This window comes from Bacteroides ihuae, assembly GCF_900104585.1.
Lineage (GTDB): Bacteria > Bacteroidota > Bacteroidia > Bacteroidales > Bacteroidaceae > Bacteroides > Bacteroides ihuae.
The window spans coordinates 1-461373 of the sequence record NZ_FNVX01000005.1; the positions used below are offsets into that span (position 1 = coordinate 1).

Here is a 461373-nt window from a genome sequence, read left to right on the forward strand (position 1 = left end):
TATGCGGGGACATTGTTTGGTGGGTAGTTTGACTGGGGTGGTCGCCTCCAAAAGTGTAACGGAGGCTTCTAAAGGTACCCTCAGGACGATTGGTAACCGTCCGCAGAGTGTAATGGCATAAGGGTGCTTGACTGGGAGACCGACAAGTCGATCAGGTAGGAAACTAGAGCATAGTGATCCGGTGTTTCTGTATGGAAAGGACATCGCTCAAAGGATAAAAGGTACTCCGGGGATAACAGGCTGATCCCTCCCAAGAGCTCATATCGACGGAGGGGTTTGGCACCTCGATGTCGGCTCGTCACATCCTGGGGCTGGAGAAGGTCCCAAGGGTTGGGCTGTTCGCCCATTAAAGTGGCACGCGAGCTGGGTTCAGAACGTCGTGAGACAGTTCGGTCTCTATCTATCGTGGGCGTATGAAATTTGCGTGGCTCTGACACTAGTACGAGAGGACCGTGTTGGACTGACCTCTGGTTTACCAGTTGTGCCGCCAGGTGCATCGCTGGGTAGCTAAGTCGGGATTGGATAAGTGCTGAAAGCATCTAAGTACGAAGCCAGCCACAAGATTAGATTTCTTAGGGTCGTTAAAGACGATGACGTTGATAGGCCGCAGGTGTACAGGTAGAGATACCACAGCCGAGCGGTACTAATTGCCCGTACACTTTCTTTTGTCGAAGTATGGTTTATATATCCGTTTAGTTATTACTATAACTGCTTTTTGTTAGCATCATGTCAACCTTATTTAGGTGACTATAGCATCAGGGTTCCACCTCTTCCCATTCCGAACAGAGAAGTTAAGCCTGATCACGCCGATGGTACTGCGTAACAGTGGGAGAGTAGGTAGTCGCCGTTTTGAAGAAAGCCCCCGTGGATAGAAATATCTACGGGGGCTTTTGTGTTATAGCTATGGCCCGTTCCCTTATTCACCGTCTTTTAATGTTATTTCAGTCATTAGCCATTTCCCATTCTCTTTCTCGACTTTAACAATCGGATAAATGTAGTTCCAGCGAGTTCTTTTGTTCTCATAATCAGTAATTCTTTCAAAGGCTCAAGACTTGGGCTCGCAATCCTTAATTTACTGTAGGAAAATCTCAATATCGTAAAGAAGGAGATTGATGAAATACCTTTTATTTGTTATATATTTACTTTTTACGGGGTGCTAATCTTATAAAATGATGTTTTTAAGAGTGAAAATGTGTTGTTTCATTTGGAATATATGAAATAATTTCTACCTTTGTGACGTGAAATAAATAATGAATTGAAAATGAATCAAGCATTTATACATATTCTACTGTGTGGTATTATTATTCTGCTGGCAAAGTTTAGCGGAAGTGAGTACTGTGCGTGAATGTGTATGTAATTAACAATATTCGAAAGCCTTTCTCACTTCCTTGTGTGAAAGGCTTTTTTTATGGACTAATAATACTAAAAATAAGAAGAAATGAGTGACAGATTATTTATTTTTGATACTACACTTCGCGATGGCGAACAGGTTCCAGGCTGCCAATTGAATACCATTGAGAAAATTCAGGTGGCAAAGGCATTGGAAGCATTGGGAGTAGATGTTATTGAAGCTGGTTTTCCTATCTCCAGTCCCGGTGATTTTAATTCTGTAATTGAAATATCGAAGGCAGTGACTTGGCCAACAATATGTGCACTGACTCGTGCTGTAGAAAAAGATATTGATGTGGCAGTGGAATCACTGAAATATGCAAAACGTAAACGTATACATACAGGTATTGGTACTTCGGATTCTCATATTAAGTATAAATTCAACTCTAATCGAGAAGAAATTATAGAACGTGCCGTGGCAGCAGTAAAATATGCTCGGAGGTTTGTGGATGATGTAGAGTTTTATGCAGAGGATGCCGGTCGTACTGATAATGAGTACTTAGCGCGAGTAATTGAGGCGGTGATTAAAGCCGGTGCTACAGTCGTTAATATTCCTGATACTACGGGTTACTGTTTACCTTCTGAGTATGGAGCGAAAATAAAATATTTGGTAGATCATGTAGATGGAATAGACAGAGCTATCATATCGACACATTGCCATAATGATCTGGGTATGGCAACTGCTAATACGATTAGTGGAGTGCTAAATGGGGCACGCCAGGTGGAAGTTACGATAAATGGTATTGGTGAACGCGCCGGAAACACTGCCTTGGAGGAAATAACAATGATTCTTAAGAGTCACCACGATATTCAAATTGATACGAATATTAATACGCAGAAAATATATCCTATCAGCCGGATGGTATCTAGTTTAATGAATATGCCGGTACAAGCTAACAAGGCTATTGTGGGAAGAAATGCGTTTGCTCATTCATCAGGAATACATCAGGATGGTGTACTGAAGAATATGGAAACTTATGAAATTATCAATCCGAAGGATGTGGGTATTGATGATAATTCGATCGTACTTACTGCCCGTAGCGGACGTGCTGCCTTGAAACATCGTTTTTCTTCGTTAGGTGTGGAACTTACTCAAGAGAAATTAGACAAGGTATATGAGGAATTTCTTAAATTAGCCGACCGAAAGAAAGATATTCATGACGATGATATTTTGGTACTTGCGGGTGCTGAACGGACTTTGAATCATCGCATTAAACTTGAACATTTACAGGTGACCAGTGGAGTAGGTGTAAGAGCGGTTGCTAGCATTGGCTTAAATGTATCGGGTGAAAAGTTTGAAGGTACTGCGAGCGGAAATGGCCCTGTAGATGCTGCTATAAAGGCATTAAAAAAGATTATTGACCGTAAAATGATACTGAAAGAATTTACTATTCAGGCTATTAGTAGAGGTAGCGATGATGTAGGTAAAGTACACATGCAAGTGGAATATGACGGACAAGTATATTATGGTTTCGGTGCAAACACGGATATCGTTGCAGCATCTGTAGAAGCTTATATTGATTGTATTAATAAATTCGCAAATAAAGATTAAAAGTAATTAGATTGATATGAATACATTGTTTGATAAAATCTGGGACTCTCATGTTGTAACAACAGTTGAAGATGGTCCTACCCAACTTTATATTGACAGACTTTATTGTCATGAGGTGACTAGTCCGCAAGCATTTGCGGGATTACGTGCCAGAGGTATTGACGTTTTCCGCCCTGAGAAAGTCTATTGCATGCCTGATCATAATACTCCAACGCATGATCAGGATAAACCTATCGAGGATGCGATCTCTAAAACTCAAGTGGATACATTGACTAAAAATGCAAAAGACTTTGGATTGACTCATTTTGGAATGATGAATCCTAAGAATGGAATTATACATGTGGTAGGCCCAGAAAGAGGTCTTACATTGCCTGGTATGACGATTGTTTGTGGAGATTCGCATACATCTACACATGGTGCTCTTGGAACAGTTGCTTTTGGAATTGGAACGAGTGAAGTTGAGATGGTACTTTCTTCACAATGTATCTTGCAATCCAAGCCAAAAACAATGCGCATTTCCGTGGAAGGAAAGTTGAATGAGGGGGTAACGGCTAAGGATGTAGCTCTTTATATAATTTCTAAGGTCACTACCGGCGGTGCTACAGGATATTTTGTAGAATATGCTGGTGAAGCGATTTATAGCTTGAGTATGGAAGGTCGTTTGACGCTTTGCAACTTGAGTATTGAAATGGGAGCTCGTGGAGGAATAATTGCTCCGGATGATGCAGCCATCGAATATCTTCGTAACCGTGAATATGCACCTAAAGGTGAGGAGTGGGATAAAGCAGTAGCATATTGGAAGACTCTGAAAAGTGATGCAGATGCGGTGTTTGATAAAGATGTTCTTTTTCATGCAGAAGACATTGAGCCAATGATTACCTACGGAACAAATCCAGGTATGGGAATGGGAATCAGTGAGAATATCCCTGTAATGGAGAGTATTCCTGAAGCCGGACGTATCTCGTACGCCAAATCGCTTGACTATATGGGTTTGGAAGCCGGACAATCATTGTTAGGAAAGAAAATAGATTATGTATTTCTTGGTTCATGCACAAATGGGCGTATTGAAGATTTCCGTGTATTTGCTTCTTTAGTGAAAGGTAAAAAGAAAGCTGCTGACGTTATTGCATGGTTGGTTCCCGGATCTTGGGAAGTAGACAAACAGATACGCAGAGAGGGACTGGATAAAATTTTTGAAGAAGCAGGTTTTGCATTGCGTCAGCCGGGTTGTTCAGCTTGTTTAGCTATGAATGATGATAAAGTGCCAGCTGGTAAATATGCCGTGTCAACATCAAACCGTAACTTTGAAGGTCGTCAAGGCCCTGGGGCACGTACTTTATTGGCTAGTCCGCTAGTTGCTGCAGCTGCTGCTGTAACAGGAGTAATTACCGACCCTCGTAAGTTACTGTAATAAATGACTATTTTCTCACCGATAAAAAGATAAAAGAAATGAAAGAAAAATTCAATATAACCACTTCCACATGCGTTCCTCTTCCTTTAGAGAATGTGGATACAGACCAGATTATTCCTGCCCGCTTTTTGAAAGCAACAACGAAAGAAGGTTTTGGAGATAATTTATTTCGAGATTGGAGATATGACAAACAAGATAATAAAATAGACTCCTTTGTCTTGAATAACCCTATATATAGCGGTGAAATTCTTGTTGGCGGGAAGAACTTTGGTTCCGGATCGAGCCGGGAACATGCTGCATGGGCTATTGCCGGATATGGCTTTCGCATTGTGGTATCAAGTTTCTTTGCTGATATCTTCAGAAATAATGCGTTGAATAATTTTGTGCTGCCGGTAGTGGTGAGCGATGCTTTTCTTGCCGGACTCTTTGAGTCTATCCAAAATGATCCAAAGATGGAAGTAGAAGTGAATCTTCCTGCTCAAACTATAACGAATAAAGCCACAGGTGCTAGTGAATACTTTGATATCAATTCTTATAAGAAGCTTTGCCTTGAGAATGGTTTGGATGACATAGACTTCTTGTTGTCCAATAAGGATAAGATTGAAGCATGGGAAAACAAGTAAAGATAGAAATCATGGACACAACACTCCGCGACGGTGAACAAACCAGCGGAGTCTCTTTTGTGCCTCATGAAAAACTAATGATTGCCCGTCTTCTACTCGAAGAACTGAAGGTAGACAGGGTTGAAGTTGCATCAGCTCGCGTGTCAGATGGGGAGTTTGATGCTGTTAAGATGATTTGCGACTGGGCAGGTCGCCGTAATCTGCTGCAAAAAGTTGAAGTCCTGGGTTTTGTAGATGGACATACGTCAGTAGACTGGATAAAACGAGCCGGATGTAGAGTGATAAACTTGCTTTGCAAAGGTTCGTTGAAGCATTGTCGTTTTCAACTGAAAAAAACACCTGAAGAACATATTGAGAAAATTCTAGAAGTAGTAAAGTATGCTGCTGAACAAGGTGTTAATGTGAATGTGTACTTGGAAGATTGGAGCAATGGCATGAAAGATTCTCCCGAATACGTATTCCAATTGGTTGATGCACTGAAGAATACAGCGATCAAACGATTTATGCTCCCTGATACGTTGGGAGTGCTTAATCCGTTGCAAGTCATCGAGTTTATGCGTAAAATGCTGAAGCGGTATCCGGGCACTCATTTCGATTTTCATGCTCACAATGATTATGATTTGGCTGTGAGTAATGTCTTGGCTGCTGTACTTAGTGGTGCTCGTGGACTACATACTACTATTAATGGTCTGGGAGAACGAGCTGGTAATGCTCCTTTGGCTAGTGTTCAAGCCATTCTGAAAGATCATTTTAATGCTGTAACCAACATAGACGAAAGTCGATTGAATGATGTGAGCCGTGTTGTGGAATCATATTCAGGTGTAATCATACCGACGAATAAACCGATTGTAGGCGAGAATGTTTTTACGCAAGTGGCGGGTGTGCATGCTGATGGTGATAATAAAAGCAATCTTTATTGTAATGATTTACTTCCTGAGCGTTTTGGACGTGTGCGCGAGTATGCATTAGGCAAGACTTCGGGTAAAGCAAATATTCGTAAGAATCTGGAAAGTCTTGGACTTGAGCTTGATGAAGAATCGATGAGGAGAGTTACCGAACGTATCATTGAGCTAGGTGACAAAAAAGAACTAGTGACACGGGAAGATTTGCCTTATATTATATCCGATGTATTAAAGCATGAAGGTGTTAATATGAAGGTGAAACTGAAAGCTTACTTTTTAACCTTGGCTCATGGTTTGAAACCAATGGCGACACTGAGTCTTGAACTCGACGGAAAAACGTACGAAGAAAGTTCTTCGGGTGATGGTCAATATGATGCATTTGTACGTGCTTTACGTAAGATCTATAAAGTAACGCTGGGACGCAAGTTTCCGATGCTTACGAATTATGTTGTAAACATTCCCCCCGGAGGACGTACAGATGCTTTCGTGCAGACAGTTATCACGTGGAGCTTTAATGATAAAGTGTTTCGCACCAGAGGGCTTGATGCTGACCAGACGGAAGCTGCAATCAAAGCTACCATTAAAATGCTCAATATAATTGAAGAATATTAATCAGTAGGCTGGAACTACTATAATTACTTAATTTATGAAATTGAATCTTGCCGTTCTCCCTGGAGACGGAATTGGTCCCGAGATTATAAGCGTTGCTTTGGATGCAACCAAAGCTGTTTGTGAAAAATTTGGCCACGAACTTCATTATGAATATGCTATTTGTGGTGCTGATGCCATTGATAAAGTAGGCAATCCTTATCCTGATGAGACGCACGAGCTTTGCATGAAGAGTGATGCTGTACTCTTTGGTGCGGTAGGTGATCCTAAATTTGATAATGATCCTTCAGCTAAAGTTCGCCCTGAGCAGGGATTGTTGGCTATGCGTAAGAAACTTGGCCTGTATGCTAACATTCGTCCGGTAACAACCTTCGAATCGTTGATTCATAAATCACCATTGCGTGCCGATTTAGTGAGAGGAGCCGACTTTATGTGTATTCGTGAGTTAACCGGAGGAATGTATTTCGGTCGCCCACAAGGACGCTCAGAAGACGGAAATGTGGCTTACGATACTTGCATTTATAGTCGTGAAGAAATAGAACGTATTGTAACATTGGCTTATGAGTATGCAATGAAACGACGTAAGAAACTTACGATTGTTGATAAGGCAAATGTTTTAGCTACATCACGTTTGTGGCGTGAAATCTCTAAAGAAATCGCCCCTAAATATCCTGAAGTAGAGACTGAATTTATGTTTGTGGATAATGCAGCGATGCGTATGATTCAGTGGCCTACATCATTTGATGTAATGGTAACAGAAAACATGTTCGGTGATATATTGACTGATGAAGGATCTGTTATTACTGGTTCGATGGGTTTACTTCCTTCGGCTTCTATTGGTACATATACTTCGGTATTTGAACCTATTCATGGTTCATGGCCACAAGCTGCCGGACAAGATATAGCTAATCCGTTGGCTACTATTCTTTCCGCTGCTATGATGTTTGACTATGCTTTCAATCTGAAAGAAGAGGCTGCATTGATTCGTAGAGCTGTAGATGCTTCTATGGATGCTAATATTCGTACTCAGGATATTCAAGTAGAAGGTGAAAAATCTTGTAAAACATCTGAAGTGGGAAAATGGATTGTTGATTACTTGAAAAAAGCCTAGAGCGTAAAGAGTTAATTGATATAACCTCTTTTCAAGCAAAATATTGTTTGAAAAGAGGTTTTTTTGTTTCCTCGCTTTGTTTTATCTCTGTTTTGTGAAAATTCAATATTTCTACAAAATTAAATCCTATTTTTGTCTCTTTAGTATTATAATTTATAATGATTAGCAGGCAAAAATATCTATTTCATTTACAAGCTATCAACCAATTTATAGTGGATGAAGATGAATGCTATTTGCTCGCGATATTGATTGAAAATAGAAATATAGTCTTCTTTAATTTGAAATTGAAAGTATGAAATTCATTCTGCGGAGTCCTTACTTTTTTCTAGGCGTGCTATTGGCTCTGTTACCTGTAATCCTCTTACGTGATTTTACTCCTGCTAATGAGCTGCGCTATTTGAGCATAGCCGATGAAGCAATGAGCCATGGTGATCTATTCACATTTACCAACCATGGGATAGCTTACGCAGACAAACCTCCTTTATATTTTTGGATAATAATGTTTGGAAAATGGTTATTAGGAAGTCATTATATGTGGTTTCTTTCTTTGGCTTCCTTAATTCCTGCATTTGTAGTCATTCATATTATGGATAAATGGGTTGCTAAGGAGATTAATGATTTAGGACGTTTTACGGCTAAATTTATGCTGATGAGTACCGGATTATTCCTAGGCCTTTCAGTTACTCTGCGAATGGATATGCTAATGTGTATGTTTATTACTCTTTCATTATGCACTTTTTATAAAATATATACTGGAGCCAATAACAAATTGGATACCTTTCTATTCCCTTTTTATATTTTTATGGCTCTGTTTTCAAAGGGCCCTATTGGACTCTTAATCCCGTTATTGTCTACAATCATTTTCCTCTATCAGAAAAAGCGTATAAAAACAGTAGCCTTATATTGGGGCTGGAAAACTTGGAGTGTATTATTAGCTGGATGTTTAATATGGTTTACAGGTGTTTATATAGAAGACGGCATAGGTTATCTTAGTAATCTATTATTAAATCAAACAATAGGTCGTTCGGTAAACTCCTTTCACCATAAGGAACCCTTCTATTATTATTTTGTCTCTTTCTGGTATTCATTGGCGCCATGGTCTTTGCTTATTGCAGGAGTAATACTTTCTGCATTTAAAAAGGGAATTATAAAAACCGATTTGGAGCGTTTGTTTATGGTGATTATAGTTGTTTCTTTTATCTTATTGTCTTGTATTAGTTCTAAGCTTGCAGTATATCTCACACCAATTTTCCCTTTTCTTGTTTACTTGACAATCTTAATTATGCAACGACTAACATGGAATCGCTGGCTGGCGCTATCTGTGGCTTTACCCACTGTTTGTCTTTCTTTAGCTTTTTTACTACCCTTGTTTCCTGATTCTTTTGTTCATTTTGATCTTAATAATCCTATTTTATATGTTGCTATCGGTTTATTGAGTCTCTCTGCATGGAGTGCGCTGTTCCTCTTATACGGCAAGAGGAAAATAGAGCAAAGTATAATTGCGTTGGCTACTGGTATTTTTATTTCCGTCTTTGTTGCTGCTTGGGCTTTGCCATCTCTCAATCCAGAATTAGGTTATGCCGATTTGTGTGCTGTGGCAAAGAAGGTAGGAGATGAGAGGCATATCTATAAGTATACTGCCTTTGGGTTAAAGCGCGCAGATAATATGGATGTGTTTTTAAAACATAATGTAGAGATTGCAACTTCTGATAGTTTGCAGGATGATAAATATAGTCCGAGTATACTTATAATTAAGAATAGTGATATTAAGTCTCAGGGAAGTATCCGATTCTTGTCGACAATTCTTAAAGGAAAAGAAGTGCATACGGTAGGGCCGTATTCTGTTATTGTTTTGACGAACGATAAGCAACGGAAATAGGGGTCATTTACTTATTTTAAATGATGCACATATTTGTGAATAATATGAATGGTTTGTAAATCATGATCGTGCCTGAATGTTTTTTTCTATCTTTGTACCCACTTCATAAAATAGTTGTAGTATGGCAAAAATAGCAAAACAACTTACCGAATTAATCGGATGCACTCCTTTGTTGGAATTGTCTCGTTATTGTAAGAAATATAATATTCAAAGAAATATTGTCGCTAAATTGGAATCTTTCAATCCGGGAGGAAGCGTAAAGGATCGTGTTGCGTTATCGATGATAGAAGATGCTGAGAATAAGGGTCTATTGAAGCCTAGTGCTACAATAATAGAACCAACAAGTGGTAATACGGGAGTGGGATTGGCTTTGGTTTCTGCTATTAAGGGCTATTCATTGATCTTGACAATGCCTGAAACCATGAGCGTTGAAAGACGAAATCTGCTCAAAGCACTTGGTGCCCAAATCGTTCTTACTGATGGAACATTGGGAATGGCAGGATCTATAGCGAAAGCACTAGATTTGCAAGAAACAATTCCTGGGTCAGTAATCCTGCAACAATTTGAGAATCCTGCTAATGTAGAAATACACCGACGAACTACAGGCGAAGAAATTTGGCGAGATACTGATGGAGAAGTTGCCGTTTTTGTTGCAGGAGTAGGTACCGGAGGTACTATCAGTGGTGTAGCGCAATCTTTGAAACAGCATAATCCTAATATTTATATTGTAGCAGTTGAACCAGCTTCTTCACCAGTTTTGGAAGGAGGAGCATCGGGACTTCATCGTATACAAGGAATTGGAGCAAACTTTATCCCCCGTATTTATGATGCTTCAATAGTAAATGAAGTGCTTCCTGTAAAGGATGAAGATGCTATTCGTGCCGGGCGTGAACTGGCTTCTATGGAAGGCCTACTCGTCGGTATTTCTTCAGGTGCTACTGTTTATGCCGCCAGACAATTGGCTACCCGACCTGAATTTGAAGGAAAGATGATTGTTGCTCTGTTGCCTGATACAGGGGAGCGCTATCTCTCTACAGAGTTGTATGCTTTTGATGCTTATCCATTAGATTAACAGAAATGAAAAAAGTACTTTTTTTGCTGATTGCATTTTTACTTTCACTTCCAATTGTGGCACAAACTTATGTGCAATTATCGGAAAAGGCTCTCGAATATGTAAATAAAGATAGTTTGGAAAAAGCCGAAATCTTTTTTCGTAAAGCGTTAAAGCTTGAACCAGCAAACCCTCATAATGCACTTCTGTTTTCTAATCTAGGGACGATACAGCGGCGTATGCATCGATTTAATGATGCGATAGAATCATATACCTATGCCTTGAATATGGTTCCTAATGCATCTTCCATCTTATCGAATCGTGCTTCGATATATTTGGAACAGGGGGATAACGATCGGGCATATGTGGATTATTGCCAGATTCTTGATGTAGATAAAAATAATAAAGAAGCTTTATTGATGAGAGCTTATATTTATTCTGTACGGAAAGATTATAAGGCTGCTCGCATAGATTATAATAAATTGCTGCAAGAGAATCCGGTAAATTATAGTGCACGACTAGGATTGGCCACGTTAAATCAAAGAGAGGGGAGATATCGCGAAGCTATTGAGATAATAGAAAAACTGATTGCCGAGAATCCCAATGATGCTACATTATATGTGGCTCGTGGAGGTGTCGAAAAAGAGATGAATCAGACCGATTTGGCACTTATAGATGCTGATGAAGCTATACGTTTGGCTCCTGCCTCTGTTGATGCTTACTTGTTAAGAGGAGAGCTTTTCTTATTGCAAAACAGGAAGTATCTTGCAAGATTGGATTTCGAAAAAGCGATCGCATTAGGTGTTCCACAAGCCGATTTGCGTGATGCTCTGAAACAATGTCGATAAGGTTGCCAAATTAATCTACTGACAGTACTCGTTAATAACTTTTAAAAAATATTTCCCATATCTTTCTTTTTTGTATTCCCCAATGCCACTGATGTTTCCAAAATCGGTTATACTCCTTGGCTTCTCTATGCTTAAAAGGTGTAAAACTTTGTCGGATAGTACAATGTAAGCTGGAATTGCTTGCTCATCGGCTAATTTCTTACGTAATAGGCGCAGTGCTTCAAATAGATCTTTATCTTTTGTGGCTGGTAAGTCAAGTGGTAACTCTTTTATAATAGGTGTCTTTCCTCTTTTTCTGGAAGAAACAAATTCTTCTCTTCGAATCACGACTAACATTGCTCGTTCACGACCAAAAAGTACATTCTTGCCTGCTTCGGTTACTTTCAAATGGTTGTTTTCGTTGTAAAGGACTTCAAAATAACCCATTTGTAACATTTGCAGTAAATAGTCGTACCAATCACGTGGTGGCACATCTCTTCCTGCGCCAAATGTTTTCAGTTGATTATATCCTTTTTCTACTACTTCAGGCGTTGGGGTGCCTCGCAAAATATCGACTAGCATCTTTGTGCCTACCTGTTGTTCGGCGCGGGCAATGGCACTTAAAGCCTTTTGAACGATAATGCTTCCATCAAATCTCTCTGGTGGATTTTTACATACATCGCAGTTCCCACAATCTTTCTCGATCGTTTCACCGAAATAGCTTAGAAGAATCCTTCTACGACAGATATCCGATTCGGCGTATTGTTGCATTCGCTGCAGTTTCTCTAAGTTAATGGCCTGTTGTCCGCTGTCGTTGGCAAACTTGGTGAGTAATATCAGGTCACTTATTGAATAAAATAAGATGGTATCTCCAGGAAGACCATCTCGTCCTGCCCGACCAATTTCTTGGTAAAAACTTTCAATGCTTTTAGGCATATTGTAGTGCATTACCCATCGTACGTTCGACTTGTCTATTCCCATCCCGAATGCAACTGTAGCACATACTACCTGGATACGGTCATTGATAAAGTCGCTTTGAGTATTATTTCTTTGTTGAGCTGAAAGTCCTGCATGATATACTCCGCTATTGATACCGTTTTTTTGTAACATTTGAGCTACAGTCTCCGTTTTGCTCCTACTCATGCAATATATAATACCATTTTCTCCCTGATGTTTGTTTATAAATTCTAAGATCGCTTTACTTTTTTCTTTCTGTTGGTATCCTCTTTTTACAGTTAGGCTGAGATTGGGTCGATCGAATGAAGAGATAAAAATAGGTGGATTATTGAGGTGCAATTGTCTGATGATGTCTTCGCGTGTAATTTTATCGGCAGTTGCAGTAAGTGCTATGATTGGTATAGTAGGGAACTTTTGGCGTAGTATTCCCATTTGAGCATATTCAGGGCGAAAATCATGTCCCCATTGTGAAATACAATGGGCCTCATCAATGGCAAAAATAGAAATTTGTATGTCCTGAAATAGTGAATCGACTTCAGACATAAGTCTTTCCGGGGATATATATAATAATTTAAGTTTTCCCAAAATGCAAGCACGGCGTAGATTGGCATTTTCAGTCTCGTCGTTGTTACTGTTTAGCGCTCCGGCTTGGATTCCGTTGGCTCGTAAAGCTTCAACTTGATCTTTCATTAATGAAATAAGTGGAGATACAACAATAGCTGTGCCTTCGCATAACAATGCCGGAAGTTGATAACAGATGGATTTACCGCCTCCGGTAGGCATAAGTACTAATGCATCTTTTTTATCCATTAGATTTTGTATGATATCTTTTTGCAAAGGACGGAAGTTATCGTAGCCAAAGAAAGTCTTTAATGTTTGGATCATAATCTCTTAATTATTTCGCTTACAAAGTTACGTTTATTATGTGACAAATCGAAGAATGATTTTCAATGGCTTTAAATAAATGATGGTAAAAGTCTTCTAAGAGTTAAAGTTTCTTATTGGAAGACCTATAATTACCTTTTTGAGGCTTTTTGACTGTTATTAAACAAAAAATATATACTAAAAAGTTGTGTATCTAAAATAATTGTATGAAATTTGTGACATCAAAAGATGCATTAATTATTGATGTATATTTAGAAACAAACCTAACCAGTTAATTCAATGAGTGATTTAGAAAACAAAAAACAGGAGGAAGCTCCTAAAAAACGCCCTTACAATTTAAGGGAGAAAAAAGAAAAAAAGGCTGCTTACAGATCTTTAATCAGACCTGAATTGGCAGATGAGTTGTACGACAGGATCTTGAATATCGTTGTAGTACAGAAAAAGTACAAAGATCCTGACTATTCGGCAAAGGATTTGGCGAAAGAATTGCAGACTAACACTCGCTATCTTTCGGCTGTAGTAAATTCTCGTTTTGGAATGAACTACTCTTGCTTGCTGAATGAATATAGGGTAAAGGATGCAATGCATTTGTTGACGGATAAGAGATATGCCGACAAGAATGTAGAGGAAATCAGTGCAATGGTTGGTTTTGCTAACCGTCAGTCTTTTTATGCAGCTTTTTACAAAAACGTAGGTGAAACTCCTAACGGCTATCGTAAGAAACTTGCAGATAAAAACAAGTAACAGCACTTCTTTAAAATTTTATAAAAGGAGATATCTCAAAATTCATTTTGAGGTGTTTCCTTTTTTGTGTTTATAACCTTTTAGGTGAACTCTATGAAAAAATATATGTTGTTATTAGCTGCTACCACAATCTTTATTTCGTGTGGTGGAGTAAAAAACACAATTGTCAAAACAGAAAATATTAATTATACAGTGGAACAATTTGCAGATTTACAGATACTACGTTATCGTGTGCCAGGGTTCGACGATTTATCTTTGAAACAGAAGGAACTCATTTATTTTCTTACTCAGGCGGCACTTGAAGGTAGAGATATTCTTTTTGACCAAAATGGCAAGTATAATCTTACCATTCGTCGTACTCTTGAAGCGATATATCTACAGTATAAGGGTGACAAGACTGATCCGGATTACTTGAATCTGGAAGTCTATCTGAAGCGAGTATGGTTCTCAAATGGCATTCACCATCATTATGGTTCCGAAAAGTTTATTCCGGGCTTTACGCCTGAATTTTTGAAGCATGAGATATTGAATCTGGATGCAGCTAAGCTTCCATTATTTAACGGACAAACACCAGTTCAACTATGCAATGAGATTTTTCCTATTATCTTCGACTCTACAATTATGCCTAAACGGGTGAATCAGGCGGATGGACAAGATCTTATTCTTACTTCGGCATGCAACTATTATGATGGGGTAACTCAACAAGAAGCTGAAGCATTCTATAATAGCATGAAAGACTCTACAAATGAAACTCCTGTTTCTTATGGTTTAAATAGCCGTTTGGTAAAAGAAAACGGTAAATTAGTAGAGAAAGTTTGGACAGTGGATGGTCTTTACGGTGAGGCAATCCAGAAAATAGTTCTTTGGCTAAAGAAAGCTGAAAGCGTAGCAGAGAACAACGCTCAAAAAGAGGTTATTGCCAAGTTAATTGAATATTATGAGACTGGTGATTTGAAGACATTTGATGAGTATTCCATACTCTGGGTTAAAGATTTGGATTCTCGCATTGATTTTGTGAATGGATTTACTGAAACTTACGGAGATCCGCTGGGTATGAAAGCCAGTTGGGAATCATTGGTCAATTTCAAAGATATGGAGGCGACTCTTCGTACAGAGATTATTAGCGGCAATGCTCAATGGTTTGAAGATCATTCTCCGGTAGATAAACAATATAAAAAGGAAAAAGTAAAAGGGGTATCCGCTAAAGTGATTACTGCTGCAATCTTGGCTGGTGATCTTTACCCAGCTACGGCTATTGGTATTAATCTTCCTAACTCTAACTGGATTCGTGACCATCATGGTTCTAAGTCTGTGACAATAGGAAACATTACCGATGCATACAATAAAGCCGCTCATGGAAACGGCTTCAATGAAGAATTTGCTTATAGCGATGTTGAGAAAGGGTTGATAGATAAATACGCTGACTTGACCGGGAACTTACATACCGACTTGCATGAATGTCTTGGGCATGGTTCGGGCAAGTTGCTTCCGGGTGTTGATCCTGACGCATTGAAGGCGTATGGTTCTACTATCGAAGAAGCGCGTGCTGATCTTTTTGGCCTTTATTATATCGCTGACCATAAGCTGCAGGAGCTTGGCTTGACCCCGAATGATGATGCGTACAAAGCTGAATATTATACTTATCTGATGAATGGTCTAATGACGCAATTAGTACGCATAGAGAAAGGTAATAGCGTTGAAGAGTCTCATATGCGCAACCGTCAACTTATTGCTCGCTGGGTATTTCAACAAGGAATGCCGGATAAAGTGGTTGAATTAGTGAAGAAAGACGGGAAAACGTATGTTGTGGTCAATGACTATCAAAAGCTACGTATTCTTTTTGGCGAGCTACTGGCTGAAATTCAACGGATTAAATCGACTGGAGACTTTGAAGCAGCCCGAAGCTTGGTAGAAGGTTATGCGGTGAAAGTCGATCCAGTGCTTCATGCAGAAGTGTTGGAACGCTATAAGAAATTAAATCTGGCACCTTATAAAGGGTTTGTAAACCCTGTGTATGAATTGGTAACAGATAAAGATGGAGAAATAACAGATGTAAAAGTATCTTATAATGAGGGTTATGCCGAACAAATGTTGCGTTATAGCAAAGAGTATTCGTCATTGCCTACTATAAACAATTAATAATATATGGAACTAACAGAACAATTAAAAGATATAAAAACAGAACTTCGACTATCTATGAACGGAGCTGTATCTCAGAGTATGCGTGAAAAAGGGGTGAACTACAAGCTCAATTTCGGAGTAGAATTGCCTCGCATTAAATCCATTGCGGCTAAATATGAGAAAGACCACAAGTTGGCTCAGGCTTTGTGGAAAGAGAATATCCGCGAGTGTAAAATAATGGCTGCCTTGCTGCAACCGGTAGATACTTTCTTTCCTGAGATCGCCGATATATGGGTCGAAGATATACACAACGTCGAGATTGCCGAATTGACTAGTATGAATCTTTTCCAATATTTGCCTTATGCTCCTGCTAAATCATTTCATTGGATTGCTGATGAAAGTGAATATGTACAAGTCTGTGGTTTTCTAACTATTGCTCGCTTGTTGGTTCAAAAGGGAGAAATGACCGAACGTGTGACTGAGGAGTTTTTAGATCAGGCTATCTGTGTTGTTCTTTCGGCCGAATTTACTGTTAGAAATGCTGCTGCATTGGCCATTCGTAAGTTTATGGAGCATAGTGAAGAACATGCATTTCTTGTTTGCCGTATGGTTGAAGGTTATGCTTCTTCTGAAAATGAAAGAGAACAATTCCTCTATAATATGGTCGGTGAAGTGGCTGGGAATATTTAAAAAACTTCTTTTAATCATTTACTTTCTATAAAAAACGATTAACTTTGTTGGCGTTAAAAATAGTGCGCCTATTATGGAGACTCAGAATGTGAAGGATACAGTAAGGCAGATATTCACAGAATATCTTAATGCGAACGGGCATCGCAAGACTCCCGAACGCTATGCCATACTCGATACGATATACTCTATAGATGGGCATTTCGATATAGATTCGCTGTATTCACAAATGATGAATCAGGAAAACTTCCGCGTTAGTCGGGCAACGCTTTATAACACTATCATTTTACTAATCAATGCTCACTTGGTCATAAAGCATCAGTTTGGCAATTCTTCTCAGTACGAAAAATCATATAATAGGGATACGCATCATCATTTGATATGCACTCAGTGTGGTAAGGTGGCTGAGTTGAAAAGTGATGTGTTGCAGACTGCCATAGGAAATACAAAGTTAAATAGGTTTCACTTGTCTCATTATTCTTTATACATATATGGATTATGTGCTAGATGTGTGCGGGCAAATAATAAAAAGAAAAAAACAAGTAATAATAATAAGAAAGAAAAATGAAAGTAGATGTTCTATTAGGTTTGCAATGGGGCGACGAAGGAAAAGGAAAAGTTGTCGACGTATTAACTCCAAAGTATGATGTGGTTGCACGTTTTCAAGGTGGACCAAACGCTGGTCATACACTTGAGTTTGAAGGTCAGAAGTATATTCTTCGTTCCATCCCTTCAGGAATCTTCCAGGGAGATAAAGTGAATATTATAGGCAATGGCGTAGTGCTTGACCCTGCTTTGTTTAAAGCTGAAGCTGAGGCTCTTGAAGCATCTGGACATAATCTGAAAGACAGACTTCATATTTCGAAGAAAGCGCATCTCATTCTTCCTACTCACCGTATCCTTGATTTGGCTTATGAAGCTGCTAAAGGAGCTGCTAAAGTAGGTACTACCGGTAAGGGTATTGGCCCTACGTATACGGATAAAGTGAGTCGTAATGGTGTTCGTGTAGGAGATATTCTACATGGCTTTGAAGAAAAGTATTCTTCGGCAAAGGCAAAGCATGAACAGCTATTGAAGAGCATGAATTATGAGTATGATCTTACTGAACTGGAGAAAGCTTGGTTTGAGGGAATTGAATATCTTAAGCAATTTCAATTTGTTGATAGCGAGCACGAAATAAACAATCTGCTAAATGCGGGTAAAAGTGTACTATGTGAAGGTGCGCAGGGCACTATGCTCGATATTGATTTTGGCTCTTATCCTTTTGTAACCTCATCTAACACAGTCTGTGCTGGTGCTTGCACCGGATTGGGAGTTGCGCCAAATAAGATCGGTGAAGTGTACGGGATCTTTAAAGCTTATTGCACGCGCGTAGGAGCGGGTCCTTTCCCTACAGAACTGTTTGATAAAGTAGGAGATGAGATTTGCACACTCGGACATGAGTTTGGTTCGGTAACAGGACGTAAGCGCCGTTGCGGATGGATTGATCTTGTAGCACTGAAATATTCTATCATGATAAACGGGGTTACTAAGCTGATCATGATGAAAAGTGATGTGCTCGATATGTTCGATAGTATAAAGGCTTGCGTGGCTTATCAGATAAATGGAGAAGAGATTAATTACTTCCCTTATGATATCAATGAGAATGTAGAACCTGTTTATGTAGAACTTTCCGGTTGGCAAACAGACATGACAAAGATGCATAGTGAGGATGAATTCCCTGAGGAATTTAATGCTTACCTTTCTTTTCTTGAAGAGCAACTTGGCGTGTCGGTTAAGTTTGTTTCGGTAGGGCCAGACAGAGAACAAACCGTTGAGCGTTACACAGAAGAGTGATAATATAATAATTCTTACTAAAAAATAAGAGACTAAACCAGTCTCTTATTTTTTTTGCCTATTTTTGGCAAACTATTTGCTCTATCGTTTGTAGTAATAACTAAAAGAAAAGAAGAATATGATGTTACCTGGTTCGTGGTTACTGTTTATCGGGATTGCTCTGGTTAGCTTTCTGGTACAGTGGAACTTGAAAAACAAGTTTAAGAAATACTCAAAGATGCCTTTACCTTCGGGCATGACCGGTCGTGATGTTGCAGTAAAGATGTTGCAAGATAGTGGTATTTATGATGTTCAGGTAACAAGTACCAATGGTTCTCTGACCGATCATTATAACCCTGCCAATAAGACAGTGAATCTGAGTGAAGGTGTATATGACGGTAATAGCATTATGGCTGCTGCTGTGGCTGCCCATGAATGCGGACATGCTGTTCAGCATGCTCGTGCTTATGCACCGCTGACTATGCGTAGTAAGTTAGTACCGGTGGTAACTTTTGCTTCGCAGTGGATGAGCTGGTTGTTGCTGGGTGGTATTCTGCTTATCAACTCATTTCCGGCTCTGCTACTTGCCGGTATTGTGCTGTTTGCTATAACCACACTCTTCAGCTTCGTGACTCTTCCGGTTGAGATTGATGCCAGCAAACGCGCATTAGTATGGTTAAGCGGTTCAGGCATTACCAATTCTTACAACCATTCACAAGCCGAAGATGCTCTCCGCTCTGCTGCTTATACGTATGTAGTTGCTGCGTTGGGTTCATTGGCTACACTGGTTTATTACATTATGATATTTATGGGAAGAAGAGACTAAACACTCTTTGATGTTCCTTTGTTAAGATAAAGAAGACGCACAAATGCTTTCGGGCATTCTGTGCGTCTTCTGCTTTATAGTTCTTTTCTTCTATTTTTCACGATTAATTTATACCTTTGCACCTCAATTAAAAGTAAAATTAGTATGGCAGCAAAACCCAGTATACCAAAAGGAACGCGTGACTTCTCACCCGTTGAAATGGCAAAAAGAAATTATATATTCAATACCATTCGTGATGTCTATCACCTTTATGGCTTTCAACAAATAGAAACCCCTTCGATGGAAATGCTTTCTACCCTGATGGGTAAGTATGGTGACGAAGGCGACAAACTTCTTTTTAAGATTCAGAATTCGGGCAATTACTTTTCAGAACTATCTGATGAAGAACTCTTGAGCCGTGATGCTGCCAAATTGGCTAGTAAATTTTGTGAGAAAGGTTTGCGCTATGACTTAACAGTTCCTTTTGCTCGCTACGTGGTGATGCATCGCGATGAAATAACTTTTCCTTTTAAGCGCTATCAGATTCAACCAGTGTGGCGTGCCGATCGTCCGCAGAGGGGACGTTACCGTGAATTCTACCAATGTGATGCCGATGTAGTAGGAAGTGACTCATTGCTCAACGAAGTGGAGCTGATGCAGATCGTAGATACCGTGTTTACTCGTTTTGGAATTCGGGTTTGTATAAAGATAAACAATCGCAAGATTCTTACCGGTATTGCCGAGATTATCGGTGAGGCGGATAAGATCGTTGATATTACTGTAGCCATTGATAAACTGGACAAGATAGGACTGGAGAATGTAAATAAGGAATTGGCAGAGAAAGGGATTAGTGATGAGGCTATAGCTAAGTTGCAACCCATTATTTTGCTCAAAGGTACTAATGCAGAGAAACTGTCAATTCTTAAGGAAGTATTAGCTACTAGCGAAGTAGGATTGAAAGGTGTGGAGGAAAGTGAATTTATCCTTCATATGTTCGGTACTCTTAGAGCTCCTCATACACCGGACCTGTTTATGGATGATATGATTAACCACATAGAACTTGATCTCACGTTGGCTCGCGGGCTGAACTACTATACCGGAGCTATCTTTGAGGTGAAAGCCCTTGATGTACAAATTGGTAGTATTACCGGAGGTGGTCGCTATGACAACTTGACAGGTGTGTTTGGTATGCCCGGAGTGTCGGGCGTTGGTATCTCTTTTGGAGCTGATCGTATCTTTGATGTGCTCAACCAACTAGAACTCTATCCTAAAGAAGCCGTTAATGGTACGCAACTGCTCTTCGTTAATTTCGGTGATAAAGAAGCTGCTTATTCTCTACCTATATTGTCTCAAGCACGTTTGGCTGGTATTAGAGCTGAGATATTTCCCGATTCGTCGAAGATGAAAAAGCAGATGAGTTACGCTAACGCAAAGAATATTCCGTTTGTTGCCATTGTGGGCGAAAATGAAATGAATGAGGGCAAGGTGACGCTCAAAAATATGGAGACGGGAGAACAAACTCTTGTTTCGGCTGATGAACTGATTGCTGCTATACAATAAGAACAATACTACATACTTTTTTGAGGTAAAGTGATAAAGTCACGCACTTACTTCTGACAATTCTTGAATAAAGAGAGTCAGGGAGTGCGTGACTTTCTTGTTTTACAAGGATAATTGCATACAAACATTCCTCATTGAACTCCTTTTTGTCAAGAGCATGTTTACTAATTATTAACGTGAGTGGTAGGCTTGAGAAAGATATAGGAGTTATTAGGACAACAACAAGAGGAAATATACTTTTCATTAGGAGTTATTCCGATAACAAATAAGCATATTGATGAAAAGAAACCGTCTTCCGGAGCGAAAGAAGCCGGCAAATTGCTCAACTGAACCGTTCTTTTACCCATTCTGCACGGTTTACTTGTCCCAAAAGAACCGTGCAGAAATAAAAAACGGGAGAAGCAACAACTTCCCCCGTTTACTGTAGTCTAACCTCAAACTACTTTATGATTACACTTACAAAAGTAATACATTTACTTGCCAAAGTCAAGCTTTTCAGCCAAAAAAACGAAGCAGCATTAAAGGCTAAACTCAAAATTGGACGTTGCAGGATGTTGCCAATAAACTCCTCAACCGAAAACCAAAGTCATTTATTACTTCATGATATGATGTCATCTGGTTAAACTCAGTACAATTGAAATGAATAAAAAGAAGTTTTCAGCAAGTGATTTGTCAATGTTTGAGAAATGTCTCAAACCCCCTCTACAAGCGCTGTGAGAGGGGGCTGGTGAACTAACTAGTTAAGCGCGGTGAATTAACTAGTTCACCACGCTGAAGTAGTTAATTCACCGCGCTGAAGTAGTAAGATCTATTTGTACCAGGCTATATGTAAATAAATAGTGGTAATGAGCTTAACTAAACGACATTACCTCATGATCTCTCTTTTTCATTGGATCAAGAATAACAATATGTTTTTTTTCCTTTAAATATTTCGAGAAAAGTTGTTGGCTTTCTCTTTCTTATTGGTTTCGATAATCTTTCGGCGAAACGCCATATTGTTTTAGGAACTCGCGATAGAAATAAGATTTATTGGAAAAGCCCGATTGAAACATGATCTCGGAAGCGGTGAGCTTGCTGCTTCTTAATAGTTTGGCAGCATGTTCAAGCCTGATTGTTCGCACAAACTCACTTGGCGTTTTATCTATAAGTTCTTTAAATTTGCGATAGAGGGTAGGTTTACTTACCCCTACAAATTCGGCGATGGACAGAGGAGTTAACGATTCATCATCAAGATTATTTGTGATGAATTCTGTCACACTACGGATCAGTTCTTCGTCTTCGGGATAGAGTGAAATGCCATCTTTAACTTTGATTGAAGAAAGACTGGAATTGAAATAATTCTTTAGCAGTATTTGCCTCGAAAGTAAATTCTCGATGGTCGAAATAACATGTCGGGGATGAAATGGTTTGGTTATATACGCATCCGCTCCATGATTATACGCGTTAATCTGGTCCTCAATAGACGCTTTTGCGGAGATATTGATGATAGGGATATAGCTTGTTTTCGGATCCGACTTTAAATGATCAATCAGCGAAATGCCATCCATATTAGGCATAATTATGTCACTGATAATCACATCCGGATGATTTTGCTCTATATAAGCCAGCGCTTGCGCTCCGTCTTTAGCCTCTTGAACAATATAATCATCTAAAACATCTCTCAATAATTCCCGAATATTACTTTCATCTTCTACAATTAATACCACTGTATCTTTCCTTGGTTTCAACTCTTTCGGGTGAATCATATCTTCCTCGGGAGTTTCTTTTTCATTTGTTACAATGCTACCTATATTTGCAGGTAAAGGAGGAATCTCTACTGAAAATTCGATATACTTGCCTAGCTCACTGTTCACTTTAATTTCTCCCCCCAATAACTCCGTGAGATTTTTTGTTAAGTTGAGACCAATTCCATTGCTTACCGAGTTACCAAGTTTAGGCGTATCGAATATCTTGTATTTGTTGAATATTTCCGTCCTTTGTTGTTCGGTAAGTCCCTTACCCGAATTTCTGATTCTCAGTTCTAGAGCATTGTTTTGATCGGCTTTCTGTGTTACTTCCACATAAACGTAGCCATTTCGGGAAGTATATTTATAAGCATTGGAAAGGAGATTGAAGATAATCTTCTCCAATGCGTTGCGGTCCGAATATAATTCGGTGGTATCATGTACATTTACTTTAAAGTCTATTTTGTTTTCTTTTAAAATGTCCACATAGTTATTGGACGTATACTCCACTAATGCCTGAATATTGATCATTTCCGGGTGTAGATCAGTCTGCCCGGGCTTTCTTTTTCGAAACTCCATCAGTTCACTGATCAGTTTCTGCATTCTTTCTGCGTTGCTATTTATAATTTGCAGGTATTTTCGAGTATCAGCATCCAACTTAGTCTGTTCTAATAAATGTTGGGCAGGAGTATAAATCAGTGTTAGCGGAGTGAAGAATTCGTGTGCCACATTCGTGAAGAAGTTTAGCTTAGATTCATAGATCTTTTTTTCTTGCTGTATTTCCATTTGTGTGATGAGAACTTGGCGACTGAGCCTAATTCGATTTCTGATAACCGATCTTGTGATGTAAATAATAATAAGACACAAAATGCCATAGATAATCAGTGCCGGCATACTTAGCCACCACGGGTATCCCACTTTGATCGTAAGGCTGTAAGAGTTGTTGCCCCATACCTTATCACCGTTGGTACTTTTTACTTCCAACACGTATTTTCCCGGAGGCAGTTGGGTGAATATTATATTGGGATTATTTCCCATCTCCACCCACTCTTCCGAATAGTTCTTCAGGCGGTAAGCATATTCGCAGTTTTCGTTATTAATAAAATCTTTTGATATAAAGGTAAACGTAACAAACCTCTCTTCATAACTCAACTTTAAGGTTCCTTCTTGAATTCGTTCGTTAATCTTTTGCGGCGTATTGTAAATCTTCAGGTTGCTCAGTGCGAGTGGTGCGTTAAATTCACGTAGATGTATGTTCTGTGGATTGAAATAACTTAAACCACTAACTCCTCCGAAAAACAGGAAGTCTCTATCATCTTTAAAGAAAGCCCCGTCCGAGAACTCGTCATTTTGTAGGCCATCGTTTAGCGTGTAATTATCTATCTTATTACTTTTTATATTCAAGTTAGACAGCCCTTGGTTTGTACTAATCCATATATTACCCTCAGAGTCTTTCAATATTCCATGTATGGTTTTGTTGTTTAGCTTTTCGTCGGCATATTGTATTAGTTTATAATTATTACCTTGAATTTTGAGTCTGTTTAGCCCATAGCTTGTCCCGATCCAGATGTCACTGCTATCACGTAGCAGACAGAGCACATCATTATTAGTTAGAAGTACATTGTTGTTTGCCTCTTTGACTTTATTGTTCTGAACATCAATTCGGCTTAATCCTCCTCCTCTTGTTCCAAACCAAAGCGAATGATCATCTTCACTGGAAGTGATGGCATATACTACATCGTTATTTAAAGATTTATTTTTGTCGGCAGATGTATATTGTCTGAATCCTTTAACTTTATACTGATTCTTTTCTTTGATAATGTTCATCTTGATCAGTCCATAGCCGGACGTTCCAACCCACAGCAACGAATCGTTGTTGGTGAAATAGATACTGTATACCGCTTTAAAAGCAGGATATTTATCGGGTATCTCCAACTTTTCCAACCTCCCGCTACTTCCATTCAGTATATTGATCCCAGTTCCTTCCGTACCTATGAATATGTCATTCGCCTTGTTTTTCTTCAAGGCGTACACGGAGTTCGAAATCAAACCGTTACTCTCATTTAGATAATCCGACAATTGCTTTGTTGCTGCATTCAGACGTTTAATCCCACTTCCTTTCGTACCAACCAGAATAGATTCATCGTTGCCTTTGCAAAAACTTCTGACGGGATGAGTTGTGCGGATTGTCTCGAAGAGAGAATTGTGGTGGTAATACTGAATTAAACCCTGTCCGTCGGTTCCTATCCATAATATGTTTTGGCTGCCCAGATAGATAGTGAAAATAGAAAGTTGTCTCGGTAATTCATTGATATAGAGATAGGTTTTTTTTTCTAAGTTATAATTGATGCAACCCCCTTCTATAAAACTGATGTACAATTGTTTCCCGAACAGAAGGATTTGTGACACAGGTTTGTGTGTTTCTAATTCAATCTTTCGGGAAACGGTGAAATCCGAATTTAGAATTGAAACGATATTTCCACTACTTAGGATGGCATGATTGTCTGACAGAAATATCTTGCTAACAAGATCATTGATATTGATCTTACGCAAATCTGTAACCTTAGTGCCAACAGCTAATTGTTGATACTTTAAGTGCCTTACACTTCCATTTGTCAAAAGAAACAAAATGTTATCGCTCTTGTCTATGGAGAAATCTTTTATTATATTCGCTAAGCTCGTTTCAATCAGTTTGAAATCATCGGTTTTATTATTGTAACTATAGAAACCAAGACCTTTCACAAAACAAAGAATGTTTCCTTTTGCTGTTTTTCCCAGAATGAAAGACTTCTCCTGATTGGGAATTTTATTATCTGTTCGCAAATAGTATCTTGTAATCTGCAGAGTCTTTTTGTTCAACCGATTAATGCCATTATCCGTAGCTATCCATAAATTGCCGTTTTGCTCAATAATCTGTCGGATAACGTTATTACTGATTGAGTTTGGGTCACTTTTGCTGTATCTGAATGTTAAGATCTCTCTTCCGTTATATGCATTTAGTCCATCCCAAGTCCCCACCCAAATTGTATGTTCTAAATCTTCCAGAATGCAATTTACGGAGTTATTGGTCAGCCCGTTAACGTTCGATATGTATTTCGTTGCATTGGAAGCATGAACTCTTTCGGGAGTAGACAAGAACATCAAAAGAATGCATATTAGCTTTATCAAGAATCTCTTTTTCATTTAACAGTATCTTAATTAGATATTAGGGCGATAACAAATATAAGGAATTTATCTTGATGATCACAAGTGGTAGTCTATTATATCTTTTAGAACAAAATCATTCATGGTTTCTAAGGTTCTAATACGTAAGTAGAAAGGGGCGAATTTACTTCCGCCCCTTTTCATTCTTTGTTTTGTTAATAACCCGGGTTCTGACTTAATATGTCATTACTCTTATCTCGCTCACCTTGCGGAACAGGCAATAAATAATCTCTTTCATCATTAAAGTTAGCACCTTTGGATGTGTTATACTTGCTTGCATAAGCACGCATCACAGTGCCGAAACGCTTTTGTCTCATCAGGTCATCACGTCTCCATCCTTCCATGGCCAATTCGCAACGACGCTCATGCCAAATGATTTCTCTAAGATTGTCTTTATTGGTTTCTGTGATGTTGAGCAAAGAATTGGCTGTAGTAGCGGGAATATATTTCTGCTTGTCTCTTCTTGGATCCATCGCTGCTGTATTGCGTGCTCTTCCTCTTACTTCATTCAAGTAGGGGAGAGCAAGTCCCGATTTTCCATTCTCATTGAGTGTTTCAGCATACATTAAGAGAACATCTGAATAGCGTATTAAACGAATGTTATAACTAATCATCCATACATCAAATCCTTGTTTTTCAACAGTTGGAACAGTCATTTTATAATCTTGATATCCGCTTGACGACTCTGTATTATCTTGTTCTTCTGTGTCTCCTTTGTATCTGTCGCCTGTTTGAGTAAACACATAAGTAATGCGTGGATCATCGGCATCAAACGCAGTATAAAGATCTTGAGTAGGAACATGGAATCCATAACCCTGATAACCTGACACTCGTCTGCTTGTAAAGAAGTGAGGAACGTTTGTTCCGGTAGCAATTGTCTTGTCATATACTTTATTTGCAATTTCGAAGACAGACTCCGTACTGTTTTCATATTCCGGTCGCCAGTTCATCCCGTAATCACTCAACAAAGTATAATCTTTATCTACCTCTACTATTTCGTGAAGTACCTTCTCCGCAGAAGTAAAATCGTTTCTGAACATATAAGTTTTAGCCAGCATCGTTTTTGCAAATCCACGCGTTACGCGGTAAGCATCATCGGCACCGTAAGCGCTCTTTGCCGGTAAGGCAGATGCATCGGTAAGATCGGCTATGATGAGACTATATACGTTCTCAATGCTGGCACGTGGAACCTTTAATATTTCTGTCGGCTGCATGGGTACAGTAACCAGAGGCACTTCACCAAAAGTCGTAACCAGACAATAATATCCGAATGCTCTTAATGCTTTGGCTTCATTGGCATAACGGGCTAATTTATCTTTGTCGCCCACAGCATTTGGAGCATAGTAAATGACGTCATTGCAACGGTTAATTAGCCTGTAGAGTATCTCCCAGCGGCGACCAACTTCACCATTAGTGGTATACACTGTAAAGTCCGATAGGTCACGAACCTCAGCACGATCCCCATCACCACCGCCTCCTTTTAGTGCATCATCCGTAGTACAATCGCCAATAAAATAATGATTCAGTGCATACTCGTTCCAAGTAGTGCGTAGTTGCAGATAAGCTCCTGTCAAGGCTTCTTCTATATCACTTTCTTTTTGATAATAACTGTTGCTGGTGGTTTTACCGTAACTCGGTTCATCCAAGGAGCAGCTATATAATCCTATTCCGGCAAGAATGCCGCAAATTGTATATAATATCTTTCTCATAATGCTTTGTATTATAGTTTAGATTTAAAATTGCAAATTAACTCCGAGGGTATACGTACGCGAAGATGGGTAACGTGTGGCATCTACTCCCATGTTTAATGCATTACTGATGCCTAATTCCGGATCAAGTCCGGAATAACCGGTTAGAGTGAATAGATTTTGTCCACTTACGTAGAGTCTGCAACTTGAAAACAATTTGCTCTTTTGACAGATGATACTTGGGATATTATATCCAATCTGCACGTTCTGTAAACGAAGGTAAGAACCGTCTTCAACATAGAAAGAAGAACTCCTCATGTTATTGTTGGTGTCGGAGTTGGTGATACGCGGATATTTGGCGTTATCTCCCTCTTTTGTCCAAGCTTTTGTATAAGCTTCTTCCAATGCATTCTGTCGTCCGGCTGACGAAAGAGTACCCTTTGCCACGTTCCATATATCGTTACCGAGTGTTCCTTGGAATGCCATGCTAAGATCGAAACTCTTATAACTGAATCCTAAGTTGAATCCGTAAATCAAGTCTGGATTCGGATTACCAATAAAGGTACGATCATCATCATCATTCAACGCACCGGATTCACCCAGTTTGGCAAATTTGAAGTCGCCCGGTTGAGCGTTCGGCTGAATTTTTGTTCCATTCTTATCTACATAACTATTTATTTCTTCCTGATTCTGGAAGATACCGATTTGTTTGTATCCCCAGAAGCGTCCAATAGGGCCACCTACATAGGTACGGCTCACATCTCCACTTAAATATTCAGAAGTAAGTTTGGTTACTTTTGTTTTGTAGGCAGACATATTTAATCCTACATTATAATTAAAATCCTTACCGATTTGATTGCGATAGTTCACTACCAGTTCGAAACCAGTATTCTTCAGATCACCTGCATTGAAGAAAGGACTATTTGGAAACGCGCCGAATGAAGGGATAGGCATACTGAGTAGCATATCACTTGTCTTCTTCACATAAAAATCCATGCTTACATCCAAACTGTTTCTTAAGAGAGACATGTCTAAGCCGATATTGGTTTGTTGGCTGGTTTCCCATTTAATATCTGCGTTTCCTACATAGGTAGGCACATAACCTTGTGAATAACCATTACCATAATACCATTGCATTTCATCGTTTGTACCGATTAAAGTCAGCGGTGCATCCCTGTCAATACGTTGGTTGCCGTTTTGTCCCCAGCCCACACGTAGCTTCAAGCTGGAAATAGCGTTTTCAATATTCATATTTTTGAAGAACTCCTCATTGCTAATTCTCCATCCCAATGATACAGAAGGGAAATATCCCCAACGATTATTTTTGGTAAACTTAGAAGAACCGTCGGCACGGAAGTTCACTGTTGCCAGATATCTATCATCATATGCATAATTGATACGTCCGAGATATGATAACATGGAAGAGGTCTCTTTTGAACCCGAAACTTTATCACCAGCAGTCTGTGCATTTAGTATCTGATAAATTTCTTCGTTGCCCAATGCATTTCTTTTGAAAGCATTGATTGTTTCATTCTTGTTCTTCTCGTAAGTCATCGCTACCATTGCATCCAATTTATGTTTGCCAATGGTGGCGTTATAATTAAGACGTTGTTCTACCAAATAGTTAAAGGTAACATCACTATTATTGTTCAATTGGGTTTCAGTGCTGTATTTACTTTCTTTGTTAGCCAGATTGTCGTCAGAGAAAGTAGAGGTATAGATTGGGCGAAAGTCTTTGAATGTATCGTGATATCTTTCAAAACTATATTGTACTCGGTAAGTCAGATTCTTGTATAGCTTAATTTGTGCAAAGGCATTACCAAACACATTAAAAACATCATTATATCTGTTAGGCAATTCGAGCATAGCAACCGGATTTGGATCATAAGACCATTCGGTAGGAGCATACTTGTTATACTGATAGTTCTCTGAAGATGGATCTACTAACGAATTAATTACCGGAGTAAATGGATCGGCTTTTTGTATAAAGTCAAATGAAGGAATTGCCCCAGCATCACGTTTTTTTATCTTAGCCAAATTGATGGTTGTGCCTACTGTTATGTAGTCATTGATATCATATTCTTGGTTTAACTTTAAAGAGAGCCTTGTGAATTCAGTTGTTATAATAGCGCCTTGGTCATCCATATACCCTAGGCTGAGAGATGATCTTGATTTATCAGTACCTGTGCGGATACTTAAGTTGTAGTTCTGATTAAACGCCGAGCGAGTGACTGCATCCCACCAATTAGTATCATAACCTTTTTTGTATTGATTGGTGAACTTCTCTTTCATCGAACTCTGAAAACTTGCATCATTCTTATAAGCTTCAGTTATAAAGTTATAATATTGATCACTATTCATCATTTTCAATGCCTTATAGCTGTTTTTTACTCCTGCATAAGCATCCAACGTTACAATTGTCTGTCCTTTTATCCCTCCTTTTGTTGTAATCAGAATGACTCCGTTTGAGCCTTTTGATCCATAGATAGCACAGGCCGATGCATCTTTCAGCACTTCCATACGGTCAATGTCAGAAGGATTCAAACTGCTGATATTATTCATGAACTGTCCATCGACAACAAATAATGGATTGTTGTCGTTAACAGTACCCAAACCTCTGATACGGATTACTGCATCCGAACCCGGTTGACCAGAACTGGCTGCAACAAACACACCGGCAGCTTTACCTGTAAGTAGCTCGGATGCATTAGAAACAGCATAGTTCTTAATGTCTTTGCTACTAATAGAAGCCAAAGCACCGGTAAGATCGCTCTTTCTTTGCGTACCGTAACCGATTACCACTATCTCATCCAGTTTATTATCCGATACAAGATTTACATTCAACGTTTCGCTTTTTGTAACGATTGCTGTTTCAGTCTTATAACCGACATACGAAAATGCAACCTTACTTGATGATATGCCTAGTGAATACTTGCCATCAAGGTCTGTTATAGTGCCATTGGTTGTTCCTACTTCAAGTACTGAAACTCCAATCAAAGTCTCTCCAGTATTACTATCGTATACTGAACCTGAGATTTTCTTCGTTTGCTGTGCGAATGCACTTACGCAAACAAAAAGAAAAAGTGTTAGAGAAAATACATGTTTACTCATGGTGTATTAAGGTTTAATGATATGAAATGATATATTGTTTATTTGCGATAATTTTGCCATTATCCCAACTAAGTTTGGTTCCCGTAGGAAGTTCTATAACGATTCGTGCTTCATTGGCTGGAATTTCAAAAGAACCGTCTGCCTTTACATCTTTAGCCACATACTCTTTTGCTACAATATCGAAAAGATCACAGGCTTGTGAAGCATGATAAATAACGGTTTTTGTTTCCTTGTAAGGATTATAATATAGATATACCGGATAAGGTTTTTCTACATAAAAGTCAGTAATATTGCAATCCAGTTGTAAGATACCTTTGACGTTTGTCTTGCTTACTATAGATCCTAATATACCCACCGGGGATGAACTATAAACGCTAAACATACTCTCTGTCGGATTACCTGCAATCCATTTAGGGCCGTCTCCGATGGCTACCGGACTGACGCCTTTTAAGGACTCTTTGCCGTAATCATCAGCTTTGCGCAAACCCTCGTAAGAGACATTATTGTTCGTTATATCTTTAAATTCAGGAGCCCATTGATGCTTATCGTCAATTTCCATCGGGTAGAATAAGCGACATGCGCTGGCATTGTTGAGCATCCATTTGCCAATGGCTTTTGCATACTGAGGTTGGTATTTTACCATCGGAATGAAAGGCCATGCAGGTTTGATACTGTTCATCAGAAATGCATATCCACCACCATCGGTGATACTTCCTTGCAAACCACTTACATCATAATTGCCCCACTTGCCCACAATGATCCCCCATCCGGTTCTTCCCGTAGGACTTTTACATCCGTCGAATACCCAGTCGAGTAATTTGTGCACATCATAATTGCTTCCTTCCGTTGCATTCAGGTAAGCTGCGGTGTAAACACCTAATGGTAGAAGAGCCTCATAGAAACGGCTTTCTTTTTGAGAAAGGAGTGCTTCAATGGCACTTTTGCTATGTTGCAGATAGCGTTGGTCACCAAATTTGTGATAAGCACACAATAATACGTAAGCATGACCACCAGCAGCATCTTGCTGTAGAGGGATGTTATTAACCACTCCCTTCATCTGTGCATAATCGAAATATGAGTAGTCATAATTACCATGAAGCACAGAGTCTGCCTTTACGAACTGTTCTGCAATCGTTCTTTGTATTTTTTCCGCTCCGCTTACATTTGGAAATACATCGCATACAGCATAATATAAAGCATTCGGTAGAACATCATACCACCAATCACGTCCATAGCCACCACCCAATTGGGCGATTGAAGGATTGGTGTTGTTCATCATGATGTTCCAACCATTATCGGAATTGAAATAGTTTTGTACCATCTTCACGTAGTTGTATCCGTCTTGATTGGTTTTGTCAATTCCTACTAATCCTGCTCCCAAAATAGCTGCGAGGGAGTTGAGGCTTTCATGAAATTCTCCGTTGTTGGTATCTTTGCCCTGACGAATATCTTTAATAGCGGTATAGAGTCCGAATGTTGTCTGGTTAATATTTCTACGACTATCGTCCAACCAAATCAGCGGCCCCACTTTGCTTTGAACCTTCCAGTTGAAAACAAATTTATCATACTTTATTGCTTTCTCTTTCCAGTCTAACATTTTGTATGAAGAAGGTATGTCGGGCATTGAATCTATCCGACTAATAGAAGCTTGTGTTATTTCGTTTCCAAAGAATCCTTCTTTTGGAGAACAAGATACAAATAGGTAGACGACAATGAGCGCAACAAAGCTTTTACTTGTTATTTTCATGCTCAATAGTATTGGTGTTATTTGTTATATTTTTAGCTAGAGGATATGCTAATAACTGCAACCCTGCAACAATAATTAATGCATATTTAAGTGCGAAATCTTGCGATACACAATAGGCGAGAAAGATAAACAGTAACAAACCAAAGGCTCTTCCTAGGAAAAGGCCGAACTCATGGCTTAGGATATAAGCATATTCGTTTCTGTTCTCAATTTTAGCTACTGCATCAATGGTTTTCATCATGATGGGAAAATAAGCCAGATCGAACAATGGTTGGAATACTACTTTGCATAACACAAAAAGAATGACTCCCATAGCAGAGAAAAGTATCCCATTGAATAATGTGCCTACAAAGAAAATAATTAATCCACCAACAAATATTTTCAAGCGATCTTGAGGCCTGGCTATACGTCCTAGAATATAGACTAAAATAGCTGTTAAAGCACCACTAGTCCCTTGTATCAAACCCAGTGCACCTTCGTCTCCTACCAATTTTAAAACCAATATAGCGGGAGCTGTAACGAGGAAGCCTTGTACCATTCCTTTCAGTGAAGCTAGTAGCAACATCTTTTTCCAAAGTATATTGAAACGAAAATAGATGAATGATGTTTCCTTTGGGTTGGCGAATTTGCCTTTCCATAGAACCATGCAGGCAATGATGGTAATTCCTATCATCACCATTGTTACAATGCGATAGGATGTATTGATATCAATGAGTATGCCCCAGACTTCCTTGCCATCAATCTGGCTGATGAAAGCTCCGATAATCAAAGGAATACCGATAGAAGCAATGGAAAAGAAGAACGACTCCAAGCCGAAAAAGTAGTTTCTGTTATTATCATTTGTATTGTAAAGGGTTAACAAATACCTGTTTGTCCAGAAGAAACCGGAAGCTGCTCCCATGAGGAATCCTGCCAATCCTAACTCCGCAAAACCTAGCGTTTTAAGAGCCATCATTCCAAACATAGAGATACCACTTACAAAGATGCCTACGGAATAGAGCCCTTTCACACTATATTTCTTCAATAAGAAACCGTTGACAAGCGATGTGGTAACAATACCCGTATACATGGCCAATTGATAAAAGGCAACCATGACCGGATCGCTGGTGTTGCGCATGATATAGGCACCGACAAATATTTCTACAACCGGAAGAACAAGGGCGTATAGCATATTTGTGACCAACAAGGTGCGCATGTTGGGTTCCTGCTGCTTAAAGAATAAATATTCTTTTTTCAGTTTATTCATCTTGATGTTTCTATTACTTTTAAGGTATTCAATATTTCTGAGATCGATAGTTCGGCTCTACAAATCACCTCATCGCTGGCTCCATAGTATATAGTAACGGTATCCCCTTCGACTAAATGTCCGTTGGTAAATATCACATTGCCGAAGAATCCGGTTTGTTCGTATGTTGCAATCGGTTCCATTATTGGCTCGTAACTTCTTGCTATTACTTTAGACGGATCGTTCAAGTCGAGCAACAAAGCTCCTAGACAATAGCGGTTATTGGAGTCAGCTCCGTGATATATCTCCAACCAGCCTTTTGCTGTCTTTATCGGAGCAGCTCCTGCACCTACCCGGGCAGAATCCCACATACCATCACGTGTAGTTGCCACACATTTATGATTACCCCAATGCAATCGGTCGAATGACTCTGCTAACCATATATAGTTGCCACCAAGCTCGGGACTGCTGGGACGGTGAAAAGCAAAGTACTTATCTCCAATTTTTTCTTCAAATAAGGCACAATCTTTATTGTGTGGGGGGAATATCATTCCATGACGCGTATAGCTTTTCCAATCGTCCGTATGAATTAAGCCAACCCCAACAGCAACGGAAGATACCTCCGTGAAGGTCAAAAAGAAGCCATCTTCGCTTGTCGCTACTCGACAATCTTCAATCCCGAATGACTCTAGTTCTCCTTGCCCGAAGATAGGTGGAAATTCAACTTCGTCTTTAAAATGTATTCCGTCTTCGCTCGATACAAGCCTGAGGTAAGACATGGTTGTCAGGTAGTTTTTTCCTTTGTAGCCAATGACACGTGGGTCGGAAACATCAAGATCAGGATCGCTCTTTGAAAAAGAGACTACTTCAATCTTGCCTTCCTTATTATATATAGGGAAACTAATCACGCCTTCCTTTTGTATTGGGCGTTCTGCAACGCGTAAAAGTAGCCAAATTTTCCCCTGATATCTGAATACTCCGGGATTTAATAGGCAAGTAATTTCCATTCCACTTATTCCTGCTTTTAAATCCTTTGGAGCTAATAAAGGATTTGCCTCACATCTTCTTGCTATATCCATGGTTTTTCGATTTAATTAAATTTTCTGTTAACAAATATATGGTAGTAGGTGGTGGAGAGTGTTTACTATAGTCTCAAATGGGTATACACATGCTCAATAACATATTTTAAAAGTCTTTTTTTGATTTCTGTGATGCCTTTTCTGTTCTATATGATTGTCGTCAAAATGAAACAAGACTTACCTGATTATAATCTCGGATGCAATCTTGTAACAATTCCTTAAAGAAATTGTAATGTCGAAGATGTTTCTTTGTAAGCAGAATAAATTCAGAACTGAATGATAGGGTTATTTAATGACTGCTTTCCCCCGATAATGGACGGAGTATCTCTGACTACGCAAAACTATGCATATTGGTTGCATCAAAAAACGCACAATGTTTGTGTTGTTACTCCGAAGTCTCCCGAAGCAAAAGATGAAGGCGAATATCCTGTGTATCGGTACTCGTCTATCCCCATACCAATGCGCAAACCTTATCGATTAGGTTTTCCACGTATTGACTGGCCTTTTCATGAACGTATCAATCGGCTTTCGTTTGAACTGGTGCATGCTCATTGTCCATTTTCTTCAGGAGCTTTGGCTATGCAGATAGCCCGATCGCAGAAAGTGCCTATTGTGGCAACTTTTCATTCTAAGTATCGAGCCGATTTTGAACGGGCTATCTCTAGCAAATTACTCGTAGACTTTCTTATAAAGAGAGTGATTCGCTTTTATGAAGCGGCTGATGAAGTCTGGATTCCTCAAGCAACGGTAGAAGAAACACTTCGGGAGTATGGTTATAAAGGGAAAGTGGAAGTGGTGGACAATGGCAATGATTTCGTAGGTGGCGCTTCTGTTCATCTGCTTCGCACAAAGGTGCGCGCGCAACTTGGCCTTTCGAAGAATGAATTTATGTTCTTGTTTGTGGGTCAGCATATTTGGGAAAAGAACCTCGAATTTTTGCTCAAGACCTTGTCTCTAATCAAAGACACTCCTTTTAAAATGTATTTTGTGGGCTCTGGTTATGCTTTTGGGGAGTTGAGGCGAATGGTTGAAAAATTATCTCTGTCTGCTAAAGTTTTTTTTGTGGGCAGTATCACTGAACGTGATGAACTGAAAAGATATTATGCAGCAGCTGATTTGTTCTTATTCCCCTCTTTATATGATAATGCTCCGTTAGTGGTGCGAGAAGCAGCCGCTTTGTCTACCCCCTCGGTCTTAATTAAAGGGGCTACTTCTGCCGAGATAATAACTGATTCTTATAATGGATTTCTGTCTGATAATACCGTTGAAGATTTCGCTGCAAGACTAAAAGACTTAATGGAAACTCCTCAGCTGATAAAACAGGTCGGCATTCAAGCCACAAATTCCATTGTGCGTTCTTGGGAAGACGTGGCCGGAGAAGTTTATGATCGATATACCAATTTAATGAATAGAACCTTGAAAAAATAATCTTATCTGCCGTAGTGATATGACGACTGAAATCAAAACCTTTAAAAGATTTTATATATTCCTTCCTATTATTATTGGATTATCTGTGGTAATTTGGTTGTTCTATCGAGAGTTTAATGCAGCGCTTTTTGCCGGCATTCGCTTTTCGATGCAGATGCTTGTCGGTATCTTGATGGCTTTTTTATTTATGCTTGGGCGAGACGTCGGACTGATGTGGCGTTTTCGTGTGATCACTGACAATGCGCTGACGTGGAGGCAAGCCTTCAATGTGAATATGCTGTGCGAGTTTACCTCTGCCATAACTCCCTCATCAGTGGGCGGGAGTAGCCTTATTATCTTGTTTCTGAATAAAGAAGGTATTAACGTTGGCCGAAGTTCGGCACTAATGATCTCTTGTTTGTTTCTGGACGAGTTGTTTTTAGTCTTAGCTTGTCCTCTGCCCTTTTTGCTTTTCTCCTTCAACGAACTCTTTGGAGATCCCACTCTTTTGTCTTCCGGCATCAAAATTTTATTTTTTGCTGTCTATATTGCCATAGCCCTTTGGACATTTCTACTTTATATAGCTCTCTTCAAACGTCCCGAATACGTGAAAAGACTATTGCTAGCCTTGTTTCGCCTTCCTTTTCTTCGCCGTTGGCGTAAAGGAGTAGAAATCCTGGCCGAAAACCTTGTCCTTAGCTCGGGTGAGATGAGTCGTAAATCTTTTCTTTTTTGGTTGAAATCTTTTGGCATCACCTCCCTCTCATGGGGATCGCGCTACTTGGTGGTTAACGCGTTGTTATTTGCTTTTGCTACTCATGGAGATCATTTGCTCGCTTTTGCCCGTCAACTAATCCTTTGGGTAGTGATGACTATTAGTCCCACTCCTGGTGGTAGCGGAGTGAGCGAGTATTTTTTTCAGGTTTACTATGCTGATTTTTTCCCGATTGCAGGTATGGCATTAGTGGTTGCTTTTGTGTGGAGAGTGATAAGCTATTACATGTACCTCATTATTGGTGCCATCATTATTCCAAATTGGATAAAGAAGCTAAAAAATTAAAATGGTTGTAACACGGTTGTCAATCAATCGTAAAATCTAGTTTCTATTTTTGTGGGAAGAAAATAAGAAGTTACAGCATGAGAACAATAGTATCACAACAACAAAATAGTTTTGCATTGATTGGAGCAGTAATGGTTGCCGTAAGCTTAGTCTTTTTGCTATACATGGGCACCTCTCTTTATTACTCTGGTAAGAAGTTTCAGGAACAGACTCACTCCGTTCAGCTCGTCTGCAAGTAACAAATTCCCAAAAGTGTTTTTTGATCATACATATTTATGTATGATTAGCTTTGTGGATCAAAGTGGTTACACTAATCTCTTTGGATTTGCGAATGTATCACCATGGATACATGTCACCAGTTGATATAAATGTTGGTCTCAATAAATTTCTGCTCTGGCTGTTTGTCTTATTCTACGAACTTTTCTCCGTCATTTTGTCAGCCTCCTTCTGCCAAACGGAATCATTCTTTCTTTGGCATACTTTTGGCACACTCTTCTACGTCCGCTCTCTTGATGCGGAACAAAACTAATATATATAGTATAACATAAAACAAAAGAACTATGAACATTAAACCATTAGCAGACAGAGTGCTTATACTCCCTGCACCTGCAGAAGAAAAAACAATTGGCGGTATCATTATTCCTGATACAGCAAAAGAAAAACCTTTGAAAGGTGAAGTTGTGGCAGTAGGTCACGGTACCAAAGACGAAGAGATGGTCTTGAAAGTAGGAGATACTGTTCTTTACGGAAAATATGCCGGAACAGAACTTGAAGTAGAAGCCGGTAAATACCTCATTATGCGTCAAAGCGACGTTCTCGCTGTTTTGGGTTAATAAAAAGATAATATAGTAAAACAATAAAATTGTAAAAACATTATGGCAAAAGAAATATTATTCAATGTTAGTGCCCGCGACCAACTGAAAAAAGGTGTTGACGAGCTTGCAAATGCAGTGAAAGTAACTCTCGGCCCGAAAGGTCGTAACGTTATCATTGAAAAGAAATTTGGTGCTCCTCAGATTACCAAAGATGGTGTGACGGTTGCTAAAGAAATTGAATTGTCTGATCCTTTCCAGAACACTGGTGCTCAATTAGTGAAAGAAGTTGCTTCAAAAACAGGCGACGATGCTGGTGATGGTACTACTACAGCTACCGTTTTGGCTCAAGCTATCGTAGCCGAAGGAGTGAAGAATGTAACTGCCGGTGCTAATCCAATGGATTTGAAACGTGGTATTGACAAAGCTGTCATCAAAGTAGTTGAAGCGATCAAAGCACAAGCCGAAAAAGTTGGAGACAACTATGATAAGATAGAGCAGGTTGCTACTGTTTCTGCTAATAATGATCCTACAATAGGTAAACTGATTGCCGATGCTATGCGTAAAGTTTCTAAAGATGGTGTGATCACTATTGAAGAAGCTAAGGGTACAGATACTACTATCGGTTTGGTAGAAGGTATGCAGTTCGACCGCGGTTATCTTTCTGCTTATTTCGTAACTAACACTGAAAAGATGGAGTGCGAAATGGAGAAACCATATATCCTTATCTATGATAAGAAGATCTCTAATTTGAAAGATATGCTTCCTATTTTGGAACCTGCCGTTCAAACCGGTCGTCCATTGTTGATCATTGCCGAAGATGTAGATAGCGAAGCATTGACTACTCTGGTAGTTAACCGTTTGCGTTCTCAATTGAAGATTTGTGCAGTGAAAGCTCCGGGCTTTGGTGATCGCAGAAAAGAAATGCTTGAAGATATTGCTATCCTGACAGGTGGTTTGGTTATCAGCGAAGAAAAAGGTTTGAAACTAGAACAAGCTACTCTAGAGATGCTTGGTACTTGCGACAAAGTAACAATTTCTAAAGATAACACTACCATCGTAAACGGTGCAGGTGCAAAAGAAAATATTGAAACACGTATTGGTCAGATCAAAGCTCAAATAAAGAGCACCACTTCTGATTACGATCGTGAAAAACTTCAGGAACGTTTGGCTAAGTTGTCAGGTGGTGTAGCTGTACTTTATGTAGGTGCTGGCTCTGAAGTGGAAATGAAAGAGAAGAAAGATCGCGTTGACGATGCACTTTGTGCAACTCGTGCAGCTATCGAAGAAGGTATTGTTCCCGGTGGTGGTGTAGCTTACATCCGTGCCATCGAAGCTTTAGAAGGCTTGAAGGGTGATAACTTGGATGAAACAACCGGTATTGAAATCATCAAACGTGCCATTGAAGAACCTCTTCGTCAGATTGTATTCAATGCAGGCAAAGAAGGTGCAGTTGTTGTTCAGAAAGTACGTGAAGGTAAAGGTGACTTCGGATACAATGCTCGTACCGATGTATACGAAAATATGCATGCTGCAGGTGTCGTAGATCCTGCTAAAGTAGCTCGTGTAGCTTTGGAAAATGCGGCTTCTATTGCAAGCATGTTCCTTACTACTGAATGTGTTATAGTAGAGAAGAAGGAAGATAAGCCAGAAATGCCTATGGGTGCTCCCGGAATGGGCGGTATGGGTGGCATGATGTAAACTCATTTTTCTCTGATAAAAATAAAATTAAAAGGCTGCTTCCTGTTAAAAGGAAGCAGCCTTTTTGCTTAAAATGCTGTATTCTAGCTTTTTATTGTTTGTTGGGAAAAGTTTGTGATAGTGTTAAATAGCTGCTTTGAAATAGACTTTTATTGCTTATGTAATAACCTTTCTGTCTATTTATTGTTTTCTTTATATCAAAACATTAGCCGAACTATAGTTTTAACTTTTTAAATGATTGGTGAGATGGATAAAAGAGAAATTGGCTGCAATGCAGGAAAGATTTGGCAGATACTTAGTGATAATGCCAATTGGAGTTACGATGATTTGAAGAAAAAATCGGGCCTAAAGGACAAAGAACTTGGTGCTGCTATTGGTTGGCTGGCACGCGAAAACAAGATTGAATTTGAGCAAGAGGGGGAAGAGCTTTACATGTATTTGTGTGTCAATGTTTATATTGGTTAACACCTTCTCTTAATTAACAGACTCCCCGAGAAACTCCTCAAAGGAGTTCCTCTTGGAATCTTATGCCTTATTTGTTAACTTCCTCTTCCTTCTTTTGCTTACTGCTCTTCATCTCTATAATGAAGGCCAGGATTAATCCGGCACCTCCAAAGAATAGTACGCAAGAACCGTACACAACACCTGAAATTTGTCGAACCTCCCAGCTATGATCTTGCATCTCTGTTCCGTAATAAGGAAAATAGTTCGCACAAATTAGAAAACCGAGTAGAAGTCCTAAGCCCACTCCCATGAGCAAACACCCTGCTTTTAGTGCGCTAAATGAAAATTTACTTTGCACAAATTGCGGTAGAGAAAATTTCTCGAGAGAAGAAAAATCAATAAACTTTTCATTTAGTTTCTCAATAATGGCTAAGCGTTCGCGTTTGCGCACGAAGAGTTCAAATAATTTATAAATACCTAAAGTAACGATGCCCACAATAAGGGGGGCCATAATAAAATCCATCATAATTGTACTGTATTAAAGTGAATACTGCTGTTCTTTGCACTGTTTGACGCAGAAGAATTGGAAAGGTTACAAGCTTTTTAATAAAATCGTTGTTTGGGTCTATTGAATAATAGCAATCAATTGATTATTTGTAGAATAATTCTTCTATTTTTTTCTGTTTGATTAAAAATAATTATCTTTGAGTGTTTAATAATAGCACTATGAGAGATGAGATGCAAGGTATGCATGCATCAAGCATTTGGATCTCCTCAATGATGAAATAATACTGCCTTCAATAAACCTTTAATAATAATATCTATGAGAGTGTATAAAATGCTGATTGTATCTTTTTGCCTGTTTAATATCTTTGCAGCTAATGCGCAAACTACAAGAAAATACATGAACGATGAGATTGCTAAATTAGCAATGTATCAAGATGGAGATGATTACCAGAAAGATTTACTTCTTTTTTTAGATATGCTAAAGGAATCTCATCCCGCTTTTTCATCAGAGTTTATTCCTCCATTTAATATTGATAGTTTAAAAAGAGTAGGGTATGAGTGGGGAAAGTCATGCTCTTCTATTGCACAGCTTAGAACTTACTTGCAATCCATTGCGACTCAATTAAATGATGGGCACACCACTTTATTGCCAGTTATCAACAAGAATCTAATTTATCCTTTTATGTTATTTAAGGAGAACGGAAAAGTTTATTTGAGAGGTGTTAATCAAGAATATAAGGCTTCGTTAGGAAAGGAAATCGTTGAAATAAATAATCAAAAGACATTGAAAGTGATAGATAGCTTTAGAACCTTGATCAGCAGCGATAATGATACATACTTCTATGATAAGGTTGAAAGCTTTATGCAATTGTATTCTGTATGGAAGGATCATATATATTGTTTGCCAGACTCTACTTTGCATTTTAAATTTTCTGATGGGAGTATGATCCCCATTCGCCCTATCTCAAAAAAAGATATAAATCTATCTGTGTTGTCTAATAACGAGTCATCCAATTCGATAAGAAAAAATACGAAATTACCCTTCCTTTACGAAGTGTTGCCGGAGAAAAATATTTGTTATCTTCAATTTAATGCTTGTGTGGATCAAAGCTCATTACGTTCTCAATATAATATGATTAAAGCTGAAAATAGAATATCGAAAGAAGCTATAGAAGAGAAGTTGTCGCAAGTTCCTCGCTTTGATGATTTTTTAGCTGATATGTTTAAAAAAATTAGAGAAGAGAAAATTCAGACATTAGTAATTGACGTAAGGGACAACTCGGGAGGTAATAGTAGATTGTGTGATGTTCTACTTTCATGGCTAAAACCTTACGAAGATATAAAAAGGTTTAGTTCTTCAATCCGTTTTTCTAAACTATGGGAAGAGACTTATCCCTCGTTAGCGGATAAATATAAACAAGCTTTGTTGGGGCATGAAAATTCTTATAAAATAGGGAAAATCTATAGTAGTGCCTTCTTGTCTTCTTTGATAAGTAAAAAAGATTCTATGCCGGGGAAAGGAAAGGAATACTTTAGACAGAATAGAGATAATAAATTAATTTTTGAGGGTAATATTGTTTTTATTCAGAATGCTAAAACATATAGTAGTGCGGGGCTGCTAATTTCAACAGTGATGGACAATGATATTGGTATTGTTATTGGGAGTGCAAGTTCGTATAAACCTTGCAATTATGGAGACATATTATATTGGGAGTTACCCAATACAAATATTAGGGGAACTATTAGCCATAAAGTATTTACTCGTCCTAATATTGCTAAGTGTGCAGAAGCATCTTTGATTCCTACTGTTCTTTTAACTCCATCTTGGTTGGATGTTTTGGGCAATAAAGATGTCTGTTGGGAGTGGATCTTATCTCATTATTGAGCTTCTGTTGTGTAGGAAAACACATCTATCGGGCTAACTATAATAGTATGGAAATAATTCATGCTTTAGACTTGTAACCTTTTCCGTTGAGCTGCGTCTAACGGAGTACATTCATAAATATGCATGGAAGCGAAAGACGAAACACGGTACATTCAACGAATACTCGATGGGGAAACAGAACTCTACGCAGTTCTTCTCGATCGTTATAACCGTCCCATCTATTCACTGATTGTGCAGATGATTTCGTGTCCCGAAGATGCAGAAGAGTTGGTGCAGGATACTTTCTTGAAGGCGTACCGCAATTTGGGATCTTATAAAGGAGAGAGTCGTTTTTCTACGTGGTTATATCGGATTGCTTATAACATAACGATATCATTCACTAGGAAAAAACGGCAGGAGTTTTTATATATAGAAGACAGTACAATAAATAATGTGCCAGATGAGAAAGCGGAGGAGATACTTTGTCCCACTGATGACGAAGAGCGTATAACTGCTTTGATTCAGGCAATTGAGCTGTTGAACGCAGAAGAAAAAGCCATTATTACGCTTTTTTATTACGAACAGAAATCAGTAGAGGAGGTGGGCGAGGTGTTGAATCTGACTACTTCTAATGTAAAGGTTAAGCTGCATCGCACCCGTAAGAAAATATATTTGTTAATGAGTAAAAAGGATAATACATCCTTGTGGAAAGGAGAATAATATGGAAACAGATAAGAATACAAATAGCGCACTGAGGCAGGCTCTTGAAAGTAGATGTCAGGGGAGTTTATCTTCTAACTTCACTTTTCGGATGATGGAACAGGTACATGTAGAAGCCCTTAGACAGCGTAAGCGCAAAGCTATGGCAGGCTCTGTTTTGCTTATCACTACCTCTTTATTGTTGATAGCTCTGGCTGTTTACGTACTTGCTTTTCGTATGAATATTAGGTGGAGTGACTTTATGCCTCAGGTGAATACCTCCGAATCATTCTCTATGATAGGTTTTTATGGTTACATAGCAGTGCTTGTACTGGTTTTGCTTGGTTTGGATCATTTATTGAGGGCAGCCAAAAGAAAGAAAGAGTTCTGAACTAGTTTTTTTGCTCATAAATCTTTTACTTTGCAGCCTTATTTAAAAGAAAAGATATGAGAAGTTTTGCATCTGATAATAATTCCGGAGTGCATCCATTGGTGATGGAAGCGTTGAGCCGGGCTAATGAAAACCATGCGTTAGGTTATGGTGATGACCGCTGGACAGAAGAGGCTGTAGCGAAGATCAAAGAGACATTCACTCCCGATTGCGAACCCTTGTTTGTGTTTAATGGTACCGGAAGTAACATTGTGGCACTTCAATTAATGGTACGATCTTACCACTCCATCATTTGTGCCGAAACAGCGCATATCTATGTGGACGAATGTGGGTCTCCGGTGAAGAGCACCGGAGCACAGATACGTCCTATCGCTACTTCTGACGGCAAACTTACACCAGAGTTGATACAACCTTATCTACATGGCTTTGGCGACCAACACCATTCGCAACCGGGTGCTATCTATTTGTCGCAGTGCACCGAATTGGGCACGATCTATACCGTTGATGAGCTAAAAGACATTACTGCACTGGCCCATCAGTACGGCATGCGTGTGCACATGGATGGAGCAAGAATAGCCAATGCTTGTGCGGCACTGAATGTTTCTCTGCGTGCGTTGACGGTGGATTGTGGTATTGACGTACTTAGTTTTGGAGGTACAAAGAATGGTTTGATGATGGGAGAATGCGTGATAGTGTTCGATGAATCATTGAAAGTTGAGGCTCGTTTCATTCGTAAGCAGTCGGCTCAATTAGCTTCTAAGATGCGCTATCTGTCGTGTCAGTTCACAGCTTATCTTACTGATGATCTTTGGTTGAAGAACGCTACTCATGCCAATGCGATGGCGCAAAGACTTTACCAAGAGTTGAAGTCTGTTCAGGGTGTTCATTTTACTCAGAAAGCAGAGAGCAATCAATTATTTCTTTCCATGCCGCGTGAGGTCATTGATAAGCTGCTGCAATCCTATTTCTTTTATTTCTGGAAGGAAGAGGAGAATGAAGTTCGCTTGGTAACCTCTTTCGATACTACTGATACAGATATTGATCAATTCATAAAAGTGCTTCACTCATAACTCTTGAGTTTGTGATAACAAATAAGGTTCGGACTTTCACAAGCCCGAACCTTTCACTATACTATATTTCTTGGGGGTGAAATATAGTTTTTGAATATCATTATAACCCTATAGCCTCTTGCAGAGGAACGAAGGAGTATCCCTTTTTCTTGAGAGTTTTAATCATCTTTTCCATGTAAGTGGTATAGAATTTATCTGTCCGCTTATCGTCTGTGCCAAAGTGAATGAGCATGATGTGTCCATTTAATCCTTCTTTGGCTTCTACGGCCATCACTTTGTCATAAATTTCTTTGCTGCTTCGGTAGTTCTTCATGTCCGGAGTGGTATAATCTGCATTGGTCATGGTTCCGGCTGTGAAGTTGATTAGTTGCAAACCCAAGCTTTTTGTCCACGCAGCAATTTGAGTATTGTAATGTTCATACGGTGGGATGAAAAACGGTGCATCGGTATATTTTATACCTGCTTTGTTCATCATCTGGTAGTTTGCTTGTAGGTCCTTCACGAAATCTTCATGACTGATGAGAGTAGAATCCCTCTTCTCCCAAGAGCAGTAGAGTGGGTGAGCGTAACTATGCGCTCCTACGTAATGTCCCTCGGCCTTCAGTTGACTGATAATGCTTGGGAATAGTTTATAGAAGCCTCCGGTAAAGAAGAATGCTCCTTTTATCTTTTGTTTCTTTAGCGTTCTTATGATTGCATCTGCACCGTCTGCTTTATCGGCAGCAGTGAATACGAGTGTAATTTGTTTCTTTGAAGGATCCGTTCGTACTATGCCACCGTTGCTATAAATGTTTTTATCGTTTCTTGCATTGCTTGCTTTCATTCCTTCTTTTTGGAGAGATGAAAGATAGTAGGTCAGGGAGGCTGTGCCATCCATGGTTGGTTCGTTGGTGGCGTAGTCATGCGTGTCGTCATGATAGACCATTCTGTCCGGTTGAAAGAGAGCATACTCTTCGCCTCCGTCCAGGCGTACACCCCTGAGACCTTTAAAGATGGTTGTGTACACAGGCCCATCTACCAGTCCGCCGGTGGTGTTTCCGACACCTGCATTGATAAGAGAGGAGTGAGGCTTGGTGGGGTAATCGCCCCAAAGAGGTAACTCAACCACCATACTTGTTCCCCACGGATTGCAGCCGAAGAGCCAATCACGCAGGGAGGCTTCCATTTCTTCGTACGTATTGTCTCCCGTCAGTTCACGATAAAGGCGACACTGGGTGAGCATAGCCGTGGTGAGGTTGTTTGAACACCAGATCGTGGGGATGCCATAGAGGAATGGGCTTTCAACTGCTTTCTCATACACTCGGCTGATGCCGGCACGCATGTTGCGGATAAACTCCTGACTGATGCGTTTATTGTCTGCATTGGCCAGTCGGTAGTGCCCCATACTCATAAACGGATACCATTGATAATGGCGAGCACTGTCGGCTCCCATCCACGGAGTAACCGGCTCCCGACGGCCGTATTCGATGGCTTGATCCATATATTTCTTGTCGCTTGTAACACGGTAAAGTTCTGTTGCAGCAAGTTCCATATCGTCCGTCCAGTTATCTTCTTCATAGATGTATGGTGAAAGCACAGAAACTGTTTGGCAAGCTCCGGGTTGGTCTATACCTTGTTGGTAAGCATCTTCAGCTTTGGCTCTTATTTCTGCAGCAAAAGTCGGATAATATTTTTGCAAGATTTCTGCTCCTAAAGTAAAACAAGAAGCGAACTTGCCGGCTGTACTGGCCACACCGGTAGTGGCATTCATAAACTTTCCGCGTTGCTGCTTTTCGCCACTACAAAAGTAGACTGGACGTCCAGTGCCTTTGCCGTAACCATAGTCAACATCATCTTTATTGGGTAGTCTCATTCCGGCATGGTCGCGATCGTCTGCTATTTGATTATAGAGTTCTCCTTTGCTCGGATTCATTCGGTTGAGCCAGTCCAACCCCCATTTTATTTCATCTACAATATCAGGTATGCCGTTTGCACCTGGCAGTCCCGCAGCATCGTAAGCATCAGCAAATGATTCAGGGTTTTGTTGATAAGCAAACATCATTTGGTACATCGCATTGGCCGATGTGGTGGTGTACTGCAAATAGTCTGAAGCATCGTGCCAGCCTCCACGAACATCCAGATGTTGGCCCGTTTTTGTGGGATGATAAACAATGTAGCCATCATGCACGTGGCAGCTGTCTTTTAGGAATGGGTTGTAGCCGCACCTTTGTTGACGCATGTAGTTCAGCAGAAAGTCGGCTGTCCCATTGTACACTTGATTGTTGATAGGGAAATGGGGGGATTCTGCCCCACCAGCTTTCAGGTAATACGTTCCTTGTTGATTAAAGTCGCTAAAGTCCAATCGATACGTGCTCTCCATCCGTCCTATTCTACCTGTTGCCTTGGGGGAGGTAAAGGTACATGCCGTTTTTCCGGTGAATGCGTCAATCAAAGCGTATTCTTTTACGCTTGTTGTCTGCTCACTAATAAATACAGCAACTTTTCGGGATTGGGGCAAGTATCCGAGTTGGTTAATTCTTATCCATCCTTCTGCTTTAACACTTAATGTGATGACAGAGAGTACTACAATTAGTAGCCAATGCTTGCATTTCATAAGGTTTAATCTCTTAAGGTTGGTACTTGTGCTAAGTTGATATACAAATAAAGCTCATTAAATTAGAAAAAGGAATAATATAGTCTTATTATTAAATGATATTATATGTCGTTTACGTATTTTTAGAATTAAGGATTAGATATTAGATGACAAAAGGGATTCTATTGGGAGTTCTTTTGTCAACGTTTAGAAAAGCTCTCAAAGCCCCACCAGCAAAGGGTTTGGTGAACTAACTAGATCAGCGTGGTTAATTAACTACTTCACCGCACTGAACTAGTTAATTAACCACGCTGAAGTAGTGAGTTCTCTTTAGAAAGTGTACTATGTAAGTTATCAGGAACTTTTTCGTTTGAAGATTTTTATTAACATGCTAATAAAAGACTGTTTTGTGAGGAAGAATTGCATAAAAAAGGCGTTCGTCTTAACTTTTTAAGAGAACGCCTTTTAAGTTGAGATATTATCTACTTATTTTCTGTAATAAGCCAGATCGTCTTTATCAAATTTACTGATAAATATAACATGTTTTTCTATTTCTACTTCAGCATAGCGAACATAGACTTGTGCTGATTCTGCAAAGATGGCATTTTTAGATGCATCTTGAATGATAAGATATGACATGATAAGATGAGCAGCCATTTCGACCAAACGACGAGCACAAAAATCCAGTAATTCCTGGTCTTTAGTCTCGATGATTTCTGCCATGGCTACTTCATATTTATTGGCCATTTCTTTCAGACGGTTTTTCAAACCTTCGAATTCCGGGGATACAGGCATTGCTTCGTATTCGCGGATGCGAGCTAGATAGGCCCCGTTAGTTACATAACGAATCGCAGCAACCACTTGCAACTGAGTTGTACCTTCATAAATAGAAGTAATACGTGAGTCACGGTAGATACGTTCACAAGCGTAGTCTTTCATAAATCCTGATCCGCCGTGAATCTGAATACAGTCGTAGGCATTTTGATTGGCAAACTCACTTCCTATACCTTTAGCCAACGGAGTAAAACTATCAGCTAATTTTGAAAATAGTTTTTGCTCTTGGCGTTCTTCAGGAGTTAATTTACGGTCTTTTGATATATCATCGAGTGCTTTATATACATCGACAAAGCGGGCTGTTTCATAAAGCAACGTACGTGAAGCGTCTAATTTAGCTTTCATTAATGAAAGAATCTCGGCAACAGCAGGGAATTCGATAATGGCTTTGCCAAATTGTTTGCGGTCCTGCGCATACGCCAATGCTTCATTGTAAGCGGCATGAGACAATCCAACTGATTGAGCGGCAATACCCAGACGAGCTCCGTTCATCAGCGCCATCACGTACTTAATGAGACCTAACTTACGGTCGCCACAAAGTTCGGCTTTGGCATTTTTGTAGACCAACTCGCAAGTAGGAGAGCCTTTGATACCCATTTTATTTTCAATGCGGCGAACGTCTACACCACCATTGCGTTTATCATAAATGAACATGGAAAGTCCACGACCATCGTGCGTACCTTCTTCTGAACGAGCAAGTACAAGGTGAATATCAGCATCTCCATTGGTGATGAAGCGTTTTACGCCGTTCAAGTACCAGCATTTATCTTTTTCGCTATATGAAGCTTTAAGCATGACCGATTGGAGGTCGGAACCAGCATCCGGCTCTGTAAGGTCCATAGACATGGTATCTCCTTGGCAAACGCGGGTAATATATCGTTGTTTCTGGTCGTCGTTGGCAAACTCGTAAATGGTTTCTGCGCAATCTTGCAATCCCCACAAGTTTTCAAATCCTGCATCGCTACGACTTACTATATCGGCAGCCATGATGTAAGGAACAACCGGAAAGTTCAGTCCGCCAAAACGGCGTGGCATAGCCATACCCATCAATCCGGCTTTGCGACAAGCTTCTAAATTCGCAGTAGTTCCGCTGGCATATGTAACTCGTCCGCCATTAACCGAAGGACCTTCGTGATCTACGCCTTCCGCATTAGGGCCAACAATGTCTCCACAGATTTCGCCTACAATCTCTAATACTTGATTGTAGCTGTCCATTGCGTCTTCAAAGTCTATAGGAGCATATTCGTAACTCTCTTTATCGGTGTAGCTTCTCTCTTTGAGCTCTACAATTCTCTTCATTAACGGATGGTTCAAGTGATGCTTGAGTTCCGGTGTATCTGTATAAAAGTTAGCCATTTGTTATTTTGAATTTTGTTTATAGAACTTAATCATCTTTGGTATAACTTCCTCCACAGTGCCATTAATCACATAGTCGGCTATGGTATTGATTGGTGCTTCGGGGTCATTATTGATAGAGATAATCATAGAGCTTTCCTGCATTCCGGCAATATGTTGTATTTGTCCGGAAATGCCACAAGCAATGTAGAGTTTAGGGCGAACGGTAACACCGGTCTGCCCAATTTGGCGATCATGATCGGCAAAGCCGGCATCAACAGCCGCACGGCTGGCACCTACTTCTGCGTTCAGTGTTTTAGCCAGATCAAAAAGCAATTTGAAATTATCTTTAGAACCTACTCCATAACCTCCTGAGATAATAATAGGTGATCCTTTTAGGTTATTCTTTGCTTTCTCAACGTGTCGTTCTATCACCTCAATCACATAGTCGGTGTCGGCAACATATTTTTTCACGTCATGGTTAATGACTTCACCTTTATAGTTAGAGGCAAGAATTTGTTTTTTCATTACACCTTCGCGAACGGTTGCCATTTGAGGGCGATGGTCGGGGTTAACGATAGTGGCCACAATATTTCCACCGAAAGCCGGACGAATCTGATACAAAAGGTTTTTGTAGGTCTTGCCTTCTTTTTTATCTTCATGATCTCCTATCTCGAGCGCTGTACAGTCAGCTGTCAGTCCGCTAGTTAGAGCAGAAGAAACACGAGGTCCCAGATCACGGCCGATAACCGTAGCACCCATGAGGCAAATTTGCGGTTTTTCTTCTTTAAAAAGGTTTACCAAAATGGAGGTATGAGGAAGCGAAGTATAAGGATAAAGCCCTTTGCCTTCGAATACATGGAGTTTGTCTACTCCATAAGGAATAAGGTGTTTCTCAATTCCTTTTAGCTCATTTCCGATAACGATGGCTTCAAGTTGACACTTCAATTGGTTGGCTAGTGAGCGCCCTTTGGTTAGAAGTTCCAGACTGACGTCTAGCACAACTCCTTCTTCTATTTCACAATATACAAATAAATTATTCATCTCAATAAGTAGTTAGTCGCTTAGCCGATGGTGTGATTAGCTAATAGTTCAACAATAAGGTCTTCTATTTCTCGGTCGCCGCTGCCAATGGTTTTATTCTCTTTGGCCTGAAATACAATGTTTTGAACGGCTTTTACCTTTGTAGGGGAGCCGGAAAGGCCACATTGAGCAAGATCTCCATTAACGTCGGCCACGCTCCATTCCACCAGATTTAAGTAGTCACGTCTGTCATATAAATCGGTGTAGTCAAGATTACCTTGTTGTTTCTCTGTGATAGTTTTGGCATGCTTATACTTCTGAACGAGTTTGGCATTGCGAGGGCGACAAGGAGCAGCCGATCCATTCACTGTGATTACGATAGGAAGAGGACCCTCAACTGTTTCAACTCCTCCATCTATGTGTCGTTTTACTTTGATGCGGCCATCGGTAACTTGTATAATCTCCTCAGCATAGGTGATTTGTGTCATACCTAACTTCTCTGCTACCTGTGGACCAACTTGAGCTGTGTCTCCATCAATGGCTTGTCGGCCTCCGATGATGACATCGCATGCTCCGATTTTCTTAATGGCAGTGGCCAAAGCATACGAAGTAGCCAAAGTATCTGCTCCTGCAAACGCACGGTCGGTAAGCAAATAGCCGTTGTCGGCACCACGGAAAAGTCCTTCACGAATAATTTCAGCGGCACGCCCCGGCCCCATAGTGAGGATAGTAACCGTTGAACCGGGATGAGCATCTTTCAATCGAAGAGCCTGCTCTAGTGCATTAAGGTCTTCAGGGTTGAAGATGGCAGGTAGTGCCGCGCGATTAATAGTTCCGTCGGCTTTCATGGCATCTTTCCCAACGTTACGTGTGTCGGGAACTTGTTTTGCCAATACAACAATTTTCAAACTCATGTTATTAATTTTAGTATTAGTATTTCAGTAGTACATTAACTATCAGCGTGCAAATTTACGCAAACAGTTGATTCTGCAAAGAAATATGCTTAAAAAACGCACAATATTATATTTTTTGAGCAATTGAAGTATACTAATTAAGAAAAAGCGATACCTCCGTTCACTGAACAAAAAAACAGGATCACCTATAAAAAGGGCCTGTTGGTTGATTCTATTTCTTATTAGATTTTCTTATCTATAATTTCGTAGCATTATTGTAACACGTATGACGAAAAAAATATTATGCCTTGCAGATGGACTTCTTTCCGGTTTAAAACCTGTATCGTTGGAAGAGATGAGTGCTGTGCAATTAATGAATCGTACAGATACGAAGTATATAACTTCTCTGGATGTGTTACCTGTTATACTTCGGCTGGCCGCAAATGATTATCGGATACAGGAGGTTGATGGTCAACGCAACATTTCTTATAGTACAGTATATCTTGATACGCCTGAAAAATCTATGTTTTTGGCTCACCAAAGTGGCAGGGCTGTTCGTGAGAAGATTCGTGTGCGTACCTATGTAGATTCGGGACTCACTTTCCTTGAGGTGAAGAATAAAAACAACAAAGGACGAACAGACAAAAAACGTATTCGTGTAAGTGGTTGTACGACTTTGGCTAAAGAGGGAGCCAACGACTTTTTGCACAAACATGCCAGGTATGATTTATCGGTGTTGAATGGTCAAATAGAAAACAATTTCAAACGGATCACACTGGTTAATAAGGCAATGACGGAACGCTTAACAATTGATACTAATGTTTGTTTCCGGAATCTGTCAAATGGGCATGAAGCAGAAATGGGGGGAGTCGTTATTATTGAGCTGAAACGTGATGGACATCAGTATTCTCCAATTCGAGAGGTACTGCGTGATTTGCATATCAAGTCTGCTAGCATAAGCAAATATTGTCTGGGTTCGATATTAACTGATCCTGAACTGAAATACAATCGGTTTAAACCCAAATTAAGGCAGGTGAAACGAATTCAAAATGAAATAAAACGATAAAATATAAACTAATATCTTAGAACCAATGGATGAATTGAATGATATAACTTTATTAGAAGCACCACTTATGGATAGTTTGGGATTCGTACAGTTGCTGCTTCGCTTTGCTTTTAACTTGGCTGTGGTGTTCTGCATCATTCATTTCTTCTATTATGCTAAAAGTAAACGGCGAGATTATTACTTTACCTTTACGTTAATTAGTATAAGTGTGTTTTTTCTGATTTTCTTGCTGGGAAGCGTAAAGCTAAAGATTGGTTTTGCTTTGGGGTTGTTTGCTATCTTTGGTATTATTCGTTATCGCACAGAGTCTGTGCCTATTCGTGAAATGACCTATTTGTTTGTCATTATAGCTATCTCGGTTATCAATGCTTTGGCTGTGGAAATTAGCTATACCGAACTTTTGGCTACTAATCTGATATTTATTCTCTGTGTATGGGTGTGCGAGAGCAACCGATGGCTCAAGCATGTGTCGTGCAAATTAATACAATATGATCGCATTGATTTGATTAAACCAGAGAAACAGTCTGAATTGTTGCAAGACTTGAAACAGCGCACAGGACTTCCTATTTCAAAAGTAGAGGTAGGATACATTGACTTCCTGCGCGACAGTGCGATGGTCAAAGTTTACTATGAACCTATTTGTGACGAAGTGAATACAATTGATACATTAACCCGAATGCCACGTGAAAATGAATAATAACCGATTTCTTCTGTTAGCTTTTTTGCTAAGCCTCTCTGTAGGGACGTATGCTCAAAGTGATTTTGGCATTTGGACAAGTTTGGAAGTCAAAAAGAAAATCTTTCCGGGATTTAATGCGGCCTTTGAAGGCGAATTTCGCACCCGTGATGATAGCAAGACAATCGACCGTTGGTCGGCTTCTGCTGATTTATCTTATCGGGTCAATCAATATCTGAAAATAGGTGGTGTGTATAGTTATATTAACTTCAATCATCCTAAACGAGAATGGGAAGTAGGGCATCGCTATAGTCTATATGGCACCGGATCTTACGAGTGGAAACGATTGACAGTCTCTTTGCGCGAACGCTATCAGCATACCTATCGTGTGGGAGTTTCGTCCACGTCTACTCGTGCTAATCCTAAAGATGTGTTGCGGTCTCGATTACAGTTTTCTTATAATATAGCAAAATCGAAATTAAGTCCGTATACTTCTGTTGAACTTTATCATACGTTGAATAATCCGGAAGGGAACGGTTTGGACAAGACCCGATATACATTGGGCTCAGAATATAAATTGAATAAGCGTAGCACGTTTGACTTGTTTTATCGTTACCAATCTCAGACAGACGATGACGAAGATGATGGTCATGTGTTAGGTCTGGGATATTCTTTAAAATTTTAAATCCGTTACTTTATGAAAAAATATTTATTGCTTATTTTGTTGACTTTGGTAGCAGTTGCTTTTTGCATGGCTTGCACCAGTGATTCTGAAGAGGATGAAGACAATAATGGAGATAACAGTGAGGAGGTAACAGAGTCAACTGAAGACGATCTGGTAGAAAATTCTGTTTTTGGCACTACAGTTTCTGTTTCTTTTTCAGGAACATCGGCCACAGTGACAAATTCTGTAACAGGGGTCTCTGTTTCTCAATCAGGGGCAGATGTTGTGATTACTTCTACTGTGGAAGGGGTGGAGTATCTGTTGAGTGGAACAACGACTTCCGGATCATTCAAAATCTATAGTGATTATAAATTCAAGCTTACGTTGAATGGAGTTGATATAACTTCTTCTTCAGGGCCTGCCATTAATGTACAATCGCATAAACGAGTATTTGCTGTACTTGCTGACGGAACAACGAACAAATTGACCGATAGCAAATCGTATGCATCGAGTACGGAAGACCAGAAAGCTTGTCTGTTTAGTGAGGGACAGCTTATCTTTAGTGGTAGCGGGAGCTTGACTGTTACCGGAAAATATAAGCATGGCATTTGTAGTGATGACTATGTACTTGTCCGTTCAGGGGCTACTGTTACAGTGGCTGCAGCTGCAACAGATGGAATTCACACCAATGAAGCTGTACTTATAGATGGAGGAACGGTAACCATTACTTCAACAGATGAAGGAATAAACTGTGAGGAAGGAGTTGTGACCATTAATTCAGGAGCGGTGACTATCACTACAACTGCTGCTTCGGCGAAAGGAATAAAAGGCTATGGGAATGTGACTATAAACGGAGGTGATATTGTGGTAACAACAAAAGGAGGTGATGGTAGCGAAGGCATAGAGAGCAAAAGCATACTTACTATTAATGATGGAAACATAGCAGTGACTTCTTATGATGATTGCATCAATGCGACAGGAAGTTTGGTGATAAATGGTGGCACTATCTATTGCTATAGTTCAAACAATGATGGCATTGATTCCAACGGGACTTTGACTATCACAGGAGGACTCATTGTTTCTTCGGGAACGACTAGTCCTGAAGAAGGTTTTGACTGTGATCAAAATACTTTTAAAATTACCGGCGGTACTATTTTAGGCGTTGGAGGCGCAAGCAGTACGCCTACTTCAAGTGTTAGTACTCAGCGTTCTGTTATTTATGGAGGTTCGGGCACATCCGGACAATATATTAGTATTGTATCTTCTGGTGGAGAGAGCATTCTTAACTATAAACTTCCCCGAAGTTATTCACAAATGACTTTGTTGTTTAGTAGTCCGAGTCTGATTTCAGGTGGGAGTTATACAATCTATTCAGGCGGAACAGTTTCAGGTGGAACAGATTTTCATGGCTACCTTTCGGGTGCAACCTATGCAGTCGGTACTCAACTTGCTACTTTTACAGCTACTTCTGTTGTTACCCAAATTGGTAGTACCAGCTCTGGTGGCGGAGGTGGTGGCAGATGGTAAAAGCCTGTTTGGCTAAGGGCGGCTTTCTGGTTTTACCGATGAAATCAAGAATTTTGTCGATTTCATTTGTTCTGTATCTTTGAGAGAGTTATTTTTGTGAAATTGATGATTTTCTATAATATGAAACTACGAAAGCGGCATCTCCTAGAGATTCTAATATATGCAACCCTTTGGCTTGTTGTTTTCCTTCTACCAGTATTAGGGAGCTATCTGTCTATTTATTCAGGCAGAGAATCTTCTTATAAGTGGGACATGGTTGCCCATTTTTGGCTAAGTATTGTGCCCTTTTTATTTATCTTTGCCACTAACAACTATTTACTGGCTCCTCATTTACTGTTTCGTAAGCGTTATATAGCGTATGCGTTATCTGTGATTTGTACAGTAGTAGTCATTCTAGGACTTTCGTCATTAGGGACTTCTCCACGTGATTCTGATCTACGACGTGATGAGTTCCGTGAGAGAAGGAAACCTGAGCCGGTAGAACGTACTTGGCAACGCATACCTCCAGATGTGGAGAGTGCAGAAATGAAGAAACCAGATAAGCAGGAGCGTGGAGACTATCCACCGGATAAACGTTTGAAAAGCAAGCCTTTTCTATTTCCGAGTATGATGATGGGGCCATTTTATGGACGCTTTCTAATTGCAATTTTAGTTGTAGGTTTTAATATAGCTGTAAAGTTATTATTTAAATCTCTGCGAGATGAAGAGACGATGAAAGAATTGGAGCGTCACAACTTGCAAACAGAATTGGAATATCTGAAATACCAGATAAATCCGCATTTTTTCATGAATACATTGAATAACATTCATGCATTGGTGGATATTGATGCCGAGAAAGCAAAAAAGACGATTGTGGAATTGTCCAAGATGATGCGCTATGTTCTTTATGAATCGAGCAATAAAACAATTCTGTTATCCAGAGAGATACGTTTCTTAAATAACTATATAGGCTTAATGAAGCTTCGGTATACAGAAAAAGTAAACATCGAAGTGAGTATGCCTGTCGATTTCCCTGATGTTCAAATTCCTCCGTTGCTGTTTATCTCCTTTGTTGAAAATGCTTTTAAGCATGGTGTGAGTTATCAGTCAGATTCTTTTATTCATGTCTGTATGAAGTTGGAAGGCGAACAATTGCTATTTCAATGCTCTAATAGTCGCTCTAATAAGCACGATGAACATGGTGGCATAGGACTGGAAAATATAAGAAAACGTTTGAGGTTATTATTTGGCGAAAGTTACGTGCTTTCTATAGACCAGTTAGCCGATAGTTTTAATGTATTATTAATAATTCCGATTGTATGATTAAGTGTATTGCAATTGACGATGAGCCGCTTGCTCTTACCCAGCTGACGGGATATATATCCAGAGTTCCTTTTCTTCAGCAAGTAAAAGCTTGTCAGGATGCTTTTGATGCTATGGAAGTACTGGCTGCCGAAGAGATTGACTTGATATTTGTGGATATTAATATGCCTGATCTTAATGGGCTTGATTTTGTGCGGTCATTAGTCGTACGGCCTCTTATTATATTTACTACAGCTTATTCAGAATATGCGATTGAGGGCTTTAAAGTGGATGCAATTGATTATCTGCTTAAGCCATTTAGTTTTCAAGACTTCCTGAAAGCTGCAGATAAAGCCCGCAGACAGCTTGAATATCAATCAAGCAGTAGTAGTGAAAATGAAGCGAATGTGTTTAATGACGAAAGCTCTTTGTTTGTTAAAGCTGATTATAAGATTGTGCGAATTAATATCAATGATATAAAATATGTAGAATGCATGAGTGAGTATGTACGTATTTTTATTGAAGGTGAAGATAAACCGGTGATGACTTTATTAAGCATGAGGAAACTCGAAGAACGTTTGCCTTCCGGTCAGTTTATGCGAGTACATCGTTCTTATATTGTCAATCTTAAAAAAATTGCAGAAATTTCTCGGTTGCGTATTATTTTTGATGGAAACGTTTATATTCCCATAGGAGAAAACTATAAGGACAAATTTACGGAATACATTAATAGATTGTGCTTGGGTAAATAAGCTTAATCTATCTCTCATAATGAAAGTAGTGTCTTATATTTAGCTGGAGTTATCTTAGTTATTTCATGAAAGACTCGGGTAAAGTGAAATCTATTAGAAAAACCGGTTTTAGATGCAACTTCATCAATGCTTAAGTTAGAGTGTGTGATGAGTAAACACGCATAATCTATTCTTTTCTTTTTTATGTATCTTTGAAGCGAAACACCTATTTCGGACTTGAATAAGCGTGAGAATGAATTTGTTGACATGCATGCTTTACTTGCCAGAGATTCATTTGATAAATCTTGGTCGTAGTGATTTTCTATGTAATTAATAGTTTTACTAACTCTTATATCACTTGTATTATGTTGTTCCCATTCGCTCTCTTCTATATTTTTTAGTATTTCACAGATCAAAGATTGTATAACTAAGAATGCTTGAATATTGAATTTGCTTATATTGGCGTTACAGGATAGATACTGTTGTAAGAAGTCTATCTTTTCTTTTAAATTTTCATTGATATTTAGCACATAAATCCCTGGGGATGTATTGTCATAAGGAAAACCTAATGTGAAATGAATAAATAGATGCTTAATTACTCCTTCTGCTAGAAGTTTTTTGAGTTTATCTTCTGGGAGAGCACAAATACTCCCACCATCTAATCTGTATCCATCTTTAGGAATTTTATGGTCATTCAGCCTTGATTTATAATCGGTATTAGGAGCTATTAAATAGATTTGATCTACCTCCATCTGGAACTCTTCACCTTGATATTCAAGAATGCCCCCTCTTTCAAAATTATAATAGATTCTCCAGTAAGGAAATGAAAGTGTACTGTGTTCCCAGTTTTTTAGCCACCAATATCTGCAACAGTGGACATTTACTAAAAACTGAGGGAAAAACTGAGTGACAGTAGATGGATCCCCTGTAAATAAAGTATTCATTTCTCTTTCATTATGTATTAATCGTTTAGACTACTTTGCTTCTCTCAAAATAGTAATATGATTTTATCTATGATGCAAAGCTACTAAAAATTGATATTAAAAAATGATTTCTACAGAGACTTTAGTACCTTTGCTATATCTAAAGACTCGTTATAATCTAATCGTCCTTGTGAATTATTAAAGTCGACAGAAATTAAATTGCTCTATTCTCCATTTGCTTGCCTAAAAAGAGGAATTGAGGAGCGAAAATCAGAACTATAGTTTGAAATAGATATAGAATTAATCAGAGTAGATATTTCTTAGTCTGATTAATTGAGCTTTATTTGCAATGAGCAAGCACCATTAGTCCGAGTTGTGCTTGCTAAAATGGGAAAATAGTTATTGGACTAGTTTCCTTTGCCCTTTGTTATTTGATCTTTATCGCACTTATATAATGAATAATATATGAAAAAATTCTCTAGAATAGCTGTTTCACTCTTTTTCTTATTTCTATTAGTCACGCTTCAAGTGGAGGCGCAAAATAAGCATGCTTTTAATATCAAGGATGGTCATTTTATGTATGATGGCAAACCGATACAAATTATTTCGGGGGAAATGCACTATAATAGGATTCCTCATCAATACTGGAAACATCGCATGAAAATGCTCAAAGCGATGGGGCTTAATACTGTTGCTACGTACGTTTTTTGGAATATGCATGAGGTAGAACCGGGGAAATGGGATTTCAGTGGTGATAAAAATTTAAGAGAATATATTAAGATCGCTGCAGAAGAAGGGTTGCATGTGATTCTCCGTTTTGGGCCCTACGCTTGTGCTGAATGGGAATTTGGTGGTTATCCTTGGTGGCTGCAAAATGTTGAAGGACTTGAACTGCGTAGAGATAATGACCAATTTCTTAAATATACGGATTTATACATAAAAAGGTTGTACCAAGAGGTTAAAGATCTGTTGATCACCAATGGGGGACCTATCATTATGGTGCAGGTTGAGAACGAATTTGGTTCTTATGTTTCACAACGAAAAGATATTCCTTTGGAGGAACATCGAAAATACAATGCTAAGATAAAGGAACAACTCTTAAAGGCGGGCTTTAATACACCTTTATTCACGTCCGATGGTACGTGGTTGTTTGAAGGTGGTTCTATAGAAGGCGTGTTGCCAACTGCAAATGGGGAAAATAATGTTATTAATTTGAAGAAGGCTGTTGACAAATATAATGGGGGTAAAGGACCTTATATGGTTGCAGAGTTCTATCCGGGTTGGTTATCTCATTGGGCGGAACCTTTTCCGTCAGTATCTGCCTCAGCCATCGCTCGTACAGCTGATAATTATTTAAAGAATGATGTTTCTTTTAATTTATATATGGCACATGGAGGTACTAACTTTGGGTTTACTAGTGGTGCAAACTATGATAATAAACATGATATTCAGCCTGATCTCACAAGTTACGACTATGATGCTCCGATAAGTGAGGCAGGTTGGGTTACTCCTAAATATGATTCCTTGCGTTCAGTGATAAGCAGAAATGTAAAATGGAAGTTGCCTCCTGTACCAGCTCCTATACCTGTAATAGAGATTCCATCTATAAAATTAACGCGTGTTGCCGATGTGTTGAGTTATTTGGAAAAGGGTAACAAAGTAGAAAGTGATGTGCCTCTTACCTTCGAACAGTTGAATCAAGGATATGGCTATGTGCTTTATTCAAGGCGCTTTAATCAACCGATAAGTGGAATTTTAGATGTTTCAGGGCTTCGTGATTATGCCATTGTCTATGTAAATGGCGAAAAGGTTGGAGAACTCAATCGATATGATAAGAAATACAAAATGCCGATAAATATTCCATTCAACTCTACGCTGCAACTTTTAGTTGAAAATATGGGGCGTATTAATTATGGTTCTGAGATAGTAAACAATAAGAAAGGCATTATCAGCCCGGTGAAAATAGACGATATGGAGATGGATGGAAACTGGGAAATGTATAAGCTGCCAATGGATGAGGCTCCTGATTTAGAGGCATTTTCACACGCAGACGTATATTCCAATAAAACATTATCTACGGATGCTTTGGTTGGTCGCCCACTTGTTTATGAAGGAACTTTTTCTTTGACAAACGTAGGAGATACTTTTATTGATATGAGTGATTGGGGAAAAGGAATCATTTTTGTCAATGGGAAAAACCTTGGACGTTACTGGAATGTGGGACCTCAGCAGACGCTTTATGTACCAGGTGTATGGTTAAAGAAAGGCTTGAATAAAATATTGATATTCGAGCAGGTTAATGATCATATTAGAACTGAAGTGAGAACAATTAAAACTCCCATTCTAAATCAGCTAAAGAAATGAGGTAATAGGGGATCTTAATCTTGATCTATAGCCAAATGCTTGAATTATTTCGAAAACATGAAGACAAAAATAATAATATCCGCTTTCTTTTCCTTAATCTATATAACGGTGTTTGCCCAGACCAAGTGTGTTGAGCCTGCATTGATTCCTTTTCCTCAAAAGATTGAAATGCTCGACGGGAAGTTTCAATTGTCATCACGAACTCAATTAATAATAAGAGATCAAGGACATTTTGGGAAAGAGGTCTCTTATTTGCAATCGCTTTTGACTCCATTATTGGGAAGGAATCTGAGTGCAGAGCCGGGAGATAATAGTCTAGAGATCGACTACTCCAATCGATTGAAAGAAAATGAAGCGTATGAACTAACGATTACTTCGACGAAAGTGCTTATTGAAGCATCTGACTCGCGGGGACTATTTTATGCTTTACAAACTCTCAGGCAGTTGCTGCCTGAACAGGTAGAGTTAGAGACAAAAGTTAGCGGCACCTTGTCTTTACCGGCGCTCCATATTTTAGATAAACCGGCTTTCGCCTGGCGCGGGACGATGATTGATGTGTCCCGTCACTTTTTCTCCATTGATTATTTGAAGAGGCACATTGATCGCATGGCATTCTATAAAATGAATAAACTGCATCTACATCTGACAGATGATCAAGGGTGGCGTATTGAGATAAAGAAATATCCAGAATTAACCGCTCAAGGTGCTTGGCGCAAATTTAATAATCAAGATACAATCTGTATGAATCTGGCAAAGGAAAATCCTGATTTTGAGATTGATCAGCGCTATATTATCAGTAGAGATAGTCTAAAGCTTTATGGAGGATATTTTACGCAAGACCAAATTCGTGATCTGGTGCAATATGCTGCAGAACGTCATGTTGATATAATTCCCGAGATAGATATGCCTGGCCATATGTTGGCTGCTATTAATGCTTATCCTTACCTTGTTGATGTAAAAAAAGTCGGTTGGGGCAAGTTGTTTTCTACTCCATTATGCCCATGTAAAGAAGATGTTTATACCTTTGTAGAAGATGTATTATCTGAAATTATGGAACTTTTTCCTTCTAAATATATTCATATTGGGGCAGATGAGGTAGATAAGACAACATGGGAAAAGTCGGATCTTTGTAAACAGTTGATGGAGAAAGAGAATATCAAAAGTCTGAATGAACTACAGACTTACTTTGTACATCGTGTTTCTGAATTTGTCAAGTCCAAAGGCAGGCAAGTGATTGCTTGGGACGATGTTCTTGATGGCGATGTGGACTCTAGTATTAATGTAATGTATTGGAGGGGATGGGTAAAGAGCTCACTAGAGAAGGCAGCTCATAAAGGTAACCCCGTAATCATGTCACCTACCAATCCTCTGTATTTTGATTACACGCCCGACAAAAGTAGTCTTAGAGCTGTCTATGATATGAACGTTGTTTATGATGTTTTTTCTGCAAATAAAGCAGAGTCCTTGGTGCAAGGTGCTCAGGCAAATCTGTGGAGTGAGAAGATTCCTTCTGAACAACGGGCCGATTATTTGTTATTTCCTCGGTTGACCGCATTAGCCGAACGTTTGTGGACTAATCAAAACCTGTACGATGGCTATTCAAAACGTCTATTGGCTCATTTTTCTCGTTTAGACGCAATGAAGGTTCATTATCGCTTGCCGGATCTTACCGGATTTGTATTGGAAGGTGTTTTTGTGAAAGAGGCATTGTTTATGGTTAATAATCCACTTCCTCAATTATCCGTTTATTATACTCTGGATGGTTCTATCCCGAATCTTAACTCAAAGAAATTAGAGGGAGCACTGAAAATTAATAAGCCGGTTCAGCTGAAATTTGCTTTGTTGAGTCCGAATGGTGCTAAAGGAGATGTCTATACAGTTAACTATCGTAAGATGTCAATGGCAAAACCAACCAAATTAAGAGAGAAAACGGAAGATGGCTTATCGTGTTCCTTCTATGACGGGTTATTCAACAGTACAAAAAAAATAAAGGAAATCAGAGACAAGGAAATGGTTGTATCGAATGTAGCAGTTCCCAAAGAATTTGTGACTCCTGCGTTTGCTTTGAAATACAAAGGCTATATAAAAGTGCCGGAAACAGGAATATACAGCTTCTATTTTACTTGCGATGATGGTGGAATGCTGTATCTGAATGATCAGGTTATTGTCAATAATGACGGATTGCATTCTGCCATCGAAAAGAGTGGGCAGGCGGCATTGGAAAAAGGAATTCATCCTTTCTGTCTTGATTTTGTTGAAGGTGGCGGAGGCTTTACATTAAAGTTGCAATACAGCTTAAATGGAAGCGTCCCCCAAGATGTGCCTGATAGTTGGTTTATTCATTGATCTAATTTTTTAATAAGAAAAGATATTGTACTAATGAGAAAATATTCACTAATAGTCGCTTTGTTTTTATTCGCATTTAACACCTTAATGCCGGCCTCTACCATTGACACTCCCAAGCCCATTGCACCTATACCTTTGGGTAAACAAGTGAGATGGCAGCAGATGGAGACATTGGCTTTTGTGCATTTTGGGCTAAATACATTCGACGATAAAGAATGGGGATATGGAGATGTTTCTCCGCAGGTATTTAATCCTACAAAACTAGATTGTGAGCAATGGGTTCAGACTTTTCTGAAGGCAGGCATAAAAGAAGTCATCATTACGGCTAAACATCATGATGGCTTTTGTCTTTGGCCAACGCATCTTACTGATTATTGCATTCGTAATGCTCCTTATAAAAATGGAAAAGGTGACATTGTTGGCGAACTGTCTGCAGCATGTAAGAAATATGGCTTGAAATTTGGCGTTTATCTTTCTCCATGGGACAGGCATCAAGCCAATTATGGCACACCTGAATATGTGGAGTACTTCTATAAGCAGCTTAGGGAACTGCTTACGCAGTATGGCAATATTTCTGAGGTTTGGTTTGACGGAGCTAACGGAGGCGATGGATGGTATGGCGGAACAAAAGAAATACGTAGAATAGATAGAAAAACATATTACGATTTTGGACGCGCTTATCGAATGGTGGAAGAACTCCAACCGGAAGCAATTATTTTTTCAGATGGTGGTCCGGGTTGCCGATGGATTGGTAATGAAGAAGGATTTGCCGGAGCAACTAATTGGTCTTTTTTACGATCAACAGAGGTATATCCCGGTTATGAAAACTATCCTGAGTTGCAATATGGGCATGCTGATGGAGATAAATGGGTGCCGGGAGAATGTGATGTCTCGATCAGACCCGGATGGTTCTATCATCCTAATGAAGATGATCGGGTGAAATCCGTAGAGCAATTGGTTGACCTGTATTATCGAAGCGTGGGACATAATGCAAATCTTTTACTTAATTTCCCGATAGATCGGGATGGCTTGATTCATCCAACCGATTCTACCAATGCTGTGAATTATCATCTTCAGATTAAAAAGGAATTATCTCATAATTTATTGGAGGGCATCCATCCTCGTGTTTCGAATGATCGCGGAGGCCAATATTCAGGGAAAGCAGTGACGGATGGCAATTATGATACTTACTGGGCTACAGAGGATAGCGTAACAAAGGCGACTATTGAATTTAATTTGCCGCATAGACAAAGAATAAATAGATTGTTACTACAAGAGTATATTCCACTTGGACAACGGGTGCAATCATTTGTTGTGGAGTATTATATGAATAAACAATGGCATTCGGTGAAGTTGAATGAAGAGACAACAACTATTGGCTATAAACGAATTCTTCGTTTTATAACTGTATCAACGAATCGTATCCGAATTCGCTTTACTGCTGCTCGGGCTTGTTTGTGTATCAATAATATTGAAGTTTTTTATTCTGGCAGTGATTTACTGTTCAATGCTACTAAGGATAAACAAATGGAAATACAGGGATATCCCTGTACACTGCCACAAGTCGATGCTGAACAGATGAAGAAATGCATTGATAGGAACGATAGTACAACCTGCTTTGTGGCTGGAAAGACTGTTCTGATTGATTTGGGCGAGAAGCGATTGATTCATTCTTTTTCCTATTTACCGGATCAGTCTAATAAAGGCCTAATCTCTAACTATGAACTTAGAGTTGGCATGACTGACAATGTGATAGGTCAAGTGATTTCTGCAGGTGAATTTTCTAATATAAGGAATAATCCTGTTTGGCAAAAGGTGTATTTTGCACCGGTATATGCTCGGTACCTAATGTTTAAAGCAACCCGTATGATCAGTGATGATGATCGAATTGGAATAGCAGAGATGAGAGTTGAATGAAAGACAATGATTTGATAATATTTTGAGTTTATTAATTTACACATAGACTTTTTTCCTCTTTCCCCCCTCTTGTGACGAGTGGAGAAAAGTCTTTTATTATTTTAAGGAAGTAATTATGTATAAAAGAAAAATTGTATTGAGCGAGCTTGCATTCTTTTTTTGCTCATTATATCTTTCGGCACAACAGGCTTTTCCTTATAGGAATCCTAATTTATCCGTAGAGATTCGCACAGAGGATCTGCTCCGTCGCATGACTTTGGAAGAGAAAGTGGGACAACTATTATGCCCCTTGGGATGGGAGATGTATGATTTAAAAGGAAACCAGGTAAAGGTCTCTGAACGATTTAAATCTTTAGTAAAGGAAAAACATGCGGGTATGCTTTGGGGCGTTTATAGAGCGGATCCGTGGACAAAGAAAACGTTAGAAAACGGACTGAGACCTGAATCTGCTGCTAAGGCTGGCAACGCTTTACAGAAGTATGTGATTGAAAATACACCTTTGGGTATTCCTCTGTTTTTAGCAGAAGAGGCACCTCACGGTCATATGGCTATTGGTACTACCGTTTTCCCTACCGGTATAGGCATGGCTGCTACTTGGCGCCCTTCTTTGTTAGAAGAAGAGGGGAGGGCTATTGGTAAGGAGATACGTTTACAAGGAGGACATATCAGTTACGGGCCGGTAATCGATTTGGCTCGTGATCCACGATGGTCTCGGGTGGAGGAAACCTTCGGTGAAGACCCTGTTTTGTCAGGCTCTTTGGCTGCTGCTATGGTGAAGGGTCTTGGTGGCGGAAAGCTGAATCAAGCATATGCGACTGTCGCTACATTAAAACATTTTATTGCTTATGGGATACCAGAGGGTGGACAAAATGGCAATCCGTCTTTTGTTGGAAGAAGGGATTTGCTGACTGATTTTTTACCCCCTTTTCGTAAAGCAATACAAGCAGGCGCATTGTCTGTGATGACGTCATACAATTCAATGGACGGGATTCCTACAACAGCTAACCATTATCTATTGACACAATTGCTACATAACGAATGGAACTTCCGTGGTTTCTCTATTTCTGATCTTTACAGTATTGAAGGTCTTCATGCTCAGCACTTTGTTGCTTCTTCAAATGCTGAAGCGGCTGCCATGGCACTTACCGCTGGTCTTGACGCGGATTTGGGAGGGGATGCTTTTGCTACTTTAACTCAGCAGGTGCGTGAAAAGAAGATCGATGAAGCCTTGATTGATACGGCTGTTTGTCGGGTTCTGCGTTTAAAATTTGAGATGGGGCTGTTTGAACATCCTTATGTAAATCCTCAGAAAGCGAAGAAGGAAGTGCGTTCTGCTGAGCATATTCAGTTGGCACGTAATTGTGCTCAACAGTTGATCACTTTATTGAAAAATGAAAAAGAGACTTTGCCACTTTCCAAACAAATTAGTAGAGTGGCTGTTGTGGGTCCTAATGCCGATAATTTATACAATATGCTTGGTGATTATACGGCCCCTCAAGAAGAGAGTAATGTGGTTACGGTTTTGGAAGGGATTAAAAAGAAAATTGGCGCTTCACATGTTGAATACGTTAAGGGGTGTGCTATTCGTGATACGGCTAATTGTGATTTGGAGAAAGCTGTTGATGCCGCTCGTCGTGCTGATGTGGTTATTGCTGTAGTCGGTGGTTCCAGTGCCCGTGATTTTAAAACAAGCTATAAAGAGACCGGAGCTGCAATTACAACTTCTAATGCGGTGAGTGACATGGAGTGCGGAGAGGGATTTGATAGAGGGTCTTTGGGACTTATGGGCAAGCAAATGGATTTGCTCAAAGCGCTCAAAGCCACGGGGAAACCGTTGATTGTGATTTATATTGAAGGACGTCCGCTGGATAAAAACTGGGCGGCCGATCACGCGGATGCTTTACTTACCGCCTGGTATCCCGGACAAGAAGGAGGCGATGCGATTGCAGATGTTTTGTTTGGCGATTATAACCCTGCCGGCCGCTTACCGGTTTCAGTGCCAAGAAACGTTGGACAACTTCCTGTTTATTACAATAAAAAAAATCCGGCTAGCCATGATTATGTTGAAATGTCTTCCGCGCCACTTTATCCTTTTGGATATGGGCTAAGCTTTTCTACTTTTGAGTACTCGAACTTGAAAATATCACAAAAGGCTTCTTCTTGTTTCGAAGTGTCTTTTGATATCAAGAATACAGGGAAATACGACGGTGATGAAGTTGCTCAACTTTATCTTCGGGATGAATATGCATCGGTAGTGCAACCGATGAAGCAACTCAAACACTATCAACGCCTCTTTATAAAAAAAGGAGAAGTAAAACGCGTTTGTTTTCTGCTTACGGAGGAAGATTTCTCCTTGATAAATATAGAAATGAAACGGGTAGTAGAATCTGGCGACTTTCAACTCCAGATAGGAACTTCCTCGAATGATATACGATTAACTGATAAAATAGAAATCAAGTGAATAAGTTTAAATTTGTACAACTAGCCGGGATATTGTTCTGGGGCTTTATGGGTTGTGGGCAACAGGCATTTGCGGCAAAAAGCAAGAATCCCGTTCAGTATGTTGATCCGAGAATCGGTTCCGGCGGACACGGACATGTGTTTGTGGGAGCGAATGTCCCCTTTGGCTTTGTTCAGTTGGGCCCAACAGAACCCGTCAGGGGCTGGGACTGGTGCTCCGGTTACCATTATAGTGATTCTGTTTTGGTTGGTTTCAGCCACTCGCATCTCAGTGGAACAGGTATAGGCGACTTGGGCGATATCACCTTCTTTCCTACCCAAGACCAAAGTCGTGTTTCCTGTTTTAATCATGATCATGAAAAAGTATCGCCGGGATATTATTCGGTTCGTTTATCCCCATCTAATATAAATGTGGAACTCACTGCTACAGCACGAACAGGATTTCATCGATATACCTTTCCTTCAAAAGGAGAGGCGATGGTGGTAGTCGATTTGCAAAAAGGAATTGGTTGGGATCAATGGACCGATAGTCGTTTGGTGCAAGAAAACGATAGTTCGATTTCCGGATATCGTATCTCAACCGGGTGGGCAAAGAATCAACAGGTCTACTTTGCAGCCGTCTTTTCTAAACCGATTCGTCACTTTACAGCTATTAATGATTCTGTTGGTATCTTCTCTTTTATAACGAATGGAGAAAATGATCCACTTTATATTAAGGTTGGTCTTTCTGCTGTTAGTGTAGAGAATGCAAAATTGAACTTGAAAGCTGAGGTTGGCTCACGTCATTTTAATGCAGTGGCCGATAAAGCGAAATCTCTCTGGAACAAAGAGTTGGAGAAGATACAAGTTTCTATGGATAATGATGTTGATAAAAGAATCTTTTATACCGCTTTCTATCATACGATGATTGCTCCATCTGTTTTTTGTGATGTGAATGGAGACTATCGGGGTAGTGATGGAAAGATCTACAGAAAAGCTGATTTTGTGAATTATACCACTTTCTCATTATGGGATACTTATCGGGCTGCACATCCTCTGGCCACGCTGGTCCACCCGGAACGTATGAGAGATTATGCTCAAACGTTACTGGCTATTTTTAGGCAGCAAGGAAAGTTGCCCGTGTGGCATTTGATGGGCAATGAGACGGATTGCATGGTGGGTAATCCCGGCATTCCCGTATTGGCTGATTTGTTATTGAAAGGATTTGTAGCAGATAAAGAAGTGGCCTTTGAGGCTATGAAAACCTCAGCTATGCTTGATGAACGTTCGATGAATTTGCTGAAAGCATATGGTTATATTCCTTATGATAAAGAGCCGACAAACGAAACGACTGCCAAAGGGCTTGAATATGCTTTGGCGGATGGTTGCATAGCACAGGTTGCTCAACAACTGGGTAAGAAGGATGACTATACATATTTTCATCGTAGGAGTCAGTCTTATCAATTTTATTGGGATAAGAGCACACACTTTATGCGTGGTCTTTCATCCACCGGAAGTTTTAGTGAACCTTTCGATCCATTTCTGACCACTCCGGGTAAAGGTGATTATACAGAAGGCAATGCTTGGCAGTATGTATGGCTTGTACCGCATGATGTACATGGATTAATCAATTTGTTTGGAAGTGATGAGGTTTTTACCTCGAAATTAGACTCATTGTTTGAAGTGAAAGGCGATTTAGGAAAAGATGCTGCACCTGACATCTCGGGTTTAATAGGGCAGTATGCGCATGGCAACGAGCCAAGTCACCACATTCTTTATTTATACAACTATGTAGGGAAGCCATACAAGTCAGCTCCGAGATTGCGCGAGGTGATGCACACTTTATATCATGATGCTCCGGATGGTTTGTGCGGTAATGAAGATGTTGGCCAAATGTCTGCATGGTATGTTCTGTCTGCACTCGGTATATATCAGGTGAACCCTGCCGGAGGCGTTTATATCTTTGGTACTCCGATCGTTAATGAAGCTGAATTAGCTGTGGGAGCGAATAAGATTTTTAAGATTATCGCCCATAATAACAGCAAAGAAAATATGTATATTCAGTCTGTAAGGCTCAATCATAAACCTTACACTAAATCTTATATTCATTATAAAGATATTGTAGCGGGTGGTGTGCTTGAGTTTGAAATGGGAAGTCAACCCTCTCTTTCCTTTGGCTTCTCTAAAAAGGATAGACCATAAGGGATTATCTTTCTATCTTTCTCATACATAATACAAAAAGCCTCTCTTCTGCCTTGCTATAGGCTTGAAAAGAGGCTTTTGTTATAGTCTGTAATCCAATCTTTTCGTTATAATATATTCGTACATTTTGTAAATTCAATGATTTCGGGAATACATCCGAAGATTAATCCTTTTCATTTCATTGTTTTAGGCCATTGTTATCTATCGAAGAAGTATGTACTTCGTCTAGATGATAAATGGCTTTTTTTGCAGGCTTATCAGCACCATTTAATGGTTCATAAGGCATTTGGTTAGGGGTTTTTCGATCAGGGTAATTTCTGTAATCACCCGTTCTGAAAGACAATCTTTCTATTGATTTCACCGCTCCCATCAATGACTCATTCTTCAGCTTTTGCTTTCCGTCAATTGATATAGTATATGTTCCTAAGCCTTCAGTGAAAATCTGCATTGCTATTGAATACCATTGTTGGGGGCGATAGGTGCTTATTGTTTTTTTGTTTTCATTTGCGCACACTTTTATTTGGGCATCTTCAAAGATCAATCTGACTGCACAGTCGCCATGTTTGTCAGTAACGTCAATCTGGAAAGTTCCGTTATCTATTTGTTCTGCAAGTACTTTGAATTCAACCGTAGCTTGTTTACTTGCTTTAAATACACAGATAGCTTTGGCGTAATCATAAGGATCTTGATCTTCAAAAGTGAGACTTTTATTTTTTTTAGAGGGGAAATCAGTAACACTTACTTTTGCCCACAGCGGAGAGTAGATATTCCAATTAGGTACAGCACTTGCAGTTTCTAGTTCGTTGAAGTTATCGGAAACAGATTCTTCTGACTCTACTTTTATGGGCAATGGAATACGACTTATCCAGATATCTTCTTTATTAACGCTGTAGGTCACCCACATATTGTTTCCCGGAGGAATCGCTTCTCCTTCAGTGATACCTCTTAAATAATTGGGCCCAAAGTCCTTACAGTCACCATAGTATCTTCTTGGAGGAACTTCTCCGTGTATTACGCCCATGTTGTCGAACAATATTCCGTCATCACTGCTGGTCACAATAAGTGGATATCGGTATTGCTGTGTCTCTATTGGATTGTAGCACATTGCGAAACGACCATCTTTAGTCCTTTGTCCCCAGTTCTTACCTCCTGCCATAATTAGGGTTGATATTTTTCTTGGAGCCGACCAGCTCAATCCATTGTCAGGTGATAATGCTGCAAATGACTTCTTCCACAGAGCTACCACTTCTCCATCCTTGCGATGAAAATAAGACAGTGCTTGTACCGTATTGATGGAATCCTTTATTGAATAAAAACCATCAATACCTCGGTCTTCATCTAACCATTGGAGTGTTTTTAATTTATCTTTGAGTAGTGCATCACACGCTTCGATAAATTCTTTGTCTTTTGATCTTTTATAAAAAGGGTAGGTTGTGTTTGTTTCATTCCACTGCGCTTGACTTTCGTAACGGATGAAATGAATAGGGCCGAAAGTTCCATCTTTATAAGCTTCTCGGACTACACGCCCAATACCTCCTTGTTGAAATGGATTATAAGAATGTCCGTAGAATGCAACAATAAGTAACCGTCCGTTGGGAGCAGTGTAAAAGCCCATGCGCTGATGCATGATGTAGCCTGTGTATCCTTCGGGAATATTTACCCCTTTCGGCGCTTTGTAGGTAGGGAAGATCTCAATTGGTTTTCCCCAGTTTCTTCCATTGTGCGAAGTAACAAGCAGGGTATGCCCCGGAGGTTCTTGTTCATTGATGGGATTGCTTAAGTATTGAAGATAGAAAGTGTTGTTCCAATACGTCAGATTTGGAGCATGATTGTATGTCCAACCAAAGTTATCTGCATATTGCGGATTTGTTCGGTTGGCTCTCAGAACTTGGATGTTCTCCACACCAATGGCGTAGCGCAACGATCCGTCGTGCACATTTGGGTTGGCGACTTCTCCACCAAGATATTTCACTGGTTCACTATTCGTTCCTGTTTGTGCCCAACAACAGATATTAAGTGACAGCATCAAACATGATATCCAGTTCTCTCTTTTGATACTCCAATTCATTTTGTTTTTTTTATCTCTCTATGTTTAATCTATTTGGAATTCAGACAATTGTTATAAATGTAAGGAGATATATCGGATAATGAAATATCTAAAATGGATAAGAATTATTGCTGTCCGGTAAAAATTGAAAAGCATAAAATATCTGTCCGAATTGCCTATAAAAAGGCAGTTCGGCTTTTTCCTTCAAAAAGCAAGCCCTCTTAATCAAAGAGTGTTGGTTCTGGAGGTGATAAACTGGACTGGTTAATGATTCTCAACCATGCTTTTTCCGGATTTTCGCAGAACATATAGAGGTCAATGTAGTACATGAGTGTCTGCCTTATGATTGTTACAAGATTTGAGAAGCTCCATTTCCGTTTAATTCGTTTTCTTATGACAGATAATAGTAAGTTTGCAATAAGTGTTACCCATATCTGTGTTTTGATTGCGTTTACGCTCTCTCCAAAGAAGTATCTGAGTGGAAAATTCTGCTTCAACTGCTTGAACAGGCTCTCTATCTGCCAGCGCCGTAAATAAATGGCAATAATTTCTTCCGGTTCCAACTCAAAGTTATTGGTCAGAAGAACGCTTGAGTACTTCTTCTTTTCCTCCCAATACTCTATCCGACGTGAAACATGTGTTATATCGTCCTTTTTAAGCTCTATCATATGATCGCTTAGTACAACCAGCCCATCTTTATTCACAAGAAAATGGCCGTTAAGAGGGGTGTAGCGTAGGCTTTTCTTCATTTTGGTTACATAAAAGACTCCGTTGTCTGTTAATTCTTGAAAGACCTTATAGTCTATATATGCCCTATCCATGGCTATGAATGCCCCATTTGTCAGTTTTAGTTTAGTAAGCATAACATGATCGTGAGTTGCTGCCGATGTGAAATGAATGTTATAAGGTACTCCTTCCTCGGCTTTGAGCACAGTGTGAACCTTTATGCCTCCTTTCTTCTTTCCATGCTTGGGATTGCGGCCTACACCTTTCAAAACGTTTGAAAACAGTGTTATTGTAGTAGAATCCATGATGTGCAGCAAGCGCTCCCAAGCCTTGTCCGTTCGGCTGTCCGCTAAATCATTTTTGTATTTCCGGTATAGGGAGAAATATATCTGCTCAAAGAACTCATTACTGCGCCTATTGTTGGCTTCTGCCAAAGTGCTGCGTTTTACCATGTAATCTATGCCTAGGTGATTGATCTTATTTGCCTCAGAGAGCATTCCTATTACGATTTCACGTAGAGAATCATAGCGCATCAGCACGGCGTAGAGCATTATTACAAAGTGAGAGTAGCCGTCTAGCTTCTTCACATAGCGCTCATGCAAACCTTTTCGGCTTATTCTTGCAATTTCTTGGCTATCGATCAATTTTAATAGCTGCGCATAAAGCGGCTGTCCGGTAAAATATGTATTTTTGCCCATAGATTTTCCTTTTAGGTGTGGTAACTGCAAAGGAAAGAAAAAGGGCTGGATTCCAAGAGAGGAAAACAGCCCTAATTTTTTGGTCCACTAATTTTTACCGGACAGCAATAGATAAGAATATATCTTAAACAAACAAATCAGCTTCATCATTTAGATGTATGCTTTTTATGTGGATAGTTTGTTATTTTATATGCATCTGTCTTGTCTCAAATAGAACTATCCTTATTCGTTTTTTATATTACTCTGATACCTAACTTATAATTTGTTAAGTCGAGATATTCAATGTGTTGATGTAACTGATTGTGGTTGGAGGAGTTATGTAGAAGATACAAAATGGGGTGAGATATCATTTTTGGAGGGGGCAATAATGAACAAAAAAGCAGTAGATTCAGATTTATCTGAATCTACTGCTTTTTTGTTTTAAGAAGATTAGAAACGATTACTTAATCCCTAGTTTCTTAGCTATTTCTTTGGGCAGTGCATCTTTGTGAACTAAGATATTCATGGTTTTGTACTTCACAAAAGCTTTTGAAGCATACCATGTTCCCTTATACTTATTTTTGGTTCCCCAAGAGTTCTTCACCATATAGTATTCTTTTCCTGTTTGATCTTTGGCTATACCGTAAATCAACATTCCATGATCATCAGTGGTTTCCCAATTGTCAAAGCCTACCTGACGCATCTCTTGTGTGATCTCTTTTTCAATGCTTGGCTTTAAGGCTAGTTCCTTTTGCTTATCAGCTAAAGGTAATCCTGTCCAACGAGCCATGTCTGAACCAGAGAGATCGGCGCGATTTACATCAGGAACAACAGCGATGCCATTGCGTGTAAATCCTGACTCACTAACATCACTACCCCATGCAACGGTAAAACCTTTATTAATAGCATTATCTATTACAGCCATAAATTCATCTATTGGCAGATTCCATGATTCTCCATTGCGCCAATTATCTTGAATCTCAAGAGCAAATTTTTTATAGAATGGATGATGAATATAAGAGGTTATTGACACATAGTCATCTGTATTCAACTCTAATGATTGTTCAAACGTCAGTGGAGTGTATTCTTTACCTTTATAAGTAAACTTCTCGGGGCATTGGCCTAAATAAGTATCATAAATGGCATTTATTCCGTTTTCCCATACAGGGGTTAGCTTAGTTAGCTTGCCTTTGGCAATGGCATTCATATAACCTTCTGCTACAGCATCCAATTCGTTATGTACAGGCAATGTATCACCATACATAATTCCGTTCATTACTGTTTGTGGCACTAACCCGTAGTTTTTCATACAATAAACCACATCGTAGAAGCTGCCTCCTGGAGAGAACGAACTATCTCCATGCAGGCGTACATAGTGTTCGGCACGATCAGTCATAGTGCGGTGTACAACATACATTTCAGAGAAATCATATTCACCTTTTCCTAAGCGTAGCAATTCTGATTCAAAAAAGCCAAGACTTGAGAAACTCCAACACGTACTAGAGCGATTCTGGTTTTTAATGGAAGTAATGGGGTTCTCCTTTACGGTAGTGAAAACAAAGCCTTCTTCCTTTTTGCTATCTTGAGCTAAAAGGTTGAGGCTTAACAACCCTAAAGTTGCAATAAGTACTATCTTCTTCATTCTAATGTATATATATGTTTATTTATGCGGCAAAGATACATTAATTATCTTTTCTGAGTCGCATTTTAGCATAAAAAGGATGAAAAGAGAATATGGTTATTTTAATTTTCCCCTATAAGTGCGTTCGCTAAAAGAAAGATTAAAGTAGAGTGCTACACTTTGTTCGTGTGGCATTCCTTTAACTACTTTTGTTTGATCGCCATATTTTACTCCTAAAGATAGTATATTTTTGTTTCGAAGAGTGAGTCCTAATCCAGTACTAACAAAGTAATTAGTTACTTTATTGCTTTTAATTATTAGGTATGAATTGCCAATGCCTCCACCAAGCATAAATCTAACAGGATTTTTATAAGGACTACCTAATATATATGACAATCCAGCTTTTACGCTTTGTTGATTTGCAAAGCTGACGATGGCTCTAGAAGATTTCATTTTACTCCATTCTGTATATTTATAATCAGCAGAAAAAGTCCACTTTAAAGAGTTGTAAGCTAAACCTAGACCGAAGAATTGTGGCATATACTGTTTAACTGTATGCTCAGACTCGTCTATGCTTTCGCCTCCAGTACTACTACTGACAGCTAGACTATTGTCTTGTGTTAAGGGTTGAGAATAGCCATAAGTAGCTCCTATAACTATGTCTTTATTTTTTTCTATAGGTAGCTTATACTGTAAACCCAAGTCGGCATAAAAAGTATTCTTATAGGAGGTACTTGTTTGACTTGCAGTACCATTGGTTTCTGTTTCAGTGATAGTACCTGTAATATAAGATAAGTTGACTCCTAGTGAGAAGCGTTTACCGATTAAGAATGCATTGCTTAAATTGATTCTTGAAAGCCCACCCTCGCCCTCAAAATATGAGGAAATGGTAGCAGTGGTTCCTACTACTTGCTGATCGAGTGAAATACCGTATCCGACACTACTTACCGGTGAAATGGAAACCGCAGTGTACCATCGTGGGAGCATCCGGAATCCTACTCCTAAATTATTTATATTACCAACCTTTGATCTATTTGTACTTGCTGATTGATGATATCGTTTATATGCGCCCATCACGCCTACTTCTATGGTGAACTTTAGACTATCTAGTTCTGTCAGTGCAGCAGGATTAGTCGCATTCAAAAAACTATTTCCTCGCAGTGCTATGCCAACGCCTCCCATTCCCGAAAATTGTCCACCATCTCCTGTCGATATTTCGCCGATGCCAAACATTGAAGTCGGTGAGTTAGTAGTATTTTGTGCAGTTATTGAACTCAAAGCACAGATGGCAAATATAGTAAATAGTATTTTTCTCATTGTTCGTTATGTGTTTTGTATATCACTGCCAACTTTACTCTGCTAGTTTTGTGGTCGGCATCTCCAAATGTAACTCCATTTAATGTCGTAAGGAATGAACTGTTAGGGAGCATCAACATCAGTTTTTGTCTGTTGTCCCCAATAGTGCCTAGATTAGTTTGCATGAATGAAGTAAGATCAAAAGTATAGTAAGTGCCATTGTAACTTGCCTTGTTTATAACTAAACTTCCATCCTGTACATTTGTCCCATAAGAGTCAGTAATACTAGATTGAGTTAGGTTCTTACTATTAGCAGTATACATGGTTAGTGCGGTCGGCAATGGCATTGTTGTTCCATAAGTGCCTTGAACCGGATATAAATATAGAACAGCGCTTTCAATGGTGACCATATCTCCTTGTGACCGTAGATTATTTAAATACGGGAATTCTATTTTTGTGTATGTACCTGTCATTCCTTGTATGAAGGCCTGATTGTCACTTTTGGTGGAAGATAATGCGTTTGAGGTACCTGCTTTTAAATTTTTTAGAGGGGAATCACTTCGGTCGTGAACGATACGGCCGAAAGAAAGAGTGGAACTTGGTGTAAATGTTGTTGTTAAGTCAACAGGAGATGATTCCATTCTGCGATAATATAGGGTTATGCAAAGGCTCGAACTGTTAACGGCAAAGCCACTGATACAATTATCGTTACTATCTGGAACAAAAACAATTCCTTTGAGATAATTTCTAAAATATTCTTGAGAGCTTACCGATATTGATCTATTTTTCATTAGAGTGAATAGCTCTTCTCCAAATGCATCTGGCAAACGTACTTCCAACTCCTTCTTCCTTTTGGGTTCGTTCTTGAATGTTAAGGTAGCAAATGATTCTGAATCATAAGGGACGGTTGAGTGATTATATAGATATCCCTCATCATCAAAACTTATATTCTTCTTTAGGCGATGCATATAAATATGTTGAGGCGTACTCAATGTATCTCCTACATAATCTCCTGTCGGTTTAAGTGTAATAGTAATGGAATCAAACCGATAAGTAGTTCCTTGACTAAAACTATTTGATGCTACATTATATTCTGCATAAAATGAGGACTTTATATCTCCCCAGAGTGAATTGTTATAATGTCCTAACTGACAAAGTGTATCGCTGGAGGTGGCGACAGAGTCAGCTAAAATAGTGCTTAATTCTACTGTGCAAGTATCTGTTTGCACATTATTAAAAGAGCTTGTAAGCCACTTACTTCCTGCACTGTTTACTTCGTCTCTGCAGGAGGTAATAAGCAAGACAAATAAAAAAGATGAAAAGATCCAAATTTTGGGATTCATTCTACTAATAGTTGAGGTTTACGATTCGGCAAAAGAAGCTATTTACTCTTCGCAGACCAAAAGTTATCGACGGATTTCCTTTTTTTATCGACTATATTGTGTTTTATAGTGTTTTGTAGATAGAAATAGGCTATTCGTCGATTCTTTTTTTTAGCTATTGGTTTCCCACCTACATTTGCGACTCAATAATTAACCATTAAAACCGTATAGAAAAGATGAATGTAACAGTTTGGAATTCAACCAAAAAAATGATACTCGCTTTATTTTTGTTGTGCATGATAATGCCTTTTTTTAGTTCGTGCACGAGCGATGATGATTACACTGTAGGAGTATGGTATAAGCGTGCGGCTCTTGATGGTCCGGTTAGAGGCTATGCGGCAGCATTTACTATTGGACATAAAGGGTATCTTGCTACAGGTTATAATGCGAGTGCGACGGAACCTTTTCTAAACGATCTATGGGTATATGATATAGATGGTAATTATTGGACACAATTAGCTGACATGCCGACAGCAGCTAGTTACCGTAATAAAGCTGTAGGCTTTACTGTTGGGGAGAAAGGATACATTACAACTGGAATTGGTGACGATAATGTTTGTATGAAAGATACGTGGGAGTATAACCCTTCTACTGATGCGTGGACGCAGCAAGATGATTTTGCTGGTGGTCTTCGTTATGGTGCACTTGCTTTTAACATAGGTAATTATGCTTATGTTGGAACTGGATTTGATACTTCAAATTATAAAAAAGATTTTTATAGATTTGATCCAACTGCGGCTAATGGATCTCAGTGGACAGTTGTTACCGGCTTATCCGTAGATAAAAGAATGTTTGGTACGGCCTTTGTCATTGATAATGTAGCCTATATTGTTGGTGGTGTAGCTAATAGTGTATGCCCAACAGACTTTTGGAGCTATAATCCATCAACTGGTGTCACTACAGAGTTGAGAGATATTGCTGATGTAAATTCTGATGAAGACTATGATGACGATTATGATAACATAGCTCGTTCTGGCGCAGTTAGTTTCGTTATAGATGGGAAAGGGTACTTTGTTACGGGTGATCGTAATAGTAGCTTAAAATCAGATTATTGGATTTATGATCCTGCTACAGATTTATGGTCAGGAGATAGCGATGATGATTATACTCCTTTTGCTCTATTAAATTCAGGCAATCAAGGTTCTTCACGCACGAGTGCTGTAAGCTTTTCCACTGGAAAGAGAGGTTTTGTAGTGACTGGAGCCGCTGGTAGTAGTAGCTATCTTGATGACATGTATGAATTATCTCCTTATGAAAATCGTGACGAATAAGAAAATTTATATTCCTCTGTTATTGCTTGTAGCAGTTGTTTCCGTAGTACTTTTTTATTATAAGCATCAAGATAAACATGCTTATCAGATTGAAGTGGTGAAGGTAGAACCAAATGGATACGGATATAAAATATTGAAAGGAAAGCAGACTGTTGTTTATCAACCTTTTGTGCCTGCCTTAGGAAATAAACAGACCTTCTTATCTGAAGAAGATGCTGCTAAGGTTGCCCAACTGGTCAGAGATCATTTTGAAGCTGGAGAAAATCCTTCTATATCAAAAGATGATATTCACAGACTGCAATTATCAGGTTATAAAGAATAGATAATAGATTATTTCTAGAATATAAGCCACGCATCATCTGTAACTAGTCTCTAGTTTGCAGGGTGCGTGGTTTTCTTTTTCTGATAAAAAGAGCTATAACGAACAAAAAATTCACTTATTTTGCTCTCTAAATTAATCTGTAATTCTTCTCCTTCGTGCAGAAAGAAAAAAGGAATTATATCACTTATGTTATTATGTTGTTTCTCTTGGGAGGGTATCATCAGAGACAGAATAGATAAACAATGAACATGAATATTGATAGAACTACCGGACTAGTACTTGAAGGAGGTGGAATGCGTGGTGTTTTCACTTGTGGAGTGCTGGACCTTTTTATGGATCATAACATCCGCTTCCCTTATACAATTGGAGTTTCTGCCGGGGCATGCAATGGATTGTCATACATGTCACACCAGCGGGGAAGAGCTAAGTATAGTAATATTGATTTGTTAGATAAGTATAACTATATTGGTCTCAAGCATTTACTTAGAAAACGAAATATCATGGACTTCGATTTGTTGTTCACTGAGTTTCCAGAGCACATTCTTCCGTATGACTATGACACTTATTTCTCTTCGCCTGAGCACTATGTGATGGTTACCACCAATTGCTTAACGGGTGAAGCCAATTACTTTGAAGAGAAACATGATAAGAAAAGATTAATTGATATAGCCAAGGCTTCGAGTAGCCTACCCTTTGTCTGTCCGATCGCATTGGTCGATGATACACCGATGCTAGATGGAGGTGTTGTCGATTCCATTCCTTTACTTCATGCCATCGAAGACGGGTTTACTCAAAATGTGGTGGTGCTTACTCGTAATCGGGGTTATCGCAAAGAGGTAAAAGATATCAAAGTTCCTTCTTTCTTCTATCATAAATACCCCAAGTTACGTGAAGCATTTAGCCGTAGGAATGCTGTTTATAATGAACAGTTGGAACTGGTGGAACGAATGGAAGATGAAGGACGGATTACTGTAATACGTCCGTTGAATCCCGTGAATGTGGATCGTATTGAACGAAATGTAAAGAAACTTACGGTCTTCTATGAAGAAGGTTATCGTTGCGCAGAAGAAGTTTTAAAAAAGAATATTCCGATCTTGTAAGAGTGTTTATTTTTCTCGTTTTATATTCTTTGAATTAAAAAAGGGACGTCCATTCGGGCGCCCCTTTTTATTATATTATAATCGATTGATTATTCAGCATCTTTTCCCCAAGCTTGGTTGGCCAGACGTTTGTAGTTGCCATATCTCCACTTAGCGTTATCTTCTGCAGCTTTGAATAGTTCAGCAGCTTCAGTAGGACATTGCTTCATTACAGAGCTGTAACGTACTTCACCCTTCAAGAAGTTTTGGAATTCATCCCAGTTTGGCTCTTTCGAATCAAGCAAGAATGGGTTCTTTCCTTCTGCCTCCAAAGCAGGATTGTAACGCCACAAGTGCCAGTAACCGCACTTAACAGCATCGTCTTGCTCTTCCTGAGCTTTGCCCATACCGGCTTTCAAACCGTGGCTGATACATGGAGAATAAGCGATGATAAGTGATGGTCCGGGATATGCTTCTGCTTCGCGGATAGCTTTCAGTGTTTGAGCTTGGTCGGCACCCATTGCAATTTGTGCAACGTATACGTAACCGTAAGTAGTAGCCATCAGACCAAGGTCTTTCTTACGTACTCTCTTACCTGAAGCAGCAAACTTAGCGATAGCACCTACCGGAGTCGATTTAGATGACTGTCCACCCGTGTTTGAGTAAATCTCAGTGTCAAGTACTAAGATGTTTATATCTTTACCACTGGCAATTGCGTGGTCAAGGCCACCATAACCGATGTCATAAGAAGCACCGTCACCACCAATGATCCATTGAGAACGTTTCACTAGGTAGTGTTTCAAAGAAGCAATTTCTTTGCAATGTTTGCAATCGCAAGCCTCTACCAATGGAACGATCTTTTCAGTCAGTTCTTTGGTCTTATCAGCATTAAGCATATTCTCTACCCATTCACTGAATAAAGCTTTTAACTCATCTGAGCAGCAATCTGACGCCTGAGCTTCAGTCATCAATCTTGCAATACGAGCACGCATCTTTTCGTTAGCAAGTTCCATACCCATACCGAATTCGCAGAAGTCTTCGAACAATGAATTAGCCCAAGCAGGTCCTTGTCCGTCTTCATTTGTAGTATAAGGAGTAGCAGGTACTGAACCAGAGTAGATAGATGAACATCCAGTAGCGTTGGCCACCATTTCGCGGTCACCAAACAACTGAGTGATCAGTTTCACATAAGGAGTTTCACCGCAACCAGAGCAAGCTCCTGAGAACTCGAACAATGGAGTTGCAAACTGAGAATTCTTCACGTTAGACTTAACATCTACCAGGTGTTGTTTGCTCTTCACTGTGTCAACACAATATTCCCAGTTAGGAACTTCTTTTAATTGAGATTCCAAGTGCTTCATAGTCAAAGCCTTGCCACCCTTTTTTGGGTTACCCGGACATACATCAACACAGTTGTTGCAACCCAAGCAGTCAAGAGCACTCACCTGAATACGGAAAGTCATATCAGCAAATTGTTTACCAACAGCCTTCAGTGTTGTAAAGTTAGCCGATTTTTGTTCTTCTGTATCGAGAACGAATGGACGGATACAAGCGTGAGGACAAACATAAGCACACTTATTACATTGGATACAGTTTTCGGGTTCCCATTCAGGAACGAAAGCTGCAACGCCACGTTTTTCGTACTTAGCTGTTCCTTGTTGCCATGTTCCGTCTTCAATACCTTTGAAAGCAGAAACAGGAAGTAAGTCACCATCTTGTGCATTTACAGGATAAACAACTTCGTTAATAAATGCCGGGTGATTATTCTTTGCTTCACTTTCGTCAGACAAGTTAGCCCAAGAAGGATCTACAGTCATTTGTTTGTATTCGCCACCACGATCTACAGCTGCGTAGTTCTTGTTGATCACATCTTCACCCTTCTTGCCGTAAGATTTCACAATGAATTTCTTCATTTGTTCAACAGCCAGATCAACAGGGATTACAGCTGTGATACGGAAGAATGCAGATTGAAGAATCGTATTGGTACGGTTGCCCAAACCAATTTCTTGTGCTATCTGTGTAGCGTTGATATAATAAACAGTAATATTATTCTTAGCAAAATTACGTTTTACTTTATTTGGCAGATTCTTGGCCAACTCTTCATCATTCCAGATTGTGTTCAGCAAGAAAGTACCGTTCTTCTGCAAACCGCGAGTTACGTCGTACATTTTTAGGTAAGCCTGTACGTGGCATGCTACGAAGTTTGGAGTGTTTACCAAATAAGTAGAGCGGATAGCAGTATTACCAAAACGAAGGTGAGAACAAGTAAAACCACCTGATTTCTTCGAGTCATAAGAGAAATATGCCTGGCAATATTTGTCAGTATTGTCTCCGATGATCTTCACCGAGTTCTTGTTTGCGCCCACGGTACCATCAGCACCTAAACCGTAGAATTTAGCTTCGTACATACCTTCACCACCTAAAGCGATTTCTTCTTTCATCGGTAGAGAAGTAAATGTTACATCATCTACAATACCGATTGTGAAATGGTTCTTTGGTAATGGCAATGCAAGGTTCTCGAATACAGAAAGAATCTGCGCAGGAGTTGTATCTTTAGAAGAAAGGCCATAACGTCCACCAACGATAACCGGAGCGTTTTCTGTTCCGTAGAAGCAGTCTTTAACGTCCAAATATAGAGGTTCTCCGTTAGCACCCGGTTCTTTTGTTCTGTCGAGTACTGCAATGTTTTTAACCGTTTTAGGCACGGCACCAAGGAAATGCTTAGCAGAGAATGGGCGGTACAAGTGTACAGAAACCAAACCTACTTTCTCTCCTAGAGAAGTTAAGTGGTCGATAGCTTCGCGAGCAGCTTCAGTAACAGATCCCATAGCGATAATAACACGCTCAGCATCTTCAGCTCCGTAGTAATCGAATAAGTTATGTTTGCGGCCTGTGATTTTCGCGATTTCATTCATATATTCCTCTACGATAGCAGGAACATCCTCGTAGAAAGAGTTAGCTGCTTCTCTGTGTTGGAAGTATACATCAGGGTTTTCGGCCATACCACGTGCTACTGGAGCAGATGGGTTAAGGGCACGTTTGCGGAATTCAGCTAAAGCATCTTGATCGATCAGCGGAGCCAAATCCTCGTTTTCCAACATTTCAATCTTTTGAATTTCGTGTGATGTACGGAATCCGTCGAAGATGTTCATGAAAGGGATGCGAGATTTCAGTGTAGCTAAATGCGATACACCTGAAAGGTCCATCACCTCTTGTACAGAACCTTCTACCAACATAGCAAAACCTGTCTGGCGAGCAGCCATTACATCTTGGTGATCTCCGAAGATAGACAGTGCTTGAGTTGCCAATGCGCGTGCCGATACGTGGAACACACATGGGAGCAATTCACCTGAAATCTTATACATATTCGGAATCATCAAAAGAAGACCCTGAGAAGCTGTATAAGTAGTAGTCAATGCGCCAGCCTGAAGTGAACCATGAAGAGCACCTGCGGCACCGCCTTCTGATTGCATTTCCTGCACCAATACTGTTTCGCCGAAGATGTTCTTACGTCCTGCGGCAGCCCATTCGTCTACGTATTCGGCCATAGTCGAAGATGGAGTGATAGGATAAATCGCAGCTACTTCCGAGAACATATACGAGATATGCGCAGCAGCCTGATTACCATCACAAGTGATGAATTTCTTCTTAGTCATAACTAAATTATTATTTTAAGTAAAAGATATTAATACAAAAAGCCGAATATCCAGAGTGGTATCTGGTTACCGCGGCCTATTTCCGCTTTGTGCATGGCATACGTCACGTTCGAGCTATTCTTTATTTTAGATCCATCGCAGCATATTTTAAACGGCATTGTTTCATCCACCAAAAAGGAGGAATTCTTATCGCCTTTATGTAACTTATGGTCCTTATACATTGTGTTAAGAAAGAATGTGTCGAGTACATCCTGTTCATCTACATTCAGAGGATAGATGGAATACATCAGATTGGTGTTGTGTAGCATGATCTTTGATGGCTTCTTTGGAAATTCTTCTCCCCGTGGATAGACCATGTTGATCATTCGTGCATCAGCAAGGTATTTGATGTAGTTCATCACCGTTGCCCGTGATGTCTGTATGTCACTAGCCAATTGGCTTACGTTGGGTGCTTTGGGACCCTCTACAGCCAGTAAGTATAATAGTTTCTTTATCTTTGAGAGATATTTCAGCTCTATCTGTTTGATCAGTAGTATATCTACTTCTACCATCATATTCATGGTCTTCAATAGATTCTCGGAGAAATTGCGTTTCTCGAGGAAAAAAGGATAGAAGCCATGGTGCAGATAATCTTGAAAATAGTCTAATGGTTTAACTTTCGAAAGTATGCCTTTGGCTATCTGTTCGTGATTGTTGATTATCTCTTCGAGTGTATATGATCTGAATCTCATTCCTGTTTGGAGATTCAGAAATTCACGAAAAGAAAACCCTCTTAAATTGTAACTTTTTACAATATCTCCCAAATCAAGGTTTTCTTCTTTCAGTCTCATCACAGATGAGCCAGTGAAAACAATCTTTAGATTAGGAAAACGATCGTAGCACATGCGCAATTCTTTGCTCCATCCATCGTATTTAAAGACCTGGTCGATAAGTAACACTTTTCCTCCATGGCGGTGGAATTCACTAACGAAATCGACGATCGTATTTCCGGAGAAATAGAAATTGTTCATGTTGATAAAGAGGCAAGAACGGTCTGTACCGAACTTCTCTTTGGCGTACTGAAGCAAAAAAGTCGTTTTTCCTACTCCTCGAGTTCCTTTAATACCTATGAGACGGTCGTTCCAATCTATTTCATCCATCAGATCGCGACGTACAGGGGCATTGGTGTGCTCTACAAGATAAGTGTGTGTACGGTAGAATGCTTCCATTTATTCAATAGTTTTTCGGGGTACAAATATAGCCCTTTATTCTGATATTTGCAAAGTAGAGATAGCAAAAGATGATTTTTATCCCATAATTTATATTTTATAACGTTGTGACAGTTTGCTCTTTTGGAGAGCTCAGATTTTCGTATATCGCCTCTCTGTCGGTAAGGTTGCTTAAAAATGTCTTTATTTGAAGTTTATACTTTCTATTTTGTTTGTTTTGGGTTATCAATTGTGTTATATTGATTGGCGAACTATACTTTTTCCTGTTGATTGTCTTTGAATAAGCTGATGCTGGTAATAAAGGTGCAATTTTAAGACTCTCTTTGAGGTGAAGGATCTGGACTAAAAGTAAGCGGTTCTTTTTACATTTGTATGCTTAAGACGTTAGATAATAGGGATATATAGGCGTTTTTAGAAAGTGCCGTAGTCTTTTGCCCTAACTGCAACCGTCTTTTTACTCAACTACTGCCTTCTTTTGGGTAAAGAGAACCGTTCTTTGGGATGAAAAGCAAGCTTCTTTCGGTTGAAACGAGCTCTTTTTTGTGTAATTTTGCCCTATAATTCGGCTATTTTTCTCTACTAGAGCTTTTCTAGATGCTTTAGAGGTTAGTGTAATGTGCTGTTTTAGTTGTTTTATGCTTTAATTTTTATAATTATGGTATCATAATGTCAAAAAAGAATCTATATATTTTCAATCCGGATAATGATCTGGCTTTGGCCAATGGCGACGAGAATTACATGCCACCTGCTTCGGCTAGGCAAATGACGACCGATCTTGCTTTGCTTCCTGTGTGGTATGCCGCTTCTAGTGGTGATGTGCTGGCTTCATCGGCTTATAATCTAACCTTTCTGACTGAAATGCAAGAGTTGTTTTCTTTATCTGCAAACTTGATTACTGAACCGGAGGTGGCTGGGAAGGAGCATGTACAACCTGTTCCTTGGGGATGGAATGCTGCTTTGCGCAAACGACTTTTGCTATTGAATGTGCAAGAAGAGTCAATGCCTACGTTGGAACAGTTGGGCAGGTTGACACAGTTGTCTCATCGTTCTACGGCGGTAGAACTACTGCCTAAAATTCAACTGAATGAAGGCTTTTGTGGAGAGTCTGCTTACCTTAAAACGGTAGATGATGTGAAGGTATTTGTGGAAGATCATCAAGAAAGCATACTTAAAGCACCTTTATCAGGTAGTGGTAAGGGGTTAAACCGTTGCAAAGGGCTTTTTACTCCAGCCATTAGTGGTTGGTGTGCCCGTGTTGCTGAGCGCCAGGGTGGGGTAGCGGCTGAACCTCTGTATGAGAAAGCCGAAGATTTTGCAATGGAGTTCTTTGCTGATGGAGCGGGTCATGTTTCCTTTATGGGTTACTCTCTTTTTCGCACAGGTAGCGGAGGTGCTTACGAAGGCAATGATTTATTATCCAATGAACTTATAGAGGAGCGTCTGACTCGGTATGTTCCATTATCTGATTTGCATCAATTACGAGTTTCTTTGGAGGAGGAGTTATCTCAGATAGTAGGTGCGGACTATAGCGGTTATCTGGGCGTAGATATGATGGTTTGCATTTTTGCCGATCAACCCCGATATCGTATCCATCCATGTGTGGAGATAAACCTACGTATGAATATGGGCTTGGTGGCTCGGATGTTTTATGATCGATATGTGCAATCGGAGGCTACAGGGATATTCCGTATTGAATATTCAGCTACTGCCGGAGAAGCGTTGACTAAACATCAAGAGCGCACACTGAAGTATCCTTTGCGGATCACTCAGAATCGTCTTTCATCAGGCTATCTATCATTGACTCCCATTACCGGAAAGACTCATTATTCTGCTTGGGTGTTGGTGGAATAAAAGTGCTTAAGGATGATCCAATTGCACCGCTTTGCTCTCGTTGCCATAACGATCGACAGCAGATACAGCAAAGTAATCTTTTGCTTCCCAAGGGTGAAGTGGAGCATATATAAAATTGTTTCCCTGTACGTGCGGCGCAACAATGTTCTCTGCCAGACTGGTATCCACCGGGTATAAGTCGGAAGCATAAATTACATAATAAGGGTCGTTACGCTTGTCATTATCCTGTGAGGGCGTCCAGTTTAGTTTTGCATATCCACCTTCGTATTTCATTGTGAGCTTCTCGGGCATTGTTGGTGGCACACTGTCCAGCCACGTCATAGCAGGTTGGAGAGCCGGAGTTGAATAGTATGATTCGCTCAACTCTTCGTATAGCCCTTGTATGTTTTCTATCAGATATTTCACACGGTAGTGTCCTTGTCCCGCAAGTCCGTTAGCTCTTACAAAGTTTATTTGTCGTTCCACTTCATCTCGCTTCCAGTTGCCTTCGGAAGGACTTAGAAAATAGATTCCCAGTCCGGGTATGATCTGTCTGCCATTACTATGCTCCTGCCAGTCGAGTGCAAAAGGATAAAAACTGTTGCCTCTAAAGTACATCATTGGGTAGATTTGATCTTGTATTCCCTCTTCCAGCCAACCTTGTGCATCTTGATACACCGTATAGAAAGCATTAAAACCGCGAGAAGAATAGCGAGATGTGTCACGGAACTTACCTACCGGACAAGTACTTACTTTCACCCATGGCTTTAAGGCTTTTACACCTTTATATATATAGCGCACAATGTCCGTCAAGTTATCTCGTCTCCATTGATCAATGTTTCTGCCTTTTCCGTACTGGCGGAATTCCTTATTATCAGGGAAGCGTGGAGCATTCTCCGGATAGCGTAGGTAGTCGAAATGCACTCCGTCTATATCGTATCGGGTGACCATCTCATTGACCAACTTCATTAGATATTCTTTAGTGCCCGGATTGCCCGGATTTAAGAACCATTCCGTTTTATAAGGTACGCAGATGCTTCTATTCTGTACGGTTACAGATTTATTGCCCTGTGCCGCTACATGTCTTCTGTTTCCAAGCGGTATGCTGACTATCCAAGCATGGCATTCCATTCCTCGCTTATGGCACTCCTCAACGGCAAAAGTCAATGGGTCGTATCCGGGGTCTCTTCCTGTCTGTCCGGTTAAGATGGAGTTGAACGGCTCAAACTCTGAAGCATATAGCACATCTCCACGGGTACGGGCTTGAAAGAGTACCGTGTTGAAATTGGCTGCTTTCAGCTTATCGAGAATAGCGACTAATTCGGCTTGTTGGCGACGTATACCGTCTGGACTCGTTGCTTTGGCTTGAGGCCAATCCAGCCCGTAAACAGCGGTGACCCAAGCTGCTCGTACTTCATATTTTGGGTTCGCTTTGACCGGAGTCAAGCAGAGTATTAATAGGAGTGAAAGTATATAGCGATGCATGAGCTTATCGTTCTTTTAATTTATGCAAAGGTAGCAAAAGTGTTGGTATTGTTGTGTCGTTTCGGGAGATTATGCTACATTTGTGACAGCTAAAACGCCACGTCATGATTACTTTTACTATTTGCCTATTGACCCTTATTGCCGGATACTTCATCTATGGGCGTATTATCGAACGCATGTTTGTGCCTGATGACCGACCGACTCCTGCTATGACTCAAGCCGATGGTGTCGATTTTATTCCATTGCCTACATGGAAGATCTTTATGATACAGTTTCTCAATATAGCCGGACTAGGTCCTATCTTCGGAGCTATTATGGGAGCAAAGTTTGGCACAGCTTCTTACCTTTGGATTGTGCTCGGGAGTATTTTTGCCGGAGCTACGCATGATTATCTTGCCGGTATGCTCTCGTTGAGGCACAACGGCGAGAGCCTACCCGAAATTATAGGACGCTATTTGGGGTTGCCTACCAAACAAGTGATGCGTGGTTTCACTGTCATTCTCATGATTTTAGTCGGTTCAGTCTTTGTTGCAGGCCCTGCAGGTCTTTTAGCTAAGTTGACGCCCGAATCTTTGGATACTACTTTTTGGATTATTATTGTTTTCCTTTATTATATATTGGCCACCTTGCTGCCTATTGATAAGATTATAGGGAAGATATATCCGATATTTGCAGCCGCTTTGTTGTTTATGGCTGTAGGCATTCTTGTGATGCTTTATGTGCATCATCCGGCATTACCCGAATTTTGGGACGGATTGCAGAACACCCATCCTAATGCCAAGACATTGCCTATTTTTCCTATTATGTTTGTGAGTATCGCTTGTGGTGCCATCTCTGGTTTTCATGCAACACAAAGCCCGTTGATGGCGAGATGCATGAAGAGCGAACGCCATGGACGCCCCGTCTTCTATGGAGCAATGATCACTGAGGGAATAGTTGCCTTAATCTGGGCTGCTGCCGCAACTCACTTTTTTCACGAGCACGGCATGGGTGAAACAAATGCATCCGTCATAGTGGATTCCATTACCAAAGGTTGGCTGGGTAGCATGGGAGGCCTTTTGGCTATTCTAGGAGTTATTGCTGCTCCTATTACTTCAGGCGATACAGCCTTCCGTTCTGCGCGTCTCATCGTAGCCGACTTTCTGGGCTTAGAGCAAAAGAGTATTCGTCGTCGCTTTTATATCTGTGTGCCAATGTTCATTCTTGCCATAGGCTTGTTACTCTATAGTCTTCGAGATAAAAACGGATTTGATATTATTTGGCGCTATTTTGCATGGGCCAATCAAACACTTTCCGTCTTTACACTTTGGGCAGTAACGGTATTCTTGGTACAAGCAAGAAAAATGTATTGGCTTACTCTTCTTCCTGCCTTGTTTATGACGGCTGTTTGCTCTACTTACATTAGTATTGCGCCCGAAGGATTGGGACTTTCACCAAATATTTCTTTCTTTGTAGGAGCTACTTGCACTTTGCTAGGTGCCGTGTGGTTCATTACTTGGAAAAAACGTTTGCTTAAGCAAACATAAATATAATATAGAATACTGTATGAAGAAACTGAATAAATCAACTTGGGTAGCGATTGCTTTCCTTATTTATGTGACCGCAACAGGTATTTACCTATTGCCTCGAAACAATGAAATTAGTAGTGACGAGAAGTTTTTGACTCTTGGCGGAGCATACATTGTTGTGCTTGCCCTTTGGTTGGTACTTAGAAAGAAAGAGCAACGCAAGAAACATCGTGAAGAAGAGATTAATAATAATAATAATAAATTAAACAAATGAAGAAATCAGCATTGATTATTTGCTTGTTGCTCGCTTCTTTAGCTGCACAGGCCCAATTTGAACAAGGAAAATGGATCATCAACACCTCTATGACAGGTATGGACTTTTCTTATAGTGATAGCGATAAAGGTCATCTAGGCTTTTTAGCTCAAGGAGGAACTTTCTTGCAAGATAATATCGCTCTTCTAGTTACTTTGGGTGCTGATTGGAGTGATCCAAAAGATACTTATACGCTAGGTGCCGGTGGCCGTTACTATTTTGACAAGATAGGTGTTTACTTGGGTGCCGGACTTAAGATGAAACGTTGGTATTTTAACGACCAAGGCCATGCCAGTGATTATGGATTAGGGTTGGAAGCCGGATATGCTTATTTTCTATCGAGAACAGTTACCATAGAACCCGCTGTCTATTACGATCTTTCCATGAAGAATGGGGATAATTCTAAGATTGGATTTAAGTTGGGCTTTGGATTTTACTTCTAAGTATTATTTAAAGGTATATATTGAAAGCGCTGAAGTTCAATCTCTTGAACTTCAGCGCTTTTTTAGTCCCTCCAGCATGGGGATCTCCAGCGAGAGTAAAGCCTTCACACCCCTTAATAGCAGGAAGTGTGTCTTTGGAGTCATCGCATGCTGGCTTTATTTTCAGGGTCGTAATTCAATTATATTCTATCTAAATGAGAAACGGTCAATTCGTTTTTGGTATTTCCAGTATTTAGTGTTGTTGAGGGTTCAAATAGCATCACACTAACCTCTTTGGGAGCATATGGCTTATGTTCAACACCTTTAGGAATAATGACAAACTCTCCTGCATTTAACTCCAACGTTTTATCTGCTAATTCAATGAATAATTGACCATTTATAACGTAAAACAGTTCATCCTCCAGCTCGTGCTTATGCATAACAAATTCTCCTTTGAGCTTTGCTACTTTCACTAATTGATTATTAAGTTCTCCAACAATTTTGGGAGTCCAGTACTCATTAAACGATTTCAATTTTGATTCTAGGTTTACCTTATTTATTTCCATAATTTTATTAATTCATTTAGACAAAGATATAAAAGCTCCTGTTGTTGCAATAGAAAAAAGAAGAAAAAAGATTGGCTGAATTAAGTCTGCGTTTGTGTAGCTATCTAGATGTCTTCCGATTTTATAGATTGATCTAGCATTAATCTATGTTCCATAACTATTTATGTGTTCTAAAGAACAGGCATGCCTTCTTATAGCTTTTTCACCATTTCGAACTGCTTGCCCATCGGTTCGATGTTTTTCGAGCGGAGAAAGGCGGTCATAGAATTACAAGTGATGTCGGTATTCAATATTTTTATGGAATTGTGTTTATTCACTTCGATCATCTTCTGGAATAACAATGACCCTATCCCCATACGACGATGCTGCTTACCTACTGCTATCTGGGTTACATCACCGGAAATCGGTTCGAAAGCCCCATAGCCAACAAGCTTACTGTCCGCAAAAACGCCTATGCACACAGAGCCTTCCAACGATCGATTTATGGATTCAACACTGTTTTGCCACGAAGGTTTAAAGTCCCAGAAGTCAGACATTATTGAACTATACTCATTGAAGTCAATAAACTGCATAGTAAAAGTTGGGTCGATCGATTTAATCTGACTCCCAATTTGTTTAACTTCCGCTCTGAAATAATAAAACTCACGGCTGACTTCAAAACCGATCTTGCTGTAAACGGATACCGCACTCGTATTATGTTGTAATACTTCCAGCAGATATTCATTGATACCCGCATGCTTTAAATAAGGTATGGAATATTCAAATATCTGTGTGGCTAAACCTTGCCCACGGTAATCTTTTAACGTCCCTGTTCCCGTGTCGTATGCAGTCGGCATTCCGTAGAAATCGCCAATCCCGTTGCAGGTAAACGAAACGATTTTACCTCTGTCAAATGCAGCAAAAGAAAGTGCTGGATTGAAACCGCGCCGTTTCAGCATCGCTATATGTTCAGATTTATCCAGTTGTAACTCGTAATCGACGAAAGCTTGTTCGAATGCTCCGAACAGCGTATCAAAGTTCGTATTAGCCAAAGATTTTATTTCCATAGGAATTTTTCACTCATTAAGCAGAATAATAGGTCAATGTGTTGTAGATTGTTCTCCGTGATTTTAGTAATATAGGCCCAATCTGTTTGTTAATAGTATGACTTTAAGGTGCAAATTTATAATTTCTTTCTTAAACTCTCTCCTTTCTCTTTCAAAACGATGTGATAACCTGAGTTCGACGAGAATTCTTCTATCTAATAATTTTTAGAGGTCTCTCCATAACTGTCCTCATTCGATTTATCAATCGAAATAAAGGGGAGATTGAGGATACATCTTTTGGCATCACAAAGATGCTATTTATTTATTACTTTTATAAGTATCTGAATAACGGGGAGTATTATAAACTTCTGAGCATATCAATTTCTTTTTTAGTTTCTATCTAACTTTTATTTAGATAGAATGATTAAAGCGTTTCCGAGTCAACAACTAGTATTATTTTATTAGGGATGAGCAAACTACGATAAAGATGTTTTAGACTGACTTGGCGGAAATGCAATGAATATATGAAGAATGTATTGAATATAGAAGAAAGAGTCTCGGATATATTTATTTTATTCTTTTATTTACAAATAGCCCTTCTTAAACATAACTAACTAGATCAGCGTGGTGAACTAGTTAGTTAACCACGGTTAAGTAGTTAATTCACCGCGGTGAACTAGTTAGTTCAGCAAACCCTTCCCACAAGGCTTGTGAGAGGTTTTCTGGAAAACAGACAAAATGCCGGGTAGAGACTGTCTGTATAGAGCAATTCTTCTCCATATCTTCTATGCTAAGACTGAATATTCCCTATTTATACCACACATTCATGCTTTCTATTTTGCCTGAAATTTGAGTGTTTCTTGTAAGTGTGCCAGAATATTTATAGCCCATATTATAAAATGTTTTGTTCATGGAGAGTGAATGGAGCCTTGCTATTGTGTATAGTGTCTTATATCCCATTTGGGTTAGTTCCTCTTCCATCAACTGAAGTAAAAAGGTTGCCAGTCTTTTTCCTCTATGGACGGGGTTGACAGCAAAATCTGTCATCTCCGCATTTTTATAGGTACTGTTGCATTCGGCAGAACTGATAGCAACCAGCTCTTTATTATGGAATGCTCCATAGTATTGCGTTCCATCCTCTTTCATGCTTTTGATTAAAAAAGCAGTGTCAAAGATGGGAAAAGGGTAGGAGTCAAATACTTTTTTAAATAAGGCAACCATTAGCGGTGTATCCGTCTCCACTAATGGGCGAAGACTGTACTCTTTATCTATGCTGGCAGTGTTGCTTTTGGGGGCTTCAAGTAGCATTTGCTGAAATGCATCAAGTGCTTCTTTTTCTACCTCTTTTCGTTGCTCACTGTAATACTTCACAAGAAAACATGCATCTTCTTCTCCATTATAAAATAGCGGGACGGTAGCTTCAATCACATAGCCGTTCATTATAAACGAGGGACTATATTTAGTCTTTACCTTGACAAAAGCTTTAGTGTATTCTTTTTCCCTGACCAGTTCCTCAATATAGCTTATTATTTCAGGGAAATCGTCGTGATGCATATCCATGATGTATACACGACTATTTGCTTCATCATGCGAAATGAGCGATTTGAATTGTTTCATCTCTAGTTGTTTCATGTCTGGCCCTTTTTATTTATCAAAGCGTCTTTTTAAACGCTCATTGTTCTTCGGCACTAATGAGATTGTTTTATCATGATCCGACAGGAGCTTTTCAATTCCAATAACTTTGATATCTTCTTCTCCGTCAATGATCTCTAATTCCAAATTACAGTTTGGACAATCTCTGTCACAGAAATTCTGTTCGTAATTGCGGGGCTCTTGATAGGTTGTTATTACCCCTTCATAGTTCCTGAGAATAACTTTATTCACACTCCAGGATATAATGTAATTTGGCATAATAGGTATTTTACCTCCACCGCCCGGAGCATCAATAACGTATGTTGGTACGGCAAAACCACTGGTATGACCAATCAGATTTTCCATAATCTCAATACCTTTTCCTATTGGTGTTCTGAAATGTGAGAGTCCTTCTGATAAGTCGCATTGGTACAGGTAATAGGGTCTTACTCTATTCATCACAAGTAATTGAACCAATTTTCTCATAATGCGGGGGCAGTCGTTAACGCCGGCAAGGAGTACCGATTGATTCCCTAAAGGTATTCCTGCATTGGCAAGCTTTTCTAATGCTTGACGGGATGATGCGGTAATTTCTTGCGGATGGTTAAAGTGAGTGTTTATCCATATTGGATGATGCTTTTTTAGCATGTTCACTAAATCATCTGTAACACGGTAAGGCAGAACAACAGGAATTCTTGTACCTATCCTGATAACTTGAACATGTGGTATCGCTTCTATTTCACTCAGGATCCAGTCCAGATAATCATTTGGCAGCATTAGTGGATCTCCTCCTGAGAGCAAGACATCTCTAATCTCTGGAGTGTTTCTAATGTATTCAATTCCTTTCTTGATCTGTTCTCTGTCAGGTATTGAATCAACATCGCCTACTTTTCGTTTTCGGGTACAATGACGACAATACATTGCACAGATATTACTAACCAAAAACAGGACTCTGTCCGGGTATCGATGAGTAATGCAAGGCACCGGACTATCATGATCTTCTGATAATGGGTCACTCATTTCACTTGAGGTAATAATGAGCTCTCTTTCATCTAAAAAGGCTTGTTTAAATACAGGATCGTTCTTGTAGTTTTCTTTGTGTATAAGCGATAAATAGTACGGAGTAATGGACAGAGGAAATCGTTCTTGAGTTTCAATTAATTTCTTTCTTTCTTCTTCAGGAAATTCTATCTCTGTTAGATTTTCGAAACTCTCAATTGATTTAATTGAATTTTTTACTTGCCATTTCCAGTTAAACCAATCTTTTTCAGTTGCATTAATATCAAGCTTTAAAGCGATTCTCTGTCTACGTTTTGTGAAAATTCCTTCTACCATTGTTTTTTTTAATTTTATTCAGGATTAATACAATATAAGTTTTAGCATTGAATAGTAAGATTGAATTTTTACGTATCATTCTTTAATTGGTAAAGTTTACCTTTATGAAAGAACCTAAATTGTGGGATGAAAATTCAATGATAGCGCTGCTTTTGACTTTAAAAAAGAGTAGACATAGATACTAAATATCGTTACTTTATATGATAATAGTAGTATGCTGCTTATACCAAAAGTTTGCTTTACTACAGCTAATTTAGAAGAGACGTTATCCTGAAATTGTCTCTAAGAACTTGCAGGCGAATTAGATAAGAATTCATAATAATATAGATCGATATATACTATTATTATTCGCCCATCGTTTGCTCTCTTTTTAAACTAAAAAGGAGCCAACTTCTCATTCTGATTAAGACAAATATAAGGCTTAATCTTTATGTATGCAAATTTATATATACTTTTTTTATTATACCCTATTGCGAATTAGGAAATTGTGTGGTTGAAAATGTTTTTTATTTATCGCTATATGCTTCTTTATCAGGTGTATGCCATGGTGCCGAAATCTATATCTTTTATTTGAATAAAATGTGATGACAATAGTTTTTGATTTCTTTGTCACTGCTGAGAATATGGAATACTCATGCTTAACATTATTGAATCTGTTTTCCATCTTTCCATGAAAAACAGATTCATTTCTTTGTTTAGGAGTAATACTTGAGCAAGAATCCCGCTTATCATCATAATGATTTCAATTTGAAAGTGTACTTTTGCTAACTGTAATAAAATGATTGCAATGATGAGTATATTGAGAAATTATGCGTTTACTATCTGTCTGATTGTTGGAATTCTGATAGGAGGGGCATGTGGACTTATTTTCGGTGAGGGAGCGGCTATTGTTAAGCCAATAGGAGATCTATTTCTCAACCTGATGTTCGTGTTGATTGTACCGTTGGTCTTCCTAAGTGTTTCGTCTGCCATTTATAATATGAAGCAGATGAATATGATAGGAAAGGTGATTACAAATATAATCTTTGTGTTTCTTGGATCAGCTATCGTTGTAGCTATTACAGCTTATGGCCTTACACTGTTTTATAATCCACTCGAAGGAATAGATAAGGCAACGTTGATGGCCAACTTACCCGAACAGGTTGAAACGGTGCAGTTATCATCCGGAGAGTTATTTGTGAAAACCTTTACTGTGCCCGATTTTCTGCAACTGTTCACCAAGTCCAACTTATTGCCACTTATCCTGTTTTCAATATTCTTCGGGTTAGCTACGGCTTTTTCGGGAGAACAGGGCAAGGTTGTGGCAGGTTTTCTCAACTCAGGTATGGCGGTTGTGCTACGCATGATGCGCATTATCATGTATGCTGCACCCATTGGCTTGGGATGTTATTTTGCTGATACAGTTGGCCAGGTAGGTGGACAAATTCTGAATGGTTATCTCAATGCATTTGTGTTATATCTAGTGCTTACGGTGATTTGCTATGTGGGGCTAAATTCTTTCTACGTATGGATGGCCGGGGGTACTAAAGCGCTTTCGGCTTTCTGGAGAAATATCATAACTCCTTCACTTACAGCCATAGCCACTTCATCTAGTGCAGCCTGTATACCTATTAATATTGAGGCTTCTAAAAGAATGGGGGTGCCGGCCAGTATTGGCGAAACAGTTATTCCATTGGGCACTAACATGCATAAAGATGGTTCGGTGATGGGCGGAGTTATTAAAATCGTGTTCTTACTCACTATCTTTGGTCAAGATACAGGCTTGTCTGGTAATGTGGTTTATATTATCGGGGTAGCCGTGCTCGTAGGGGCTGTGATGGGAGCTATTCCCAGCGGAGGCATGACGGGGGAGTTGCTTATTTGTTCGGTCTTTGGTTTCTCACCTCAACTGGCAGCAACGTTGATGGTGATTAGCACAATCATTGATGTGCCTGCCACACTACTCAATTCTACCGGAAATGTCGTTAGTTCCATACTGGTAACACGGTTGACCGAAGGAAAGAAATGGGTGGAGGGTATTTGTATATCAAAAGAGGATTAGGGTGTGTTGGTAGTGATAGAAACAAGATTTCTACCCGGATGTATAAGTGTTATACACCCGGATAGAAGTGTTATTTTGTTAGTTTCTCTTTCAGAAATTGTCCGGTATAACTATCAGCGCAAGCAGCTACTTCCTCGGGCGTTCCGCAAACAACTAAATTACCACCTTTGTCGCCACCTTCGGGACCTAAATCTATCACATGGTCGGCACATTTAATCACGTCCATGTTATGCTCTATAATCAGAATGGTATGCCCACGACGAATTAATGCGTCGAAGGCTTCGAGCAATTTACGTATGTCGTGAAAGTGCAGTCCGGTGGTAGGTTCATCAAAGATAAACAGCGTAGGATCTGCCTTTTCCTGACTTAGATAGAAGGCCAGTTTCACACGTTGGTTCTCTCCTCCGGAGAGTGTGGACGATGATTGTCCCAGTTTCACATAGCCCAGACCAACTTCTTGTAGAGGAGCTAGTTTTTTAATGATCTTCTTTTGTCCATGTTTGGTGAAGAACTCAACGGCTTCGTTTACAGTCATCTGTAGCACGTCGTAAATGTTAGCGTCGTGAAATTTCACTTCCAATGTATCAGCCTTGAAGCGCTTGCCATGGCAAGACTCGCATTCTAATATCAGGTCGGCCATGAACTGCATTTCCACCGTAATGGTACCGTCGCCTTTACACTCTTCGCAACGTCCGCCTTCGCTGTTGAAGCTAAAGTGTCCGGCAGTATATCCCATTTGTTTGGCCAAAGGTTGTTCGGCCCATAATTTACGTATCTCGTCGTATGCCTTGATATAGGTCACCGGGTTGCTGCGTGATGATTTTCCGATAGGGTTCTGATCTACAAATTCTATATTACGAAGGTTCTTTAAATCTCCTCCGATACTTGCAAACTCTCCCGGGCGATCGCTGCATTCATCCAATTCACGTTTGAGCGCACGGTAGAAGATGTCTCTGATCAATGTGCTCTTTCCTGAACCCGAAACTCCGGTAACGACTGTCATCACATTGAGTGGGAAGCGAACGTTAACTCCTTTCAGGTTGTTCTCGCGAGCTCCTGTGATCTCTATATAATTATTCCACGGACGGCGATGTAGTGGGAGGGGAATCTCTTCTTCTCCCAGCAAGTAGCGCACGGTGTAACTGTTTGTCCCTTTCTGTAAGTCGTTCATGTCACCTTCATAAACAACCTCTCCGCCTAACCGTCCCGCATTGGGGCCTATATCTATAATATAATCGGCTGCCCGAATGATCTCTTCGTCATGCTCCACCACTACCACTGTGTTGCCCAGAGATTGTAGTTGACGGAGTACATGTATCAGCTTGTCGGTGTCGCGACTATGCAGACCGATACTTGGTTCGTCGAGGATATATAGACTACCGACTAAGCTGCTTCCCAAAGAGGTGGCCAGATTGATGCGTTGACTCTCACCTCCCGAAAGCGAATTGGATAAGCGATTTAATGTGAGATAGCCCAACCCTACATTGATAAGAAAGCTGATGCGGCTATTTATCTCTGTGAGAATGCGGCGAGATACGTTGGTGTCGTGTGTATTGAGTTTCATTGAATCGAAAAAAACCTTTAATTCAGTCATGGGCAGATCAACAAGCTCACTGATACTTCTACCCTCTACACGTACGTAGCCGGCTTCCGGTTTCAATCTAGTGCCATGACATTTGGGACAAACGGTTTTACCCCGATAGCGTGCCAACATCACTCTATATTGTATCTTGTATTGGTTTTCATGCAACATGCGGAAGAAATCGTTAATGCCGTGAAAGAATTTATTGCCTTCCCATAGCACCCGACGTTGCTCGTCAGTCAGTTCATAATAAGGAGTAAAAATAGGGAAATCGAATTTTTCGGCACTGTGTATCAGCTCGTCTTTCCATTCACCTATCTTCTCACCGCGCCAGCATACCACCGCTCCATCATATACCGACAGAGAGCGGTTAGGGATTACCAGATGTTCGTCGATGCCAATCACTTTTCCAAAGCCTTCACATTCGGGACAAGCACCTACGGGTGAGTTGAATGAAAACATTTGGTCGGTTGGTTCTTCAAACACAATACCATCTGCTTCGAACTTGGTACTGAATGCATGCAACTTTGTACTCCCATCCGCTAAATAAAAGCGTAACAAACAACTGCCATCTCCTTCGTACATTGCTGTCTCGGCAGAGTCGGTGAGGCGGCTGATGGCATCTTTACTATTGCCTACTATCATGCGGTCTACCAATAAGTAGACCTCGTCTTTTTTCTTTGCTACATATTCATCGATACGTACGGTCTCACCGTTGACTTCAATGCGATTGAAGCCTTGCTTGAGGTCTATCTGTAGCTGTTCTTCTAATGTTCGCTCTTCTCGTAACAAGACACGAGTGAGTATCGTATATCTCGTTCCTTCCGGATAAGACAACATGCAGTTCACGATATCTTCCGTGCTATGCTTCTTTACTTCACGTCCGCTTACCGGGCTGAAAGTCTTTCCCACGCGGGCATAGAGCAGACGGAGATATTCGTAGATTTCGGTGCTTGTACCTACGGTAGAGCGTGGGTTGCGACTATTTACTTTCTGTTCGATGGCGATAGCGGGTGGAATACCTTTAATAAAATCACATTCCGGTTTGCTCATTCTTCCTAAAAATTGGCGGGCATAGGAAGAAAGACTTTCCACATAGCGACGTTGACCTTCGGCATAAAGGGTATCGAAAGCCAGAGAAGATTTTCCCGAACCTGAAAGGCCGGTGATAACGATCAATTTGTTACGGGGAATGTTCACATCAATGTTTTTCAGGTTATTTACCCGTGCCCCTTTGATGCTGATATACTTGCTGTCTGACATAATGCTAATGTACTAATATGTGTAATTGAACCTATAGCGGCCTTTCGGCTCTTATATATTGGTTGCGAATGTGCAAAGTTAATGAATTATCTCTTATCTTTGCTCCGCATTTATAATAAACAATGGCAATATGAGACTAAGAAACTTCCTCTTCCTTTTTGTAGCCTTGGCTTTTTCATTGACAATACAGGCTCAAAAATATCCCAAACGTGAATTTAGAGCTGCATGGATTCAGACTGTGAATGGACAGTTCCGTGGCATGCCAACTGAAAAAGTGAAGCAAACGTTAATTGATCAACTCAATTCTCTTCAGGGAGCCGGCATTAATGCCATCATATTTCAGGTGCGTCCGGAAGCTGATGCATTCTATGCTTCAAAATTGGAACCATGGAGTCGTTTCCTTACGGGTGTGCAAGGAGAGGCCCCCAATCCATATTGGGACCCAATGGAATTTATGATTGAAGAGTGCCACAAACGAGGTATGGAGTTTCATGCATGGATTAATCCTTATCGGGTGAAAACAACCTTAAAGAGTCAATTGGCGCCTGATCATGTCTATAATATTCATCCTGAATGGTTTGTGAAGTATGGTGATCAGCTCTTTTTTGACCCTGCTTTGCCGGAAAGCCGCCGACATATTTGTATGGTGATAACCGATATCGTGTCTCGTTATGACATAGATGCTATACACATGGATGATTACTTCTATCCTTATCCTATCAAAGGACTGGATTTTCCTGATAATGATAGTTTTGCTCGTTATGGTGGTGGCTTTGACAATAAAGGAGACTGGCGTCGTAGTAACGTGAACTTGCTGATTAAGAAAATACACGAAACGGTTCGTGAATTAAAACCTTGGGTTAAGTTTGGAGTCAGTCCTTTTGGGGTTTATCGCAATCAGAGTAGTGATCCGCTGGGTAGTAAAACACAGGCTCTGCAGAACTATGATGATTTGTATGCCGATGTGCTTTTGTGGGCGCGCGAAGGTTGGATAGACTATAATATCCCTCAGTTGTATTGGGAGATAGGGCATCCTCGTGCCGATTATCAAACTTTGGTAGAATGGTGGGCGCGTAACAGTGAAAACCGTCCTCTTTTCATCGGACAATCGGTGATGAATACGGTAGAAAAGGCTGATCCTCAGAATCCTAGCATTAATCAGTTGCCTCGTAAGATAGCTCTGCAACGCACTTATCAAAGTATTGGCGGCAGTTGTCAATGGCCAGCTAGTGCAGTGGTGGAAAATGCAGGACATTATCGTGATGCTTTAGTTCAGGAGTATTGCAAATATCCTTCTCTCGTTCCTGTGTTCGACTTTATGGACAATAAAGCTCCGGCGAAGGCTAGAAAGGTAAAGGCTGTGTGGACTGCAGATGGATATGTGTTATTCTGGACTGCACCGAAAGCGAAAACTGAGATGGATCGTGCTGTGCAATATGTGGTTTATCGATTCAACAAAGGTGAGAAGGTGGATATTGAGGACCCTTCGCATATTGTTACTATCACAAGAGATAGTTTCTATAAGCTCCCTTATGGTAGTGGTAAAACAAAATACACGTATGTGGTTACAACTCTTGATCGTTTGCATAACGAGTCGAAAAGTGTTCGTAAGAAAATTAAGCTTTAATAGACAAGTAGCCCTATCACTCCACAGAGTACTATAAGCAAAATAGGGTTTACTTTGAAATGCCAACTTGCAATAAATGTGCCAACAAAGATCACAATGCTGATAATGAATGCGTAGAGATCTTCTGTTGGTGCACTAAAATTCTCTGAAGTCATAAGTACAAGTACTGCTGAGGCTAATAGCCCAACAATGGCTGGGCGAAGACCGCTAAAAACCGCTTCTATAATGGGGTGCTTCTGATATTTCAGGAAGAACTTGCTGATAGTAATCATTAATATAAATGAAGGTAGAACAACGGCGAACGTTGCAACCAAAGAACCCCAAAAACTTCCCGTTGCGGTAAAGCCAACGTATGTTGCGGCATTGATACCGATAGGTCCCGGCGTCATCTGGCTGATGGCCACAATATCAGTGAATTCTTTTGCAGACATCCACTCATGATTGGTGACAACTTCGGCCTGAATCAAAGAGAGCATTCCGTACCCTCCGCCAAAGCCGAAAAGTCCGATTTTAAAGAAAGTATAAAATAATTGTAAGTATAGCATTACGAATGATTATTAGTGCATCAATTTTATTAGCATTCTTTTTTCTTCATTTTACCCCAAAGAAAACCTCCTACACCGGCGGCAATGATGATCCATACAGGTGAAAAATCGAGCAACCAAATAAGTAAAGCTGAGACAACAGGAATCCAAATAGTGTAGCGGTTGATCTTAGCGAGTTTAGCCATGTTGAATGTCGGTGCGGCAATGAGTGCTACTACAGCCGGACGTATGCCTCTAAATATTCGTTCAACGATGAGGTTATCTTTGAAATTATGAAAGAACATGGCTATGACCAGAATGATAATGAAAGAAGGCAATATTACTCCTAAGGTGGTGGCTAGACTTCCACGGATACCTCGTAATTTGTAGCCTATAAATATGGCTATATTGATAGCCATAACTCCTGGCGCTGATTGCGCAATCGCTAGCAAATCAAGAAAGTCTTCTTTGCTGATCCAATTTCGTTTTGTTACGATTTCATTTTCGATGAGAGGAATCATTGCATATCCTCCACCTATAGTGAAAAGCCCTATTTTAAAAAAAATGCTGAGGGCTGAGAAGTAAATATTCATGGTTCTTTTATTAATTCTGGTCTTCTCCTTTTGCGTATTTACTAGGACTCACTTTGAAATGTTTTTTAAATACTTCACGGAAATACTTTGGGTCATTGAATCCGGTCATTTCGGCTACTTCGGTGATGCTGTGTTGTTGCTCCTTTAGTAATTGTGCAGCACGCTTCAAACGAATGAGACGTGCATAGTCGGCCGGAGCTTGGTCGGTCAAAGCTTTTATCTTATTATAGAAACTTGTGCGACTCATATTGAGCAAGGTACAGAGCACATCTACATTGAATGATGGATTTGACATATTTTCCTCCACATGCTTCTTTACGCTATCTACAAATCGCCAATCAATGTCTGTGGAACAATTGATGCATTCGTTTGGGTTGTTAAGCTCCAAATTGGCGTATTTTCTGCGTAGCAGTGCTTTGCTGGCAAGTAGATTAGTTAGCGTTACTTTCAAAATTTCCATATTAAAAGGCTTTATCACATACTCATCTGCACCGGTTCGTAATCCTTTTAGGATGCTTTTTTTGTCGTCTAAAGCGATCAGCAATACGATGGGGATATGTGATGTTTCAATATCATTTTTTAATGTGGTGCATAACTCTTCTCCGTCCATGTCTGAGGAAAGTATCATGTCAGAGATTATAAGATCAGGCTTGTATTCTTTGACCATCTCAAGTGCTTCTTTTCCGTTATTAGTTGTCTGCACAGTATATTGTTCGGATAAAGATTGTTTTAGCTGATGAGATAATTCTTCGTCTGCTTCAATAATAAGAACTTGAAAATCGGTAGTGGCATTTTTCTCTTGAGGGATTTCAGATAATGGCATATTTTCGTTTACTGAGTGTGAAACGATCAAGCTTCCCTTATCTTCTTCGGTGTTGATCAGTGTGTTTGCTATACGGAGTAGAGACTCGACATTGCGGATGGCTGTATTTAAGTTGCTTAATCCTTCGCTTGTTAAGGTTTCTTTATTTAGGATCTCTTCAAGTGGTGATTTTATCAGACTAAGCGGCGTGAGCATGTTATGGGTAGTGTCGACAAACGATTGTAATTTCTCCTCTGATTCTTTTTGAGCTTTTCTTAATAAAATAATGCGACCAATGAGAAAAACCAAGAGTCCGATTGTTACTCCGAGAATTAACAATCCTCCTGTAGTGTAATCGGATGATTTTCCATCGGTTATCTGGTGTGTCTGGGCGTTGCATAAAGCAACATTAGTCATGAGAAGAAAGGTTGAAATTATTTTCATCATAGTTTACTTCTCTAAATGTTGAATAATCGGTTCTTATGTTTACAAAGTTAGCTATTAATTTTAGGAAATCAAACATTGATCTAGCTACTTTACAATAAATAAACAATCCCTGACTATCCTTAAAGAAAAGGAATAGTCAGGGAAGTGTTATATATAAAAGTAAGATAGTTCTTATTTTTTCCTTTCAATCCACTTACGGGCATTGACAAAAGCCTCCATCCATGGAGTGATTTGGTCACTATCCAGACGTTCGCTAGGGTAATATGCATTCTGCCAAGGGAATATAGCTCGTTCCAAGTGAGGCATCATGGCCAAATGTCTACCGTCAGCGCTAGCCAAAGCTGCTACTGAATAATCAGATCCGTTAGGATTCGCTGGATATTCATCATAACTGTATTTGGCTACCACATTGTATTTTCCTTCTTCGTATGGGAGAGAGAATTTCCCTTCTCCGTGGGCTACCCAGAGTCCAAGCTTGCTTCCGCTTAGTGAACCGAACATCACACTACGATTTGTAGGAATCGTTACGCCAAGGAAACTAGATTCAAACTTGTGTGATTCATTGTGAAGCATCTTTCCTTTCGCTTCGTGTTCCGGGTTGATAAGTCCAAGTTCCATCATCAGTTGGCAACCGTTGCAGATACCCAGTGATAATGTGTCTTCACGGGCATAAAAGTTATCCAGAGCTGTTTTTGCTTTTTCATTGAAGAGGAAGCCACCGGCCCAACCTTTGGCAGAACCTAAAACATCGGAGTTAGAGAATCCACCGCAATAAACGATCATGCTGATATCTTCGAGTGTTTCGCGACCGCTAATGAGGTCGGTCATGGTAACGTCTTTCACGTCAAAACCTGCGAGATAAAGCGAGTAAGCCATTTCACGTTCACCGTTTGTACCTTTTTCGCGAATGATTGCAGCACGTGTTCCGCTAGGAGTACGACGTTCGGGCAGAATGCCATATTGAGAGAACTTGCCTTTGAAGGTAGAGGCGAAAGCTAGTTCCAGAGGTTGCATCTTGTAGTTTTCGAAACGCTTCTGTGCGCAACCGTTCATTGATTGTTTGCGGTCGAGCAGATAAGAAGATGAGTACCACACATCACGCATATAGTCGATGCCAAATTGGTACGTAGCATCGTCTTTCGTTACAAGGATATGACGCTCTTCGGTTGGTTTTCCTAGTTTTATAAAACCTACGCCTGCCTCTTCGAGGATATTCTTCACCTCTTCGTGATGCTTATCTTTTACCTGAATAACAATACCAGGGTTCTCGGCAAATAATATTTTGATAATATCGTTTTCTTGTAGTTTGTCGAGGTTGATTTCCATACCACCTTCTACATTGGCAAAGCACATTTCAAGTAGGGTAGTGATAAGTCCTCCGGCAGATATATCGTGTCCTGCCAGAATGAAACCCTTGTTGACGAGTTCTTGCACGGTGAGGAAAGCATCACGGAAGTATTCGGCATCTTGCACGCAAGGTACATCATCACCAACTTTGCCAAGTGATTGTGCAAAGGCTGATCCACCAAGTTTGAATGAATCAAAACTAAAGTCGATGTGATACAGGGTTGATTTTTCATCGTTTACTAACACAGGAGAAACAACCTTCTTCACGTCGGATACTTCGGCTCCTGCGGAAACGATGACTGTTCCCGGAGAAACAACTTTACTTCCGTCGGGATATTTCTGAGTCATTGAAAGCGAATCTTTGCCCGTAGGAACATTGATTTGCAATGTGCAACAGAAATCGCTTAAAGCTTTAACAGCTGTGTAGAGGCGTGCATCTTCTCCCTCTTGAGAGCGGCAAGGCCACATCCAATTGGCAGAGAGTGATAGGCTATCCAGTCCTTCGGTAAGTGGTGCCCAAACAATGTTAGTCAGAGCTTCGGCAACAGAAAGAATTGAGCCGGCCGCCGGATCAGCTAATGCAGCTTGCGGCGCATGTCCGATGGAAGTGGCAATACCTTTTTCTCCACGATAGTCGAGTGCTACCACGCCACAATCGCTTAGTGGAAGTTGAATTTCTCCCTGACATTGTTGACGGGCTACTTTACCTGTTACTGAGCGGTCTACTTTGTTGGTTAACCAGTCTTTGCAAGCCACAGCTTCCAGTTGAAGTACCTGAGTGAGATATTCGTGCAACTGAGATATTTCGTATGTTGGATTGTCGTAATGACGTTCCACAGTTTTATCAATCATGTAAGTTTTTGGCGAAGAACCGAACATCTGCTCCACAGCAAGATCAAACGGACGAACGCCATCTGCTTGTTGAAATGAGAAACGTTGATCTCCTGTTGTCTCACCCACCACGTACATTGGGGCACGTTCACGTTCGGCAATCTTGCGAACATGCTCGATGGCTTCTTCTTTAATAAGGAGTCCCATGCGTTCTTGAGATTCGTTGGCAATGATCTCTTTAGCCGACAGAGTTTTGTCTCCGATAGGCAATTTGCTCATGTCAATCAATCCACCACATTCTTCAACCAGTTCAGAAAGACAGTTTACGTGTCCTGCCGAACCGTGGTCGTGAATAGAAACAATTGGGTTTTCATCTTCTTCACACAATGCACGTACCACATTATTGGCACGTTTCTGCATTTCTGCATTGGCTCTTTGCACGGCATTCAGTTCAATGCCGCTGCTGTAGCGTCCTGTATCTACAGAAGATACTGAGCCACCACCTAAACCGATGCGATAGTTATCTCCACCAATCAGTACTACTTTGTTGCCTACTTCGGGTTTGCCTTTCAGGCAGTCTCGTTTTGTACCATAACCCACACCACCGGCAAGCATGATCACTTTGTCGTAACCATAAACTTCATCGTTTTCTTTGTGTTCAAAGGTGAGTACCGAACCACAGATAAGCGGTTGGCCGAACTTGTTTCCAAAGTCTGAAGCACCATTAGAAGCTTTAATCAGGATTTGTTCCGGTGTTTGGTATAGCCATTTGCGTACAGGCAGTACTTCTTCCCATTCACGGTCTTCTTCGGTGCGAGGGTAAGAAGTCATGTATACTGCAGTTCCTGCGATAGGCAAAGAACCTTTACCACCGCCCATGCGGTCGCGTATTTCACCACCTGTGCCGGTCGATGCACCATTGAAAGGTTCTACGGTAGTCGGGAAGTTATGCGTTTCCGCTTTTAGCGATATAACCGTTTTAATATCTTTAATAAGGAAATAATCAGATTTTGAATGATCAGCAGGAGCAAACTGTTCCACTACCGGCCCTTCGGCAAAAGCCACATTATCTTTATAGGCGGAGATAATCTTGTTGGGGTTCTCTTGCGTTGTTTTCTTGATCATCTGAAAGAGTGAAGATTCCATCTCTACTCCGTCGATTACAAATGTGCCACCAAATATTTTGTGTCGGCAGTGTTCTGAGTTGATTTGAGCAAAGCCGAATACCTCAGAGTCTGTTAACTTGCGTCCCAAATCGAGCTCCACCTTTTTCAGGTAGTCCATCTCTTCTTTCGAAAGAGCAAGGCCTTCTTTTTCATTGTAGGCTTCCAGATTCTCTATATATAAGATAGGATCCGGTTGACGATTGGTTACAAAAATCTCTTGATTTAGCCCATGATACATGCGTTGCAGCATGGGGTCGCGGTCGGCATTCTCGTCGTTCACAGGAAAGTATTCCTCGATACGAGTGATGCCTTCTAATCCCATGTTTTGAGTGATTTCCACGGCATTTGTGCTCCATGGAGTAATCATTTCGCGCCGTGGACCGATAAAGTATCCGAGCAGGTTTTCTTCACTTTCCTTGTTGGCTTCTCCAAAAAGCCAGCAGAGTTTCTTACTATCATTCGCGGTGAGCTCGTGGCCGCATTCTACGGCAATCACGCTTTTGGAAGGAGTTCTGAAAAAAAAGATCATATTGAATTACGAATTATGAATTACGTATTGTAAATGGTGCTGCAAAGATAGCTAAAAACGCTGTCGATGAAAAAGAAAAGAAAGAATAAATTAGATTGAGTGTTGGGCAATATAGAAATTTAATGCGGAAAAAGATCCTGAAACAAGCCTGCGTAGTATCTTTATAAATTTAACGCATAGAGTTAAAATAGCTAAGATATTAAGTTCTTAATTTCATTTAGTTAAATTTTATCTCATAATATAGTTCTCTTAAATAAAGGTATATGATCTTTTATTAGAGATTCTTTACGTGTTGAATAAGTCTGATGATGTATAAATTGGTGATCTTTTTGTCGACTTTGATTTACTGTCAACTTCTTGCTTTATCTCACTCTTAAGTCAGAATATGCTGTTTTAAACTATTAATGTCACGAAAAAACGTTAACGGAGTATGTGCGTCTCACAAAAAAATACGATATTTGCGCAATGTTTCAAATAGAGGTCACCATATTAGACTTATTGATAAAAGGTTTCATTATAGGCATCGTGGTTTCTGCACCACTGGGACCTGTAGGGGTACTTTGCATCCAGCGAACTTTAAACAAAGGTCGTTGGTATGGTTTTGTAACCGGACTTGGTGCTTCGCTTAGTGATATAGCTTATGCATTACTTACGGGTTACGGTATGAGTTTTATCTTCGATTTTATTAATGCTAATCTTTTCTATTTGCAACTATTGGGCAGTGTGATGCTCCTTGGTTTTGGTTATTATACCTTTCGGAGCAATCCGGTACAATCTATTCGCCCGGCTTCTTCTAGCAAAGGCACATACTTTCATAATTTTATAACAGCTTTTGCTGTAACATTATCCAATCCGCTTATTATATTCCTTTTTATCGGTTTATTTGCCAGATTCGCTTTTGTATTACCCGGCAATCCTGTCTTTGAAGAAGTAACAGGTTACTCGGCCATTGTGATGGGAGCTTTGACTTGGTGGTTTGGCTTGACGTTCTTTGTCAGTAAGGTGCGCACACGTTTCAATCTACGAGGAATATGGCTTATTAACCGGATTATTGGTGGAGCGGTTATCTTCGTGTCATTGTTAGGCCTCATTTTTACATTACTTGGAGCCTCATTCTACTAGCTCTCTTTTCTATGTTTTCTGTTTAGAATATAATGTGACCTCTCAATAATAATATATAGCAATGCAAATAGCGAAACAACTGAAAGATAAGAATATAGCTGAATATCTGATCTATATGTGGCAGATAGAGGACTTGATAAGGGCCAATAATTGCGATATTGACCAATTAGAGCGAAATATAATTTCTGCTTATCAGGTATCTGATGAGGAACGAAGTACTTTGAGGCAATGGTATGCTGATCTGGTGAACATGATGCGAGAGGAAGGTGTGCAAGAGAAAGGGCATTTACAGATAAACCGGAATGTGATAATCAACCTGACTGAGTTGCATAACACTTTGCTGAATTCACCCCAGTTTCCTTTTTATAATGGCGCTTATTTTAAAGCTCTACCTTTTATTGTTGAACTGCGTGCGAAAGGTGAAAAGAAAGAAGAACCCGAACTTGAAACTTGTTTTGAGGCTTTGTATGGAGTGATGCTTCTAAGGCTACAGAAAAAAACGGTTAGTACAGGAACTGCGAAGGCGATTGAGTCTATCACCAATCTGCTCTCGATGCTGGCTAATTATTATGATAAGGATAAAAAAGGAGAATTGAAATTAGATTGATATGAATATACTTGTTACCGGAGCCAACGGACAGTTGGGAAACGAAATGCGAGTTCTCTCCAAAGACAATGCTCAGCATACGTACTTTTTTACCGATGTGCAGGAACTTGATATATGTAACCAACAAGCTATTGAGGCTTATGTGACAGAAAATCAAATTGATGTAATTGCAAACTGTGCTGCTTATACTGCAGTGGACAATGCGGAAGAGAATAAAGATCTCTGTGATAAGCTGAACAATATTGCTCCCGGCTATCTGGCTGCTGCCGCACAAAGTCGTGGGGCGGCTATGATACAAGTATCGACCGATTATGTATTTGATGGAACAAACCATATCCCTTACACCGAAGAGGAACCGACTTGTCCGGCTTCTGTTTATGGAACAACTAAATTGGCAGGCGAGGAGAAGGTACTGGCTTGTTGTGAGAAAGCGGTTGTGATTCGCACGGCGTGGCTGTACTCTATTTATGGCAACAACTTTGTGAAGACGATGATCCGCTTGGGGCGAGAACGCGATAATCTAGGTGTTATCTTCGATCAGATTGGTACACCGACCTATGCGCACGATTTGGCTATTGCTATCTATGCTATAATAAATAAAGGTATAGTAAGGGGGATATATCACTTTAGTAATGAAGGAGTTTGTTCGTGGTACGACTTTACGTTGGCCATTCATCGCATGGCAGGCATTGATTCGTGTAAGGTTCTTCCCTTGCACACAGTGGACTATCCAACCAAGGCTGCCCGTCCACACTATTCGGTGCTCGATAAAACAAAGATAAAAGAGACTTTTGGACTTGAGATTCCTCATTGGGAAGAGAGTTTAAAACATTGTATAGCTATCTTATCTTCAGGCTCTGCCGAGAGATGATCGCTTTTTGAAAAGATATTAATAAACAAAAATCAGTTAATCCGTTCTCTTTGTTTTAGAGGGTGGGTGGTACAAATCATTATGAATGAAATAGAAAGAAGGCGTACGTTCGCCATTATCTCACACCCCGATGCGGGTAAGACTACTTTGACTGAGAAACTGCTTCTGTTTGGAGGACAAATTCAAGTAGCCGGTGCGGTGAAGAGCAATAAGATAAAGAAGACAGCAACGAGCGACTGGATGGAGATTGAGAAACAGCGCGGTATCTCGGTAACTACTTCAGTGATGGAGTTTGATTACCGCGACTACAAAGTGAACATTCTCGATACTCCCGGTCACCAAGACTTTGCAGAAGATACTTTCCGTACGTTAACAGCGGTGGATAGTGTTATCATTGTTGTGGACGGGGCCAAAGGTGTGGAAGCGCAGACGAGGAAGTTGATGGAAGTGTGTCGCATGCGCAATACGCCGGTAATCATCTTCGTTAACAAGATGGACCGTGAAGGACGTGATCCGTTTGATCTTTTAGATGAACTGGAAGAGGAACTTCGCATTAGCGTTCGCCCTTTGTCATGGCCGATAGACCAAGGTGCTCGCTTCAAAGGGGTATATAATATATATGAAGAAAAGCTCGATTTGTATCAACCTTCTAAACAGGTGGTAACGGAGAAGGTGGCTGTAGATCTCAATAGTACTGAGCTAGACAAGATTATCGGCCAAGGACAGGCAGAGAAACTTCGTGCTGACCTTGAACTGATTAATGGTGTTTATAGTGAATTTAATATAGATGATTATTTGGAGGCTGCGATAGCTCCTGTTTTCTTCGGTTCTGCGCTGAATAATTTTGGTGTGCAGGAATTGTTGGATTGCTTTGTGAAGATAGCTCCTAGTCCCCGCCCTGTAGAAGCCGAAGAACGTGAAGTGAAACCCTACGATCCTAAGTTTACCGGATTTATCTTTAAGATAACAGCCAATATTGACCCGAATCATCGCTCGTGCGTGGCTTTCTGCAAAATTTGTTCAGGCAAGTTCTTACGTAATGCTCCTTATTTTCATGTTCGTCATGGTAAGACAATGCGTTTCTCGTCGCCTACGCAATTTATGGCGCAACGCAAAACCACCATTGATGAGGCTTGGGCAGGAGATATAATCGGTCTACCGGACAATGGAACCTTTAAGATTGGTGATACGCTTACTGAGGGTGAGTTGTTGCACTTCCGTGGTTTGCCCAGCTTTTCTCCGGAGATGTTTAAGTATATTGAAAATGCTGATCCAATGAAACAAAAACAGTTGGCCAAAGGTATTGATCAATTGATGGATGAGGGTGTAGCGCAGCTGTTCGTTAATCAGTTCAATGGGCGTAAAATCATCGGAACAGTAGGGCAATTGCAGTTTGAAGTTATTCAATATCGTCTGTTGAATGAGTACAATGCCTCTTGCCGTTGGGAACCTCTCAGTCTGTACAAAGCCTGTTGGATAGAAAGCGATGATGCTGAGCAACTAGATGCTTTCAAAAAGCGCAAATACCAATATATGGCCAGAGACCGTGAAGGGCGTGATGTGTTCTTAGCAGATAGCAATTACGTGTTGCAAATGGCACAAATAGATTTTAAAAATATCAAGTTCCACTTCTCAAGCGAGTTCTAGTTCACCACTTCTCTTTTGTGAAGTTAAAAAGCTTTTGTAAGCACAATTACAGGATTTAGTTCATCTTGTAGTTGTGCTTTTCTTTTATGTGGTCATCCTCTTCCAATGCTGTTATCCATTCTTGATTACTACTTGAATAAATATTCAAGTTATTTCTATTTAGCATTTTTTATTCATTTTCTTCTTTTACTTATTACTTTTAGTTGGTATATTGTGACGAATTTATTAGAAACACTCTTAAGTTACTTACAAATACTAAATTCTATTACTGTATGGAAAATATTGAAACAGCTCTCTTATTGCTGGTCGTCGGGATGGGCACTGTCTTTGCTATTCTGACACTGGTGATCTATTTGGGGAAATTGCTCATCTTCCTGGTGAATAAGTATGCCCCTGAAGAAGAAATTCTTATTAAACAAATACCAGCTAAAGGCCCGGCTCCAATACCCGGAAACATTATCGCTGCTATTACGGCTGCTGTCAATGTGGTAACGCATGGCAAAGGGAAAATAGCCAAAGTTGAAAAGTTGTAATATTTATAATGTATAATCGTTGAGCGGTTGTGATTGGAATATTTTGCTGTTCAACATTTCATCTAATAGTATATGAAAAGAGAAATTAAGTTTAGCTTGGTTTTTAGAGACATGTGGCAATCGGCTGGTAAATATGTTCCTCGTGTAGACCAACTAGTTAAAGTAGCTCCGGCAATTATTGAAATGGGCTGCTTTGCTCGTGTAGAAACAAACGGTGGAGGTTTTGAGCAAGTGAATTTGTTGTTTGGAGAGAATCCGAATAAAGCAGTGCGGGACTGGACAAAACCATTTCACGAAGCGGGTATTCAAACACACATGCTAGATAGAGCACTTAACGGCCTTCGAATGAGTCCTGTGCCGGCAGATGTGCGTAAATTGTTTTATAAAGTAAAGATGGCCCAAGGCACGGACATCACCCGTACTTTTTGCGGATTGAATGATGTGCGTAATATTGCTCCTTCAATAGAATATGCAAAAGAGGTTGGTATGATTTCTCAATGCTCTCTTTGTATCACTTACTCGCCCATCCACACGGTGGAGTATTACACCAATATGGCTTTAGAGCTAATTAAACTCGGGGCGGACGAGATCTGTGTGAAAGATATGGCAGGTGTTGGTCGCCCCGTTTCTTTGGGGAAAATTGTAGCCAACATAAAGAAGGCACATCCTGAGATTCCGGTTCAATATCATAGCCATGCCGGTCCCGGATTCAATATGGCTTCTATTTTGGAAGTTTGTGAAGCTGGGTGCGATTACATTGACGTAGGCATGGAACCTCTTTCATGGGGAACTGGACATGCTGATTTGCTTAGTGTGCAGGCTATGCTCAAGGATGCCGGTTATCAGGTACCCGAAATTAATATGGAAGCTTATATGAAAGTGCGTGGCATGATTCAAGAATTCATGGACGACTTTTTAGGATTATACATCAGCCCGAAGAACCGTTTGATGAACTCATTACTCATTGGCCCGGGGCTGCCGGGTGGAATGATGGGAAGTTTAATGGCCGATTTGGACTCTAATCTGGAATCAATCAACAAATATAAGGCAAAGCATAATCTGCCTTTTATGTCGCAAGATGAGTTGCTCATTAAACTGTTTAATGAAGTGGCTTACGTGTGGCCTCGTGTGGGTTATCCTCCTTTGGTTACTCCCTTTAGTCAATATGTTAAGAACCTGGCTATGATGAATGTGATGGCTATGGAGAAAGATAAGGAACGCTGGGGGATGATAGCTGATGACATCTGGGATATGTTACTAGGTAAAGCCGGACGTTTACCCGGTTCTTTGGCTCCTGAGATCATAGAGAAGGCAGAACGCGAAGGTCGTAAATTCTTTGATGGCAATCCGCAAGATAACTATCCGGACTCACTCGATAAATATTGTAAATTGATGAAGGAAAATAAATGGGAAGTGGGCAAGGATGACGAAGAACTATTTGAATATGCCATGCATCCAGCTCAATATGAGGCCTATAAGAGCGGTAAGGCCAAAGAAGATTTCTTGGAAGATGTAGCTAAGCGTCGTGCTGAAAAAGATAAATCTCCGGAAGAAGATGCAAAACCTAAAACATTAACAGTACAAGTAGACGGACAAGCCTACAAGGTGACAGTTGCCTATGGTGATGCCAAACTGCCTGCTTCAACTTCAACCCCTGTAGTCTCGGGTGAGGGTAAGGATGTTCTTTCTCCATTGGAAGGTAAATTCTTCCTCACTAAAAACGCATCTGAGAATGCCTTACAGGTAGGAGATGTTGTTAAGCAAGGAGATGTGATTTGCTATGTGGAAGCTATGAAGACCTACAATGCTATTCGTGCTGAATTCGGGGGCACAGTTACGGCTATAGGCTTTGCTTCGGGAGACGCGGTTTCTGAAGATGACGTATTAATGAAGATAGGATAATGAACGAGATATTTGATAATTTATATAATATGACTGCCTTCAGCAATATCATTGCTGAACCACAGTTTCTGATAATGTACGCCATCGCCTTTGTTCTGCTCTATCTGGGTATTAAGAAACAATACGAACCGCTACTGTTGGTTCCTATTGCCTTTGGAGTATTGCTGGCCAACTTTCCGGGCGGTGAAATGGGCGTTATTCAGGCCAATGAGAATGGCTTGATAAATGTGCATGGCGTGATGAGGGATATATGGACAATGCCGTTGCACGAGATTGCACACGAACTTGGCCTAATGAACTTCGTGTACTACATGTTGATAAAAACGGGATTCTTGCCTCCTATTATCTTTATGGGAGTAGGTGCTTTGACCGATTTTGGGCCCATGCTACGTAATTTGAGGCTTTCTATCTTTGGGGCTGCGGCTCAGCTAGGCATCTTCACCGTGCTGCTTGTGGCTATTTTGATGGGCTTTACTCCGAAAGAAGCTGCTTCTCTGGGCATCATTGGGGGTGCCGACGGACCTACAGCTATCTTTACTACGATTAAGTTAGCTCCACATTTACTTGGGCCTATTGCTATTGCAGCTTATTCGTATATGGCACTTGTACCGGTGATAATTCCTCTTGTGGTAAAATTGTTTTGCACAAAGAAGGAGCTTAGCATCAACATGAAAGAGCAGGAAAAGCTGTACCCTTCTAAAGTTAAAATTAAGAATCTCCGAGTACTAAAGATTATTTTCCCTATTGTAGTTACTACGGTAGTGGCTCTATTTGTACCTAGTGCTGTGCCATTGATTGGTATGTTGATGTTTGGTAACCTGGTGAAAGAGATTGGTACCAATACTTTCCGCTTATTCGATGCTGCATCAAACAGTATTATGAATGCTGCCACCATCTTCTTGGGACTTTCTGTAGGGGCAACAATGACTACCCAAGCTTTTTTGAATTGGACAACCATCGGAATTGTAGTAGGAGGATTCTTAGCTTTCGCTCTTTCCATTACGGGAGGTATCTTCTTCGTGAAGTTGGTGAACTTGTTCTCAAAGAAAAAGATCAATCCACTGATTGGTGCCACGGGGCTGAGTGCTGTGCCTATGGCTAGTCGTGTGGCTAATGAAATAGCATTGAAGTATGACCCTAAAAACCATGTGTTACAATATTGTATGTCGAGTAATATTTCTGGTGTAATCGGTTCGGCCGTTGCAGCGGGAGTACTGATCTCGTTCTTAGGATAGTTTTCTCTCTCTCTTCTTATTTTTTTAGGCCATCTCAATTCTTATAAAGGTTGAGGTGGTCTTTTTTTAAGGGCGATTATTGCGTCTTAAAGTTCTATTGCTCTAATGTGTTGCCCTGCTTCTGTATAGGAAGAGTAATGATTCTATCGGGATAGATGGAATATGTTTTATTGTACATCAATACGTCTAGCTCTTCTCCTGTCTTTAACTTAATAGCAATCATCTCTTTGTCAACAGTGATGTGCAGTGTGCGCTCTCGGAAGTTTACATTGAAGGAGTAACTGTTCCATTTGCCGGGTATGGTAGGACTGAAGTTAAGTGAATCGCCCTGAATTTGCATTCCGGCAAAACCTCTGACAATAGCTAGCCAACTGCCGGCCATACTCGTAATGTGTAATCCCTGTTCTACTTCATTGTTATAATCATCAAGATCTAGTCGGGTGGCATGCAGAAAGAGATTGTATGCTTTCTCTACATCACCTATCCTCGAAGCCAGTATGGAATGTATGTAGGGCGATAGAGAAGATTCGTGCAATGTGCGAGGCTCGTAGAAATGAAAGTTGCGGCGAATAGTTTCGGTATCAAAGTCAGAATAATACAGATATAATCCCAATAATACATCACTTTGCTTGATGTAGCACGAGCGCAAGATGCGATCCCACGACCAGTGCTGATTGATAGGACGTTCGGCGGCAGGAATTTCATCTACTACCTTCTGCTCTTTATCCAGATAGCCGTCGTGTTGCACAAATATACCCAGCTCTTTGTCCTCAGGCAGATACATGTTCTCTATAATTTCTTTCCATCGGGCAGTTTCTGAATACTCAAAAGCAGTAGCTCTGCGGATACGTAAGTATTCGTCGGGATATTCACTTGCCACCATCTCCAAATAATTGATCGTAGCTTGCAGGCACTGCACGCACGAATAGTTGGTATACCAGTTGTTATCTACATTATTCTCGTATTCGTTGGGGCCGGTAACTCCCAGTAATACATACTTCTGCTTTGGCTGAGAGAAAGATACCCGTTGACTCCAAAAACGACTGATAGCAATCAGCACCTCAAGTCCATAGTGTGCTACATACTCTTTGCTACCCGTCATTGTGGTGTACAACACAATGGCATAGGCAATAATGTTGTTACGATGAATCTCTTCGAAGGTGATTTCCCATTCATTGTGGCACTCATCACCGTTGATCGTTACCATTGGATAGAGAGCCGCACCACCTTTGAATCCTAGCTTTCGGGCATTCTCTATTGCTTTCGGCAGATGATTGTAGCGATAGAGTAGTAAGTTTCGGGCTATCTCTTTGGAACTGGATAGCAGAAAGAACGGTACACAGCACAGTTCCGTGTTCCAAAAAGTGTTCCCACCATACTTCTCTCCGGTGAATCCCTTTGAACCAATGTTTAGTCGTGGATCATCTCCCCGATAAGTCTGGTTCAACTGAAAGATGTTGAAACGAATACCCTGTTGAGCTTCCGGATCACCCTCAATGACTACATCGGACTCTTTCCAAACTCCACTCCATACGTCTTTGTGCTCTTGTAGCAAAGCATCCCAACCCTTCGTTTTAGCATTCTTACTTTCAGCGACCGATTCATCAACCAATTGCTGCCTGTCACAATATAAAGAACTTAGGATGGCCGTGTATTTGATGAGCGTCACCCGATCACCCGGTTTCACCTCAGCGCCGATGCTAAAACCGGTAAGCTTTTCCTTTTCTATCTTGATGGGGCTACTTGTTACCTCCTTGCTGTTTTTGTATAGTTGATAAGTCATCGAGCAACACACCTGAGAGTCTTCGTGTCGGGTTTGTGTCCACAGATAAGCATACTCGTTGGTTGTTTCCGCACGTAGAATGTTCCACATCTTTTCGTTGAAGTTGGACGTTTCATGTTTCACATCTCCGTTGAGGTGAGGAACCAATGAGATCTTTCCTTCATAGTTAACTGAAGTCACGCTGTACTTGATGAGGCACAAATTCTGATTACTCATGCTGTTGATATGTTCCACATGCACTTTCAATTTATGCCCTTTGGGTGAAGTAACCTGAAAGTCACGATAGGAGATACCCTCTTTCATATCGAGCCGTCTATCGAAACTATCCACATCCCACAGGGCAAGATCCAATTCCTCATCAATGAGACGTAGAAAGATGCCACTCCAGTTAGGAGCATTAGGTATGCGCGAGAAGAACTTCGGATATCCGTTCTTCCACCATCCCACGCGAGTTTTGTCGAGGAATGCAATACCAGCCAGATAAGATCCTTGCAGATTGTCACTACTATAGGTCTCCTCAAAATTGCCCCGCTGACCGATACGTCCGTTGCCCAAACTGAATATACTCTCCGAAGCACGTAGGTGGTCGGCGTGGAAGCTTTCTTCGATGATGTTCCATTCATCTGTTTTGAGGAATCTTTTCATAGCAATGAGTTTTATCAATCCTCCAAAGTACGTAAAAAGATAGAGAAAGAACAAATGAATTGATTTATATCATACAAAAAAAAACGCATCTCCGATTGGTAACAGTGGCTTTTACATTTAGCTCGCTCATATAGATTAATAGGGTTATATTGTAAAGATAGAAGATGTGCCTCTACAGGCCTTCTGAGTGGGGTTTGGTGAACTAACTAGTTAACCGTGGTGAATTAACTACTTCACCGCGGTGATCTAGTTAATTCACCACGCTGAAGTTATATGATGTCCGAAATGTGCTTTGTTTGTAAATAAAGTTGTATTGCAAACTACTTTTTGTCAAGAGCAGATTTATGTATTATTAAGAGAAAGGAGCTGATTGAAAGAGAGAAAGGTCTTTTTGCAGAACAATACGAGGAATTTTATTTTTCTCTAGGAGTTATTCTGATAACAAATAGGCATATTGGGGAAATGAAACCGTCTTCCGGAGTGAAAGAAACCGGCAGATTGTTCAACTGAACCGTTCTTTTGCCCATTCTGCACGGTTCAGTTGGCCCAAGAGAACCGTGTAGAAATAAAAAACGGGAGAAGTAACAACTTCCCCCGTTTACCATAGTTTAATCTCAAACTACTTTATGATTACGCTTACAAAAGTAATACATTTGCTAGCCAAAGTCAAGCTTTTCGGCTTGAAAATTTAGCTAATTTTTTACTGCTTCGGGCTTTTCTTCTTTATGTGCCACTGTTTCTTTTACAAAGTAAACGCAGCATGCCCCTATGATAAGAAATACTCCTGCCAACACCAGCATGTTCACTTGCCGTCCGCTCACCAAATGAAGTAATCCGCCACCAAGGAGTGCGGCTGCAATTTGAGGTAGACAGATGGTTCCATTGAACAATCCCAGATAAGCTCCCATGTTCTTGCCCGAAATGGAGTTGGTCAGTATCGTAAACGGCATGGCCAGCATAGCCGCCCACGCACAACCGATGAGCAGGTAAGAAACAAAAAGTAGGTATTGATTGTGGAAGAAGAAGGTAGAGATGAAACCAATTCCTCCCAACACCAAACTGAGTGAATAACCCATCTTACGTGATTTGAATAGTGGTAACACGATGGCCCAGACTACAGAACCGATGGCTTGCACGGCAAAGAGCACACCTACCCAGTTGCCTGCTTCCTGATATCCTTCACTTTGTGCACTTGTTGCATTCCACACCGTGTCGGCAATGGCGCCGTTGGTATATGTCCACATATACATAAAGGCCGCCCAACTGAAAAACTGCACCAACCCGACTGTCCAGAACACTTTAGGCGCATGTTTCAGCAACGAAAGGAAATCCGTCTTTTCCTTCTTTTCATCTGCTGTGATGCCATGAAACGCTTCAAATTCCTTTGGCGGCATCTCTTTCACCTTCAGCATGGTATAGATGACGCACAACATCAAGATGGCAGCACCAATATAAAAAGAATAAATCACCGAATCGGGCACTGTACCTTTTTCGGCTATGTTGCTGATACCTATCCAGGTAAATATGAAAGGAAACATATACCCCATCAGGCTACCGGCATTGCACAGAAAACTTTGGATGGAGTAGGCCAGCCCCTTTTGCTTTTCGTTCACCATGTCGCCCACCAGCATTTTAAAAGGCTGCATGGCCATATTGACAGAGGTATCGAGGAACATTAGCGAAACCACCCCGAATATCATGGCTGTACTCACTACCATTCCAAAACTTCCTGCATTGGGCAGTAGGCACATCACCAATATAGCAACAAGTGATCCTATAAATAAATAAGGTATCCTTCGTCCATAGCGAGTCCACGTTTTATCACTTGCCGACCCGATGATCGGCTGCACAATGATGCCTGCCAGTGGAGGAAGGATCCAAAAATAACTCAGATTATGAGGGTCGGCCCCCAGTGTAGAGAATATGCGACTGATGTTGGCACTTTGCAGCGCATAAGCAATCTGCACGCCAAAAAAGCCGAAGCTGATGTTCCACAACTTCCAAAAATTTAAATCAGGTTTTACTTTCATGGTATTCTTAGGATTTAATCTATCTATCTTTATTTAGTGGTACCCCGCACCACCAAGTTCGTTTTCACTATTCGGTTGCCACTTTTCAGCTCCCCGGTCTTATCTTCTATCTTGTTGATCAGAAGATCAATGGCACTCTCTCCAACCTCCTGCCCATGTTGTTCCACAGTCGTCAACTTCGGATCAGTGCTCTGTGCAATAGCTCCATCAGTAAACCCACAGATAGAAACCTCATCAGGCACCTTCATCCCTACCAACTTGCAGGCATAGAGAATGCCCGAAGCCGTTTCATCGTTGATAGCAAAGAACCCATCCGGTCGGTCATGTTTTTCCAGAAGATCCGGTGTAATGGCAATTGCTTGTTCACGAGTGTCGCAAAGCTTTATCATTGTATCGTTTACGGGAATTTTATACCTCTTCATTGCATCCAGATAACCGTTTCGTCTGTTTTTCGATATTTCCAGATTAGGCGGTCCGCTGTAGAAGAGGATATGTCTGCATCCGGTTTGGATCATATACTCCACTGCAGAAAATGCCCCCGCATAGTCGTCCACCACCACCCGCTCTGTGTTGATGCCGGTACAGATACGGTCATAAAAAACAATAGGGATATTGTTATCCAAGAGATCTTGATAATGATCATATTGTGAAGTATCCTTAGCCAGAGAAGCGATGACGCCACAAACCCTCGCCGCAAGAAAAGAGTGAACGATCTTCACCTCCTGTTCGTAACTTTCATTGCTTTGCGCCACCAGAATGTTATAGCCCGCCTTTGCAGCACTCTTCTCGATACCACTTAGCACACACGAAAAGAAATGGTGAACCAGTTGAGGAACAATCACCCCGATAGTGTTTGAACGATTTGTTCGCAAGTTAAGAGCCAACGCATTCGGCTTATAATTATGTTCACGCGCGTACTTATGTATAGCCTCTCTTGTGTCCAAACTTATATCCGGATTGTCTTTCAAAGCTCTTGACACAGTGGAGGGTGAAAAGCCCAATGCCCGGCCTATGTCTTTAATGGTAATCTGCGGTTTATTCATGGTTTACATTAGTTTGAGCCAAAGGTAATTCAAATCCAATAGAAATAAAAACATTAGATTATTCTCTTTGTTTCCTATTTATATGCAAAAATAGTAGAATAAGGATTAATTGTTTGATAATGAGGCGCCTTTGCCTTTCACAATAGGTGCAAACGATTGCATAAGAGTAAATGCAGATTTGAGTATATTCGTTATGTCGTTAATGTTAAGAAGTCCTATTTTTGCTCAACGTAGAAGAGGATGGACTTAACATTTCCATTTTCAATCCGCTAAAATCTATATTCATATATTGTTAACTTTAATTTTAAAATGCATGAAGCAAGTTAATCTTAGAATCTACCGAATGATTCTTCCCCTACTTCTAGGGATGTTCTTGTCAATTGGCGCCTATGCACAGCAGATCTCTGTAAAGGGACATGTGAAAGATGCAACAGGTGAGCCGGTGATTGGTGCTAATATCTTGGTAAAAGGCACTACGAACGGAACAATTACTGATTTGGATGGTAATTTTGTTCTTAATGCCCCTCAGAACTCCATTCTTGTTGTTTCTTTTGTGGGGTATAAACCAGCCGAAGTGCAAGCTTCTAAAAGCATGGTAGTAACTCTTCAGGATGATGCCGTGATGCTGAGCGAAGCTGTTATTATCGGTTATGGTACGGTGAAGAAAAGCGATGCTACTGGATCGGTAACTGCTATCAAAGCTGATGAGAAAAATAAAGGAGTTGTGATTAATCCACAAGATATGCTTGCTGGTAAAGTAGCAGGCGTATCAGTAGCTTCTTCCGGTGGTCAGCCAGGTGCAAGTGCTACTATCAGAGTACGTGGCGGTTCATCTCTTTCTGCGAAGAATGATCCGTTGATTGTAATTGACGGTGTAGTTATGGGTAATGATGCCGTAAGTGGCTTGAGTAATCCTTTAAGTACAATAAATCCTGCTGATATAGAGACGTTTACGGTCTTGAAGGATGCCTCGGCTACTGCTATTTACGGATCTCGTGCATCGAACGGTGTTATCATTATTACCACTAAAAAAGGACAAATCGGTAAGGTGAAATTTAATTATTCCGGTAATGTTTCTGTTAGTACTAAACGAAATGTAATTGATGTAATGAATGCTTCTGAATACAGAGATTTTATAACTAACAGTCCGACAACGACCGAAGCAATGTTAAGCACACTGAACCTGTATCCCGATGCAAGTACTGATTGGCAGGATGAGGTTCTTAGAACTGCTGTTTCTACTGAGCATAATCTAAGTGCTTATGGTTCTTTAAAAGACTTTCTCCCTTATAGACTTTCTTTTGGTTATACGAATCAGAATGGTATTCTTAAAACTTCTAATTTTGAGAGATATACAGGTAGTGTATCTTTAACTCCAAGTTTCTTCGATCATTATTTGAATTTTAATTTGAACGGAAAAGGAGTATATATAAAGAATCGTTTTGCTGATACTGGAGCTATAGGCGGTGCGGTTTCATTTGATCCTACCAAACCTGTGATGAATGATAATACCAAGTTTGGCGGATATTATACTTGGACGACAGATAATACTCCCAATGGGACGAAAGCCGGATCAACCGGCATTAATCCCGTTGCTTTGCTTGAAATGAGAAATGATCGTTCGACAGTAAAGTCTTTTATTGGTAATGCGCAAATTGATTATAAACTTCACTTCTTTCCTGATTTGAAGTTGAATTTGAATTTAGCAATGGACTATTCTACAAGTGATGGGCGCAATATTGTTGATCCTATCTCTCCGGCAAATTATAGTGAGGACTCACAGAAGAGTGGAGTTGATAGGGCTTATAGCTCTACACACGATAATAAATTGCTCGATTTTTATATGCAATACGCAAAGGAGTTAGATCCTATCTTTAGTAAAATTGACGTGATGGCTGGATATTCTTATCAGAATTATCATTCGAAGGGAGAAGAAGGTTCATGGTATCTTTCACGTGAAGGCGAAAATTATGGTCAGCGTACATCAGTTAGTGCAGATCTGAGAAATACAGAATCAAAGTATGTGCTTTTATCATTTTACGGTCGTATGAATTATTCTCTTATGGATCGTTATTTGCTAACTTTCACTCTTCGTGATGATGCGTCATCTCGTTTTGCCAAAGATAAACGTTGGGGACTTTTCCCATCGGTAGCATTAGGATGGAAGATTCGTGATGAAGCTTTCATGCAGAGTTTTACAAATATGAATGAATTGAAGTTAAGGTTAGGATGGGGTGTTACAGGACAACAAGACATAAATCAGGGTGATTATCCATATATCTCTTTTTATAGAAATGGGAAAGGTGGAGCCATGTATCCTTTCTATGATGCTAATGGAAATGTGACTTGGGTTAATGTGATAGCTCCTACGGCAGCTAATGCTAATTTGAAATGGGAAGAAACGACTACATACAATGTAGGTTTAGACTATGGATTCTATAATAATAGAATTAATGGTGCGGTGGATTTTTATCTAAGAAAAACAAAAGATCTTATTAATGCGGAAGTTAATGTTCCCGCAGGCACTGATTTTGCTGAATATGTGGTGTCTAATATTGGTTCTTTGGAGAATAAAGGAGTTGAGTTTTCTATTAACACGAAACCTGTTGTCAGCAAAGATTGGAACTGGGATTTAGGCTTTAATATAGCTTATAACAAAACAAAAATCACAGAGTTGACTTATAATGATAATTCTGATTCCCCAGGTAAGAGATTTGAGTCTACTGGTGGAGATGGTGGCTTGAATGTTAAAATTCATAGTGTTGGTTATGCACCTGGTACATACTATGTGTATCAACAAGTGTATGATGAAAGTGGAAAACCTATTGAAGGCGAATATGTAGATCGAAATGGTGACGGAGTCGTTTCTGATAAGGACTTATATCGTTACAAGAAACCTGCTGCTGATGTGCTAATGGGCTTTAATTCAAGACTTTCTTATAAAAAATGGGATTTTGGATTTAATGGACGTGTGAGCTTAGGAAACTATAATTATAATAGCACAGCTTCCAACGCAGCATTGGGCGTTAATGAAATATTTGGTAATAATTCCTTGTCAAACAAGCCTAAATCGGCTTTATATACTAACTTTCAGACTAGACAACGCTTGTCTGATTATTATGTGCAAAATGCTTCATTTTTAAAAATTGATAACATTACTCTAGGTTATAATATTGATAAATTTGTAGCAAAAGGTTGCAATGCCCGCTTTTATGCAACTGTGCAAAATCCTATCATCATAACAAAATATGACGGTCTTGATCCTGAAGTGGATGGAGGTATGGATAGAAATGTCTATCCAAGACCATTGACCTTTTTGTTTGGCGTTAATATTAACTTCTAAATAGCATCTGATTATGAAGATAACTATAAAAAAATATATATCGTTGGGAATGCTTTCATTAAGCTTACTCTCAGCATCTTGTATTAGTGATCTAGATCAACTTCCCCCTCTGGATAAATCTAGTGAGTCGGTTAACAATCCCGAAGATTGTCTTTCTTTTCTAGCTAAAATATATTCAGGATTTGGGCTTTCCAGTAATATAGGCCCTAATGGAGAAGATGATCTGCAAGGTGGTGATCAGGGTTCTTTAGTATTTTTGAGAGGACTTCTTTCCATGGAGCTTTATCCAACTGATGAAGCTATCTGGAACTGGGCAGATCAAGGCATTGTGGAATTGTGTAATGTCAATTGGGATTATACGCTACCTTATACTTATTCTTTCTACCAGAGAGCAATGTTGAATGTGCGTTATTGCAAAGAGTTTCTTGATATTTATCCTGTAAACTCAGGAATACCCGATATAGAAAAATATAGGGATGAGGTGCGTGTTGTTCGTGCAATGAATTATTATTATTTGATTGACCTTTATAGAAATCCGGGTGTTGTATGGGATGATAGTCCAACAGACGATAAATCATGGAAACCCTCTCAAATTGGTACTGAAACATTGTTCAATAAAATTATTGACGAACTAACAGATCTTTCAGAAAATGGAAATCTAGATGAAACGCCCACTGCGGCTAATTATGCTCGTATGACTAAGCCTGTAGTGAACACTATATTGGCCAAGATGTATTTGAATGCAGAAGTATACATAGGTAAGGCTATGTATGATAAGGCTTCGACTTATGCGCAAAAAGTGATTGACGCAGGTTTTGGCTTGGAACCTAATTACAAAAATCTATTCTGCGGGGAGAATCATCTAACTGCTACTCATAAAAAAGAAATAATCTATGCTATTCCTTGCGATAATGTGAATGCTAAAAGTTATGGTAATTCAATTATGGTTACTGCTGCTGCATACGGTGGAGCCTTGAATCCGACTTGGTTTGGTTTGGATGCTTCGTGGACTTGCTTAAAGCCGGTTCAACAATTAGTCAACTTGTTTGATGGACCGTCTGCTGTCAATGGCGTTCATGGTAATCATTTGAAAAAAGATACTCGTTATCAATTTTTTGATGTAAAATCATATAATCCAGATAATACAGTAGCAGCATATAGAGACGTTAACACTAAAATGGGTGATTGGAATTCAGGCTATTTATGCTATAAATTCACTAATTTAGGTTGGGATGGAGCTACTGTAACTCCAACTGCTTTTCCTAATACTGATTTTCCACTCTTTAGATTGGCTGATATCTATTTGATTTATGCAGAATGTGCAGTAAGAAGGGCTACAGGGACAGATATGACTAAGGCTATTGGATATATCAACGACTTGCGTGAAAGAGCTAATGGTGATGAATCCCAGAATATCAACATATCAAATATGACATTAGATTTTATACTCGATGAACGTGCTCGTGAATTATATTGGGAAGGTCAAAGACGTTCTGATCTAATTCGTTTTGGCAAATTCACTAAAGGATACGCTTGGGCATATAAGGGGGGAATTCCTGAAGGTGTAGAGAATGTAGATGATAAGTTTAATATTTATCCAATAAGTGATAAAGATTTAACCGCAAATCCTAATCTTGTGCAAAACCCCGGTTATGCTTCATTAAAGTAATAGATTAAAAAGAGAGTATTATGAAAAAAATAAATATTATCACTTTATTCGTTTGCGGTTTGCTTGCATTCACCGCTTGTGAAGATGATAACAATAGTAATCCTACATTTCAGGATCCTACAGAATTTGTGTTGAATACTCCTGCTTATGCTTCTAGTGTCTACGACTTGAAGCATTCAAGTACTTTGGAGTTAACATGCTCACAACCGAATTATAGTTATACGGCCGCTACAACATATAAAGTGCAACTTGCATTGAGTGAATTTGCAGGAGATGCTGCCGTTGCCAATTATGTAACACTTGCTACGGCTTATACTACGGCTAGAATGAATGTTAATGCATCTGAATTTGCCCAAGGCTTGGTGGATTTATGGAAAGCTTCTTCATCGGAATCTTTTCCCACGACTCCAATGAAAATATATGTTCGTATTAAGGCTGCTCTTACTTCTAACGGCATGGGAGTTGTTTATTCAAATACGATAGAACTGCCACAAGTACTTGGATATCATGTGGATATACCGGTTACTTTGCCCGCAAAAATGTATATGGCTAGTTTTGTTAATAATGTTTGGGATTGGGATAAACGTGCTGAAATGGTTTCTGTACATAGTAATCCGGGTAAATTCTGGTCTGTACAATATTTTGCAGCAGGTGATCAGATAAAATTTAATTCCAGCAAAACTTGGGATGGCAATGAAGTTAGTTATTCTGATGGATTATGTCCTGCTACATCTGTAACCTATGCAGGGATAACAAGTAGTAATGGAAGTATAACCATCGGTAATGCCGGATGGTATATTGTGGTGTTAAGTTCTACTTTAAATGATCGTACCCTTTCATATACTCTTGAATTTTTAGAACCTAATGTGTACTCTACTGGAAATCCCGGAGGAGGATTTGATATCTTTGATGAGACTACCAAGTTCACCGTTCCAACTGATGGAACAGGCGAATTTATTTCTCCTGCATTTGTCGCTAGTGGCGAAATGAGATTATGTATCAAACTTACTGATATCGACTGGTGGAAAACTGAATTTATAATTCTTGGTGGTAAGCTTGCTTATCGTGCCACAGGAGGTGATCAAGAGATAGTAACTGTTGCAGCAGGTAACAAAGCATATTTGAATTTTGGTACCGGAGAAGGTTCTGTTAAATGATTTATTGGATTATGAATCTTTATAAATGAAGTAAGATGAAAAAAACACTATTATATTTAATTACTCTGGTTACGCTGACTATGTTTTCGGCTTGTAACGAGGATTTTGAAAATTGGGCAGATCCCCAGAGCAATAAACAAGAAGCGGCAAAAAGCCTTGCATTTCAAATTGCTGTAAATGGAACTGCTACGTATGATTTGAATGCTATTGCGGCAGATTCTGTGGATATCGTTAAGGAAACGTCGCTATCGAACGATTCGACGACAACCGTATCTTATGAGGTACTTATTGATAAGGCTGATACGTATGAGAATAAACTAGTCTATCCGTTGACGTTTAAGGGTGATGCATTTAAGATGGCTAAAGCTGATCTTCAGACTGCTATTGAAAAATTATATGGAAAAAGACCGGAAGCACGTCAGCTCTCTGTTTGCATAAACGCTTATGTGATTACTACTGCCGGTCAGGCTTCCGTAGTACAATCTAATGATTTGACAATTACTGCAACCCCTAAGGCTCCGGTTATAGAGAGCGCTTATTATCTTATTGGAGCAATGAATAATTGGGTTGCAGATGATGCTACGAAATTGATTAAGCTCAATCATAGTGATAAGGATGTATACGAGGATCCTTATTTTACGGTTGTGGTAAAGGTTCCTGCTGATTGTTATTGGAAGATTATTCCACAATCTCGCGTAGATGCTTTGATAGCTGGTTCTGCTACAAATGTGTGGGGAGATGGCGTACTTGGTACGGCAGCTGATGGTGATACTTCTATGGAAGGAACGTTAACTAGCACAGATCCACAGGCTGGTAAGATTGCTAAAGAGGCTGGATATGTGAAGTTTACACTGAATATGATGGAATCTACTTATACCATTGATTACATTGGCGATATGGCACTTCAACTCTATGTGCCCGGTGCACATCAAGGTTGGAATCCTGCTACAGCACCTATCGTTTATTGTCAGAACTACGATATGAAATATGATGGTTATGTAAACTTTACCGCTGCTGATCAAGAGTATAAGTTTACTGCTCAGCCCGATTGGGGGCCGATAGAGTATGGTGATGGTGGTGAGGGTACTCTTGTTACAACAGGTGGTGGTAATATGAAGGTGCCTGCGGCCGGTTTCTATCGTGTGACTGCTGATTTATCTGCTACTCCGATGACTTACACGGCTACCAAAACTGAGTGGAAGATTATTGGTGATGCTACGGTAGGCGGATGGGATGCTGCTACACCTATGACATTGAATGCTGCAACGGGTGAATGGACATTGAGCACTACATTAATAGGAGGAAAACTCTTAAAGTTCAGGGCCAATGATAATTGGGATATAAACTTAGGCGGAGATGCAAATAACCTGACTTACGGTGGAGACAATATTGCTATTGCTGCAGATGGAACTTATGCTATAACATTGAAACTGGGTGATCCTACTGCTTATAAATGTACTATTGTGAAGCAGTAGCCTCTCATCATTGTTGAATAATTAATTGGTTTTTGTATAATTCAGCAGAGCCTCAAATGAGAAAGATATTTGAGGCTCTGTTTATTACTTTGAATATATTATGAGAAAGATATCAGCTTTTCTGTATTGTCTTTTGCTGCTGCCACTCTTCTTTACGGCTTGTAGTGGTGACGATCCTATTGTGACTCCACCTGTGGTAACTCCGCCTATAGTAATAAAAGATGGATTGAATTATTCTCTTGAAGCACCAGATGCTGATAAGGAATTAACCATCACTTTTAAGGCGGGCAGTTCTTCTGAATTGTATAACTATGCGGGCGATGTTTATGTCCATACGGGAGTTATAGTAGAGGGTAGCTGGACGTATGTTCCTGCCGGCTGGAGTGAAAATCTGGCTAAATGTAAGATGACGAAAGGAGATGCCAATGTATGGAGCATTACTCTTTCTCCTTCTATTCGAAGCTGGTTTGCCTCGGGAGAGACAGCTGTTCAGAAACTTGGAATTGTAATTCGTAGTTCTGATGGCACTAAAAAAGGATTGACAGACGATTCATTCGTAACCGTCACAGATTCTAAATATCAGCCTTTTGCTCCTGCTGCTATTAAGAATGGTGTGCTTCCTTCGGGAATGAAAGAGGGGATCAATGTGGTAAATACTTCTACTGTAACTTTGGTGCTTTATGATAAAGATAAAAATGGAGGTCACAAAGAGTATGCACATGTTGTGGGCGACTTTAATAACTGGACACTGAGTAACGACGAGAAGTCACAAATGTATCGTGATGATGCTGCCGGCTGTTGGTGGATTACATTGACGGGACTTACTGCGACTAAAGAGTATGGATTTCAGTACTATGTGGGTACTGCTTCCGAAGGTGCTATTCGTTTGGCAGATGCTTATTGTCGCAAGGTGCTTGATCCGGATAATGACCCATCTATAGGATCTTCTACTTATACTGATAGCAAGACTTATCCTACAGGTAAGACTACCGGTATTGTTTCTGTGTTTAAAATCCAACCGGATGCCTACAGTTGGCAACACACTAACTTTAAGATTCAGGATAAGACGAACTTGGTTATCTATGAAATGCTTTTGCGTGACTTCACTTCTACCGGAGATATAAATGGAGCAATGGCTAAATTGAATTACATCAAAGCGATGGGGGTGAATGCTATTGAGTTAATGCCAGTTCAGGAGTTTGATGGAAATGATAGCTGGGGTTATAATCCTTGTTTCTATTTTGCGTTGGACAAGGCTTATGGAACGGATGTTATGTATAAGGCATTTATCGATAAATGCCACGAACTTGGTCTTGCTGTTATCTTCGATGTGGTTTATAATCAAGCTAGTGGGAGTCATCCGTTTGCCAGACTTTATTGGAATAGCTCGACAAGTAAACCTGCCGCTAACAACCCATGGTTTAATGTCGATGCACCACATCCATACAGTGTATTCAATGACTTCAATCATGAATCGTCTTTGGTACGTGCTTTTGTGAAACGTAATCTGGCATTTCTGTTAAGTGAGTATAAGATAGACGGTTTCCGTTTTGATTTAACAAAGGGTTTCACTCAGAAGAGTAGTACAGAGAGTACAGCTTCAAATTATGATGCTACTCGTATCGCCATTCTGAAGGATTATAATAGTGCGGTGAAAGAAGCCAATCCGAATGCGATGGTGATTCTGGAGCATTTTTGTACAACGAGTGAAGAGAAGGAATTAGCTAATGACGGCATGTTTCTATGGAGAAATATGAACTATGCTTATTGCGAATCGGCGATGGGCTGGCCCGATAACTCTGATTTCTCTGGGCTATACTATGATACTTCTATGCCGGCCGGCTCTTTGGTGGGCTTCATGGAAAGCCACGATGAGGAACGAATGAGTTTTAAGCAAAAAGAGTCTGGAAACTATACGTTTAAAACGATCTTGGCTGATAGAATGAAAGAGCTGAAGGTAAATACTGCTTTCTTTCTTACTGTGCCCGGGCCGAAAATGATTTGGCAATTTGGCGAACTGGGTTATGATCATTCCATTGATGAGAATGGACGTACAGGAAAGAAGCCTCTTGAATGGGGGTATTATGAAGATGCTGATCGGAAAAAGTTATACGACACTTATGCCAAATTGATGACTTTGCGTAATGCGAATGCTGACTTGTTTGCTACTTCGGCAGTGTTTAGCTGGCAAGTGAAGGGAAATACGAATTGGTCGAAGGGGCGCTTCCTGACACTACAGATAACCGGAAAAAGTGCGGTTGTGGCAGGCAACTTTACCAATGCATCCGATAACTATACGGTTACTTTTCCTCATACCGGAACGTGGTATAACTATGTGGATGGTGGGTCTGTGACGGTAACATCGGCTACGCAATCCATCACTGTTCCTGCTCATGAGTTCCGCTTGTTTTTAGATTTTCAGGCAGCTAACTAAGGGAGTCCGAATTTAATTTCTTATTCACTTAAAATAAATTAAGCTGTTAACCCTGAAAAGTTAACAGCTTAATTTATTTGATAACTATCTTTATGTGTTTAGTGCTTTTTTCTTCTCTTTCTCCACCAGATAATATAACCGGTAATAGGCAGTGAAGCAACCACCAGACTGACCAGAAATACCAATATTCTTCCGGGTAAACCCAAGATGGAGCCTACATGTATGTCGTACGTCATTCGGTAGAGTTTATCTCCCCATGAAGCCTCAGATTGTTTGATGCCATACGTACCACCTCCTTTTACCTCTTGCAACGTATTGCGATCAAAGAAGCGAAATTCACGTTGGTAATAGGTAGCACTGGATGGGTTATAACAAACTGTATAGGCATCGGTTGGCTTTTCGGGATAATCAAAACGGAAAGTTCCTTTTTGACCTATAGGATACTCTTTGTTCATTTGTTCCCAAAGTAGGGCGGAGGGGTCGTTCAGTCGAGTTGTTTGTGTAGAATCCGATTGGGCCAACTCCCATTTTTTGAACTCTTTTCCTCCTGTGATGAGGCTATAATATCCTTCGGAAAACCAGTTGAAGCTCCATACCAAACCAGTGAGAGCAATGAGTAATGCAAAGATGGCTGTGTAGAATCCTAGAACTTTATGCAGGTCGTAGTTCACACGAGAGAAAGGAGCATTCCACTTTATCTTCAACCCACTTTTGAAAGCTTTCTTTGTTTGCTTAACAGGAAACCATATAACAATTCCCGATAGGGTGATAAGGACAAATATGACAATACTCCATCCTACAATTGCTTTACCAATGGGGCGTGGAAGCCATAAACTGCGATGCCCTGCCAGAACGGTATGAAAGAAACCATCCCTGAATCCTTCTTGATGGATGACTGCCCCGCTATATGGGTTTGCATAAAGGGTACATCTGTTTTTACCCAACGAGCAGGCTACTTCTGCGGCTTGTGCGTAAGTACCATAAGTAACACCTTGGATAACATTATTACTATCTGCGGGTGTCTTGAAGATGTATTGACTTACTTTCTGCTTCAAATCATCCGGCGATAAGAAAGGTCTGCCGGTAGCCTCTACGGAGAGTGATGGACGAAACAAACCGTCTATCTCCTCATGAAAGGCATAAATGGCTCCCGTTATGGCCACAATGAAAACTACGATGCCGGATACTAGTCCCAGCCAAAGATGAAGTTTGTGAAATACAATACGAGCTGATAGCTTTTTCATGTTTCTTTAGTTGTTCTTAAAAATTATAAGTAATGTTTAATCTGAAATTGCGTGGTGGCTCTGATTGCCAATAGTAGTAGGTTTCATACGGAGAACCACTGTACAAATATCGATCAAATAAATTATAGATGTTCACTGCAAGTTTTAATTTGTTTTTTTGCCAACCAATAGCTCCGTCAAAGCGAAAGTAATCGGGCAATGAAGCGGTATTGTTTGCTGTGTTTCCCCAGTTCCATGTACTGCGATCTAGTTGTGTGTTTTGTCCTAAAGATAGGCTGAACCCATCTAAACAAGCTTGTGTGAATTTATATTCCAACCAGATATTGAAATTGTGTTTTGCATATCCGGCTAAGCGTGTACCGACAGGGCTTTTTTCATTTACCGATTTAGTTACTCTATAGTCTGTGTATGCATAGTTGGTGGTCATACTAAGATTAGGAATAACTTCACCGATAAGGTCTACCTCCACTCCTTTAACTTTTGATTGTCCTACTTGTACAAGGAAGGTTTCCACTCCTTGTTTGTTCGTTGGGTCACTTGCTGTTTCATTGTTTCTAAGAATCTGGTATGCAGCCACGGTGGTTGTCCATCGATTGTCAAACCAGTTACGTTTCAAACCAATTTCCCAGTTATTTCCCGTGATGGGACTTACCTTTTTGCCGCTCCTTAGTGTTCCCATTTGTGGAGAGAATGATTGATCATAAAGAGTATATATTGACGTGTTTTTATCGAGAGAATAACTCAGGGCGACACGTGGAGAGAAATGTCTATCTTCCGTTTTGGTAGTGCCGTATGAGCTTTCTTTTACATAAGTATATCTTCCGGCAAGAGTCAGTCGCAGTTGGTCGTTAAAGAAGCCCAGTTCATCTTGCAAATAGAGTCCGATGTATGATTGAGTAACTTGTGTCAAGTTAGCACGCTCTTTGAGACTCTTTGAACGGTCGAATGTTGGATATCCGTAGCGTGGTTTTCCTCCTGTATAGTTGGTGTTGTAGATATTATACGTACCGATGGAATCGAGGTTGTGGCTTTGATCTGCACTCCAGTCGTACCACGCATGCTTATCTCCAGTATCAAAACCTGCTAAAACATTATGAGAGACAAGTCCTGTTTGTGCTTTCCCATTTATGTAAACTTGCCCAAACTTCATTTCATTGATAGCATCTCCTATGCTGACTTTCCTGACTAAGTCACCGTTTGCAGCTAAAGAAGAAGGCCAGATAGAACTCCCTTCTTTATTATAATTGAAGTAGGCTCCCTGCGCTGTCAGTCTCCAATTCTTATTGAAATCGTGTTGTAAGTTTAGGATAAAAGTATGGTCATTTACCACAGTGGATGGCAATCCGGGTTCCAGAATGGAATAATCTTGTGGAAGGCTGGCGTAACCATCCGGTGAAAAGCTGTAGTACGATCCAATGTTTGAGGACTCCATATATTGATAATTATACTCGGCCGTAAGTTTAGTATTATCATCAAGTTGGTAGCTGATGACGGGAGCAATGCTATATCTCTTGGCAAATTCGTATGCCCGCATTGAGTTAGTCGTTTGTCCCATAGCGTTAAAACGATAAAGAAGTCGCCCGCTTTTATCCAGTTTCCCATCAAGATCGAGGGTGGTGCGATATAAATCGTAGCTACCGAAAGTGAATGAAGCAGCTCCTTTGGTCTGTCCTGTCGGTTTTTTTGTCACTACGTTATAGATGCCGTTCGGCTCTCCGTTGGACATCATAAAACCAACTGGTCCTTTGATGAATTCAATGCGGTCTACGAAACTCATATCCTCAGTAAGTGGTCCCCATGAACTTGTTACATTCATGCCTTCGCGAAAGGCTGATGCACGAGATCCACGCATGTTGATGCGAGTATACGAATCACCCCAGTGCTCCAATTTAGTTACACCACTTACATTGCGGGCAATGCCGTCGCTCATGCTTACAATCTGTTGATCGGCCATGATTTGTGAGCTAATAACTTGTACATTTTGAGGTATTTTAAGTAGTGGCTGATTTAAACGTATTGAGCTGGATGGATTGCGTGTGGTATATGTACTTGAATTACCAACTACAATAACTTCATTAAGTTGCTGACTATTTGGCTCCAATATAATCGTATCAACAACTATTGTTTCGTTGCTGGATGATACCTCAATAGCCATTTCTTTTGTTTTATAACTTACGAATGAAACCGCAAGGGTATACTTTCCCGGAGATACTCTGTGGAGATTAAATTGCCCACGATTATCGGTGCTTCCTCCCGTATTACTTCCTTTTAGGAGTACTGTAGCAAATGCCACTCTTTCACCAGTATTGTTTATCACAATTCCTTTAATGTCTCCTGCATGAACTGCAAAAAAAGCATGGAGCGCCAGTAGCATGCTCAAACTAAATCTTTTCATATAATACCTATTAATTTATCTAAAAAAAACTTATGCAAAGTAAGTGCATAAGTTCTTTCTAATAAATCGCTTTATCTAGGTATTCTGTGAGTTAAAATAACTATAAATGGTGAATAATTATTCTACGGTAATATTTATCTCTTCAGTATTATTTAGACTATCAGGAAGAGTAACTGCTATAGAATCAGTATCTCGCCTGTGATAGATGGTTCGGCATTGGTATGATTTCGTGATTGGTTGTTTAGGTTTCGGGAATTTTTCACGATACTTTGCCATTGACTTATCTTTGAGTACTTTCTCCATGAAATAACCAAATATAGGTAAGGCTGTGCGACTTCCTTGTCCCAGTTCTCCTGTGCGGAAGTGAATGCTACGGTGTTCGCCGCCAACCCATGCGCCACCAACCAGCTTTGGCGTTACACCTACAAACCATGCATCTGAATGGTTGGAAGATGTTCCTGTTTTACCTCCAAACTCGGTGTCATACTTGAATAAATCGAATGCCCACAATGCTTGAGATGTTCCCAGTGGTTCTGTCAACCCTGCTTTGAGCATTTCTGTCATCAGGAAGGCGGTTTCGTAGGGTACTGCTTGAATTTGTTGAGGCTTGTTGTTATAAAGTACATTGCCATTCTGATCCTCAATGCGTGTTACCAGCACAGGATCTTGTTCCATACCATCGTTGACAACCGTACCATAGGCATTTACCAATTCTAACAATGAAACGTCTGAGGCTCCGAGACTTAGAGCCGGCGTTTCTTCTAATGGAGTCTTTATCCCCATGGCATGTGCCGTCAGTGCCACATTGTGTATGCCGACCTCTTTCGCTAATTGTACAGCAATGGTATTGATAGAACGGGCAAAGGCTGCTTTCAACGATAGAGTATCTCCCGTAAATGCACCATTGGCATTACGAGGAATCCACTTTTTGGGCACTCCTTTCTCTATTACATCCCATGCCAGATATTGGTCAATACGCTCATCACAAGGAGAAAGTCCCATGTTCATTGCAGCGGAATAAACGAAGAGTTTGAATGTTGATCCAGGCTGACGCTTAGACAATACTTTGTCGTACTTCCATGAATTAAAGTTGATATCGCCTACCCATGCTTTTACATGTCCGTTTTGCGGTTCCATAGCTACAAAGCCGCAGTGCATATAGCGTTCCATATAGCGGATGGAGTCCATCGTGCTGATCGTAGTATCGCGCGTTCCTTTGTCGTAATCGAACACTTTCAGACGGTGAGGTTTATTCAAATAATAAGTAATGGAGTCTGGTCGATCGGAGAACTTAAGCTCTAGTTGCTTGTAGGCTACTGTGCGCTTAGCCAGATCTTCTATAAAGTGAGGTATCTCTTCGTGGTTGCGGTCGCGCCAAGGATTTTCGCGTCCCCAGTGATTATTGAAGTTACGTTGCACAATACGCATTTGCTTGTCTACAGCTTCTTCTGCATACTTCTGCATACGTGTATCGATGGTGGTATATATCTTCAGACCGTCAGAATATAAGTCTATATTGTTTTCCTTACACCATGTTTCGAGTGATTGTGCTACAGCTTCCCGAAAATAAGGTCCCTGACCATCATAATTGCGCTCTATGCTGAAGTTGAGCTGCATTGGAATTTGCTTCAAAGAGTCGAACTGAGCATGCGAGATAACATGATGAGACATTAAGTTTTCCAGCACAACGTTTCGTCGTTTCAAACTGTTTTTAGGATTCAGCTTTGGATTGTATGTGGTGGTTGCTTTTAGCAAACCCACAAGAGTGGCAGCTTGTTCGTAAGTAATGTCTTTAGGAGTCGTGTGAAAGTAGGTGGCGCAAGCAGTATTGATTCCATAGGCATTGCTTCCGAAGTCTACTGTGTTGAGATACATCGTTAGAATCTCTTGCTTAGTATAGAATATTTCTATTTTCACAGCTGTAATCCACTCTTTCGACTTCATGATAAGTAATTTCACTCCCGGTATGGAGCCCAATAGGCCGGTAGAATATTGCGAGCGCACTTTAAACATATTCTTTACCAGTTGCTGAGTGATGGTGCTGGCACCACGTGCCCGTCCGCTTGCCATATCCTTAACGGCCGAGAATACTCCTTGAAGATCCACGCCGAAGTGCTCGTAAAAGCGTTCGTCTTCCGTACTAATCAATGTTTTGATGAGTTTAGGCGATATTTCCTCAAACTTTACCGGAGTTCTATTCTCCTTGAAGAATTTGCCGATAAGTTTTCCGTCTTCGCTGTATATCTCGGAAGCTACTGGTTGTTCGGGGTTATGAATACTTGCCAATCCGGGTGATTTGCCGAATAGCCAGAGGAAGTTAATGTCTACCATTGCCAGATAGAGCATGAACGAGAGAATAAAAGTCACGATGACAAGTAAAGTCTTTTTATACCATGGAGACTTTCGGTATGCTTGTCTGTACCAAGTCCATCCGGTTTTGCATTTACTAGTCAAGAGATAGAAAACGCTTTTTCCGCGTGAAACCCATTTATGAGTATCAAAGTTTATCATCATGTGATATAGAATAAAAACGGCTGCAAATGTACGTGAAATTTTGGAATAATGTCTTTGCTTAGGGAAAATAATGAGACTTTCGCTAAAAAACAGAATCCTATAGTCTGATTTTCTTAAATTCTATATATTTTGGTAGCTTTAACCCAACAAAAAAGAGGAAATTCCCATTGAGAATTTCCTCTTTTTTATCTGTCTTTTCCTCGACGGATTATTTCTTTTTACGGTCACCGTAACGAGTCATAAACTTGTCAACACGACCTGCTGTATCTATCAAATTAGACTTACCAGTGTAGAACGGGTGAGAAGTGTTTGAAATTTCAAGCTTCACTACCGGATAAGTTTCACCTTCGAATTCGATAGTTTCTTTGGTGTTGCAAGTAGATTTTGATAAAAATACATCACCATTCGACATATCTTTAAATGCTACCGGACGGTATGATTCTGGATGAATACCTTTTTTCATTTCAGTATTTGTTTTTTAATTATTATTTCGTTTTACTATTTGGTAAGAATAGTGTAATGGTTCTTTTCAGAGCGCAAAGATAGTTGTTTTGTTTGAAATGAAAAACTTTATTTCTAAAAAAGCGATAAAAAGCATTCTTTTTAAGAAGAAAGTTTTTATCGCTCTTCAGGAATATCGTTATATTCTATTTTTCTGATTCTGTTTTGAAGCCAATGTCATTCAAACTATTGACCAGCAATTGATACTTAATATATCCTCCAGATTTAGAGGAGTATTTAGTGTAGATTGCTGTTATATCCCCCATCGTACCATTTGCGGGCAGAGGTTGAAGGGCAAAGTTTGCATAACCACTTACACGGAGTATATAATTGCCTGATGTTGTAGTAGATGTTTTATCATAACTAAACCAAGAAGAACCATAATAACGTTGGCCGTCATAGCTGTAGGCGTATGTTGGAGTCAAATTTTCATCTTCGTAATACTTGTTTGTGTAGACAGCTGTGGTGCTGCCACCGGGGTAAGTGGTCTCCAAATATTGTGGGTATTTATCTCCATCGAATGTTCCTGCATTGTAGGTTACACCTTCTAAACGAATCAGGCGGCCTAAGGCATTGTCATCTAGAACAGTTTTATAGTTTGTAGTATTTACAACCAGTGTATCGGCTGCGGTAAGATTGCCTAGGGCTCCCGGAAGAATATGCGCATCAGTCTCCAAGCTTGTGCTTAGATTGCGATTAGCATAACCATCGGCAATATCAGCAGCTGTTGGCATGCCTCCTACGCTGAGCATATAGCGGTAACTACCGATAGCCAAGCCTTTCGTTTTTACAAAGATTGTTTGCCCGAGGTGATAGTACACATAATTGCTAACCATTAATTTCAATTCAATGGCAGATTCGGACTCTTCATCGTAGATGTAGACTGATTTATAGACATTACCTGCCTGATCACTTGAAATTACTTTTCCATGAATCACATAATCTTCTGTGATCTCTCGAGTCTTGCCTAAACTGGATGCACTATTACCATAATCTTTATAGAAAAGTTGCTTGAAATCCTTGATAGAGATCATTTGTTCATTCGTGAAATCCTCCTTAGTCCACACTTTGGCAGATGCAGGGGAGTCAAAATCGTTGTAGCAGCCGGCAAAACTAAATGCGACTACTGCAACCATGCATAATTTTAGTATTTTGTTCATAACATTCATTCTTTTACTCGTTGCACATCATTAAAAGCGGAAATAAAGATTCAGGTAGTAAGTTGTACCAAACATATAAAAATACTTCGAATCGAATGGTTGGTAACTTTGGTAGCTTGCATCTTTGTCTTTTAATAGACGAACTTGTTCATAACCTCCTGTTTTGATATCCTGATTGTTTAAGATGTTATCAACATCCAGGCTGAACCCGAGGGTATAAGTCCGGTTGATAAACCAGTTTTTGCCGATGCTGGCATTGAGCACGTGAGCTGATTTGAATTTCTCCTGATCACGTAAAGAGTGTATATCTTCTGCTGTCATACCAGGTGATAATACGGCGTCGGTGCGATAAAGAGGACTCATTGAAAGATACATATTATCGTAGTAGTTCATGTCTACTGAAGCATAGATGTTGTTGCGGCCACGATAAGATAATCCAATATTAGCAGCTGTCTGGGGAGTGCTTTCTACACGGAAATTCTTCCAGTAAACTTTACCTTGATTTTGGATCTTGTCACTGTTATCCTGAATCTGAACATAATTTGGATTGGAGTCATAAGTATATTGTCCCCAACTTAAAGCACCGTTAACAGATAATCCTGCATAGATAGGAACTGATGTTGCAACTTCTAAACCAAAATGACGTTTATCGATGCCACTCATTGCAAAGTTGGAAAAAGTAGCTTCTACATCATCATAGTAGGAGAGTACTCTTGTTTGATCTGTAAATTTAGTATAGTAACCTGAAACACGTGCTTTGAGGTCTCCTATACGCAAGTTGTAGGATGCGTCTACGCCGAAAACTTTCTCTGTAGCAGCTCCTGGAGTTATTGAATTTCGTGTACGAGGCGAAACAAATATTGATTGGAATTCCGGAGCATCTTGCATGTAAACGATGTTGGCTTCAAAGGTATGTGCTGCCGATATTTTGTAGTTAAAATTACCTTTTAACTTGTAAGTAAGATAGTCTTTCTTTTTAGAATCTCCCTGCGAATTGTCCATAAATAGACCTTTCTTCCAGATACCGTGACGCCACAAGGTGGAATGTCCTAGTTCGCCACCAAGGTTAACTCCTAATTTGCCTAAATTAATATTATATTGTGCCCATGCCTTAGCTGCAATTACATTGGCGTAATAGTCGTAACCAACTTTATCGCCTTTTTTTGCGGCACGTGCATGACCTGTATTTGTGTAGTAGTCCATATCATTTTGATAATTTTCAGGATCTAGACCACCCATATCTCGTTCTGCAAATTTATCCACATCTACCCAGTAATCTCCTCCAAGGAGGTCTTTTACTTCACTATAATACTCTGTGCGGTTGCGACGAAGGTTCAATCCGCCGTTAATCTTAGAATTGTTGCGAAATAAATGAGAGAATTGAGAATAGAAATTCCAATCTAATTGGTCGGCATGACGTTCTTCAATCATATTAATGGAACGTTGTCCGGAACCATATAATGAATTTTCCGGTTGGGTACGATTGATATCATATAGCTTGCCCCAATTGATGTTGCGGATATCATCTGTGTTAGCACGCCAAGCTTCATCTAGCCAAGCACCAACGCTTGTTCCTTTATAGAAACTGGGGAGATAACGATAATAGTCGGGACGTGGGTCCGGACCGCCATACCATGTTAGTGCAGAGTAACCATTTTGGCCGAAGCGCAATGAAGAAGCAACATTCAATTGTGAGCGGTCACTGATATCAAATGTATAGTTCAGTATTGCAATAGGTTCATGGTACTTGCGAACACGCGCATTACGGCGTTTTCCTGATTGCCATCCCCAATTAGGGTTGTAATAGTTATTGCCAACTAAATCATAGACCTCTTGTGTGGAAGCTTGTTGGACTCCACGTTCTGTGGGAGCACCCAGAATTGTTAATCCAAGGCGATGACGAAGATTCAGTTGCTTCTCTACAGCAGCAAAATAGCCATAAGCGTTATAATAAACGCCGTCTACATAAGAGTTGCCCCCTTGACGAGTAGACACAGAGAAAGCATACGACCAACCGTTGTCTTGTTGTCCTGAAGCATAGGTGAGCATTCCACGGAAACGGTACATTGCGTTACCGTTCACCAAGCTTGCACGAAAGCCTTTACGCATTTGTGAAGGACGAGTGTTGATATTGGTAGTACCACCAATGCCACCAATTCCCATTTCACCCATGTTCAAACCTGACGTAATTTCTTGGTTACGTGTTGCATCGTTTAGACCACCCCATAATGACCAAGGTGTATAACCTGTCATTGCGTCATTTAGTTGTATCCCATTCATGTATACATCTGAGTATTGAGAGTCATAACCACGAACATTGAACCGCATCTCACTGAATTTATAGGATGCAATGTTATTGAAAACATCTTTGGAAGCCGATAGTGAAGAGGGGAGTGATTGAGCGTCATTAAGAGTTTCGGTATCAAATTCAGCAAAGATAGCGTCATCCTGTATTGGGGTTGCTCTCTCAGGAACTAATACTACATTATTAAGATCTCTCACCAATTTATCTACGCGAGCAGCAATCGTAAGAGATTCAAACTCTACAGCCTCAAAAGTCAGAGAGTATTCTCCTTTTGCTAAATTTTCAATTACGAAATATCCTTTCGCATCGGTTTTTGTCGTTACATTTCCCGGTGTCAAAGTGACTTTCACACCGTCTATAGCTGCATGTGTAGTACGGGAAACGACTTTACCTTTGATACCGCCATTCTGTGCAAAAGCACTGAGCGAAATCAAAGATAGTACCATAATTAGAATTGTTCTTATTTTCATAAATAGTAAAGTATTTTATTTGCCTATATAGATATATACGGGAAAGTGGTCACTAAAACCTCCTTGGAAGTTGTTGCCCACATAAGTTCGTAAGGGATATCCTTTGTATTGCCCTTCTTTTTGCACCATGTAAGGTTGCTTGAAGATATTTCCATAGAATTTTGAGCCGGGAGCTGTTTGCAATTTAAGAACACCGCTAGAGCCTTTGGCTAGATTCTCTGTTACGACAATGTTGTCGAAAATATTCCAGGCATCACCATAAGCCAATGTTCCGAAACCTGCTTTGAGCATGTCTGCGTAAGGATCATAAAAATCTCCTTGAGCCAGATCTTTTAGCTTGAATTTGGCGTTCAATCCTTGCGATATGCTTTTATCTGTAGGGTCATCATTGAAATCGCCCATTGCGACTATCTTTGTTGCCGGGTTAGCTCTTAATACCGAGTCTGCAATGCTACGCATCTGTTTACCTACAGCGATACGTTTAAATTCGGAAACTTCCTTGCCTCCTAAGCGAGAAGGCCAGTGTGCCACCATAAAGAAAAAAGGCTCGTTCTCAATGGTTCCCCACATAGTGAGGATATCGCGTGTTTTAAAATCAGGTAGAGAAGGAATAACCGTTTTTACGGGATGTTGTCCCTCTATTTTAAACACATCGGGGCGATAAAGGAAGGCAACATCAACACCACGGGCCTCAGGAGAATCAAAATGAACGATTCGATAGTTGGCTGGTAACAGTTTGCGTGTTGATGCAATATCGTCCAAAACTCCGCGGGTTTCGACTTCGGAGAAGCCAATAATAGCCGGATAATCTTTGTCGATAGATGCGATGTCGAACAATGCTCTTTCAATATTGCTCAGCTTTTTATTATATTTAGGTGCGTTCCATTTCTTTACTCCTTCAGGAGTAAATTCATCATCTAAAACTTCTGGATCATTAATTGTATCAAAGAAATTTTCGACATTGTAGAAAACTACCTTATACGGTTTATGTGCGAAACTGAAAGATGCCAGTATCGTAAAGAACGCGATGAAAATAATTAGCTTTCTCATAAATCAAATTGTTAGTTTATACCCCATTGAGTAGGATTGTTTTGCTGTTTCACTGCATTGGATATCTGAGGGAAGAATTTGAAACCGGTTTTTGATTCAATTTCAGCTACAGACGTGCAAATGGAGCGTGGAGGCTCAATGTTGCCGTAAGATTGGTGGTCTACCCAGAATCCAATTGAGATTAGTTCACTGTCCGAACAATCTTTAATAGCTTTACCTGTCGATCCACTCTTAGTTCGTAACAGAACCTTGAAATAGTTTGTGGGGATGGAAACACTGTTGCCGGCACCATCGGTAGTGGTGGCAACGGAATTGAAATAAGCTCCGGTAACAACATACAATGTATCTGAACAGTTGTTCTGACGGACCTTTGCTTCAAGTTTTGCCCACATATCTTGGTTCAGGCGATTAAGCTGTGGAGTCATATTAGACATGTAAAATGTCTGCGAATTAAATTCGGTAGTTGCCAGACGGTCGGCAGAGGGTATTTGGTGACCGCGGTCGTATGCTCCATTGTAAGATCGATCTACACAGTTTGCCTGATAAATGCTCGATATGATAGGATCGAATGCCCAAGCATCGGTACGTCCTCCAGAACCTAGATATGCCGAATGTATGGGGTAAGCGACCCATAATGCTGCTTTTCTAGTCTTGTCGAAGCAAATTGAATAGTTTCTTATTTTTTTATTACTTAAAGTGGCATAATGCGTCACATACTGATAATTGGCATTTTCTTTGCGCTCGGGTATTTCAACCCATGTAGTAAATGCCGGCAGATTTTGCTGTACTTGCGATAGTTGATTCAGATCGAACGTTTGCGCTGCTCCTCCCTCAAATTGAAAAGATATTTTAGCTGGACGTTGTTCTGCTCCTGTGTTAGCTTTGTAATATACATATAGTACATTAAGCCCTTCTTTCACAGTTCCGACTTTACTTGCTGAGTTGACGAAGTCTTTGCTACTGAACGAACACCATGCGCTGCCTTCAGTAATCTCAGCACTCCATGCGGTATTGGGTTTACCCGTTATAATAATAGCCGAAGAACCCTCTGCATAGCTTACTGTTGAAGATATCTTCCAGTATGCTTCGTTCTGTAGGGAGGTTGTTTCCGAATCGTCTTTGCTGCATGCGTTTATAGAAAATATAAGGGTTGTCAGCAAGACAATTTTCACCACATTGGTACAATATTTCTGTATTAATCTCATTTATGGGATATTTAATAAGAGTACCTCTCAGAGGAATTTATTCCTTCTGAGAGGCCTGGTCTTATTGTTTACAATTTATTACTTGTACGTAATTTTAATAGAATCTATGTACAATGCACCTGCTAGATCATTCATAATAGTGAAATAGCTATAACTTCCACTACTGAAGTCGAACTTTTGAGTGTATATTTTAAAGCCTTCAACGGTTTCGTCTGTAGATGTGGCGGCTATCTTTGTATCTGCACTTGATGGATTAGCAGAAGTGCCGGCATAAACATTGTAACCTGGTTCAAAAGTGCTCGTAGTTACTACTCGTAGTACAATTTCCATCGATTGTATGTTCGACAAAGCTGTAACATTGGCAATTCTACCTTGGCTAGCTAAAGTTGACGCATTTCCTTGCACTTGTATGCCGCCACCATTAGCGGTGGAAGCTATAAGAAGTTTTACTCCGGTGAAATTCAATCCACTAGAGCCCCATGTGTACCATGTTGCCGGATCGTCAATCTTTTGTGCTCCATAAGTATTGGCTGTAAGAGCAACTGTTCCGGTTATGCCGTCTACAATATTCTGTGCAGTCATTGTAAATGTCTTCTCTCCGTCAACGCTCTTAGCATCTTGTGTTACAGGGACTGTAACGCTGTTGCCATTTTGAAGCTCTATTGTGAGTGTCTGGCTAATGGCAGTAGCATTGTTTTCTGTAGCTGTAACAGTTACGGTAGTTCCACTTACAGATGCTGAAAGTGTGCCGCTCAACCCACTTGTGGAAAGTACATTGCTACCTTGGTTTACAACTGAAACATCAATTGTTTTAGCTTCACCTGTTGCAATGAAATTTAAAGAGGTAGGATTGACCGCTGTGATTGTTGGAACTGCAAAGTCTACTTGTTGGCCTCCGGTACCTGTTGTTAGAGTGATGTCATCAAGGCGGAAAGCTGAAGATGCCAAGGCTGTAAATTTCACATATAGGCTTGTTGCAGGCTGTTTTAGAGTAAAGTCAGCAGTAGCCAAAACCCAGTATGGAGAAGCCGCATCACCACTGTTCTTAGTGTAAGTGATAGGAACCCAAACGATACCATCAGAACTTAACGATACTGTAAATTTAGATGGGTCAAATGTGTTGTCATAATCAGTAGCGCCATCTGCCTTAAATGAATAACTTGCGCCAAATGTTAGCTTAAGATTAGTCTGTTCCGAAGTTATAGCAATTTTGTTGATTTGGAAATCACTTGGAGAAGTTCCGAAGAATAGTACGTTAGGTCCGGAAGCTCCTTCATATGCGCCTGTATTGGCTAAGCCGCTTGAACGGATGCTTGATTTTTGACCTGAGTAGGTAATCTCGGCAGAACCTGTACCAGATTTGTCCCATCCTGTGTATGCGTCAACATAGGGATATGGACTTGCTACTGCAGTTGTACCCATAGATTCGTGGTAAATTACTGTTGTAGGGGTTACATTTCCACTTTTAATCGTGATTGTTTCCGACATTAACGGGCCGACCTTATTTGATATTTGGATAACTACGCTTGCTTGGTCATTAATGTTTTCAGGAATGCTAACTTGAACTGTAGCAGAACCATCTCCTTCAGTCTTTGAAAGTGTTACCCAACTTTTGTCATCTTTAACGGTTGCTGTCCAGTGACGATTAGTTGAGATCTCAAAAGCTGCTTGACTACCCTCAACAGGGTTGCCATTCGTATCGAAGGCCAAATTAGCCGGAGTAACTTCTAAAAATGGAGCTTCTGTGTCATCATTATCGTCAACACAGCTCGTAAAAGTTGTTGCAGTCATTGCGAGCATGAGCCCGATGAATAGTTTTAGATAATTCAAATTCCTCATAGGTAATTGTTTTTTATAAATTGTATATGTTTGTTTAAAAATGTCTGGTCTCTGTGTTTTTATATGGAATTGGAATGCAATACTTGTTAGTTTTTGTTTATTCCATGAGTGGTGTATTCTATTTTGGTCTTAAAGCTATGCAAAAGAATAAAAAAAAATGTATTTAAAAAAATATATGGCTAGAAAAATGTATTTTAATGTGCACAATATTCTTTTTTTGAAGATATTTGTAATCTGAATGTGATGCTAAATCGAATTAGTTTCTAATAATTAAAATTAATGAAAAAATCATTTTTAATGTTTTCTCTGCTGCTTTTACTTCCTGTTTTTATTCACGCTCAGGAAAAGAAGTCTTCACTTTACAGTGTGGCGTTTTATAACTTAGAGAATCTATTTGATACTATTCATGATACAGGAAAGGATGATTATGAATTTCTGCCCAATGGTGACATGAAATGGACTTCTGCTAAATACGAAGCAAAATTGAAAAATATCTCCAAAGTGTTGAGTGAACTTTCTTGTGATAAGGTAGCGGAAGGCCCTTCTGTTATAGGGGTAGCAGAGGTCGAGAATATTCGTGTACTCAACGATTTGGTGAAACAACTGGCATTGATGTCTAGGGGATATAAAATAGTTCATTATGAAGGGCCGGACAAGCGTGGTATAGACTGTGCCCTGCTTTATAATCCTAAGTTATTTACAGTCACTTCGAGTAAATTGGTTCCATATATTTATGTTAATGATACGATTCATAAGACTCGTGGCTTTTTGGTTGTTAATGGTAAGTTGGCAGGAGATGATGTTTGTGTAATAGTGAATCATTGGCCTTCTCGTGGAGCAACGTCACCGGCTCGTGTCCGTGCGGCAGTACAAGTGAAAGCTCTCAAAGATTCATTGATACGTGCCGATAAGCAACTGAAACTTATTGTGATGGGAGATCTGAATGATGATCCGATGGACGAAAGTGTATCTGTTGCTTTGGGAGCTAAAAAGTATGAGAAACAGGTGAAAAAGGGAGAATTATACAATCCTTGGTGGGAAACACTGGAGGATAAAGGTGTGGGTACTTTGCTCTATCATGGAAAATGGAACTTGTTCGACCAGATAATGATCTCTTCTTCGTTGCTTCACGCCAAAAAAGGATTGAAATATGATCATAATGAAGTTTTTAAGCGTCCGTACTTGTTTGAACAAGAGGGTAAATATAAGGGCTCTCCATTCCGAACTTACGGCGGTAAAACTTGGCTAAATGGTTATAGCGATCATTTACCAACTATTATCTACTTGACTAAATAGAGGAAATCGCTTTTCTTTTATAATATTCTATAAACAGACCGTAGCTCGTAAACACAGGCCACGGTTTGTTTGTTTATTAACAAAATGCAAAGGTTATGCAATGGATAAAGCTGATTGCTACGTGGAGATTACAATCTATTGTCAAATGATACTTAATTCTCTGTAATTGACTTTAAATGTAGATATTAAGGATAGATTTGTTATTGTCTCGTTCTTCTAATTAAACTATTATTCTTACTTTTGCGTAGATTTTTAATTCACTAACAATAAATTGTAAAAACATGATTAGTTACAAAGATTTAGGCCTTGTAAACACCAAAGAGATGTTTGCCAAAGCAATTAAGGGCGGATATGCAATTCCTGCTTTTAACTTTAATAATATGGAACAGTTACAAGCTATTATTATGGCTGCTTCAGAAACCAAATCTCCTGTTATTCTTCAGGTTTCTAAAGGTGCTCGTGCTTATGCAAACCAAACTTTGCTTCGTTACATGGCCGAAGGTGCTGTTGAGTATGCAAAAGAATTAGGTTGTGCAAAACCTGAGATCGTGTTACACCTTGATCATGGTGATTCATTGGAAACTTGCAAATCATGCATCGACATGGGATTCTCTTCTGTGATGATCGACGGTTCTCATCTTCCTTATGATGAAAACGTAGCTCTTACAAAGAAAGTTGTAGAATATGCTCATCAGTTTGATGTTACAGTGGAAGGCGAACTCGGTGTACTTGCCGGAGTTGAAGATGAAGTTTCTGCTGACCATCACACATATACAAAACCTGAAGAAGTAGTTGATTTTGTTACTAAAACAGGTTGCGATAGCTTAGCTATCTCTATTGGTACTTCTCATGGTGCTAACAAATTTACTCCGGATCAATGTACTCGTGACGCTAACGGTCGTTTGATTCCTCCTCCATTGGCATTCGATGTATTGGATGGCGTTATGAAAGAACTTCCTGGTTTTCCTATCGTTCTTCATGGATCTTCTTCAGTTCCTGAAGAAGAAATTGAAACTATCAATAAATATGGTGGTGCAATGAAGGATGCTATCGGTATCCCTGAAGAAGAACTTCGTAAAGCTGCTGCTTCTTCTGTTTGTAAGATCAATATTGACTCAGACAGTCGTTTGGCTATGACTGCTGCTGTTCGTAAAGTCTTTGCAGAAAAACCAGCTGAATTCGATCCTCGTAAATATCTAGGACCGGCTCGCGACAACATGAAGAAGCTCTACAAACATAAAATTGAGAGCGTACTTGGTTCAGCTGGCAAACTAGCTGAATAATCGAAAGATTACAATAACACCTTTAAACATAGTAATCCCCGATATTCTTTTAGAAGAATTATCGGGGATTCTTTTTTTTGCATAAGGAGAGTTTAAAATATTATTAGTGCAACTCATTGTAATATGAAATTCTTTATTATTAACAAACAGGTCAGTTCTCGTTGAGCTTATACTTCAGCATGTTGAATTAACTAGATCAGCGTGTTGAATTCACTACTTCTATTTACCCTTCTCACAGGGCCCGTAGGAGGTCCTGCTAATTATTGACAAACGGTGATTTCTCAATCGATCTATAGCTCAATTATCATCGATTCTTTGGCAGTCATAGTCAGTTCTTTGTCCAATTCGATGGTTTGGCCGCTAATGATTTCTTTTCCTTGCGATTTATCCTTCAATATTTCTGCATAATAGCTGAGTGGGAGCGTTACCTCTTCATTCGTTCCGTTGAGAAACACCATCACTGTTTTGCTATTGTATTGGCGGGCGTAAACGTATACGCCATCTTGTGGCATAAACTGAATCATATTTCCTTTAGCTATCACATCGTTGCCTTTGCGCCATTGCAAGATGGTACGGTAGAAATTGTAACACTCATTTTGAATTTTATTTCTGCCGGCTGAGGTTAATAGATTCTCTTTATCTCCGGCCCATCCTCCGGGAAAATCTTTGCGTACATAGCCGTCGCTCTTGCCTTTAGTGCCGTTCATCATCACTTCCGTTCCATAATATAACTGAGGGATGCGGCGAGTGGTGAGTAGTAAAGTTACAGCTTGCTTCAAAGCTTTTAAATCTTGCCCGTCGCCAAGAAATCTATCTGTGTCATGATTCTCGTAGAATGCTAATACGGAAGCTGGATTGGGGTAAAGGAAGTCGTACACAAAATTGTTATAGATACGATTTAGTCCGGTAAAGTAAGGATCAGTTTCTTCGCCTTTCGCTGTGCTTATCTTATCGTATAAACTAAAATCCATAACAGTTTTAAGGTTGCTGTTTCGTGGTGCGGACAGTTTGGAATCCTTTTGCCACCAAGCAGTATATGCCGGTTCGGTAACCCACGTTTCGCCTACTACGTTGTAATTAGGATATTCTTCGTTGAGCTCTTTCATCCAGTTGCTCATAGCATCATAATTAGCATAAGGATAGGTGTCCATACGTATTCCGTCTATTCCAGAATACTCTATCCACCAGAAGCTGTTTTGCACCAGATAGCGATATACGTGTGGATTTTGTTGGTTAAGATCGGGCATGGCAGTGACAAACCATCCATCACTCATCTGGCTGAAATCATATTGTGAAGCATATGGATCAACATGTGGGGTGAGTTTAAAAGAAGTCTGCACAAAGTTTGTTTTAAAGTCAGAATGATTAAACCAATCTTTTGATGGCATATCTTTGATCCACGGGTGCTCTACGCCGCAGTGATTGAAAATCATGTCCATCACCATCTTTATTCCTTTGCCATGAGCCTTTTCGATCAGTGATCTATATTCTTCGTTGGTACCGAAGCGAGGGTCTACCTTATAGTAATCTGTGGTAGCATAGCCATGATAAGAACCTCCAGTCATGTTGTTCTCCAGCACCGGAGTGAACCAAAGTGCGGTGATACCGAGATCTGAGAAATAATCAAGATGCTGCTCCACACCGGCTAAGTCGCCTCCGTGGCGTGCATTCGGATCATTGCGGTCAACGGTATAAGGAGCCATGCCTTTAATTTGGTCATTATCCGGATTACCATTAGCAAAACGATCGGGCATCAACAAGTAAAGAGCGTCCGAAGCATCGAAACCTTTGCGTTCACTTCCTTTCATTTTGCGAGCCCTTAGCTCGTACTCTTTAACGATCTTCTTTTTTCCTTGGTTGAAAGTCAACTGTATTTTGCCGGGTTTTGCATTTTTATCTAGTGTCAGATAGATCAGCAGGTAATTATCACTCTCAAGTTTTACTATACTCCCAAGAGAGACTCCCGGATAGTTAACCGTTACGGAAGCATTTCCGATTCCTTCTCCATACACCATTAGTTGCAATTCGGGGTTGTGCATGCCGGTATACCAGAACGGTGGATCAATTTTAGTCACATTCATAGCTGCATCAATACTGATAGATAGTAATAAACAACTTAGCAAGAAGAGGCACTTTTTCATGATATTAGTGGGTTATTTATGTATTAACAGCACTAATATAGCGTATGTTTATCTATGTTTTCTTTTTCTATCTTTATTCTTAATAATATATCTGCGCAAACGTTTTCATGGATAACTAGAAACTGATTCTACTCAACTGTAATCATCTCTTTTGCTGTTGAGACTTCTTTCTTTTTAAATTCTTTTTCAGGGATGCCTTCTTTAAAAAAACGATCTTTACGTATTTGCTCTAGGCGTTTTGTGGTTGCGTTATAATAAGCTGCCTCGCCTACTTCTATCTCTCCTTTGCTGTTGAGCTGAGTTGCTTCTTCTGTCTTTTCTTTCGGCTTGGTCTTAAGATACATCTCCAGATATTGCTCCGCTTTTTTGTTATTTTTGAGTGCATCTTGATATATGGCACCCATTTGGTAAAGCAACTTGGTGTTTTTACTGTCATACTTGTATTGCTCTTGCAGAGCTTCAATCTGATTTTGAGGCATTCCTGCTAATTTGTAGCAATCGGCCAATCCGATATATAGTCGGGTTAGCGTGGTATCTGAAGGGATAGTGAGGGCAATCGCTTGATTCATATATTCCACACCTTCTTTCTTCCAGGATGTTTTGGCACAGCTACGGGCCATATAGTAGAGCAAGTTTACGTTTTTGGGGTCGTTCTTGAGCGCAATGTTGAGGAAGTCGTGTGCTTCGTAAAAATTCTCAGTGGCATAATAACATATACCTAAATAATAACAAGTAAGGTGACTTGAGTCTCCTTGATTGACAAGGTATTCATAACGTTGAGTTGCTATAGGGTAGTCTTTGTTCAAGCAATAGGCTAGTGCATTTTGTTTGTTCACGAATAGATTGGTACTATCTTTCTCCCGATAGGTTTCTGTACACTTGATAGCAGCTTCCATTTTATTTGCCTTTATGTACAAATTGGCTAAGCGAGCGACAGAAAGATAATCTTCAGGTACGGTTTGCAAGATCGTGTTGTAGCAGGTAATGGCTGAATCTGATTCTTCTAAACCTTCATAGCACAGCGCTAATAAACGCTTAGATACAACAGAACTATCGTTCTTCATCAGTTCGTCACATGCTGATTTGCCGGCTTTGAAACGTTCCAGACTACAAAGTAGATTGATGTGTTGTAGTTGAACATATTTATTGGTTGGATTTAGTTGAAGCACTTTCTCATAACACCCTAGCGCATCTGTAAAATTTCCTAATAGCTTGTAGCATTCGGCCATCTCTATCAGTGCACGTTGGTTTTCAGGTTCAGTTATTGTTATTCTTCGGAATACCTCCAGTGCATCAGTTGGCAAGTTGAGTCCTTTTAGGGCTTGAGCTTTCTGAAATAGAAGTTTGGTGGTGACTGTTCTTTCTTTTTCAATAAGCTTAAGTGCTGTTTCGTAATCGTAGTTTGCAATTGCTTCTTGAATAGAGATAATACTTTGTGCTTTTGTGATGACACAAACACAGAGAAGGATTAGTGTTGTTATTTTTTTCATGGATTATAGTGTATTGTATTTCATTTATATGAGTGCAATATACTAATAATCTTCTTGTTACGAAAATGTCGTAATAAGAAGATTCATGTTTAATGTTTTTTAGCGGAAGTGATTGCAGAAAATAGAAAAAACCGCCTCTTCCCTACATTGAAGGATAAAGGCGGTCTTGTTTTCATGAATAATATTTAAAAAAAAATGAAAAAAGATTAAATTAAGAATCCGAGTAGCACACCGGCTGCAACGGCAGAGCCAATAACTCCTGCTACGTTCGGGCCCATGGCATGCATCAGTAGATAATTGGTTGGATCGTATTCCAAACCAACATTCTGTGAGATACGTGCTGACATTGGTACAGCTGATACCCCTGCATTACCAATAAGTGGATTGATCTTGTTGGTTTTCGAAAGTAGCAAGTTGAATCCCTTAACAAAAAGGACTCCTGAAGTTGTGGCAATGATAAATGCCATAAATCCTAGGAAGAAGATATAAAGAGTACTAGATGTCAAGAACTCGCTTGCTTGTGTTGAGGCACCAACGGTTAGTCCTAACAACATCGTGATCGTATCAATCAACGGACCACTTGCAGTATCAGCTAGACGACGGGTTACTCCACTCTCTTTTAGTAAATTACCAAAGAAGAGCATTCCTAGTAATGGCAGACCCGAAGGAACCAAGAAGCAAGTGAGTAGTAAGCCTATAATCGGGAACATGATTTTCTCTGTATGAGATACCTGACGAGCAGGTTTCATACGGATCAATCTTTCTTTCTTAGTTGTTAATAAGCGCATCACCGGTGGCTGTATAACAGGGACTAATGCCATATATGAATACGCTGATACGGCAATGGCACCCATCAAGTTTGGCGCCAATTTTGAGGCGAGGAAGATGGCTGTTGGTCCGTCAGCACCACCAATAATGGCGATACCAGCTGCCTGATTGGGCTCAAAGCCAAGTGCCAAGGCAACCATGTAGGCTCCAAAGATACCAAACTGTGCAGCTGCGCCAACGAGCATCAACTTCGGATTGGATATCAATGCCGAGAAGTCTGTCATGGCACCAATGCCTAAGAAGACTAATGGGGGATACCATCCGGTTTTGACTCCCTGATACAGGATGTTTAGTACTGAACCTTGTTCGTAGAGCCCAACTTCAAGTCCGGCATCTATTTTGAAAGGAATATTACCGATGAGGATACCAAATCCAATAGGAATAAGGAGCATCGGTTCAAAGTCTTTCTTGATTGCAAGAAAGAGGAAGAACAAACCTACAGCTAGCATGATGAGGTGTTGGGGCGTTGCGTTGGCAAATCCTGTATATCCCCAGAAGTCAGCGAGGTTGTTCGAGATGAATGACATAAATTCTCCCATAAGACTATTCGATTATGATTAAGTCGGTTCCTTCCAGAACAGAGTCACCTTTACTTACTTTAATTGCTGATACTACACCGTCTTTGTCGGCATTGATGTTGTTTTCCATTTTCATGGCTTCGAGAACGAGAATGAGTTGTCCTTTCTTAACTGCATCGCCCTCTTTTACTTTAATGTCGAGGATAATTCCAGGTAGTGGAGATTTTACTCCGCTTTTACTCGAAGTCGTAGCCGGTTTAGCTACCACAGGAGTACCTGTCGATGTCTTGGGAGCAGCGGCTGGACGGGTGATTGGCTTTGGAGTGGCCTTTAAGGGTTTATCCATCTCCACGGTATAAGGAGTTCCGTTTACCTCTACGCGAGCCACATTTTCTTCAATGTCGTTTACAGTAACATTGTAGAGGTTGCCATTGATTTTATACTTATATTGTTTCATCTTGATTATTCATTTAGGATTTTGACTTATTTTCGAGGTGTCTGACGCAAAGTGTATATCTTTGAACTCCACGGTGAGTAGTTACGTTTTACCCTGTTAATGGTAAGAATCGTATCTTCTATGTCGTGAACGTTGTCTTGATATTCATGCAGTGCTAAGGCGATGGCAGCAAAGACTTCTCCTGATTCTGATCCGATAGCTTTCTCTTTTGCTTCTTTCTTATCAGTAATACCGTGTGCTCTCATGGCATTTCTCTTAGCCAGCTTGACACTTATATAACCAATAATACGGAATGAAAGATACAGCAAGATCAGCCCACAGAAAACAACACTCATAGCCATGATCGCCATACCTATTCCTGATGCATCATGTTTACGAAAACCGTCAATTTTCTCTTTTTTGTCCTGAGTCTGATTATTGGTGCTTGGAGTTACATAACTGTTTTCATCTCCACCTTTCAATACCCATTTACTGTGACCGTCAACTTCGCGTGCATACGAAAAGTTGGCCGGAATATTAGCGGGTATGGTAACGGAGTCAATTAATGTTTTTCCATTTGCATCATATAGCGCAATCCAGTTCGGCGCTATAGAATCCACTTTGAAATTCAAGTGAAACGTTCCTTTATTTGGCATACCGTCTGCCCAAAAGAGCAAGTGTTGTCTGGGAGCTATTTCCGTAAGAACATCACCTTTTGGAATAGAATACATCATGTTTACCCGTTCCTCTATACCTAGGTTGGGGTTCAGAACTCGCTTATCATTTGTTAGGTAGCAACTAGCAATATCAACGCTGGCAAACGATGTATTAAAGATTTCTACCCAAGCATTATGCTTACCATAATCATCTTGGTAGTTGTCGGTGTTGTTTACCAGTATTTCGTTGATCTTCAGACTTTTTGCTCCTTGCCCATACGAGCTAAAGCAAACTGCTGCCAACAAAACGATAAGTATTCCTATTTTTCTTTTATTCATAACAATGTTTGTATTAAAAGTTATAATGGAATATTACCATGCTTTTTGGCAGGGTTAGTTAACTTTTTAGTTTGCAGCTGTTGTAGTGCACGGATAATGCGGAAACGAGTATTTCTCGGTTCGATAACATCGTCAATATAACCATATCTGGCTGCATTGTATGGATTAGCAAACAGCTTGGTGTATTCTGCTTCTTTCTCGGCCATGAATGCTGCTGGATCGGCTGCCTCTTTGGCTTCTTTAGCATATAGCACTTCTACTGCACCTGCACCACCCATTACGGCAATTTCAGCTGTAGGCCATGCATAATTCATGTCGCCGCGTAGTTGCTTGCAACTCATTACGATGTGCGAACCACCATATGATTTACGTAGAGTAACTGTTACTTTAGGAACTGTAGCTTCGCCGTAAGCGTAAAGCAATTTAGCTCCATGCAGAATAACACCATTGTACTCTTGTCCTGTACCTGGAAGGAATCCCGGAACGTCTACCAATGTTACCAAAGGAATGTTGAATGCATCGCAGAAGCGTACGAAACGTGCAGCTTTGCGTGAAGCATTGCTATCGAGTACGCCAGCAAGGAATTTAGGTTGGTTGGCAACTACACCTACTGATTGTCCGTTGAAGCGTGAGAAACCAATGATGATGTTTTTAGCATAGTCTTTTTGCACTTCAAGGAATTCGCCATTATCAACGATAGCACCGATTACTTCATACATATCGTATGGCTTGTTGGGGCTATCAGGGACAATCTCGTTTAGAGAATCTTCCAAGCGGTCGATTGGGTCTGTGCAATTTATGATAGGAGCTTCTTCAAGATTGTTTTGTGGAATGTAGCTCAATAGTTTGCGTATGATAGCCAAACCTTCTTCACCATTGGTAGCAGTGAAGTGAGTAACACCTGATTTAGAAGCGTGCACGCTTGCACCACCAAGATTTTCTTGAGTAACATCTTCTCCAGTTACGGTTTTCACGACTTTTGGTCCGGTAAGGAACATGTAAGATGTACCTTCTGTCATTAGTGTAAAGTCTGTCAAAGCTGGAGAGTAAACTGCACCACCGGCACAAGGGCCAAAGATACCTGATATTTGAGGAATAACGCCCGAAGCCATGATGTTACGTTGGAAAATCTCAGCATAACCTGCTAATGCGTTGATACCTTCTTGAATACGAGCACCACCTGAATCATTGATGCCGATGCAAGGTGCACCCATCTTCATGGCCATATCCATTACTTTACAAATTTTCTGAGCCATTGTTTCAGACAAAGAACCACCAAATACAGTGAAATCTTGTGCAAAAACGTACACTAATCTGCCTTCAATGGTTCCGTATCCAGTTACGACACCGTCGCCAAGGAAATGTTTTTTATTTTGGCCAAAGTTGGTACATCTGTGTTCTACAAACATATCCATTTCTTCGAAACTACCTTCATCCAACAATTGGGCCATACGCTCACGAGCGGTATATTTTCCTTTTGCATGTTGTTTCTCTATAGCTTTTTCGCCACCACCTAAGCGAGCTTGAGTGCGAAGTTCAATAAGCTCTTTTACTTTTTCAAGCTGGTTACTCATGAATTTTATATTTAAGCGTTAATAATAAGATTAGTAATAAAGTGTTATTATCGATTATGCGAAGAAATTAGTGCTCGCAAAGTTCGGTCAATACACCAAGAGTTGATTTTGGGTGAAGAAAAGCAATGCTTAATCCTTCTGCACCATTGCGTGGAGCTTTGTCTATCAAGCGAATTTCTTTACTTTCAGCTTCGATTAAAGCTTCTGCTACTCCATCTTCAACGGCAAATGCTACGTGATGAACGCCTACACCTTTGTTTTCAATAAATTTTGCGATGGTACTTTCGGGGCAAGTAGGCTCGAGTAACTCGATTTTTGTTTGTCCTACTTTCAGGAATGCGGTTCTTACTTTTTGGTCTTCAACGGTCTCAATGTTGTAACATTTCAAACCTAATACATTTTCGTAGTAAGGGAGAGCTTCTTCGATGCTTTTTACAGCAATGCCTAAGTGCTCAATGTGTGAAATCTTCATAACTATAAGTTTTTATTTGAACTTTAAATGTGTTTTTTCTGCCTAAAAACAGCACAAAGAAACGCAATTATTGCATAATAAAGAAATATTTCCTCAATTAAGTGAGAAGTTTTAAGGATTGTTTCCAGTACGATAAATACTGTTAAATGGATATTTTAATTAGGATATTATTTAAAAAATTCCATCGCAGACGAAACCATCGGCGTGTACTACTTTGCTTTCCTCCGAATTGTAGAACGAAATTACGATATCCGTGCTTGCGGAATGGTAGGCCTACGTCGATAAATTCCAAATGTTGGTATCCATTCTGATGAGCGTCTTTCAAAGCCATCCATACAGATAAAACACCAGGATATTGCGGAGCATACGTTTTACGCATTCCTCCTGAAAACCAGAGATATGCGGTCCCTTCGGAGAATACGCAGACAGCACCTCCAATCACTTTTTCTTTATACTTCACTACAAAAATTTTGCCAAACCGGTGTTCTATGATACGTGTATCCATATTCTTAAAGAACTCAAATCCGGGGAAATATCTTCGGATACGAGATGAATATATGCGGCTCATCATGTGAGAGACGGCTTGTATTTCTTCTATCGAATGTGCTTCGTGTACTTCTGCACCATTTTTTAGTCCTTTCCTTATTTGTCTAATGCGTGAAGAGCTAAAACGTTCTTCTACATATTTCAGGCTATGGAGAGAGTTTCTTACTCTCATCCAGTTCACTGCAAAATAGTGATTAGAACGGAAGTATTTGTAAGCAAACATCGGATTTTCGAGATTGCGAAATTCGATAAGAAAGGCTTCTCGTAAAGCGTCGTTACTGAGATGTTCCAACATTTCGCTAAAAATGGCCTCTTTGTCTACTTGCTCATCCAAGTATTCGCCAACTCCATACACATCGCAACGCTTGGTGAAACCTAATGGGAGTAGGTGGGTGCTTCTGCGGGTGGTGGCTAATAGTTTGGCGATTGGCTTGTCTTCTTTGGATGCTACTATTAATATAGGTGTATAGCCGGGAGTTGCTTCATACATCAGAAACAATTCTTTAGAGTGAAAAATATTTTTCCCCGGTAAGTTCGGAATATCTTTTCCTCGATAATATGTTGTAAGTCTCAATGGCATTATGCGACAAATATACTTTTTTTATTTGTTCTTCATTAAGTCTGCAGAGTGAATCTTCTTTATTATATGGAATAAGAAATGCGCAAATATTAGAGTGAAGAGAGTTTGCTTCTCTATTACTTTACACTAGTTGTTTGGATAAGAATGAAATTTCAAGGAATTTGGTGGGTGAGCGGGAGGAATTTATGCTGCTAGAGGAAAAGAATAAGGCAGACCCTTATTGCCTGCCTTTGTCTTTTTGCGGTTATAAACTTTCTTGGATTTGTGCACCCTCTTAAAACTAATTGGATGTCCGTGAGCCTCGATTTCTTCTTCTCGACTGGCTTTACGATTCGCTTTAATGTAATCGTCTCTTGTTATTCGCTTTTTCATTTTCTACTGTTATTTAAAGATTGTATGAAATGAGGATACAAAAATACGCAATTCTTTCTATACTCGATAAATTTCTATTATTTATCTGCTTCTATTGCAATGTTTAGTGTGGGTCATTTTGTTTATTATGTGTAACCTTGCGTCTGTTACGATGTTTATATGTAAAGATTATGGATCTAGCCCTACAGGCCTTCTGAGAGGGATTTGCTGAACTAACTAGATCACCGCGGTGAAGTAGTTAATTCACCGTGCTGATCTAGTTAATTCACCGCGGTGAAGTTATATCATCACCAATAAGATCCTTGTTTGTAAATAAAACGTATTTATTGGAGGATATAGAAGATAGCTAATTGATCACGTTAAGAATACATCCGGAAGCAAATTGGCAGATCCACTTTATTCGCTATAGAGCCATCAATTAATGTTGCTATTAGCTCTAACTTTTGTATCTTTGCAGCAAGGATTAACGACTAGAAATATAATACGGCATGGAAGATTTTAGCGAATTAATAAAGAATCGTCGCAGTATGCGGAAGTTTACTGACGAAGAACTGACTCAGGAACAGGTGGTTACGTTGCTCAAAGCGGCACTGATGTCTCCCACTTCAAAGAGGAGTAACTCGTGGCAGTTTATCGCAGTAGATAACAAAGAACAACTTCAACAACTAGCACATTGCAAAGAACATGCTGCCTCTTTTCTGGGAGATGTAGCTCTGGCTATTGTGGTTACGGCTGATCCTTTGGCTAGCGATGTATGGATAGAAGATGCGTCGATAGCTTCTATCATGATTCAACTTCAAGCAGAAGATTTGGGCTTGGGTAGTTGCTGGATACAAGTGCGCGAGCGCCATACTGCTGCTGGCATGCCTTCAGACGAGTTTGTGCGTGGTGTTCTCGATATTCCATTGCAGTTGCAAGTGCTCTCTATTATTGCCATCGGGCATAAAGGCATGGAACGCAAACCTTTTGACGAGGAACATTTGCAATGGGAAAAAATACATATCAATAAGTTTGGAGGAGAGTAAACTTGAGTGAGCTGAACTCAAATAATAAAGATACGTACAAAATGAAAAGAAGTATAGAAGATACTCCGATAGTCTTTATTGGTGCCGGTAACTTAGCTACCAACCTAGCAAAGGCACTTTATCGGAAAGGGTTTCGTATCGTTCAAGTGTATAGTCGCACGGAAGAGTCGGCACGCATATTGGCAGATGCGGTAGAGGCCGAATTTACTACTGATCTGGGTGAGGTGGTGACGAACGCTCAACTTTATATCGTTTCTCTTACTGACTCTGCTTTTATACAGTTGTTGCCGCAGATTGCTGCCCGAAAAGAGGGCGCTTTGCTGGTGCATACTGCGGGAAGCATTCCGATGGATGTCTGGCAGGGTGCTACCAGCCGTTATGGAGTGCTCTATCCGATGCAGACTTTCAGTAAGCTACAAGATACTGATTTTAGCCAAATACCTTTCTTTATAGAGGCTTGCACCGTAGAAGATGCTGAATTTCTTAAAAAGATAGCTTCCATACTCTCCCAAAAGGTGTACGACTCAACTTCCGAGCAACGACGTAGCTTACATTTGGCGGCTGTCTTTACTTGTAACTTCACTAATCACATGTATGCTCTGGCTGCAGAGTTATTGCAAAAATACCATCTTCCGTTTGATACCATGTTGCCGCTTATTGATGAGACATCGCATAAGGTGCACACGTTGCAACCGAAAGAGGCACAGACGGGACCGGCTTTAAGATGTGATCAAAATGTGATTGACAGCCATTTGGCTATGCTTGCCGACGAACCGCAGATGCAGGAGATTTATCGTTTGCTTAGCGAGGATATTCATCGTCTGGTAAGCGAGGATTGATTTTCAAGCGAATGTTTTAATTTGAATGTTTAACAATATGATTAAATAGAAGATGAGTTCGATTAATTATGATTTATCTAAGATAAAAGCTCTTGCTTTCGATGTAGATGGTGTGCTGAGCTCAGATGTGCTGTCGCTACATCCTAGTGGAGAACCCATGCGCACGGTTAACGTGAAAGACGGTTATGCTCTGCAATTGGCGGTGAAAGAGGGATTTCATGTTGCTATCATTACCGGTGGACGAACAGATGCGGTGCGCAAACGCTTTACCGGACTAGGTATTACGGATGTGTATATGGCGTCATGCGTTAAGATACACGATTACCATAACTTTCGAGACAAACATGGATTGAAAGATGAAGAAATTCTTTATATGGGCGACGATGTGCCTGATTTAGAAGTAATGCGTGCGTGCGGATTGCCTTGTTGTCCACGAGATGCTGCTTCGGAAGTAAAGCAAGTGGCATGCTACATCTCTCACCAAGATGGAGGATACGGTTGCGGCCGCGATGTGATAGAGCAAGTGCTAAAAGCGCAAGGTAAATGGATGACGGGTGATGCTTTCGGATGGTAACCGAATATGATAATAAATAAAGGATAGAATCGTGTTAGATAACTTAAATAAATACCGCATTTTACTGGCCTCGAATTCTCCTCGTAGAAAAGAGTTGCTTACCGGACTTGGCATTGATTACGAAGTAAGAACGTTGCCCGATGTGGATGAATCTTTTCCCGCTGAACTGAAAGGAGAGGAGATTCCGCTGTACATAGCCCGAAAGAAGGCGGAAGCTTACAGGGAGATGCTTTTATCGGGTTCATTGGTGATAACAGCAGATACCATTGTGTGGCTGGACGGTGAAATGCTTGGAAAGCCTTGTGATGAGGCCGATGCAGTAGCAATGCTTCGTAAACTTTCAGGAAAGACACATCAGGTAATTACCGGTGTTTGCCTCACTACAGCCGATTGGCAAAAGATTTTCTCAGCAGTATCTGAAGTTAAGTTTACTTCCCTGACAAATGATGAAATAGATTTTTATGTTCATCGTTTTCATCCGCTCGACAAAGCCGGTTCATATGGAGTGCAAGAGTGGATTGGTTTTATTGGTGTAGAAAGTATTTCGGGCAGTTACTTCAATGTAATGGGTTTGCCGATACAGCGACTTTATCAGGAGTTGAAAAAAATGTAGGGCTTTATCATTCAAAATTTCTATTAGAGTATTGTGGAAGTACAGTATTTCAAGCATTCATTTGCCATTGATAAGATTAAGTTAATAAATATTTGTGATGTATTAATAATTTGCTATTTTTACTGCTGAATAGTGAATTTTGTGCAAGCTTTGTTAACTTAAAAAGATAATATGATGGAAAAAGACCTTAATCTAAACTCGTTAATGCGTATACTCAGAAAGTTTACTGCTTTATTACTCTTTTTGAGTTTGTTTGTCGCCTGTTCCGATGGTGATGATCCTATTAGTTCAGTAGAGCCTTTTAGCAATGGTACCAATGAAAGAAATCTTATTTTTGTAATTAGTGATGTGCATTTAGGTGCTGATCTTGCTTATGCAGAGTGTAAAGAGAATCTAGCTTCTCTTGAGCTTTTTCTTGGAGAAGTACGGAAATCACCCAATATCAAAGAGCTTGTTATTGCGGGTGATTTGTTGGATGAATGGTTTGTTCCGGCAAATATAGACACCTACAACGGAAAAGACCAGACCGATTTTGTGCAGCGTATAGCCACTGCCAATAAAGGAGTAATCAGTGCCTTGAATCAAATTATTGAGGAAGAGAAAATTAAAGTTACCTACGTTCCGGGTAATCATGATCTCACTATAACTGCTGCAAATGTGGATAAGATTTTGCCGAAGATCCATCAGGAACGTGATACACAATTGGGCTTAGGCACCTATTCACCAATTCCGGAAATAGCGATTGAACATGGTCACCGTTATAATTTCTTTTGTGCTCCCGACCCAATATCCAATCAGGATCTGGCACCGGGAACGATAATGCCTCCCGGATACTTCTTTACAAGAATAGCGGTTCTTCATGTTGTGCAGAAGTGCACTGAGTTGGGTGATGTATTGCCTATTGTTGTGCCCAATAGCTCCGGTAGTGAGAGCCAAAACTTATTGTACACTTATTGGGGAGGTTGGGCAAAGATGATAAAGGCATATCCTATTGAAAATAAGTTTGATGAGAAAATCATTGTAACCAAAATGGATGGGTTTACGGATAATTACTCTGTAAACGACGTGCTTCCTTACCAAACGGTTGCCGGAGGAACGATTGCCGTGAAGCTTTACAATGGCATTCAAGATACTTGGCAACAGCGGGAGAACATAAACGGAGTTGCGGTACATATCCCTACAATGGACGCTATTAAAAATGCAGGAGCCTCTACCGGAACTGATGTTCAGGCACAAACACAATACTTTTCTAATCCAAAATCAGATGTGAGGATTGTTGTTTTTGGGCATAGTCATGTGCCTCTGATAAACTCTTCTATCAATCACAATGGTGATAAATCAATCTATGCAAACAGCGGTACATGGATTGATCATAATACCTTAGCTCCAACGAAAATGAATTTTGTTGTCATTACTCCGCAGGGTACTGCCGGCTCTACTCAGACTACTGTGAAACTCTACAACTTTGAGAATAATGTTGCAAATATAATGAATGCAGATTCATTGAAGTTGCAATAGGTAAGAACAATAATGATGAGTCTGGATACTTAAAATGAAGAAAGGCAACCCAAATAAGGTTGCCTTCTGTCTGACTCAATTACTGGTATCACACCACTGAACAGATTCTTTTATCTATACTCGTAATTAAATAACTTTTCTGATCGGAGGAACTTATTCTGCTTTAGCAAAGATATTGTCTAGAGTAGGAACTTTTGCACTCTTTTGCAGTTCCCATTCTTTGGTACGTTTGTTCATCTTGTAACTGTATTGGGTAATCATGTTGTCTTCAACATTGGTTACATATACAAATTTATCGGAAGGAGAGAATTCTTTCTTTTTAGGCACCCATAATGCATGTTCTACAATTGTTTCAGTTCCGTTGTAGCTGATACTGAGTAGAGATACTTTTTCCCATTTCATGCTAGAGGAATTCCATTTATGGGTCGTTTTCTCTTTTAATTGCTTCGTTTCGTCATAGGCATATTCAAACTTCTTAACCGGAGATAAGGCTGAAGAGCCTTTTTCGAGTTCATATACTTCACGAGATACTACCTTTCCGTCTTTCAATACATCGTTATTAATAAACTTTCTTTCGTCGTCGTTACTATTGGCTGCTGAAGCCCATCCGCATACACTTAAAAACAGGGTTACTAATACAATCACTTTACTGATAAACATTGTTGCTTTCATGATCTTACTTATTAATTGGTTTTTTATTATTGCTGTCCGGTAAAAATTAGTGGACCAAAAAATTAGGGCTGTTTTCCTCTCTTGGAATCCAGCCCTTTTTCTTTCCTTTGCAGTTACCACACCTAAAAGGAAAATCTATGGGCAAAAATACATATTTTACCGGACAGCCGCTTTATGCGCAGCTATTAAAATTGATCGATAGCCAAGAAATTGCAAGAATAAGCCGAAAAGGTTTGCATGAGCGCTATGTGAAGAAGCTAGACGGCTACTCTCACTTTGTAATAATGCTCTACGCCGTGCTGATGCGCTATGATTCTCTACGTGAAATCGTAATAGGAATGCTCTCTGAGGCAAATAAGATCAATCACCTAGGCATAGATTACATGGTAAAACGCAGCACTTTGGCAGAAGCCAACAATAGGCGCAGTAATGAGTTCTTTGAGCAGATATATTTCTCCCTATACCGGAAATACAAAAATGATTTAGCGGACAGCCGAACGGACAAGGCTTGGGAGCGCTTGCTGCACATCATGGATTCTACTACAATAACACTGTTTTCAAACGTTTTGAAAGGTGTAGGCCGCAATCCCAAGCATGGAAAGAAGAAAGGAGGCATAAAGGTTCACACTGTGCTCAAAGCCGAGGAAGGAGTACCTTATAACATTCATTTCACATCGGCAGCAACTCACGATCATGTTATGCTTACTAAACTAAAACTGACAAGTGGGGCATTCATAGCCATGGATAGGGCATACATAGACTATAAGGTCTTTCAAGAATTAACAGACAACGGAGTCTTTTATGTAACCAAAATGAAGAAAAGCCTACGCTACACCCCTCTTAACGGCCATTTTCTTGTGAATAAAGATGGGCTGGTTGTACTAAGCGATCATATGATAGAGCTTAAAAAGGACGATATAACACATGTTTCACGTCGGATAGAGTATTGGGAGGAAAAGAAGAAGTACTCAAGCGTTCTTCTGACCAATAACTTTGAGTTGGAACCGGAAGAAATTATTGCCATTTATTTACGGCGCTGGCAGATAGAGAGCCTGTTCAAGCAGTTGAAGCAGAATTTTCCACTCAGATACTTCTTTGGAGAGAGCGTAAACGCAATCAAAACACAGATATGGGTAACACTTATTGCAAACTTAGGCACTATCCATAATTCTGTGTAAACTATGTTCGGGTTCGAGCTTTAGTCGAGTGCTAAAGTTCGATTCTGTTTTCAAAGATAACTAAAAATTGATTCATAACCACACCCCAATTTCTTATAGGCATCGTCCATTTCTTTTCAATCTCACTAATAGCCAACCAAACGGACTTTCTGAGGGCATCGTCAGTAGGAAATGATAATTTTGTTTTGGTATATTTCCGTATCTTGCCATTCAGATTTTCGATTAAATTGGTTGTATAAATGATAGTACGTATCTCTATGGGAAAATCAAAGAAAGCAGTCAGATCGTTCCAGTTGCGATGCCAACTTTGTACGGCATGACGATATTTAGCACCCCATTTTCGCTCAAATTCTTCCAATGCGATGGCTGCTTGGTCTCGATTGACGGAGGTATAAATCTCTTTCATATCAGCCGTAAACTCTTTTAAATCCTTCCATACAACATATCTACATGAATTACGTATTTGATGTACCACACATATTTGAGTTGTGGATTGGGGAAATACAGCACGTATGGTTTCGGTAAAGCCATTTAGGTTGTCAGTTACCGTTATAAGTATATCCTCCACACCACGTGCTTTGAGATCCGTTAGAACAGACATCCAAAAAGAAGAACTTTCAGTCTTCCCGATCCACATACCAAGAACTTCTTTGTAGTCACGGTTATTAAGCCCCACACATAGATAAACAGTCTTGTTTATCACTTTCCCAGATTCTCTAACCTTGAATACGATGCCATCCATCCAAACAACCATATATAATCGTTCTAGCGGGCGATTCTGCCATTCAATTGCAGCCTGAGTGACTTTATTGGTAATGATTGATATTGCACTGGTAGAGAGGTTTATTTGATAAATGTCTCGTAACTCATCCTCAATATCAGATACGCTCATTCCCTTTGCATAAAGAGAGATAACCAGGCGTTCTATAGATAAACCACGACTTTGATGTTTGGGAACTACAATAGGTTCAAACTCTCCTTTGCGATCACGAGGAACTTCGATTAGATGCTCACCATGCTCGCTCTGAATCTTCTTGCTAAAGCTTCCATTGCGAGAGTTACCACTGTTATAACCATCAGTACTATGCTTGTCATAACCTAAATGGGCATCCATCTCACCCTGAAGCATTTGTTCCAATACTTGAGAATGAAGATCTTTGAGAAACTGACTAACATCTTCCTCTGTCTTGAATTGACTCAAGAACTCTTTACTGAGCATCTCGGCAGGAACTGCCTGGCGCTTTTCTCGTTTTGACATAACACTATCCATATTTTTATTTTTAAAGATAAAAAAAATAACTCGAATCTAAAGACCCGAGCTAGAGTTTACACAATATATTGGATAGTGCCCAAACTTACTATTATCTGTCATAAGAAAACGAATTAAACGGAAATGGAGCTTCTCAAATCTTGTAACAATCATAAGGCAGACACTCATGTACTACATTGACCTCTATATGTTCTGCGAAAATCCGGAAAAAGCATGGTTGAGAATCATTAACCAGTCCAGTTTATCACCTCCAGAACCAACACTCTTTGATTAAGAGGGCTTGCTTTTTGAAGGAAAAAGCCGAACTGCCTTTTTATAGGCAATTCGGACAGATATTTTATGCTTTTCAATTTTTACCGGACAGCAATAGTTTTTTATTATTTTCTTTCTTATATCTATTAGACGTAACTAATCTTTTTTTAGTTGCAGCAATAAATCTATTATTTTAAAATTTATTGCTCGTCAATAAGAATACAAGAGATGTGCCAAATAAGTAATCTTTTGAATTTCAGTATTTTACGATATTTATGTAGTGTGCGAAAACGAACACTCTGTTCTCTTTTATGTTCGCTAAATTAAGTCGAGCATCAGTGGAATGTCTTCTTCATTCACTCCTTGTTCTATTAAGTGCACTGCATTTTCGTGAAAGAGTTCTAGGAAGAGAGTCTGATTGTCGCATAGAACTTTAGCTTTAAAGTATGTACCTAGAGCATCTTCAATATTTCCCATACACCAGAATACATGCCCTTCGTTCAGAAAGTCTTGCCACAGAGGAGATTTCTCTATTGCTTTATCATAATATTTGCTTGCTTGCTGGAGTTTCCCTTCCACAAATGAACACCAGCCAATAGCTCTCCATGCTTTTACACAGTCGGTTTCTATAAAATCCAGTTTGAAGAAATAGTTTAGCGCTTCTTCATATCGTTGCAACTCAGCAAGGCAGCTACCGCAATAGAATAATATATTATGTTTTTCCGGTTGCACGGTTTCCACTTTTCGATAATATTCGATGGCTTTAGCATACTCTTTCGTCAGGCGGTAACAAGTGGCTAGATGGCGATTGGTCCACACATTATCAGGCTTTATCATGTCAGCTTTTAGGTAAGCTTCAATGGCAAGCTCATATCTCTTTTCCTTTTGGCGACAATAACCTATTTTCTGAAACAAATTTGCACTTCCACCCACAAGGCTAATGACCTCTGTATACACTTCGGCAGCTTCTTTCGGGTGTTCTTTGCTGAAATAATAATCACCTAATTGCATTAAGTATTCCGGTTTGAGAAGCGTCTCGCGAATTACCGGATATTTGTGCAAGGAGACAAAACCATCGAAAATAGGAGGGAATTCTTGTTTGCGAGGGTGAACTTTGAAGAAGCGGTATAGGCTGTGGAGGTACTGATTGCAAATGATTTCGGGTTGTTGAGCAATCTTCTTTAGCGATTCACTATTTTGCTTATCATTGAATTCGTCCATTTGCTGTTCGGAAAGCTGGCTCAGCATCATCTCTCTCTGACCTTTAGGGATGTGCATCATTGTAAAGCAAAGTGAATATTTGTCGCTATCGCAGAAGAAGCCTGACTCAAGTACGAGGTCGATGATACTATCGTCCTGATTGTTTTCGCTGAACTCTTTAATAATTTCGGAGTGTTGCTTGTCGAATGGATAAAACCAGTTACTCAATGTTTTGAAGAATGGGTACGACTTTAGTTGTGAGAAGGTGCTCATATACACATCTGCACCTTCTATTTGTAGTTCGCTCATCTCTTTCAGCTTATTCTCCAGATCGGACTGTTGTGGATTCTTCCAGTCGGGATTCTGATCATCATTATCTTCTTCTGACTCCTCGATGCCATATCTAAAGCCACGCATATTAACTTTTTTAAGCATTTCGGGAATGATTTCTTCGCGCATCTTCTTATCTATCTTTTCTGTTTCCTGGCAGCGTAGCCATTGAATGTATGCGCGGTTCATCTCTTTGCCGAAGGTCTCATTTTCGTTGAGCAGTGAGAGACGTGCTGTTACTTCAGGATAAAACATTAGACGCTTATTATATAGATGTATGGTGAAAGCAATGCCTACCAATGCTCGTTGGTTGATTTGCGCATTGGGATGAGTATAGGCATCAAAGAGCCACATCATTTTTTTTATGTCGAAACATTCCATCAGACTAAGGGTGACGGCGCTAACAAACAGGCTGATGTCGTTTGCTGTCATGTGCTCAGAACTTAAGAATAGGGTAGCTTCTTTCTCGTCTTCCACGCTCCAGGAAGTATTGATCCATGTCTCTTCAAACAGCATGTTGAGTGTTTCTTCGTGCTGTTTGCGTACTTGATTGGCCTCTTCATTAGGCGTTTTTGGAAGGATATTTGCCACCGCCAGATTGTCGATGTATGCTTCCAAACTTAATCGACTATTTTTAAGGCTTTCGGCCGGAAATGATTTTAAACCCGACTTAAGGATGTTATAATAGTCAATCGAGGTGGCCATGCGTTTATCCAAGCGAGATTGGTCGGCTATCTCTATTGCGCCGGTCAAAAGCTTTAGATATAATTTTTTGCGGGCCGGATCTTCAACGCCTTGCTTCATATATTGCAGCATATAGCTATAAGAAGTCTGTATTTGTTCCAATTTTTGGTGCATTTCCCAGTCAGCACTGTCATGCAAATACTGACTCAGCATTGCCAAAGCTTCTTTGAGTCGTTTGTTATATATGAGGTTAATGATTAGCTGGTGCTGTTCATTGATATATTGTTCGCTGAAATAATTTCCGGCCATTTTTTTTTATTATTTTATTTTCTAATCCACGTCAGGCGTTTCCAAAGTCCTTCGAATGGGCCATGCTTATGGCTCTTTAACCACCAAGAGCAGAAAGCCATCTGAAGAAGAACAAAAACAATGCCAAAGATAAAACTATAGGTGATACCCATGTATCTGCCAAGGAAGAATCCCCAATGGTAGAAGAGTAGAGAGCCGATGAGTGACTGACCAATGTAATTTGTCATACTCATTTTGCCATAAGTGGTAAACCGCATAAGGAAGCTTCTGTCTTTCACTCGATAGAAAGTAAGCAAGCCTCCGGTAACAAGTATTACCATAAAACTGAGGTTGCTCAAAGAACTGATTATAAGTTGCAACGGAGTGAGTAGGGCAGCTCGGGAAATGAAACCGGGCAATAGATTATTTAATCCATAAAGGGGGAAGAAGCATAACAAGGCGATGCCCAATGATTTGAACCATAGTTGTTCGGTGCTAACGCTGTGCAAGAACAATCGCTTGCGCCCCACGAGCATTCCGAAGAGGAATAGTCCGGCTGTCTGCATGATGCGTCCGTGTTCAAAGGCCCATGTGAAGTTGGCCAACTGACCTTCCCAGATGTTCATACGTATTGTCTCGAGGAATGTACCACTTTTCTGTACCTCGTAGGCTATGCCAAAATAATAGTTCCCCAAGCTTTCTCCGGCGGTATAGTTGGGATCGATGAGGGCATAAATCACTTTCCCCCAATCGAGGGGTTGAAGTATTAAGAGGGTGCCAATGATCGCTACTGTTCGGTCACTTAATTTGCAACAGATGGGTAGAATGATACCTATTACGGCATACATGGTTAATATTTCACCGGTAAAGAAAGATGCGTTGAACTGTCCGATGATAAAGAGTAAAGTCAGGCGCCATAGAAATCGCAGGCGGAAATCTTTTCCACGTCGTTGTTGATTATCGTTTTGAATGAAGAAACTAAAACCGAACAAAAGAGCGAAGACTGCATAAGCTTTGCCACCAAAGGTGAAGAAGAGTCCATCCCAAATGACTCGGTCGGTAAACTTCATCCATTCAAAGGGGACGTTTTCGGGGAAATAGTAGAAATTGAAGTGTTCGATGCTGTGTAAAACGATGATTCCCATTACGGCTAATCCTCTCAATACGTCGGCTACGTCGACGCGGGCATTTGTCTCGGCGATTTTTTGTACCATGGCTTTAATGTCATTTTTAAGGTATTACATATGGGCAAATGTACAATATTATTTTATAAGTGCCTTCCTTTGTTGTGATAAAACAGTAGATGTAATGTCTTTTTTTAGGGATAGTGAGGTCATTTTTGTCAAGAGACGATTTACTGATTATTAACGAACGAGGAGGGAGGCAAAAGGTCAAGGCGTTGTTGGACAGACAAATAGGTGTTTTTGGAAAACATAGAGGTGCTTGGTGCTAACAAATAAGCAGATTGCTGAAGTGCAACCGTATTTTGGGTGAAGTGCAACCGTGCAAATTGGCAAGAGAACCGTGCAAATGCTTCAACTGCACCCTGCAGATGAGTAAAGAGAACCGTGCAATTGATCGATAAAGCACTACGTTGAGGCAATCCGAATTGTTTGGGCACAAAAAAAGGAAGAAGTTGCAACTTCTCCCTTTTACCGTAATTTAAATTCAAACTATTTTATGATTACGCTAACAAAGGTAATGCATTTCACATCCAAAGTCAAGCGTTTCGGGTGAAAAAAAGAGATTATTTCTTTTTTTTATTCAGTTTCGGTTGTTACATCAGGTTGTGTATAGATGGAGTCTACGAGGCTTTTTATGCTATACGTGTGTGGCAATAGATTCTTCGCTTTTAACCAAGCAATGGTGCCTTCCAGATCTTTGGCGGCAGGCAGAGAGGCATACTGATACTGCGGCAGAGCAATGATACCGGCCAATGCTTCCGGCACTCCGACATCTTCTATCAGTATCTGTCTCCACTCTTCCAGTGGGTGCGTTCGGATGTAGTCAACAGCTAAATTATATCCTTTGACCAGTCGTTTAATATCTTCCGATTTATTCTTCAAAGCCTTTTCAGAGAAGACCGTTCCTGTGATCGATAAACCTAATTCCTGCGTACTGATGAGTGATTTATGTCCGCTGTTCATTGCGATGGTAGCAAAAGGATCAGAGAAGACGGATGCATCAATTTGTCCGTATTGCAGCATCTCCAGTCGGAGGGGAATGTTGTTTATTTCCGGTTTATTCACTTCTGCGAGAGTAATGCCGGCTTTGTTGAGAATGAAGTCCGTAACATAGTCTATCACACTGTTGTGCGATACGGCAATGTTCTTTCCTTTTAATTGAGAAAGTGATTTGATACCGCTTTCTTTTCCGGCTATGAAGCAGAAGTAGCCATCGTTCTTCATAACGATTTTCAACGGAATGTGGTGTGTTTGCAGAAAGGCGGCATTGGTGTAGTCTATAATCGTTCCGTCTATGTCGCCCGATTGAAAGGCGGCGTCGCGGTCGGTGGTTGAGAAGAATTTCACAATGTTTACTTTCAATCCCAGAGAGTCATAAATGCCTTCTTTCTCTGCGATGATAAACGGAACATAGTCCATAGAGGACATGACTCCTAAGCTGATGGGTTGCAGCTCAACTGAAATAACCTTTCCTTTTTTGCTCCCGGTGCATCCGGAAAGTATCAAAAGGATTGAAGAACATACAAGTAGAATTTTCTTCATGATGGTGTTTTAAGAGTATAAGATTAAAAAAATAGGCAACCTTCCCGGGGGAAAGCTGCCTATAAGTATATGCTTTGCGAGAATTATCCTTTGATTGCGGCGATACCCGGAAGAACTTTTCCTTCGATTGCCTCAAGCAATGCTCCACCACCTGTAGAAACGTAAGATACGCCGTCGGCTAAGCCGAACTTGTTTACACAAGCTACAGAGTCACCACCACCTACTAGTGAGAAAGCACCATTCTTAGTCGCTTCAACGATTGCTTCGCCTACCGACTTAGAACCGTGAGAGAAGTTTTCGAATTCGAACACTCCTGTAGGACCATTCCAAAGAATAGTCTTTGATTCTTTGATTACTTTCGCATAAATCTCTTCAGTCTTAGGGCCGATATCAAGTCCTGACCATCCGTCAGGAATTACGTCGTCGTCAACAAACTGAGTGTTGGCGTCATTTGAAAAGCTATCGGCTATCTTAGCATCTACAGCAATGATTAGCTTAACGTTATTCTTCTTTGCTTTTTCAATCAATTCTAGAGCCAAAGGCATTTTATCGTCTTCACAGATAGAAGAGCCGATCTTTCCGCCCAATGCTTTAGTGAAAGTAAACGTCATACCTCCGGTGATAATGAGGTTATCAACCTTTGAAAGCAAGTTCTCTATGATTTCTATTTTAGAAGAAACCTTTGAACCACCCATGATAGCAGTAAATGGACGTTTAATGTCGTTCAATATTTTATCAACAGCAGTTACTTCTTTTTCCATCAGGTAACCGAACATCTTGTTGTCTGTATCGAAATAGTCGGCAATTAGTGCAGTAGAGGCATGTGCGCGGTGAGCAGTACCGAAAGCATCGTTCACGTAGCAATCAGCATACGAAGCCAATTTCTTGGTGAATTCCTTTTGGCTTGCCTTTACCGCTTTTTTGGCAGCAGCTTTTTCTTCATCAGTAGCATCTTCAGCCAATCCTCTTGGTTTGCCTTCTTCTTCAGCATAGAAGCGAAGGTTTTCAAGTAATAGGGCTTCGCCTGGTTTCAGAGCAGCCGATTTAGCAACAGCTTCTTCGCCCATGCAGTCGTTAGCAAACTGAACTTCAACGCCCAGTACTTTTGATACATGAGCTACAATATGCTTCAGAGAAAACTTATCAGTAGCACCTTTGGGACGTCCCAAGTGAGAGCCGATGATAATGCTACCACCATCAGAAAGAATCTTCTTTAAAGTAGGGAGAGCAGCACGGATACGATTGTCGTCTGTAATGTTGAAGTTTTCGTCCAAAGGTACATTGAAGTCCACTCTGACGAATGCCTTTTTGCCGGCAAAATTGAATTGGTCAATTGTTTGCATAATACTCTATTTTATTTAAAAGTGTTAGTACTTTTTTCAATGAGTGCAAAGTTAGTATATATTTCTCTTTTTTGCTATGAATTTATTATTTATTCTTGCCTTTTTCGGCCTCTTTACTCAGTTTATGTATGCCGGAATAATAAGAGCACATAGGCCTCAGGCCACACTCTTCACACTTTGGAGTGCGGGCTTGGCAGATGTATCTTCCGTGCAGTATGAGCCAGTGATGGGCAATAGGTACAAGCTTCTTAGGAATGTATTTCATTAGCTCTTTTTCCGTAGCGAGAGGTGTCTTTGAATTGGTCGTCAGCCCGATACGGTTGGAGACTCTGAACACGTGCGTGTCCACTGCCATGGCGGCTTTGTTGAACACAACAGATTGAATGACATTGGCTGTTTTTCGTCCCACTCCGGGAAGCTTGATAAGTTGTTCTAGTTCGGATGGTACTTGGCTACCAAAGTCGTTCGTTAGCATGCGTGCCATGCCCACGAGGTGTTTGGCTTTATTGTTGGGATAAGATACACTTCGGATGTATTCAAACACTACTTCGGGAGTGCTGGCAGCCAGTGCTTCCGGGGTAGAGAAGTCGCTAAATAGTTTTGGAGTAATTAGATTCACTCGCTTGTCCGTGCATTGAGCAGAAAGAATAACGGCTATCAGAAGTTCGAACGGATCGTTGTAATGTAGTTCTGTTTCGGCCACAGGCACATTCTCCTGAAACCATGCAATCACTCTTTCATATCTTTCTTTCTTCCTCATTCTGATTTTTATTTTGTATTCTCTCTCAAAACAAGTATTTATCTCAGTTTGTTTCGCTCAAAGTGTGGTGCTACCTTCAGACGGAAAAAGAGAATGGAAACAATCGCGAAACAGGCTCCTGAAAAATAAACCACATCCCATGAACTGATCTGAGCAAGGTAACCACCCATCATAATGCCGATACCGATACCTACATCCCATGAAGTGAGATAGGTTGACGTGGTCGTACCTCTTTTACTGTTGGGTGCTAGATTGACAAACAGCGAGTTGAATGCCGGAAACATGGTTCCGAAGCCGATGCCTAGTAATAGAGCGATGATGAAGAAGATGACGGTTGTGAATTCTTTGTTCCACAGCATCAAGTTGCCGCAGGCAGCTAGCGCGAAAAAGCAAACGCAAACCAAATACAACCCCAATGATATTACTTGGGGAATTCTCCCTTTATCGACCTGCTTACCTGAGAATATGCGAGAGACAGCCATGCCAATTGCCATGAATGTGAAGAATAATCCTGAGCTGAGTGTAATGCCTATCTTCTCGGCATACATGGCTACATAAGTTTGTGTCATGCCGTAAGGCACTGAAAGAAGAAGTAGAGAAACCCCTGCCGGTACGCCTTTGAGTAGTATAAATCGGTCGAAAGAGATTGGCTCGCGCGCTATCGGTTCTTTAGCGGGAACTCTCAGCCACATTGCCATGATAAAACCTAATGTACCCGAAGCGATGGAACTGATAAAAATAACTTGAAACGGGAATAAGTCATGTAAAAACAACCCTGTCATTGGACCAATACTCATGGCCATATTATTCATCATTCCATAATATCCAAGAGCTTCACCACGGCGTGAGGAGGGAGTGATATCTATCACAAGAGTGTTTCCGGCAACTGTCACCATGCCAAAGGCTAATCCGTGAACGATGCGCAGCATCACAAATAGACTTAGTATGCCAGCCAATATATATCCCGTAAAGATGGTGACAAAAATGAAATAGGCAATGAGATAGAGCGGTTTACGTGCCAGCGTATCTAATAGGTATCCAGAGAAAGGGCGGATGCAGAGGGCTGCTATGGTATAGCAAGAAAGTATCAATCCGATTTCAGCGTTGTTGGCGTGGAATACATCTGAGATATAAAATGGAAGTATAGGAAGTATCAGGTAGAAAGCAAAATATAAAAGAAAATTTGCTGCCAAAATACGACAATAGTTTAAAGTAACTAGCTTGTCTTTAACCATTGAATTAATAAGATGTAGTTTAAAGAAAGTGTGTCAAAAGTTTCTTCGCAGTTGAACTTTTGACACACCCTTATGTTGCTTTTTGTTCTTTGCTCTAGTTTGCCGCTTCAAACTCTTTGAGGAAGCGCGTATCGTTTTCAGAGAACATGCGCAGGTCTTTCACCTGATATTTCAAGTTCGTGATGCGTTCTATACCCATTCCCAAAGCATATCCACTGTATACTTTACTGTCAATGCCATTCGATTCGAGTACGTTTGGATCTACCATGCCGCAACCCAAAATCTCTACCCAACCGGTGTGCTTGCAGAAAGGACAACCTTTACCGCCACAGATGTTGCAGCTGATGTCCATTTCGGCACTAGGCTCTGTAAAGGGGAAGTAAGACGGGCGCAGACGGATCTTTGTGTCGGCACCAAACATCTCTTTGGCAAAAAGCAATAATACTTGCTTCAGATCAGTGAACGAAACATTCTTATCCACATACAATGCCTCTACCTGATGAAAGAAGCAGTGCGCACGATAACTGATAGCCTCGTTGCGATACACACGTCCGGGACAAATGATGCGGATGGGGGGCTCTGAAACCTCCATTACACGAGTTTGTACAGATGATGTATGTGTGCGTAATAGAATATCCGGATGAGATTCAATGAAGAAGGTATCTTGCATATCGCGAGCGGGATGATCTTCGGCAAAGTTAAGTGCCGAGAACACATGCCAGTCATCTTCAATTTCAGGACCTTCGGCTATGCTGAATCCCAGGCGACCAAAGATGTCGATAATTTCATTTCTTACGATAGATAGCGGATGGCGGGTACCAAGCTTTACGGGATAAGCCGAACGAGTAAGGTCCATTTCCGAACATCCGTTATCTTGCGATTCAAACTGTTCTTTCAATGCTGTGATTCTTTCTTGAGCCTTTGTTTTCAACTCGTTAAGTCTCATGCCTACCTCTTTTTTCTGTTCGGCTGCTACGTTACGAAAGTCGGCCATTAAGTCGTTGATGGCACCTTTCTTACTTAAGTACTTAATGCGGAGAGCTTCCAATTCTTCGGCGTTGGCAACTTTCAGAGTTTCAACTTCTTCGAGAAGTTGTTTAATCTTAGCTATCATATCTTTGATTTATTAATACTCTAATCTTCATTTGTAAAAGAGATGCAAATATACAGGTTTATCTTTTAATTACCTCGAAGAGCAAGTAAAAACAACGCTAAAAATAAGATTCTGAAGTGTAATATCTATATGGCGTGGAAGTGCATCTGAATGAGAAGAGATTCAATGTATTCCATTTAGGGAATACATTGAATCTCTTACTAGTATACAATTGTGCTGATTACTTTTCAGAATACATTCATAGTATATAAAGCTACTTGAGTACTTTCAGTATCTCTCCTTTTACGATATCAACTCCCGGAAATCCGGTAGACTTCCATGTGATTTTTCCTTCTTTGTCGAGTAAGAAGTAAGAAGGAACACCACCTATTTTGAACTCTTTGGTAAGATAACTCCATTGATCGTTAGTTAGCCTTACATGTTCTCCATGAATATCTGGTATCATATTTTCCCAAGTCATCTTTGGAGAGTTTTCTCCTGCAATAAACAAGTATACAATCTCTTTTCCGGCCAACTGCTCTTTCATTGGTTTCATCTCTTGCATAGCCATTTTACAAGGTCCGCACCAAGTTGCCCAGAAGTCTACAAGAACAGCTTTCCCTTTGTATTTAGCGGTTAATGAATAAAACAGATCTTCGTTATTTACCTCTCCTGTTTCATTTAGTGTATATCCTGTTTTCTTCTTGTTTGCCTCTACAAAAGCGATAAGATCATTGTTTTTCTTTTCTATTATCTCTTGCCACGCCGGAAGATTGTACGATCTCAATTTGTTCAATTCTTCTTCACTCAATGGAGTAAAATCTTTCAGTTTAAGACCCGCTTGCTGAAAAGCGATTAAGTTGACGAGTATTCCTTCGTTAGTCCCTAAAGCTTCTTGTATGGAAGAATTGTTTTTTTGCATAAATATACTAATGATACCTAAAGTATGAGGTAGCTGCTGAGCATATAATATATCGGTTGTGTTTAGTAATGGCAGCTTACGAACGGAAAGTAATATTTCTTTTTTAACTAGTATGAAGTCATTATGGGTTTTGTCGTATTCATCTATCTGTTTTTCATCAAAGTTGTTTATTGTAACATAAGCTCTATTATGATTGGCTTGCGCCATGTATAAGGATACTATGCCTGATGATGTGGCATCAATACGAAGTAACTTTTTATATACTTCGCTTGCCCTGCTATTATCGATCATTTGCATAATGGAATCATATTTAGCCATGTAGTAGCTATTGCACTGCTCCAGACTCATGTTGACAATATCTTTAAAGATTCTTTTGTAATCTCCAGTTACACTAGTTTTGATGGGAATTTTATTTAGCTCAGTGTTTAGTCCGGCCAGGTAGCCGCTGAAATAAATTTTTTCTCCTTGCGAAGGATACTCTTTCATATACCGCCCTCTTTCTCTGGACATTTCACGTAGGTTAATGACTGTTGATAGGTTCTCTCCAGGTGCAAGGATGATTTTGAATGAATTACGGCCTACATACATTTGAAAAGTAGTAGGCTTGAAGATTTCTGTATCAAAGTTGAAACTGCCATCATCATTGACTGGCACTTTGTTCACGACACTCTCATCGGTAAATAGATCGGCGGAATGGAGTGTGATTTCTTTCATCATACCTTGTGGCATTTCAAGCAAACATCCTTTGAATATTGCTTTACCTGTTTTTATTTCAGGAATTGGTAATTCTTTATCGGGAGAAGCAACTTTGGTACCTGCAGGTAGTATCAGTTTTGGCAGCTGAGTTCCTTTAAGCTGTATACCCCATATCTTAAAGCAATCATCACAATCACTTTCAATAAAGTCTACTGACGCCACCGAAGAGGGCAATGCAGGAAAGGTAAGCTTGAAAGATGTTTTTCCCGAAGCAAGCGTATAGAACTTTTCTCCAAGTTTTATTCCCTCCGACGATAGGATAGAATATTTCTTTCCGTCAGCCATTAGATAAGAATCCGGGCTAATTTGCAGCCAGTTAGTGGGTCTGGAAAAGGCTTCAAAAGAGAAAATAGCTGTAGTGTCTGTAAGCTCAATCTTATCAATTTCAAGAGCATTTGTGTTTCGCACTAAAAAAGGTGGCTTTGTCACTGTACGTTCTTTCGCTTGTGCGCACACTACAGAGAGGAGCAATAAAATAGGGAGAATTAGTTTATTCATTATGTTAGATTTAAATGTTTGGTCAAATTTATTACATAAATAAGTAACTCAAAGATGTTTTGTCTTAAAGTTTGTTTAATTTTTGTTCAGATTACTGTTACAGAACTTCTTGCATTCACTTTACTGCTTCCAGATCATATTTGCTCGGAAGAAACGGAAGAATACCTGTGATAGTAGTACAACTGTTTGGATTCTTATTATTTATCATTAATTTTGTTTTAAATTGATTTGGATGAACAAGAAAATACTTCAGATAGCCATTCCTTCTATCATTTCTAATATCACGGTTCCTTTGCTTGGATTGATTGATGTGGCCATTGTCGGTCATCTTGGTTCCGCAGCTTATATCGGTGCGGTGGCAGTAGGAGGTATGCTTTTCAATGTACTTTATTGGAGTCTGGGGTTCTTGCGGATGGGAACCAGTGGGATGACTTCACAAGCTTATGGCAAACGGCGTTTGGATGAGGTGGTGCGTTTATTACTACGCTCACTCACTACAGGAACAGGCATTGGACTTCTGTTTGTCCTTTTGCAATATCCGCTACAATTGTTGGCTTTTCATTTTATCGGTGCCAGTGAGGAGGTAGAAGCGTTTGCCATTACCTATTTTCGCATTTGCATTTGGGGCGCACCTGCGGTCTTGATCCTTTATGCTTTTATGGGTTGGTTCATTGGCATGCAGAACTCACGCTTCCCGATGTACATCTCCATTGTTCAGAACATCGTTAATATTCTGGTTAGTCTCTGTCTTGTTTTTGTCTTTGACTTTAAAATAGCCGGAGTAGCATGGGGCACACTGATTGCTCAATATGCCGGAGTACTTATGGCTGTTTTGCTCTGGAAACGTTATTATGCCCGATTGGGTTTTTGGCAACACTTTACGGAGAGCTTAAAGTTGCGTGCCATGCTTCGTTTCTTTTCTGTCAATAGTGATATTTTTATTCGTACCCTTTGCTTGGTGGTGGTGACAGTGTTCTTCACCTCTTCGGGAGCGAAAGAAGGCAATGTGCTACTTGCGGTAAATACTCTGCTGATGCAACTTTTTACTTTGTTCTCTTACATCATGGATGGTTTCGCTTATGCCGGTGAGGCACTTGGTGGTCGCTATGTGGGTGCTCACGACAAACGCTCGTTGTATCGTCTGGTTAATCGTCTGTTCCTTTGGGGAGGGCTTTTGGCTTTTTTCTTTACCCTTCTTTATGCGGTTGGCGGTAGTGGATTTTTAAGACTGCTCACCAATGATGAAGCCGTCATCGCTACTTCCGCTGACTACCTGTATTGGGCGTTGGCCATCCCGCTGACTGCTTTTGCTGCTTTCCTATGGGATGGACTCTTTATTGGTGCCACTGCCACAAGGTATATGTTATTCTCTATGTTAGTAGCTTCTGCTGGTTTCTTTGCCGTATATTATTTGCTTTATAGCTATTGGGGTAATCATGCCCTTTGGGCGGCTTTTATCGTTTATCTTTCTTTGAGGGGATTGATGCAGACGTTTTGGGGGCGGAAAGTGTTGGCAAACATATAGTCACTTTAATAGCCTTTAAATCTACTTATTGCTACTTTTAGGCTTGTCTTTTAATGTTCATGTTGGTTATAAGATTATAAAAGAACAAAAGGAATATTCATCTTAGCACTTGTTTTTCTTATTTTAGTGAAATAACTATTTAAAATTTTATATTGTCATGAAGAAACTTAGTGTATTATTGTCATTATGTCTTACTGTAACTTGCCTTTTTGCACAAACGACAACTCCCCAACAGCTTAAAGCTGATGGAGACAAGGCCTTGCAAGCTAAAAACTATCCTGTAGCTCTTACCAAGTATAGCCAATATCTGAAACAGACTAATTATCAGGACTCGGTAACAGCTTTCAATTGTGGCGTATGTGCCGACAAATCAAAAAAGTATGCTGAAGCTGCTAAAATGTTTGATGTTGCTATCCAAAAGAATTATAATGTATCTTCTGCTTATGTGGGCAAAGCTATTGCTTTAAACAATCAGAATAAAAATGCAGATTATATCGCAACTTTATCTGAAGGAATGAAGAAAATACCTGGAAATGAAACGATTGAAAAGTTATATTCTATCTACTATCTGAAAGAAGGACAGGCTTTCCAAAAGGCAGGTAGCATAGAGAAAGCGGCAGAGGACTATACACATATGACTGAGGTTACCAGCAAAAAATGGAAGACTAACGGTCTATATAGTTTAGGTGTGTTGTTTTTCAACAATGGGGCACTAACGCTTAAAAAAGCAGCTCCTATTGCTAACTCGAATCCTGATAAATACAAAGCAGAAAAAGAAGCTGCCACTGCTGACTTTAAGAAGGCTTCCGATTATCTTGAACAAGCGGTTGCTCTTTCTCCTGAAAGAACAGAGATTGCTAAATTGCTCACTCAGGTAAAGGCTTCTATGTAATTTACTGATAAACAGAGAAGCTTTCTCATCTTATAAGATGAACTAATTTTGTTTGCGCATTTGTAAAGGCAAATAGATTTCCCTTATTCCTTGTTTTTCTTTATTGAAAGACGACTTGGAATAGGGGAAATTTATTAATACACCCTTTATCTTATTATTAAAATAAAATAATCGCTTTTTGATCCATATCCTTATTTTATAATTATTTTTGCATGTTGCATTTTATATATTGTATATGGAAATTCTTGTTGTGGAAGATGATAGCCGAATGGCCGAGCTGATAAGCCAAGGGCTGAAAGAGAATGGTTATGGGGTGACGTTAGTTTATGACGGTATAGAGGGATTTACTCAATTTGTGCTTTGCCGTCCGGATTTGGTGATCACCGATATTTTGTTGCCTGGCATCAATGGGCTCGATTTATGTAAAAGGATAAAAGAGAAAGATGAGAGCATGCCTATAATCATGCTTACTGCTTTGGGCACCACCAATGAAAAGGTTGAAGGCTTTGATGCCGGTGCAGATGATTACATGGTAAAGCCTTTCGAAATGCGCGAGCTGCTAGTCCGCATACGGGTATTGCTTAAGAGGAGTAGTGCTATACGCAGCAATGATGTACTTAGGATAGCTGATCTTGAAATGAATCTAAAGACTAAGGTGGTAAAACGAAGTAATCGCGAGATTAACTTGACTCCTAAAGAGTTTAATTTGCTGGCTTTTATGTTGAACAATGCTGGTCGTGTGCTCTCTAAAAGTGAGATTGCCGAGAAGGTTTGGGATACCCGTTTTGATACAGGTACCAATTTTATTGAAGTATACATCAGCTATTTGCGTCATAAGATTGATAAAGATTTCCCTCGAAAACTTATCCATACCAAGTCTGGTATGGGATTTATTCTCAAAGATAACAATGAAAATACAGACTAAGCTTTCATTCATTTACTCGTGTATATTTGGCATTATTCTGCTGATTTTTATTGTTGCAGTTTATCAATACTACAGTCGTAAGAGTCAAGACGATTATTTTGAAAGATTGCATATACGGGCTGCACTCAAGGCTGATCTCATTGATGGTGAAACGATTTCACCGGACATACTGCGCCTTATTTATGAAAGTACGCCCGGCGAATACGAGCCACTTGTTACGATCTATGATAAGCAAGGCAAATTGATTTATCGCGATAAGCAAGATGTGATAGAGAGTAATAAGCATCAACTATTGATAAATGAGGTAAAGAAAAAAGGGATTTGCAAAACTTGGGATGAGGATAACAGGCAGACTTACGGTTTTCTCATAGAAGGATTAAAAGGGGAGTACGTGGTGTTTGCTACAGGTTATGATGTGCATGGTTTCACTCGTTTAACCAACTTGCGCTGGATACTTTTGACGGCATATCTCATCGCCATGATCTTCATTATAATTACCGTGAGACTCTTTGCCCGTCAGGCCTTTCGTCCTGTTAGCCGTATGATAGAGGAGGTAGAGAAAAATAATCCATCCAATCTAGCTTTGCGTCTCGATGAAGGCAATCGCAAAGACGAACTGGCTTCGCTTGCCATCACATTCAACAAGATGCTGACGCAGCTCGAAGAAGCTTTCACCGAACAAAAGCGCTTGGTGTACAACATGTCGCACGAATTGCGTACTCCGCTTGCGGCGATCATCACTGAATTGGAATTGTCTGTGCAGCGTCAATGCGATGAAGAAGAGTATCAAAGAGTGATAAGGCAAGCTCTGAAAGATGCTAATCGATTGGCGAAACTTTCAAATAGTCTCCTCGACTTGGCAAAAGCCAGCTATGACATTTCGGGAATAGCGATGCATCCTGTTCGTCTTGATGAATTGGTGTTGGAGGTTTGTGGTAAAGTACAAAGAGCTGACTCTAAGTGCTCCGTTCACTTATTGTTCGACAAAGAGCCCGATGACGAAAGTCTCATTACTGTAGATGGTAATAGTTATTTGCTCGAAGTGGCATTGACCAATCTTGTAGAGAATGCTTGTAAGTATTCTATTGATAGAGCTTGTGAAATTCATTTGTCTTATGAAGAGAATTTATGTTTGGTGAGTGTGGTAAATAATGGAACTGATATTCCATTGGAAGAGCAAAAAGCGATCTTCGATCCTTTCTATAGAGGTAGTAACAAAAGTGTGGCGGATGGTAATGGCATTGGACTTTATCTGGTACAGAAGATTATAGACTTGCATCAGGGAAACATCTGTTTGCATTCCTCTCAGGGTTCTACATCATTTATTGTTGACCTGCCGCTTATTCACTAATTTTATTTCCTGGATTGATTGTAATTTATCTCTGCGTATTCTACGTAATCTCTCTCTCTCTTATCTTCGTGAATTCTTCAATGCAATGCTAAGTTCATGAAGAGTAGTGAGGCTTGCTTATCTGTTTGTTTCTAATGAAATTCTAATGTTTTTATAAGTATTCTCTAACTACAATGTCGGTCAAGGCGATGCTATCTTTGTGATGTCGAAAGACAAAATACAAATTGGACGTTTTACTAAAAAAAAATTACGATTATGAAAAAGATTATTTTCGCAGCCGCTATTGTAGCTATGATGTGTGCAGGTAATGTTGTTTATGCTCAGACTCCTTCTAAGAAAGCTGATGTTAAAAAAGAACAGACCGTAGCAAAGAAAGAAGCTGTTAAAGCTCCGAAATCAAAAAAATGCGAAAAAGTAGTTGCTCCTGCTACAAGTACAGCTGCTAAAAAAACTGCTAAGACAAAATAATTAGCAGCGACAGTTAAAAAGAAATTTTTTCATTTGGTTTTTAAATAAAAAGAGGTAACGTCCTATGGGAAAAGTTACCTCTTTTTATTTAATTATCTGTGGTGATTTTATTATTTGCAAGCCGATTGCTGTACTGATTTTAATGGAACGTACTCCTTCGTTACAACTGACGGATCCAGATCCAAAATCTGAGTATCGGAAGTAGAGCACTTCTTGATCAAATAATAAAGTAGCAAGAGTGTTTTCTTTATAGGAGGTAAATCCAGATTACGAGCGATTCGCTCCACAACTACAAACCTGAAATCTCCTTCAATATTCCTTTCCCTTAAAGATGGATAGCGACTTAATAAGTCAACTTCCCCTTTTTCTTCCATCTCCTTACAGATATGGTGAACGAACTTATCCATGTGTGCTCCTTGTTTAAATCCTGAATGGATATCAAGCCTGAACATTTTTCCGGGAACAAAGGTTTTTACCGTATATTTAAATTGGTAAGGCTCGTCACTGCGGTGTAGGTAAACAAACCAATAGGTGTCTGCCCGTTTGGGCTGCTTGTTTACCAATGAATATGAAATCTTACTTTCCATATCCGTTGGATACTTGGCACGGGTTACGTATACCAGATGAGTGGCAAACTTAGGAATTGTTTCATCCATGCTGATTTTCTGTAGACACTCAATGGTAGGCGCTATCGGTTCGTAGGTGGAGCAATGATTCTTGATGCGCCTGCCATTGTACCACACAAACATAATACCAAAAATGCAACCGGCGATCAAAATAGTTGCCCAACCTCCATGAGCGAACTTAAACAGGTTAGCAATAAAGAAGCTACCTTCTACTGTAATGAAAAACATCGTTAACGGAATGCTCACCCATAGTGGAACATTCTTGTATTGGAAATAGATGAATAGCAGTAAGGTAGTCATCAACATGGTGATGGTGATAGAGAGTCCGTAAGCCGCTTCCATGTTTGAAGATGAACCAAATGCGAGAATTATCAGAGTACACAATACCATTAAAGCATAGTTTACCTGAGGGATAAACATTTGTCCCTTAATATTGGTCGGATATTTAATTTTGATGTTTGGCCATAAATCTAATGATATAGCTTCGCTGATAATAGTGAAGGAACCACTGATTAATGCTTGACTGGCAATGATCGCAGCTAATGTTGCCATTGCGACACCAATGAATGAGAACCAATTGGGCATGATGGCAAAGAACGGATTAACATCAGTTGTTACCTGTGAGTGATGAGTTAGTATCCATGCACCTTGTCCCAGATAATTTAAAATGAGAGTTGATTTTACATATACCCATGATACACGAATGTTGTGTAACCCGCAGTGACCAAGATCGGAATAAAGTGCTTCTGCACCTGTGGTACAAAGAAACACAGCACCCAATATGAGAAATGCATCGGGCACGTCTATTAGTACTTTAACGGCATACATCGGGTTGAATGCTTTGATTACCATCGGATAATGAAAGAGAGCGAATACGCCTAAGATGCCAATCATGGTGAACCAGAGGAACATGATTCTTCCAAATGGTTTTCCCAGTCGTGCAGTACCCAGAGGTTGAATCAGAAAGATAGCCAATATAATCGCTATTGCGATAGGAATTACGGGAATGGAAGGAATCAGTATGTTTAGTCCTTCTATGGCCGAAACGACTGTAATTGCAGGAGTAATGATGCCGTCGGCTAGTAATGTGGAGGCACCGATAATGGCAATGACGTAGGCCCAGCGATATTTCTTTCGGATTAAAGCAAACAGAGACAGAATACCTCCTTCACCCCGGTTATCGGCACGAAGAGTTACGATGACGTATTTGATGGTTGTTTGCAGTGTCAACGTCCAGATGATACATGAGATAGCTCCGATGATGTAATCTGGATTTGTTTGTAAACCAGCAGGAAGCCCATTCACTATGGCCTTCATTACATACAAAGGAGATGTTCCTATATCTCCATAAACTATCCCGATGGCCATAAATATGCCCATCATCCCAAAGGGCACTTTGTGTTGTTGCTTCATCCTTATACTATACCTTAAATAAAAACCGCGCAAAAATACGTAAAAAAGGCGTCAGTTTATCTGAAAATACAGACTATTACTTTAGGAAGCTACAAATCTTATCAAACGTCAGGTTGAACTGCTCGTCTACGCTGTCAGCAATGGATGAGAGGGCAGGAAATGGGTCCTCATGCTTGTATGTGTACGGGAAATCCAGGATATCGACTTTAATGGAAATGTCTCGTCTCACACCTTGAAGTGTATTGATCACTTCATAAGCAGGTACGACCGTATCTTTGGCCAATGTTACGGCCATTATTCTGTCGCTCATCGAACGGAAGATGCTTTCTCTCTTTTCTGTTAGAGATTTATAGTTCAACATGCTCCGGAAGTTCACTCCTTCCGGATGTGCATCTCCCAAATAGTGACGCAATAATTCGTCTCTTCGCATGTGACTCTCCAGATGCTCTACTACGTAAGAGTACAAACTTACGTTTGCTTCGCTGTCGAGTATGAATTTAGATACAGGAGATAACCTATTGAACACAGCTCCGCCACAGAACATACCAAGTTTGGATTTTGAGAAATACCCGTTTTTGTTTGTCATTACCAGTATTTCCGCTAAGAAACTGCCGATGGAGTAGGAGAAGAAATCAATGCTGGCATCCTTATCTATTGCTGGGTGTAGATCTGCTTTGATATTTTCGACCAAATCGATTACATCATAGTATGTTTGTAATCCTGACCATATAAATCGCTGAGGCTTGTTGTGTAAGCGTGTGCTGATAGCCACGTTTGATAGCGTTGAGCAAAGCACATCTGGATGTCTTTCTTTGCGTTGCTGACTGATATGAAACATCTGGCGGCTTTCACTCCAACTGATTGGAGCTCTGTTCATGTGGAAAGCAATAGGGAAGAGAATAACCGCTTTTCCTGTTTCGTCCACCAGTTTTTTTGCCCATGTGAGATATTTTGCCCAGTACTTCTCATTAAAGCCGTGAAATAGCAGAATGATTTCCTTAACCTTCTCTTTTCCCGTTGGTCGGAAGATATGATAGCGGAATTTTATGTTCTCCATAATTTCCGCATCACTTTTATTGAGCATTTCCTGAATAATGTCCGGCTCATAGTCGGGGTCAGTTGCTGTGCAATATTCGTAAGGGTCTTGATTTCCCGCACCTCCGGGTAATAGGAATCTATAGGCCGACTCAAAATTGAAGTTCTGCACCACTACTTTGTCATCAATTACAATCTCTTTGTCCTCGTAATTAACGACTTGTTTCAGATAATTGTGTAAATCGATATATTTCATGATTTCTGTTTTCAAAATATATCTGCAAATATAAGGTTAACTAAGTTAATAAAAGGATATATCACCTATTTTTGTAGGTGAAAAAAACTCTTTAATTTATTTAGGTTTCTTATCTTTGCGACTTTAATACATTAAAGCAAATTTGCAAAATGAATCAAACCAGTTTGTCTGAATTATGCATTATTGTTCCTGTCTATAATGAAGAAGACAATATGCCAAGGCTCGAAGCAGAACTTTCTGCTTTTCTTAAAAGTGCGTCTATAAGCGCATGCGTTTTATTTGTCAACGACTGCTCCTCCGATAAAAGTCTTTCCCTGATAAAAGATATTTGTTCAAGAAATAAGGGCTTTACCTATATCTCTTTTTCCAAGAATCAAGGTCTAAGTGCTGCATTAAAGGCTGGTATTGATGTTGCTCAATCTATTTATGTGGGCTATATTGATGCCGATTTGCAAACTTCACCTGAAGATTTCGAACTTCTTATTCCCTATGTGAACGATTATGAAATGGTGATGGGCATACGTATGGGCCGCAAAGATAGCTTTGTGAAGAATCTGTCGTCGAAGATAGCGAATGGCTTTCGCCGTATGATGACGGGAGATGGCATCACAGATACCGGTTGTCCACTGAAAATAATATCTACTGGCTATGCCAAGCGCATTCCGCTTTTCAATGGTATGCATCGTTTTTTGCCTGCATTGATTCAATTGCAAAACGGTCGGGTGAAAGAAATTCCTGTTCGTCACTTTGAACGCATAGCCGGGGAATCAAAATATCATCTTTGGAATCGTCTTGTGGGACCGTTCAAAGATTGCTTTGCTTTTCGTTGGATGAAAAAGAGATATATTAATTATACCATTGATTCAAGCAATCTACAATCTAGAGAATGAATAATATCGTAGTCTATAGTATCGGTTTTTTGGCGCAAGGGCTGTTTTCGGTACGCTTGATAATACAGTGGTTCCTTTCGGAGAAAGCAAAAAAAGTGGTTTCACCTACCAGCTATTGGCAAATAAGTATTTTAGCTTCTTATTTATTGTTTATCTACGGATGGTTGCGCGATGATTTTGCCATTATTCTGGGGCAATTCATTTCCTATTACATTTATATATGGAACCTTAATACGAAAAATCACTGGATGAGTTTGCCTTCCATTCTTCGCTATTTGCTATTGTTTACTCCGTTAGCTGTGGTGGTTTATCTGTTTTTCACATGGGACACACATGGCCCCCGCTTATTCCAGAATGCAGATATCCCTTTGTGGATGCTCATTTTTGGTTCTATGGGACAAATCATCTTTACCTTTCGGTTTGTTTATCAATGGTTTTATTCGCGTAAGGAAGGTAGATCGACTTTCCCCATAACTTTCTGGGTGCTGAGTTTGTTTGGCTCCTCTATTATTATAGCTTATGGCATTTACCGGAGAGACCCTGTGTTGATACTTGGTCAATCTGCGGGATTCATAGCTTATATACGTAATATGTTTTTATCGAAGAAGAAATAATTGTTTATATAATGAAAGTTTTAGTTACCGGTGCTGCCGGATTTATAGGTTTTCATGTCGTTAAGAAGCTTGCCACTCAGGGAATGGAAGTCGTAGGGATTGACAACCTGAATACGTATTATGATATTGACCTGAAGTATGCTCGGCTGTCAGAGTGTGGAGTGGATGCAAAGAAGATAGTCGATAACGAGTATGCACAGAGTGATGAATATGCCAACTATACTTTCCTGAAAATAGATCTTGTAGATATGGACAGGCTGACCAAACTTTTTGATGACGAGCAATTCGATGTGGTTATCAATCTGGGTGCTCAGGCAGGTGTGCGCTATTCCATCGAAAACCCATCTACATACATCCAATCCAATATAGTTGGTTTCTTGAATATCCTTGAGAGTTGCAGGTATCACCATATTAAGCATCTTGTTTATGCTTCCAGTTCTTCTGTTTATGGAATGAATGATAAACTTCCGTTTTCCGAGGACGATGTTGCCGATTCTCCTGTAAGTCTTTATGCGGCAACCAAAAGGAGTGATGAGCTAATGGCTTATACCTATAGTCACCTCTATCATTTACCCACTACCGGATTGCGCTTCTTTACCGTCTATGGCCCTTGGGGGCGCCCCGATATGTCTCCCATGTTGTTTGCTGATTCTATTTTAACAGGCAAGACAATCAATGTATTCAACAACGGGGAGATGGTGCGCGATTTTACTTACATTGACGATATTGTTGATGGAATACTCGAAGTGATTCCCTGTATACCCGGTAAGGAAGGAGAAGAACTTTATTGTCGCATATTGAACATCGGTAACTCTGAACCTGTTCCATTAATGTTATTTATCCATACTATGGAGGAAACTCTTGGAAGAAAGGCGAGTTTGCACATGCTTCCCATGCAGGCCGGAGATGTGAAAGCAACGTATGCAGATGTCACCAAACTGATAGCATTGACAGGATATAGTCCTCACACCCCTTTAAAAAAAGGGTTGTCTTCTTTTGTCGCTTGGTATGAAGCTTATATACATGCCAAGGATACTCGCATCTAAAATCTGAATTTTAAAGAAAAAACTGTTATGGTCGACTCTATAAACTACGTAAGGCATTCTCTGGCAATTCTTATCGTTTGCTTTTTCTCTTTTTTTGTAAACAACAGTTTTCTTCCGGCGGACCTGATGGAATCGCGTAACTTGGCTACGGCTCAAGAGATGGTAACTCAAGGAAACTATCTAACTCCCACGCTAAATGGAGAACTTCGTTTGGAGAAACCACCTCTACCCACATGGATTGCTGCCACAATAGATCATGTTGCTCCTGATAATCTGGCTATGCAACGCTATGCAGCGGGAGTGGCTGCCACACTTCTTGTTTTCTTTCTCTACCTCTTAGTGGTGGAACTTACCAAGAACCAAAATTTAGCACTTATTTCTGCTTTGGTACTTGCCACATGTTATAATGTTGTGATGATGGGTCGAACAGCTACGTGGGATATTTATTGTCACGCTTTCATGCTTGGTGGTCTTTATTACCTCATTAAAGCCCTTGACAGGAGAGGCCCTCAATGGGGATTATTTCTATTATCCGGTTTGTTTATGGGACTCTCTTTTCTTAGTAAAGGTCCTGTTTCTTTCTTCGCTCTGATGCTTCCGTTCCTGATCGCTTATTTCTTTATTTATCGCCCCATGCTCAAAGGGAAAATGTATCCTATTATTGGTATGGTTCTGGTTACTTTGGCTGTTAGCCTTTGGTGGCCGGCTTATATATATTTCTTTCATGGAGACTGGGGAATGCATGTAGCTAATAAAGAATCTTCTTCATGGATCAACCACAATGTGCGTCCGTGGTACTATTACTGGCAGTTTCCTGCTGAAGCAGGTATCTGGGCACTCTTCTGGGTTACTTCACTCATCTGGCCCTATTGGAAACTTCGTTTTAGCGATTTGAAAATAAAGAGGATCTACTTATTCTCTGTGATGTGGACAATAATAGCTCTTGTTTTGCTTTCGCTCATTCCTGAGAAGAAAACGCGTTATCTGCTTCCGTTACTTATTCCCGGTGCACTAAATATTGGCACTTGCCTATTTTATTTTGCTACAAGCAGAGTTTTGCAAGCCAAGGAAAAGCTGATTTATCGCATCAATGCGTCTGTCATTTTACTTATCTTATGCGCTTTGCCCGTAGGCTTATACATCTTCTTTGTTCAGAAGGGGGATTTGTCTATGTGGTTGTTTGTCGTTATCTCCATTCTTAGTCTTACCTTGGCTGTTACACTCTTTTATTATAGCTTTAGAGCTGAGAAAAGATTCATGATTTCTTTCTTTTGCATTGTTGGTGTGATGATTCTGGTTGAAGGCCTCTGTTTTATTCCTGCAAGCAAACTTTTTATCAACAGTGATCGCCATAGTATCCGTGAAGTACGAACAGTTGCCAAAGCGCAAAATCTGCCTTTCTACTACATTGATAGCGAGGAGCTACGCATCGAATTGGTTTACGAGAGTAATCAAATCATTCGTCCGTTGAATGTAAAAAATGATAGTGTCGTGCTTTCTAAACTGCCCTTTGTGCTGGTTAGCGGTTCGGCTCCCGATTCTATTCTTCGGCATTTGCCAGTGACTGTAGAACCGGTTGATGTTTATGATAACAACTGGCAAAAGAGAAGCAGCAAGAGGTTTAATGCAGCCTTGGTTCGCTATGTTAGTATCATAAAAGGTAAATAACTGCGGTAAGTGTGGATATAGTACCCACTGATTCCACACAATCTACACTGATTCCACACTACTTAATTTTTCATTAAAAAGATAATGCGCTTATTTATAGCGCATTATCTTTTTAATGAGCTTGTGGCATGCACTTTGCTATATATATGGTGTAAGCGATTGATTAGTATTTAATTAAAAGTCTTGCAAAACTAAACTACACGATTATGAAAAAGATTCTATTAGTAGTAGCATTGTTTATGGGATTAGGTAGCTCTGCTGCAATTGCAAGTGTTTTGGTTACTAACAATGTAGTAACAAGTCCACAAGTTCCTCAAACTGAAGAGTTTGTAAAGATAGCCCTAACTGAGATTCCTGCTTTGATAACAGACACTATTGCAAAAACATATGTTGAAGCAACAATTAAAGAAGCGTTTGTGTCTGAAAAAGAGGGAGTGAAGATTTACAAAATCGTATTGGTTAAGGATGCTGAAGAGATTACGGTTTTGCTGAATGAAAAAGGTGAAGAAGTAAAACCTTTGAACTAAACTAAACTAGACATGTAATGGGCATTGGTGATGCATTGCCCCCTTTGAGTTGTTTGTTTTGTTGAAACCCCGGTTCGTGAGAGTCGGGGTTTTTCTATATTCTTCCCGCAGAAGATGATCTTTTCACGAAACAATAAAAGGGGATAAAAACAAAAGTTCCACTTTTTCACAATAAGCGAAAAAGCGGAACTTTTAAATGTTGAAGCCTTATTTATACGTTATATATTGTAGGCTGTTTTTTCAGATTAATATCTGCCACCACGGTTTCCACCGCCGTAACCACCACCGTTGCCGCCACGGCTTCCACCGCCGTAACCACCGCCGCCGCCATTGCTACGACGTGGAGCGTCACTTTTAGGGCGAGCTACAGAAACAGAAATAGCTTTTCCGTCAATTTCTGCACCGTTCAATTCTTCGATAGCTTTGTTTCCGGCTGCTTCGTCTGCTAGTTCAACAAAACCATATCCTTTAGAACGGCCTGTTTCTCTGTCAGTGATAACTTTAGCTGAAGAAACTTCTCCATACTCTGCAAATAATTCCCCTAGGTCGGAATCGCTAATGTTATAGCTCAATCCTGCGATAAAAATGTTCATTAAAAAAAAATTTAAAGAAATAAACAATAGTAAATACTTTGCATAGAATTCTTATGTAAGGAGATAACACTCTGCAATATTGATTGAAAAGGGGAACATTACCTTATTCAGATTTTCTTATGCGTGACAAAGATAGAAATAAGAATTTAAAAACAAACAAATGATTGACTTTTTTTCGAATAAAACAGAAATATATGTTTCTTTTTGTTCGCTTTCTCCGTGAGTTAGACTGAACTCTTGTTTGGATGATCATCTTAAACTTTATTGTACGCTTACATATTATAGATAGAGAAAGCTGAATTAATAAAAAAAACAGGCGATAGTTAGATTTACTCCATTATCGCCTGCTCTAAAAATTAAAATTTGATGTTATTTATTTTTCTTGCTCTTATCAGGGAATGCCGGGATGGCTGGAATTTCCTGTCTTTCGGTTTTCAGTTTGTCCAAAGAAACTTCTATGGCTTTGTTTAATTGCTGATCTTCACCCATATACTCTTTGTACGGATCGTTCTCCAGTTCAATATTGGGTTCTACGCCATGTCCTTCAATAATGAATCCACTACCGTCAGCAGCATAAGGTGCATAAGATGGAGTCACAATGGAACCTCCGTCTACAACAGGTACTGTACCACTGTAACCTACTACGCCTCCCCAAGTGCGCTTGCCAATTATCGTTCCCAACTTGTTGTATTTAAACCGATAAGGAAACAGGTCGCCATCGGAAGCAGAATATTCATTGGCTAGCAATACTTTTGGTCCCATGAATGTGCCAATCGGATTTACCGATCCCTCTTTCTGTCCGGTGTGCATGGTGAAATAAGTTGGAGTACGCATCAACCTCTCTATAATCATAGGAGATACGTTTCCACCACCATTGCCGCGATCATCAATAATGAGGGCCTTTTTCATTAGTTGTGGGTAGTAATGCTTCGCAAACTCATTTAGTCCCTCAACCCCCATGTCAGGGATGTGAATGTAGCCTACTTCCCCGTTGGTGGCTTCATTTACTTTGCGGGTATTTTCTTGTACCCAGTTGTAGTAATTCAGTTTGGAAACATCTGCCAATGGAGTTACAAGTACTGTACGGGCACCCTTCGTAGAAGGAACATTGTTCACTGTTAGTTCAGTTGTTTTATCTGCTAACCCAATCAATAGTTCATGAGGATCTTTTACCTCTTTCAGTGACTGACCATTGATTGCGATGATGTAATCTCCTTTCTTAACATTTACTCCCGGCATGGTAAGTGGAGAACGAGTTGACTTATCCCAGTTGGCGCCTTCAGTAATGGACACTACCTGGAAGAATCCGGATGCATCTTTAGTGAAATTTGCTCCAAGCATGCCCATTGGAATACGGGTAGGAGTGGGGTGCTCGCCATTTTGAGAGTAAGAGTGACCAATACTTAGCTCGCCAATCATCTCACCAATAATATAAGTAAGATCGGTGCGGTGGTTTACATAAGGTATCAACGCTCTGTATTTTGCGTGAACCTCATTCCAATCCACACCGTGCATATTTGGTGCATAGAAGAAATCGCGCATTTGTCTCCAACTTTCGTCGTAAATCTGCATCCACTCCTGGTGATAATTTATCAATTTCTTTACGTCAGTCAGACTGATAGGCTCACTGATAGTGACTGCGGCGGTTGGAGCATCAATAACCTGCATCTTTTGATCTTTAATGGCAAGTGCCTTCTTATATCCGTATCCAAAAACGATATATGCACCAAGATCTGTTTCAGCTTTCTTCTCCAAATCATACATTGAAGTGCTACTGCCGCGAGAGTAGTATACTTTTTGTCCCACCATGTGGATATCCCGATAGTAACTAGCCTGAATTGGTAGTTCAACAGCATCTTGAGCGGTGTAGCTTATCGTATCATCTTTCTTTTCTGCTGCCTTCTTGTCTTTCTTCTTCTCTTTGTCCTCTTTTTTAGGAGTTTCGGGTTTGGTTTCATCTACCTGACCAACGATATCGTTTATCAAGGCAAAAGGAATCTTAGCGCTTGCTTTGATAGGAAGGATGTACACTTTACTCATGTTGGTGTATACATGGTTCCACTCAGTCTGTCCGTAAGTAGGATTGAAGGTGCGTGCCGATTGAAACACGAGATAGTTTCCGTCCGAGCTAAAGTTTGGATTACCCGAATTGTACCAATCATCGGTAACCTTATGTTTTGCACCAGTCGTTGTATCGTAAATAAGGATGTTGTTCGCGGCCTTCCCCGGAAGTGTATAGGTTATATAGCGACTGTCAGGAGACCAATTGAACTCATCAATAAGATCTATTCCTGATTGCTCTACCAAAGTGGTCTTTCCTGTGGCAATGTCGGTAATATTAAGTGTATTCCTTTTATCGCACCAAAGAATTTTCTGAGAGTTTGGAGACCATGAATAATCGATTATATAGGTCTTGACATCTTTAGTGAGAGTCTTTTCTTCACCCGTCACAGCATTGCGCACATAGATGCGAAACTCTCCATCTTTATCGGATATGTAAGAAAGTTGTTTGCCATCGGGTGACCAAAGCGCATTCTGATCATTTGCACCCGATGAATTTGTAATATTATAGGTAATTCCTTCTTTTCCGGGAAGAGAGAATACATCTCCACGAGCGGTAAGCAACACGCGTTCTCCGTTTGGTGCTACACTGTAGGAGGTGATCTGTGAACTGACATCCTTCCATTCCGGACGGGAATATTCCTGATCGTTATTGACTTCCACTGTTACCTTTTGAGAGGTTTTACTCTTTGTGTCGAAAAGATAGATGTATCCGCCACATTCGTACACAATCTGATCGCCACCTATAGATGGAAATTTGATGTCGTAATCCTTGTAAAAGGTCAGTTGCTTGGTTTGCTTTGTAGAAAGCTGGTAAACATAAAGGTTCATCACGTCATCGCGATCGGAGGTGAAATAAATCTCATCTCCATTGCTGCTCCACATAGGGAAGACATCCTGTCTTACGTTATCTGTGATTTTCTTTGATTCTTTGGTCTTGAAATCAAAGATACGAATATCATCCGCCATACCTCCCTGATATCTTTTCCAGGTACGGAATTCACGGAATACATAGTTGTAGGCCAATTGTTTTCCGTCTGGTGAATAAGTGGAAAAACCTCCATTCTTCAGAGGAATCTCAGTAGGAATGCCTCCTTCGGTGGGTACAGTCAGCAGCTGACCGGTAAAGTCATTGAATGTATTTTGACGACTACGGTACAATACACTTTTACCGTCGCGTGTCCAGTCCATTACAATATTGTTAGGTCCCATTCTGTCGCCAAGATCGTCACGTCCAAGAGTAGCACTGAACGTTAGTCGCTTAGGCTCTCCACCTTCAGCAGGTATCACAAACACTTCCGTGTTTCCATCATACTGGCCGGTAAAGGCTATTTGCTTTCCATCGGGAGAAAAATGTGGAAACATCTCGTAACCAATATTCGATGTTAACCTACGAGCGGTTCCCCCTTGCTTATTCACTGAATAAAGATCGCCTGCGTAGGAAAAAACGATCTTGTCACCATGAATATTGGGAAACCTTAGTAGCCTGGCTTCTTTTGCGCTGATAGTAAATATCGCAAAGAAAGCCAGTGTACCTAAAAAGAATTTCTTAATCATAAACCCTATTTTTTTATTATAATTCAACAATGAATCAAAAAGTATAACGAAATTACATAAAAATCATGTATTTGTATTCAATGAATGAAATAAAAAGATGAAAAGTTTATTATTTAGGCGGTTTAACTGACAAACTCGTTCATTACTTCATTTAAAAGATATTTGCTCTGTTTACTGAAAAAATCACCTTTTAGTATTCGAGGATATTATTATCTTTGTATGTCTCAATAATATATTTAAAGTAATATGATAAGAAGAGCTACGATAGAAGATTTGGAAGATGTTCAGGAAATTGTTCGTAAAACGATAAATGAAATATATCCAAACTACTACCCTCAAGAAGTAGTAGACTTTTTCCTTAACCACCATAAGCAGGAGAACATAATGAAAGATATACACTCGGGAAATGTGTATATTCTCATGGAAGATGGTAGTTGCATAGGAACAGGTACTGCAAATGAAGAAAATATAAGTAGGGTTTTTGTATTGCCTAATTATCAAGGGAAAGGATATGGCTCTAAGATAATGGATTTTTTAGAAAAAATAATATCGGATAAATACGATATCATCAATTTAGATTCTTCTCTTCCTGCATTTAAAATATATCTAAAAAGGGGTTATAAACCTATTGACTACCTTGAACAACCTGTTGAAAACGGTAGGGTGCTCTGCTATCAGGTTATGACAAAAAGTTCATGCAAAAAATGATATCTGTGTGCAATACTCTTTTATATCATTATCTTTGCAAATAAAAAAGAGATGCCAGACGAAAAGAAACTCCCCATTCACTTTGCTCCTTTACAGGGCTTTACTGACGCACCTTACCGTAATGCTCACGAAACTGTCTTTGGTGGTGTAGAAACTTATTATACTCCTTTTGTCCGTGTGGAAAAAGGAGGTTTTCGCACCAGAGAGTTGCGGGATATTGAACAAGAAAACAATACCGTTCACCATATAATACCGCAATTAATCGCTTCTACCCCCGATGAGATGCGCAAACTGATCACTCTATTCCAACAAAAGGGACATTCGGAGGCAAACTTAAATATGGGTTGCCCTTTTCCTATGTTGGCTCGCCGACATAAAGGTTCGGGTATTCTTCCCTATCCGGAGGAGGTTGAAAAACTTTTGCAATGTACGGAAGAGTTTCCCGATATGCAGTTTTCCGTAAAGATGCGACTGGGATGGGAAGATCCCAAAGAATGCCTCGCCTTGCTTCCCTTGTTGAATAGTTCTCTTTTGAAACAAATAACCCTCCATGCACGTATCGGTGAGCAACAATATAAAGGAGAGACTGACTTGGACTCATTTGAGGCTTTTTACAATGAATGCAAGCATCCGCTAATTTACAATGGTAGCATCAATACCCTTGAAGATATAAACAAGATAACAAGCCGCTTCCCCAACATTTCGGGGATAATGATTGGTCGAGGATTACTCACCAATCCTGCTCTTGCTTTGGAATATCAACAAGGCATTCAGTTATCTCAAAAAGAAATGATGGGCAAAGTGAGAGCTCTTCATCATCTGCTGTTCGATTATTATGAGTCTCATCTGCAAGGCAATGATCAATTGCTCAATAAGGTGAAGACCATTTGGGAATATCTTTTGCCTGACATGGATAAGAAGTTTAAAAAGAAAATACATAAGTGCACCAAAATAGAAGTCTACAGGGCTGCTGTTGCAGAAGCATTGTTGGATTAAGGCATTTACTGTAAGCAAGCAAACTTACTAGGATGCATTTTCCGACATCTGTGTAGGGTGACAAAGGATATATTATATGTAAATTTGCCGTTGAATTAAATAAGGATGTAAAAATAATGGACCTACCCCTACAGGCCTTGTGAGAGGGGTTCGGTGAATTAACTAGATCAGCGTGGTGAATTAACTACTTCAGCGTGGTGATCTAGTTAATTCACCACGCTGAAGTTATATGATACCTTATAGGAAGCTGATTTGTAAATAATAAGATACTAATAGTCATGGCAAGACCTGAAAAAAGAGGATTAGATTATTTTCCCTTAGACGTGGACTTTATGCGAGATATCAAAGTGCGACGCATCAAACGTAAGCATGGGGCTCTCGGAATAGTCGTCATCATCGAACTTTATAGCAGAATTTATCACGATAATGGCTACTATCTGCCTTGGGATGAAGATACTTGCTACGACATCTGCGAGGATTTGAGGACCGAAAGTCCGGAACAGATACAAACCATTGTGGACTCTTGCCTGCAAGTGGGACTTTTTCACGCCGGACTTTACAATGCTCAACACGTGCTGACTTCCAACGGAGTGCAATGTCGCTACAAAGCTTGCTGCGCCCGAAGAGCTTCTGCACGGATATTGCCCGAACTAAATCTGATAGAGTGTCCTCAACAGCAAGAAGAGAACAAACCTACTACCGAGGCTATCAAAGCTCTTGAAGAAGCTGTGAAAAGCCCTACAGCAAGTACTCTTGAAGAAGTAAAGGTGGTAAAGACATCAGAGTTAATGCATACAGAAACTCAGTTATTGCCTACAGAAATGCCACAAACAAAAGAAAACAAAACAAAAGGGAAAGCAAACAAAACAGAAATAAACCTCCCCCATACCCCCTCCGAAAACGGAGGAGGCAACGAGAAGATGAGGGTTGATCGATTGGAAGATTATTTTTTTCCTCCCGACGATGCCTTCGCTATGAAAACGCACAACTACGACGGCCTGCTGGAGAGGTTTTACGCCATTGCTGCGCATCGACCGGTGGGTTTTTTACGTGCCATTTTGAGCCTCTCGCTCTATGCCGACGGTCTGCTGGTGTGGGATAATCATCAACGGCAAGCTGCCAGAACCCTATCCGCCACGTGTAAGCTTCGCCAATGTACGCCTCGCTATGTGCCACTCGAATTATTCGCAATCAGCCTCTTTGTCGTAAACATGCCATTTTGGGGTATCGGTCAAACTTTGATAGCTCATTTAGTCTCAGGATAGCCATTGCAGGGTCTTGATTAAATGTGATGATATTTGCTTTCTTGGCTGAAAAAAAAGGGAAGAAAACTCATAATTTCCTTCCCTTCGATAGTATTGGTCTAATTATTTTACTCCTACTAACTTCACATTATCAACGCGATAACCTGCTGTATTTGTACTAGCAGAAGAAATGAACTCTATGGAAGTGATATTCTCAGGTAGGCTACTTAGTTCTACTGTCTGGTAAGTATTCACAGTAGATATAGCTAAGTCGGGAACAGTCATTTCTGTGTTACCGCATTTTACTTTAATTACACTCTGATTGCCAGAAGCATTTGCTGTGATGGCATATGATAATTTCAGATTGGTGTAACCAGTTGTATCGAAACCAGAGATTTGCAAACCTGCATCTTTGCCAGAAGCAAACCATATATGGCTATCCATAGTAGAGGTTGAACGAATGGTTGCATTGCTGTAGCTACTTGTTAAGTAGTTATCGGTGAAAGTGAAACTGGTGTTGTCCCAACCGGTAAACTCATTAATTGCGGGCCAGTATCCATTGCTTTTCTTTTCTACTGAGCCAAAAGTCTCAGTGAAGATTGTTTGTTCTGTGCCTGTTGTTGGGTCTGGATCGGTTGTACCAGTGCCCAAGTCAATATTAATATTGTCACCTGCAACAGTAATCCAGTCGGTGATTATAGCTTGACCTACAACGACCACAGGGTTGCCATTGCTATTTGATATATTTACAGTATAAGTATAATTGCTGCCAGAATTAAGTGCACTCCCAGCTAAACTTTGCTTAAATGTCTGCGAACCAATGGTGAATTCAACGGTGGCATCATTTCCCAATTGAGTAACAGGCAAAGCGATTGCTTCTACTTGTAATTGATTGTTACCTTTGTCCGTTAGCTTACAAGCCACTGTGGCAATGTTTCCGCTAGTGGTAGTTAGGGTACCAGTGGCTAAGTCGAATGTACCTTTAGTTTCAAAACCTTGCAGTTTTACCGCAAAGTTACTTAAATCTACACCCGATGCTTTTGTAATATTGAACACCATGTGGGTTAATTGATGTTTGAAATTCAGGCTTACTTTGTCTGAAGCGTTGCTATATTCGCTTGTTGTCGTTGGAACGTACAATAGATCGATAGCTTCTTGTGAAGTTTGATCTTTTAAGTCTACATCTATTTTATTATTTGTTATTGTGGCGGTGTAAGGGTAGTAAGCTGCGAAAACAACTTTAGTACCATCTGATGGGAAATAGATTGCTTGATCTTCTGTGTCATAAGTAAGTTCGCCTGTAGTAGAAGCAGAGTACTTTTTGTTTGATGCCAAAGCAGCGTCCAATGTACCACCTTGAGGAACCATGAATACACCTACCTTGTCACCTTCACTCCATGCGGTATCTGTAGCACGGGTTGAAGCGATTGCTGTACTGAATGAAACGGCACGCTTGGTGTCCTTACCATCGTGGTCATCTTCATTCGTGCAACTAGATAAAAGAGTGGAAGCTAAGGCCACAAAATAAAATAGATTTCTAATTTTCATTTTTGCTGTTTTATATAATTATATCATTTAGAATTATTGCCATTTAGATTTATCGAGTGTTGCTTTAATGGTCGTATCGATTGTGGGGAAGAAGGTAAATCCTGTTAGGTCTTCTAACTCCTGCACCGAGATTGCTTGATTCATGTAAGCGGTGCCTGAATAAGTCTTATTATCAAATTTAAAAGCTATGGTAGTGAAAACACCATTCAATCTTCGGGCCAAAGCTTTGAAATAGTAAGATGGTACAGCCATTTCTTTCATAAATTGCACATTGGTGCTCGGAGGAATTGCACCAGTCACTACATAGACCGTGTCGGTATCACTTCTCCAAGAACGTACCTGATTTTCGAGTTGCGCCCAAATTGATTGATTTAACCCTTGCCCAACTTGAGGGGTCATGTTGCTATAATAGAAAGTTGTTTGGTTGGTAGGTACGTCGCAGGTGCGGTCGCCACTGGGAATTTGATGTCCACGGTCATAGCCGTTTCCTCCGAAACCACTCGAAAGATTCGCCTGATAGCTCGTAGCAATGTCAGGATCATACCCCCAATCATCGGTTCGGCCCGTACTGCCAGTGCAAGCAGGGAAAAGAGGATAAGCCACCCAATAAGCAATTCGGCTGCTCTTGCTGTAAAGCATACTATAGTTACGCATCTTTCCTTTAGATACCGGATCGGTCATAGAATTGGGCATATAATGGTTCACATAAACCAAATCTGTGCCATTCAATTCGCTTTGCGTGATTAGAGGAGTTTCTGTCCATCGGATGTAAGAAGCTTCGGGATCCACTTCTCCACCTCCATTAGCTAGATTGAGGTTATACGAATATTGCTTTCCCTTCTCAATTGAAGTCAAAGGAAGAGTATATTCTTTCGTCTTGCCATTCAATTCAACAATCAACGTAATTTTGGTGCTCATAGAACTTTCCGGCAACAGAATAGCTTGGGCGGTTGCTGCAGCATTTGTAATGGCTGTATTCATTTGGATGGTGCCAATAGAAGTTTGATCTAGCGTCAGTGTTGCATCTGCTAAAGCAAAAGAGGCTTTCGTCCTGACTCCTGAAAGTTTCAATTTCAAGTTAGCCAGATTGCTATTATTCGTGTTTTTTATATTGAAAATGAGACGGGAAAGTTGGTGGGTAAAAGCTAGATTTAAGGCGTTTGGACGACTACTGATACTTGTTAAGTTATCAGAATAGAGAAGATCAATAGCTTCGAGGTCAGTTTGATTTGTAATATCTATTGGATAGATATATGGATTAGCTAAAATCTGTTGTGGATAGTAAGCAATAAAATCCACCATGCTTTCATCTTCCGGATAATAGATATCTGCTTTTATGGAGCTGAAATATCCGTCGCCATTTGCTGTAGAGTAAGGTATGTTAATGGCGCCATTTATAGAAGATGCTTCAGAAAGAGCCTCTCCATTTTTCTTCATATATACACCGATCGAGTCGTTTTTACTCCATGTTGCTCCGTTGGCACGAGTAATAGTAATGCCTTCTACTACTGAAGTAAATTGAATGGGGGATTTTGCGTTGTCATCAATGTGTTGTATTTCCTCTTGGCTGCAAGCAAATAATGAGAGCAGAAGGCTCATACTCCACAATTTCATTTTTATCATTCTTGATTTTTTATGTTGGTTGATAGTTTGTGATTTAGTATTTTATATAAGTTGCATCTTATACCTAATTCGATTATTTGTCTTTATTTGTACGATGCAAAGTTAGATTGGGGGTATTGCATAGGTGTTTCATATGCATTAATAAAACTTTTCATTATTTTCAAGGTGTTATCTTTTGCATCTCAGTATATACTCGAAAAAATACAAAGTGGTAGAATGAACAAATAATCTCCTAATATCATTCTATTTATAAATAAAATAACTTAATTTGTGCAAATGAAACAGCCTCGGATTACATATATGCTTGCTCTTTTGTTGTTCACTGCAATTGCCGTGATTGGGTGTATTGAGCAGGATAATCTGTATGATCCAAGCTTTCAGACAGAAAACCCACTGGACTTGTCGGCTCCCGATGGATTTGATTGGTCTACGGTGTCGACAGTGCAAATTAGTATAGAGGCTAATGATGAATTTGATGGAGCATACTACTACTCAATAGCAATATATGATAATAACCCTATTGCTGCGACTGACTCTATAGCTGCTTTGGCAAGAGGAGTGGCCAAGAAGGGGCAGAACCTTACTGCTACATTAACTTTATCCAAAGAAACGGAGTTTCTTTATATTGAGCAAACTGACCCAAGAGGACGAAGTGTGGTCAAGTCTTACCCTGTAGCGGAGAATATGACGTGTGATTTTAGTTCGGCTTCTACTACTACAAAGGCTGCAAGTAGTACACGCGCTGTTACAACAACCAGAGCTACTATAAGTATGCCCGACTATACTGTTATTCCATCGAATGCTGTGGAAGTCTCTACCTTGGTTTCATGGGATGCCTTGCGGGACAATAGCAACTATAAAATGACAGGGACCTATGATACTAACTTCAACTACTACGGTGGTACAGGAACGAAGCTTTATATCTCAGGTACTTGGAATATGCCTTCGAACTTTACCGTTCAGAGGGGTCTCGAAATTATTGTGATGAATGGTGCAAAGATAGTGAGTACACATGATCTGAACTTTAATGGTTCTTCTTATCTTACGGTCATGCCGGGGGGATCTGTTAGTATTAAAAATCTAGCTTTCTCCAGTTCAGAAAATGAATGTAAGAATTGGGGTAATTTAGAGGTAAATCAAACTATCACGGCTAGCTCAGGAGGCTTGTTCTATTCAAAGGGTACAGTCACAGCCAAAGATGTTACTTTCAATAGTGCATCACCTATTCAGAATGAAGGAAAGATGACACTGAGTGGCAAATTAACGATGCCTAGTAATGCAACGCTTACGAATTCGGGCGAGATTACAGCGTCAGACTTGGACGCAAATTCATTGACGTTGACGAACGATGGCACAATGATTTTTGATAGAATAACAAGCATTGGCAATAGCCATTTAAACAATAACTGTTATATAGAAAGTACTTCCAGAGCTTTAATTAGTGGAAGCGTGGTAAACTTAAATAAAGGGTATATAAAAGCGGTACACCTTACTATTACGGGTTCTACCGTCAACCTACTTAATGGTTCAATGATTGAGGCTACAGAAGATTTAGATCACACGTCGTGGAGTGATACATACGATGGCGGAACAGGCACTCGATCTCTACTTAAAGCTCCGAAGATGATTGGTTACGGATTCAAATATAATGGAAACCTGACGATAGAAGTTGACACACATCCTGTCAATGCTTTGTATTCACAAACATATCAATTGAACAGTCCGGCTCAAATGGCAGGATATGGAAAATCGAATGTAGTGATAGAGGTTTGTACTGGTACTGCCAACGGAGGAAACCCTGGAACAGATCCGGGTAATCCTACATTTCCGGTGGAAAGTGTGAACGATACAAAATACACGTATCTGTTTGAGGACCAATGGCCAATCTATGGCGATTATGATATGAATGATATTGTGTTGCGGATTGACAAAACCACGATGTATCTTAATTCGAGTAACAAAGTAGAGAAGTTGAAAATTGATGTCGAACTTTTGGCTGTGGGCGCTACTAAAACTATTGCAGCCGCTGTGCAATTAGATGACGTTGCTGTAGCAGCAGTGTCATCTGTAGAATATAGTGATAAACCGACTTCCTTGTTTAGTTTTACTAGTCAAGGGTTGGAAGATGGGCAATCGAAGGCTGTGATACCGCTATTTGCTAATGCTCATCGATTTATGGGTAGCGCTACTAATAATTTTATCAATACGGTGATAGGTAGTAGCTATAATGTAGCGACCGCTCCCGTCATAACGATTACGGTGTTATTTGATCATGCGACTCTCTCTCCTGAGAATTTTAGTATCAGTAAATTAAACCTCTTCATCATTACTGATGGCCTAAGTAATAACAGGAAGGAAGTACATGTGGCTACTTATCATCCTACGGATAGAGCGAATACTATTTACTTTGGCAACCATAATGATGCTACTTCAGTGTCAGGTAATAAGTACTATGTGAGTAAAGACGGCCTTGCATGGGGAATACTTGTACCTGCGGCTATTAGTTATCCCAAGGAATATGTGGATATTAAAACAGTCTTTCCACAGTTTGCCACTTGGGTGGTTTCGGGTGGCACTCAAAACACGAATTGGTATACTACTTATGACGGAAATGGTATTTATAAATAATGAACTATTCTACTCATTGGCTATCTAATCTGAATTGAAACTCTTCTAGCTATGTTATCTACCACTAATATAGTGCAATAAGTGTTGCAAAATATTTACTAGTATTAAAGCAATAGGGCGAATGTTTTGTTTTTGAACTTTTTTCAGTAAATTTAAAACTAAGCAATATTACTATTCTTTATTTTTGCCTCTCGTATTGATAATCATCTAAAATTACAGGAGGTTTTTTTATGACAATGCGAATTAGTTATTTAAATCTATTATTGTTTTTACTAGTGGGCTCTATTCCCGCTAAAATCTATGCCTCAGCAGATTCTATACGGATAAAAGGCGTAGCGTTGTACACTCCCTACACTAAGATTTCAGTTCCGCCGGGAGAATCAATCGATTACAGTATTGACGTTATCAACAAGACGGGATCAGTGAAGAATGCAGCAATTTCTATCAGGGGGTTACCGAAAGGGTGGGGGTATGAACTGAAGTCGGGCGGATGGACGATCAATCAGTTATCGGTCCTTCCAAATGACAAGAAAAATTTTTCATTTAAGGTGGATGTTCCTTTGAAAGTAAACAAAGGATCTTATCATTTCATTGTTTCTGCCAACGGATTATACCAGTTGCCTCTGACAGTAGTGGTATCTGAGCAAGGTACCTATCAAACAGAGTTCACTACAGACCAAGTGAATATGGAGGGTAGTGCTGAAGCTACATTTACTTTTAATGCAACATTGAAGAACCGTACGGCCGAAAAACAACTGTATGCACTGATGGCCAATACGCCACGGGGATGGAGTGTTGCTTTTAAACCAAATGGTAAACAGGCAACTTCTGTGGAGGTAGAACCTAACGCCACGGCGAATGTGACTGTTGACATTAATCCACCTGCAAATATAAAGGTGGGGACTTATCGAATCCCGGTTCGAGCTGCCAATGGATCTACTTCTGCCGACTTGGGATTTGAAGTTGTGATTAAAGGCTCGTATAAGATGGAACTAACGACTCCTAAAGGTTTGTTGAGTGCAGACATTACGGCAGGAGACACTAAACGCATTGAATTACAAGTTAAAAATACAGGTACGATAGACTTGACGGATGTACAACTGACAGCTAATCAGCCGGTGGATTGGAATGTCACTTTTGAGCCGCAAAAGCTAACTTTGGTCAAAGCTGGAGAAACGGCACAAGTGGTGGCTACAGTGAAAGCATCGAAAAAAGCTCTTCCCGGAGATTATGTCACCAAGATTGAGGCACGAACACCCGAAACGACTTCTGCAGCTGAATTTAGAATTTCCGTAAAGACACCTTTGATTTGGGGATGGGTGGGCATCTTGATTATCATTGGCGCTTGTGGCGGTGTCTATTTCTTGTTCCGTAAATATGGGAGGAGGTAAGCATGTGTGCACCTGTTATAGAACTTATCGGTTTAACTAAGAAGTACGGTGCATTTACTGCGGTCAATCATTTGAATCTAACTATCAAGAAAGGTGAGATATTCGGTTTGCTAGGACCAAACGGTGCAGGCAAATCAACAACTATCTTGATGATGTTGGGACTTACGGACCCAAGCTCGGGTATCGTGAGAGTCTGTGGCATCAATTCGACGACTGAACCCATCGAAGTGAAGCGCAAGGTAGGTTACTTACCTGATGATGTTGGCTTTTATGATGATCGGACCGGCATAGAAAACCTTATTTACACAGCGTCACTAAACGGCTTTAACCGGACGGAAGCATCTGCCAGAGCGGAACAATTGCTTATGCGTGTGGGGTTAGAAGTGGATAGGAAGAAGAAAACCGGAAAATATTCTCGCGGAATGCGCCAGCGATTGGGACTTGCAGATGTGTTGATAAAACAGCCGGAAGTAATTATTCTGGATGAGCCCACTTCGGGGATAGATCCTGCTGGAGTACGTGAGTTTATGGACTTGATAATGCAATTGAGCAGAGAGGAGGGATTGACTGTACTTTTTTCTTCACATCATTTGCATCAAGTGCAGCAGGTGTGTGATAGGGTAGGAATCTTTGTTTCCGGAGAACTCTTGGCTGAGGGAGATATTCCTTCGCTATCACAAAAGCTCTTCTCTGGTGAGCCATTTGTAGTTGAAGCAGGCATTGTCACTGATTCTTTTGCTGTGGCGGAAAGGACTTCTCGTAAAGAAGAACTGGAAGCCTGTTTAAAAAAGCTTGAAGGGGTATTGACAGTGCAGCTGACTAACGATATTTTCCATATAGGCTGTTCAAACGATATTTGTCCTGAGATAGCCAGAACTATTGTTGCATCAGGTGTCGGGCTTAATTATTTGCAAAAGAAAGAGCACGGACTTGATGATATTTATAATCGCTATTTTGAAGGAGGTAAGACACATGAATAAGAACACTCATCCTTTCTGGGTTATTGTGAATAAAGAGGTTACAGATTATGTGAAGAGTTGGCGGTTTATTATCTTGATTCTCATTATCGCTTTCACTTGCATGGGATCTCTTTACACAGCTTTGAGTAGCTTTAGCTCTGCTGTGAAACCTAATGATCCTGACGGTTCATTTTTCTTTTTGAAGTTATTCACCATTTCAGATGGAACGCTTCCACCTTTCATTGTCTTCATCAGTTTTCTGGGACCACTGCTAGGCATTGCATTGGGCTTTGACGCTATTAACTCCGAACAGAATAAAGGAACATTGAGTCGCATCATGTCACAGCCTATTCATCGTGACTACTTGATTAATGCCAAATTTGTAGGGGCGTTAATCGTGATAAGTGTAATGCTTTTCGCCTTGGGATTTCTGGTGATGGGCTTTGGTCTGATTAAGATTGGAATACCACCTACAGCTGAGGCGTTTTTACGCATGATTGCTTTTATTGTTATTGCTATCTTTTACGTGGCATTTTGGCTGAATCTTTCCATTTTCTTCTCGGTGCAATTTCGTCAGGCTGCTACGTCGGCTTTGGCATGCATTGCTATATGGTTGTTCTTTAGCGTATTCTATACAATGATAATCAACCTCATTGGCAAGGCTATTGCGCCTCCCCAGACTGCAAGTATGGAGCAGATTATGAGTTATCAAAAGTTTATGCTCGGTTTGTTGAGGCTCGCACCAAGCGAACTTTTTAGTGAAGCGACCAGTACTTTATTGATGCCTTCGGTACGTAGCCTGGGACCACTTACTATGGAGCAGGTTCATGGTGCTATCCCAAGCCCCTTGCCTCTGGGACAGAGTTTATTGATCGTTTGGCCGCAGCTTACGGGGCTGATTGCTGCTACAGTTATTTGTTTTGCATTGTCATACATAAGCTTTATGCGAAGAGAAATTCGACCAAGATAGTCGATTATAATTTGGAAGTACCGATTATTATTTTACTTTTGCAAGCAAAACAATAATTATGATATTCTATTTCTCTGGAACAGGTAACTCCAAATGGATAGCAGAACAAGTAGCCACTCATCAGCATGAAAGATTAATTTCTATTGCCGATGAACTTTCTTCTGGTGACAATTTACTAGAATATACTTTGGGGGAAACAGAGGCAGTTGGCTTTGTTTTCCCCATTTATTCATGGGCCCCTCCTGCCATAGTGATGGAGTTTATTAAGAAAGCACACTTTGCCAATGCCCAAGGGCACTATTTCTTTTATGTTTGTTCGTGTGGCGATGAAGTAGGGCTCACGCAGGATATCATGAACAAGATTGTGCGCCGAAAGGAGTGGGAGTGGCAGGCTGGTTTTTCAGTGATTATGCCCAATAATTACGTTTGCCTGCCAGGCTTTGATACTGATCCTAAAGAAGTGGAAGAGAAAAAGCTCAAAGAGGCAGTGGTGGAAGTAAAACGGATAAACGAAAGGATCTCCGAACGTGCTGCTCCTTTGTTTGAGTGCAAGAAAGGTAGTTGGGCTTTTCTGAAAAGTCGTATAATCTGGCCATTTTTTAATAAATATCAGGTTACAGCCAAACCCTTCTTTGCTACGGATGATTGCATTTCATGCGGACTATGCGAGAAACATTGTCCCGTACATAACGTGAAAGTAGATATCAAGCCCACTTGGGGAGAACATTGTACTTCATGTCTGGCCTGTTACCATATTTGTCCGCGTCATGCTGTTCATTATGGTAAAGCTACCCTTAAAAAGCACCAATATTTCCATTCGGAGTTTAAGTAATCTTAAATTAAACTCTACTACTATGAAAGAAAGCCCATTTACTCACGAAGAGGCCATGTCTGTTGGTTTATTCAAGAATTTGAATACGCCCAAGGAAGCTGCTGCACTTATAGCCGGAGTGATGAAGAGGTTTGACTTGAAACGGGGAGATATGTTGCTAAAAGAAGGACAAATATGTAAGTACATATATTATGTTTCTACAGGTGCTATCAGACAGTATTATTTTAAAAGAAACAAAGAGATCACAGAGTATTTTGCGCTTGAGAATATGGGTTTCTTTTGTGTCGAAAGCTTTATTAAGCATGTTCCTACTTATCTTAATATCACTGCGTTAGAAAATGCAGTCGTGATTGGTATTCCTCGTGAACCATTGTTTGCACTTCGCAAAATTAATTGGGATGTAGAATGCTTCTACCGAACTTGTATAGAAAACTCTCTCATAACCTCTCAACATCGGATGTATTCTATGCAATTTGAAACGGCCCGAGAGAGATACGAACGAATGATACATGATTTTCCTACTATCATACAGAGAGTTCCATCTGTATACATTGCCTCTTATCTGGGTATCTCTCCTGAGACACTGAGCAGAGTAAAAGGCCTTAAATAACCATTTGCTTTCTTATAGTAAGTATATCTAGTATGCTAGGCATAGTAGATGTACCTTCATTCCTTGACATTTGTCAAGGAATGAAGGTGAGGAAATTAGTTCTTGATATATATCAAGATACTTTGAGTGGTATCTCTGCTATTTTTGAATCGAATAAAAAAACTAAAGTAATAATTAACCTTTAATGCCATGAGAAATAACAAGTTTTTATTATTATTGCTTGGAGCGCTCGCTATACCGGTAATCTCATTCGCTCAGGATGAAGTAAAAAAAGATTCTGTGCAGGACGCAAAAGAAGTAAAAAATCGGAATGTGATGCTGAATGCTTCCAGTGACAATCAACCGCGTCAGATATCAATAGGTTTACCTTCAAGTCTTTCAGCCACAATTTATGAAGATGGTTTACCTGTTTCTTATAATGTTTGGCCTTGTTTGCCTTATTTGTATTGGACAGGAACAGCAGCTCATGGTCGCATGGGGTTGATGTCACTTGGTGAAAGTGCCATTACAAACGGAGCTGTAAATTATGCGGTGCAGTCGTATACCAGACAAGGGGGGGGCAACTTTGAAGGACACTTGAATTACAAGACAAATACTTTCAATTTACAGCGTTTTGATATGGCGGTAGCCGGTCCTATTGCTAATGGATGGAGTTATTCATTCGGAGCTTACTTCAATCTGGATCCGGGGTCAAATAAATTGGCTGATGTGCAATATGCCACCGATATGAAAATCTTTAAAGCGGGAATAACTAAAACCTTGAACAATAATCGAGGTAAAATCAACCTGTTCTATCGTTATGCCTATACGAAAAGCATGTCAGATAGTTACGGTCCGTTTGTCTATGTTGGTGATGGAAGTGTAAAAGAATACAATGGATTCGAATTAGGACACGATGGATTTCTCCCTGCTAACGGATTGATTACCTATACGGATGTAATGACAGGTGAGTCGAAAACCATAAACCGCAAAGATGGAATACATGCGTTAAATAATAGTCTTATTTTTAATTTTAATTACAAGTTAAACAACAGCATGAACTTAGATATTCGCTCTAAGTATAACTATGCAAACAGTTATTACGCAACATTGGCTTTGGCTGGGGTTGGACAAGCTATGGCTAGCTCAGGCTATACCTATGCATACGATTACAATGGAAATCAGGCAGGTTCAATATTCACAGGCAATTACAACAGTCGCTATATGTTGCGAGATATTGCTTTCGAACGTGATTGGCTTACTACAGCCGAACTGACAGGTGCTAATAATGGTCATAAATGGCGTGTCGGTACCAATTTGTTTTGGAACAGACAGGGAATACAAGCTAGCACAGGTGTTCTTGCACATACAGTAGAGGCTGATCCTGCATGGTTGCTCCATGACGGATCTCAGACTTATGCCGCAAACACAGGTGGAGAGTACTATGATACCCATGAGACAAAATTCTCATTGTATCTATCCGATGAAAAACAGCTTACGAATAGACTTTGGCTGTCCGCAGGAGCTCGTTTGGAATATTATTCCGTGGGAGGAAAAAATGCGCTGGCTTATCTCAATGCCACAGATGAGAGTGCTACCTACTCCGAAAATATCCGTACTATTGGTTTTAATGTAGCTGATGGAAAGATAACCAAATTCAGTAAAAATTGGGTGAATCCGGTTGCTACCATTAACGGGCGATATACCATCAGTCACGGATTTGGAGCTATTGGCGAGTATGTGTATGCTATACAACATCCGAATTCTCAGGATTTTGCAGGGGCATATATGCCGATTCTCGATGCGGTAGATATCAAATTGGGACGCTTAGGTCTCTTTTGGAATACTCCTTGGATGCAATTAGTATCACAAGTATCTGTCATTAGCCAGAGCAATTACAAATCGCGGACACAGTTTACGAACCCTAACAATGCGTCAGATGTTGTAACTTTACCGATCACAAACGATGTGCAAACCAAGGGATGGACAACAGACGTTGTACTCAATCCATTCAAAGGCTTTACATTTCATGGCCTTTTGACCATTCAAGACCCGAAGTATAAGAATTTTACGATGACACCCACATTCAGCGACGGTACATCGAAAAATTATGATTTCACCGATAAAGTCACTACTGGTGTGAGTAAGACAATTATTGAGCTTGATCCAAGCTATTCATTCGATAAATTTCGTATTTGGGCAAGTTTCCGTTATCAGAGCAAGCAGTATATCAATAAGACTAACTCGCTATATTTTAATGGACGTTGGGAGACATTTGGTGGAGTGGATTATAAAGTAAACAAGATACTTAGTCTATCTGCTAATGTAATTAATATTCTTAATCAAAAAGGCGCCAGTGGTAGTATCGGAGCGGCCGATTTAATCGAAGATGTATCAGCATACAAGAATTATCTGATGGCGGGATCATATATTCGACCATTTACCGTAGAATTCTCTGCTCGTCTGAATTTTTAATAAATAAATAATATGAGAATATTCTCATAAGATTGGACTTATGAAAAAGATAATACTAACAATGATAATGCTCTTGCTTCTATTGAATGCAGGAGCCCAGAATCTGATTCAGGTAAAAATAGCTGATGGCGTTATTGAGGGGCTGGATGAATCGGGAGTGAAAATTTTCAAAGGTGTGCCGTTTGCTGCACCTCCTGTAGGAGACTTGAGATGGAAAGCTCCGCAAACTGTGCAGAAATGGACCGGAGTGCGCAAAACAATTGACTATGGTCCTAATCCAATGCAGGAAAATATATTTGGAGATATGGACTTTGGTACAAAACAAATGAGTGAAGACTGTTTGTATCTGAATATTTGGACTCCTGCGAAGACTATGAAAGAAAAGCTCCCTATATTGATCTACTTTAACGGAGGAGGATTGATGGCCGGTAGTGGAAGCGAACCTCGCTATGCCGGTTTATCTATGGCTCGCAAAGGGATAATTTCTATCACAGCCAACTATAGAGAGGGCATTTTCGGATTTTTTGCACACCCGGAACTTTCGAAAGAGACTACTTATAAAGGTTCTGGCAATTACGGATTCCTCGACCAGGTGAAGGCTATTCAGTGGGTAAGAGATAATATTGCCGCATTTGGAGGCGATCCTGAAAGAATCACAATTGTTGGTGAATCGGCCGGATCAATGTCTGTTAGTGCACTGATGGCTTCACCATTGTGTAAAGGACTCATTCATCAGGCAATGGGATCTAGCGGTTCAGTCCTAGGATTTAAAAAGATTTCTACATTGAAAGAGGCAGAGGCAGCAGGCGTGGAAATGGTTCAAAAAATTGGAGGTAAGTCCATTAAGGACTTGAGAGACATGTCGGCCGAGCAACTCATGAAATTGGCAGCTGTCAAAAGTGTACCGATCTACAATGTTGACGGATACTTTTTGCTGGAACAGCCAATTGACGTTTACGCCAAGGGTGAACAAACTAAAATTCCGTTATTTGTTGGTGGAAACTCCAGCGAAATGTCTATGCCATTTATCTTGAGAGGTAAACCGGTGACGTTTGCTAATGTGAAAGAAGCGATAAGTTCAACATTTGGTAATTCAACCGATGAAATTCTAAAACTGTATGGTATTACTGATGATGCCTCTACCAATGGAGAGCCGGGTGTAGAACTAGCTTCAGATATGTTTATCTCATTTACCACATGGAAATGGGCGAATATGCACAAGCTGACAAGCGGACAGCCGGTTTACAGATACATGTATTATCATCCTCGCCCGAACATGTTGCTGAAAGACAAAGTAGCCGGATTAGCAGGTGGAGTGCAGGAGAAGAAGAATGCTGAAAACACTACGCCTAAAACTACAGGTGCGGTTCATTCAGCAGATATCGAATATGCAATGGGTAATTTATCTACAAATCGTATTTATGATTGGCAACCTGAAGACTATATTGTATCTGACATCTTTATGAGCTATTATGTAAACTTTGTAAAGACCGGCAATCCTAATGGTCTTGGGCTGCCAGAATGGATACCTACTAATAATCAAAGCGTAACACCTGTTCTACAGATTGGGGTAAATACCTATCAAAAGAATAACAGTCAAATGGAAAAACGATACGATTTTATTGATAAATATTTTTACCATAAATAAACTATGTTGAATATTAAATATTTATTATCTGCACTGTTTTCTCTGACAACGAGTTTGGCTTTTGCCCAATATTATACGGCGGAACAACAGTCTGAATGGCTGCGAAAGGCTGAAGAATGTAAGCCTTATCTGAAAACGACAATACATCATCCCGTACAGGAAGTTGCGATAGTGAAAGACGGTAATGCTTTCCAAGGTTTCAAGGCTGTTAAGTCTGGAAACATAAACGACTTGTATGTTAGCTCATTCAAGGAGAAAAAAACGGTTGTTCTGGATTTTGGACAACATCTCGTGGGCAAGGTGTCTTTTAAAATAAAAGACATCGGTTCGATGCAAGATGCTGTGTTGCGCTTCAAGGTGATGTTTGGTGAAGTCCCCAGTGATCTGGGATTACCTATTGAACCCTTTACCGGAAGTCTGAGTCGAGGTTGGTTGCAGGATTTTGTTTGTGATGTGAGTTATGATGGAATATTTACATTCAATCGTCGAATAACGGCACGATACATGAAGATTGAAGCTGTAGGAACTTCTATCTACAGCGACTTTTGCTTTGATAACATCACTTTTGAGGCTACGACTTCGGCTGGTGATTCTAAAACTAATCTGGCTGCCGCAACTCCGCAAATATTTAGAGACATCGCGCGCGTGTCTGAGAACACTCTAAAAGGATGTATGCAGGGTGTCTTTGAAGACGGGCCTAAACGAGATCAACGACTTTGGATGGGCGATCTCTACCTTCAGGCTTTGGCAAACTCGGCCTCTTTCAAGGAATACAATTTGACCAAACGATGTCTGTACTTGCTTGCCGGGTTATCTAATCCCCAGAATGGTTTACTATATTCTAACCTTGTGGAATACCCTACTCCGCATGCTCAGAAAACTTTTTTTGTGGATTATGCATTATCCTTTCTGCTGACTTTGGACGATTATTATGAAGCTACCGGTGACAAAGAAACAGCTTTGGAATTGTGGCCTGTTGCCAACCGACAGATTCAGGCTGTTTTAGGAGAAGCTATAGATAAAAATTGGTTGTATTCTAATACTAATTACCAATTTCCGGGTATGATGATTTCGATGGTGTTCTTCGATTGGGCACCGTCTCCCCTCGATACGCATGCAGCTATGCAAGGTTATTTGGCTTATGTCATGAACCGAGCCAATACTTTTGCAGAGAAGATTGGTCGTTCAGACGATGTGAAGACTTATCCGGCTACTGTTAAAAAAATACGTGCTGCGGGGCGCAAGGAATATTGGGATGCGAAGAATAAAACCATCGTGAGTGGTAAAGACCGACAAAGCTCTTATGCCGGAACTTCGTGGGCTGTAATTGGAGGTCTCATCTCCACGGATGAGGCTCGCCAAGCGATAACCAATGTAATGGCAGACAAAAAGGCCATTACTCCTGGTACACCTTATTCGACCCATTTTCTCATAGAGGCAATGCTACATTGTGGTATGGAGAGAGATGCCCGTCGATATGTCGAAAATTATTGGGGTGGTATGGTGAGATTAGGAGCCGATACTTTCTGGGAATATTATATTCCGGACAATCAGATGTTTTCATCCTACAATGGTTACACACTACTTAATAGCTATTGCCATGCATGGAGCTGCACTCCGATCTATTTTATTGTAAATTATCCGAATGTATTCCAGAAATAGAACATTTATGAAAAGAATTATTTTCGCATTAATAGCATTATTGGCAATCACAATGTCTGTAAGTGCACAGATGAAGAAAATAAAGGTTTTAATCGATAATGACTTTTGTGGTGATCCGGATGGCTTGTTCGTACTGCTGCAACATGCCCTCTTGCCCACAACCGAAATTGTAGGAATTGTTAGCGGCCACCTCAATGAAAATGCCGGATTCACCAACCGTAAAGATCAAGCGACCGAATCGGTTGAAAAGACAAATGACTTGTTGGATGCTATGGGGATGAAAGGCAAATTCAAAGTTGTTCCGGGATCCGAAACACTGATGACATGCAGCGATAAGATAATAGGTTCAGAAGGATCGAAGCTCATTGTTGAGGAAGTCAAAAATGTACTCCAGAGAAACTTCTTTATGTGTTGTGCGGAGCTGCATTGACCAATGTTGGTGGATGCATTGCTTAAATAGATGGATGAATTTCCGTGAAATGCACTCACTCTTTTCATTTGTATTTATAAGTAATTTAATTTAGTAAAAATAGAAGGTTTACCATGAAGAAAAATATTGTTTCGGCTTTGGCTTTTTGTCTGGCTCTATCGGGCTATGCGCAGAAAGTAGACAACTTTGTGCTTGTGAAAAATTCCAATGGGGTAACTTTGGGATACTCACCCGATTCGGGTGTGAAAATTATAACAGTGAATGGCTTACGGTTCAAAGATTTGAACCGTAACGGCAAACTCGATAAATACGAAGATTGGCGCTTGCCGGCTGATGTGCGTGCCAAAGACTTGGCCAAACGCATGTCCGTTGCTCAGATAGCAGGGTTGATGCTTTATAGTGGGCATCAGGCTATACCTGCCAATGCTGTAGGCTTTTCTTCAGGAACTTATGGCGGCAAGGCTTTCTCCGCAAATGGAGTAAAACCCTATGATCTGACCGACCAACAAAAGGTGTTTTTGAAAGAAGATAATCTGCGCCATGTGCTTATTACCACAGTAGCGGATGCTGTTACGGCTGCCCGTTGGAACAACCGTATGCAGGCTTATGTAGAGGCATTGGGAGTGGGTATTCCGGGAAATACCAGTAGTGATCCCCGGCATAATGTGAGTGTGTCAGCTGAATATAACGCAGGTGCCGGAGGGAAAATCTCCATGTGGCCCGATAACTTAGGCATGGCAGCTACCTTTGATGCGAAGTTGGAAGAAGAGTTTGCACAAATAGCCGCCAAAGAATATCGTGCACTGGGTATTACTACCGCTCTTTCTCCACAAATAGATTTAGCTACTGAGCCGCGTTGGAGCCGTTTTAGTGCCACGTTTGGTGAAGACCCCACTCTAGATACGGATATGGCTCGTGCCTATGTAGATGGTTTTCAAACATCCTATGGCGAGGCAGAAATTAAAGATGGTTGGGGATATAACAGCGTGAACGCTATGGTGAAACATTGGCCAAGTGGTGGCCCTGAAGAGGGTGGGCGCGATGCTCATTTCGCTTATGGTAAGTTTGCTGTTTATCCCGGAGATAACTTCAATGAACATCTGAAACCATTTGTTGACGGTGCATTTAAACTCAATGGCAAAACGGCCAAAGCTTCTGCTGTGATGCCTTACTATACTATCTCTTACAATCAGGACACGGTAAACGGAGAAAATGTGGGCAATGGTTTTAGTCGATACATCATTACCGATTTGCTTAGAAAAAAGTATGGATATGACGGTGTGGTTTGCACCGACTGGCTGATTACAGCCGATGAGGGTTCCAATCCGGGCGTGTTTGCCGGAAAGTCTTGGGGGCAGGAAGATAAAACCATTGCTCAAAGGCATTATAAAGTGATTATGGCGGGAGTTGACCAATTTGGTGGCAACAACGATAAGGCTCCGGTAATAGAAGCTTATGAAATGGGAGTGAAGGAGCATGGCAAAAAGTTTATGCGTGCTCGTTTTGAAGAATCGGCTGTTCGTTTGCTAAGGAATATCTTTCGTTTGGGTTTGTTTGAGAATCCTTATCTGAATCCTGATGAATCTGCTAAAACTGTAGGAAATGCTAAGTTTATGACAGCTGGTTATGAGGCACAAGTTAAGTCGGTTGTTTTGCTCAAAAATAAGCAGAATGTGATGCCCGTTAAGGAGAAAAAGACAGTGTATATCCCTAAGTTGTATCGTTCGCCAAAGCTTGATTGGTGGGGAAATGCCACAAAAGCAACGCTAGATTATCCGGTGAATCAGAATGTTGTGAGCAAATATTACAATGTGACGGATAATCCTGCTGAGGCTGATTTTGCCATCGTGTTTGTGAATAGTCCTGCTAGTAGGGAGAATGGCTATGACTATGTCGATCGTCAGGCGGGAGGTAATGGCTATCTGCCTATCACTTTGCAATATAGTACTTACACGGCTACCAATGCCCGCGAGAAGAGTATTGCAGCAGGAGATCCTGTGGTAGATCCATCTGTAGTCAATAGAAGTTATAGAGATAAAACGGTGACTGCCTGGAATTCTACTGATCTGCAAACCATCCTTGATGCGAGGAGAGCAATGAAAGATAAGCCCGTGATTGTCTCTGTTACTGCCTCTAATCCAATGATCTTTAGCGAGTTTGAGAGTAGGGTAGAGGGTGTCATTCTGAACTTTGGGGTGTCTGTGCAAGCAGTGCTCGATATTGTTTCGGGTAAGAGTGAGCCTTCCGGATTGCTCCCGGTGCAGATGCCGGTTGACATGAAGACGGTAGAAGAGCAGTTCGAAGATGTTCCCCATGATATGAAATGCCATGTTGACAGCGAAGGACATGTGTACGACTTTGCCTATGGCCTTAACTGGCAGGGAGTTATCAATGATGCCCGCACAGCAAAATATAAGAAATAGAGTTTTTTTATAAATAAAACAAGAAACCATGAAAAAAATAAAATTTTCCATTCTCATGAGTGTTATGCTCATCTGTTCGCTGGCACAAGCCCAACAAGTCATTCATTTGTATGACGGAGTTGCTCCCGGATCAGAAAATCAAACCCAGAAAGAGGTACAAACTTATTCTGAGATGTTCAAAACGGAAGTGGTGTACAACGTAACTGATCCTACGCTATTGGTCTATAAGCCTGAAGCAGGAGTGAAGAATACGGGTACCTCTGTGATTATAGCTCCCGGAGGAGGATTTATGAGCCTTTCTATCAACCGTGAGGGAGTAGATTTGGCCAAATGGTTAAGCAAGAAAGGTATAACAGCTTTTGTACTGAAGTATCGTTTGATGGAATGCAAAAGTGGTGATCCGGCTAAGGAGATGATGAATGGTTTGAAGGATCGTGCGGTGTACGAGAAGAACACAGCATCAGATATTGTTTTAGCCACGCAGGATGCCCGTATGGCAGTGAAGTACGTACGTGCTCATGCAATTCAACTGGGAGTAGATCCACAGAAACTTGGCTTTATTGGCTTTTCTGCCGGGGCAACTGTCTGCTTGCAAACAGTTCTCGACAATAGCAAAGAGTTGACACCAAACTTTGCTGCTTCTATCTATGGAGGGCCTGCGCCAGCTTTACTCAATGGTCAGCTGCCTACAGACAAACTTCCTTTGTTTATTTGCGCTGCAACGAATGATCAGTTGAAGCTTACTCCAAAGAGCGTGCAACTGTACACCAAGTGGTTTGACGCACAGTATCCTGTAGAAATGCATTTGTTTGCTGAGGGCGGACATGGATTTGGAATGGGAACACAAAATCTTCCTGTAGACGGTTGGAAAGATCTGTATTACCGCTGGATGCAGTCCATCGGATTCTAATTAAAATGAACTAATCCTTATTATAATGATTAAAAAATATCCAATTTTCAAATTGGCTTTATTGTCTGTAATAGCACTAAGTTTGCCGTTACAGGCTTCACAGCCCGCTTATTCGGTGCCTAAAAGACTGGAGACAACTGTAGTCAGTCGGCAAAATGATAAACGAATAAGCAAACTGGTGTCTAAAATGACACTCGAAGAAAAAGCGGCTTTCTTGTGCGGTACGGGCATGCCCGGTTTTAACGGGCTGACTCCGGTAGTTGGTGAAGTAAATGAAGGTCGCGTGCCGGGTGCTGCCGGAGCCACTTATGCTATTGATTGGTTGAAAATTCCTGCCATTGTGGTAGCTGATGGTCCTGCGGGACTTCGTATCAGACCTACTCGCAAGAATGATGACCAAACTTACTACGCAACAGCTTTTCCTGTGGGCACTGCACTTGCTTCCAGTTGGAACACAGAGCTGATATACAATGTTGGTAAAGCGATGGGTAGTGAAGTGAAAGAATATGGAGTCGATGTATTGCTTGCTCCCGCACTCAACATTCATCGTAATCCACTTTGTGGACGTAACTTTGAGTACTATTCAGAAGACCCGTTGATAGCCGGAAAAACTGCGGCTGCTATGGTTTCGGGTGTTCAAAGTAATGGAGTAGGAACCTCTGTCAAGCATTTTGCGGCAAATAATCAGGAAACGAATCGCTTGTCCATTAATGCTCATGTGAGCGAGCGTGCCATGCGTGAAATCTACCTGAAAGGTTTCGAGATTGTAGTGAAAGAGGCACATCCGTGGACAGTGATGTCTTCTTATAATTTGATTAACGGTACTTACACTTCTGCCCGCAAAGACTTGTTGACTGATATTTTGAGAAATGAATGGGGCTTTGATGGCATCGTGATGACCGATTGGTTTGGTGGTTATGCTGGTTTTTCTTCTCTGGGAGGAACCAGTAATGTAGCTGCACAAATCTCTGCAGGTAACGATTTGCTTATGCCCGGCATGAAGCCGCAGAGAGAATCTATCATTGCAGCTGTAAAGGCAGGTACACTTTCGATGAAAGATATCGATGCTTCTGTAACTAGAATCCTTCAGCTTATTTATAAGACCCCAACCACCCATAATTATCAATACTCCAATAAGCCCGATCTGAAAGCACATGCCGAGATTACTCGCCAGGCAGCAGCAGAAGGCATGGTGCTGTTGAAGAATGATAACAGAGTATTCCCGATTGCCAAGAACAATAAGATTGCAGCATTCGGAACCACTACGTATCATTTTATCTCTGGCGGAACGGGCAGTGGAGACGTGAATGAAGCTTACACTGTTTCGCTGATTGAAGGGTTGAAAAACGTTGGCTATACCCTCGATGAAGATCTAGTTCATTTATATACTCCGTTTGTAGAAAGTGAAGTGAATAGAATCGCTGCATTGAAAAAAGGAATCCTCGATGCACCTGTTCCTCTGAGTGAACTCGAACTGACTAATGAACAGATAGAAGCGCAGGCTAATGAGGCACAAGTGGGCCTTATCACTATTGGCCGTAATTCGGGTGAAGGCAGCGATCGTGCTGTAAACAATGATTTCAATCTAACTGATGAAGAGCAGATTCTGATTGCGCGAGTGGCCGATGCTTTTCATGCGCAAGGTAAGGCCGTGGTTGTGATACTCAATGTTGGCGGAGTTGTGGAGACAGCCAGTTGGAAGAATAAAGTAGACGGCATTTTGCTTTCATGGCAGCCGGGACAAGAAGGTGGCAATTCTGTTGCAGATGTGTTGTGTGGCAACGTAACCCCTTCGGGCAAACTACCGATGACTTTCCCTATGAATTACTTTGATACTCCTTCGGCTACGAACTGGATTGGAACACCGAAAGCAGACCCCAAAGAAGTAACTTATGCCGAGGGGGTGTATGTGGGCTATAGATATTACAATACTTTCCATGTACAACCTTCTTATGAGTTTGGCTATGGTTTGTCTTATACCACATTCTCTTATTCTGACTTGAGATTGAGCCGTGCTACTTTTGACGGAAAGATGATAGTGAATGTAACCGTGAAGAACACAGGTAAAACAGCCGGAAAAGAGGTTGTTCAACTCTACCTTTCTGCTCCTGAAGGTACATTAGATAAACCTGTGGCAGAATTGAAAGGCTTTGCTAAAACAACGTTGTTGCAGCCGGGACAAAGTGAAACGGTGACATTGACACTCACTGATAGTGATTTGGCCTCGTTCTGTGAAAAAGAGAGTGCTTGGATTGCAGAAGCCGGACAATATAAGGTTGCTATTGGAGCCTCTTCAATGGACATCCGTCAGCAGGCCTCGTTCACTTTACCGCAAACAAAGATTTTGGAGAAAGTGAAACCAGCCTTTGCGCCTGATAAGAGCTTTGTAGATTTGAAGGCACCTAAGCCTTAGTATAATAAGAGGGAGCTTTTATATAGATTTGCCAGAATAAATTTTCTATATTTGTAATAAATAAAATAAGAATTCATGTAATAAATTTGATTATTGTTTATTTAGTCTATATTTTTGTAATCAGCAATGAGACTGTAACATCTGTTTACGAATAAATTTAGACTATGGAACCAGAAAAACTATTCAAATTCTTATTTTTTCTCCTCTCTATCCTTAGTGGGGTATCTTGTAGCAACGATGATTCGCTTATTAAGCCTTCAACCTCTTTCGTCTCCATGGAAGGAGAGGGCGGTGAAAGTGTTATCACATTTGACAATGCTGACTGGACGATTGCCAGAGTGATCAATAAAGACGGTAACATCAACCTTACTGGAAATATTTATTCTAAGGATGGCGAATTGTTAAGCGAATCAACTCCTTTAACCTTGAGTGGCTTGGGGAGTATGGAATCTATTTGGTCCGATAAAGGTTGTAGGATTGTTCGCGATACACCGACTTCATTGAAAATTATTCTTAATGAGAATATGACCGATGATGATTTCAATTTTATCATCTTACTTCAGTTGGGGCAAGAAGAAAAGGAAATAACTGTGCAACAGAAAAAATCAGAAGGTTATACGTTTGATAAGATAGAATATGCTCTGAATGAAGGTGATGGAGATTCAATCTACACTGGTGAATCGAAACGGTCTTCATTCAATTATTCTGAGCCTTTCGAACTAACGATGGATGCTATGATCGATATACTCCAAAAAAGTTATTTTGAAAGTACGGAAAGTGATGCTTTCTTGTGGACTGATAACGATTCAATTCTGGTAAAAACTCCTTCTAGTATCTACAATGGTACAATATATTATGCAAATGTGAAATCTGTTTATAACAACCTTGTTAGCAAAAAACCACTAACTTACAAGGTGACTGAAACGATGACTATTCCCGCAGGTAAATTGAAACTAGAGACAGAAATAGAGTATCGCAGACTTAAGGTGTCGTATCTGTTGACACTGATAAATAATCGGACGGGAGAGAAAAAGACTATTCATGGTAAGTGGATTGATATTCTGCCAATAGGCAGTTATAGCACGATATCAAGTGATGAGTAAAAGAATAGCCATTGATTCATCGGATCAATGGCTATTCTTCTCTATTATGTTTTGGCATTATTTTAGCGCAGCTTCAATTTTGCTCATTACGTTTTCAAATTCTTCTTCTGTGTAACCAACGCTGATGTTTATTACTTTCCCGTCTTTCCCGATCAGATAACTTCTGGGGATACTACTACTAGCAAAGGTATCAAAGATGATGCGTCCTTTGTCCGGATAGAGTGGAAAAGTAAAGCCTTTCTTTATGTTATACTTTTGTAGTTCAGCATCTGTGTGATCACGTCCTATAACAAGTAACTTAAAATCAGCATTATCTTTTAGCTTAGGCCACAACTTAGCCTGTACGGCAGCCAGTTCCAACTGACAAGGTGGACACCAAGTGGCGAAGAAATTCACCAAAACCACTTTCCCCTCTAAATCGGAGGACTTAAATATATCTCCATTGTCCGATACGATATTAAAAGCGGGCATCGTATCACCTACTTTTATCTTTTCCGAATTCTCCTTTTGTGCCTTTGCACTAAATGCAGCACATACGAGAACTAAACAAACTATAATCCCTTTTCTCATAACTACTCAATTTAAATGAATGATAAGGCAAAGATATAAAATATTAGTGATCAAGCTTTCAAAAACAACTATTTAGTAAAACTAAGATTCTGATGAAAATAAAGTGTTGCGATTTTATCTTTATTTTTTCATCAAAAAAAGAACTTTTATGACAACAAAAAAAGTAGATAGAACGTTTATATATTTTCAACCTTATTTTACACTATAATTTAACATTAAAAGATAATAATCATCACATTATCAATTATATAAATAGAGAAAATTATGGAAGACACAATGAGAAAATACCAACCTGTAACTGCTGTATGGGAAGTGACGATGGGGTGTAATATGAATTGTACACATTGTGGATCGTCATGTAATAAACCTTATGCTGATGAATTAACTACTAGCGAAGCTCTTTCGTTGATAAAAGAGATGGCTCAATTGGGTGTGAAATGGGTTACATTATCGGGTGGAGAACCCCTGACAAGAGAAGATTTACCACAACTAATAAAATGTTTGAGAGAGAATGGTCTGGGTGCCAATGTGATTACAAACGGATGGCTGTTGGCTGAAAAAGCACATTTGCTGAAAGAAGCAGGGGTATGTGTTGTGGCTATAAGCATCGATGGCACGAAAGAAATTCATGACACTATCCGCCGTCAAGGTTCTTTCGAACGAGATATGGAAGGAATACGTCTGTTGCGCCAACTGGGTATAGAAGTAGGAGCTATTACGACCATCACAAAGAAAAACCTAGCTAACCTGAAGGAATTGCGCGAAAAATTAATTGAGGCTGGTGTGGATTCTTGGCAGGTGCAAATTGGACTACCAATGGGAAACTTGCTGAAGCATAAGGAGAATGTGATGACTCCGGAACATGTAGATGAAATTATCGATTTTTGTTATGAGACAGCACTCGACGGTAGAATTCGGATGTATCCGGCCGATTGTATAGGATACTATACGGTGAAAGAGCAGGAAGTGAAGAGGCGCTCGTACAATGCGGAGAATGTATTGTGGGAAGGCTGTAATGCAGGTATCAGAGGCTTTGGCGTGTTGCAAAACGGTGATGTTATAGGCTGTACGTCTGTAAGAGACAAAGAATTTATTGAGGGAAACATCCGTGAGCGTTCGCTAAATGATATCTGGAATGATGAGAACGCTTTTCGGTGGCGTCGGGAGTTGAAAAAAGAGATGCTAAGTGGAGAGTGCCAGAAGTGTATTTATGGCAGTAAGTGTTTGGGGGGATGTGCCAACACTCGATTAACCATGGAAGGTTCGATATATGGAGAAAATAAGTACTGTTCGTACAACGTGTATCTGAAGAAGAAAATGGAAGAAATAAGAAGAATAAAAGACGTGAACCACATTCAGGAAAAAGCCCAAGATGCTTTGCAGCACGATGAAGTGCAGGTGGTGGCTCTGCTGGCAAAGCATGGCGTAGCGCTCGATAAAAATAATTTGGAGCTATATAAATTGAAGGGATATGCCGATTTTATGTGTGGCAATTATGCGGATGCGGAGAAAAGTAACTCCGAAGCTCTCAAATTGTGCGGAGAGGATGCGTATGCCTTGAAAGGATTGGCGTTGTCTATGTACAAACAAGACAAATATCCGCTGGAAGATGTGATTCGCTTAATGGAGAGAGCGAACAGTTTGAATGGCGGCACAGATAATGATATTCTACACGACTTGAATCTTTTGCGACAGAAAAGTCTGGTTTCCAGATGATATAAATCTTATGTTTAACATTAAATTAAAGTTCAATGGAAGAATCAATTACTGCCTATCAAGGCAAAAGTTTCAATGTGACTCTGCAATCGTATTTAGGAAGTACGAATTATGGATGGTGTTTGATCTCATTGCCGAAAGGCATTATTCTGGCAGGACAGATAAATGAACCTGTAGATTGCTGTGGGAGAAGTTCGCTTGTGAATCAGATTTTTTTCTTTATTGCTACTGAGGCTTCTCAAAGCCAACTTGAACTGGACTTTGGATTGTGCTGTCTCACGCAAAATCCGTCGGCTGTGACTCCATTTAAGTATGAAGAGAAAGTTACAGTATTTGTAAACGTAGTTCCGGCTAATACAATTGAAGGAAGCAAATTTGTGAAATACAGCGACAATGCCGCCGTTTATTCTCCCAGTACGGGCAATGATCTGATGGCAGCCTTGAAGTATGGCTATCCTTGTGATCTGGAAACTAATGTTGGTTTGAAATATGGTTATCCATGCAGTCAGGACGCCTCCACTCTCATGAAATACGGCTACCCCTGTGGTCAGGAAGCAGCAGGTGTTGTGTTGAAGTATGGCTATCCTTGTGCACAAGATGCAGGAACATTGGTAAAGTATGGCTATCCATGCGATCAGGCTAATATTGCAGCTTTCAAATATGGATACCCCGGATGTTAAACGTACTTTGGTATTATTAATTGACGTCCGATAAATCATATAAGTTCAGCGTGGTTAACTAGTTACTTCGCCACGCTGAACTAACTAGTTAACCGCGGTTAACTAGTTAGTTCTATCAATCCCTCTCACAAGGCTTGTAAGGGGCGTTATAAATATTGACAGATGGAGTGGCGCTAGTACGCCTGCTTATCTGGTCGGACTTATTCTTTTTCTTTGCTACAATCTGCTCATCCTTTTTCCAATAGAGGTCTTGAACTCTAAACAGGAGGAAGCATAGCCCTACCGTTTTATGTTAGCTATTTCTATTTTATGCCAGCTACTGCTGTTGAGAACAGCCAACAATATTTTTCCAGAAGTTTAGGAAATAATAATCTTAAGAAATTCTTTTTTTTAATAACTTAGCAGTCGTAAAATAATCTTTTTAGGAATAACTGAACACAAATCGAAGATAGTAAATCACTATTATATGGACAAGCTTAATATTCTTTGGACAACGGACAACAAGGATACCATTTTCAATATGTTGTCAATGTATGCCACCAATTCTATTAGAAAGAATTGGTATGAGCAAGTGAATGTTATCATTTGGGGAGCTTCAGTAAAGCTGGCTGGTCATGATACGCAGGTACAGACTGAAATTATGGAGATGCTGCACGCAGGAGTAACCATTGAGGCTTGCAAAGACTGCTGTGATAATTTTGGAGTTACGGATACTTTAAATAAGCTTGGTGTAACAGTTCGTTATATGGGAGAACCGATGACTTCTTATATAAAGCAGGGAGAGTTCCTTATTACGGTGTAACATCAGCATTTAGCGAACCTCGTATTAAATGATAGTAGCCATGAGAAGACAAATAGCAATGTTATTACTTTCCACTCTTTTATTAAGTGGATGTGCCACAGGACGAATGGGAGATCCGAATGCCATGCTTGCGGGGGCTTCTGTCGGTGGATCTTTGGGAAATGCGGTAGGCGGTTTGATTGGGGAAAATAACAATGGTTGGAGAGGCGGATATCGTGGCTCAGCAATTGGAACGATCATTGGCACAATTGCCGGAGCGGCTATTGGTAATGCATTAACTACTCCCCAAGAAGAATCGACGAATAGCATTTATATTCCGGATACTCGCAATGAAATGTATTCAAGGCCGAATATTACAGAACGTCTTCGTGTTCAGCCGCCCTCAAATTTATTGAGATTGCGCAATATTCGTTTTATAGACGATGGTCGAAATCAAGCGATTGATGCCGGAGAAAATAGTAAAGTGATTTTTGAAGTCATGAACGAAGGACAAAGGCCTGCGTATAGCGTAGTCCCTATTGTGGAACAAGTGAGCAATATGAAATATATCGGTATTTCCCCATCGGTTATGATAGAACAAATTCTTCCGGGAGAAGGTATTCGCTACACTGCTACTGTTTATGCGGGTAATAAGTTAAAAGAAGGAGAGATTACTCTTCGTGTAGCGGTTTCCGATGAAAATGGAGTAATTTGTGATTCTCAGGAATTCACTGTGCCCGCTCATCAGAGAGACTAAAGATTGCTTCAAAAAAGATAAGGCATAATGAAAATACATGCTTGTGTCAATGATACTTTGCATGTAACTGTGTTCTGAAATGTGAAAGATTTGTTTTGGTAAAATAAGGTTTGATTAGCCGTTGTTTTTTGACTAATATTTTTAAGTGCTTCATCGATGAATATCGAGTGGATTGTTAGATACTTTTTCATGGCTGATAAGCCATGAAAAAGTATTCGATTATAGCGAATGTTTTCATTGAGCTATTGCCTGGAGTCGTTTCTATAAAACATTTCGTCTCGAGGCGTAACGGCAAACAGGCAACGTTTGCACATTGATTGAGTATTCAAATAAGTATGAAATTTTGGATACCTGAATGTGTTTTCGGTTGCTACGCTACGCTTGACAGTGGATGAATTGAAACACTATCGGGCCGATGATGTGCAGTATGTTAGTCATGCCGAAACTACAATTCGTGATAGTCTTGTTTATGTTACCGGTCCGGAAGCTTTTTCATTATTGGGATAAATGGTTAAGCATTGATGGTGTTTCGAGTATAATTGTGCAAAGTTGTGATAGTATTGCTTAGATTATGCATGCGGTTTATAAACGTAGATTCCTTTGGTGGCGGTGGGGATTGGAAGGAATTAGCTAGGAAGTTGTTAGTTTTAATCCTTGTCTACTATTGATTATTTGAGGTTTGTTAGAGAAAAAATAATCAAAATAAGTAATCTTTAGAACATTTATCGCTGCTCTTAATATCCATGTTTTTTATTAGGAATCTTTTGCTGCGTTTCTTTTTGATTTAATATCTTTGGCCATTACTGTCCCATTAAAATCTAAGATAATTCTTTAAAATATTTGAAACGTAGTTAGTTACAGAGATTTTCAAAGTAAACGGACTTGAAATCGTAGCTCGCATCGGATTAATTTGATAACATGCGTCTAAAAACGGAACCCTTCTTCTAGCCCTTGTAGCTAATTAATTCTCAAATAACAAAGAACGATCTGGACCAAATGGGCCAAGTTTATTTTTTTTCTAATAACGTCCCAATTTTAATGGGACACTAGTGATCTTTGGTTTACAAATTTAGATATTCTATTTTACTTTAAATAAGTGAAAAAAATATCGAAAAAAGATTGGATTAGATGTAATTATCGTATTTTTGTTTCAACTAACTGTTAAATCAATATTATGTATACATTAACTGATATAAGAAAAGAGCTGAAAGTAAAAGAACGTTCTGTGGCTGACTTGATCCGATATCTAAAAACAAGGACAGACGACAACCCTAACTATAGTTTGTTATTAGGAGCTGGATGTTCTGTCACATCTGGCATACGTTCAGCTAACGAATTAATAAAACAATGGAGGGCAGAAATTGTCGAATCCGAGGATGGTGAATCTTTATCTGATGAAGATATTAATAAATACCTTAACGGTTCGACTTGGTATAATTTCAGAAACCCATATTCATCTCTTTTTGAAAAACGCTATGATTTGCCACGGCAACGGAGAATGTTTGTTGAACAGGAAGTTAGAGATAAAATGCCATCTATTGGATATGCTTATCTTGTAAAATTAGTTGAATATAATTATCTTAAAACAATATTTACTACAAATTTTGACGACTTATTAAATGAAGCTTTTTATCAATTTTCCTCTGCTGGTCGTCCTATTGTTTGTGCACATGATTCAGCAATAAATAGTATAACCGTTACTTCTAAGAGACCTAAAATCATAAAACTTCATGGAGATTATTTGTTCGACGACATAAAAAGTACATTACGAGAAACCGAATCTCTAGAGGAAAATATTAAGAATAAATTTATCGAATTTGCTAAAGATTATGGATTAATAGTTGTTGGCTATGGGGGCAATGATAGATCTATTGTTGATGTAATAACTCATTTATTGAGGAATGAAGACTATTTTAAGCATGGAATATATTGGTGCTTAAGAGATGATAGCGAGGTTAACGATGATTTAAAGAAATTGTTATGGAAAGATCGTGTTTATTATGTTAGAATAGAGGGTTTTGATGAACTTTTTGCTGAGATTAACTCTCAACTTAATTCTGCTCAATTGCCAATTGATAGTAATTTTCTTAATGATAAAAAAATAGAAATGTTGAGTAAAATGACAGCAAACTTGTTTTTAAAAGAAACGAAATGCATCTATTTACGCAATGATTTTCAAAAAATAAACAAAACATTAGAACAAGATCCTGTTAATAATTTTTTTAGGTATATCCTTGATAAAGAAAATCTTGATGAGAGTAGAGATGATTCATCCTTTGAGCAAATAGATCAAGAGCATAATCCGACAAAAAAACAACTAAATGTTTTTGCGGAGATACAGTCTTCTTTTTTGCAGGATGACTACGAAAATGCTTTAAATATAATTGCGGATAATTTGAATAAATCGACAAAAAAAACATCTTTTCATAAAGGATTGTTGGAGCGTAAAGCTAAATGTTTATTTTTGATGAATAATAGTCCTGAAGCAATTCCTGTTTATGAAGATTTAATCGAGATATACGGAGATAATTCAAATTACTATATAAATTTATCCAACATGTATACGGATTATTCTTCAAAAATAGATGTATTGGACAAGGCCCTATTAAAATATAAATATAAAGCTATTTTGCATTATAAAAAGGCGGAATTAATGTATTCAAAATACGAAGATTCTCTAATTAAAAGTGATTTGCCTTTTACGCTTAGCGATATTGATTGTATTGTTGATGCCTGTCTTAAAATAGATCCTAGTATAGATAATGATTGTTGGATTATAAGATTTAAGTTACTAGATGATGGGAATGGTGATATAGAGCAAAAAATAGCTAAAATGAAAAATTTCTTAATTAGTTATGAGTTGCAAGATATATTTCATCCGGATTTAGTTAGCAAGAAAGTTCGTCTAATGTCTTTGGAGAAAACGAGTAAAGAGAATATTTATAGTTATATTGAGGAAAAAATAGAAAATTCAGAAACTCCCAGATATATAAAATATAACGAAATGATATTATTGAAAGAATACATGCGTCATCATGAGAAAGAGCTGTTGCTTAAAAGGATGAATAATATTGAAACTAAATATAAATTAGATGACGATTATTTACTGCTAAAATCAGAAATTATGTTTAATGAGTTTCATGATTTATATAAATCAATAGAACTTTTAAAGGGAATTAAGCGGAGAGATAAAACAGCAAGTAGAAAATTATTTACTTATTATTTGTATAATAATCAAATAGAGGCTGCTAGAGAGATTTTGAGGGAAGAACTTCCTAATAATAATAGTTTAAAAATCGAATTATTATCTCGTGAGCAAAAATACGATGAGGCTTTTTTATTAACAACAAAAGAGAGAATGAATGATGAAAATAATGAGGATTTGATTAATTTAGAGATCTTTTATTTGTTGAAATTGAAGAGGTATTCAGAAGCAGGTAATCTTGCATTTAAAATTTCAAATAAAATTTCAAATAAAAATGAAGTTCTTTTTATAAATTATTTACTATCTGAAAAGAAACAAAACAAGCCTATAAAACCAGAAAAAATTAGAACGAAACTTTTATGTGAAAATACAGAACTCATATACAAAGTGGCAGCTTCTATTCTTCTTGGAGAAACAAATGAAGCCTTTAAATATCTTAAGAAAGCTATTGAAGAAGATTATTCATGGAAGTACCGAATATCGGAATGGGTACTCTTTGAGGATTATCAAGATAATTCTATTTATAAAGAAATAGTAAGTCAAACTTCATGATAATAGTTTTTTAGCAAAGTAATGTTGACATTATTTGAAGGTGTTTTTTTTATATACAAATCAGTTTTAAACATAAAGACTGAGGGTCGTTTACTAAACCAGCTAGTTCTAAATCTTCCATTTTATTGGGTTTTTAGGATACTTTAAAAGATTTGTTGAGTTTGATTCTAGATACAATAAAAGCCCCGTGGAAATTAATTTTTATTTTTTCCGCTTTTGAGTTTTTTGGCTGGAACGACTGCTGTTTTAGGGTTGTCATAACAGTTTTGGATTCGTTCTTATGCCCAAAAGTGGGTGGAGAAGCGTTTTTTTATTCAAATCGAATCTTCGAGGAAAAAGGGAAAGTGCTCTCTAACGCTGTATTGCCAGGGCTTTGGCCTTTTTTGAAGAGTGGAGAGTATCGGACTCGAACCGATCACCTTAACACTGCCAGTGTTACGCTCTAGCCAGATGAGCTAACCCCCCATTACGTTTTCGGTCAATAAGGATAGATTTCCTTTTTTTGACGGGGCAAATATAATAGATTATTCTGAAATAATTGCTAAGTTTGCGGGGATAATCATAAAAAATATATATAATGTTGATTTATAATACGACCTACCAAATAGAGGATGAAGTACTTAGCACTTTTTTAATCTGGCTCAAAGAATGTTATATCCCTCAAGTAGAGATGGTTGGAATGCTAAAAAAACCAAGACTGTGTGAGGTGTTGAGTCATCGGAATGAGGATGGTGGTTCATCTTACTCACTACAGTGGGAGGTGGAAAGTTCGCTCTTGCTACATCGGTGGCACACGGAGCAGGGAAGACAACTCAATGAGGATTTAATCCATATATTCAATAATAGGGTGGTGGGATTTCCCACATTAATGGAGGTGAAGGAGTGATTCAACCGGTAAAGGAAAAGATTATTTTGGGTATCGATCCGGGGACGACGATCATGGGATACGGTGTGCTGAAGATTACGGGCACCAAACCTGAATTGATTGCGATGGGGGTAATCGACTTGAGAAAATATAAGGATCATTATCTGAAATTAGGTAAGATATTTGAGCGTGTCATTGGCATTATTGAGAGTTATCTACCTGATGAGGTTGCCATTGAGGCTCCGTTCTTTGGAAAGAATGTGCAGTCGATGTTGAAGTTGGGGCGTGCTCAGGGAGTAGCTATGGCAGCTGCGTTGAGTAGGGATATTCCAATAACAGAATATGCACCGCTAAAGATTAAAATGGCGATTACCGGCAAGGGACAGGCATCGAAAGAGCAGGTGGCGGATATGTTGCAACGCATGTTGCATATCTCGAAAGAGGATATGCCGACCTTTATGGATGCTACGGATGGACTGGCTGCGGCGTATTGCCATTACTTGCAGATGGGGCGACCTACTCTGGAGAAAGGTTACAGTGGTTGGAAGGATTTTATTTCAAAGAACCCTGATAAGGTGAAGAAGGTATAGATGATATTTTTTTAACAATAAAAGAATTGTAGAGAGATGAAAATGAATAATATTCTTGTTACCGGATTGTTGGCAATAATGTTGATCGCCTGTGCACCCTTGAAGAAAGAGTATGCTACTTTTGCAGAATATCCTGTGCGAGAGGAGGATCTTACGGAAATGGAATATACGGCGGCGGCCACGAAATTTGCTTTATGGTCTCCTACTGCTGATGAAGTAAGACTGATGTTGTTTGACTCCGGGCATGAGGGACATGCTTATCAGACGGTGCCGATGGAGCTTTCTGAGGATGGAACTTGGCGGGTAACAGTGAATAGAAATTTACTGGGTAAGTTTTATACGTTTAATGCGAAGATAAAAGATAAATGGCAGGGAGATACTCCGGGTATCAATGCTCATGCGGTAGGAGTGAACGGCAAGCGGGCAGCCATCATTGATATGCGGGCTACTGATCCTAAGGGCTGGGAAGCGGATAATCGCCCAACGTTGAAGTCTCCTGCGGATATAATTATTTACGAGATGCATCATCGTGATTTCTCGGTGCATGGGTCATCGGGCATGAAGTATAAGGGTAAGTTCTTAGCATTGACTGAGCGGGGTACGAAAAGCTCCGATAGTTTAAGCACGACCGGTATTGATCATCTGGTGGAACTCGGCGTGACGCATGTGCATCTCTTGCCGTCGTTTGACTTTGCATCGGTGGATGAAACACGGCTGAAGGATAAAAAATACAATTGGGGATACGATCCAATGAATTATAATGTACCGGAGGGTTCGTATGCTACCGACCCTTTTACTCCTTCTACTCGAATCAGAGAGTTTAAGAAGATGGTGCAGGCTTTGCATAAAGCGGGCATACGAGTTATATTGGATGTGGTGTATAATCATACTTATAGTGCTGCTGAAAGTGGCTTCGAACGTACAGCACCGGGCTATTTCTACCGACAAAAGCCTAATGGAGAGTTGGCTAACGGTTCGGGTTGTGGCAACGAAACTGCCAGTGAACGCCCCATGATGCGGAAGTTTATGATAGAATCGGTGCTTTACTGGATGAATGAATATCATGTTGACGGCTTTCGCTTCGACTTGATGGGGATACATGATCTTGAAACGATGAATGAAATTCGTCGGGCGGTGGATGCGGTAGATCCGTCTGTTTTCATCTATGGCGAGGGATGGGCGGCCGAGGCTCCTCAATTGCCTGCCGATTCATTGGCAATGAAGGCAAATGTAAAACGAATGCCTGATATTGCTGCTTTCTCTGACGAATTGCGTGATGGTCTTCGCGGGCCTTTCGATAAGAATAGTAAAGGTGCTTTCCTGGCAGGTGTTCCGGGAAACGAAGAGAGTATCAAGTTTGGTATTGTGGGTGCTGTGCAACATCCGCAGGTACGCTACCATTTAGTGAACTACAGCAAAGTGCCGTGGGCAAAAGAGCCTACGCAGATGATTAGTTATGTGTCTTGCCATGACGATATGTGTCTGGTAGATAGATTGAGAGCAAGTGTGCCCGGTATCACTCCGGAGCAGTTGGTGAAACTCGACAAATTAGCGCAGACGGCAGTGTTTACTTCTCAAGGGATTCCTTTTATTCTAGCGGGAGAGGAGATGATGCGCAATAAGAAAGGAGTACACAATAGCTTTGAAAGTCCTGATTCGATCAATGCCATTGATTGGCGGTTAAAGGCTATTCATTCGGATGTCTTTGCTTACTATAAGGGATTAATCGCTTTGCGCAAGGCACATCCTGCCTTTCGTATGGGGAGTGCTGAACTGGTTCGTAAATATTTAGAATTTCTGCCGGTGGAAGGAACTAACTTGATTGCATTCCGACTCAAAGGACATGCTAATGGTGATGCTTTTGAAGATATTATCGTTATTCTTAATGCAAATGCGCAGTTAGCTAAAGTAGCTGTGCCTGAAGGTAAATATACTGTTCTTTGCAAAGACGGTATGATAAACCTTGCAGGCGGATTGGGTGCAACTTATGGACCGGAGATGTATGTTGGAGCACAGTCGGCTTTGATCATAGGTAAATAAACAATCGAAGCTATTTAACTTCTTTTGCCTGAGCAGCTTGTTCTTTATATTCCGTGGGTGACATGCCATAAAACTCTTTGAAAGAATTAGAGAAGTGTGACAGATTTGCAAATCCTGTAGCATAAGCTACCTCGGAGATGGTCAGGTCTTTTTCATTGAAGAGAGCGGCAGCTTGCTTTAAACGAATACCACGAATAAAGTCACGTGCCGACTGATTTGTAAGCTCTTTGAGCTTGCGATGCATGTGTACGCGACTCATACCTGCATTGGCAGCTAGTAACTCTACATTCAGAGCCGGGTCGGAGAGGTGTTCGTTGATAGTTCTCATGATCTTTTCCATCAAAGCTTCGTCGGATGATTTCATTTCAAGTTTTGCCATCTTTTCGTCTACCTGTTTGCCGCCTATATATTTACTCTTCAAACGTTCACGATTACTAAGCAGGTTGCCGATGGTAGTGCGAAGTAGCTCTGTATTGAAAGGCTTCACAAGATATGCGTCGGCACCTATTTCAAGTCCCTCTAGTCGATCTTCCTGTTTCGATTTGGCTGTGAGTAATATAACGGGTATGTAGTTGATGTTGATGTTTTGTTTCATTTTTCGACAAAGAGTAATGCCGTCCATTTCGGGCATCATCACATCACTGATAACAAGATCTGGCTTTTCTTTTAGAGTGTATTCCAGTGCTTCACGTCCATTTACACACTCTGCTATATGGTATTCTTCATTCAATTCGTTACAGATGTAGTGACGTATTTCATCATCGTCTTCTACCACCAGAATTCGATAATGCGTTCTAGCTTTCATCTTTTTCGTGTGATCTTCTTCTCCTTGTGAAGCAGCATACTGGGCTGCTTCTTTTTCCATCGAGATAGGTTTCAGACTGGGTATTTCGGAAGGGTCTTCCAACTCATCTATCTCGAGATGGTCGCATCCCAACGGCAAACGAATGATGAAGCTTGTGCCCGGGCCATCTTTACGGTTTTTAGCTTTAATAATGCCATGATGTAGCTGTACGAGAGAACGTGAAAGATGCAGTCCGATACCTGTGCCAAAATTAGATTTGGTCAGGTCGTTATCTATCTGATAGAAGCGTTCGAAGATTTGTTCTACTTTATCTTGGTTAATGCCTATTCCCGTATCGGAGACGGTTATTTCAAAATAGTTTTTGAGCGGTCCACGTACATTTTCATCGTGACCAGTGGTTAGTTTTACCGAAATATTTCCTCCTTCGGGTGTATATTTGAAAGCATTAGAGAGGACATTCAGCAATACTTTATCGAAGTTATTGAGGTCTACCCAGACTTTCAGCTCTTCTTTGGGAATAGCAGCTTGCAGAGGTGTTTCAGCAAATTCATGCGTATCTAGGTTTGTTGTAAAGGTGAATGAGATATTTTTCTTCTGAGCCTGATAGTCGAAAGTTTGCATGAGGTCGTCAATGAACCCCACAATATCTGTTTCACGGAACTTTAGGTGCATTTGTCCCTTGTCAAGCTTACGAATGTCCATGAGCTGATTGATGAGTCGCAAAATACGTTGCGCATTGCGATAGATCATCAGGTAGGTGGTTTGTTTGGATGAGTTCTCAGCAATCAATTTTTCCAACGGACTAATAATGAGAGTCATTGGAGTTCGTATCTCGTGAGATATGTTGATGAAGAACTGTAATTTGGCTTCACTTATCTGCTCTTGGTGTTCACGTTTCAGCAACTCCTGTTTATGGCGTATGCGGGAAAGGAGGTACATGGTAATGGCATAAATAATTGCCACACTGAATATGGACCAGATGATGATGGCCCACCAAGTTTGGAACCAGGGTGGAGTGATAATGATGGTTACCGTTCGTATGTTTGAATAGTTATCGTGATCACATGCTCTTATTCGAAATGTATATTTACCCGGATTCAGGTTGCTGAAAGTAACGCGGTTTACTCCCGGACGGTTGCTGATCCATTCGTTGCCCAACTCATCTATTTTATATTGATAGCTGATGCGTTCAGGATTATTAAATTCGAGCACAGAGAATTCAATACTGAATGTGTTTTCGTTGTGAGCTAGCGTGAAGCGATCGGCATCCATAACGGAAGTATCGGTTATCACGTTATTTCCCGATTTATCTCCTTTTCTCACAACATGATTAGAGATAGATAGCTCGGTAATAATTACTTTCAACTCTTTCTTTTGCTCAGTTATTTCTTCGGGAAAGAAGCTTGTGATACCGTTTGTTCCACCAAAGTAGATTTTGCCACGAATGTCTTTGAATAGTGCACCACGTGTAAACTCATTGCCCTGAATGCCATCGCACGCATAGTAATTGATGAACTTTTTTTCTTTGACTATTAGCTTGGCAATTCCTTGGTGAGTACTTATCCAGATGTTGCCCCGCTCATCTTCCGCCAGTCCGCAGATAACATCACTGGGCAACCCGTTGGCCGTGGTGAATTGTGTGGTGTTTGATTGTTTCCTATCAAAACAAGCTAATCCTTCCGAAGTACCTGCCCATATACGCCCATCTGATGCTTCGAGTAATGTATAAACGACATATCCCGGTAACAGATTATTCCTATTCTTATAATTAATAAAGGTTTTTTTCTTCGCGTTGAAGCAAGAAAGTCCTTTGTAGGTTCCGATCCAAAGCATTCCGCTCCGATCTTTCATGATACAATTAATCCAATCGTTTGGCAATTTATCGATCTTCCAATCATCATTTTCGCTTCGTGTAGATTCATAGTGTGTCACGGTGCGATTTTTCAGATTCATCTTATACATACCTGATCCATAAGTCCCGATCCATAAGTTCTTATCACCATCCTCTGTAAGGCAAAACACCTTCTCATTCCCACCATCGTTAACTCCTTTAGATGACAAGCCAGTGATGTATTCGCACTGCCCGGTATGTTTGTTGACTTTCGCCAGTCCATTAAAATAAGATCCGATCCATAAGTCTTGATTAGAGTCCTCGAATATACACATGATTGTTCCCGGTACCGAATGAGGATTGCCCGCTTGAGGAGAATAGTGTGCTAATTGTTCCCCTTTGTCATTAATGGCATATAGTCCGTCATTGTCTGTACCCACCCAGGTAGTACCTGATTTGTCCGTACAGATGGCCATGACACAACTAGAGCCGATTGTGTTCTTTCGGATTGATTTATAGCCATAATAACCAAATTTGTTTGGTGTTCCGGGGATAAGAATAATTCCTTTTTGAAAGATACCCAACCAGAGGTTTCCATCTTTATCTTCAATGAGCGAGTGAATTTTCGATTTGGAGAAATCGAAAGGAGCTGCATTGATTTCACTATCCTCTATTATATTTTTGCTAGCATTGTACTCTTTGAGTCCTTCTCCATCTGTACCAATGAACAAACGCCCTTGTTTATCGAGCATAAGCGTACGGATATTAAGTTGCACGTTCTTTTTGTAGGGAACGGGTTGAAATTTATTTCCTTTACTTCCTGCAGGTAATTTAAATAGTCCTCCGGTTAGCGTACCAAGATAAATGTTTCCTTTTCTATCTTCAGAGATGGCATACACATCGTCGCTTGAAAGATCTTGTGGAGCTTTGAAATGTTTCATTGTTTTCCTTTCGGGTGAATAACAGAATACCCCCTTATCTTCTGTGGCAATCCACAAGTTCTGCTTTGAATCTTCAAAAATCACGTTCAGGAAATTGCTGTGCATCTTTTCTATCAATGCTGATTCTGTCTGGAATTCTTGCGTGCCTCTGCCTTTTTTCAATGAAATGACTCCTTGTCCCGATGTTGCGATCCAAATATCCCCATTCCTTCGTTCCACAATAGAGGTGATATGCGGGTTAGACCTTCCGTCTTTGCGACGGATATGCACCTCCTTGAAAGAATCAGTAGCCCGATCATACAGTTGCAAACCATTGATACATCCTATCCAGAAGCGACCGAAACTATCTTCGAAAAGCGTGCGTACGTAGTTGTTCTTTATGCTGGTGCTGTCGGAAGCAGCATGCTTATAGATGGAAAAGCGCGCTCCATCAGAACGGTTTAGTCCGTTTTCCGTAGCAATCCAGATAAAGCCTTTCTTATCCTGATAGACTTGGTTGATGAGACTGTTGGATAGTTCTTTGTCAGTAGAATAGAATTTGCCTGTTTGCGCTTTCGCATGGAAAGGTAACATTAATATAAGGAGAGCAATGATGACTGCCGAGGTGAATTTCTTCATAAATTAAAATGTCGTTAACTTCGGAAGGCAAAGATAGATAAATTAGTGTAAGTTCGGCGAATTAGATTCATTCGATTTGTTTTTTTTAAGTGCTTTCTTTTTAATCTGTTGATATTAAGCTGCTTATATGCCTTTGTGTTACCTCCTCGTAAGATTATGTTACATTGTATCTCAATAATGTAATGCCAGCGACAATTTGTGTAACATGCTTTGTGAATTTTAATTAGGATCATTCTGTATATTTGCCATGTATATGTCAACCAATATAGCCTCAAACAAAAGTTTTTACGACAACGAAGAGATGAAGTAATTATTTTGTTTTTTAGAAAAGGAAATTGCATAAAGAACGATTATTATAGTACTAAAATAGTTATTCAATTTATTTTTTAATCTTTATTCTATTAATTAATGGAAATATCAAAATTTAAATTCACTTTGTCACGAAGTCAACAAATTGTAACATTGTTTGCTTTTATGATTTTATCTTTCAATGGAGTAGCAAGAGGGAAAAACAAGACGGAAGGGAATATTTCGAAGAATACTCCACTTTTCACTCAATTTATTTATCAGGGTAATGATCAGGTATATATTGATAACCCTTTACTTCCGGATGAATTTTATACCCCAATTTTGCAAGGATGTTATCCGGATCCCAGTATCACATGCAAGGGTAAGGATTACTATTTGGTAAATTCTTCATTTGCAATCTTTCCGGGGGTACCTATTTTCCATTCCACTGATTTGGTGAACTGGAAGCAAATAGGCCATGTGTTGGATCGACCTTCACAGCTTAAAATAGAAGATTGTGGTATCAGTGCAGGGGTTTATGCTCCGGCTATAAAGTATAATAAGTATAATGATACTTTTTATATGATCACTACGCAATTTTCCGGAGGCTTTGGAAACATTGTAGTAAAAACAAAGGATCCTCTTCAGGGATGGAGTGACCCCGTTAAATTGCAGTTTGCGGGTATTGACCCTTCTCTTTTTTTTGATGATAATGGCAAAGCTTATGTTTTGCACAATGATGCGCCTGATAGAGGAAAAGAACTTTATCAAGGACATCGTGTGATCAAGATCTGGGAGTATGATTTGGCAACTGATCAGGTAATTGCCGGAACAGATAAAATTATTGTTGACGGCGGCGTTGATATAACAAAAAAACCGATTTGGATTGAAGGGCCTCATCTTTATAAAAAAGACGGACGATACTATCTTATGTGCGCCGAAGGGGGTACAGGTGATTGGCATAGCGAAGTAATTTTTGTAAGTGATGATCCTAAAGGTCCTTATAAGCCGGCTCCGAATAATCCGATCCTTACACAGCGTTATTTCCCTACTAAGCGTGACAATAAGGTTGATTGGGCCGGACATGCTGATTTGGTAGAAGGACCTAATGGTAAGTACTACGGTGTCTTTTTGGGCATTCGTCCCAATGAAAAACAAAGGGTAAATAAAGGACGCGAAACATTTATTCTTCCTATTGATTGGACTGGAGAATTTCCTGTCTTTGAAAATGGGCTTGTTCCTTTGACTCCAAAATTGAAAATGCCTCAAGGTGTGGAAAATAAAACGGGAAAGGATGGATTTGTTCCTAATGGAAATTTTAAATTTATAGATAACTTTGATTCAGAAAAACTAGATTTAAGATGGGTTGGAATAAGAGGACCGCGTGAGAGCTTCGTTACGAAAACCAAAAAAGGATTACAAATAAAACCATTCCCGACGAATATCAAGGAAGTAAAGCCAACTTCTACACTCTTTTATCGTCAGCAGCATGATTGCTTTACGGCAACCACTACGATGGATTATAACCCAAAGTCAGAAACAGAACTTGCCGGTATAACTTGCTATCAGAATGAGAAATTCAATTATGTGTTTGGTTTGACTAAGAAAGGTAAAGATTACTATTTGTTACTGGCAAGAACAGAAAGAGGTAAATCTACTATTCTTGCAAGTGTTAAACTTGATAGCCATAGCCCTATTTCGTTGCAGGTAGAAGCTAAGGGAGATGATTATAGATTCAATTATTCTGTAAATGCAAAGGACTTTGTTAATTTGGGAGGTAGTGTTTCCGGTGATATTCTTTCTACAAATGTTGCGGGAGGATTTACCGGACCATTAATTGGCTTGTATGCCACTTCAACTAATGATGTGATACCTCAATAAGTAAAGCTATCGCTTCTAAATTCAAAGGATATTATTGATTTGGACTGCTTAAAAGAAAAGTATATTGAAAGGTAAAAAGGTAATGTTTTACTCATTGGTTATAATTTAATTAGGTATTAGTTTTTAATTCTCTGATTTTTCACAGAGAATCTCTTTTGTCTTTTTTATATTCCACATTTTCTGTGAAAGAAAGTGTGGAATATTATCTAAATAGAAGTCGTACATTCGATACGTTGATCGCGGACGTTCAACACGTTGAAAGCGTGCTTTCTATACGTTGAAGTCATGAGTTCTATTTAGAAAAGATCATTTGTAAGGAGTGAAGAGAAATAGAACAGATAGGAAAGACTTGCGCAAATTTCTGATTGCATCTAACTTTAACGAACAGGACAACCTTCAAATCGTTTTTTCTTCCTGAAAAACTTGACTTTGCTTGTTTTATGTAGTATCTTCGTTAGAGTTATCATAAAGTAGTTTCAAATTAAACTACGGTAAACGGGAGAAGCAACAACTTCTCCCGTTTTTTGGGTTCTGCACCGTGCAGTTGACCCTTCTGCACCGTTCAGTTGGCCCAAAAGAAGGCGGAGGATGGGCAAAGAGACAGTTGCAGATTCTCCAAAAGACGGTTTCTCTTCACCAATATGCTTATTTGTTATCGGAATAACTCCTAGTGAAAGATAAATTTCCTCTATATGCTATCCCGATAACTCCTTTTGTCTTTGGAGTGGGCTCATTCCGTTAATTATGCATAATTCGTCTCTTGACAAATTATAGGTAACTGTCTGATTTATTCTCAGAAACTCTTTGACCCCTTCCTCTTACTCTTTTATACCAACTAATTAGTTAGCCCAATCTTCTCCTTCAGGTGTGCGTCTCCATTCGAAGTAGGAGTTTAACACTTGAAGCGATTCAAGGCTTGGAACCGGCCCCGTGTGTGGTGTCGGACCTAGATACATCACTACCGGGTTGTTATCGCTGAAGGTGGGCCATTCAGGAACTCCATTTCCATTTGGATCACCATACTTGGCAAAGTTTGTCCAATACGTACCCATAGCGTCTGAAATGGCAATATCACTTTTTGTTGTTTGAGGATTTGAAGTGTCTAGATGTCCGAAAACATAGGCAACCTCTTGCCCGTGTGGTGAGCCATACCCTGCGCGTGGCGAACCTTCCGGATAATCAGGGTGCTGATCGAAATAGTAATAGAATACTTTCGATTTTCCGGTTTTTGCCTGAAGTCTTGCCCAACTCCATGTTTGCCATCCGAATGCTGCATCACGTGACAAGTCGCGTGCGGTTTTAGGAACAACATCCGTTCCAACAGGATAAGCTTTGAGCAAATCAGCAGCAAACTTACCGTAACGTGTCTCTACGCCGGAAATGTAATCTTTCGGATTCCGTCCCGGCGAAAAGCTTGCGCCTTCATCGGAGTTATAACCAACGAGAATCGGTATATCGTTGTATTTTCCGGCTTCGTAGAGTTTATACTGATCGTCGGGAATTACATAACCATCAACAATAGGCCATGAGCCTCCGAAGCCACGATCCGGGAGTTTCGCGGCATCGATCTTCCGTAATTCTGCGATAGAAGAAGCTCCGGCGCTTTTCATGTAGGTCTCTCCGTCAAGTTCGGCATATTTTAAGCGTTTCATATTTTCACCCGGATACGTCATTGTTTTACGTGAAGGGCCAAAAGAGCCACCACTTTCCGAAATAGCACCCTGAAATAGCCCTTTGGCCAAAGGAGAAGCACATAACATGCTAACGGCAATCCCACCGGCTGATTCACCGAAAATGGTCACCTTCTTTGGATCACCACCAAAGGCCGCGATATTTTTTTGTATCCATTTAAGGCCTGCAATCATATCAAGCAATCCGTAATTTCCAGAAACATGATTTGGGCTTTCAGCACTCAATTCAGGATGTACGAAAAAGCCAAATTGCCCAACTCTATAAGCAATACTGACTAATACCACACCTTTATTAGCAAGCTTTTCACCACTGTAAGGCCATTCGGAAGTAGCTCCGGCACCAAATCCGCCACCGTAAATCCAGACAAGTACGGGAACCTTCTCTTTTGCCGATTTCGCCGGTGTCCAAACGTTCAGATACAAGCAGTCCTCGCTTTTTCCCGATGGAGGATTACCCCCTTGCATAGGGCCTGGAGCAAACTTTGTGGCTTGCTTTATATCGGTCCATTTTGCCGGAGGCTGGGGAGCACGCCAACGAAGGTCGCCAACCGGAGGCGCAGCAAACGGAATACCTTTGTAAATAGTCAACCCATCGTCAAATGTTCCCTGCAACAATCCACCATCGACTTTCACCGGGGCAGGTTGTTGCGCAATGACTAGTCCGGTAAAGGACATAAAGAACATTGCAACTAAACAAATCTTGTTTTTCATAATGATAATATTAATTATTGAATCGCTTTCAAGCAGGCGGCGAAACCACCTCTGCCCAGCAATCTTACTTTTACTATGCTTGATTTATCAACTACCAGATATTGCGTTACTAATTCTTTATCGTGCTCACCATCTGCAATTAATGTCAGCTTATATTTTACTCCTTCCGGCAGATAATTGAATGTTATCGTTTTGTCTTTAGGATATTTTTCTGCACTAATGCCTCCAATATACCATTCATTGCCTTTATTTCTTGCGATGATCAAATCCTTTCCGGGATATCCGTCAATTAGTTTTGTATTATCCCATGCATTTGGCACTTCCATTAGGAAATTCTTAGCAGCAAAGGGCAACCCGTAATAACCGGAAGGGCGGTCGGCCATGTGTTGAATTCCTGATTCGAATACTACACTGAGTGCCAGTTCATGTCCGTAAGATGTCGTATGCGGAAATTGAGAATTGGTAAAGGTTACCGGGGTATAATCCATAGCACCAACCACATTTCGCGTAAAAGGTAAAATGGTATTGTGTTCAGGTGCAGTAGTGGTGAATTCGGGTCCATTATTGTACCACTCAGCACCACGCACACCTTCGTACGTCATCATGTGCGGATATGTCCGAGCCCAACCGCGAGGTACCAAGCAACCGTGAAAATATACCATCATTTCAAACTTGGCAGCGTCATCCAAGATGTCAAGATAGTATTTAATCATGTCTTGCTTTTCGCTTTCAAAAAAGTCGATTTTCACTCCCACAATTCCTAGCTTCTTTAGTTTGGCAAACTCTTCCATGCGGTTTTCGTGAGTATACATACGGTCACGTGGTGTTGCAGAGACCCATGTGTGTGGCCCTCCCGAATTGTACCATATCAAGGGTTTTATACCTTTAGACAGAATATACTTAATGGCATCTTCAAGATTACCACCATTGCTCATGGCATCCCATTCCCAATCAAGAAGCGTATAAGGCCAATTCATAGAAGCTGCCAAATCGGCGAATTCGCAAACCGTTTTATAATCTTTAGTTCCATGATTGCTCGACCAATAGTTCCATGATGCGACACCCGGTTTTATCCAATCAGTTTTGGTTACAACGGAAGGGGGGCAAACATCGTCTACTAAGGTTGACTCTACAATATCGGCAAGGCTTCCCATGATGATTACCCGCCATGGCGACTTCCAGGGAAGGGTTATTGTGGGTTTTGATTCTCCCTGCCCGTTACCGTCTCTTTGATCGGGGAAGGTAATTTTATATTGCGCTTTATCAGCTACATTACTAAGCTTCGAACCACAGTAGTTGCGGTTTACATCGGCTTCATGTATCAGATACCAACAATCTTTGTCAGCTGAATTAAAAAGTGCCGGATAGCCCCAATTTTGCTGTACTTTATCATCGTTCATAGTGCTATAGAGGCCTTCATTAGCCGTATTCCACTTTTCCATCCAACGCTTTGTACTATCAGGTATAGCATAAGATGTTAGCTCGTCTTGTATCACAAATGAACCTTTCTTTTCTGGAAATTCATATCGAAAAGCGACGCCATCGTTATAAGCCCTGATAATTAAGTTGAGTTTTGCTTTTCCCGGATTCTCAAAAGATATAACTGTTTCGTTTGCCAAATTGCTACATTGCATCCGTTTACCGTGCAATGCAGAATATCGTTCGGTTATTAAAGCGGGTTTAGATGCCTTCAGATATTTAAGCTCTTTCGAGAAGTTCTGGTCGGTACGCGCGAGTCCCATCGCTATTTTCGGAATAGCCTCACAACTCTTATCTTTATTTATATAGTTCACTTTTAAGTACCATTCACCAACTTCAGCACTTTGTGTGTTGTAAAGCCCGATATTTATCTTATGGTTTGGTGAAATGACTGTTACTTTTTGCGAAAACACAGCCAATGAGTTGAGGAGGATAAGTCCTGTTATAATCTTAGATTTCATATTCGTTCTATTTGCTTATACTAATCTTTACTGTTTTTAAATCTTTAGCAGATGAGCTGTTCCCATACAAAATTTCATATTCTCCTGCAGTTATAGCCATTTCAACATTTCTCCTATCAAAGAACTCAAATGCTTCATAGGGAAGTTTGATAACTGCCTGGCTCGTTTTACCTGTAGGTACGTCAACCCTCTTAAAACCTTTTAAAGTTTTAATGGGTCCGTCGGTGTCATTTACTTTGCGAATATAAACCTGCACAATTTCAGTTCCGTTACGTTTGCCGGTATTTGATACAGGTATGGTAAGGTCGACAGATTCGTTGGGTCTAATGACTGTACTACTTAATTTTGCATTACCAATAGAGAAAGTAGTATAACTCAATCCAAAACCAAATGGGAATAAAGGATCGGACATATAACGATAAGTACGGCCTTTCATGGAATAATTTTCAAAATCGGGCAACTGATTCATACTCTTGTAGAAAGTGATTGGTAGTTTTCCCGATGGGTTATAATCACCGAAAAGCACATCGGCTACAGCCTGTCCTCCCGATTCGCCTCCATACCAAGCCTGCAAGATAGCATCACAGCTTTCAGTTTCGGGAACTAAAGCAATTGCAGAACCTGAACAATTTACGAAAATCACCTTTTTCCCCGCCTGTTTTAATGCTTTTAAACAATTGCGCTGTACTGATGGAAGTTCTATATCTGTACGGTCGCCACCTTTGAAACCGGGATATGATACAGGCATTTCTTCACCTTCGAGTTGTGTGGAAAGACCACCGACAAATACAACAATATCAGTCCCTTCAAGTTTCTTCAAAAGTTTAGTATAGTCTACATCTACTTCTTGTCCAAAGTTAAATTCGATATCTGCCTCCCAATTGTTTAACTGTGCAAAGCGGATCTCTATTTTATATTTTTTACCACTCTCTACTTTAAATGGGATCCTTGACGGAAGTGTTCTCCAATTTTCATATTTTGCGATCGACTTACCGTTCACCAATAATTCAAAATATCCGGTAGCTCCGCATTTAAATACAAGTTCTTCATCTTTGGGTGCTTCGAAGTCCGTTTCATATTTTGCAGAGAACCCTTGAAGCTTAACCCCGGACGCAAATTCGTGTTGCCCGGCAGTGGTTAGTTTTATTGGATTTACAATCTGTTGAGTTGCAACAACATCTCCCTCAAGGTCTTTATTATTCCAGTAAGTAGCTTTAAATCCTTTCTTACCATCAATTGAACATTTAGAAAAGTAGGTCTCGGTTACTTTATCTTCAACCAAATCGCATCCTTTGTCATATATAACCTTATTGGCTGAGAGTTTGGAAGTAATGCCATCGAGAATTGTAATTGTTCTCACAGGAGTTCCGTTATAATTTCCCCACAACATGGGCTTATCATTGGCATTTGGACCGATGACAGCTATTTTATTGGATTTCTTTAAGGGAAGAAGTTCGGCTTTATTCTGGAGGAGTGTCATTGACTTGAGGGCCATTTCTAAAGCCAGCTTTCTGTGTTCATCGTTATTAACAATAGATAGAGGAATTTTAGACCAGGAGACTAATGAGTCATCATCCATCTCACCCAAATCAAAACGGGCAATTAATACCCGCAACAGGTGCTTGTTTATTTCTTCTTCTGTAATTAACCCTTTTGCAACAGCTTCAGGTAATTTTTTATAAATATGGTCTGCCCATTGACATTCCACATCGGTTCCTGCTAAAACGCCCTTAGAAGCTGCATGAACAGCATCCGATGAAACTTTGTGGCTGGTGTAAAAATCGGATATTGCGCCACAGTCAGAAACGACCATATATTTATATCCCCATTCATCTCTTAGAATTCTTTGAAGCAGTTGTGTATTTCCACAACAAGGCTCATCATCCAAACGCTGGTAAGCACACATCACTTGGCGTACGTCGGCTTGCTGAACCAATGATTTGAAGGCAGGAAGATAGGTCTCGTACAAGTCGCGTGGATCTAAGTTATTAATATTCAGAATATGGCGGCTCCATTCTGGACCCGAATGAACGGCAAAATGTTTGGCACAAGCTAAGAGCTTTCTGTATTTAGCATCGGAAGGGCCTTGCAAACCTTTTGTCACAGAAATACCCATACGCGAAGTCAGGTAAGGATCTTCACCATAAGTTTCCTGTCCACGTCCCCAACGTGGGTCGCGGAATATATTCACATTTGGAGTCCAGACGGAAAGGCTTAAAAAACGAGTATTCTCTAGTCCATTCTTTTTCGCCTCATTATATTTAGCTCTCGTTTCATCGGAGACAGCATTAAAAATGCGATAAACCAATTGGTCGTCGAAAGAGGCAGCCATACCAACGGGTTCAGGAAAAACAGTCACATTACCATTATTAGCCAAGCCATGTAAGGCTTCACTCCACCAGTTGAATTTTTTAATACCCATACGTGGGATGGCATCCGAGACATCGCACATCAAAGTTGCTTTTTCGCTCAATGTCAAGCGGGTTATTAAATCTTTGGCCCTTTCTTCGGAACTTAAATTAGGGTTTTGGTAAGGCAATTGACCCCACAAATGTACCGAAACCACTAGACTTAAAGCCATTAGTAATTTAGTTTTCATTTTTTCTCATTTTTATAGTTGTTTTCCTTTTGATTTAATTTTTATCTTCTTTCCGTGGTAAGGAACTGTTTTTTTACTTGTGCTTATAGTTGTTCCAATTCCTTCAATTTCATTCACAAAGACAACATTAAAAACACGGTTCGTTAAGCTACCCGGATAATCCCCTTGTCTGTTACCAATCGTCAAAGATTGCTGTTTGTCATCCCACTTAAACGGAATAACTGTGTACTTTCCTTTCTCATAGTTATAATTATCACCTTCATCTTCGTATAAATCAAAGTTGCCATCTGCTCCTTTATACACGCGGATTTCAAGGGATTCACCCGTCTTTTCGCTCGTATATTGCACTATTGGCCCCATAGGTATTATTGACCCTGCTTTTATAAACAACGGTATTTTGTCCAAAGGTGCTTCAGCTTTTATGGTCTGTCCGCCTTTCATGCGTTTACCGCTCCAGAAATCGTACCAATCGGTAGATTTCGGAAGATAGACGTCTCTTTGTGTTGTGCCTGCATCGGTAATTGGTGCCACCAGAAATGCTTTTCCAAACATGTATTCATAAGGCTGTTTCACTGCGTCGGCATCACCGTTGAAGTCCATTACCATGGCGCGCATCATCGTTGATCCATTTTTTGTAACCTGCCATGCTTCGGAATAAATATATGGAAGTAAGCGATAGCGAAGGTTCAGCATCTTTCGCATGTTGTCTTCAACCGTACGTCCGTATTTCCATGGTTCAGTCTCGGTTTGGTAACCATGCATTCGGAAAATCGGGTTGAAGGTACCCCATTGGTACCAGCGTGTTAGTAGTTCATGGAATTTCACATCGGTGTATTGCGATTGACCGGGACGGAAGAAACCGCCGATGTCAGTTGTCCAATAGGGTAATCCGGTAATCGTAAAGTTTAGCCCGGCAACAATCTGATTTCGGAAAACGTCCCAAGTACCACCAATATCGCCTGACCAGTTAATCACTCCATAACGTTGCTGTCCAGAAAAAGCCGAACGAGTAAGGATGCAAACCCGCTTGTCGGAAGAAGCCTCGCGTTGACCTTCATATACCGCCCGACTTACCATTAATGGATAGGTTAAACGATAAAAATCGCCTATACCGATATGAGTTTTTGTCCCTTTCAAAGCATCATTCTCGGGTTCGACAGCATCCATCCACCAAGAGTCAACACCATAATCGAACATATTTACCTTCAATGTATTCCAGTATTCTTTTCTGGTTTCCGGATTGAAATAATCTAGCCATTTGGTGTTTGGTATGAATCTATTTTTTGCCACATACTCTTTACCAATTGTTGAGTTCTTATCGGGATTCGACCAAATAGAGATATTGAAATGCGCATTCAAATCGTGTAATTCTTTTATAAAGGCGGAAGGATTTGGGTAATTCTTCTCATCGAATTGCGGAACGCCCCATCCTCTGCTGCCCCAGTATTGCCAATCTTGTACAATTACATCCATCGGAAGGTTTCTTTTTCGGAACTCTTTTACTGTTTCAACCAAATGTGTACCCGATGTGTAACGTTCGCGACATTGCCAAAAACCATAAGCCCATTTAGGGAACATGGGTGCATTGCCCGATAAATTGCGGTAGGAGGCAATTACATTGTCAGCCGATGGTCCGTAAAATACGACATAATCAAGCAATTTAGCGTTAGGCGAACGGAATGTTGTTAAATCGCCACTAAATCTCCACGACAATTTAGGTGTGTTGTCTGATTTACAAACGACCTGCACCTGATGCTCTCCGGCTTTTAGGTTTACCAACGTACCGGCAGTAGGAGGGAGCCACATATTACTCTGGTCAATACAGGGTTTTCCATCGATAACCACATATTGACGATTACCCATGTTACCTAAATCCAGAAATATGGAGTATTCCCCATCCGTAGGGATATTTAATGTCCCTTGATATAAAGATTGATTCTGAGACACTTTCTGAGTACCGGAAGTAGTGGTTACTTCCGCCATTTGGTTGTTCTCTGTGGTTGATTGTTGTTGTTTTTCAAGGGTAACAAAGTTATCCGTCGGATTAAAATCGGTAAGACCGTACTGATGCCACAACAATCCGTAGCCTTTACTTGAATAAATAAAAGGAATAGCAATTTGCGTATTGACCTGAGTCAATTGTCGGGTAACGTTTTTTAGATTATATTGTCCATCCTGGAACTGTCCCAAGCCGAAAATAGACTCATCAGAGGGTGACTCAAAGCTTTGTTCTGCCACAAAACAAGGTTCACCTTGAATTAAGTCGGGCGTTAGTTTGCGAGCATCTTCTTTTTCGCTTAAAAACACCTTACCGGTATTATCAGCATACGACAATTTGCCGGTAAGTTTATCCAAGGATACAATTATCTTTTTTACTTTTATTTCCAGCTTTGCCGACGTATCGGCAACCTGAAATTTTGGAACTGCAACACCCGAAGTGAAAATTAGTTCCGGAAGGTTTCCTTCTGTTTCTTTGTAGAATTTGATCCTTACGGCATTCTCGGTCAAGGGAGAAATACTAAGTGTTCCATCCGATAAAGTAATATTCACCCTGTCGGGCAATTGTTTGAAGCTTTTCACAACCTGTCCATGGCAAAGAAGGGGGAAAAGACAAACTATTGAAAGGTATTTTAATTTCATATTGATTTTGTTTCCACTGTAAGGCTATCAATTCATTTCTTGGCTCTTAATAACCTAACATAGTATACTTTACCTGCCGTGTTTCCAGATAACGCTTTGAATTTCACACGAACAAATTCTTTTCCGTTCAACATTGTATCTGGAATCGGATATTCGACATTTTGGAATTTGTTTTGTTTCCATTTATCGGAAATATTTTCAGTTACCAACTTTTGATCGTCAATATAAATATCGAAAGATCTATTTCCTTTCTCAGCACCCCAATATCGAACCAACAAGCTTAGGCCACTTTCTTTACTAGTGGCGAGTTTGTAGCTGAAATAACCTTCGTTTTGGGCTTCGCGCCAAAACTCATTCATATTGTTTCCTGTTGAAGAATATTGCCTTTCCATGGCATGATCAACCTCAGGTTGTTGTTCACCGGGTGCAACAAAATCAAGTGTTCGTTTCTGAAGTTCCATATTTTCTTTTTCAATATTCGAAATCGAATCCGTGAAAGAACAATATTCCGAATTGGTAAGAGCCATCCAGTACATCATATACCTTGAATCGTGGATTTGATAAAATGGTTCTAACTTTATCTGATCAATTGGATTAATCATTTTGACATTAAGAGTGAAGTTCAGCGGTTTATCTTTAATTGGCACTAACTTGTCTGCAATTTTTTTAATGTCGTCTTCAACTAAAATGGGAGCTTTGTCGATAGGTAGTTTTTGTCCACCCGGATATTGTCCGAAGCGGCTGTCATTGGCAATCAGACCTATCAAATCTTCTGTTCCTGTTTTGGCACCAAGCAAAATCGGTCCATGCATAAATGCAATATATTGAGGCACGTTAGGTAGATATTCGATGGAGTTATGCATTGGAAGTTTGATTTCCACTACATCGCCTTTTTTCCAGGTTCTGCTAATACACACAAAAGAGGATGGATGATTGGAGTAAGTCACGTTCTTGCCATTTACAGTAATCTTTAAAGCGCCATCGCTCACCCAAGCAGGGTAGCGAACCATTAATTTGAATTTGGCGCCACCTTCGGTTACGGTAAATTTACTTTGTTCTTCATAAGGAAGCGTGGTTTCTTGTTTGAATCTAATCTTCTTTTCTTTCCAGTTTAGTTCCGAAGCAATAAAGAGATTCAAATATAATGAATCATTTGAATGAGTGTAGATAAATTGGTTGTATTTAGAATGATTTTCCATGCCGGTACCAACGCAGCACCACATTGCTTCATTGGGAGCAGAATATATTCTGTAGTGACGCGGGCGAGCCGAAGTAAAATACACATATCCTCCGTGTTCGGGGTGTTGACTTGAAAGGATATGGTTATATATTGTTCTTTCATAATAGTCGACATATTTAGCCTCAGGACGTACTCTAAATAAGTCTTCAGTCAATTTCAACATGTTGTTCGAATTACATGTTTCAGGCCCATCCACATCATTGACGTAGTCGGTACAAGATTCGGCATTTGGAAAATGTTCTCTTCTACTATTTCCACCTAAAGCCAGAGAGCGGTTTGTTGTAACTGTCTCCCAAAAGAAGCTACCTGCTCTATCATATTTCTGATCATGACTAAGCTCTGCAATTCTTTCAAAACCAACCACTTTCGGGATCTGAGTATTTGCATGTTTGTTATCCAGGTTGTCTATTTCTTGCGACATCGGATCAAGAATCATTCTGTGAGAATAGCGTTTTGCGGCCACTAGGTATTTTTTATCGCCTGTCATCTGGTAGGCATCGGCAAACATTTCGTCCATACCCCCATGTTCCATGTTAAGCATTGATTCCATCTGCTCATCGGTAAGGGCGGAAGTGATGGAGATTCCCCAATCACAGAATTTTAAAAACATTACTTTTGCATTTTCATATCCGCAATACACCCAAGCATCTCTAAGCCCCGCATACATTTTATGTAAGTTATAAAAAGGAGCCCATGAAGCAAGGTACACGCTGAAATCTCCTTTTTTAAAGCTAGTCCATATTTTTGCGCTATTTGGAAACCCTCCTACATAATCAACACCCCATGTAGAATTATTTAAGGCGTTGGCTTCTTGGCAGATTTTAAGTTCAGCAAGCATATACTCCATGCGTTTTTTGCATTCTGCATTACCTGTGGATGCATAATTTAGAGCCATGGCTGTCAAATAATGTCCTGCTATATGACCATCGAGACCATCCCAGTTTGGATATGTTTTGGCCTTTTCGGGCAATCCTGCTTCTTTTCGGTAAGGTGCCAACATTCGGTCAACATCATACTTCAAAAGTACTTCAAGGTTAAGATCTCGTGCGTGCTTGAATGGACTATCGAGTAATGTGACGTCGCCTAATGGAAACTCATTAGGATAAAGCTTATTCTGCGCTTTGAGATTTGAGCTTCCTAAAAGTATGCAATTTATTGCACAAAAGTATAAAAGGTATTTCTTCATGTGTTTTTTATTTATTATAATTTCTAAATTATTTATTAATCGTAAAAATATCCGTTGTAACATTGTTTAGACCATGCGAACTTACTGAAAGTTTAATCGTACCGGCAATTTTAGTACTTTTAATTACAACAAGGGCACGTCCATGCCAGGCTTTTCGGGAAGTAGCAACGTAAGGATCAACATCTTTGATGTTTGCATTATCCACACCGGCAATTACGCCCGGACCACTAATCTTAAATTCTAACCTGTTTTCAGCATTGGGCTGTAGATTTCCATCTTTATCCGTTACTTCAATAGTGACAAAGGATAAATCCTGCCCATTAGCTGATATTTTCGTACGGTCGACAATTAGTTTAATTTTAGCAGCATCACCCGAAGTTTTCAAAATGGTTGTTTCCACTTCTTTATTATTCATTACTCCAACTGCTTTTAACTCGCCATTGGTATAAGGAACACTAAATGTTGCCTTGAATTGTTGTTCCTCAGTTGTAGATTGTTCGCCAATCAGTTTCTGATTTAGAAAAAGTCGAACCTTCGGATATTTTGAATAAACTTCAACTTCCAGTTGCTTTCCTTCGTAGCCTGGCCATGTCCAGCTTTCCCATGTCGGCCAAACAGCCCAACCGGTTGTTTTTATTTTTCCTGAATCGGGATTTGGCTCCCGAACGGCCATATAAAGCTTTTCATTTTCATTATAAAGCATGCTTCTGTAATGCGAAATCGGTTTGCGCCATCCCGTCAAATCAATATCGCCACAATATGCGCCATGCCAGGGGTATAATACCCCTTCCCAATGTTCGCCGGGTTTATCGCCCGGATAATACCAACGTCCAATGCTCGATTCTCCTAAATAATCAAGCGCAGTCCAAACAAAATCACCCAGAATATAATTGTGACTTTGCACCATTTTCCAATTGGCAAAAGCATCTCTCGGATACGATTCGGTTTGAACAATAATCCTCGAAGGCACTCTCTCATGATCCGATGGAGCGCGGTGCAGCTGATAATTATACCCACAAACATCATGTGTAGCCATTAGTGGATCGAATATTTCCCAATCGCTGTCCCATGTCGTCATAGCTGAAGTAACTGGTCGTGTGGGATCGTTTTTGCGGATGCAATCAGCAAGCATTTTGGCTGTTTCAACAGCTTCAGGCTTTTTCCGCTCAATAATCTCGTTGCCAGTGCTCCACATAATAATGGAAGGATGGTTTCGGTCGCGTTGTACCATGGCTTCGATATCGCGTTGCCACCAACTGTCAAAGTACATGGCATAATCGTAGTCATTTTTTCTTTCTTTCCATCCATCAAATGCTTCATCGATAACCAGCATTCCCAATCTGTCGCAGGCATCCAAAAAAGCTTCTGACGGAGGGTTATGCGAAGTACGAATTGCATTAAACCCTGCTGATTTAAGAATTTGAACCCTTCGTTCTTCGGCACGATCAAAAGCGGCAGCTCCTAAACAACCATTGTCGTGATGCACACAACCTCCATTGATTTTCACCATTTTTCCATTAAGTTGAAATCCACTTTCGGTGGTAAATTTTATGGAGCGAATACCAACGTTTGTTTTGATATTCTCAATTGTTTTTTTATTCTTCTCAATACGAACTTGTGCCTGATATAAATTAGGGGTTTCGGGAGTCCACAGCAAAGGGTTATAAACTTGAATGGTTTGTTCAACTTCTTTCTCGCTGTTGGCAGGAAGTTGCACGATCAATTGATTGTCACCTGCTTTTCTCGCACTTGCATCCCAAAGTGTAGTTTTAAGACTAATGTTTTGAGGTAATTCTGTCTCATTTTTCACCAACGTTTTCACTATAACAGTTGCTTTTTTAGTGGATACAATGGGAGTCGTAACTGATAAACCCCATTGAGCAACATGTATTGGGTTGGTAACAACCATCCATACATGTCGGTAAATACCGGAACCGCTATACCAACGGCAATTCTTTTGCTTTGAATTGTCCACCCGAACAGAAAGAACGTTTTTACCATTTAATTTCAGGTAAGGAGTAAGGTCATAACTAAAAGAAGTATAGCCGTAAGGATGAACGCCCAGCAATTTTCCGTTAATCGACACTTCTGAATTCATGTAAACACCTTCGAAATATATAGATATAAGTTTGTCCTTAAACGATGCCGGGAGCGTGAACGTTTTTCGATAGCAACCGACACCTGCAGGAAAATATCCTCCATCGTTTCCCATCGGATTCTTTGAATCTACTGTCCCTTCGATACTCCAGTCGTGCGGTAAATCGAGGTTTCGCCAATTTTTATCATCAAAATCGACAGTGCTGACAGCAGGAGGATCGCCCAAGAAGAACTTCCAATTACTATCGAAGAGTTGTTTGCCTAGTGTAATTTGCTGTGCTTTGAGGTTTGTTGTACAGACTAATGAAAGCACTGACATTATTGGTAAAAGTTTCAAGTATTTCAACATAGTATTTAATTTTATGATCAATTTTATCTCCATCTTGTTATTATCGTACAATCAAGGCATCCACAGCTACCGGTCCGGAACCAATATTGATAATACTAACCGTATGTTCACCCGGAGTTAGACCTGATATTTCGCACACCACTTGCTGTGCCTTACGTGCTCCAATGATAGATAAATCTGCTGTTGCACGGGTTTTGCCATCAATAAGAACTTCTATTTTTCCTGCTCCCACTTCTTTTGGGGCAATAATTGAGATATTGTTACCTATGAACGAACAAGTCCAACTATCGCCGGACGTATCGCTGGTTGTAAGGTCGTTATTGAAATCGCCGGTGCCCAGATTGCATTTGCGAAGCCATCCGGGAGCTTTTGCACCGGGATCATCGTCATTGAACCAGCCTTTGTCGTGAGTAATACGCATAACACGGCATTTCGAAGCCAACGACTGATCGGTGATTTCGGGCAATATTTGAAGCGGCTCTTCTGGTTTAATTGTCAAACCTTTATCATCTTGAACAAATTTCAAAGGACGGTCGGAACCTAGTATTTCAACTTTGGATACTTTACCCAAGGTTGTACCCCCGGCATGAAGTGCAGAAAGAGTGACAGGATTGCCGTCCCACTCCAAAAGCGTAGCGTAAACATTAGCTTGGTTGCGGGTATACAGGACGGTATTATCACCAAAAACTTCAAAAGGGCGGGAACCGTACACCGCTTCCCCATTGATTTTCAGCCAAGCACCAATATCTTTGCAGATGCGAATCACTTCAGAATCAAGGTCACCACGTCCGTGCTGGGTGATATTGAGCAACATGGTGCCGTTGCGCGAAACATTTTGCATCAATAGCCCAATTACTTTTTTAGCATCCATATATTTTTGACCAGTCAGATAATGCCACTCAGCAATGCTTGTTTCTGTCTGGAAAGGATAGGCCGTAATCTCCGGCTCAATGTCAGCCTCAGTACTCTTAACTAGAGACCGATCAACGAGAGGAAGCAGTTGAGGGCTGTTCTGGAAACTATTGTATCGTCCACCAACAGCTTTGAGGTTAATCACAACATCCATTTTTCCATGATTCCATTGCAGCGATTTATTGTAGTAATTTGCAATCAGTGACGGAGCAAGAAATCCCAATCCCATGTTCACACCCAAATCAATTTGCGAATCTCCCGCATGATCATCGAAGTAAATCATATCGGGATGATACTTGGTAATGGCATCATCTACCCGCCACATAAATTGGTTGGCGAAAGGTGAATGCAAGGGGTCTTTTTTGTCGTGTTTCGGTCCATATAAATCAACCGGATCCATCCCATCCCACCATTTCCCTTTTCCATCTAGAATGGTTTGAAGGGCATCATAAGGTACACCTTGTTTCGGTCCGGTCTTATCACTTGTGTAACGCACCGTCATAAATTGCCCCCATGTACGTCCCGGAGTGTTATGAAAACCAATGCCAAATCGTAAACCGCGTTGTCGGGCCATTTTTTCCCAAATACAGACAATATCTTGCTTGGGGCCAACATTCACTGAATTCCAGGGTTGATAAGTTGAATTCCAACAATCGAAGTTGTCATGATGCACTCCCATCGCCATAAAGTAGCGGGCACCCATTTCGACATACAAATCCATCAATTCTTCCGGTCTCCATTTGTCAATGACCCAATTGTGGCAAATGTCCTTGTATCCATATTCAGAGGGATGACCAAAGCTTTTGAGGTTGTATTCATATTGTTTGTTATCTTGCATATACATGCCGCGTGAATACCAATCGCTCTGCTCGGGCATGGACTGCGGATCCCAATGTGACCATGCTCCAAACTTAGCCTCACGCCACCATTCAGGTACAGTATAAATCCGGCTTAACTTCTTCCAATCGGCAGAATAAGAACCTGAAGCCACCGGAAACGGTGGTAAATTCCATATATCGGGCGGTAATCCCAAATCACCTTTCCCAACAATGATTTTGTCAATATTCACGGCTACATCATTATGAGCCAAACTGATGGTCAGCGAAGCATTATTTGGAATCGCAATGTCGATGATTGAATATAGAAACGATCCCATAAGAGCGCCCGATGAATGGATGTTAACCTTATGGGCCGATTGATTATTAACTGCAATACTGATAGTGCCTACTGATACTGAAGCATAGCAGATCGCTAGTTTGTTAGATGCTTTAATATTAAATAGTTTCACACCTTCACCAGACTTGGTCAAACAAACCACATACCCTCCGGAGGCCTTACTATCTGGAGCTTTTGACGCACTACCGATAAGTTTTGCAGCTTCTACCTCAAAGGAATGCTTTAGTGGCTTGGCTTCAGCTAAAAAACTAAAACCAAGCACAATTAAAACACAGATCAAGAACTTTTTCATCTGGAGACCCATAATAACATCTATAGTTTAACTACAACTTTTTTTCCACTATAAGTTACAGCTTTATCCATTTTATCACCTGCGGCTACAACTACAACACTAAATTTACGAGTTGTAAGCATTCCCGGGAATGAGCCTTTACGGTCATTAATAGTTAATGACTTCTTTGCATCGTTCCAAGTAAAAGTTATCGTAGAATATACACCCTTTTCGTAGTTATAATTATCATTTTCATCTTCGTACAATGTAAACTCACCATTAGCTCCGGGGTAAATGCGAATTTCCAGGTTATCCCATTTCTTTTCGGTAGCATACTGTACTTGTGGCCCAAAAGGAACTATACTTCCAGATTTAATGTACAAAGGAATTTCATCGATTGTTGTTGCTCTTACTATTTCCTGACCACCATTAATTTTCTCGTTAGTCCAGAAATCGTACCATGAAGTGCCTTCGGGTAAATACACTTTTGTTGATTTAGCCTCGCTAAAGTTCACAGATTGTTCCTTATTTTCGCTATTTGCATCTTTTTTATCCCAACCGGTTTCAGCATTTGCTCTTAAAATAGTTTCCGGGGTATATTGCGCATTAATAATAGGAGCTACCAATATTGATTTACCAAACATATACTCATTGTCCATGTCTATAACTTTCTTATCATTAAAGTCCATCACCAAGGCACGCATAATGGTAGATTGGCTATTCGTAACCGACCAAGCAGTAGAGTAAATGTATGGCAAGAATGAATAACGCAAATCAATTGTTTTTGCTATCGCATCGTAGATCGTCTCGCCTTTTTTACCAAAGTTATATATTTCTCTTGGAATATCAGTACCATGCGAACGCATCATAGGGGTAAATGCTCCGAACTGGAGCCAACGAACATACAATTCTTGAAATGAAGGATTCTTCGCTCCTTCGCTCCATCCTCTGTTATAAGCACTTGCAAAAAAACCGCCAATATCAGTATTCCAGTATGGAATTGCGCTCATCGAAAAGTTGAGGCCTGCAGGTATTTGATTGCGTAACGATTGCCAAGATGAGTTGACATCGCCAGACCATGTATTGGCTCCATAACGTTGTTGTCCTGCAAAAGCAGAACGAGTAAGGATAAATACACGTTTATCGGAACTTGCAGCACGTTGGTGTTCTGCAACTCCTCCTACTGTCATCAATGGGAATGCGTTGCGTACCTTACGGAATGAGCCAAGATACGTTTTAAGATCGAAATCGGAAGGTTTGAAATCCAGATGGTCAGGTTCTGAAGAATCCATCCACCATCCGTCAATACCCAACGAGAAAAGTCCTTTGTCCAGATGTCTCCAGTATATATCGCGAGCTTCGGGGTTATATGGGTCATAAGGCTGAACACCAGATGGATATTCGCGGTTTGGAGGCCATGTCTCTAATCCCGATTGTGGCCATGTACCAAAGTTCAGAAGCATACCTTTCGGCTGCATTTCGCGAAATTGCTTTGTTTGAGGGCCAAATGAAGACCAAATGGAAATAATCACATGCGCATTCATATTGTGAATATCATCTACCATTTTCTTTGGATTAGGGAATTCTGTGTTGAGAAATTCCATGGCATTCCACAAGTAATTATTGCCCCAGTATTGCCAATCCTGAATGATTCCATCGAGTGGCACACCTATTTCACGGTATCTTTTAACTATTCCCACTAGTTCGTTTTGACTTTTGTAGCGTTCTTTACTTTGCCAGTAACCAAAAGTCCACAATGGAAACATTGGAGCTTGTCCTGTGAGTTCGCGCATGCTGGCAATTGATCCATCAATATTTCCACCAAGCATAAAGTAATAATCAATACAATCGCCAACATCTGATTTGAATGAGGTGCTTTCCGGCTTATCTTCAAATACTGTTGGGGAATAATTATCCCAGAATAAACCGTAACCTTTTGTAGAAACAAGGAAAGGAACGTAGTCGTCAGTATTTCCCTGTACCATGTTGATTCTTGCGTTACGCAGCGATAATTTACCTCGTTGTTGTTGACCCAGACCATAAATAGCTTCGTCCTTGTCAAGTGTAAACGATTGATTAATGGTATAAGTTTCTGATCCTGCATCATTGAAATCAGTAAATGTTGCACCCGATTCTTTCTCGCTTAAAAGTTGTGCTCCGGCAAGAGTAGCATAGGATATTTTACCCGACTTAACGTTGACATCAACTTTCATCTTTTGGCTTTTCAACGAAATAACGTCTCCTCGTCGACTAATTGCAAGCTTTGTAGCTTGTGGCTTCTTAACGACAGTTAAGCTCTCTTTAGTGAAAGCTTGTCCAATAGGTGATTTTATAACCCTAACAATGGAAGGTCCGTAAAACTGAATTTCAACATCGATTGAGTCGATTTTTATTTTTAAACCTAAATCCGTTTTCTGATACGATTGCGCTTGGCTACCAGTAGCAAAAACTATTAGTAATGAAAGTATTAAACTGATTTTCTTCATAAAATTAGTTATTAGTTAATCTATTTGTTTTAATATTCATATGTTTAATTTACAGCAACTTATAAACTTTAATCACGACATAAGGTTCCTCGCCAGGTTTCAACTCGGGTATTATTAATGTTCCAATAAAGATAGCATGATTAAGATAATCGTAAAGGCTATCTTTTGGTGCTTCTAAATCAAGAACAGACTTGCAATAGAAAGTCTTAGTTTTTGCATCGGTATGAATCAATGCCTTATTAACGACCTGAATTACATATCTATCATCTGTTTTCAGTAGATAACGAGCATCTAGTTCAGTGTCTCCATCGGGACGAACCAATTGACTGTCTTCTCCACCAGATAAGACTTCGCCTCTTATTTTTGGGCCGATAAATGTTCCTCCTGTAATCGGAATAACTCTTTTAACACCACGCTTGCTTTCGCCCACGGTTATTATATTAGCAATTTTCACCTTTGCTTCCCACATAAATTCAGTCTTGAAATCTTGGTAATTATTCCCATAATCTCCAATACTAACATTCTGGCCACTCAACGTTGGTGAATATAAAAAAAACACTGTTAATATATTGACAGTCAAAATCATCTTAGAAATTGATTTCTCTGCTTCAGTATATGTGCTTTTTGTTAGTTGCATTTTGCGTGTTTGTTTATTGAGTTAGATTATCTCTCCTTATTTATATGTTATAGCATATTAACGTAAAGGACTGATTCTATATAATCCGGCACCATGTTGAGATAATTCGCGACTGAAACTTTTTTTGAAAGTACCCAGATCTTTGTGACTCCACAAATCGCGTACTCTGGTTTTACCTTTTACACCTATGGCTTCGAAAATTACTTTTACATTAGCGGTTTCGGGAAGAACAATTGCTCCTTTGCTAACAAGGACCCCAAAAACAACCGAACCATTCATCGTTACAACCCCAGTTGCCGTAAAAGTATCATAACCTTCCGGCAATTCATAAATTATAATGGATTCACCATGGGTGCCAATACCCTCAGCTGGTTTATCATCTATAATAATCGGTTTATTGTCGCATGTTCGGTTCACATGTGTTTCTCCCCATCCGGCAGTAGCACTGATCCATTTCATCTTGGTAAGTTTAAGGTCTCCTTTTGGCCCATGAAGAATAGGATCGACCCACACTACATGATCCCAGTCGAAACCATTTCCACCATCTTTAACGAATAATACGAGTTTCTTTCCGTCTTTCACTGATACCTCTATCTTTTGAGAACTACCCTTACCTGCAATTAATGGGCTTGCATAGTCGGCATTGTTGAAATCAATATTGTCTCCTTTGCTTTGCGCATTGAAAAGTGCCACATATTTATCTTTACTATTAGGTATATCAGCAGTCCATACTATCAGGTTTTTATCACGAGATACCTGACGGTTGTTTGTACTTTGCTGGTTTACCTTCAACATCTCGGGGTTGGTGAGCATTTGTTTGGTAAAGTCATCAAGCTTAGTCATATCTCCACCGAAAATAAGTGGTGAACGGCCAATTGCCCACATGCTCATAAGCGTGTATTGTTCATTCTTAGTGAAGTTGGTAGGGCGTTTGAAATCAATCATTCCAATCGGAAGCATATCGGCATCCGGAAAATGTCCGGGTCCACGGTATGGGGTCCAGGCATCCATCCGCTCGAACATAGCTAACAACAACCCCCATCTATCCCAGAAGTCATCAGTAATACGCCACATATTGGCATGGTTCATTACATGCTCACCGGCTGTAATTGGCGTTGCGCCCGGAGACAAACTTAAAATTATCGGGCGAGCAGTTTTGTCAATAGCATTGCGGAGCGCTTCAATTTCGGCTTTTTGAACATCGTCGTAAGGACGCGAAATGTCGTCACACTTTATAAAATCGACTCCCCAATCGGCATACATCTGAATAATTGAATTATAGTAAGCCTGACCTTCGGGTTTAGTCGCATCAACGCCATACATATCGGGGTTCCATGCACAACGGGAGTTCGTTAATGCAATATCCTGAGCCTTTACCGTTGTACCGAGCACAGGAGTGTTTTTTTCAACAGCCTGACGAGGAATACCACGCATAATATGGATTCCAAATTTCAGTCCTTTTGAATGCACATAATCAGCAAGAGTCTTAAATCCTTTACCATCGATCGCTGAAGGGAATTTTTTCACTCCAGGGGTTAAACGTCCGTATTCATCCATTGTGAGTACCGCATTGGGATCGTAAGCATGTCCTTTCGCTTCAGGTTCGTACCATTGAATATCCACAGTAAGATATCTATATCCACTTGGCAAAAGATACTTTGCCATTGCATCAGCCTGTTCCTTGATTTGTTGTTCGGTTACAGTCGTTCCAAAACAATCCCAACTATTCCATCCCAAGGGTGGAGTCGTTGCCCATGCGTGATAATTCTTTTTTGGCTGTGCAAGAACAGTCCCTAGAGATGAAGGTAAAAGTAAAGCTAAAGCTAATAGAAAAATATAATATTGTCTTTTCATATTTGTATTAATAACTAAGGTTGATTCTAGTTAAATGCAGTTTATTTAGCATTGTGTTGAAGAGAAGGAACTCCGAAATAACTAAGATGATCGTTATCCGGGTTTACCACAATTCTCTCTAGAACAAGTTCCGGATCAATCATAAACACTTTCAGCGTGTGGAATCCGGGAGCAGCCACATCCAACTGAACGTCCAACCAACGAATATTATCAAAAATCTCATTACGACGCAGTTTTCCTGTTCCTACCAATGCAATCTCTTTATTGAGCGGAGGCAGTGGTTTCAATACTTTTGAGTTAGCCAGATTTGTTGGAGTATATTCGGTAAATGTATCTACCAATCCTTTACGTGCATCAAGAATTTGAGGTTCCCCATTATCAATAGACACAGCAATGCGCAAACCACGCTCCGGATTAACATCCTGAGTTGGAAGAATACCTATACAAAAAGTCGTTTTGCCTTGTTGATTAAGATACATTTTGTACTCCAAACGAGGAGCCGTTTTGGGTATTTCACTAGGAGCTGTAACCGGAAAAATTCCCATACAAGCTTCATCTCTACCCAAATCAGGGAGAAGTAACCATTTTGATTTCTTTCCCGCCACATTGGCATTGAATTTATTGGCTGGTATCGAGAATTCTCCTGTAAGACTTCCGAAATAGGGTTCTGTTGTTACCGGAATTATGGATTTAACAGCACTCACCTGAACCTGAACCAAACTATCGCCTTGTCTAATTTCAATCAAACCATCAGCTTTACCAACAGGCAAAGATTCCCAATCAATATCAACTATGATACGATTTTCTTTTTCTACAGTGCCTTTAGTTACACTTAATTTAATCCATGAATTATTGGCAACCGCATTGAAAGTGAATGCCCCCGTTCCACGGTTAAATACATCAATATAGTACGGTTTCTTGTTAAGACCATCGAATACGGGTAAAGCAGCTTTTTCTGCCGAAGCTGGCCATGCTTGTTCGCTACCTTCAACGGCAATGCCCATAGCCGGAGTAGGAAGCGGCGTTACATCAACTACAGCAGGCATCGTACTGGTAAGAGGCATAGACCATATTCTGTAACAGATATGTATGTCAGACATCATGTTTTTCCATTTTCCATCTGCCATTGGACCGTTGTAATAATCACTCAATTGTTTATCCAAATCGTAAAGATCACGAACGCGTTTAGCATAATCATTGGCACTTACACGTCCTTGCTTGGCATAAAGATTATTTTTATCTGCCGCGATGTACATTTCGGCAACACCGGCAGATGCTTTAGTTGGATATAATACCAACTGATAATAAGCATCTTGTGCTTCCGGAGCAATTTTAGATTTCAAAGCTTCCGCCTTATTAGCTACGTCACGCCAAAGTTGAATAACACGGTCGCCTTCATTATGATTCACAATGCTGAAAATGTTCGGAACCTGAGCTTCAGCTTTTCTCCAAAGATTGTATTTTGGGTATTTAGAAACAATATCTGCAATTTCAACAGCATGTTCGCTTCCAAAAGTTTTTGTTGCCCAGTCGATACTGTAATCCATGGTCTTATCAGCAGGCACTGCCTCCGGATTCCATGCATAGTGCATAATAAAGTCGATAGGAATTTCCTTGGGTTTAAGATCTCCAACGTTTACAACCCAAAGCTTATTGATACCAGATTGGTATGCCAAATTGAACTGCTCGCGTAATTTGGGTATGGTAGTGGTGTTAACCCAACGATCATTCCATGGTCCTCCATTCATGTCAATGTGATAATACAGACCTCCACCTCCTATTCTGTCTTTTTCTTTTAGAGGAAGGGTTCGTCGTATATAACCCCAGTTGTTATCGCAAAATAAGAGAATTATATCGTCAGGAACAGTAAGCCCGGCATCATAATATCGCTGAACCTCCGTAAAAATAGCCCATAGTTGCGGATGATTGGCAGGGTCATCGTTGTACACTTTCCGAATGATATCTCGTTGACTTTTCACTACATTTTGCAACGTTTTTATATTTTCCAAGTCTTCACCTTTACCCATAGCTACATCGCCATCACCACGCATACCCATCGTAATCACATTATCATAATTCTTGTTGCGATTGAGGCCTTCAAACCAAAACTTTTCAAGATTCGCACTGTTTGTAACAAAGTCCCACTCACCGATTTTCTGTTTGCGTTTAGTATATTCTTTTTGCGCCCGCATCATTGGTTCGTGGTGCGAGTTTCCCATTACAATGCCGTACTCATCTGCCAAAACCGGATTCATTGGATCATCTTCGTTAAATGCATTACCCCACATTGCAGGCCAAAGAAAGTTGGCTTTCAGACGCAAAAGTAGTTCGAACATGTTTACATACATTTTGGAATTAACGCCACCAAATTTCGCATTGCACCAGCCGGTAAAAGAAGGCGATTCATCGTTAATAAAAATGCCGCGATATTTTACTTTAGGCGAATCCTGAACAAATCTTCCCGCTTTCACATAGAGTTTATTGCTTTTCTTAGCAGGAACATCAGCCCAAAAATACCAGGGCGAAACACCAATTTTTTCTGAGATATCATAAATACCATAAATGGTTCCGCGTTTGTCGGCTCCGGCAACAATCAGATTGCCATCTACAGTCTGAATGACGAAAGACTCCCATTGACCTTTGATGTCGGATACGTTAATTTTTCTGTCGGCAATCAATTTGTCTATTAATTTGCTTTTACCGATTGTCCCAATTATGATTGAATGTGTTTCGGGTGTTGTTGATTCCTTCACTTTGGAAGCAATGCCTGAGACTTTACGAATGTCGTTACCTAAATTATTGGCTGCACGGATTACGCCCTTCCAGTCTGCAGCATCAACGTAGATTGAAGTAGCTTTTCCATTGGCAACAATTGTGAAGGCATTTTTTGATGCCTCGTGCTGAATATACTGAGATGGAATTCTGTAATTAACCTTATTAGATGCATTAACAGAAAATGATTTAATAAAAATAATCCCTGCAATAAGGAAGAGATGTTTTCGTTTTATATTATTCATATGAAAATTATTATTTACAGCTTATTCTAAATCATTTCTATTCATTGTCTCTTAATTCGTTTTTATTTTTTCGCAGGTACACTTATTCCTTCAGTTGTAAGTTTGATTGGTTTAATGCTTCCGTCAGGATTAAAGTAAAGGTATTCTGCACATACCTGACGTCTGCAATCGCCACCCGGAGTTCCGTTCAACGTATAAGAACCATCGTGGTAAAAGAAATACCATTGATTTTTGAATTCGATGATCGATGGATGAATAGTGAAACCATACTTTGCCGGACCGGTTAGTAATCCTCCATAGGTCCATGGACCGTTAATATTCTTAGCAGAAGAATAGGCTATTTGCTCAGCCTGCACTCCCGGGGCATCGGCGGCATATACCATGTAATAGAAATCACCCCGTTTGAAAAGCCATGGACCTTCCGAATAATTTCTGAATGGAACTTTGGTAACAGGACCATCGATCTCAACCATATTGCGTTTCAGTTTCACCATGTAACAGTCGCCATTGCCCCAAGCCATCCATGGAGTGCCATCGGCATCAATAAGAACAGTGGGATCAATATCTGAATTCGGTCTATGTGAATCTTTGGTCATATCGTCGGTGATCAGAGGCTTGCCGGGTAGCGCTTCCTTGAATGGACCGGTAGGGTTATCGCTTACAGCTACAGTAATAAAGTGGCCATTTTTCCCATCCAATGTGACATAGTCGTAGAATTTCCTGTCCTTCTCAATCACTTGTGCAGCCCAGGAAGCTCCACCGTATGCGTTTACGAAATCTTTTGCGGCCAAAACAGGACCATGCGCCTTCCAGTTCTTCATATCTGTTGTAGAGTAACACAGCCAACTTGGCATATTGAACCATCCACCAACCGAAGCAGCATCCTGACCTACGTATGCATAAACAGTACTGCCAATAACAGTCATTGCAGGATCAGCTGTAAAGAAGTCTGTGAAAAGCGGATTTTGACCCGTTACACGAGGCATTGCCTCGCCAGAAATTTTAACCTCATCTATCGCCCCATCAAGTACTTGGAGACTATTAGGAAAGCCTCCTGGAAATCCACGTCCAATTACCCACATACCTGCATTGCGATTTAAAGCCGAACCCTTGAAGGAAATTGTAGATGACTTTCCGAAGTTAGCTTGACCTGAAGGTTTCACTTCAAAGCGAAGTTGAGTTTGTCCACTCTTTGAATCATAGTCAGCTTGAGCACGAACATTATACCACTTGCCCGCTTCTACTTCATCTCCTGCTACAATACGACGAGGTATGCCGTCAGCACACATAACCTCAACAAAGTATTTTTTATACATATTGTCAAAGCCAATGGACAAATCGCCTACCAACTGCCCTTTCGCTCCTTCTTTGCAAAGATAAACCTGCTCAGTACCAAGTAAGTTACACTTCAAACTGGCCTCTATCGCCCAGCTTTTCTGCATATCGTAATAAGCCAATGGGCGATCGAATGTCACCACATACTCACCGTTTTTCAAGGAAAGTGAGCGGGTGTTCAGTTTACCATCAACCTGAACACTCGGGACATTGTCGGAAAAAACATTTGGTGATGTTCTTGAACCTTGTACTTGCAGGAAATTCCCTTTGCCTGACTCATCAAATACAAATGGCTGTGGCTCAATTGGACCACGGTTACCAGCAGTTAGAGCCTGACCTACTATAGGGGCTGATACAGAATCATCTTTGAGGTGTTTTATTTGTTCAAAGTTCCAATGAGCGAGAACCTCTCTCTGGCTGTATACATTGGTAACCGAAGCCAATATTAAAGTACTGAGAACAAATACCTGTTTATACGAGCAAATACTTTTTATATTCATAAAATAGTTTGATCATTTTAATTTCCACCAGTCGAAATTGAACAAATTACCTTCGCCTCCTTTGAAAACAAAGAATAAGTCGTGTACTCCTTTGACTTTATTCACCTTACACGATAGAGTTTTCCATATTTGATCACCATCTGTATTTTTTACTTCTAAAGTTCCTAACAAACTGCCGTTTTTTTCATCAATGCGAATTTCAATTTTTCCACCCTGCAATGCAGAAGCAACACTTGCCTCAAATTTCTTGGCACCTTTGCCAAAATCGACACTACGGACTTTGATATACTCGCCGTTATTAATGTCGGTAACATAAACGCCTGTTTCTTCATCTTTCGCGGTTTCAATACCTTCTTCCCATGCAAAGGTTTCAGCTTCAACTCTTACGAATGGATTCAAGTTACCGGCACTTTCTTTTACTCCCTCTTTGGTTGGAGTAATTAATGGAATAGATCCATCGGCATTAAAGGTAAACGGCTCAATACAAACTGAACGTTTAAAACCACTACCATCGGGCAATGCGGCATTGTGGTAAAACAAATAAGATTTCCCCTTAAATTCGATGTAACCCGGATGGTTAGTAAATGCTCCTCCTTCTTTAATTACGTGCATAATCGTATCACCGTAAACCCAAGGTCCGGTTGCACTTGTACTTGATGAATAGGCCAGATGCTCAGGAACACCACCGGCAGGATATAGAAGGTAGTACTTACTATTACGCTTGAATAACCAAGGACCCTCCTCGTAAGACGCTGTCCGATTATCTATTTTTTTTGCGCGATATCCGAAGTTTTCATCTTTCAAATCTTCCTTAACAATACCTGGTTCCTGATTATAAGAAATCATATCCTCATTTAACTTCACGTGCCAAAGGTTTGGATTACCCCAATAGAGATATGCCTGACTATTGTCGTCGATAAATACGGTTGGGTCAATGTAGCCATAGCCACTCAGCAATGGTTTGCCAATGGCATCTTTAAAAGGACCGGTCGGACTGTCAGATACTGCAACTCCAATGGCATTCTCACCGTTTTTTTGATTCACCGGTAAGTAATAATAGAACTTGCCGTTTCGGTAAATACACTGACCAGCCCAAGCATCGCCGCGAGACCATTCAAAAACCTTATACGACAGAATCGCACCGTGGTCGGTCCAGTTCACCATATCAGTTGATGAATAGCAACGCCAGTCGTTCATAGTGAAAAAATTTCGCACTGTTTTGTCCTCGTCGTGTGATGTATAAAGGTAAACTGTGCCGTTGTGTACCATAGGTGCAGGATCGGCTGTGTAATTAGTCTGAATGATTGGGTTTTGTGCGTTTAATCCCAATGGTAATATTGCTAATAAGATAAAGACTGTAATAGCAAACACCTTTATTAATGCTTTATTCTTCATTTTATATTTGTTTTTTTATCAAATTCGAATTTATTTCACAGAAGTGAATTTATAAAGAAGCACCCCGTGTGCCGGAATTTTAAGTGCAAGTTGTCCTGTTTTGGTATCGATGTTTTCAATATCTTTTTGTCGCCATAAATCACGTACTTGATACATCCCGTTAAGACCTATCTTTTCGAAATCTTTATATGCAAGGTTTACTATTTCCAGACCGAAATTGCAAAAACCTATAGCGCGACTACCATCTTCGAGTTCCTTTACATAAATACGTAAATCACCAATTGTATGCATGCAGGATGCTTGTTTGCCAAGCGGATCTTGATTAACTGCTATAACTTCATCATTGGTTAGTAAATTTAATGTGAAATCATCAAGTTTCTCCATGTCACAGCCAATGAGGAGGGGTGCAGAGAAGAGGCTCCATAGGCTGATGTGAAGATACTGCTCATCAGGTTTAAGTTTACTCGGATGTGAATTTCCCCACCCAACGGTACCAACGACAAGCATATCAGGATCGTTCCAATTTCCAGGTTTGGCATAAGGAGCTGATTTATCTTGGTCAAGAGCAATATTCTTCACGCTTGTCCAAGTGTCGGTAATATCATTGGTTGTACGCCAGCAATTGCCGTTAACAGAATCACCCCACTTCCATACATCCGACATTCCGTACTGACATACGCTAAATATAATATCGCGGGGCTGTTGGCGAAGATATTCACCCATCACCTTAAACGGTTTAATGGCGGTATTCAATTCACTTCCACCATTGTACGACAAAGACGATACTTTATATGGATCGTTGTTTGGCAATCCATCGATTACATTACCATAACTGCACCAGTCGTATTTAAGATAGTCAAATCCCCATTTGGCATAACTTTCGGCATCTTGCTTTTCGTGCCCGTAACTACCTACGCAGCCACCACATGTCCACGGGCCTGGACTTGAATAGAGTCCAATTTTTAACCCAAGGTCATGCACATAATTGGCAAGGGATTTCATATCTACAAACCGTGAGTTGGGGATGATATTACCAGCTTCATCGCGAAATTCTCCACGCAACGACTGATCTTTGGAATCTCGATTGTTTTCCCAGAAATCGTCGATATTAATATACGTCCAGCCGTGGTTGATAAGCCCGCTTTTCACCATGGCATCAGCTGCGCGCTTTACCTTATCGGCAGATACTTCTTGAGCAAAACAGTTCCAACTGTTCCATCCCATTGGTGGGGTTAGCGCAATACGGTCTCCACAGACAATGCGCAATTTTTTTTCCGCCTTGCCTTTTGCGTTTTTTGCAGTTAGGGCAACAACAAAAGTTCCTGTTTTGGAAAGTTTACCGGTTATAATTCCGGTTTTAGAGTCAATCTTTAATCCTGGAGGTAGTCCAGTAGCTGAAAAAGTTATTGGACGGTCACCAGTTACCGGTACAAGAAATTGAAAAGGAGAACCTGGACGTGCGCCAAAGACACTCGCACCATTAATTCTTGGCCAAGCGGGGGGGGGAGGAGTTAGAATATAAGGTTCGCTTGCCACAGGATTGTAGGTAATAAAGGTATCTACACCCGTAGTCTCGAATTTTGCATCGGCCCAATCTGCATGATCATAATAATTTCCGTTACCACCGTCGGTTACCACTAATTCAAGTTTTTTTATTCCAACAAGCGGAACTGAACACGGTATGGCAGCATCTCCTAAACGCATTATACCGCTTGACCATAGTTTCTTTCCATCGCCATATATTACGAATTCAGAGGCTGGTTCATGGCCTGCAATCTCATCATCAATACCCACCTGTGCTGTGAACGAAGTTGCTTTTCCATCTAATAGAATCAATAATGAACTCTCTGCATGTGTTCCAAATCCGCGCTCGAAAGTTTTACCTTTGATTGTCATAACCTTGCCATCAACAGATTTATTCTTCTTCGGTACTCCATACCCTTGGGTAGCGGCACTGAGATCCAATTGATCAAGCCATACAGTCTGAGCAGATAAGTGATTGATTTCCATCAGGCTAAATGAAATAAAGAGACCAATAATGGTCGCAAATCTAATGTTGTTTGTTACTACTTTCATTAAATAATTATTTTTTGATTTATATTGTAATTACGATATTATCCTTCAAATCTCACCTTTTATTTATTGGGTTCAAAGGGATCATTATTGCATTTTTTGGGAATATCCTTTATTTATATTGCGATTCGTTGAATTTAAAAAAACCTTTATTTAGTGTTAAATGTCCACCAATCGAAATTGAACAATTCTTTTTCACCCTTGAAAACGAAATATAAATCGTGAATACCGTTAATGTGCTTAACAGAAGTGCTAAAAACTTTCCAGACATCTCCTTCGCCAGAGGTGTTAACATTAACTATCCCAATTACAGGGCCATCAATCTTGTCAGTATGGACTTCAATTTTCCCACCATATAAAGATGCTACACTAACATCAATTGATGCTGCGCCTTTAGAGAAATTTACACCTTGCACTTTGATATAATCTCCGTTATGGATAGAAGAAACAAAAAGCCTGTCAGCTATCTTTTTCCCTTTGTCCCAAGATACGTTTCTTTCCCATTCAGTGACAAGTTCAGTTTTAAGCCCTTCGCTAAAAGCCATTGTTTCGGCTTCGATACGATTGTAAGGATTCACTGTGCCAAGCTGTTTGACACCTGTGGTTGACCAAAACGGAAGCTTCTGAATGGAACCATCGGTATTATATTTTAGATTTTCAATACATATTGAACGTCTTTCGTAATGCTTCAACATAGTTTGTTTTAGAATAGCATAATTAAAGCCAAACACGTACGAATTTCCTTTGTAATCGATAACCCCCGGATGATTTCCGTTTGAACGTTTATCACCTTCCATTATCATACCTTTATATTCCCAAGGGCCTGTCGGAGAACTACTCATTGCATAACCGATGCCTTCAGGGCAACAGGTTGAAGCATAAGCCAGATAATAGTGTCCATTGTGTTTCCATACCCAAGGGCCTTCCTGATAATTGTCCGGTTTAGTCGGTTCATTTATAATTTCGCCTGAATAGGAAATCATATCCTCATTCAGTTTTACATAGTAAAAGTTCGGATTTCCCCAATAAAGATAAGCCTGTCCATCTTCGTCAATGAGTATTGTTGGGTCAATGTCTAGCATACTATTCTTGATTAGAGGTTTCCCAATAGGGTCTTTAAAAGGTCCATAAGGACTATCTGAAACTAATACGCCTATACCAATACCGTTCGGCATAGGGCAATACATATAGAATTTATTGTTGCGTTGAATGCACTGTGGTGCCCATGCCCCATTGTCATAGGGTACCCATTTAAAGTCTTTTAAGGAGGCGATTACCCCATGATCGGTCCAATTAACCATGTCGGTGGATGTGTATAGTAACCAATCTTGCATTTTAAAACCAAAGGCATCATCTTCGTCGTGACTGGTATAGAGAAAAACCGTGTCGTTGTACACCAATGGAGCGGGATCGGCAGTGTAATTCGTTTGGATAATCGGATTTTGTGCATTACCAGCAAGAGGCAGATTTACGACAACTATAAAGATTGAAACAATGATGAATAGACTCTTTTTCATAAGATATAAATTTTATTGAAGATTAAAACAAGTTAATCGTATAAGTGAAAGAAGTGGGTTCGGCGAACACTTGGAATTGTTTAAGCGGACGCGGGCCACAACTGGCTGATCCTACGCCTAAAGTTTTGGTAGAGATGCAGAATACTGTAGCTGTGCTTGCAGGCAGATCAATTTTATATTCTACAGGATACATTTGCTCATCAGTATGTGGAAGGGCTGCTACTTGCATCAATTTTTCATCGGATTGTATTAATAAAGAAGGCATGTCTTTGCCGCTTAATTTTGCCCATCTTACTTCTTCATGATTTCCGCGTTCCATCGGTTTTTCGTATTCATATTGTTCATTTACACCCAATTCATAAATGCCCACTTCTGCAGAGCTTTTGCGGTCGGAATAATTCTCGAAAGGTCCACGGCCAAAGAATGTCATGTGATCAAGCTTTTTATCGAGCATCATACGTACGCCTATACGAGCCAAATTTATTCGGAATCCAACAAAATGAACCTGATTATCTACTTTTATAGAACCATCACCCTTTACTAAATAGGTTGCCGTGTGATAAACTCCAAAGCCTTCTTTACCATCTGCCTTTGTTGTTGAAGTTACCTTCACTGAAGAATTATCAACAGTTTCTACTTTGAAATCAAGCAATGTATATTGAAGTGTCGTTACACCAAACTTCTCCCATTGGCGATAAGTCCAGTCGTCGTCATTGCGGTGAGAGGCACGCCACAAATGTAACTTCGGAGAACCATCGGCAGTTAAAAGGTTGGTTCCATTTTTTATAAGCTGATTCATCAAACCGCTTTTCTTATCGAAACTTACGGCAAAATCTTTCCCTGAAATTGTGACTGTTTGTGCATTTTGGACCAGCTTTACTGGTTGCGAAACTCTTGCTTCTATTACAGGAGGGGTGTTGATGGGAAGTTTAATTTGCTCAGATGCTACTTCAAAACCTTTATCAGCCCAAAGTGTTTTCTCCTTTTGTTTATATGAAATGCGCAAAAAATATTCTGCCCCAGCTTTAGGATGTTCTATTTTATATGGAATCAATGCTCTGCCAACGCTTCGGGCATTGATGGGCTGCATTATATTGATTACGCCCTTGTCTATTTCTGTTCCATTCTCGGTCAAACTCCATGTTGCCTCAAAGCCATTCAAAGAAATAAACTGGAACTTATTCTTAATCGTGATCATTCCAGCGATTGGATCCGATAATTCGGTATCAATCCATTGGAATGCTTTCTTCATTTCAGGATAATGCGGCTTAACTTGGTTTCCTTCCGTAGAACGGTCATAAGAAACCACTCCTTTGTGGATAAAATAATGGTCGTTAGGCTGTTCTCCAAAGCCACCGCCATATGCTAAGATTGGGTGGTTTGGGGTGCGCTTGTTCCACAATGCCTGATCCTGAAATTCCCAGATCGCACCACCTAATATCTCCGGAGTATTATCAAACACTTTTGAATATTCATCTAATGAGCCCATTGAGTTGAACATAGCATGAACAAACTCACAAATGTAAAGCGGTTTGGTCATTCCCCAGTTTTTTACCATTTCGGCGTAATCGGCGGCACTACCATACATGCGGCCTTCCAAATCGGCAGGATTTCTACTACCTATACCAAAACGTTCATAATGAACAAAACGAGTGGAGTCAAGAGCTTTAACTGTAGACATGGCTGCTTTCAAATTTGTGCTGATTCCGCCACCTTCATTGCCAAGTGACCAAATAATCACGGATGGATGGTTCTTAAAGTTTTCAACGTTAGCCACATTGCGGTCAATAATAGCTGCTTTTATTGTTGGCTCTTCATCAAACCGAGTATCATAACCATGATATTCCATATTGGCTTCGGCTACTAACCAAATGCCCCATTCATCGCATAGTTCGTACCAACGAGGGTCATTAGAATAATGGCTTGTACGTACATGGTTGCAATTTCCTTGTTTTATAACTTCCAAATCGCGAATCATTTGCTCTTCGGTGATGGCATGTCCCACATCCGACCAATGTTCGTGTCGGTTTACACCTTTCAATTTTATTGGTACCCCATTTACCATAAATATCCGTCCTTTGATTTCTATTTTTCGAAAGCCGATTTTTGATGATAATATTTCTCCTTCAGAGTTAGTCAATACAACCGTATATAAATTAGGTGTTTCAGCAGTCCACTTTAGCGGGTTTGTTACCTGCATTTTCACATTCAGTGATTCTTCCTGATTTGATTTGAGAGACACTCCTTTTGCGCTACCTTTGGCTATTTCTTTGCCTTCTTTGTTGTAAAGAGTAGCCATGAATGTTTGAGTTTTGGCCGTTTTATCACTATAATTCTTTATCTTGGCGGATACATCCAGCGTCGCATCTCTGTAGTCTTTATCTAAATCTGTTTTTATGAAAAAGTCGCGAATGTGTACCTGAGGGGCACTCCAGAGTGTTACATTGCGGAAGATTCCGTGCAGACGCCACATATCTTGATCCTCCAACCAAGTACCCGAACTATATTGATATACTTCTACGGCTATCATGTTTTTACCTGGTTTCAGATATTTGGTAAGATCGAAATCTGCAGCATTACGACTATTCACGCTAAAGCCTACTTTTCCCCCGTTTACCCACAAAAAGAAAGCACAGTCAACGCCATCAAATGTGATGAAATTGCGTCGCCCTGCCCATTCGGTTGGCAAATTGAATTCTCGACGATAACTCCCCACAGGGTTTCGCTCTTTGAATGATGTGTACCATGTATCCGGCTCGCTCATCACATGCGGATAATCTTTCTTAATGGTATAACCCAAATTACGATAAAATGGTGTGCCGTAGCCTTCTACCTCCCAATTGGAAGGTACCTTGATTTCTTTCCACTCCGAGACATCGCAATCAGACTTGTAAAAATCGATTGGACGTTTTTCGGGTGTTGGCACCCAGTTGAATTTCCATAGCCCATTTAAACTGAGACAAAGTGAAGAGGCGTGTCGTCTGGCGGCCAAAGCTTCTTGTAAGTTGCCATATGGCATTAATGTGGCGTGATATGGTTCTTTGTTTATCCCGAGTAATTCAGGATTTTCTATCTCTGGCGGAATAGGGCCTCCATTGGTCGGTTGAGCGTAAATTCCATTGGTGGAAAAAAAAGATAGAAAAAGAATCGTTATAAATATGTTTTTTGTCATTAGTATTCGATTTTCTTTATTATTAAGGTCTAAATAGTATTTTCAATTACTGTTTTGGAAATACTCGATATTAGTATGATTATCTATTGTTGTCATCTGCCAATGATGATTTTATTTCCTTTTTTCATCGGAACATCATATTCGTACACTTTCTTCAGATTTGAAATTGAAAGAGGGAATGTTGCATGATTTAGAGGAGTTTTAATTTCTGAAGTTGCATAAAATAGATTAGCATTCTTACCTTTGGCTTCCTTAAGCCCCTTAGCTTTTAATGGATAATATGAGCGTATACGGCAATTTCCCGCTATTGAACAGTTTATCACAGCTTTGGATAATTCGTTATTTTCCCATTGAATATCAACTTCAAAACCACCCCTTGCTTTCAAGCCCTTCACACTACCGGTTTTCCACAAAGAGGGTAATGCCGGCAACAGATGAACAGCGCCATCTTGACTTTGCAACAACATCTCGGCAATGCCGGAAGTGCATCCAAAGTTGCCATCAATCTGAAAAGGAGGATGAGCATCAAATAAATTTGGATATGTACCACCCTGCTGAGTTCCGTTGGCTTGAATAGAAGGCGTAAGCTGGTCTGTTATTAGCTTTAGAGCATGATTTCCATCAAGTAGACGTGCCCATAAATTTACTTTCCATCCCATTGACCACCCTGTTGACTCATCTCCACGAGCTATTAATGAAGTTCTTGCTGCAGAGAATAATTCAGGAGTTCGGTAAGGAGATATCTGATTGGAAGGGAATAATCCGTACAGATGTGAGACATGTCTGTGATTGTCGGTTTTTTTGTCCCAATCATACATCCATTCTTGCAATTGTCCCCATTTGCCAATTTGCATCGGAGGTAATCGTTTTAATGCATTCTTAATTTTTATTGTCAATTCTCTGTCTACACCCAGAATCTCTGCCGTTTTAATGGTTTTTGTAAATAAATCGAAGACTAATTGGTTGTCCATAGTGGTTCCTGCAGATATAGATGATTCTGGATGAACAGATGGAGCATTTTCAGGTGAAACAGAAGGGCAAACGACCAACCATTTATGCTGAGGCTCTTCTACCAAGAAGTCGAGGAAAAATAGCGAAGCTTCTTTTATTATAGGATATACCGATTGAAGATATTTTTCATCAGCACTGTATTCGTATTTATCAAAAAGATGCTGACTGAGCCAAGCACCACCCATTGGCCACATTCCCCAGAAAGCACCATCTATGGGAGCAGTAATTCTCCATATATCCGTATTGTGATGCAATACCCATCCATTTGCTCCGTACATATCTCTGGCTGTTTGTTTACCTGTCACCGCAAGTTCGCGAATCATTTTAACCAGTGGCTCATTCATTTCGCTAAGATTGGTAACCTCAGATGGCCAATAATTCATTTCTGTATTAATATTTACAGTGTATTTACTATCCCAGGATGGAGTAATTTGGTCGTTCCATATTCCTTGCAGATTGGCGGGCTGTCCACCGGGTCTGGAAGATGATATTAGTAAATATCGTCCAAACTGGAAGTAGAGTGCTACCAGTTGAGGATCATTGCCTTTGGCAAATTCAGCCAGACGGATGTCTGTTGGTTTATTAACAGCATCAGTTGTTCCAAGATTGAGGTCTACTCTTCCAAAATAGTCTTTAAAATCAGTGATGTGATCTTTTAGCGCCTGATCATAGTTTTTCTTTAATGCATTTTGGAGGTATGTAGTTGCCTTTTCAGAGGCATTGCCACTTATATCGTTATAATTCTTAAAGTTAGAGGCGATAGAAATATAAATAGTCGCTATATCAGCCTGGCTGACGTTTAATGCTGTATCATTTGCGGTCACATTACCTCCTGAAGTCAGAATTTTCACCTTGGTTTCGAACATTACATTGCCTTTAACTGATTCAAAATCACTCGTTTTACCGGATAAAATAAGTTCATTGTTACCCATTGTAGATACGTTGACTTTCGAAGGCCTGTTCATCGAAGCAGAAAAGTTTATAGAACCTGGTTTGTCAGAGGAAATCCGTGCTATGATAACTTGGTCTGGGAATGACGAGAATACTTCTGTAGTGTAGTTTACACCTTTCACACTATAATGTGTTGTTGCGATAGCTTTCTCTAAGTCCAATTCCCTATAATATTTGGAGTAGTTTTCATGCTCTGGGAATGAAAGCTTGAGGTTGCCAACTGTCTGATAGGGCATCCCTTGAGACGTTTTACTTATCATGTTGTGGTTAACCAAATCCTGCGCTTCTTTATATTTACCTTCAAAAACAAGCCTTCTGATTTCTAATAATGCTTCTTTAGCATTTGGATTGTCATTGCGATTCGGCTGTCCGGCCCAAACTGTATTCTCATTGAGCTGAATTATTTCTTTAGACGGATCACCAAATACCATTGCTCCCAAGCGTCCGTTTCCTATAGGTAGTGCTTCAACCCATTGCTTTGCAGGATGAGCATACCAGAGTTTTAGATACGAATCATTTTGAGCTGAAATATTAATTGCTAAAATCAGTCCAATTATTAAATTTAGGATTTTATTTCTCATGCTTTAGTTTATTCGTCATTGAATATTTGATTTTAATCTCTCTTCTTATTTATTCTTTTCCTGAGATATTTTATCTTTAATATGAAAATAGTCAAAATCAACAAAGCCTCCCGGATTTTTTGTGGCATAATTGAATAGTCCGAAACGATACCCCATAAAATGTGGTATTGTGTAAGACATTTTAAGTGAATTGCCTATTGATATCCATGATTGACCGTCCAAACTATAGAAAAAGTTTGCTCTATCGGTGCGTTCTCTGAAATCACAATCTATTTTAAGATAAACCTTATTTTGAGATAGTGGTATCTTGTTTATTTCGAGAGCTTCACCGGATTCTGCATTTATCATAACAATTGATTTGCCCTTATTTTCGGCTTTTACTCCTACCAATCCATAATTTTTTTGAAGTAACCCCAAACCTGCAAAATCACCGTCGTGCATATTAGTTATGTCTATTGAAGTTGATCCTGTACATTCCGGTCCTATAGTGCGTTGAGTAAGTGTGTTTTTAGCCATAAGGAAAGATGGATCAGCACGCTCTGTTGTAAGACGGAGATAGCCTTTTCTTTTTGTTACCGACCAGAATTTATTGTCGGGGTTGTGGTTCCACTGCCAGACTAATGGCAGGGCTGCATCTCCTTTTTTTCGATTGAAATCATCAGAAGCTACAATTCCCGGAATTAAGCTTTTGTTCGCTGGCAGATCCAGCTTTTCCGGAACTTTGCCATTTTCACCGAGAATAGGCCAGCCATCTTCCCATTTTACTGGCACAAGATAAGGTATACGGCCTACAGAGCCAAAGTCTCGAAATAGATACGCATACCATCTCCCATCTGGAGTATCGATAAGCCCTCCTTGAGCCACTCCTTTATCTTGTAGAGCCACTCTGCCTTCATAAGGTCCTGCTATTTTATCAGCTTTGTGAACAATGACAGTACGCATTCCGTTTTTCGGCCATGTAATGTTGAAAAGATAATATTTTCCATTAATCTTGAACAGCTGAGAGCCTTCAGCTGGAAGTCCTCTATTCGCACCTGTAGATAAACTTGCATTTTCAATAATTACTTGTTCCTTTGTCCCTGGTTTTATGCCTGATGCATCGGCATTCAGTTCTACCAATTTTAGATTTTCGTTTCCATAAATTAGATATGTGCGACCGTCATCGTCAAAGAATAGAGAATGATCGTGGAAGCTTGGTGCGAATGTAAATTCTTTCCAAGGTCCTTTTTCTATATTTTTAGTTGAATATATATGCGTTCGACCTGTGGCCTGAGCGAAAGTACTTACATAATAGCTTCCATTATGATAACGCAAGCTGCTAGCCCAAGAACCTCTACCATAGTTGCTTTCTCCATTATTAAGAGACAGTGGCGCTATTGTATCAAGAACATTGTATGCATAATTAATAATCTTCCAGTTTACTAGATCTGTAGATTTCATAATTGGAACTCCCGGACTCATATGCATTGTAGTGCTACTCATGTAGTAGTTATCACCTATGCGAATTATAGACATATCCGGAACATCTGCGTAAATAATAGGGTTATGAGCTTGTTTCTCTTGTGCAAATGCCGGGTTGCATACTATCAGCGCAACAAAAGCTGCAATACCTAAAAGTGTGTTTCTTACCATATTGTTTTATTTGTTATTTGAATAATAGTTGAGCGAAATTATAGAGATTATTTCTCCATACGGGCCAACTATGTCCTCCAGGATATTCAGAGTAAGTATATTTAATATTCAAATTATCAAGTTTTGAAAGCATGGTTTGACAATTGTTATAGGCAATATCCTCTTTACCTCCCATTGCAATCCAAAACTGTTTTAAATTACCATTAATCAAGGCCGTATTATTCTTCATATACTCGTACTGAGCATCTGAAATAGTTGTTTGATTAGGCAACCATCCCGAGCTAAACACTCCCAGAGAAGAGAATAATTGTGTATTATAAATACCTGCATATAGCGTTTGCATACCTCCCATTGACAAGCCAGCTAATGCGCGATTATTCGAATCTGTTTTTGCTCTGTAATTCTTCTCTATGTATGGAATGACACATTGCTTTAATTCTTTTTCAAATAGCTCAAGAAAATCTCCACTAAAACTTGGTGCTATATTTCCATCAAGCATGACTATAAGCATAGGATTTGCCTTTTTCTCAGCAATTAAATTATCAAGGATCAAATCAGTTTTTCCTTGAGTAGCCCATCCACGTTCATCTTCTCCGCCTCCATGTAACAGGTATAATACAGGATATTTTTCATTGGAGTTGATCTCATAATTGGCTGGTGTATAAATATAGAACTTGCGCCAAGAGTTGCTCACGGAAGAGTAGTAACGTTGAATTCTTATATCTCCATGTGGAACATTTTTTTCCGCATAATAATCTCCTCCTTTAAAAGGAATCTCAATGCCACTTGCCATTCGACCCATGCCATAAAATGTTTCACTGGCAGGATCTGCTACTGAGACTCCATCAATTATTAGGGAATAGTAATGGAAGCCTTCTCCTAAAGAATCAGTCGTTATTTCCCATATTCCATCTTTGTTTTTAACCAGATCATACTTTTTTCCTAAATCGATCTGTATTTTCTGTGCTTCAGGAGCATTGATGCGAAAAATGGCTCTATTATCCGGAGTGATTTGAGGATATTTAGCTCCTCTTACATTTGAAGATGCAGCCACTCCTAATTGAGTATATTGATTGATTGTGTTTGTGCTGACAGGTTTAAATAATAATTGTGAGAATAGGTACAAGTCATTCTTCCAAACGTTGAAGTCATGTACTCCCGGTTCTACATGAAAGATATGTTGCACATTGTGTTTTTCAAGATAGTCGTGTGTTCTTTTGCTGAAAAACATCAAATTGTCGTTATTACCACATGATATCCATAGTAATTTCAGTTGTTTTTTTGCTATTTCCGGATTAGGAATCAATGTTTCGGGTGTTTTGGTATTGGGCGCAGATGAAAAGCCTCCAATCCAAGCAAATTCATTCAAATTTCCTAGTCCGAAATTAAGTGATTGTCCCCCTCCCATTGAAAGACCTGCAATTGCACGACTTTCACGATCTTTTATTGCTGGATATTTTTTCTCAATAGAAGGAATTAAATCATTTAATAGATCTTTTTCGAAAGTCGCGAATGCTTCTACTTTTTCAGGAGACATGATATTTCCTGATGCTCGGTCATCTTTCATTGCTCTTCCGTTTGGAAGTACAACGATCATTGGTTCCAATTTATTCTCTGCATATAGATTGTCCAAAATGATTTCCGGATGTCCGTTGTTTAACCATTCCTTCTCATCTCCACCAATTCCGTGTAAGAGATATAATACAGGATATTTTTTCTTGGCTGAGAAACCGGGAGGGGTGTAAACCAATGCTTTACGCTTGTTACCTACAGTTTTTGAACTATACGTAATTGTATCTATCTTGCCTCTAAGTATATTTGCTTTTTCAATATCAAAACCTGCAGGAGCTTTGAAAATGGAGGTTTGCGCTTGTGTACACAAGCAATATGCGAATGCACATAACAAGAAAATTCTTATGCGTTTCAAGGATAAAGGTGATCTCCAAGTCTGCACATTCAAAGAAGCTGTTGGCAGAATTGGCATTGGTAAGCCGGCTAATTTCTTTTTCATAATAATTCGTGTTAATCATAATTCATAGGCAAAGCTAATCAGTATTTAATTAAAATAAAAATAAATGAGTTACATGATTTTAAGGCTATGTTACATTTTCCATTAAATCGATTATTTTATTCACAATGGCTTCTAAAAAATAGCATGATGGATCTTCAGTTTATCTTTGGTTTTTATTGTCTATTTTTAAGAGATAACTCTTTTATATTCAGATGTTTATAATGTTTTTGTGTTACACTGTTGAAAGATTAGGTAACTTGTTTTTGTGTGTGAGGCTTAAATAAAAGCCTTTGTGATATAATAATTAGCATCTGTTGGTGGAGCTTAAGAATTATCAGTGGGCAGATATATAACACTTCATTTTAATGCTATGTTTGCTTAGTATGTCCTTTATAATTCCTTAGATATATGAATTGCAGGATTAACTCTTGTTTTTTGTTGCATGCTGGCATATTAAGTATAATGCGAATAACCTCTAAACTCAAGAACTGTTGGTCTTCTAATTGATGCTACCTCTTTAAATAGTGTATTTATAGATGATATAACGGAATGCGTATGTGTACTTTGATGTCTCATGTTACGTACAGAAAAGCTTTTGTAACATTTAGTGTTAATAGTGTAATATTAGTGTAAATTTGTGTAGCACGAATATTTAATATCTATTAGTAATATTCGGTACATTTGCCACACTATGTTAAAGCATACTTTAACTTAAATGGTGTTGATATGCCGCGTTAACCTTAATACTTTATTCTTAATGTACTACTTGTATGATGATAGTTAATATTCATATAAAAACACTACTTGAGATTTTACTCCATGGGGTGAGCGCCCTTACTATCCATTTATTTATTCTAAGCTGAATGCATTCTCTTACATTGTTAAACTTAATTTTAATGAAAATGAAGAAAAATCTAATTTTTATTTTTCTGATTTCTCCGTTCTTCTTTGCCTGCAATGGTAGCGAGGAAATAGAGAAAACACTTGGGACAGGGAATTATTACGACCCTCAAAAGCCTGTTTCTGTTATTGAACTTCTGCCTTCTTGGGGGAAAATAGACCAAAACTTCCTTATCAGAGGAAACTTTCCAAAAAACACGGATCAAATTAAAGTTTATTTCGATACTAAGCGAGCTGTTATTTTAGGTTGCGATGGACATGAACTTTATGGGATGATTCCGAAACAATCTCCCGGATTTAATCAGTTATCTGTTGTAATTGGAGAAGATAGTATCGTTCCGAACATCAAATTCAAATATTATCAGAAACAGTCTCTTAAAAATATTGTCGGAAAAGAGAACCAAGGAGACAACTATGTGGAAGGAAGTTTTGATGAGGCTCGAATAAAGAATCCTACCGGACTGGGCACTGTCAAAGGTCAAAAAGGGGATAATATTATTATGGTTGAAGGAGAATGGGATTCCAGAATCAGCCTGATTTCTCTGGATGACAATAAAATGATAAAGATAGCTGATGTCGGCTGGTGTGGCGGGCCTGCTGTTACAAATACCAGAGACAAATTTTATGTGATAAACAGAGACGGTAATCGAAATATCTATAGTTTCTCAAAGGCGGACGGATGGATAGCCACACCTGTTACGGATTTGCAGATTACGAATGATATGTTGTCAAGTGGAGGTATTGTCGGGGGCTTAACTTTTGCTGAGGACGATCGCTATCTGTATGTTATGACTGGCGACGGACACATGGGGTGTATCGATTTGGTGGAAAAAAAATTCACAAAGATCTTAAGCAGTAACGATTGGGACGGAGTAAACGTTGGTACCGGGTGGAGTAGTTACCTTGTTTATAGCAAGTATTATCATTGTTTCTTTGCAACGCAAGAGGGTGCGAACGGCATATTTAAAATAGAAAAAAATGCTGAAGGAAACTGGAAAGCAAAAAAATATGCTGGTTTCAATTCTGGCAACAACGTTGTTTTGGGGCACCGTCTTAATGATGCAGTCTTAAGAAATCCATCAGGAATTGCTGTGAACAATGATGGCGAGATTTATTTTGGAAGCAAATCCGGATCTTGTATTCTTAAAATTAAAGGAGACATGGTATCATTAGTTGCAGGAGTACCCAATTCTTGGCAGACCGGGGTTTCAAACATTCCACTTGAGTCAGGTTTTAATCAGCCGCTTGCTATTGTAACTGACTTTGAAGATAATTTCTATATCGCAGACAGGGATAAACGTTTGGTTAGAAAACTTACCATAGAATAAAAACGAAATAGATTTATGATATGAAAATAAAATATGTCATTTTACAATTTATAGTACTAGTAGTATGTACTAGTGCTTTCGCTCAATCGAATATAATAGCCGGAGGTTCTGTAATGGATGAGAAAGGAGACGCTTTGATTGGTGTTTCTGTGTCGATAAAAGGAAATCCTAGTAATGGAGCTATAACAAATGCTGACGGACATTTTAGACTTACCGGAATAAGCGCCAAACAGATAGTTGTTTTCTCATATATTGGTTTTGAATCGCAAGAAGTTGTTATGGGAAAAACAAATGAACGCATGCGTATTGTTTTAAAAGAAGACATAAATGCGCTGGATGAAGTTATTGTAACAAGTTCAGGTAAAGTTCAGAAAAAGATCAATGTAACAGGAGCCATTACGAGTGTTGAGATGAAAGACCTTAAGGTTCCTGCATCCTCAGTTAGTAATATGCTCGGTGGGCGTGTCCCGGGGATTATATCTGTTAATCGTAGTGGAGAGCCCGGAAAAGATTTTTCTGAGTTCTGGATTCGTGGTATAAGCACATTTGGAGCCGGATCATCGGCTTTGGTTCTGATTGATGGAATAGAAGGCGATCTCAATACGCTTGATCCGGAAGATATTGAAAGCTTCTCTATCCTGAAAGATGCTTCTTCTACAGCAGTATATGGAGTAAGAGGTGCGAACGGCGTGGTACTTGTTACAACGAAGAAAGGTAAAGCCGGGAAATTGGATCTCAGGGTGAAAGCAAATGCCGGTATCTCTTACTCTCCGCGTATGCCTGAATATGTTCGTGCCGCTGACTATGCCACCTTGGCTAATGAGGCATCTGTAACAAGAGGCGGTATTCCAATCTACTCGGATGTCGATCTGGCGTTATTTGCAAATCACATGGATCCTGATCTTCATCCGGATGTAAATTGGAGAGATGTGATTCTAAAAGATTATACATGGAACCAACAATATTTTTTGAGTGCCTCCGGAGGTGGTGAAGTAGCTCGATATTATATCAGTGCGGGTTATCTGACGAAAGATGCCATATTCAAGCAGGATAAAGGTTTGAATAGATACGATACGAATGTAAATTATAACAAGTTTAATTTTCGTGCAAATGTTGATGTGAATCTAACTTCAACAACAACTCTGTCTTTGAATGAAGAAAGTGTGATCACTACGCAGAATTATCCTGGTTATGGAGATAATACAGATGCCCTATGGCAGGCTCAATCGATTTTGACCCCTGTTACCGTGCCCATCCTTTATTCAACAGGAGAAGCTCCCGGTTATGGTAGCGATAAGAATAATATAAGTCCTTATGTATTGCTTAATATGACCGGTTATCGCAAAAACTATTCCAACAACAACAAGATCACAATGCAACTTAACCAAAAGTTGGATATGATCACAGAAGGTCTTTCTATCATGGGATTGATAAATTTGGATACTAGTAGCTGGATGTGGCAGTCGAGAGAAAAAATTCCGGCAATCTATTACGCGGATGGAAGAACAAGGGATGGAAAATTGGATCTGATTAAAAAATCGGAATATCAAGAACCGTATTATTCGAATAATACTCAAACAGATCGTAAATATTACTATGAAGGCCGTATCAATTACGAGCGTGTATTTGATAAACTGCACCGTGTTGGCGGATTGATACATGCTTACTGGAGTGATTATGAATCTTCTAAATACAAAACCGGGCTGACTGCTATTCCAAAGCGCTATAACAGTTATGCAAGCCGTTTTTCATACTCATACGCAGATACATACATGGCGGAATTTAACGTGGGATATACCGGTTCCGAAGCTTTCGAACAAGGAAAGAAATTCGGATGGTTTCCGGCTGCATCTTTGGGCTGGGCTCCTTCCCAATACGAAGTTGTGAAAAAGGTCTTTCCTTTCCTTAATTATTTGAAATTCAGGGCTTCTTACGGAATTGTTGGTAATGACCGCCTGACTTGGGATGACTCTGTACGTTTTCCATACCTCACGTTGATCGGATATTCGGGCTCGGGCCAATGGATGAATGGTTCGGGGATTACAGAAACTCAAGTGGGATCAAGTAACTTGAGATGGGAAAAAGCAACTAAATATAACTTTGGTATTGATGTGCGTCTTTTTGATGAACGTTTTGAAGCTACCGTGGACATGTTTAAGGATGTGCGTTCGGGAATATATCAGCAACGTCAGAGTGTTCCTGAAGAAATGGGACTTGTTACATTACCTTGGGCTAATGTTGGTAAAATGAAAAGTTGGGGTGTTGATGGACATATGTCCTATACGCAGCCATTAGCCCCTACGGATAGAAGCAAGTATCTTACTTTTCGTATGAATTTTACACAATCGCGCAATAAGATTTTGGAATTTGAGGAAGATATAAAAAAATATCCATATCAATCTGCTGTAGGTTACCAAAGTGGGATCAATAGGGGGCTAGTTTCTCTTGGTTTGTTTAGAGATAAGGAGGATATTCAAAATAGTCCTAAACAAGAATTCGGAAATTACTTGCCTGGAGACATCAAATATAAAGATGTGAATGGAGACGGTGTTGTTAACTCAGACGATAACATTCCATTGCAATATTCATGGACTCCTCAAATACAATATGGTTTTGCTACTGAATTTAATTGGAAGAACTTTAATGTTAGTATCCTTTTTGAAGGAGTAGCCAGAGTTAAATATTTCAAAGGTGGAAATATGTACAATCCATTCTCTGGACGGGAAAGCGGTAATGTAATTACTGATTATGCCAATCCTAATAATCGCTGGATCTCAGCAGAAATATCAGGAAATCCAGCTACAGAAAATCCTAATGCAAAATACCCAAGACTTTACTATGGAGGTAGCTGGAATAATAGTGTGAATTCTACATTCTGGCTTCAGGATGGTAGTTATGTGAGATTGAAAAATGTGCAGATTTCGTATACGGCAAAAATAAAGGCTTTAAAGAAGTTTGGTCTACAGAATGCTGTCATTAGCTTTATAGGTGAAAATTTGGCTATATGGTCTAAAGAGAAAATGCTGGATCCAAGTCAGGCCATGTATAGCGGAACCAAATATCCTGTTCAGCGGGTATATACATTGCAATTAAACCTCTCATTTTAATATTGTATTTTAGACTTATAATTAATGATAAAATAGAAGTTATGAATAGAATAACCATTATAAATAAAATAAGAACGCGCCTGTTGGTCTTACCGGTTATTGCGCTTTTTGCTTTCTTGACATTTAACTCGTGTGATGATTATCTGGACATCAATAAATATGTTTATGACCAGACAACAATGGATTCAATTTTCTTGTCGAAGGCAAGAACAGAACAATACATCAATGGAACAGCCGCTTTGTTGTTTGACGAATCTCTACTCATGGGAACCGACTGGGGTGGAGCAGTAACATTGCCGAGTGGTTCCGGAGCCGATGAAGCTATTATTCCGTTTATGCTTAACGGAAATAGTATTTTATACGATGAAATAACAGAGACCAATACAAGAATAAATCCTTGGCCAACCTGTTATAAAGGAATACGCAAAGCGAATATTGTGCTTGCCAATATCCATAAGAATCAAGAAATCACAGAAATGGAATCACGAGATTTCAAAGGTAGAGCTTATTTTCTTAGAGCCTATTTTTACTTTTATCTTGTACGCCTATACGGACCGGTGCCAATCCTTCCGGATGTGGCTTTTGATACGGATGTAGATATTGCCAAAGCCTCAATTGAGCGCTCGCCGTATGATCAGTGTGTTGAAAAGATTTGTGCGGATTTTGAAGCAGCGGCAGGTCTACTTCCTCTTCAAAGAATTGAATCAGAACAGCTTATGCCAACAAGAGGAGCAGCTTTGGCTTTCAAAGCACGTATGCAATTGTACGCGGCAAGTCCATTGTTCAATGGAAATACGTACTATGCTGATTGGAAAAACTCCGAAGGAGTTCCTTTCATCCCTCAAACTGAAGATAAAACTAAATGGGCGAAAGCTGCCGCCACATTCAAACGGATAATTGATATGAACACGTATGAACTTCAGACGGTAGCAAAAATGGTCAATGACAAAGGTACCGGAACACTACCATTGCCAGCCACAGTGTCTAGCGCCAGTTTTCCTAATGGAGCAGGAAATATAGATCCGTATAAATCGTATAAATCTATTTTTGACGGGACTTATCAACCTTACAGTGTGAAAGAGTATATTTATTATGCGAGGAGAAGTGATAGTGATGATCGTCTTTATTTTCCGGATGCCATTGGAGGAAATGCCACATTTAGTGTAACTCAAGATATGATTGACGCTTACAGTATGGCCGATGGTAGAAGCTTTGATGAAGCTACCGAGGATGAGAAATCTTATAAAGCAGTAGGAAGCAACAGTACTTTCGCTTTAGAGTATCAGCTTTCCGCAAATAGAGCTCGTAGAGATGATAACCGTGAACCTCGTTACTTTGCAACAATTGGATTCAACCATTGTATTTGGCCGGGTACATCTTTCAGAGGTACGGAAAATTTAAAGAATCGCGAAGTAACTTATTACGATGATGGTAACGCTAAAAATCCAAGTGACAATAATCATAGAAACAGAACCGGATATACTTGCCGCAAATATATACACCAAGAGGATATAGGCCATTGGAACTCTACAAAAAAGTCCAAGGTATGGCCTTTGGCACGATATGCGGAAGTCTTATTAGGCTATGCTGAAGCATTGAATGAAATGCAAGAAGGGTCATACACTGATGAATCAGGGGTTGTGGTAACTAAAGATGTAAATGAAATTGTTAAATATTTTAATCAGGTTCGTTACAGAGCGGGACAACCTGGTATAACAATAGCCGATGCTTCTGATTATAATAAAATGAAAAAAATAGTGAAGCATGAGTGGCAGATTGAATTTGCCTTCGAATCGCGTCGCTATTGGGATTTACGCCGTTGGAAAGATGCGTATGATGCATACAACAAACCAATAAAAGGTTTGGATGTGAGTGCTAAATCCTCGCAGCGTGAACAATTTTACACAGCGAGAATCTGGAATACAGAAGTGTACATGAAGCGAATGTTTTCTAATAAAATGTACTTCTGGCCTATTGACAGAAATGTGTTGCAGAAAAATGGCAAACTGGTTCAAAACCCGGGTTGGAAATAGATTGATTAATGAAATAATAAATGAATAAGATGAAAAAATATACATTATTATCATTGTTCATGCTGGCTTTGTTTTTTACCGGCTGTGATGATGAGGCTCCTATGGATCAAGCGTTATATCCTGAATCAGTCTATCTTGTCGGGGCTAAGGACAAAATTATATACCGGGATTTAAATCTTGGTTATGTTCAGGATACTGTTTACGCATCGGTTGCAATCAGTGGCTCTCTTCCAATAGATAGAGATATTGTTGCTGAAGTGAAGGAATATCCGGAGGCAATTAAGAGGTATAATGACAGAGAACTTGGAACGAATGATATTCTTTTCCAGAATTTGCCGTTGGATATTTATAATTTGCCCGCCCCAATCGTAACAGTGAAAAAGGGTGAGCCATATAGTACTTGTCCGATATACGTAAAACCGGCTACATTGCATATTGACTCGCTGTATATGATTGCATTAAAATTGAAGTCAACTTCTGCCTATGATTTGGCAAAAAAAGATACGGTTGTTTTAATGAGATTCAATATCATGAACAAGTATTCCGGTTTGTACTATATGGATGGGGTTATTAAGAACCTTTCAAATCCAAATGATTCTGTTGTTTATAAAAGCCCCAGAAAGCTACAAGCTGTCTTTGACGGAAACACCGTTCGCATGTATCACTTGCAGAACGAATGGAGTAAAGGTGCTACGGATTATCGTCCTAATTATTGTTTTAATATCACAGTAAATGCTGACAATAGCCTATCCTTGGTTTCTTGGCAAAATTTTAAAATTCTGGAGGGAGGCGGTACTTACTACCCGGAACTTAGAGTATATGATTTGTGGTACAGGTTTATCGAAAATGGGGTAACAAAGAAGACCAGAGGATTTTTGTATAAAGAGCGTAAAAGTGATGATGAACAACGAATCATAAACGACTGGATGGGTGAACATAGAAAATATGACTAATTAGTCTTTTTTCTATTGAATAACAATTTTAAAATAGGAGGAGAGTCTTTGAAAAGAATCCTCCTATTTAATTTATAAATAACGGTATAATGAAAATCCTGTATTTACAATTATGTTTGTTACTGTTTTTTTGCAATAGTATGAAAGCCCAGGAAATAGATACAACTTCAATAGAGAATCTATTCCTTGAGCAAATATCCAGCTATCCGCATGAAAAAATTTATGCTCAAACAGACAGGAGTATATATATGTCAGGAGAAACCGTTTGGTTTCGAATACATTTGGTAGATGCTCTTTTTCTCAAACAAGCGAATGCCAGTAGGTATGTCTATATTGAATTAATTAATCCGATTGGCAAGGTCGTTGAGAGGGCGAAAATTCGACCGGACAGTACGGGCTGCTTTTATGGCCAGCTTCAACTGAGCGAAGAATTAGAAGAGGGGAATTATTCGTTAAGAGCCTATACACGGTTTATGCAAAATCAGGGAGAAGACTATTTTTTTCATAAAACCATTTATGTCACAGACCCTTTATCCCGAAAGATTTCACCTGAAATCTCTTTTTCTGAGGACAAAGATAAAATTAAAACAGAAATACATTTTGTAAATAAAGCGGGAAATACTAAAATCATTCCTGAACAATGCCTCATTTTCCCGGATGGAGATCCTTCCGGAGAAGGCGAGCATTTATCGTTTGAAGAAGGCGTAGCTAAGTGTTTTTTAAAAAGCGGAAAAAATGCTCAGGCAAAGAACTTCTTACTACAAGCTACCTTCAATAATATAATTTATAATCGCTACATTGATATTCCATCTTCAACTGCAATATTCGATGTATCTTTCTTTCCGGAAGGCGGACATGCGCAATTTTCCACAGAGATGAAAATGGCTTTCAAGGCAACGAACGAGAACGGCTTGTCTGAAGAGATTAAAGGGCAGATATTTGATGAGCAAGGCGATGTTTATACAACCTTTGAGAGTTCGCATTTAGGAATGGGTAGTTTCAGAATGTACTATCTTCCCGGAAAAAAATATCATGCTATATGTACAAATAGAGAAAATGTGTCGAAGCGCTTTGATTTGCCTGAAGCCTCTGAAAACTCTGTGTCGTTAAAGGCGGCGTGGAATAATAATATTCTGCGAGTAACACTCACAAAATCTCCCGATTATAAACTACCTCCACAAACTCAATTAATAGCCCATATCAGGGGAGCTGTTATTTATGCGCAACCATGGGATGATAAAATAGGGCGCCTCAACTTTGAGAACGATTTCTTTCCGGCAGGCATCGTTCATTTTCTTCTAATAGATGAAAGCAGAAATATTTTGAGTGAACGCCTTGTGTTTTCTTCTCAAAGCAGCACTTTTGCTAAAGCCAATATAATCTTTAATAAAGAAAAGTACAATACGCGAGATAAAATAGATCTGACGATAAAGGTAATGGATGAAAATCAACTTCCTTTAACCGGTAATCTATCTTTGTCCATCGTGGATAAAAAAGATGCAGGCGTAGATACAACCTCAAATATCATTTCAACGCTATTACTGTCATCCGAACTTAAAGGGTATATAGAATCTCCAAGTAGTTACTTACAAAAGAACAATAAGCAGTCAGACCTTGCGCTCGATGTTTTGATGATGACTCAAGGTTGGAGAAGATATAATGTGCCTAACATTCTAAAAGGAAAAATAACTCAAGATCTTCAATTTGCCGTTGAGTCGAATGAAGAAGTTACAGGAAAAGTAGAAGGACTATTCTCTACCTTAAAAAAAGGGGGCATTTCACTCGTTGCCGTAAAAGATTCGGTTATTGGAACTTCTTTAACCCAACCGGATAAAAATGGGAAATTTGTATTTAAGAATATGGAATACCCCGAAGGAACCAAATATATTGTGCAGGCATTAACTGAAAAAGGTTCAAAAAAAGTGTTTATAGAACTTGACCCTCTTAAGCCGTTTCCAGCATTGCCTAAATTAATGTTCAATGCCAAGCCGAAAACGCAAATAAAAAACGAATCAGCAATAAATGAAAAACATCTGATAGAGGATGGTATGAGAATATATAATTTGGCAGAAGTGTTGGTAACCGCAAAAAGAAAAATGGATTTGAAAACCAAGTCGCCATATTATTCTGTCAACTCGTCCAAGGTTCTGACCAGTGAAGATGTTGAAAAAGGAAACATTATATCCATATTTGATTTATTACGTAGAATACCCGGACTTACTGTTGTTGGGGATGAAGTTCGTCATCGTAATACTGCTCCTTTGGTTGTTCTGGATAATGTTCCCGAAGAGAATTTTGATTACGACAGGCTGAACGTAAATGACATTAGCGATGTCTTTCTGTCTCCGCCTATTTCTGCTATGCCTATATTCGGTGGGCGGGCAGCTGGTGGAGCCGTTGTGATAAGCACAAAAAAAGGATTTGTTGAAAGAAATAAGCTGAATAGCAATATACAAGTTTTTACCCCTGTCGGTTATGAACAAACAGTCGAGTTTTATTCTCCGGTGTATGCAACGCAGAAAGAAAAAGACAGCACTGTTCGCGATCTTCGAACCACTATTTATTGGAACCCGAATGTACAGGTTGATAGTTCGGGTAGTGCAAAGATAAGCTTTTATTCTGCTGATTTTCCAACCCAGTATGGAGTTATACTTGAGGGTGTAAGTTCTGAAGGACATATTATCTGTTCGTCAGAAAAAGAAATCACAATAAATTAGAACGATTCTTTTCTCCTCCCATGAAAAAACGTGTTTTACTCTCACATCTCTCACACAAATCGCTGTATCGGCTTGCTGTAAGCCGATACAGCGTGTGATAGTAAAATATGTCTACCACGTTTTTGGCTGTTTTACTCTCACTTTCGGGTGTTTACTATCACACTTTTGGCTTTATCTTGCTTGATTAACCCTTTTTTGCTTGTCATCACCTTATATGCAGGTGATATAAAGCACTGCTCGTTCACTACGAAGAGTAACCTCACCTCACCGTCACTTCCCGCTACTTAGGAATGGATATCCTTATATATACGCTCTTTATAAGTGTAAATCCGGTAAGCACTTCGCTTCACACGTGTGAAGCGTAAGATACATCTTCTCTTTCCGGGGAAGTACAGTTTCATTAGTTTTGTGTGCTATGAAACTTTTATTTTCACGGTTGGAAACCAATCGTTTCAACGTATTAAACCTTTTGTTTCAACAGATGGAAACTTTAGTTTCATCACTAGAAACGAAATGCTTGTGACTTATACTTGTATTTCCCTGGAAATGGTTGACTTTGATTTAGTTTATTTGTATAAGTGGTTGACTGAAAAAACTACTAATCCTAAATAAGGTTGTCTTTTGATTAAGCTTATTGCGAAATTAAGTAGACCGAACTTTGTCTTATCACTAAAAGTGGTGGACTAACCACTGGTTATGGCTCAATTAAGTAACCACTTAGCTATTGTAGGAGAAGATAAAGAGAAAAAGGCCTCTTTTCTTCTCTTGAATCTGTTATAAACAGATCATTCTTGTCTTCTTCATGTGCAAATGTATATAATATTAGCATTTATAATTGATTCGTTACAAGATATTTTTCTCTGTAACTAATCCATTTTTTATTGAGCATTCCACTTTTAGTTGCTGCTTGCGCAGGTGTCATCATATCCAGGCTCATGTGTGGTCGCTCGTTATTATAAAATCCAACAGCCTTTTTTACTGCCTCACGCACTTTTTCTATTGTATGGAACCTCATGTCTTTAAGTAGTTCATGCTTAATGATGCCGTTTGCTCTTTCGGCCACGGCATTATCTTTGGGATTACCACTTTCGGTCATGCTGATGCGTACGCCTTTTGCATGTAAACGCCCGGTATATTCAAAGCTTGCGTATTGAACGCCTCGGTCTGAATGATGGATCAGATCTACTTCATCAACTCCTTTTAATCGTTTGAAAGCCATCTCCAAAGCTTTGAGCGCATAAATGCTTTCAAGAGTTTCTCCCACGCAATAACCGATAATTTCCTTGCTGTAGGCATCGGTTATTATTGACAGGTAACAGAATGTGTAATGCGTTTCATTCAACCACAAAAGGATATAAGTGATGTCGCTTACCCACAACTCATTGGGACGACAAGGTAACAGGGTCCGTGTCAAATCAGGATGTTTTGGAAAATGATGGGAAGAATCAGTCGTGCGAGGACGACGAACGCGCTTACGCACATTGAGTCCATACTTGGATATAATTCCCATAAAGCGATCGCGCCCAACAGCATGCTCATCTCCAAAGCATTGGCGATACATATACCACAATTTCTCACCACCAATGCCGGGATCTTTTCGACGTACCTCCTTGACATATTCAAGAATAAAATTCTCCTTAGCCAGATACTCCAAATATCGGTTATCATCATACTTATAATAGGCTTGTTTCGTCTTACCAAACAGCACACAGAGGGTAACTACGGAACGGGGTGTACCCTCGGTGCAAAGCCTTCTCACTGTTTGGTGCCAGATTTTTTTCTGATGGGGATGTTAAACATCTCTTCAGCGATGTCGATCATGGTGTCATAGGCATGCGAACGCAACTGTTCATGCTTAAGTTCTTGCTGTAAACGGGCATTTTCACGCTTTAATGCTGCGATTTCATTCGACTGATCATTTTGGGGAGAATCTTTTTTCTTCATACATGCTACCATTTCAGGGTTAGAGGTCTCAAAGGTATGAATCCAACGCCATAAAGTGCTACGGGAAACTCCTGTTTTTGAAGATAAAGAATAAAGAGATTCCTGAGTGTCAAAATACGCCGAGAGAACTTCTAAACGAAACGAATCTGAATAAACGTCTGACTTTTTCATCTTACTATAATTTTATAGGGTGATTATGAAGTCAACCTTTTCCAGAGTAAGACACTTGCTGCCCGAGTCCGCGCGGAAGCAATAGTAAGTGTAGCATCTTTAATTGCCCAATATCTTTTAAATCGTGTATCAATACGATGATATAACGGAATGTGCATGGGAACCTAGATGTTTTGTTATGTACAGAAAAGCTTTTGTAACATTTAATGTTAATATGTAATAGTAGCACAAATTTGTGTAACACAAGTATTTGATATTTATTAGTAACATTCAGTATATTTACCACATTATGTTAAAGCATTCTTTAATTAAATGATAGATATCTAATGAAAAATGACAAACTATTAAAATCTTTATTATTGGCTTTGTTGCCCTCATTCTGCGTATTGGATGTTTTGTATTCTTGCAACTCTAATGATGAAGACTTGAGATCATATACTGATACAATCATTGGTCTGCATATTACTTAAAATATATATAAATATTTCATTAATATATATTGATATGAAAGTTGGATTATCGTTATAAAACAACTCTATATTCCATGTCCCAAATCCTTATTAATAATTTAATTTATTGTATTATGAAAAAACTTATTTTATCATTCATTTTAATGGCATTGATGCCTGTTTGCAACTCTATGTATGCACAGCTTCAAGGAACGTATATAGGTGTATCCCTGATAATATCGCCCGTTTGGTACCGCTATATCACTCCCTTGGTACCGTGTGCGACACTTTCGTGGTACCGCTCGTAGCGTTGGCTGGTACCGGTACCAAATGTGTGATATGAACGTCGTAAAGAGATACTTCTCAAGGGTGGTTGCACACCGCCAAAAGGTATCTCTCTCTGATTCTATTTTATTTATTTTTTCTCTTTCGTAATGATGGTCCTTCAAGATTCAGGTGATGAGATGAGTTTATCAGCCTATCCATGATGGCATCAGCAAGTGTAGCTTCCGCTATGTAGTCATACCACTTGTCCAAAGGAAGTTGAGACATAATAATCATTGACTTCTTTTCATAGCGTTCTTCTAGTAATGTAAGCAATGCTATACGTGTATCACTGTCCATTTTCTGCAACCCAAAATCGTCAAGGACGATAAGATCGTTCTTGTCTAGTCGTGACAACATCTGTGAGAAGGTTCCGTCAAGGCGTGACTGTTTGAGTACATCGACAAATCGGTTCATGTTCAGATAAAGTGTTTTCAGGCCAAGCGTACAGGCTTGATGTCCAAGAGCACATGCCAGATATGATTTTCCGCATCCAGTAAGCCCCGTAATAAGCAGATTTTCTCCACGCCGCACAAAACCGCAGTCAGCAATAGAGGTTAGCTGCTCACGGGTAAAGTTGCGGGCAGTCGAACAAGTGATATCCTCGACAAGTACTTGGTATCTCAATTTGCTCTCCTTCAGCAGTCTGGTAGTTCGGCTGTCATCACGACAACGGATTTCCGTTTCCAGCATTTTTGACAGAGCCATTTCTAAGCTTGGCCGCATCTGCACAGGAAGCTTTATAATATCACTGACCGCTTCAGCCATACCGCTCAGTTTAAGAGCCTTTAGGCGTTCTACAATTGAAGCAAGTTCATTCATGGTCGGCCTCCTTTCTAAGTGATGGTATGGACGTGTACGCAGAAGATCCTCTCACATTGTCGTTAAAGGGAGTTCTTGAAATAGATTCTTTCTCACCGGAAGCCAAATCCCGATTATTCTTAAGCATATTACAGAGAGTCTTATAGCTTGCCACATCCGTTTCTTCTCTCATCATCATGCAAGCATGTTCCAATCTGCTTCTGCCATATTTCTTTGCCAAAGCAAGCAGTCCGTTGCATTTCCCATATGCTTGCTGAGGGAAAGTGGTGCGCTGGAGGATGTCTGTTATTGCCCATTCAACAGATTGCCCAATGCGCGCACCTCTTTCTATGAGTGTTGCGGCATTCTGCTCCTTGCGATGCTCGTATGCAGTATGATTCTCCGGCATGTGCGATTTCTCAGTGGAGTAGCCATATGGTATGAGGCTTCTACGATGCATACAAGCGCATATTGTACCCACATAGATCTCTACAGAGTGCACGTCCCACATGATTTTAACCTTTTGTCCGACATATTTAAACGGGACACTGTAGAAGTGGCGCTCACTGCCTACACATACATGGTATGTACTGCTAAGCTTAACCTCCTTGCGCATACGAAGACGATACATTTGATCCGGCAACGGATTCATTTCAGGCTTCTCATACTTCTGAAAGATCTCCCACCGGGTAGAACCCTTGAAGGGAAGACTACAATATTCTTCAAGGAGTTCAAGGATGCGATCGTTCAGTGCATCCAAAGCGTAGAACTCTTCACCTTCAAGGCGGGCATACACGTACTTGTAGAGTTGGCCCACAGCACCCTCAACAGGTCCTTTGTCACGGGGTTTGCGCACGCGACAAGCTGTAGGTTCTATGCCGTAATACATCGCCCATTCCACATTGGCATCCGAAAACGTAAGGCTGTAGCGGTCAGATTTCGTTACCCATTGTTTCATGTTGTCACTTTTGGCTGTATGGGGGACAGCACCTATAAATTCTAGTCCTTTGTTGAGTCCATGGAAAAACCATTCGGTAGTGGCATTGGGCATGGCCATCATGAATGGCAGATTGCTGTAGGGCATCACGCATACCAATACCACCAGTTTCTGTCTCACCTTGGTGAGCCTGTCGGTCAGAAACAAGGCATCTCCGGCAAAGTCTATTTGCCATTCCTTACCGGGCTCATAGACGTTGTGATAGGAGTAGTCATTTTTCTCTCTATAAGAGCTAACATGCTTCTTGAATTGAGTATAACCATAACCGCTGGGACATTCCTTATGGTAGTAATCCTCAAATACAAACTGGACATTGGCATGCTTGCGACCCAGGCGCTTGATAATTTCCGGCATCATGCGTTCAAGCTCCTGCTTACGTCCATCGTCATTAAGTGCATTCTTTGGGGGCATAAAGATGGTTTCCAGCTCACTGTCTGCCATTGCTAGCAGCTCTTCAAAACTTTGTCTCGTCGTCGATGCAATCTTCCGATAACCCGATACGGTACGTTTGCTGCAATGAACAATTCCACATATATCAGCTTGTGGAATACCATTGCCTAGCATCTGTAAAATCTGTCTTAGTCGTAACATTTGGTTTACTTTTAGACGTTAATAATATTGTTAATTCTGGGCATAACCCAACAACAATATAATGCCATTGCAAATTTTACGAATAGAAGTACCGCTAAAAGTGATATTGATGGTACCAATCAAGTGATATGAACGTGGTTGAAAGTTGGAAATGGAAACACAAACGCCAACGGTACCAGTCAAGTGATACAAGATCAATCAACACGATAAATTGGGGTACCAGAACACCGCTATGGACGGTACCACGGGGATGATATTATCAGTATCCCCAACCGGAGATACGGGTGATATACCTCTATTGTATGAGAATTACATTTCTTTAAAAGATTGCAGCAATACAGTCGCAATTAGCCTCTCGTATCCTATCGGTACTGAATATACTTGGTATGCATTCACTCCAAATTTTAATACATCGCTGTATTGGTATGGTCCATCTAGCAGAGATCCAAGCACTGGCTTGTACGGACCATCAAATATGAGTGTTATGTATTTTATCCCTCAAATTGAACATGGTTGGGTTAGTTTTAATGTTAGGGCAAAAACTCCCGATGGGAACATTATTCAAACAAGTTTTAAATTTGTAATTAGACCTTAAAGTAAAAATTCAAAAGGCGGGGCATGGAATACTTCTTTAAACTGTTTTGCAAACATGCTGATGTTATTACGCGCGTAACAGTTTGGGGAGTTACGGATAAAGATTCATGGAAAAATAATTTTCTGGTAAGAGGGCGAGTAGATTATCCATTATTCTTTGATCGCAACTATCAACCAAAGAAATCTATTAATAACTTTGAAAAAATAATTAAATAAAGAAGAAAATGAAAATATTGATTACGACAGGATTATCACTCCTGTTAAGAATGAGTGTCTTTGCTCAAGATCCTAATTTTTATATTTATCTCTGCTTCGGACAATCCAATATGGAAGGTAATGCCCGATTTGAGGCACAAGATACGGCTTCGGTGAATCCTCGTTTTCAGGTATTGGCAGCAGTAGATTGTCCTGACTTGTGCCGAAAGAAAGGGTGTTGGTATACGGCTGTTCCTCCTTTGGTTCGTTGCCATACAGGATTGACACCGGCCGATTCTTTTGGCCGTACATTAGTTGAAAATCTGCCTCAAAATATCACTATAGGTATAGTGAATGTTGCCGTGGGTGGGTGTAAGATTGAGCTGTTTGATAAAGATAATTATGAATCTTACGTAGCTACTGTACCAGACTGGATGCTTAATATGATTAAAGAATATGATGGAAATCCTTACGGCCGTTTAGTAGAAATGGGCAAAATTGCTCAAAAGGCAGGCGTAATCAAAGGAATTTTAGTGCATCAAGGAGAATCGAATACAAATGATAGTATCTGGCCGCAGAAGCTAAAGAAAGTATATGATAATCTTTTAAGAGATCTTGATCTAGAGCCCAATTCAGTACCTTTATTGGCAGGAGAGCTATTGAATGAGGACCAGAATGGAGCTTGTTCAAGTATGAATACGATAATTTCTACACTGCCAACAGTGATTCCTAATTCATACATTATTTCTTCGGCCGGTTGCAAGGGTGCTCCAGATAAATTGCATTTTATTGCAGAAGGATACCGCGAATTAGGCAAAAGATATGCTGAACAGATGCTTTTGATCTTAAAAGCTTCGTCTTTAGGTCGGTAGTTGTAAAGTAGGCTATTATGAATCTCAAGCTACGGCTCATGAATGGCTTATATGGAGACGTTAGCTCCACTTTTACACAAAGAAAGTGGAGCTATTTGCTATGTAATATAATCACTCTTTTTCTTCTTTCTTTTCATTTTTAAGGTGATCCTCCATATATTCAGTTGGAGAGATTCCGTAAAGTTCTTTAAAGGCACTAGAAAAATAAGTTATATTGTTGAATCCTACTATAGCTGCAACTTCCGATATGTTATGATGTTTCTTAGCTAATAATGTAGCAGCTTGCTTCAATCTTATATTTCGTATGAAGTTTTGAGTTGTTTGATTTGTAAGTTCTTTAAGTTTTCGGTACAAATGGACTCTGCTTATACCAACTTCAGTTGCAATCATGTCAACGTTTAGATTTGGATTACTCAGATTGTTATTAATGACATTCACTATTTTCTCCAAGAGTTTATCATCAGGTGATTTTAGCGAAATCTTCTTAACATTTTTGTCTTGTTGTTGCTGCCCATTGAAACTATTTTTTAGAATTTCTCTGTTAGCTATAATGTTTTTCACACTTTTTTGTAGAATGGCTATGTTAAATGGCTTGACGATGTAGGCATCCGCTCCATTCTCCAATCCTTCTAACTGGTCGTTTTCACTCGCTTTAGCTGTTAGTAAAATGACTGGAATATGGTTTGTTGTTATGTTCTGTTTAACTTTATGGCAAAGTGATAGCCCGTCCATTTCAGGCATCATAATATCGCTGATAATTAAATCAGGAATTTTGGTTAATGCAATATTGAGTGCCTCTTTTCCGTTAGAACTTTCAATTATATGATATTCACCAGACAATTCGTTACAGATGTATTTACGTATTTCTTCATCATCTTCTACGACAAGAATCCTATTTTTACTTTTACGTGTTTTATTTTCGGATTTTTCATCTTGACTAAGAGGCATAGCTGTTGCTATCTGTATTTTCCTATTCGTCGATTTAGTTTGTACTTCTTCTGTTTTTAAATGCTCTTTACCTGAAGGTATTTGAATAATAAAGCGACAGCCTTTTTTATCTTTATTATTTTCTACTCTGATATTTCCGTGGTGTAGTTCTATTAATGAATGGGTTAGGTGTAAACCTATTCCTGTACCTACATTGGAGTTATTAAGGTTGTTGTTTATTTGATAAAATCGTTCGAATATGCGGTTTATTTCATCTTCTGGAATATTAATCCCGTTATCAGATATTATTATTTCGATATATTTTTGTAATTCAGGTTTTGTTGCATTTATGTTTTCTCTTTTTTGTATCCAAACCTCAATCTCTCCTTTCTCAAAGGTAAACTTAAATGCATTGGATAATAAGTTCAACACAATTTTATCAAAATTCGTTGGATCTATCCACCCGCTAATATTTTCAGTCTGGGGATTAAATTTTATATCGATCTGTTTAATTTTGGCTTCATATTCGAAGGTTGAAAGCAAATCTTTAACAAGACTAACGATATTGACTTCTTCGAACTTTAGAATCAGCTGTCCCTTATCTATTTTTCGGATATCCATCAATTGATTAACGAGTCTGAGGATACGTTCGGCATTTCGATATATTGTGTTGTATGTAAGTTGACGTTCTCCATTCTTATCAGTAGATATTAGCTTTTGTAGAGGACTAAGAATTAGTGTCATAGGAGTGCGTATCTCGTGAGATATATTGATAAAAAACTGTAGTTTAGCTTCGTTTATTTGTTCGGCGTGAATATGCTTTTGCATTTCGTTGCGAATTTGCTGACGTTGACGAATTTGCTCTATAATAATATATACACTTAATACGAATAAAATAAAGTAGATTAATTTAGCTATCATGGAGGCATACCACACCGGGTCTATTCTTATTGAGATTTCCTTAATATTTGAGTAGGTATTGTAATCTTTGGCTTTTATTTTGAAGTGATAAGTTCCAGGAGACAAATTACTAAATGAAACTCGATTAATGCCTGGATGCAAAGTAACCCAATTATCATTGTTCATCGAGTACATATAGGTGATGCGTTCTGGATTATTAAATTCCGTCGTAGAGAATTCAATACTGAAAGAATTATCTTTATGGCATAGATGAAATTTGTCGGCTTCCATTACATTAGTATCGATAATATTGTAACTGCCTGATAAATCTCCTTCTCTTACTGCTTTATCGTGTATGTAAAAGTCGGTTATTCTGAGATTTAATGCTTTTACAGGATTGGTTATTTTTTGAGGATCGAAAGAAGTAATGCCATCTATCCCACCAAAGTATATATGCCCGTTTTTGTCTGTGCATGTTGCACTTCTGCTAAACTCATTTCCTTGTAAACCGTCATTGGCGTAATAATTCTGAAATTGGTTAGTTCCCTGAGTCAATCTTGATATGCCAAAGCTTGTACTGATCCATAAGTTGTTTAATTTATCGCCTTGTATGCCATAAATAGTATTGCTGGTCAGTCCATTTTTGGTCGTATAGTATGTTTCTTTGTGAGTTTCAGGATTGATACATATCAATCCTTCTGATGTTCCTGCCCAAATATTTCCTATTTTATCTTCATAAAGTGAATAGATAACATTTCCAGATAGTATTCTATTCTTTTTATAGGTTGTGGTGAAGCTCTTTTTGTTAAGATCAAAACATCCCATGCCATCGTAGGTGCCTATATATAGCTGATTGTTTTTGGTGTATAGCAAACAATTGATCCATCCATTATGCAATATGTTACTGTCTTCCCGGTATTTTGTGCCACTACCGCTATGATATGACGTAATTTTTCCCGAAAGGATATTCATACAATAAAGGTCGGATCCCATGGTGCCGATCCATAAGTTTTTTTCAGAATCTTCCGCAAAACTGTATACGCTTTTTATATTATCGATTTCATTGTTTAAAGGATTTGTTATGTAGTGGCAATTGCCTGTGTTCTTATCTAGTTTGGCCATTCCTTGCATGTAAGAACCAATCCATAAATTCTTCTCGCTATCCTCGAATATACACATAATTGTTGAAGGAACATTTGAATTGGCGCTGTTATAGTGAACGCGCTTTTTTTTGATCAGGTCAATACCATAAATTCCGTCATTATCTGTGCCAATCCATAATACTCCTTGGCTATCTTTACATATTGACATGACGCAATTGGAACCAATAAAATTATAAGTGCTGGATTTGTTGCCAATGTAATTGAATTGATTATTCTTGATCGGCAATAGCATGACTCCTTTTTGATAAATTCCCAGCCAGAGATTATCTTTCTTATCTATAGCTATAGAATGAATTTTGAATTTGTGAAAGTTAGAAGTACTTGTGTTGTAGTCAGCTTCAGTTATTTTTCGTCTCTTAATATCGAAAATTTTCATCCCATCTCCATCCGTTCCAATTAGTATTTTCCCATCTTTTGCAACGAGACTTTTTATGGATAGATGAGACGAAAGAGGAATCTGAGCAAAGGTTTTGGCATTGTTGTTATATACAAAAAGACCTTTTGCGAAACTTCCCGCATAGATCGTATTATTGTTATCTTGAGTAATGCACGTTATGTTATTTGTTTTTTGGTCCTTTATAAAGTATTGATCGCATCTGTTTTTAGTGTCTATGCATAAGAGTCCTTTGTCTTTAGTCGATATCCATAGATTCTTTTCTTTATCAACAAATAGAGTATTTATAAAATAAGCATTGATAGAGAGTTTTGATTGATAAGCTTGTTTCTTTTGAGGATCGTAGATAAATAATCCATGCCCGGCAGTTCCTATTAGAATGTCCCCATTGTCTTTTTCGACAATTGAAGTAACATGTGGCTTGATAGATGATCCTCCTAACAAGTGCATTGGAATTTCAATGAATTTATCAGTTCCTCTGTTATATACTTGTAGTCCATTAAAATATCCAATGAATATACCGCTTGTACATTCATATATTACTCGTATATAATTATTTAATATGGAGTTAGGAACATCTTTATCATGCTTATATACAACGAATTTCGAACCGTCATATTTGTTTAGCCCATTTTCTGTAGCAATCCAAATTATCTCTTTTTTATCCTGATAGATTTGATTTATCAGGCTACTCGATAATTCATTATTTACAGTAAAAAGCCGGATTGACTGCGAATAAATATTAGTTGTGAATAATTCAATCAGTAAAAACAGCAACAATGATTTTGTTTTCATAGCAGATAGATGGTTAACAGAAGAATTAAATAGTTAGAAACGCAAAGTTACAAAATATCCAATAAGCTTGTTGTTGAAATAGGCGATAATTTGAAATGAATAATCGCGCTTCTATTTTTCAATGCATAGGGAATATACAACATTGCAATAGTCGGACCAAGCTTTTAATGGCATTTTTGCATTTTTTCTTAATTAAGTAACCTGCGAGCAAGCGAATGTAACTAAAACGCAAATCGATGTAACGTTTGCTTAACGATGTGATACTCTTTGTGAAGGTTCCCGAATGACTTATTTGTATATTTGCATCGGTGAAATTATAAATTGTTGAATCCTTAAATATTATGAATGAAGATGAAAACATAAATCTATCTCTACCTATTTTAAACTTTTTATCGAATTTGTTTATCGTTACTAATTTAATCATGTGATTTTATGAAAAACACAAATCATTATTATTCTAGGCCGTTAGGTCTATTTATTCTATTATGCCTTATGCCTCTATGGGCATTTGCGCAAAACATCACTGTGAAAGGAGTGGTCAAAGATGCTACTGGTGAATCGATTATCGGTGCCAGTGTCATAGAGAAAGGTTCCACAAACGGTATTATTACTGATTTGGATGGTAACTTTGCATTGCATGTGCCGAAGAATGCTACACTTGTTATCTCTTTTGTTGGATATAAGCCACAAGAGGTTCCGGTAAATGGAAATACTTTATTGCAAATAGTTCTTAAAGATGATGCAAAATTACTTGAAGAAGTAGTGGTGGTAGGTTATGGTACTCAGAAAAAAGCGGATTTATCATCTGCGATTGCTGTTTTGCCGGCCAAAGAGCTAAATAAGGTTCCCGGAGGATTGCAAGCAGGTTTGCAGAGCTCGGTGGCAGGTGTTCAGGTTACCAATGGAAGAATAAAAATTCGTGGTGTCGGTTCCATCAATAACACCGACCCTCTTTATGTTGTAGACGGCATGATCGGTGGTTCAGTGCCAGACGAAGCCAACATTGGAAGTATTCAAATCTTGAAAGATGCAGCATCTTGTGCTATATATGGTGCTCGTGGTGCAAATGGTGTAATTGTTATTACGACAAAACGCGGAATCACTGGTGAGGTAAAGGTCGATTATGATGGATTTGCTGGTATAAAAAATTTGTCACATAATATTGATATGCTTAATGGACAAGAATTGGCAGAATTAGTAAATGAGGAGTTGTGGAATGCTGGTAAAAGAGAGGCGGATGATTATTTAAAAGCATATAAAGATCCTGCTTCTATTGGTCAAGGATATGATATGTTCAATGCATTGAAGCGTACCGGTTTTTATCAGAAACACAATCTTTCAATAAGCGGAGGTTCTGAAAATGCGAGTTTTAGAATAAATAGTCTTTACTCTTCAGATAAACCAATTTTCATTAAAGAAGACACTAAAAATTATGGTATGCAGTTCATTTCTGATTTTACGAAAGGTAAATTCAAATTTGGAGAAACTGTATCTCTTAAACGTACTAATCATGATTGGAGTGATAAAAATCTGCTATTGGCTTTGAAATGGGCTCCAACATTACCTTTATATGATGAGACTAGTTCTACTGGATATGCAGGTGCCGGAAATGGTACAGACCTTGCAAATTCTTTGGCACAAGCACACTTAAATTGGCATAAAGGTGAAACGACTACTATCAATGGTAATGCATGGGCTACTTATGAAATCCTACCAGGACTAAAATATAAGTTTAATATGGGAGTTGATATGTATAGATATATGGTTCAAGATTATGAGGCAGACTATTCAATACCATATCAAAACCATTCGCCTGATTCATATTCAATGTCGAGTTATAAGACCAACCGGTTCTTGTATGAAAACACTCTTTCTTATGATAAGACCATCGGTAAGCACACTCTAAATGTTTTAATGGGAGTCACTTCCGAGGAAACAAAAGGCTTGAGCGTGACTGCTGGAGCCCGTGATATGCCAAGTGAGGATGTCCTTATTCTTGGTACAGCTCTGGACGATACTTCAAAGTCTATTAATTCTACAGTCACTAACGAAGCCATGTTCTCTATGTTGGGAAGAATTAATTATAATTATGATAGCAAGTATTTGCTTACATTCAATTTTAGACGAGACGGTTCTTCCAAATTTAGCAAGGCTAATCGTTATGGTAATTTTCCTTCTTTGTCGGTTGCATGGAGAGTCAGTCAGGAAAACTTCATGAAGGCTCTTCCAGCTATCAGTGATTTGAAATTACGTGCAAGCTGGGGAATGCTAGGGAACTCCAATATCAAATCTTATCAGTATCAGAGTACTGTTGCTTTTAGTGGAATCTGGTATTATTTTAACAATAGCAAAAATACCGGTGGACTTGATGTTACTCCATCTAATCTTGACGTTAAGTGGGAAAGCCAATACTCCACAGACTTTGGTTTAGATTTATCTTTGTTTGATAATCAGTTATCATTTACTGCCGATTATTATTATAAGAAGACATCGGATATGTTGGTGGAAATACCCATCTCATACGCAGCAGGATATAGTGATAATAAGCCTACACTAAATGCCGGAAGTATTGAAAATAAGGGACTTGAATTTGCTGCTACATACAGGAAGTCGGTTGGTAAGCTTGACTATTCTGTAACAGGTAATATCTCTACCGTAAAAAATGAAGTGCTTAGCATTGGATCTAATAATGAAATTATGGCAAGCAATGGAATTTCTAAAACAGCAGTTGGAAGATCTATCGGAGAGTTCTGGGGATATGTGACAAACGGGTTGTATCGTACCCAAGAAGAGTTGAATGCAGATAAAGCTTTTGCACCTAATGCATCATTGGGTGATGTGCGTTTTGTTGATAGAGATAAAAATGGAGTTGCAGATCAAGACTATATAGGTAATCCAATCCCTAAATTTAGTTATGGATTGAGTGCTGATGTAAGTTATAAAGCAGCTTGTGGAACATTCGATATGGCTATGATCTGGCAAGGTTCTCAAGGTAATGACATCTATAATAAGACCCGTTATTTTGGTGAGGGAATGTATCATTATTACAATAATTTTGCAAGTACATTGGACCGTTATCGTGCAGAAGAGTTAGTTTTTGTAAATCCAATCTCAGGGTTAACAACTATTTATCCTAAGAATACGAACACTAATATGCCAAGAGCTGTTATGGGTGACCCAAATCAGAATATGCGTAATTCAGACCGATATGTTGAAGATGGATCTTATTTGAGATTGAAAGCATTGACGATAGGTTATACTCTTCCTAGGAGTTTAACTAATAAATTGAATATTGACAATTTAAGAGTTTATATTGGTGGAAAGAACTTACTAACTTTTACCAAATACAATGGCTTCGATCCAGAAGTGGGTGATCAGGACACAACAGATGGAACCAACTTGACGAGAGGCGTTGATGGTTCTACTTCATGGGATCTTACATTCCCAAATTCTAGAGAATATTTTATGGGCGTTCAATTAGCGTTCTAAGGGTTAAATCTTAAAATTGAAAATAGATGAAAAAAATATTACAATTATGCTTAGCGTGCACTTCTTCAGTAATTCTAAGTAATTGTGTTCCTGAAATGGATTTGAACAACCCATCGGAGTTATCTGTCGAGACATATTACAAGACGGCCGAACAATTAGAAGCTGCACTTACACCGGCTTATCAGTGTTTAATCAGCTTTAAAGGTGTTGAAGGTGGGTATGGACGTGGTGCATATTATTATCTGATACTTCCTGGAGATGATTTCGATCATACTTTTAAATGTGTAGGTGAGGAATTATATCTAGATACATATAATACACCTCCAAGCCAGGGAAATATCACTAGTGGATGGAAAGGATACTTTGAGGGAGTTCATGCGTCAAACACTGCTATTGAAAAAATAAGTAATTTTACTGGAGAAATTACTGAATCAGAGAAAAATAGATTGTTAGGAGAGGCTTATTTCCTAAGAGGGTTGCATTATATGCATCTTTGCGCTATGTTTGGAGAAACCATTCCATTAGTTGACCATACGATACAAAGTCAATTAGATCATTATCCAACTAATGCAGAACCAGGACAGATAGATTCATTGATTATTAGTGATTTCAAAAGGGCTTCAGAACTTTTACCGGTACGTAGTGAACTTTATGCTGATGTAACAAATAAAGGGCGTGCTACCCGAGGTACAGCGCAAGCTTATTTGGCAAGAGCATATATGTATCGTCCAATTCTCGAGAAGGGACAAGCGGCTGAGTTTGATAAAGCAGCGCCTTTGTTAAAAGCTGTTATTGATAGTAAGGAGTATAAGTTAATGGATAATTTTCGCGCCAATGGATTGGGAGGAACTGAGTATGAAAATAATGAAGAATCAGTATTTGAAGTTCAAATGTACAATGGCACAGATTGGCTAGGCGGAGACAATTCTGATTCTTGGAGATGGATAGAAATTGGAGTTCCTGATGGAACAGGTAGCTCTTGGTGGAATATAGCTCCGAATAAAAAGACTTATGATGAATTTGAGAATGGTGACCCCCGTCGATACATGACATTGTGGTGTCCTAATGGAGCTAAATATACCGAATTAAAAGGGAATATTGCTGATTGGGATTACATGATGGCGCATTTATCTTCGGATAATGATCTTTATGGAACTAGAAAGGAATGTCCTGACTATCAGCTAAGTGAAACTGATAATGACATTAATACCCGTTTGATGCGTTATTCTGATGTATTACTAATGTATGCTGAGTGTTTAAGTGAGACTGGTAATGATAGTAAAGCTATTACAGATCCTTCTGGTCCGAAATACTATATTCAGCAAGTTAGAAACAGGGCAAACAATGTTGTTCCATCTGAACAGCCACATTTATGGTATCAACATTCTCCTGGTACAATTCCTAATGTAGATGAATTATTGACAAGTGGTAAAGTTATTAATGGCGTTGCTATGAATAGTATAAAGAATATTATTGAACATGAACGTTATGTAGAGTTTTGTGGTGAATACTTGCGCTATTTCGATTTACTTCGTTGGGGTATGGCTGATTCTAAATGGCTTGAACCTTTAAAAGTATTAGGCTGGACGGAGAAAGCAATGTATTATCCTTTCCCACAGAATGAGTTGAACAATAATCCTAACCTGAAAGGTAATGATATGAATAAATAGATCGTAATAGACATTTGTTTTATAATAAAAGTTGTATTCGATTCTTTTTTCAATAACTATTAAAAAAAGAAGGTGTGCTAAAAGTTTAATTTATCACACCTTTCTTTTTTAAGCAAAAACAGGAACTAAAGGGACACATATTTATAAATATTTACTGTGTCATGCTCATGGTTCTTTTATATTTGAATTTAGTGATAATTAATATTTTCTGAACTGCTTATATATTCACTATCCTAATCAATCTCTTTGCGTTTATTGTATTTTGGTAGCAGTTTATTGCGTAATGTAACGTACGAGATAAGCTTTGTAACAGATGTATAGATGTATGTAACAAACGAGGAATGATTGGAAACAAAAGTGTGAGAATCAGATATAACTTATTGTGTATGTTTGTGTCAGAACTATGTCAATAATGAATAATACAAATAAGATCATTATGCGTAAGGGCGGTACTATTATCATGGTACAAATTGATAACGATGAAGGTTAAACTGAAAATAATTTGTTTACTAGCCGTTTTGTGGATGCAGCAAGGTTTGTATGCTCAGGTAGGAAAAATGGTCTCTGCTGATAAACAAGATGCGTTTGTCTTGGCGGAAGGCTCTTTTGTGGCCCCCTTGCTGGTAGACGATCAGGAGATGGTTGCAGTCAAACGAAGTGCAACCGCCCTACGGCAAGACATCAACCGTGTGACGGGCATTATGCCGGTTGCATTCAGTCAACTGACCGGTGATGCTAAAAAACAAATCATTATTGGTACTATCGGTCATAGCCGTTTCATTGACCAACTGGTTAAAGAGAATAAAATAGATGGCGCGCAACTCAGAGGCAAACGAGAGAAATTCCTTATCCAAACGGTTCAACAACCCTTTCCGGGAGTAGATGAGGCGTTAGTAATTGCCGGCAGTGACAAGCGTGGTACTGTTTACGGAGTTTACGAACTCTCTGCACAAATAGGAGTGTCGCCTTGGTATTATTGGGCGGATGTACCTGTTCGCAAGCAAGAACATTTATATATAAATAGAGGAACATATACAGATGGAGAACCTGCTGTAACCTACAGAGGAATTTTCTTGAATGATGAGGCACCTGCGCTTAGTGGATGGTCACGCGAACAGTTTGGCGGATTCAATCACAAATTTTATGAGAAGGTCTTTGAATTGATTCTTCGTTTGAAAGGCAATTTTATTTGGCCTGCTATGTGGGGGAATGCCTTTTATGATGATGATCCGGATAACGGGGTACTTGCAAATGAGATGGGGATTATTATGGGAACTTCTCATCATGAACCAATGGGACTGGCTCAACAGGATTGGAAACGCCGTGGAAATGGTGACTGGGATTATTCTAAAAATAGTGCTGAATTAAAGAATTTCTGGAGAACAGGTATTGAACGCTCTAAAGATTGGGAATCATTAATCACTATAGGTATGCGTGGTGATGGAGATGAACCTATGAGTGAGAATGCTAATATTTCCTTGTTGCAGAACATTGTTAAAGATCAGCGCAAAATTATTGCAGATGTTACTAAAAGAAAAGCTTCAGAGACGCCTCAAGTATGGGCACTCTACAAAGAAGTGCAGGACTATTACGATAAAGGCATGCGTGTGCCGGATGATGTAACATTGCTGCTTTGTGATGATAACTGGGGTAATGTGCGCAAGTTGCCCGAGCTCTCGGCTAAAAAGCGTAAGGGTGGTTATGGCATGTATTATCACTTTGATTATGTGGGTGGTCCGAGAAATTATAAATGGCTCAATGTTTCTCAGATACAACGTATATGGGAACAAATGAATCTGACTTATCACTATGGTGTGGATGAGCTATGGATTGTGAATGTGGGTGATTTGAAACCGATGGAGTATCCTATTCAGTTTTTTATGGATATGGCCTGGAATCCTGAACGATTTAATGAAAATAATTTATTACAGCATACGGAGGAATTTTGTGCTCGTCAGTTTGGTGTGCAGTATGCTAAAGAAGCGGCTCGCCTTATCAATACATACACAAAATATAACCGTCGTGTAACTCCCGAACTGTTGAATGAGAAAACATACAGTTTGCATAATTATGATGAGTTTCAAATAGCGGTCGATGATTATAAAACACTGTTGCTCGACGCTCTGAAGCTAAACTATCTGTTGCCTGCCGATTGTCGGGATGCTTATGATCAGTTGGTACTTTTTCCCATACAAGCTTGTGCTAATTTATACGAACTCTATTATGCAGTGGCGATGAATCATGATTTGGCTGACAAGAAAGATATAAAAGCTAACCTTTGGGCAGCCAAGGCAGAGACGTGCTATGTACGAGATTCGTTGCTCACTCGGCATTATAATAAGGAGATATCGGGAGGTAAATGGAACCACATGATGGATCAGACACATATAGGATACACTTATTGGCAGCAGCCGGAGCATAACGTAATGCCTGCGTTAAAGCGTGTGCCTCAGAATAAAATGGCACCACTTCCTCCTGTATTTGTGGAAGCGGATGGTTATGTTTCTATGGAGGCAGAACATTATACTCGGGCAATGGATGGAGTAGATACTCATTGGATCGTAATTCCCGCTCTGGGGAAAACTCTTTCAGGAGTGACTACAATGCCTGTAACGTTATTGCCGGATAGAGAAACCTATCTGGAGTATGACATGGAACTGACTTCTATTGGTGATATGAAGTTGAATGTATTGGTTTCTCCAACGCTTAATTTTAATGGAAATAGAGGTTTGCGTTATGCTGTCTCTTTTGATGGTGATAAAGAACAAATAGTTAATATCAATCAGACGTATGATACCAGGTTGATGGAGAGTTGGCAAGCTAACAGCATTAATAGGACAGTAACCATTCATCGGATAACGACTCCAGGAAAGCATACGTTGCGGTTTCGTTCGCTTGATCCGGGGATTGTGTTGCAAAAGCTAATGTTGGATGCTGGAGGTTTGAAACCTTCTTATCTAGGTGCACCTGAAAGTAAAAATAAATAAAATAAAACTGGTTAGTTATGAGAGTTTTCAGTAAGGTTAGTTTGATTGTTCTGTTTGTCTTTTGCTTTACCCAATTGGGTGAAGCAAAAGTCAAACTACCTACTTTGATTGCGGATGGGATGGTCCTTCAGCGAGAACAAACAATTTCTGTTTGGGGAACGGCTGATCCTAATGAAGAAGTTGTAGTTCAGTTTCTGAAAAGAAAGGTTGAAACCCGTGCTGATGCACAAGGTAACTGGCAGATTGCTTTACCGCCGATGAAGGCGGGAGGACCTTATACTATGAATGTTAATGAGATACAGCTAAAAGATATTTTAATTGGCGACGTTTGGCTCTGCTCGGGGCAGTCTAATATGGAACTTCCTATCTCCAGAGTGATAGATAAGTATCGTGCAGAGGCAGAGGCGGATAGCAATCCAATGATTCGTTATGTCAAGACGCCTTGGAATTATAATTTTCACGGACCGCAAACTGATATAAAACCAGTTGAATGGAAATCCTTGACTCCTGAAAATGCGATGTCTTTCTCGGCTGTGGCCTATTTTTTTGCAAAAGATATTTATGCCAAGACTAAAGTGCCTGTTGGCATTATTAACTCTAGCGTAGGAGGTTCACCTATAGAAGCATGGATTAGCGAAGAAGGTCTGAAGCCTTTCCCTTTATATCTTAATGATAAAAGAATTTGTGAATCAGACCAATACATAGCTGATGTGACAAAGTTGGGCCGGGAAAGCCAAAACCTTTGGAACATCGCACTTTATCAATCAGATGAAGGCTTGCATGGTAGTCAGCCATGGTATGCATCGCAGTATGATGATTCATCTTGGACTAAAACGGAATTATTTGATGTGTCATGGGCTGCGAATGGATTCAATCCGATTAATGGTTCACATTGGTTTCGTAAGGACTTTGATGTGCCACAACAATTCATTGGCAAAGGAGCAACTCTTCGTTTGGGATGTATAGCAGATGCTGATTCTGTTTATGTGAATGGAACATTTGTGGGCACGGTGTCTTATCGTTATCCTCCTCGTATTTATGAGATTCCTGTTCATTTGTTGAAAGCCGGAAAGAATAACATAACTATACGCTTGATAAGCTATGGCGGTCGTCCTGAATTCGTAAAAGATAAGCCATATAAGATTCTATGTGGAGATCAAGAAATTAGTCTGTTGGGAGAATGGAAACACCATTTAGGTACTCAGATGCCTGCCATGCCTTCACAAATCTCTTTTCAATATAAACCAGTTGGTTTATACAATGGTATGATTGCTCCTTTACTTCCTTTCAAATTTGCCGGAGTGATTTGGTATCAGGGTGAATCTAATACGGGTAAGTACAATGAATACGGTGCTCTGTTGTCTACTTTGATTGCTGATTGGAGAAGTAAACTCGATGCTCCTGAATTACCTTTTTTTATCGTGCAGTTACCTAATTTTATGCAATCGCACTCACAACCAATTGAGAGTAATTGGGCGGAATTGAGAAATAAGCAATTGGAGGTTACTCGCACTGTACCCAATACGGCACTTGCGGTGGCTATAGATTTAGGAGAATGGAATGATATTCATCCATTGAGTAAGAAAGAAGTAGGGCATCGCCTTTCATTGCAAGCTCAGAAGTTAGTTTATGGAGATAAAAAACTTGTGTCAGAGGGTCCTGTGTATGAATCAGCAACAACCGATGGTGATAAAATAATTCTTTCTTTTCGTAGTGGTACGGATGATTTGCTACTTGTACCTAAATTGAAAGGCTTCTCTATTGCAGGCAAAGATAGAGTCTTCAAATGGGCTAAGGCTCGTATAGAAAGTAATAAAGTGATTGTTTGGAATGAAGACATAGCGAACCCTGTGTTGGTTCGTTATGGATGGGATGATAATCCGGCGGATATCAATCTTGCTAATAAAGCGGGACTTCCTGCTTCTCCTTTTACTACTGAATATTAATACTAACAAATAAATGTGATGAAAAGCTCTTCTCAAAAAGTTTCGCTTGGCGAAAAAATTGGTTACAGTCTGGGTGACGGTTCGGCGAACCTCATTTTCCAGATGATGATGATGTTTCAACTTTTTTTCTATACGGATGTCTTTGGCATCAAGGCTACCGCAGCCGGTATGATCTTGTTGGTAGCCCGTATTTTTGATGCATTTGTCGACCCATTAGTCGGCATCCTTTCCGACCGAACCAACACCCGTTGGGGCAAGTATCGCCCATGGATATTGTGGACGGCTATTCCGTTTGCTCTATTTTTCATTCTGGCGTTTACTACACCGGATCTTAGTGAAAGGGGAAAGATTCTTTACGCCGGCATTACTTACACTCTGTTGATGTCTATTTATTCGTTTAACAATACTCCTTATTCTTCATTGGGGGGAGTGATGACGAGTGATATAAAGGAGCGTACCAGCATCTCATCCGTACGCTTTGTTACCGCTACTATTGCCACATTTATTGTGCAAGGACTTACGCTACCTTTGGTCTCTAAGTTTGGACATGGCGATGCTCAGAAGGGTTGGCTCATTACCATCTCACTGTTTGCCGTGATAGTCGTGGTGTTGTTGGTTATCACCTTTTTAACGGCGAAAGAGCGCATTACTCCTCCGGCTAATCAAAAGAGTTCCATTAGACAAGATTTTAAAGACATAGTACACAATGGTCCTTGGAAATCAATGTTTTTTCTTACACTCTTCTTATTTACCACTCTTGCATTATGGGGTAGTAGCATGTCTTACTACTTTAATTATTTTGTAGATAAGACAGCTTTGTTCGACTTCCTTCAACATTTTGGTTTAGTTAATGTGGACGGTAATACGTATGGAGCGATACATAAGTTTCTTGATGCTTTCGGATTGATTGCCTTGCCCGATCATAGTAATGTATTTGCTGTAGGCTTCAGCCTTTTTAATATGACAGGACAGATTGTGACGTTGCTCGGAGTTATCCTTTTATCAGGATACCTCTCTAATATCTTTGGCAAGCGTAATGTATTCATTCTTTGTTTGGCATTAACAGGAGTGTTCACTGCCTTATTCTATCTGGTTGACTCTACCAATGTAGGACTGATCTTTGTGATCAACTTACTGAAAAGTATGGCCTATGCTCCAACAATTCCGCTTCTTTGGGCGATGATGGGTGATGTGGCCGATCATTCGGAGTGGGCAAACCATCGACGTGCGACAGGTTTTGTCTTTGCAGGAATTGTTTTTGCATTGAAAGCCGGTTTGGGAGTGGGAGGTGCTATCTGTGGAAGTATTGTAGATGCGTTCGGCTTTGTGCCCAATACGGTGCAAACTGATTCTGCTATTATGGGTATCAAACTTACTTCGAGTGTTATTCCGGCCATCACGTTCTTTATCGGAGTCGTTGCACTTTTCTTTTATCCTATTTCCAAGCAGTTGAATGAAAAAATACAGATGGAGTTAGCTGATAGAAGAGCAAAAGATGATAATGCTCAGCCCGAAATATGAACCGGGTAGAATAATCTATTTGTCAATTTTGAAGAAGTTTCAATATGCCTTTTTGTACCCCTCTACAGGCGCTGTGAGAGGGGGCTGGTGAACTAGTTAATTCAGCGTGGTGAACTAGTTAATTCACCACGCTGAATTAACTAGTTCACCACGCTGAAGTGGTAAGTTTTATTTTGAGCATATTGTATGTAAAGTAATAAGAGTAAATTAGATAACTATAATGCGCTATTTTATGAGAATTTATTATTTAACCTTTCCCTTGTTTTTGCTAGCCTTTTTGTCTAGCTGTAAAACCGTGGAGAATGAGCATCAGCCTTCGTTAAAGACTTCACTTAAAGGAAAGTTCTTGATGGGTGTTGCGGTGAATGATGCACAAACTTCGGAACAAGACACCGCGGGACTTCGCCTCATCAAGCAACATTTTAATGCCGTGGCTGCCGAGAATTGCATGAAAAGTGAAGTCATCCACCCTGAGGAGAATCGTTACGACTTTACTCGCTCCGATCGCTTTGTTGCGTTTGGCGAGAAGTATAAAATGGCTATCACCGGACATACCCTGATTTGGCATTCGCAGCTTTCACCTTGGTTTTGTGTGGATAAAGAAGGGAAAAATGTATCACGCGAGGTACTGATAGAGCGAATGAAAAATCATATTCATACTGTTGTAGGACGTTATAAAGGTCGTATTCAAGGATGGGATGTGGTGAATGAAGCTTTTGAAGATGACGGATCTTATCGCAAAACCAAATTCTATGAGATACTAGGAGAAGATTATATTCCGCTTGCTTTTCAGTTTGCACATGAGGCTGACCCCAACGCAGAACTTTATTATAATGATTACTCCATGGCGCATAAAGGGCGGCGCGATGCTGTGGTGCGGATGGTTACTCAGCTGAAGGCAAAAGGTATTCGTATTGATGCCGTAGGTATGCAAGGGCATATGCAGATGGATTTTCCTGTAGCAAAGGAATTTGAAAAGAGTTTGTTGGCGTTTGCCAATACTGGAGTGCAGGTGATGATTACTGAAATAGATATGACCATTCTGCCTACTTCCAAGCAAAATATAGGTGCTGATGTTGGAACCAACTTCGAATATAAAAAAGAGATGAATCCGTATCCTGATGCATTGCCCGATTCTGTGGCACAGGCTTGGAATACCCGAATGGAGGAGTTTTTCAATTTGTTTTTGAAGCATAGTGATAAAATTAGCAGAGTGACAGTTTGGGGAGTGACTGATGCTGACTCTTGGCGAAACGATTGGCCTATTAGGGGGCGTAAGGATTATCCTTTACTGTTCGATCGCAATCATCAGCCTAAACCTATTGTAGAGGCTATTTTAAAATCTGTAAACAAAAATAATTAATTAATATTTATACTATAAGATTATGAAAAAAGAAGCACGATACCTTGTTCCGGGTGACTATATGGCCGACCCTGCAGTACACGTTTTTAATGGAAAACTTTACATTTACCCTTCACACGATCGTGAGAGTGGTATTCCCGAGAATGATAATGGCGATCATTTCGACATGTGTGATTATCATGTGTTTTCGATGGAAGACATTGACGGAGAGGTAACGGATCATGGTGTGGCACTCCAAGTAAAGGATATTCCTTGGGCAGGCCGCCAGTTGTGGGATTCTGATTGTGCTTATAAAAATGGTAAGTACTACCTCTATTTTCCACTGAAAGATCAGACAGATATCTTCCGTATCGGTGTGGCGATAAGCGATAAACCCGAAGGCCCTTTCATACCTCAACCTGACCCAATTAGAGGAAGTTACAGCATAGACCCTGCTGTGTTTGAAGATGAAGATGGTCAGTCTTATATGTATTTTGGTGGCCTTTGGGGTGGCCAGTTGCAGCGATATCGTAACAACAAAGCACAAGAGTCTGCCGTTTTGGGAGAAGGTGATGAACCTGCTTTGCCATCAAGGGTTGTTCGACTAAGCGATGATATGTTGGGCTTTGCTGAAGAGCCTCAAGCTATCACTATTTTGGACGAGAATGGCCAACCATTGACAGCAGGAGACAACGCACGTCGGTTTTTCGAAGCATCGTGGATGCATAAATATAACGGCAAATATTATTTTTCTTATTCAACAGGCGATACGCACAGACTGTGTTATGCTATTGGCGATAATCCTTATGGTCCGTTCATTTATCAGGGAGTGATACTTACTCCTGTGGTGGGGTGGACTACTCACCATGGCATCTGTGAATTTAAAGGAAAGTGGTACCTTTTTCATCATGATACTGTGCCTTCGGGCGGACGCACTTGGCTTCGTAGTCTCAAAGTTTGCGAGTTGGAGTATAATGCTGATGGTACTATTAAGACCATTGATGGTGGAGGAGAATAGTTCTCTTAACATGTTGTAGATTTAATAACCTAAAATTGATCACTATGAGACGCACATTTGTATTTCTGTTTGCTTTTCTTCTAATGAGCTTCCAAGTTATAAATGCGATGAAACCTTGGGATAAAGGAGCTTTTGAAACACTAAAATATCGGAATATTTTTGCTGAGCTTGGATATACTCAGAAGGAGATTGATGCGAAAGTAGAGGATGTATTCCAATCTCTTTTCTCTGGCCCAAATAAAATTTATTTTGAGGTGGGTGATTCTCTGGCTTATATCTCAGATATTAAAAATCATGATGTACGAACAGAAGGTATGTCGTATGGTATGATGATAGCTGTACAGTTAGATAAGAAAGACATATTCGACCGTTTGTGGCGCTGGAGCAAGAAATACATGCAACATCCGGATGGAAATTTAGAAGGGTATTTTGCCTGGAGCTGCAAGATTAATGGGATGCGAAATGCTCAGGGCCCGGCTTCTGATGGTGAATTATATTATGTCACTTCTTTAATTTTCGCTTCTAATCGTTGGGGAAATACTACGGGGATTGATTATCTGAAAGAGGCGCAGTATATCTTGGACAATGCAATGAATAAGGAGGGTAAAGGTAGAGCTGCTAATTTGATTAACAAAGAGCATAAGCTCATTACATTTTCTCCGGATGCTTGGGGAGGCTCTTTTACTGACCCTTCCTATCATGTACCCGCTTTTTATGAAGTGTGGGCTCGTTGGGCCAATGATGGTAGGGCAAGTTTCTGGAGAGAATGTGCTGAGGCTAGTCGTAATTACCTCCATAAAGCAACTCATCCGGTTACTGGACTTAATCCGGATTACTCTAACTATGATGGCTCACCTTTAAATACAAGTCACGTAATTGGTCAGGCTTTCCGCTTTGATTCTTGGCGTGTACCTATGAATATTGCATTAGATTATTCTTGGGTTTGTGTCGATAAAGAGTGGCAACAACAATATGGAAACAGGATTCAGGATTTCTTGTATTCACAGGGAATTCATACATTTGTTGACCAGTATAACATCGATGGTTCTACCGTGACTGAGATATTACCTGCCGGAGGGTATACTGCATTGCGCCATTCGTTGGGGCTGGTAGCAACCTCGGCTGCAGTTTCACTTGTATGCACTCATGATAAGAGCAGTGAATTTGTTCAACAGTTATGGAATGAGCGTCATGAACCCTATGCTGATGGCTATTTTGATGCTTACTACGACGGGCTGTTGAGGCTCTTTTCAGTGATGCATTTAAGTGGCAGATATCGTATTATTTTTCCTAAATAGCGATTAATTATTGATTTAACAAAGATGAAGAAAATTCTTTTTTTGTATATATTTTGCTCTTTCTTTTTAATGATAAAAGCTGGTGAGATAGATAATCTCTGGCTTCGAATGTCTGCTAATGCAAAAGCTGAAGTAATCTGCAAAAAACAATCTCCGACATTGACTATTGCAGCTACTGAACTCAGAAAAGCATGGAGAGGTGCACCCGTTGAACTCCAAGTGCAAACAAAGAAAGAGTGGAAGAAGCTTGGAGAGGAAGGATTCACCATTCGCACATCTGCTGATGGGAAGAAGATAACTGTTGCTTCGTTTGGCGAGGCAGGTATTCTTTATGGAGTGTATCATTTACTACGCTTGCAGCAGACGGGTGAACTGACAGCTCAATTAAATATATCTGAATCTCCTTCTTACAAGATACGGGTATTGAATCATTGGGACAACCTCGATCGTACAGTGGAACGTGGGTATGCCGGTCGTTCTCTTTGGCACTGGGAACAGTTGCCAGATACACTTTCGCCGAGATATGAAGAGTATGCTCGTGCTAATGCCTCTATTGGCATTAATGCTACGGTGTTGAATAATGTGAATGCCACTCCACAAATGCTATCAAGAGAATATTTGCAGAAGGTCAAAGCTTTGGCAGGAGTGTTTCGCCCTTATGGGATTAAGGTCTATTTATCCATTAATTTTTCTTCACCTGCTGAGTTGAGTGGATTGTCAACTTCCGATCCTCTTGATACCTCCGTTAGGTGTTGGTGGAAAGAGAAAGTGAATGAGATTTATCGTTTGATTCCCGATTTCGGCGGATTTTTGGTGAAGGCTAATTCTGAAGGATTGCCTGGTCCCCAAGATTTTGGTCGTACACATGCCGATGGCGCAAATATGCTGGCCGATGCATTACAACCTCATGGAGGCATTGTGATGTGGCGTGCATTCGTTTACAGTCCGGGAGATAGTGACCGTGCCAAGCAAGCTTATCAAGAGTTTATGCCATTGGACGGTAAGTTTCGAGATAATGTAATTATACAGGTAAAGAATGGACCGATAGACTTTCAACCTCGCGAACCATTCAGTCCGTTGTTTGGTGCAATGAAACAAACAGCCGTAATGCCTGAGTTTCAGATTACGCAAGAGTATTTGGGTTTCTCCAATCATCTCGTTTATTTGGCTCCATTGTGGAAGGAATGTTTGGAAAGCGATACCTATCAACATGGGCAGGGTTCTACGGTGGCTTGTGTCACGGATGGTTCAGTCTATCCACATCAACTAACAGCTATTGCCGGAGTGGCAAATATCGGTGATGATGCTAATTGGTGTGGGCATCCTTTTGCGCAAGCCAACTGGTACGCTTTCGGCCGATTATCATGGAATAACGAACTTACTTCGGCACAAATAGCCGATGAGTGGATTAAGCAAACCTTTTCAGATAATGAAAGTCAAAATGATACAATTGGGGCTACCTCGAAGAATATAGGTTACGAATGGAAGAATGGAGCATCAAGCAGTATAAAGCCTATAAAAGGATCAATGGATTTGACTGTTGCTTCTTGGAAGACTACGTTCCTTCCTCAAGTGCGACAAATGATGCTACAATCTCGGGAAGCGGCAGTTGATTATATGATGCCGCTTGGGCTACACCACCTTTTTGCTTTCGGGCATCATTATGGTCCTGAACCTTGGTGTAATGTGCTTGGTGCACGTGCTGATTGGCTGCCCACTTATTATCATAAAGCAGATAGTGTAGGTGTGGGATTTGATCGTAGCAGTACAGGTAGTAATGCCGTTTCACAATATCAGTCGCCCTTGTGTGAGATGTATAATGATGTGCAAACTTGTCCGGAAAATCTTTTGCTTTGGTTTCATCATGTGCCGTGGAATCATAAGATGAAAAGCGGGCGTACCCTCTGGGACGAGCTTTGCTATACTTATGATCAAGGTGTGCAGCAGGCACGTTCGTTTCAGAAAACATGGGATACTATGGAGCCGTTCGTTGATTCGCAACGTTTTCACGAAGTGCAGCGTCGTTTGAAAATTCAAACGCGAGATGCTGTGTGGTGGAAAGATGCCTGTCTGCTTTACTTTCAGCAGTTCAGTTGTCATCCCATTCCCTATGATATAGAGCGTCCTGTGCATAATTTGGATAGCTTGGAACAATATCATTTAAAGATCAGCAATTATGAGAATGCTCCTATGTGAAAGTTTTAAGAGTGACTTTAGATTTAGAGCCATTTAGTTTCTCTGTTTATAAGGCTAGATTACTTGTTTAAAAAGACATGAGTCAATGGTTTGAGTCTATTTATGAAGCTAAACTCAAATATAAACAATAAATTGTAGGATTATGTACTCATGATGAGATGAATAAGTAATTTTCCGAAGCTTCTATTTCATTCATCTTTAACAGTCATGTACTCAAAAGGAGTTGAATAACCTCTATCTGTTTGATTTATCTGTAGATTATAGTAAAATTATGTACTTTCAAAGAGGTGAATAAGCAATTTCTAGGGAGTGTATTCCTTTTGTTCTCAATCCGTTATTTATTCACAAAGAGTTGAACAACCTCTATAGTTTGATTTGTATGTAGACAATAGTAAAATTAGGCACTTACAAACAGATGAATAAGCCTTCTTTTTCTTTTTGTGTAACAGTTTATTTTATAGCTTTGGGAAATTTATTATTTATATATTAGGTTTATGCCTCCAACAATAGGATGCTATATGGATTAACAGTAACAACCGGCCTAATTTTTCGAGGGAAAAGACGATATATTCCGTGATGCGATGATAAACAAGGAAAATGTATCACTTTATAGTTGACATTGGACCTATTTTAATAAGGTCAAAAGGATTAAAAGATAAAACAATGGAAAAAACATGGAGATGGTTTGGTAAGAACGACAGAATAACTCTTACTATGCTTAGACAAATAGGAGTAGAAGGCATTGTGACAGCCTTACATCAAGTGTCTAACGGAGAGGTGTGGAATCTCGACGCAATCAAAGATATGAAAGCGTATATCGAATCTTTCGGTTTGCGTTGGTCGGTTGTGGAAAGTCTGCCGGTGTCTGAAGCGATAAAATATGCGGGGCCGGAGCGTGATGCGTTAATTGAAAACTATAAGCTTAGTCTGATCAATCTGGGGCGGGCAGGAGTGAAGACGGTTTGCTATAACTTTATGCCCGTTATTGACTGGATTCGTACGGATTTGGAGCGCCCGTGGGCAGACGGAACCTCTTCCCTTTACTTTGATAAGATACGTTTTGCTTATTTTGATTGTCATATATTGAAGCGTTCCGGTGCAGAGGCCGATTATACGGATGAAGAGCTTTCCAAGGTGAACGAGCTGGCTGTCGTTATGACTCAGGAGGAGAAAGACGAGTTGGTAGACACCATCATCGTGAAAACCCAGGGGTTTGTAAATGGCAACATCAAAGAAGGTGATCAAAATCCCGTAGCCATCTTCAACCGCCTGTTAAGCCTATACCAAAGCATCGATCGTAACGGCTTGCGAGAAAATCTCCGTTACTTTTTATCTGCTATAATGCCCGTTTGTGAAGAATGGAACATCAACATGTGTATTCATCCTGATGACCCTCCTTTTCAGGTATTAGGATTGCCTCGTATTGTAACTAGTGCCGACGATATTGACTGGATCCTCCATGCAGTAGATAACTTACATAACGGGCTAACTTTTTGTGCCGGTTCACTTAGCGCTGGTCTGCACAACGATGTACCTGCTTTGGCTCGTCGTTTTGCAAAGCGTACTCACTTCGTGCATCTGCGTAGCACCAATGTTACTCCAGAGGGTAACTTCATTGAAGCCTCCCACTTAGAAGGCCGTGCTCATTTAGTGGAATTAGTTCGTATTTTTGAGAAAGAATGTTCCACTGTCCCCATGCGTGTAGATCATGGACGACTAATGCTCGATGATGCTGATAAGGGTTATAATCCTGGCTACTCTTTTCACGGTCGTATGCTAGCCTTGGCGCAGGTAGAAGGTATGATGGCTGTGGCGAAGGATGAATTACGCTCATAGAGGTTTCTGTGAGAACAAGACCTCAGTCATGTACTCCTTCTTCACTTGCGTTCATAACAAGCTTTTTAGAGTGCTTGATTAAGTTGTATCGATCCAAAGTCAAATGTATATAAAATAAAAGCGCTAGTTACTAATGAAAGTACTAGCGCTTTTTTATAAATATAAAGCTATTGACTAATATAATATTAAGCAGCTTTTGCTTTAGCTACAATAGCACTGAAAGCTTCAGGGTGATTCATTGCTAAATCAGCTAAAACTTTGCGGTTTATTTCAATGCCGGCTTTATGCAAACCACCCATTAGTTTAGAATAAGACATTCCTTCTAAACGTGCAGCAGCATTGATACGTTGTATCCAAAGTCCACGAAAGTTTCTTTTCTTATTTCTACGGTCACGAAACGCATAAGTTAAACCCTTTTCCCAAGTGTTTTTTGCTACGGTCCATACATTTTTTCTTGCACCAAAGTAACCTCTGGTCAATTTCAAAATTTTCTTTCTTCTTGCTTTTGAAGCAACATGATTTACTGATCTTGGCATAGTTTTACTCTTTTTTGAATGTTAGCGTCATAACTTCATGTTATAAACTTAAAGCTAATGCATTCGGTTAATACTTTAATAATACTTTTACGCTTTGATTACTTCATAGCTAAGAGTTCCTTAACTTGGCTCACATTTGTTGCATCAACAGTTGTAGAGTAGCACAAGTTTCTTTTTCTCTTTTTTGTTTTCTTAGTCAAAATGTGGCTGTGAAAAGCGTGCTTTCTTTTGATTTTACCTGTTCCGGTAAGAGCGAATCTTTTTTTAGAACCGGAGTTAGTTTTCATCTTTGGCATCTTACTTGTTTTTAAATTATTAATTTAATATGGCAACGCACTATACCTGCGCGTTACGCATCTCTTCGTTATCATCTTCTTCAAGACTCTTTTCAGCTTTCACGACTTTATCAGCTTTCACAACTGTGATTTTAGCTGGAGCAGGGGGAGCAGCTGAAACTACTTTTTTTTGCCCTTCTTTCTTTTTAGGAGAAAGAAAGATAGTCATTCTTTTACCTTCGAGTACAGGCATTTGATCTACTTTAGCATAGTCTTCTAAATCATTAGCAAAACGAAGTAGCAATACTTCACCCTGTTCTTTGAAAAGGATAGATCGCCCTTTAAAAAATACGTATGCCTTAACTTTGTCACCATCTTCCAAAAAGCCTTTTGCATGCTTTAGTTTGAACTCATAATCGTGATCATCAGTTTGTGGCCCAAAACGTATCTCTTTCACGTTTACTTTTACCTGTTTCGCTTTTTGTTCCTTTTGACGCTTCTTTAACTGATAAAGAAATTTAGAGTAATCAATAATACGACAAACAGGTGGTTCTGCATTAGGAGAAATCTCCACGAGATCCATTTCACGTTCTTCAGCCATTTTTAATGCCTGAAATATCGGATAAACTTTTGACTCAATATCGTCATCGCCTACAATGCGAACGTCTTTGGCTCGAATCTGCTCATTGATTCGAAATTGCCCTTTTAAGCTGTCATTTTTCATTAAAAAACGGTTACTTCCAGTTTGTTTTTTCTTTATTACCAAATTATTTTTAAAGTTAAAGTAAAAGCGGACTTTAGAACATTACTGAATGCTATGCTTTTACAATCGGCCGCAAAGTTACCACTTATTTATCATATTTAGAACTTCTTTATTCAGAATTTCGCCAAAATCCTCAAATTTCATTGTTCCTTTATCTCCTTCTCCTTGCTTTCTAACAGAGACTTCTCCATTTGCGACTTCTTTCTCCCCTACTACTAGCATGTATGGAATGCGCTTCATTTCATTATCACGTATTTTTCGACCTATTTTCTCGTTTCTTTCATCTACTATGGCACGAATATCCATTGTGTCTAAATATTTCTTCAATTCTTGCGCATAGTCATTCAATTTTTCGCTAATAGGTAAAATGGCTACTTGGTCAGGGGCTAGCCACAAAGGAAATTTACCGCCAGTGTGTTCTATTAATACTGCTACAAATCTTTCCATGGAACCAAATGGTGCACGGTGAATCATTACAGGACGATGTTTTTGATTATCGGCGCCAGTATACTCTAATTGAAAGCGTTCAGGAAGGTTATAATCTACTTGGATAGTTCCGAGCTGCCACTTACGGCCGATTGCATCACGGACCATAAAGTCTAACTTGGGTCCGTAGAATGCAGCTTCTCCTAATTCTACTTTAGCTTTTAATCCTTTTTCTTGGCAGGCCTCAACAATAGCTTGTTCAGCTTTTTCCCAATTTTCATCATTGCCAATATATTTTTCGCGATTATTAGGATCACGAAGTGATATTTGCGCTTCAAAGTTTTGGAAGTCTAGTGCTTTAAAGATAATGAAGATAATATCCATCACCTGAAGGAATTCATCTTTCACCTGATCGGGACGACAGAAAATATGTGCGTCATCTTGCGTAAAGCTACGAACTCTTGTCAGTCCATGTAATTCTCCACTTTGTTCGTAGCGATATACGGTTCCAAATTCGGCTAAGCGTAATGGCAAGTCTTTATAGGAGTGAGGCTGCCACTTGTATATCTCACAGTGGTGAGGGCAGTTCATCGGTTTAAGCAAGTATTCTTCGCCTTCTTCTGGGGTGTGTATTGGTTGAAAAGAATCTTTTCCGTATTTAGCGTAATGCCCAGATGTGATATACAGTTGTTTATTGCCAATATGAGGAGTCATTACCTGCTGATATCCAAAGCGCTTTTGAATTTTTTTCAAGAAATCTTCTAATCGCAGGCGGAGAGCAGTTCCTCTAGGCAACCACATTGGGAGACCTTTACCTACTGTTTCGGAGAACATGAATAACTCCATTTCTTTCCCTATCTTACGATGATCTCGCTTTTTGGCTTCTTCCATCATCGCTAAGTATTCATCAAGCATCTTCTTTTTGGGAAAAGTGATTCCGTAGATGCGGGTAAGCATCTTACGATCTTCATGGCCACGCCAATATGCACCAGCTACGGAAGTTAATTTTATTGCTTTAATTATTCCTGTGCTCATTAAGTGAGGGCCACGGCAAAGATCTGTAAAATTTCCTTGGGTATATGTGGTGATGCGTCCGTCTTCTAATTCTGATATTAATTCACATTTATAGGTTTCACCGCGATCACCAAATTTTTTCAACGCATCTGCTTTGCTGATGTTATTTCGTACTACCGTTTCCTTCTTTGAAGCCAATTCAAGCATTTTTGCCTCAATAGCAGTCAAGTCACCTTCTTTTATAACAGCTTCTCTCGGATCTACATCATAATAAAAGCCGCTTTCAATTGCAGGTCCAATCCCAAATTGGATGCCTGGATACAATTCTTGCAGAGCTTCTGCAAGTAAATGAGCACTAGTGTGCCAAAAAGCATGCTTGCCTTGCTCGTCTTCCCATTTATAAAGAACCACAGAGGCATCTTCGTTTATTGTGCGACCTAAATCATACGTTTCGCCATTAACGCCGCAAGCCAATACATCTTGCGCTAAACGAGAACTTATACTTTCTGCTATTTGCAGACCGTTGACCCCTTCGTTATATTCACGAATAGAGCCATCAGGAAATGTTATTTTTATCATATATTGTGTTATATTTCCGTTTTAGCACGCAAAAATAATTAAATCTTTTAAGTATTTTGTTTTTTTATAGAGAAATGTTACTCTGTTTGTTCAGTAAAACGTTTAATAATATTATAAGCCGAAGCAATACCCAATTCCCCTGCTTTACTTAGATCAGTAATACCTTTTTTATTATTGCCTAGGAAAATCTGCGTTAGCCCTCTATTGAAATAGGCTTCAGCAAAATCCTTGTTTAGTCCGATGGCCTTATCATAGTCGGCAATTGCTGCACGATAATCTTTAAGCATTGCAAGCACATTAGCACGGTTGTAATAGGCGTACACAAAGTCTGGTTCTAAAGCAATTACGTGGTCCAAATCACTTTTAACCATATCGTAATCTAGTGCCAATACTTCTGGCTTTCTTTCCAAGCTTATTGCAGCAACAGTGTTCGATAAATCGTCTTTTGATTTTTGATATTCTAATTGCTTGCATCTCACTAAAGCACGCATGAAATAGGCCGGAAAAAAGGTGTTGTCAAGCAGAATTGTTTGCGTTAAGTCTTCGATAGAATTCGTGAAGTCTTGAACTAAATAGAAATCAAGAGAACGAGAAAAACGCCTTCGGGCATCTTTGGGTTGTTGAACAATATCGGAGGTATGAGTATCTATTAGAGAAAAGTGGAATCTTACTTGCTCTTCTGTCAAAGGGGACTCAGCATTGGTGATATATAAACGCTTAGGCAATACATTGGTGCGATTCAAATCATCAATATATTTGTGATAGTGAATGGTTCGTTTTACTTCACTTGCTTTCTCATAATAAGTAAGTAGATACATTGGCTCCATTTGAATTTCGACATTCCGGTCTTGTACCTTGCCGCGATAGTCACTCTTATATTGTTTCTCAGCTTCCGAATCGTCGGCAATAACTATTTTGCCATAATTTTCCATATTCTTATCTGACTTTTTACGAGTTTTGTTGTTATCCTTGTTTTTGTCAGTAGAATCTTTCTGGGAGTTTTTATTTGATGCAGTTAAGCCATTTTGCTTATCTAATTGCATCTTCAATACTTTGAATTCGTCACGCTCTGCCCCATTACGATCGCCTATTTTTCTTCTTGCTTCTGCTCGATTATAGTACCCAGCTAAGAAATTTGGATATTCATTAATAACAGTTGTATAATCTTTAATGGCTCCACGCAAATCTCCTGTTTGTGCTTTTAATAAACCTCTATTAAAAATAGCCATCATATTCTTAGGCTCTATTTTAATAACAAAATCGAAATCCTCAATGGAGCGATTGTCATCGCCTACTTGTGCTCGAAGTAATCCTCTATTATAATGCCCAATGAAGTTGCTTGGTTCTATGTCAAGTGCTACGTCATAATCCTGCATAGCTCCTCTTAGATTGTTTTGATGGAAACGCGCTAAAGCTCGATTTATATAATTGCCCGCATTTTTGGAACTTAAATGTGTTGCATTGTCTAAGTCGGACTCAGCAGCAGCATATTTCCCTTGTTGTAATTTTATGATAGCACGTGATGACCATGCATCAGGACTGTATTTATCCATTTTAATGGCTAAATCAAAGTCTTGTAAAGCACGAATAGTATCTTTTTGCTTTAGTGATACTTCGCCACGCATTAAATAGGCTTGCGTGTATGTAGGTGCAATTGCTATAAGTTTACTTAGATCATTTTCAGCTTCCTTATAATCTTCTTTTTGAATATGACATAGTGTCAAATTATGCCACAATGTTACATTTTCAGGTTCGTGCTCTATTGCCTTCTTATAATCTTCAATTGCTCCATCGAATTTGTTCTGTTTAATTCGAGCAAGGCCACGTATTTGATAGGCTCCTATTACAAAAGGATTTCTTTGAATGGCAGCATTGCAATCAGCTTCTGCTCCTTGATAATCATCTAGATTTATTTTTGCTAAACCTCTAAAAAAATAGGGCTCGTATAAATAAGGTTTTGCATTAATTACTTGATTAAAGTACTGAATAGAAAGCACATAATCTTCAAAATAAAGTGCATTACGGGCAATAGTCATGACCCGTTCTGTGTTTATTTGGGCAGCAATAAGAGTCGGAAATAGCAGTAGAGCTAATATTATTTTTTTTGCCATTGATCTTTATATACTTTTGTGAGCGTAGCAAAAGTAGTATTTTTCATTCATCTAATAGATTCAAAGGCTCATTTTTTATCTTTTTTGACTAAATTAAAGCTCGTTTGGATTGTACTGGTCGAATATTCACATATTTAAAGATCAACAGGACTAATATCTTTAGATTATGCCTGTTGATTATTAAAATATCTTCTGTTCTTATTTTACTGTTTTCACTTTGTAGGAACAATGAGCTTTGCCTTTTAACATGGCATTTAGTTTTCCTTTAATCATCTGTTTGCGCAAAGGAGAAAGATGGTCTATAAACATTTTCCCATCAAGATGATCAAATTCGTGTTGCATGACTCTTGCTAAATATCCTTCTACCCATTCATCATGTTCGGTGTAATTGCTATCAAGGTACTTAACGTGAATTCTATTTTTTCTTTTTACATTTTCGTGAATTCCGGGTAAACTTAAGCAGCCTTCTTCAATGGATACGTCTTCTCCGGTAAATTCTAATATATGTGCGTTGATGTACGCTTTACGAAAATCTTTATACTCGGGATGTTCTTCGGACAGAGGATCTAAATTGATAACAACAACGCGGATAGGTAAACCAATTTGTGGTGCTGCAAGCCCTACTCCGTCAGCTTTATCCATTGTTTCGAACATATTCTCAATGAGCTCATTTAATTTGGGATAATCTGGGGTTATGTCATCAGCCACTTTTCTTAATACTGGCTGTCCATATACATAAATAGGTAAAATCATATTTCTTGCAAAAAGTTTTAATTAGTAACGTTTACTTTCGAGGTATGTTTGTAAAATAATAGTGGCGCTTATTTCATCTACCAATGATTTATTTTGTCTATCTTTTTTTTTCAATCCAGCTTCAAGCATGGTTCGATGGGCTAAGACAGAGGTAAAGCGTTCATCAACAAGCTCAATGGTCATATCAGGTATCTTTTTTCTAAGATTATTAATAAAAGGCCTTATGTATTGCATACTCTCAGATACTTCGTTATTCATTTGTCTGGGTAAGCCAATAATGATGCACTCAACAGGTTCTTCTTTAATATATTTCAGTATAAAATCTAACAATTCATTGGTTGCGACAGTGGTCAAACCGCCTGCAATAATTTGCATTGTATCCGTAACAGCGATGCCGGTACGCTTTCTGCCATAATCAATAGCTAAAATTCTACTCATAATTCGTATGCAAAATTACAATATAATTTCAAAATTTATAGTATTTGTAGATGAAAAACGAAAAAAAGAAAAGAAAATTGGACGAAACCATTTTGTTTTCATGTAAAAATACTAGGATTTATAAAAAAATGTCTAAATTTGCATAATTATCTTGGATGTCCTGACCTTATTACTTTATATTGATAGAATGAAACGAAAAGGCTTTGGCTCAAACGAAACAAATAGAATTCGTAAGCATGCAATAAAAATATTTCTCTTCCACATCTGCTTCCTTTCAATGAAAGGATATTGTCAGAATGGCGAGATCACCGTTAGTGCATTAGCTAAAATGGGATTTGAAAATATTAGTTGGCATGAAGATGATACAGAAAGGTCTTTTGCTATCGAGAATTCGTCTTACCGCTTAAGTGGTGTTGGTATCGCTAGAGCTATAGATCAGATACAACAAACGGGGCTACCTCAAAATAAGAATTGTCGTCTAATTATTTTAGATAACAATATACCGCAGCTTTCCTTATATTATCAATCTTCGCTGAATGATAGTACTTCCATTGTGAGGCGGGAAGATTGGGTAGCTACTTATGAGCTGGGAAGTAACTGGGATAAGATAAAGAATTTGAAGAGGGGGAATAGCTCTTTGTATAAATTTGATATAGTGGTATATCCAGAATTTAGTTATCAAAACTATAAACTATCTAGAGTTTACGACATTCTACTTAACCTCTCTCCAGCTGTTGAAGTTTCATTATGGAGAGGAATGAAATTTACTGGCCAAATAGTTCTACCAATAGTTAATGACTATGGCCTTCGGTATGAGCAAGTGAGGCCTGGTTTTTTAACCCTTTCTCAATCGTTCCGTTTACCCCTGCGAACTCTTTTAACTTCCTCCGTGGGCTTTTTTAATAGTTTTCGTTGGGGAATTGATGTAAGAGCTAAACATTTCTTACAGGATGAACGTTTCTCTTTGGAGGGAAGGCTTGGTTATACTGGGCGAGGATATTTTGAGAACTGGGCTTATTACCACGGAAATAAATGGCTTTTAACAGGAAACTTAGGAGGAAATTTTTATTGGGCTAAATATAACACACAGTTTGGCTTGAAAGGCGAAAGATACTTGGAAGGAGAATATGGAGTACGATTTGATATGACCCGACATTTTCGTTATGCTTCTGTCGGTTTTTATGCTATGAAGGTTGAGCATGCCGGCAACAATGGGCTTAATGGAGGCTTTCGTTTTCAAATAGCCTTACCTCCTTATAAATATAAGAGAAAAGGATATATTCCTAGGATTGTGACTTCAAAAAACATGGGGATTAGCTACAATGCGGGTAATGAAAGAACTTACGGGAAAGGTTATAAGTCCCAAGCTAGTGATAACATGATGCAAGATAATAGTTTTAACCCGTATTTTATTAAATCAGAATTATTGAATTATTAATTTTATTAAAATTATTGAGATGAAAATGAAAGGTAAATTTTTCGGTTATAGCGCTAAGTTGGCGTTAGCCGTATTGGCAGTTTTCGGTACGATGTTTACTAGCTGCTATGAAAAAGAAGAGGTTGACACAACTACAGTTAACCCGGCAGCGTATTATGTTGTTGGATCAATTTCTGATGGTTCTGATGGACAACCTATTTCAACTGCGACTGTAAAAATTGATGATGCTGTGGTTGCATTAACAAATGGTGCTTTTATCCAGCAAGTAACTACTTCAGGTGCTCACACTGTTTCTGTCGCTGCTGAAGGATATTATGATGTTACAAAAACGGTATATTGTGTTGTCGTGGCAGATGGGCAAACGAGTTTTGCTGTTGCTGATATAGCATTGTTTACTCCTGACTCTCAAGCAACGTCACCTACTGAAGTAACAACTCCTTCAGCAAATGATATTACTGCTGAGATGCAAACGGTAGTTAAGGATAATTTCATTCCTACGACAGCACCGACTGGTACTACTATGGGAGCATCAACTATTGATGTTACTGATGGAACCATTGTAATTACAACTCCATTGACATTGAACACAGCTACTGTTGACCCTATAGAAGTTAGTTATACTTATAATGAAGGGTTCTCATTTACAGAAACACCAACTACAAGAGCCGTAACTGATTTAGATCAATTTATTGCAAATGTGGCTAGACAGCTTAATAAGGCATATGGTTTGACAAGAGTAACAAAAAATACAACTCTATATGAAGGAGGTAACTCTATTTACGGTTATAATATTATTTATACTATTAAGCTCCAAGAATACATTTTTCTGATTAACAATATTAATTGGGGAGGTACAGCTACTTGGCAATCTAGCGTAAGTATTGTTCCTTTAGTTGATACTCATGACAGTCATGATACTCACGGAGGTTCTACTAATGCAGGTGGTGGTGCAGGTGGTGCTGAATAAAAAAGGAAAGATACCGTATATAAATTGAATCAAAAGTGAAGAATACTGGAAGTGATATAGGAACGCTTTATTTCAATAAAATGTTTTTTACTTTAGTATTCCATATCTTCGGTTCAATTAATATGCGGCGTAACCGGTTTTACTGTATACTCTGTTTGTATAAAATGTGAGAGAATAAAAGAGTAATCTCGGTGCTAACTTTGTGAACAAGGAGATAACTCCTCCTATGGCCGTCCCATAAGTGTCTTGCTTTATTGGCGTTTGGTGAGGGCCATTTGCTTCTTAGCCGCTTACATACATAGATAAAAATGTAAAAGATGGAATCTTTTACTAGAAGAGAAATTTTCTCTTAAATCTATTTTTGAAGTAAGTAATGGTCGAGGCAAGTAATAGTGAAAAGAGTTAAATATTTAAAATATAATAAACAATGAAAAGTAAAATAGCAATATTATCTTTATTCTTGGTTGGAGCTTCAACAGCTATGGCTCAAAATGAAGGTGCAAAAGAAAGGTACTATTCTGAGAGATTTAAGGATAATATCTTTATCAGTGCTGGAGTTGGAGCTCAAGGCAGTGTCAATCCAGACAACTTTGATTATGGCTTTGGACATGCCATAACTCCACTGATTAGTATATCTGTGGGTAAATTAATTAATCCAGTATGGGGTGTTCGTGGTCAGTTTGCTGGAATGTGGTCAACATTGTATTCAAAGTATAATTCAGCAGGAACCTATGAAGAAATAAAAAACAAGAAATATCTGACGCTACATGCTGATGCTCTATTAAATCTAACAAACCTTGTTGCTGGATATAAAGAAGATCGCTTGTTCACTATTTCTACATTTGCAGGCCCTGGATTAACTTTTGCAAAAGCTTTTGGTAATCAAAGAAAGATTAATGCCTTGATCAATGGTTCTGTCGGTTTGATGGGACAATTTAATGTCAATAAGTATTTTGATATTAATATTGAAGCCAGAGGAGAAGTTTCACCTTCTATGTTTGGTAAGCAAAGTAGTGCATATACTGACGGAGCTGTTTCTTTGACTGCTGGTGTTACCTATACTTTTGGTGGAAAGAAATTTGTAACTTGTCCTAAAATTGATGAATCTGCAATCAATGATGAAGTTAACAGATACAGAAGTGAACTGGCTGATGCTCAAGCTGATTTAGCAAAGGCTAAGAATGCTCTTGCTAATGTAAAACCTGTAACTACAGAAGTTGTTAAAGAAGTATCTGTAGCAGGTCCACGCGCTGTATTCTTCGAAATTGGAAGATCTAAGATCAGTGATCGCGGTATGGTTAACTTGCAGATGGCTGCGAAAATTATTAAAGCGAATCCAGGCAAGAAATATAAAATTGCAGGATATGCAGATAAAGCAACTGGTAGCGCTAAGTTGAACCAAAAACTAAGCGAAAAACGTGCTAAGGTTGTTTATGAAGCTCTTATTAAAGAAGGTGTAGCTTCTGAGCAATTAGAGTTAATCGGTTTCGGTGGAACAAGCAATATGTTTAGCAAAGATTATCTTAATCGTGTTGTAATTCTGGAATGAAATAGAAAAGAGCGCTTTTAGCTCATAGAAGAAGCGGTATACTTATTTTAAGTATACCGCTTTTTTTTGACCTGTTTTTCTGTTATAGGTTAACTTGAGTAGCTTACACATTTCTTGTAAAAGAGATAAATGCTCACTCTAAATCCTAATTAATGAGGATTGTATGGCAAAATTGAATTATGTAATTTTGCAGTCTAATTTAGAAAGATCGAATGAGAACATTTACATTATTCCTTTTAATACTTTTTTGTGCCAACTCATGGGGAAAAACGGCCGTTATTGATTCTATTTTAGCCGATTCAGCTATTCATCTTCGCGTGATGCTCAATGAAGTACTTATTTCTTCTTATAAAGAAAAAAAGAATCTTGGTGAAATACCTGCTTCCGTTTCTCTTCTTTCAATTCACAATCTGAACACAAATAACATTGTTGACCTAAAAGAAATTAGTGCTTATATTCCTAATCTTTATTTTCCTGATTACGGTTCTAAGTTGACTTCTCCGGTATATATACGCGGCATTGGTTCCAAAATAAATTCACCTTCAGTTGGGCTCTATGTTGATGGTGTGCCTTTCTTCGATAAGTCTGTTTTTGACTTTGATATGAATGATGTAAATCGAATTGAAGTACTTCGTGGTCCACAAGGAACCCTCTACGGTCGTAATACGATGGGAGGGATTATCAATGTCTATACAAAGAATCCCTTGGATTATCAGGGAGTCAATTACAGACAGTTACTAGGCAATTATGGACAAACACAATTCTCTGGAAGTTATTATGGTAAGACTTCTGATAAATTCGGTTACTCTGTTTCTGCCAAGTATAAACATAATAATGGTTTCTTTAAAAATGATTATACCGGAAGTGATGCGGATGATCTAAATTTAGTTTCGGGAAGAGCCAAACTAATCTGGAAAAGTGATTGTGGGCTGGAAACAAACTTCTTTGCAAATTATGAATATACCGATCAAGGTGGTTATCCGTATGGCTTGATTGATCCCGAAACGGGTAAGATAGGACACGTGAATTACAATGATTATAGTTCCTATCGTCAGGGAGTGCTGACAAGCGGTTTGACTTTTGATTATGATTTTGAGCATTTTCAGGTAAAATCTGTTACAGGATACCAGAACTTAGATGACAGACAAGCCATTGATCAAGACTTTACTACTGCATCGCTTTATTTTGTTACTCAGAAGCAACAACAGCATCAGTTCTCGCAAGAGTTTGAAATGCGCTCCAAAGGAAATGGTCGTTACTCATGGCTGAATGGCCTCTTTGGATTTTATCAAATGAGTGACCGCTCTGTGCTGGTTGCAACTACGTTGAAAGAGTATGATGAGCCAAACTATGGCATCGCTTTCTATCATCAATCCACAGTGAAAGACTTGCTCATTAAAAATTTATCCATGACATTGGGTTTGCGTTTCGATTATGAGAAGGCCAAGCAGGATTATACTTCATCAAAAGTGGCTGACGGACAAAAAACTCAGGTTACCCACTTGAATGATGGCAAGAATTTTACTCAGGTTACCCCGAAATTATCTCTTCAATATCAGTTTGATCCTCGTAACATGATTTATGCAACTACCACAAAAGGATATAAGACAGGAGGTTTCAACACTACCTTTAGTGCAGACAATGAGCGTACCTTTTCTCCTGAATATAGTTGGAACTATGAAGTGGGTAATCGTTTCTCTGTGCTGAACAATAGAATATACGGAGATCTGGCCCTGTTCTATATCGATTGGAAACATCAACAAATTTCACATCCCTTGGCTACCGGCAAAGGTTCTCTGCTTGCTAATGCGGGTAAATCATATAGTAAGGGAGTTGAGTTAACGCTTAATGGAAGAGTTACTAACGCCTTGAATTTACAGCTAAGTTACGGTTATACAGAAGCTAAATTTCGCACTTATGTTAATGGAGATGCGGACTATTCAGGAAACTATATTCCCTATGTGCCTAATCAGACTTTGATGCTTGGTGGAGACTATACGTTAAACTTGAATTCAAGATGTATTGACAGACTTTGCTTTTCTGCCCAATATACAGGAACAGGAAAACATTACTTTAATGATGATAACTCAGTGAAACAAGGATTTTATGGAGTGCTTAATGGTAAAGTATCTGCCTCAAAGAAGTTCTTGACAGTTGATTTGTGGATAAAGAATGCTACTTCCAGAGAATATATGGCTTTTTACCTCAGCTCGTTGGGAAATAATTTTGCTCAGAAAGGAAAACCCCTTACCTTTGGTACCACAATTTCATTGACATTATAACGAGTAAAATAAAGAATGGCAGATAAACAGGCTAATAAGCTCTTTACCTTTTTGTCACTATACATTGCGCAGTCTGTGCCAATGAGTCTTTTCAGTACGCTACTGCCCGTATTGATGCGACAAGAGAATTTTTCACTTACGGCTATTGGGATGCTGCAACTTATTAAACTTCCCTGGATTTTGAAATTTTTGTGGGCACCAGTTGTCGATAGGAAAACTTCCGGTTTGGCAACATACAAACGCTGGATTTTCTCTTCAGAAATAGTCTATGCCGTTCTTATTTTTATGCTGGCTTTTCTTGATTTGAAAGCAAATTTCGCTGTAGTCTTATGCCTTATCATCGTATCCTTTATTGCTTCCGGTACGCAGGATATTGCCACTGATGCTTTAACAACACTTTCATTTCCGAAGAAAGATAGAGGACGTGCAAACAGTATGCAGAGCATGGGCAGCTTTATTGGTTCTTTGGTTGGAGGTGGTTTGCTACTGGTTCATTACAAACTCATGGGGTGGACAGGTCTGTTACTTGGGCTTTCAGCTTTCGTTCTTCTTATGCTTATTCCTTTGTTTCTTTATCGCGATCATACCTTTATTTCGCGTGCCGGGCGAATCCCTATCAGTATGAAAGACCTGTACCTCTTCTTCCGTCAACGTAGAATAGGGTCGCAATTAACTTTCCTCTTTCTTTTTAATTCCGGACTGATTGGAACCCTGACCATGCTAAAACCATGGATGGTAGATTTAGGTTACCCGATTGCTGATATTGGTTTTATGTTTAGCGTTTTTGGGTCGCTTTGCGGATGTTTAGGTTCCTATGTAAGCGGACATATTATTCGTAGATGGGGGAGGGGACATGCGGCTACTCTTTTTGCTACTTCTGTTTTGTGCACCACTCTCTTGTTTGTCTTTGTTTCCTTGATGGAGAATGTGGGCGATATTGCACTCTATATTGTCATCTTTTGCTTGTGGTTTAGTTATGGACTCTCTACTGTTTTGGTTTATACCGTAGCCATGGACTATGTAAGGGTAGGTCGTGAAGGTACCGACTTCACCTTGCAAATTGTGATTCTGCATTTCAGCAGTATGATTGTAGCCGTAGGAAGTGGCAAGTTGGCCGATTGTGTGGGATATAGTAATCTATTTCTGGTAGAAGTCGGACTATCCCTAATCTCTTTACTCTTTATCTGGTTTTACTTTAGAAAAATATTGCGTATATGAAATCTGATTTGCTTTTAAAATACAATGTTCCTACGCCTCGCTATACAAGCTATCCACCAGCCAATTATTTTCATGAAGGGTATACCTCCAATGATTATACTGAGGCAGTGATCGCTTCTAATCAGGAACATCCTGATTATATTTCATTCTATATCCATATTCCTTTCTGCCCACGTTTGTGCCATTACTGCGGATGTAATTCTTACCCAATGGCAAAGAAAGATGTAGTAGCTGCGTATGTGGATGCGGTGAAAAAGGAAATTATGCAGGTGTTGCCACTTCTAGATAAAAGCAGAAAAATATCCCAGATACATTATGGAGGTGGAACACCAACAGCCATTCCGCTGCATTACCTCAAAGAAATTAATGAATTACTTCTTTCATCATTCGCTTGTATTGAGCATCCTGAGATTGCGATCGAATGTCATCCGGGTTATTTGAACGAAAAGCATTGGCTGCAATTGCTTGAAGCGGGATTTAATCGTTTTAGTATTGGCGTGCAAGACTTTGATACAGAAGTACTCCAAATCTCTAATCGCACTCCATCTCTTCTGGCCGTGGAAGAAATTTTCTCTATACTGCGTTCTCACAACGTGAAGATCAATATGGACTTTATCTACGGCCTGCCCAAACAAACAATAGAAGGATTTGCACAGACGATACGGAAAGCCGCAACTCTGAACCCCGATAGACTAGTTACCTTTTCTTATGCTCATGTTCCATGGGTAAATAAAAACATGTTGAAACTGGAGGAAGCAGGATTACCTTCTGCGGAAGACAAAAGCATGATGTATAGAAAAACGATAGACATACTTACAGGCTGTGGATATAAACCTGTCGGCCTCGATCACTTCGTGCAGCCGGATGATGCCTTGTATGTTGCTCTTCAGAGCGGCATGCTTCATCGCAACTTTCAGGGATATTGCACGCGTGCCACTACCGGACAAGTCTATGCTTTTGGTGTAACGGCTATTAGCCAGCTCTCTTCTGCTTATTGTCAGAATGTGCGAGGCATCGAAGAATATATAGGGATTGTCAACAGAGGCTACTTGCCTGTCATGCGTGGTTATGCGCTCAACAAGGAAGAGCAGTTGGCTCGTGAGGTTATTACTGCGTTGATGTGCAATAATCGTATGAACTGGAAAGAACTTTCGGAACATATCGGCCTGGATGTAGAAACCATTCAGACCGATATCTCTTATGACCCAAGTAAACTGGAGGAGATGAAGAATGATGGTATCATAACTTATACTCCTGAAGAAATAAACATAACAGATGACGGCATGCTTTATATTCGCAATGTAGCGGCTGTTTTTGACCCATTGATGCGAAATGGAGCTTCAAAAAGATTTTCCAAACCTGTGTAAGTCATCTGTGTGTTCTACTATTCTTTTATCTTGATTTGGCAATTGGACAGATCTTCTATTATGGCTAAAGATTCTACTCGTACCCCTTTTTCCTCGAGCATCTTTCGTCCGTTTTGGAATGCTTTCTCTATGATAAATCCCATTCCAACCAGTTGTGCTCCCGATTGTTTCATCAGATCGATAACACCTAAGGCAGCATTTCCATAGGCTAAAAAGTCATCGACGAACAGTACTTTGTCATTCGGAGTGAGAAAATCCGAACTGATAACGACTTCATAGTCACGGTCTTTGGTAAACGAATGAACAGTGGTGATTAATGCATTTTGTATTGTCTTTGGAGATTTTTTCTTTGCAAAGACCACAGGAAGATCCATGAGATACCCCGTCATAATAGCAGGAGCAATGCCGCTAGCTTCAATGGTCATTATCTTGTTAACTCCGCTTGAAGCAAAAAGCCGTGCAAACTCATCACCGATAGATTTCATTAATCTAGGATCCATCTGGTGGTTAATAAAACTGTCTACTTTCAGGATACCCCCTTCAAAACACTTTCCGTCTTGCAGGATTCTTTCTTTTAATAATTGCATATTTAGTTTATTTATTGCTTCTGTTTATATCACTCACGCTTTTACATCATTTTTTCTGCAATCTCTTTTCCGGCAGCTAATGCTTTAAGGTTAAGTTCTATAATTTCAGAGCCTTTACGTTCAAAAATCTCACGAATACTATCTTGTATCTTAGCATAATCTATTCCCAAGAAAGGTATTGTAGCTCCCAATAATACGATATTTGCTACTCGTGCAGAACCTACTTCTTTGGCCACTTCATCTACGTTGAGTATTATTTTGTGAGGCAGCTTATTTATTTCCGCCATTACCCGTTCTTTGTCGGGATAGTTCGGAATGTTGATAAGAGGAGTCTCATTTGTAACCATCCAGCCATCAACACTGAGATAGGGGAGGTACCTAAGCCCTTCCATTGGCTCAAGCGAAATGATCAGATCGCATTTACCCGATGGAATTAAATCAGAAGCGATGGGGCAGTCACTTATTCGCAAATTCGATTGCACATCGCCACCACGCTGACTCATACCGTGCACTTCCGCCTGTTTCATATGAAGCCCCTCTTTTAAGGCAGCTTTACCTATTACTGTGGCAATAGACAAGATACCTTGTCCACCTACGCCTGATAGTATAATATCCTTTTTCATGGCTTATTTATTCCTTTTTTTGCGTGCTAATGTTTGTATACAATCTCTACGAGGGATAATTACAGAAACACCCTTGTAATCAATTTCCTCTCGTATCATTTGCTTCATCTCTTCGTAATTCTTCTTCAGTGGAACGATGATGCGGATGTGTTCAGGCTCTACTCCGAGGCCCGCACAAATAGCTTCCAAGCGTCCTGTACCGGCGGAATCCTGTCCTCCCGTCATTGCAGTCGTCTCGTTGTCAGATATGATGATGGTAACATTAGCCTTCTCATTAACACAGTCGAGCAATCCCGTCATACCCGAATGAGTAAAAGTAGAATCGCCGATAACAGCAACTGCCGGGTGGAGACCTCCATCAGAAGCTCCTTTGGCCATTGTGATAGAAGCTCCCATGTCTACACATGAGTCGATGGCATGAAAAGGAGCACTCGCTCCTAGTGTGTAGCAACCGATATCGCTAAATACTTTATGAGTAGGATATTCCTCTTTTAATACCTCCGTCAAAGTTGTGTACATATCTCTATGACCACAACCTTCGCAAAGTGCAGGTGGTCGCATTTCTACGATGCCGGGTATTGTGAAGTACGATTTATTTTCTTTTCCTATGGCACGAGCCACCGTATCAGGATTTAGCTCACCATCCTGAGATAAAGTTCCGTCCAGTCTTCCCTTTATCTTCAATCCCATGCCCAGATATCCTTTCAACTGCTTTTCTACAAATGGTTGCCCATCTTCCAAGATTAGAATCTCGTCGCATACTTCAACCAATTGTTTCAACTGTTTTTTAGGCAATGGATACTGCCCGATCTTTAACACCGGATACTCACATCCTTCCGGATAGTTCTCCATCAAGTAGTTATATGCGATGCCACAGGCTATGATACCTGTTTTTTTGTTTGCCCCGTCAATGTATAAGTTATAGGGAGATTCTTCTGAAGCCTTTATAAATTCATCTTGTTTGGCAAGGAGCATTTTGTATCGTTTACGGGCATTCCCGGGGAGTAAGATGAATTGTCGCGGATCTTCTCCGAAAGAAATATTGTTTTGAGGCATTTGAGTTTTACGTTCCACACCAGAACGAGAATGTGCCAATCGCGTCACCATGCGTAATAGCAACGGCTCTCCTGTTTTTTCAGAAAAGTCAAATCCGCTATACACCATGTCGTAAGCCTCTTGCTGATTACTTGGTTCAAACATCGGAATCAGTGAGAAATCCCCATAAAAGCGGCTGTCCTGTTCATTCTGTGAAGAATGCATGCTTGGATCATCCGCAGCAACCACAATCAGTCCCCCATTAACTCCCGTAACAGCTGAGTTAATAAAGCAATCAGCAGCCACATTCAGTCCAACATGCTTCATACAAACCAATGCCCTTTTACCCACAAATGACATTCCCAATGCCGCTTCCATAGCCGTTTTCTCATTAGCCGACCAACGGTTGTGTATATTCTTCTCTTTCGTAATAGAAGCACCCTGAATATATTCCGTAATCTCGGTAGAAGGAGTTCCGGGATACGCATATACGCCCGAAAGTCCCGCATCTAAAGCTGCTTGAGCGATAGCTTCATCTCCGAGTAAAAGTTGTTTGTTCATATCGTTCTTTTTAGTGTTAATCATGTATTAGTCGGTATCTATTTAAATAATCAGAGGCGATTATTTAAATATTTTTCTTTTATTTAAGGCCTCCCAGTATTTGCGGGCATTTACCATGTGCTCAGCGTAATTGGATGCAAAGTTATGCGTACCCGAAAAATCCTCTTTGGCACACATATATATATAATTGTGTTTCACATAATTGAGCACACTATCAATACCCTTCACGGATGGTATTCGGATAGGGCCGGGAGGTAATCCGATATTCTTATAAGTATTGTAAGGTGAGTTAATGCTGAGGTATTCATTTTTGATCCGCCTCAAACCAAAATCCTGCAAGGCAAATTTGATTGTAGGGTCTGCTTGCAGAGGCATTAATGCGTGAAATCGATTCAGATATAACCCTGCTACCATCGGCTTTTCATTGTCGTTATTGGTTTCTTCTTCTACAATAGATGCAACAGTGGAAACTTCTTCAGGCGTTAACCCGATGGCTTTAGCTTTAGCTAGTCGATCTTTGTTCCAGAATTTAGCATGCTCTTTTTGCATCCGCTTGAAGAAGTCGTCCAAACTTATATCCCAATACACCTGATAAGTTTCAGGAATAAACAGACATATAATCGTTTCCTCTTTATAACCCATTTTAGCACAAAAGGTAGAATCTAAAAGCTTAGAAGCAACTTCCGTAGAGTCAATCATCAGTTGCTTTCCTATGTTGCGGGCTAATCTCTCCTTTGTTCGTACATTACCTATTGTCAGATTCAAAGGTGTTTGCCGCCCTCTTGCCATGCGTTTGAATACGTGGTACACATTATCTCCGGGTTTTATGAGATATCGTCCGGTATGTATGCTCTTTGAATAATCTTGATATTCAGCCATCCAGCGAAATCCACTTAAATTGCCCGGTAATCCTTTGTCTATCACCTTGTTATAAATAGAGTCCAGCGTGTCGTCTCGATCAATATAGACGTAAACTTCTTTTTGCGGATGAAATTGTGAGGAAAAGAAATAGTAGTATACAGTGCCGATAGCTATAAAACCTGCAGCAAAGACGATGCCTGCGATTATTGATAACTTTTTCTTATTTTTCTTAATCATCGGATGAGTCTGTTGAATTTGCCGCCAAAGATATAAAGAAATAGGTGAATAGAATTAGTCGATGGACTAAAATCTTTATTAAATTTCTTGGAAGGGAATTTTGGAACACTAATTCATGGGCCAGTGCGAGAACTCTATTTGTGATTCAATTTGCCTTTCGAGCTTATTGGGTAAATGAGAAAAGAAATCTAAACCGCTTATGCTTTCTATATTGTCAATCGTTATGCAATAACTTCTAAGGTTGGCTACAGAACGCTCATTCTTAAAGATAAAACCGATAGCTCTCGGAGTTGGGAAAGGCGATAGTATTATTTTAAAGAATCCTGTTGGAACAGTGATCGAGTTTCGTCCGATAGTTTTTGATTGCTTATCGACCAAAGGTCCACAAATAATGATAAGTACACTGTCTACTCTTGCCCAATCACGAATTTGGCTTTCCAGATCCTTCCATTTTCTCCGGTTTAGTTCCGGATGTTGAGGGCAAACGTTGCTAAAGTAGAACGATTCCTTCATTGCTACCTCATCCCATTTCATGTCTGCAGCCGGAGCCATATGCCCTTTGTCAAAACCGCTACGAGCATAGTCTTTGTTGCTGGCACTGCTCCCGTAAACGAAGGGATCACTCATGAAACGATTATTCCTTTTTGCTTTACCGGTGAGTTCGGTTCTGGTAAGTTCATAAGAGACCCAGTTTGGTAGTTTCCACGATTTATTGTATGAAACAATATATCCTTTATGCCTTATAACTTGTTCTTCTCGGGAGGTTGTCGCATTGGGAATCTCTAAGTTTTGAAGATTTAGTTTGTTTAGAGTTGTGCCTTGATAGGTCTCTTGCCCGAATACAGGCAAATAGGAGAGAAAAAAGAGCTGAATCGCTATAAATAATATAGTAACAGTTTTAAGAGAGAGGTTTGTTGCTTTATAAGGAAGTTCCTGAGGCTGCATGAGCCGGTAGCCGGACTTGAACCGGCGACCTACGCGTTACGAATGCCCTAAAGGGAATTCGGTAACGTGCAGTGTATTAGGTGGTTACTACTCATTTTCATGTTCTCGAAGATTCGTTTTAGTAAATTGGGGTCAAGCTTCCATTTGTTATATGTCCAATATTTTCTAGTACTTCATCAATGAAGATCGAGCGGTAAGCGGGGCAATCAATCACCCCCTTATGTTTTGCTTCCCGGTAGACCTTGGCGAAAAGCCTGGCTTTTTCCTCTTCCGTCTCCGGCACTTCTTTAATCACCGTAGTGAGAAACTTGCAACCCCATCCTTTGCAGGTAGGAGTGAGGGAACAGTATGCTTCATCGGTACGGTTCTTGTTACACTGTGATATGCTATTTATCATCTTCATAAGTTTTAAATCCTATTGGCTTACGTGGCGGCTTCTTCTTATCATCTTTCTGCTTCGCCGCTAATTGTGAAAGAGCAAGGTAGATATCATCAAGTTCCTTTCGATAATCTTCGCTAAGGTCATTAATGGCTTCCATTGTTTCTTTTCCAAGGCGTTCAATCATTTTAAAGGCTTTTGGCCCCTGTTGCTCTAGTTCCAATATTCTATTGCGAAGCTCTTTCATTTCATCAGTATTAGCTTCGCTGCTTAATACGTATTGTCTTACGCTGACGAATGCACGCATGATGGCAATGTTTACCTTAATAGCGATGTTTGATCTTAGAACGGATGAAAGCATCGCTACACCTTGTTCGGTAAAGGCAAAAGGCGAGTAAGCACTGAAATTGTATTGGGGTGTGCCATTTTGGAATACCCTACTGGATATCAGATCATTAGCCTCTTTTTTTGTTAACTCAAACATGAAATCTTCTGGGAAGCGTTCAATATTTCGCCTTACAGCTCTTTTGAGTAAACTGGTTTCTGTTCCATAGAGTTTTGCCAAGTCAAAGTCAAGCATTACTTTGCATCCTCTAATCTCGTATATCTTGTTTTGTATGACAGCTATTTCCATTGTATTTTATTCAGCCTCATTACTAGTGTGCACTATTTCAGTAATATCTTTGTCAAAATAGTAATTTGCTTTTTCTATAATTTTGGCACCTAAGCTGTTATTACCTCTGCACGTGAATTTTGTATACCATCCACTAAATTGGCGTTTGAAGTTTTTCTTCCCAATCTCTATTTTGCTTTTTGTATCACCGATTAGTTGTTCGATCACTGGTATGCTATCAGTCATTTCTCTACATCTTGTTTTGCCATAAATATCTGGGTACCCTGAGTTGACCTCTAAATTTATTTTTTTTATCTCAAGGTCACTTTCGATTTTGCTTAAAGAATCATATTCGGAGGTCGAGAAGTAAGTCGTAAATGTTGAATCAGGCTTCGATATTTCTACAAACTCATAGCTGGACCAGTCTTTCATGGTTTTCTTCAAACTCTCTTCAATGAGCTTTTTAGCTTTATCTTCTTTGGATGGTGAACATGCTGTTGAGGTGATTGCACCTACAGCTAGAAACAATAGAATCTTTTTCATGTTTTGTAATTGATATAATGGGGCGCTTGGTTTTAGCCCCCATTTTACTATTTATCTTTAACTATTATTCGTTGCTCTCTTTCTTTTCGTACATGTTAATTGCCTTAAAATAATCTTCAGAATATTTATATAAATCATCAAGACTTTCGATAAGATGTTTGACGTCTTTTTTGTTCTCATCAATAGTTGCTACATATTTGTTTGATGAGTTAAAATACATTCGGCAAATGCACTTTCTATTGTTGTCGTCTAGGAGAATAGAGAAATATGTTTGAGCGTCTCTATGTACAATTCTAGATACTTCAATTTTTTCTCTGCAAATGGACTTGACTATCCTGTATGCTTCTAGTTCTTCTTCGGTAGTTACAATTTTGTTGTCGCTATTTTTATCTTCAGGACTGGCCTCAATTTCTTTTGGAGCTTCGACTGCTTCTTCAGTTTTTAATGCTGTTTTTAGTCTTTCAGAAATAAGATCGCTTATATAGCTACTTATTGATTTTCTTGTAAGCACAGTGAATTGTTCTAGTAACTTTGCTGTTATGCTACTGTCATAAACTTGTTTAGCGAAGAATTTAACAAATTCAGGTGTTGGATTAGCAAACTCTTTTGCAATAATCATTTTTAGTTCGCTTGTGTATTTTAACTCACTGGCTGAGCTTAAGATGTTTTCAATATCAAAATAAGACTTATGGAACTTTTTAAGCTCTTCAATTTGCGAATCTTTCACATCAGTAATGTCAACCTCCAAGAAGGGTTTTTCATCCATTTTATTAGGTTCCATAAGATCAGTATAAAACCGATAGATAATGCCATTGGTGAGCAGTCCAAATTTAGCTTTTGATACATTGAAATAGCGCAATAATTGATTGTCGTGTAGATTTAAGTCTTGTGCCCAATGCTTGCACTCAATCAGTAATATTGGCTCACCGTCTTTCATAATGGCATAATCAATCTTTTCGCCTTTTTTCATACCGATGTCACAAGTCATTTCGGGAACTACTTCAAGGGGGTTGAAAACATCATAGCCTAGCGTATTAATGAAAGGCATGATAAAAGCATTCTTGGTTGCTTCTTCGGTACAGATGTTATCTTTGAGCTTTTCAACTCTTTCCGCAAACTGTTTAATCGCATCTTTAAAGTCCATAGTTATTATTTTTTGTTATTAAAAAAGATTTCAGCTAAGTATGCTGTGAATGATCCAAGTAATGTCATACCTGATATGGCTAGTAATGCGGCTATGATTTTCCCATACACAGAGATTGGAGGGCTACAGTAGTCCATACCTAATATGGTATATATTGTCCACCAGAAAGCATCTTGGGCATTATTTATTTCTCCTATGCCTTTCTCGAAGGTTAAGATAAGCAGTGATGATGCAATAACTAACAGGATAGAGAATAAAATCACCGATTTGAAGATGCCTTCTCCTTTATTTTTGAATGTCTGATTTAGAATTCTATTTATTGATTTTGCAGCTTTGATTACTCTAAAGACGCGAATAATTTTAGCTACTCGTCCAAATCTTAGTATTCCAATATTGGGTATACTAGCCAATAAATCTATAATACCAAATTTAAGAAAATGTAGTTTTTGTGGCGCTTTGATGAAGCTAATTAGAAAATCGATGATGAAGATCACACAAATGCTTGTGTCTATCATCCATAATAGCTCTTTCATCTCTTCAGACATTGGCATAAAGAGTTCAAGAGTCATTACGCATAATACGTAAAGGGATAGTACGAAAATTATAATTTCAAAGAATGAAATTTTATTGTTGTTTGATACAGCCATTTCCCTATAGTCTTTTCATGTATCTATGTACTTTAAGTATGATCTTCATAGTGTTATTCGTTAGCCTTTTTATATGTTGATGGCTTTGAGATCGTCTTCAGGATATGTGTATAAAAAATAAGGTCTTGATATTATTGATTCCTTTGCATTTTTACTACATTGAATAGCATCTTAACGTCTACTAAATTCAACTCTCTATCTTTATATAAGGGGTTAAGGGAATGAATTGTGATAATCCCTTTTTCCACATCATGATCTATGATCTTCTTGATTAGCACGCCGTCAGTCTTGTGTACTATTACAAAAGCATTCCATTTATTAATGTGTAATTTGCTCTTCCAGTATTCCTGAGCGATATCCCGGCAAAGCACAATGTCGCCTTCTTCAAAGCTATATTTGCTTCCGTCGTCCATTGAATCTCCTTTTACTTCAAAGCAGATGTATTGGCCTTGATATTCTCGATCTACGGGGAATGGGACTGTTGGCAGTGCGCCTATATATTCTGGATCTGAGTATCCACATAGATACCCAGCGTATGCATATTGATTCACGAGTGGTACGTTCATTATTGTGCCGAACTCAAAGAGCACGGCTTCGTTCTTGATAGTTTGTGTTTGAGGTGAATTGTTTAGCATTTCACCTTCTCCTGTTAATAGCCAAGTTTTTTCTATTTCTGGAAAAGCGCTGGCTATCTTTCCTGCAAGTGCATTACTGATATTTTTTATTTTTCCTTTTTGTATATCATATAAGCTTTGAACAGTTTTGATTCCAATACTTTCTGCAAATTTCTTCGCAGACATATTGGAATACTTTAATAATTCAGCTATTCTTTCGCTTGTTTCCATCTAAAATCAAGTATAATCAATTAAAATAAGTTAATATCCAGTATTTCTTAGATGAAAAACTTGATATTACTTGAATTTACTTTATCTTTGCATCATTCAATCACACAAATATACAATGATTGATTGAATAAGCAAAGAAAAAACAATACCTAATAAGGATTAAGATGAAAAATCAACAATACAATTTGTCGCAAATCATGAGAACAGCTCATAGAAGTTATAGAAGAGCAAATGGTGAAAAAACCTTTTCAGAATGTCTCGTGAACTCATGGAAATTAGCAAAGCTTCAGGTAGCAATGAGCGGTGTTAATGAAAATGCAAAGAAAGCGATGGAGAGAAGAAATGAAACTATCCGTAATTCCGCAAAAGCTACTCCAAGCAAAGCATATAATGATCTGAATATTCCTGAATCTGCATATTACAATCCAAATAGCACTGGCCTGTACGGGGCACACTACGTCGGAGACTGACGGATGAAATATTCCTGTATGGTCTTAGAACCTACCTTTTGATAGGGTACAGAGAGCAAAATGCGCATTGGCTTAGTTTTCGGTGCAATCCCTTTGAGAATGAGCCTTCCGGCAACGGAGAATCTGAAAGAGGATACGAGGTTAATTGAACCTTAATCAATCGCTTGGCAGCGTTAAGTCACCCAATACAATGAGGTTTTAATCTGCATTTACCCGCAAAGGGATATTGGGAGCAATGAGAGTTTGACTCATAAAACAAACAGGGGTTGTTTCCTCCCCGCAATGAAGGATTCCCTGAAAGGCTCGGAACTGGTAACAGAAGCAGACTTGAGTAGGGATACGGGTGCAGACCCGGAAAGCAATCGGTTACGTGTGACTGATATAATCTGCCGCAGTTCGTACTGAGAAAGGTACAACGGAACTCCGAAGCATACCCATATAAACAGATAGTAGACATGTCCTTGATAGTAGTGGGTTAAAATGAAGCTTAACAACAAGCCCCGATCGGTACATCATTCCGGCTTGAAACCGTTGTAGGTTATCGGGGCACTATTATTTTAAATACGATATTCTTCTTATGCTTTTTTGCGATCCTTGATTTTGCAAATTGACTTGAATAATATTTGGAAAATAACAAAAAAGACAAAGAATGAAAATATAGCTATGTGTTGGTATAGAAATTCCAAAACTGAACCTAGTAGGGCTAAAATGGAGATAAAATAGGCAAAAAAAGTGCACACGTACATATCTAATTTATTAAACTCTTTACTTAATAATGGGCGTAAGGAATTAATAGACAGAAGTATACCCAATGTCGATAACACTATGACTGTGGCAACTTTTAGGAAATAATTATAAGATTCAAATTCGGGAATTACATTATGCATAAGTAAATAGCCAACAGGAGCATACATGATAATTGCCATTACAACTCTCTGCCCCTTATTTTTTAGAGACTTTTTAATAAGAGAAATCAGTTCGTTCATTTTATTTAATATTTTAATTTGTTATGAAAATAAGTTATACTATTTTATCGAGAAATTTAGGACTTACAATGCATAGCCTTTGTAAGTCCATAAATTATTTAGTGGAAGAGGGGTTAATAACTAAGGATGTATCTAAACAATGTACGTTCCTTACTTTAACTGAAAAAGCTCGGGAGATTCTTTCTCCAAGTTGTCCATCTCATTATACAGATATTCAACGTAGTCTTCTACAGTCTGGTGCTGGTTTGAGGATCCTCTATCAATTATTGTGGAGTTAGTGAGGTAATCACGGCAAAAATAATCTTTATCGGATGCGTTTGTTTCAATGGTAGTGTCTTGAGGAAATCCAATGATATCGAATGCTGTATCCAGAAGGATATTACTGAGATTTACGTTGACTCCAAGTTTTTCTAATTCATCGCATTTATAGCTTAAGCTAAGGTGTTCATGGATAAGCGTTTCGACAATCTCTCTTTGAGTTTTAATAATAGATTTTTTCATTATTACTTATTTTTTGGTTTGTACTACAAAGGTAAGTAAATCTCCCGAAAAAGAGCGTGATGCTGTTGATCGAATCACTTCGGGAGAACATTAATCAATTAATAATATTAGAGTTATGGGAAAAGTAAAAAACGTTCGACAGCTTGTCGAAAAAGCTGTTATGGACTCTATCGAGTTTTCTACTAGAAACAAAGGCCAAATCTTTGTTCAGTACAGTCCTCATGTGGATGCTGTTCTATTTCATGCGTATAAGAATGGATGGTCTATGGATAATCCAAATGCTCCAACTGATTTCAATTTTACTATTTATATCAAAGGTAATTTGAAGCCAACGATTCGAGAAGCAAAAGCGGCTTTAAAGTCTGTATATGATTTTATTAAGGAGGGAGGTGACAAATGAATGAAACAATAGAAAGAAGGGATGTTTCGCCTGTTCTGCGAGAAATGGAAGTAGGCAGTGAAGAGGTATTCCCTATTGAGCAACAACAAACGGTAGTCAACACGATTCAGCGTTTGCAGACAGAATTAATCCGTTCAGGTGCAAAGTGGTCACAATGCAAAAAAGGATTTGTTTGTGTGGCAAAAAGGATAGCATAATGATGAATGCTTTGTCACCGGCAGAATGGCAGGTCGCAAATGAATATTGCAAGGGACTTACCGATAAGGAGGTGGCCGATAATTTATGCAAATCGGTATGGACCACCAAAACACAGAAACGGACAATATACAGGAAGCTCGGAATATCGAAAGATACCGAGCTTCTTTTGTATATGCTCTGTGAGAAAATGAAAAAGAATTTCGATCTGAAAGAAATTCGCAAACACGGGCTTGAGCTCTTGTTCAGTGTCTTATTTATTGTGATGCAGGTAACATGTCACAATGTTGATTTAAGACGAATGAGAGGCAAAAAGAATGCTCGTATAACTGCGAGGGCTAGAACTGGATCGGGAAAGAAAAATGAACTTGATTTAACGACACTGATATGATATACCAAGCAAATAATGAACTGAGGACAACGATACTCGATGATGGGACAATAGAGGCAAAGCTTCAGGAAATACTAACGGTGATGAACAATAAAACGTTCGGCCAGCGTGAAGCTGCTGATATTGTCGGCGGACGTGGGAGACTCTTTAAGTTAGTGGGTGAGGGCAAAATACGTGCGGAGAAGCCAACTAACAAGCAAAATGGTAAATGGTTTTGCAATGCTTCCGATGTGCTTCGCTTTGCCAGAAGATCGTACCGTAAACCTCGTAAATTGAAAAGAGATGGGAAAAATAATAATAAACGTGCTAGTGCTTAATTTATTAGCATTGCCGTGTTTGTTGATGTTTAACGGAGAAAATCCAATAACAGGAGAATGGAACTGGCATTGGAATGTGATAGGGCTCGTATACTCGGTATGGTTTTATCATCGCATTCTAAAGCCAATATTTAAACCCATGATGTGAATCACGGTGAATTGTGTTTTTCATAGTATTTGATTTTTTTTAGCTTGAAAGTCCTACGTCAGGCGTGGCGTAGGCAAAACGGAGAAGTGGCGGAATGGTAGACGCTCCACCCTAGTGCGTGGAATTGGTTCCGATCGTGCCGGACGTTTGCAATTGGTATGTGACAAATACAGGTTCGAATCCTGCCTTCTCCACAATGCAATATTGCAGATTAATCAAATAATGTCGCTGCAAAGGACAGCGTGAAGTGCAAGCCTTCTTTAGGATTTATACTTAACCGAATACATTTCATTTTGCAGCCTCGCAAGCGTGCGGGGCAAAACGGGCTATTAGTCAAAGGCAGACATCGGAGTGTTTATCCGAAAATAGCGGTTCGATTCCGTTATAGTCCACACCTTAGCGGAGGGAGTATAAATACAATTTTAAACTAGAACTATAATGATTGTAAAGCCTGTTAAGGTGCATAAAATCGATTGTAATCCCGGTGTGGCTTGAATGCCTATCCGGGAACTATTTTTTTGATTCATTTTATTTATTAACCCACAAAATTATTAATCATGGGACTTATTAAGAAACCGACCGAGCTGATGGTCAAAAGTACAATATCAGCACTTATTTACGGACAACCGGGTATCGGTAAAACGACGCTTTCTTTGAGTGCGCCTAATCCGGTATTATTTGATTATGACGGTGGTGTGCACCGTGTGAATGCTGCACATCGTATGCCGACGGTACAAATCACTTCATGGGATGAAACGAATCAGGTTATTGCCTCGGAGGACATTAAAGAGTATAACACGATCGTGATTGATACGGCCGGTAAGATGCTTGACTTTATGAGTGCGGATATTATTGCTCGTTCAAAGAATAAAACGCCGGGCCGAAAGTTGGCATTGAATGAATACGGCGAACGAAAGGCTATGTTTATCGCATTTCTCAAAACTGTTTCGATGATGGGTAAGAACGTTGTGTTTGTTGCCCATGAACGCGAGGAGAAGAATGGCGAGGAAAAACAGATTAGGCCGGAGATTGGCGGTAGCTCTGCCGGTGATTTGATTAAGGAATTGGATCTTGTAGGGTACATGGAGGCCATCGGAAAAGAGAAAACAATTTCTTTCGATCCCTGCGAGAAGTTCTATGGAAAGAATACCTGCAACCTTCCTTCTGTGATAAAGATTCCGGTTATCATCGATGCAAACGGTAACATAACCGGCCGTAATACATTCATGACTGACATCATTTCAAAATACACGGAATATCAGGCTAGGCAAACGGAGCTCTCGAATGACTATGAATCTTTGATGGATGTGATAAGGGAGAACGTAGAGCTTGTGACAGATGAAATTTCCGCAAATGATGCTCTTACCCGTATTGGTGAATTCCAGCACATCTTTGATAGTAAGGTGCAGGCTGGCACACTCTTGAATGATAAATGTAGAAAGTTAGGATTGAAATACAATAAATTATCAAAGAAGTATGAACGTGCGGCCTGATTATAAATTTTATCCAAGTCTACTTGACCAATACGAGAAGTATTTGAGAGCGGACGAACAGCTGGAAGCATATTGGAATATTGATAATGAAACCGGGGAATATAAAAAATCTCCGGAAGAAATTGAAGTTGAACTGAAGCAAAGCTTGTTGGATTCTATCAACCGTGTTCCCTTTGAAAGTGAGGCGGCTGATAAGGGAACAGCTTTCAATGAGATCATTGATTGCTATGTGCATAGTCGTGGGCATGTGCCTGATGAACGTAATAACTTCACTATTAAAGGTGATGAAGAAAGGAACGTTATCATGGTTGAGTTTCCGAATAGGCGCTTCATGTTTGACAGGCAGTGGTGTATTGAACAAGCGAACTACTTTGAAAGTGCCGTTTCTCAGTTGTTTGTCTCCGCAATTCTCCCGACACAGTTTGGTAATGTTGAACTCTACGGGTTTATTGATGAACTCATTCGTGATACGGTGTACGATATCAAAACAACATCAAAGTATGAGTTTGGCAAATACGAGCATGGCTGGCAACGGCATGTGTATCCGTATTGTTTGATTGCATCGGGACAGATGGATAGCGTGAAAGCATTTGAGTTTACCGCTTATGCTTTAAAAGGTGGTACCAGTAGAACACCGCTTATAAGTGGTACACAGTTTCCGGAGTATTACACTTACAATCACAAACAGAGTACTCAAATGCTGATAAACCATTGCGAGGCTTTCATTCAGTTTTTGGAAGCTAACAAGGAACTTATTACTGATAAAAAAGTGTTTGGAGGGCAAAACAATGAGTAATATTTCGGATATAATGAGTGTCAATGTCAACAATCTGCGGGAGAGGCAATATTCGGCTTTGAAATCTCATGTATTGGAAAAATTGAACAGAGTGTCCAAGGCAATAGAAGAAGATCGGTTAAGCGATATTGAAAGCGAATTAAGCTTTAGTCCCGCCGGTGATGGTTACGGATGCAACAACCATTTCATTGACTTTAATTGGGAAAAAGGGGATGAAACGATTGATATGGCAGAGGTCACTAATATGCTTATGGAGCTCTCCGGACATGAGCTTAAAATGATTGGAGTGTTATGAGTCAGGAAGCAATTCTAACGAAGAAAGACGGAGAGGTAGAGTTATCAAAGCCATTAGAGTTTATGTATTCCCAGTTAAGGAATGGGCGTTATAGGTTGAAAATTGAACGTTATGTTGAACAGCGTACTATTTCACAGAATGCATTGATGTGGTTATGGTTTACATGTATTGAGCGAGAAACAGGGACAGATAAGCAAGATGTGCATGATCACTACTGTATGGCCTTTCTTCGTAGAACTGCTTTAATTAATGGTGTAGAGATGACGGTTTGCGGGAGTACTTCCATGCTAAACACGTTGCAAATGACTGATTTTTTAGAGAAGGTTAAGGCGGATGCGGCGGTTGAACTGGGAATCACTCTCCCTCTTCCCGAAGATCGGTACTATGCCGAGTTTATTAACGAGTATAAATACAGAAGGTAATTATGGATATTACAAAAGCAAAAATTACAAAGGATAATACGATTGTTGCAACGTATACCAATGAGAACGGTGACACGGTTACCATTGAGGGAAAGAACATTGTTCATAAGGATTTGACCGCCGCTTTTAGCGAGCTTATTCCTCACTTGACAATTCTGTGCGAACAGAAAGAAGCGGATGGGAAACTTCTCTGTGATCTTCCTGATGGAATATATTCGAAGCTTGAGGTTTCCGGCTATTCAATGGGCGGGAGTGATGACAGCGAAGGGGTTACTTTGACGGGAAAGCGCTTCCTTATGAGTAAGAAGGTGCTTAATTTGAATGCGCCGTTTACGATGTTCAACAATGAGAATGAAGAATACGAGTATGCGTTGGATCTTTATGAATCAGTGCAGAAATGCAGTTATGAGGTTGAACAGTACTTGTTTGAAAAGAAATGGGCTGTTGTGCAACAGGAGTTACCGTTTAAAGAGGGTGAGGCGAGTGATATGCCGTTTGAGGATATTAATCCTGATGCGGTTGCGGAAGCAGTAGAGGGCTTTGAGAATGCGGGTGCAACGTTTATTATTAACGGTGAGGAAGCGAAGCCGAAAAAATCCCGTAAGTCGAAGAAAGAATTAGTAGCATAGTTATATGGCAGCACCTTTACTTATTACACGCACGCCGGATTGCTATAAGATTCAGTTTGTGTTTCACCCGTTGTTGAATGAGTGTGTTAAGCGGATACCGTCGAGGGAGTGGGTGCATGATGAAAAGTACTGGAGGGTTAGCATTGGTGATTATGATTATGTGAACAAGTTTTCTCAATGGGCCGTAAATCGGGGATTATGCTCACGATTGCAATACAGGGAACAGAAAGAGATCGATAAAGACTATTCACTTCCTGATATGCCGAAGCTGAGTGTTCCTCATGGCTTGAAACTAGAGCCGTATGATTATCAGAAAGAGGGGATCGCTTACGCATTGCAGCATAAGCGATGCATATTCGGAGATCAGCCCGGTTTAGGGAAGACACTTCAGGCAATAGGCACGGTTACGATATCACAAGCGTATCCGTGCCTTGTTGTTTGTCCGGCATCGTTGAAGATAAACTGGCAACGTGAGTTTCATAAGTTTGCCGGAAAGAATGCCCTTATACTTGATGATAGGAGTAAGGCATCATGGCAACGCTTCTATGAAACGAAGTGCTGTGATATCTTCATTGTGAATTATGAATCACTGAAAAAATTCTTTGTTCGTGGCATTAAGGAACAGAGCCGCTTCACAATGAAGGCGATAGATTTTGATCCACGTATTGACTTGTTCAAATCGATCATCATTGATGAATCACACAAATGTAAATCAACGAAGACGCAACAGGCAAAGTTTGTTGAGGGTATCGCTAAAGGTAAGGAGTATGTGTGTTTGCTTACCGGCACGCCGGTTGTGAATGACAATACCGATCTTATACAGCAACTTAAGATCATGGATCGGTTAGAGGACTTTGGAGGGTATAAATACTTCTTTGAAAAGTATTGTGATGGTCCGAAGAGGTCAAGCAACTTAAAGGAACTCAATTGGCGGTTGTGGCATACATGTTTCTTTCGAAGGGAGAAAAGCAAGGTACTCACTCAGTTGCCTGATAAGACACGGCAGTACCTGACGCTTGATATCACTACCCGGAATGAATACCAAAAGGCCGAGTCCGATCTAATCAGTTATCTGCGTAATTACAAGAATGCGGATGATGAAAAGATTGCCAGGGCAGTGCGTGGTGAGGTGATGGTTAAGATGGGGATTCTTAAAGCGATATCGGCACGTGGGAAGATCAAGGCGGCTGCCGATTTTATTCATGATGTTATTGATGGAGGTGAAAAACTGATCGTGTTTGCCTACCTGAAAGAGGTTGTGATGGAGCTGAAGAAGATGTTTCCGGATGCGGTGACTGTTACCGGTGATGATAGCCAAGTTCAGAAGCAGCATGCTGTTGATGCCTTTCAGGAAGATCCTAATTGCAAGCTTATTATTCTGAACTACAAATCAGGTGGTACGGGGCTTACGCTAACGGCCAGCTCTCGTGTGGCATTCGTTGAGTTTCCGTGGACATTCTCGGATTGTGAGCAGGCGGAGGATAGGGCACACCGTAACGGACAGAAAAATAGCGTGAACTGCTATTACTTCCTAGGGAAAGATACGATTGATGAATACATGTACAAGGTCATTCAGACAAAGAAGGATATCGCAAACGGTGTTACGGGTACGGATGATCAGGTGCAGGAGGATATTATTCAAATGACAATGGATTTATTTAAAACAAAATTATGAGTAGTGAAAATACAGATAAGAAATCGCTTGTCTCCTTTACTATTGTAGAGGACGAAAAGGGGAGAATCAGAATAGTGAATCCGAATGTGAGTGGCGAAGGTATCAGTATTGTTTTGTTCGGCTCACTGATTAAGCATTTGGCGGAGCTTGAAAGTTGGTATAACCAGACTACGCAGAAATGAGACCAGAGAGTGAAAGTCAGATACAGCACGGATGTATCACGTGGTTCAGGGCTCAATATCCTTCTTTGTCACGCTTACTGTTTGCCGTTCCTAACGGTGGTAAGCGTGACAGTAGGACAGGAGCACAGATGAAGTACGAAGGTTGCATTCGTGGTGTGGCAGACTTAATATTGTTGGTTCCGAAAAAGGGCTACGCATCCTTGTGCATTGAGATGAAAACTTTAAAAGGAGTACAGAGTGATGAACAAAGGATATGGCAGCGGTCTGCTGAAAGGGCGAATAACAAGTATGTTGTCTGCCGTTCTTTGGAAGAATTTATGAATGAAGTTAATTCCTATCTAAGATGAACTATATAGAATTAATTAATCAGTTTTGGTCAATCAGAAGATATAAGCCGATGACAGCACATGAAGCAGACTTTTATTTCTTTCTACTAAAGGAATGCAACATGAGGAACTGGCTTTGCCCCTTTGACTTGCCAACACGTTTAATCCAAGCCGAATTAGGTTATTCAAATAAAGTGATAACTGATTTGCGCAACCGATTAAAGCAAAAAGGACTGATTGATTTTATTGAAGGAAATAGAAGGGAAAGGGCGGCTGCTTATATTTTGGTTTCTGTGAGTAACCAAAACAGTAATCAAACTAGTAACCAATTTAGTAACCAAAACGGTAATCAAATTGGTAACCCTTTAAATACTAAACATAAACAGAAACAAAAACAAGAGAATAACTCTAACGAGTTATTTGCGCAAAGTGAAATTAAACCTCCCAAAATCAAACGCCCTAAAAAAGAATTTATACCTCCTACGCTCGAGGAGGTTAAAGGCTATTTTGCCGGTAAGCTTCCCGAGTGGGAGCAGCAGGCTGAAATATTCTTTAACCACTTTGAAAGTCTTGGCTGGAAAGCGGGTAATGGCGTGAAAATACAACGCTGGGATAGTAGGGCTAATCTTTGGATAATAGAAAAATCAACGAAGAATGGAAACAAGAAACAGGCGAATGATGACCTTGGAACAGATGTTATCATACGGTCGACCACGGCCTGAGCCGTTTACGTCCGAGGAAAGACCCCGGCTGTTTGTTGAGTGCTGCAAATTTATTTGCCCCCAATTTAGCATTGATGAAAGGAACAAGGCTTTGATGAATGAAGTCTATCGTTACCTTGAGGGCGCTTCTGCAAAGTATGACCACGAGAAAGGCCTGTGGCTGTGGGGTACAATCGGCACGGGCAAATCTACCATCATTCAAATCATGAACTATTACAGCAAGTTTTCCAAAGGTCTTGACCGTGGGGATTATCCTATCGGTGGTTTCCGCATTGAATCGACCTCTACTGTGGTGAACAAGTTTGCAATGAAGGGACAGGATGCCATCGAATTGTACACGTACAACAATGGCCGGCCCCGCACGATTGCTTTCGATGAGCTGGGCAGAGAGCCTTTGCCGGCAAAGTATTTCGGGACGGAACTCAATGTGATGCAGTACGTCTTTCAATCCCGCTATGAATTGCGCAAGGAGTGCTTAACCCATGTGACAACGAACCTGAGTCTTATCGAGGTGCAGAAGAAGTACGGCTCATACATAGCCGATAGGATTAATGAAATGTTTAACGTAATCGAATTGACGGGGAGGAGTAGGAGATGAAAAAAAGCAAGTTCTTACTTAGTGCGCTGTTCATCGCATCCGTTTATGTGGCTTTTTATGTGATCATATACCAGATTTCATCATTCTTTATCAAACAACTAATCTGAAATGGCAGCAGATGAATCACCTGTACAGGTACGGGAGCTCGAGAAAATAATGAGTGGGTTTAGTTATTCCAATGGATTAGATGTAAGTCGCGTGTTTGATGATCTTCTGATGTATATAATCTATTACTTCACTCCTGATGCAAAGCCTTTGGAGAACTGGAAGTACAAGAAAGAGCAAACGGCTGTTTTCTGGCAGATGTTCCAGGAATGGATTAAGATCATGAATAAAGAAACGTCTCTTTCTGATTGGTACGATGCTTTTGGTGATCTGTACATGACTTGTGTTGCCGGTAAGTCGAGAACACAAGGGAGCGGACAGTTCTTCACTCCATGCGAGATTTGCGATCTAATGGCGGACTTTAACGGTGAGGGAGAGAAAGTGGTCGGCAAACTAATTTCTGATCCCACATGTGGTTCCGGTCGTACGTTGCTTTCTTGGCATGTTCGCAATTTAGGTAATTACTTATGTGGGGAGGACATGGATAGAACATGCTGCCTTATGACGGTTTGTAACTTCATCATACACGGGTGTGTTGGTGAGGTTATCTGGCACAATAGCTTGGACCCCGATAGTTATTATGGGGGTTGGAAGGTGAATGAACGTCTGAATGCATTTGGTATGCCATCTGTTCGAGAGATAGGCCGAGAAGAATCAAAGGTTTGGCAGGTATGGGAAAGCAGGCGGTTGGAATATAAATCACAGGATGAGGAAATAATAACGGTAAAGCCGGAAATTATAACGCCTATTGAGGAAATTAGTACGAAGAAGAGGAAAAACATGCCGGGAAAAGCGCTTCAGCTAAATCTCTTCGATTAATCACACACAAGGCAATAATTGATTTGAAAGGAGGTGAATGGGAGATGAAGACAACGATCTATTGGGTAACAAAAGATGTGGGGAATATCCAGCGCATAAGAGAGAAATTCAATCTGTCAGCCGACACAACTCTCAATGGAGAAACTCCGGCAGAAATACGTGAGGAAGATATTCCACTACTAAGAGAAACAGAGAAGAGAGGATTTATTCAAATAAGGAATAAGAATGAAGTTTAAATTTTCCATGGCCGTAATTGTAATAGCAATTGCGGTTTTTTATTATGCAATCTATTGGATTGCTGATTTAATTTTAATCAAATTATGAGCCAGATAGAATTAAACGGACTTCTTTGGGATACTGAAAATCTCAAAGATGAAAATGGCAATGACTTGTATTGTACATTCGAAGCGGCCAATGAGACTGCTAAATATTTGGGCAGGCGTTTGCCTACGAAAGAAGAATTTGAAGCTCTAGTGAACTTACCTCACGTCTGGGAGGCAGGGAAAAAGGGAATGTTGTTCGGTGAGCTGTTTCTGCCGGCGAGAGGTTATCGGTACTTTAATACGGATGCGTTCGCTTACGTAGATACCAACGGTTGCTATTGGTCGGCATCACCAAATTCCACAGGTGGATACTACTTGGGCTTCAATTCGTATGGCAACGTGCATCCAGCTAACAGCAGCTACCATGCCTATGGCTTTACTGTGCGTTGTGTTCAGGATAAATAATCTATTCATCACATTATGAAACCAAAGAAACAATTAATAAAAGCCGCCATTGAGGATGGGAGCTTGGACAGAATGAACATGTTATTATCAGCAGCTCACCTATTGAACTGCGAAGCAAACAATTTAGTCGATGAAGCAGCCGAGGTAATGCTAAAGAGAGGCTTATTGCTTGGTGAGTTAAAAATGAGGCATAATGACTTTGTACGTAGTGCAGACAGATATTTTAAAGAGTTTGCAATGATGATCACAACAAATAAGACGAAGATGGACATGTTCAGTGATTTGGAAGAGTTTGATAAATCATTCCGAGAGTGGGCAAAAGTAACTACCGAATGGGAACCTATAAACAATAGCGATAAGATTTGTGAATGATTTACTTGCTAATTCAATAGGCATAAAATAAAAAAAGGAGTCACGCTTGACTCCAACCTTTGTTAACCTTAAATCTAATACTATGAAAAACACACTGCAAAGGTATCCAAATTCTGGCTTTCACCAAATCTTCGGTGCATTATAGCCCTATTTATAACATGGTTTAATACAATGAAAGGTTTGGTTAACGTATTAACGTAATATTGATGTGTATTAACTTAAATGAACCTTGTCATATATTAGATTCCTACCCAATTCAAATTCACTAAACGTATGAAGCAAATTATAAAATTCATCTTCTGCATGATTGTATTCTTTGTGGCCATGCAGATAATAAGCTATTTATTATGATAATAAAAGAAGCAAAGTTAATCGCTGATGATGATTCTTATATAGTTATTAGCGAGCCTATAGAGACGGATGATCTCGAGAGAACTAGAAAGGAGTTACACGCTATTTATACGTGCGACCGTATATTATTAACTTTTGAAGAAAAAACGCATGAAAACAAGTGATGCATTTAAGAAAACTATCAAATCTTACCTAGAACAACGGGCAAAGGAAGATGAACTGTTTGCCGTATCCTATGCAAAGGAAAACAAGAGCGTCGACGAATGCTGTAACTTCATTCTGCAGCAGGTACAGAAAAGCGGCTGTAATGGGTTCGGCGATGAAGAAATCTTCGGCATGGCCGTTCATTACTACGATGAGGATGATATTAAAAACATCAAGCCTGTAAACTGTAATGTCGTGGTGAATCATTCAGTAGAGCTGACGGAAGAAGACAAGAAAGCAGCTCATGAAGCGGCAATGAAAAAGCTCATTGATGAACAGCATGCTTTACTCAAAAAGAAGCCGGCGGCTAAGAGGAATGAATCAAAGGAAGTTGAACAGATGAGTTTATTTGGATAGATGCAATCATGGGAACAGAAACAACATTAAAACTAACTCTATCCTGTAAATGGTATGACATGATAGAATCCGGCATAAAGAAAGAAGAATACCGGGATATAACGCCATATTGGATTAGCCGGATATGCCGTAAGAATGACAAGCACTTAACCAAAGAAGAAAAAACCACCCTGTTTAATATCCTCCATGAAACGGGTGCTCTTGGTTTTGTAGCCGCTATAATTTCTTGTGGCATTACTTTCTATAATCATAAGACAGTAACCTTTTATCGCGGAGTTCCATACTTTTCAGATAAAGCAAAACACATGACATGGAGTATTGAAAGCATGGGGATAGGTATCGGAAATATTGATTGGGGGGCACCTCAGAATAAACATGTCATTAAGTTAACATTAGGAAAGCGTATATTATGAAACCGAAAACAAAACTTCAAAAGCAGGTGGCAGGGCTGAGTGCAAAGCTGCCTGCACTTACAGATAAGCAAAGAACCTGGGCAGTTGAACATTGTTTTGAACAGAGAGGCTTCTTACGAAAAAAGAGTATCTGGTGCACTGAGTGTGGTCATACATGGAAACCAACCGTGGGGCCGTTATTATTGCAATTTACAGGCGCTGTTTGCCCCCATTGCGGAAAACAACTCAAAATAGAGAGCGGACGTAAACGGAAAGATGATATTCAACAATACTATACTATCATTATCACCTTCAAAGGATTTCAAGTACTCAGGCATTATGTAGCCCGGAAAACGTGCAGCGTTGGTTATCCGGCCAGTTATGAGGTTAATGAAGCTGTACAGAATTGGATTACCCCGGAAGGGAAAGAGGTGCTCATGTATCGCTCCACTAAGATGAGCTTCTTTTATATCGACTTATGGGATTGGGGATCTCCGTTGGAAATCAGAAATCAGCCGGCTAACAAAATGAAGTATGACATTTTTGCGGAATACATATATCCTGTGCGTCGATACATTCCTAGCTTAACGAGGAATGGATTCAAAGGACACTTTCATGGTATTTCTCCACTAGGCCTATTTAAACTCTTACTCTCAAACAGTATGGCTGAGACTTTAATCAAAGCCAAGCAATATTCATTACTGAAATACTTGCACGGTCATGCCGATATTAATTGCTGGCCGTCAGTTAAGATCTGCATCCGTAACAACTACATAATCAAAGACGCATCCATGTGGGTTGATTACATTACGATGCTTTCCCATCTTGGCAAGGACTTACGAAATGCTAAGTATGTGTGCCCTGATAATTTGAAAGATGCCCATGATCGAATAATGGAGAAGGAGCGGCAGATTGAAGCAAAAAAGAAAATTGAGCAGCAAAGGAAAGAGGCGGCGAAGTATGAAGAAGGATATAAGAAATCGAAGGTCAAGTTCTTTGATCTTGAATTTAGTGACGGTTTAATACATATTGCCGTATTGAGCAGTGTTCAGGAGTTTTTGGAGGAAGGTGCGATGATGCATCATTGCGTGTATGGAGGTAAATATTATGCGCGAGAAAACGCCCTGATTCTTTCCGCACGTATTGGAGAGAAGCGCATCGAGACAGTAGAGATCAATCTAAAAACGCTCGATGTGGTCCAGTCCCGTGGCGTTTGCAACAAGAGTACGGAATATCATGATCGGATAGTCGGACTTGTGAAGAAGAATATTGGTGTTATCCGGCAGAGGATGACGGTATAGTATTAATAATTCAAATATAATCAGAAATGAAAAAAGCTATTTATAAAGGCGTAGAGTATAATGTAGAGCCCTCAGAACCATTTGTTGATGCGGCGGGTAATTGGATAGAGGATGGGTATAAATCAGGTATACACAGATTTTTACCAGAAGATCTAGAGTTTATACGCAATGAAATAACTGATTCTGATTGGGAACAACGGCGTTACGAATTGGCTAAAGCAGCAATGCAGAGTATCTCACAGCTAGATGAATTTAAATATAGATTTGCAACCAAAAGCGAATCCGTGTCTTATGATTGGCTCTGTAGAGAATCAATTAAGATTGCCGATACAATGGTTAAAAAGTTGAAAGGAGAATAATTTATGAACTATGCTTAAAATCAATTTGTTTGGATTGTCTTAAACAATTTAGTCATTTAAGGCAAAAAAATAAATGGAAAAATGTAGAATAAACAATATCACACATTTTTTCCATTTATACAAAATATTGGATAGTCAAATTTGCTACTACCTTTTATATGTTATCTTTATTAAAATATCTATCTCATAGCCTGTTTCTAATTTTAGCTTTTTTATAACGGATAATATCTTATTAAAGTCTATTTTCTTTTTTCTTGATACATTGTTTTTTCGCTTGCTAAATTAATGTCAGCTTTAAAATATTTTTTATATAAATATATAATGCTATTGTCTTTCTTGCTTACAAGGTTGAACTTTATTTCTACAATACCCTTTTTCTTTCCTGCATAGAATCTAGAATAGTTATAATTTAATAGAGTTGTCTGTGTGATATTATACCCAACATAGTAGGGTAAAGTCTCTATTAAAGCAGGTTCAGCAGTTGCTTGTAGTTCGTTACATTCTCCTAGCACTCTTGCGACCTTGCAACTAAAATCAGTAATAGAAAAATCATTGCTAATAATTGGATTTAAGATTATTATGGACTGATCTGAAACGCTTTTGTAGTATGCATCTGTTTTACCATCATCATCTATAATCATCGCTCCATTCTTTGTCATTTGTAAATGCAAAATGCTTAAGTTAATTTGAGGAGTGCTAATTAAATTCCAGACTCCTAAAGCCGAGTTATATAGTGGCTTATTTGCCTGCGTTTCTGACTTAGTTCCTGGAATAGGAAGAGTGCAGTCTGTCCATCCAGGAAGTATTTTCTCTCCTTCAAATTTATATTTTGAATTTAATACCATTTTCAAGTCTACTTTACTAATAGTATTAGTACTACCCGACATGGAACTAAATAAACTACCCAAGGCACTAGCAACGACAGAACCACCACTTGAGACAATAGCACTTAGTCCTTGCTTTACGCCTGCTTCTAATCCTGATACAGCCCATTTAGCAGCATTTGACTTTATGTTGCCCCACAAGGAGGTATAGAAAGAACTTTTTGCTGCTACTCCATTTGCAATTTGATCTCCAACAGCTCCAACCACTGAATTTTGGTTCGTAGATATTGAATTATTAGTATTGAACATGTTACTGAATTGCACGCTTAAACCTGCGCCAGCAGGAGCGGTACTTGTTATTGTCCCTTCAATGTTACCCTTAGACTCTCCTGTTCCAGTATAAGTTATTTTATCAACGGCCCTTCCCATTAAATATAAATTGCAATCGTTTGAGATAGTTGTTTGCGGGTCATACGCACATTCTATTTCAAGACCATACCATACTTGATTTTGGAAACCGACAGTGCTAAAATTGTTGTTCGCAATTGCTCCGACCGGAGTGGAAATATGAATTGGAGAATCTTTTCTGACGCTAGCGTCCTCGGCTATGCTTGATGTGTAATTAAAGAGTGCACTTGGTTTATTAACTCCTATTCCCCAGATGGAATTAGTTGTTCCTGTACCTGAAGGATCGCTTAATATATAATAGAAACATCTTAAGATACCCGTCATCTTGTTATATAAAACTATATATTTATAAGAAGTTGTTTCATTTATATTGCTATATACCAACTCCCAATTCTTTTGTTTGGTATACATTCTTTGGGAATATTCTTCTTCTATATTCTCATCAATCCAACCAGATGGAATTCCCATATTAGAAACACCAAGTTGCCATGGTAGATTGACATTCTTGACAACATTCCCACTGCCGTTTACCATATCAACTTTTGTACTGTTTTCCCAATCAAAAGAATTGTCGTATGCACTTCTTGTCGTGGCTTCACCGCTAGTATCTATATTTGAAACACTAGGATTTAAATCATCTGCACAACTCGATAAAAAGGAGTTGGATAGAATCAATGTACATGAAACTATCAAATAAGAAATTAATAACTTTTTTTTCATAACAATAAAATAATAATTAATTAATATTTAGTCTTTATTTCAATGAATAATTATTGTTTTATAAGTGTCTATTAATCTATTTATTATGACTTATGGATTAATAAATAGATGTTATTAAGAATGTATGAATGAGGTACAAATATATAAATAAATAGTATATAATTAATTTTATAAATAAAATTAATTGAGAATATATGATTAATAAAATTTGTATTAGTTCTTGACTTTGTATATGCTTAAGTCGATAATTTTTTGGATAAATAATTCTAGTCGCACGTCATGCGACCAAGTAAACTACTACCGGGTAGTCCTTTAGGGGATTATTCGGTATCTTTATTTTGTGAAAATAAAAGCAAAAGAAATGAGTGTAGTTTACAGAAAGATTTCCGATCTGAAAAAGTACGATAATAACCCACGTACAATAACGAACGAGCAGTTAGAGAAGCTCAAAGAATCGATATCAAAGAACCCTGATTATTTCGAGGCACGTCCGATCGTATTATCAAATCGTACTGGTGAGCTGGTTGTGATAGCCGGCAACCAGCGCCTGGAGGCAAGCATGCAGCTTGGTTTGAAGAAAGTCCCGACCTACTTACTTGAGAATCTAACGGAAGAACGCGAGCATGAACTGATGATCCGCGATAATGTGAACAACGGTGAGTGGGACATGCAAAAGCTCTTGGAGTGGGATAGTGGCTCACTTCTTGACTGGGGGCTTGATGTTGATTTGAATTTCGATATTGATTCACAGATTGAGGAATCAAATTATACGAAGAAGATCGAAGCTCCGGTGTATGAGCCAAAGAGTAAAATCTGTCCGTTAGAATCATCTCTTTTTGATATGGGTAAGTATGATGCTCTAATAAGTGAGATCAATGCTGCAAGCATATCTCCTGAAGCTAAAGACTTCCTGATGATAGCTGCTTCACGTCATATTGTTTTCGACTATGGAGAGATAGCTGAATATTACGCACACGCCCAAAAGGAGGTACAGGCGCTCATGGAACGTTCAGCCCTTGTCATTATAGACTTTGATAAAGCTATAGAGAACGGATATACGCGTTTGAAAAATGATATATACGAAGTAATGTTGGAGGATACGGACGATGAAGAGTGATTTTGTTGCTTTTATATTGACGCATGGTCGTGTTGGTTCGGTGATCACGGATAAGACGCTTCGTAAATGTGGTTATACAGGCCCCATTGTCTATGTGGTTGACAACGAGGACAAGCAAGCTGAGAAATACAAGCAGAAGTTTGAGAATGTTTTTATGTTCGACAAAGAAGCTATTTCTCATACGTTTGATGAAGCGGATAATTTTGAGGATCGTAGAGCCATTGTCTATGCTCGTAACGCTTGCTTTGAGATAGCTAAGAAGCTTGGTTATAAATACTTCATTGAGCTGGATGATGATTACGATACGTTCTCATTCACCTATGGACGTGATGGAGTTGTGAGACAAAGAGCAATAAAGCAGCTTGACAGGATTTTTGAAGCTATGATTAGGTTCTATGAATCGACACCGGTCACGACAGTGGCCATGGCTCAACGCGGTGATTTCGTAGGTGGAAAAGAAAATGATATTGTTCGTGGCGAGAAAATGAAACGTAAGGCGATGAACTCTTTCATCTGTTCTACTGATCGTCCGTTTCAATTCGTAGGGCGTATAAACGAGGACGTAAACACATACACGACACTTGGTAGCCGCGGCTATCTCTTTTTACAAATTCCTCATGTAGCACTTAACCAAAAGCAGACGCAATCAAACAAGGGAGGAATGACTGATATATACATCAGCCAAGGTACGTACGTAAAGAGCTTTTATACGGTTATGATGATGCCGAGCTCTGTGAAGGTTGGAATGATGGGAAACAGCACAGAAACTCAACGTTTGCATCATAAAATTAACTGGAACAACACGGTTCCGAAAATAATCAGTGAAGACTTTAAAAAGAAATAAGATATGGGGGCACCTAGTGGGAATCAATTTTGGAAATTAAGATCGAAGCACGGAAGGGACAAACTATTCGCTACGCCTGAGCTTCTTTGGGAGGCAGCATGTGAATACTTCCAATGGTGTGACGAAAATCCGTGGACGACAAAGAAGGCGATTCAGAAGACGGTTCCCGTGAAACGAAAGGAAGGAAAGAAGGTGAGAATCGTCAACGAGGAACAGACGCAGAGGGAGATTACACCAACAGCAAGGCCGTATTCACTTACCGGCTTTTGCATTTATGTAGGTGCTTCGACAATGTGGTGGAGGAACTTTAAAGAGGGATGTAAGAGTAGTACAAATGATGAAGATTTTTTAATAGTCATCGCACGCGTGGAGGAAACAATCGAGACACAGCAGTTTGAGGGTGCATGCGTGGGAGCGTTCAATGCGAACATCATTGCTCGTAAGCTGGGGCTTGCTGATAAGCAGGAATTAGATCATACCACGGGAGGGAAAGAGTTCAAAGGATTTAACTTCCTGCCTTATACCAAAGAGGCGGAGGATGTAAAGTAATGAGTGATAAGATCAACATAAAGCAACGTAAGGCGTACAACCTGCTCCGGGATGATAAAAATTACTTCATCCTTTATGGCGGTGCCGGCGGTGGGGGCAAGTCATGGCTAGGCTGTGAATGGCTTATGCAATGCGCTCAGAATCTCCCCGGCACACGTTGGTTCGTTGGTCGTAATAACCTAAAGGATAGTCGCGAGTCGGTATCTATCACCTTTGCTAAAGTCGCGGCATCTTATAATTTCAAAGACTACCGACTAACATCTGACGGGATCAAGTTCGATAGCGGTTCAGAGATCATCTTTCTTGATCTTACCTATTACCCGATGAAAGATCCGATGTATGAAAGACTGGGTTCCAAGGAGTTCACCGGTGGATGGATAGAGGAAGCCGGAGAGGTTCATTACCTTGCCTTTGAGGTGCTAAAGACACGTGTAGGCCGTCACCTGAATGATGTGTACGGTATCCCTCCAAAGATACTGATCACCTGTAACCCTAAAAAGAACTGGTTATACAAGACGTTCTATAAACCTTGGAAAGAGGGGAAGCTTAAAACCCCTTATGCCTTCATTCCGGCTCTTGTTCAGGACAACCCGTTCGCTACCAAGGAATATATCGAGATGCTTCAAAATACGAATGATAATGTGACGAAGCAACGTTTGTACTTTGGTAATTGGGAGTATGATGATGATCCGTCTTCCTTGTGTGATTACGATGCTATCTGTGATGTGTTTACCAATGAGCATGTAAGGCCGAACGGATTACCGAAGCTCTCCGCTGACCTTGCCATGAAGGGGCGTGACAGGTTTGTTACCGGCAAGGCTGTCGGGCATGTATGCACGATGATACTCGATAAGACCTATTCTCCAGGCAAGATGATCGAGACGGATTTGCGTAATGCTATGATAGATCATCGCGTCTCACGTAGCAATGTGATCGTGGATTCCGATGGGCTAGGGGCATATCTTGAAAGCTATCTCACGGGTATCAAAGAGTTTCATGGCGGGGCACGGGCCTTGTCTGATGAATATGATAACATCAAGACACAGTGTGCCTTCAAACTGGCCGAGCTTATCAATAACCGTGACTTCCGTATCATCTGCACCCCGGAACAGGAGGAGCGCATCAAAGAGGAACTCGCGTTATTGAAGCGTGCCAATGTAGACAAGGACACGAGGAAGAAAAGTCTTATCACCAAGGAAACGATGAAGGCAACTCTTAATCACTCCCCTGACTACCTCGATATGCTTATCATGCTGATGATATTTGAATTGAGGAAGCCACTCAAGGGTGCAAGAGCAATCGTTACGGAGGCTGATTGATAACAATGTGTAAGATTATAAAGGTAAAAATGAGGTATTGATATGAAGGTGATATTTACAAAATGTCAGAAAATGCAGTTTGCCGATTTCTGGGTTAAGCTCGATTGCTGCAGCTCGAGCGGAGAGGTGTTCGAGCAAATGAAAAGAATTCCCAAGCCGGCTTATGTGTGTAAGACTGCGGTGCCGGAAGATTTGAATGATCTTACTTATGGGCAGTTGGTGGAGCTGCAGGGTATCACGAATAACGAGGAGTTGTTCTTTGTCCCCTGTAAGGTATTGCTTGGCTTGGATAGGGCAAAGGTAAAAACAGGTGATGCGGAATCGGTGATCGGCTTTGTCTTCTGGGTTTCACGTGAGATAGAGCGGATCAACAAACTGTTTGAATCTACAAACGTAAAGCCTACTCCGGAAGAACAGCAAGCCCGGATTGATAAGCTGAGTTTTGGCCCGTTCGGGTTGATTGATTACTATGCCCTGCGTATGGGCATAACGAACCATGATGAGGTGTTATCCCTGCCATGGGTACGTATTTACCAATGCATGAAGATTGATTCTGAAAGAGCGAAGTATGAACGAAGATTACGGAAAGTGTATGCAGATAAAAAATAGTGTAGAGCAAAAGATTAAGAGTGTGTCCGGAAAGATGGCCGGCTTCACTTACGTGTATGAGGATTGGACCAGAGCCGATCTTAAGTTAGAGCGCTTGTCTCTTCCCGCTATTATCAATCTATTACCGGTTAGTGGAGCATTGACACTCAGGAAAGACCAATTCAGGGATGTGCCTAACTGCATGTTCGTGTTTGTCGATAAGGTGCAGCGGGATGCGAACGGCATTGATAATGATGCTGTGTTTGAGAGGATGAAGAATGCGGCCATGGAGTTCATTGTTAAGCTGAATGAAAGTGGATTGTTTGAATCCATCGAGGGTGAGATTCCGTATTCCGTCATTCTTGAAAAGTTGGCGTCTGTGGTAACGGGCATCTCTATCTCGTTGAAGTTGAAAGAGGTCGCGGGTGTATGTGCACGTAAATTCTTGTAACGCTATGAGCAAAGAACAGGCTAAGGCTATTATCGGTGAAGAGCTCAATGAGTTGCGCAGGCGTATCATCGAGCATCATCTTTCAGCCGGACAAAAAGCATCCGGCCGTACGGTGAACAGTTTGCATGTAGAGGTGAATGATGATGCCGGGACGCTTTATGGTCGCAAAGCATTCGGGGTATTGGAGACCGGAAGAAAGGCCGGACCGGTACCCAAAAGCTTTGTCGGGGTTATACGGCAATGGATCATCGACAAGGGTATTTCATACAAACCTATTCCCTATGTGCTGGTACCATCGGAGAGATGGACGCCCAAATACACACCCGAGGAAAGGGGGCTACGCTCACTCGCCGGGGCAATAGCGTATAAGATACGTAAAGAAGGTACGGCTTTGTTTCGTTCCGGCGGGCGTGATGATATCTATTCACAGGAGATTCCCAAAACGATAGATAGCATTATGAACAGGGTGTTTGCCGTATTTGAAGAGGATGTTGAACATATTAATTTGAACAGCAATGAGAAAGACAACGATTGATACAACGACAATCGAGTATCCCGATGAGATAGGATTCTGCTTTAACCCGGTGGTGATAAACATCTTCGGCTATGCATGGTCCTACATCAAGGTATCGATAACGGATGTACAAACAGGAACGGTGTACACGGAGAAACGTGAGATGTTTGGCACATCCTGTTTCTTTGACTTGTCACCATACGGACAAGGAACATTTGACCTGTTGAACTTTAGTAAGGTGGATTACTCCGTTGTCGGTTTGCAGGATAGTAAGGTAGGTCGCTTGTTTAGCGTAGAGGTTGACATGTATAAGGCCGATGATAGTTTGGGAAATAGCTTTCAGTTTGAGGTGTTTATCATCTGGGGAGCTATGAAAGTGGGCCAGAGGTACAACGGTACACGTTCACTCACATGGTTTAAGAACTTCCCTTTCTCCGTTGGCATGTATTGCGCAACACCGTCAAACATCAACGTGTATGTTGATGATGTGTTACAGGGGGATACCATTACAACAACAGCACGCAGAGTGTGGAATCTCATGTTAAACGGACTCTCAGCAAATGAAAAGTTGGTGTTTGAACTGCCCGGATCAAGTGATACGGCTAGTGTGTGGGACAATACGTTTGACTTCACGTTTCACCCGTTGTTGAACACAGCATCAAAAGTGACGTGTGTTGTTGATGATACTGATTCCGGTGTTTATCTGCGTTGGATAGACCGACACGGCTTTTACTGTTACTGGTTGTTCCAGAGCGGTGATGAGAGTAGGCAGGTTAGCAACGATGGTGAGTTCATCCGTAACAACATGGCTGACTACAACTATGTGAACGGTTATCATGGAGGTAGCGGACGTAAACAGCGTAAGACAGAGAGCAACACGCTACCTGTATGTGCCCCCCTTGTTGATAGTGATACATACGATTTCTTATTTCAGATCGCTTTGTCTCCCTGTGTAGATATGTATGCCGGGGATGATGACGGTGTTCATCAATGGCAGGGGGTGAATGTATCTGTGGCGACGTTCACCAAGACAAAGACCAGTCTACAGGATTTTGTGGCGACGATCATATTACCTGAAACCTCAATACAAAGCTTATGAGAAACGAGGAACTGTATATTGATGATCAATTGGTTGATTTGGATGATAATACCAAGGTTACGCTAAACTATAAGAGTAACATCTTCACTGATTTGAGCAAGATCGTTAGCAACAATAGTTATTCGATCAAGTTACCCAATACGGTACACAACCAGTGTGTGATAGATCATGCCGATCTGCCTACCCGTGCGTCTACGTTTCCAAGAATTAAACACCGTGCTAGGTATTTTCGTAATGGCGTGGAGATTGTGAACAAAGCTAACGCTGTATTATTGTCAACATCAGACACGTTCGATATTTCATTACTATGGGGAAATATCACGAACTTTAGTAATATTATTAGTAATAAGAAAAAACTCAATGAGCTGAATGATTCGGATGACTTATTTGTCTGGTGGAGTATTTATCATACTATTACGCAGTATGGATCTATCCAAGATGTCATATACCCGAAAGCGTACTACGGATATGCAGAGGGTGAGGGTAAGTATGACGGATATGTCGCACCGAAGAATCCTATATTTTATCATCCATGCGTTAGGGCCTCATTTATCATGTCCTTGATTGAGAATGATTACGGTGTGAAATTTGAATTCCCGGATACAGCAAAGGCTTTTGTTGATAAGATGCTTATTCCTATGCTCACAAGAAACGATAGTGAGACATACGCTATTAAATTGGCCAAGGATTATATTGCTTATGGATATGCGACAAGGAACGAAGGAGGGTATTTTCTATATTTGAATACCAATGATAACAAGATTAACTATTATGGCCGTTTCACTCTATCGAACAGCAAGCTATATGCTTACCGTCCGTATGTAGATAAAGTCACACTAAAAATATCTGGGTCATTGGTTTACAAGGTTACTACAAAGTCAATACCTAATACGGCTAGGGTTATCATACACGGTCAGGAAAACGGGGATTTTGTAGGCGATGATGTTCTTACTATAAATGTGTCAACAGTAGAATTACAAAATGATGGCAAGTACTTGCTTACTTTTTTGTTCAATGAAGAAGAAACTTCAGAACTAGTGATCGAACAGGATTACTATTTCTATATGGATGGCTTGTCAGATGTAGGTGGCGCGATTTCAAATGTTGTTGATTCAACAATTAATATCATGCCATATCTTAAAGAAATACAATGTGCGACAAAGGGCTCATCTATTAACCTGGGATACTTAGGAACAGAGAAAACAACCACATTAACACAGAATTTTGCAGGTGGCCGTTATCCAATCATAGCCAATCTTCCAAATATAGATGTGTTGACTTTTATAAAGTCGATTGCTTATCTTGCCGGGCTATTTGCTATTCCTGAATTAAACAATACTATACGTTTTATCTCTTCCGATGATATTTATGCTAATGTACCGAAGGCGGTTGATTGGACGAAAAAGGTTGTCGCTACATACAGGGAAAATAAACCGATGTCTATGTCCTACACATTAGATGATTTTGCACAGAAAAATATCTTTGATTGGAAAGAAGATGATGCAGTGGGGGATTATTCAGGCGTGATAACTGTTGATGATGCAGTTCTCGATTCGGAGCGTATTATCGTGACATTGCCTTTTGCAGCATGCGATACTAAGAATGGAATGGCCTCTGTCCTTATGTACACTTATAACTCAGACGGTTATCTGGAATACGGTAAACGTGAACCTCGCCTACTCCTTGAGGATAAATATAATGGGGAGTACTCAAAGGCTTCATTCGTTAGTCTTGATTTTAAAACGGTGATAAGTACGTATTATGCGAGCTATCAGAAAGTTGTCAGACAGCCAATCATCATAAAAGAGAAGATCGAGTTAAGGGAAATTGAGCTAAAGAGTCTCGATGTAACGGTGCCGGTTTATCTTGCCCAATATGGGAAGTACTACGCGATAATCTCTGTTAAGGCAGAGGATACGGGGATATGTGAATGTGAACTTTTACAATTATAAGATTATGGGAACAGCAGTAGAAGAAAAGGTATTGGACATTAAGGTCCGCTATGAAGATGCGATACGTGGTATCGCTAAGTATCGGACAGAGTTGGATGTGCTCAAAAAGGTTGAAGCAACTTTAAAGGATGATTTGAAGAATGGAAGAATAACAAGGGAGCAGTACAATGTAAAGCTTACCGAGTCAAAGATAACTTCTAATGAATATAAAGAGGCTATCAGGGGATTGGAAAAAGAAACTCAGAATAATATCAAAGCAGAAAAAGAGCAGCAGGGTAGTTTAGTTTCTCTTCGTGGATCGTTATCAAACTTAACAAAACAATATGATGAAATGAGCGAGGCAGAAAGGAGCTCTGCATCAGGGAAAGATTTGGCTATTCACATCAATGCTATCACTGATAAGCTCAAAAATGCGGAGGAAGGTACTCAGCGTTTTTATCGTAATGTCGGTAATTACGAGGAAGCATTTTCCAAAGCTCTTTCTCCAATGAAAAAGAAGCTTGATGATATGACCACTGCCTATATGAATATGTCCAAAGAAGAGCGACAGAGTGCAAAGGGTGATGAAATGCGCCAGCATATGAAAGAAATGAAGGATCAGATAACGGCTACTAGTGAAGCCGGAGGTAAATTCCAAAACGAACTTCTTGGTATGGTGGGTGTTCAGGGTGGCCTATTGGGGAGCATAGCAAGTTCGGTGGGTGGCATTGGTTCGATGTCCCAGGCATTCATGGCCGGAAAGGCTGCCGTATCAGCTTTTTCAAAACAACTTCTGGCATTATTGGCTAACCCTATTGTCGCAATTTTGGCCGGAATAGCTCTCGTAATCATGGGTGTTGTCAAAGCTATTAATTCAAGTGAAGACGCAACTAATAGAGTAAGTGTTCTATTCGCTCCGGTCACGCGACTGTTGGATGGCCTGATGAGTATTCTTCAAAAAGGAGTAGGGTATATTCTTTCCTTTGTGGAAGCTGGCATGAAAATGTATGATTGGACTATGAAGATGATGGAGAAACTCCCACTTTTAGGTGGAGCTATAAAGACAGTGAATGATGCTAATAATGAAGCTATTGGATTGGCAAAAGAGAAAATAGCAATTGAGGAACAGTCACGTAAGGATGAGGTTGAAAATGCCAAATCCGCACTGGAGGTTTCTAAATATAGGACTCAGGCAAAGGATAAAGAGAAATTCACAGCTGAGGAACGGCTTAAGTTTGTACGTGAAGCGAATAACTTGGAAGAGGAACAATCAAAACGAAATGTTGAGCTTGCGGAGCGTAAATTAAAAGCGTTGCAACTAGAATCTTCTTGGGCTGAGAATAACGCCGAAACGAATCAGAAACTGGCTACTTTAGAGGCCGATGTTTATAATGCCCGCAAAGAATATTTTGATAAGACGAGAAGGTTAAAGCAGGAAGAAAGTGCACTTATTAGTGAAAATAAGTCTGACGAAAAAGCCCGTTTGGCTGCCGCTAAGACTGCAGCGAAAGAAGCTGCTTCCACTGCCAAAGAACGTAGAGAGAAAGAGCGTGAAGCCGTGAGAGCTGCCGAGGATGCAATGTTGGCCCTTGTCAAAGATGGAATAGAGAAGCAGCGTAAGGAAACAACACTCTCCTATGACAGGCAGATAGAGGACTTGAAAACGAAACTTGCCACGGAAAAGAACCTGACTGTAAATGCAAGGCAAGCACTCAATGATAACATTAAGGCCCTTGAGGAAAAGAAGATACAGGATTTAAAAGCTCTCTCCGATGAAGAGCTGACACAGACCATCGAGAAAGAACAGAAGCGTATTGAATTGATGCTTTCCGCTGTGAAGTCCGGTTCTGAACAAGAGTATCAGCTTAAGTTGCAAAGTATGCAAAAACAGATGGAGGCTGAATTGGCTACTGCGGAACTGACGGAACAGCAAAAAGCCCTCATAAGGGATAAGTATCAGATACAGGAGGATACTTTGATAGACGAGCACACGAATAGCGTTAATCAGAAACAGGCGAATGCTATGAATCTCGAGTATGAAACTAAGATAGCGCAGGCATACGGTAATGAACAAGCGATACTGCAACTCAAGATGGAACAGAAACAGGCCGAGCTGGATCAATTACAGCAAATGGAAGGTGAGAGCATGGAGGCTTTCAATCTCCGTAAGCTGAATATAGGGAATGAATATGCTGATGCTAAGAAAGATGTGGCAGATAAAGAGATAGAGATCGAACAAACGAAATACCAGGCAACGGCGGATATCACCGGCGCTCTTTCTACACTGGCTGATGCAGCGGGTGAACATTCCAAAGGTCTGGCAATGGCATCGAAGGTTCTGGCGTTGGCCGAGATCGCAATAAATACAGGTAAAGCAATAGCCGCCGGTGTTGCTCAGGCACAAAGTGTTCCGTTTCCCGGTAATATTGTGGCAGTAGCAACAACAATTGCTACCGTTTTGACCAATATAGCAACGGCAACGAAAACCGTTAAGAGTGCCAAGTTTGCAACCGGAGGTTTAGTTACCGGTGAGGGTTCCGGTACCTCCGATAGCATACCGGCACAGTTGAGTAACGGCGAATCGGTAATGACTGCCGCAACAACCTCTATGTTTGGCCCCATGCTATCGGCATTTAACACGATGGGTGGAGGAACACCGATAAACATTACGGCAAACAGTAGCCAGACGATAGGTGAGGACATGTTAGCAAGAGCAATTGCTAAAGGGTTCATGATGGCACCGGCACCGGTTCTTTCCGTGCAAGAATTTACCAGTGTAGCCAACAGAACCAAGTATGTAGAATCTATAGGCGATATTTGATTGTAAATGATTCGTATATATCGAAAAATTAGTATCTTTGGTTTCAGAAACGAAAATGAATTATGACAGCATACGAAATACTAGCAACTAATATATCAACGCTTCAAAAATTATCAGAGGCCTCTATTGATGTAGCCGATATTAAATATCTGGAGATGTACAGGGATTACACCCGTATGGCTCAGGAAGGGCATAAGATGACATACATAGCTTATTATATTAGTGAAGAATACGGAATAAACAAGGCTACGTTTTACCGGATAATAAAAAAGTTCGGGCAAGTAATTGTAATCTAATCGAGGGGGCTTTAAGCTCCCTCTTTTCTTTATATAAAACTTGGTCGCATGGCGTGCGACCACTATCACTTTGTAAAATTCGTATACGAGTAATGAACTATCTACCTTTGATTCAAAACAAAGGATAATATGGCAGTACTCAAAATCTACAGTGACATCGCCGATGAAGAAAGCAAGAACATGAAACTCCTGTTTACCGGTGTTGATTCCACATGCTTTAAAGATATCGACGAGTTCCTTGCTTCCATTCCGGAAGATGATAAATCAATTGACATCAGAATGAATTGCCGGGGCGGTTCCGTTACCGAGGGCTGGGCCATTTATGATAAACTTCGCGATAGTGGCAAAGAGATCAGTGTCACCGTTGAGGGCTTGTGTGCATCAATGGCCACGGTATTGTTGCTTTCCGCTCCTGCAGAAAGACGGTACGGATTGCCAAACTCCGAGTACCTGATTCATGCCCCGTACATCCCTGAATATACCCTTGCAGATGCTTATCGATCGGAAGATTTGCGAGCTATTGCCGATGAACTGGAGACAGATACGCAGAAACTTCTGGATCTCTATGTAGAGCGAACAGGTGCTGCAGGTGAAGAGCTGGCCTCTATCATGGCGGAGGACAAATGTATAAGCGTGACCGAGGCCAAGCGCTTAGGCTTTATCAGTAAAATTAAAGTGCCGACAACGGCAAAGTATAATCAATTCAAAAAGAGTATGAGTAAAAAAGAAGTGACAGTGAAGCAAGGCTGGTTAGACCGTGTCCTTGCTAAAGCCGGCTATGCCAAAATGGAGGATGTGCCGCAGATTGTAGATATGGAATTGTCCACCGCCGATGGTGAGACCTTGACCATTGAACGCGAGGATGGTGATCCGCAGGTTGGCGATGTGGCCAGTCCCGATGGCGAGTTTGTGATGCCTGACGGAAGTACTATCGTTGTAACAGACGGTGTGATCTCTGAAATCCGCCCCGTAGAGGAAGAAGAGACGGATGATGAAAAAGATGCCCGTATTGCCCAACTCGAGCAAGAATTAGTCGAGGCACGTACTCAGGCTAAATCGGCTAACGATCTGAAAATCCTGAATGCCGTTAAGATTGCCGGAGGTGATAAATTCCTAGCTCAGCATTGCAGTAGCTATAAGGTGCAGGGGCGTACGCAGACACGCCACCATGAAGAGTTTGAGGGTAAAGGAGGAGAGACCGCTATCCAAAAGAAACTTCGGGAAGAGAAAGAAAGAAGAAAAGCTAAAAACTAAAGAACAAGGAGGAATTTTATGCCTGTATTAGATTTTTCAAAATTGACTCCCGACAACCAAGCCGTTAAGGACTTGAAAGAATTGATTGAGCTGAGCGTATTCCAGAGTGAGAATATGGAGCAGTTCATGACTTTCATGCCTAATATTACTACGGGTAAAAAGCTTGGCTTTGTCGGTGAGATGGAAGACGTCGGAATTGCCGGCGCCGGATGTGATCCCAACTATCAGAAGGTGTCTATCGCTGCAGCTCAAAAAGAATGGGAGCTGGGAGATTGGCAAATACCGTTGGAACTTTGTTATACGGAACTCGAAAACACCATTGCGCAGTATTGCTTAAAGACGGGTACTGAGATTTCAGATCTGACCTCTACGGAGTACATGGATGGTATCGTGTTGCCTAAGCTGAATGATGCCATGATGAAAATGCTTTGGCGTTTCACATGGTTTGGTGATAAATCAGCCCTGAGTGTTACCGATGGCGGTGTTGTGTCCGATGGCATCAACATTGAACTATTCAAAACCTGTGACGGCTTCTTTAAGAATCTATTTGCTATCTGTGCCGCTAATGGCGGGCAACACACTTCTATTGCTGCAAACGGTGAAGCGACTTATACCCTGCAACGCTCAAAGTTGAAAGAACTCGGCGCTGCTACATCCATCTTTGATTCAATGCTCGAGGATGCCGATAGTCGAATTTTTGATAAGCAGGATAATGCGGTGTTTGCTACTAAGTCTCTTTGTGATTCTCTTTCTAAGGACATCAAAGAGAAGTACAAAACGATCATGCCCTGGACAACCATCTTTGATGGTCTGGAAGTAGGCGAGTATGACGGCGTGAAAGTTATCAAGGTGTCGATCTGGGACAGGTTCATTCAGAAATACCAGAAGAGTGGTACCAAGGTGAATATTCCTCATCGTGCCGTGTTCTGTTCTCCCTCAAACTTATTCTATGGATGCGAAGGAAAGAACCCTATGTCTGACTTGGATATCTGGTTTGAGCGCAAAGCTCGTAAGAATTACATCTATTCAAACGGTAAGCTTGGGGCTTTGGTGGGAGAAGATAACCTGATTCAATTTGCTTATTGATAAAGACTACGAGATGGGAAAATGTGATTCATTAATTAAAGCAGGGATTGTCGCAGATTGCGACAGCCCTGTTACTAAAGGCTTAGAGGGAAACGGTGCGATCATCAACCGTAAGGATCTTGATTTCAGCGCGACCGTGTTTGATGCTGCCCGTAAGAACATCATTAAGACACTAGTCTTGAAAACCGGTAAACAGGCATACGAGGTTTATTGTCCGGGAGGCACGCCTTTCACCGGTGCGAAGACTTCTCTTGAGAAGAAAACGTATCGAAACGCTTTCACCAATGATGTCCCTTTGGTGATTCTGGACAATGGCCCTGCTGTTTGTGAGGATATTATTGAGGGATTGGCAAACGGACAGTTCGTTGTCATTCTGAGGAATAAATACCGTGCTGCCGATGGCAGTGCCGAGTATCAGGTTTACGGCTATTATCAGGGACTATCTGCCGAGACATTGGAATCAGACAAGTATTCTGAGGATACCGACGGTGGTTGGTCATGCGCCCTGAAAGAAACAGGCTCTCCTAAAGCGGGATTGTACCTTTTCAATACGGATGCCGAAACAACTGAAACAATGTTTAATACTCTTCTTTCCGGTACTAATACCGAAGGAGGAACGGGGGATTAAGGCGTATGATGACGTACAGTAAAGCATTAGAGACAGTTGAAGGGCTGAAAATGACTATTAGCAATGAATTTTCAGCCTCTGACAAAGAAGACATTGTGACTCTATATCGCGAGGTACTCAGAAAAGAGTTTGTAAAGTCCACTTGCAATGATTGTTATCGAGATGCGCTAATAGAAGTTTATACCTATTTAAAACGTGAAGGAAAAATGAAAGAAAAGAGTGATTACACCCTGAAAAACGGAGTTGTTATTCAGGTTTTTGGCACTAACAAAGTGTACACCAATGAGAATATAACGAATGAAACAGCCGAAGCGTATTTGAAAGAGTACCCGAAGGCTATCAATCAGTTTGCTCATTATCCCGATGATTGGGAGACACGTGTCTCGGGTAAAGCCCCCGAGGAAGTAACGCTTAACGAGGAGCTTGTGACGGAGCTGGCCGGTAAACTGGTCGAAGGAGCAACAAAGAAATCCCTAAAAGAGGATTACAAAGCTTATGAGATAGACGGTAAAGCTCTTACGGCTCGTGCCTTGGATGCTTATTTGAAAGCCGCTGATGAGTTGAACCAAGCAAAATAGTGATTCTATGAATGTAAAGACTGCAAAGAAGCCCGAACCCCGTATTGATATTAGTTACTTGTCTAAACTAAAGATGAGTTCATTCGGCAATGATAACCTTTACCCACAAAATCTGTCTGCCATTACAGCTTCTTCGGGTACCGGTACTCTTTGCCTGAACAGGTACGCTAAGTTCATCGAAGGTAATGGCTTCAAAGATGTGGTCTTTTCTGAGACTGTTTTAAACCGTGCAGGGGAGACGGCCGACACCATACATCATCTACTATCGCAGGATGTTGCAGGGTTCAGCGGTTTCGCTCTGCATGTTAACTACAACCTCTTCGGAGAGATTGTTGAACTACAACATGTCCCTTTTGAGAATTGCAGACTTGAGGAAGAAGATGAGAACGGATATGTGGCCCGTATTCTCGTGCACCCTGACTGGCGTGGTAGAAAAACCCGTAACGGTAAGGTCATCAAGGTGGATGATAATAGTGTTGACAGGATCGATGTTTTCAATCCGAACAAGGATGTGGTATTAGCTCAAATAGAGAAGGCGGGAGGTATTGAATACTATAGCGGCCAGATTTTGTGGGTTAGCATGGCCGGAAAGAATACCTACCCGCTCGCTCTCTATGATTCGGTCATCACGGAAATGAGTACCGATGAGGGTTTGTCCAATATCAAGAATCGTAATGCCCGTAACAATTTCCTTGTTGCCTGTATGCTCGTTGTCAAAAAGGGAAGCCCCCGAATAGATAATGACGGGAACGAGGTAGAGGTTAGCTTTATTGAAGCCGATGACTTGAAGAAATTTCAGGGAGATACGAAGAGCAACAATATTATGTTGATAGAGCTTGAGCAGGATGAAGAGGAACCAAAGTTGGTTAAGTTTCCCGTAGCCAATTATGACAAGGATTTCACCGTGACGGAAACAAGTACGGTTGAGCGTATTTATGCCGCTTTCGGGCAGGAGCTATTCTATGCCATACGCATCGGTAAGCTAGGTTTTTCTGGTCAGGTGATGTGTGATGCTTACGAGTATTATGCTGGTCAGGTGACCAATGAACAACGGTTCATAGAACGTGCCTTTGATCGAATATTCAAATGCTGGCATGAGCCAATTAACCAAAGCAAAGACTTTAGTATTCAGCCGATAAAATACATAAATAGTGATGGAGCATCTAATAAAGCCCAGTGAGGTACTCACCCTTTCACGTCCAACCTCTGCGCATGTTGAAGAGGATGATATCAACATCTTTATTGATGAATCCGAGCAGATGGATATCATCCCGGCCATTGGTGCGCAGTTGTATCTCGATCTCTTAGCGAATTCTGATGATAAGAAATACACCCTGCTTTTGGATGGCGGGTATTATGAAGGATTAAAAGGGGAAAAGAAAATATTCAAGGGCCTTAAAACCTCTCTGGCTTATTTCGTTTATGCCCGATTGGTTAAGAATGACGGCAAGATACTTGGCCAGAGCGGATTTCTTTCTCATAATGATGAATATGCCTCTAAGGTTGAGGATAAACAAAAATATGTGAGTTACAACGATACCATGAATGTAGCTAAAAAGTATCTGGCCGATGTGTTGGAGTATTTGAAATCGACAGACGCTTCCTTTGATAAGAAAGCGAGAGTGAAAAACAATGGTACTAGAATTCTTGCAATAGGTGATTGATGAGTGATACAATTGACATATTAAAGAAGCTTGCCTTACAGGTACGTAATGCTGTCGATCCGGCTGAAAATACAGCGGAAAGGGTAGGGCGTGTTCTTGTTGGCCTATTGGAGAATCTGAACTCTGTTGATTTAGAAGAATTGGCAAAAACTTTCCTTCGCAAAGATCAACCCGATACGGCAGCCGAACTAATAACATTCATAGAAGGTCTGGTTTCCAAAAAGGTTATCACTGCAGAAGATGGCCTTTTGCTAGGAAAATACGTAACTGGAATTTCAGGAGGCAAGATAGATTCCAACGGTGATGCCGAAGTACGCAATCTCATAGCACGTATCAAGGCAACGGTTGCGGTATTGGAAGTTACCGGAAATGCCAAAGCCAAGACGGTAACTGTCACGGATAAAGTCACCACTCTGAATTTGCTCGTTCAAAAGCTTACAGAGACATACGATCTGAACGTATCCAATGTAACGACTTTGTTTCAAACGATAGTGAAAGATTATGTGAGCTCCGAATCTTTTGTTCCCGGCATAACGGGCGAAGGGATGAAGTTATACAAGTCACTTTCTGGTGATTGGAATTTGGAAGTGGATAACGTTACTATCCGCAAGGCCATGACCGTTTTTGAGCTGATCATTTCAAAAGTCAGGGCGGTTAATGGCGGCTTGGTTGTCTCCCCTGCAAACGGGCGTATCAAGTCAGTGGCAGAAACGACAGGCTCACCAACATACTACGCCTTAGGGATTGAAGGAGATATGGCCTTTGTCGCTGATGATTTGGTACGCTGTCAAGTGTTTAGCAGCACAGGGGCAAAATATTACTGGGTGCCGATTGATTCGGTGAGCGGTAAAACAATCCTGATCCTTAAATCAAAGTTCCCGGACGGAGTTGCTCCGGCTGTTGGCGATGACCTCGTTCAGATGGGTAACAAAACGAACACGGCCCGACAAGGTATATTGTATCTCACCGCATCCGAAGACGGTAAACCCCGCTTCTCCGTATTGGATGGTATTAATTCTACTGATCTGACAGGTAAATCCAAAGTAATACTAGGTTGCTTGGATGGTATTACCGATTCTGATTTCCCCTCTGATGCACAGCCTCACGGTTACGGTCTTTGGGCGGGTAATGTATTCTTGAAAGGGTTATTTATCCTTCGCAATGGCAAGTCTATTGAGGATGAACTAAACGATCAGATAACAGCAGTTCAAACAGCCTTTGAGGTTCGGGAAGGACAGATTAGCATCAAGGTTACGCAAGCAACAACGGCCGCACAAACGGCAACGAGCAAAGCGGGAGAGGCGGCCACTTCTGCCGGAACAGCAAGTACTAAAGCGGGTGAAGCGGCAGGCTCGGCAACAACAGCCGGGCAAAAAGCAACTGATGCAACCAAAGCTGCTTTCGACGCAGCAACTACTTTGCAAGCTGTAACTCAGAAGGAGACAAGCATAAACCAGACGGCCGATGCAATTGAACTTAAAGCCACTCGTGCAGAAAGTGCTGCTGGACGTGCAGAGTCCGCCGAAGCTTCAATCAATATAAAAGCTGACGGAATAATTTTGCAGGCAAGCAATAAAGCGGCGCAAACGGCTGTGGATGGGGTGCAAATTGGTGGACGAAACTTATTTAGAAATTCAAAAGCAGTAGTTAATAATGCAGTGCCATATATCATAAGTAATGGAGCAGCATTGACTGTTGATACAACAAATACATACTTAGGAGAATCAACTTTAAAGGTTGAAGGAGCTTCTGGCTTTTGTTGGACTTATAATCCAATATTAGAACCTAATATTGAATATACATTAAGCATGATGGTGAAAGGTAACAATGCATTAGCTGGTAACCTCGAGACTCCACTGCATATTCAAATACCAGTAGGCACTCATACTTATGAAAATATATATGGGGGTGATCCTAATATATCTACTAGTTGGAAAACCATAACTAAGATATTCAAAAATACATCTACAGTTAATCAATCATTGCGTGTATATCTATATAGTATAGGTAGTGTTATTGTTAATGTGGCATGGGTTAAGCTTGAGAAAGGTAACAAAGCTACCGATTGGACGCCCGCCCCTGAAGATGTGGATGCGAACATTTCCAAAGTACAAACGCAAGTCACCAGTGCCGTATCCCGTCTAACAATCGCCGAGACAAGTATAAGTACACTCGTATCTCAGACAACCACAATTGGTAATACGGTTAGTTCCCATTCAACGAGTATCAGTCAACTGAATAATCAGATTGCATTAAAAGCCGACTCAACGACAGTTACGGGCATTAATACCAGATTAACATCTGCCGAAGCGAAGATCACTTCCGATGCTATCAATTTGACGGTTAAAAGTCAGATTAAAACGGCTGTTAATGATGTGCAGGTTGGTGGAAGAAATTTATTGCTAAATAGCGCTATAGAAAGATCTGGTTCCAGAGAATATGTTTCAATAGAAATCACAGATATAGCAATTGCTAATTTGGGTAAGCAAGTTATCTTCTCTTTTGATCTTTGCGCTGAAGGGCTTGAGGGTAATATTAACTTTTATAGCTTAGGGGGATACGCAATAAATATAAATAATAATTTCTCTGCAAGTAAAGAATGGAAAAGATTTTATTCTACTGTAGGATCATTTAGTTATCACCCCTCTGACCCTAATGGAGATCGATGTATGTTGTCTTGGTATGGCACTTATGGAACAGGAGTTAAACCTCATATTCGCAACGTTAAAGTCGAATTAGGCAACAAAGCAACCGACTGGACACCCGCTCCCGAAGATGTTACGGCCGATGCACAAGTAAAGGCAACAGCGGCTTTAGCTACCGCAAAGGACTATGCAAATACAAACTTTACAACAAAATCTACTTATAATGCAGGAATAGAAGTTTTAAGTAATCAGATCAGCAGTAAAGTTTCACAAACCGATTTCAACGGAAGTACAATAGCTTCATTAATAAATCAGAGTGCAGGCGCTATAAAAATTCAGGCGGTTAATATAGATCTTGCCGGGAAAGTGACGTTCAGCTCATTAGATAGTAGTACGCAGAGTACAATTAATGGTAAGGCGACTACGGGGTATGTAGACAGTGCAAAGTCTTCTGCAATCAGTACAGCCGCTTCGGATGCAACCACAAAGGCTAATACGGCTCTGACAAATGCGAAAGCGTACAGTGATACGCTTAAGAACTCGTTAGGCGGCTTGGCTTATTTGAGTGCTGTTTCATTGGCCAAGCTTGACAGTACAATCGTTGAGGGCGGTTATATCAAAACATCTCTGATTGATGCCAATGCGATAATAACCACGTCGCTTTTAGCCACTAAGATAGCTGCTACGGATATAACAACAGGCAGATTGACCGTTACGGATGGAGCTAAGATAGGCCCCTTTATTGTAAGTTCGGGAAGAGCTAGTTTAACAGCTACATCCGGCTCAGATTCAATGCTACTAAGTTCGAATCTGATTCGCTTTATTGGTAGCAATTCGAATGTTTTCATTGGTGGCGATACATTCCCCAGCACAATGGGCGGAGCACTATTATGTCCGCAACGCACTGTAGTAACACGAAGCATTACTGGTTTTGGTTATGGAAATGTAGGTCATTATTTAAGTGTGGAAGGTGCTTCGTCTTATGATGATACGAATGCTCAATATACGGGCAATCATGCATTGTATATTGAAAAGGGGGATATATGCGGCTTTAGGCTTCGCATACGTACCGTCTCATCATCTCAGACATTATCGGTAATGGATAGCATTATTATATCCGTATCAGATAGTGAAATATCTCTAACTCTTCCGGCATCTCCTGAAAAAGGTCAAATGTATTTTATAAGAAAAAACGGAGGCGGCAGAATATGGGTAAATGGCAGTTATATAGTCAATGATGGAGACTGGTATCGTGAAAGGTCTACAAGCGTACAACTAAATAGGGGCTGTTTTGCAATATTCATGTATAATGGCACTTATTGGACATACAATACTTTTAATGGTTAATACTAAATAGAATGACAAAGATTGATTTTAGAAAGATTGAAGTAAAGAATATTGAGGGAAAGAAAAGTACCGTCGATATAAGTAAAGAATTAGGTAATCAAATCTACCAAAAGACATCCGATTTGGGAGAGTTGGAATTAGCTCGAACTATTTATAAAGATGGTGAAATAGAAGTCGATGCGGGGCATGCAGCTATCCTTAACAGATACATCCGTGAGGGCTTTCTTGCTTTCGTGCAGGAATCGGTTTGCCCGATACTAGATGAAATTATTAATCCTAAAAAATAAAGATCATGTTTACAGAAGAATCAAGAACAACAACCGTGGTAGGTTCAGCCGAAAGCGGAGATTACAAGTACAAGGTTGATTATAACCTCAATGGGAATAACCTCGTGAATTTGCATTGTAACGTGTACAAGAAAGTCAGCGAAGAAGTAACGACCTCTACAGACAAACAGACAGTGGAAAGAGAAGAGTATGCAGGTCTCATGTTTCAGGAGAATGGCAACAAGCAGTTCTCTTTCCCGCAGGATACGGATATGACACCTCATATCACTGTGTTTGAAAGTGTACTTACAGAAGTGAAAGCGGGATTGACAAGTGAAAATGTGACTGCTGAGTAGAAGCGGTGGTAATTTGTTGCAAATGTGTGCCGCCCTGGTCTTTAATTTGGCCGGGGCGGTTTTTTACCAATTTTAGCACAAAATTATATGCTTAAAAATACAATTATTAGGGGAAAACTACATCTAAAACGGATTAAAGTAGATAGTCCATAGACAGAGTAATTGCTTTATTGGAGTGATAATTAATAATCTAATTCTGATTGCGATCCTGAATATCGATCATCAACTACGTCATTTATTAAATGATTATCTTGATGTATGCTAAGCTTCTCTAGTGGTTTTAAAACTAATGACTCTACTATATTTTTAATATCTTCTTTAGGATATCCTATTGATTCAAGTATTTCGATCTTATCACTGATAACTGATAGTCTGAGCTTTTCTAATTCAAGATCATTGCGTATTTCTTCTTGTCGCATTCGATATTGTCTATCCTTTTTCCGTTCATGATGGTCCTTAAGAAATTCTCTAATTTGTTGTATTGGGTTAAGACTTCCAATAAACTCCCAAAGGCCAGGAGATTGTATGCGTATTTTGCTTAATATAAGTTTGTCTTCTTCTTTAATATTATAGTCGAATATTTCCAATGGTAAACTTCTGTTGTTGCCATAGGATGATAATATACTATCTATCTCTCTCTCAAAACATAAAATTCCGTTATATGCCTTCTCTATATCATTTAGAAATGATATAATTTCTTCTACCGATCCTAACCTGTTGGCCTTTATCGTTAAAATATTTTTGTCATCAGAATGATTTGTGAAGTTTGTAGTTTTCATCGTTTTTATTTATAAAATTTCTGAATTACATTACATTGGCAAAAATATACATTGTTTTGATATGTTATTCTTTTATTTTAAAAAAAAACATTTATTTTTGTTGGTTGTAAAATTCTAAATATAATCAATTATGAATGAATCGGATATTTTTGTAGGCTGCCTATATTCTTGTGGGCAATTTTATGTGAAGGTCAGTGCAAAGAGAATAGGTGCTGTTATAGGTTTAATTTCGAGTAATGTAACTGTAAACTTAAGTGATGAATATATAACATGGAGTGATTCTAATGAAATTCCATTTAATGTATTATCTCCAATACCGGTGGGACAGTTAACTTTTCTTTGGAATCAAAGAAGTGATGGAGCAATCTTCTTGGGCAATGAGTTAGAAGCTCCTGAACCATCTGTGACGAGTTATGATCTAGGACATAATATTTTTATTTCGGAGAGAGCAGGGCATTGGGTAATAGAGGGACGAGAAACGCCATTTCGATATATCCACGAGCTTCAAAAGATATATTTTGAAATCACTCATAATGAATTGCCTACTTTTATTTTTACTCCTTATATCTCTGATTTGAATTTGTAAAGTATAGACTGGAATTTATGTTTTTGTTTCACAATGAATCTAAGATGCTGTTTGGTATATACTTGATAGTATTGTTGTTAAATCAAAATAATGAATAAGGCAGCCGAATAAGCTGCCTTATTCATTATTTTGATTTTATAATTCTAGGGTATACTCTGACGATTTTAGGCCTTCTGCCACCAGCGGTGTTGCTTTTTGCCTTTTCTTTCAATTCGTTATTCACAACTAGATTCAGAGTAACTTTATGCGTCTCTTGCATATTGTATTCTTTCTCTGCACCTGCTGTAATTATTTTAAAGTCCAATCCTCCTTTTTTACTAGAAGATTCTGTAGCAACGAAGTTAACTTCAATCGTTAAATCGTTTACGACAAATAAAGGTTCTTTTCCTTCACTTTCTCTAATCTCTTGAGATCGTATAAGTTCATCATGTACTTTTCTTATCAATTCAGCGATAAATAGTTTATCAGCTAGATTATTTTCTTTCTCTTCCATGACAATAGCATTAAGTGGTTATCAATAACAAATTTTACAGGCTCTTCGTCCCATCTCTTTAGCATCCGCAAGGCTTATAGCTTTAATTTCTCCGCTACAGCGATTCAATCCTCTGCACTTATTGCTTAAATGATAAACGGTAGCTTTAGGTCCGGTACAAATATAGACGGAAGATGCTTCTTCTACTCCTGTAGTCATACTGAGTAATGGTAAGCAGAAGACCATTAATAATAATAGTTTTTTCATAGAGATTTGATTTATAGGATTATATCAGCAAAAATATACATTGTTTTGAAATTTTGTTCTTTTTTGATCCCGTTTTTTCAGATGACTCATTGTTTATTTCTTACTCGCATGTCTTGCGACCGCTTTCCATCTTCTTAACTCCTCTCTTCTTCTCTGATATAGGTAAGTTTGTCTATCAAATTATATTTTAAACTAAAAAAGTAATGGAAGAGAGTAATGTAATTAAAGGCACATCGGTTATCATCTTCGGAGGTGAGATGTTAAGCCTGTTTTGGGATTTGAGATGGATGATCATGTTAGCGGTTATCTTGGTGGCCGTAGATTTTAGATTCGGAGTTAAAGCGGCACAAGCAAGGGGAGAGAAGATTCGTAACAGTAAAGCCGGACGTAGAACAGCAAACAAGCTGATCGACTATATCTGTTACCTTGTCCTTGGTGGGTTGATCGGGAAAGCTATCGGTGAACCTCTGGGAATTAACCCTACGCTTGTAGCTGCTGTTTGTATGGGCGTTGCATGCCTGTTTGAAGTGGATAGCATTCTTCAAAACATCTGTGAGTATAAAGGTGTGAAGTATTCCTTTAGCTTATGGAAAGTAATTATTGCCTTGGTAAAGTCTAAGCGGAAAGATATCGGTGATGCTATTGAAGAAGGAGTTGGAAAGGAGGAAACGAAATGAAAGCAAAACAATGTAGTACAGGTGTTTTAATACCAGAGGTATCTGCTCAAATACTTGAAAGTTTTGTGCAAGAAATAGATGGAGCAAAGTATGTATCACTTGCTGATGCTGAGTGTGCAATTACGGCAGCTTTAGAGGAAGTTAGAAGATCTTTAATGTTGGAGGAAACGAAATGATTAAGCTGTTATTAAAACGTGTAGCCCGGAAGTCTGGTTACACTATCGGAAAGTTGTTTATGGATGGCAAGTATTTTTGTGATACATTGGAAGATACTGATCGATTGGATGAAGATATGAGCCTAGATGAGATTAAAAAGTTGAAACAACCGGGACAAACAGCCATCCCGGAAGGCACGTATAAAGTAATTGTGAACGTCTCTCCTAAATTCAAGCGGTTGTTGCCTCGTTTGCAGAATGTACCGGGATTTGAAGGTGTACTTATTCATCGTGGTAACACGGCCAAAGACACTGCCGGCTGTATTCTTGTGGGTCAGAACAAGAAAGTCGGTATGGTACTGAATTCTACCTATTACGAAGAGAGGCTTGTCGAGCTGCTCAAACATGATAATAACATTTCAATTGAGATTGTATGAGAAACTCTATAAAGAAACTACAGTGTGTTAGTGTGATGTTTGGCATCATACTAACGCTTGTTACTCTGTGTTCCTGCAGAACAGCAAAGCAAATATCTAGCAACGTTGAAACCAAGTATGACTCGATTGTGGTTGAGAAGTTGGTTCCTTATGCTTTGCCGGAAGATAGTGCAAAAATCAGGGCTTTGCTTGAGTGTGATAAGAATGGTAAAGTCGTGCTCAAATGGTTTGATGAAGAACACTCTAAACGAATGAGCTTGCAGTTCTCGTTAGATAGCTTGGGTAATTTGCTGGCTACTGCCAAAACGGAACCTGATACTGTGTACTTGCCTCAGACAACTATCAATGTTGGGAAGAAAAGTGTTTCTCAATCTGTTGTTACGGTACCTGTGGAAAAGAAGTTGAATTGGTGGCAGACTACACTGATTTGGACGGGTGCTATTACTTGGTTGGCGGCTATTATTGCTTTGTTGTACTGGAGTAATAAGAAAACGAACTGGATGAGTTTATTGTGGAAATTGATTAAGAAGTGAGGATGATTTTCCTCACTTCTTAATTTATCCCGCTTCATCATCTTCTTATGCCTGTAGAAAATATTCCTCATTCCATTTTACCCTGTCTTTTGGTGGGGCTTTTTGTAATTTCATTGTTATAATATTTGCATCTTAACTACTTATTTTAACTGGATATCTTATTTATTGTTGCAATATTAATTCCTTATTCAACCCTGTATTTTATTAGCGGAAAATTATATCTATATTTGAGCCGATGATTGTTAGTATTATTTTATTAAAAGCAAAATCATGAAAGAACTTGACGTTAATGACAATGCCAATCAAATAGCATCAGGTGCTATTGCTGGTAGTGCTGTTACAATTGTTGGCAGTTCGACAATTGGAGGTACAGCAATTGGAGGTACTGTTAGTACTGGTTTAACATCTTTGGCGAATGCTGCGGCAATGCCTGCAGCAGTAAAATGTGGTTTTGTGGGAGCTATTAAGATAGCATCTCTGTTTAATCCGGTTACGGCAGCATGCGTAATAGGAGGAGGTGCAGCCTTATATCTCCTAAACAAAATCAAGTAATTAGCATTTATCAAGTTTTAAATGCGAGGAGGATATTCCTCCTCGTTTCAAATCACAATATTTTTCTTGCTATCTTCAATAAATCAGTTTCGCTTATTCGATATGCTTTTTCTTTATATAATATTCTACCAAAATTATATGCTGGGATCTACAATATTCTGCCGAATTTATATAATCACAAAAGATACTCCTTCACAGCATTAACTCCTTGTATAACCGATTGTACAACAATATACTTACTCTGGCACGCTTCTGCTTGCTTGCCGTTGAAACTCTTTCTGCTCATCAGACTGTCGCCCTGTGGAAGTTTTAAATTCCAAGTAGAGTGAAGCATAACCTAAATTGATTGAAATGTCTTACTTGATCTGTAAATAAGCTCGTATGACTAACTCATAAAAAGAGGATTCCTACATAATAAATGAGAATCCTCTTAAAAAAAACTATTCAATATCCATTAGCTTTTTAATGATATTGTAAGGCATCTTGTTGCACATATCAAGCATTGCACTTGCTGTTTCAAGTTCGGACATCTTTACGTAAGACCTTCCTCTTTGTTTATTTCTTGACGGATAGAACTTTATCCATGATTTATCGCGCCACTCTTTAATGAGATGCTTACCGTAAATCTTTTCCGCTTGAGCTATAGATACAACTTCCGGGAGAAGTCCAAGTGCTTTCAATGTCTGAATGGTTCCAATCTTAATACTCCTTGCAATAATTATCTCTAGAAATCTTTCTTCCATGACTTTTAAATTCAAATTGTTTCATTCTGCTTTTGATGGTATGTTGAGCTGGATTTTACTACTGAAACATATTGATTTTGTTATATCATGCTTTAAACCATTTATTACACCTCCTTAGTTCTGTATTACTTGCCACAAATATACATATAGATTAATCTTCTTGTAATTCAAGAATCTCACTTTCTTCCTTTGTGAATACATTTACCGAAATATGGGACATAGATGATTATCTGTCGAGTGGTGTGCAACTTTACTCTTGGAAGATGAATATTTCACTTTCAACATACAATGCTATTCTCACCTATACCTATCTTTACTTGTATGATTTTAGCATTTTATTTTAAAAATATTGATCTTGCAGTTTCGATATAATATAATTTACTATATATTTACGCTCTCGTTGAACTTTATGAAAAACTACTATGGAATACACTCAAGAATTTAAAGACTTCGTAAATGCCTGCATGTGTCCTGATGGGCAAAATCTCTATGTCGGAATCGGCAATCCTAATGCAAAGATTTTATTTATAGGTAAAGAAGCTGCTATGCGTGAGGCAGATGATGATTACAAGAATAATGCTAAATGCTGGGGGAAACATATCTATAAAGGTACTTGCGAAGACTTAGATTATCTAGTTGATGAAAAACACCTTCTTCGTAAAGGATGGGGGAGAAATACATGGAGCAAATATCAAAAAATGAAGGACTGCATCGTTAAAAACAAGGAGGTTAAACCGTTCTATGTTGATTTCTTAAAAGACGTTTTTACTACTGAGATGAATGACTCGCCTAGTAAAAATGCTTCCAATGCAGATAAAAGTGGTCTAAATGCTCGGAAAAAGTTATTTAAAGATTCGGCGTTTATACAGAATTTTCCTGTCGTAGTTTTGGCTTGCTCAGGCTATCTAAAGAATGATGAGAATATACGTGAAATTGATGACATATTTGGTGTGACTTATGACGGTGATGAAAAGGGCAAGAAGGTTTATACCTCTGCCAATTGGTTTTATACACATCATAGTAAAGATGGTCGTAGATTAGTTATTCATACTAGACAATTGAGTGCCAATGTATTGAATGATATGCTCGAAGAAATGGGAGGAGTTATAAGGAAACATTTGAAGTGGGACAAAATATAGCTTAAGTGTCTGATTTTGTTTGGTTAATACAAACCGTAATATTTCTTTTTTCATTTTGTAAAGCTGAATATTTTATATATAAATTGTTTAACCGTGGCGAGAGTCATACAAAAATTAAATTTTATGGAAAACTTTAAAGTTGGAGATGTCGTTTGTTTGAATTCCGCAACTAATATTAAACTTACTGTTACTTCTATTGAAGGAGATTATCTTTGTGTATCGTATTACAGCGCTGAAAGACAAAAATTTGAATGTGAAAAATTTCCTATTGATGCTGTTTCGATTTATCAAAATAAGAACCGTGGCGTACATCTGCTATAATAGTATATGTTATATTCATAAATATAATGTAATATTCTGTTAGTACTCGCTTGAACTTCGCATTGCAAAGTTTTTGAAGGCCATATCCAAGGTTTACAGATATTCTTTAGGGATTTTCTTTATTCTTTAATGCTATTATCAAAAACGCCAAAAATATTCGGAGGCTGTTAGGAGATCATCAAATAGCTGTAGTTGCTTGCGATAGATGGATTGTGTCACGTCTTATTCTTAATAATTCATTGCTCTGCAATTGGCCTGCGATAGAAAACCTACCTCGTGATTCACGAGGTAAAAGAAAAATTATAACAGATATATTTGAATAAGCTGTTCGCATACAGATTTGTTATACCCTATTATAGAAAATAAGACTATGAGTAAAAATGGAATCGTTGAAATAATTTATGTTGATGAAAAAAGATTTGATAAATATTTCCAATAATTTTCATCTCCAGATAAAAAGGAAAAAACACTTTTAGGAAAAATAAAGTTTGGATTGCTTGATGCTGGAATGGAATTTAATCAGACACAGAACATAAGAAATTTCACCACTTTTGAAAAGTTAAAATTGTTTGAAAATTATTTAGATAAACATGGACAACTAAGTTATGGAAGACCTGATGATAATGAAAGATGGCGTAATGATAAAGTATTCGTTAAAGAAAGTGTGATTGCTCAAAAGATATATCTAGCAACAAATGAGAATAATTTAGGTGTAGGGATAAATATATGGGTAGTAGAAAAAAAATTAAAATCAAGGACATTATAATAGATTGAATGGACATCTTTTCTTGATTGAGGATTTTAAAGGAGAAGATAAAAAACCAACTACAATTAGTGGTTATTCAATTTTAAGATTGCTATTTGGAGAATATTACGAAGAATTAAACAGGACAATATTAGGTGGTGATAATTTTGAATATATTGAAAGCTCGTATTTTTCAAAGGAGCCATTAAATGTATTAAAAAAAATAGGTGCTAAATTCTTCGACAAGAGGAATATTACAACTGTTTATCGTTTAAGAGGTTCGTGTAATGATATTCCTAATGAAGGCTCTGTTTCGACTTTTGGATACCCGATTTATATAATTGAAAATGAAGAAATAACAGGGCATAACATGCGGTGAAAACTAAAAAACAAGATGAGATGAATTTAAATTTATACTATGACAAAGTCGGACGATTGGAAAAAGAAATCTCCGACCTGCAAAAAAGGATTGCTGATGAGACTAAAAAAGAGTTGGATAAACAAAAGCAAATTGATTCAAATAATCGCTCTGCTGCGAGTTCAACATCATTATCTACGTTAAAAAGCAAACAGCACCAAAATCAGGGTTATCAGGGTGATATTATAAGAATCCAATCTAATAAAGCAGACTTACATAAAAAGGTTGCAGATAAAACGCGAGAACTGGCAAAAGTGAAGCAAGATTTGCAAAAAGAGGAAATAAAAGAAAAAGACAAACTAAAAAGAGAACAAGAAATATTTAGGAAACAGCAAGAGGACTTTCAAAGAAACCAACTTAGATTTCAGCAAGAACAAGAACGCCTTCAGCAAAAACTTCAATCAGACATTTCAAGTCAGAAAGAAATTCTTAATGTTCTTGTCCATCAAATACACAGTACTAATGCAGATCGTGAGGTCATAGAGCAAAAGGAATATGACTTTTTTATTTCTCATGCAACTGAGGATAAGGAAAGTTTTGTTCGACCTTTAGCAGAGCTATTGACAAACAATGGATACAAAATTTGGTATGATGAATTTCAAATGAAAATTGGTGATAGTTTAAGAAAGAAAATTGATGAGGGACTTAAGTTTTCAAAGTACGGAATAGCGGTTTTATCAAGAGACTTCTTTAGAAAGAATTGGACCGAATATGAATTGAACGGTTTAGTTGCAAGAGAGATGAATGGAATTAAGGTTATTCTTCCTATCTGGCATAATGTGACAAGGGATGAAGTATTGTCTTTTAGTCCGACATTGGCGGATAAGGTTGCTTTGAATACGGCAATTTATAGTTTACAAGAAATTGCAAATGAACTGGGAAAACTCATTGAAAAATAATCTACCGCTGATATGCTTTATCGCTAATTGTCGTTACTGTGCTTAAATCAAGGTTTTTGCTTTTTTTTAAGTTCGGTGAATCTTAAGAAGAAGCCACTATGGGGGCGGCCATTGGCCATTGACCTCTGTCTGACGTATATTGTCGTGAGATAAATTTTCTAGAACCAGAGAAGATGTTTAAAGGCTGTTTAAATTTTATTCAGAATAGTTTTTAAAGTGTTTCCGTATCAGTTGATAATAAGCTTTATTTGTAGTGACCAAACTCATAACAAAGATACATCAGACTGATCTGAGGGAAAGACAGTGGCAATATATAAAGACAGTGTCGGATATAAAAGAAAGAAAGCGAAAATTTGATTTACGTGTAATTTGGAATGCTATCTTCTACGTGGTTAAAACGGGTTGCCAATGGCGAGTGTTGTTCAAATAATTCCTTTCTGGGCAATTGGTCTATTACTAATTCCATGATACTATCAAACCGGATATCATGCTGCTTATTAGACCAGAATTCTTTCGATTTAAAGAATCAGTATTACTTTAAGGTTTTAGCTACTTGCTTTATCACAAGTGTTCATCTCGCTTTAAAATTAGAAGCTTTTGGACTTTGGTTGTATTACTCATTCAATTCGAGTCATTAATTCGAACTATTAAATCATTAAATAAATGATCATTGTTCGCTTCGAAGATCAAGAAATGAATCATGCTTTCTTGAGAAAGAATGATTTTACTGTCGGTTTTAAAACTATTAACATATTCTTCGTTATCTGTTATTAGCCAATTTAAATCATGCTGATAATGTTTTAAATATTTATTATCAATGCGGTACTTGTTTGACACAATCTTCATTATGTCTGTTGTTTTTATGTTTAAATCTTTTAGTTTTATTTTTAAATATTTAGGGTGACTTTCTCCTGTTTTTATGTCAATTAACATTAGGCGATAATCAGTCCTGATTGATAGTATCTCACTTATTAGATGATCTTTTAAGGTTCTTTGATTATCAATACGTTTTTGAATGGTATTAACTATCCACCAAGATAATAATGCGGTAATTATAATGCCAAATAAATCAATCCATTCAGAATACCCCATTTCCTCCTTAGTTATGTTGTTGATAGAAGTTAAAATTAAATCCATTTTTCACATTCTATTTTACTATCAACTATCCTGAACCAAGGTTTATGTGTAATGGTTTTTTTGGGAGTTATACTTTTTTCCCTTCTTTTTTCCCATTGAGGATATGTTTGTTGAGTAATCATGTCAATCCATTGAGGTTCCAGCAATGAAGCTACTTCTAGATATGCTTTTACATTCGTGAGCCCGAAGTCATATACTAAATTTCCAAATGCTTCGTCTAAAAAGGATGGAGCAAATCCATCAACCCCATCTAAGATGATTGTTAATTTATCTTTTTTTTCAAAAGCTTCTTTAAATGCCGTATTTAATTTAGTATGATAGAAATCCTCTCCAGATTTTTCACTTATGTTACAATGTCTTAACCCGGTAAAAAGAGAATAATCCTTTGCTATATTTATAGTTGTCATAATACACGCTTATTTAAACATTCTGCATCCATTTCCCATTTGTATAATGTACCCTTGAAAGTGCGTCTTGAAGATGCAAATTTAATGCATCTTTCTGGATTCTCAAAATCTAGCATAACATTATTTGTAACAGCAACCAGCTTTTTAATTAATCCTGCATTAAAAGAACTTTTTATCCCGGGGAGACCTTTGTTACGATTAATTTCTTTTGACGAAGAACCATACTTTTTATCAAAAGCACCCATTAAAATATCAATATCTGACTTTAAGGTAAATATATCAGCAAGTTTTTTCTGAAATTTTCGATATAAAGAATCTAATATACCTCTTCCTAAATCTATTGCAACAAATATAATACGATCATCTTCATACTTTATCCCCAATGACCATTGTTGATTAAACGCATAACTCCATTCTATAGAATTACCGCATATTTCTTTTAACATTGATTTTAAATCCAAGTTGGGTCTTTTTTCATTAACAAGGTGATTGGAAATATGTTCTACTGTATCGCTAATCTTTTTCATATGCTCAATAGATAAAATTCCACAGCCTTTTTCAAATATCATAATTTCGGTTTTTTCTGTATTCGAAAATTTTGTGCCATTTTTATCGTATTTTTCATTAAAAAAACCTGAATCTGATAGATATTTTAAGCATTCCTCATTTTCAGGAAAACTTCCTCTTAAAATAATTTGATTATCTTTGAATTCATCGGAGATTGCAGATAAAATAAAGGCTGTAGAAAAATCGATCTTTTCGATTTTTCTAATATTAATAAATACATTTTTTCTTCCATTCTTTTCCCATATTGCATCTTCTTTTCTTAAATCAGAAAAGAATTTTGCACACGCCTCTATATTATCTAAAAAACGGAAATCTATGGGGGCTGTTACTTGATGAAATAGATTATTCTTTTTTTTATTTATTAAGGGAGAAACATACTTCTTATGTTTCTTTCTATGTTGTTGTTTGAGGCAATATCTTTTGTGATATCTCTTGTATTTAGATGTGGTGTATATTTTTTTCATAGGAAGTGGCGTGGTGAAAATATTTCTTACACAAAGATACTAAAATAATTTTATAGTTCTTTTAATATTGATCCAAAAGTACATTATAGAATGTAAGAATGTAAGCCTTCGGTAAACTCCGTACTATAGATCTAATAAAACCTTGAGATTCAACTTAACAATTTTGTCTCAAGGTTTTCTATTATTTCATTGTTTTCGATGATTTGACAGATTTCATGGTTTTCAATGTTCTCAAGGATTTCAAAGTATTCCTGCTGATTTTAATCTGTCGGGTAACAACTCCGCTACATCCATCGTATAATCCGTGTCGTAATCATGGACGTGCTCTAGAAAATAAATCATCCAGCTGCGGAAGTCTACACTACTAGCTTTACAACAGCCCATAAAGCTATAAATAATAGCGGTACTTTCCGCAGTATCATCATTCTGACAAAATAAGTAGTTCTTCCTACCTATGGCTAGCGGCCTTACTGCATTTTCAATTCCATTATTATCAATATTATATCTTCCATCCAGATGATAGCGTGATAGTTTATTGAAACGCTTATAAGTATACAGGATTGCTTTTTCGATAGGGCTACCTTTAATAACTTTTGCATGTTCCACAACGAGCCATTTTTCAAATCTAACCATTATGGGATAAGCAAGACGTTTTCTAAGCACAACTGCATCTTCAAATGACAACTCCTGTTCCTTTATTTGTCGTTCAACCTCATAGAGAAGTTGGATTTGCTCCAAGGCACTTTCTGCTCGCTCCTTATCATTTTTGAGAGCCTCTGAAAATTTTCTTCTTGCATGTGCCCAACATGATAGTAAAATAACTCCTTTCTTTTCGTCCAACAACTCATATCGCTCATAACCGTCGGTTTGTAAGGCGCCTTGATATCCATGGAAAAGCTTGAGTACGACCTCTCCACTTCTGGAACCTTTGTCCCAATAGAAATACTGACGGCCTGACATGGGGTCTCGCACAAGCCAGATGTATCCTTTCACTGTCTTGTGTTTATCATTGCGTACTATAGGGAGTGTGGTTTCGTCACATTGTAAATAATCCGTTCCTTTCATTAATTCCCATAATCGGAAGTGTAGTGGCATGAGAAGATCGCTTACATCCTGGAACCATCCGAGTATGGTTGGCAGCGGTATTTTCATGCCTAGCCGTTCAAACTGTTTCTGCTGTCTATAGAATGGGATGTGGTCAACGTATTTATCGATCATTAGATCTGCAAGTAAGGATGCGGAAGCGTAGCTCTTTGCGATTGGTTTAACAGGGCAATCGGCTGTGACTATTGTACGGTCTGATTTGCGGATGGCTTTATGCCTATAGGTACGAAGTACGTAAAACTTAGTAGGCTCCTTCATCAACACTTCCGTATATAGTGGGTTTTCTTCATCTAATAAATCCCATTCTTCCGGATTGTATCCTTCAGGATATACGTGTTCAAACTTACGTTCCAGCTCTTCTGGGAGAGATTTGCGTACAGGAGCACCTTTTTCTTTTTCCATGCGTTTAATTCGGTGCTCTTTTGCGACTTTAATCTCCTCTTCAGCTTTTATCGCCGCCTCTTTTTCGCCGGGCAATAAAGGAAGACCTTCAAAAAGTTCCAACTGGCGTGCATCCGGATCGGGGTTGATGTATCGTTCTGCTTTGCCACCGTATAATTGGCGTTTCAAGTAAGCCACTTGCTTTTCTAACTGAGCAATACGGGTATCTTTTTTCTCAAGTAGCTCTTCTGTCTTATTGATAATGATATCTTTTGCTTCTAACTGTTCCTTATGGTCTTGTTTTACACTTTCGGGATCAGTGTTTATAGCAACTCTTAACCGAGAGTTCTCTCTAAACAATCGGTCTCTGTCTGCCATTAATTGGCGAATCAGCTCATCTTTATCAATAGTTCTGTCGGGCATTTCCTGTTCTTTATTATGATATAAATATACAAAGAATGGGTGAGATAGCCAGATTTATATAAGACTTTTTTTTATTATTTTAAACGTTGCTTTTTGTAGAAGGAATCCATCTTTTACGATGCTTTACTTGTTGTGTATCTATACCTTGCACCATTAAAACTAAATCGCTCCATAGGGTCTCATGTGAGACGGTTTTACCTTCCTGAAAATCTATTTCAGGGAGACAGAATTGTCCTTGTGATAACCTCATATGATAAATGACCAATCCACCGTATTCCATGTGGAGTATTTTCATGGCAGTACAGGGTTTGTTTATAAAAATAAAAGCATCGCCATCCTGCACATCTTTACCCATTTGGTTAGTCACGATGCCACTTAATGTATAGAAACTCTTGCGCATATCTGTAGGATATGGATATAGGTAAAACTTATCTGAAGAAGTAAGGCTAAACATGAGGCTAGGAGTTTAAGTTGATAAGTTGTCGAAGGATCTCTAAATCACCATCAGACTCTAGCTGTAATACAACTCCGTTTGGGTAAACAATCTTTATTTCCGAAGATTTTGCTCTAATAACTTTTTCTTGCTTTGGTTGGATAGCGGTAGCAAGACAGCTTACAGCTTCAGAACTTATTGGAATAAAGCTTTGGGGCTGTTCGATATTAGCAACAGCATTACATTTAAGCTTCTTGGTCCAATAATAAAATCGATTTTCACTTATACCTTGTTCCTGGCAGAAATCACGCACACTGATGTTAGCTTTTAGATATTCGCTATAGAGAATTCTAAAATAGTCTAATGTCCAATATACCATAATCTTTTTAGCCATAAAGGTACGGTACAGTTGACTGTATTAATAAACGGAGTTTACCGAAGGCTTACGTAAGAATTCAGGTGCGTTGTGAAACGTAAATTACTTTGTGCAATGAACCTATTTAGCATTTAGAGGCTCGGGGTTTACTTTAGCGTGTAAGTATTGGTGAGCCGTATCAAAAGCATATAATTCTATTGCTTACTTTTCCGCTTTTTATTATATGTCTCTAAAAAAACTAGAAAAACATTCAGAGAAGATTTATGGATGTTCGTAGTTTTTTGGTTACTCTCGTATTTCAAAATCTTATGGGCATTCTTCAAGAATCTGCCCTATTTTTTAATGATATTTTCAGAAACTCCTAGAATATTCGGAGAGTATAAATCCAGTGTCCACTTAAAGTTAGCTATTCCACTATTCTAATTGGATGTTCTCAAATATTCATTAATTTTGAGAATGACTATTTGTAATAACAAGAAAGAAATATTTAATTCTGGAATAGCTAACTTTAGCCGGATATTGAGTTAAGCATGAAAAAATAAACTTTATCAAATGAAAAAAAAGGAAGAAAATAGTATGACTCTCTCTTTAAAGAGAATGCAACTAAATTGAGTTATGTAATAAAATTCGTTGTGTGAATAGAACTGTGCCGCGTCTTCTTTTCAATAATTCAGTGGTTGGGGATTGGTCTACATCAAAGAAACCCGGCATCGTGATTCACGAGGTAGAGGTACAAATGCTTGCGTCTTATTGCAATTATAAAATAATATTAAATTGAGGAAAATGTTCCTCAATTTTGAATTTTGTCCCATATCACTGGACAACTCAGTAGGAATATCAGATTTCTCTTCAAGAAACAAGACGGAGCAGCTTTCTTGGGATATGCACTCTACTAAGTCAAAATAATCAAGCATGCCCGAAGGTAAAGACAAAGAAAGGGCAGCAGTCAGATTAATGGGATTTTGCTTCTTGGATTTCATGAAACAAAATATACATTTTAGCCAAATCTCAAACTTTTGATACTGATCCTACGTTAGCCTACAATTATCCTGGGCATGTATATAGCTAATAATATCGCTATAAGGATAGCTCGTTTTTTTTCTCAGATAATAATGTGATTATGTATTTTTTTTTGCGCTTGTAAGAACTTTCTTCTTTTGTTCATCAAATGATTCTCTCAATCTTTTCGAGAATTTAATTTCGGTGTTATCGAAATTAAAATGTTCAAATTCTTCTTGCTCTTGTTGTTCAATATATTTAATGAATTTTTCTGCTCTATCAAGTCTTAATAGAATTCTATCCATAGTTTTATTATTTTGCTTTAACCTTGATTCATCGTTTGCCGATTTTGATAGATAATTATTCATTTCTTCACTAAATAAACCGCTGTCTATACAAATTAAATCAATATATGCAAAATTAAAAGCTAAATTATCATATATATAAAGCCCATAAGCCGTGATTTTAATTTGATCAATAATATCAGAATATGTTTCAAGACGATTACTTGATTCAATCAACCCTTTTTTCATAAAAACATCTAAATGTTTTTCGCAATCCTCTTTTAAAAAGTATTTTTCTTCAAACTCTTGGACGAAAAATTTCGCATCGACGAATCCTGTTGGATTACTACTAAATTTCTGAGCTAATAAACTGAGAATCCGAATTCCTGTAAAATGAGAACTGTTTACATCGTTTCTCAATCTATATAAATTCGGTACTCTACTTAGATTTTCATCATAAAAAAATCTATCAGGAATCATCATTGGTTTGATAACTTGATGGATTTGAAATACCCAAAAAGGATTCTGTGAAATTTCTACAACATTTGTATAACCAGAAGAGATAAATCCTCTAAAGAAGTCTAATGCTTGTCTAACGTCTCCATGGGTTGCGTATCTTAAGAATCTCGATAAGTGCGATTCATTATTATTTAGCTGGAAAGTGCATATTTCTAGAAATTGAATTAATGTATTTAGGTCAGTTGCAGATTTGATGCCATATTCAAGATCAACATCTTCCGTCTCTTTTAATTTTTCAATTATATAAGTTAGACGTTTACTGATAACTTCAGGAATAACTGGAGCCGATAGATGGAAGCCAGGAGTATGATATGCGTCTAATGCACCTTTTGTTTTAGCACTGAAGAATCTTTCTTCCCGCATTGATATTATTACAAGGCAGCTTAGTTTTTTTGCAATTTCGATAGCTGTAAGGTAACTAATGTCTTGCAAAGCGGGATCAACTTGATCCATATTATCAATAAAAATAATAAGTCCTTTATTTTTTGATTTTAATTTTAAACTTATCTTCTCGCAGAATAGCTTCGTATCATTAAGTTTGTTAATAATAAACTCTCGTATCAGTCTTTGATATTCATCACTTGATTCGTTTAATCCAATCAATATTTGTCTTTTAAGTATTTCATACTCATCATTAAACAAATTAATTATATCTTCTCTCGTTGAATTATATGTATTTTCTTTATCAATTCCAATTTTTACTCTTTCCCAGATTTCCTCAGTTAATGTCTCTTTGGTCTGTGCAGAGTCTATTAAATCGATTAAAGCAATTTCTGCATACATATCTATTTCAATAGGATGTATGTAAAATAAAAATCTTTTTAAGAAAGTGGATTTCCCAGAGCCTCTACCTCCAAATAATATCATTACATTATCTAGATTTTCTTGTTTGATAGTTTTTATAATATTTTGGCCAAATGCACCTCCTGATCTATCATCTGTAAAATCTCTAAACCCCTGATTCCTAAAAAATGGTGTTAATGAATCGTGAAGGAATCCATGCACATTTTTTTGTAATTGATCATGATTCCCTTTGTTGCTAACGTAACAATTTGTCATGAATCCGGAATCTGTAACAGGTATGGGACCAAGGTATTTTCTTGATATAGACGTCAATGAGCCTGCAAATTTATTGCTGTTAACAGGAGAATCATATGAATTAATTTGTTGTTTAGGGAAATATATTTCCGAGTAAAATTTCTTAGAAACTCCAATATTTGTTTGTAGAGAATTTTGTTCATTTACACTTGTATAGCTAAGTAAATTTATAGCGGTTGTAAAATCTTCCTCGAAAAAATCAAGATTTTTAATGACGAAAGCTGGTAGTTTTTTCCAACCTTTTTGATTTGTAGCTGTTATTTTAAATATTATCCAAACTACGCCATTAGTTATTGCAGCATACTGGCATAATAAATCTTCAGCATATTCTTTAACTTGATTTATAGCACTTTTTATATTCTCATTAGATAATAGTTTATCAATTGCTATTTTTTGATAATTCTTCTTAATGTTTATGTTATTCGGTAATTCAAAGTAAGTACCTGCTTTTTTACTTTCAATGATTAATATGGGTTTACTATTCTTATTTTTCAATATATAGTCCGCTCTATTTCCTTCTATTACGAATTCGACTGAAGTTGCTATTTTAGGCCATTTTAAATATTTTTCTATAATCTCGTCTATTACTTTAAATCTAGTTTCAGCTTCATTAAAGCTATCAATATCTTGATAGTCAGTTTTTATTTTTTTGATTAATTCAATTTCATCCATGGTATTTGAAATTATTTCTAACGTCACGTTATGCACATCTAATAGCTCATATACCTAACTTCATGTTACAAGCGTTGTCTTTGTATTAATAAATGGTGCATGCGCAATCATAGCCTGACAGAGGTATTCATATAGACATTTGTGACACTTTGTGCACTTTTCATAAAAATACGCTCAAATATAGTAATGTTTTCTTTAAACAACAATAAAAGCCATTTATTTTCAGGCTATTTTTTTCTTGTAATTCAACAACCAATCTCTCTCCATTCATCGCTACATTTGCTCAAAATACATCAAAATAGCAACACTCATTTTGCCCATCCCAAATAATTTCCCCATATTTGCATTGCTTATCTTTCCGAAAGGCGGTTAACTGCCAATATTGTTACGGGCGTACATGCGTCCGTAGCTTTTCGTATATACGGTTTCGACCCCCGTGTAGAACGTTAATGCGTCTACAGCCTTTCGGTGATAAGCAACGGGAAAGCGGAACCGTTTTCTATTCCGCTCAACTAATGATGACTTACCATGCGGAAAACTAAAAAAGAAGATGTGAAGCAGCTCACTAAAGATTTTGTGGGTTATGGGCACTACAAACTCAATGTAGCTATTGAGGATGGCCGTGTGCTGTCCGCTGTTACCGGTGACACAGAACTTATGTCCAGACTTGATTCTGAACTTGAATCGGAGCAGGAACAGGCTAGGAGAGAGGCTATTGAATTTGTGCTATTGGAGAATGCATAAAAAGCCCCGTACGGCTAAATACGGGGCTAGGTGTCAAAAGATGCGGTTTTAGCCTAAAGACAGTGAGCCTAATTTCTTGCTAATGTCTTTGATTGCATAATTTAATTTTTCTATTTCTTCTTCAGTGAAGCTACACTTTTTACCGTGTACCATGTTCCCATTGATACGTTGATACAGCCAAGCTCTTGTTTTGCCGAAATAAGTACGTGCTAAATAAGACAATGAAATAATCTCTGAAATTTCTGCGAGTTGAGCTTTGATGTCTATCTCTTTTTCTATCTCTTTTATCTCTTTATTTATTTCACTGAATCCTTCACGTATGAATTGATGTATTTCTTTCTTATCTTCTTGGCTTGTGTAGGTCTTTTCAATGCTCGATAATGCTTCATAAAATTCCGGTGTTCCGGACAACATCACAAGCTTCTCTAATTTTGTTCTTAAAGTTTCCATAATATCTGTTTTGTGAAGTTCCCGTGGGACTTCTGTTGTTTACTTCATTAGTTTTTTGATTAATTCATCTCGTTTCTGTTTTAACTTTGAGTAATCATCTAGCATTATGTTCTTTTGAATCTCTTTTTCATTTTCGGGAAACGAAAACCGTTCTGCTAACGAAAGATAGGCTTTGATTTTTTGATCTAACTTTTTTATCCTTTCATTAATTTCATTAAGCTCATCTAATTCATTCATTTTTTAATGGGTTAGAACTCTATTCCCTGCAGACAATGCAAATATAGATAATCATTTGGTTATCAGCAAGCGAATTGAGAGTAGATTATAATTTTATCCTTCTATTTTAGATTATCTAGTATCTTCCGTATTGCTTCATCTGCATGCTTCCTCATAATCTTCACGTAGTTGAATATGGGGCGGTTCTTCTTCATGGATTGCCCGATGCAGTACTCCAAGACTTCAAGGGGGATGCCCAACTCAAAGCCATGCTGAACAAATGATTTTCTGGCTGAGTAGTACACAACCCTCTTGTTTATCCCGAGTTCTTCTGTCAACCGTCTGATGCGTCCGGCAATGAAGCACGAGAAGTTATGATAACTGAACTTATATCCGAAATCAAGTTTACCATTCTTTTTTTTATACTTTATAATGATGGGCTTTGCTTCATCAGGAATTGTGAGGCTTATTCTTCTTTCGTTACGTTTAGTGTTTTTGGATTTCTCTCGGATATAATTTATCTGTTCCATATCCCTAAAATCTATCTCAAGCAAATCAATTAGGTTGATCCCTCCAAGATAGTAGGAGAGCATGAACATATCTCTTGCTATGCACATGCTTCTATCATTAAATTCAGCGTCACGTATTAATTTCAGTTCATCAACAGTGATGTCTAGCTCACGGACCACCTTTGCGGGGGCAACGTAATACTCAAACGGATTGATATCGTATTTGATGATGCGATCCTTTTGTGCACGGTTGATAATTGTGCGTAGATGTCCCATCATCATGCCGACTGTTGTTTGTGACAGATTACCAGTGTTATTCAAATGTCTTTCGTAATTTCTAATTAGCTGTGGAGTGATTGAGCTGAATAGTATGTCTCCGTGATTGAACTCTTTAAAGAAATCAATTGAACGCTGGATAAAGCCTGCATATCCTATTCGCTTATCTTCAATCAAATCATTCATGAAGGATTTGGCATAGGATAGAAAAGCTCCATCGTTATCAATATTGATAATAGATGATAAGTATTCACGTAATTGAGCGCATGTATATCTGTTAGGTTCGATCTTATCAAGTTTATCCTGATAATCATTGAGTAGGATGCGGAGTTTCTTATTTATCATTCCGGCATCGGACCGGTTTATAACTTGACCATCTTTAAATTGAGATGTGTCTTCAAGAGCAAAACGGGTTACTAAATAACGAGTCTCTTTTCGATGGCCAATTGCTATTCTTATTTTGTGAATTCCTTTTTTGGAAATTTTTGCGGGAACGACCGCTAATTTTAAAGTTGTCATGAGTGTAAGATTAATTTGGGATTCGTTTTGGATTCGTGGATAAGTCCAAATATGGCCGAAAAACCCTTTTTTTTTAATCTTCGACAAAATGTGAAAGGAGGAGTGAAAAGCCCTGAAACGCTGTGTTTGCGGCTATTAGGCTCTTTTGGAAAGTGAGCCGGTAGCCGGACTTGAACCGGCGACCTACGCGTTACGAATGCGTTGCTCTACCAACTGAGCTATATCGGCGTATCTTTATCGGGGTGCAAAGTTAGAACTTTATTTGAGAAATGGAAACTAATCTTTTTATTTTTTAGAGAACTTCTGACTCTTTATAAAAAGAGGTGATCTAGGCATATAGTAAAGAACGTGTCTAAATAGCTGATAATCATTTGATATGGAGCTCCTATTTGTCAAGAGACGAATTATGCATAATTAACGGAGTGGGGGTACTTCCAACACAAAAAGGAGTTATTGGGATAACATATAGAGGAAATTTAGTTTTCTCTAGGTGTTATTTCAATAACAAATAGGCGTATTGGTAAAAAGAAACTGTCTCTTTGCCCATCCTCTGCCTTCTTTTTGACCAACTGCACGGTTCAGAATGGTCATCTGCACGGTGCAGAAACAAAAAAACGGGAGAAGTTGCTGCTTCTCCCGTTTGCCGTAGTTTAATTTGAAACTACTTTATGATAACTCTGACAAAGATACTACATGAAACAAGCAAAGTCAAGTTTTTCAGGTAGAAAAAAGCGATTTGAAGGTTGTCCTGTTTGTTAAAGTTAGATGCGGTCAGAAATTTTCGCAAGTCTTTCCTATCTGCTCCATTTTTCTTCATTCCTTACAAATGGTCTTTTCGAAATAGATCATATAACTTCACCGTGGTGAACTAGTTAGTTAACCGCGGTGAATTAACTAGTTAACCACGGTGAACTAACTAGTTTTATTTATCCCGCTCACAAGGTCTGTAGGGGGTGCTCTTGTTTCTTGACAATACTATCTCAAAAATAGGTACTCCTGAATAGATAATATCAGTTATCGTGCAAGATATGTATGAGTCGTGATTTTAATTCATAGGTGAATTAAATTAAGTTAAATAAGTCTTGTTTTGAATGCTTTATGTAATGTATACTTGTCTTTTTGAATTATATAACATACATTTGTGGCATAAACTTAATTATTGATATCATGAAAACAAATTATTTATTTCCAAACAGGTTTCGGATAATCGGATGGGTATTGTTAATACCTGCCATTGTATTAGGGTATATGGTTATATTCGAAAACCTAGAGTTCTCTTTTCTAAATATTAAAGCCCTTTCTTTGCTGCCTGATTTCTTTTTTGGTGCTGCCTCAGGAACAAATTCATTATGGTCCATTGTGGAAGATAATTTCACTCAAGAACTTGTTGCTATCTTATTTATTGTGAGTGCTGTTTTCGTTGCTTTTTCAAAAGAAAAGAATGAAGATGAGTATATTTACAAGATTCGCTTGGAGTCTCTTGTTTGGGCCACCTACTTATCTTTTGCTATTCAAATCTTATGTATCTTGTTCTTTTATGACTTCACGTTTCTTAGGTCAATGATGATAAATACAGTTACCATATTGATTGTATTCATTGTCAGATATAATTTTATTATTTACCGTTCTAAGCTAAAAAAAGATGAAGAATAATATAAGAGTAGAGCGCGCTATCCTTAGAATTACGCAGCAGCAATTGGCAGAAATGATTGGTGTTAGCCGCCAGACAATTAATGCCATCGAAGCCAATAAATACGTGCCCTCAACCGTATTGGCACTTAAGATAGCCAAAGTTTGTAGTAAGAAAGTGGAGGATGTCTTTTTTCTGGAAGATACGGACTAATTAGATTCTGATTTATTCTATTACTTAGATTAATCCACATTGAGAAACTTTTTGGTTCAATCAAAAAGTTTCTCAATGTGGACTAATCTGATATAGAAATAATGTTTTATATTTGGGAATAATTACGAATAAGTAGTTTCATACACAATAATCAATAATTTGCTAACTCCGGTTAATAGAATGGCGACAATATCCTACAAAGAAATAGAAGAGAAACTCACTATATTTAAAGAAGAACACATAAATTTAAAATAAAAAATATGGCTGACTCAATTAATGAAAATAAAATTCGAGTAAAGAAGTATCTTGGCTTAGAGAATGTAAGTGTGTTAGCAGGTGCCGGAACAAGTTGGCATTTGGGAGCACCGGTTATTCGGAATATACCTGAAGAACTAAAACTTCTTTGCCAAAAAGACATTGATTTTTATTTTGGAACAGCTGCTAATCCTTCATATGAAGATCTATTCAATTGTTTACAAGCAGATAGGTTTATAAAAGAAAAGAAAGGAGAATCAACTGTTGATATTGATATTTCAATTAAGAACATGCAAAAGTGGCTGTTTGATAATTGCAATACAGAGAAGACTGTATTAGAGGTAAAAAACGATGAACGATTAAATAGAAATAGATACCATTATCATGAAGCATTTATAAAGAAGTTGCTTCAAAGACCCAACAACCTTAAGCGAGTAAACCTATTTACCACTAATTATGATATGGCATTTGATTATGCACTTGATAATTTAGGTGTTCATTATCTTAATGGATTCATGGGAGTTCATAATCGTTGTTTTAGACCAGAAGTATATGATTATGATTTATATTACCCTGGTCAAAGTGTAACAGGTAAAGTCCATCGTGCAGAAAAAGTTCTTAAATATTATAAGATTCATGGGTCATTGTCTTGGCTAGCAACATGCCCCACTGTTAACAATACATATGGCATTAAAGAAATTCCATTAAATGATGAATTCAAGGTTGAGAATGACGAAAAATTGATGATTTATCCTTGTACTAGTAAGAAATCTTTTACATTAGATTTGCCATATTCGGAATTGTTTAGACAATTTTCACAAGCAATTAATCAGCCACAATCTGTTTTGTTTTGTGTGGGTTATTCATTTTATGATGAGCATATCAACGATATTATTAAGCAGGCACTCTCTATTCCATCCTTTACTTTAATTATAGTTAACTACTCTAAAACGAAAGATGCAAATTCTCCTATTGGTGAATTTGAGGCATTACATGATAAAAGAATCATCATATTAGATGAAACAGATGGAGGGCAATCCGCTTTTATTGGTTTTGTTGAAAATGTAATGCCTGATTTTTACGAAGAAGAAGAGAATAACGTGATAGCTGAAACAATCGAGAGACTTTATAATGGTAAGTGTTCATATGAAAATTCAGATTCATCTAATAAAGAGATCGCCAAAGAGTCTTCAAAACAAGAGATTTCTAGGGAACCACAAGAAGATGAAAAACAAATAGAGAAAAAGGATGATTTACCTTTCTAATAAAATAATAAATAGAATATTATGTCTATATCAAATAAAGTAATTGGCAGAGTTCTTTCTGTTGATAACTTCAGAGTTTTCATTAAAATAGATGAAGATTTACGAGGCTCGTATACTAGCGGCGTAAATGATATTTATGAAGTCGCTCGTATAAATTCATATCTAATTATTCCTGTAGGTTCAGGAAGAGTTGTAGCCCTTATTTCTCGTGTTACAATGAAAGAAGAACTTGAATTTGATAAAAACACGACAAGCATCACTTTGCCCACCTCTGCACGATATGTCTCAGCAACAATGCTTGGGACGATAGACAAAGATGGCAATGATGAGAAATTTATTCAAGGTGTTTATAATTTCCCGACATTAGATAACCCTGTTTGGTATGTTACAGAAAAAGATCTTAGGCATATTTTTGATGATAAGCAAGATACATCCAATATAAACTTCGAAAAAGATTTCTATCTTCCTATTGGCACATCTCCTGCATTCTCAAACTATAAAGTAAAGATTTGCCCTGATCAATTCTTTGTAAAACATGCTGCTATATTAGGCAATACAGGTTCAGGGAAATCTTGTACGTTCACTTCTATCATTCGCAATCTTTTTAAATATGATTATAAAGGTAGTAAACTTGAAAATGCACACTTTGTTATATTTGATACAAATGGAGAATATAAAGATGCATTTCTCCCAGACTCATTTAAACTGACAGAAAAAGAAGATGCTAAAGAATTAGGTTTAATCAATGCTTATTATTACGGTGGCGACGAGAAAGTTCAAGTTCCATATTGGTTTATGAATTGGAAAGATGCCAAATATCTTTTTAATCCAAGCGAAGGTACTCAAGCTCCGGTTTTGAATCGTGCTATTGGGCTAGCTAAAAATGAACAAGAAAGTGAAGTATTGTCAGTTTTGCCAAAATACTTATGTACAGATATTGAAAAAATACTGGAATGTACTACTGAAGAGTTAAAAAAGAGAACTTGGGATGGTGGAGGAAGTTGGCAATGGAAAGATAATAATGAAGTAATGAATATTGGTAGAGCGATAGAAAAGTATGATTCTGAACTTGGTAATGAGATTCTGTCTTTATCAGATAGAAACAATTTTAATGATGCCCTAAAACAAGATCCAATAAGAACGAAAATTAGAGACTTGTTTAAACTAGCAAATAAAAAAGCAGAGGAAAGGCAAATAACAAGTGAACAAAATATTGATTTGCCTACATGGTTTAGCTATCAAGAATTATGCACGAAATTTATTGATGCTGCAATTGATCAAGAGGGACAAAACAATAATCGAATTGCAGAATTTGTATCAACTCTGCGGTTGCGAATGAGAAGTTTTCTAAATGACAAACGAATGGCTATTCCGCTTATGCTCAAGAATTCAAATGCAGCAAACAAAGATATATTAGCTCATTTTATTGCTTTTACTTTAGGCGATTTTAATCGTTACTTTAAAGGAGAAGCAAATAAAAGCTTTGTAGAAAATTATAATGATACTGCTTATTGTCAAGACAAAACAAGAACCAATCAAATAACTATTGTAGATGTATCTCAGTTGCCATTTGAAGTTCTAGAAACAGTCACAGCGCTATTAGGACGTTTAATTATTGAATTTGTATCGCACTTTTTACCCGAACAAAGAGGAAAGTATCCCATTGTTATTGTTCTAGAAGAAGCCCAAAATTACATCGCTGAAAAAAAAGAATCAGTTGCAAAAACTGTTTTTGAGCGTATTGCAAGAGAAGGACGTAAATATGGTATTTCGTTGGTTGTATGTAGTCAACGGCCTTCAGAATTATCAAAAACCGTATTATCACAATGTAATTCTTTTGTGATACATCGTTTACAGAATCCTGAAGATCAGAAATATATTAAAGGTTTAGTTTCGAGTGCAAATGCAGACATCCTAGATCAATTGCCAATAATTCCACAACAACATGCCATAATTACTGGTGATTGCGTACGTACCCCTATTCAAGTAAAGATAGACAGCGTTAATCCTACTCCAAATAGTCATAACCCTAAGTATGTAGATAATTGGTTGACTGATTTGAAGATTCCTTATGAGGATACATGTAATAGATGGTTGGGAAAACTTTCTCCAAAAGAAGCTGAATAGAATCTATGATATTGACTAGTTGCAGGCCCCAATAGCGGCAGATATATTTTAGCTGTCAAAGGGTTAAATAGTAAGGAAATCTTGTTTGTAAATTACACCGTAGAACAATGAGCATTGAAGAAGATAAAATAAGGAGCTTGATAAATCAAGGCGAAGGACTGGAAGTGGAATTCAAAGAATCATATAGTTCACTTTCGCGCTCCGTGTTCGAGACAATATGCGCTTTCCTGAACCGAAAAGGTGGTTCTATACTTTTGGGCGTTGCCGACAACGGAGAAATAAAAGGAGTAAAAGATGATACTTTGGCGACTCAACTCGACACTTTGACTCGAGATATGAATAATCCAAATATCATTTCTCCAACATTTTATTTAGCTAAAGATGTTGTAGAAGTGGAGGGAAAGAAAGTTATCTTTATCTATGTGCCTGAGAGTTCGCAACCGCACACTTACAAAAACAGCTATTATGATAGGAGTAGAGATGGTGACTTAAAGTTGACAAATCCACAATTAATAGCTAGTTTGTTTCTTCGTAAACAAGATGGATATACGGAAAATAGGGTCTTTCCTTATTTGGAAATGGACGATTTCGAGGAGGACTTATTTGATACGGTGCGCAGCTATGCAAGGTTAGCCCGGGCAGATCATCCATGGGTGAAAATGTCTAATGAGGATATTCTGCTCTCGGCTCGCATGCGGCTAAAAGATATTAATTCCGGTAAAGAAGGATATACGCTCGCTGCTGCACTGATGTTTGGCAAGGATAACACCATTGCTACTGTGCTTCCGCATTTTAAAACAGATGCGCTGTGCCGGAAAGAGGATGTAGAAAGATATGATGACCGCGACGATATTCGTTGCAATTTAATTCGCTCTTATTCTCGTTTACTGGCTTTTATTCGTAAGCATTTGCCCGATCGATTTTATTTGGAAGGTAGTCAACGTATAAGTATCCGAGAGTCGATCTTTCGTGAGGTGATAGCCAATCTGCTGGTACATCGAGAATTTTCTAATGCATATCCGGCTACTATGACTATATATAAAACTGAGGTGATAACAGAAAACTGGAATCGACCCTATAATATGGGAAGAATTAATCTGGAGAATTTGAAACCTCATCCCAAGAATCCTACTATTGCCAATTTCTTTAAAGAGATGGGTTTAGTAGAAGAATTAGGTTCGGGAGTAAGGAAAATGTATAGATACTGCCCAATCTATGTAACTGGAGCACTTCCTGTTATAGAAGAAGAGGATGTGTTTAAGGTGACTATTAAGTACGAAGAAGATAATGAGGGAGTAAATGGACCTATAAATGGACCTATAAATGGACCTATAAATGGACCTATAAATGGACCTATAAATGAAAATGAGAAATTGATTCTTTCACTTTTAGAAGTAACTCCTGGAATGAATAGAGATGAAATTGCTATTTCTATAAATAAAGGACGTACTTCTACATATCGCTATCTCACATCTCTTAAAAACAAGAAAATGATCGAATATAGAGGAGCTCGTAAAAACGGAGGGTACTATGTGATAATTGAAGAAGACAAAGATAAATAGCTATGGAAAATATTGTCAACATTAACTATGAACAAACAGGTGAAAGCTCTAATACCAACGCATTGGGTATGCGCCAAATGCAAGCAATGGTTTATGAAGCTCGTACGCAGCAATATCTGTTGATCAAAGCTCCTCCTGCATCAGGCAAATCGAGAGCTTTGATGTTTGTTGCACTCGATAAGTTAGCCAATCAGGGTATTAAAAGGGTAATAGTAGCTGTACCCGAAAAGTCAATCGGACGGTCATTCAAAGAGACTAATTTGAGGAAGTTTGGCTTCTTTGCCGACTGGAAGGTAGCTCCTTACTTTGACCTTTGCGATGTAGATAATGAAAAAGATAAAAGTGGAAGATTTAAAGAATTCTTTCAACAAAAAAGCACAAGCATCTTGATTTGTACGCATGCTACCTTGCGCTTTGCAATGAAGGAATTAATGGACGATGCACTGAACGATACGTTACTGGCTATTGATGAATTTCATCATGCATCGGCAGATGAAACGAGCGGATTGGGTGATATTGTGCGTCGGGCTATGACTGGTTCTACTGCTCATATCATTGCGATGACCGGTTCGTACTTCCGTGGAGATGGCGTTCCGGTATTACGACCGGAAGATGAAGAACGTTTTTATAGGGTGACATACAATTATTATCAGCAACTCAATGGTTATCGGTATCTTAAGAGCTTGGGCATTGGTTATCATTTCTATCAGGGATCCTATCTATCTGCATTGGCCGAAACGGATTTGCTGGATACGAATAAGAAAACCATTATTCATATACCTTCTGTCAAGAGCCGTGCAGCGACAGGAGATAAGTATAATGAGGTGCAGCAGATTATGAGTGTCATTGGAGATAAGGTGGACACCGATTATAATACAGGGGTATATACTCTTAAATGTAGAAATGACGGAAGGTTGATAAGGGTTGTTGATTTGGTTGAAGATGATCTGCGAGACAGGAATCGTGTGCAAGGCTTTCTGCAAAGAATGAAAGGGAAAGATGCGGTAGATATTATTATCGCCTTGGGCACTGCAAAAGAAGGGTTCGACTGGGAATGGTGCGAACACTGCCTGACGATCGGAGTGAGAGGCTCGCTAACGGAAGTGGTTCAGATTATTGGTAGATGTACTCGTGATTGCGAAGGAAAAGAACATGCGCAGTTTACTAACTTGATTGCGGCTCCGGAAGCTATACAAGAAAAGGTTGAAATAGCTGTAAATGATATATTAAAGGCAATTACGGCATCACTGCTTATGGAACAGGTAATGGCTCCGGTGTGGAAATTCAAAACGAAAGAGGAAGCAGCAGCTAGTAAGGGTGATAAGCGTACGCTTATCATTGAAGGACTGAAGCCACTCTCTACAGAAAAAACGAAGCATATTGTGGCAAATGATCTGGATGATCTGAAAGCTACCATCTTGCAAAATGATATGATTGTTAAGGCAATGGGTGGCAATACACCGCCGGAGGTTATTAACAATGTGTTGATTCCAAAGATTATTCAGGAGAGGCATCCTGATTGCAATGATGATGAGTTGGAAGAATTAAGGCAGCATGTAGTGCTGGATAGTGTAACTAAAGGAGGCGAAGTGGTTATAGGAAGTGATGGAAATCGTATGCTTAAGATTGCCAACCGTTTTATTAATATTGATGATCTTTCTATCAAGTTGATTGATTCAATAAATCCTTTTCAACGGGCGTATGAGATTATGTCGAAGAGTGTTACTGCTCCGGTGCTAAGGTTGATTCAAGAGAGTATTGCCGAACAGCGTATTCAAATGACTAAAGAGGAAGCGGTGGCATTGTTTCGACGTGCTATTCCTGAATATATGAATAAACACAACGGTCATGAACCGGAAATGTCTGACCCTGACCCACAAGTGAGTAGAATGGCGGAAGCTATTGCTTTTGTTCGCAACGCAAAAATTCAAGCGATGAGGCAGTCAATGAATAAATAGGAGGAGTGATGCATGAATTTTGATGATGAATTTGAGGGCTTATTTGAATTACCAATGTTTGCCGATGTACGTCCTCCTGCACCGAAGGCTACGCAAACGGACAGATTAACGCAATCTTTCGAAGAGGTAAATTCTTTCTATGAGCTTTATCATAGAGAGCCTTTGTTGAATGGAGCTTTTACCGAGAAGACACTGGCTCGTATTCTGCTTGGCATACGGAAAGATGCAAGCAAGTGCAAAGCACTGCTCTCTTATGATCGCTTTAATTTACTACGCGAACCGTTTGTGGTAGATGTTGATCAGGAGTTTGACGATATATTTAATAATCCGATGCTGGATATCTCCGAGGAGGCACTTTCGATCTTTGATGTACCTACGCATCTTGCAAAAAAACAAGAAAAAGCAGAGCCTGACTTTGTCGCCCAGCGAGAGAAATGCGAAGATTTTCACCTTTATGAAAGTGGCTTTAAACAAGTACACAAAGAATTGAAGAAGGGTAAACGTCCGCTTACCAAGTTTAACAATCAGGCATTAAAAGAGGGTAATTATTATATCGTGTCAGGAGTGATGGTGTTTCTTGAAAAGATCTTTGAGCTAAAGATGAACAAAAACTATCACTATGATGGGCGTACCCGCTGTATCTATGAAAATGGAACAGAATCAAATATATTACTTGACACTTTAAGGAAATCTATTTATTCGGATGGGTTTCTTGTTTCTGAGTGTTCTGATACGGATGAGGAAGCTTTTCAAAGAAGTTTTTCTGTTGTAAAGGAGGATGTGCAGGATGGTTGGATATATGTACTTCGATCTCTCTCTAAGGAATCGGCTATTTGCGATCAAAAGAATTTGTATAAGATAGGATTCTCTACCATTCCGGTGGAAGAACGAATAAAGAATGCGGAGCACGAGCCAACTTATCTGATGGATAAAGTTGAAATTGTGGCAACTTGGAAGACTTTTAATATAAAAACGCATGAATTTGAAAATCTTATTCATCAATTCTTTAGTTCGGCTATGTTTCATATAAAGGTTCAGGAACAGGGTGGGGAGGTCTTTACTCCTCGGGAGTGGTTTGTGGTACCTTTCAGTATTATTGAGTCTGCAATAGATAAGATCATTGATAAGAGTATCGTGAAGTATCACTATAATCGCACTTTGGAGGCAATGGAAGAGGTTGCAGAAGTAAAAGAACGGATTAAAAGTGATAAGATAGACACAACAGGTTGGAATGTCTTAACACTAAACATAAAGCAGATTTGGTTTAATCTGATTATATCTGGCGAGAAGAGTATTGAATATCGTGATTTGAAAGAGTCAAAACTAGCTGCATTTACATGGGTAGACGGGAATGACGGGAAACGCTATTTACACCAATTTAACGCTATCCGTTTCTATGTAGGCTCAAGTAGAACTCAAGACTCTGCTTTGGTGGAGGTCATTGATACAACTTATAATGCTGATACCAGACAGGTGAAATATCATCTGGGGAAGATACTTGAAGTAGATATAAAGAAAGAGTCTCAGAATAATTCGTGAGATCTATAATCTGCTAAACAATTCTATATTATGTAATATCTATGTTACGCTTTGGTATAAAAAATATTATATTTGTATATTATTACAGATTAATCGTAAAAGTGTAGCAAGATGAAGATATCAGAACTATCGATACACAATTTTAGAGGCATTCCGGATATGAATCTATTTCCGGATCAACATATCAACTTGATTGTGGGTGTAAATGGTGCAGGAAAGTCTACCGTCCTGGATGCTATTTCGTGCTTACTGTCTTGGTACATTGCTCGTATCAACAATCCTAAGGGAAACGGGAATGTGATATCATTGGATGATATTCATCATCATACTGATTTTTGCGAAATATCAATTAAAACCGATATTTCCGGAAGATGGTCTCTCTTACGAAAAAGACCTTATAATAAAACGGATAAAGGTAGTAAATCGGACTTTACTGATATGATGGAGTATATCCGTGGCATTCGGAGCAATTTAGATGAAACACAGCAGCTTTGTTCTATTCCCGTAATGGCACACTATCAAGTAAACCGTTCCGTGACAAATATTCCTTTGAAAGTGCGTAAGCACAAAAGATTTGATGTGTTGGATACTTACGAAAATGCATTAGACGGAGTTCAAGGATTTAGACGCTTTTTTGAATGGTATAGAGAACGTGAAGATTTGGAAAATGAAGGGTTCCGCTACAATGAATCCCATACAGAGGATATGCAACTAAAGGCTGTAAGAAGTGCACTAACTTCATTCTTTCCTGAATACACTCATGTACGGATACAAAGAAATCCATTGGCTATGGTTCTCGAAAAGAAGGGAGAAAAATTCAATATAGCTCAGTTATCTGATGGAGAAAAATGTTATATATCACTTGTTAGTGATTTATCTCGTCGGTTGGCTATTGCTAACCCAACTCTAAATAATCCATTGGAAGGAGAAGGTATTGTGTTAATTGATGAAATAGAATTGCATTTGCATCCTCAGTGGCAGATGGAGGTAATTGCAAAGCTTAAAAAAACATTTCCTAATTGCCAGTTCTTTATTACAACTCACTCTCCACATGTTGTCTCTGATATTAAGAAAGAGCAACTTGTATTGATTAACGAGGGGCAAAAAGTCTCGATCGGATTAAATACGTATGGTAAACTGGTAAATGATATTCTGACAGACTACTTTGGAATAAGAAGCCCTCGTAGTCTGGAAGTACAAGTGCAAATGGATGAGGCTAAATCTTTGCTGCTAAATAATGAGGTGGGTGCTTTTGAGGAAAAGATGAAATGGCTTGAAAAAAGTTTAGGCAAAGGCGATATAGATGTAGTCGCTCTTAAGTTAGAGGCTGCTAGGAGGAACCAAGAGTGAAGCAGCATGAGAAAGATTAATAAACAGCTTCCAATAGGTAGCTTTAAGCGATTTCTTAAGGATGGACCAACGTTATGGCGTGAGATTCATCTATCGGAAAATCAACACGTATACAAGGAGAGTAGAGATTTTATCCTTATTAATGAGCAAAATGAAATGTGCGGCTATACGGAGTTGCCATTATCTGAGAATGATAAAGATATCCATATTGATCACTATAAAAAACGAGATCTATTTCCTCGAGAAACTTTTGATTGGAATAATCTGATTGTTGCACTTAAAAGCGATGAATTTGGTGCAGATTATAAGGATAACCGATATCATATAAAGAAGGAAGAATATTCTCAAATACTGAATCCTGCGACAGATATAGCACAAGACTATTTTGAATATCTGGCTACGGGTGATATCCGTCCAAAGCCTTGGTTAACTCCACCTGAGAAATTAAAGGCTGAAAAGACAATAGAAGTTTTCAATCTTAACCATGCTTCTTTGGTAAATAGACGTAAAGGCTTGGTGAGAATGATTAATGCCTATAAGGGCCTCCGAAAAGAAGTTGTAGCGAGTTATATAGCACCTTTGGGATTTAAAAGTTTGCAGGAGCAAGAATTATTATAATCCTATCTGACAAAACAGATCACTTAAATCCAATACCCTATGTCCACTACAAGAAGAAACTTTATCAAAACAGCCTGCTTGGGCGGAGCTTGTCTTTGTGGTTTTAGTTCCATACTGGAAGCTAATCCCCTGAATGCTATCAGTGAAAAGAACGAGGAAACAGATCCCAAAGTAAGCATGAATCAATTCTGGATTGCGGAATTGCTCAACAATCTAGATGCTAATTTAGATAAAGAAAGTATCAGAAAGGTCGTTAAATCGGTCTCTGTAGCTCATTACAATGATCTGAATATAGAGAATATTTTGGCTCCGTATAAGGGGAAGTTGGAGGAATTTGTTCCTTTCCTTGAAAAGGAATGGGGGTGGATCTGCTCTTTTAAAGATAAGAATACGCTGATAGCGAATGAGAATAAGCCACATTGTGTTTGTCCACTTGTGAAAGGGCTGAACGAGAAGTTGCCAGCACTCTGTTATTGTTCTGAAGGGTTTGCTGAGCGCATGTTTGGCTATGTTTGCCAAAGGCCGGTAAAGGCAACTGTCATCTCTTCAGTTTTTCGTGGAGATAAATATTGCGTTTATCAGATTGAATTATAACCGGAAAGAAAGTAAAGTCTTATATTCTTCTTTCTTTTTGGCACTATCCAATATATTGTGTAAACTCTAGCTCGGTTCTTTAGATTCGAGTTATTTTTTTTATCTTTAAAAATAAAAATATGGATAGTGTTATGTCAAAACGAGAAAAGCGCCAGGCAGTTCCTGCCGAGATGCTCAGTAAAGAGTTCTTGAGTCAATTCAAGACAGAGGAAGATGTTAGTCAGTTTCTCAAAGATCTTCATTCTCAAGTATTGGAACAAATGCTTCAGGGTGAGATGGATGCCCATTTAGGTTATGACAAGCATAGTACTGATGGTTATAACAGTGGTAACTCTCGCAATGGAAGCTTTAGCAAGAAGATTCAGAGCGAGCATGGTGAGCATCTAATCGAAGTTCCTCGTGATCGCAAAGGAGAGTTTGAACCTATTGTAGTTCCCAAACATCAAAGTCGTGGTTTATCTATAGAACGCCTGGTTATCTCTCTTTATGCAAAGGGAATGAGCGTATCTGATATTGAGGATGAGTTACGAGACATTTATCAAATAAACCTCTCTACCAGTGCAATATCAATCATTACCAATAAAGTCACTCAGGCTGCAATTGAATGGCAGAATCGCCCGCTAGAACGATTATATATGGTTGTTTGGATGGATGGCATCGTATTCAAGGTTAGAGAATCTGGGAAAGTGATAAACAAGACTGTTTATCTATGTGTGGGGCTTAATAACCGTGGCTACAAAGAAGTTCTTGGTATGTGGATCGGGAAGACTGAAAGTTCTTCTTTTTGGATGTCTGTTCTAACGGATCTCAAAGCACGTGGTGTGGAGGATATACTTATAACGGTAACTGACAACCTAAATGGCTTTACCGAAACCATACGTGCTGTATTTCCCCAATCCACAACTCAAATATGTGTGGTACATCAAATACGTAATTCATGTAGATATGTTGTATGGAAGGATTTAAAAGAGTTTACGGCTGATATGAAAGAGATTTATACCTCCGTCAATCGAGACCAAGCAGCCATCGCATTGGAAGAATTTGAGCGAAAATGGGGTGCTAAATATCGTCATGCCGTACAAAGTTGGCATCGCAACTGGAACGATCTGACTGCTTTCTTTGATTTTCCCATAGAGATACGTACTATCATTTATACAACCAATTTAATCGAAAATCTGAATGGCAAGATACGGAAATATACCAAAACAAAATTATCATTTCCTACTGACGATGCCCTCAGAAAGTCCGTTTGGTTGGCTATTAGTGAGATTGAAAAGAAATGGACGATGCCTATAAGAAATTGGGGTGTGGTTATGAATCAATTTTTAGTTATCTTTGAAAACAGAATCGAACTTTAGCACTCGACTAAAGCTCGAACCCGAACATAGTTTACACAGAATTATGGATAGTGCCTTCTTTTTCTTTATAATATCTATAATTATGCATAGTATTCCAAAGCTTATTTGCCTGTTATGCATAAAAAAAGGCTACTCATCGCGAGCAACCAATCTTTTTGTTAACCTTAAATCTAATACTATGAAAAACACACTACAAAGATATTCATATTCAGACTATTACCAAATATATGCTGCTTTGTATCGTGATTTATAACATGGTTTAATATATAGAAAGAATTGCTTAACATATTAACATAATCTCTTAACTTATTAACTCCATTGACAGTTTGATTATTAGAACGGGTATTAAATGAGATTTACCATATATAATTGCGATGTAAGTACTATTTATTGATGCTTCTTAGGGCTCGTTTTATTATGTAACTTGTTTCAGCATTGGGGCTTTCTTTCTTCCATTTTTCAGTAAGCCCAATCACAAATGTAGGTTGTGATTTGCTGGCATCGTTGAGCCAATTGGCTACGCTATCTTGTACATATCTTGAAGAATCGGACTTCAGAGATTCTAATATTGGTAAGGCTAGTTCCGGATGTTGTTTCATTATTTCTAATTGTTTGCACCACACACCTTTTGGACGAATGACTTCGCAAGAGAAGCGGCGAATATTAGCATCTGTGTTCATTGCCCATTCCGATAGAATAGCTATGGCAGTTGCCAGCTGTTTCTCTATATCTTCTCTTACGGCCATCCATGCAATTTCTCTTACTCCAAAATGAGAATCAGCAGCAAAGCATTTAATTGATTCTAACTTGTTTTGCAGCGTTTGTGTATCGTCTAGGCCAATAATATAAGCAGCCCAGCATCTGACACTATCCGATTCATGTTTTGTGAGTTGATGTTGAAGGTCTTGGCTTTCTTCCTTACTTATTTCAGTGAGCAAACATCCTGCAATGCACTTTATTGTTTGCATGATAGAGGCTTTTGCCAGGCTATCTAGGCTTTTAGTACAAGCAATTCTATATTTTTCTGGTAGAACATTGTTGATCAACTCTTTGTGATTCACAGCTAACCATTCCGTAAGATTAGCCGATTCTATTTCTCCTCTATTCAATTGCTCTAATATAGAGGGGGGGATCTGGGATATTGATCTGGCTCCTTTGCGTTTTGCTTCCATAAAATCGAGGTGTAAAATGTTTTTTTGCTAATATACAACTTTTTTGATAATGTTAATGAAATTCTCATCTCACTCTTTTGTAATTCTCATGTAACGGAAGATGTGCTTCAACATGTCTATATACGTTTATGGGAATCTAATTCCACTCTGCTGATAAATAACAGGTTGTTGGGGCTTGATTTTAGCAGAGCATCTGATAAGAGATAATACCTCATTAGAAAATCTATTTTACGAGAGAATAAGAAAGAGATGCTTTCTTGTTCTCTTGTTTTATTTTATAAATTTCTGATTGGGCAATATTGATTTGTATTTTGCTGATAACCCAACAATTAATATAACTTGTTTCACGAAAAAGCTCGAAGGATCTTTTATCTCGCTGTTACTTGCAAGTACTTGGCTTTATTTATAAAGTATTGAATGCAAGCATCTGTATAGCTGTTTCGACTTTGCATTAATAAGCTTTGTGCATCTAAAACATCTGTCAGGCTAATTGTTCCAGCATTGTAATAATTCGTATTTAATCGGAAGTTTTCAGTAGATTCCTCTACTGAGAGCTTAGATAGTTGTGTTTGCCTGAATGATTCTGTAAACTCGTTCTGTATTTGCTGCATTTCTAAGAGAAGTAGTTCTTTACCTTCATGATAGTTGTTTTTGGCTATTGTTTCTTTGATACGTTGTCTTTGAAGTGCATGCGAACCACCCCACCAATCCGAAATAGGAATGCTCAATGTAGCAAATACTGTTCCGGTGAAATGCTTACCTTGCATGAAATTATCATATCCATAATTCGCGCCGATAGATATTGTAGGAAGGTATTCGCTCTTTTTGATTAAAGTTTCCAGATGGCTTGTAGTCATACTTTTATCTAAGATTCTGATCTCTGGTCTGTTTAGTACAACACTCTCATGTTCTACAAAATATCCTATGGGAAGTATTATTTGCGTAGAATCAGGAACTGTAATTTCGATGCTATCAGCTGAATTCATAGGGACACCAATATACTGGCATAAACTCATCTTACTCAGAAGAATCCCATTCTTAATCTTTAGTTCGGTTGCATCTATTTCATTCCGTTTTAGTTTCACTTTCAGCAAATCATTAGGTAGAGCAAGCCCTGCCCGACAGGAAAGTTCCACTTTTCTGAACAGTGTATCCAAGCTAATTTTGATACTATTTATTGTCCTTAGTTTCTCTGTGAGAGATACAATTTGCCAATAGTCTCTTTCTGTTTCTATTAGTACTTCATTTTTTGTCAGCTGGAGCTGATCCTGACTTAACTCAATGCCTAACTTGGACAGTTTGTTTCCGTTGTGTATTTTTCCTCCGGAATATAGCGGCTGTATAGCGGTAATTCCACCTGTTACACCCGATTTGAGCATCTTTAATTGTGTACCACCCAGATCTACAGATATCAATGGCTTACTACTTTTAAATGTAAAAGCGGATGCACTTACATTAGGAAAGTAGTTAGTGAAAGCCTCTTTTTCTGTTTGTTCTGCTGCTTTTACTGACAGTTGGCTATTTTGCAGTGCTACGTTGTTCTTCTCGGCCAACTCCTTACATTCTTCTAGCGTATATCTCTTTTGGGCAACGGCGTTAACTGTAAGCAAAAGAATGAACGTAGCTAATAATATTTTAATTTTCATATTTATTTCTTATTTGATTATATTTTTTTTGTTTTTTCGCTTCTGAAAACTAACCAATAAGCTACCGGGAGAATTGTAGTGATGAATAGCATAGAGAAAAAGGTTCCGAAACAGATAACTGTACCCATTGGACTCCATAGTGGGCTTTGGCTAATTATCATGGGAATAACTCCCATAGAGGCGGCGGCTGATGTTAGAAATATAGGACGCATTCTTCGTTTGCCCGCTTCAATAGCTGCATTACGAACGGTCATTTTTCCTGTAACTCTTAAGCTTTCAGCATAATCAAACAAAATGACTGCATTTCTTACGACTATACCAAATAGACAAACAATTCCAAGTACGGCAGTGATACTAAACTCCATATCTAGCAACCAAATACCTAAACCGGCACCAAAAAAGCAAAGTGAAATAGAAGCCAAGGTAAGAAGTGTGAGGCTAATCTTTTTATAATGATATATCAATACAAAAAAGATAATTAACAGAGCAATGATCAGACCGTTGATAATCTCCGGGATTGTTTTGGCATCTGATTCGGCAACACCACCATATGATACGTTTACGCCGCTAAATGTCTTTTCTTTCAAGAGCGTTTCAACAATTTTCTCTACTTTTGGAAATACTTCACCTGCATTTTCTCCTCTTTTTAAGTCTGCGAGCACACTTAAAGTCCTGGTTCCGTTTCTTCTTACTATTTGCCCATGCTCCCAATTAGGCGAAACCGTTGCTATTTGTTTAAGAGGAACAGATACTCCTGTTATTGTGGGGATATATTCGTTCTCTATATTGCTTGCAGTCACTTTTTTATTCTGCCACTCCGGTTTCAGTTTCACATTCAGAGCATAATCGTTTTCCCATAAAGTGGTTATATTAGTACCATCTAGTCGGGTTGCTAACTCCATTGCAAGAGTTGTTTCATTGATTCCCAATCTATTAGATTGAACAGCATTCATATTAATGTCTACGTAAGGGAGTGTGCCTTCAAGGTCAGTGCGTATCCAACTAGTCTCTTTGACCTCTTTTAATTTAGCCATCAAAGAGTCCGAAAATTGCTTCACAAGAGCGAAGTCTTCTCCGCTTATCCGTGCTTCAATCTCTACTGCTGCATCTTGATTATCTATTTGCTTAAACCTTACATAAGCATTTGGGAAATGCTGAGCATAAGTATCTGCATATTCGTCCAACATCTCTTCGGTGGCTTCATTAGAAACTGTATTTACAATAAATTGCCCATAGTTTTTTGCTGGAATCTTGGGAGCATAAGAAGAATGAAAACGTGGTGAACTTGTTCCTATAAAGGAGGCTACGGAAACGGTTCTTTTATCTCTCCTTAATATATGTTCCATGCTATCGCAAACGGATGCTGTTCTCTTTAGTGGACTTCCCTGTGGTAAATAGAATTCAACTACAAACTGATTCCTTTCTGCAACAGGCATTAAGCGTTGCCGTACATTCATAAATATAAATGCGGCCAATATGACGGATAATGCTCCTGCACCCATAACTAATGCGGGCCTTTTGAATAGTTTAGGTAATAGCCTGTCGTAAACAAATTGCAACTTTTCTAAGAACGATTTTGATTTATTCGTTTGATGAGCATGCGCTAATCCTTTTTTTATAAATACATATTGCATGAACGGAATAATAAACATGGCCACTCCCAATGAAACAAATAAAGTAATAGTGATAGTCCAGGGGAAGGACTTAATAAAATCATTCAACTCTCCGGTAAACGTAAACAGCAATGGGAAGAAGGTGACACTAATAGTCAAAGTGGCTGTGACTAAGGACTTGAAATAAGAAGTGGCACTGCTAATGGAGGCATGCCATCTGGACATACCATGATCTATCTTTTCAATATAGCCGTCGACTATTACAATGCAATCATCAACTATTAACCCTAATACAACAATCAAAGCAGCGAGAGTTACTGTATTTAGTTCAATGCCTACAGCATACATAATTCCCAAAGAGATAAAAATAGTAATTGGTATGGATGCTGCCGCAACACTTGCCACGCGAAATGGCATTAAGAGCATGGTTACTAAAATAACGGAAGCAATGGCTATTAGCATTTCCCATAAGAAGGTATCAACAGACTCTTCTACTACTTTGGCTTGATCTGCTACTCGGTAGACTTTAATGTCGTCTGGCAAGGATGATTCAAATTTCTTTATCTCTTTATCAACGTCTTCTCCATAGCTGGTGATATCATTACCTTCGCGCATTTCTACAGAAAGGAGAAGAGCCTTTTTTCCGTTATTAGTGATGTAACTTTCTGGCTCAGGATATTCTCTTACTACTCTGGCAATATCTTTTAAATGTATGATATTTCCTTGTGGATCTGAGTATACAATTTGTTCTTCAAGATCTTTTTCAGTTTGATATGTTTTGGTGATATGTACCGGAGTTTCAATTTCTTCAGATTTGATGTTTCCACTCGAGGATATCAAACCATGCATAAATAAACTCTGTCCTATCGTAGTTGTATTTATACCGTATGCAGCCATTTTATCCTTATTCAGATATACGCTGATTTGTTCTTTTTGCGTGCCATATCGATGTAAATTGGCTACTTTTTCTATTTTTCGCAGTCTGTTCTCGAGCTTTTCGAGATATGATTCCAATTGTCTATATGTTTTTGTTTCGGACTCTAATGTAATAAGGGTGGCTGAAGTTTGTCCGAAGTCGTCGTCTACCATTAATCCTAAAACGCCCAGTGGAAGTTCTTCTTTAAAATCAATTAGTCCATGCCTCAACTTAGACCACACTTCATCCTTATTATTAATGTTGTCATTAAGAGTTACATAAGTGTACACAACACCATCTTTGGATTGTGAATATGTTTTCTTTCTATTTATCTCTTTATAGGTGAAAATAAAATTCTCCAGAGGTTTAGTTAGCTGTTCATCTACTTGTTTAGCTGTTGCTCCTGGATACACTCCCACAATTATTCCCTGGCGAATGGTATAAACGGGAAATTCTTGCTTGGACATATTATAAAGTCCATATATTCCAAATAAAAGGAGTATTCCTGTAATTAAGATTATAATCTTTCTGTATCGCATAGCTGATGCGACAATACCTAATTTATTCATCATAAAATTATCTGATTATTTTTCTACAATAAGAGAACCTTCACTTATTTTCTGAAATCCTTCTGTCACAATTCGATCACCGGATTTTAATCCACTGAGCACGATCACACCGTTTTCAGTAAACGAACCGACAGTTACCTCCCTAAGTGAAACTCTGTTATCACTCTTTATAATCCATACATACCGCTTGTCATTTTCATATAATTGAATACTACTGGCAGGAATTACAATACCTACAGCGTCTTGCCTTGAAGAAAGAGCAATATTGCACAATAAGCCTGGTATAACATCCTGAGTAGGTTTGATAAGTGTTATCTTGACCTCATACGTATGCGATAAGGAATTCCCTAGTATGCCCTTCTGAGTGACAACTCCTTTCACTATCTTATTATTAAGTGCTGCTATTTCAATTTTAGCAGAATCGCCTAATTCAATTCTCCCGATTTCATTCTCGGGAATAGATACTTTTGCTTTAAGAGTTTTTATTTCAACTAATTTGAATACCGGAACTCCTGCAGTTACGTTACTTCCGGCTTCGATGGAGCGTTCTCCAATCATACCTGCATAGGGAGCATATAAGTTGCAGTCATTTATCTCTTTTTTTGCTGTACGCTCAGCAGCCATGGCTTTTTCCAGCTGAGTTTGTGCTTCAATATACTGAGCTTGGGGCAGACTCTTATTTTTATATAACATAGATAATCTGCTGTATGTATCTTGTGCTTGTTTGAGTGTAGCTGTAGCATCAGAATAGTTGTTGTTAATGTTTCCTTTATGCAAAACAGCAAGCAATTGACCTTTTGCTACTCTCTCTCCTTCAGATACTAACACTTGCTTTACGTTTCCAGAAACCTCAAAACTTAGAGAAGAGGCCTGAGACTCCACAATGTTTCCTATATACAGTTCACTCTTAGAGATTAGAGCATTTGTTATCTTTAGAGATTCTACCGGAACCTCTTTTATACTCTCTTTTTCTTTCTCTTTACCGGAACAACCATTTAGCATAATTGCAAATGCAGTTATTGCTATTATTTTCACTGACATTTTCATCTGATTTACCCTTAATTTGTTTTTAATTATTTTCATGATGCAAATTACGGAAGAGTGAGGTATTCTTTAATGGTGCTATTTCATGCTGAAATGGTTAAATGGACGGATTTATATATTATATCGCTTGATTTACGCTTTTTTAATGTGTATTTTTGCCGAAAATCATCCTTGTTATGAAAAACCAAACAGATCTTCCAATCATAAATATCTCTATCTTAAATAAAAAGAATGATGATAATTATTTGCGAAATAATTTTGTTCTGTCAGATACAGATACAGATTTGCCTGAAATCGTTCTGAACTATCCTACCATTATTGACGCCATTTTTTTTGGAATATGTGTTAAAGGGTATGGGAAACTGAATATTAACCTTAATAGCTATGAGGTAGTAGAAGACAGTATTATTGTTTTGCTTCCTGGTACTATTTTGCAATGCAACCTTGAAGAGGTAAGTGATGACTTTCTTATTTACTTCCTTACCTTCTCTGATGAATTCATTAAGGAGTTTGATTCAACAGATGTGTTTATGAGCCTTAAAGAAGCTCCATGCTTTAAAATGGAAAAAGAGGAAATCAAAACATTATTAGAAATTTATTCTGTATTACAAGAGAAGTTTGTACATGAAGATTATGCCTTTCATAAAGAGGTAATGCAATATGCTCTTTTATCGGCTATATATGAATTTTATTCTATTTATAAAAAATACATCTTATCAGTGCCGGAAAATCTTAGTAAGGAGAGTGAATTTGAGCGGACGTTTTTTAATTTGATTTTTATGTATTACGGAACGGAACGAAAAACTCAATTCTATGCGGATAAGCTTTTTCTTACTCCTAAATATTTATCAGCAAAGGTAAAAGCCCTTACGAACAAAACGGTGAATGAATGGATTGATGAATCTGTCGTTTTAAAATCTAAAGCACTTTTAAAATCGACAGAACTGACGATTCAGGAGATTTCTTTCTCTCTAAACTTTTCGGATGCTTCTTCTTTTGGCAAGTTTTTTAAGAAATATACGGGAATGACTCCTGTGGAATATAGAAAAGGAAAGTTTTAGGAAAGAGAGTCTTTATTATTCTGTTTTTGGACCAATAATCGGCATGCAGCTCGATCAATTTTTCCACTGCCAGTAAGAGGAACACAATCTACCATATATAAATGTTTAGGACGTTGATACTTTGGTAGGAGGTGATCAATCTGTTCTTTTATTGTTTCTAAGTCCGGTACGTTTTCCATCAAGAGAACGATTGCTTCTCCTAGGCGTCTGTCAGGAACGGATGTTATGGCAAAAGCAACAGAGATGACCGAACGCAGAGTTTTTTCTACCTCTTCTGCCTGTACTTTGATTCCTCCGGTATTAATGATATTATCTTTTCTTCCTACGATGGTAAATGTGCCGTCCCCAAAAATCTCAGCCACATCATTTGTTGCTAGTTGCTTGTTACACACCAAAGGGGCATCTATCACTAAGGTATTATCGGGCGATAAGGAGAGTTTGACGGAAGAGAATGGTTGATAATGTGATGAGGCTTCAATACCGTTAAGTCTTCTGAGCGCAATGTGTGAGAGGGTTTCGGTCATGCCATAAGTGGAATAAACGATATTGGGAAGTTGGCTAATTTCTCTTTCCAAAGCTGCATCAATAGCACCACCTCCAATAATAAGAAGTTCAATTTGACTAAGACATTCTTTTTCTTCAAGTATTTGAAGCGAATTGTATACTTGCAAGGGAACCATAGCAGCAAATTTTAGAGGAAAGTGGATATCTGCCAGCGGATGGCCGGAGGGAGTTCGAACAATGAGATTCAACCCGGCAACCAATGCACGCACAACCATCATTTTGCCGGCAATGTATTGCAAAGGCATACATAACAGGGCGGCGTCTCCGGGTTTCAGATGCAAAAAATCACAAGTGAGACGAGCACTTTGTATCATCTGTTTTTTAAGTACAGTGAGTTGCTTAGGCGTTCCCGTAGAACCGGAAGTTTGAACGGTTATATAAGGTGATGGGTTGAACCAATCTTCCAAAAATAAATAAAGCTCCTGAACAAAAGGAGAGGGGGCCTCGGATGCTGTTGCAATCAGTTGGCAGATTGCTTGAATGGAATAGGTTTTACCTTCCAGAGTTAACTGCTGTTCTTCTCTTTTTAAGTTCATTGTTTCTTCATCTGGGTTTTGGGATGAATAACGATAGATGGTAATGTTCCATCACGTATATTGTTATCACGATAACATATTGTCTTATAATAGAGTTCTTTACTCCTTAATTTATTGTTGTTTTACTTACTTAATTCTTTAGCAAAGTAGTCCTAAGGACGAAACCATAAACAGTCTTTTCGAATATCAAGAGGCATTTCCACATTGTTTGTAAATAGCATACCGGTGCCTAAGCCTTGCGGAAGGGGATTGTTGAGTGTAGCACACCATTGTGCAATGGCATTCAGTCCGATGTTCGATTCGAGTGCTGAGGTAGCCCACCAGCCAATGTTAAGCTGTTCAGCTTCTCTTATCCACTCTTCACTACCACAGATTCCTCCGTGCAGAGAAGGTTTCAATATGATGTATTGAGGTCGGATGGCGGTCAATAGCTCTTGTTTATCAATAATGGTATTGCAGCCAATCAGCTCTTCGTCAAGAGCGATGGGTAGAGGTGTAACGGCAGTAAGTTTTGCCATTTCTTCCCACTGTCCGGCACGGATAGGTTGTTCGATGGAATGTAAATCAAGTTCGGACAGACGTTTGAGCTTTTCCAAAGCATCTGAAGGAGAGAAAGCGCCATTGGCATCTACACGAAGTTCTATCTCTTTAGCCGAGAAGTGTGAACGGATGTGGCGGATTAAGCTCAATTCTTCTTCAAAATTGATTGCTCCTATTTTCAGTTTGATGCAACGGAAACCTGACTGCATTTTTTGTTCTATTTGGCTAAACATTTTATTGAAATCTCCCATCCAAATGAGCCCGTTAATCGGAATACCGACTTCTCCACGAGAAAAAGGTGTATCCCATAACGCCCAGTTGCCTGCTTCATAATGCCGTAATGCAGTTTCCAAACCAAAAAGAATAGATGGATAATTGCGTAAAGAGTCTTTGTCGAAAATGCCATCTTTCTCTAACTGATAGCAAGTCTGGGCAAGGATTTCCTCGTAATTGGGTAGATCGTCACAACTCAGATTTGGTAATGGAGCACACTCACCAATTCCTATTCGTCTCGGATGTTCGCTAGACGAAAGGTGAATGTACCAGACTTTACGACTTTTATAAATACCCCGTGAGGTTCCTGCCGGCTGTTTGAAATCCAATACTCTAGGGACAATCTTTATTGTATACATTATTGCTTGATTGTGATTGCTGTGTAATCTCATTCAAAGAGATTATAGGCTTTGAATGAGATTGATATTTTGAGCGGTTCTTATTTAATAAACTTCAAATTAAGGCAGTTTTTGATATTGCTTGAAGTTAGGCTTACGTTTTTCAAGAAATGCATTTTTACCTTCTTGTGCCTCATCGGTCATGTAATAAAGCATGGTAGCATCTCCTGCCAACTCTTGTATTCCGGCTTGTCCATCAAGTTCGGCATTCAGTCCGGCTTTAATCATGCGCAGGGCCAGCGGACTCAGTAGCATCATCTCTTCTGCCCATTGTACATACTCGTCTTCCAATTGTTCCAATGGCACTACTTTGTTTATCAACCCCATATCCAGAGCCTCTTGTGCATTGTATTTCCTACAAAGAAACCAGATCTCTCGCGCTTTCTTTTGTCCAACCACACGAGCCAGATACGAAGAGCCAAATCCGGCATCAAAACTACCTACACGCGGTCCTGTTTGTCCGAAGATTGCATTGTCCGAAGCAATGGATAAATCGCATACCACATGAAGTACGTGTCCTCCGCCGATGGCATAACCGTTTACTGCAGCAATTACCGGTTTAGGAATGGAGCGGATTTGCTTCTGAACGTCCAGCACGCTTAAACGAGGTATACCATCTTTGCCGATATATCCACCGCGTCCCTTTACGTTTTGATCTCCACCCGAACAAAAAGCTTTATCTCCTGCTCCGGTAAAAACGATTACACTTATATCTTGTTCTTCCCGACAGATACGCATCGCATCGCTCATTTCTCCCGTGGTTGTCGGAGTAAAGGCATTACGATAACGTTCCCTGTTAATAGTGATACGGGCGATGCCGTTATAATAATCGAAAAGAATATCTTCGTATTCTTTAATGGTAGTCCATTCTCTTTGTGTACTCATATTATTGTTGTTTTAATTGGTGATAATAATCTTCTAGCAGGCGAGCATCTTCTTCTTTATTAGTGAAAACCTCCATTAATACTGGTTGCGCCAAGAATTCCGGTTGAGTAAATAACTTCATAGCTTCTGCTAACTGTCCTTCATCTTCTACTCTCTGGTATAGGAAGCCACGTTCTTCTGCCCAACCGCGAGCCGATGTTTTGTGTGTTGCCATGACAAAACGATGTGAGTTATTGGGCATATCCAATCCGGGTAAAGTCTGGAAGATTTCTCCTCCTCCATTGTTTAGTAACAAAATGCGTAGGTTGCAACCGAAATGTCCATTCCAAAGTGCATTCATATCGTAGAAGAAACTAAGATCACCTATTGCCACAAAATTTAGTTTATCTGAAGCGGCAGCATAGCCGATGGCGGTTGACAACGAACCTTCGATGCCACTTGTTCCACGATTGCAGCATACTTCTACTGTGGAAGGTAAATTAAATAATTGAGCATAGCGCACAGTAGAGCTATTAGCCAAGTGTAAAGCACACTTTACCGGTAGCGATTGTATCAAGCTACCAATAGCCGACATTTCTGAATAAGGTAATTCCGGAACAGGCAATGTTTTGCAATAATTCTCCCATACTCGCGGATATTCAGGAGTTTTAGTATCCAGTAAAGAGGCTATTTTCTCCAGAAATTCAAATGGATCCATTTCAATGATGGTAGTCAGTGAGCCATATAAATCGATCACTTCTCCATCCGGAGAGACATGCCAATGTTCTTTGGGCGGATGTTGACGAAGGAACTTCTTTAACCGTTTGGATACTACATGGCCACCATATGTAATCAGAAGTTCCGGTACCATTTGTTCTTCCATCTCTTCCGGCATCGCATAAAGTGCGGCATCAAAGTTCTTCACTGGAAGTCCTGGTATGGTTTGGTTTCCTATATGCTCAGTGAGCCATGTAAAATGTTTATATAATAATTTGGAGTATTTCTTTTCAAACAGATATATTAAGTTCATCTGCCCTACTATAACCATCCGTTTATTATATTTATTCAGTCGATCAATTAGTTCGTTATAGTTGCGGTCATATATATTTAAGCCTTGATAGCGAGTCATTACTCGTACTTTGGGTAGTTCCTCTGTATTGAACTGAAAGAAGGGCTCAGAAATAGGAACATTTATATGCACCGGTCCTTTTCCATGATGATTTAGTTCTAATAAAGCTTCATTAATCAAACGATTACAGTACCATTCATCTTCATCCGTGTGAATCTCAGGCAGATTAACTGACTTCTTAACAAGTGTATTGAACACGCCCGGTTGAGGTAGTGTCTGACCATCCATTTGTCCTATCCATGCAGTTGGGCGGTCGGCTGAAATAACAATCAAGGGAACGTTTTGATAAAAAGCTTCGGCTACAGCAGGGTGAATGTTTAGTAGTGCTGTGCCGGATGTACAGCAAACAGCGGCTGGTTGCCCACCATGCAGAGCTAGTCCAAGTGCGAAAAAACCAGCACTTCGTTCATCTGTTATAGAATAACAGGTGAATGAAGGATGACTGCTCAACGTATGAACGATGGGAGAATTGCGGCTACCTGGACACAAAACGACTTTAGTAACATTGTGTTCATGAAGTAATGCTACTAATTGAAGTATATTTTTCTTGTCAGAATACATGTATAGTGTTTTTTAGTTATTCGTTATTGCTAACATTGTTCGCAATTTATTCTCAGTCTCATTCCATTCATCTTCTAACTCTGAGGAGGCAAGTAAACCGCCGCCTGCATATAATGTCAACGTATCATGCTCAATATTCATGCAGCGTAGGTTCACATACAAGTTCGTTTTTCCTGCAGGATTTAACAGACCGATAAAGCCTGAATAATAACTTCTATTGTATCCCTCGTTTTCTAGAATAAACTGATAGGCTTTTTCTTTAGGCAACCCGCATACAGCTGGAGTGGGGTGCAATAACTTGAGCATACTTCCCAGATTATTAGTTCCGGATAAATGAAAATGAAAATCAGTTTTCAAATGAGATAATTCTCCTGCACGTACTGCATAGGGGCCTTTCTCTTCCGAATGAATACCCCTCGAAAGCAACTGCTGACGAATATATGCTGTTACCAGTGCCTGTTCTTCCTTATTCTTTTCATCCCAGTTAATAGGAAGTTCCCCTTGTTGAAGCGATTGTGTACCGGCTAATGCTGTTGTATTCCATTCTGCTTGTTCACCGGACAAGATAATTTCGGGAGTACTACCTAACCAAACACCTGTCTGCGGCGTATAGCAAAGATACACATATGAATAGATATAGCGTTTACTAGCCCCGTAAAAAGCTTCAAATGGAGAAAAATCACTCGTCTTGTCTAACGCAAAGCTACGTGAAAGCACTAATTTATCAAATTCTTTTTCGCGTAATGCTTTTGAGAAGAGCTTGAATCGCTTGGTATAATCCTCTAACCGCTGATCTTGATTCTTTCTGAAAGTTGCAGCTTTTTCGGGTATCTTATTATCCGTATCCGCATTTTCCCATTCATCTATTTCAAAACAATCGGGTTGAATTAGTACAATAGGAGAATCTTTACTTACTCGAAATGGAGCTATGACAAATCCTTGCAATTCATTTAGTTCTTCTATGTCATAAACTAGGCGAACAGAGCCCGAAGTTTGTGTGAGGAAGTGAGGACTTTCTTCTCCTGGAGCACGATAAAGAGCAAAACTTTGTCCTCGACTAATGAGTGTATCTATTCTTTTATATCTATTTTTTTCTTCTAGAGTCATCTCTTTTTTAATATACTATTAACTACGCGCACAGACGATACCAGTTTATCGGTAGAAGTAACTACATCTACATTCCATACGTGAGATGAACGACCTTTGTGTACAATTGTTCCTATCGCCCGTACTGTGTCTCCTTCGTGCGCTGATGATATATGGTTACCACTGACCTGCATACCTACAACCATTTCATCAGGTTGACAAATAATCATTGATCCTAATCCGGCTACTGTTTCAGCTAAAGCCAACGTGGCTCCACCATGCAAAATACCAAACGGCTGGCGGGTACGCTCGTCTACAGGCATTGTGGCTTCTATCCGATCTTCAGAAGCATAGGTATATTGAATCCCCAAATTTCCCATCAGAGCATGATTTGCCAGAGCATTTAGTTCTTCTAAAGGTATTTCAGAAGGGTGGATATCGGCAAGTATCGCATTTTCTACGGCAATAGATACTCCATCTTCTTCATTAGATGTGGTAACGATATCGGCACAAGCTTTCACTGAATCTTGCGCATTGCCCATGGCGATGCCTAACCCGGCAAGTTGTATCATCGAAAAATCGCAAACTCCATCTCCAATGGCAATCACTTCTTTCGACTTAATTTTTAGTTTTTCCAATAGAACGCCCAATGTATTTGCTTTATCAATAAATCGGGGAACTACTTCAAGGAAATAGGGCTCTGAACGAAATACGTCCAACACACCATTCAACCTCTTCCGCCAGTGTTCTTCCAAGCTAATAAGAGCTTTTTCGTCATTGCTGACCAGCATGCATTTGCATGGAAAAAAGTCTATTTCAATGGAAAAATCGGTCACCGGTATTATTTTCATATTATTTAGGAGCGCTTCTTGGCGGACATATTCATTCTCCGGTTCGTTGGTAATGATTGTATCTTGGTGATAAGTAAAGATAGTAAAGTTGTTCTTCTTTGCTTTTTTTTCCAGATATGGTAACATTTCCGGATTAATTCGTTTTTCAAACAATAATTCTCCGGTCTGTACGTTGATTATCTGTCCACCATTATAGGAAAGAATAAAACCACCACACTTATCCAATTCCAGTTTTTTCGCCAATGGCATCAACCCAAAAGTAGGTCTTCCGGAAGCCAATACAATGCGTACACCCATTTGTTGTACTTTCAATAGCGTAGCTAAGGTACGGGTACTAATCTCTTTTTTATTATTGAGTAGTGTACCATCTACATCAAGAACTAATAATTTGTACTTCATGGCCTTATTTCTTTTACTTTGATCACAAAGGTATGAATTTGCTTCTATGTTTCTTAGATTATCATTATAGATTTATCTATTTTTGCAGATCTAAAGATGAATTCATGGCACAAAATGTTATTCAAATAATGGGAGGCGTGGCGCGCAACCCGCTTGTTCGTTTAGTTTCACCTATCAATATGGCACTTGTTGCCGGAGAACATCTGGCTGTTATCGGCCCCAATGGTTCTGGAAAAAGTTTGCTGATTGATACACTTTTGGGCAAATATCCGCTGAAAGAAGGTAAATTGGCATACGATTTTTCTCCTTCCAATAATAATATGGTGTATGACAATGTGAAGTATATTGCTTTTCGTGATACGTATGGTGCAGCAGATGCCAATTACTATTATCAGCAACGCTGGAATGCACACGATCAGGAGGATGCACCTGCGGTTAGTGATATGCTTGGTGAAATAAAAGACGAAGTGCTCAAACAAGAGTTGTTTGAACTTTTCCGCATAGAACCAATGCTTGATAAAAAGATCATTCTACTGTCAAGTGGTGAGTTACGCAAATTTCAATTGACGAAAACACTTCTCACGGCACCTCGTGTTTTGATAATGGATAATCCTTTTATCGGTCTTGATGCTTCTACGCGTGATTTGTTACAGGGGCTGTTGCAGCACCTTACGCAGAGATCCGATTTGCAAATCGTGCTTGTGCTCTCGATGCTTGATGATGTTCCTTCGTTTATTACACATGTATTGCCTGTTAGCAATCTGGAAGTGGGTGACAAACTTACGAGAGAGGAATATTTGCAAAATCTTCCTTCTCAGGAAGTGTCAACAGGGATGGAACAGGTGCGGCAGCGCATCATCAACTTGCCTTATGGTAGTACTAACTATGATGATCGGGAAGTAGTAAAACTCAATCAAGTAAGCATTCGTTATGGAGAACGTACCATCTTGAAGGAACTTGATTGGACGGTATGTCGTGGAGAAAAATGGGCCATTAATGGCGAAAATGGCTCGGGTAAGTCCACTTTACTAAGTTTAATCTGTGCAGATAATCCACAATCGTATGCTTGTGACGTAAGTCTCTTTGGGCGTAAACGTGGTACAGGCGAAAGCATTTGGGAGATTAAGAAACATATTGGCTATGTGTCTCCAGAGATGCATCGCGCCTATTTGAAAAACCTTCCTACCATTGAGATTGTGGCTTCAGGATTGCACGATTCTATTGGACTTTATAAGCGTCCGAAACCTGAACAAATGGATATTTGTAATTGCTGGATGGATCTATTTGGCATTGCTGATCTCAAGGATAAGCCTTTTTTACAACTATCTTCCGGTGAACAGCGTTTGGCTTTGTTGGCTCGTGCTTTTGTGAAAGATCCGGAACTTCTTATTCTGGATGAACCACTTCATGGATTGGATACATATAATCGTCAACTGGTAAAGAAAATCATCGAAGCTTTCTGCCAACGGCAAGATAAGACCTTAATCATGGTTACCCATTATGAACAAGAACTTCCATCGAGTATTACAAATCGATTATTCTTGAAGCGTAATTAATGATTGGTTCTTATCGATTGTTAGGTGTGGAATGTTTGAAAATTCACGATGAATACATGTTGCTGATTCTGATAAGTATATTCTATTCCCCACCCATGCAGTCTACATATTTGCTGTACAATAGATAAGCCTAAGCCATTTCCTTTTTTCTTTTCAGAGGTGCGACTGAATCGTCTGAATATTTTTTCTTTGTCGAGAGCATTCGATTCTCCGGTATTGCTTACTATAAATGCATTGTCAGTCACTGAAATAGAAATGGATCCATGGTTGATGTTGTGTCGTATTGCATTCGCTATTAGGTTGCTTATCAGACTCTCTAATAAAGTTTTATTTGCTGTAACTGTAATGGTATTATTAATTTCTACCGAAACGTTTATTCCATCATTTTCGGCTAGATTCTTTAAATAAAATAGTTGCGTATCCAATGTCTCTGTAAATTCTATTTGTTGTTTCTCTTTGAATTGTGAGTTATCTAATTTAGCCAATAATAGTAGATTTTTATTTAATCTTGTCAGTCTGGAAGAAACGGAATAAAGTGATTGAATAATATCTACCTGTGTCTTTGTTAGATTGGGCTTTTGTAGTAATAAGTCCAGTTGAGATTGAAATACAGCCAAAGGAGTTTGCAATTCGTGCGACGCATTTTCTACAAAATCTTTTTGTTGCGCGTAGGCGTTAAGATCACTCTCAATAAGTCTGCTCAAATTTTCATTCAATCGGGCAAATTCCAAGGTATCTGTTTCAACGAACTGTGGAGTAATGCCTGCTTCCAGATTGAATCCCTCTATTTTATTGAGGCTGTCATAAAAAGGGCTCCACAATTTTTTTGATATAACTCGCTGAATAATGAGCAATGCAATTGTTAATATCAGAGCCAGTACCCCATATTGAAAAGCTAACGTTTTGATCAGATGTATAGTCTCTATCATTGCGATGCGAGACATCAGTACATATGGCTTATTGCCGATCTTTATTTGAGTATAGTAGATTCGATAATCTACTTCATGCCCCTCGGCATAATTGTAGAAGGCTCTTTGCACCACATCATTCAATGGATAAGACGATGCAAAGGATAATATTTGCATGTCTTCGTTATATAGGTTCCACTCATTTATCTTAGCGGAATTTAACAATGGTAATTGTTGCTTTGTAAAGTAGTTAGCTCGATATTCTATTAATTCGTCCAGGTCTTCAGTATAACAATACTTCATGATGAAAAAAAAGAGGGGCGAGCTACACAATATAATGATGATCGTGTAACTCAAAAACTGGACTCTACTTTTATTTAGTAAACTTCTCATTCTATCCATTGATAACCTGTTCCATATATTGTTCTGATGCAATTGTTACAGCCGGCCTCTTTTATTTTAGATTTTAGATTTTTGATATGTGCATATACAAAATTATGACTATCCAGCATGTCGGCCATGTCTCCCGATAGATGTTCAGCAATGGCATTTTTTGATATCACTTTGTTTTTATTTCCAATGAGGAATAGGAGTAAATCATATTCCGTTTTTGTCAATACTACAGAAGCATTATTGACCTTAACGGTTTTGGCTAGCATGTCAACCTCTAGATTATTCGATTTTAGTATATTGCTGTGTGAAAAATGCTGTCTACGCATTAACGCATAGATACGCACACTTAACTCAGGTAAAGAGAAAGGCTTTGATAAATAGTCATCTGCACCAGTTTTCATTCCTTTTATTTTGTCATTCAGCGAGTCTCGTGCTGAAATGATGATGATACCGCTTTCTATCTTTTTCTTTTTTGTCTCATCGAGTATTTTTAGACCATCTCCACCGGGTAAGTTTAAATCTAGCAAGATGCAGTCGTATGAATACAACGAAATCTTTTCCATTGCATCTTGAAAATTAAAAGCCTGCTCACACAAGTAGTTGTCGGAGGATAGATAAGTTACTATATTTCCTGATAACTCGTGTTCATCCTCTATGATTAATATTTTCATGATCATTTTTGTTTTATTCGTTTGTGTTTTGGCAAGCGAATTGATGCTCAAATATACAAATTTTTCTTGTTATTGTTTTTATGGGTGAGAAAAGATTGCAGTAAAGTTGAAAATTCAAAGTTTCTGCTAAATTAGGCTCTATTTTTGCTTGAATAAGTAAGCTCTCTTACTTAGTTTACTAAAAGATGTGCGATAACTTAGATAAAACAAACTTTTTTGTATGAAGATGCAGTATAAGTATAGTTTTCTGTTTTTAGTCTTTATTGTGCTGAAGTTTTGTCCTGTTTTTGCGCAAGAAGATACAATTAGAGTTGAGCGAAAGAATAAGTTCAATTTTTCTGTATCTGATTCGGTCAATCAACAGAAGAGTGGCGTCGATGCTATTTCTACTGTGCACGATTTGAGTGACTTCAACAAGAATTCGTTTGTATTACCCTATGATCAGATGACATTCAACATTGGTAAGCCCAAGCAAAAAAACTTTGTCAATTCTTCCTATTCAACTTATATTATACCGGCGGCCTTAATCTCTTATGGGGTTGTGGCACATGTGAACAAATCTTTAAAAGAAATTGACTTGAGTACAAATCACGAAGTAGGAGAGCATTTGTCAAAACCTATACCTTACGATGATTACATGCAGTTTGCTCCCGCAGTGTGTGTGTATGGACTTGATTTTATGGGAATAAAAGCCAAACATAATTTGCGCGACCGTACTATGGTTATGGCTACTTCTTATTTGATAATGGGGATAGCAGTACAAGAGATGAAAACGACTACCCACATTGCTCGTCCGGATGGTTCAAATATGAAATCGTTTCCGTCGGGGCACACTGCTACTGCATTCGTTGGAGCTCATATTCTTTTTAAAGAATACAAAGATAGTTCTCCCTGGATAGGTGTTGGTGGATACGCTGTGGCTTTGGCTACGGGGACAATGAGAGTACTGAATAAAAAACACTGGGTGAGTGATGTAGCTGCAGGTGCGGGAATTGGTATCTTGAGTGCTGAGTTAGGCTATGCATTGTTGCCTGTTTGGCATAATGTTTTTGGGATAAAAGATAAAACTAAAAGTTTGGTTATACTGCCTACAGTTAGTACCGAGAACTTGGGAATGGGGTTGGTTTATAACTTTTAGTTTTATCTCATTGCAGTAGCTCTTCGCTAGCTTTTGACATTTTGTTACGCTCTTGCTTTTGCACAATGACTACGTCTGAATAGTTCTCTGTTTACTTTGATAACTTCCATATTCTGTTTGCTCCAATTAATTAAACTACTTATATGAGGAAGCAAATCATCTCCCAGACTTGTCAGCCCGTACTCCACATGTGGAGGGATTTCGGCATAGATATTACGAAATATTAGTCCATCTGCTTCGAGAGATCGTAGAGTAACAGTGAGCATTTTTTGCGATATATCTCCTAGAGATTTGCTGATCTCATTAAAACGCATGGTCCCAATACTTCCCAGAATGTCTATCACTAGTATAGACCATTTATCTCCAATGCCATTTAATACTGATCTCACAGGGCAACCGCTCTTTGACTTATCTTCTGTTTTCATCTCTGTTTTTTTATATTTTCAGAGAGAGATACTTCGTTAGAGCATCTCTCTGAAAAAAAATTATTTTGTAACAAATTGGATATATTGCTCAATGTTTTCTGGCAATCTATTGTTTACATCCGGAGTGTAAGCTCCATGAAACGTGTGATAAGAAATGTATTTAGCACCGACAAATTTAGCTGTAGATTCAATGGGCTTCAATAGTTGATCCATAGTACCATATACTTCATCAGCGTAGACTCCTTCTATACCAGCGGTTGATATGGCTACTCCGATTTCTTTTCCGGCTAGTTTATTTCCGTTTTCTCCGTAGCACCAACCTTGTAGAAATACATCGTCGAGCCATTTTTTTAATAATGGAGTCACGCTGTACCATTGGTATGGATATTGAAGAATGATTCTGTCATATTGCTCCAGAAGTGTTTGCTCTGCAACGGCATCTATATTCCAATCAGGATATGTCTGATATATGTTATGTACTTTGACTTCCGGGTTGCTTTTTGCCAACGCTTCTATCCATGATTTATTAATGTGCGATTGCTCTATGTTTGGGTGAGCTAAAATAATAATTGTTTTCATTTCTTTTTATTTAATAATAATCTAATTTTAATCCCATATATACTTGTTGCTTACTGCATATTTTCCTCCGCCAGTGAAGACTAGGGCAATAGCTCCAAAGAAGTATAAACCAAGTAATTCTAGTGCCCATCCTCCTTGGTCACTTAGCGTGAAAATCATGTTTGAATGAACTAACAGAGTTGCAACTAAACAATTAAAAGCAAAAATAGCTGCCGCCCCACGGGTGCAAAGTCCGGCGATAATGAGAATTGGTGTTACTACCTCGCCAACGTATACTCCGTAAGCCACAAAGTGAGGTAAGCCTGCACTAGTTACTATTTGTTCAATAAATCCCACCCCATGCATTAGCTTTGAGATACCATGTAATAGCATTAATCCTCCTACGGTTAATCGGATAATCAATAGCCCTAAGTCGATGTTTTTTTCTAAATACTTCATATTCTATATTTTAATATTAATCAATGCTCTTAGTTTATAAGAGTTATTAGGTTACTTATGGAGAGCAAATGTACTTTATGAAGTGTTCATGTGCAAGAGATTACACGGAAGTGCTTAAGTTACTTAAAAGTTAGAATTGCTGATTATGTGAGAAGTAAGAAATAATTTAAAGTAAATATTTAACATTAATTAAATTTTGCGGCTTTGAGAATATGCCTCTTTCGATTGCCTATAAAAAGTGCAACCATTCTCTTTGAGAACTTAGATTATTAGGCCTTGCTAACTTTAGTGTGTTTTTATTTACAAATAGCTTTGTTGTCATATACCATATAAGTTCAGCGTGGTGAAGTAGTTAGTTAACCACGGTGAAGTAGTGAATTAACCGCGGTGAACTAGTTAGTTCAGCAAACCCCGCTCAGAAGGCCTGTAGGGGTAGGTTGAAAATGTTTACATTATACTGATGCAAAGCTTATGAATTGTTAGTCGTATTGTTCCTCGGATTTACTTTTCGAATTTGTGATGGAGAATAAAAATAAATGAAAAAGGCTGTACTCGCAAAAGTACAGCCTTAATTTTGGTTCGCTCAAATAGTAAAGTTAAGTCTTGTATATTGATAGTTCTTAAGTTTCCAAAGGGGATACTTGAACTTTTAAAGTCAGAGGACTATTGTGCCTCTTCTTTCTTGGCTATGCTTGTTGCTTTGGATATGCTGCGAGCTGCAAAATAGCCAATGCCACCTCCTTTGATATTGGTAGTTATGTTGCTTAATGGCCCCCCAAAGAAAGGGCTTTCTCCATCTTTTTCGTCTTGGCATTGCTTTAGGAAGTTGTAGTATCCTTTATTAATGTTTGATAATTCTAGTTTAACTGCATCTCCATCGGTTACAAATACCATTTCGTTATAGTCATCATCGTCAACATACTTACCTCTCTCGGAGTCATCATAGAAATAACCAACTGAAGTACCTTTAATATATTGATTATCAAAACTCAAATCGTCAAAAATAATATATTTACTTATTTGATTGTACACGGAATCGTTAATAATATAGCGGCACATATAATAATTATCTCCAACCGGTTCTTGGGCATAGATGTTAAACGAATAATAGTGGTATTTACCTATCTTTTCATAAGAAATATCCATAGAATCCAGCTCTACTTTAGTCTCCATTTTAGCTTCTGCTTCGTATGTGTCAGGAGTGCCATCTTCATTGAAGTCAGTGATTACTTTCAGATAATAAGTTTTTCCTGGTTTTCCGGCTATTTGTGTGGTTGTACGGTATGTACCTGGTTCATCTGCCACTTCCTGTAATTGATAGATCTCTCCATTATCGGAGGAGATCGTTACTGTGGCATTTGATATTTTAGGATTCTTATTTCCTTCAAAATATCCGCTAGAAGCACTGAGATGTATTTCTTGATAAGTCATTTCATCGGTAATTACTCCATAAATTACGAGAACAGGATCTGCATCATCTGTATCAATATCGATGTTTTCCGTGCAACTGCTAAAGCTGAGGAGGGCGATAATAATAATGGATAATCGTCTGTAATGATTATATATATACTGGTATGTCATTGTTCTTAAAATTTAAAATTATAGGTGATAGAAGGCACCATGCTAAATAAATAAGTCATTTTTGCGTTAGGTATTCCGTTGGATGTATTCTGGTCATAGGTAATAATCCATGGATTTTTTTGTCCGTATGCATTATACAGCGAGAAGTTCCATTCACCTTTCCATTTTTTTCCGGGTTTATGAGACGGTACATAATTAGCAGATAAATCCAGACGGTGGTAATCCTTTTTTCGATACTCATTTCTTCCTGAATAGATAGGGAAATACTCGCCATTCACCTCAAATCTTCCGGTAGGATAGGAGGTAGGATTTCCTGTTGCATAAATCCATGCAGCAGACATGCTCCATTTCTTAGAAAACTCATACGAAGCTGAAATATTTATGCTATGTGTTTTATCGAAAGGTGAGAGGTAGGTCTTGCCTTTATTTATCTCAGGTATGGTTCTTTCGGAACGCGACAAAGTGTAGTTTATAAATCCGGTGAGGCGGCCTGTATTCTTCTTCACCATGAACTCTATTCCGTAGGCTTTTCCTTTACCGGATCTTATTTCTCCTTCCAATTTCTCGTTCAGCAACAGATTGGCATGGTCGGCAAAATCAATAACGTGATTCATTCTCTTGTAGTATACTTCCATAGACACTTCAATGGCATTCTGGTTAAAGTTGCGGAAATATCCTGCCGATATCATATCCACTGTTTGTGGTTTTATATTCGTACTGGCGGGAAACCATAAATCAAGCGGTGATCCTGCTGAAGAGTTATTGGCAAGCTGTATGAACTGGGTATTGCGTGCATAATTGGCTTTAACCGAAGATGTTTCGGATAGTTTATATACCATTCCCACTTTTGGTTCCAATGCATGGTAAGTGTGATAAATTTTACCCGATCCGTAAAGAGTAGAATCGGAAACCTCATAATTCTTATCGTATTTGTAAACTGTGGCACTACCCATGTTCTGGAATATAGACCAACGCAGACCATATCTTATAGTGAAATGATCTGTAAGCTTCTGTTCAGCAGAGAGGTAAACTCCATGTTCCAATGCTTTATTTTTCGGCATGCGAAAGTCCTCATAGTCAGGTTGCGTAATTAATCCCGGACTAAAATGGTGAAGTGTGCTTGTTGCCCCATAAGTGAGTTTGAGATTATTGTTTATGGTATGGTTCCAATCCCAACGAAGCATCATGTCTGTAATGCTGGCTTCCCATTTAATCTTTGAATTATCCAGATTGGACTGCAGATTATAATGGTAATTTGTGATATTCGTGCTTAGTTTAAAAAATACGTTTTCGTTAAATATATGTCCCCAAGTTAATGACCCTACACGATTACCGTAAGAGAATTCTGCCACAGAAGCTGCACCGAACTTATCGTTGCCCATATACATATTAAGCGATAATTTATCTTTATTTGAAAGACGATGAGATATTTTTGCATTCAAATCGTAGAAGTAAATAGTGCTCTTGTTGATAGATTCGTCGGATGATGCTTTTAAAAACAAATCGGCATAACTTCGTCGTCCCCCAACCATCCAGTTGGTGCGTTCACCGATGGAACCTTCTAGCATCAGACGACTGGATATTAATCCGATTCCTCCGCTGCCTTTTAATTTATTGGTATATGTATCTTTCAACTGCACGTCGAGTAACGAGGATAAACGGCCACCGTATTTAGCAGGCAAATCGCCTTTATATAGTTCTACACTCTCTACTACATCATTGTTGAACACAGAAAAGAAACCAAACATGTGCGATGCATTATATACGGTGGAATTATCGAGTACGATTAGGTTCTGGTCGGCTGACCCACCTCGCACACTATAACCAGATCCGCCTTCGGCAGTAGCTTGTACGCCTGGCAACAACTGTATTGCCTTGATAATGTCTACTTCTCCCATTAGAGCTGGCATGCGTCTTATTTCGCTAATTGTTAGTTTCTCAACTCCCATATTAGTACGCGTTACATTCTCGTCTTTCTTGTTAGCCAACACTACCACTTCTTCTAATTTCGTGTCTGACTTAAGGCTGAAATTGCAGCTGCTAACATCAAGGCTGGCATCTATTTTCTCCGTACCTGTTTTATAGCCAATGTAAGACATGCGGAGAGAATACGTACCATTAGGAATGGTAATGCTGAATGCTCCATTCTCATTTGTAGAAGTACCTCTTCCCAATTCCGCAATGTAAATGTTCACGTTTGCAAGAGGTTCTTTGCTTTCCGCATCTGTGACCACACCGTTGATTTTTACATTTTTTGTTTTCTTGTTTTGCCGAATCACGCTTTTGCTAACTTTATGGCTAATAGTAATTTGTCTGCCTACTATTTTATAATCTAGAGGAGTTTGTTCCAATACTTCATCTAAAATCTTCTTCAAAGGCTTATCTGTAGCAGAGATACTTACTTTTTGGCTTAGTTCTGTTTTTACATCATCCGAAAAAAAGAATACATAGTCGCTTTTCTTCTCCAGCTCAGTAAATAGTTGAATAATAGTAGTTTCTTTTCTTTGGATAGATAGTTTATTATTTTGTGCCAATAACTCTGTAAAAGTCATAGTGAATAATAAAGCTAGATAATAGTTCCTTTTGTTTTTGAATAGCTTAATAAATTTCATATATTTGTATTTAGTACATTAAAATATTCGCAGCAGTTTTTATGGCTACGGATTTTTTCAGAGCCGGATAATACACCCTTATTATCCGGCTTTTTATAATTTATAAGTCTAGTTTTATCTCATATTCTGAACAGATTTTAATTAGTTAAACATATCTTTATCTGATTATTCTTTTTTTCTATTTTTACGGGCATAGTCGATTGAATACAATCGAGTACGTCATCTATGTTGTTCGTGAGTATTAGTTTTCCGTTACATTTCAGAATGTCAGTTTCCGGAGAACTCTTTATCTTGACATCATAATACCTCTCCAGATAGTGTAAAACCTGATTTAGCGGATAGCTTGATAGACTAAGAATACCATCTTTCCAGCTAATGTAATCGTAGGCATCCACTTCACTGGCTGTGATATTATTCTGTGTGATGGTAGCCATCTGGTTGGGGCTGAGAGTTAGTGAATGTTTGCTTCCTGAATTAACCTTAACACTTCCTTCCAGCAGTACTACTTGCTTATATACATCTCCTCGATAAGCTGAAATATTGAATTTGGTTCCTAACACTTCTACTGAGAAATTATCTCCATTTACGGTAAATGGTCGTGTCCGATCTTTAGCTACTTCCAGATAAGCCTCTCCGGATAAGTTTATTTGTCGGTTGTTATTAGCAAACATTGTAGGAAATTCTATTTCGGAACCCGAATTAATCCACACCTTTGTTCCATCAGCCATCAATAAGGTAGATCGTTTTCCTTTGGGAACAATCAGACGATTTATCTTTTGAGCGCTTTTAATCGGAGATAATTCCTTGTTGCCATTTTTTATAAGTATCGTGCCATCCACCTTGTATTCAATGATTGCATTTTGAGGTAGAATTGTGATATCATCATCTGTGATTAATTGAATATCCTTGCATGCTTGGGCAACCGTCTCGTCTATTCTATTATCTGAAATGAGAAGATTCTGCAACATAAATACAGCACAGATTAGGCAGGCAGCAGCGGCCACATAAATGCTATAGCGTATAGTTAATCGTCTTTTCTCTCTGGCTATTCTCTTTTTCAGTTTGAGAACCTCCATCTTTTCTTCTTCCAGAGATAGTTTGGTATTGTTTAGCTTTACTGATTGCAAAATTTCAATAGCACGGTTTATTTCAGGTTTCATCTCTGGATGATCCTTCTGAAAATCATTCCAGAACTTGTTGTTGGCGCTATTCGGTGATAATCGCCAGCTGATAAAGCCTCTGTTCTTGGAAAAATCCACCGCTTTGTATTTTGTATAATCTTCTTCTGTTGTGTGCATAAATACTCTTTTTGCTTATATAGACGATAACTTTCTAAAAACGTTCCCATTTTAAAAGAAAAAACTAATTATTTTAGAAAGAATATTTAAAAAAGTTCTATTTCTTTCAGTTTTGGCTATTAAAAAAGAGATAAAAAATAGGTAGGAGAGTATATAATAAGGATAGGATAGTTCTGTTAAGCCTGTTTGCAGACTACTTTATAATTCTGGATAAGCAAAGGAAAAGTACTAATGATATTTCCTCAGTTCGAATACGTGCAATAGCTCTGCAAATAAGTTTTCGAGCTGCGGGAGCAGTCATGTCAAGTATTTCAGCGATTTCTTCGTACTCCATCTCTTCAATAAATCGAAGATATACAGCTTCACGTTGGCGACCTGTAAGTAGATTTAGATATTGTTGTATTTGTTGTTCAATAGTTTCTCTTTCCTCTTCGGCGATCATACTGTCTAGTACCGTAGGGACTACCGAAAACTCTAGTTCAGTTAGCCCAGTAGTCTTTATATTACTCTTTTGTAGGTCTATAATTCTGTTTTTTAATGCTCTTATTAAATATGACTTAGGATTTGTAGCTCCTTCAAAAGCTTTTCGGTTGCAGTAGAGCTTATAAAACACATCTTGAATGGCGTCTTTTAAGGTCTCTCTGTCAATTCCCCAGCCTATCCCATAAGCCATCAATTGATTAACATAATGGCGATAGAGCAGCGTAAAATCTTTATCATTTCCTTTTAGAAAGCGATTTAGTAGAAGTTGTTCATCATCAAGTGATAGCTTTGCAGTTGTTGACATGCAGATGTGTAGATTGTTGTATTTTGTCGCAAATATATCACAACTCCGCTAATTTTAGCCGTTATTTGTTTTTTTTAACGCTACAATCTTTAGGGATTTGCATATTTGTCCAGATGGCTACTAGGCTTTGATGTTGGGCTTATGCCAATGATGTAAGGGTACTTAAATAAATTTAATTTTGCTTTTATCTCTTGCCTTAGCCTCAGGCCATTCATTTTTATATCCTAGGGTAATCGTGTAAAGTGGTTTATAATTAGGGGGTAGATTAAGCTGAGCAACCAATTCTTTTGCATCCGATGTATTGAGGTATGCTATCACTCCTCCTACAACACAAGTCCCAATATCCATAGATTCGGCAGCGAGCAAAATGTTTTGTCCAAGTAAGCCACAATCTACTTCGCTATAATCGTTTTTTGTATCATTGGCTATAACGATAACTGTAGGAGCACCATGAAAAACGCTAAAACCTGCATTTTGGGATTTGGCAGCATTACCTTCCATCTTTTTGTTACTGGCGTATTTTATAAAACCTTCATTAATCTCATTGATTAATTCGGTCTTTTGTATCACTCGAATTTCCCATGATTGTTTGTTTAGCGCACTTGGGGCATTGATTGCGCATTGCAAGATGGTATCGAGTTGTTCAGATCTGATTTGATCTGTTTTATAAGAACGAATACTTCTACGATTTAGAATGTTTTCTACTGTTTGGTTCTTACTGTCCATTATTATTGTTTTGGTTTGAAACTTGCAAGATGTCATTGAAATGGCAAACAATGCGATGATATAAATTCTTTTCATGTACTAATTAATTATATTAATCTTTTCGAAATTTAAGTGGTGCATAATCTCTCTCAGTATGAGTAAAGAAGAGGCAAACGAACTATTGGCAGGTAAGGTATCCAAGCTAGCTGGCCTACCCGATATGATAAGGGCTAGTCGACTGAAAACATCTTCCATATTTTCGATGGTTAGTATTCTCTGTTCTCCCCATTCTGTCGTTTTAGTCTGCAAAGCAATCGTTTCTATTATAGGGGATAAAGTATAGAGAGGTGATTTCTCGGGCAGAAGCTTTCCAACAGATGAGATCTCTTCTTCAATTAGATTAATGGCATGCTCTATTTCTTCAGGTGTAGGAGGGTTGTGTTTAAAAAACTCTTCAGCAGTTTTCTTTGAACCAAAAGGAAATATCCATGTATTTTTAGGCTCTTCAGGTAAACGGCCTGTAGTGATAATTGTGTACTCGTCTGTGATGTGCAATATCGACACGATTTCATCATGAGGTACACTGGCTCTTATCTTTTGATAAATTTGTATAGCTAATTCGTTCATTTTAATTTTTGTTGATTTGCATACTTCTTGTTATTCTATCATTCCATATATTTATGATGACAAGAATTATGTCTCTCTAAAATTTTCTTTTTCAAAAATACAGATTTTATTTTTCATCGTACTATAATTACTCTATAATTACTCTCACGATAAACTTATTTTAGCATATCTTGTTTGTGTATTAACGAACAAAGGACGTGGATGAAGCGTTCTGATCACAAAAGTTCTGTTACCCTGAATCTTTGATTTGGGTAAAATAAAAAAAGGATAATTATGAATAAACAAATTCTATTCAAATCAAGACCGATCGGAATGGTTGGTAGAGAACATTTTGAAACGATTGAGGCCTCATTGCCTAACTCGTTGAATGAAGGAGAATTATTACTAAAAGCTCTTTTCGTATCGGTAGATCCTTACATGAGAGGTAGAATGAGTGCTTCAAAATCTTATGTTCAGCCCTATGAAGTGGGCAAGCCTATCTCTGGGGGAGTTGTTGCGAAAGTGTTGGAAAGCAAACATGCTGATTTTAAATCGGGAGATGTTGTGCTCGGAAATCTAACATGGACGGAGCAGCAGGCGGTAGATGGTAGTACTGTTACAAAATTACAGCAAGGTTTGGCTCCATTGAGCTATTATTTAGGTATCTTGGGGATGCCCGGGCTTACTGCTTATTGTGGACTAACGTATATCGGTGAACCTAAATCTGGAGAAACAGTTGTTATTTCAGGTGCTGCAGGAGCTGTAGGTGTAGTAGTAGGACAGATTGCTAAAATTAAAGGTTGTCGCGTAGTGGGTATTGCTGGCACTGATAGTAAGGCTGCGTATCTGAAAGATGAACTTCATTTTGATGAGGTTATCAACTATCATACTGAAGATATATCAGCAGAAATAGCCAAAGCTTGTCCAGATGGAGTAGATGTATACTATGATAATGTGGGTGGGGAAATATCGGATGCTGTGCTACAGCATATTAATAAATTTGCACGAATTATTGTGTGTGGACAGATCTCCATGTATAATAGCACCGAAGCCCCTATAGGGCCACGTCCACAAGTAGCGTTAGTCAAGAATAGCGCGCTAATGAAGGGATTCATTGTAAGTGACTTCTCTGAACATTTTCCTGAGGCTGTAAAGCAACTTACTGAATGGATTGGCGGGGGAAAATTACAGTATCAAGAAACGATAATGAAAGGTTTTGATGCCTTGCCAGATGCTTTTATTGGTCTCTTTAGCGGCGAAAATACAGGAAAACTTTTAGTGGAGATTTAAATGAACTAGAGCGTTACTGACAAAATATAAAGAATTTAAATATATGAATAAGAAGTATAGTAAAGTATTATCTCCGTTTACATTTCCTGTTTCGGGGGTTACTGTGGATAGTAGAGTAGTGATGGCTCCGATGACGACTTTTTCGGGAAATGAAGACGGAACGGTGTCGGATGGCGAAATAGCTTATTATAAGGAACGTAATAAAGGCGCGAACTTGTTGCTAACGGCATGTGCCTATGTTCTTCCTCAGGGGAAGGGTTTTCATGGACAGATTGGTGTTCATTCTGATGAAATGATTCCCAGTCTAAAAAGAATAGCGGATAGTTTAAAAGAAAATGGCGGTAAGGCTGTATTGCAGATTCATCATGGTGGAAGAATGTGTCCTCCTGAGGAATTACCCGATGGACAAAGCGTGAGTGCGAGTGCTGTGGCTGCTTTAAGAGATGGAGCTCAGATGCCTCGTGAGATGACTGAAGCGGAAATTAAAGAAACTATTTTTGCTTATGGTGAAGCTACTCGTAGAGCGGCGGAAGCAGGATTTGACGGCGTGGAGATACATGGTGCGAATACGTATCTTATCCAGCAGTTTTTCTCTCCACACTCAAATCGTCGTATGGACAAATGGGGAGGTAGTTTGAAAAAGCGTATGTCATTCCCCTTGGCTGTAGTTGATGCAGTGAAAGCGACTGTACAAAGAAATGCCAAGCACCCGTTCATTGTAGGCTATCGTATTTCTCCTGAAGAAGTGGAGAATCCCGGCATAACTTTTCAGGATACATTAGCGCTGGTTGAGGCTTTGGCCGCAAAAGGACTTGATTATCTGCATGTATCTACTATGAACTTTTGGGCTGGGTCTATACGAGATGAAAGAGATACAGAATCTCGTACCAAACTTATTTGTGAGAAAGTAGGCAATAAGCTTCCGATTATTGGAGTGGGATCTATCAGTTCTCCAGAGCAAGCAGAAGATGTACTGGAAACAGGTGTTTCTTTGGTGGCTTTGGGGCGAGAATTGCTCATTGAACCTCATTGGCTGGAGAAGATAAAAGCAGACGAGGTAGAACAAATAGAGAAAGCATTGGATGTACACAACCAAGAAGGATTGAAAATTCCAACTCCGATGTGGACTAGTTTGCTAAGCCGCACAGGATGGCTTCCAATCAAGGAATAATCACACTATCTACGCTCTTTCTGGGCGAATAAGGCATGGGAGAGGCATATCCTAAACGAACGAGTATCATTGGATATTCACCGTTAGGGAGAAGCTTCTCCTTTATTTTTTGTGCCAATTCTCTTAGTTCGCAAGGTTGGTTCATATATGCATTGGCAATCCCTAGTTTGGTAGTCTTCAAAAGAAAACGTTCTAATGTCCGGCCCAAGAGAATCCATTCTTCAGGGGTACTTGTTGTTACAGTAAATAACACCAGATGCGAAGATGACTCTATCTTTTTGATATCCGATTTATTCTGTGCTTTAGGTTTAAGGAAAGCTTTTACAAGGGGCTTTCCTAAGAGTTTAGGAGTACTGGGAGAACCCATGGTTGCATAGGTTAACCCGTTTCCGGTTTGGTTAACATGATGTTTGTTGTAGCGAACCCAGTTTAATAATTCATCCTTGAACTGTTTGTTTTTCATTTGTATTTCGTTGCCCTGACGAACATACTCGGTTAGCGTATCGAAAGCGGTTTCTCCGTTTTTATACATATAAAACTTAACTCCTTCTTCTTTCGCTACCTGTTGAACTAGATTTAGCGTGTCTGCTGCAATCGTGCGTGCGTTGTACACACTACGGTTGGTTTGCCTCTTGTTTATTGCTTCATAGAGAGAATTATTGGTGGGAGCCTGCTTTTTCAAATTTATTCGGATAATATAAGTGTTATCATTCTCTTTCAAGATAACCGGGGTAGGATGATACCCTTTTTCTGTGGCAGCTACACAAAGATTTTCTACTGCACAACCGATACTGATATAAAGTTCTCTATTTTCAGGATCTACCACAGCTAATGAATTTTTTAAATTAGGGTATACTTCGATGGCATCTTCTTGTAAGCGGAAAAGCCACGGTTGGGTATTGTGTCCCGAAGGAGCTTTGATAGCTGATGCTACTAATTCTTTGAAGTCTTGGTTCTGTGCCAATATAGGTTTTGCGGTTAGGATAGTCGCTGCCATAAGCGTATATTTTAAGAAGTTTGTCCAATTCATTTTGAGCCTGTTATAATTTGATGTGTTCTGTTAGATAACAAAGGTATAGCTTTTATAGTAAACAGTTGATTAAATAATACTTAATTCTATGTTTCTTATTTTTGCTTAATTCTTATTAATGTTAAAATAGTCTCTTTGGTCAATCTACCAATCATGCCATCTGTAGACTAATGGCATGATTTATTTAATCATGTTGGAAGAACAAAATATAGTGATAATCGTTTAATTGAAGTGATTCATTAGTAAAGACTATTACTAAATGAACTTTAGTAATCAAATATAAGCGTAATGGAAAAGATAAAGATTGGAAAAACAGATTTACAGGTAGCTCGGATTAATCTTGGAGGGAATGTCTTTGGCTGGACGTTAAATGAAGAACAATCATTTGAAATATTAGATGATTTTGTAGGAGAAGGATTTGATTTTATTGATACATCTAATTCTTATTCATGGTGGGTAAACGGCAAAGGAGGACAATCGGAAACGATTATCGGCAATTGGATGAAATCTCGCTCAAACAGAGGAAAGATCATTATTGCCACAAAAGTTGGTTCCGAGACAAAAGAACATCCTCTAGATATTAGCAAAAAACATATATTAAAATCAGTGGATGAATCATTGCAAAGGTTGCAAACTGATTATATTGATTTGTATTATACGCATTTTGATGATAATGTAACACCGGTTGAAGAGACACTTTCGGCATATGATGAGGTTATTAAAGCCGGAAAGGTGAAATATATTGCTGCTTCCAACGTATCTATAGAGCGTTTGAAAAAGTCATTGGAATTAGGCAAGAATGCTGAATATCCAATGTATCAGGCCTTGCAACCTCATTATAATTTGGTGGAAAGAACAAAGTATGAAACCGAATATGCTCCGATTGTTGAAGAGTATGGATTAACCGTATTTCCTTATTGGTCTTTGGCCTCGGGTTTTTTAAGCGGGAAGTATCGTTCGGAAGCCGATTTGGGGAAAAGCACAAGAGGCGGAAACTCCAAAAAGTATTTGAATGCCAAAGGACTAAGCTTGTTGGAGGCTTTGGATAAAATCTCAAAAGCACACAATACCCAACAGGCTTCTGTCGCTTTGGCTTGGTTATTGGCGCAGCCTCATATTGGCGCTCCGATTGTGAGTGCAACCAGCAAAAGCCAATTAAAAGCCATTGTTGATGCCACTAATTTAAAGCTTAATACGGAAGATTTCATCTTATTAGATGAGAGGAGTAAATAACTTGTGGTTTGATAAAAAAAACGAGTCTACCTATTCCAAAAAAAGTAGACTCGTTTTTTATAACTAAAAATGATTAATCTCTATATCTGCAGCATTCGGGTAAATTGTCGTAAACCTTTTTACTTGCTTTGTATTTATCGGTATCGTGTCCCACTTTGGCAATGGCTTTACTGATGGCATCTACCGAAGTTTTTTGAGGGTTGAATTGTAGATGAATCATCTGCTTATCCTGATCCCAACTGGCTGACAAAACACCATTGACACTTTTAGCTGCGGTTTCTATCCGATCTTTACACATCTCACATTTACCTTTGACTGTAAACATGGCATGCTCACTTTGTGCAGGCATTGTTTTCATTTGACTTGGTGTCATGCTTTGTTTTGTCTGAGCTTCGTCATCATTCATCATCGAGCGTTTTCCCTCCAATTGTGCGCTGGCATCGATGACAAAAGCACCATTTGTTACCACTTCTTCTCCTTCAGTGAGTCCTTTTATTATTACATAAGCATTACCTAATGAAGGCCCAAGTTCTACCTGCCGCATTAGGAAAGAAGGAGAGCTAGCTCCAGCTTCCTTAACATATACAATAGATCGTTTCCCGGTCCACAATATGGCGCTAGAGGGAATCACAATCTCATCTTTATATGCTTTCAATCCGGCACTTACTGTAGCAGTGGCATACATTTCGGGTTTTAGTACTCCCTTAGAATTGCTTACTTCGATGCGCACACCAGCTGTGCGTGTTGTGGAGTTGATGATGGGATCTATAAACGAAACTTTGCCCTCAAAGACTTTACCTGGAACGGAGGTTAAAGTGAATTTCAGCTGGTCGCCTAGATTGATGAAAGGCAAATCGGTTTCATAAGCCTGAAACAATGCCCATACTCTCGAAAGGTTAGCTATATCTAACAGCACAGCACCTTGTGATACATAATCGCCTTGATTAACACGCTTGTTGATAACAATACCGCTAGTATTGGCTTTAATATCTACTATGGGAGAAACATTGCCTGAGTGTTCGATAGCTGCAATCTGTGCATCTGTCATTTTCCAGAGATGCAGCTTTTCACGGGCAGCTTTCACCAATTGCGGCTGATTTATCTTTATTGCTTCAAGCAGCTCTTGTTGGGCAGAAAGTAATTCAGGAGAATATATACGTGCAAGAGTTTGTCCGGCGTGCACCGCTTCTCCGGTAAAATTTATGCTCAACCCTTCTATACGTCCACTGATATGAGCTGTCTGTGATTGCAAATTGCGCTCGTCCGCTGCAATTTTGCCATACAGTCGTATTTCTTTTATTGGATTCTTACGACTTACAAGCGAAGTTTGTACATTAGCTAGTGCAGCCGCTTCTTCTGATAATTGTATGGCGGCAGGGTCGATAGCTGCTTCACCAGTATCACCACTTTTGTGAAGTGGAATGAGATCCATTGCGCAGATAGGACACTTTCCAGGTTTATCCTTCCGTATCTGAGGGTGCATAGAGCAAGTCCATATTTGGGCTTCTTTTTGTACCTCATGTGTGTGTCCTTCGTGTTCATCACTTTTTGTTTCGGAAGGAGAGCTAAACAGCAACCATCCAATGAACAGTCCCGCCAAAGCAAACAAGGCATACCTAACTTGCTTCATTTTTCCTATTTCGGTTATTTTTTTCATTTCATTATGCATTAAAAGGTAGTGGATACTAGTTTTTGGATTCCGGCCACCATAGTGTTATAAGATGCTATTGACTCACTCTTTCTCAAATTATAGTCCAGCATTTGCCGCTCTACTGCTATCACGTCTGTTAATGATGTGTTACCGGCTGAAAAGCTTCGCACCATTACCTGATAGATGGATTGTGAAAGAGTGTATTGCTCGGTGTAAAGAGTTACTTTGCGGGAAGCATCTTCGAGTTGTTGCTTTAATCCAGTGTATTCGGCCTGAAGTTTGTTCACTGTGTCGTCATACTTCATTCTTCTGGATTGATAATTGAACTGACTTTCCCGTTGTTGAGCATTGTACTTACGGCGAAAGATAGGTAGAGTGATTTTTACCATCGGCATAATCATATCGTTACCATTCATAGCTGCCATCGTATCGGTACCTCCGGTTTTTTTGCCGATTAAGGAATATTGCAATCCTATGCCAAACATGGGATAACTCATCCTTTTATCCATCACTCTTTTTGCTTCGTAAGCATTGCCTTCAGCTTCGAGCATGGCAAGCATTGGGTTTTGAGTAGTGATGGTATCGAGCATAGCTCTATCGTCAGTACTAAATAGTACTTGTTGAAGCGAATCGGGTACGGTAACTGAGAGCTGTTGAGGACGGTTGAGCAAGGCATTGAACCGGGCTTCGGCCGCTTTAGTGTCCGAGAGTATCGTTCCCAACTTATTTTCTAACTCTTTCTTTTCTAACTGAATTCGTAGTACATCAGACAGGCTGCTACTAGTGCCACTACTCATAGAACTTGCTTGCATGGAATTCATACTATTTGTTGCAGGCGGAACAGAACTCTCTTGAGTCGTTCCTCCCCCCATGCTTTGCATACCTCCTCCGACAATAGTTGCTGGCTGCTGAGCAGCAGATGAAAAGCTGCGCTGAGAGTTTCCCCCTCCTGTAGGTGAGGAGAAACGCGTCAGAGCGAGTTGTTCCAACTGATTGAGCAGAACTAAGTGCGCTTGCGTATTCTTCCGTTGCTCGCGGAGATTGCTGAGCTGATACCATTGACTTTTTACTTGATAAAAGAGATCGTTTCGACTTTCGCGAAACTTTTCGTATGCCATTTTAGTCATCTCTGTAGCTTCGTTCTGGGCAGCACTGCGTGTACCAAACCATGGGAACATTTGCATCAATGTAAAGTCGGCTATTTGCTTTCCGTTAACCACTTCCATTGGTTTCAAGAAGAAGCCGATTTCGAGTTCAGGATCGGGATATGCACCTGCCTGAGTTACTTTCTCCATGGAAGCCTTGTAACTAGCAAAGTCAGCATTAATAAGCGGATTATTGCGAACTGCCGTTTCCAGATAATGGGAGAGACTGTCTGTCTGTTGCGCATACCCAGTCAGGGTTAGTATCATTACTAATCCACCGGATAAGAAACGTTTTAAGTTTTTATTCTTCATCATTTGTTTCCTCCTGCATTTTAGATTTTTTCTTAATAGCACTTTCTCGCCACCAGCATTGAAGTACGGGCACTACAAACATGGTCATGGACTGGATGAGCATGCCACCAAAAGTTGGTATGGCCATCGGTATCATGATGTCGGAGCCTTTGCCGGTAGAGGTCAGTACGGGTAGCAGAGCAATGAGCGTGGTTGCTGTGGTCATTGCAGCAGGGCGAACACGCTTCAATCCGGCTTCTATTACTGCTTCGCGAATGTCGTGTTTAGTCTGCGGATTTTTATGAAGGAAGGTTTGATGTATATATGTTCCCATCAATACTCCATCATCTGTAGCCACTCCAAACAAGGCAATGAATCCTACCCAGACAGCTACACTGAGGTTAATGGTGTGCATCTGGAAGAGGTCGCGTATATTCTCTCCTCCCACAGAGAAATTCATAAACCAATCCTGTCCGTAAAGCCACAGTAAAATGAAACCTCCTGCGAATGCCACAAAGACACCTGAAAAGTGGATCAGTGAAGCGGTTACGGTTCTGAACTGGAAGTAGAGTATTAGTAGTACAATGAGTAGGGCGAGTGGCACCACAATAAGTAAACGACTGGTAGCTCGTGCCTGTTGTTCATAGTTGCCGGCAAACTTATAAGTTACACCTTTTGGGAGTTTTAGTTCTCCGCTGGCTATCTTCTGTTTGAGCACCTTTTGAGCTTCATTAACTACGTTCACCTCGGCTTTCCCGTTCTGCTTGTCGAATATCACATATCCCACAAGGAAAGTGTTTTCACTTTGAATCATTTGTGCACCTTTTGTATACTGTATATCCGCTACTTCTTTTAGAGGAATTTGTGCACCGGTAGCAGTGGGGATCAACAATGTAGACAATTCTTCGGGGCTATTCCGTAGCTCCCTGGCATATCGCAGACGGATAGGAAAGCGTTCTCTTCCTTCGACTGTTTTGCTCAGTACCATACCTCCCACAGCAGCACTTAGAATTTCTTGTAGGTCGGCTACTTTCAAGCCATATCGTGCCATATTCTCTCTGTTGAGTTTAATCTCCAGATAAGGAGCACCTACAGCACGGTCATAGAATACGGAAGACGGAATAATAGACGGCACAGACTTTAACGCTTTTTCCATGGCTTTGCCTCCTTGCTCAATAGTCTCGAGGTCTGGACCGTATATTTTGAGTCCCATGGGTGCTCGCATACCTGTGGAGAGCATTACCAACCGGGCTTCAATCGGTTGAAGCTTTGGTGCGGAAGTGACTCCAGGCAAATGTGTTACGTTCACAATCTCTTGCCAGATGTCGTTTGCATTCTTTATTTTTGGTCTCCATTGGCGGAAGTAATTTCCATTCTTATCGGGAATCAAACTATCTGCCGGTATGCGGCGGAAACCATCAGATAGTTTGTAGGTAATACCCCCTTTTAGGAGATAGGCACCTTCTCCGTTCATTTTGAATCTCTCCCGCTGGCCGTCTTCATCTAAAATATATTCCGGACGATAGTTAATCGTGTTCTCAAACATCTGAATCGGTGCTGGGTCGAGTGCCGAATTGCTCCTTCCCCATTTACCTACAGCTACTTCCACTTCGGGAATTGCGGTCAGACGTTTATCCAAAGTTTTGATGTATTCCATATTTTGCTCTACTCCTGTATGAGGCATACTGGTGGGCATAAGTAAGAAGGAACCTTCATTGAGCGAAGGCATGAATTCTTGTCCCACACCCGGAAAAGTTTTGGATGCTGCCTGCCACAGACTTGTTTGTCGGAAGCTCTTCCATCCTACAGCCTCAAAGCCTGAAGCTACGAACCCGAAAGTAGTATTGAAACCAATCCATATCACAATGCCTAAGACAATCGTAGTGCTGGGTATAAGCATAAATTGCCATCTGTGAGCCAGACACCACCGGAGGATACGCTCGTAGTAAAGAACAAGTGTCCACAAGATGCTTAGAATGATAGCTACACAACCCGCTACAAATAGGGCATTAGAAAGAAATCCTTTCTGAGGCCCCATCGGTAGCCAAGCACCAGATAGATAAAAGATAGCTACTACCAGTGCAATACCTATATTTATATAGGTACTGCTCTTCGGCTTTTTCCAATAACTGGCGGTCAGGTTATTGGCTCCAACTGCCACTAACCCCAAAGCCGGAAGGCTTCCATAAACGATGGATAAACCAATACCCGCAACAACCAATACATAGTTGAGTACTTTGCGGATGAGCTGGGAATTTATTTTAATGGAAAATAGATAGTAGGCAATGGTCGGGAGCAGAATGAGTCCTAACACGAAGGCAGATGCCAGTGCATACGATTTTGTATAAGCTAATGGAGTAAACAGTTTACCTTCTTGAGCCTGCATGGCAAACACCGGTAGGAAACTGACTATGGTTGTTGCCATGGCGGTGGCAATGGCACCGGACACTTCGCTGACAGCTTGATAAATTAGGTTCACAAACTTCTTACCTGCCCTGATACCTTTGTTTTCGGGCATTTCCATGTATCGAATAATACTCTCCACAAAAACTACCCCGACATCCACCATCACTCCGATGGCAATGGCGATACCCGATAGAGCTACTATATTTGCCGCCACTCCCGTATAACGCATGATGATGAATGTAGACAGTACGGCTATCGGTAGCATACCAGCTATGATGACAGAAGATCGGAGATTAAGTACCAACACGATGATGACGATAATACAGATCAATATTTCGTGGGTAAGCGAAGTTTCCAATGTGCCGATAGTCTCTTTTATTAAACTTGTACGGTCATAGAAAGGAACGACTGTTACTTTAGAGACGCTACCGTCTGCTAATGTTTTCTGAGGCAGTCCTGCTTCCATCTCTTTAATCTTTGCCTTTACGTTGTTGATTACTTCCAAAGGATTAGATCCATAACGTGCAACGACTACTCCACCCACAGCCTCAACTCCTTCTTTGTCCAATCCACCTCTACGCGTACCAGGTCCAATGTTAACAAAAGCTACGTCGGATATTCGAACGGGCGCACCCTCTCGTACGGTAATTACAGCATTCTCTAAGTCTGAGATGTTTTTCACATAACCCAAACCGCGGATAAGATATTCTGCTTTGTTGATCTCCATCGTTTCTGCACCGATGTCTAGGTTACTCTTCTTAACTGCATCCATGATGTCCATTACAGATACATTGAATGCACGCATGGCATCAGGGTTAAGCTCAATCTGATACTCTTTAACAAATCCTCCGGCAGAACTAACTTCAGAGACACCTTCGGCCGATGAGAGCGAATACTTTACGTAGAAATCTTGAATGGTGCGCAGCTCTTCGGCATCCCATCCACCGGTAGGTTTTCCTGTTTTAGGGTTCCGTCCCTCAAGTGTATACCAATATATCTGTCCCAATGCAGTAGCGTCGGGCCCAAGTGAGGGCTGTACTCCTTCTGGCAAAGTCCCTTTGGGCAAGGAGTTCAACTTTTCGAGTACCCGAGAGCGGCTCCAGTAAAACTCTACATTGTCATTAAAAATAATATAGATGAACGACATGCCAAACATGGAAGTACTACGGATGGTTTTTACACCCGGAATGCCCAGTAAGGAAGTTGTTAAGGGATATGTAATCTGGTCTTGAATGTCT

Annotated in this window: 350 protein-coding genes, 4 tRNA genes, 2 rRNA genes and 4 pseudogenes (1 of these 360 only partly in view); 204 read left to right on the top strand and 156 right to left on the bottom strand. The window is 39.4% G+C overall.

Annotation, left to right across the window (positions count from 1 at the left end; genetic code table 11):
* The 10 genes from BQ5338_RS05765 to BQ5338_RS05810 form a co-directional block, all read left to right on the top strand.
* Positions 1–667: ribosomal RNA gene (locus BQ5338_RS05765) — 23S ribosomal RNA — on the top strand; the annotation flags it as partial.
* 72 nt (positions 668–739) lie between these two features.
* Positions 740–850, top strand: a 5S ribosomal RNA gene (gene rrf, locus BQ5338_RS05770).
* Positions 851–1438: 588 nt separating this feature from the next.
* On the top strand, positions 1439–2941 hold the full coding sequence (locus BQ5338_RS05775) for a 2-isopropylmalate synthase (protein WP_071145908.1): 1503 nt from the start codon (positions 1439–1441) through the stop codon (positions 2939–2941).
* A gap of 16 nt (positions 2942–2957) precedes the next feature.
* On the top strand, positions 2958–4352 hold the full coding sequence (leuC, locus tag BQ5338_RS05780; RefSeq protein ID WP_071145909.1) for a 3-isopropylmalate dehydratase large subunit: 1395 nt from the start codon (positions 2958–2960) through the stop codon (positions 4350–4352).
* Between the two features lie 38 nt (positions 4353–4390).
* Entirely contained in the window at positions 4391–4975 is a 585-nt protein-coding gene (leuD, locus tag BQ5338_RS05785; protein ID WP_071145910.1) for a 3-isopropylmalate dehydratase small subunit, read from the top strand.
* Entirely contained in the window at positions 4960–6489 is a 1530-nt protein-coding gene (locus BQ5338_RS05790; protein WP_071145911.1) for an alpha-isopropylmalate synthase regulatory domain-containing protein, read from the top strand. The genes leuD and BQ5338_RS05790 overlap by 16 nt, the downstream gene beginning before the upstream one ends.
* Before the next feature lie 34 nt (positions 6490–6523).
* Positions 6524–7597, top strand: a complete 1074-nt coding sequence (leuB, locus tag BQ5338_RS05795) for a 3-isopropylmalate dehydrogenase (RefSeq protein ID WP_071145912.1) — start codon at positions 6524–6526, stop codon at positions 7595–7597.
* A gap of 292 nt (positions 7598–7889) precedes the next feature.
* On the top strand, positions 7890–9476 hold the full coding sequence (locus BQ5338_RS05800; RefSeq protein WP_139265197.1) for an ArnT family glycosyltransferase: 1587 nt from the start codon (positions 7890–7892) through the stop codon (positions 9474–9476).
* Positions 9477–9597: 121 nt separating this feature from the next.
* Positions 9598–10548, top strand: a complete 951-nt coding sequence (cysK, locus tag BQ5338_RS05805) for a cysteine synthase A (protein ID WP_071145913.1) — start codon at positions 9598–9600, stop codon at positions 10546–10548.
* Positions 10549–10553: 5 nt separating this feature from the next.
* Positions 10554–11375 (top strand): tetratricopeptide repeat protein, encoded by an 822-nt coding sequence (locus BQ5338_RS05810; protein WP_071145914.1) that lies wholly within the window; start codon positions 10554–10556, stop codon positions 11373–11375.
* A 15-nt stretch (positions 11376–11390) separates the two neighbouring features.
* Here the strand turns inward: BQ5338_RS05810 and recQ are convergent, their stop codons facing one another.
* A complete protein-coding gene (recQ, locus tag BQ5338_RS05815; protein WP_071145915.1) occupies positions 11391–13196 on the bottom strand; it encodes a DNA helicase RecQ in 1806 nt (601 codons plus the stop codon).
* Positions 13197–13475: 279 nt separating this feature from the next.
* Here recQ and BQ5338_RS05820 point away from each other — a divergent pair, with 279 nt between their 5' ends.
* The 7 genes from BQ5338_RS05820 (at position 13476) to hisS (ending at position 20928) form a co-directional block, all read left to right on the top strand.
* Positions 13476–13940 carry a helix-turn-helix domain-containing protein gene (locus tag BQ5338_RS05820; RefSeq protein WP_071145916.1) on the top strand — a complete coding sequence of 155 codons (465 nt, stop codon included), beginning with the start codon at positions 13476–13478 and terminating at the stop codon, positions 13938–13940.
* Between the two features lie 93 nt (positions 13941–14033).
* Entirely contained in the window at positions 14034–16079 is a 2046-nt protein-coding gene (locus BQ5338_RS05825; RefSeq protein WP_071145917.1) for a dipeptidyl-peptidase 3 family protein, read from the top strand.
* A 6-nt stretch (positions 16080–16085) separates the two neighbouring features.
* Positions 16086–16751 (top strand): DNA alkylation repair protein, encoded by a 666-nt coding sequence (locus tag BQ5338_RS05830; RefSeq protein WP_071145918.1) that lies wholly within the window; start codon positions 16086–16088, stop codon positions 16749–16751.
* 73 nt (positions 16752–16824) lie between these two features.
* A complete protein-coding gene (locus tag BQ5338_RS05835; RefSeq protein ID WP_071145919.1) occupies positions 16825–17316 on the top strand; it encodes a Fur family transcriptional regulator in 492 nt (163 codons plus the stop codon).
* The gene (locus BQ5338_RS05840) at positions 17313–18584 is read left to right on the top strand and encodes an adenylosuccinate synthase (RefSeq protein WP_071145920.1); all 1272 of its coding nucleotides are present in this window, start codon (positions 17313–17315) and stop codon (positions 18582–18584) included. The genes BQ5338_RS05835 and BQ5338_RS05840 overlap by 4 nt, the downstream gene beginning before the upstream one ends.
* A gap of 118 nt (positions 18585–18702) precedes the next feature.
* Positions 18703–19389 (top strand): zinc metallopeptidase, encoded by a 687-nt coding sequence (locus BQ5338_RS05845; RefSeq protein ID WP_071145921.1) that lies wholly within the window; start codon positions 18703–18705, stop codon positions 19387–19389.
* Positions 19390–19533: 144 nt separating this feature from the next.
* Positions 19534–20928, top strand: a complete 1395-nt coding sequence (gene hisS, locus BQ5338_RS05850) for a histidine--tRNA ligase (RefSeq protein ID WP_071145922.1) — start codon at positions 19534–19536, stop codon at positions 20926–20928.
* A 959-nt stretch (positions 20929–21887) separates the two neighbouring features.
* On the opposite strand, the gene BQ5338_RS05860 is transcribed toward hisS, so the two are convergent.
* The 6 genes from BQ5338_RS05860 to BQ5338_RS05885 form a co-directional block, all read right to left on the bottom strand.
* Positions 21888–25835 (bottom strand): hybrid sensor histidine kinase/response regulator transcription factor, encoded by a 3948-nt coding sequence (locus BQ5338_RS05860; RefSeq protein WP_071145924.1) that lies wholly within the window; start codon positions 25833–25835, stop codon positions 21888–21890.
* A 176-nt stretch (positions 25836–26011) separates the two neighbouring features.
* On the bottom strand, positions 26012–27565 hold the full coding sequence (locus BQ5338_RS05865; protein WP_071145925.1) for a RagB/SusD family nutrient uptake outer membrane protein: 1554 nt from the start codon (positions 27563–27565) through the stop codon (positions 26012–26014).
* 24 nt (positions 27566–27589) lie between these two features.
* Positions 27590–30655, bottom strand: coding sequence for a SusC/RagA family TonB-linked outer membrane protein (locus tag BQ5338_RS05870; protein WP_071145926.1), 3066 nt, complete (start codon positions 30653–30655; stop codon positions 27590–27592).
* 13 nt (positions 30656–30668) lie between these two features.
* Positions 30669–32402, bottom strand: coding sequence for a hypothetical protein (locus BQ5338_RS05875; protein ID WP_071145927.1), 1734 nt, complete (start codon positions 32400–32402; stop codon positions 30669–30671).
* Positions 32386–33648: an MFS transporter gene (locus BQ5338_RS05880; RefSeq protein WP_071145928.1), complete on the bottom strand. Its 1263-nt coding sequence runs from the start codon at positions 33646–33648 to the stop codon at positions 32386–32388. The genes BQ5338_RS05875 and BQ5338_RS05880 overlap by 17 nt, the downstream gene beginning before the upstream one ends.
* Positions 33645–34706, bottom strand: coding sequence for a glycoside hydrolase family 130 protein (locus BQ5338_RS05885; protein ID WP_071145929.1), 1062 nt, complete (start codon positions 34704–34706; stop codon positions 33645–33647). The genes BQ5338_RS05880 and BQ5338_RS05885 overlap by 4 nt, the downstream gene beginning before the upstream one ends.
* A gap of 276 nt (positions 34707–34982) precedes the next feature.
* On the opposite strand from BQ5338_RS05885, the gene BQ5338_RS05890 reads away from it, so the two are divergent.
* From BQ5338_RS05890 to BQ5338_RS05910, 6 genes are all read left to right on the top strand, one after another.
* Complete coding sequence (locus BQ5338_RS05890; RefSeq protein WP_071145930.1) at positions 34983–36134, top strand: glycosyltransferase; 1152 nt, start codon at positions 34983–34985, stop codon at positions 36132–36134.
* 19 nt (positions 36135–36153) lie between these two features.
* Entirely contained in the window at positions 36154–37173 is a 1020-nt protein-coding gene (locus BQ5338_RS05895) for a lysylphosphatidylglycerol synthase transmembrane domain-containing protein (protein WP_071145931.1), read from the top strand.
* Positions 37174–37250: 77 nt separating this feature from the next.
* Positions 37251–37412, top strand: a complete 162-nt coding sequence (locus tag BQ5338_RS16945; protein WP_162841095.1) for a hypothetical protein — start codon at positions 37251–37253, stop codon at positions 37410–37412.
* Positions 37413–37733: 321 nt separating this feature from the next.
* Positions 37734–38006 (top strand): co-chaperone GroES, encoded by a 273-nt coding sequence (locus BQ5338_RS05900; RefSeq protein ID WP_071145932.1) that lies wholly within the window; start codon positions 37734–37736, stop codon positions 38004–38006.
* 42 nt (positions 38007–38048) lie between these two features.
* The gene (groL, locus tag BQ5338_RS05905; RefSeq protein WP_071145933.1) at positions 38049–39686 is read left to right on the top strand and encodes a chaperonin GroEL; all 1638 of its coding nucleotides are present in this window, start codon (positions 38049–38051) and stop codon (positions 39684–39686) included.
* 246 nt (positions 39687–39932) lie between these two features.
* Positions 39933–40151, top strand: coding sequence for a winged helix-turn-helix domain-containing protein (locus tag BQ5338_RS05910; protein ID WP_071146799.1), 219 nt, complete (start codon positions 39933–39935; stop codon positions 40149–40151).
* 67 nt (positions 40152–40218) lie between these two features.
* Here BQ5338_RS05910 and BQ5338_RS05915 read toward each other — a convergent pair whose 3' ends face one another.
* Positions 40219–40656 (bottom strand): DUF6249 domain-containing protein, encoded by a 438-nt coding sequence (locus BQ5338_RS05915; protein ID WP_139265198.1) that lies wholly within the window; start codon positions 40654–40656, stop codon positions 40219–40221.
* A 297-nt stretch (positions 40657–40953) separates the two neighbouring features.
* Between BQ5338_RS05915 and BQ5338_RS05920 the strand changes: the two genes are divergently transcribed.
* From BQ5338_RS05920 to BQ5338_RS05935, 4 genes are all read left to right on the top strand, one after another.
* Complete coding sequence (locus BQ5338_RS05920; RefSeq protein ID WP_078063408.1) at positions 40954–42522, top strand: S41 family peptidase; 1569 nt, start codon at positions 40954–40956, stop codon at positions 42520–42522.
* A gap of 123 nt (positions 42523–42645) precedes the next feature.
* Positions 42646–43221 carry an RNA polymerase sigma factor gene (locus tag BQ5338_RS05925; protein WP_071145936.1) on the top strand — a complete coding sequence of 192 codons (576 nt, stop codon included), beginning with the start codon at positions 42646–42648 and terminating at the stop codon, positions 43219–43221.
* Between the two features lies 1 nt (position 43222).
* Complete coding sequence (locus BQ5338_RS05930; protein ID WP_071145937.1) at positions 43223–43591, top strand: hypothetical protein; 369 nt, start codon at positions 43223–43225, stop codon at positions 43589–43591.
* Between the two features lie 56 nt (positions 43592–43647).
* Positions 43648–44661 carry a threonine aldolase family protein gene (locus tag BQ5338_RS05935; RefSeq protein WP_071145938.1) on the top strand — a complete coding sequence of 338 codons (1014 nt, stop codon included), beginning with the start codon at positions 43648–43650 and terminating at the stop codon, positions 44659–44661.
* A gap of 100 nt (positions 44662–44761) precedes the next feature.
* Here the strand turns inward: BQ5338_RS05935 and BQ5338_RS05940 are convergent, their stop codons facing one another.
* The 4 genes from BQ5338_RS05940 to BQ5338_RS05955 form a co-directional block, all read right to left on the bottom strand.
* Positions 44762–47254, bottom strand: coding sequence for a bifunctional glycoside hydrolase family 9 protein/polysaccharide deacetylase (locus BQ5338_RS05940; RefSeq protein WP_071145939.1), 2493 nt, complete (start codon positions 47252–47254; stop codon positions 44762–44764).
* 465 nt (positions 47255–47719) lie between these two features.
* Positions 47720–49423: an acyl-CoA dehydrogenase family protein gene (locus BQ5338_RS05945; RefSeq protein WP_071145940.1), complete on the bottom strand. Its 1704-nt coding sequence runs from the start codon at positions 49421–49423 to the stop codon at positions 47720–47722.
* 3 nt (positions 49424–49426) lie between these two features.
* On the bottom strand, positions 49427–50446 hold the full coding sequence (locus BQ5338_RS05950) for an electron transfer flavoprotein subunit alpha/FixB family protein (RefSeq protein WP_071145941.1): 1020 nt from the start codon (positions 50444–50446) through the stop codon (positions 49427–49429).
* A 20-nt stretch (positions 50447–50466) separates the two neighbouring features.
* Positions 50467–51339 carry an electron transfer flavoprotein subunit beta/FixA family protein gene (locus tag BQ5338_RS05955; protein WP_071145942.1) on the bottom strand — a complete coding sequence of 291 codons (873 nt, stop codon included), beginning with the start codon at positions 51337–51339 and terminating at the stop codon, positions 50467–50469.
* A gap of 265 nt (positions 51340–51604) precedes the next feature.
* Here BQ5338_RS05955 and BQ5338_RS05960 point away from each other — a divergent pair, with 265 nt between their 5' ends.
* From BQ5338_RS05960 to BQ5338_RS05985, 6 genes are all read left to right on the top strand, one after another.
* Positions 51605–52384 (top strand): polyphosphate polymerase domain-containing protein, encoded by a 780-nt coding sequence (locus BQ5338_RS05960; protein WP_071145943.1) that lies wholly within the window; start codon positions 51605–51607, stop codon positions 52382–52384.
* Positions 52385–52409: 25 nt separating this feature from the next.
* Positions 52410–53081, top strand: a complete 672-nt coding sequence (locus BQ5338_RS05965) for a DUF4956 domain-containing protein (RefSeq protein WP_071145944.1) — start codon at positions 52410–52412, stop codon at positions 53079–53081.
* Positions 53074–53745 carry a DUF2490 domain-containing protein gene (locus BQ5338_RS05970; RefSeq protein WP_071145945.1) on the top strand — a complete coding sequence of 224 codons (672 nt, stop codon included), beginning with the start codon at positions 53074–53076 and terminating at the stop codon, positions 53743–53745. The genes BQ5338_RS05965 and BQ5338_RS05970 overlap by 8 nt, the downstream gene beginning before the upstream one ends.
* 66 nt (positions 53746–53811) lie before the next feature.
* Positions 53812–55251: a carbohydrate-binding domain-containing protein gene (locus BQ5338_RS05975; protein WP_235816408.1), complete on the top strand. Its 1440-nt coding sequence runs from the start codon at positions 53812–53814 to the stop codon at positions 55249–55251.
* Positions 55252–55371: 120 nt separating this feature from the next.
* Positions 55372–56553 (top strand): sensor histidine kinase, encoded by a 1182-nt coding sequence (locus tag BQ5338_RS05980; protein ID WP_071146800.1) that lies wholly within the window; start codon positions 55372–55374, stop codon positions 56551–56553.
* On the top strand, positions 56550–57284 hold the full coding sequence (locus tag BQ5338_RS05985; RefSeq protein ID WP_071145947.1) for a LytR/AlgR family response regulator transcription factor: 735 nt from the start codon (positions 56550–56552) through the stop codon (positions 57282–57284). Before BQ5338_RS05980 ends, BQ5338_RS05985 begins: the two co-directional genes overlap by 4 nt.
* A 14-nt stretch (positions 57285–57298) precedes the next feature.
* On the opposite strand, the gene BQ5338_RS05990 is transcribed toward BQ5338_RS05985, so the two are convergent.
* Positions 57299–58207 carry a helix-turn-helix domain-containing protein gene (locus BQ5338_RS05990; RefSeq protein WP_071145948.1) on the bottom strand — a complete coding sequence of 303 codons (909 nt, stop codon included), beginning with the start codon at positions 58205–58207 and terminating at the stop codon, positions 57299–57301.
* 444 nt (positions 58208–58651) lie between these two features.
* Between BQ5338_RS05990 and BQ5338_RS05995 the strand changes: the two genes are divergently transcribed.
* The 5 genes from BQ5338_RS05995 to BQ5338_RS06015 all read left to right on the top strand — a co-directional run bounded on the left by BQ5338_RS05995 (position 58652) and on the right by BQ5338_RS06015 (position 69454).
* Positions 58652–60550, top strand: coding sequence for a glycoside hydrolase family 35 protein (locus BQ5338_RS05995; protein WP_071145949.1), 1899 nt, complete (start codon positions 58652–58654; stop codon positions 60548–60550).
* A gap of 57 nt (positions 60551–60607) precedes the next feature.
* Positions 60608–62896, top strand: coding sequence for a family 20 glycosylhydrolase (locus BQ5338_RS06000; RefSeq protein WP_071145950.1), 2289 nt, complete (start codon positions 60608–60610; stop codon positions 62894–62896).
* A gap of 33 nt (positions 62897–62929) precedes the next feature.
* Complete coding sequence (locus BQ5338_RS06005; protein WP_071145951.1) at positions 62930–64813, top strand: alpha-L-fucosidase; 1884 nt, start codon at positions 62930–62932, stop codon at positions 64811–64813.
* A gap of 115 nt (positions 64814–64928) precedes the next feature.
* Positions 64929–67274: a glycoside hydrolase family 3 N-terminal domain-containing protein gene (locus tag BQ5338_RS06010; protein ID WP_071145952.1), complete on the top strand. Its 2346-nt coding sequence runs from the start codon at positions 64929–64931 to the stop codon at positions 67272–67274.
* Positions 67275–67321: 47 nt separating this feature from the next.
* Entirely contained in the window at positions 67322–69454 is a 2133-nt protein-coding gene (locus BQ5338_RS06015) for a GH92 family glycosyl hydrolase (RefSeq protein ID WP_071145953.1), read from the top strand.
* Between the two features lie 178 nt (positions 69455–69632).
* On the opposite strand, the gene BQ5338_RS06020 is transcribed toward BQ5338_RS06015, so the two are convergent.
* The 5 genes from BQ5338_RS06020 to BQ5338_RS06040 all read right to left on the bottom strand — a co-directional run bounded on the left by BQ5338_RS06020 (position 69633) and on the right by BQ5338_RS06040 (position 77164).
* Positions 69633–71522, bottom strand: a complete 1890-nt coding sequence (locus BQ5338_RS06020; protein ID WP_071145954.1) for a sialidase/neuraminidase family protein — start codon at positions 71520–71522, stop codon at positions 69633–69635.
* Between the two features lie 200 nt (positions 71523–71722).
* Entirely contained in the window at positions 71723–72925 is a 1203-nt protein-coding gene (locus BQ5338_RS06025) for an IS4 family transposase (protein ID WP_071145038.1), read from the bottom strand.
* 439 nt (positions 72926–73364) lie between these two features.
* The gene (locus tag BQ5338_RS06030) at positions 73365–74546 is read right to left on the bottom strand and encodes a C1 family peptidase (protein WP_071145955.1); all 1182 of its coding nucleotides are present in this window, start codon (positions 74544–74546) and stop codon (positions 73365–73367) included.
* Between the two features lie 96 nt (positions 74547–74642).
* Positions 74643–75842, bottom strand: a complete 1200-nt coding sequence (locus tag BQ5338_RS06035) for a BamG family beta-barrel-assembly machinery protein (protein ID WP_071145956.1) — start codon at positions 75840–75842, stop codon at positions 74643–74645.
* Complete coding sequence (locus BQ5338_RS06040; protein ID WP_071145957.1) at positions 75839–77164, bottom strand: DUF4270 family protein; 1326 nt, start codon at positions 77162–77164, stop codon at positions 75839–75841. The genes BQ5338_RS06035 and BQ5338_RS06040 overlap by 4 nt, the downstream gene beginning before the upstream one ends.
* A 215-nt stretch (positions 77165–77379) precedes the next feature.
* On the opposite strand from BQ5338_RS06040, the gene BQ5338_RS06045 reads away from it, so the two are divergent.
* The 3 genes from BQ5338_RS06045 to BQ5338_RS06055 all read left to right on the top strand — a co-directional run bounded on the left by BQ5338_RS06045 (position 77380) and on the right by BQ5338_RS06055 (position 79896).
* Complete coding sequence (locus BQ5338_RS06045) at positions 77380–78474, top strand: Kelch repeat-containing protein (RefSeq protein WP_071145958.1); 1095 nt, start codon at positions 77380–77382, stop codon at positions 78472–78474.
* Positions 78455–78796, top strand: a complete 342-nt coding sequence (locus BQ5338_RS06050; protein ID WP_071145959.1) for a DUF4907 domain-containing protein — start codon at positions 78455–78457, stop codon at positions 78794–78796. Before BQ5338_RS06045 ends, BQ5338_RS06050 begins: the two co-directional genes overlap by 20 nt.
* A 248-nt stretch (positions 78797–79044) precedes the next feature.
* The gene (locus tag BQ5338_RS06055; protein WP_071146801.1) at positions 79045–79896 is read left to right on the top strand and encodes a patatin-like phospholipase family protein; all 852 of its coding nucleotides are present in this window, start codon (positions 79045–79047) and stop codon (positions 79894–79896) included.
* 89 nt (positions 79897–79985) lie between these two features.
* On the opposite strand, the gene nifJ is transcribed toward BQ5338_RS06055, so the two are convergent.
* Positions 79986–83531, bottom strand: coding sequence for a pyruvate:ferredoxin (flavodoxin) oxidoreductase (gene nifJ / locus BQ5338_RS06060; RefSeq protein ID WP_071145960.1), 3546 nt, complete (start codon positions 83529–83531; stop codon positions 79986–79988).
* 29 nt (positions 83532–83560) lie between these two features.
* Positions 83561–84739, bottom strand: coding sequence for an ATP-binding protein (locus BQ5338_RS06065; RefSeq protein ID WP_071145961.1), 1179 nt, complete (start codon positions 84737–84739; stop codon positions 83561–83563).
* Positions 84740–85405: 666 nt separating this feature from the next.
* On the opposite strand from BQ5338_RS06065, the gene BQ5338_RS06070 reads away from it, so the two are divergent.
* Positions 85406–86590: a hypothetical protein gene (locus tag BQ5338_RS06070; protein WP_071145962.1), complete on the top strand. Its 1185-nt coding sequence runs from the start codon at positions 85406–85408 to the stop codon at positions 86588–86590.
* Between the two features lie 6 nt (positions 86591–86596).
* On the opposite strand, the gene BQ5338_RS06075 is transcribed toward BQ5338_RS06070, so the two are convergent.
* Entirely contained in the window at positions 86597–88054 is a 1458-nt protein-coding gene (locus BQ5338_RS06075) for a glycoside hydrolase family 10-like protein (RefSeq protein ID WP_071145963.1), read from the bottom strand.
* A 104-nt stretch (positions 88055–88158) separates the two neighbouring features.
* On the opposite strand from BQ5338_RS06075, the gene BQ5338_RS06080 reads away from it, so the two are divergent.
* The 3 genes from BQ5338_RS06080 to BQ5338_RS06090 are packed head-to-tail and all read left to right on the top strand — an operon-like array spanning position 88159 to position 90318.
* Positions 88159–89580 carry a carbon starvation CstA family protein gene (locus BQ5338_RS06080; protein WP_071145964.1) on the top strand — a complete coding sequence of 474 codons (1422 nt, stop codon included), beginning with the start codon at positions 88159–88161 and terminating at the stop codon, positions 89578–89580.
* Positions 89581–89599: 19 nt separating this feature from the next.
* Entirely contained in the window at positions 89600–89836 is a 237-nt protein-coding gene (locus tag BQ5338_RS06085) for a hypothetical protein (protein WP_071145965.1), read from the top strand.
* The gene (locus BQ5338_RS06090) at positions 89833–90318 is read left to right on the top strand and encodes an outer membrane beta-barrel protein (RefSeq protein ID WP_071145966.1); all 486 of its coding nucleotides are present in this window, start codon (positions 89833–89835) and stop codon (positions 90316–90318) included. Before BQ5338_RS06085 ends, BQ5338_RS06090 begins: the two co-directional genes overlap by 4 nt.
* Before the next feature lie 179 nt (positions 90319–90497).
* Here BQ5338_RS06090 and BQ5338_RS06095 read toward each other — a convergent pair whose 3' ends face one another.
* The 4 genes from BQ5338_RS06095 to kamA all read right to left on the bottom strand — a co-directional run bounded on the left by BQ5338_RS06095 (position 90498) and on the right by kamA (position 94855).
* Complete coding sequence (locus tag BQ5338_RS06095) at positions 90498–90863, bottom strand: cupin domain-containing protein (RefSeq protein ID WP_078063410.1); 366 nt, start codon at positions 90861–90863, stop codon at positions 90498–90500.
* Positions 90864–91054: 191 nt separating this feature from the next.
* On the bottom strand, positions 91055–91909 hold the full coding sequence (locus tag BQ5338_RS06100) for a GNAT family N-acetyltransferase (RefSeq protein ID WP_071145968.1): 855 nt from the start codon (positions 91907–91909) through the stop codon (positions 91055–91057).
* Between the two features lie 786 nt (positions 91910–92695).
* The gene (gene ablB, locus BQ5338_RS06105; protein ID WP_071145969.1) at positions 92696–93520 is read right to left on the bottom strand and encodes a putative beta-lysine N-acetyltransferase; all 825 of its coding nucleotides are present in this window, start codon (positions 93518–93520) and stop codon (positions 92696–92698) included.
* Positions 93521–93532: 12 nt separating this feature from the next.
* Positions 93533–94855 (bottom strand): lysine 2,3-aminomutase, encoded by a 1323-nt coding sequence (gene kamA / locus BQ5338_RS06110; protein ID WP_071145970.1) that lies wholly within the window; start codon positions 94853–94855, stop codon positions 93533–93535.
* A gap of 787 nt (positions 94856–95642) precedes the next feature.
* Here kamA and BQ5338_RS06115 point away from each other — a divergent pair.
* Positions 95643–96896, top strand: a complete 1254-nt coding sequence (locus tag BQ5338_RS06115; RefSeq protein ID WP_235816384.1) for a dicarboxylate/amino acid:cation symporter — start codon at positions 95643–95645, stop codon at positions 96894–96896.
* 70 nt (positions 96897–96966) lie between these two features.
* Here BQ5338_RS06115 and uvrA read toward each other — a convergent pair whose 3' ends face one another.
* Complete coding sequence (gene uvrA / locus BQ5338_RS06120) at positions 96967–99741, bottom strand: excinuclease ABC subunit UvrA (RefSeq protein WP_071145971.1); 2775 nt, start codon at positions 99739–99741, stop codon at positions 96967–96969.
* Positions 99742–99871: 130 nt separating this feature from the next.
* On the opposite strand from uvrA, the gene BQ5338_RS06125 reads away from it, so the two are divergent.
* Positions 99872–101368, top strand: coding sequence for a glycoside hydrolase family 10-like protein (locus BQ5338_RS06125; protein WP_071145972.1), 1497 nt, complete (start codon positions 99872–99874; stop codon positions 101366–101368).
* Here BQ5338_RS06125 and BQ5338_RS06130 read toward each other — a convergent pair.
* The 4 genes and pseudogenes from BQ5338_RS06130 to purL all read right to left on the bottom strand — a co-directional run bounded on the left by BQ5338_RS06130 (position 101365) and on the right by purL (position 107607).
* Positions 101365–101913 (bottom strand): chromate transporter, encoded by a 549-nt coding sequence (locus BQ5338_RS06130; protein ID WP_071145973.1) that lies wholly within the window; start codon positions 101911–101913, stop codon positions 101365–101367. The two genes, BQ5338_RS06125 and BQ5338_RS06130, sit on opposite strands and share 4 nt — an antisense overlap.
* 29 nt (positions 101914–101942) lie before the next feature.
* On the bottom strand, positions 101943–102485 hold the full coding sequence (locus BQ5338_RS06135; protein WP_071145974.1) for a chromate transporter: 543 nt from the start codon (positions 102483–102485) through the stop codon (positions 101943–101945).
* Positions 102486–102495: 10 nt separating this feature from the next.
* Positions 102496–103260, bottom strand: a pseudogene (locus BQ5338_RS06140) (response regulator transcription factor); the annotation flags it as partial.
* A 645-nt stretch (positions 103261–103905) separates the two neighbouring features.
* On the bottom strand, positions 103906–107607 hold the full coding sequence (gene purL, locus BQ5338_RS06145; RefSeq protein ID WP_071145976.1) for a phosphoribosylformylglycinamidine synthase: 3702 nt from the start codon (positions 107605–107607) through the stop codon (positions 103906–103908).
* Between the two features lie 465 nt (positions 107608–108072).
* On the opposite strand from purL, the gene BQ5338_RS06150 reads away from it, so the two are divergent.
* The 7 genes from BQ5338_RS06150 to BQ5338_RS06180 all read left to right on the top strand — a co-directional run bounded on the left by BQ5338_RS06150 (position 108073) and on the right by BQ5338_RS06180 (position 115524).
* Positions 108073–108729, top strand: a complete 657-nt coding sequence (locus BQ5338_RS06150) for a LysE family translocator (protein ID WP_071145977.1) — start codon at positions 108073–108075, stop codon at positions 108727–108729.
* Positions 108730–108790: 61 nt separating this feature from the next.
* Complete coding sequence (locus BQ5338_RS06155; protein WP_071145978.1) at positions 108791–109336, top strand: DUF4924 family protein; 546 nt, start codon at positions 108791–108793, stop codon at positions 109334–109336.
* A 1-nt stretch (position 109337) separates the two neighbouring features.
* On the top strand, positions 109338–110207 hold the full coding sequence (gene rfbD, locus BQ5338_RS06160) for a dTDP-4-dehydrorhamnose reductase (RefSeq protein ID WP_071145979.1): 870 nt from the start codon (positions 109338–109340) through the stop codon (positions 110205–110207).
* 81 nt (positions 110208–110288) lie between these two features.
* Entirely contained in the window at positions 110289–111854 is a 1566-nt protein-coding gene (locus BQ5338_RS06165; protein WP_071145980.1) for a peptide chain release factor 3, read from the top strand.
* 272 nt (positions 111855–112126) lie between these two features.
* A complete protein-coding gene (locus BQ5338_RS06170; RefSeq protein ID WP_071145981.1) occupies positions 112127–112387 on the top strand; it encodes an OadG family protein in 261 nt (86 codons plus the stop codon).
* Between the two features lie 72 nt (positions 112388–112459).
* Positions 112460–114289 carry a biotin/lipoyl-containing protein gene (locus BQ5338_RS06175; protein ID WP_071145982.1) on the top strand — a complete coding sequence of 610 codons (1830 nt, stop codon included), beginning with the start codon at positions 112460–112462 and terminating at the stop codon, positions 114287–114289.
* Complete coding sequence (locus tag BQ5338_RS06180; protein WP_071145983.1) at positions 114289–115524, top strand: sodium ion-translocating decarboxylase subunit beta; 1236 nt, start codon at positions 114289–114291, stop codon at positions 115522–115524. Before BQ5338_RS06175 ends, BQ5338_RS06180 begins: the two co-directional genes overlap by 1 nt.
* A 94-nt stretch (positions 115525–115618) precedes the next feature.
* Here the strand turns inward: BQ5338_RS06180 and BQ5338_RS06185 are convergent, their stop codons facing one another.
* From BQ5338_RS06185 to BQ5338_RS06200, 3 genes are all read right to left on the bottom strand, one after another.
* The gene (locus tag BQ5338_RS06185; protein WP_071146803.1) at positions 115619–117952 is read right to left on the bottom strand and encodes a family 65 glycosyl hydrolase domain-containing protein; all 2334 of its coding nucleotides are present in this window, start codon (positions 117950–117952) and stop codon (positions 115619–115621) included.
* A gap of 692 nt (positions 117953–118644) precedes the next feature.
* Positions 118645–119982: an SLC45 family MFS transporter gene (locus tag BQ5338_RS06195; protein WP_071145985.1), complete on the bottom strand. Its 1338-nt coding sequence runs from the start codon at positions 119980–119982 to the stop codon at positions 118645–118647.
* A gap of 29 nt (positions 119983–120011) precedes the next feature.
* Positions 120012–121025, bottom strand: a complete 1014-nt coding sequence (locus BQ5338_RS06200) for a LacI family DNA-binding transcriptional regulator (RefSeq protein WP_071145986.1) — start codon at positions 121023–121025, stop codon at positions 120012–120014.
* Positions 121026–121338: 313 nt separating this feature from the next.
* Between BQ5338_RS06200 and BQ5338_RS06205 the strand changes: the two genes are divergently transcribed.
* The 5 genes from BQ5338_RS06205 (at position 121339) to BQ5338_RS06225 (ending at position 131103) form a co-directional block, all read left to right on the top strand.
* A complete protein-coding gene (locus BQ5338_RS06205; protein ID WP_071145987.1) occupies positions 121339–124368 on the top strand; it encodes a SusC/RagA family TonB-linked outer membrane protein in 3030 nt (1009 codons plus the stop codon).
* Positions 124369–124381: 13 nt separating this feature from the next.
* The gene (locus BQ5338_RS06210) at positions 124382–126037 is read left to right on the top strand and encodes a RagB/SusD family nutrient uptake outer membrane protein (protein ID WP_235816385.1); all 1656 of its coding nucleotides are present in this window, start codon (positions 124382–124384) and stop codon (positions 126035–126037) included.
* 20 nt (positions 126038–126057) lie between these two features.
* A complete protein-coding gene (locus BQ5338_RS06215) occupies positions 126058–127194 on the top strand; it encodes a SusF/SusE family carbohydrate-binding protein (protein WP_071145988.1) in 1137 nt (378 codons plus the stop codon).
* Positions 127195–127229: 35 nt separating this feature from the next.
* Positions 127230–128669: an Outer membrane protein SusF domain-containing protein gene (locus BQ5338_RS06220; RefSeq protein WP_071145989.1), complete on the top strand. Its 1440-nt coding sequence runs from the start codon at positions 127230–127232 to the stop codon at positions 128667–128669.
* A 100-nt stretch (positions 128670–128769) separates the two neighbouring features.
* A complete protein-coding gene (locus tag BQ5338_RS06225) occupies positions 128770–131103 on the top strand; it encodes an alpha-amylase family glycosyl hydrolase (protein WP_071145990.1) in 2334 nt (777 codons plus the stop codon).
* 98 nt (positions 131104–131201) lie between these two features.
* On the opposite strand, the gene BQ5338_RS06230 is transcribed toward BQ5338_RS06225, so the two are convergent.
* From BQ5338_RS06230 to BQ5338_RS06270, 9 genes are all read right to left on the bottom strand, one after another.
* The gene (locus BQ5338_RS06230; RefSeq protein ID WP_071145991.1) at positions 131202–132347 is read right to left on the bottom strand and encodes a PepSY-associated TM helix domain-containing protein; all 1146 of its coding nucleotides are present in this window, start codon (positions 132345–132347) and stop codon (positions 131202–131204) included.
* Between the two features lie 16 nt (positions 132348–132363).
* Complete coding sequence (locus BQ5338_RS06235; protein WP_071145992.1) at positions 132364–134742, bottom strand: TonB-dependent receptor; 2379 nt, start codon at positions 134740–134742, stop codon at positions 132364–132366.
* A gap of 117 nt (positions 134743–134859) precedes the next feature.
* Positions 134860–137253, bottom strand: a complete 2394-nt coding sequence (locus BQ5338_RS06240; RefSeq protein ID WP_071146805.1) for a transglycosylase domain-containing protein — start codon at positions 137251–137253, stop codon at positions 134860–134862.
* 211 nt (positions 137254–137464) lie between these two features.
* On the bottom strand, positions 137465–137719 hold the full coding sequence (locus BQ5338_RS06245) for a type B 50S ribosomal protein L31 (protein ID WP_071145993.1): 255 nt from the start codon (positions 137717–137719) through the stop codon (positions 137465–137467).
* A 184-nt stretch (positions 137720–137903) separates the two neighbouring features.
* On the bottom strand, positions 137904–138917 hold the full coding sequence (locus tag BQ5338_RS06250) for a DUF5689 domain-containing protein (RefSeq protein ID WP_071146806.1): 1014 nt from the start codon (positions 138915–138917) through the stop codon (positions 137904–137906).
* 30 nt (positions 138918–138947) lie between these two features.
* The gene (locus tag BQ5338_RS06255) at positions 138948–141692 is read right to left on the bottom strand and encodes a carboxypeptidase regulatory-like domain-containing protein (protein ID WP_071145994.1); all 2745 of its coding nucleotides are present in this window, start codon (positions 141690–141692) and stop codon (positions 138948–138950) included.
* 15 nt (positions 141693–141707) lie between these two features.
* A complete protein-coding gene (locus tag BQ5338_RS06260; protein WP_071145995.1) occupies positions 141708–142742 on the bottom strand; it encodes an endonuclease/exonuclease/phosphatase family protein in 1035 nt (344 codons plus the stop codon).
* An 11-nt stretch (positions 142743–142753) separates the two neighbouring features.
* Positions 142754–143947 carry a DNA/RNA non-specific endonuclease gene (locus BQ5338_RS06265; protein ID WP_071145996.1) on the bottom strand — a complete coding sequence of 398 codons (1194 nt, stop codon included), beginning with the start codon at positions 143945–143947 and terminating at the stop codon, positions 142754–142756.
* A 78-nt stretch (positions 143948–144025) separates the two neighbouring features.
* On the bottom strand, positions 144026–145786 hold the full coding sequence (locus BQ5338_RS06270) for a BACON domain-containing protein (RefSeq protein WP_139265200.1): 1761 nt from the start codon (positions 145784–145786) through the stop codon (positions 144026–144028).
* A 279-nt stretch (positions 145787–146065) separates the two neighbouring features.
* Here BQ5338_RS06270 and BQ5338_RS06275 point away from each other — a divergent pair, with 279 nt between their 5' ends.
* The gene (locus BQ5338_RS06275; RefSeq protein ID WP_071145998.1) at positions 146066–147082 is read left to right on the top strand and encodes an endonuclease/exonuclease/phosphatase family protein; all 1017 of its coding nucleotides are present in this window, start codon (positions 146066–146068) and stop codon (positions 147080–147082) included.
* A 281-nt stretch (positions 147083–147363) separates the two neighbouring features.
* On the top strand, positions 147364–148365 hold the full coding sequence (locus BQ5338_RS06280; protein ID WP_071145999.1) for a class II fructose-bisphosphate aldolase: 1002 nt from the start codon (positions 147364–147366) through the stop codon (positions 148363–148365).
* Between the two features lie 290 nt (positions 148366–148655).
* Here BQ5338_RS06280 and BQ5338_RS06285 read toward each other — a convergent pair whose 3' ends face one another.
* The 9 genes from BQ5338_RS06285 to BQ5338_RS06325 all read right to left on the bottom strand — a co-directional run bounded on the left by BQ5338_RS06285 (position 148656) and on the right by BQ5338_RS06325 (position 158317).
* Positions 148656–150506, bottom strand: coding sequence for a glycoside hydrolase family 13 protein (locus tag BQ5338_RS06285; protein WP_071146000.1), 1851 nt, complete (start codon positions 150504–150506; stop codon positions 148656–148658).
* Positions 150507–150634: 128 nt separating this feature from the next.
* On the bottom strand, positions 150635–151996 hold the full coding sequence (locus tag BQ5338_RS06290) for a tetratricopeptide repeat protein (protein WP_071146001.1): 1362 nt from the start codon (positions 151994–151996) through the stop codon (positions 150635–150637).
* A gap of 206 nt (positions 151997–152202) precedes the next feature.
* The gene (locus tag BQ5338_RS06295; RefSeq protein WP_071146002.1) at positions 152203–153363 is read right to left on the bottom strand and encodes a sodium ion-translocating decarboxylase subunit beta; all 1161 of its coding nucleotides are present in this window, start codon (positions 153361–153363) and stop codon (positions 152203–152205) included.
* Between the two features lie 4 nt (positions 153364–153367).
* Positions 153368–153799: an acetyl-CoA carboxylase biotin carboxyl carrier protein gene (locus tag BQ5338_RS06300; protein ID WP_071146003.1), complete on the bottom strand. Its 432-nt coding sequence runs from the start codon at positions 153797–153799 to the stop codon at positions 153368–153370.
* A gap of 26 nt (positions 153800–153825) precedes the next feature.
* The gene (locus BQ5338_RS06305; RefSeq protein ID WP_071146004.1) at positions 153826–154773 is read right to left on the bottom strand and encodes an OadG family transporter subunit; all 948 of its coding nucleotides are present in this window, start codon (positions 154771–154773) and stop codon (positions 153826–153828) included.
* A 20-nt stretch (positions 154774–154793) separates the two neighbouring features.
* Positions 154794–156347: an acyl-CoA carboxylase subunit beta gene (locus BQ5338_RS06310; RefSeq protein WP_071146005.1), complete on the bottom strand. Its 1554-nt coding sequence runs from the start codon at positions 156345–156347 to the stop codon at positions 154794–154796.
* Positions 156348–156414: 67 nt separating this feature from the next.
* Positions 156415–156819 carry a methylmalonyl-CoA epimerase gene (mce, locus tag BQ5338_RS06315; RefSeq protein WP_071146006.1) on the bottom strand — a complete coding sequence of 135 codons (405 nt, stop codon included), beginning with the start codon at positions 156817–156819 and terminating at the stop codon, positions 156415–156417.
* Positions 156820–156961: 142 nt separating this feature from the next.
* Entirely contained in the window at positions 156962–157945 is a 984-nt protein-coding gene (locus BQ5338_RS06320; RefSeq protein ID WP_071146007.1) for a GNAT family N-acetyltransferase, read from the bottom strand.
* 183 nt (positions 157946–158128) lie between these two features.
* A complete protein-coding gene (locus tag BQ5338_RS06325; protein WP_071146008.1) occupies positions 158129–158317 on the bottom strand; it encodes a hypothetical protein in 189 nt (62 codons plus the stop codon).
* A 488-nt stretch (positions 158318–158805) separates the two neighbouring features.
* Between BQ5338_RS06325 and BQ5338_RS06330 the strand changes: the two genes are divergently transcribed.
* From BQ5338_RS06330 to BQ5338_RS06350, 5 genes are all read left to right on the top strand, one after another.
* Positions 158806–159342, top strand: a complete 537-nt coding sequence (locus BQ5338_RS06330; RefSeq protein WP_071146009.1) for a nitroreductase family protein — start codon at positions 158806–158808, stop codon at positions 159340–159342.
* Positions 159343–159383: 41 nt separating this feature from the next.
* The gene (locus BQ5338_RS06335) at positions 159384–160181 is read left to right on the top strand and encodes a Rossmann-like and DUF2520 domain-containing protein (protein WP_071146807.1); all 798 of its coding nucleotides are present in this window, start codon (positions 159384–159386) and stop codon (positions 160179–160181) included.
* Between the two features lie 52 nt (positions 160182–160233).
* Positions 160234–160755 carry a KdsC family phosphatase gene (locus tag BQ5338_RS06340; RefSeq protein ID WP_071146010.1) on the top strand — a complete coding sequence of 174 codons (522 nt, stop codon included), beginning with the start codon at positions 160234–160236 and terminating at the stop codon, positions 160753–160755.
* Positions 160756–160786: 31 nt separating this feature from the next.
* The gene (locus BQ5338_RS06345) at positions 160787–161368 is read left to right on the top strand and encodes a Maf-like protein (protein ID WP_071146011.1); all 582 of its coding nucleotides are present in this window, start codon (positions 160787–160789) and stop codon (positions 161366–161368) included.
* Positions 161369–161539: 171 nt separating this feature from the next.
* Positions 161540–162886: a metallophosphoesterase gene (locus BQ5338_RS06350; RefSeq protein ID WP_078063412.1), complete on the top strand. Its 1347-nt coding sequence runs from the start codon at positions 161540–161542 to the stop codon at positions 162884–162886.
* Between the two features lie 153 nt (positions 162887–163039).
* Here the strand turns inward: BQ5338_RS06350 and BQ5338_RS06355 are convergent, their stop codons facing one another.
* Complete coding sequence (locus tag BQ5338_RS06355; protein WP_071146809.1) at positions 163040–163558, bottom strand: DUF3836 domain-containing protein; 519 nt, start codon at positions 163556–163558, stop codon at positions 163040–163042.
* Between the two features lie 137 nt (positions 163559–163695).
* On the opposite strand from BQ5338_RS06355, the gene BQ5338_RS06360 reads away from it, so the two are divergent.
* Entirely contained in the window at positions 163696–164736 is a 1041-nt protein-coding gene (locus BQ5338_RS06360) for an IS4 family transposase (protein ID WP_071146012.1), read from the top strand.
* Positions 164737–164767: 31 nt separating this feature from the next.
* Here BQ5338_RS06360 and BQ5338_RS06365 read toward each other — a convergent pair whose 3' ends face one another.
* The 9 genes from BQ5338_RS06365 to BQ5338_RS06410 form a co-directional block, all read right to left on the bottom strand.
* Complete coding sequence (locus BQ5338_RS06365; RefSeq protein WP_205409942.1) at positions 164768–165955, bottom strand: IS256 family transposase; 1188 nt, start codon at positions 165953–165955, stop codon at positions 164768–164770.
* A gap of 621 nt (positions 165956–166576) precedes the next feature.
* Complete coding sequence (locus BQ5338_RS06370; RefSeq protein WP_071146014.1) at positions 166577–168781, bottom strand: tetratricopeptide repeat protein; 2205 nt, start codon at positions 168779–168781, stop codon at positions 166577–166579.
* 14 nt (positions 168782–168795) lie between these two features.
* Positions 168796–169974: a DUF418 domain-containing protein gene (locus tag BQ5338_RS06375; RefSeq protein ID WP_071146015.1), complete on the bottom strand. Its 1179-nt coding sequence runs from the start codon at positions 169972–169974 to the stop codon at positions 168796–168798.
* Positions 169975–170520: 546 nt separating this feature from the next.
* A complete protein-coding gene (locus tag BQ5338_RS06385; RefSeq protein WP_071146017.1) occupies positions 170521–171486 on the bottom strand; it encodes an ABC transporter substrate-binding protein in 966 nt (321 codons plus the stop codon).
* A gap of 83 nt (positions 171487–171569) precedes the next feature.
* Positions 171570–172829: a phosphoglycerate kinase gene (locus tag BQ5338_RS06390; RefSeq protein ID WP_071146018.1), complete on the bottom strand. Its 1260-nt coding sequence runs from the start codon at positions 172827–172829 to the stop codon at positions 171570–171572.
* Between the two features lie 85 nt (positions 172830–172914).
* The gene (gene nth, locus BQ5338_RS06395; RefSeq protein ID WP_071146019.1) at positions 172915–173589 is read right to left on the bottom strand and encodes an endonuclease III; all 675 of its coding nucleotides are present in this window, start codon (positions 173587–173589) and stop codon (positions 172915–172917) included.
* 38 nt (positions 173590–173627) lie between these two features.
* Positions 173628–174824, bottom strand: a complete 1197-nt coding sequence (locus BQ5338_RS06400) for an MFS transporter (RefSeq protein WP_071146020.1) — start codon at positions 174822–174824, stop codon at positions 173628–173630.
* Positions 174825–174918: 94 nt separating this feature from the next.
* On the bottom strand, positions 174919–175938 hold the full coding sequence (gene pheS / locus BQ5338_RS06405) for a phenylalanine--tRNA ligase subunit alpha (RefSeq protein WP_071146021.1): 1020 nt from the start codon (positions 175936–175938) through the stop codon (positions 174919–174921).
* A gap of 253 nt (positions 175939–176191) precedes the next feature.
* On the bottom strand, positions 176192–178093 hold the full coding sequence (locus tag BQ5338_RS06410; protein WP_071146022.1) for a TlpA family protein disulfide reductase: 1902 nt from the start codon (positions 178091–178093) through the stop codon (positions 176192–176194).
* A gap of 232 nt (positions 178094–178325) precedes the next feature.
* Between BQ5338_RS06410 and BQ5338_RS06415 the strand changes: the two genes are divergently transcribed.
* From BQ5338_RS06415 to BQ5338_RS06435, 5 genes are all read left to right on the top strand, one after another.
* Positions 178326–179618, top strand: coding sequence for an MATE family efflux transporter (locus tag BQ5338_RS06415; protein ID WP_071146023.1), 1293 nt, complete (start codon positions 178326–178328; stop codon positions 179616–179618).
* Between the two features lie 157 nt (positions 179619–179775).
* Complete coding sequence (locus tag BQ5338_RS06420) at positions 179776–180510, top strand: hypothetical protein (protein WP_071146024.1); 735 nt, start codon at positions 179776–179778, stop codon at positions 180508–180510.
* Between the two features lie 235 nt (positions 180511–180745).
* Positions 180746–181435, top strand: a complete 690-nt coding sequence (locus tag BQ5338_RS06425; protein ID WP_071146025.1) for a response regulator transcription factor — start codon at positions 180746–180748, stop codon at positions 181433–181435.
* Entirely contained in the window at positions 181419–182786 is a 1368-nt protein-coding gene (locus BQ5338_RS06430) for a sensor histidine kinase (protein ID WP_071146026.1), read from the top strand. Before BQ5338_RS06425 ends, BQ5338_RS06430 begins: the two co-directional genes overlap by 17 nt.
* Positions 182787–183041: 255 nt before the next feature.
* Positions 183042–183254, top strand: coding sequence for a hypothetical protein (locus BQ5338_RS06435; protein WP_071146027.1), 213 nt, complete (start codon positions 183042–183044; stop codon positions 183252–183254).
* 110 nt (positions 183255–183364) lie between these two features.
* On the opposite strand, the gene BQ5338_RS06440 is transcribed toward BQ5338_RS06435, so the two are convergent.
* Positions 183365–185293, bottom strand: coding sequence for a KUP/HAK/KT family potassium transporter (locus BQ5338_RS06440; RefSeq protein ID WP_071146028.1), 1929 nt, complete (start codon positions 185291–185293; stop codon positions 183365–183367).
* Between the two features lie 76 nt (positions 185294–185369).
* Positions 185370–186584, bottom strand: coding sequence for a DUF6051 family protein (locus tag BQ5338_RS06445; RefSeq protein WP_071146029.1), 1215 nt, complete (start codon positions 186582–186584; stop codon positions 185370–185372).
* 149 nt (positions 186585–186733) lie between these two features.
* Between BQ5338_RS06445 and BQ5338_RS06450 the strand changes: the two genes are divergently transcribed.
* From BQ5338_RS06450 to BQ5338_RS06470, 5 genes are all read left to right on the top strand, one after another.
* Entirely contained in the window at positions 186734–187474 is a 741-nt protein-coding gene (locus BQ5338_RS06450; protein WP_071146030.1) for a glycosyltransferase family 2 protein, read from the top strand.
* Positions 187471–188088 (top strand): lipid-A-disaccharide synthase N-terminal domain-containing protein, encoded by a 618-nt coding sequence (locus BQ5338_RS06455; protein ID WP_071146031.1) that lies wholly within the window; start codon positions 187471–187473, stop codon positions 188086–188088. Before BQ5338_RS06450 ends, BQ5338_RS06455 begins: the two co-directional genes overlap by 4 nt.
* Before the next feature lie 11 nt (positions 188089–188099).
* Positions 188100–189134, top strand: coding sequence for an NAD-dependent epimerase/dehydratase family protein (locus BQ5338_RS06460; protein ID WP_071146032.1), 1035 nt, complete (start codon positions 188100–188102; stop codon positions 189132–189134).
* Positions 189135–189161: 27 nt separating this feature from the next.
* Positions 189162–190802: an ArnT family glycosyltransferase gene (locus BQ5338_RS06465; protein WP_071146033.1), complete on the top strand. Its 1641-nt coding sequence runs from the start codon at positions 189162–189164 to the stop codon at positions 190800–190802.
* A 206-nt stretch (positions 190803–191008) separates the two neighbouring features.
* On the top strand, positions 191009–191329 hold the full coding sequence (locus tag BQ5338_RS06470) for a hypothetical protein (protein ID WP_071146034.1): 321 nt from the start codon (positions 191009–191011) through the stop codon (positions 191327–191329).
* Positions 191330–191574: 245 nt separating this feature from the next.
* Here BQ5338_RS06470 and BQ5338_RS06475 read toward each other — a convergent pair whose 3' ends face one another.
* Both BQ5338_RS06475 and BQ5338_RS06480 read right to left on the bottom strand, forming a co-directional pair.
* Positions 191575–191922, bottom strand: coding sequence for an RNA recognition motif domain-containing protein (locus BQ5338_RS06475; protein WP_071146035.1), 348 nt, complete (start codon positions 191920–191922; stop codon positions 191575–191577).
* Positions 191923–192291: 369 nt separating this feature from the next.
* Positions 192292–195540: a S41 family peptidase gene (locus tag BQ5338_RS06480; RefSeq protein ID WP_071146036.1), complete on the bottom strand. Its 3249-nt coding sequence runs from the start codon at positions 195538–195540 to the stop codon at positions 192292–192294.
* A 246-nt stretch (positions 195541–195786) separates the two neighbouring features.
* Here BQ5338_RS06480 and BQ5338_RS06485 point away from each other — a divergent pair, with 246 nt between their 5' ends.
* The 3 genes from BQ5338_RS06485 to BQ5338_RS06495 all read left to right on the top strand — a co-directional run bounded on the left by BQ5338_RS06485 (position 195787) and on the right by BQ5338_RS06495 (position 198509).
* Complete coding sequence (locus tag BQ5338_RS06485; RefSeq protein ID WP_071146037.1) at positions 195787–196248, top strand: GNAT family N-acetyltransferase; 462 nt, start codon at positions 195787–195789, stop codon at positions 196246–196248.
* A 51-nt stretch (positions 196249–196299) separates the two neighbouring features.
* Positions 196300–197244: a tRNA-dihydrouridine synthase family protein gene (locus BQ5338_RS06490; protein WP_071146038.1), complete on the top strand. Its 945-nt coding sequence runs from the start codon at positions 196300–196302 to the stop codon at positions 197242–197244.
* 278 nt (positions 197245–197522) lie between these two features.
* Complete coding sequence (locus BQ5338_RS06495) at positions 197523–198509, top strand: DUF4373 domain-containing protein (protein WP_071146039.1); 987 nt, start codon at positions 197523–197525, stop codon at positions 198507–198509.
* Positions 198510–198611: 102 nt separating this feature from the next.
* On the opposite strand, the gene BQ5338_RS06500 is transcribed toward BQ5338_RS06495, so the two are convergent.
* Together BQ5338_RS06500 and BQ5338_RS06505 are read right to left on the bottom strand one after the other, a co-directional pair.
* Entirely contained in the window at positions 198612–200036 is a 1425-nt protein-coding gene (locus BQ5338_RS06500; protein ID WP_071146040.1) for a fimbrillin family protein, read from the bottom strand.
* Between the two features lie 33 nt (positions 200037–200069).
* Positions 200070–201659 carry a BF2992 family fimbrillin-A clan protein gene (locus BQ5338_RS06505; protein WP_078063414.1) on the bottom strand — a complete coding sequence of 530 codons (1590 nt, stop codon included), beginning with the start codon at positions 201657–201659 and terminating at the stop codon, positions 200070–200072.
* A 276-nt stretch (positions 201660–201935) separates the two neighbouring features.
* Here BQ5338_RS06505 and BQ5338_RS06510 point away from each other — a divergent pair, with 276 nt between their 5' ends.
* The 14 genes and pseudogenes from BQ5338_RS06510 (at position 201936) to BQ5338_RS06575 (ending at position 222092) form a co-directional block, all read left to right on the top strand.
* Positions 201936–204287, top strand: a complete 2352-nt coding sequence (locus tag BQ5338_RS06510; protein ID WP_071146042.1) for an LruC domain-containing protein — start codon at positions 201936–201938, stop codon at positions 204285–204287.
* Positions 204288–204517: 230 nt separating this feature from the next.
* Positions 204518–205678, top strand: a complete 1161-nt coding sequence (locus tag BQ5338_RS06515) for a COG1470 family protein (RefSeq protein WP_139265201.1) — start codon at positions 204518–204520, stop codon at positions 205676–205678.
* A gap of 2 nt (positions 205679–205680) precedes the next feature.
* Positions 205681–206361, top strand: a pseudogene (locus BQ5338_RS06520) (ABC transporter ATP-binding protein); the annotation flags it as partial.
* A 289-nt stretch (positions 206362–206650) separates the two neighbouring features.
* Positions 206651–207607, top strand: coding sequence for an ABC transporter permease (locus BQ5338_RS06525; protein ID WP_071146044.1), 957 nt, complete (start codon positions 206651–206653; stop codon positions 207605–207607).
* A gap of 58 nt (positions 207608–207665) precedes the next feature.
* Positions 207666–208439 (top strand): EFR1 family ferrodoxin, encoded by a 774-nt coding sequence (locus tag BQ5338_RS06530; protein ID WP_071146045.1) that lies wholly within the window; start codon positions 207666–207668, stop codon positions 208437–208439.
* 22 nt (positions 208440–208461) lie between these two features.
* Complete coding sequence (locus BQ5338_RS06535) at positions 208462–209049, top strand: Crp/Fnr family transcriptional regulator (RefSeq protein WP_159431314.1); 588 nt, start codon at positions 208462–208464, stop codon at positions 209047–209049.
* A 189-nt stretch (positions 209050–209238) separates the two neighbouring features.
* Positions 209239–211503 (top strand): TonB-dependent receptor, encoded by a 2265-nt coding sequence (locus BQ5338_RS06540; protein ID WP_071146046.1) that lies wholly within the window; start codon positions 209239–209241, stop codon positions 211501–211503.
* A 40-nt stretch (positions 211504–211543) separates the two neighbouring features.
* Positions 211544–213151, top strand: a complete 1608-nt coding sequence (locus BQ5338_RS06545) for a carboxylesterase/lipase family protein (protein WP_071146047.1) — start codon at positions 211544–211546, stop codon at positions 213149–213151.
* Between the two features lie 3 nt (positions 213152–213154).
* A complete protein-coding gene (locus BQ5338_RS06550; RefSeq protein ID WP_071146048.1) occupies positions 213155–214813 on the top strand; it encodes an alpha-L-rhamnosidase-related protein in 1659 nt (552 codons plus the stop codon).
* 7 nt (positions 214814–214820) lie between these two features.
* Positions 214821–215243 carry a hypothetical protein gene (locus tag BQ5338_RS06555; RefSeq protein ID WP_139265202.1) on the top strand — a complete coding sequence of 141 codons (423 nt, stop codon included), beginning with the start codon at positions 214821–214823 and terminating at the stop codon, positions 215241–215243.
* Between the two features lie 113 nt (positions 215244–215356).
* Complete coding sequence (locus BQ5338_RS06560) at positions 215357–217666, top strand: glycoside hydrolase family 3 protein (RefSeq protein WP_071146050.1); 2310 nt, start codon at positions 215357–215359, stop codon at positions 217664–217666.
* A 28-nt stretch (positions 217667–217694) separates the two neighbouring features.
* Positions 217695–218576: an alpha/beta hydrolase gene (locus BQ5338_RS06565; RefSeq protein WP_071146051.1), complete on the top strand. Its 882-nt coding sequence runs from the start codon at positions 217695–217697 to the stop codon at positions 218574–218576.
* 25 nt (positions 218577–218601) lie between these two features.
* A complete protein-coding gene (locus tag BQ5338_RS06570) occupies positions 218602–220989 on the top strand; it encodes a glycoside hydrolase family 3 N-terminal domain-containing protein (RefSeq protein WP_071146052.1) in 2388 nt (795 codons plus the stop codon).
* 164 nt (positions 220990–221153) lie between these two features.
* Complete coding sequence (locus BQ5338_RS06575; RefSeq protein ID WP_071146053.1) at positions 221154–222092, top strand: hypothetical protein; 939 nt, start codon at positions 221154–221156, stop codon at positions 222090–222092.
* Positions 222093–222149: 57 nt separating this feature from the next.
* On the opposite strand, the gene BQ5338_RS06580 is transcribed toward BQ5338_RS06575, so the two are convergent.
* The gene (locus BQ5338_RS06580) at positions 222150–222662 is read right to left on the bottom strand and encodes a TlpA family protein disulfide reductase (protein WP_071146054.1); all 513 of its coding nucleotides are present in this window, start codon (positions 222660–222662) and stop codon (positions 222150–222152) included.
* Positions 222663–222926: 264 nt separating this feature from the next.
* On the opposite strand from BQ5338_RS06580, the gene BQ5338_RS06585 reads away from it, so the two are divergent.
* The 6 genes from BQ5338_RS06585 to BQ5338_RS06605 all read left to right on the top strand — a co-directional run bounded on the left by BQ5338_RS06585 (position 222927) and on the right by BQ5338_RS06605 (position 230353).
* A complete protein-coding gene (locus tag BQ5338_RS06585; protein ID WP_071146055.1) occupies positions 222927–224378 on the top strand; it encodes a radical SAM/SPASM domain-containing protein in 1452 nt (483 codons plus the stop codon).
* 35 nt (positions 224379–224413) lie between these two features.
* On the top strand, positions 224414–225058 hold the full coding sequence (locus BQ5338_RS06590; protein ID WP_071146056.1) for a hypothetical protein: 645 nt from the start codon (positions 224414–224416) through the stop codon (positions 225056–225058).
* 466 nt (positions 225059–225524) lie between these two features.
* A complete protein-coding gene (locus BQ5338_RS06595) occupies positions 225525–225860 on the top strand; it encodes a DsrE family protein (RefSeq protein ID WP_071146057.1) in 336 nt (111 codons plus the stop codon).
* A gap of 40 nt (positions 225861–225900) precedes the next feature.
* A complete protein-coding gene (locus BQ5338_RS06600) occupies positions 225901–226596 on the top strand; it encodes a glycine zipper family protein (RefSeq protein WP_071146812.1) in 696 nt (231 codons plus the stop codon).
* Between the two features lie 357 nt (positions 226597–226953).
* Positions 226954–227103, top strand: coding sequence for a hypothetical protein (locus tag BQ5338_RS16835; protein WP_159431315.1), 150 nt, complete (start codon positions 226954–226956; stop codon positions 227101–227103).
* A gap of 667 nt (positions 227104–227770) precedes the next feature.
* The gene (locus BQ5338_RS06605) at positions 227771–230353 is read left to right on the top strand and encodes an SIR2 family protein (RefSeq protein WP_071146058.1); all 2583 of its coding nucleotides are present in this window, start codon (positions 227771–227773) and stop codon (positions 230351–230353) included.
* 391 nt (positions 230354–230744) lie between these two features.
* Here the strand turns inward: BQ5338_RS06605 and BQ5338_RS06610 are convergent.
* Positions 230745–230818, bottom strand: a tRNA-Ala gene (locus BQ5338_RS06610).
* A gap of 112 nt (positions 230819–230930) precedes the next feature.
* On the opposite strand from BQ5338_RS06610, the gene BQ5338_RS06615 reads away from it, so the two are divergent.
* From BQ5338_RS06615 to pulA, 3 genes are read left to right on the top strand one after another with little or no spacing between them, the layout of a single operon-like run.
* Positions 230931–231239, top strand: a complete 309-nt coding sequence (locus BQ5338_RS06615; RefSeq protein ID WP_071146059.1) for a DUF4286 family protein — start codon at positions 230931–230933, stop codon at positions 231237–231239.
* Positions 231236–231808, top strand: coding sequence for a crossover junction endodeoxyribonuclease RuvC (gene ruvC / locus BQ5338_RS06620; RefSeq protein ID WP_071146060.1), 573 nt, complete (start codon positions 231236–231238; stop codon positions 231806–231808). Before BQ5338_RS06615 ends, ruvC begins: the two co-directional genes overlap by 4 nt.
* 42 nt (positions 231809–231850) lie before the next feature.
* On the top strand, positions 231851–233848 hold the full coding sequence (gene pulA, locus BQ5338_RS06625) for a type I pullulanase (RefSeq protein WP_394331131.1): 1998 nt from the start codon (positions 231851–231853) through the stop codon (positions 233846–233848).
* 10 nt (positions 233849–233858) lie between these two features.
* Here pulA and BQ5338_RS06630 read toward each other — a convergent pair whose 3' ends face one another.
* On the bottom strand, positions 233859–237998 hold the full coding sequence (locus tag BQ5338_RS06630; RefSeq protein ID WP_235816409.1) for a hybrid sensor histidine kinase/response regulator transcription factor: 4140 nt from the start codon (positions 237996–237998) through the stop codon (positions 233859–233861).
* A 453-nt stretch (positions 237999–238451) separates the two neighbouring features.
* Here BQ5338_RS06630 and BQ5338_RS06635 point away from each other — a divergent pair, with 453 nt between their 5' ends.
* Complete coding sequence (locus BQ5338_RS06635) at positions 238452–240212, top strand: glycoside hydrolase family 43 protein (protein ID WP_078063416.1); 1761 nt, start codon at positions 238452–238454, stop codon at positions 240210–240212.
* An 839-nt stretch (positions 240213–241051) separates the two neighbouring features.
* Here BQ5338_RS06635 and BQ5338_RS06640 read toward each other — a convergent pair.
* The 19 genes from BQ5338_RS06640 to BQ5338_RS06730 all read right to left on the bottom strand — a co-directional run bounded on the left by BQ5338_RS06640 (position 241052) and on the right by BQ5338_RS06730 (position 281196).
* Entirely contained in the window at positions 241052–242614 is a 1563-nt protein-coding gene (locus BQ5338_RS06640) for a carboxylesterase/lipase family protein (RefSeq protein WP_071146063.1), read from the bottom strand.
* Positions 242615–242628: 14 nt separating this feature from the next.
* On the bottom strand, positions 242629–244554 hold the full coding sequence (locus BQ5338_RS06645) for a glycoside hydrolase family 97 protein (RefSeq protein ID WP_071146064.1): 1926 nt from the start codon (positions 244552–244554) through the stop codon (positions 242629–242631).
* Between the two features lie 7 nt (positions 244555–244561).
* Positions 244562–247153 carry a xylan 1,4-beta-xylosidase gene (xyl3A, locus tag BQ5338_RS06650; RefSeq protein WP_071146065.1) on the bottom strand — a complete coding sequence of 864 codons (2592 nt, stop codon included), beginning with the start codon at positions 247151–247153 and terminating at the stop codon, positions 244562–244564.
* A gap of 12 nt (positions 247154–247165) precedes the next feature.
* On the bottom strand, positions 247166–249793 hold the full coding sequence (locus tag BQ5338_RS06655; protein WP_071146066.1) for a glycoside hydrolase family 31 protein: 2628 nt from the start codon (positions 249791–249793) through the stop codon (positions 247166–247168).
* Positions 249794–249825: 32 nt separating this feature from the next.
* Positions 249826–252219, bottom strand: coding sequence for a glycoside hydrolase family 127 protein (locus BQ5338_RS06660; RefSeq protein ID WP_071146814.1), 2394 nt, complete (start codon positions 252217–252219; stop codon positions 249826–249828).
* Positions 252220–252247: 28 nt separating this feature from the next.
* Positions 252248–254665 carry a glycoside hydrolase family 2 TIM barrel-domain containing protein gene (locus BQ5338_RS06665; RefSeq protein ID WP_078063451.1) on the bottom strand — a complete coding sequence of 806 codons (2418 nt, stop codon included), beginning with the start codon at positions 254663–254665 and terminating at the stop codon, positions 252248–252250.
* Between the two features lie 40 nt (positions 254666–254705).
* On the bottom strand, positions 254706–257045 hold the full coding sequence (locus tag BQ5338_RS06670) for an alpha-L-fucosidase (protein WP_159431316.1): 2340 nt from the start codon (positions 257043–257045) through the stop codon (positions 254706–254708).
* Positions 257046–257065: 20 nt separating this feature from the next.
* Positions 257066–259510 (bottom strand): glycoside hydrolase family 31 protein, encoded by a 2445-nt coding sequence (locus tag BQ5338_RS06675; RefSeq protein WP_071146068.1) that lies wholly within the window; start codon positions 259508–259510, stop codon positions 257066–257068.
* Between the two features lie 49 nt (positions 259511–259559).
* Complete coding sequence (locus BQ5338_RS06680) at positions 259560–260147, bottom strand: DUF3237 domain-containing protein (protein ID WP_078063417.1); 588 nt, start codon at positions 260145–260147, stop codon at positions 259560–259562.
* Between the two features lie 57 nt (positions 260148–260204).
* Complete coding sequence (locus BQ5338_RS06685; protein WP_071146069.1) at positions 260205–262001, bottom strand: NPCBM/NEW2 domain-containing protein; 1797 nt, start codon at positions 261999–262001, stop codon at positions 260205–260207.
* Between the two features lie 41 nt (positions 262002–262042).
* Positions 262043–265018, bottom strand: coding sequence for a glycosyl hydrolase 115 family protein (locus BQ5338_RS06690; RefSeq protein ID WP_071146070.1), 2976 nt, complete (start codon positions 265016–265018; stop codon positions 262043–262045).
* A gap of 62 nt (positions 265019–265080) precedes the next feature.
* Positions 265081–266853 carry a family 43 glycosylhydrolase gene (locus tag BQ5338_RS16970; protein WP_205409938.1) on the bottom strand — a complete coding sequence of 591 codons (1773 nt, stop codon included), beginning with the start codon at positions 266851–266853 and terminating at the stop codon, positions 265081–265083.
* 12 nt (positions 266854–266865) lie between these two features.
* Complete coding sequence (locus tag BQ5338_RS06700; RefSeq protein ID WP_071146071.1) at positions 266866–268248, bottom strand: glycoside hydrolase family 43 protein; 1383 nt, start codon at positions 268246–268248, stop codon at positions 266866–266868.
* Between the two features lie 30 nt (positions 268249–268278).
* Positions 268279–270324: an NPCBM/NEW2 domain-containing protein gene (locus tag BQ5338_RS06705; RefSeq protein WP_071146072.1), complete on the bottom strand. Its 2046-nt coding sequence runs from the start codon at positions 270322–270324 to the stop codon at positions 268279–268281.
* Positions 270325–270470: 146 nt separating this feature from the next.
* On the bottom strand, positions 270471–271838 hold the full coding sequence (locus BQ5338_RS06710; RefSeq protein WP_071146073.1) for a glycoside hydrolase family 43 protein: 1368 nt from the start codon (positions 271836–271838) through the stop codon (positions 270471–270473).
* A 22-nt stretch (positions 271839–271860) separates the two neighbouring features.
* Positions 271861–275010, bottom strand: coding sequence for a glycoside hydrolase family 2 TIM barrel-domain containing protein (locus BQ5338_RS06715; RefSeq protein ID WP_071146074.1), 3150 nt, complete (start codon positions 275008–275010; stop codon positions 271861–271863).
* Between the two features lie 92 nt (positions 275011–275102).
* Positions 275103–277553 (bottom strand): glycoside hydrolase family 95 protein, encoded by a 2451-nt coding sequence (locus BQ5338_RS06720; RefSeq protein WP_071146075.1) that lies wholly within the window; start codon positions 277551–277553, stop codon positions 275103–275105.
* 45 nt (positions 277554–277598) lie between these two features.
* The gene (locus tag BQ5338_RS06725; protein WP_078063418.1) at positions 277599–279185 is read right to left on the bottom strand and encodes a glycoside hydrolase family 43 protein; all 1587 of its coding nucleotides are present in this window, start codon (positions 279183–279185) and stop codon (positions 277599–277601) included.
* 13 nt (positions 279186–279198) lie between these two features.
* Positions 279199–281196, bottom strand: a complete 1998-nt coding sequence (locus tag BQ5338_RS06730) for an alpha/beta hydrolase-fold protein (protein WP_235816386.1) — start codon at positions 281194–281196, stop codon at positions 279199–279201.
* Between the two features lie 896 nt (positions 281197–282092).
* Here BQ5338_RS06730 and BQ5338_RS06735 point away from each other — a divergent pair.
* From BQ5338_RS06735 to BQ5338_RS06755, 5 genes are all read left to right on the top strand, one after another.
* Positions 282093–283424 (top strand): hypothetical protein, encoded by a 1332-nt coding sequence (locus BQ5338_RS06735; RefSeq protein WP_078063419.1) that lies wholly within the window; start codon positions 282093–282095, stop codon positions 283422–283424.
* Positions 283425–283444: 20 nt separating this feature from the next.
* The gene (locus tag BQ5338_RS06740; protein WP_071146077.1) at positions 283445–286531 is read left to right on the top strand and encodes a SusC/RagA family TonB-linked outer membrane protein; all 3087 of its coding nucleotides are present in this window, start codon (positions 283445–283447) and stop codon (positions 286529–286531) included.
* A gap of 41 nt (positions 286532–286572) precedes the next feature.
* On the top strand, positions 286573–288564 hold the full coding sequence (locus BQ5338_RS06745; RefSeq protein ID WP_071146820.1) for a RagB/SusD family nutrient uptake outer membrane protein: 1992 nt from the start codon (positions 286573–286575) through the stop codon (positions 288562–288564).
* A 20-nt stretch (positions 288565–288584) separates the two neighbouring features.
* A complete protein-coding gene (locus BQ5338_RS06750; RefSeq protein ID WP_071146078.1) occupies positions 288585–289517 on the top strand; it encodes a BT_3044 domain-containing protein in 933 nt (310 codons plus the stop codon).
* Positions 289518–289657: 140 nt separating this feature from the next.
* Positions 289658–292234: an MG2 domain-containing protein gene (locus BQ5338_RS06755; protein WP_139265203.1), complete on the top strand. Its 2577-nt coding sequence runs from the start codon at positions 289658–289660 to the stop codon at positions 292232–292234.
* Between the two features lie 829 nt (positions 292235–293063).
* Here BQ5338_RS06755 and BQ5338_RS06760 read toward each other — a convergent pair.
* Entirely contained in the window at positions 293064–293993 is a 930-nt protein-coding gene (locus BQ5338_RS06760; protein ID WP_071146080.1) for an IS3 family transposase, read from the bottom strand.
* Positions 293990–294349, bottom strand: coding sequence for a transposase (locus tag BQ5338_RS06765; protein WP_071146081.1), 360 nt, complete (start codon positions 294347–294349; stop codon positions 293990–293992). The genes BQ5338_RS06760 and BQ5338_RS06765 overlap by 4 nt, the downstream gene beginning before the upstream one ends.
* A gap of 583 nt (positions 294350–294932) precedes the next feature.
* Between BQ5338_RS06765 and BQ5338_RS16840 the strand changes: the two genes are divergently transcribed.
* Positions 294933–295106, top strand: a complete 174-nt coding sequence (locus tag BQ5338_RS16840; RefSeq protein ID WP_159431317.1) for a hypothetical protein — start codon at positions 294933–294935, stop codon at positions 295104–295106.
* Positions 295107–295209: 103 nt separating this feature from the next.
* Here BQ5338_RS16840 and istB read toward each other — a convergent pair whose 3' ends face one another.
* Together istB and istA are read right to left on the bottom strand one after the other, a co-directional pair.
* Positions 295210–295944 (bottom strand): IS21-like element helper ATPase IstB, encoded by a 735-nt coding sequence (gene istB / locus BQ5338_RS06770; RefSeq protein WP_071144985.1) that lies wholly within the window; start codon positions 295942–295944, stop codon positions 295210–295212.
* Entirely contained in the window at positions 295937–297511 is a 1575-nt protein-coding gene (istA, locus tag BQ5338_RS06775) for an IS21 family transposase (RefSeq protein ID WP_071144984.1), read from the bottom strand. Before istA ends, istB begins: the two co-directional genes overlap by 8 nt.
* Positions 297512–297722: 211 nt before the next feature.
* On the opposite strand from istA, the gene BQ5338_RS16700 reads away from it, so the two are divergent.
* From BQ5338_RS16700 to BQ5338_RS06785, 3 genes and pseudogenes are all read left to right on the top strand, one after another.
* Complete coding sequence (locus BQ5338_RS16700; RefSeq protein WP_139265204.1) at positions 297723–298106, top strand: hypothetical protein; 384 nt, start codon at positions 297723–297725, stop codon at positions 298104–298106.
* 23 nt (positions 298107–298129) lie between these two features.
* Positions 298130–298321: pseudogene (locus BQ5338_RS06780) on the top strand (endo-1,4-beta-xylanase); the annotation flags it as partial.
* An 8-nt stretch (positions 298322–298329) separates the two neighbouring features.
* A pseudogene (locus BQ5338_RS06785) lies at positions 298330–299151 on the top strand (sialate O-acetylesterase); the annotation flags it as partial.
* A gap of 132 nt (positions 299152–299283) precedes the next feature.
* On the opposite strand, the gene BQ5338_RS06790 reads toward BQ5338_RS06785, so the two are convergent.
* A complete protein-coding gene (locus BQ5338_RS06790; protein WP_071146084.1) occupies positions 299284–303351 on the bottom strand; it encodes a hybrid sensor histidine kinase/response regulator transcription factor in 4068 nt (1355 codons plus the stop codon).
* Positions 303352–303783: 432 nt separating this feature from the next.
* Here BQ5338_RS06790 and BQ5338_RS06800 point away from each other — a divergent pair, with 432 nt between their 5' ends.
* From BQ5338_RS06800 to uxuA, 10 genes are all read left to right on the top strand, one after another.
* Positions 303784–306840: a SusC/RagA family TonB-linked outer membrane protein gene (locus tag BQ5338_RS06800; protein ID WP_071146086.1), complete on the top strand. Its 3057-nt coding sequence runs from the start codon at positions 303784–303786 to the stop codon at positions 306838–306840.
* 26 nt (positions 306841–306866) lie between these two features.
* Positions 306867–308510: a RagB/SusD family nutrient uptake outer membrane protein gene (locus tag BQ5338_RS06805; RefSeq protein WP_071146087.1), complete on the top strand. Its 1644-nt coding sequence runs from the start codon at positions 306867–306869 to the stop codon at positions 308508–308510.
* 479 nt (positions 308511–308989) lie between these two features.
* Positions 308990–311497, top strand: a complete 2508-nt coding sequence (locus BQ5338_RS06810; protein WP_071146088.1) for a glycosyl hydrolase 115 family protein — start codon at positions 308990–308992, stop codon at positions 311495–311497.
* Positions 311498–311514: 17 nt separating this feature from the next.
* Complete coding sequence (locus BQ5338_RS06815) at positions 311515–313443, top strand: sialate O-acetylesterase (protein WP_071146089.1); 1929 nt, start codon at positions 311515–311517, stop codon at positions 313441–313443.
* A gap of 18 nt (positions 313444–313461) precedes the next feature.
* Positions 313462–314964: an MFS transporter gene (locus BQ5338_RS06820; RefSeq protein WP_071146090.1), complete on the top strand. Its 1503-nt coding sequence runs from the start codon at positions 313462–313464 to the stop codon at positions 314962–314964.
* A gap of 232 nt (positions 314965–315196) precedes the next feature.
* Positions 315197–316327, top strand: a complete 1131-nt coding sequence (locus BQ5338_RS06825; RefSeq protein WP_071146821.1) for an endo-1,4-beta-xylanase — start codon at positions 315197–315199, stop codon at positions 316325–316327.
* A 22-nt stretch (positions 316328–316349) separates the two neighbouring features.
* Entirely contained in the window at positions 316350–317324 is a 975-nt protein-coding gene (locus BQ5338_RS06830) for a glycoside hydrolase family 43 protein (protein WP_071146091.1), read from the top strand.
* A gap of 44 nt (positions 317325–317368) precedes the next feature.
* Positions 317369–318622: a family 8 glycosyl hydrolase gene (locus tag BQ5338_RS06835; protein WP_078063420.1), complete on the top strand. Its 1254-nt coding sequence runs from the start codon at positions 317369–317371 to the stop codon at positions 318620–318622.
* A 24-nt stretch (positions 318623–318646) separates the two neighbouring features.
* Positions 318647–320818: an alpha-glucuronidase gene (locus tag BQ5338_RS06840; RefSeq protein WP_071146093.1), complete on the top strand. Its 2172-nt coding sequence runs from the start codon at positions 318647–318649 to the stop codon at positions 320816–320818.
* 663 nt (positions 320819–321481) lie between these two features.
* The gene (gene uxuA, locus BQ5338_RS06845) at positions 321482–322654 is read left to right on the top strand and encodes a mannonate dehydratase (RefSeq protein ID WP_071146094.1); all 1173 of its coding nucleotides are present in this window, start codon (positions 321482–321484) and stop codon (positions 322652–322654) included.
* A gap of 185 nt (positions 322655–322839) precedes the next feature.
* Here the strand turns inward: uxuA and rplT are convergent, their stop codons facing one another.
* The 7 genes from rplT to ruvX all read right to left on the bottom strand — a co-directional run bounded on the left by rplT (position 322840) and on the right by ruvX (position 329549).
* Positions 322840–323190 carry a 50S ribosomal protein L20 gene (gene rplT / locus BQ5338_RS06850; RefSeq protein WP_071146095.1) on the bottom strand — a complete coding sequence of 117 codons (351 nt, stop codon included), beginning with the start codon at positions 323188–323190 and terminating at the stop codon, positions 322840–322842.
* Between the two features lie 98 nt (positions 323191–323288).
* A complete protein-coding gene (gene rpmI, locus BQ5338_RS06855; protein ID WP_071146096.1) occupies positions 323289–323486 on the bottom strand; it encodes a 50S ribosomal protein L35 in 198 nt (65 codons plus the stop codon).
* A gap of 40 nt (positions 323487–323526) precedes the next feature.
* Entirely contained in the window at positions 323527–324189 is a 663-nt protein-coding gene (gene infC, locus BQ5338_RS06860; RefSeq protein ID WP_078063455.1) for a translation initiation factor IF-3, read from the bottom strand.
* A 117-nt stretch (positions 324190–324306) separates the two neighbouring features.
* Positions 324307–326247: a threonine--tRNA ligase gene (thrS, locus tag BQ5338_RS06865; RefSeq protein WP_071146098.1), complete on the bottom strand. Its 1941-nt coding sequence runs from the start codon at positions 326245–326247 to the stop codon at positions 324307–324309.
* A gap of 77 nt (positions 326248–326324) precedes the next feature.
* Positions 326325–328358 (bottom strand): tetratricopeptide repeat protein, encoded by a 2034-nt coding sequence (locus BQ5338_RS06870; protein ID WP_071146099.1) that lies wholly within the window; start codon positions 328356–328358, stop codon positions 326325–326327.
* A gap of 198 nt (positions 328359–328556) precedes the next feature.
* Positions 328557–329111 carry a peptide deformylase gene (gene def / locus BQ5338_RS06875; protein WP_071146100.1) on the bottom strand — a complete coding sequence of 185 codons (555 nt, stop codon included), beginning with the start codon at positions 329109–329111 and terminating at the stop codon, positions 328557–328559.
* Positions 329112–329132: 21 nt separating this feature from the next.
* Positions 329133–329549 carry a Holliday junction resolvase RuvX gene (gene ruvX / locus BQ5338_RS06880; RefSeq protein WP_071146101.1) on the bottom strand — a complete coding sequence of 139 codons (417 nt, stop codon included), beginning with the start codon at positions 329547–329549 and terminating at the stop codon, positions 329133–329135.
* 187 nt (positions 329550–329736) lie between these two features.
* Here ruvX and BQ5338_RS06885 point away from each other — a divergent pair, with 187 nt between their 5' ends.
* From BQ5338_RS06885 to hemN, 6 genes are all read left to right on the top strand, one after another.
* A complete protein-coding gene (locus tag BQ5338_RS06885) occupies positions 329737–330987 on the top strand; it encodes a hypothetical protein (RefSeq protein ID WP_071146102.1) in 1251 nt (416 codons plus the stop codon).
* Between the two features lie 19 nt (positions 330988–331006).
* Positions 331007–331954, top strand: coding sequence for a DUF3869 domain-containing protein (locus tag BQ5338_RS06890; RefSeq protein WP_078063421.1), 948 nt, complete (start codon positions 331007–331009; stop codon positions 331952–331954).
* Positions 331955–332381: 427 nt separating this feature from the next.
* On the top strand, positions 332382–333503 hold the full coding sequence (locus tag BQ5338_RS06895) for an OmpA family protein (protein ID WP_071146104.1): 1122 nt from the start codon (positions 332382–332384) through the stop codon (positions 333501–333503).
* Between the two features lie 212 nt (positions 333504–333715).
* Positions 333716–335785 (top strand): TonB-dependent receptor, encoded by a 2070-nt coding sequence (locus tag BQ5338_RS06900; protein WP_071146105.1) that lies wholly within the window; start codon positions 333716–333718, stop codon positions 335783–335785.
* A 15-nt stretch (positions 335786–335800) separates the two neighbouring features.
* A complete protein-coding gene (locus tag BQ5338_RS06905) occupies positions 335801–337003 on the top strand; it encodes an MFS transporter (protein ID WP_071146106.1) in 1203 nt (400 codons plus the stop codon).
* Entirely contained in the window at positions 337000–338370 is a 1371-nt protein-coding gene (gene hemN, locus BQ5338_RS06910; protein WP_071146107.1) for an oxygen-independent coproporphyrinogen III oxidase, read from the top strand. Before BQ5338_RS06905 ends, hemN begins: the two co-directional genes overlap by 4 nt.
* 17 nt (positions 338371–338387) lie before the next feature.
* On the opposite strand, the gene xpt is transcribed toward hemN, so the two are convergent.
* The 11 genes from xpt to BQ5338_RS06965 form a co-directional block, all read right to left on the bottom strand.
* Positions 338388–338957: a xanthine phosphoribosyltransferase gene (xpt, locus tag BQ5338_RS06915; protein ID WP_071146108.1), complete on the bottom strand. Its 570-nt coding sequence runs from the start codon at positions 338955–338957 to the stop codon at positions 338388–338390.
* Between the two features lie 41 nt (positions 338958–338998).
* Positions 338999–339580, bottom strand: coding sequence for an indolepyruvate oxidoreductase subunit beta (locus tag BQ5338_RS06920; RefSeq protein ID WP_071146109.1), 582 nt, complete (start codon positions 339578–339580; stop codon positions 338999–339001).
* A gap of 3 nt (positions 339581–339583) precedes the next feature.
* Positions 339584–341176, bottom strand: coding sequence for a thiamine pyrophosphate-dependent enzyme (locus BQ5338_RS06925; RefSeq protein WP_071146822.1), 1593 nt, complete (start codon positions 341174–341176; stop codon positions 339584–339586).
* Between the two features lie 60 nt (positions 341177–341236).
* Positions 341237–342274, bottom strand: coding sequence for an endolytic transglycosylase MltG (gene mltG / locus BQ5338_RS06930; protein ID WP_071146110.1), 1038 nt, complete (start codon positions 342272–342274; stop codon positions 341237–341239).
* Between the two features lie 108 nt (positions 342275–342382).
* Entirely contained in the window at positions 342383–343219 is an 837-nt protein-coding gene (locus BQ5338_RS06935; protein WP_071146111.1) for a DNA/RNA non-specific endonuclease, read from the bottom strand.
* Between the two features lie 118 nt (positions 343220–343337).
* The gene (locus BQ5338_RS06940; RefSeq protein ID WP_139265205.1) at positions 343338–343616 is read right to left on the bottom strand and encodes a hypothetical protein; all 279 of its coding nucleotides are present in this window, start codon (positions 343614–343616) and stop codon (positions 343338–343340) included.
* Positions 343606–344232 (bottom strand): ORF6N domain-containing protein, encoded by a 627-nt coding sequence (locus BQ5338_RS06945; protein ID WP_071146113.1) that lies wholly within the window; start codon positions 344230–344232, stop codon positions 343606–343608. The genes BQ5338_RS06940 and BQ5338_RS06945 overlap by 11 nt, the downstream gene beginning before the upstream one ends.
* Before the next feature lie 6 nt (positions 344233–344238).
* Entirely contained in the window at positions 344239–344754 is a 516-nt protein-coding gene (locus BQ5338_RS06950; RefSeq protein ID WP_071146114.1) for a hypothetical protein, read from the bottom strand.
* A gap of 64 nt (positions 344755–344818) precedes the next feature.
* Positions 344819–345898 carry a type I restriction endonuclease gene (locus BQ5338_RS06955; RefSeq protein ID WP_071146115.1) on the bottom strand — a complete coding sequence of 360 codons (1080 nt, stop codon included), beginning with the start codon at positions 345896–345898 and terminating at the stop codon, positions 344819–344821.
* Between the two features lie 5 nt (positions 345899–345903).
* Positions 345904–346545: an ion transporter gene (locus BQ5338_RS06960; protein WP_071146116.1), complete on the bottom strand. Its 642-nt coding sequence runs from the start codon at positions 346543–346545 to the stop codon at positions 345904–345906.
* A 131-nt stretch (positions 346546–346676) separates the two neighbouring features.
* Complete coding sequence (locus tag BQ5338_RS06965; RefSeq protein WP_071146117.1) at positions 346677–347390, bottom strand: XRE family transcriptional regulator; 714 nt, start codon at positions 347388–347390, stop codon at positions 346677–346679.
* A gap of 164 nt (positions 347391–347554) precedes the next feature.
* Here BQ5338_RS06965 and BQ5338_RS06970 point away from each other — a divergent pair, with 164 nt between their 5' ends.
* The gene (locus BQ5338_RS06970) at positions 347555–347860 is read left to right on the top strand and encodes a hypothetical protein (RefSeq protein ID WP_235816388.1); all 306 of its coding nucleotides are present in this window, start codon (positions 347555–347557) and stop codon (positions 347858–347860) included.
* Between the two features lie 575 nt (positions 347861–348435).
* Here the strand turns inward: BQ5338_RS06970 and BQ5338_RS06975 are convergent.
* On the bottom strand, positions 348436–348846 hold the full coding sequence (locus BQ5338_RS06975; protein ID WP_071146119.1) for a hypothetical protein: 411 nt from the start codon (positions 348844–348846) through the stop codon (positions 348436–348438).
* 150 nt (positions 348847–348996) lie between these two features.
* A complete protein-coding gene (locus BQ5338_RS06980) occupies positions 348997–349347 on the bottom strand; it encodes a hypothetical protein (RefSeq protein ID WP_071146120.1) in 351 nt (116 codons plus the stop codon).
* A 115-nt stretch (positions 349348–349462) separates the two neighbouring features.
* Here BQ5338_RS06980 and BQ5338_RS06985 point away from each other — a divergent pair, with 115 nt between their 5' ends.
* The 24 genes from BQ5338_RS06985 (at position 349463) to BQ5338_RS07095 (ending at position 362924) form a co-directional block, all read left to right on the top strand.
* Positions 349463–349747, top strand: coding sequence for a hypothetical protein (locus BQ5338_RS06985; protein ID WP_071146121.1), 285 nt, complete (start codon positions 349463–349465; stop codon positions 349745–349747).
* Positions 349744–349944: a hypothetical protein gene (locus BQ5338_RS06990; RefSeq protein WP_071146122.1), complete on the top strand. Its 201-nt coding sequence runs from the start codon at positions 349744–349746 to the stop codon at positions 349942–349944. Before BQ5338_RS06985 ends, BQ5338_RS06990 begins: the two co-directional genes overlap by 4 nt.
* On the top strand, positions 349944–350333 hold the full coding sequence (locus tag BQ5338_RS06995) for a helix-turn-helix transcriptional regulator (protein WP_235816389.1): 390 nt from the start codon (positions 349944–349946) through the stop codon (positions 350331–350333). The genes BQ5338_RS06990 and BQ5338_RS06995 overlap by 1 nt, the downstream gene beginning before the upstream one ends.
* On the top strand, positions 350330–350650 hold the full coding sequence (locus BQ5338_RS07000; protein WP_078063422.1) for a hypothetical protein: 321 nt from the start codon (positions 350330–350332) through the stop codon (positions 350648–350650). Before BQ5338_RS06995 ends, BQ5338_RS07000 begins: the two co-directional genes overlap by 4 nt.
* A gap of 228 nt (positions 350651–350878) precedes the next feature.
* Positions 350879–350992: transfer RNA gene (locus BQ5338_RS16845), tRNA-OTHER, on the top strand.
* A gap of 129 nt (positions 350993–351121) precedes the next feature.
* Positions 351122–351190, top strand: a tRNA-Asn gene (locus BQ5338_RS07005).
* A gap of 165 nt (positions 351191–351355) precedes the next feature.
* Entirely contained in the window at positions 351356–352291 is a 936-nt protein-coding gene (locus BQ5338_RS07010) for an ATP-binding protein (protein WP_071146123.1), read from the top strand.
* Positions 352275–353087, top strand: a complete 813-nt coding sequence (locus BQ5338_RS07015) for a hypothetical protein (protein ID WP_071146124.1) — start codon at positions 352275–352277, stop codon at positions 353085–353087. The genes BQ5338_RS07010 and BQ5338_RS07015 overlap by 17 nt, the downstream gene beginning before the upstream one ends.
* Positions 353080–353382: a hypothetical protein gene (locus tag BQ5338_RS07020; RefSeq protein WP_071146125.1), complete on the top strand. Its 303-nt coding sequence runs from the start codon at positions 353080–353082 to the stop codon at positions 353380–353382. The genes BQ5338_RS07015 and BQ5338_RS07020 overlap by 8 nt, the downstream gene beginning before the upstream one ends.
* Positions 353379–353804, top strand: coding sequence for a NinB/YbcN family protein (locus BQ5338_RS07025; protein WP_071146126.1), 426 nt, complete (start codon positions 353379–353381; stop codon positions 353802–353804). The genes BQ5338_RS07020 and BQ5338_RS07025 overlap by 4 nt, the downstream gene beginning before the upstream one ends.
* 2 nt (positions 353805–353806) lie before the next feature.
* Positions 353807–354433 (top strand): hypothetical protein, encoded by a 627-nt coding sequence (locus tag BQ5338_RS07030; protein ID WP_071146127.1) that lies wholly within the window; start codon positions 353807–353809, stop codon positions 354431–354433.
* Positions 354434–354437: 4 nt separating this feature from the next.
* On the top strand, positions 354438–356108 hold the full coding sequence (locus BQ5338_RS07035; protein WP_071146128.1) for a DEAD/DEAH box helicase: 1671 nt from the start codon (positions 354438–354440) through the stop codon (positions 356106–356108).
* Positions 356105–356290 carry a hypothetical protein gene (locus tag BQ5338_RS07040; protein WP_071146129.1) on the top strand — a complete coding sequence of 62 codons (186 nt, stop codon included), beginning with the start codon at positions 356105–356107 and terminating at the stop codon, positions 356288–356290. Before BQ5338_RS07035 ends, BQ5338_RS07040 begins: the two co-directional genes overlap by 4 nt.
* Positions 356287–356637 carry a VRR-NUC domain-containing protein gene (locus BQ5338_RS07045; RefSeq protein WP_071146130.1) on the top strand — a complete coding sequence of 117 codons (351 nt, stop codon included), beginning with the start codon at positions 356287–356289 and terminating at the stop codon, positions 356635–356637. Before BQ5338_RS07040 ends, BQ5338_RS07045 begins: the two co-directional genes overlap by 4 nt.
* On the top strand, positions 356634–357338 hold the full coding sequence (locus tag BQ5338_RS07050) for a DEAD/DEAH box helicase family protein (protein WP_071146131.1): 705 nt from the start codon (positions 356634–356636) through the stop codon (positions 357336–357338). Before BQ5338_RS07045 ends, BQ5338_RS07050 begins: the two co-directional genes overlap by 4 nt.
* A gap of 205 nt (positions 357339–357543) precedes the next feature.
* Entirely contained in the window at positions 357544–357936 is a 393-nt protein-coding gene (locus BQ5338_RS07055; protein ID WP_235816390.1) for a hypothetical protein, read from the top strand.
* 108 nt (positions 357937–358044) lie between these two features.
* Positions 358045–358860: an N-6 DNA methylase gene (locus BQ5338_RS07060; RefSeq protein ID WP_071146133.1), complete on the top strand. Its 816-nt coding sequence runs from the start codon at positions 358045–358047 to the stop codon at positions 358858–358860.
* 44 nt (positions 358861–358904) lie between these two features.
* Positions 358905–359096: a hypothetical protein gene (locus BQ5338_RS07065; RefSeq protein ID WP_071146824.1), complete on the top strand. Its 192-nt coding sequence runs from the start codon at positions 358905–358907 to the stop codon at positions 359094–359096.
* Between the two features lie 84 nt (positions 359097–359180).
* Positions 359181–359588 carry a fibrobacter succinogenes major paralogous domain-containing protein gene (locus tag BQ5338_RS07070; protein WP_071146134.1) on the top strand — a complete coding sequence of 136 codons (408 nt, stop codon included), beginning with the start codon at positions 359181–359183 and terminating at the stop codon, positions 359586–359588.
* Positions 359589–359603: 15 nt separating this feature from the next.
* A complete protein-coding gene (locus BQ5338_RS07075; RefSeq protein WP_071146135.1) occupies positions 359604–359960 on the top strand; it encodes a hypothetical protein in 357 nt (118 codons plus the stop codon).
* 501 nt (positions 359961–360461) lie between these two features.
* The gene (locus tag BQ5338_RS07080; protein ID WP_071146136.1) at positions 360462–360872 is read left to right on the top strand and encodes a PcfK-like family protein; all 411 of its coding nucleotides are present in this window, start codon (positions 360462–360464) and stop codon (positions 360870–360872) included.
* Positions 360873–360880: 8 nt separating this feature from the next.
* Positions 360881–361285, top strand: a complete 405-nt coding sequence (locus BQ5338_RS07085) for a hypothetical protein (protein WP_071146137.1) — start codon at positions 360881–360883, stop codon at positions 361283–361285.
* A complete protein-coding gene (locus BQ5338_RS07090; RefSeq protein ID WP_071146138.1) occupies positions 361282–362565 on the top strand; it encodes a PcfJ domain-containing protein in 1284 nt (427 codons plus the stop codon). The genes BQ5338_RS07085 and BQ5338_RS07090 overlap by 4 nt, the downstream gene beginning before the upstream one ends.
* Before the next feature lie 26 nt (positions 362566–362591).
* Positions 362592–362924: a hypothetical protein gene (locus BQ5338_RS07095; RefSeq protein WP_071146139.1), complete on the top strand. Its 333-nt coding sequence runs from the start codon at positions 362592–362594 to the stop codon at positions 362922–362924.
* 239 nt (positions 362925–363163) lie between these two features.
* Here BQ5338_RS07095 and BQ5338_RS07100 read toward each other — a convergent pair whose 3' ends face one another.
* Positions 363164–364876, bottom strand: a complete 1713-nt coding sequence (locus BQ5338_RS07100) for a hypothetical protein (RefSeq protein WP_071146140.1) — start codon at positions 364874–364876, stop codon at positions 363164–363166.
* Positions 364877–365237: 361 nt separating this feature from the next.
* Between BQ5338_RS07100 and BQ5338_RS07105 the strand changes: the two genes are divergently transcribed.
* From BQ5338_RS07105 to BQ5338_RS07200, 20 genes are all read left to right on the top strand, one after another.
* Positions 365238–365993, top strand: a complete 756-nt coding sequence (locus tag BQ5338_RS07105) for a ParB N-terminal domain-containing protein (RefSeq protein ID WP_071146141.1) — start codon at positions 365238–365240, stop codon at positions 365991–365993.
* Positions 365983–366837 carry a GREB1-related protein gene (locus BQ5338_RS07110; protein ID WP_071146142.1) on the top strand — a complete coding sequence of 285 codons (855 nt, stop codon included), beginning with the start codon at positions 365983–365985 and terminating at the stop codon, positions 366835–366837. Before BQ5338_RS07105 ends, BQ5338_RS07110 begins: the two co-directional genes overlap by 11 nt.
* 3 nt (positions 366838–366840) lie before the next feature.
* Positions 366841–367386 (top strand): DNA-packaging protein, encoded by a 546-nt coding sequence (locus tag BQ5338_RS07115; RefSeq protein ID WP_071146143.1) that lies wholly within the window; start codon positions 366841–366843, stop codon positions 367384–367386.
* Positions 367386–368705: a phage terminase large subunit gene (locus BQ5338_RS07120; protein ID WP_071146144.1), complete on the top strand. Its 1320-nt coding sequence runs from the start codon at positions 367386–367388 to the stop codon at positions 368703–368705. Before BQ5338_RS07115 ends, BQ5338_RS07120 begins: the two co-directional genes overlap by 1 nt.
* Positions 368706–368747: 42 nt before the next feature.
* Positions 368748–369314: a hypothetical protein gene (locus BQ5338_RS07125; protein ID WP_139265206.1), complete on the top strand. Its 567-nt coding sequence runs from the start codon at positions 368748–368750 to the stop codon at positions 369312–369314.
* Positions 369274–369744 carry a hypothetical protein gene (locus BQ5338_RS07130; protein WP_078063424.1) on the top strand — a complete coding sequence of 157 codons (471 nt, stop codon included), beginning with the start codon at positions 369274–369276 and terminating at the stop codon, positions 369742–369744. Before BQ5338_RS07125 ends, BQ5338_RS07130 begins: the two co-directional genes overlap by 41 nt.
* 4 nt (positions 369745–369748) lie before the next feature.
* On the top strand, positions 369749–370279 hold the full coding sequence (locus tag BQ5338_RS07135) for a hypothetical protein (RefSeq protein WP_071146146.1): 531 nt from the start codon (positions 369749–369751) through the stop codon (positions 370277–370279).
* Positions 370260–371357, top strand: coding sequence for a hypothetical protein (locus BQ5338_RS07140; RefSeq protein WP_071146147.1), 1098 nt, complete (start codon positions 370260–370262; stop codon positions 371355–371357). The genes BQ5338_RS07135 and BQ5338_RS07140 overlap by 20 nt, the downstream gene beginning before the upstream one ends.
* Positions 371354–373309, top strand: coding sequence for a hypothetical protein (locus BQ5338_RS07145; RefSeq protein WP_071146148.1), 1956 nt, complete (start codon positions 371354–371356; stop codon positions 373307–373309). The genes BQ5338_RS07140 and BQ5338_RS07145 overlap by 4 nt, the downstream gene beginning before the upstream one ends.
* A 4-nt stretch (positions 373310–373313) precedes the next feature.
* Positions 373314–376109, top strand: coding sequence for a phage tail tape measure protein (locus tag BQ5338_RS07150; RefSeq protein WP_139265207.1), 2796 nt, complete (start codon positions 373314–373316; stop codon positions 376107–376109).
* A 62-nt stretch (positions 376110–376171) separates the two neighbouring features.
* On the top strand, positions 376172–376405 hold the full coding sequence (locus BQ5338_RS07155; protein WP_071146150.1) for a hypothetical protein: 234 nt from the start codon (positions 376172–376174) through the stop codon (positions 376403–376405).
* A gap of 180 nt (positions 376406–376585) precedes the next feature.
* A complete protein-coding gene (locus BQ5338_RS07160) occupies positions 376586–377659 on the top strand; it encodes an ATP-dependent Clp protease proteolytic subunit (protein WP_262483086.1) in 1074 nt (357 codons plus the stop codon).
* Positions 377660–377677: 18 nt separating this feature from the next.
* The gene (locus BQ5338_RS07165; RefSeq protein WP_071146152.1) at positions 377678–378745 is read left to right on the top strand and encodes a hypothetical protein; all 1068 of its coding nucleotides are present in this window, start codon (positions 377678–377680) and stop codon (positions 378743–378745) included.
* A 13-nt stretch (positions 378746–378758) separates the two neighbouring features.
* Positions 378759–379373, top strand: coding sequence for a hypothetical protein (locus tag BQ5338_RS07170; RefSeq protein ID WP_071146153.1), 615 nt, complete (start codon positions 378759–378761; stop codon positions 379371–379373).
* A 5-nt stretch (positions 379374–379378) separates the two neighbouring features.
* Positions 379379–379951, top strand: coding sequence for a hypothetical protein (locus BQ5338_RS07175; protein WP_139265208.1), 573 nt, complete (start codon positions 379379–379381; stop codon positions 379949–379951).
* Between the two features lie 7 nt (positions 379952–379958).
* The gene (locus BQ5338_RS07180) at positions 379959–381131 is read left to right on the top strand and encodes a hypothetical protein (protein ID WP_071146155.1); all 1173 of its coding nucleotides are present in this window, start codon (positions 379959–379961) and stop codon (positions 381129–381131) included.
* Positions 381106–381615 (top strand): DUF6712 family protein, encoded by a 510-nt coding sequence (locus tag BQ5338_RS07185; RefSeq protein WP_071146156.1) that lies wholly within the window; start codon positions 381106–381108, stop codon positions 381613–381615. The genes BQ5338_RS07180 and BQ5338_RS07185 overlap by 26 nt, the downstream gene beginning before the upstream one ends.
* Complete coding sequence (locus tag BQ5338_RS07190) at positions 381615–385607, top strand: hypothetical protein (RefSeq protein ID WP_071146157.1); 3993 nt, start codon at positions 381615–381617, stop codon at positions 385605–385607. The genes BQ5338_RS07185 and BQ5338_RS07190 overlap by 1 nt, the downstream gene beginning before the upstream one ends.
* A gap of 11 nt (positions 385608–385618) precedes the next feature.
* Positions 385619–385894 carry a hypothetical protein gene (locus BQ5338_RS07195; protein WP_071146158.1) on the top strand — a complete coding sequence of 92 codons (276 nt, stop codon included), beginning with the start codon at positions 385619–385621 and terminating at the stop codon, positions 385892–385894.
* Positions 385895–385899: 5 nt separating this feature from the next.
* Positions 385900–386229: a hypothetical protein gene (locus tag BQ5338_RS07200; protein ID WP_071146159.1), complete on the top strand. Its 330-nt coding sequence runs from the start codon at positions 385900–385902 to the stop codon at positions 386227–386229.
* Between the two features lie 182 nt (positions 386230–386411).
* On the opposite strand, the gene BQ5338_RS07205 is transcribed toward BQ5338_RS07200, so the two are convergent.
* Entirely contained in the window at positions 386412–387008 is a 597-nt protein-coding gene (locus BQ5338_RS07205; protein ID WP_071146160.1) for a hypothetical protein, read from the bottom strand.
* A 130-nt stretch (positions 387009–387138) separates the two neighbouring features.
* Here BQ5338_RS07205 and BQ5338_RS07210 point away from each other — a divergent pair, with 130 nt between their 5' ends.
* Positions 387139–387594: a hypothetical protein gene (locus tag BQ5338_RS07210; RefSeq protein ID WP_071146161.1), complete on the top strand. Its 456-nt coding sequence runs from the start codon at positions 387139–387141 to the stop codon at positions 387592–387594.
* Between the two features lie 124 nt (positions 387595–387718).
* On the opposite strand, the gene BQ5338_RS07215 is transcribed toward BQ5338_RS07210, so the two are convergent.
* Both BQ5338_RS07215 and BQ5338_RS07220 read right to left on the bottom strand, forming a co-directional pair.
* Positions 387719–388087, bottom strand: coding sequence for a trypco2 family protein (locus BQ5338_RS07215; RefSeq protein ID WP_071146162.1), 369 nt, complete (start codon positions 388085–388087; stop codon positions 387719–387721).
* 21 nt (positions 388088–388108) lie between these two features.
* Entirely contained in the window at positions 388109–388333 is a 225-nt protein-coding gene (locus tag BQ5338_RS07220) for a hypothetical protein (RefSeq protein WP_071146163.1), read from the bottom strand.
* Between the two features lie 203 nt (positions 388334–388536).
* Here BQ5338_RS07220 and BQ5338_RS07225 point away from each other — a divergent pair, with 203 nt between their 5' ends.
* The 5 genes from BQ5338_RS07225 (at position 388537) to BQ5338_RS07245 (ending at position 390687) form a co-directional block, all read left to right on the top strand.
* Positions 388537–389010: a phage holin family protein gene (locus BQ5338_RS07225; protein WP_071146164.1), complete on the top strand. Its 474-nt coding sequence runs from the start codon at positions 388537–388539 to the stop codon at positions 389008–389010.
* A complete protein-coding gene (locus BQ5338_RS07230) occupies positions 389007–389186 on the top strand; it encodes a hypothetical protein (protein WP_071146165.1) in 180 nt (59 codons plus the stop codon). Before BQ5338_RS07225 ends, BQ5338_RS07230 begins: the two co-directional genes overlap by 4 nt.
* Positions 389183–389602, top strand: coding sequence for a DUF5675 family protein (locus BQ5338_RS07235; RefSeq protein ID WP_394331129.1), 420 nt, complete (start codon positions 389183–389185; stop codon positions 389600–389602). The genes BQ5338_RS07230 and BQ5338_RS07235 overlap by 4 nt, the downstream gene beginning before the upstream one ends.
* Positions 389599–390135, top strand: a complete 537-nt coding sequence (locus tag BQ5338_RS07240) for a hypothetical protein (RefSeq protein ID WP_071146166.1) — start codon at positions 389599–389601, stop codon at positions 390133–390135. The genes BQ5338_RS07235 and BQ5338_RS07240 overlap by 4 nt, the downstream gene beginning before the upstream one ends.
* 270 nt (positions 390136–390405) lie before the next feature.
* Positions 390406–390687 (top strand): hypothetical protein, encoded by a 282-nt coding sequence (locus BQ5338_RS07245; protein WP_071146167.1) that lies wholly within the window; start codon positions 390406–390408, stop codon positions 390685–390687.
* A 440-nt stretch (positions 390688–391127) separates the two neighbouring features.
* Here the strand turns inward: BQ5338_RS07245 and BQ5338_RS07250 are convergent, their stop codons facing one another.
* The gene (locus BQ5338_RS07250) at positions 391128–391430 is read right to left on the bottom strand and encodes a hypothetical protein (protein ID WP_071146168.1); all 303 of its coding nucleotides are present in this window, start codon (positions 391428–391430) and stop codon (positions 391128–391130) included.
* 422 nt (positions 391431–391852) lie between these two features.
* On the opposite strand from BQ5338_RS07250, the gene BQ5338_RS07255 reads away from it, so the two are divergent.
* The 6 genes from BQ5338_RS07255 (at position 391853) to BQ5338_RS17120 (ending at position 395382) form a co-directional block, all read left to right on the top strand.
* On the top strand, positions 391853–392569 hold the full coding sequence (locus BQ5338_RS07255; protein WP_071146169.1) for a hypothetical protein: 717 nt from the start codon (positions 391853–391855) through the stop codon (positions 392567–392569).
* 123 nt (positions 392570–392692) lie between these two features.
* Positions 392693–392890 (top strand): hypothetical protein, encoded by a 198-nt coding sequence (locus BQ5338_RS07260; RefSeq protein WP_071146170.1) that lies wholly within the window; start codon positions 392693–392695, stop codon positions 392888–392890.
* A 493-nt stretch (positions 392891–393383) separates the two neighbouring features.
* A complete protein-coding gene (locus BQ5338_RS07265) occupies positions 393384–393656 on the top strand; it encodes a hypothetical protein (RefSeq protein WP_139265209.1) in 273 nt (90 codons plus the stop codon).
* A 4-nt stretch (positions 393657–393660) separates the two neighbouring features.
* Entirely contained in the window at positions 393661–394014 is a 354-nt protein-coding gene (locus BQ5338_RS07270; RefSeq protein ID WP_139265210.1) for a hypothetical protein, read from the top strand.
* A 20-nt stretch (positions 394015–394034) separates the two neighbouring features.
* The gene (locus tag BQ5338_RS07275; protein ID WP_071146827.1) at positions 394035–394952 is read left to right on the top strand and encodes a toll/interleukin-1 receptor domain-containing protein; all 918 of its coding nucleotides are present in this window, start codon (positions 394035–394037) and stop codon (positions 394950–394952) included.
* Between the two features lie 253 nt (positions 394953–395205).
* Positions 395206–395382, top strand: coding sequence for a transposase (locus BQ5338_RS17120; protein WP_139265211.1), 177 nt, complete (start codon positions 395206–395208; stop codon positions 395380–395382).
* 191 nt (positions 395383–395573) lie between these two features.
* On the opposite strand, the gene BQ5338_RS07280 is transcribed toward BQ5338_RS17120, so the two are convergent.
* The 8 genes from BQ5338_RS07280 to BQ5338_RS07315 form a co-directional block, all read right to left on the bottom strand.
* Entirely contained in the window at positions 395574–396089 is a 516-nt protein-coding gene (locus tag BQ5338_RS07280) for a hypothetical protein (protein WP_071146173.1), read from the bottom strand.
* Positions 396080–396496 carry an STAS-like domain-containing protein gene (locus tag BQ5338_RS07285; RefSeq protein WP_071146174.1) on the bottom strand — a complete coding sequence of 139 codons (417 nt, stop codon included), beginning with the start codon at positions 396494–396496 and terminating at the stop codon, positions 396080–396082. Before BQ5338_RS07285 ends, BQ5338_RS07280 begins: the two co-directional genes overlap by 10 nt.
* Entirely contained in the window at positions 396493–397527 is a 1035-nt protein-coding gene (locus BQ5338_RS07290) for a hypothetical protein (RefSeq protein WP_071146175.1), read from the bottom strand. The genes BQ5338_RS07285 and BQ5338_RS07290 overlap by 4 nt, the downstream gene beginning before the upstream one ends.
* A 240-nt stretch (positions 397528–397767) precedes the next feature.
* Positions 397768–399435 (bottom strand): IS66 family transposase, encoded by a 1668-nt coding sequence (gene tnpC / locus BQ5338_RS07295; protein WP_071145658.1) that lies wholly within the window; start codon positions 399433–399435, stop codon positions 397768–397770.
* Between the two features lie 79 nt (positions 399436–399514).
* Positions 399515–399889 (bottom strand): IS66 family insertion sequence element accessory protein TnpB, encoded by a 375-nt coding sequence (gene tnpB / locus BQ5338_RS07300; protein ID WP_071145657.1) that lies wholly within the window; start codon positions 399887–399889, stop codon positions 399515–399517.
* Between the two features lie 4 nt (positions 399890–399893).
* Positions 399894–400262, bottom strand: a complete 369-nt coding sequence (gene tnpA / locus BQ5338_RS07305) for an IS66 family insertion sequence element accessory protein TnpA (RefSeq protein ID WP_071145656.1) — start codon at positions 400260–400262, stop codon at positions 399894–399896.
* Between the two features lie 671 nt (positions 400263–400933).
* Positions 400934–401224, bottom strand: a complete 291-nt coding sequence (locus BQ5338_RS07310; RefSeq protein WP_071146176.1) for a hypothetical protein — start codon at positions 401222–401224, stop codon at positions 400934–400936.
* 138 nt (positions 401225–401362) lie between these two features.
* Complete coding sequence (locus tag BQ5338_RS07315; protein WP_071146177.1) at positions 401363–403816, bottom strand: hypothetical protein; 2454 nt, start codon at positions 403814–403816, stop codon at positions 401363–401365.
* 528 nt (positions 403817–404344) lie between these two features.
* On the opposite strand from BQ5338_RS07315, the gene BQ5338_RS07320 reads away from it, so the two are divergent.
* Complete coding sequence (locus BQ5338_RS07320; RefSeq protein ID WP_071146178.1) at positions 404345–404560, top strand: hypothetical protein; 216 nt, start codon at positions 404345–404347, stop codon at positions 404558–404560.
* A 48-nt stretch (positions 404561–404608) separates the two neighbouring features.
* On the opposite strand, the gene BQ5338_RS07325 is transcribed toward BQ5338_RS07320, so the two are convergent.
* The 4 genes from BQ5338_RS07325 to BQ5338_RS07340 all read right to left on the bottom strand — a co-directional run bounded on the left by BQ5338_RS07325 (position 404609) and on the right by BQ5338_RS07340 (position 406758).
* Positions 404609–405010, bottom strand: coding sequence for a DUF5053 domain-containing protein (locus BQ5338_RS07325; protein ID WP_071146179.1), 402 nt, complete (start codon positions 405008–405010; stop codon positions 404609–404611).
* A 39-nt stretch (positions 405011–405049) separates the two neighbouring features.
* Positions 405050–405247: a hypothetical protein gene (locus BQ5338_RS07330; RefSeq protein ID WP_071146180.1), complete on the bottom strand. Its 198-nt coding sequence runs from the start codon at positions 405245–405247 to the stop codon at positions 405050–405052.
* Positions 405248–405348: 101 nt separating this feature from the next.
* On the bottom strand, positions 405349–406530 hold the full coding sequence (locus tag BQ5338_RS07335; RefSeq protein ID WP_071146828.1) for a site-specific integrase: 1182 nt from the start codon (positions 406528–406530) through the stop codon (positions 405349–405351).
* A 155-nt stretch (positions 406531–406685) separates the two neighbouring features.
* A tRNA-Thr gene (locus tag BQ5338_RS07340) sits at positions 406686–406758 on the bottom strand.
* A gap of 939 nt (positions 406759–407697) precedes the next feature.
* On the opposite strand from BQ5338_RS07340, the gene BQ5338_RS07345 reads away from it, so the two are divergent.
* From BQ5338_RS07345 to BQ5338_RS07395, 11 genes are all read left to right on the top strand, one after another.
* Entirely contained in the window at positions 407698–408183 is a 486-nt protein-coding gene (locus BQ5338_RS07345) for a hypothetical protein (protein WP_071146181.1), read from the top strand.
* Complete coding sequence (locus tag BQ5338_RS07350; protein ID WP_071146182.1) at positions 408173–408373, top strand: helix-turn-helix transcriptional regulator; 201 nt, start codon at positions 408173–408175, stop codon at positions 408371–408373. The genes BQ5338_RS07345 and BQ5338_RS07350 overlap by 11 nt, the downstream gene beginning before the upstream one ends.
* Positions 408374–408633: 260 nt before the next feature.
* Complete coding sequence (locus BQ5338_RS07355; RefSeq protein ID WP_071146183.1) at positions 408634–409893, top strand: SIR2 family protein; 1260 nt, start codon at positions 408634–408636, stop codon at positions 409891–409893.
* 21 nt (positions 409894–409914) lie between these two features.
* Positions 409915–412020 carry an ATP-binding protein gene (locus BQ5338_RS07360; protein ID WP_071146184.1) on the top strand — a complete coding sequence of 702 codons (2106 nt, stop codon included), beginning with the start codon at positions 409915–409917 and terminating at the stop codon, positions 412018–412020.
* A 107-nt stretch (positions 412021–412127) separates the two neighbouring features.
* Positions 412128–413582 (top strand): RNA-binding domain-containing protein, encoded by a 1455-nt coding sequence (locus BQ5338_RS07365; RefSeq protein WP_078063425.1) that lies wholly within the window; start codon positions 412128–412130, stop codon positions 413580–413582.
* A 2-nt stretch (positions 413583–413584) separates the two neighbouring features.
* The gene (locus tag BQ5338_RS07370) at positions 413585–415540 is read left to right on the top strand and encodes a DEAD/DEAH box helicase (protein WP_071146185.1); all 1956 of its coding nucleotides are present in this window, start codon (positions 413585–413587) and stop codon (positions 415538–415540) included.
* A gap of 12 nt (positions 415541–415552) precedes the next feature.
* The gene (locus tag BQ5338_RS07375; protein WP_078063426.1) at positions 415553–417079 is read left to right on the top strand and encodes a GIY-YIG nuclease family protein; all 1527 of its coding nucleotides are present in this window, start codon (positions 415553–415555) and stop codon (positions 417077–417079) included.
* Between the two features lie 111 nt (positions 417080–417190).
* Positions 417191–418429: an AAA family ATPase gene (locus BQ5338_RS07380; RefSeq protein WP_071146187.1), complete on the top strand. Its 1239-nt coding sequence runs from the start codon at positions 417191–417193 to the stop codon at positions 418427–418429.
* 6 nt (positions 418430–418435) lie between these two features.
* A complete protein-coding gene (locus BQ5338_RS07385; protein ID WP_071146188.1) occupies positions 418436–419047 on the top strand; it encodes a retron system putative HNH endonuclease in 612 nt (203 codons plus the stop codon).
* Between the two features lie 39 nt (positions 419048–419086).
* Complete coding sequence (locus tag BQ5338_RS07390) at positions 419087–419641, top strand: twin-arginine translocation signal domain-containing protein (RefSeq protein ID WP_071146189.1); 555 nt, start codon at positions 419087–419089, stop codon at positions 419639–419641.
* A gap of 170 nt (positions 419642–419811) precedes the next feature.
* Positions 419812–420999, top strand: coding sequence for an IS256 family transposase (locus BQ5338_RS07395; protein ID WP_205409934.1), 1188 nt, complete (start codon positions 419812–419814; stop codon positions 420997–420999).
* 383 nt (positions 421000–421382) lie between these two features.
* Here the strand turns inward: BQ5338_RS07395 and BQ5338_RS07400 are convergent, their stop codons facing one another.
* The 4 genes from BQ5338_RS07400 to BQ5338_RS07415 all read right to left on the bottom strand — a co-directional run bounded on the left by BQ5338_RS07400 (position 421383) and on the right by BQ5338_RS07415 (position 427956).
* Positions 421383–422171: a DNA alkylation repair protein gene (locus tag BQ5338_RS07400; RefSeq protein ID WP_071146190.1), complete on the bottom strand. Its 789-nt coding sequence runs from the start codon at positions 422169–422171 to the stop codon at positions 421383–421385.
* Positions 422172–422539: 368 nt separating this feature from the next.
* Positions 422540–423817, bottom strand: a complete 1278-nt coding sequence (locus BQ5338_RS07405; RefSeq protein WP_071146191.1) for a TolC family protein — start codon at positions 423815–423817, stop codon at positions 422540–422542.
* Between the two features lie 17 nt (positions 423818–423834).
* Positions 423835–426918 carry an efflux RND transporter permease subunit gene (locus tag BQ5338_RS07410; protein WP_071146192.1) on the bottom strand — a complete coding sequence of 1028 codons (3084 nt, stop codon included), beginning with the start codon at positions 426916–426918 and terminating at the stop codon, positions 423835–423837.
* Positions 426919–426930: 12 nt separating this feature from the next.
* Positions 426931–427956 (bottom strand): efflux RND transporter periplasmic adaptor subunit, encoded by a 1026-nt coding sequence (locus BQ5338_RS07415; protein WP_159431319.1) that lies wholly within the window; start codon positions 427954–427956, stop codon positions 426931–426933.
* Positions 427957–428135: 179 nt separating this feature from the next.
* Between BQ5338_RS07415 and BQ5338_RS07420 the strand changes: the two genes are divergently transcribed.
* Positions 428136–429020, top strand: a complete 885-nt coding sequence (locus tag BQ5338_RS07420) for a helix-turn-helix domain-containing protein (RefSeq protein WP_071146193.1) — start codon at positions 428136–428138, stop codon at positions 429018–429020.
* Here BQ5338_RS07420 and BQ5338_RS07425 read toward each other — a convergent pair.
* The 6 genes from BQ5338_RS07425 to BQ5338_RS07450 all read right to left on the bottom strand — a co-directional run bounded on the left by BQ5338_RS07425 (position 429017) and on the right by BQ5338_RS07450 (position 436221).
* Positions 429017–430120 carry an AMP-binding protein gene (locus tag BQ5338_RS07425; protein WP_071146194.1) on the bottom strand — a complete coding sequence of 368 codons (1104 nt, stop codon included), beginning with the start codon at positions 430118–430120 and terminating at the stop codon, positions 429017–429019. The genes BQ5338_RS07420 and BQ5338_RS07425 overlap by 4 nt on opposite strands.
* Positions 430121–430272: 152 nt before the next feature.
* Positions 430273–431292 carry an o-succinylbenzoate synthase gene (locus tag BQ5338_RS07430; RefSeq protein WP_071146195.1) on the bottom strand — a complete coding sequence of 340 codons (1020 nt, stop codon included), beginning with the start codon at positions 431290–431292 and terminating at the stop codon, positions 430273–430275.
* A 99-nt stretch (positions 431293–431391) separates the two neighbouring features.
* Entirely contained in the window at positions 431392–432216 is an 825-nt protein-coding gene (gene menB, locus BQ5338_RS07435) for a 1,4-dihydroxy-2-naphthoyl-CoA synthase (RefSeq protein WP_071146196.1), read from the bottom strand.
* A 1-nt stretch (position 432217) separates the two neighbouring features.
* A complete protein-coding gene (gene menD / locus BQ5338_RS07440; RefSeq protein WP_071146197.1) occupies positions 432218–433885 on the bottom strand; it encodes a 2-succinyl-5-enolpyruvyl-6-hydroxy-3-cyclohexene-1-carboxylic-acid synthase in 1668 nt (555 codons plus the stop codon).
* Positions 433886–433897: 12 nt separating this feature from the next.
* Positions 433898–434992 (bottom strand): isochorismate synthase, encoded by a 1095-nt coding sequence (locus BQ5338_RS07445; RefSeq protein ID WP_071146198.1) that lies wholly within the window; start codon positions 434990–434992, stop codon positions 433898–433900.
* Complete coding sequence (locus BQ5338_RS07450; RefSeq protein ID WP_071146199.1) at positions 434989–436221, bottom strand: Cof-type HAD-IIB family hydrolase; 1233 nt, start codon at positions 436219–436221, stop codon at positions 434989–434991. Before BQ5338_RS07450 ends, BQ5338_RS07445 begins: the two co-directional genes overlap by 4 nt.
* Positions 436222–436325: 104 nt before the next feature.
* Between BQ5338_RS07450 and BQ5338_RS07455 the strand changes: the two genes are divergently transcribed.
* Positions 436326–437777: an ATP-binding cassette domain-containing protein gene (locus BQ5338_RS07455; RefSeq protein WP_071146200.1), complete on the top strand. Its 1452-nt coding sequence runs from the start codon at positions 436326–436328 to the stop codon at positions 437775–437777.
* Between the two features lie 20 nt (positions 437778–437797).
* On the opposite strand, the gene BQ5338_RS07460 is transcribed toward BQ5338_RS07455, so the two are convergent.
* Together BQ5338_RS07460 and BQ5338_RS07465 are read right to left on the bottom strand one after the other, a co-directional pair.
* Positions 437798–439087, bottom strand: coding sequence for a sensor histidine kinase (locus BQ5338_RS07460; RefSeq protein WP_449374820.1), 1290 nt, complete (start codon positions 439085–439087; stop codon positions 437798–437800).
* Positions 439075–439749: a response regulator transcription factor gene (locus BQ5338_RS07465; RefSeq protein WP_071146831.1), complete on the bottom strand. Its 675-nt coding sequence runs from the start codon at positions 439747–439749 to the stop codon at positions 439075–439077. The genes BQ5338_RS07460 and BQ5338_RS07465 overlap by 13 nt, the downstream gene beginning before the upstream one ends.
* A 220-nt stretch (positions 439750–439969) precedes the next feature.
* Between BQ5338_RS07465 and BQ5338_RS07470 the strand changes: the two genes are divergently transcribed.
* Positions 439970–440887, top strand: a complete 918-nt coding sequence (locus BQ5338_RS07470; RefSeq protein ID WP_235816392.1) for a phosphatase PAP2 family protein — start codon at positions 439970–439972, stop codon at positions 440885–440887.
* Positions 440888–440931: 44 nt separating this feature from the next.
* On the opposite strand, the gene BQ5338_RS07475 is transcribed toward BQ5338_RS07470, so the two are convergent.
* The 9 genes from BQ5338_RS07475 to BQ5338_RS07515 all read right to left on the bottom strand — a co-directional run bounded on the left by BQ5338_RS07475 (position 440932) and on the right by BQ5338_RS07515 (position 449939).
* Positions 440932–441312 (bottom strand): winged helix-turn-helix transcriptional regulator, encoded by a 381-nt coding sequence (locus tag BQ5338_RS07475; RefSeq protein WP_071146201.1) that lies wholly within the window; start codon positions 441310–441312, stop codon positions 440932–440934.
* Positions 441313–441372: 60 nt separating this feature from the next.
* Positions 441373–441891: an NAD(P)H-dependent oxidoreductase gene (locus tag BQ5338_RS07480; RefSeq protein ID WP_071146202.1), complete on the bottom strand. Its 519-nt coding sequence runs from the start codon at positions 441889–441891 to the stop codon at positions 441373–441375.
* Positions 441892–441918: 27 nt separating this feature from the next.
* Entirely contained in the window at positions 441919–442329 is a 411-nt protein-coding gene (locus tag BQ5338_RS07485) for a DoxX family protein (protein WP_071146203.1), read from the bottom strand.
* 663 nt (positions 442330–442992) lie between these two features.
* A complete protein-coding gene (locus BQ5338_RS07490; protein ID WP_071146204.1) occupies positions 442993–443910 on the bottom strand; it encodes a DUF4249 domain-containing protein in 918 nt (305 codons plus the stop codon).
* Positions 443911–443915: 5 nt separating this feature from the next.
* Positions 443916–446522, bottom strand: a complete 2607-nt coding sequence (locus tag BQ5338_RS07495) for a TonB-dependent receptor (RefSeq protein WP_078063428.1) — start codon at positions 446520–446522, stop codon at positions 443916–443918.
* Positions 446523–446659: 137 nt separating this feature from the next.
* On the bottom strand, positions 446660–447820 hold the full coding sequence (locus BQ5338_RS07500; RefSeq protein ID WP_071146205.1) for a FecR family protein: 1161 nt from the start codon (positions 447818–447820) through the stop codon (positions 446660–446662).
* 193 nt (positions 447821–448013) lie between these two features.
* Positions 448014–448607: an RNA polymerase sigma factor gene (locus tag BQ5338_RS07505; protein WP_071146206.1), complete on the bottom strand. Its 594-nt coding sequence runs from the start codon at positions 448605–448607 to the stop codon at positions 448014–448016.
* A 162-nt stretch (positions 448608–448769) separates the two neighbouring features.
* Positions 448770–449408 (bottom strand): nitroreductase family protein, encoded by a 639-nt coding sequence (locus BQ5338_RS07510; RefSeq protein WP_071146207.1) that lies wholly within the window; start codon positions 449406–449408, stop codon positions 448770–448772.
* 3 nt (positions 449409–449411) lie between these two features.
* Positions 449412–449939 (bottom strand): hypothetical protein, encoded by a 528-nt coding sequence (locus tag BQ5338_RS07515; protein WP_071146208.1) that lies wholly within the window; start codon positions 449937–449939, stop codon positions 449412–449414.
* 273 nt (positions 449940–450212) lie between these two features.
* Between BQ5338_RS07515 and BQ5338_RS07520 the strand changes: the two genes are divergently transcribed.
* Entirely contained in the window at positions 450213–451208 is a 996-nt protein-coding gene (locus BQ5338_RS07520; RefSeq protein WP_071146209.1) for an NADP-dependent oxidoreductase, read from the top strand.
* Between the two features lie 43 nt (positions 451209–451251).
* A complete protein-coding gene (locus tag BQ5338_RS07525; protein WP_071146210.1) occupies positions 451252–452379 on the top strand; it encodes an NADH-dependent flavin oxidoreductase in 1128 nt (375 codons plus the stop codon).
* Here BQ5338_RS07525 and BQ5338_RS07530 read toward each other — a convergent pair.
* Positions 452369–453376: an Acg family FMN-binding oxidoreductase gene (locus BQ5338_RS07530; protein ID WP_071146835.1), complete on the bottom strand. Its 1008-nt coding sequence runs from the start codon at positions 453374–453376 to the stop codon at positions 452369–452371. The genes BQ5338_RS07525 and BQ5338_RS07530 overlap by 11 nt on opposite strands.
* Before the next feature lie 321 nt (positions 453377–453697).
* Between BQ5338_RS07530 and BQ5338_RS07535 the strand changes: the two genes are divergently transcribed.
* On the top strand, positions 453698–454642 hold the full coding sequence (locus BQ5338_RS07535) for an aldo/keto reductase (RefSeq protein WP_071146211.1): 945 nt from the start codon (positions 453698–453700) through the stop codon (positions 454640–454642).
* A 73-nt stretch (positions 454643–454715) separates the two neighbouring features.
* Here BQ5338_RS07535 and BQ5338_RS07540 read toward each other — a convergent pair whose 3' ends face one another.
* The 3 genes in view from BQ5338_RS07540 to BQ5338_RS07550 are tightly spaced (at most 11 nt apart) and all read right to left on the bottom strand, a layout consistent with a single transcriptional unit that may run on beyond the window.
* A complete protein-coding gene (locus BQ5338_RS07540) occupies positions 454716–456299 on the bottom strand; it encodes an efflux RND transporter periplasmic adaptor subunit (protein WP_071146836.1) in 1584 nt (527 codons plus the stop codon).
* A gap of 11 nt (positions 456300–456310) precedes the next feature.
* Positions 456311–457750, bottom strand: a complete 1440-nt coding sequence (locus tag BQ5338_RS07545) for a TolC family protein (RefSeq protein WP_071146837.1) — start codon at positions 457748–457750, stop codon at positions 456311–456313.
* A protein-coding gene (locus BQ5338_RS07550) for an efflux RND transporter permease subunit (RefSeq protein ID WP_071146212.1) crosses the window boundary here: on the bottom strand, positions 457740–461373 show its 3' portion. The gene runs 209 nt beyond the window's last position; the window shows 3634 of its 3843 coding nt (coding positions 210–3843); its start codon lies beyond the right edge, outside the window; the stop codon is at positions 457740–457742. Before BQ5338_RS07550 ends, BQ5338_RS07545 begins: the two co-directional genes overlap by 11 nt.

Bases quoted from the DNA above. Each gene is read 5' to 3' on its own strand.
- BQ5338_RS05775 (WP_071145908.1), top strand. From the start codon at position 1,439: ATGAGTGACAGATTATTTATTTTTGATACTACACTTCGCGATGGCGAA.
- leuC (WP_071145909.1), top strand. From the start codon at position 2,958: ATGAATACATTGTTTGATAAAATCTGGGACTCTCATGTTGTAACAACA.
- leuD (WP_071145910.1), top strand. From the start codon at position 4,391: ATGAAAGAAAAATTCAATATAACCACTTCCACATGCGTTCCTCTTCCT.
- BQ5338_RS05790 (WP_071145911.1), top strand. From the start codon at position 4,960: ATGGGAAAACAAGTAAAGATAGAAATCATGGACACAACACTCCGCGAC.
- leuB (WP_071145912.1), top strand. From the start codon at position 6,524: ATGAAATTGAATCTTGCCGTTCTCCCTGGAGACGGAATTGGTCCCGAG.
- BQ5338_RS05800 (WP_139265197.1), top strand. From the start codon at position 7,890: ATGAAATTCATTCTGCGGAGTCCTTACTTTTTTCTAGGCGTGCTATTG.
- cysK (WP_071145913.1), top strand. From the start codon at position 9,598: ATGGCAAAAATAGCAAAACAACTTACCGAATTAATCGGATGCACTCCT.
- BQ5338_RS05810 (WP_071145914.1), top strand. From the start codon at position 10,554: ATGAAAAAAGTACTTTTTTTGCTGATTGCATTTTTACTTTCACTTCCA.
- recQ (WP_071145915.1), bottom strand. From the start codon at position 13,196: ATGATCCAAACATTAAAGACTTTCTTTGGCTACGATAACTTCCGTCCT.
- BQ5338_RS05820 (WP_071145916.1), top strand. From the start codon at position 13,476: ATGAGTGATTTAGAAAACAAAAAACAGGAGGAAGCTCCTAAAAAACGC.
- BQ5338_RS05825 (WP_071145917.1), top strand. From the start codon at position 14,034: ATGAAAAAATATATGTTGTTATTAGCTGCTACCACAATCTTTATTTCG.
- BQ5338_RS05830 (WP_071145918.1), top strand. From the start codon at position 16,086: ATGGAACTAACAGAACAATTAAAAGATATAAAAACAGAACTTCGACTA.
- BQ5338_RS05835 (WP_071145919.1), top strand. From the start codon at position 16,825: ATGGAGACTCAGAATGTGAAGGATACAGTAAGGCAGATATTCACAGAA.
- BQ5338_RS05840 (WP_071145920.1), top strand. From the start codon at position 17,313: ATGAAAGTAGATGTTCTATTAGGTTTGCAATGGGGCGACGAAGGAAAA.
- BQ5338_RS05845 (WP_071145921.1), top strand. From the start codon at position 18,703: ATGATGTTACCTGGTTCGTGGTTACTGTTTATCGGGATTGCTCTGGTT.
- hisS (WP_071145922.1), top strand. From the start codon at position 19,534: ATGGCAGCAAAACCCAGTATACCAAAAGGAACGCGTGACTTCTCACCC.
- BQ5338_RS05860 (WP_071145924.1), bottom strand. From the start codon at position 25,835: ATGAAAAAGAGATTCTTGATAAAGCTAATATGCATTCTTTTGATGTTC.
- BQ5338_RS05865 (WP_071145925.1), bottom strand. From the start codon at position 27,565: ATGAGAAAGATATTATATACAATTTGCGGCATTCTTGCCGGAATAGGA.
- BQ5338_RS05870 (WP_071145926.1), bottom strand. From the start codon at position 30,655: ATGAGTAAACATGTATTTTCTCTAACACTTTTTCTTTTTGTTTGCGTA.
- BQ5338_RS05875 (WP_071145927.1), bottom strand. From the start codon at position 32,402: ATGAAAATAACAAGTAAAAGCTTTGTTGCGCTCATTGTCGTCTACCTA.
- BQ5338_RS05880 (WP_071145928.1), bottom strand. From the start codon at position 33,648: ATGAATAAACTGAAAAAAGAATATTTATTCTTTAAGCAGCAGGAACCC.
- BQ5338_RS05885 (WP_071145929.1), bottom strand. From the start codon at position 34,706: ATGGATATAGCAAGAAGATGTGAGGCAAATCCTTTATTAGCTCCAAAG.
- BQ5338_RS05890 (WP_071145930.1), top strand. From the start codon at position 34,983: ATGATAGGGTTATTTAATGACTGCTTTCCCCCGATAATGGACGGAGTA.
- BQ5338_RS05895 (WP_071145931.1), top strand. From the start codon at position 36,154: ATGACGACTGAAATCAAAACCTTTAAAAGATTTTATATATTCCTTCCT.
- BQ5338_RS16945 (WP_162841095.1), top strand. From the start codon at position 37,251: ATGAGAACAATAGTATCACAACAACAAAATAGTTTTGCATTGATTGGA.
- BQ5338_RS05900 (WP_071145932.1), top strand. From the start codon at position 37,734: ATGAACATTAAACCATTAGCAGACAGAGTGCTTATACTCCCTGCACCT.
- groL (WP_071145933.1), top strand. From the start codon at position 38,049: ATGGCAAAAGAAATATTATTCAATGTTAGTGCCCGCGACCAACTGAAA.
- BQ5338_RS05910 (WP_071146799.1), top strand. From the start codon at position 39,933: ATGGATAAAAGAGAAATTGGCTGCAATGCAGGAAAGATTTGGCAGATA.
- BQ5338_RS05915 (WP_139265198.1), bottom strand. From the start codon at position 40,656: ATGATGGATTTTATTATGGCCCCCCTTATTGTGGGCATCGTTACTTTA.
- BQ5338_RS05920 (WP_078063408.1), top strand. From the start codon at position 40,954: ATGAGAGTGTATAAAATGCTGATTGTATCTTTTTGCCTGTTTAATATC.
- BQ5338_RS05925 (WP_071145936.1), top strand. From the start codon at position 42,646: ATGGAAGCGAAAGACGAAACACGGTACATTCAACGAATACTCGATGGG.
- BQ5338_RS05930 (WP_071145937.1), top strand. From the start codon at position 43,223: ATGGAAACAGATAAGAATACAAATAGCGCACTGAGGCAGGCTCTTGAA.
- BQ5338_RS05935 (WP_071145938.1), top strand. From the start codon at position 43,648: ATGAGAAGTTTTGCATCTGATAATAATTCCGGAGTGCATCCATTGGTG.
- BQ5338_RS05940 (WP_071145939.1), bottom strand. From the start codon at position 47,254: ATGAAATGCAAGCATTGGCTACTAATTGTAGTACTCTCTGTCATCACA.
- BQ5338_RS05945 (WP_071145940.1), bottom strand. From the start codon at position 49,423: ATGGCTAACTTTTATACAGATACACCGGAACTCAAGCATCACTTGAAC.
- BQ5338_RS05950 (WP_071145941.1), bottom strand. From the start codon at position 50,446: ATGAATAATTTATTTGTATATTGTGAAATAGAAGAAGGAGTTGTGCTA.
- BQ5338_RS05955 (WP_071145942.1), bottom strand. From the start codon at position 51,339: ATGAGTTTGAAAATTGTTGTATTGGCAAAACAAGTTCCCGACACACGT.
- BQ5338_RS05960 (WP_071145943.1), top strand. From the start codon at position 51,605: ATGACGAAAAAAATATTATGCCTTGCAGATGGACTTCTTTCCGGTTTA.
- BQ5338_RS05965 (WP_071145944.1), top strand. From the start codon at position 52,410: ATGGATGAATTGAATGATATAACTTTATTAGAAGCACCACTTATGGAT.
- BQ5338_RS05970 (WP_071145945.1), top strand. From the start codon at position 53,074: ATGAATAATAACCGATTTCTTCTGTTAGCTTTTTTGCTAAGCCTCTCT.
- BQ5338_RS05975 (WP_235816408.1), top strand. From the start codon at position 53,812: ATGGCTTGCACCAGTGATTCTGAAGAGGATGAAGACAATAATGGAGAT.
- BQ5338_RS05980 (WP_071146800.1), top strand. From the start codon at position 55,372: ATGAAACTACGAAAGCGGCATCTCCTAGAGATTCTAATATATGCAACC.
- BQ5338_RS05985 (WP_071145947.1), top strand. From the start codon at position 56,550: ATGATTAAGTGTATTGCAATTGACGATGAGCCGCTTGCTCTTACCCAG.
- BQ5338_RS05990 (WP_071145948.1), bottom strand. From the start codon at position 58,207: ATGAATACTTTATTTACAGGGGATCCATCTACTGTCACTCAGTTTTTC.
- BQ5338_RS05995 (WP_071145949.1), top strand. From the start codon at position 58,652: ATGAAAAAATTCTCTAGAATAGCTGTTTCACTCTTTTTCTTATTTCTA.
- BQ5338_RS06000 (WP_071145950.1), top strand. From the start codon at position 60,608: ATGAAGACAAAAATAATAATATCCGCTTTCTTTTCCTTAATCTATATA.
- BQ5338_RS06005 (WP_071145951.1), top strand. From the start codon at position 62,930: ATGAGAAAATATTCACTAATAGTCGCTTTGTTTTTATTCGCATTTAAC.
- BQ5338_RS06010 (WP_071145952.1), top strand. From the start codon at position 64,929: ATGTATAAAAGAAAAATTGTATTGAGCGAGCTTGCATTCTTTTTTTGC.
- BQ5338_RS06015 (WP_071145953.1), top strand. From the start codon at position 67,322: ATGGGTTGTGGGCAACAGGCATTTGCGGCAAAAAGCAAGAATCCCGTT.
- BQ5338_RS06020 (WP_071145954.1), bottom strand. From the start codon at position 71,522: ATGAATTGGAGTATCAAAAGAGAGAACTGGATATCATGTTTGATGCTG.
- BQ5338_RS06025 (WP_071145038.1), bottom strand. From the start codon at position 72,925: ATGGGCAAAAATACATATTTTACCGGACAGCCGCTTTATGCGCAGCTA.
- BQ5338_RS06030 (WP_071145955.1), bottom strand. From the start codon at position 74,546: ATGAAGAAGATAGTACTTATTGCAACTTTAGGGTTGTTAAGCCTCAAC.
- BQ5338_RS06035 (WP_071145956.1), bottom strand. From the start codon at position 75,842: ATGAGAAAAATACTATTTACTATATTTGCCATCTGTGCTTTGAGTTCA.
- BQ5338_RS06040 (WP_071145957.1), bottom strand. From the start codon at position 77,164: ATGAATCCCAAAATTTGGATCTTTTCATCTTTTTTATTTGTCTTGCTT.
- BQ5338_RS06045 (WP_071145958.1), top strand. From the start codon at position 77,380: ATGAATGTAACAGTTTGGAATTCAACCAAAAAAATGATACTCGCTTTA.
- BQ5338_RS06050 (WP_071145959.1), top strand. From the start codon at position 78,455: ATGAAAATCGTGACGAATAAGAAAATTTATATTCCTCTGTTATTGCTT.
- BQ5338_RS06055 (WP_071146801.1), top strand. From the start codon at position 79,045: ATGAATATTGATAGAACTACCGGACTAGTACTTGAAGGAGGTGGAATG.
- nifJ (WP_071145960.1), bottom strand. From the start codon at position 83,531: ATGACTAAGAAGAAATTCATCACTTGTGATGGTAATCAGGCTGCTGCG.
- BQ5338_RS06065 (WP_071145961.1), bottom strand. From the start codon at position 84,739: ATGGAAGCATTCTACCGTACACACACTTATCTTGTAGAGCACACCAAT.
- BQ5338_RS06070 (WP_071145962.1), top strand. From the start codon at position 85,406: ATGTCAAAAAAGAATCTATATATTTTCAATCCGGATAATGATCTGGCT.
- BQ5338_RS06075 (WP_071145963.1), bottom strand. From the start codon at position 88,054: ATGCATCGCTATATACTTTCACTCCTATTAATACTCTGCTTGACTCCG.
- BQ5338_RS06080 (WP_071145964.1), top strand. From the start codon at position 88,159: ATGATTACTTTTACTATTTGCCTATTGACCCTTATTGCCGGATACTTC.
- BQ5338_RS06085 (WP_071145965.1), top strand. From the start codon at position 89,600: ATGAAGAAACTGAATAAATCAACTTGGGTAGCGATTGCTTTCCTTATT.
- BQ5338_RS06090 (WP_071145966.1), top strand. From the start codon at position 89,833: ATGAAGAAATCAGCATTGATTATTTGCTTGTTGCTCGCTTCTTTAGCT.
- BQ5338_RS06095 (WP_078063410.1), bottom strand. From the start codon at position 90,863: ATGGAAATAAATAAGGTAAACCTAGAATCAAAATTGAAATCGTTTAAT.
- BQ5338_RS06100 (WP_071145968.1), bottom strand. From the start codon at position 91,909: ATGGAAATAAAATCTTTGGCTAATACGAACTTTGATACGCTGTTCGGA.
- ablB (WP_071145969.1), bottom strand. From the start codon at position 93,520: ATGAAACAACTAGAGATGAAACAATTCAAATCGCTCATTTCGCATGAT.
- kamA (WP_071145970.1), bottom strand. From the start codon at position 94,855: ATGGTAGAAGGAATTTTCACAAAACGTAGACAGAGAATCGCTTTAAAG.
- BQ5338_RS06115 (WP_235816384.1), top strand. From the start codon at position 95,643: ATGATGAGTATATTGAGAAATTATGCGTTTACTATCTGTCTGATTGTT.
- uvrA (WP_071145971.1), bottom strand. From the start codon at position 99,741: ATGTCAGACAGCAAGTATATCAGCATCAAAGGGGCACGGGTAAATAAC.
- BQ5338_RS06125 (WP_071145972.1), top strand. From the start codon at position 99,872: ATGAGACTAAGAAACTTCCTCTTCCTTTTTGTAGCCTTGGCTTTTTCA.
- BQ5338_RS06130 (WP_071145973.1), bottom strand. From the start codon at position 101,913: ATGCTATACTTACAATTATTTTATACTTTCTTTAAAATCGGACTTTTC.
- BQ5338_RS06135 (WP_071145974.1), bottom strand. From the start codon at position 102,485: ATGAATATTTACTTCTCAGCCCTCAGCATTTTTTTTAAAATAGGGCTT.
- purL (WP_071145976.1), bottom strand. From the start codon at position 107,607: ATGATCTTTTTTTTCAGAACTCCTTCCAAAAGCGTGATTGCCGTAGAA.
- BQ5338_RS06150 (WP_071145977.1), top strand. From the start codon at position 108,073: ATGTTTCAAATAGAGGTCACCATATTAGACTTATTGATAAAAGGTTTC.
- BQ5338_RS06155 (WP_071145978.1), top strand. From the start codon at position 108,791: ATGCAAATAGCGAAACAACTGAAAGATAAGAATATAGCTGAATATCTG.
- rfbD (WP_071145979.1), top strand. From the start codon at position 109,338: ATGAATATACTTGTTACCGGAGCCAACGGACAGTTGGGAAACGAAATG.
- BQ5338_RS06165 (WP_071145980.1), top strand. From the start codon at position 110,289: ATGAATGAAATAGAAAGAAGGCGTACGTTCGCCATTATCTCACACCCC.
- BQ5338_RS06170 (WP_071145981.1), top strand. From the start codon at position 112,127: ATGGAAAATATTGAAACAGCTCTCTTATTGCTGGTCGTCGGGATGGGC.
- BQ5338_RS06175 (WP_071145982.1), top strand. From the start codon at position 112,460: ATGAAAAGAGAAATTAAGTTTAGCTTGGTTTTTAGAGACATGTGGCAA.
- BQ5338_RS06180 (WP_071145983.1), top strand. From the start codon at position 114,289: ATGAACGAGATATTTGATAATTTATATAATATGACTGCCTTCAGCAAT.
- BQ5338_RS06185 (WP_071146803.1), bottom strand. From the start codon at position 117,952: ATGAAAAGATTCCTCAAAACAGATGAATGGAACATCATCGAAGAAAGC.
- BQ5338_RS06195 (WP_071145985.1), bottom strand. From the start codon at position 119,982: ATGAAAGTAAAACCTGATTTAAATTTTTGGAAGTTGTGGAACATCAGC.
- BQ5338_RS06200 (WP_071145986.1), bottom strand. From the start codon at position 121,025: ATGAATAAACCGCAGATTACCATTAAAGACATAGGCCGGGCATTGGGC.
- BQ5338_RS06205 (WP_071145987.1), top strand. From the start codon at position 121,339: ATGAAGCAAGTTAATCTTAGAATCTACCGAATGATTCTTCCCCTACTT.
- BQ5338_RS06210 (WP_235816385.1), top strand. From the start codon at position 124,382: ATGAAGATAACTATAAAAAAATATATATCGTTGGGAATGCTTTCATTA.
- BQ5338_RS06215 (WP_071145988.1), top strand. From the start codon at position 126,058: ATGAAAAAAATAAATATTATCACTTTATTCGTTTGCGGTTTGCTTGCA.
- BQ5338_RS06220 (WP_071145989.1), top strand. From the start codon at position 127,230: ATGAAAAAAACACTATTATATTTAATTACTCTGGTTACGCTGACTATG.
- BQ5338_RS06225 (WP_071145990.1), top strand. From the start codon at position 128,770: ATGAGAAAGATATCAGCTTTTCTGTATTGTCTTTTGCTGCTGCCACTC.
- BQ5338_RS06230 (WP_071145991.1), bottom strand. From the start codon at position 132,347: ATGAAAAAGCTATCAGCTCGTATTGTATTTCACAAACTTCATCTTTGG.
- BQ5338_RS06235 (WP_071145992.1), bottom strand. From the start codon at position 134,742: ATGAAAAGATTTAGTTTGAGCATGCTACTGGCGCTCCATGCTTTTTTT.
- BQ5338_RS06240 (WP_071146805.1), bottom strand. From the start codon at position 137,253: ATGATAAACTTTGATACTCATAAATGGGTTTCACGCGGAAAAAGCGTT.
- BQ5338_RS06245 (WP_071145993.1), bottom strand. From the start codon at position 137,719: ATGAAAAAAGGTATTCATCCAGAATCATACCGTCCGGTAGCATTTAAA.
- BQ5338_RS06250 (WP_071146806.1), bottom strand. From the start codon at position 138,917: ATGAACAAAATACTAAAATTATGCATGGTTGCAGTAGTCGCATTTAGT.
- BQ5338_RS06255 (WP_071145994.1), bottom strand. From the start codon at position 141,692: ATGAAAATAAGAACAATTCTAATTATGGTACTATCTTTGATTTCGCTC.
- BQ5338_RS06260 (WP_071145995.1), bottom strand. From the start codon at position 142,742: ATGAGAAAGCTAATTATTTTCATCGCGTTCTTTACGATACTGGCATCT.
- BQ5338_RS06265 (WP_071145996.1), bottom strand. From the start codon at position 143,947: ATGAGATTAATACAGAAATATTGTACCAATGTGGTGAAAATTGTCTTG.
- BQ5338_RS06270 (WP_139265200.1), bottom strand. From the start codon at position 145,786: ATGAGGAATTTGAATTATCTAAAACTATTCATCGGGCTCATGCTCGCA.
- BQ5338_RS06275 (WP_071145998.1), top strand. From the start codon at position 146,066: ATGAAAAAATCATTTTTAATGTTTTCTCTGCTGCTTTTACTTCCTGTT.
- BQ5338_RS06280 (WP_071145999.1), top strand. From the start codon at position 147,364: ATGATTAGTTACAAAGATTTAGGCCTTGTAAACACCAAAGAGATGTTT.
- BQ5338_RS06285 (WP_071146000.1), bottom strand. From the start codon at position 150,506: ATGAAAAAGTGCCTCTTCTTGCTAAGTTGTTTATTACTATCTATCAGT.
- BQ5338_RS06290 (WP_071146001.1), bottom strand. From the start codon at position 151,996: ATGAAAAAAATAACAACACTAATCCTTCTCTGTGTTTGTGTCATCACA.
- BQ5338_RS06295 (WP_071146002.1), bottom strand. From the start codon at position 153,363: ATGGGAGAATTTATGTCATTCATCTCGAACAACCTCGCTGACTTCTGG.
- BQ5338_RS06300 (WP_071146003.1), bottom strand. From the start codon at position 153,799: ATGAAACAATATAAGTATAAAATCAATGGCAACCTCTACAATGTTACT.
- BQ5338_RS06305 (WP_071146004.1), bottom strand. From the start codon at position 154,773: ATGAATAAAAGAAAAATAGGAATACTTATCGTTTTGTTGGCAGCAGTT.
- BQ5338_RS06310 (WP_071146005.1), bottom strand. From the start codon at position 156,347: ATGAGTAACCAGCTTGAAAAAGTAAAAGAGCTTATTGAACTTCGCACT.
- mce (WP_071146006.1), bottom strand. From the start codon at position 156,819: ATGAAGATTTCACACATTGAGCACTTAGGCATTGCTGTAAAAAGCATC.
- BQ5338_RS06320 (WP_071146007.1), bottom strand. From the start codon at position 157,945: ATGCCATTGAGACTTACAACATATTATCGAGGAAAAGATATTCCGAAC.
- BQ5338_RS06325 (WP_071146008.1), bottom strand. From the start codon at position 158,317: ATGAAAAAGCGAATAACAAGAGACGATTACATTAAAGCGAATCGTAAA.
- BQ5338_RS06330 (WP_071146009.1), top strand. From the start codon at position 158,806: ATGGAAGATTTTAGCGAATTAATAAAGAATCGTCGCAGTATGCGGAAG.
- BQ5338_RS06335 (WP_071146807.1), top strand. From the start codon at position 159,384: ATGAAAAGAAGTATAGAAGATACTCCGATAGTCTTTATTGGTGCCGGT.
- BQ5338_RS06340 (WP_071146010.1), top strand. From the start codon at position 160,234: ATGAGTTCGATTAATTATGATTTATCTAAGATAAAAGCTCTTGCTTTC.
- BQ5338_RS06350 (WP_078063412.1), top strand. From the start codon at position 161,540: ATGATGGAAAAAGACCTTAATCTAAACTCGTTAATGCGTATACTCAGA.
- BQ5338_RS06355 (WP_071146809.1), bottom strand. From the start codon at position 163,558: ATGAAAGCAACAATGTTTATCAGTAAAGTGATTGTATTAGTAACCCTG.
- BQ5338_RS06360 (WP_071146012.1), top strand. From the start codon at position 163,696: ATGGGCAAAAATACATATTTTACCGGACAGCCGCTTTATGCGCAGCTA.
- BQ5338_RS06365 (WP_205409942.1), bottom strand. From the start codon at position 165,955: ATGCTCAGTAAAGAGTTCTTGAGTCAATTCAAGACAGAGGAAGATGTT.
- BQ5338_RS06370 (WP_071146014.1), bottom strand. From the start codon at position 168,781: ATGGCCGGAAATTATTTCAGCGAACAATATATCAATGAACAGCACCAG.
- BQ5338_RS06375 (WP_071146015.1), bottom strand. From the start codon at position 169,974: ATGGTACAAAAAATCGCCGAGACAAATGCCCGCGTCGACGTAGCCGAC.
- BQ5338_RS06385 (WP_071146017.1), bottom strand. From the start codon at position 171,486: ATGAAGAAAATTCTACTTGTATGTTCTTCAATCCTTTTGATACTTTCC.
- BQ5338_RS06390 (WP_071146018.1), bottom strand. From the start codon at position 172,829: ATGCAAACAATTGACCAATTCAATTTTGCCGGCAAAAAGGCATTCGTC.
- nth (WP_071146019.1), bottom strand. From the start codon at position 173,589: ATGAGGAAGAAAGAAAGATATGAAAGAGTGATTGCATGGTTTCAGGAG.
- BQ5338_RS06400 (WP_071146020.1), bottom strand. From the start codon at position 174,824: ATGGTTAAAGACAAGCTAGTTACTTTAAACTATTGTCGTATTTTGGCA.
- pheS (WP_071146021.1), bottom strand. From the start codon at position 175,938: ATGATAGCTAAGATTAAACAACTTCTCGAAGAAGTTGAAACTCTGAAA.
- BQ5338_RS06410 (WP_071146022.1), bottom strand. From the start codon at position 178,093: ATGAATAAACTAATTCTCCCTATTTTATTGCTCCTCTCTGTAGTGTGC.
- BQ5338_RS06415 (WP_071146023.1), top strand. From the start codon at position 178,326: ATGAACAAGAAAATACTTCAGATAGCCATTCCTTCTATCATTTCTAAT.
- BQ5338_RS06420 (WP_071146024.1), top strand. From the start codon at position 179,776: ATGAAGAAACTTAGTGTATTATTGTCATTATGTCTTACTGTAACTTGC.
- BQ5338_RS06425 (WP_071146025.1), top strand. From the start codon at position 180,746: ATGGAAATTCTTGTTGTGGAAGATGATAGCCGAATGGCCGAGCTGATA.
- BQ5338_RS06430 (WP_071146026.1), top strand. From the start codon at position 181,419: ATGAAAATACAGACTAAGCTTTCATTCATTTACTCGTGTATATTTGGC.
- BQ5338_RS06435 (WP_071146027.1), top strand. From the start codon at position 183,042: ATGAAAAAGATTATTTTCGCAGCCGCTATTGTAGCTATGATGTGTGCA.
- BQ5338_RS06440 (WP_071146028.1), bottom strand. From the start codon at position 185,293: ATGAAGCAACAACACAAAGTGCCCTTTGGGATGATGGGCATATTTATG.
- BQ5338_RS06445 (WP_071146029.1), bottom strand. From the start codon at position 186,584: ATGAAATATATCGATTTACACAATTATCTGAAACAAGTCGTTAATTAC.
- BQ5338_RS06450 (WP_071146030.1), top strand. From the start codon at position 186,734: ATGAATCAAACCAGTTTGTCTGAATTATGCATTATTGTTCCTGTCTAT.
- BQ5338_RS06455 (WP_071146031.1), top strand. From the start codon at position 187,471: ATGAATAATATCGTAGTCTATAGTATCGGTTTTTTGGCGCAAGGGCTG.
- BQ5338_RS06460 (WP_071146032.1), top strand. From the start codon at position 188,100: ATGAAAGTTTTAGTTACCGGTGCTGCCGGATTTATAGGTTTTCATGTC.
- BQ5338_RS06465 (WP_071146033.1), top strand. From the start codon at position 189,162: ATGGTCGACTCTATAAACTACGTAAGGCATTCTCTGGCAATTCTTATC.
- BQ5338_RS06470 (WP_071146034.1), top strand. From the start codon at position 191,009: ATGAAAAAGATTCTATTAGTAGTAGCATTGTTTATGGGATTAGGTAGC.
- BQ5338_RS06475 (WP_071146035.1), bottom strand. From the start codon at position 191,922: ATGAACATTTTTATCGCAGGATTGAGCTATAACATTAGCGATTCCGAC.
- BQ5338_RS06480 (WP_071146036.1), bottom strand. From the start codon at position 195,540: ATGATTAAGAAATTCTTTTTAGGTACACTGGCTTTCTTTGCGATATTT.
- BQ5338_RS06485 (WP_071146037.1), top strand. From the start codon at position 195,787: ATGATAAGAAGAGCTACGATAGAAGATTTGGAAGATGTTCAGGAAATT.
- BQ5338_RS06490 (WP_071146038.1), top strand. From the start codon at position 196,300: ATGCCAGACGAAAAGAAACTCCCCATTCACTTTGCTCCTTTACAGGGC.
- BQ5338_RS06495 (WP_071146039.1), top strand. From the start codon at position 197,523: ATGGCAAGACCTGAAAAAAGAGGATTAGATTATTTTCCCTTAGACGTG.
- BQ5338_RS06500 (WP_071146040.1), bottom strand. From the start codon at position 200,036: ATGAAAATTAGAAATCTATTTTATTTTGTGGCCTTAGCTTCCACTCTT.
- BQ5338_RS06505 (WP_078063414.1), bottom strand. From the start codon at position 201,659: ATGATAAAAATGAAATTGTGGAGTATGAGCCTTCTGCTCTCATTATTT.
- BQ5338_RS06510 (WP_071146042.1), top strand. From the start codon at position 201,936: ATGAAACAGCCTCGGATTACATATATGCTTGCTCTTTTGTTGTTCACT.
- BQ5338_RS06515 (WP_139265201.1), top strand. From the start codon at position 204,518: ATGACAATGCGAATTAGTTATTTAAATCTATTATTGTTTTTACTAGTG.
- BQ5338_RS06525 (WP_071146044.1), top strand. From the start codon at position 206,651: ATGAATAAGAACACTCATCCTTTCTGGGTTATTGTGAATAAAGAGGTT.
- BQ5338_RS06530 (WP_071146045.1), top strand. From the start codon at position 207,666: ATGATATTCTATTTCTCTGGAACAGGTAACTCCAAATGGATAGCAGAA.
- BQ5338_RS06535 (WP_159431314.1), top strand. From the start codon at position 208,462: ATGAAAGAAAGCCCATTTACTCACGAAGAGGCCATGTCTGTTGGTTTA.
- BQ5338_RS06540 (WP_071146046.1), top strand. From the start codon at position 209,239: ATGAGAAATAACAAGTTTTTATTATTATTGCTTGGAGCGCTCGCTATA.
- BQ5338_RS06545 (WP_071146047.1), top strand. From the start codon at position 211,544: ATGAAAAAGATAATACTAACAATGATAATGCTCTTGCTTCTATTGAAT.
- BQ5338_RS06550 (WP_071146048.1), top strand. From the start codon at position 213,155: ATGTTGAATATTAAATATTTATTATCTGCACTGTTTTCTCTGACAACG.
- BQ5338_RS06555 (WP_139265202.1), top strand. From the start codon at position 214,821: ATGAAAAGAATTATTTTCGCATTAATAGCATTATTGGCAATCACAATG.
- BQ5338_RS06560 (WP_071146050.1), top strand. From the start codon at position 215,357: ATGAAGAAAAATATTGTTTCGGCTTTGGCTTTTTGTCTGGCTCTATCG.
- BQ5338_RS06565 (WP_071146051.1), top strand. From the start codon at position 217,695: ATGAAAAAAATAAAATTTTCCATTCTCATGAGTGTTATGCTCATCTGT.
- BQ5338_RS06570 (WP_071146052.1), top strand. From the start codon at position 218,602: ATGATTAAAAAATATCCAATTTTCAAATTGGCTTTATTGTCTGTAATA.
- BQ5338_RS06575 (WP_071146053.1), top strand. From the start codon at position 221,154: ATGGAACCAGAAAAACTATTCAAATTCTTATTTTTTCTCCTCTCTATC.
- BQ5338_RS06580 (WP_071146054.1), bottom strand. From the start codon at position 222,662: ATGAGAAAAGGGATTATAGTTTGTTTAGTTCTCGTATGTGCTGCATTT.
- BQ5338_RS06585 (WP_071146055.1), top strand. From the start codon at position 222,927: ATGGAAGACACAATGAGAAAATACCAACCTGTAACTGCTGTATGGGAA.
- BQ5338_RS06590 (WP_071146056.1), top strand. From the start codon at position 224,414: ATGGAAGAATCAATTACTGCCTATCAAGGCAAAAGTTTCAATGTGACT.
- BQ5338_RS06595 (WP_071146057.1), top strand. From the start codon at position 225,525: ATGGACAAGCTTAATATTCTTTGGACAACGGACAACAAGGATACCATT.
- BQ5338_RS06600 (WP_071146812.1), top strand. From the start codon at position 225,901: ATGAGAAGACAAATAGCAATGTTATTACTTTCCACTCTTTTATTAAGT.
- BQ5338_RS06605 (WP_071146058.1), top strand. From the start codon at position 227,771: ATGTATACATTAACTGATATAAGAAAAGAGCTGAAAGTAAAAGAACGT.
- BQ5338_RS06615 (WP_071146059.1), top strand. From the start codon at position 230,931: ATGTTGATTTATAATACGACCTACCAAATAGAGGATGAAGTACTTAGC.
- pulA (WP_394331131.1), top strand. From the start codon at position 231,851: ATGAATAATATTCTTGTTACCGGATTGTTGGCAATAATGTTGATCGCC.
- BQ5338_RS06630 (WP_235816409.1), bottom strand. From the start codon at position 237,998: ATGTTACCTTTCCATGCGAAAGCGCAAACAGGCAAATTCTATTCTACT.
- BQ5338_RS06635 (WP_078063416.1), top strand. From the start codon at position 238,452: ATGGAAATATCAAAATTTAAATTCACTTTGTCACGAAGTCAACAAATT.
- BQ5338_RS06640 (WP_071146063.1), bottom strand. From the start codon at position 242,614: ATGAAAAACAAGATTTGTTTAGTTGCAATGTTCTTTATGTCCTTTACC.
- BQ5338_RS06645 (WP_071146064.1), bottom strand. From the start codon at position 244,554: ATGAAATCTAAGATTATAACAGGACTTATCCTCCTCAACTCATTGGCT.
- xyl3A (WP_071146065.1), bottom strand. From the start codon at position 247,153: ATGAAAACTAAATTACTAATGGCTTTAAGTCTAGTGGTTTCGGTACAT.
- BQ5338_RS06655 (WP_071146066.1), bottom strand. From the start codon at position 249,793: ATGAAATTAAAATACCTTTCAATAGTTTGTCTTTTCCCCCTTCTTTGC.
- BQ5338_RS06660 (WP_071146814.1), bottom strand. From the start codon at position 252,219: ATGAAGAAATACCTTTTATACTTTTGTGCAATAAATTGCATACTTTTA.
- BQ5338_RS06665 (WP_078063451.1), bottom strand. From the start codon at position 254,665: ATGTTGAAATACTTGAAACTTTTACCAATAATGTCAGTGCTTTCATTA.
- BQ5338_RS06670 (WP_159431316.1), bottom strand. From the start codon at position 257,045: ATGAAAAAGTTCTTGATCTGTGTTTTAATTGTGCTTGGTTTTAGTTTT.
- BQ5338_RS06675 (WP_071146068.1), bottom strand. From the start codon at position 259,510: ATGAAGAAAATCAGTTTAATACTTTCATTACTAATAGTTTTTGCTACT.
- BQ5338_RS06680 (WP_078063417.1), bottom strand. From the start codon at position 260,147: ATGCAACTAACAAAAAGCACATATACTGAAGCAGAGAAATCAATTTCT.
- BQ5338_RS06685 (WP_071146069.1), bottom strand. From the start codon at position 262,001: ATGAAAAGACAATATTATATTTTTCTATTAGCTTTAGCTTTACTTTTA.
- BQ5338_RS06690 (WP_071146070.1), bottom strand. From the start codon at position 265,018: ATGAATAATATAAAACGAAAACATCTCTTCCTTATTGCAGGGATTATT.
- BQ5338_RS16970 (WP_205409938.1), bottom strand. From the start codon at position 266,853: ATGAATATAAAAAGTATTTGCTCGTATAAACAGGTATTTGTTCTCAGT.
- BQ5338_RS06700 (WP_071146071.1), bottom strand. From the start codon at position 268,248: ATGAAGAATAAAGCATTAATAAAGGTGTTTGCTATTACAGTCTTTATC.
- BQ5338_RS06705 (WP_071146072.1), bottom strand. From the start codon at position 270,324: ATGAAAGTAGTAACAAACAACATTAGATTTGCGACCATTATTGGTCTC.
- BQ5338_RS06710 (WP_071146073.1), bottom strand. From the start codon at position 271,838: ATGAAAAAGAGTCTATTCATCATTGTTTCAATCTTTATAGTTGTCGTA.
- BQ5338_RS06715 (WP_071146074.1), bottom strand. From the start codon at position 275,010: ATGACAAAAAACATATTTATAACGATTCTTTTTCTATCTTTTTTTTCC.
- BQ5338_RS06720 (WP_071146075.1), bottom strand. From the start codon at position 277,553: ATGAGAAATAAAATCCTAAATTTAATAATTGGACTGATTTTAGCAATT.
- BQ5338_RS06725 (WP_078063418.1), bottom strand. From the start codon at position 279,185: ATGGTAAGAAACACACTTTTAGGTATTGCAGCTTTTGTTGCGCTGATA.
- BQ5338_RS06730 (WP_235816386.1), bottom strand. From the start codon at position 281,196: ATGAAAAAGAAATTAGCCGGCTTACCAATGCCAATTCTGCCAACAGCT.
- BQ5338_RS06735 (WP_078063419.1), top strand. From the start codon at position 282,093: ATGAAAATGAAGAAAAATCTAATTTTTATTTTTCTGATTTCTCCGTTC.
- BQ5338_RS06740 (WP_071146077.1), top strand. From the start codon at position 283,445: ATGAAAATAAAATATGTCATTTTACAATTTATAGTACTAGTAGTATGT.
- BQ5338_RS06745 (WP_071146820.1), top strand. From the start codon at position 286,573: ATGAATAGAATAACCATTATAAATAAAATAAGAACGCGCCTGTTGGTC.
- BQ5338_RS06750 (WP_071146078.1), top strand. From the start codon at position 288,585: ATGAATAAGATGAAAAAATATACATTATTATCATTGTTCATGCTGGCT.
- BQ5338_RS06755 (WP_139265203.1), top strand. From the start codon at position 289,658: ATGAAAGCCCAGGAAATAGATACAACTTCAATAGAGAATCTATTCCTT.
- BQ5338_RS06765 (WP_071146081.1), bottom strand. From the start codon at position 294,349: ATGAAAAAGTCAGACGTTTATTCAGATTCGTTTCGTTTAGAAGTTCTC.
- BQ5338_RS16840 (WP_159431317.1), top strand. From the start codon at position 294,933: ATGAAAAAACTTATTTTATCATTCATTTTAATGGCATTGATGCCTGTT.
- istB (WP_071144985.1), bottom strand. From the start codon at position 295,944: ATGAATGAACTTGCTTCAATTGTAGAACGCCTAAAGGCTCTTAAACTG.
- istA (WP_071144984.1), bottom strand. From the start codon at position 297,511: ATGTTACGACTAAGACAGATTTTACAGATGCTAGGCAATGGTATTCCA.
- BQ5338_RS06790 (WP_071146084.1), bottom strand. From the start codon at position 303,351: ATGAAAACAAAATCATTGTTGCTGTTTTTACTGATTGAATTATTCACA.
- BQ5338_RS06800 (WP_071146086.1), top strand. From the start codon at position 303,784: ATGAAAAACACAAATCATTATTATTCTAGGCCGTTAGGTCTATTTATT.
- BQ5338_RS06805 (WP_071146087.1), top strand. From the start codon at position 306,867: ATGAAAAAAATATTACAATTATGCTTAGCGTGCACTTCTTCAGTAATT.
- BQ5338_RS06810 (WP_071146088.1), top strand. From the start codon at position 308,990: ATGAAGGTTAAACTGAAAATAATTTGTTTACTAGCCGTTTTGTGGATG.
- BQ5338_RS06815 (WP_071146089.1), top strand. From the start codon at position 311,515: ATGAGAGTTTTCAGTAAGGTTAGTTTGATTGTTCTGTTTGTCTTTTGC.
- BQ5338_RS06820 (WP_071146090.1), top strand. From the start codon at position 313,462: ATGAAAAGCTCTTCTCAAAAAGTTTCGCTTGGCGAAAAAATTGGTTAC.
- BQ5338_RS06825 (WP_071146821.1), top strand. From the start codon at position 315,197: ATGAGAATTTATTATTTAACCTTTCCCTTGTTTTTGCTAGCCTTTTTG.
- BQ5338_RS06830 (WP_071146091.1), top strand. From the start codon at position 316,350: ATGAAAAAAGAAGCACGATACCTTGTTCCGGGTGACTATATGGCCGAC.
- BQ5338_RS06835 (WP_078063420.1), top strand. From the start codon at position 317,369: ATGAGACGCACATTTGTATTTCTGTTTGCTTTTCTTCTAATGAGCTTC.
- BQ5338_RS06840 (WP_071146093.1), top strand. From the start codon at position 318,647: ATGAAGAAAATTCTTTTTTTGTATATATTTTGCTCTTTCTTTTTAATG.
- uxuA (WP_071146094.1), top strand. From the start codon at position 321,482: ATGGAAAAAACATGGAGATGGTTTGGTAAGAACGACAGAATAACTCTT.
- rplT (WP_071146095.1), bottom strand. From the start codon at position 323,190: ATGCCAAGATCAGTAAATCATGTTGCTTCAAAAGCAAGAAGAAAGAAA.
- rpmI (WP_071146096.1), bottom strand. From the start codon at position 323,486: ATGCCAAAGATGAAAACTAACTCCGGTTCTAAAAAAAGATTCGCTCTT.
- infC (WP_078063455.1), bottom strand. From the start codon at position 324,189: ATGAAAAATGACAGCTTAAAAGGGCAATTTCGAATCAATGAGCAGATT.
- thrS (WP_071146098.1), bottom strand. From the start codon at position 326,247: ATGATAAAAATAACATTTCCTGATGGCTCTATTCGTGAATATAACGAA.
- BQ5338_RS06870 (WP_071146099.1), bottom strand. From the start codon at position 328,358: ATGGCAAAAAAAATAATATTAGCTCTACTGCTATTTCCGACTCTTATT.
- def (WP_071146100.1), bottom strand. From the start codon at position 329,111: ATGATTTTACCTATTTATGTATATGGACAGCCAGTATTAAGAAAAGTG.
- ruvX (WP_071146101.1), bottom strand. From the start codon at position 329,549: ATGAGTAGAATTTTAGCTATTGATTATGGCAGAAAGCGTACCGGCATC.
- BQ5338_RS06885 (WP_071146102.1), top strand. From the start codon at position 329,737: ATGAAACGAAAAGGCTTTGGCTCAAACGAAACAAATAGAATTCGTAAG.
- BQ5338_RS06890 (WP_078063421.1), top strand. From the start codon at position 331,007: ATGAAAATGAAAGGTAAATTTTTCGGTTATAGCGCTAAGTTGGCGTTA.
- BQ5338_RS06895 (WP_071146104.1), top strand. From the start codon at position 332,382: ATGAAAAGTAAAATAGCAATATTATCTTTATTCTTGGTTGGAGCTTCA.
- BQ5338_RS06900 (WP_071146105.1), top strand. From the start codon at position 333,716: ATGAGAACATTTACATTATTCCTTTTAATACTTTTTTGTGCCAACTCA.
- BQ5338_RS06905 (WP_071146106.1), top strand. From the start codon at position 335,801: ATGGCAGATAAACAGGCTAATAAGCTCTTTACCTTTTTGTCACTATAC.
- hemN (WP_071146107.1), top strand. From the start codon at position 337,000: ATGAAATCTGATTTGCTTTTAAAATACAATGTTCCTACGCCTCGCTAT.
- xpt (WP_071146108.1), bottom strand. From the start codon at position 338,957: ATGCAATTATTAAAAGAAAGAATCCTGCAAGACGGAAAGTGTTTTGAA.
- BQ5338_RS06920 (WP_071146109.1), bottom strand. From the start codon at position 339,580: ATGAAAAAGGATATTATACTATCAGGCGTAGGTGGACAAGGTATCTTG.
- BQ5338_RS06925 (WP_071146822.1), bottom strand. From the start codon at position 341,176: ATGAACAAACAACTTTTACTCGGAGATGAAGCTATCGCTCAAGCAGCT.
- mltG (WP_071146110.1), bottom strand. From the start codon at position 342,274: ATGATTAAGAAAAATAAGAAAAAGTTATCAATAATCGCAGGCATCGTC.
- BQ5338_RS06935 (WP_071146111.1), bottom strand. From the start codon at position 343,219: ATGCAGCCTCAGGAACTTCCTTATAAAGCAACAAACCTCTCTCTTAAA.
- BQ5338_RS06940 (WP_139265205.1), bottom strand. From the start codon at position 343,616: ATGATAAATAGCATATCACAGTGTAACAAGAACCGTACCGATGAAGCA.
- BQ5338_RS06945 (WP_071146113.1), bottom strand. From the start codon at position 344,232: ATGGAAATAGCTGTCATACAAAACAAGATATACGAGATTAGAGGATGC.
- BQ5338_RS06950 (WP_071146114.1), bottom strand. From the start codon at position 344,754: ATGAAAAAGATTCTATTGTTTCTAGCTGTAGGTGCAATCACCTCAACA.
- BQ5338_RS06955 (WP_071146115.1), bottom strand. From the start codon at position 345,898: ATGGACTTTAAAGATGCGATTAAACAGTTTGCGGAAAGAGTTGAAAAG.
- BQ5338_RS06960 (WP_071146116.1), bottom strand. From the start codon at position 346,545: ATGGCTGTATCAAACAACAATAAAATTTCATTCTTTGAAATTATAATT.
- BQ5338_RS06965 (WP_071146117.1), bottom strand. From the start codon at position 347,390: ATGGAAACAAGCGAAAGAATAGCTGAATTATTAAAGTATTCCAATATG.
- BQ5338_RS06970 (WP_235816388.1), top strand. From the start codon at position 347,555: ATGAAAAATCAACAATACAATTTGTCGCAAATCATGAGAACAGCTCAT.
- BQ5338_RS06975 (WP_071146119.1), bottom strand. From the start codon at position 348,846: ATGAACGAACTGATTTCTCTTATTAAAAAGTCTCTAAAAAATAAGGGG.
- BQ5338_RS06980 (WP_071146120.1), bottom strand. From the start codon at position 349,347: ATGAAAAAATCTATTATTAAAACTCAAAGAGAGATTGTCGAAACGCTT.
- BQ5338_RS06985 (WP_071146121.1), top strand. From the start codon at position 349,463: ATGGGAAAAGTAAAAAACGTTCGACAGCTTGTCGAAAAAGCTGTTATG.
- BQ5338_RS06990 (WP_071146122.1), top strand. From the start codon at position 349,744: ATGAATGAAACAATAGAAAGAAGGGATGTTTCGCCTGTTCTGCGAGAA.
- BQ5338_RS06995 (WP_235816389.1), top strand. From the start codon at position 349,944: ATGATGAATGCTTTGTCACCGGCAGAATGGCAGGTCGCAAATGAATAT.
- BQ5338_RS07000 (WP_078063422.1), top strand. From the start codon at position 350,330: ATGATATACCAAGCAAATAATGAACTGAGGACAACGATACTCGATGAT.
- BQ5338_RS07010 (WP_071146123.1), top strand. From the start codon at position 351,356: ATGGGACTTATTAAGAAACCGACCGAGCTGATGGTCAAAAGTACAATA.
- BQ5338_RS07015 (WP_071146124.1), top strand. From the start codon at position 352,275: ATGAACGTGCGGCCTGATTATAAATTTTATCCAAGTCTACTTGACCAA.
- BQ5338_RS07020 (WP_071146125.1), top strand. From the start codon at position 353,080: ATGAGTAATATTTCGGATATAATGAGTGTCAATGTCAACAATCTGCGG.
- BQ5338_RS07025 (WP_071146126.1), top strand. From the start codon at position 353,379: ATGAGTCAGGAAGCAATTCTAACGAAGAAAGACGGAGAGGTAGAGTTA.
- BQ5338_RS07030 (WP_071146127.1), top strand. From the start codon at position 353,807: ATGGATATTACAAAAGCAAAAATTACAAAGGATAATACGATTGTTGCA.
- BQ5338_RS07035 (WP_071146128.1), top strand. From the start codon at position 354,438: ATGGCAGCACCTTTACTTATTACACGCACGCCGGATTGCTATAAGATT.
- BQ5338_RS07040 (WP_071146129.1), top strand. From the start codon at position 356,105: ATGAGTAGTGAAAATACAGATAAGAAATCGCTTGTCTCCTTTACTATT.
- BQ5338_RS07045 (WP_071146130.1), top strand. From the start codon at position 356,287: ATGAGACCAGAGAGTGAAAGTCAGATACAGCACGGATGTATCACGTGG.
- BQ5338_RS07050 (WP_071146131.1), top strand. From the start codon at position 356,634: ATGAACTATATAGAATTAATTAATCAGTTTTGGTCAATCAGAAGATAT.
- BQ5338_RS07055 (WP_235816390.1), top strand. From the start codon at position 357,544: ATGAACTATTACAGCAAGTTTTCCAAAGGTCTTGACCGTGGGGATTAT.
- BQ5338_RS07060 (WP_071146133.1), top strand. From the start codon at position 358,045: ATGGCAGCAGATGAATCACCTGTACAGGTACGGGAGCTCGAGAAAATA.
- BQ5338_RS07065 (WP_071146824.1), top strand. From the start codon at position 358,905: ATGAAGACAACGATCTATTGGGTAACAAAAGATGTGGGGAATATCCAG.
- BQ5338_RS07070 (WP_071146134.1), top strand. From the start codon at position 359,181: ATGAGCCAGATAGAATTAAACGGACTTCTTTGGGATACTGAAAATCTC.
- BQ5338_RS07075 (WP_071146135.1), top strand. From the start codon at position 359,604: ATGAAACCAAAGAAACAATTAATAAAAGCCGCCATTGAGGATGGGAGC.
- BQ5338_RS07080 (WP_071146136.1), top strand. From the start codon at position 360,462: ATGAAAACAAGTGATGCATTTAAGAAAACTATCAAATCTTACCTAGAA.
- BQ5338_RS07085 (WP_071146137.1), top strand. From the start codon at position 360,881: ATGGGAACAGAAACAACATTAAAACTAACTCTATCCTGTAAATGGTAT.
- BQ5338_RS07090 (WP_071146138.1), top strand. From the start codon at position 361,282: ATGAAACCGAAAACAAAACTTCAAAAGCAGGTGGCAGGGCTGAGTGCA.
- BQ5338_RS07095 (WP_071146139.1), top strand. From the start codon at position 362,592: ATGAAAAAAGCTATTTATAAAGGCGTAGAGTATAATGTAGAGCCCTCA.
- BQ5338_RS07100 (WP_071146140.1), bottom strand. From the start codon at position 364,876: ATGAAAAAAAAGTTATTAATTTCTTATTTGATAGTTTCATGTACATTG.
- BQ5338_RS07105 (WP_071146141.1), top strand. From the start codon at position 365,238: ATGAGTGTAGTTTACAGAAAGATTTCCGATCTGAAAAAGTACGATAAT.
- BQ5338_RS07110 (WP_071146142.1), top strand. From the start codon at position 365,983: ATGAAGAGTGATTTTGTTGCTTTTATATTGACGCATGGTCGTGTTGGT.
- BQ5338_RS07115 (WP_071146143.1), top strand. From the start codon at position 366,841: ATGGGGGCACCTAGTGGGAATCAATTTTGGAAATTAAGATCGAAGCAC.
- BQ5338_RS07120 (WP_071146144.1), top strand. From the start codon at position 367,386: ATGAGTGATAAGATCAACATAAAGCAACGTAAGGCGTACAACCTGCTC.
- BQ5338_RS07125 (WP_139265206.1), top strand. From the start codon at position 368,748: ATGAAGGTGATATTTACAAAATGTCAGAAAATGCAGTTTGCCGATTTC.
- BQ5338_RS07130 (WP_078063424.1), top strand. From the start codon at position 369,274: ATGAACGAAGATTACGGAAAGTGTATGCAGATAAAAAATAGTGTAGAG.
- BQ5338_RS07135 (WP_071146146.1), top strand. From the start codon at position 369,749: ATGAGCAAAGAACAGGCTAAGGCTATTATCGGTGAAGAGCTCAATGAG.
- BQ5338_RS07140 (WP_071146147.1), top strand. From the start codon at position 370,260: ATGAGAAAGACAACGATTGATACAACGACAATCGAGTATCCCGATGAG.
- BQ5338_RS07145 (WP_071146148.1), top strand. From the start codon at position 371,354: ATGAGAAACGAGGAACTGTATATTGATGATCAATTGGTTGATTTGGAT.
- BQ5338_RS07150 (WP_139265207.1), top strand. From the start codon at position 373,314: ATGGGAACAGCAGTAGAAGAAAAGGTATTGGACATTAAGGTCCGCTAT.
- BQ5338_RS07155 (WP_071146150.1), top strand. From the start codon at position 376,172: ATGACAGCATACGAAATACTAGCAACTAATATATCAACGCTTCAAAAA.
- BQ5338_RS07160 (WP_262483086.1), top strand. From the start codon at position 376,586: ATGAAACTCCTGTTTACCGGTGTTGATTCCACATGCTTTAAAGATATC.
- BQ5338_RS07165 (WP_071146152.1), top strand. From the start codon at position 377,678: ATGCCTGTATTAGATTTTTCAAAATTGACTCCCGACAACCAAGCCGTT.
- BQ5338_RS07170 (WP_071146153.1), top strand. From the start codon at position 378,759: ATGGGAAAATGTGATTCATTAATTAAAGCAGGGATTGTCGCAGATTGC.
- BQ5338_RS07175 (WP_139265208.1), top strand. From the start codon at position 379,379: ATGATGACGTACAGTAAAGCATTAGAGACAGTTGAAGGGCTGAAAATG.
- BQ5338_RS07180 (WP_071146155.1), top strand. From the start codon at position 379,959: ATGAATGTAAAGACTGCAAAGAAGCCCGAACCCCGTATTGATATTAGT.
- BQ5338_RS07185 (WP_071146156.1), top strand. From the start codon at position 381,106: ATGGAGCATCTAATAAAGCCCAGTGAGGTACTCACCCTTTCACGTCCA.
- BQ5338_RS07190 (WP_071146157.1), top strand. From the start codon at position 381,615: ATGAGTGATACAATTGACATATTAAAGAAGCTTGCCTTACAGGTACGT.
- BQ5338_RS07195 (WP_071146158.1), top strand. From the start codon at position 385,619: ATGACAAAGATTGATTTTAGAAAGATTGAAGTAAAGAATATTGAGGGA.
- BQ5338_RS07200 (WP_071146159.1), top strand. From the start codon at position 385,900: ATGTTTACAGAAGAATCAAGAACAACAACCGTGGTAGGTTCAGCCGAA.
- BQ5338_RS07205 (WP_071146160.1), bottom strand. From the start codon at position 387,008: ATGAAAACTACAAACTTCACAAATCATTCTGATGACAAAAATATTTTA.
- BQ5338_RS07210 (WP_071146161.1), top strand. From the start codon at position 387,139: ATGAATGAATCGGATATTTTTGTAGGCTGCCTATATTCTTGTGGGCAA.
- BQ5338_RS07215 (WP_071146162.1), bottom strand. From the start codon at position 388,087: ATGGAAGAGAAAGAAAATAATCTAGCTGATAAACTATTTATCGCTGAA.
- BQ5338_RS07220 (WP_071146163.1), bottom strand. From the start codon at position 388,333: ATGAAAAAACTATTATTATTAATGGTCTTCTGCTTACCATTACTCAGT.
- BQ5338_RS07225 (WP_071146164.1), top strand. From the start codon at position 388,537: ATGGAAGAGAGTAATGTAATTAAAGGCACATCGGTTATCATCTTCGGA.
- BQ5338_RS07230 (WP_071146165.1), top strand. From the start codon at position 389,007: ATGAAAGCAAAACAATGTAGTACAGGTGTTTTAATACCAGAGGTATCT.
- BQ5338_RS07235 (WP_394331129.1), top strand. From the start codon at position 389,183: ATGATTAAGCTGTTATTAAAACGTGTAGCCCGGAAGTCTGGTTACACT.
- BQ5338_RS07240 (WP_071146166.1), top strand. From the start codon at position 389,599: ATGAGAAACTCTATAAAGAAACTACAGTGTGTTAGTGTGATGTTTGGC.
- BQ5338_RS07245 (WP_071146167.1), top strand. From the start codon at position 390,406: ATGAAAGAACTTGACGTTAATGACAATGCCAATCAAATAGCATCAGGT.
- BQ5338_RS07250 (WP_071146168.1), bottom strand. From the start codon at position 391,430: ATGGAAGAAAGATTTCTAGAGATAATTATTGCAAGGAGTATTAAGATT.
- BQ5338_RS07255 (WP_071146169.1), top strand. From the start codon at position 391,853: ATGGAATACACTCAAGAATTTAAAGACTTCGTAAATGCCTGCATGTGT.
- BQ5338_RS07260 (WP_071146170.1), top strand. From the start codon at position 392,693: ATGGAAAACTTTAAAGTTGGAGATGTCGTTTGTTTGAATTCCGCAACT.
- BQ5338_RS07275 (WP_071146827.1), top strand. From the start codon at position 394,035: ATGAATTTAAATTTATACTATGACAAAGTCGGACGATTGGAAAAAGAA.
- BQ5338_RS07280 (WP_071146173.1), bottom strand. From the start codon at position 396,089: ATGGATTTAATTTTAACTTCTATCAACAACATAACTAAGGAGGAAATG.
- BQ5338_RS07285 (WP_071146174.1), bottom strand. From the start codon at position 396,496: ATGACAACTATAAATATAGCAAAGGATTATTCTCTTTTTACCGGGTTA.
- BQ5338_RS07290 (WP_071146175.1), bottom strand. From the start codon at position 397,527: ATGAAAAAAATATACACCACATCTAAATACAAGAGATATCACAAAAGA.
- tnpC (WP_071145658.1), bottom strand. From the start codon at position 399,435: ATGCCCGACAGAACTATTGATAAAGATGAGCTGATTCGCCAATTAATG.
- tnpB (WP_071145657.1), bottom strand. From the start codon at position 399,889: ATGTTTAGCCTTACTTCTTCAGATAAGTTTTACCTATATCCATATCCT.
- tnpA (WP_071145656.1), bottom strand. From the start codon at position 400,262: ATGGCTAAAAAGATTATGGTATATTGGACATTAGACTATTTTAGAATT.
- BQ5338_RS07310 (WP_071146176.1), bottom strand. From the start codon at position 401,224: ATGAAATCCAAGAAGCAAAATCCCATTAATCTGACTGCTGCCCTTTCT.
- BQ5338_RS07315 (WP_071146177.1), bottom strand. From the start codon at position 403,816: ATGGATGAAATTGAATTAATCAAAAAAATAAAAACTGACTATCAAGAT.
- BQ5338_RS07320 (WP_071146178.1), top strand. From the start codon at position 404,345: ATGCGGAAAACTAAAAAAGAAGATGTGAAGCAGCTCACTAAAGATTTT.
- BQ5338_RS07325 (WP_071146179.1), bottom strand. From the start codon at position 405,010: ATGGAAACTTTAAGAACAAAATTAGAGAAGCTTGTGATGTTGTCCGGA.
- BQ5338_RS07330 (WP_071146180.1), bottom strand. From the start codon at position 405,247: ATGAATGAATTAGATGAGCTTAATGAAATTAATGAAAGGATAAAAAAG.
- BQ5338_RS07335 (WP_071146828.1), bottom strand. From the start codon at position 406,530: ATGACAACTTTAAAATTAGCGGTCGTTCCCGCAAAAATTTCCAAAAAA.
- BQ5338_RS07345 (WP_071146181.1), top strand. From the start codon at position 407,698: ATGAAAACAAATTATTTATTTCCAAACAGGTTTCGGATAATCGGATGG.
- BQ5338_RS07350 (WP_071146182.1), top strand. From the start codon at position 408,173: ATGAAGAATAATATAAGAGTAGAGCGCGCTATCCTTAGAATTACGCAG.
- BQ5338_RS07355 (WP_071146183.1), top strand. From the start codon at position 408,634: ATGGCTGACTCAATTAATGAAAATAAAATTCGAGTAAAGAAGTATCTT.
- BQ5338_RS07360 (WP_071146184.1), top strand. From the start codon at position 409,915: ATGTCTATATCAAATAAAGTAATTGGCAGAGTTCTTTCTGTTGATAAC.
- BQ5338_RS07365 (WP_078063425.1), top strand. From the start codon at position 412,128: ATGAGCATTGAAGAAGATAAAATAAGGAGCTTGATAAATCAAGGCGAA.
- BQ5338_RS07370 (WP_071146185.1), top strand. From the start codon at position 413,585: ATGGAAAATATTGTCAACATTAACTATGAACAAACAGGTGAAAGCTCT.
- BQ5338_RS07375 (WP_078063426.1), top strand. From the start codon at position 415,553: ATGAATTTTGATGATGAATTTGAGGGCTTATTTGAATTACCAATGTTT.
- BQ5338_RS07380 (WP_071146187.1), top strand. From the start codon at position 417,191: ATGAAGATATCAGAACTATCGATACACAATTTTAGAGGCATTCCGGAT.
- BQ5338_RS07385 (WP_071146188.1), top strand. From the start codon at position 418,436: ATGAGAAAGATTAATAAACAGCTTCCAATAGGTAGCTTTAAGCGATTT.
- BQ5338_RS07390 (WP_071146189.1), top strand. From the start codon at position 419,087: ATGTCCACTACAAGAAGAAACTTTATCAAAACAGCCTGCTTGGGCGGA.
- BQ5338_RS07395 (WP_205409934.1), top strand. From the start codon at position 419,812: ATGCTCAGTAAAGAGTTCTTGAGTCAATTCAAGACAGAGGAAGATGTT.
- BQ5338_RS07400 (WP_071146190.1), bottom strand. From the start codon at position 422,171: ATGGAAGCAAAACGCAAAGGAGCCAGATCAATATCCCAGATCCCCCCC.
- BQ5338_RS07405 (WP_071146191.1), bottom strand. From the start codon at position 423,817: ATGAAAATTAAAATATTATTAGCTACGTTCATTCTTTTGCTTACAGTT.
- BQ5338_RS07410 (WP_071146192.1), bottom strand. From the start codon at position 426,918: ATGATGAATAAATTAGGTATTGTCGCATCAGCTATGCGATACAGAAAG.
- BQ5338_RS07415 (WP_159431319.1), bottom strand. From the start codon at position 427,956: ATGTCAGTGAAAATAATAGCAATAACTGCATTTGCAATTATGCTAAAT.
- BQ5338_RS07420 (WP_071146193.1), top strand. From the start codon at position 428,136: ATGAAAAACCAAACAGATCTTCCAATCATAAATATCTCTATCTTAAAT.
- BQ5338_RS07425 (WP_071146194.1), bottom strand. From the start codon at position 430,120: ATGAACTTAAAAAGAGAAGAACAGCAGTTAACTCTGGAAGGTAAAACC.
- BQ5338_RS07430 (WP_071146195.1), bottom strand. From the start codon at position 431,292: ATGTATACAATAAAGATTGTCCCTAGAGTATTGGATTTCAAACAGCCG.
- menB (WP_071146196.1), bottom strand. From the start codon at position 432,216: ATGAGTACACAAAGAGAATGGACTACCATTAAAGAATACGAAGATATT.
- menD (WP_071146197.1), bottom strand. From the start codon at position 433,885: ATGTATTCTGACAAGAAAAATATACTTCAATTAGTAGCATTACTTCAT.
- BQ5338_RS07445 (WP_071146198.1), bottom strand. From the start codon at position 434,992: ATGACTCTAGAAGAAAAAAATAGATATAAAAGAATAGATACACTCATT.
- BQ5338_RS07450 (WP_071146199.1), bottom strand. From the start codon at position 436,221: ATGAAGTACAAATTATTAGTTCTTGATGTAGATGGTACACTACTCAAT.
- BQ5338_RS07455 (WP_071146200.1), top strand. From the start codon at position 436,326: ATGGCACAAAATGTTATTCAAATAATGGGAGGCGTGGCGCGCAACCCG.
- BQ5338_RS07460 (WP_449374820.1), bottom strand. From the start codon at position 439,087: ATGGATAGAATGAGAAGTTTACTAAATAAAAGTAGAGTCCAGTTTTTG.
- BQ5338_RS07465 (WP_071146831.1), bottom strand. From the start codon at position 439,749: ATGAAAATATTAATCATAGAGGATGAACACGAGTTATCAGGAAATATA.
- BQ5338_RS07470 (WP_235816392.1), top strand. From the start codon at position 439,970: ATGAAGATGCAGTATAAGTATAGTTTTCTGTTTTTAGTCTTTATTGTG.
- BQ5338_RS07475 (WP_071146201.1), bottom strand. From the start codon at position 441,312: ATGAAAACAGAAGATAAGTCAAAGAGCGGTTGCCCTGTGAGATCAGTA.
- BQ5338_RS07480 (WP_071146202.1), bottom strand. From the start codon at position 441,891: ATGAAAACAATTATTATTTTAGCTCACCCAAACATAGAGCAATCGCAC.
- BQ5338_RS07485 (WP_071146203.1), bottom strand. From the start codon at position 442,329: ATGAAGTATTTAGAAAAAAACATCGACTTAGGGCTATTGATTATCCGA.
- BQ5338_RS07490 (WP_071146204.1), bottom strand. From the start codon at position 443,910: ATGACATACCAGTATATATATAATCATTACAGACGATTATCCATTATT.
- BQ5338_RS07495 (WP_078063428.1), bottom strand. From the start codon at position 446,522: ATGAAATTTATTAAGCTATTCAAAAACAAAAGGAACTATTATCTAGCT.
- BQ5338_RS07500 (WP_071146205.1), bottom strand. From the start codon at position 447,820: ATGCACACAACAGAAGAAGATTATACAAAATACAAAGCGGTGGATTTT.
- BQ5338_RS07505 (WP_071146206.1), bottom strand. From the start codon at position 448,607: ATGTCAACAACTGCAAAGCTATCACTTGATGATGAACAACTTCTACTA.
- BQ5338_RS07510 (WP_071146207.1), bottom strand. From the start codon at position 449,408: ATGAAAAGAATTTATATCATCGCATTGTTTGCCATTTCAATGACATCT.
- BQ5338_RS07515 (WP_071146208.1), bottom strand. From the start codon at position 449,939: ATGAACGAATTAGCTATACAAATTTATCAAAAGATAAGAGCCAGTGTA.
- BQ5338_RS07520 (WP_071146209.1), top strand. From the start codon at position 450,213: ATGAATAAACAAATTCTATTCAAATCAAGACCGATCGGAATGGTTGGT.
- BQ5338_RS07525 (WP_071146210.1), top strand. From the start codon at position 451,252: ATGAATAAGAAGTATAGTAAAGTATTATCTCCGTTTACATTTCCTGTT.
- BQ5338_RS07530 (WP_071146835.1), bottom strand. From the start codon at position 453,376: ATGGCAGCGACTATCCTAACCGCAAAACCTATATTGGCACAGAACCAA.
- BQ5338_RS07535 (WP_071146211.1), top strand. From the start codon at position 453,698: ATGGAAAAGATAAAGATTGGAAAAACAGATTTACAGGTAGCTCGGATT.
- BQ5338_RS07540 (WP_071146836.1), bottom strand. From the start codon at position 456,299: ATGAAAAAAATAACCGAAATAGGAAAAATGAAGCAAGTTAGGTATGCC.
- BQ5338_RS07545 (WP_071146837.1), bottom strand. From the start codon at position 457,750: ATGAAGAATAAAAACTTAAAACGTTTCTTATCCGGTGGATTAGTAATG.